The organism is Armatimonadota bacterium (assembly GCA_031459765.1).
GTDB lineage: Bacteria > Sysuimicrobiota > Sysuimicrobiia > Sysuimicrobiales > Kaftiobacteriaceae > Kaftiobacterium > Kaftiobacterium secundum.
Genome location: JAVKHY010000003.1, coordinates 1 through 334,948 on the forward strand (window position 1 = coordinate 1; position 334,948 = coordinate 334,948).

General features: G+C 70.4%; 326 protein-coding genes, 8 tRNA genes, 2 other RNA genes and 1 pseudogene. 282 read left to right on the top strand and 55 right to left on the bottom strand.

What is annotated here, in order from left to right:
- From fusA to QN141_04700, 5 genes are all read left to right on the top strand, one after another.
- The coding region (gene fusA, locus QN141_04680; protein MDR7557767.1) for an elongation factor G at positions 1-1,845 on the top strand (1,845 nt) is incomplete at its 5' end.
- A gap of 168 nt (positions 1,846-2,013) precedes the next feature.
- Positions 2,014-3,843 (top strand): DNA primase, encoded by a 1,830-nt coding sequence (gene dnaG, locus QN141_04685; GenBank protein MDR7557768.1) that lies wholly within the window; start codon positions 2,014-2,016, stop codon positions 3,841-3,843.
- Positions 3,818-4,933, top strand: a complete 1,116-nt coding sequence (rpoD, locus tag QN141_04690; protein ID MDR7557769.1) for an RNA polymerase sigma factor RpoD — start codon at positions 3,818-3,820, stop codon at positions 4,931-4,933. Before dnaG ends, rpoD begins: the two co-directional genes overlap by 26 nt.
- Positions 4,934-5,031: 98 nt before the next feature.
- A complete protein-coding gene (ahcY, locus tag QN141_04695; protein MDR7557770.1) occupies positions 5,032-6,285 on the top strand; it encodes an adenosylhomocysteinase in 1,254 nt (417 codons plus the stop codon).
- Between the two features lie 49 nt (positions 6,286-6,334).
- Complete coding sequence (locus QN141_04700) at positions 6,335-7,141, top strand: ComF family protein (protein ID MDR7557771.1); 807 nt, start codon at positions 6,335-6,337, stop codon at positions 7,139-7,141.
- Here the strand turns inward: QN141_04700 and QN141_04705 are convergent.
- Both QN141_04705 and QN141_04710 read right to left on the bottom strand, forming a co-directional pair.
- On the bottom strand, positions 7,068-8,024 hold the full coding sequence (locus tag QN141_04705; GenBank protein MDR7557772.1) for a dihydrodipicolinate reductase: 957 nt from the start codon (positions 8,022-8,024) through the stop codon (positions 7,068-7,070). The genes QN141_04700 and QN141_04705 overlap by 74 nt on opposite strands.
- A gap of 114 nt (positions 8,025-8,138) precedes the next feature.
- On the bottom strand, positions 8,139-9,560 hold the full coding sequence (locus QN141_04710; GenBank protein MDR7557773.1) for a S8 family serine peptidase: 1,422 nt from the start codon (positions 9,558-9,560) through the stop codon (positions 8,139-8,141).
- A 149-nt stretch (positions 9,561-9,709) separates the two neighbouring features.
- Between QN141_04710 and arcC the strand changes: the two genes are divergently transcribed.
- A complete protein-coding gene (arcC, locus tag QN141_04715) occupies positions 9,710-10,678 on the top strand; it encodes a carbamate kinase (GenBank protein ID MDR7557774.1) in 969 nt (322 codons plus the stop codon).
- Between the two features lie 5 nt (positions 10,679-10,683).
- On the top strand, positions 10,684-11,868 hold the full coding sequence (locus QN141_04720; protein ID MDR7557775.1) for a pyridoxal phosphate-dependent aminotransferase: 1,185 nt from the start codon (positions 10,684-10,686) through the stop codon (positions 11,866-11,868).
- Between the two features lie 6 nt (positions 11,869-11,874).
- Here the strand turns inward: QN141_04720 and QN141_04725 are convergent, their stop codons facing one another.
- Positions 11,875-12,381, bottom strand: coding sequence for a hypothetical protein (locus tag QN141_04725; GenBank protein ID MDR7557776.1), 507 nt, complete (start codon positions 12,379-12,381; stop codon positions 11,875-11,877).
- Positions 12,382-12,477: 96 nt separating this feature from the next.
- Here QN141_04725 and QN141_04730 point away from each other — a divergent pair, with 96 nt between their 5' ends.
- The gene (locus QN141_04730; GenBank protein ID MDR7557777.1) at positions 12,478-13,482 is read left to right on the top strand and encodes a zinc-dependent alcohol dehydrogenase family protein; all 1,005 of its coding nucleotides are present in this window, start codon (positions 12,478-12,480) and stop codon (positions 13,480-13,482) included.
- Here QN141_04730 and QN141_04735 read toward each other — a convergent pair.
- Together QN141_04735 and QN141_04740 are read right to left on the bottom strand one after the other, a co-directional pair.
- Positions 13,472-14,323, bottom strand: coding sequence for a hypothetical protein (locus QN141_04735; GenBank protein ID MDR7557778.1), 852 nt, complete (start codon positions 14,321-14,323; stop codon positions 13,472-13,474). The two genes, QN141_04730 and QN141_04735, sit on opposite strands and share 11 nt — an antisense overlap.
- A 28-nt stretch (positions 14,324-14,351) precedes the next feature.
- The gene (locus tag QN141_04740; protein ID MDR7557779.1) at positions 14,352-14,900 is read right to left on the bottom strand and encodes a nitroreductase family protein; all 549 of its coding nucleotides are present in this window, start codon (positions 14,898-14,900) and stop codon (positions 14,352-14,354) included.
- Positions 14,901-14,926: 26 nt separating this feature from the next.
- Here QN141_04740 and rlmD point away from each other — a divergent pair, with 26 nt between their 5' ends.
- The 5 genes from rlmD (at position 14,927) to QN141_04765 (ending at position 21,331) form a co-directional block, all read left to right on the top strand.
- The gene (rlmD, locus tag QN141_04745) at positions 14,927-16,273 is read left to right on the top strand and encodes a 23S rRNA (uracil(1939)-C(5))-methyltransferase RlmD (GenBank protein MDR7557780.1); all 1,347 of its coding nucleotides are present in this window, start codon (positions 14,927-14,929) and stop codon (positions 16,271-16,273) included.
- A gap of 18 nt (positions 16,274-16,291) precedes the next feature.
- Positions 16,292-16,915 (top strand): lysophospholipid acyltransferase family protein, encoded by a 624-nt coding sequence (locus tag QN141_04750; GenBank protein MDR7557781.1) that lies wholly within the window; start codon positions 16,292-16,294, stop codon positions 16,913-16,915.
- Between the two features lie 13 nt (positions 16,916-16,928).
- Positions 16,929-19,004: a transglycosylase SLT domain-containing protein gene (locus QN141_04755; GenBank protein ID MDR7557782.1), complete on the top strand. Its 2,076-nt coding sequence runs from the start codon at positions 16,929-16,931 to the stop codon at positions 19,002-19,004.
- A 58-nt stretch (positions 19,005-19,062) separates the two neighbouring features.
- Positions 19,063-20,265, top strand: coding sequence for a hypothetical protein (locus QN141_04760; protein MDR7557783.1), 1,203 nt, complete (start codon positions 19,063-19,065; stop codon positions 20,263-20,265).
- Positions 20,266-20,341: 76 nt separating this feature from the next.
- Positions 20,342-21,331 carry a D-glycerate dehydrogenase gene (locus QN141_04765; protein ID MDR7557784.1) on the top strand — a complete coding sequence of 330 codons (990 nt, stop codon included), beginning with the start codon at positions 20,342-20,344 and terminating at the stop codon, positions 21,329-21,331.
- Positions 21,332-21,422: 91 nt separating this feature from the next.
- Here the strand turns inward: QN141_04765 and QN141_04770 are convergent, their stop codons facing one another.
- The 3 genes from QN141_04770 to QN141_04780 all read right to left on the bottom strand — a co-directional run bounded on the left by QN141_04770 (position 21,423) and on the right by QN141_04780 (position 24,925).
- Positions 21,423-22,994, bottom strand: a complete 1,572-nt coding sequence (locus QN141_04770) for an ABC transporter substrate-binding protein (protein MDR7557785.1) — start codon at positions 22,992-22,994, stop codon at positions 21,423-21,425.
- 87 nt (positions 22,995-23,081) lie between these two features.
- On the bottom strand, positions 23,082-23,909 hold the full coding sequence (locus QN141_04775; GenBank protein MDR7557786.1) for an ABC transporter permease: 828 nt from the start codon (positions 23,907-23,909) through the stop codon (positions 23,082-23,084).
- Positions 23,909-24,925, bottom strand: a complete 1,017-nt coding sequence (locus QN141_04780; protein ID MDR7557787.1) for an ABC transporter permease — start codon at positions 24,923-24,925, stop codon at positions 23,909-23,911. Before QN141_04780 ends, QN141_04775 begins: the two co-directional genes overlap by 1 nt.
- Before the next feature lie 125 nt (positions 24,926-25,050).
- Between QN141_04780 and QN141_04785 the strand changes: the two genes are divergently transcribed.
- The 3 genes from QN141_04785 (at position 25,051) to QN141_04795 (ending at position 27,133) form a co-directional block, all read left to right on the top strand.
- Positions 25,051-25,878, top strand: coding sequence for a basic amino acid ABC transporter substrate-binding protein (locus tag QN141_04785; GenBank protein ID MDR7557788.1), 828 nt, complete (start codon positions 25,051-25,053; stop codon positions 25,876-25,878).
- A gap of 65 nt (positions 25,879-25,943) precedes the next feature.
- Entirely contained in the window at positions 25,944-26,768 is an 825-nt protein-coding gene (locus QN141_04790; GenBank protein ID MDR7557789.1) for an amino acid ABC transporter permease, read from the top strand.
- Positions 26,769-27,058: 290 nt separating this feature from the next.
- A tRNA-Val gene (locus QN141_04795) sits at positions 27,059-27,133 on the top strand.
- A 23-nt stretch (positions 27,134-27,156) separates the two neighbouring features.
- On the opposite strand, the gene QN141_04800 is transcribed toward QN141_04795, so the two are convergent.
- On the bottom strand, positions 27,157-28,092 hold the full coding sequence (locus tag QN141_04800) for a VOC family protein (protein ID MDR7557790.1): 936 nt from the start codon (positions 28,090-28,092) through the stop codon (positions 27,157-27,159).
- 135 nt (positions 28,093-28,227) lie between these two features.
- On the opposite strand from QN141_04800, the gene QN141_04805 reads away from it, so the two are divergent.
- The 9 genes from QN141_04805 (at position 28,228) to holA (ending at position 39,864) form a co-directional block, all read left to right on the top strand.
- Positions 28,228-29,535, top strand: a complete 1,308-nt coding sequence (locus tag QN141_04805; GenBank protein MDR7557791.1) for an ABC transporter substrate-binding protein — start codon at positions 28,228-28,230, stop codon at positions 29,533-29,535.
- Positions 29,536-29,582: 47 nt separating this feature from the next.
- Complete coding sequence (locus QN141_04810; GenBank protein ID MDR7557792.1) at positions 29,583-30,473, top strand: sugar ABC transporter permease; 891 nt, start codon at positions 29,583-29,585, stop codon at positions 30,471-30,473.
- Positions 30,470-31,279 carry a carbohydrate ABC transporter permease gene (locus QN141_04815; protein ID MDR7557793.1) on the top strand — a complete coding sequence of 270 codons (810 nt, stop codon included), beginning with the start codon at positions 30,470-30,472 and terminating at the stop codon, positions 31,277-31,279. The genes QN141_04810 and QN141_04815 overlap by 4 nt, the downstream gene beginning before the upstream one ends.
- A gap of 15 nt (positions 31,280-31,294) precedes the next feature.
- The gene (locus QN141_04820) at positions 31,295-32,386 is read left to right on the top strand and encodes an ABC transporter ATP-binding protein (GenBank protein MDR7557794.1); all 1,092 of its coding nucleotides are present in this window, start codon (positions 31,295-31,297) and stop codon (positions 32,384-32,386) included.
- On the top strand, positions 32,383-33,708 hold the full coding sequence (locus QN141_04825) for a trehalase family glycosidase (GenBank protein MDR7557795.1): 1,326 nt from the start codon (positions 32,383-32,385) through the stop codon (positions 33,706-33,708). The genes QN141_04820 and QN141_04825 overlap by 4 nt, the downstream gene beginning before the upstream one ends.
- Before the next feature lie 30 nt (positions 33,709-33,738).
- Positions 33,739-34,197 (top strand): D-aminoacyl-tRNA deacylase, encoded by a 459-nt coding sequence (gene dtd / locus QN141_04830; protein MDR7557796.1) that lies wholly within the window; start codon positions 33,739-33,741, stop codon positions 34,195-34,197.
- A gap of 338 nt (positions 34,198-34,535) precedes the next feature.
- Positions 34,536-36,458, top strand: coding sequence for a threonine--tRNA ligase (thrS, locus tag QN141_04835; GenBank protein ID MDR7557797.1), 1,923 nt, complete (start codon positions 34,536-34,538; stop codon positions 36,456-36,458).
- Positions 36,459-36,526: 68 nt separating this feature from the next.
- Positions 36,527-38,878 (top strand): DNA internalization-related competence protein ComEC/Rec2, encoded by a 2,352-nt coding sequence (locus QN141_04840; protein ID MDR7557798.1) that lies wholly within the window; start codon positions 36,527-36,529, stop codon positions 38,876-38,878.
- Positions 38,879-38,880: 2 nt separating this feature from the next.
- Positions 38,881-39,864 (top strand): DNA polymerase III subunit delta, encoded by a 984-nt coding sequence (gene holA / locus QN141_04845; GenBank protein ID MDR7557799.1) that lies wholly within the window; start codon positions 38,881-38,883, stop codon positions 39,862-39,864.
- Positions 39,865-39,868: 4 nt separating this feature from the next.
- Here the strand turns inward: holA and rpsT are convergent, their stop codons facing one another.
- Positions 39,869-40,111 (bottom strand): 30S ribosomal protein S20, encoded by a 243-nt coding sequence (gene rpsT, locus QN141_04850; GenBank protein MDR7557800.1) that lies wholly within the window; start codon positions 40,109-40,111, stop codon positions 39,869-39,871.
- Positions 40,112-40,126: 15 nt separating this feature from the next.
- Here rpsT and murJ point away from each other — a divergent pair, with 15 nt between their 5' ends.
- The 65 genes from murJ to QN141_05175 all read left to right on the top strand — a co-directional run bounded on the left by murJ (position 40,127) and on the right by QN141_05175 (position 110,389).
- Positions 40,127-41,737, top strand: a complete 1,611-nt coding sequence (gene murJ / locus QN141_04855) for a murein biosynthesis integral membrane protein MurJ (GenBank protein MDR7557801.1) — start codon at positions 40,127-40,129, stop codon at positions 41,735-41,737.
- A gap of 81 nt (positions 41,738-41,818) precedes the next feature.
- Positions 41,819-42,841, top strand: coding sequence for a heat-inducible transcriptional repressor HrcA (gene hrcA, locus QN141_04860; protein ID MDR7557802.1), 1,023 nt, complete (start codon positions 41,819-41,821; stop codon positions 42,839-42,841).
- 3 nt (positions 42,842-42,844) lie between these two features.
- Positions 42,845-43,939: a molecular chaperone DnaJ gene (gene dnaJ / locus QN141_04865; GenBank protein MDR7557803.1), complete on the top strand. Its 1,095-nt coding sequence runs from the start codon at positions 42,845-42,847 to the stop codon at positions 43,937-43,939.
- Positions 43,936-44,832, top strand: a complete 897-nt coding sequence (gene prmA, locus QN141_04870; GenBank protein ID MDR7557804.1) for a 50S ribosomal protein L11 methyltransferase — start codon at positions 43,936-43,938, stop codon at positions 44,830-44,832. The genes dnaJ and prmA overlap by 4 nt, the downstream gene beginning before the upstream one ends.
- Complete coding sequence (locus QN141_04875) at positions 44,829-45,551, top strand: RsmE family RNA methyltransferase (protein MDR7557805.1); 723 nt, start codon at positions 44,829-44,831, stop codon at positions 45,549-45,551. Before prmA ends, QN141_04875 begins: the two co-directional genes overlap by 4 nt.
- 115 nt (positions 45,552-45,666) lie before the next feature.
- A complete protein-coding gene (carA, locus tag QN141_04880) occupies positions 45,667-46,719 on the top strand; it encodes a glutamine-hydrolyzing carbamoyl-phosphate synthase small subunit (protein MDR7557806.1) in 1,053 nt (350 codons plus the stop codon).
- Positions 46,703-49,870, top strand: coding sequence for a carbamoyl-phosphate synthase large subunit (gene carB, locus QN141_04885; protein MDR7557807.1), 3,168 nt, complete (start codon positions 46,703-46,705; stop codon positions 49,868-49,870). Before carA ends, carB begins: the two co-directional genes overlap by 17 nt.
- Positions 49,871-50,121: 251 nt before the next feature.
- Positions 50,122-51,195 (top strand): N-acetyl-gamma-glutamyl-phosphate reductase, encoded by a 1,074-nt coding sequence (gene argC, locus QN141_04890; GenBank protein MDR7557808.1) that lies wholly within the window; start codon positions 50,122-50,124, stop codon positions 51,193-51,195.
- Positions 51,196-51,212: 17 nt separating this feature from the next.
- Complete coding sequence (gene argJ / locus QN141_04895; GenBank protein MDR7557809.1) at positions 51,213-52,436, top strand: bifunctional glutamate N-acetyltransferase/amino-acid acetyltransferase ArgJ; 1,224 nt, start codon at positions 51,213-51,215, stop codon at positions 52,434-52,436.
- A gap of 8 nt (positions 52,437-52,444) precedes the next feature.
- Positions 52,445-53,356, top strand: coding sequence for an acetylglutamate kinase (argB, locus tag QN141_04900; GenBank protein ID MDR7557810.1), 912 nt, complete (start codon positions 52,445-52,447; stop codon positions 53,354-53,356).
- Entirely contained in the window at positions 53,334-54,539 is a 1,206-nt protein-coding gene (locus QN141_04905) for an acetylornithine transaminase (protein ID MDR7557811.1), read from the top strand. Before argB ends, QN141_04905 begins: the two co-directional genes overlap by 23 nt.
- Positions 54,540-54,559: 20 nt before the next feature.
- Complete coding sequence (locus QN141_04910; protein MDR7557812.1) at positions 54,560-55,795, top strand: argininosuccinate synthase; 1,236 nt, start codon at positions 54,560-54,562, stop codon at positions 55,793-55,795.
- A 9-nt stretch (positions 55,796-55,804) separates the two neighbouring features.
- Positions 55,805-57,259, top strand: a complete 1,455-nt coding sequence (gene argH, locus QN141_04915; protein MDR7557813.1) for an argininosuccinate lyase — start codon at positions 55,805-55,807, stop codon at positions 57,257-57,259.
- 5 nt (positions 57,260-57,264) lie between these two features.
- Positions 57,265-57,735 carry an arginine repressor gene (locus QN141_04920; GenBank protein MDR7557814.1) on the top strand — a complete coding sequence of 157 codons (471 nt, stop codon included), beginning with the start codon at positions 57,265-57,267 and terminating at the stop codon, positions 57,733-57,735.
- A gap of 57 nt (positions 57,736-57,792) precedes the next feature.
- Positions 57,793-59,883, top strand: coding sequence for an HDIG domain-containing protein (locus QN141_04925; GenBank protein MDR7557815.1), 2,091 nt, complete (start codon positions 57,793-57,795; stop codon positions 59,881-59,883).
- 8 nt (positions 59,884-59,891) lie between these two features.
- Entirely contained in the window at positions 59,892-60,320 is a 429-nt protein-coding gene (gene ybeY, locus QN141_04930) for an rRNA maturation RNase YbeY (GenBank protein MDR7557816.1), read from the top strand.
- A complete protein-coding gene (locus QN141_04935; GenBank protein MDR7557817.1) occupies positions 60,317-60,838 on the top strand; it encodes a diacylglycerol kinase in 522 nt (173 codons plus the stop codon). The genes ybeY and QN141_04935 overlap by 4 nt, the downstream gene beginning before the upstream one ends.
- Positions 60,839-60,851: 13 nt before the next feature.
- Entirely contained in the window at positions 60,852-61,610 is a 759-nt protein-coding gene (locus QN141_04940; protein MDR7557818.1) for an amino acid ABC transporter ATP-binding protein, read from the top strand.
- An 82-nt stretch (positions 61,611-61,692) separates the two neighbouring features.
- On the top strand, positions 61,693-62,973 hold the full coding sequence (locus QN141_04945; protein ID MDR7557819.1) for a hemolysin family protein: 1,281 nt from the start codon (positions 61,693-61,695) through the stop codon (positions 62,971-62,973).
- The gene (locus QN141_04950; protein MDR7557820.1) at positions 62,973-63,605 is read left to right on the top strand and encodes a DUF502 domain-containing protein; all 633 of its coding nucleotides are present in this window, start codon (positions 62,973-62,975) and stop codon (positions 63,603-63,605) included. The genes QN141_04945 and QN141_04950 overlap by 1 nt, the downstream gene beginning before the upstream one ends.
- On the top strand, positions 63,605-64,051 hold the full coding sequence (locus tag QN141_04955) for a cytidine deaminase (protein ID MDR7557821.1): 447 nt from the start codon (positions 63,605-63,607) through the stop codon (positions 64,049-64,051). The genes QN141_04950 and QN141_04955 overlap by 1 nt, the downstream gene beginning before the upstream one ends.
- Positions 64,052-64,069: 18 nt before the next feature.
- On the top strand, positions 64,070-64,954 hold the full coding sequence (gene era, locus QN141_04960) for a GTPase Era (protein MDR7557822.1): 885 nt from the start codon (positions 64,070-64,072) through the stop codon (positions 64,952-64,954).
- Positions 64,955-64,992: 38 nt separating this feature from the next.
- Positions 64,993-66,279 carry a CBS domain-containing protein gene (locus QN141_04965; GenBank protein MDR7557823.1) on the top strand — a complete coding sequence of 429 codons (1,287 nt, stop codon included), beginning with the start codon at positions 64,993-64,995 and terminating at the stop codon, positions 66,277-66,279.
- On the top strand, positions 66,279-67,520 hold the full coding sequence (locus QN141_04970) for an Nramp family divalent metal transporter (GenBank protein MDR7557824.1): 1,242 nt from the start codon (positions 66,279-66,281) through the stop codon (positions 67,518-67,520). Before QN141_04965 ends, QN141_04970 begins: the two co-directional genes overlap by 1 nt.
- Positions 67,520-68,266, top strand: a complete 747-nt coding sequence (gene recO / locus QN141_04975; protein ID MDR7557825.1) for a DNA repair protein RecO — start codon at positions 67,520-67,522, stop codon at positions 68,264-68,266. Before QN141_04970 ends, recO begins: the two co-directional genes overlap by 1 nt.
- A gap of 42 nt (positions 68,267-68,308) precedes the next feature.
- Positions 68,309-68,578 carry a hypothetical protein gene (locus tag QN141_04980; GenBank protein ID MDR7557826.1) on the top strand — a complete coding sequence of 90 codons (270 nt, stop codon included), beginning with the start codon at positions 68,309-68,311 and terminating at the stop codon, positions 68,576-68,578.
- Between the two features lie 246 nt (positions 68,579-68,824).
- Positions 68,825-69,763, top strand: coding sequence for a glycine--tRNA ligase subunit alpha (gene glyQ / locus QN141_04985; GenBank protein MDR7557827.1), 939 nt, complete (start codon positions 68,825-68,827; stop codon positions 69,761-69,763).
- A complete protein-coding gene (gene glyS / locus QN141_04990) occupies positions 69,756-71,852 on the top strand; it encodes a glycine--tRNA ligase subunit beta (GenBank protein MDR7557828.1) in 2,097 nt (698 codons plus the stop codon). Before glyQ ends, glyS begins: the two co-directional genes overlap by 8 nt.
- Before the next feature lie 61 nt (positions 71,853-71,913).
- Entirely contained in the window at positions 71,914-74,676 is a 2,763-nt protein-coding gene (gene ppdK, locus QN141_04995) for a pyruvate, phosphate dikinase (GenBank protein MDR7557829.1), read from the top strand.
- Positions 74,673-75,758 (top strand): deoxyguanosinetriphosphate triphosphohydrolase, encoded by a 1,086-nt coding sequence (locus tag QN141_05000; protein ID MDR7557830.1) that lies wholly within the window; start codon positions 74,673-74,675, stop codon positions 75,756-75,758. The genes ppdK and QN141_05000 overlap by 4 nt, the downstream gene beginning before the upstream one ends.
- Positions 75,759-75,841: 83 nt before the next feature.
- A complete protein-coding gene (locus QN141_05005; GenBank protein MDR7557831.1) occupies positions 75,842-76,051 on the top strand; it encodes a cold shock domain-containing protein in 210 nt (69 codons plus the stop codon).
- A gap of 157 nt (positions 76,052-76,208) precedes the next feature.
- The gene (raiA, locus tag QN141_05010) at positions 76,209-76,757 is read left to right on the top strand and encodes a ribosome-associated translation inhibitor RaiA (protein ID MDR7557832.1); all 549 of its coding nucleotides are present in this window, start codon (positions 76,209-76,211) and stop codon (positions 76,755-76,757) included.
- Positions 76,758-76,761: 4 nt separating this feature from the next.
- Complete coding sequence (locus QN141_05015; GenBank protein MDR7557833.1) at positions 76,762-77,430, top strand: hypothetical protein; 669 nt, start codon at positions 76,762-76,764, stop codon at positions 77,428-77,430.
- A 216-nt stretch (positions 77,431-77,646) separates the two neighbouring features.
- On the top strand, positions 77,647-78,435 hold the full coding sequence (locus QN141_05020; GenBank protein MDR7557834.1) for an IclR family transcriptional regulator: 789 nt from the start codon (positions 77,647-77,649) through the stop codon (positions 78,433-78,435).
- Positions 78,432-79,496, top strand: a complete 1,065-nt coding sequence (locus QN141_05025; GenBank protein MDR7557835.1) for an extracellular solute-binding protein — start codon at positions 78,432-78,434, stop codon at positions 79,494-79,496. The genes QN141_05020 and QN141_05025 overlap by 4 nt, the downstream gene beginning before the upstream one ends.
- Entirely contained in the window at positions 79,496-80,659 is a 1,164-nt protein-coding gene (locus QN141_05030) for an ABC transporter ATP-binding protein (protein ID MDR7557836.1), read from the top strand. Before QN141_05025 ends, QN141_05030 begins: the two co-directional genes overlap by 1 nt.
- Positions 80,601-81,584 (top strand): succinylglutamate desuccinylase/aspartoacylase family protein, encoded by a 984-nt coding sequence (locus QN141_05035; GenBank protein MDR7557837.1) that lies wholly within the window; start codon positions 80,601-80,603, stop codon positions 81,582-81,584. Before QN141_05030 ends, QN141_05035 begins: the two co-directional genes overlap by 59 nt.
- A 12-nt stretch (positions 81,585-81,596) precedes the next feature.
- The gene (locus QN141_05040; protein ID MDR7557838.1) at positions 81,597-82,445 is read left to right on the top strand and encodes an ABC transporter permease; all 849 of its coding nucleotides are present in this window, start codon (positions 81,597-81,599) and stop codon (positions 82,443-82,445) included.
- Positions 82,442-83,293: an ABC transporter permease gene (locus QN141_05045; GenBank protein MDR7557839.1), complete on the top strand. Its 852-nt coding sequence runs from the start codon at positions 82,442-82,444 to the stop codon at positions 83,291-83,293. Before QN141_05040 ends, QN141_05045 begins: the two co-directional genes overlap by 4 nt.
- Before the next feature lie 341 nt (positions 83,294-83,634).
- The gene (locus QN141_05050) at positions 83,635-84,609 is read left to right on the top strand and encodes a helix-turn-helix domain-containing protein (GenBank protein ID MDR7557840.1); all 975 of its coding nucleotides are present in this window, start codon (positions 83,635-83,637) and stop codon (positions 84,607-84,609) included.
- Entirely contained in the window at positions 84,609-85,916 is a 1,308-nt protein-coding gene (locus tag QN141_05055) for a hypothetical protein (protein ID MDR7557841.1), read from the top strand. Before QN141_05050 ends, QN141_05055 begins: the two co-directional genes overlap by 1 nt.
- 41 nt (positions 85,917-85,957) lie before the next feature.
- Positions 85,958-86,773 carry a cyclase family protein gene (locus QN141_05060; protein MDR7557842.1) on the top strand — a complete coding sequence of 272 codons (816 nt, stop codon included), beginning with the start codon at positions 85,958-85,960 and terminating at the stop codon, positions 86,771-86,773.
- 41 nt (positions 86,774-86,814) lie between these two features.
- Positions 86,815-88,023 (top strand): amino acid ABC transporter substrate-binding protein, encoded by a 1,209-nt coding sequence (locus QN141_05065; GenBank protein MDR7557843.1) that lies wholly within the window; start codon positions 86,815-86,817, stop codon positions 88,021-88,023.
- Between the two features lie 7 nt (positions 88,024-88,030).
- On the top strand, positions 88,031-88,894 hold the full coding sequence (locus tag QN141_05070; GenBank protein ID MDR7557844.1) for a branched-chain amino acid ABC transporter permease: 864 nt from the start codon (positions 88,031-88,033) through the stop codon (positions 88,892-88,894).
- Entirely contained in the window at positions 88,891-89,853 is a 963-nt protein-coding gene (locus tag QN141_05075) for a branched-chain amino acid ABC transporter permease (protein MDR7557845.1), read from the top strand. The genes QN141_05070 and QN141_05075 overlap by 4 nt, the downstream gene beginning before the upstream one ends.
- Before the next feature lie 5 nt (positions 89,854-89,858).
- Positions 89,859-90,590 (top strand): ABC transporter ATP-binding protein, encoded by a 732-nt coding sequence (locus QN141_05080; protein MDR7557846.1) that lies wholly within the window; start codon positions 89,859-89,861, stop codon positions 90,588-90,590.
- Positions 90,577-91,299 (top strand): ABC transporter ATP-binding protein, encoded by a 723-nt coding sequence (locus tag QN141_05085; GenBank protein MDR7557847.1) that lies wholly within the window; start codon positions 90,577-90,579, stop codon positions 91,297-91,299. Before QN141_05080 ends, QN141_05085 begins: the two co-directional genes overlap by 14 nt.
- 355 nt (positions 91,300-91,654) lie before the next feature.
- Positions 91,655-94,285 (top strand): preprotein translocase subunit SecA, encoded by a 2,631-nt coding sequence (gene secA / locus QN141_05090; protein MDR7557848.1) that lies wholly within the window; start codon positions 91,655-91,657, stop codon positions 94,283-94,285.
- A gap of 20 nt (positions 94,286-94,305) precedes the next feature.
- On the top strand, positions 94,306-96,237 hold the full coding sequence (gene lnt, locus QN141_05095; GenBank protein ID MDR7557849.1) for an apolipoprotein N-acyltransferase: 1,932 nt from the start codon (positions 94,306-94,308) through the stop codon (positions 96,235-96,237).
- 25 nt (positions 96,238-96,262) lie between these two features.
- Positions 96,263-97,364 (top strand): peptide chain release factor 2 gene (gene prfB, locus QN141_05100; protein MDR7557850.1). Its coding sequence is split into 2 segments (ribosomal slippage): positions 96,263-96,334 and positions 96,336-97,364, totalling 1,101 coding nucleotides; the frame shifts between segments, so codons are not numbered across the junction.
- A gap of 36 nt (positions 97,365-97,400) precedes the next feature.
- On the top strand, positions 97,401-98,072 hold the full coding sequence (locus QN141_05105) for a DUF2993 domain-containing protein (protein MDR7557851.1): 672 nt from the start codon (positions 97,401-97,403) through the stop codon (positions 98,070-98,072).
- On the top strand, positions 98,069-100,120 hold the full coding sequence (locus QN141_05110; protein ID MDR7557852.1) for a DUF5693 family protein: 2,052 nt from the start codon (positions 98,069-98,071) through the stop codon (positions 100,118-100,120). The genes QN141_05105 and QN141_05110 overlap by 4 nt, the downstream gene beginning before the upstream one ends.
- Entirely contained in the window at positions 100,120-101,196 is a 1,077-nt protein-coding gene (gene csaB, locus QN141_05115; GenBank protein ID MDR7557853.1) for a polysaccharide pyruvyl transferase CsaB, read from the top strand. Before QN141_05110 ends, csaB begins: the two co-directional genes overlap by 1 nt.
- A gap of 87 nt (positions 101,197-101,283) precedes the next feature.
- Positions 101,284-101,547 carry a stage V sporulation protein S gene (locus QN141_05120; GenBank protein MDR7557854.1) on the top strand — a complete coding sequence of 88 codons (264 nt, stop codon included), beginning with the start codon at positions 101,284-101,286 and terminating at the stop codon, positions 101,545-101,547.
- An 89-nt stretch (positions 101,548-101,636) separates the two neighbouring features.
- The gene (locus QN141_05125) at positions 101,637-102,587 is read left to right on the top strand and encodes a ribose-phosphate pyrophosphokinase (protein ID MDR7557855.1); all 951 of its coding nucleotides are present in this window, start codon (positions 101,637-101,639) and stop codon (positions 102,585-102,587) included.
- Positions 102,588-102,589: 2 nt separating this feature from the next.
- Entirely contained in the window at positions 102,590-104,092 is a 1,503-nt protein-coding gene (gltX, locus tag QN141_05130) for a glutamate--tRNA ligase (protein ID MDR7557856.1), read from the top strand.
- A gap of 146 nt (positions 104,093-104,238) precedes the next feature.
- Positions 104,239-104,400, top strand: coding sequence for a hypothetical protein (locus QN141_05135; protein ID MDR7557857.1), 162 nt, complete (start codon positions 104,239-104,241; stop codon positions 104,398-104,400).
- Positions 104,401-104,432: 32 nt separating this feature from the next.
- Entirely contained in the window at positions 104,433-105,383 is a 951-nt protein-coding gene (locus tag QN141_05140; protein ID MDR7557858.1) for a TOMM precursor leader peptide-binding protein, read from the top strand.
- On the top strand, positions 105,383-106,675 hold the full coding sequence (locus tag QN141_05145) for a YcaO-like family protein (GenBank protein MDR7557859.1): 1,293 nt from the start codon (positions 105,383-105,385) through the stop codon (positions 106,673-106,675). Before QN141_05140 ends, QN141_05145 begins: the two co-directional genes overlap by 1 nt.
- Before the next feature lie 15 nt (positions 106,676-106,690).
- Positions 106,691-107,527 carry a SagB family peptide dehydrogenase gene (locus QN141_05150; GenBank protein ID MDR7557860.1) on the top strand — a complete coding sequence of 279 codons (837 nt, stop codon included), beginning with the start codon at positions 106,691-106,693 and terminating at the stop codon, positions 107,525-107,527.
- Positions 107,517-108,020, top strand: coding sequence for a CPBP family intramembrane glutamic endopeptidase (locus tag QN141_05155; GenBank protein MDR7557861.1), 504 nt, complete (start codon positions 107,517-107,519; stop codon positions 108,018-108,020). Before QN141_05150 ends, QN141_05155 begins: the two co-directional genes overlap by 11 nt.
- Complete coding sequence (locus QN141_05160) at positions 108,010-108,777, top strand: ABC transporter ATP-binding protein (protein ID MDR7557862.1); 768 nt, start codon at positions 108,010-108,012, stop codon at positions 108,775-108,777. The genes QN141_05155 and QN141_05160 overlap by 11 nt, the downstream gene beginning before the upstream one ends.
- Entirely contained in the window at positions 108,774-109,511 is a 738-nt protein-coding gene (locus QN141_05165) for an ABC transporter permease (protein ID MDR7557863.1), read from the top strand. Before QN141_05160 ends, QN141_05165 begins: the two co-directional genes overlap by 4 nt.
- A 9-nt stretch (positions 109,512-109,520) precedes the next feature.
- Positions 109,521-110,237: a DUF72 domain-containing protein gene (locus tag QN141_05170; GenBank protein ID MDR7557864.1), complete on the top strand. Its 717-nt coding sequence runs from the start codon at positions 109,521-109,523 to the stop codon at positions 110,235-110,237.
- Positions 110,238-110,315: 78 nt separating this feature from the next.
- A tRNA-Gln gene (locus QN141_05175) sits at positions 110,316-110,389 on the top strand.
- Between the two features lie 93 nt (positions 110,390-110,482).
- Here the strand turns inward: QN141_05175 and QN141_05180 are convergent.
- Positions 110,483-111,211: an isoprenylcysteine carboxylmethyltransferase family protein gene (locus QN141_05180; GenBank protein MDR7557865.1), complete on the bottom strand. Its 729-nt coding sequence runs from the start codon at positions 111,209-111,211 to the stop codon at positions 110,483-110,485.
- A 282-nt stretch (positions 111,212-111,493) separates the two neighbouring features.
- On the opposite strand from QN141_05180, the gene QN141_05185 reads away from it, so the two are divergent.
- The 34 genes and pseudogenes from QN141_05185 to moeB all read left to right on the top strand — a co-directional run bounded on the left by QN141_05185 (position 111,494) and on the right by moeB (position 139,433).
- Complete coding sequence (locus tag QN141_05185; protein ID MDR7557866.1) at positions 111,494-112,258, top strand: DUF881 domain-containing protein; 765 nt, start codon at positions 111,494-111,496, stop codon at positions 112,256-112,258.
- A 213-nt stretch (positions 112,259-112,471) separates the two neighbouring features.
- Positions 112,472-113,161 (top strand): response regulator transcription factor, encoded by a 690-nt coding sequence (locus QN141_05190; protein MDR7557867.1) that lies wholly within the window; start codon positions 112,472-112,474, stop codon positions 113,159-113,161.
- A complete protein-coding gene (locus QN141_05195; protein ID MDR7557868.1) occupies positions 113,158-114,264 on the top strand; it encodes an ATP-binding protein in 1,107 nt (368 codons plus the stop codon). The genes QN141_05190 and QN141_05195 overlap by 4 nt, the downstream gene beginning before the upstream one ends.
- A 530-nt stretch (positions 114,265-114,794) precedes the next feature.
- Positions 114,795-115,742: a 4Fe-4S dicluster domain-containing protein gene (locus tag QN141_05200; protein ID MDR7557869.1), complete on the top strand. Its 948-nt coding sequence runs from the start codon at positions 114,795-114,797 to the stop codon at positions 115,740-115,742.
- Positions 115,743-115,756: 14 nt separating this feature from the next.
- Positions 115,757-119,002, top strand: coding sequence for a molybdopterin-dependent oxidoreductase (locus tag QN141_05205; protein MDR7557870.1), 3,246 nt, complete (start codon positions 115,757-115,759; stop codon positions 119,000-119,002).
- Positions 119,003-119,070: 68 nt separating this feature from the next.
- Entirely contained in the window at positions 119,071-119,643 is a 573-nt protein-coding gene (locus QN141_05210; protein MDR7557871.1) for a DOMON domain-containing protein, read from the top strand.
- Positions 119,643-120,392, top strand: coding sequence for a DOMON domain-containing protein (locus tag QN141_05215; GenBank protein MDR7557872.1), 750 nt, complete (start codon positions 119,643-119,645; stop codon positions 120,390-120,392). The genes QN141_05210 and QN141_05215 overlap by 1 nt, the downstream gene beginning before the upstream one ends.
- Complete coding sequence (locus QN141_05220) at positions 120,385-121,017, top strand: hypothetical protein (GenBank protein MDR7557873.1); 633 nt, start codon at positions 120,385-120,387, stop codon at positions 121,015-121,017. The genes QN141_05215 and QN141_05220 overlap by 8 nt, the downstream gene beginning before the upstream one ends.
- Positions 121,018-121,116: 99 nt before the next feature.
- Positions 121,117-121,577, top strand: a pseudogene (locus QN141_05225) (DoxX family protein).
- Between the two features lie 181 nt (positions 121,578-121,758).
- Complete coding sequence (locus QN141_05230) at positions 121,759-121,944, top strand: SHOCT domain-containing protein (protein MDR7557874.1); 186 nt, start codon at positions 121,759-121,761, stop codon at positions 121,942-121,944.
- Positions 121,945-121,954: 10 nt separating this feature from the next.
- Complete coding sequence (locus QN141_05235; GenBank protein MDR7557875.1) at positions 121,955-122,155, top strand: SHOCT domain-containing protein; 201 nt, start codon at positions 121,955-121,957, stop codon at positions 122,153-122,155.
- Between the two features lie 27 nt (positions 122,156-122,182).
- Entirely contained in the window at positions 122,183-122,608 is a 426-nt protein-coding gene (locus QN141_05240) for a cupredoxin domain-containing protein (GenBank protein MDR7557876.1), read from the top strand.
- Positions 122,609-122,636: 28 nt separating this feature from the next.
- The gene (locus tag QN141_05245; protein ID MDR7557877.1) at positions 122,637-123,041 is read left to right on the top strand and encodes a DUF302 domain-containing protein; all 405 of its coding nucleotides are present in this window, start codon (positions 122,637-122,639) and stop codon (positions 123,039-123,041) included.
- A 385-nt stretch (positions 123,042-123,426) separates the two neighbouring features.
- Positions 123,427-123,894, top strand: coding sequence for a cupredoxin domain-containing protein (locus tag QN141_05250; protein MDR7557878.1), 468 nt, complete (start codon positions 123,427-123,429; stop codon positions 123,892-123,894).
- Between the two features lie 35 nt (positions 123,895-123,929).
- Entirely contained in the window at positions 123,930-124,097 is a 168-nt protein-coding gene (locus QN141_05255; GenBank protein MDR7557879.1) for a YHS domain-containing protein, read from the top strand.
- Positions 124,098-124,258: 161 nt separating this feature from the next.
- Complete coding sequence (locus tag QN141_05260) at positions 124,259-124,816, top strand: methyltransferase (GenBank protein ID MDR7557880.1); 558 nt, start codon at positions 124,259-124,261, stop codon at positions 124,814-124,816.
- 142 nt (positions 124,817-124,958) lie between these two features.
- Entirely contained in the window at positions 124,959-125,600 is a 642-nt protein-coding gene (locus QN141_05265; GenBank protein MDR7557881.1) for a LysM peptidoglycan-binding domain-containing M23 family metallopeptidase, read from the top strand.
- Between the two features lie 109 nt (positions 125,601-125,709).
- Positions 125,710-125,994 carry a hypothetical protein gene (locus QN141_05270; GenBank protein ID MDR7557882.1) on the top strand — a complete coding sequence of 95 codons (285 nt, stop codon included), beginning with the start codon at positions 125,710-125,712 and terminating at the stop codon, positions 125,992-125,994.
- A gap of 22 nt (positions 125,995-126,016) precedes the next feature.
- Positions 126,017-126,205 (top strand): YHS domain-containing protein, encoded by a 189-nt coding sequence (locus tag QN141_05275; GenBank protein ID MDR7557883.1) that lies wholly within the window; start codon positions 126,017-126,019, stop codon positions 126,203-126,205.
- 345 nt (positions 126,206-126,550) lie between these two features.
- The gene (locus QN141_05280; protein MDR7557884.1) at positions 126,551-126,796 is read left to right on the top strand and encodes a hypothetical protein; all 246 of its coding nucleotides are present in this window, start codon (positions 126,551-126,553) and stop codon (positions 126,794-126,796) included.
- Positions 126,789-129,374, top strand: a complete 2,586-nt coding sequence (locus QN141_05285; GenBank protein MDR7557885.1) for a heavy metal translocating P-type ATPase — start codon at positions 126,789-126,791, stop codon at positions 129,372-129,374. Before QN141_05280 ends, QN141_05285 begins: the two co-directional genes overlap by 8 nt.
- 7 nt (positions 129,375-129,381) lie before the next feature.
- Complete coding sequence (locus QN141_05290) at positions 129,382-129,588, top strand: hypothetical protein (protein MDR7557886.1); 207 nt, start codon at positions 129,382-129,384, stop codon at positions 129,586-129,588.
- A 199-nt stretch (positions 129,589-129,787) separates the two neighbouring features.
- Positions 129,788-129,943: a hypothetical protein gene (locus QN141_05295; GenBank protein MDR7557887.1), complete on the top strand. Its 156-nt coding sequence runs from the start codon at positions 129,788-129,790 to the stop codon at positions 129,941-129,943.
- A 14-nt stretch (positions 129,944-129,957) separates the two neighbouring features.
- Positions 129,958-130,515 carry a hypothetical protein gene (locus QN141_05300; protein ID MDR7557888.1) on the top strand — a complete coding sequence of 186 codons (558 nt, stop codon included), beginning with the start codon at positions 129,958-129,960 and terminating at the stop codon, positions 130,513-130,515.
- Positions 130,512-131,597, top strand: coding sequence for a cytochrome b N-terminal domain-containing protein (locus QN141_05305; GenBank protein MDR7557889.1), 1,086 nt, complete (start codon positions 130,512-130,514; stop codon positions 131,595-131,597). Before QN141_05300 ends, QN141_05305 begins: the two co-directional genes overlap by 4 nt.
- A complete protein-coding gene (locus tag QN141_05310; protein ID MDR7557890.1) occupies positions 131,584-131,787 on the top strand; it encodes a hypothetical protein in 204 nt (67 codons plus the stop codon). The genes QN141_05305 and QN141_05310 overlap by 14 nt, the downstream gene beginning before the upstream one ends.
- 120 nt (positions 131,788-131,907) lie before the next feature.
- The gene (locus tag QN141_05315; protein MDR7557891.1) at positions 131,908-132,195 is read left to right on the top strand and encodes a metal-sensing transcriptional repressor; all 288 of its coding nucleotides are present in this window, start codon (positions 131,908-131,910) and stop codon (positions 132,193-132,195) included.
- 133 nt (positions 132,196-132,328) lie between these two features.
- Positions 132,329-133,009, top strand: coding sequence for a response regulator transcription factor (locus QN141_05320; GenBank protein MDR7557892.1), 681 nt, complete (start codon positions 132,329-132,331; stop codon positions 133,007-133,009).
- Positions 133,010-133,016: 7 nt separating this feature from the next.
- Positions 133,017-134,426: an ATP-binding protein gene (locus QN141_05325; GenBank protein ID MDR7557893.1), complete on the top strand. Its 1,410-nt coding sequence runs from the start codon at positions 133,017-133,019 to the stop codon at positions 134,424-134,426.
- A gap of 307 nt (positions 134,427-134,733) precedes the next feature.
- The gene (locus QN141_05330) at positions 134,734-135,192 is read left to right on the top strand and encodes a BlaI/MecI/CopY family transcriptional regulator (GenBank protein ID MDR7557894.1); all 459 of its coding nucleotides are present in this window, start codon (positions 134,734-134,736) and stop codon (positions 135,190-135,192) included.
- A 344-nt stretch (positions 135,193-135,536) separates the two neighbouring features.
- On the top strand, positions 135,537-136,673 hold the full coding sequence (locus QN141_05335) for an ABC transporter substrate-binding protein (GenBank protein ID MDR7557895.1): 1,137 nt from the start codon (positions 135,537-135,539) through the stop codon (positions 136,671-136,673).
- The gene (locus tag QN141_05340) at positions 136,670-137,449 is read left to right on the top strand and encodes an ABC transporter ATP-binding protein (protein MDR7557896.1); all 780 of its coding nucleotides are present in this window, start codon (positions 136,670-136,672) and stop codon (positions 137,447-137,449) included. Before QN141_05335 ends, QN141_05340 begins: the two co-directional genes overlap by 4 nt.
- The gene (locus QN141_05345) at positions 137,446-138,204 is read left to right on the top strand and encodes an ABC transporter permease (protein MDR7557897.1); all 759 of its coding nucleotides are present in this window, start codon (positions 137,446-137,448) and stop codon (positions 138,202-138,204) included. Before QN141_05340 ends, QN141_05345 begins: the two co-directional genes overlap by 4 nt.
- A gap of 59 nt (positions 138,205-138,263) precedes the next feature.
- The gene (moeB, locus tag QN141_05350) at positions 138,264-139,433 is read left to right on the top strand and encodes a molybdopterin-synthase adenylyltransferase MoeB (protein ID MDR7557898.1); all 1,170 of its coding nucleotides are present in this window, start codon (positions 138,264-138,266) and stop codon (positions 139,431-139,433) included.
- Positions 139,434-139,526: 93 nt separating this feature from the next.
- Here the strand turns inward: moeB and QN141_05355 are convergent, their stop codons facing one another.
- The 3 genes from QN141_05355 to QN141_05365 all read right to left on the bottom strand — a co-directional run bounded on the left by QN141_05355 (position 139,527) and on the right by QN141_05365 (position 143,088).
- Positions 139,527-140,471 (bottom strand): ABC transporter permease subunit, encoded by a 945-nt coding sequence (locus tag QN141_05355; protein MDR7557899.1) that lies wholly within the window; start codon positions 140,469-140,471, stop codon positions 139,527-139,529.
- Between the two features lie 191 nt (positions 140,472-140,662).
- On the bottom strand, positions 140,663-141,370 hold the full coding sequence (sfsA, locus tag QN141_05360) for a DNA/RNA nuclease SfsA (GenBank protein MDR7557900.1): 708 nt from the start codon (positions 141,368-141,370) through the stop codon (positions 140,663-140,665).
- A complete protein-coding gene (locus tag QN141_05365; GenBank protein MDR7557901.1) occupies positions 141,367-143,088 on the bottom strand; it encodes a glutamine--tRNA ligase/YqeY domain fusion protein in 1,722 nt (573 codons plus the stop codon). Before QN141_05365 ends, sfsA begins: the two co-directional genes overlap by 4 nt.
- Positions 143,089-143,429: 341 nt before the next feature.
- Between QN141_05365 and QN141_05370 the strand changes: the two genes are divergently transcribed.
- A complete protein-coding gene (locus QN141_05370) occupies positions 143,430-144,047 on the top strand; it encodes a PilZ domain-containing protein (protein ID MDR7557902.1) in 618 nt (205 codons plus the stop codon).
- Here QN141_05370 and hpt read toward each other — a convergent pair whose 3' ends face one another.
- Positions 144,048-144,596, bottom strand: a complete 549-nt coding sequence (gene hpt, locus QN141_05375) for a hypoxanthine phosphoribosyltransferase (protein ID MDR7557903.1) — start codon at positions 144,594-144,596, stop codon at positions 144,048-144,050.
- 2 nt (positions 144,597-144,598) lie between these two features.
- Positions 144,599-144,955, bottom strand: a complete 357-nt coding sequence (locus QN141_05380) for a hypothetical protein (protein MDR7557904.1) — start codon at positions 144,953-144,955, stop codon at positions 144,599-144,601.
- A 138-nt stretch (positions 144,956-145,093) separates the two neighbouring features.
- On the opposite strand from QN141_05380, the gene QN141_05385 reads away from it, so the two are divergent.
- From QN141_05385 to QN141_05455, 15 genes are all read left to right on the top strand, one after another.
- Complete coding sequence (locus tag QN141_05385) at positions 145,094-146,248, top strand: HEAT repeat domain-containing protein (GenBank protein ID MDR7557905.1); 1,155 nt, start codon at positions 145,094-145,096, stop codon at positions 146,246-146,248.
- A gap of 28 nt (positions 146,249-146,276) precedes the next feature.
- The gene (locus tag QN141_05390; GenBank protein ID MDR7557906.1) at positions 146,277-146,807 is read left to right on the top strand and encodes a macro domain-containing protein; all 531 of its coding nucleotides are present in this window, start codon (positions 146,277-146,279) and stop codon (positions 146,805-146,807) included.
- Positions 146,804-147,139 (top strand): divalent-cation tolerance protein CutA, encoded by a 336-nt coding sequence (cutA, locus tag QN141_05395; protein ID MDR7557907.1) that lies wholly within the window; start codon positions 146,804-146,806, stop codon positions 147,137-147,139. The genes QN141_05390 and cutA overlap by 4 nt, the downstream gene beginning before the upstream one ends.
- 7 nt (positions 147,140-147,146) lie before the next feature.
- A complete protein-coding gene (gene surE, locus QN141_05400) occupies positions 147,147-147,932 on the top strand; it encodes a 5'/3'-nucleotidase SurE (GenBank protein MDR7557908.1) in 786 nt (261 codons plus the stop codon).
- 74 nt (positions 147,933-148,006) lie between these two features.
- A complete protein-coding gene (gene ftsE / locus QN141_05405) occupies positions 148,007-148,699 on the top strand; it encodes a cell division ATP-binding protein FtsE (protein MDR7557909.1) in 693 nt (230 codons plus the stop codon).
- Positions 148,683-149,588 (top strand): permease-like cell division protein FtsX, encoded by a 906-nt coding sequence (gene ftsX, locus QN141_05410; GenBank protein MDR7557910.1) that lies wholly within the window; start codon positions 148,683-148,685, stop codon positions 149,586-149,588. Before ftsE ends, ftsX begins: the two co-directional genes overlap by 17 nt.
- Positions 149,585-150,754: a peptidoglycan DD-metalloendopeptidase family protein gene (locus QN141_05415; GenBank protein ID MDR7557911.1), complete on the top strand. Its 1,170-nt coding sequence runs from the start codon at positions 149,585-149,587 to the stop codon at positions 150,752-150,754. The genes ftsX and QN141_05415 overlap by 4 nt, the downstream gene beginning before the upstream one ends.
- A 55-nt stretch (positions 150,755-150,809) precedes the next feature.
- On the top strand, positions 150,810-152,237 hold the full coding sequence (locus QN141_05420) for a S41 family peptidase (protein ID MDR7557912.1): 1,428 nt from the start codon (positions 150,810-150,812) through the stop codon (positions 152,235-152,237).
- Positions 152,238-152,239: 2 nt separating this feature from the next.
- Complete coding sequence (locus QN141_05425; protein MDR7557913.1) at positions 152,240-153,133, top strand: divergent polysaccharide deacetylase family protein; 894 nt, start codon at positions 152,240-152,242, stop codon at positions 153,131-153,133.
- 13 nt (positions 153,134-153,146) lie between these two features.
- Complete coding sequence (locus tag QN141_05430; GenBank protein ID MDR7557914.1) at positions 153,147-154,418, top strand: Glu/Leu/Phe/Val dehydrogenase; 1,272 nt, start codon at positions 153,147-153,149, stop codon at positions 154,416-154,418.
- Positions 154,419-154,707: 289 nt separating this feature from the next.
- Entirely contained in the window at positions 154,708-155,958 is a 1,251-nt protein-coding gene (locus tag QN141_05435) for a branched-chain amino acid ABC transporter substrate-binding protein (GenBank protein ID MDR7557915.1), read from the top strand.
- 99 nt (positions 155,959-156,057) lie between these two features.
- Positions 156,058-157,143, top strand: coding sequence for a branched-chain amino acid ABC transporter permease (locus tag QN141_05440; protein MDR7557916.1), 1,086 nt, complete (start codon positions 156,058-156,060; stop codon positions 157,141-157,143).
- Positions 157,144-157,147: 4 nt separating this feature from the next.
- A complete protein-coding gene (locus QN141_05445; GenBank protein ID MDR7557917.1) occupies positions 157,148-158,842 on the top strand; it encodes a hypothetical protein in 1,695 nt (564 codons plus the stop codon).
- The gene (locus tag QN141_05450; protein ID MDR7557918.1) at positions 158,843-159,619 is read left to right on the top strand and encodes an ABC transporter ATP-binding protein; all 777 of its coding nucleotides are present in this window, start codon (positions 158,843-158,845) and stop codon (positions 159,617-159,619) included. It begins immediately after the preceding gene.
- Positions 159,619-160,329 (top strand): ABC transporter ATP-binding protein, encoded by a 711-nt coding sequence (locus tag QN141_05455; protein MDR7557919.1) that lies wholly within the window; start codon positions 159,619-159,621, stop codon positions 160,327-160,329. The genes QN141_05450 and QN141_05455 overlap by 1 nt, the downstream gene beginning before the upstream one ends.
- Here QN141_05455 and QN141_05460 read toward each other — a convergent pair.
- From QN141_05460 to QN141_05475, 4 genes are read right to left on the bottom strand one after another with little or no spacing between them, the layout of a single operon-like run.
- Complete coding sequence (locus QN141_05460) at positions 160,314-162,131, bottom strand: ATP-binding protein (protein MDR7557920.1); 1,818 nt, start codon at positions 162,129-162,131, stop codon at positions 160,314-160,316. The two genes, QN141_05455 and QN141_05460, sit on opposite strands and share 16 nt — an antisense overlap.
- Positions 162,131-162,847, bottom strand: coding sequence for a response regulator transcription factor (locus tag QN141_05465; GenBank protein ID MDR7557921.1), 717 nt, complete (start codon positions 162,845-162,847; stop codon positions 162,131-162,133). Before QN141_05465 ends, QN141_05460 begins: the two co-directional genes overlap by 1 nt.
- Positions 162,844-163,248 (bottom strand): DUF2231 domain-containing protein, encoded by a 405-nt coding sequence (locus QN141_05470; GenBank protein MDR7557922.1) that lies wholly within the window; start codon positions 163,246-163,248, stop codon positions 162,844-162,846. Before QN141_05470 ends, QN141_05465 begins: the two co-directional genes overlap by 4 nt.
- Complete coding sequence (locus QN141_05475) at positions 163,249-163,719, bottom strand: hypothetical protein (protein ID MDR7557923.1); 471 nt, start codon at positions 163,717-163,719, stop codon at positions 163,249-163,251.
- Between the two features lie 159 nt (positions 163,720-163,878).
- Here QN141_05475 and QN141_05480 point away from each other — a divergent pair, with 159 nt between their 5' ends.
- The 9 genes from QN141_05480 (at position 163,879) to QN141_05520 (ending at position 171,145) form a co-directional block, all read left to right on the top strand.
- Positions 163,879-165,582, top strand: coding sequence for a hypothetical protein (locus QN141_05480; GenBank protein ID MDR7557924.1), 1,704 nt, complete (start codon positions 163,879-163,881; stop codon positions 165,580-165,582).
- Positions 165,583-165,605: 23 nt separating this feature from the next.
- Complete coding sequence (locus QN141_05485) at positions 165,606-166,802, top strand: glycine C-acetyltransferase (GenBank protein MDR7557925.1); 1,197 nt, start codon at positions 165,606-165,608, stop codon at positions 166,800-166,802.
- 5 nt (positions 166,803-166,807) lie between these two features.
- Positions 166,808-168,043, top strand: coding sequence for a molybdopterin molybdotransferase MoeA (locus QN141_05490; protein MDR7557926.1), 1,236 nt, complete (start codon positions 166,808-166,810; stop codon positions 168,041-168,043).
- 1 nt (position 168,044) lies between these two features.
- Complete coding sequence (gene moaC / locus QN141_05495) at positions 168,045-168,521, top strand: cyclic pyranopterin monophosphate synthase MoaC (protein ID MDR7557927.1); 477 nt, start codon at positions 168,045-168,047, stop codon at positions 168,519-168,521.
- A complete protein-coding gene (locus QN141_05500) occupies positions 168,518-169,036 on the top strand; it encodes a MogA/MoaB family molybdenum cofactor biosynthesis protein (protein MDR7557928.1) in 519 nt (172 codons plus the stop codon). The genes moaC and QN141_05500 overlap by 4 nt, the downstream gene beginning before the upstream one ends.
- On the top strand, positions 169,033-169,434 hold the full coding sequence (locus QN141_05505; protein MDR7557929.1) for a PaaI family thioesterase: 402 nt from the start codon (positions 169,033-169,035) through the stop codon (positions 169,432-169,434). The genes QN141_05500 and QN141_05505 overlap by 4 nt, the downstream gene beginning before the upstream one ends.
- A gap of 4 nt (positions 169,435-169,438) precedes the next feature.
- The gene (locus tag QN141_05510) at positions 169,439-169,702 is read left to right on the top strand and encodes a hypothetical protein (protein ID MDR7557930.1); all 264 of its coding nucleotides are present in this window, start codon (positions 169,439-169,441) and stop codon (positions 169,700-169,702) included.
- 7 nt (positions 169,703-169,709) lie between these two features.
- Positions 169,710-170,168 carry an SsrA-binding protein SmpB gene (smpB, locus tag QN141_05515; GenBank protein MDR7557931.1) on the top strand — a complete coding sequence of 153 codons (459 nt, stop codon included), beginning with the start codon at positions 169,710-169,712 and terminating at the stop codon, positions 170,166-170,168.
- A gap of 164 nt (positions 170,169-170,332) precedes the next feature.
- The gene (locus tag QN141_05520) at positions 170,333-171,145 is read left to right on the top strand and encodes a hypothetical protein (GenBank protein MDR7557932.1); all 813 of its coding nucleotides are present in this window, start codon (positions 170,333-170,335) and stop codon (positions 171,143-171,145) included.
- A 7-nt stretch (positions 171,146-171,152) separates the two neighbouring features.
- Here the strand turns inward: QN141_05520 and QN141_05525 are convergent, their stop codons facing one another.
- From QN141_05525 to QN141_05535, 3 genes are read right to left on the bottom strand one after another with little or no spacing between them, the layout of a single operon-like run.
- Entirely contained in the window at positions 171,153-171,602 is a 450-nt protein-coding gene (locus QN141_05525) for a DUF1850 domain-containing protein (GenBank protein ID MDR7557933.1), read from the bottom strand.
- Positions 171,603-171,641: 39 nt separating this feature from the next.
- Entirely contained in the window at positions 171,642-172,619 is a 978-nt protein-coding gene (locus tag QN141_05530; GenBank protein MDR7557934.1) for a TAXI family TRAP transporter solute-binding subunit, read from the bottom strand.
- Complete coding sequence (locus QN141_05535; protein ID MDR7557935.1) at positions 172,616-174,616, bottom strand: TRAP transporter permease; 2,001 nt, start codon at positions 174,614-174,616, stop codon at positions 172,616-172,618. The genes QN141_05530 and QN141_05535 overlap by 4 nt, the downstream gene beginning before the upstream one ends.
- Positions 174,617-174,809: 193 nt before the next feature.
- Here QN141_05535 and QN141_05540 point away from each other — a divergent pair, with 193 nt between their 5' ends.
- The 6 genes from QN141_05540 (at position 174,810) to QN141_05565 (ending at position 178,927) form a co-directional block, all read left to right on the top strand.
- Positions 174,810-175,337 (top strand): CAP domain-containing protein, encoded by a 528-nt coding sequence (locus QN141_05540; GenBank protein ID MDR7557936.1) that lies wholly within the window; start codon positions 174,810-174,812, stop codon positions 175,335-175,337.
- 173 nt (positions 175,338-175,510) lie between these two features.
- Complete coding sequence (locus QN141_05545; GenBank protein ID MDR7557937.1) at positions 175,511-176,158, top strand: hypothetical protein; 648 nt, start codon at positions 175,511-175,513, stop codon at positions 176,156-176,158.
- On the top strand, positions 176,155-176,799 hold the full coding sequence (locus QN141_05550) for a class E sortase (GenBank protein ID MDR7557938.1): 645 nt from the start codon (positions 176,155-176,157) through the stop codon (positions 176,797-176,799). The genes QN141_05545 and QN141_05550 overlap by 4 nt, the downstream gene beginning before the upstream one ends.
- A complete protein-coding gene (locus tag QN141_05555) occupies positions 176,796-177,053 on the top strand; it encodes a hypothetical protein (protein ID MDR7557939.1) in 258 nt (85 codons plus the stop codon). The genes QN141_05550 and QN141_05555 overlap by 4 nt, the downstream gene beginning before the upstream one ends.
- A complete protein-coding gene (locus QN141_05560) occupies positions 177,044-177,904 on the top strand; it encodes a hypothetical protein (protein MDR7557940.1) in 861 nt (286 codons plus the stop codon). The genes QN141_05555 and QN141_05560 overlap by 10 nt, the downstream gene beginning before the upstream one ends.
- An 87-nt stretch (positions 177,905-177,991) precedes the next feature.
- Positions 177,992-178,927 (top strand): acetamidase/formamidase family protein, encoded by a 936-nt coding sequence (locus QN141_05565; GenBank protein ID MDR7557941.1) that lies wholly within the window; start codon positions 177,992-177,994, stop codon positions 178,925-178,927.
- An 88-nt stretch (positions 178,928-179,015) separates the two neighbouring features.
- On the opposite strand, the gene ssrA is transcribed toward QN141_05565, so the two are convergent.
- Positions 179,016-179,369, bottom strand: a transfer-messenger RNA (tmRNA) gene (gene ssrA, locus QN141_05570).
- Between the two features lie 123 nt (positions 179,370-179,492).
- Here ssrA and QN141_05575 point away from each other — a divergent pair.
- A complete protein-coding gene (locus QN141_05575) occupies positions 179,493-180,509 on the top strand; it encodes a prenyltransferase (GenBank protein ID MDR7557942.1) in 1,017 nt (338 codons plus the stop codon).
- Here the strand turns inward: QN141_05575 and QN141_05580 are convergent.
- From QN141_05580 to QN141_05590, 3 genes are all read right to left on the bottom strand, one after another.
- Positions 180,502-181,014 carry an S-layer homology domain-containing protein gene (locus tag QN141_05580; protein ID MDR7557943.1) on the bottom strand — a complete coding sequence of 171 codons (513 nt, stop codon included), beginning with the start codon at positions 181,012-181,014 and terminating at the stop codon, positions 180,502-180,504. The two genes, QN141_05575 and QN141_05580, sit on opposite strands and share 8 nt — an antisense overlap.
- A 103-nt stretch (positions 181,015-181,117) precedes the next feature.
- A complete protein-coding gene (locus QN141_05585; protein MDR7557944.1) occupies positions 181,118-182,008 on the bottom strand; it encodes an SMP-30/gluconolactonase/LRE family protein in 891 nt (296 codons plus the stop codon).
- A gap of 70 nt (positions 182,009-182,078) precedes the next feature.
- Entirely contained in the window at positions 182,079-182,924 is an 846-nt protein-coding gene (locus QN141_05590) for an aldo/keto reductase (protein ID MDR7557945.1), read from the bottom strand.
- Positions 182,925-183,062: 138 nt separating this feature from the next.
- Here QN141_05590 and QN141_05595 point away from each other — a divergent pair, with 138 nt between their 5' ends.
- Positions 183,063-183,509 carry a hypothetical protein gene (locus QN141_05595; GenBank protein ID MDR7557946.1) on the top strand — a complete coding sequence of 149 codons (447 nt, stop codon included), beginning with the start codon at positions 183,063-183,065 and terminating at the stop codon, positions 183,507-183,509.
- Between the two features lie 65 nt (positions 183,510-183,574).
- Here QN141_05595 and QN141_05600 read toward each other — a convergent pair whose 3' ends face one another.
- The gene (locus QN141_05600) at positions 183,575-183,781 is read right to left on the bottom strand and encodes a hypothetical protein (protein MDR7557947.1); all 207 of its coding nucleotides are present in this window, start codon (positions 183,779-183,781) and stop codon (positions 183,575-183,577) included.
- 432 nt (positions 183,782-184,213) lie between these two features.
- Here QN141_05600 and QN141_05605 point away from each other — a divergent pair, with 432 nt between their 5' ends.
- The 12 genes from QN141_05605 (at position 184,214) to QN141_05660 (ending at position 194,182) form a co-directional block, all read left to right on the top strand.
- Complete coding sequence (locus tag QN141_05605; protein ID MDR7557948.1) at positions 184,214-184,873, top strand: RraA family protein; 660 nt, start codon at positions 184,214-184,216, stop codon at positions 184,871-184,873.
- Positions 184,874-184,938: 65 nt separating this feature from the next.
- Positions 184,939-186,006, top strand: coding sequence for an NrtA/SsuA/CpmA family ABC transporter substrate-binding protein (locus QN141_05610; protein ID MDR7557949.1), 1,068 nt, complete (start codon positions 184,939-184,941; stop codon positions 186,004-186,006).
- Positions 186,007-186,013: 7 nt separating this feature from the next.
- Complete coding sequence (locus QN141_05615; GenBank protein ID MDR7557950.1) at positions 186,014-186,841, top strand: ABC transporter permease; 828 nt, start codon at positions 186,014-186,016, stop codon at positions 186,839-186,841.
- 60 nt (positions 186,842-186,901) lie between these two features.
- Positions 186,902-187,732: an ABC transporter permease gene (locus tag QN141_05620; protein MDR7557951.1), complete on the top strand. Its 831-nt coding sequence runs from the start codon at positions 186,902-186,904 to the stop codon at positions 187,730-187,732.
- Positions 187,725-188,495, top strand: coding sequence for an ABC transporter ATP-binding protein (locus QN141_05625; protein MDR7557952.1), 771 nt, complete (start codon positions 187,725-187,727; stop codon positions 188,493-188,495). Before QN141_05620 ends, QN141_05625 begins: the two co-directional genes overlap by 8 nt.
- Positions 188,496-188,513: 18 nt before the next feature.
- Positions 188,514-188,837 carry a hypothetical protein gene (locus tag QN141_05630; protein MDR7557953.1) on the top strand — a complete coding sequence of 108 codons (324 nt, stop codon included), beginning with the start codon at positions 188,514-188,516 and terminating at the stop codon, positions 188,835-188,837.
- Between the two features lie 138 nt (positions 188,838-188,975).
- A complete protein-coding gene (locus QN141_05635; protein MDR7557954.1) occupies positions 188,976-189,944 on the top strand; it encodes a quinone oxidoreductase in 969 nt (322 codons plus the stop codon).
- Positions 189,945-190,108: 164 nt separating this feature from the next.
- Positions 190,109-191,221, top strand: a complete 1,113-nt coding sequence (locus QN141_05640; protein MDR7557955.1) for a GGDEF domain-containing protein — start codon at positions 190,109-190,111, stop codon at positions 191,219-191,221.
- A 124-nt stretch (positions 191,222-191,345) separates the two neighbouring features.
- A complete protein-coding gene (locus QN141_05645; GenBank protein MDR7557956.1) occupies positions 191,346-191,774 on the top strand; it encodes a transcriptional repressor in 429 nt (142 codons plus the stop codon).
- 17 nt (positions 191,775-191,791) lie between these two features.
- The gene (locus QN141_05650; protein ID MDR7557957.1) at positions 191,792-192,640 is read left to right on the top strand and encodes a zinc ABC transporter substrate-binding protein; all 849 of its coding nucleotides are present in this window, start codon (positions 191,792-191,794) and stop codon (positions 192,638-192,640) included.
- Positions 192,641-192,665: 25 nt separating this feature from the next.
- Positions 192,666-193,382 (top strand): metal ABC transporter ATP-binding protein, encoded by a 717-nt coding sequence (locus QN141_05655; GenBank protein ID MDR7557958.1) that lies wholly within the window; start codon positions 192,666-192,668, stop codon positions 193,380-193,382.
- A 2-nt stretch (positions 193,383-193,384) separates the two neighbouring features.
- Complete coding sequence (locus tag QN141_05660; protein MDR7557959.1) at positions 193,385-194,182, top strand: metal ABC transporter permease; 798 nt, start codon at positions 193,385-193,387, stop codon at positions 194,180-194,182.
- Here QN141_05660 and QN141_05665 read toward each other — a convergent pair.
- Positions 194,169-195,107 (bottom strand): dienelactone hydrolase family protein, encoded by a 939-nt coding sequence (locus tag QN141_05665; GenBank protein MDR7557960.1) that lies wholly within the window; start codon positions 195,105-195,107, stop codon positions 194,169-194,171. The two genes, QN141_05660 and QN141_05665, sit on opposite strands and share 14 nt — an antisense overlap.
- A gap of 175 nt (positions 195,108-195,282) precedes the next feature.
- Between QN141_05665 and QN141_05670 the strand changes: the two genes are divergently transcribed.
- The gene (locus QN141_05670) at positions 195,283-196,086 is read left to right on the top strand and encodes a hypothetical protein (protein MDR7557961.1); all 804 of its coding nucleotides are present in this window, start codon (positions 195,283-195,285) and stop codon (positions 196,084-196,086) included.
- Here the strand turns inward: QN141_05670 and QN141_05675 are convergent.
- Positions 196,083-197,093, bottom strand: a complete 1,011-nt coding sequence (locus QN141_05675; GenBank protein MDR7557962.1) for a TIGR03617 family F420-dependent LLM class oxidoreductase — start codon at positions 197,091-197,093, stop codon at positions 196,083-196,085. The genes QN141_05670 and QN141_05675 overlap by 4 nt on opposite strands.
- 104 nt (positions 197,094-197,197) lie before the next feature.
- Between QN141_05675 and QN141_05680 the strand changes: the two genes are divergently transcribed.
- The 4 genes from QN141_05680 to rdgB are packed head-to-tail and all read left to right on the top strand — an operon-like array spanning position 197,198 to position 201,210.
- Complete coding sequence (locus QN141_05680) at positions 197,198-198,919, top strand: N-acetylmuramoyl-L-alanine amidase family protein (GenBank protein MDR7557963.1); 1,722 nt, start codon at positions 197,198-197,200, stop codon at positions 198,917-198,919.
- A gap of 2 nt (positions 198,920-198,921) precedes the next feature.
- On the top strand, positions 198,922-199,683 hold the full coding sequence (locus QN141_05685) for an MBL fold metallo-hydrolase (GenBank protein MDR7557964.1): 762 nt from the start codon (positions 198,922-198,924) through the stop codon (positions 199,681-199,683).
- 53 nt (positions 199,684-199,736) lie between these two features.
- Entirely contained in the window at positions 199,737-200,471 is a 735-nt protein-coding gene (gene rph / locus QN141_05690) for a ribonuclease PH (protein ID MDR7557965.1), read from the top strand.
- A 13-nt stretch (positions 200,472-200,484) separates the two neighbouring features.
- Entirely contained in the window at positions 200,485-201,210 is a 726-nt protein-coding gene (rdgB, locus tag QN141_05695) for an RdgB/HAM1 family non-canonical purine NTP pyrophosphatase (GenBank protein ID MDR7557966.1), read from the top strand.
- Positions 201,211-201,221: 11 nt separating this feature from the next.
- Here the strand turns inward: rdgB and ligD are convergent, their stop codons facing one another.
- The 3 genes from ligD to QN141_05710 are packed head-to-tail and all read right to left on the bottom strand — an operon-like array spanning position 201,222 to position 205,588.
- Entirely contained in the window at positions 201,222-204,002 is a 2,781-nt protein-coding gene (ligD, locus tag QN141_05700; protein MDR7557967.1) for a non-homologous end-joining DNA ligase, read from the bottom strand.
- Entirely contained in the window at positions 203,995-204,702 is a 708-nt protein-coding gene (locus tag QN141_05705; GenBank protein ID MDR7557968.1) for a DUF72 domain-containing protein, read from the bottom strand. Before QN141_05705 ends, ligD begins: the two co-directional genes overlap by 8 nt.
- A gap of 49 nt (positions 204,703-204,751) precedes the next feature.
- Complete coding sequence (locus tag QN141_05710) at positions 204,752-205,588, bottom strand: Ku protein (GenBank protein ID MDR7557969.1); 837 nt, start codon at positions 205,586-205,588, stop codon at positions 204,752-204,754.
- Positions 205,589-205,781: 193 nt separating this feature from the next.
- Here QN141_05710 and QN141_05715 point away from each other — a divergent pair, with 193 nt between their 5' ends.
- On the top strand, positions 205,782-206,324 hold the full coding sequence (locus tag QN141_05715) for a hypothetical protein (protein ID MDR7557970.1): 543 nt from the start codon (positions 205,782-205,784) through the stop codon (positions 206,322-206,324).
- A gap of 10 nt (positions 206,325-206,334) precedes the next feature.
- Here the strand turns inward: QN141_05715 and QN141_05720 are convergent.
- Positions 206,335-206,412 (bottom strand) — tRNA-Pro (locus tag QN141_05720).
- A gap of 104 nt (positions 206,413-206,516) precedes the next feature.
- On the opposite strand from QN141_05720, the gene zwf reads away from it, so the two are divergent.
- The 6 genes from zwf to QN141_05750 all read left to right on the top strand — a co-directional run bounded on the left by zwf (position 206,517) and on the right by QN141_05750 (position 213,085).
- On the top strand, positions 206,517-208,046 hold the full coding sequence (gene zwf, locus QN141_05725; GenBank protein ID MDR7557971.1) for a glucose-6-phosphate dehydrogenase: 1,530 nt from the start codon (positions 206,517-206,519) through the stop codon (positions 208,044-208,046).
- Positions 208,047-208,086: 40 nt separating this feature from the next.
- Positions 208,087-209,067, top strand: a complete 981-nt coding sequence (locus QN141_05730) for a trypsin-like peptidase domain-containing protein (GenBank protein MDR7557972.1) — start codon at positions 208,087-208,089, stop codon at positions 209,065-209,067.
- Between the two features lie 108 nt (positions 209,068-209,175).
- Entirely contained in the window at positions 209,176-210,168 is a 993-nt protein-coding gene (locus QN141_05735; protein ID MDR7557973.1) for an AAA family ATPase, read from the top strand.
- Positions 210,165-211,094 carry a DUF58 domain-containing protein gene (locus tag QN141_05740; GenBank protein MDR7557974.1) on the top strand — a complete coding sequence of 310 codons (930 nt, stop codon included), beginning with the start codon at positions 210,165-210,167 and terminating at the stop codon, positions 211,092-211,094. Before QN141_05735 ends, QN141_05740 begins: the two co-directional genes overlap by 4 nt.
- Complete coding sequence (locus QN141_05745; GenBank protein ID MDR7557975.1) at positions 211,073-212,104, top strand: VWA domain-containing protein; 1,032 nt, start codon at positions 211,073-211,075, stop codon at positions 212,102-212,104. The genes QN141_05740 and QN141_05745 overlap by 22 nt, the downstream gene beginning before the upstream one ends.
- A 3-nt stretch (positions 212,105-212,107) precedes the next feature.
- Positions 212,108-213,085, top strand: a complete 978-nt coding sequence (locus QN141_05750) for a VWA domain-containing protein (protein ID MDR7557976.1) — start codon at positions 212,108-212,110, stop codon at positions 213,083-213,085.
- A gap of 12 nt (positions 213,086-213,097) precedes the next feature.
- Here QN141_05750 and QN141_05755 read toward each other — a convergent pair.
- Positions 213,098-213,173 (bottom strand) — tRNA-Arg (locus QN141_05755).
- A gap of 68 nt (positions 213,174-213,241) precedes the next feature.
- A complete protein-coding gene (locus QN141_05760) occupies positions 213,242-214,777 on the bottom strand; it encodes a GGDEF domain-containing protein (protein MDR7557977.1) in 1,536 nt (511 codons plus the stop codon).
- 175 nt (positions 214,778-214,952) lie between these two features.
- Between QN141_05760 and QN141_05765 the strand changes: the two genes are divergently transcribed.
- From QN141_05765 to QN141_05775, 3 genes are read left to right on the top strand one after another with little or no spacing between them, the layout of a single operon-like run.
- A complete protein-coding gene (locus tag QN141_05765) occupies positions 214,953-215,903 on the top strand; it encodes an ABC transporter permease (protein ID MDR7557978.1) in 951 nt (316 codons plus the stop codon).
- Positions 215,878-216,753, top strand: a complete 876-nt coding sequence (locus QN141_05770; protein MDR7557979.1) for an ABC transporter permease — start codon at positions 215,878-215,880, stop codon at positions 216,751-216,753. The genes QN141_05765 and QN141_05770 overlap by 26 nt, the downstream gene beginning before the upstream one ends.
- Before the next feature lie 28 nt (positions 216,754-216,781).
- Positions 216,782-218,329, top strand: coding sequence for an ABC transporter substrate-binding protein (locus tag QN141_05775; protein MDR7557980.1), 1,548 nt, complete (start codon positions 216,782-216,784; stop codon positions 218,327-218,329).
- Between the two features lie 43 nt (positions 218,330-218,372).
- On the opposite strand, the gene QN141_05780 is transcribed toward QN141_05775, so the two are convergent.
- Positions 218,373-219,287 carry a hypothetical protein gene (locus QN141_05780; protein MDR7557981.1) on the bottom strand — a complete coding sequence of 305 codons (915 nt, stop codon included), beginning with the start codon at positions 219,285-219,287 and terminating at the stop codon, positions 218,373-218,375.
- Between the two features lie 104 nt (positions 219,288-219,391).
- Positions 219,392-220,066 carry an alpha/beta fold hydrolase gene (locus tag QN141_05785; protein ID MDR7557982.1) on the bottom strand — a complete coding sequence of 225 codons (675 nt, stop codon included), beginning with the start codon at positions 220,064-220,066 and terminating at the stop codon, positions 219,392-219,394.
- A gap of 129 nt (positions 220,067-220,195) precedes the next feature.
- On the opposite strand from QN141_05785, the gene QN141_05790 reads away from it, so the two are divergent.
- The 15 genes from QN141_05790 to QN141_05860 all read left to right on the top strand — a co-directional run bounded on the left by QN141_05790 (position 220,196) and on the right by QN141_05860 (position 234,922).
- Positions 220,196-220,951, top strand: a complete 756-nt coding sequence (locus QN141_05790) for a FadR/GntR family transcriptional regulator (protein MDR7557983.1) — start codon at positions 220,196-220,198, stop codon at positions 220,949-220,951.
- Entirely contained in the window at positions 220,944-221,828 is an 885-nt protein-coding gene (locus QN141_05795; GenBank protein ID MDR7557984.1) for an NAD(P)-dependent oxidoreductase, read from the top strand. The genes QN141_05790 and QN141_05795 overlap by 8 nt, the downstream gene beginning before the upstream one ends.
- A 26-nt stretch (positions 221,829-221,854) precedes the next feature.
- A complete protein-coding gene (locus QN141_05800) occupies positions 221,855-222,778 on the top strand; it encodes a thiamine pyrophosphate-dependent dehydrogenase E1 component subunit alpha (protein ID MDR7557985.1) in 924 nt (307 codons plus the stop codon).
- Complete coding sequence (locus QN141_05805) at positions 222,765-223,778, top strand: alpha-ketoacid dehydrogenase subunit beta (protein ID MDR7557986.1); 1,014 nt, start codon at positions 222,765-222,767, stop codon at positions 223,776-223,778. Before QN141_05800 ends, QN141_05805 begins: the two co-directional genes overlap by 14 nt.
- 38 nt (positions 223,779-223,816) lie before the next feature.
- The gene (locus tag QN141_05810; GenBank protein MDR7557987.1) at positions 223,817-225,157 is read left to right on the top strand and encodes a Xaa-Pro peptidase family protein; all 1,341 of its coding nucleotides are present in this window, start codon (positions 223,817-223,819) and stop codon (positions 225,155-225,157) included.
- Positions 225,158-225,228: 71 nt separating this feature from the next.
- Complete coding sequence (locus QN141_05815) at positions 225,229-226,230, top strand: TAXI family TRAP transporter solute-binding subunit (GenBank protein MDR7557988.1); 1,002 nt, start codon at positions 225,229-225,231, stop codon at positions 226,228-226,230.
- 12 nt (positions 226,231-226,242) lie between these two features.
- Positions 226,243-228,147, top strand: coding sequence for a TRAP transporter fused permease subunit (locus QN141_05820; protein MDR7557989.1), 1,905 nt, complete (start codon positions 226,243-226,245; stop codon positions 228,145-228,147).
- Positions 228,148-228,174: 27 nt separating this feature from the next.
- Complete coding sequence (locus QN141_05825; GenBank protein ID MDR7557990.1) at positions 228,175-228,624, top strand: cupin domain-containing protein; 450 nt, start codon at positions 228,175-228,177, stop codon at positions 228,622-228,624.
- Positions 228,621-229,706: an alpha/beta fold hydrolase gene (locus QN141_05830; protein MDR7557991.1), complete on the top strand. Its 1,086-nt coding sequence runs from the start codon at positions 228,621-228,623 to the stop codon at positions 229,704-229,706. Before QN141_05825 ends, QN141_05830 begins: the two co-directional genes overlap by 4 nt.
- Entirely contained in the window at positions 229,703-232,024 is a 2,322-nt protein-coding gene (locus QN141_05835) for a xanthine dehydrogenase family protein molybdopterin-binding subunit (GenBank protein MDR7557992.1), read from the top strand. Before QN141_05830 ends, QN141_05835 begins: the two co-directional genes overlap by 4 nt.
- Positions 232,025-232,034: 10 nt before the next feature.
- On the top strand, positions 232,035-232,493 hold the full coding sequence (locus QN141_05840) for a DUF2269 family protein (GenBank protein ID MDR7557993.1): 459 nt from the start codon (positions 232,035-232,037) through the stop codon (positions 232,491-232,493).
- A 46-nt stretch (positions 232,494-232,539) separates the two neighbouring features.
- The gene (locus tag QN141_05845) at positions 232,540-232,971 is read left to right on the top strand and encodes a DUF5668 domain-containing protein (protein ID MDR7557994.1); all 432 of its coding nucleotides are present in this window, start codon (positions 232,540-232,542) and stop codon (positions 232,969-232,971) included.
- 30 nt (positions 232,972-233,001) lie between these two features.
- Complete coding sequence (locus tag QN141_05850; GenBank protein ID MDR7557995.1) at positions 233,002-233,352, top strand: PspC domain-containing protein; 351 nt, start codon at positions 233,002-233,004, stop codon at positions 233,350-233,352.
- Between the two features lie 6 nt (positions 233,353-233,358).
- Positions 233,359-234,276, top strand: a complete 918-nt coding sequence (locus QN141_05855; protein ID MDR7557996.1) for a TIGR03560 family F420-dependent LLM class oxidoreductase — start codon at positions 233,359-233,361, stop codon at positions 234,274-234,276.
- On the top strand, positions 234,269-234,922 hold the full coding sequence (locus QN141_05860) for a LysE family transporter (protein ID MDR7557997.1): 654 nt from the start codon (positions 234,269-234,271) through the stop codon (positions 234,920-234,922). The genes QN141_05855 and QN141_05860 overlap by 8 nt, the downstream gene beginning before the upstream one ends.
- A 5-nt stretch (positions 234,923-234,927) precedes the next feature.
- Here the strand turns inward: QN141_05860 and QN141_05865 are convergent, their stop codons facing one another.
- Complete coding sequence (locus tag QN141_05865) at positions 234,928-235,905, bottom strand: VWA domain-containing protein (GenBank protein MDR7557998.1); 978 nt, start codon at positions 235,903-235,905, stop codon at positions 234,928-234,930.
- A gap of 86 nt (positions 235,906-235,991) precedes the next feature.
- Positions 235,992-236,171, bottom strand: coding sequence for a hypothetical protein (locus QN141_05870; protein MDR7557999.1), 180 nt, complete (start codon positions 236,169-236,171; stop codon positions 235,992-235,994).
- A gap of 92 nt (positions 236,172-236,263) precedes the next feature.
- On the opposite strand from QN141_05870, the gene QN141_05875 reads away from it, so the two are divergent.
- The 6 genes from QN141_05875 (at position 236,264) to ugpE (ending at position 241,599) form a co-directional block, all read left to right on the top strand.
- Positions 236,264-236,602: a zinc ribbon domain-containing protein gene (locus QN141_05875; protein ID MDR7558000.1), complete on the top strand. Its 339-nt coding sequence runs from the start codon at positions 236,264-236,266 to the stop codon at positions 236,600-236,602.
- A gap of 47 nt (positions 236,603-236,649) precedes the next feature.
- Positions 236,650-236,727: transfer RNA gene (locus QN141_05880), tRNA-His, on the top strand.
- Between the two features lie 81 nt (positions 236,728-236,808).
- Positions 236,809-238,326, top strand: coding sequence for a glycerol kinase GlpK (gene glpK, locus QN141_05885; GenBank protein MDR7558001.1), 1,518 nt, complete (start codon positions 236,809-236,811; stop codon positions 238,324-238,326).
- A gap of 119 nt (positions 238,327-238,445) precedes the next feature.
- Positions 238,446-239,792, top strand: coding sequence for a sn-glycerol-3-phosphate ABC transporter substrate-binding protein UgpB (gene ugpB / locus QN141_05890; GenBank protein ID MDR7558002.1), 1,347 nt, complete (start codon positions 238,446-238,448; stop codon positions 239,790-239,792).
- An 83-nt stretch (positions 239,793-239,875) separates the two neighbouring features.
- Complete coding sequence (gene ugpA / locus QN141_05895) at positions 239,876-240,757, top strand: sn-glycerol-3-phosphate ABC transporter permease UgpA (protein ID MDR7558003.1); 882 nt, start codon at positions 239,876-239,878, stop codon at positions 240,755-240,757.
- A complete protein-coding gene (gene ugpE, locus QN141_05900; protein MDR7558004.1) occupies positions 240,757-241,599 on the top strand; it encodes a sn-glycerol-3-phosphate ABC transporter permease UgpE in 843 nt (280 codons plus the stop codon). Before ugpA ends, ugpE begins: the two co-directional genes overlap by 1 nt.
- A gap of 5 nt (positions 241,600-241,604) precedes the next feature.
- On the opposite strand, the gene QN141_05905 is transcribed toward ugpE, so the two are convergent.
- Together QN141_05905 and groL are read right to left on the bottom strand one after the other, a co-directional pair.
- A complete protein-coding gene (locus QN141_05905) occupies positions 241,605-242,144 on the bottom strand; it encodes a hypothetical protein (protein ID MDR7558005.1) in 540 nt (179 codons plus the stop codon).
- A 135-nt stretch (positions 242,145-242,279) separates the two neighbouring features.
- Positions 242,280-243,908 carry a chaperonin GroEL gene (gene groL, locus QN141_05910; protein ID MDR7558006.1) on the bottom strand — a complete coding sequence of 543 codons (1,629 nt, stop codon included), beginning with the start codon at positions 243,906-243,908 and terminating at the stop codon, positions 242,280-242,282.
- Between the two features lie 173 nt (positions 243,909-244,081).
- On the opposite strand from groL, the gene QN141_05915 reads away from it, so the two are divergent.
- A complete protein-coding gene (locus QN141_05915; protein ID MDR7558007.1) occupies positions 244,082-244,768 on the top strand; it encodes a DUF881 domain-containing protein in 687 nt (228 codons plus the stop codon).
- Here the strand turns inward: QN141_05915 and QN141_05920 are convergent.
- Positions 244,760-245,434 (bottom strand): hypothetical protein, encoded by a 675-nt coding sequence (locus QN141_05920; GenBank protein ID MDR7558008.1) that lies wholly within the window; start codon positions 245,432-245,434, stop codon positions 244,760-244,762. The genes QN141_05915 and QN141_05920 overlap by 9 nt on opposite strands.
- Before the next feature lie 452 nt (positions 245,435-245,886).
- Here QN141_05920 and QN141_05925 point away from each other — a divergent pair, with 452 nt between their 5' ends.
- From QN141_05925 to QN141_05940, 4 genes are read left to right on the top strand one after another with little or no spacing between them, the layout of a single operon-like run.
- Positions 245,887-246,204, top strand: coding sequence for a metal-sensitive transcriptional regulator (locus QN141_05925; protein ID MDR7558009.1), 318 nt, complete (start codon positions 245,887-245,889; stop codon positions 246,202-246,204).
- Between the two features lie 14 nt (positions 246,205-246,218).
- The gene (locus QN141_05930; protein MDR7558010.1) at positions 246,219-248,666 is read left to right on the top strand and encodes a heavy metal translocating P-type ATPase; all 2,448 of its coding nucleotides are present in this window, start codon (positions 246,219-246,221) and stop codon (positions 248,664-248,666) included.
- 13 nt (positions 248,667-248,679) lie between these two features.
- Entirely contained in the window at positions 248,680-248,883 is a 204-nt protein-coding gene (locus QN141_05935) for a heavy-metal-associated domain-containing protein (protein MDR7558011.1), read from the top strand.
- Between the two features lie 18 nt (positions 248,884-248,901).
- Positions 248,902-249,483, top strand: a complete 582-nt coding sequence (locus tag QN141_05940; GenBank protein MDR7558012.1) for a TlpA disulfide reductase family protein — start codon at positions 248,902-248,904, stop codon at positions 249,481-249,483.
- A gap of 80 nt (positions 249,484-249,563) precedes the next feature.
- Here QN141_05940 and xpt read toward each other — a convergent pair whose 3' ends face one another.
- Positions 249,564-250,133, bottom strand: a complete 570-nt coding sequence (gene xpt / locus QN141_05945) for a xanthine phosphoribosyltransferase (GenBank protein MDR7558013.1) — start codon at positions 250,131-250,133, stop codon at positions 249,564-249,566.
- A 113-nt stretch (positions 250,134-250,246) separates the two neighbouring features.
- Here xpt and QN141_05950 point away from each other — a divergent pair, with 113 nt between their 5' ends.
- A complete protein-coding gene (locus QN141_05950; GenBank protein ID MDR7558014.1) occupies positions 250,247-250,516 on the top strand; it encodes a hypothetical protein in 270 nt (89 codons plus the stop codon).
- Between the two features lie 26 nt (positions 250,517-250,542).
- A complete protein-coding gene (locus QN141_05955) occupies positions 250,543-251,034 on the top strand; it encodes a DUF6036 family nucleotidyltransferase (protein MDR7558015.1) in 492 nt (163 codons plus the stop codon).
- A 47-nt stretch (positions 251,035-251,081) separates the two neighbouring features.
- Here the strand turns inward: QN141_05955 and QN141_05960 are convergent.
- Positions 251,082-251,156, bottom strand: a tRNA-Arg gene (locus QN141_05960).
- A 314-nt stretch (positions 251,157-251,470) separates the two neighbouring features.
- On the opposite strand from QN141_05960, the gene QN141_05965 reads away from it, so the two are divergent.
- From QN141_05965 to QN141_06000, 8 genes are all read left to right on the top strand, one after another.
- Positions 251,471-252,583 (top strand): type IV pilus twitching motility protein PilT, encoded by a 1,113-nt coding sequence (locus QN141_05965; protein ID MDR7558016.1) that lies wholly within the window; start codon positions 251,471-251,473, stop codon positions 252,581-252,583.
- A 136-nt stretch (positions 252,584-252,719) separates the two neighbouring features.
- Positions 252,720-252,795, top strand: a tRNA-Lys gene (locus QN141_05970).
- Positions 252,796-252,890: 95 nt separating this feature from the next.
- Positions 252,891-252,977: transfer RNA gene (locus QN141_05975), tRNA-Leu, on the top strand.
- Positions 252,978-253,060: 83 nt separating this feature from the next.
- On the top strand, positions 253,061-254,308 hold the full coding sequence (gene tig / locus QN141_05980) for a trigger factor (GenBank protein MDR7558017.1): 1,248 nt from the start codon (positions 253,061-253,063) through the stop codon (positions 254,306-254,308).
- A gap of 3 nt (positions 254,309-254,311) precedes the next feature.
- Positions 254,312-254,923: an ATP-dependent Clp endopeptidase proteolytic subunit ClpP gene (clpP, locus tag QN141_05985; GenBank protein MDR7558018.1), complete on the top strand. Its 612-nt coding sequence runs from the start codon at positions 254,312-254,314 to the stop codon at positions 254,921-254,923.
- Between the two features lie 7 nt (positions 254,924-254,930).
- Positions 254,931-256,208: an ATP-dependent Clp protease ATP-binding subunit ClpX gene (gene clpX / locus QN141_05990; GenBank protein ID MDR7558019.1), complete on the top strand. Its 1,278-nt coding sequence runs from the start codon at positions 254,931-254,933 to the stop codon at positions 256,206-256,208.
- 130 nt (positions 256,209-256,338) lie between these two features.
- Entirely contained in the window at positions 256,339-258,753 is a 2,415-nt protein-coding gene (gene lon, locus QN141_05995; protein MDR7558020.1) for an endopeptidase La, read from the top strand.
- 63 nt (positions 258,754-258,816) lie between these two features.
- Positions 258,817-260,538 (top strand): ATPase, T2SS/T4P/T4SS family, encoded by a 1,722-nt coding sequence (locus tag QN141_06000; protein ID MDR7558021.1) that lies wholly within the window; start codon positions 258,817-258,819, stop codon positions 260,536-260,538.
- On the opposite strand, the gene QN141_06005 is transcribed toward QN141_06000, so the two are convergent.
- Positions 260,520-261,227, bottom strand: coding sequence for a HEAT repeat domain-containing protein (locus QN141_06005; protein MDR7558022.1), 708 nt, complete (start codon positions 261,225-261,227; stop codon positions 260,520-260,522). The two genes, QN141_06000 and QN141_06005, sit on opposite strands and share 19 nt — an antisense overlap.
- A 352-nt stretch (positions 261,228-261,579) precedes the next feature.
- On the opposite strand from QN141_06005, the gene QN141_06010 reads away from it, so the two are divergent.
- Genes QN141_06010 through QN141_06025 form a run of 4 tightly spaced genes read left to right on the top strand, consistent with a single transcriptional unit; the run spans position 261,580 to position 268,984 of the window.
- Entirely contained in the window at positions 261,580-264,273 is a 2,694-nt protein-coding gene (locus QN141_06010; protein ID MDR7558023.1) for a valine--tRNA ligase, read from the top strand.
- Between the two features lie 20 nt (positions 264,274-264,293).
- The gene (locus QN141_06015) at positions 264,294-266,135 is read left to right on the top strand and encodes a HEAT repeat domain-containing protein (GenBank protein MDR7558024.1); all 1,842 of its coding nucleotides are present in this window, start codon (positions 264,294-264,296) and stop codon (positions 266,133-266,135) included.
- Positions 266,132-267,247: an HD domain-containing protein gene (locus QN141_06020; GenBank protein MDR7558025.1), complete on the top strand. Its 1,116-nt coding sequence runs from the start codon at positions 266,132-266,134 to the stop codon at positions 267,245-267,247. Before QN141_06015 ends, QN141_06020 begins: the two co-directional genes overlap by 4 nt.
- Positions 267,248-267,298: 51 nt before the next feature.
- Entirely contained in the window at positions 267,299-268,984 is a 1,686-nt protein-coding gene (locus tag QN141_06025; GenBank protein MDR7558026.1) for an ATPase, T2SS/T4P/T4SS family, read from the top strand.
- Here the strand turns inward: QN141_06025 and QN141_06030 are convergent.
- The 3 genes from QN141_06030 to QN141_06040 all read right to left on the bottom strand — a co-directional run bounded on the left by QN141_06030 (position 268,956) and on the right by QN141_06040 (position 272,140).
- Positions 268,956-269,333: a response regulator transcription factor gene (locus QN141_06030; protein MDR7558027.1), complete on the bottom strand. Its 378-nt coding sequence runs from the start codon at positions 269,331-269,333 to the stop codon at positions 268,956-268,958. The genes QN141_06025 and QN141_06030 overlap by 29 nt on opposite strands.
- Before the next feature lie 106 nt (positions 269,334-269,439).
- Positions 269,440-270,099: a response regulator transcription factor gene (locus QN141_06035; GenBank protein MDR7558028.1), complete on the bottom strand. Its 660-nt coding sequence runs from the start codon at positions 270,097-270,099 to the stop codon at positions 269,440-269,442.
- A complete protein-coding gene (locus QN141_06040) occupies positions 270,071-272,140 on the bottom strand; it encodes a GAF domain-containing sensor histidine kinase (protein ID MDR7558029.1) in 2,070 nt (689 codons plus the stop codon). Before QN141_06040 ends, QN141_06035 begins: the two co-directional genes overlap by 29 nt.
- Positions 272,141-272,282: 142 nt before the next feature.
- Here QN141_06040 and QN141_06045 point away from each other — a divergent pair, with 142 nt between their 5' ends.
- The 21 genes from QN141_06045 to QN141_06145 all read left to right on the top strand — a co-directional run bounded on the left by QN141_06045 (position 272,283) and on the right by QN141_06145 (position 291,734).
- Positions 272,283-273,497: a type II secretion system F family protein gene (locus tag QN141_06045; protein MDR7558030.1), complete on the top strand. Its 1,215-nt coding sequence runs from the start codon at positions 272,283-272,285 to the stop codon at positions 273,495-273,497.
- Positions 273,498-273,623: 126 nt separating this feature from the next.
- Positions 273,624-274,133 (top strand): prepilin-type N-terminal cleavage/methylation domain-containing protein, encoded by a 510-nt coding sequence (locus QN141_06050; GenBank protein MDR7558031.1) that lies wholly within the window; start codon positions 273,624-273,626, stop codon positions 274,131-274,133.
- A gap of 53 nt (positions 274,134-274,186) precedes the next feature.
- Positions 274,187-274,642 carry a GspH/FimT family protein gene (locus QN141_06055; protein MDR7558032.1) on the top strand — a complete coding sequence of 152 codons (456 nt, stop codon included), beginning with the start codon at positions 274,187-274,189 and terminating at the stop codon, positions 274,640-274,642.
- Entirely contained in the window at positions 274,633-275,043 is a 411-nt protein-coding gene (locus QN141_06060; GenBank protein ID MDR7558033.1) for a prepilin-type N-terminal cleavage/methylation domain-containing protein, read from the top strand. Before QN141_06055 ends, QN141_06060 begins: the two co-directional genes overlap by 10 nt.
- On the top strand, positions 275,043-276,179 hold the full coding sequence (locus tag QN141_06065) for a prepilin-type N-terminal cleavage/methylation domain-containing protein (GenBank protein ID MDR7558034.1): 1,137 nt from the start codon (positions 275,043-275,045) through the stop codon (positions 276,177-276,179). The genes QN141_06060 and QN141_06065 overlap by 1 nt, the downstream gene beginning before the upstream one ends.
- 2 nt (positions 276,180-276,181) lie before the next feature.
- Positions 276,182-278,377 (top strand): pilus assembly PilX N-terminal domain-containing protein, encoded by a 2,196-nt coding sequence (locus QN141_06070; protein ID MDR7558035.1) that lies wholly within the window; start codon positions 276,182-276,184, stop codon positions 278,375-278,377.
- Between the two features lie 45 nt (positions 278,378-278,422).
- The gene (gene pilM, locus QN141_06075) at positions 278,423-279,400 is read left to right on the top strand and encodes a type IV pilus assembly protein PilM (GenBank protein ID MDR7558036.1); all 978 of its coding nucleotides are present in this window, start codon (positions 278,423-278,425) and stop codon (positions 279,398-279,400) included.
- Between the two features lie 10 nt (positions 279,401-279,410).
- Positions 279,411-279,947 carry a PilN domain-containing protein gene (locus QN141_06080; GenBank protein ID MDR7558037.1) on the top strand — a complete coding sequence of 179 codons (537 nt, stop codon included), beginning with the start codon at positions 279,411-279,413 and terminating at the stop codon, positions 279,945-279,947.
- Positions 279,948-280,496, top strand: a complete 549-nt coding sequence (gene pilO / locus QN141_06085) for a type 4a pilus biogenesis protein PilO (GenBank protein ID MDR7558038.1) — start codon at positions 279,948-279,950, stop codon at positions 280,494-280,496.
- 11 nt (positions 280,497-280,507) lie between these two features.
- Positions 280,508-281,500: a lysylphosphatidylglycerol synthase transmembrane domain-containing protein gene (locus QN141_06090; GenBank protein MDR7558039.1), complete on the top strand. Its 993-nt coding sequence runs from the start codon at positions 280,508-280,510 to the stop codon at positions 281,498-281,500.
- 123 nt (positions 281,501-281,623) lie between these two features.
- Complete coding sequence (locus QN141_06095; GenBank protein ID MDR7558040.1) at positions 281,624-282,169, top strand: SPOR domain-containing protein; 546 nt, start codon at positions 281,624-281,626, stop codon at positions 282,167-282,169.
- A 19-nt stretch (positions 282,170-282,188) separates the two neighbouring features.
- Positions 282,189-282,488: an EthD family reductase gene (locus QN141_06100; GenBank protein ID MDR7558041.1), complete on the top strand. Its 300-nt coding sequence runs from the start codon at positions 282,189-282,191 to the stop codon at positions 282,486-282,488.
- A complete protein-coding gene (locus QN141_06105; GenBank protein MDR7558042.1) occupies positions 282,489-283,415 on the top strand; it encodes an enoyl-CoA hydratase-related protein in 927 nt (308 codons plus the stop codon).
- Between the two features lie 14 nt (positions 283,416-283,429).
- Positions 283,430-284,203 (top strand): enoyl-CoA hydratase-related protein, encoded by a 774-nt coding sequence (locus QN141_06110; protein MDR7558043.1) that lies wholly within the window; start codon positions 283,430-283,432, stop codon positions 284,201-284,203.
- A 4-nt stretch (positions 284,204-284,207) separates the two neighbouring features.
- Entirely contained in the window at positions 284,208-284,984 is a 777-nt protein-coding gene (locus QN141_06115; GenBank protein ID MDR7558044.1) for an enoyl-CoA hydratase-related protein, read from the top strand.
- A gap of 17 nt (positions 284,985-285,001) precedes the next feature.
- Complete coding sequence (locus QN141_06120) at positions 285,002-286,204, top strand: thiolase family protein (protein ID MDR7558045.1); 1,203 nt, start codon at positions 285,002-285,004, stop codon at positions 286,202-286,204.
- Positions 286,205-286,234: 30 nt separating this feature from the next.
- The gene (locus tag QN141_06125) at positions 286,235-286,807 is read left to right on the top strand and encodes a DUF420 domain-containing protein (GenBank protein MDR7558046.1); all 573 of its coding nucleotides are present in this window, start codon (positions 286,235-286,237) and stop codon (positions 286,805-286,807) included.
- A gap of 121 nt (positions 286,808-286,928) precedes the next feature.
- Positions 286,929-287,567 (top strand): hypothetical protein, encoded by a 639-nt coding sequence (locus QN141_06130; GenBank protein ID MDR7558047.1) that lies wholly within the window; start codon positions 286,929-286,931, stop codon positions 287,565-287,567.
- Between the two features lie 5 nt (positions 287,568-287,572).
- Positions 287,573-287,935 carry a hypothetical protein gene (locus QN141_06135; GenBank protein ID MDR7558048.1) on the top strand — a complete coding sequence of 121 codons (363 nt, stop codon included), beginning with the start codon at positions 287,573-287,575 and terminating at the stop codon, positions 287,933-287,935.
- A gap of 3 nt (positions 287,936-287,938) precedes the next feature.
- Positions 287,939-290,197 carry a DNA polymerase domain-containing protein gene (locus QN141_06140; GenBank protein MDR7558049.1) on the top strand — a complete coding sequence of 753 codons (2,259 nt, stop codon included), beginning with the start codon at positions 287,939-287,941 and terminating at the stop codon, positions 290,195-290,197.
- A gap of 232 nt (positions 290,198-290,429) precedes the next feature.
- Positions 290,430-291,734 carry an HD-GYP domain-containing protein gene (locus QN141_06145; protein ID MDR7558050.1) on the top strand — a complete coding sequence of 435 codons (1,305 nt, stop codon included), beginning with the start codon at positions 290,430-290,432 and terminating at the stop codon, positions 291,732-291,734.
- Here the strand turns inward: QN141_06145 and QN141_06150 are convergent.
- Positions 291,706-292,674: a DUF72 domain-containing protein gene (locus QN141_06150; GenBank protein MDR7558051.1), complete on the bottom strand. Its 969-nt coding sequence runs from the start codon at positions 292,672-292,674 to the stop codon at positions 291,706-291,708. The genes QN141_06145 and QN141_06150 overlap by 29 nt on opposite strands.
- Before the next feature lie 70 nt (positions 292,675-292,744).
- Between QN141_06150 and secD the strand changes: the two genes are divergently transcribed.
- From secD to QN141_06205, 11 genes are all read left to right on the top strand, one after another.
- A complete protein-coding gene (gene secD, locus QN141_06155; GenBank protein MDR7558052.1) occupies positions 292,745-294,079 on the top strand; it encodes a protein translocase subunit SecD in 1,335 nt (444 codons plus the stop codon).
- Entirely contained in the window at positions 294,076-295,038 is a 963-nt protein-coding gene (secF, locus tag QN141_06160; GenBank protein MDR7558053.1) for a protein translocase subunit SecF, read from the top strand. Before secD ends, secF begins: the two co-directional genes overlap by 4 nt.
- A 79-nt stretch (positions 295,039-295,117) precedes the next feature.
- Positions 295,118-295,399, top strand: coding sequence for a LapA family protein (locus tag QN141_06165; GenBank protein ID MDR7558054.1), 282 nt, complete (start codon positions 295,118-295,120; stop codon positions 295,397-295,399).
- A gap of 60 nt (positions 295,400-295,459) precedes the next feature.
- On the top strand, positions 295,460-299,026 hold the full coding sequence (gene recJ, locus QN141_06170) for a single-stranded-DNA-specific exonuclease RecJ (protein MDR7558055.1): 3,567 nt from the start codon (positions 295,460-295,462) through the stop codon (positions 299,024-299,026).
- Positions 299,027-301,231, top strand: coding sequence for a bifunctional (p)ppGpp synthetase/guanosine-3',5'-bis(diphosphate) 3'-pyrophosphohydrolase (locus tag QN141_06175; protein MDR7558056.1), 2,205 nt, complete (start codon positions 299,027-299,029; stop codon positions 301,229-301,231). It begins immediately after the preceding gene.
- A complete protein-coding gene (locus tag QN141_06180; protein ID MDR7558057.1) occupies positions 301,228-301,659 on the top strand; it encodes a nuclear transport factor 2 family protein in 432 nt (143 codons plus the stop codon). The genes QN141_06175 and QN141_06180 overlap by 4 nt, the downstream gene beginning before the upstream one ends.
- Positions 301,660-301,681: 22 nt before the next feature.
- The gene (locus QN141_06185) at positions 301,682-302,860 is read left to right on the top strand and encodes an aminotransferase class I/II-fold pyridoxal phosphate-dependent enzyme (protein ID MDR7558058.1); all 1,179 of its coding nucleotides are present in this window, start codon (positions 301,682-301,684) and stop codon (positions 302,858-302,860) included.
- A gap of 19 nt (positions 302,861-302,879) precedes the next feature.
- Positions 302,880-304,049, top strand: a complete 1,170-nt coding sequence (locus QN141_06190) for an aminotransferase class V-fold PLP-dependent enzyme (GenBank protein ID MDR7558059.1) — start codon at positions 302,880-302,882, stop codon at positions 304,047-304,049.
- A gap of 2 nt (positions 304,050-304,051) precedes the next feature.
- Positions 304,052-304,663: a histidine phosphatase family protein gene (locus QN141_06195; GenBank protein MDR7558060.1), complete on the top strand. Its 612-nt coding sequence runs from the start codon at positions 304,052-304,054 to the stop codon at positions 304,661-304,663.
- Positions 304,660-304,839: a hypothetical protein gene (locus tag QN141_06200; GenBank protein MDR7558061.1), complete on the top strand. Its 180-nt coding sequence runs from the start codon at positions 304,660-304,662 to the stop codon at positions 304,837-304,839. The genes QN141_06195 and QN141_06200 overlap by 4 nt, the downstream gene beginning before the upstream one ends.
- A complete protein-coding gene (locus QN141_06205; GenBank protein ID MDR7558062.1) occupies positions 304,826-306,217 on the top strand; it encodes an amidase in 1,392 nt (463 codons plus the stop codon). Before QN141_06200 ends, QN141_06205 begins: the two co-directional genes overlap by 14 nt.
- A gap of 28 nt (positions 306,218-306,245) precedes the next feature.
- On the opposite strand, the gene QN141_06210 is transcribed toward QN141_06205, so the two are convergent.
- Entirely contained in the window at positions 306,246-306,953 is a 708-nt protein-coding gene (locus tag QN141_06210; GenBank protein ID MDR7558063.1) for a nucleotidyltransferase family protein, read from the bottom strand.
- Between the two features lie 126 nt (positions 306,954-307,079).
- Here QN141_06210 and hisS point away from each other — a divergent pair, with 126 nt between their 5' ends.
- The 3 genes from hisS (at position 307,080) to ssrS (ending at position 309,906) form a co-directional block, all read left to right on the top strand.
- Positions 307,080-308,354: a histidine--tRNA ligase gene (gene hisS / locus QN141_06215; protein ID MDR7558064.1), complete on the top strand. Its 1,275-nt coding sequence runs from the start codon at positions 307,080-307,082 to the stop codon at positions 308,352-308,354.
- Positions 308,347-309,669: an aspartate--tRNA(Asn) ligase gene (aspS, locus tag QN141_06220; protein ID MDR7558065.1), complete on the top strand. Its 1,323-nt coding sequence runs from the start codon at positions 308,347-308,349 to the stop codon at positions 309,667-309,669. The genes hisS and aspS overlap by 8 nt, the downstream gene beginning before the upstream one ends.
- A 54-nt stretch (positions 309,670-309,723) precedes the next feature.
- A non-coding RNA gene (gene ssrS, locus QN141_06225) (6S RNA) lies at positions 309,724-309,906 on the top strand.
- Between the two features lie 55 nt (positions 309,907-309,961).
- Here ssrS and QN141_06230 read toward each other — a convergent pair.
- Positions 309,962-310,249, bottom strand: coding sequence for an HU family DNA-binding protein (locus tag QN141_06230; protein ID MDR7558066.1), 288 nt, complete (start codon positions 310,247-310,249; stop codon positions 309,962-309,964).
- Positions 310,250-310,353: 104 nt separating this feature from the next.
- On the opposite strand from QN141_06230, the gene QN141_06235 reads away from it, so the two are divergent.
- Genes QN141_06235 through QN141_06250 form a run of 4 tightly spaced genes read left to right on the top strand, consistent with a single transcriptional unit; the run spans position 310,354 to position 314,420 of the window.
- Positions 310,354-311,709, top strand: coding sequence for a replication-associated recombination protein A (locus QN141_06235; protein ID MDR7558067.1), 1,356 nt, complete (start codon positions 310,354-310,356; stop codon positions 311,707-311,709).
- A gap of 41 nt (positions 311,710-311,750) precedes the next feature.
- Complete coding sequence (gene mnmA, locus QN141_06240) at positions 311,751-312,857, top strand: tRNA 2-thiouridine(34) synthase MnmA (protein MDR7558068.1); 1,107 nt, start codon at positions 311,751-311,753, stop codon at positions 312,855-312,857.
- Between the two features lie 41 nt (positions 312,858-312,898).
- Positions 312,899-314,275 carry a CCA tRNA nucleotidyltransferase gene (locus QN141_06245; protein ID MDR7558069.1) on the top strand — a complete coding sequence of 459 codons (1,377 nt, stop codon included), beginning with the start codon at positions 312,899-312,901 and terminating at the stop codon, positions 314,273-314,275.
- Positions 314,268-314,420, top strand: a complete 153-nt coding sequence (locus QN141_06250) for a hypothetical protein (protein MDR7558070.1) — start codon at positions 314,268-314,270, stop codon at positions 314,418-314,420. Before QN141_06245 ends, QN141_06250 begins: the two co-directional genes overlap by 8 nt.
- A gap of 28 nt (positions 314,421-314,448) precedes the next feature.
- Here the strand turns inward: QN141_06250 and QN141_06255 are convergent, their stop codons facing one another.
- Positions 314,449-315,612 carry a fructose-1,6-bisphosphatase gene (locus QN141_06255; GenBank protein MDR7558071.1) on the bottom strand — a complete coding sequence of 388 codons (1,164 nt, stop codon included), beginning with the start codon at positions 315,610-315,612 and terminating at the stop codon, positions 314,449-314,451.
- Between the two features lie 197 nt (positions 315,613-315,809).
- On the opposite strand from QN141_06255, the gene QN141_06260 reads away from it, so the two are divergent.
- The 3 genes from QN141_06260 to QN141_06270 are packed head-to-tail and all read left to right on the top strand — an operon-like array spanning position 315,810 to position 317,536.
- A complete protein-coding gene (locus tag QN141_06260) occupies positions 315,810-316,208 on the top strand; it encodes a hypothetical protein (protein ID MDR7558072.1) in 399 nt (132 codons plus the stop codon).
- 31 nt (positions 316,209-316,239) lie between these two features.
- Positions 316,240-317,067 (top strand): ParA family protein, encoded by an 828-nt coding sequence (locus tag QN141_06265; protein MDR7558073.1) that lies wholly within the window; start codon positions 316,240-316,242, stop codon positions 317,065-317,067.
- Positions 317,030-317,536, top strand: coding sequence for a hypothetical protein (locus QN141_06270; GenBank protein MDR7558074.1), 507 nt, complete (start codon positions 317,030-317,032; stop codon positions 317,534-317,536). The genes QN141_06265 and QN141_06270 overlap by 38 nt, the downstream gene beginning before the upstream one ends.
- Here the strand turns inward: QN141_06270 and QN141_06275 are convergent.
- The gene (locus QN141_06275; protein MDR7558075.1) at positions 317,520-318,176 is read right to left on the bottom strand and encodes an HAD-IA family hydrolase; all 657 of its coding nucleotides are present in this window, start codon (positions 318,174-318,176) and stop codon (positions 317,520-317,522) included. The two genes, QN141_06270 and QN141_06275, sit on opposite strands and share 17 nt — an antisense overlap.
- 42 nt (positions 318,177-318,218) lie before the next feature.
- Here QN141_06275 and bcp point away from each other — a divergent pair, with 42 nt between their 5' ends.
- Positions 318,219-318,692: a thioredoxin-dependent thiol peroxidase gene (bcp, locus tag QN141_06280; GenBank protein ID MDR7558076.1), complete on the top strand. Its 474-nt coding sequence runs from the start codon at positions 318,219-318,221 to the stop codon at positions 318,690-318,692.
- Here the strand turns inward: bcp and asnS are convergent.
- Positions 318,673-319,965, bottom strand: coding sequence for an asparagine--tRNA ligase (gene asnS / locus QN141_06285; GenBank protein MDR7558077.1), 1,293 nt, complete (start codon positions 319,963-319,965; stop codon positions 318,673-318,675). The two genes, bcp and asnS, sit on opposite strands and share 20 nt — an antisense overlap.
- A 245-nt stretch (positions 319,966-320,210) precedes the next feature.
- Here asnS and rimP point away from each other — a divergent pair, with 245 nt between their 5' ends.
- The 15 genes from rimP to QN141_06360 all read left to right on the top strand — a co-directional run.
- Positions 320,211-320,687, top strand: a complete 477-nt coding sequence (gene rimP, locus QN141_06290) for a ribosome maturation factor RimP (protein MDR7558078.1) — start codon at positions 320,211-320,213, stop codon at positions 320,685-320,687.
- Between the two features lie 9 nt (positions 320,688-320,696).
- Complete coding sequence (gene nusA, locus QN141_06295; GenBank protein ID MDR7558079.1) at positions 320,697-321,917, top strand: transcription termination factor NusA; 1,221 nt, start codon at positions 320,697-320,699, stop codon at positions 321,915-321,917.
- Complete coding sequence (locus QN141_06300; protein ID MDR7558080.1) at positions 321,910-322,221, top strand: YlxR family protein; 312 nt, start codon at positions 321,910-321,912, stop codon at positions 322,219-322,221. The genes nusA and QN141_06300 overlap by 8 nt, the downstream gene beginning before the upstream one ends.
- Positions 322,221-324,824, top strand: a complete 2,604-nt coding sequence (gene infB, locus QN141_06305) for a translation initiation factor IF-2 (GenBank protein MDR7558081.1) — start codon at positions 322,221-322,223, stop codon at positions 324,822-324,824. Before QN141_06300 ends, infB begins: the two co-directional genes overlap by 1 nt.
- 70 nt (positions 324,825-324,894) lie before the next feature.
- The gene (locus tag QN141_06310) at positions 324,895-325,176 is read left to right on the top strand and encodes a DUF503 domain-containing protein (protein MDR7558082.1); all 282 of its coding nucleotides are present in this window, start codon (positions 324,895-324,897) and stop codon (positions 325,174-325,176) included.
- 9 nt (positions 325,177-325,185) lie between these two features.
- Positions 325,186-325,578, top strand: coding sequence for a 30S ribosome-binding factor RbfA (rbfA, locus tag QN141_06315; GenBank protein MDR7558083.1), 393 nt, complete (start codon positions 325,186-325,188; stop codon positions 325,576-325,578).
- A complete protein-coding gene (locus QN141_06320) occupies positions 325,529-326,497 on the top strand; it encodes a DHH family phosphoesterase (GenBank protein MDR7558084.1) in 969 nt (322 codons plus the stop codon). The genes rbfA and QN141_06320 overlap by 50 nt, the downstream gene beginning before the upstream one ends.
- The gene (gene truB, locus QN141_06325) at positions 326,484-327,383 is read left to right on the top strand and encodes a tRNA pseudouridine(55) synthase TruB (GenBank protein MDR7558085.1); all 900 of its coding nucleotides are present in this window, start codon (positions 326,484-326,486) and stop codon (positions 327,381-327,383) included. The genes QN141_06320 and truB overlap by 14 nt, the downstream gene beginning before the upstream one ends.
- Positions 327,383-328,321: a bifunctional riboflavin kinase/FAD synthetase gene (locus QN141_06330; protein ID MDR7558086.1), complete on the top strand. Its 939-nt coding sequence runs from the start codon at positions 327,383-327,385 to the stop codon at positions 328,319-328,321. Before truB ends, QN141_06330 begins: the two co-directional genes overlap by 1 nt.
- Before the next feature lie 164 nt (positions 328,322-328,485).
- On the top strand, positions 328,486-328,755 hold the full coding sequence (gene rpsO, locus QN141_06335; protein ID MDR7558087.1) for a 30S ribosomal protein S15: 270 nt from the start codon (positions 328,486-328,488) through the stop codon (positions 328,753-328,755).
- 130 nt (positions 328,756-328,885) lie between these two features.
- Positions 328,886-331,114: a polyribonucleotide nucleotidyltransferase gene (locus QN141_06340; protein MDR7558088.1), complete on the top strand. Its 2,229-nt coding sequence runs from the start codon at positions 328,886-328,888 to the stop codon at positions 331,112-331,114.
- A gap of 93 nt (positions 331,115-331,207) precedes the next feature.
- A complete protein-coding gene (locus tag QN141_06345; protein ID MDR7558089.1) occupies positions 331,208-332,503 on the top strand; it encodes a pitrilysin family protein in 1,296 nt (431 codons plus the stop codon).
- Between the two features lie 2 nt (positions 332,504-332,505).
- Complete coding sequence (gene dapB / locus QN141_06350; protein ID MDR7558090.1) at positions 332,506-333,315, top strand: 4-hydroxy-tetrahydrodipicolinate reductase; 810 nt, start codon at positions 332,506-332,508, stop codon at positions 333,313-333,315.
- A 28-nt stretch (positions 333,316-333,343) separates the two neighbouring features.
- Complete coding sequence (locus QN141_06355) at positions 333,344-334,369, top strand: aspartate-semialdehyde dehydrogenase (GenBank protein MDR7558091.1); 1,026 nt, start codon at positions 333,344-333,346, stop codon at positions 334,367-334,369.
- A gap of 6 nt (positions 334,370-334,375) precedes the next feature.
- A partial coding sequence (locus tag QN141_06360) for an aspartate kinase (GenBank protein MDR7558092.1) occupies positions 334,376-334,948 on the top strand: 573 nt, incomplete at its 3' end.

A 334,948-nucleotide genomic window follows, 5' to 3' on the forward strand; every position in this document is an offset into this window, starting at 1 on the left:
CCGGGCTATCCCGACTTCGTCGGCGAGGTGGCGGCTGCGTTGCGCGTGGTGGAGGGCGCGCTCGTCGTCGTGGACGCCGTGGCCGGCGTTCAGGTGCAGACCGAGGTGGCCTGGGGCTATGCCGACCAGGGGAAGGTCAGCCGCCTCGTGATCGTCAACCGGCTGGATCGGGAGAATGCGCGTTTCGAGGCGGTGCTGCAGTCGCTCCGGCAGCGGTTCGGCACGAGAGTCGCTCCCATCCAGATCCCGATCGGTGTGGAGGCCGGGCTGTCCGGCGTCGTCGACCTCCTCCAGATGACCGCCTACACCTTCAAGAACGGCGAGGCGGCCCGGGGCGAGATCCCGGCGGAGCTGCGCGAGGCCGCACAGTCGGCCCGCGAGAAGCTGGTGGAGGCGGCGGCCGAGACCGACGACGCGCTGGTGGAGAAGTACCTGGAGCGAGGCGAACTCACCCAGGAGGAGTTGATGCACGGCCTCCGCGCCGGCGTGAGGGCGGGGACGCTGGTCCCGGTGCTGTGCGCGGCCGCCCTGCGGCTGCTCGGCGTCTCGACGATCCTGGACGCCGTGGCCACCCTGCTGCCCGCGCCCACCGATCGGCCGGAGGTCCCGGCCGCAAAGGGCGGGCAGCAGGAGATCACCCTGACTCCCGACGCCGACGGGCCCACGGCGGCACTGGTCTTCAAGACCGTCGCCGATCCCTACGTGGGCAAGCTGTCCTACTTCCGTGTCTATAGCGGCGTGATCCGCTCGGACTCGCAGGTGCTCAACGCCAGCAAGAACAAGCCCGAGCGCATCGGCCAGGTCTATTTTGTCCGCGGCAAGCAGCAGGAGCCCACCGCGCAGGTCGGCGCCGGGGACATCGGCGCCGTGGCCAAACTCGTCGAGACCGGGACGGGCGATACGCTGTCGGGCAGGGATCAGCCCATCGTCCTCCCGCCTATCGCCTTCCCCCGTCCCGCCATCTCCATGGCCATCGAGCCCAAGAGCAAGGGCGACGAGGACAAGATGGGAACCGCCCTGGCCCGCCTGGCCGAGGAAGATCCCACCTTCCGCGTGCACCGCGACGCCGAGTTGAAACAGACCGTGATCTCCGGCATGGGCGAGTCGCACCTGGAGATCATGGCCGACCGCCTGCGCCGCAAGTTCGGCGTGGACGTCGTCCTGCACCTGCCGCGGGTTCCCTACCGGGAGACGGTCAAAGGCCGGGCCAAGGCGCAGGGCCGCTACGTCAAGCAGACCGGCGGCCGGGGACAGTACGGCGTCTGCTTCCTGGAAGTGGAGCCCCTGGAGCGGGGCGCGGGCTTCGAGTTCGTGGACAAGATTTTCGGGGGGGCCATCCCCAACCAGTTCATCCCCTCGGTGGAGAAGGGGGTCCGCAAGACGCTCGAGGAGGGCGTGCTGGCGGGATATCCCGTGGTGGACGTGCGGGTCACCCTGTACGACGGCAAGTACCACGAGGTGGACTCCTCCGACATCGCCTTCCAGATCGCCGGGTCCATGGCGTTCAAGGACGCCGCGACCGAAGCCGGGCTGGTCCTCCTGGAGCCCATCATGGACCTCAAGGTACGGGTCCCCGAGGAGCAGATGGGCGATGTGATCGGGGACCTCAACGCCAAGCGCGGCCGGATCATGGGGATGGAGCCGCAGGGGGACGGAACGACCGTCGTCCTCGCCCAGGTGCCTCAGGCCGAACTCCTCCGTTACGCCTCGGACCTGCGGTCCATGACCGGGGGACGGGGGACCTTTGAGGCCACCTTCTCCCACTATGAAGAGGTCCCCCCGCACGTGGCCGAGAAGGTCGTCGCCCAGGCCAGGCAGCAGAAGGCCGAGGCCGCCACACGCTGAGGGGATCCCCATCGCCCCGGCGGTATCCCGGGGCCTCGGCGGGAATAATCCCGGCCGCCGACCCGTTGGGCAGGAAGGCTGAGGGTCGTGCCGAACACAGACGGGGCCGATGCGGGAGGGCCTTATCTCCGTCGAGATAGGGCCCTCTCCACTTCCCCCGGGGGACTCATGCGCGGGTACCTGTCGGCCGATATCAAGGATGAGATCCGCCGCCGCGTCGACCTGGTCGACCTGATCAGCGGCCACGTCACCCTGAAGAAGGCCGGACGCTACTTCAGGGGTCTCTGCCCGTTCCACCAGGAGAGGACGCCGTCGTTCTACGTCGATCGGGAGAAGGGACTGTGGCACTGCTACGGGTGCCAGCGGGGAGGCGACGCCTTCACCTTCGTGATGGAAACAGGCCGCCTGTCCTTTGCCGAGGCCGCCGAAGCATTGGCCCGGCGCGCCGGCGTACCGCTCCGGCGCTCCCCCGAGGCCGCCCGGCTGGCCTCGGAACGGGACCGCCTCTACCGGGCGCTGGAGGCCGCGGCCGCCTTCTTCCAGGAGCAGCTGCGGGATCCCGACCGCGGCAGGGTCGCCCGGGACTACCTGCAGCGGCGGGGCGTCGATCAGGCCACGGCGGAGCGGTTCCGCCTCGGGTATGCGCCCGACGCCTGGGGTGAGCTGCTGCGGGCGCTGGGGAACGCCGGCTATCCCCCGGCGCTGCTGGAGAAGGCCGGCCTGGTCAACCTCCGGCCCAGCGGGGACGGCCACTACGATGTCTTTCGCCATCGGGTGATCTTCCCGATCATCGACCTCCAGGACCGCGTGATCGCCTTCGGGGGGCGCGCCCTGGACGGCGGGGAGCCGAAGTACCTGAACTCCCGCGAGACCGCGGTTTTCACGAAAGGCAAGACGCTGTACGCGCTCAACTGGGCGCGCGAGGCGATCCGGCACCTGGATGAGATCGTCGTCGTCGAAGGCAACATGGACGTCCTGACGGCGCACCAGTTCGGCATCACAAATGCCGTGGCGTCGTTGGGGACCGCGCTGACCGCGGAGCAGGTGGCGGCGATGAAGCGGATGGCCTCCCGGGCCATCATCGTCTACGACGCCGATGCGGCCGGCCAGGCGGCGATGGAACGGGCCCTGGCGCTGTTCGAGGAGGCCGATCTGCCGGTACGGGCGGTCGTGCTGCCGGCCGGCGATCCCGACGAGTTCCTGCGCACGCAGGGGGCCGAGGCGTTCCGGTCGCTGCTGGCCCGGGCGCTGCCCATCTTCGAGTACCAGATGGCGGCGGTCGCAGCGCGGGTCGACCCGACAACGGTGGAGGGAAAGGTGCGGATCGTGGACGAGCTGGTCCCGTCGCTGGCCCTGGTCACGAACCCGGTGCGCCAGGCCGAATACGTCCGGCTGGTTGCGGAGCGGTTCGACGTGCGCGAGGACGCGGTGCGCCAGCGACTGCGGCGGCACCGCAAAGGGACGGGGACGGCGGCCGGCTCAGGCCCCGCGTCGGGCGGGGAGCCCGAGGCGATCGCGGCCGCGCCGGACCGGGCGCGGCGCCAGGCCGAGCGGTTGTTGCTGCATCTGATGGTGCACGACGCCCGGTGGCGGACGGCAATCGCCGCCCGTCTGGGACCGGAGGAGTTCAGCGATCCCGTGCACAGAACGCTGGCCGCCGTCCTCTTCTCGGCGCCCGAGGCGGGCGGCGACGTGCTGCGCGACGAACTCGAGGACGAATCCGCCGAGCGGCTGCTCCTCGGGCTGCTGTTCGACGAGCCGCCGGTGGCGGAGAAGGACAGAGAGAAGGCGGTCGGCGACGCCGTGGCCTACATCGTCGAGCGCCAGCCGCAGGCCCGCCGCCGCCAGGCCCTGGAACGGGCCATCGCCGCGGCCCAGGCCGCAGGGGATACGGAGCAGGTTCGACGGCTGCAAAGCGAGTATTTAGAACTGATTGGAGTTGTGCACGCCTCCCGTCCGGGAGGTGGCGACCATGGCCAAGAAGAAGGCGGCGCCTGACGCCGCGCAGACAACTCAGGACGGACAGCAGCAGATGCCCGCGGAACTCCGGGCCCTCGTGGACCTGGGCCGCAAGCGCGGCTATCTGACCCACGACGAAATCCTCGAGCAGTTCCCCGAGGCCGAACAGAACATCGAGTTGATCGATCGCGTCTACTCCGTGCTCCTGGAGCAGGGGATCGACGTCGTCGAGGATGCCAAGGAGGCGGAGGCCAAGGGCAAGGGCGAGGAGGAGGAAGAGGCGCGCGAGGCGGCGGGGGTGGCCATCGACGACCCCGTGCGCATGTACCTCAAGGAAATCGGCAAGGTGGCGTTGCTCTCGCCCGAGATGGAGACCGAACTCGCCCAGCGGATGGAGAAGGGCGACGAGGAAGCCAAGCGCCGCCTGATCGAAGCCAACCTGCGCCTGGTGGTCAGCATCGCCAAGAAGTACGTGGGCCGCGGGATGCTGTTCCTGGACCTGATCCAGGAGGGGAACCTGGGCTTGATCCGGGCCGTGGAGAAATTCGACTGGCGCAAGGGCTTCAAGTTCAGCACCTACGCCACGTGGTGGATCCGGCAGGCCATCACGCGGGCTCTGGCCGACCAGGCCCGGACGATCCGCATCCCGGTGCACATGGTCGAAACGATCAACAAGCTGATCCGGATCTCGCGGACGCTGCTCCAGGACCTGGGACGCGAGCCGACGCCGGAGGAGATCGCCCGGGCCATGGACCTCCCCGTGGAGCGGGTGCGCGAGATCATGAAGATTGCTCAGGAGCCGATCTCCCTGGAGACCCCGATCGGCGAGGAAGAGGACAGCCATCTGGGCGACTTCATCGAGGACCAGGACGCCCTGGCCCCGGCCGAGGCCGCCTCCTTCACGATGCTCAAGGAGCAGCTGGAGGACGTCCTGGAGACGCTCACCCCGCGCGAGCGCAAGGTGCTCAAACTGCGCTTCGGCCTGGACGACGGACGGCCGCGGACCCTGGAGGAGGTCGGCCGCGAGTTCGGGGTGACCCGCGAGCGCATCCGGCAGATCGAGGCCAAGGCGCTGCGGAAACTGCGCCACCCCTCGCGCAGCAAGCGGTTGAAGGATTTCATTGAGTAGTCGCGCCGTCATGGCGGGCCTATCGACCGGGGGCCTGGCCGCCCCGGAGGTGTCCCCGTTATGACGGCGCATCCTGTGTCGCCTGCGGGGGGAACGGTGTGGAACACCATGTGAAGGATCCGTCCCTGGCCGCCCGGGGCCGCCAGCGCATCGCGTGGGCCGAGACGGAGATGCCGGTCCTCCGCCAGATTCGGGCCCGGTTTGCCCGACAGCGTCCGCTGGCCGGGCGGCGGATCGCGGCCTGCCTGCATGTGACGACGGAGACCGCGGCCCTGATGCGCACCCTCGTCGCCGGCGGGGCCACGGTCCGGTTGTGCGCCAGCAACCCGCTCTCCACCCAGGACGACGTGGCCGCGGCCCTGGTCGAAGAGCAGATTCCCGTGTTCGCCATCAAGGGGGAGGACCGCGACACCTACTACCGGCACATCCACCAGGCCCTGGACCTCCGGCCCCACATGACGATGGACGACGGTGCGGATCTCGTCTCCACCATCCACAGCGACCGGACCGACCTCCTCGCGGAGGTCGTCGCCGGCACCGAGGAGACGACCACCGGTGTGATCCGGTTGCGCGCCATGGCCAGGGCCGGCGCGCTGCGCTACCCCATCGTCGCCGTCAACGACGCCAAGACCAAGCACCTGTTCGACAACCGGTACGGCACCGGGCAGTCCACCATCGACGGCCTGCTCCGGGCCACCAATGTGCTGCTGGCGGGGAAGACCCTGGTGGTGTGCGGGTACGGCTCCTGCGGCCGCGGCCTGGCCCTGCGGGCGCGGGGGATGGGGGCGCAGGTCATCGTCACCGAGGTCTCCCCGCTGCCCGCCCTGGAGGCGGTGATGGAGGGGTATCAGGTCATGCCCATCGCTCAGGCGGCGCGCCTGGGCGACGTCTTCATCACGGTGACGGGAAACCGCGCGGTGCTCCGGGGGGAGCACTTCGCGCTGATGAAGGACGGCGCCATCCTGGCGAACAGCGGCCACTTCAACGTCGAGATCGACATTCCGGCCCTGGCCGACATGGCGGTGGAGACGCGCCCGGTGCGGGAGTATGTCCGGGAGTACCGCCTGGCCGACGGACGGCGCCTGTACCTGCTGGCGGAGGGTCGGTTGCTCAACCTGGCCGCGGCGGAAGGCCATCCCGCCGCGGTGATGGATATGTCCTTCGCCAACCAGGCCCTGGCCATGGAGTACCTGGCCAGGGCCGGCGGGGAACTGCGCCCCGACGTCTACGCGGTGCCCGCGGAGATCGACCAGACCGTGGCCCAGCTGAAACTGGAAGCGATGGGCGTGCGCATCGACGACCTGACCCCGGAGCAGCGCGAGTACCTGCAGTCCTGGCGGGAGGGCACCTAGTCCTCCCTGGGGATACCGCGGCCCGACCCGACTCCGTACGCTGGACGGCGTGTTCCTCCTCCGGGCCGCCGTCCGGCTGCTGTTCCCTCCCCGCTGCCAGCTCTGTGGGGCACCCGGTGAGTTTCCCCTCTGCGGCGGATGCCTCCACACCTTTCCGCAGATCCGGCCTCCCTTCTGTCCCCGCTGCGGGCACCCGCTGGTCGCGCGGGGCGCGGCGCCCCTTCGCTGCCGCGGGTGTCCCGGCGAGGGCGCGGCCTACACGCGGGCCCGCGCGTGGGGCGCCTACGACGGGCCCCTCAGGGAGGCCATCCACACGCTCAAGTTCGGCAGGAGGCGGGCGCTGGCCGGGCCGCTGGGCGCACTGCTGGCCGGGCTCGCCGCATCCGACCCGGGCCTGCAAAGGGTCCAGGCGATCGTGCCCGTACCGCTCCACCCGCAGCGGCAGAGGGAACGCGGCTTCAACCAGGCGCACCTGCTGGCCGCAGAGGTCGGTCGCGCCCTGGGCGTTCCGGTAGAGGCTCGCGTCCTCGAGCGCGGACGGCCGACCCCTGCTCAGGCGGAACTGAGCGCCGCCTCCCGGAGGGCGAACGTGCGCGGCGCTTTCATCCTCCGCGGCGCGGTGAGGTGGGCCCGCGTGCTCGTGGTGGACGACGTCATGTCCACGGGGAGCACTGTGGGGGAGTGCGCCCAGGTCCTGCGGCAGGGCGGCGCGGGAGAGGTCGCGGTCCTCACGCTGGCGCGGACCGTCCGCACAGGCCCGGCGGAGGCCGCCGGATCGGCCCTCAGGTGGCCGGGGGGAGCTGCGTGGCGACCAGGAGGCCCGGGGGCGCCGCCAGGACCCGGGGAATGGCGTTGACCAGGACCGCCCAGGTGGCGATGTCCCCGTGGATTCCGCCGTCGATTACCACTGTGATCGGGGGTATCCCGTCGATCCGGATCACATCCCGCCCCCGCCCGACGCCGGTGGCCATGGTCAGGTCCAGGGTGATCCGGGCGTCGCCGTCGCTGTAGGCGCGGCAGACCTGGTGCAGCCCCGTCACCCTGCCGGTGCGATCCGCCTCGGGCTCGACCGTTTCTTCGATCCGCTCCAGCCTCCACCCCAGCGCTCTGGCGACCATCGCCGCCGACTGGGGCAGGCCGACGTGGCCGATCGTCCCTTCGTCTACCCCCCGGCGGAAGGCCTCGACGGTCAGGCCCACGCCGACCTTGCGCTGCAGGGGCTCCCGCCGCTGTCCCGCGTCCACCACCCGCTCCACCGCAATGCGGTCCACGTGACGGCAGGGGGCGGTGAGCACGACGGGCAGCGCGTCCATGACGAATCCGGGGTTCACGCCAAGCCCGATCACCCGCCCGCCGCGCCGTCTGGCCAGTTCGTCCAGCAGCGTGGCCTCTTTCGGATGGTGGTGCCAGGGGTAGGCCAGTTCTTCACAGGTGGAGATGACGTTCAGCCCGGCGTCCAGCAGCGGGACGATCTGGGGCACAACCTGTTCCATGCGGGACTGGGTCGAGTGCAGGACCACGTCGGCGCCGGCGTTCAGGAGGGGGTCGATGGTCCGTTCAACGACAACGGCCGGGGCGCCCGGAACGAACTCCGAAAGCGGCCGGCCGGCTTTCTCGGGATCGATGTCCACGGCGCCGACCAGCTGATATCCGTGTTCGAGAGCCACCTGGGCGATGCCGACGCCGATGGGACCGAGGCCGAACTGAATGACGCGGGGACGGGCGGTCGTCTGATTCATGGGACCGGGCTCTCCACTTCCCGCTGCGCCGGACGACTCCCTTCTGTGCAAAGCGAGCGGGGGAAGCGACGCTTCCCCCGCCCGTCTCCGCCCCCGCGCCGTGCGGCGCGCGTGTTACGGGTCGTCGTCCCGGTCCCAGAGGTGTCTGGGCCAGTGGCGCTGGCCGACCGCCTTGCCGGCGTTCACCAGGCCGTAGCCGAAGAAGGCGTCCCTGCCCCGCGGGCCCAGGTCCTCGGACCGCCTGGCCAGGATGAAGCGCAACAGCAGGCCCGGCAGGCGGCCGTCGATCTTGCTGTCCGCCAGGGCGGCGACCCCGGAGACCGTGGCCGCGGCCTGGCTGGTGCCGCTCATGAACAGGTAGGCGAACATCAGTTGACCGTTGACCATGCGCGGCGGGAAGTAAAAGGTGTTCGCCGCGCCGTAGATCGAGATGCCCGCCGCCGTCGGCAGCCCGCCACCGGGCGCCGCCACGTAGACGAGCCGCCGGCCGTAGTCGCTGTAGGGTGCCAGCGCATCGCTGTTCGTGGTGGCCGACACCCCCACCACCGGCCGGACGCCGGCCGGGGCCTTGACGTCGTCCTTTTCCAGGTCCCAGTTGGTCCCGGAGTTGCCGGCCGAGGCCACCATCAGGGCGCCGCTGCGTGCCGCGTAGTTCAGCGCCCGCTGCAGCGCCTCCAGTTGCTGCGAGCGGACCCAGCGGTGATGGGCCTCGCTCTGGTTGGGCTCGCGCCTGGGGACGACGAACCCCAGGCTCATGTTGATGATGTCTACCTTCAGGCTGGCCGCGTACAGGATGCCGGCGATCACGGTGCTCTCCTGGCCGGTACCCTTCTTGTCCAGGACCTTGACCGAGATCAGTTCAGCCTGCGGGGCCACCCCCGGAACGCGCACTCCCTTGCCCGCGATCACGCTGGCCACATGGGTGCCGTGAACGTGCGTGTCGGCAAACGGCGCCCGACCGGGTACCACCTCGGGCACCAGCGACCTGCTCAGCACCATGTTCACTTTGCCAGCGAGTTCCTGGTGCAGATAGTCGATGCCGGTGTCCAGCACGGCAATCTGGACCCCCTGGCCGAGGTACCCGCGGCTCCAGGCCTCGGCCACGTCGATCCGATTCAGGTTCCACTGGTTGGGGTGAATCGCCGGAACCCCGACGCCTTCCCCTACGGCGCCCTCAGGTTCCACGGAGACCTCGGAGACCACCCCCGAGCCGATGTCGGCGGAGCTGCCGACCGTCATCTCCCCGTCCGGGACCACGGACTGGATCCCGGGCAGCGCCGAGGCCGCCGTGGGGAAGGACGGGTCGGCGCTGGCCACCAGGGCCACGCCGATCTCCGGGAACATCATCAGGACCCGCCCGCCGACCGACTGGATCAGCGTCTCAAAGTCGGCCGGGAGCCGCCCGCTCCGTCCCAGGACCAGGTAGCGCTGCTCGACCTGAGCCGTCGCGCCCTGGCTGGCCGGTCCGAAGGCAAAGGCCGACATGGCCAACGAGACGATCAGCGCGGCGACCAGAAACTTCAGCGAGACGCGCATCTGCGCGCTCCTCCTGCCAGACAAGAGTGCTCCGCGCACCCCCTCCGGTGCGGGAGCCTGTGCCGGTGATGCGGTCTTCCACGATGCCAGCGAGCAAGAACCGTGCCGCCGGGCAAGGGAGCCCCGAACTTCCATCGAAACAAACGACCGTGCCTGTCGCGGTCGTGGCCATCGGCGGCAACTCGCTGATCCGGGATGAGCGCCATCCCACGCTGGCCGGGGAGATCGAGGCCCTGCGGGAAACTTCCACGCATCTTGCGGCGATGCTCGCCCGGGGGTGGGATATCGTGCTCACCCACGGCAACGGCCCCCAGGTGGGCTTCAACCTGTTGCGCTCCGAGCTGGCCAGCCATGTCGCGCCGCCGCTCACCCTGGATGTCCTGGGCGCGCAGACCCAGGGGTCGATCGGCTATCTCCTCCAGCAGATCCTGGGGAACGAGATGCGGGCGCGGGGGATTCGCAAGCGCATCGTCACCGTCGTCACCCAGGTCGTCGTGGATCGTGATGACCCCGCCTTCCACCGTCCTACCAAACCTATCGGCAGGTTCTACGACCGGGAGGAGGCGGAGCGCCTGGCCGCCACCCGCGGCTGGCGGATGGTGGAAGACGCGGGACGCGGCTGGCGCCGCGTGGTCCCCTCGCCGATGCCGCTGGAAATCGTGGAACGCCTGACGATCAAAGGGCTGGTGTATCAGTCGATCGTGGTGATCGCCGCCGGGGGAGGCGGCATCCCCGTGGTCCGGCGCCCCGACGGCAGCCTGGAAGGGATCGAAGCCGTCATCGACAAAGACCTGGCCTCCTCCCTGCTCGCCCAGTCCATCGGCGCCGACCTGTTGCTGATCTCCACGGCGGTCCCCCAGGTGGCCCTCCACTACGGGACGCCGCAGGAGCGGCCGATCGGCACGATGACGGTGGCGGAAGCGAAGCAGTATCTCAGCCAGGGGCATTTCCCGCCCGGCAGCATGGGCCCCAAGGTCCTGGCCGCCGTGCGCTTCGTCGAGGCCACGGGGGGCGAGGCGCTGATCACCTCCCCGGAGGGGATTGAGGAAGCACTGGCGGGGAAGACGGGCACGCGCATCACCGCCGACGCGGCGGTACGACACGCCACGGGAGGATAGGAGCGATGGAACTGCGACTCGCCGACCGGATGGCCGCCCTCGGGACGGAGACGGCCTTCGAGGTGCTGGCCCGCGCCCGCGAGCTGGAGCGCAAGGGCAAGTCGATCGTGCACCTGGAGATCGGCGAACCCGACTTCGATACGCCGGCGCACATCAAGGAGGCGGCGATCAAGGCGCTGCGGGACGGCTACACGCACTATACGCCGTCGGCGGGCTTGCTGGAAGCCCGCGAGGCGATCGCCGAACACGTGGAGGCGACCCGGAAGGCCCCGGTGCATCCCGACGAGGTGGTGATCACCCCAGGGAGCAAACCCATCATGTTCTTCGCCATCCTCGCCCTGGTGAACCCGGGCGACGAGGTGGTCTACCCCAACCCCGGCTATCCGATCTACGAATCCGTGACGCGGTTTGCCGGCGGGGTACCGAAGCCCCTCGTCCTGCGCGAGGAGCGGGGGTTCCGGGTGGATCCGGACCAGGTGCGGCGGGCGGTCACGCCCCGCACACGCCTGATCGTCATCAACTCCCCCCACAACCCCTGCGGCTCGTCGCTGACCCGGGAGGATTTGCAGGTCATCGCCGAATCAGCGCAGCGGGTCGGTGCCTTCGTCCTGGCCGACGAGATCTACTGGCAGATCAACTACGACGCGCCCCATCACAGCATCCTCAGCGTGCCGGGGATGAAGGAGCGCACCATCCTGCTGGACGGTTTCTCCAAGGCCTACGCCATGACCGGCTGGCGGCTGGGCTACGGGGTGATGCCGCGGGTGCTGGCGGCGCGCGTTGCGCAGTTGATGGTGAACTCCAACTCCTGCGCGGCGGCCTTCACCCAGATGGCGGGTATCGCCGCGCTGCGCGGTCCGCAGGAGCCGGTGGCGGCCATGGTCGCGGAGTTCCGTCGACGCCGGGACGTGATCGTGCAGGGCCTGAACGGCATCGACGGGGTCTCCTGCCTCCTGCCCTCGGGGGCGTTCTACGCCTTCCCCAACACCGGGCGGATCGACGCCGACAGCAGGCGTCTCGCCGACTTCCTGCTGACCGAGGCCGGCGTGGCCTGTTTGTCCGGCACCGCCTTCGGCGAAGCGGGGCAGGGCTATCTCCGCTTCTCCTACGCAACCAGCGTGGAGAACATCACCGAGGGACTCCGCCGGATGCGCGACGCCCTCCGGCGCTACCCCGCCTCGGCGGGATAGCGGCGGTCAGGGCGGGCCCAGCGGTCCGGGCCGGAAGCTCCGGATCGCGTTGTCGCACTCCTTCTGCCCGTCGCGCCAGCGCGGGAGCGGTTTGGCGCAGACCGCGACCTGGGTCCGCGCCGCGCCGGCCGCCGCCACCCCCACCGACGCCCACTCCACGCCGTCGCTGCTGCCGGTCACCTCGAACTTGAACCAGAGTATCTCGTCGCTGGTTCTGGGGTCCTGCTGGAATCCGGAGACGCCGTAGATCGGCAGCAGGGAGAAGACGATGCGGCGGATCGACGACTCGCTGCGTCCGTCGGGAGAGGGGACGGTGAAGACCGAGAGGAACTCGGCCCCGGTGTCGGCCTCCGGGGGCGTGAAGCGCGCCTCGCCGGGCCCGGCGGTCCGGCGCACCCAGCCCGCGGGCAGGCGGAGGGAAAATCCGGCGGCGTCGTCCTGGTACTCCACGAACGCCGGGGTCGGCCGGCTGCACCCCGCGGCCATGCCGACCGCGCACAGGAGAACGGCCATCCACCGGGTCACACCGCTGCCACTTCGCCTCCGGCGGGCCCCGCCCCTTGACGGGATCGGGCAGGGGAGGCCGATACGGCGGCGGGAAGAGTACCGATGATGCTGGCGATGCGTCTCCACCGTCCCGCACCCGCCTCCGCGGCGCCCCTCCGCGCGGAGGACGTTCCGCCGCCGGAGCCGCGGGCCGACGAGGTGCTCCTCCGCCTCGAGGCTTGCGGGGTCTGCCACACCGACCTCCACATTGTAGAGGGCGACCTCCCGCCACACCGCCTGCCGCTCATCCCCGGCCACCAGGCCGTCGGCATCGTGGAGCGGGTCGGTTCGGCCGTGACGTCGCCGGCTCCCGGCACCCGCGTGGGCGTGGCCTGGCTGCACCGGACATGCGGGCGGTGCCGGTACTGTCTGCGCGGCCTGGAGAACCTCTGCCAGAGCGCGGTGTTCACCGGCTACGATGTGGACGGCGGCTATGCCCGATACCTCGTGGCCCCGGCCGACTTCGTCCACCCCATTCCGGAGCGCTTCACGCCGCAGGAGGCGGCGCCGCTGTTGTGCGCCGGGATCATCGGCTATCGCTCGCTGCGGCTGGCCGAGGTGGAACCCGGCGGCCGGGTCGGCCTGTTCGGGTTCGGGGCCTCCGCCCACCTGGCGTTGCAGGTGGCGCGGCACTGGGGCTGCACGGTCTACGTCTTTACGCGCAGCGCCGCCCACCGCCGCCACGCCGAGGAGCTGGGCGCGGCCTGGACCGGAGGACCGCAGGATCGGCCCCCCGAGCCTCTGGATGCGGCGGTGGTCTTCGCCCCCAGCGGCGCCGTGGTCGTCGAGGCGTTGACCCATCTCCGTCCCGGCGGCACCCTGGCCATCAACGCCATCCATCTGGACGGCATTCCGGCCTTTGACTACCGGCGACTCTACGGCGAACGCACGGTGCGCAGCGTCACCAACAGCACGCGTCGGGACGGGCGCGAATTCCTGACCCTGGCCGCCGCGATTCCGATCCGCGTGACCAGCGTCCTCCTGCCGCTCCGGGAGGCCAATGCCGCGCTGGCCCGGATGAAGCGGGGCGAGATCACCGGGGCGGCGGTGCTGGACGTCACTGCCTAGGCACCCTGCAGTTCAGGCAGTGGTTGACGAAGGTCAGCTGGAGTTTGCCGAAGACCCGTCCAAAGCCGGACAGTTCGCTGGAGGCGTCGGCCGTCACGGTCTGCCAGACCGTCTGCCCGCTGACCGTGGTGTAGGCGATACGGGTGCCGACCTCGCCCCAGTCGTAGAAGAGCGTGAGTTCGTACAGCGTCCCGACCTCGTCGAGTTCGACCCGGATGGCGTAGGGCGGTCCCGGCCGGACGAGAAACTCGCGCTGCGTCGGCGAGGTGTACAGCCAGTGGGCAATGCGCCGGCGCGTGGCCTCGTCCTTCTTCTGCCAGGGGGCGCCGTACCGGTCGATGGCTTCGTCGACGATCGCCCGGTGCACCCCGACGACGATGAAGTGCCTGGACCGTTCCCGGTGGATGAAGAAGTCGTGCTCGTGGAACGTCTCCGGTCGTTCCTGCTGGGTCTCGATCTTCTCCTCGATCACGCGCTGGATGGTGGCGCGAAAGGGCCGCAGCAGCACGGGGAGCTGCAGCCTGGTGATCCGGACCCGCCGCTGCTTCACGCCGTCGGCGCGCCGCGTTTCGTGGAACGATCCCTCGGCGTAGGTGGTGAGCGTCCCGCCGCGCAGGGTGAGGGTGAGGGTCCCCGAGAAGTCCGCCGTGAGATCGTAGGGCGTCTTCTGGTCGATGCCGAAGACCCGGGCCAGCAGCGCCTCGGCCGACGGCGCCTGGGCGGCCGCCGGCGGCGCCCAGGCCAGGGCCGCGCAGAGGAAGAGCACCGGCCAGGGTGTGACGGCCGGCCGGTCGGAGCGCTTCCTCCGCTCTCCCTCTCTTTGCGCGTGGACGTGCCTCATCGGGCGTGTCGGCGGCGAATCCCGCTCATTATATGCCCCGCCGCCCCCGGGCGGAAGCGCCGTAGCGCTCCCAGGACACCATTGTAGAGAGGGGGCGCCGGCCGCGCCCGGCCAGGATGCGCAGGACGGCGCGCTCGATGGGTCCGCGGCCGCCGGGGTGCGGGTAGCCCAGGGAGATAACGGTGGCGATGACGTGCCCGGCGGGGATCCCCAGCAATGCACCGGCCCCGGCCGCGTCGTGCATCGTGGCGGGACAGGAGGCGACGCCCTCGTTCCAGGCGGCCAGCATCATATTCTGCGCGCAGCGGCCGGCGTCGAACAGCGCGCGCGGCGAGTCGACGACGAGCCCCACGGCGGCGGCGGCCGTGGCGACGTGCTGCGCGAACCGGCCGAACCCGGCCAGGGTCCGGAGCCGGCTGCGATCCCGGACGACGACGAAGTGCCAGGGCTGGCTGTTCCGGCTGCTGCCGCTGCGGCGTCCGGCGTCGAGGATCCTCCGCAGGATGCGGTCGGGGATCGGTCGGTCGGTGAAGGTGCGGAGATCGCGTTTGGTGACGATGCACCGGTAGGTGTCCATGAAGGCTCATTTGTTACAATGGGCCCGTGACCCTGCGGCCTTCCGACGTCGTCGAGCTGCGCATCGACCGGATGAGCTACGGCGGCCGGGGCGTGGCGCGCCTGGACGGCTTTGTCGTCTTTGTGGACGACGCGGCGCCCGGCGACCGCCTGTCGGCCCGGCTGCGGGTTGTGAAGAAGTCCTATGCCGAAGCCGAACCCGTCCGTATCAGCGAGGCGTCGCCCCTGCGGATCGCGCCCAGCTGTCCCCACTTCGGACCCTGCGGCGGGTGTCTCTGGCAGCACCTGGCATACCGGGCCCAGCTGGAGGCCAAACGGGCGATCGTCGCGGAGAGCCTGGCTCAGCTGGGGGGCATCGAGCACGTCGCGGTGCGTCCCGTCATCGGCATGGACGACCCGTGGCGGTACCGCAACAAGATGGAGTTCACCTTCCTGCCCGGCGGCGGACTCGGGTTGCACCGCCGCGGGCGCTGGGACGAGGTCGTCGACCTCTCGACGTGCCTGCTGCCGTCCCCGCGGGTCGTGGACGTCCTCGTCGACGTCAAAGCCTTCGCCCGCCGTCACAACCTCCCGGGCTACGATCCCCGCAGACACCAGGGACTGTTGCGCCAGCTCGTGGTCCGCGAAGGCCGGGCCACCGGCGACCTCCTCGTCACGATCGTCACCGCCACGGGGCAGTTCCCCCAGGCTCGGGCGCTGGCCGACCACCTGGCTGGCAGGCATGCCGGGTTGACCGGAGTCCTGTGGGCGGTCAACCCTGCCAGGGGCGACACGATCGAGCTCCAGGGGGCGCAGGTGCTCTACGGGCGTCCCTACATCTTCGAGCGGCTGCGAGGGCTGACCTTCAAGATCGGACCGGCGACCTTCTTCCAGACGAATACCCTGCAGGCCGAGCGCATGATCGACGTCGTCCGGGAGATGGCGGGGGAGGCGGAGGAGGTCGTCGACCTGTACTGCGGCGTGGGAACCTTCGCTCTGGCCCTGGCCGGGCAGTCCCGCCGTGTGCACGGTGTCGAAGTGGTGGCCGCCTCGGTGGAGGCGGCGCAGGAGAACGCACGTCTCAACGGCATCGCCAACGCCGACTTTTACGTGGCGGATGTGCGGCGGTTCGTCCGCCTGCCGGCGGGGGGTCGTCCCGATCTCGTCATCCTCGACCCCCCGCGGGCGGGGGCCGGCCGGCAGGTGATGACGGCCCTCGGCCGGGCGGCGCCGCGCCGGGTGATCTACATCTCCTGCAATCCGACCACCCTGGCGCCGGATCTGCGCCACCTCCTGCCGGCGGGCTACCGGATCCTGGCGATCCAGCCCTTCGACCTCTTCCCCCACACCTACCACGTCGAGTGCGTCGTGCTCCTCGAGCGCGAGACCCCTTAAGGCGGAGGAGGGCCTGACGTGGAGGACCGCCTGCGGGGCGGGCCGGGCTACCGTCTCCTTCGGGTCCTCGTCCGGGGGCTGCTGCGGGCGGGGTGGGGGCTGCGGGTCAGCGGGCTGGAGTACCTGCCGCCTCCACCCTGCGTGCTGGCTCCCGCCCACGGCAGCGAGATCGACGCGGTCGTGCTCTCCGCCTCGCTGCCCTTCCGGCCGACCTTCCTGGCGGCGCGCGAACTCGAGCGGTTTCCGTGGCTGTTTCGCCTCATCCGGTGGTTCGATCCCGTCTTTGTCCGGCGAGGGGGCCTGGCCGATATCGGCAGCGTGCGCGCCTGCCTGGCACGTCTGGAGCGCGGGGACGTACTCGTCATCTTCCCGGAGGGCCGCGTCGTGCAGTCCGCCGAACCCGGCCCGTTCCACCCCGGCGCGGCGTTTCTGGCGCTGCGGGCGCAGGTGCCGCTGGTGCCCGTCGCGCTCCTCGGTCTGGAACGGATGTGGCCGCTGGGGGCCCGCTGGCCCCGCCCGTCGCGGATCGCGGTGCGCATCGGCCGGCCGCTGCGGCCCCGGCCGGGGGAGGAGCCCGACGCCCTGACCGCCCGGCTGAGACAGGCCGTCGTCTCGCTGCGCCGGGCGGAGACAATCGGGTAGAACCTCTGTGAGGATGCGCCCGGTTCCGTCAATCGTCCTCCTGATCGTGGTGATCGTGGGCCTGGTCGGCGGCGTCGGAGTCGCCGCGCCTCCCGCGGCACCGCCCACGCTCGTCTCCGCCGTGGAGGCGTTTCGGCGCGGGGACTGCGCAGCCCATACCGCCGCCCTTCGGACCCTGGCGGAGGATCCGTCGCCCGCGGGCGCGCGCGCCGCGGTCCTGTTGGCCGGGTGCCTGCGGGCGCAGCGTCGGTACGGGGAAGCGCGCACGATGTTCGAGGTAGCGGCGTCGCGGCATCCGACGCTGGCGGCGTTCCTGCGCCTCCAGGCCGCCGAAGCGGCGGCCGCGGCAGGGGATCTCGAGGCGGCCCTGCGCGATCTCGCCGCCCCGTTCGACGGCGCCTCCCCGGCCGTCTTGCGGCGCGTCGCGGTTCTTCGGGGGGACGCGCTGCTGCGCGCCGGACGGCCGGAGGAAGCCGCGGATGCGCTGCGGCAGGTCCCCGGGCTCGACGGGTCCGATGACGAGATCCAATCCCGCGTCTGGTGGCTGCGCGGCGTGGCGGCGGAACGTACGGGGAATCGCCGGGAAGCGACGGAGGCCTACGCGATGGCGTGGTGGGCCTTCCCGGGCTCGGCGGGCGAATCCGCGGCGGGACTGCGGCTGCGGGCGGTGACCGGTCGATCGTCTCCGCCGATCCCCGCCCTCGCGCGTGTGGAGCGGGCGAGGCGGCTGCTGAAAAGGGGCGAGCCGAAGGCGGCGGAGCGGGAGTGGAGCCTGGCCGTACGGGATCCGCTTCCCGACGATATCGCCGCCGAAGCGTGGTATCATCTGGGCCTGCTGCGCCTGGGGACGCCGGGCGCCGTCAACGCTTTTGTGCGGGCCGCCCGGTATCCGACCCGGTCCGAGGAGACGCAGTACTACCTCGGCGTGGCCTACCACGCCGTCGGCCGGCGCGCAGACGCACTGGCCGTCTGGAACCGCCTGGCCGACCGGCGCAGCCCCTGGGCCTCGCGGGCCTACCTCAACCTCGGCCGGTGGGCGGAGGCCGGGCGGCGGTGGCGCGAGGCGGATGCCTGGTATCTGCGCGCGGCCACCAACGCACCGCAGGCGCCGTCGGCCGACGAGGCGCGGTGGCGACGGGGGTGGATCCGCGTCCGCACCGGCCGGACCGTCGAGGCGGAGCGTCTGTTCCTGGAATACGGGCAGGCGTTCCCCCGCACGCCCCGTGCCCCGGCCCACCTCTATTGGGCGGGCCGCATGAGGGCCGACCGGGGCGCGGATCCCCGTGGGCTGTACCGCATCGTCGCCGAGCGGTACCCGCTGACCTTCTACGGGCAGCGCGCGCGGGCGCGGCTGCGGATGCCTCCGCCGCCGCGCCCGGCTGCGCCGCCCGCCCCGGGACTTCCCGACGGGGAGTTCACCGCCCCCCACCTGGAACTTGCGGCGCTGGGGTTCTCCCGCGAGGCGGCGGAGGAGACGGAGGCCCATCCGGCGTGGGAGACGTCCGCGGAACTGCGCCGGCTGGCGGCGGCGTTGTGGGCCGCGGCGGAGGAACCGGCGAAAGCCGCCGCCGCCGTTGAGCCGCTGGTCGCTTCCGCCCTGCTGCACACAGAAGAGGCCGATCCGGAGGTGTGGCCCCTGGCCTATCCCCGTCCCTTCTGGTCGGACCTGCTGAGCCAGGCGGACCACAGCGGCGTCGATCCCTATCTCGTTCTGGCCGTGATGAGGGAAGAGAGTCGGTTCGATCCGCAGGCGGTCTCGCCGGCACGGGCCGTGGGGCTGATGCAGCTGTTGCCGACGACGGCGCAGGGGATCCTGGGGGCGCGACTGCCGCCGTCCCGCCTGACGAATCCCCAGCTCAACATCCGCGCCGGGGTGCGCTATCTCGCCGGGCTCCTCCGCAGGTACGACGGGAACGTCGCGCTCGCCGTGGCCGCCTATAACGCCGGACCGGGCGGGGTCCGCGCCGTCCGCCACCTGGCGGCAACCGACCTGGATCGGTTCGTGGAGAGTCTGCCCTACGCGGAGACGCGGACCTACGTCCGCCACGTCCTGCAGTCCTACGGCATCTACCGCTGGCTGTACCCCTGACGGCCGTCTGAAGCCCGGATCCGACGGGCATAGTGCCGTTGAGCGAGCCCCCGCCCCCATGTTTACAGAGTCCTTCGACATTACGCGTCCGACCTGGGATCCGCAGACGCTGGCGGCGTTGCTGCGCCGTCTCCACGACAGCGGCTACCAGGACCTCACGGTGGACTACCACAGCCTGCTGGCTCGTTATCTGCGTCCCCGGACCGACCTGGACAGGCTGGTGCCCGCCGCCGGCGAATTCGTGGACGTGCTGATTCCTCCCGGCCATCCCTCCGCCCGTATCATCCTGCACCGCCCCGAGGTCACGCTGCTCCGGGCGGTCCTCGCCGGGAGGAGCCAGCAGGAAGTCCGACTGGTCGGAGCGGCCCTCAAGGTTCACCTCGAGGCGGTCCTCGGCAGGGAGGTGGAGGTGGAAGAACACAGCCGCGCGCTGTTGGCCCGGTTCCGCCGGGACGTCCTCCCGGTCCTGCAGCTGGCCGGTAACGGCGAGCCGCCCCGCGGGATACGCAGCCCGGTCGCGGTCCAGGTGCTGCGGGCGATGCGCCACCAGCCCGTCGTCCGCGGCCGGCCGACCATCCTGGCCTCCCAGTGCGCGCCGTTGGCACCCGACCGGACCGTCGAGCAGATCCGCGAGGCGCTGGAGCAGCTCGTCGGCGAAGGGTGGCTGGAACGGTGGCACGTGGTGCTGTGCCGGGAGAAGGGGGTCTGGCTGGGCTCGTCGGCCAGTCCCGACGAGATCCGGGCCTTCACCGGGCTCATGATGGACTGCCCGCACTGCGGCCGCCGCATCAGCGACGAGCAGGCCGACATCGCCTACCGGCTCGGCGAGCGGACGCCCGCCGACAACCGCTGGCTGTGCGACCTCGTGGAAACGGCGCTGCGCCGGCTGGGGGTGGAGGCGGTCGCGGTGCACCCTACCGGGGGCGCCGCTGTGGACGGCGCGGCCTGCTATCACGGCGCGGTGATCCTGTTCCGGGCCAAGGACGATCCTGCGGACATCGGCGATGTGATGCGTCTGCAGGAGCAGGGCCGGCGGCTGGCGGGTGAGGGCTGGCGGGTCTTTCCTCTCCTGGTGGCGGACCGACCCCTGGGCCTGGATGTGGGCGGCATCGAGGTCACGGTGGTCGAAGGGATGGCCGCCCTGGATGACGCGCTCGAACACCTCCTGCGGGCGGCACGCGAGGCCAGCCTCGAGCTGCTGCTGCCGGAAGCCCTCCGTCCCGCCGGCATCCCGCTGGCGGACTTCCTGCCCGCCGACTGATCCGAACTCTCCACAGGAGTTCGCTCCGGCGGGGTCGTAGGGTCGTAGGAGACTCTGCCCTCCGGAGGTTGGATCCGTGGCCAGACCCAAAGTGTATGTCTGCCGGCGCATCCCGGAGGCGGCCCTGGAGATCGTGCGCGGGGTGGCCGAGATGCGCCTGTGGGACCGCGAAGACGTCCCTCCGCCCCGTGACGTGCTGCTGCAGGAGGCGGCCGAGTGCGACGGGCTGCTCACCCTGCTGACCGACCGCGTGGACGGCGAACTGCTGGCGCGCGCGCCGCGCCTGCGGGTCGTCGCCAACATGGCCGTGGGGTTCGACAACATCGACGTGGCCGCGGCCACGGCCCGCGGCGTCGTCGTCACCAACACGCCCGAGGTGCTCACCGAGACCACGGCCGACTTCGCCTTCGCCCTCATCCTGGCCGCCGCCCGGCGGCTGGTGGAGGCCGATGCCTTCACCCGCGCCGGTCGGTGGAAGACCTGGGGACCGCTGCTGCTGGCCGGTCAGGACGTGCACCACGCCACCCTGGGGCTGATCGGGGTCGGCCGCATCGGGTCGGCGGTCGCCCGGCGCGCCAGGGGGTTCGAGATGCGCATCCTCTACTACGACACCGTCCGCCGCCACGACCTGGAGCGGCAGTTGGGCCTGGAGTTCCGGGAGCTGAACGATGTGCTGCGGGAGGCGGACATCATCAGTGTGCACGTGCCGCTGACGCCGCAGACGCGCCACCTCATCGGCAGGGAGCAGTTCCGGATGATGAAGAAGACGGCGGTGTTCGTGAATGCGGCGCGGGGACCGATCGTGGACCAGGCGGCGCTCGTCGAGGCGCTGCGCACGCGCACGATCTACGCCGCCGGCCTCGACGTCTTCGAGCAGGAGCCCATCGCTCCCGACGACCCGCTGCTGACCCTGGACAACGTGGTGGTCGCCCCGCACATCGCCAGCGCCAGCATTCCCACCCGCACGCGCATGGCCACGCTGGCCGCGGAGAACCTCGCCGCCGTGCTCCAGGGCCGGCGCCCGCCGACCCCGGTGAACCCGGAAGTCCTGGACCGGCCGTCGTGATCGCCGGCCCCCCGCCGATCCTGCGGCAGCACAAACCGCGAGGGCGCCGGCGGCCGGCGCCCTCCACGGTCGCGGGATCCCGTCCTGCGGCCTACTCCTTGTAGATGGTCCAGGTCCGGAAGTTCATGTCCGGGCTGAGCACGACGCCCTTCACGTTCTTCTGGTAGATGGCGAAGGCCTGCAGGTTGTTGGACCACATGGGCACGAGGATGGCGCTCTCGGCCAGCAGCCGCTGGGCCTGTGCATAGAGCCGGGTGCGGGCGGCCCGGTCGTCGGTGGTCTTGGCCTGTCCCAGAAGCTGCTGGAACTGCTGGTAGTACTGCTTGTCCTGGGCGCTGGTGGCCTTGTTCAGGAACGTCCCCAGCCCCTCCGGGGATTCGATCAACCAGGGCGCCAGGAAGTTGTCGGGATCCACGAAGTCCGGGAACCAGCCCAGGAAGAACATGCCGAACTCCCCGGCGGCCATCGACTTCGTGTAGGTGGCCCACTCCTGGGTCCGGATCGTCACCGCCGCCGCCCCGGTCTCCTCGATGGCCCGTTTGACGACGGCGCCGGCGTCGGGCTCGGTGTTCCCGTAGCGGACCGGCGTGAGCCACAGCGTGATGTTCAGCTTGCGGCCGGCGCTGTATCCGGCTTCGCTGAGCAGGCGGCGGGCCTGGGCCAGGTCCCGCCTGGGGAAGGCCTGGATGTGGCTCCACAGCCCCGGGGGAACCATGCTGTACAGTGGCGTGTTGATCCCGCCGAAGACGTTCTGCGCGATGCGGTCGCGGTCGATGGCATAGGCGATGGCCCGGCGCACCCGCACATCGTCAAAGGGTGTGGCGGTGACGTTGAAGACGATGTAGCGCACGGACAGGCTCGGTCCGCGCTGGACGGTGACCCGCGGGCTCCGCTGCAGTCTCCGGATGTCTTCGGGGTTGAAGCTCCGGAAGCCGATGTCCACCTGACCGGACTCCGTGGCCGCGGCCAGGGCCGAGGCGTCGGAGAGGAAGGTGGTGATCACGCGCCGGGTTCGGGGCGCGGGCCCCCAGTAGCCGGAGTAGGCCTCGTACACGGTGCGCTGGTCCGGCACGTACTGGACCAGGCGGTACGGCCCCGTCCCCACGAAGCGGCCCTTGGCGAACTCGTTGGGGGGTCCGGTAAACCTGTAGATGTGCGCCGGCGCCACGCCCCAGGTCATCCGCGAGAGGAAGGTCGCGTCGCGCTGCTTCAGGTTGATGCGTACGGTGCGGGCGTCGATGACGTCGACGCTCTTGATGTTCTCGATGAGGGCCACGCCGCCTTCCGGCCCCTTGCGGCGGAGGACCGTGTCCAGCGACGCCTTCACCGCGGCCGCGTCAAAGGGCGTCCCGTCGGTGAAGGTCACCCCCGACCGCAGCCGGAAGGTGTAGGCCAGCCCGTCGGAGGATGCCTGCCACGACTCGGCGAGCTGCCCGACGATCTCCGTCGTACCCTGTCGGAACTGCACCAGGGCTTCCGAGATCTGGCCGAAGACGTGCCACGTCCAGTAGTCGTAGGAGTTCTCCGGCGACAGCTCGGTAATCTTGTCCGTGGTGCCCAGGACGATGGTGTCCGGCGGCGCCGCTGCGGGCGCCGTGGGAACACCGACCATGAGCAATGCCGCAGCGACCAGGACCCAGGTCGCAGGGCGAAACCGCCCCATGCGCTCACCTCCGGTGTGGAGTCTCCCTCCCAGGATGCCGGCGGGGAAACTCCTTCGGCGCGGGCCGGGCACACCCTGCCGTGGCCCTCAGGCCAGCCGGCGCCGGCGGGGGTTGAGGCGGTCGTTGATCCCCTCTCCGATCATGCCGAAGCCGACCGAGAGCATGATGATCATCAGGCCCGGGAAGGTGATCAGCCACCAGTAGCCGGCCTGGAGGAACTTCTGTCCGTTCTGGATGTCGAAGCCCCAGTCGGGCGTCGGCGGGGGCAGCCCGAAGCCGAGGAAGGAGAGGGCCGCTTCGGTGAGGATCGCGTCGGCGATGTTGAAGGACGGGACGGTCATGACCGCGGCCAGGGTGTTGGGCGCCACATGCCGGAACAGCGTGCGGGCGCCCGAGGCCCCCAGCGCCCGGGCCGCTTCCACAAACTCCTGGGCCCGGACCGCCAGGACCTGCCCGCGCGCCACCCGGAAGTAGGTGGGAATGTACACGAAGGCGATCGCCGCCGTCATGTTGACCAGCCCGGGCCCGAGCATGGCCACGATGGCGATGGCCAGGATGAGGCCGGGGAAGGAGTAGATGGCATCCATGGTCAGGGAGAGGAGGCGGTCGAGACGGCCCCCGGCGTAACCCGAGATCCAGCCGAGCACCGTGCCCACGCCGAGCGAGAGCGCGCAGGAGAGCACCGCCACCAGGATCGGAATCCGGCCCCCGTAGAGGACCCGGCTGAGCACGTCCCGCTGCAGCTGGTCGGTCCCCATGAGATGGGCCCGGCCGGGGGGCTGGAGCCGCTCCAGCGACGTCGGTGCGGTGGGATCGAAGGGCGCCAGGAGGGGGGCGAAGCCGGTGACCACCACCACCAGGCCCACGATGACCAGCCCGCTGATGAGCAGATAGTCGCGCCGCAGCCGCAGCATCAGAAGCGAATCCGGGGATTCAGGCGGGCGTACAGGACGTCCACCAGCAGGTTGACCGCAGCGATGAAGAAGGCGATGAAGATTACCGCCCCCTGAATGGCGGTGAAGTCGCGGGAGGAGATGGCCTCCAGCAGGTAGCGGGCGATCCCCGGCCAGGAGTAGACGGTCTCGGTGAGGATGGCCCCCGCCATGAGGAGGGCGAACTGTAGGCCCACGACCGTGACGATGGGAATGAGCGCGTTGCTCAGCGCATGGCGGAGGATCACGGCGGGTTCGGGCAGCCCCTTGGCCCGGGCCACGGTCACGTACTCGCGGTCCAGCACATCCAGCATGCTGGACCGGGTCATCCGGCCGATGAACCCGGAGACGACGATGGCCAGCGTCAGTGCCGGGAGGGCCAGGTGATGCAGGGCGCTGAGGAAGAGGCCCACCTGGCCGCGGAGGAGCGTGTCCAGGGTGTAGAGGTTGGTGATGGGGCGGAAGAAGGCTTCGGCGACGGGATCGAGCCGGCCCCCGGCGGGGAAGAGACGCCAGCGCACGGCGAAGAGCATGAGGAACATCAGCCCGATCCAGAAGACGGGCATGGCGAAGGAGGCGATGTTCAGCACCCGGACCACGTGATCGGCCCGGCGGTCGCGGCGCACGGAGGCGAAGACGCCGCTGACCAGGCCGAGGAGCGTGGCCCCGGCCATCCCGAAGACCGCCAGCTCGATGGTGGCGGGGAAGCGCAGGAGCAGCTCCCGGGCCACGGGCTGTCCGGTACGGATGGAGGTGCCGAAGTCGAGGCGCACGGCGTCGGCGAGGTAGTCCAGGTACTGGATCGGCAGCGGGCGATTGAGCCCCAGGCCCTCGCGGCACTCCTCCAGCCGCTCCGCGGTGATGTTGCGACCGCCCAGCAGCGCCAGGCAGGGGTCCCCGGGCAGGATGCGCAGGATGAGGAAGACCAGGGTGAGGAGGATCAACAGCATGGGCACGGTGAGCGCCAGCCGGGTCAGGATGTATCGTCCGATGCCCACACAGGCCGTCTTTGCCTCCGGCGGGACCCTTTTCCTCCCGCCGGCGGGGCGCGCTGGAGGAGATGGCTGGGGCAGGGAGAAGTAGGCGCAGGCGCGGCAGGTATCTGACGCAAGGAGGGACCAGGATGCGGAGAGCCTTCAGCGGACGGCTCTACCTGATCGTATGGGCGCTCGTCGCCGCGCTGGCGCTGGCCGGCTGCCAGCGTCAGCAGGCGCAGCGGCAGGCCCCGGCGCCGCAGGCCGGGCCGGTGCCGGACCTCGGCGGTCGGACGATCCGCGTGGCCACCGACGCCACCTATCCGCCCTTCGAGATGCTGGACGAAAACAAAAACATCGTCGGCTACGACATCGACCTCATCACGGAGATCTGCAAGCTGGCCAACTGCAAGCCCGACATCAAGAGCACGGCCTGGGACGGGATCTTCCCGGCCCTGCAGAAGGGCGATTTCGACGCGGTGATCTCCGGGGTGACCATCACCGCCGAACGTGACAAGACCATGGACTTCACCGACCCGTACATCGAGGTGGGCCAGGTGCTGCTGGTGCGCGCCGACGAGGAGCGGATCCGCGGGCTGGAGGACATGGCGGACAAGTCCGTGGCCGTGCAGCGCGGGACGACCAACGACGAGACGGCGACGCAGCTGCAGAAGGAGGGGAAGATCAAGGAGGTCAAGCGCTTCCCCACCTTTGACCTGGCGGTGCGGTCGCTGCTGAACAAGGATGTGGACGCGGTGGTCATCGACAACACCGCCGCCTCGGGGTACATGGGCACGAACCCCAACCAGCTCAAGATTGCGGGCGAGAAGTTCACCAGCGAAGGCCTGGGGATCGTGGTGCGCGAGGGCGACAAAGAGCTGCAGAACGCCTTCAACGCCGCCCTCAAGGTCCTCAAGGAAAACGGCACGATGGACCGGCTGTACCAGAAGTGGTTCGTCGAGTTCAAGCCGTCCTGAGGCGGCGCGGCGCCGACGGGAGTGGCGGGGGAGCGTAGGCGCTCCCCCGCGCCATTCTCCGGCCTATGGGCCCACCGACACCTCCCCCGCAGCCGGAGCTCAGCCCCGAGCTCCCCGGCCGGGGCCGGCTCCTGTCCTGGGGCACCCTGGAGCGGGCGCCGTGGTGGATGCTGGCGCTGCTCATCGGGGGGCTGCTGGCCCTGCTGGGCATCCTGGGCTCTCCGGTGTACCGTGAGACCTACAACTTCCTGGCCCCCGCCGTCATCGTGACGTTGAAGCTGGCCTTCGCCGCCTACGGCCTGGCCATGATCCTGGGGTTGATCGCCGCCCTGGGGCAGCTCTCCAGCCATCCCGTCCCCTACACTCTGGCCCGGCTCTACGTGGAGGTGGTGCGGGGGGTGCCGCTGCTGGTGCAGCTCATCTACATCGCCTTCGTCGTCACCCCGGTCCTGGCCGATCTGACCGGACAGCGCTGGCTGCGCAGCGACATGGTGCGGGCGACGTTGGGCCTGGGGATCGGCTACGGCGCCTACCTGGCGGAGATCTACCGGGCCGGCATCCAGTCCATTCCCCGCGGCCAGACGGAGGCCGCCCGGTCGCTGGGGATGTCGCCCTGGCTGGCGATGCGGCACGTCATCCTGCCCCAGGCCATCCGGGTGATCCTGCCGCCGCTGGGCAACGACTTCGTGGCCATGCTTAAGGACAGCTCGCTGGCCTCGGTGATCTCGGTGCAGGAGCTGACCTACACGGGAAGTCTGCTCAACGCCCGCACCTTCCGCTCCTTCGAGACCTACAACATGGTGGCGCTGCTCTACCTGATCATGACCCTGCTGGGGTCGTTGGGCGTGCGCGGCCTGGAGCGCTGGGCGGGGAAGGGGTATCGGCACTGAGATCCCTTTGACCCTTCGATCCTCGGGCTGCAGCACCGCGTATGCCGCCGGCGGATGCTGTCGCGTGTGCGTCAAGGGGAAAGCCTGCGGCGACTCGTGCATCGCCCGCTGGAAGACCTGCCACAAAGGTCCAGGGTGTGCCTGCAATGCCTTGGAGCAGATGTCACCTCACGCATCCCTCATCTTCCCGTTTCCCATCTAGGGCTGAGGGCCCTGCGGCCGGAGGCTTCGAACGATCCTGCCGTTCCGTTGAGGGCGCCCTGCAGGGCCGCTATAATGGGTGCAGCCGCGGGCGCTTAGCTCAGAGGTAGAGCGCCTCTCTGACGCAGAGGAGGTCGCAGGTTCAAGTCCTGCAGCGCCCACCACGGTGGTCCGCGTGATCCGCTGCCTACCCCGACGGCCGTGTCCGCACCCAGTGCGCCCGCGGGTTGGGCAGGGGAGTCAGCGTGCGCTCCAGCATCTCCCGCAGGGGTTCGAACCTGGGCGGCAGGGCGAGGCGCTCGCCGAGGTGCTCCAGGGGCTCATCGGTGGTGAAGCCGGGGCCCAGGGTGGCGATCTCGAAGAGCACGCCGCCGGGCTCGTGGAAATAGATGGAGCGGAAGTAGAAGCGGTCGATGACCGGGGTGGGGTGGCCGCCCCCGTCGAGGACCCGCCGGCGCCAGGCCTCGTGGTTCTCCATGGTGGAGGCCCAGGCGACGTGGTGGACGGTGCCGGCCCCGGGAATTCCGGGACGGTCCGCAGGGTCGCAGGCGTAGAACCCGCCGCGTCGCGCGCCCCGCGCCGTGAGCCGGTGGTCGGCCTCGGCCGTGAACTGCAGGACTTCGAGGAGGAACGACCGGCTGGCCGGGGGATCGGCGGCGAAGGCGCGGACGCCGTCGAAGCCCTGCAGGGCCACGGCGGCGGGGATCTCGGGGTGGTCGGCGATCAGAGGCTCGTCGCGGACGTCGGTCACGGCGATCTCGAGGCCCAGGCCTTCCGGATCGGTGAACGTCAGACGGTGGCCGTCGCGTTCGGCGGCGATCCCTTCCCGGCGCAGCCGCTCCTCCCAAAAGGCCAGAGCCTCTGGCGAACCGACCCGCCAGACGATCCGATGGACCATCCCCGCCCCCGCCCGTCCCCGACGGGCCCCGGGATACTCGAAGAAGGTCAGGTCCGCGCCGGGGCTGCCGGCTTCGTCGCTGTAGAAAAGGTGGTAGGCCGTCGGGTCGTCCTGGTTGACGGTCTTCTTGACCAGCCGCAGGCCCAGCACCCGGGTGTAGAAATCGAGGTTTCGCCGGGCGTCCGCGGTGATCGCCGTGATGTGGTGAATGCCCTCCAGCCGCATGGTGGGGTTCCTCCTCACCGATCTACCGCTGTTCAACTCGATTCCCGGCCCACATAATCCCCGGGAGGCGGCCTCCCGCTCTGCAGCGAAGAACAGAAAGGACACGCCGCAGACGACTGGCGCAGGAGGTGCCTCATGCGGATCGTGCGAGCCCTGGCCCTGGTGTTCGTTCTCACGCTTGTCGGAACCCCCGGGGCGGGTCTGTCGGCCCCGGCCCAGGAGATCGTCTTCACCTCCAACCAGTTCACCCCCGTCGAGGAGCAGGAGTGGGCACGGAACACGCTGCTCGCCGGGTTCACCAGAGAGACGGGGATCACCGTCCGGTTCATCACCGAGAACGAAGGACCGTACGTCGACCGGCTGCTGGCCGAGGCCCGTGCCGGCCGCGGGACCATCGACGTCACGGGGACCCTGCACGGGATCTTCCCGGTCTTCCTGGCCAACAACGCGTTGCGCGATATGGCCGAGGTGCAACGCCAGCTGGACGCCCGCCGCGACCGCACCTTCTTCCGGGACTTCCTCGCCGCGGCGAAGATGGACGGGTTCACCGCCTTCATCCCCTGGATGCAGGCTACCTACCTGATCGTCGCCCACAAGGACGCCCTGCGGTACTTTCCCGGCGGGCGGAATCCGATGGCCATGACCTACGACGACCTCCTCCAGTGGGGGGAGAACATCCGCCAGGCCACCGGGCAGCGGCGGGTGGGCTTCCCCGTGGGCCCGCGAGGGCTGTACGGCCGGTTTCTCCACGGCTACATCTACCCGTCCTTCACCGGCGCCCAGGTGCGGCGTTTCCGCTCGCCCGAGGCGGTGGAGATGTGGCGGTACCTGCGGCGGCTGTGGGGTGTGACCCACCCGTCGTCGTTCACCTACGAGTTCATGAGCGAGCCGCTGCTCCGGGGCGAGGTCCTGGTGGGCTGGGACCACGTGGCCCGCATCGTGCCCGCGCTGCGCCAGCGTCCCGATGATTTCGTGGTGCTGCCGTCGCCGGCCGGCCCGCGGGGACGGTCGTTCATCTCGGTGATCGTCGGGTTGAGCATCCCGCGGACGGCGCCCAGTCCCGATCTCGGCGTACGCCTGATCGAGTATCTGACCCGACCGGCCACGCAGGTCCTGACCCTGCAGGGCGTGGGATTCTTCCCCGTCTCCCCGGAGGCGGGCCGCACGGTGCCCTCGGGCGCGCTGAAGGTGATGGCCGACGGCGTGACGGCCCAGTCCGGCGCTCCTGACGCCCGGACCGCGCTGCTGCCGGTCGGGCTGGGCGCCCGCACCGGCGAGTTCGTGCCCATCTACGTGGATACGTTCACGCGGATCGCCGTCCGCGGCGAGGAGATCCAGCGGGTTTTGAACGAGCAGGCGGCCAAACTGGAGGAGCTGTATCGGGCGACCAACGCTCCCTGCGCGCCGCCCGATCCGCCCCAGCGGCCCTGCAAGCCTGATTAGGGTCGACGGCCGACCCGCCGTGCGGTCGGCCGTCGCTCTTCCCCTGTATGGCCGTTGCGGAAACCGACCTCACCCCGGCGCGCCCCCGGTCGCCGGCAACCTGGACGCCGTACCTGCTCATCCTGCCAACGCTGATTTTCCTCGGCCTGTTCTTCGTCTACCCCATGGTTCAGGCCGTCTGGCTGGCGGTCAGCGACCCCCAGAGCGGGGGCCTGACCTGGGCGCACTTCCGGCGGATGGGCGCCGACCTCTACTTCGCGCCGGCCGTCCGCTACACGCTGCTCATCACCGCGCTGGCCGTGCCGCTCCAGGTGATGCTGGGACTGGCCATCGCCCTGCTGGTCAACACCCGGTTCTTGGGGCACTCCGCCTTTCTCTACCTGACGGCCCTGCCCATCGGCATCTCCGACCTGGCGGCGGGGTTGATCTGGCTGTCCATCTTCACCGAGCGCGGTTACCTGAACGCCGTGCTGCAGCGGCTCGGCCTGGTGGAGGTGCCCCTCATCTTCCTCTCCGTCGAGCGTCCGGACTGGATGCTCGGGGCCATCGTCATCACCGAGGTATGGCGGGCGACGGCCATCGTTATGGTCATCCTACTGGCGGGCCTCCAGTTGATCCCCAGAGACTACGCGGAGACGGCGAGCGTCTTCGGCGCGGGACGGTGGCAGACCCTGCGCCACGTCATCCTGCCGCTGCTGCGGCCGAGCCTGCAGACCGCGCTCATCATCCGGACGATCCTGGCCTTCCAGCTCTTCGCCACGGTCGTCACACTGGCCGGCCGGCAGATCCCGGTCCTGGCCGGAGAGGCCTACTTCTGGTACTCGCTGTACCGCAGTCCGCACGTGGCCAGTGCCTACGCCGTGCTGATCCTGCTCTTTTCCGGGAGCATCACCTGGCTGTACCTGCGCTTCCTGCGGGCGGAGGAGGGCCGGGCATGACGCTCCGCCGCCTGGGGCTCTACAGCGCCTCGCTGGTCATCAGCGCCTGGGTGACCCTGCCGCTGCTGCTGATCACCGTCGCGGCCTTCACCCCCCGCGACCTCCTCTATCGGTGGCCGCGGCCGCTGTGGCCGGAGCGATTCACCCTGGAGACGCTGCGCTTCTTCCTGCGCTCCACCGGGGTGTGGCCGTCCACGCTGAACAGCGTCCTCGTGGCCGGGCTGACCATCGTCCTGGCCTTCGTCATCGCCGCGCCGGCCGGCTACGCCATCTCCCGCTTCCGTTTCCGGGGACGGGAGACTTTGCAGCTGGCGATCCTGGCCACCAAGATGTTCCCGGCCACGGTGCTCTCCATCCCGCTGGCCGTAGCCTTCATCCGCTGGCGTCTCTACGACACGCTGCTGGGCGTGGCCATCGTGCACACGGCGCTGGCGCTTCCCTTCGTCATCGTCATTGTGACCAGTGTCTTCCTGGGCATCTCCTACGAACTGGAGGAGGCGGCGCAGACCCTGGGTGGCAGCCGGCTGCAGGCCTTCCTGCAGGTGACGCTGCCCATGGCCCTCCCCGGGCTGGCCGCCGCGGGCATCTTCACCTTCGTCCTGTCCTGGAACGAGGTGTTCGCGGCCACGATCCTGACGCTGAACCACCGCACGCTGCCCGCGCTGATCGTCGACTCCGTGATCGGCGCGGGCGCCCCGCTGCACTTCCGGTTCGCCGGGGGGTTCTTCATGATCATCCCGGCGCTGATCATCATCTTCCTCATCCGGCGGTACCTCCTCACCCTGTGGGGCGTGACCGTGCGCTGAGGCGGAGGTCCTCCGATGGCGGAGATCGAGCTGCGCCGGCTGCGCAAGAGCTACGGGAAGGTCGTGGCGATCAATGATGTGAGCCTGCAGATCCACGACGGCGAGTTCCTCGTCCTGCTGGGGCCCTCGGGGTGCGGGAAGACGACCACCCTACGGGCCATCGCCGGCCTGGAACTCCTCGACCGGGGGCGGGTCCTGATCGGCGGCCGCGATGTCACCGATCTGCCGCCGGGCCGGCGAGGTATCGCCATGGTGTTCCAGTCCTACGCCGTGTTTCCCCACATGCGCGTGGTGGACAACATCGCCTTCGGCCTGCGCATGAAAGGCGTGCCGCCCGAGGACCGACGCCGCCGGGCGCAGGAGGCCGCGGAGCTGCTGCAGATCGCCGACCTGCTCGACCGCTATCCGGCCCAGCTGTCCGGAGGCCAGCGGCAGCGCGTGGCCGTGGCCCGGGCCATCGTCATGCGGCCCGATGTGCTGTTGATGGACGAGCCGCTCAGCAACCTGGACGCGCTGCTGCGGCTGCACATGCGGGCCGAACTGAAGCGGCTGCACCGCGAGCTGCGGGCCACCACGGTCTACGTCACCCACGACCAGGTAGAGGCCCTCAGCCTGGGCGACCGCATCGCGGTGATGAAGGACGGGGCCATCGTGCAGTGCGACACGCCGGCCGCCATCTACGACCGGCCGGCCAACCGGTTCGTCGGAGGCTTCATCGGCAGCCCCCCGATGAACTTCCTCACCGCCCGCCTGCGATGCATCGACGGCCGGCCGCACGCCGTGGTCGGCGGCACCGCCGTCCCGCTGCCGCCGGGAACGGGCCCGCTGCCGGCCGCCGGGGAGACGGTCACTGTCGGCATCCGCCCCGAGCACATCGCGGTGGAGTTCGACCCCGTGCCGGGCGGCGTGCCGGCGCAGGTCAGCGTGCTCGAACCCCTCGGCTCACACCAGCTCCTGACCGCCCAGGTCGGGGCCGAGATCGTCAAGGTGGTCGTGCCCCCGGAGTTTGCCGCCGAGCCCGGCCGGCGGCTCTGGCTGCGTTTCGATCCGGCCCGTCTGCGCCTGATGGATCCGGCCTCCGGACGGGCCCTCCCGGTGACCTCATGACCGCGGATCGGGAGTTGCTGCGCCGGGCGCAGGAGATCTTGCAGGGTAACGACGTCGGCGGCGCCTACACGAAGCCCAGCCCGCGCCTTTATCCCCATCAGTGGAACTGGGACAGCGCCTTCGCCGCCCTGGGCTGGGCCCGGATCGACTGGAGTCGGGCGATCCGGGAGATCGAGACCCTCCTGCTGGGGCAGTGGACCAACGGGATGGTCCCCCACATCCGGTACAATCCGGAGGTCACGGACTACGCGCCGGGCCCGGAGTGGTGGCCCGGCGTCCCGGTGCGCCGCGCCGGACAGATCACCAGCGGGATCTCGCAGCCCTGCGTTCTCGGTTCGGCGTCGTACCGGATCGGGCTGCTGGCGCCGGATGCCTCATCCCGACAGGCGTGGTGGGCGAAGGTGCATGAGGCGCTGGTCGATGCCCTGCTGTATTTCCTGCGGCACCGGACCGCCGGCGGCAATCCGCTGATCGTCGTTGTTCATCCCTGGGAGAGCGGACTGGACAACAGCCCGCGCTGGGACTTTGCCACCGGCAAGGGCTACCGTCCCTCCCGCCCGTACCGGCGCGTGGACACGACGATCGTTGATCCCCTCCTGCGGCCCACGGGCAAGGATTACGATCTCTACATGTACCTGGTCGAACTGCTCGCCGACGTACGCTACGACCTGGCCGCCTATCTCCAGCGCACGCCCTTCGCCGTGTACGATGCGTTGTTCAACGCGGTCTGGTACCGCTCGGCGCTGGACCTGAACCGGATCGCCGCGGCGCTGGGCCGGCCTCCGGCGGTCGATCCCGCCCGGCTGGCGGCGTTTCGCGACGCCTACCGGCGGACGTTGTGGGAGGAATCGGCCGGGCTGTTCCGGGACTGGGACCTCCGGGCGGGGCGGTCCATCCCGGTGGACACGATCGCCGGCCTGACGGCCATCTACGCGGGATTGGTGGATCGAGGGCAGGCCGCGCAGATGCTGGCCGGCTACCGCCGGCGGTGCCGCGGATGCCTGCTGCTGCCCTCGGTGCCCCCGGACCAGGCGGGATTCGATCCGGCGAGGTACTGGCGCGGGCCGGTCTGGGTGAACACGAACTGGATGGTGATCCAGGGGTTGCGGGATCTGGCGCTGCACCGCGAGGCGGACGAGCTGACCCAGCAGACACTAACCCTGGTGCGGTCGGCGGGGTTCCACGAATACTTCCATGCCCACGACGGCCGCGGTCTCGGAGGCGGGGAGTTCACCTGGTCCGCCGCCCTCGTCATCGATCTCCTGCATCCCGCCGTGGGGGCCGGCCGGGAGGCGGAGGGCGGTGCGGACCGACTGCGGTGAGCAGCCGGGTGGGCCCGGAGGAGTGCGGCGATGAGGGCGGTAGTGCAGCGGGTCAGTCGGGCCAGGGTGCGCGTCGGGGAGGAGGTTGTGGGCGAGATCGGCCGAGGCTACGCCGTCCTGCTCGGAGTTCATGTGGACGACACCGAGGCGCAGGCCGCGGCCCTGGCGGAGAAGGTGGCCCACCTGCGCGTCTTCGACGACGAGGCGGGGAAGTTGAACCGGTCCATCCTCGACGTCGGAGGGGCCGTCCTCTCCGTCTCCCAGTTCACCCTGTACGGGAACACGGAGAAGGGGCGGCGCCCGAGCTTCATCGCCGCCGCGCCCCCCGAGCGCGCGGAGGCGCTCTACCACGTGTTCAACGAACGGCTGCGTGCCCTGGGGGTGCCGGTGGCCACCGGCCGCTTCCGGGCGGTGATGTCGGTCGAGATCCACAACGAGGGCCCGGTCACCCTGATGCTCGAGGAGCCGCCTCCTCCGCGGCCGCGGTGAAGTCCGATCTGCGCCCTCCGCGCCGTTGGATTGACAGGCTTCGACCCGGTGCTATACTGCGCATACGAGGCGATGACGGGGCCGAGTAGGCCGTCTCTCGGTCGCCAAGAGAGGGGAGGGGGCGGTGCGAACCTCCCTCGACCGACCGGCTGAAGACCTCTCCTGAGCCGCCGCCTGAAGCACGAGTAGGGTCGGCCGGATTCTCCCCGTGACGGAGAGGAAAGCCGCCTCGCGGCACGGGACGTGCCGCGAGGAACATGGGTGGAACCGCGGGTGCGCCCCGTCCCAGGTGGGACGAGGGCGCGCTTCGTTTGGGGGGAATGAAGGAGGATTCCGCGATGGCGCGGATCACGGTCACGCTGCCGAACGGCAGCCGCAGGGAGTACGAACCGGGGGTGAGCCTGGCGCAGGTGGCCTCCGACGCGGGCGTGCGCGACGCCCTCGCGGCCAGGGTCAACGGCGAGATGCGCGACCTAGCCGCCCGGCTCGACGCCGACGCGCAGGTAGAACTCCTCACCTTCGATCAGCCCGAAGGCCGCGAGGTGTACTGGCACTCCTCCGCCCACCTGTTGGCCCAGGCCGTCAAGGAGCTCTTCCCCGAGGCCAAACTGGCCATCGGCCCGCCCATCGAGCAGGGCTTCTACTACGACATCGACATCGGCCGGCCGTTCACGCCGGAAGACCTGGAGCGCATCGAGGCCCGCATGCGCGAGCTGGCGGCGAAAGACCAGCCCATCGAGCGGGTGGAGCTCCCCCGCGACGAGGCCCTGCGCATGTACGAGCAGATGGGCGAGAAGTACAAGGTGGAACTGCTGCGCCAGGACATTCCCGATGCCAGGGTGTCCTTCTACCGCCAGGACGGGTTCATCGACATGTGCCGGGGGCCGCACCTGCCCCGCACGGGGCTGATCAAGGCCATCAAACTGCTGAGCACGGGCGGGGCCTACTGGCGTGGGGACGAGCACCGCGAGATGCTCTCCCGCATCTACGGCATCGCCTTTCCCCGCCAGGAGCAACTGGACGAACACCTGCACCTGCTGGAGGAGGCCAAGCGCCGCGACCACAGGCGGCTGGGCAAGGAGCTCAAGCTCTTCGCCTTCGCCGAGGAAGTGGGCCAGGGGCTGCCCCTGTGGCTCCCGCGGGGGGCGACGGTGCGGCGCATCCTGGAAAACTACATCGTGGAGAAGGAGCTGGCCCACGGCTACCAGCACGTCTTCGCGCCCGATCTGGCCTCGTCCACGCTGTACAAGATCTCGGGGCACTGGGAGCACTTCCGCGAGAACATGTACCCGCCGATGCTGGTAGACCGCGACGAGCTGGTGCTGAAGCCGATGAACTGCCCCCACCACATCGTGATCTACAAGCAGGAGCAGCGTTCCTATCGCGACCTGCCGGTGCGGATCGCCGAGCTGGGGCGGATGTACCGGTACGAACGTTCGGGGACGCTGACGGGGCTGCACCGTGTGCGGTCCATGACCCTCAACGACGCGCACATCTTCTGTCGGGTGGATCAGATCAAAGAGGAGTTCGCCCGGGTCGTCGGGCTCATCCAGGAAGTGTACCGCGACCTGAAGATCACCGACTACAAGTACAACCTGTCGTTGCACACGCCGGGCGACACGGCGAACTTCTATCCGGACGAGCAGCTCTGGGGCACGGCGGAACGGATGCTGCGGGAGGTGCTGGACGACCTGGGCCTAGCCTACACGCCGGTCGTCGGCGATGCGGCGTTTTACGGGCCCAAGCTGGACGTGCAGATCCGGACGGCGATTGGCAAGGAGGAGGCGCTCTCCACGGTCCAGCTCGACTTCCTCCTGCCGCGGCGCTTCGGGCTGGAGTACATCGGCGAGGACGGCCGACCGCATCCGCCGGTGCTGATCCACCGCGCCGTGATCAGCACCCTGGAGCGCATGATGGCCTTCCTGATCGAGTACTACGCCGGTGACTTCCCGGTCTGGCTGGCTCCGGAGCAGGTGCGGATCCTGCCCGTCGCGGAGCGCCATCTGCCCTACGCACGGCAGGTGCGCACGCAACTGGTCCAGCGCCGGCTTCGGGTGGAGGTGGACGAAAGCAACGAGCGGGTGAGTTACAAAGTCCGGCGCGGCGAGCTGGAGCACGTCCCCTATATGCTCGTCGTCGGCGACAGGGAAGCCTCCAGCGGTCAGGTCGCCGTGCGCAGCCGGGCCGCAGGCGACTTGGGCCCGATGCCGCTGGAGCAGTTCATCGCCCGGATCACCGATCAGGTGGCGGCCAAGGCCTGAGGCCTCCGGTCCACCTGGGGGATGGCGCGCCGGTGGCGCCTCGACCACAGTGAGGCGGAGGCGCCGCCGTGTTTCGCCCCATCGTCTGGATGGCGTGGGCCCTGGCTGCGGGCATCGCCGTTGCCCCCGCGGCGGGTCTGACCATCGAGGCGTGGGTGATCTTGGCGGCGGTCGCCGCGGCAGCCGCCGCCGTCCTGCTGGTCCGACGCCGGCCGGCCGCCGTCCCGCTGCTGGCCGTCGTGGGCTGTCTGGGGGCCGTCCTCTACCTCCGCGACGCCCGGCCGCTTCCTTCCGACCCGTTCGTCGAGCTCGAGGGACGAGGTGTCGTTCTCACCGGGGTGGTGGCACAGCCTCTCCAGCGGCGCCGGGGACGCACCCATGTCGTCCTCGCCTCGCGCGAGATCCGTACCGAGGCCGGGGTGCGCCGGATCGCAGGCCGGGTGCTGGTCAGCGTCCGGGGCACCTCCGATCTGCGCTACGGCGATGTGGTGCGCGCCCGCGGACGGTTGCTTCGGCCGCCGCCGCCGGGAAATCCCGGTGAGCCGTCCTACCGCAGCCTCCTCATCGCCCGGGGCATTCGCTCGATGCTGGTGCAGCGGCGTGGCGATCCTGTGGAGGTTGTCGCCCGCGGCCGGAGCTCTCCGCTCCTTGCCGGAATCTACGGCCTGCGGGAACGGGTTGCCGCGGCCTTTTCGGTCGGCCTCCCGGGCCTGCGGGGAGCGCTGCTGACCAGTCTGCTGCTGGGTGACGACGGCGCGCTGCCGGAGGAGGTGACGGAGGCCTTCCGGCGCGCGGGACTGCTCCACATCCTCGTCGTCTCCGGCGCGCAGGTCGGTCTGGTCATGGCCGTCCTGGTCTGGATCGCCCGCCTGCTGCGGGCTCCGCCGCTGCTGGCGTCTGTGGCCTCCGCCCTGGGGGTGGTCGTCTTCGCTCTGATGGCCGGCTGGGCCCCTTCGGTGGCCCGCGCGGCGCTGATGGGCGTCACCGCCGCAGCGGCTCTGGCCGGCGCCCGCGTCTACGACGTGTTCGCCGCGCTGGCCTTCGCCGCGCTGGCGTTGCTGGCCACCTCGCCGCTGCTGCTGTTCGATCCGGGGTTCCAGCTGTCGTTCGTGGCGACCTGGGCGCTGGTCTACGTCGCCCCGGCCGTCGGCCTGACCGCCAGAGGGCTGCCCCGCGCCGCCGCCCGTCTGATCGAGATGACCGTGGCCGCCCAGGTCGCGGTGCTGCCCGTTCTGGCCTATCATTTCCAGCAACTCCCGCTTGCGGGATTCGTGGCCAACCTGGCGGTCGTGCCCATCGTCGCGGTCCTCGTACCGGCCGGATTCGCGGCCGCCGCGGTGGGCGCGGCCGTTCCCTCCCTGGCCGCGATCGGGGCGCAGCCGTTGGCCCCCCTGCTGGACGCCGTCCTCTTCCTGGCCCGAACCTTCGCCGGGTGGCCGGGCGCCGCCGTCCCGGTCTTCCCGCCCACATTGGCTGCCATCGCGGGCTTCTACCTCGGTCTGGTCGGGGTGGTGGAGTGGCGTCGAGGCCGCCTCGCCGTGCGGCGGCCGATGGCCCTGGCCGTCCTGCTGGGCGTCGTCGCCCTCTCCCTTTGGGCCCGGGCTCTCCCGACCGGGGACCGGTTGCAGGTCGCCGTTCTCGACGTGGGACAGGGGGACGCCATCCTGCTGCGCGGCCCCTCCGGCAGGACGGTGCTCATCGACGGCGGTGGTGAGGTGGAAGGACACCCCACCGGCTACGATGTCGGCGCGCGGCGGGTGGTGCCGGCGTTGCGCCGGCTCGGCGTGCGGGCCATCGATGTGGTCGTCCTCTCCCACCCCCATGAAGACCACGTCGGAGGACTCGTTGCCGTCTTGCAGAACTTCAGGGTGGGCCTGGTGCTGGACAGCGGTCTGCCGCATCCGGCCCCGTCCTATGCCCGACTACTGGAACTGGTCCGCTCGCGGAGGATCCCCTACCGGCTGGCCCGGCGCGGCCTGCGGCTGGACCTCGGCGACGGCGTGCTCCTGGCGGTGTTGCTGCCCCAGGATCCGCTCATCGTCGGGTCGGGCGCCGATCCGAACCTCAACTCGGTGGTCCTCCGCCTGACGTACCGGCGGGTCGCCGCGCTGTTCACGGGAGACATGGAGGCGTTGAACGAACTGGAGCTGCTGGACCGGGGAGACGAGCTGCGCAGCGCCATCCTCAAGGTGGCGCATCACGGCAGCGATACCTCGACCACCGAGGCCTTCGTGGACGCCGTACGGCCGGCGCTGGCCCTGATCTCCGTCGGGGTGGTCAATCCATTCGGACATCCCCACCGGCGGACCCTGGAGACGCTGGAGGAGTGGGGGGCGCAGATCTTCCGCACCGACCGGGACGGGGCCATCCTCATCCAGACCGACGGGGCGCGGGTGGCGGTGCGCGCGGTGCGCCGCTGACGATGGCGGCGCCGCGGGCGCACGTCTATCTCCTCCTGGGCGAGGAGGACCTGCTCGCCGATCAGGCCCTGGCCGAACTGCTCGACCGTCTCGTCCCGCCCCCGGAGCGCGATCTCAACCTCGATGTGGTCCGAGCCGACGAGATCGCCATCACCGACCTCATCACCCTGGTCGACACGCTGCCGTTTTTCGGGCAGCGCCGCGCCGTGGTGGTCAAAGACGCCGACCTGTTCAAGCCGGCGGACCAGGACCGCCTGGCCGCATATCTCGACCGGGGGGCCCCGCCGTCCGCCCTGATCCTCGTCGCCCGGCAGCTCGACCGGCGGCGACGGCTCTACACGACGATCCGCCGCCTGGGCGAGGTCCAGGAGTTTCCGCGGCTCACCCTCCGCCAGCTGCCGGCCTGGGTACACGAGCGCGTCCGGCGGGAAGGCCGACGCATCGACGCCGATGCGGTGGACCTCCTGATCTCGCGGGTCGGGCCGGGGTTGCGGCAACTTTCCCTGGAACTGGAGAAGCTCTTCGCCTACGTGGAGAGCCTGGAGCGGATCACGCGCCGGGACGTGGAGGCGACGGTCAGCCGGACCGCCGAGAGCACGATCTTTACGCTGGTGGACGCCATCGGGGCCGGCCGGTCGGGCCAGGCGCTGCAGACCCTGGCCGAGATCCTGCGGGAGGAGGCGCCGCCCTACGTCATGTTCATGATCGCGCGCCACTTCCGGTTGCTGATGCGGGCCAGCCTGCTGCGGGTGCGCCGGCGGCCGGCCGGCGCGATCCAGGAGGCGTTGGGCGTACCGCCCTATGTGGCGCGGAAGATCATGGCTCAGGCCGAGGCCTTCCCGCCGGAGAGATTCCCCGCAATCTTTGCGCGGCTGCACGAAGCCGACCGGGCGATCAAGAGCACGGGGCATCCCGCGCTGGCGCTGCAGACGCTGATCGCGGAGCTGTGCCTGCCTCCGAGGCAGGCCGTGGGAGGCCGGTCCTGATCCGTCAGGCCGCTGCGGCGCGCCGGAAGCGGGCAATGAGCCGCGACTTCCGACGGGCGGCCGTGTTCTTGTGGATGATCCCCGCGCCGGCCGCTTTGTCCAGCGCGGCGATCGCCGCCCGCAGGGCCTCCGGCGTGGTGGCGGCTTTGGCCAGCGTCCGCAGACGCGACCGCACCGCCTGGTTCTGCCGCCGGCGGCGCTCCGCCTGGCGCATCCGTTTCAATCCCGACCGCGACCGCTTGGCCACCCCGAACCTCCTGGGATGAAAGACGCGAAACCGGAGGCTATCCTAGCACAGCCGCCCGCAAGGGACAAGGAAGCCCCGCGGCTGCGGGCCGGTCTGGCCCGCGCCGCGACCGTCATGGCCGCCGCCACGGTGGCCAGCCGGCTGCTGGGTCTGATCCGGGAGATCGTCGCCGCGGCCCTCTTCGGGGCGACGAACGCCAAAGCGGCCTACGTCATCGCCTACTACGTGCCGTTCTTCGTCCAGCGGCTGTTGCTGGGAGGCACGCTGAGCATCGTCTTCATCCCGACGATCAGCCGCTACCTGGCCCGGGGGGAGCGGGCGGAGGCCCGAGCCGCCTCCGCGAACCTGTTCACCCTCGTCCTCCTCCTCGGCCTGGCCATGGTTGCGCTCGGGCAGCTCCTCGCCCCGCTGCTGGTCCCGCTGGCCGCGCCCGGGTTCGCCGCCTCGCCGGGCCTGACGGCCCTGGCCGTGCACCTGACGCGCATCATCTTCGTCGCCATGCTCTTCCTGGCCCTCTCCGTCTATGTCACGGGATTCCTCCAGGCGCACGAGCACTTCACCGTTCCGGCCCTGGCCCCGCTCGTCTTCAACCTGGTGATCATCGCCGGAACGCTGGTCCTGGGCGTGCGCTACGGGATCACCGGCCTGGCCGTGAGCTGGATCTTCGGCACCGCCGCGCAGTTCCTGGTTCAGCTGCCGGCGGCACGGCGGTTGGGGTTGCGCTTCGGCCGGCCCGACCTGCGCCATCCGGCGGTGGCGGAGGTGGGGCGGCTGGCGGTGCCCGCGATGCTGGGGCTGGCCATCGTGGAGATCAATGCCTACGTCGGGAGGTTCTTTGCCTCCTATGTCCCCAGCACCGCGACCACCAATGCGGTCGCGGTGCTGGATTATGCCTACGAGGTCGTCCAGGCTCCGGCGGGCATCTTCGCCGTCTCCATTGCCACGGCCATCTTCCCGTTGCTGGCGGCCCAGGCCGCGGTGGACGAGCCGGCCGAACTGCGGGCCACGGCGGGGCTGGCCCTGCGCATCCTCGCCGCCATCATCCTGCCGGTCGCCGCGTTTGCCGTGGCCCTCCGGGAACCGCTGATCGCCCTCCTCTTCGAGCGAGGCCTGTTCACCGGCGCGGCGACGCAGGCCACGAGCGCCGCGGTGGGGGCCTACGCCCTGGGGCTGCCCGCCATCGCCGCCTTCTACATCGTGACCCGCGCCTACTATGCCCTCCACGACATGGCCACGCCGGTGCGCGTCGGGGTGTGGATGGTGGGGCTGAACGCCGTGCTCGACTATCTCCTGCTGCGGATCTGGGGGGCCACCGGGATCGCTCTGGCCACTTCGATCGTGGCCGCGGTCAACCTGGTGACGTTGCTCGTGCTGCTGCGGCGGCGCCTGGGGCGCATCGAGGGCCGCGCCCTGATCTCCACCGCGGGCCGGGTTACCCTGGCCGCCGCCGCCAGCGCCGTTGTCATGGCTGTGGTCTCCCGGGCCGCGGCTCCGGAGGCGGCGGTCCAACTCCTGGCGGGAGGAGCGGCCGGGGCGGCGGTCTATCTCCTGGCGGCGCGGGTCCTGCGGGTGGACGAATTGCGCGTCGCCTGGGGTATGGTCTGGAGGAGACGCCGGGCGCGTTGACACTGAAAAAAGCCCGGTGCTATCGTATCGGCGAGGCCGTTTAGCACTCGGCATCGTGGAGTGCTAAGAGGTGGGACTGTGTTGCAGCTGGACGCGCGCAAGCGGGAGATCCTCAGAGCGGTGGTCCAGACCTACGTCAGCGAGGCCGAGCCGGTGGGCTCGGAGCGCGTCGCGCACCGGCTGCGCGAACGCCTCAGCCCGGCCACGGTGCGCAACGAGATGGCCGCCCTGGAAGAGCTGGGCGTGTTGACGCACCCCCACACCTCGGCCGGTCGCATTCCCACCGACCTGGGATACCGGCTGTACGTGGAGATGCTGCGGGAGGATGCGCCGCCGTCGGCGCAGGAGCGCACCCGGCTGCGCCGTCTGCTCGCCGACCGCGAGGAACGCGAAGGGTTCCCCGGGGGCGTGGCGCGCGCGTTGGCCGCGGTCACGGAGCATGCGGCGCTGGTCAGCGCACCGGCTCCGGAGCACCAGCGGTTCAAGCACCTGCACTTCCTGCCCCTCGGCGCCACGGAGGTCATGGCCGTGATCGTCACGGACGCCGGGACGATCCAGGGTCGCACCTTCGACGTCCGCGAGGCCCTGGAACCGGAAGCCCTGGATCGCCTTTCGCGTGTCATCAGCCAGCGCCTGCAGGGCTACGAGCTGCATGAGATCACCGGCGGCCTGCTGGCGCGCATGGTGGATGAGGCGGCCTGGCAGCAGCGCATCCTGGAGCAGCTGCTGGCCTGGATGCGGGCCGTTGGCCCCGCCGCCCCGCGCCGCGTCTACATCGAGGGCACGGCCAACATCCTCCGGCAGCCGGAGTTTCGGGACGCGCGCGCGGCAGAGCCCGTGCTCGCCGCGCTGGAAGACGACGCCGTGGTTGCCGACCTGCTGCGTTCGGCGCCGGACCGCGACGTCTGGGTGATCATCGGGCGCGAGCACCGCCGGGAGGAGCTGCGCGGGACCAGCGTGATTGCCGCGGCGTACCGCGTCCACGGCCGCGCCGTGGGGACGCTGGGCATCGTCGGTCCCACGCGGATGCACTATGGTAGGATTATCTCGCTTGTGCGGTACCTGGCGGAGAGCGTCGGCGAACTCCTCACCGCGCCGTCCTGAACGATGCGCGACTACTACGCCGTCCTCGGCGTCGACCGCGACGCCTCGCAGGACGAGATCAAACAGGCCTTCCGCCGTCTGGCTCGGCAGTACCATCCGGACGTCAAAAAGGACGATCCGCAGGCCGACGAGCGCTTCAAGGAGATCAACGAGGCCTACCAGGTCCTAAGCGACCCCGAGCGGCGGGCCCACTACGATCGTTTCGGCACCGTCCCCTCCCCGGGGGCCGACCTCCGCGACACCGGCTTCGGGCCCTTTGAGGATCTCTTCGACATGTTCTTCGGCCGTCGGGAGCGCGTCTCTCCCGAGGCGCCGGAGCGGGGGGCGGATCTGCGCTACGATCTCGAGCTGACCCTGGAAGAGGCGGCCGCGGGTGTGGAGAAGACTGTTGAGATCACCCGACTGGATACCTGCCCGTCCTGCTTCGGGACGGGCGCCGAGCGCGGCTCGGCGCCCGAAACCTGTACGACCTGCCGCGGCGCGGGCGAGGTCCGGTACGCCCAGCGCACCATCTTCGGCTCCTTCACGCAGGTGACGACCTGCCCGACCTGCGGGGGAAGCGGCAAGGTCATCCCTCGGCCCTGCCGGACCTGTCGCGGCAGCGGGCGGGCGGAGCAGCGGCGCACCCTGTCCGTCAAGGTCCCTGCTGGCGTGGACCACGGGATGCGCCTGCGCCTGGCGGGGGAAGGAGAGAGCGGCGCACGCGGCGGGCCCCGCGGCGACCTGTACGTCTTCATCCACCTCAAACCGCACCCGGTGTTCGAGCGGCGCGGGCGGGACCTGTTCAGTTCCTTTGAGATCTCCATGACCCAGGCCGCGCTCGGCGCCGAGGTCCAGATCCCCACGCTGGAAGGACCGGTGGCCCACCGGATCCCGGCCGGCGTGCAGCCCGGGGACGTCCTCACGCTGAAGGGGAAGGGGATGCCCGACGCCCGCGGCGGGCGCGGCGACCTTCATGTGCGGCTGGACGTCCGCGTGCCCACCGACCTCAGCGCGGAGGAACGCCAGGTGCTCCTGCAGTTCGCGCGGCTGCGCGGCGAACAGGTCGCACCCCCGCGCAAGAAGCTCTCCGCCAGGGTGAAAGACCTCCTCCAGTGAAGTGGCTGGAGATCACGGTCACCACGGCGCCGCCGGCGGTCGAGGCGGTGGCCGACCTGTTGCTGTCCTGCCGCGCCGGAGGGGTGGCCGAAGAGACGGTGCCCTCCGGACAGGTGAAGGTCCGCGCCTACCTGCCCGCGGGACCGTCCAGCGCGGTCGCCCTCCGCGCCCTGAGGGGGTTGCTCCGTCGCCTGCCGGAGTACGGGCTGGACGCCGGCCGGGCCACCGTGGAAGCAGCGGAGATCGATGACGAGCGGTGGGCGGAGGCCTGGAAAGAATACACCCGGCCGTTCGCCGTGGGACGGTTGTGGATCACGCCCACCTGGGACCGCACCCCGGCCCCGGAGGGATCCGTCGTCGTCGAGCTCGACCCGGGGATGGCCTTCGGCAGCGGTCAGCATCCCTCGACCCGCCTGTGTCTGGATGTAGTCTCCCGGCTCGTCGCGGCCGGGATGGTGGTGTTTGACATCGGGGCCGGCTCGGGCATCCTCGCCGTCGCCGCGGCAAAGCTGGGAGCGGGCCGGGTCCTGGCCCGCGACCTTGACCCGCTGGCCGTGGAGGTGGCGCGCCGGAACGTGGTCCACAACGCCGTGGCCGATCGCGTGACCGTGGAGGAGGGAAACCTCCTGCAGGGGGTCGCGGATCAGGCCCACCTCATCCTGGCCAATCTGACCGCCGACCTGCACCTGGAGTTCCTCCCACAGGCGCAGTCGCGGTTGCTCCCGGGCGGCCGCCTCGCCGCCTCCGGCATCGTCGCCGAACGCGTGGCCGACGTCGTCGCTGCGGCGCGCCGGGTCGGCCTGGCCACGGAGGAGACCCTGGCCGAAGGCGAGTGGCGGTGTCTCGTGCTCCGCCCGTTCGCTGATCCGGCCGGGGCGGACGCCGGCCGATGAGGCGATTCGTCGCCCCGGCGGACGCGGTCGTCGGCGGGCGGGTGACGCTGGCGGGGCGCGAGGCGCATCACCTGGCCGTGGTGCTCCGTCTGGGCCCCGGAGACCGCGTCCTGGTCGTGGACGGCTCGGGCCGGGAGCACATCGTCCGGCTGACCGACGTTCGGCCGGACGAAGTCCTGGGCGAGGTACTGGAGACGCGCCCGGGGCTCACCGCCCCGCTGGATCTGGTGCTGGTGCAGGGAGTGCCCAAGGGGAGGAAGATGGACGATATCGTGCGGATGGGGACCGAACTCGGCGTCAGCGCCTTCATCCCGGCGCTGACCCTGCGGTCGGTGGCCCAGGGACGGGACCGCGCCGCGCGCTGGCGCCGGATCGCCGCCGAAGCGACGAAGCAGTGCCGTCGCGCCGACCTCCCCGAGGTGGCCGATCCGGTCCCCCTGGCGACGGCCCTGGAGCGTGTGGCCGGAGCGGATCTCCTCCTGCTGCTGTGGGAAGGCGAGTCCATGCGGACACTGGCTGACGTTCTCCGCGACGCCGCACCCCGTCGGGTGGCCCTGCTCGTAGGGCCGGAAGGCGGATTCGACCAGGCCGAGGTGCGCCAGGCCGTCAGGTGCGGCGCCGTCCCGGTTACCCTCGGCCCGCTGACCCTGCGCACCGAGACCGCGGGGATGGTGGCCGCGGCGATGGTACTTTACGAACTCACACTGCGCCGTATATAATGCGCGGGAAACCCAGCTGACCCATCGCGACCATTAACGGTACCCCGGGAGGGACCATGGCGCGCAACGCACGGGTATCACGGAGCGGAGCCCCCTGATCCGGGCTCCGTTTTTCATGAGCGCCTGCCTCGTCCTCGAAGACGGTACGGTCTTCCGCGGTGTCCGCATCGGCCGACGGGCCGACGCCGGCGGCGAGGTGGTGTTCACCACCAGTATGACCGGGTATCAGGAGGTGGTGAGCGACCCCAGCTACCGGGGCCAGATCGTCGCCATGGCCTATCCCCTGATCGGCAACTACGGGTTCAGCCCCGCGGCCTGGGAGGCGCCCGGTCCCCACGTGGCCGGCTTCGTCGTCCGGGAAGGCTTCGGAGAACTGGACGCTTTCTTGCGGCAGCACGGGGTCAGCGGGCTGGCCGAGGTGGATACCCGCCGGCTCGTGCGGCACCTGCGGGAGCACGGTCTGCAGCGCGGGGTGATCACCGACGAGCCGGGGCCCGACGCCGTCCGCCGCGCCGCCGGCGTGGTCCCGCTCGGCGAGCGGAACCTCGTGGCCGAGGTTTCCGGCGCGCAGATGCGGGTCCTTCCCGGTCCGGGGCCGCGCATCGCGGTCATCGACTGCGGCGTGAAGGCCGGCATCATCACGGCGCTGCGCCGCCGGGGGGCGGAGGTTGTGCTGTGTCCCTACGACAGCGATGCCGCCTCCATCGCCGCCGTGCGTCCCGCCGGCGTGGTGGTGTCCAACGGTCCGGGCGATCCCGCCGTGCTGGCGACGACGATCAGGACCGTGGGCGACCTCCTCGGCGCCTATCCGCTGCTGGGGATCTGCCTGGGGCACCAGCTGCTGGCCCTGGCCGTGGGCGGGCGCACGTACAAGATGACCTTCGGTCACCGGGGCAGCAACCAGACGGTGCGGGAGATCGCCAGCGGGCGCGTCATGATCACCACGCAGAATCACGGCTACGCCGTCGATCCGGCCCTCCCCCGCGAGGTGGAGATCACCCACATCAACCTGAACGACGGTACCGTGGAGGGCCTGCGCCACCGGCACCTGGCGGCCTTCTCCGTCCAGTTTCACCCCGAGGGCCGTCCCGGGCCGGGCGACGCCGAGGAGCTGTACGACCGCTTCCTGGAGATGGTGCGGGAGGGCCGCCGTGCCGGCGCGCGCTGACCTGCGCAAGGTGCTGGTGATCGGTTCCGGCCCGATCGTCATCGGCCAGGCCGCGGAGTTCGACTACTCCGGCACCCAGGCCTGCCGCGCCCTGTCCGAAGAAGGTCTGGAGGTGGTGCTCGTCAACAGCAACCCGGCCACGATCATGACCGACGTGGAGACTGCGGACCGTGTCTACGTCGAACCGCTGCTCCCGGAGGTCGTGGCGCGAATCCTCGAGCGCGAACGGCCGGATGGACTGCTGGCCACGCTGGGCGGCCAGACCGCGCTCAACCTGGCCCTGGCCCTGAGCCAGCAGGGCCTGCTGGCCGAGCTGGGGGTCGAGCTGCTGGGCACGCCCATCGGCGCCATCCAGGACGCGGAGGATCGGGACCGCTTCCGGTCGGCAATGCTGCGGCTGGGCCAGCCGGTGCCGGCCAGCGGCAGTGCCACCACCGTCGCCGAAGCCCTGGAGGTCGCGGAAGCGATCGGCTATCCGGTCGTGGTCCGGCCGGCATTCACCCTGGGGGGGACCGGCGGCGGGACCGCCGGGGACGCCCGGGAGCTCGCCCTGCTGGCCCGACGCGGCCTGGGCAGCAGCCCCATCGGCCAGGTCCTCGTTGAGCAGTACCTGGGCGGCTGGAAGGAGATCGAGTACGAGGTCATGCGGGACGCCGCGGGGACGGCGATCACCGTCTGCAACATGGAGAACGTGGACCCGATGGGGGTGCACACCGGGGACAGCGTCGTCGTGGCGCCGTCGTTGACCCTCAGCGACACCGACTACCAGCGCCTGCGCGCCGCGGCGCTGCAGATCATCGCCGGGCTGGGCATCGCCGGAGGCTGCAACATTCAGTTTGCCCTCCACCCCGAAAGCGGTGACTACCGCGTCATCGAGGTGAATCCGCGCGTCTCCCGCTCCTCGGCGCTGGCCAGCAAAGCCACGGGCTATCCCATCGCCCGCGTGGCGGCCAAGATTGCCGTCGGGCTCCGGCTGGACGAGATCCCCAACCGGGTCACCGGGGCCACGATGGCCGCTTTCGAGCCGGCCCTCGACTACGTCGTGGTGAAGATCCCGCGGTGGCCCTTCGACAAATTCCCGATCGCGGAGCGGCGCCTGGGCACCCAGATGAAGGCCACGGGGGAGGTGATGGCCATCGGCCGGACCTTCCCCGAGGCGCTGCTCAAGGCCCTGCGCTCCCTCGACCTTCCTGTCCAGGGACTGCTCCACCCGGAGTGCGGTCGCTGGAGCGACGACGACCTGGAGGAGCTGATCCGCGAGCCGACCGACCTGCGCCTGTTCGCCCTCGCCGAGGCCCTGCGACGGGGGATGACCGTGGAACGGATCGCCGCGCTGTCGCAGATCGATCCCTACTTCGTGACCAAGATCGCCGAGATCGTCGCCGCGGAGCGTGCGCTGGCTGCGGGGAGGGGATCGCTGCGGGAGGCGAAGCGCCTGGGTCTGCCGGACGCCACCATTGCCGCCCTCACCGGAGGGCGGGAGGACGAGGTGCGGGCGGCGCGCCGGGCGCAGGGGCTGCGTCCCGTGTTCAAGGTGGTGGACACCTGCGCCGGGGAGTTTCCGGCCCGCACGCCCTACTTCTACTCGACCTATGAAGAGGAGGACGAAGTGCCCCCCGCGGCGCGGACGTCGGTGATCGTCCTCGGCTCCGGTCCTATCCGGATCGGGCAGGGCATCGAGTTCGACTACTCCACGGTGCACGCCGTCAGAGCCCTCCGGGAGGCCGGCTATGCGGCGGTGATCATCAACAACAACCCGGAAACGGTGAGCACGGACTTCGACATCTCCGACCGCCTGTACTTCGAACCGCTGACCCTGGAAGATGTCCTGCATGTCGCAGAGCGGGAACGGCCCCTGGGGGTCCTGGTCCAGTTCGGCGGCCAGACGGCGATCAATCTGGCCGGCCCCCTGGCCGCCGCCGGCGTGCCCATCCTGGGGACGCCGGTTGAGGCGCTGGACGTCTCGGAAGACCGGGAGAAGTTCTCCGCCCTCCTCGCTGCCCTGGAGATCCCCTGCCCCGAAGGCGGTGCGGTGACCTCGCTGGAGGCGGCCAGGGCGTTGATCGCCCGCCTGCGGCCCCCGGTGCTGGTGCGGCCGTCCTATGTGCTGGGCGGACGGGGGATGGAGATCGCCGGGACGGCGGACGAGGCGGTGGCGGCGGTCAGAGCGGCGCTGGACGCCGCTCCGGGCTACCCGGTACTCATCGACCGCTACATCGCCGGCCAGGAGCTCGAACTCGACGCCGTGGCGGACGGCGTGTCGGTCCTCATCCCCGGGATTATGGAACATGTCGAACGGGCGGGTGTCCACTCCGGCGACAGCATCGCCGTCTTCCCGGCGCACTCCCTGCCCGCGGCGGTCGAGGATCGGGCCGTGGAGATCGCCGCGCGGCTGGCCCGCCGGCTCGGCATCCGCGGCTTCCTCAACCTGCAGTACGTGTACGATGGCGAGCAGCTCTACGTGCTGGAGGCCAATCTCCGCAGCAGCCGCACGGTGCCCTTCGTCAGCAAGGCGGTGGGCGTGTCGCTGGTGCAGATCGCCACCCGTGTCATGCTGGGCGATACGCTGGCCGACCTCGGATTCCCCGGAGTCCACCGGCTGGCTCCTCCGACGCGGGTCGCCGTCAAGGCTCCCGTGTTCTCCATGGAGAAGCTGGGAGGCGCCGAGGCCGCGGTGGGGCCGGAGATGAGGTCCACGGGCGAGGTGATGGGGATCGACGCCGACCCCGTCGCGGCGATGTGCAAAGCCGTGGCCGCCGCCGGCTTCGCGGTCCGCGAACGGACCGTGCTGGCCTCGATTGCCGACCGGGACAAGCGCGATGCGCCGGAGGTGCTGGCCCTGTTCGCCCGGGCCGGGTTCCGGATTCTGGCCACGCCCGATACGGCGAGGGCGCTGCGGGGAGCGGGTCTGGAGGTGGAGGCCGTCTCGTCCGAGGAGGCGTTCGCGGCCGTCCCCATCGGCCTCGTGGTGAATACGCCCACGCGGGGAGGGGACCCCCGGCGGGACGGCTTTCAACTGCGGCGGCGGGCTCTGGACCGGCGCATCCCATGCCTCACCTCGCTGGAGACGGCCCGCGTCGTGGCCGAGGCGCTGCAGCACGACCTCGGACGGACGACGATCGAGCCCCTGGCCGGCGTGCCGTTGGACTGATCACGGGGCGCCGGCCCTCCGCCGCGCCGCCCGCCCGCGACCTCAGCGCAGCATCACCGGTCCTTTCGGCGTCTGCAGCAGGGCGCGCAGTCCGATCCGCGGAGCCCTCCGCACCCGCGCCTCGACGCCCAGGGCGCGCAGGGCGCCGCGGAGCGCCGCCGGGTCGGGGTGCAGGAGCTCGAACCGTTGCCCCCGGCCTCCTGCCGGCGGCGGACCGCGGGGGCAGTTGCATTTTTATCCACAATCCTGGTATGATTATGCACACTCTCTCCACGGGGCACACGGCGGTGAAGATCAGGGTCAGCATCATCGGAGCATCGGGATACGGCGGGGGCGAACTGGCCCGGCTGCTGAGCGGCCATCCGGAGGTAGACCTCGTGCACCTGGCCGCGGAATCGCACGCCGGGGAAGCGCTGGCCGACCTCCATCCCCACCTGCGGGGTCTGCTGGACCGGAGGACGGTCGGCGCAGATCTCGACCGCATCGCGCGGGACTCCGATATCGTCTTCCTGGCCCTGCCCAACGGCAAGGCCATGACCATGGCGCCGGCCCTCCTCCCCCGCGCCCGGATCATCGACCTGGGCGCCGACTTCCGCTTCCGGGATCCGGCGGTCTACGAGCGCTGGTACCGGCAGCCCCATGCCGCGCCGCAGTTGCTGGACGGCGCCGTCTACGGACTGACCGAATATCGCCGCGCGGCGATCCGGAGCGCGGCCATCGTCGGCAACCCGGGCTGCTACCCCACGGCCGCGCTTCTGGCCATCCTGCCCCTGGTGCAGTCCGGTCGTGTAGAGACCTCCGGGATCGTCCTCGACGCCAAGTCCGGGGTCTCGGGAGCGGGACGGACCCCGACCATGGGCACACACTTCTCCGAGGTCAACGAAAACGTCGCCCCCTACAACGTCGCCGCTCACCGCCACACCCCCGAGATCGAGCAGGAGCTCACCCTCGCCGCCGGCGGGCCGGTGGCGGTGACCTTCACGCCCCATCTCGTGCCGATGACGCGCGGGATTCTGGTCACGGCCTATCTGCGCCGCAGGGACGGGCTGAGCACCGAGCAGGCCACGGCGATCCTGCAGGAGGCCTATGCCGGGGAGCCCTTCGTGCGCGTGCTCACGGATCGCCTGCCCCAGACCAAGGCCACCAGCGGCAGCAACTTCTGCGACCTGGCCGTCCGGGTGGACGCGCACAGCGACATGGTGGTGGCGATGGCGGCCCTCGACAACCTGGTGAAGGGCGCCAGCGGCCAGGCCGTCCAGAACATGAACGTGATGCTGGGGTTGCCGGAAGAGCTCGGACTGCGCGCCCCCGGGTTGTATCCGTGAACAGGGGAGGGCAGGCCATGGCCACGATTCTCGACGGACAGCAGCTGGCCCGGATCGACGGGGGGGTGACCGCCCCCCGAGGCTTTCGCGCCGCGGGCATCCACTGCGGGATCAAGGCCGGGCGCAAGGATCTGGCGCTGATCGTCTCCGAGACCCTGGCCTCTGCGGCGGGGATGTTCACGACCAATGCGGTGAAGGCCGCGCCGGTGCTCGTCAGCCAGGAGAAGATCCAGTCCGGCGTGGCCCAGGCCGTCATCGTGAACAGCGGCAACGCCAACGCCTGCACCGGCCCGCGGGGAGAGGCCGACGCGCGGGAGATGACGCGCCTGACGGCGGAGGCGCTGGGGATCGCGGAGGAGTTCGTCCTCGTCGCCAGCACCGGGATCATCGGGGTCCCCCTGCCGATGGACGCGATCCGTTCCGGCATCCCGCGCCTGGCTTCCGCGCTGAGCGCGGACGGACGGGACGCCGCCGAAGCCATCCTCACCACGGACGCCTTTGTCAAAACCTCGGCCGTGCAGCTCCGCCTCGGCGAGCGGGTGGTGACCATCGGGGGGATGGCCAAGGGCGCGGGGATGATCCATCCCCGGATGGCCACGATGCTGGCCTTCCTCACCACCGACGCCGCCCTGTCGCCGCCGCTGCTGCGCCAGGCGCTGCGGCAGGCCGTGGACCGGTCCTTCAACGTCATCTCCGTGGACGGCGACACGAGCACGAACGACTCCGTCTTCCTCCTGGCCAACGGTCAGGCCGGGGGCGCGCCGCTGACCGCGGACGACGCCGCCTTCGACCGCTTCACCGAAGCGCTGACCGTCGTCGCCGCCGATCTGGCCCGACTCATCGTCAAAGACGGCGAGGGGGCCACGAAACTCATCACCGTCACCGTCCGGGGAGCCCGGTCGCCCGCCGACGCGCGGCGCGTGCTGTCCGCGGTGATGACTTCGCCGTTGGTCAAGACGGCGATCTACGGCGGCGAGCCCAACTGGGGGCGGATCCTCGCCGCGGCCGGTCGCTCGGGCGCGGCGTTGATCCCCGAACGGGTGGAGATGGCCATCGCGGGAATTCCGGTCGTCTCCGGAGGGCAGGGGCTGCCGGGGGCGCTGGCCCCCGCCGCGGAGGCGATGGCACAGCCCGAGTACGAGATTGTGCTCGACCTCCACCTGGGGTCGGGCGAAGCCACCGGGTGGACCTGCGACCTGAACGAGCGCTACGTGAAGATCAACGCCGGCTACATGACCTGAACCTGGCCATGGTGCTGCAGAGTTCCGACGCCGTCCACCTCGGCGGGTCCCTGGCCCGGGCCCTGCGGTATGTCAACGCCTGGAAGGGCCGCACCGTGGTCGTGAAGTACGGGGGCAGCGTGCTGTCCGCCGCCGACCAGGGCACGGTCGTGGGCGACCTCGTCCTGCTCCAGGGCGCGGGGGTCCGTCCCGTCCTGGTGCACGGCGGCGGCCCCGAGATCACCCGCGTCCTGGAGCGTTTCGGCAAGGAGAGCCGGTTCGTCAACGGCCTGCGGGTCACCGACGCCGAGACGATGGAGATCGTGGAGATGGTCCTGGCCGGCCGCGCCAACAAAGCCCTGGTGTCGATGATCGCCCGGGCCGGCGGCGCGGCGGTGGGGATCAGCGGCAAGGACGGCAACGTGTTCCAGGCCCGCCGGCTCGATCCCGCCCTGGGCCAGGTCGGCGAGATCGAGCGGGTGGACACGGCATTGATCAGGGTGCTCTCCGAAGCCGGCTACATCCCCGTGGTGGCCTCCATCGCCGGCGGGGCCGACGGCGAGAGCTACAACCTCAACGCCGATACCGCGGCGGGCGCGCTGGCCGCGGCGCTGGGCGCCAGCAAGTTCATCCTGCTCACGGATGTGCGGGGGGTGTATGCCGGCCCTCCGGAGGACGGCGCCCTGCTGTCGGTGCTGCGGGCCGCTGAGGCGGCGCGGCTCATTGCCGAGGGCGTGATCTCGCGGGGGATGATCCCCAAGGTGCAGGCCTGTCTGGACGCGGTCGCCGCCGGAGTGCCCACGGCCCACATCATCAGCGGGTCGTTGCCCCACGCCCTGCTGGTGGAGCTGTTCACGGAAGAGGGCGTGGGAACGATGATCGTCGCCGATTCCGCCGAGGGAGGCGGGGAGCAGAGCCATGGACACGCCGACCACGACTGACCTGACCGCGCACTACCTGATGAACACCTATCGCCGGGCCCCCGTCGCCTTCCGGTACGGGCAGGGTTGCTGGCTCACCGACCTGGAGGGCCGCCGCTACCTGGACTTCATCGCGGGCATCGCCGTCTGCGCCCTGGGCCACAACCACCCGGCGCTCACCGAGGCCATCCAGACGCAGGCCGCCCGCCTGCTTCACGTCAGCAATCTCTTCCTGATCCCCGAGCAGGCGGTCCTGGCCCGGCGCCTCGTCCAGCACTCCGGGCTCGACCGCGTCTTCTTCTGCAACAGCGGCGCCGAGGCCAATGAGGCCGCGATCAAGCTGGCCCGGAAGTACTGGCACGATCGGGAGACCCATCGATTCGAGATCATCGTGGCCGAGCGGTCCTTTCACGGCCGCACCCTGGGGACCCTGGCCGCCACGGCGCAGCCCCGCTACCAGCGGGGCTTCGCCCCGCTGCCGCCGGGGTTCGTGGTGGTGCCCTTCAACGACCTGGGGGCGCTGCGGGCCGCGGTGACGCCGGCCACCGCGGCGATCATGCTCGAGGTCGTCCAGGGAGAGGGGGGCTACCGCCTGCCCTCGCCGGACTACCTGCCGGCGGTCCGCCGGCTGTGTGACGAGCGGGGGGTGCTGTTGATCCTCGACGAGATCCAGACCGGCGTGGGACGGACGGGCCGCTGGTTCGCCTGGGAGCACTACGGCGCGCGGCCGGACATCATGACGCTGGCCAAAGGACTGGGAAGCGGTGTGCCGATCGGCGCCCTGCTGGCCAGGGAGGCGGTGGCCGCCGCCTTCCAGCCGGGCGACCACGGCTCCACCTTCGGGGGCAACCCGCTGGCCTGCGCCGCGGCCCTGGCCGTGGTGGAGACCATCGAGCGCGACGGTCTGGTGGCCCATGCCGCGGAGATGGGGGCGTACTGCGTGGAGCGGCTGCAGGACCTGGCCCGGCGCCGGCCCGTGATCGCCGAGGTCCGCGGGATGGGGTTGATGGTGGCCGTGGATCTCGCCGTGGACGCCGCCGGGATCGTGGCCGCCTGTCGCGAGCGCGGGCTCCTCCTCAACGCGGTGCAGCCCAGGACGCTGCGTCTGGCGCCGCCGCTCACCGTGACGACGGCCGAAGTGGATCAGGCGGTGGAGATGCTGGGAGACGTTCTGGCCGCCGTGGAGCGGCCCGCGGCGACCTGAGGGGGGAGGCCGAAGAAGTCATGACGGGCGTGCACAAGGTTGTCCTGGCGTACAGCGGCGGGCTCGACACCTCCGTGATCATCCCGTGGTTGCGGGAGCACTACGGGGCCAGGGTCATCGCGGTCATCGTGGACGTGGGACAGCCCGAGGACATCGCCGCGATCCGGGCCAAGGCCCTGCACAGCGGCGCCGAAGCGGCGGTGGTGGTGGACGCCAAGGAGGAGTTCGTCTCCGAGTACTGCTTCCGCGCCCTGCGGGCCAATGCCATCTATGAGGGCCAGTACCTCCTGGGCACCGCGCTGGCCCGGCCGGTCATCGCCAAGGCCCAGGTCGAGGTGGCGCTGGCCGAGGGGGCGGACGCCGTAGCCCACGGGTGCACCGGGAAGGGCAACGACCAGGTCCGGTTCGAGCTCGCCTACAAGGCCCTGGCCCCGCAGCTGCGGGTGATCGCCCCCTGGCGCGAGTGGACGCTCGCCTCCCGCGAGGAGGAGATCGAATATGCGGCGGCCCACGGCATCCCGGTGCCGGCGACCAGGGAGAAACCCTACAGCGTCGACCAGAATCTCTGGCACCGCAGCGCGGAGGCGGGCCTGTTGGAGGATCCCTGGCGCGAGCCGCCGGAGGAGGTCTACGCGTTGACCACCGCCCCGGCGCAGGCGCCGGACGAGCCCGCGTACGTGGAGATCACCTTCGCAGAGGGCATCCCGGTGGCCGTGGACGGCCGGCCCATGAGCGCCGCCGCCATCGTCGCCGCACTGAACCGGTTGGGGGGCGCCCACGGCGTGGGGCGCACCGATCTGGTGGAGAACCGGCTGGTGGGGATCAAGTCCCGCGGCGTGTACGAGACACCGGGCGGAACCATTCTGGCCGCGGCGCACCGCGACCTGGAGACCATCACCCTCGACCGGGATACTCAACACTACGCGGCGCTGATCGCGCCCCGCTACGCGGAGCTGGTCTACTACGGCCAGTGGTTCTCCCCCCTCCGTCAGGCCTTCGACGGGTTCTTTGCCGCCGCCCAGCGGACGGTGACCGGCACGGTGCGGATGAAGCTCTTCAAGGGCACCTGCACGGCGGTGGGAAGGCAGTCGCCCTACAGTCTGTACCGGCAGGATCTGGCCACCTTCGGAGCGGATGCGGTGTACAATCAGAAGGACGCGGAGGGCTTCATCAACCTGTGGGCCCTGCCGTCGCAGGTTTTCGCGGCGACCAACCCGGCGCTGATTCGCAAGGGGTTGCGCCATCCGGTGAAGTAGCCCGTCATTGTGAGCACCGACAGTCCGCGCCGGATGTGGGGCGGTCGCTTCGCCGAGCCGCTGGATCCGGAGCTGCTGGCTTTCACCTCCTCCTTTGGCGTCGACCGCCGCCTGCTGCGGTGGGATGCGCTGGCCAGCATCGCCCATGCCGTGGGCCTGGGGGAGGCCGGCATCCTGCCCGCCGGCGAGGTCCAGGCGCTCGTCGACGGACTGCGAAGCATCATTGCCGATTTCGATGCCGGGCGTCTGGAGATCGCCGGCGCGCACGAAGACGTCCACTCCTTCCTCGAGGCCACCCTCTATGACCGGATCGGCGCGGCGGCGGGGCGGCTGCACACCGGACGCAGCCGCAACGACCAGGTGGCGACGGCGTTCCGCCTGGCCGTGAAGGAGGGCCTCCTGGCGCTCGTCGGCGACGTGCACGGGCTGCTTGCGACCACGGTCGACCGCGCGCAGGGCGCGGTCGACGACATCCTGCCCGCCTTCACGCACCTCCAGCACGCGCAACCGGTCCGGCTGGCCCACCACCTGCTGGCCTACTTCTGGATGCTGGATCGCGACGTGGACCGCCTGGCCGACGCCTTCCGGCGCACCGACGCCCTGCCCCTGGGCGCCGCCGCAATCGCCGGAGCGTCGTTCCCCCTCGACCGCCGGCGCACGGCCGAGCGGTTGGGGTTTGCCCGCCTCACCGAGAACAGCATCGACGCCGTCGGAGACCGAGACTTCGCCGTCGAGGCGGCCGCCGCCGCGGCGCTGCTGTGCACCCACCTGTCGCGCTGGGCGGGCGAGCTGGTCCTGTGGGCCACGGACGAGTTCGGGTTCCTGACGTTGTCCGACCGGGTGGCCGCCGGGAGCAGCATCATGCCCCAGAAGAAGAATCCCGATGCCGCGGAGGTGATCCGCGCCCGCGCCGGGCGCGTGCTGGGCGATCTCACCGTGCTGCTGGCGCTGCCGAAGGGGCTGCCCGCCGGGTACCACCTCGACCTGCAGGAGGACAAGCCGGCCGCCTTCGACGCCCTGGACACCGCCCGGGCCTGCACCGGGGCGCTACGCCGGTTCCTGACCGGCGTGCGCTTCCGTCCCGACCGGATGGCGGCGGCCGCGGCCCGGGGCTGGCCGACGGCCACCGAAGCGGCCGACTACCTGGTCCGTCGCGGCGTGCCGTTCCGCGAGGCGCACGCGTTGGTCGGTCGCCTGGTCCGTCGCGCCGAGGCCGCCGGCGTCCCTCTGTGGGAGATGCCGCTGGAGCTGTGGCGGGAGGTTTCGCCGTTGTTCGAGGCCGACGTGCTGGACGCGGTCACCCTGGAGGCCGCGGTCGAGTCCAAGGATGTCCCGGGAGGCACCGCCCGAGGGCGCGTGCTCGAGCAACTGGAGCGCGCCCGCGCGCGGGCGAAAGAGATCGAGGCCTGGATGACCGCCGCCGGGCGCGGCCTGGCCGCGGCGCAGACCCTGGCCCGAGCCTGACGACGATGGCCGCCCCTCCGGCCTCGGAACGCAGCCGGATCATCCGCCGGATCCTGCGGGAGGAAGCCGTTGCCACCCAGCTGGACCTGGTGCGGGCGCTGCGGCGCCGCGGCATCGTCGTCACCCAGGCCACGGTGAGCCGCGACATCAGACGGCTGGGGCTGGTCAAGGTGCCCGGCCCCCACGGTCCCCGCTACGCCCTCGCCGTCGAGCCTCCGCGGCCCGTGGGTCCGCAGCGGTTCGGCGCGGTGATGGAAGAGTTTGCCCGCGAGGTGATCGTGGCCTGCGGCCTCGTGCTCGTGAAGACCGTGCCGGGAGGCGCGGCGCCGGTCGCCCAGGCCATTGACGATATCCACTGGCCGGATGTGGCCGGGACGCTGGCCGGCGAGGATACCATCATCGTCGTGCCGCGCCGTCAACGCCTGGCCGGAACCGTGGCCCGCCGGCTGCGCGGATGGCTGCCTTCGTCGCCCTGAGCCCGGGTCGCCACCCGGCGGCCCCCCCGCCCTTCGGGGTATAATGGTCAGGACCGCATGAGCGACGCACGAGCGAAGTGGATCGCTTCGTCGTGGTCGCGTCGGCTGCTGATCGGCGCCGGCACGTTCTTCGCGCTCACGCTCCTGACAGGGGTCCAGTACCTGTGGCCCCGGTCCGACCTTGTCGCCGGTCAGGTCAGCCCCCGCGACATCGAGGCGCCCCGCACCGTCGACTACATCGACCGCGCGGCCACCGAGGCGCTGCGCCGGCGGGCCGCGCAGAACAGCCAGCCCGTCTACGCCCAATCCCCCGAGATCAACGCCCGAGCCCAGCAGACTGTGGCCCGGACCTTCGCCGCGATCCTGCGGGCGCGCGCCGAGGCCGGGGCGGACCTCCCCGCCGGGGCGGCGCTCCTCAGGCGGGAGGCGCCGGTACGGCTGGATGAACCGGCGGTGATGGCCGCCCTGACCCTGGACCCTGCGCAGTTGACCCTGGCCCGGGACGCCGCCGCCGCAGTCGTGGAGCGGACGATGGCCCGGGGCATCCGCTCCGGAGAGCTGCCGCGGGCGCAGGCGGAGGCCCGGGTTCACCTGCGGTCGCTGCCCGTGGCCGGCCGCGCCCTGACCCTGGCCAGCGCCGTGGTGACCTCCGCCCTGCAGCCCAACCTCGTCGTGGACCAGACCGCGACCCAGCTGGCCCGCCGGCGGGCGATGGAGGCGGTGGAGCCGGTGCGGACCCGCATCCTGCGCGGGGAGATCATCGTCCGGCGCGGCGAGGTCGTCACCGAAGCGCACCTGGAGAAGCTGGCGGCCGAGGGTCTGGCGTCGCAGCCCTTCTCCTGGCTGCGCCTGCTCGGCACGGCCTCGGCCGTGCTGCTGTTGCTGCTGGTGAGCTACGCCTACATGCGGCAGTACCAGCCCGAGATCTGGTCCGAGGATCGCCTGCTGCTGGTCTGGAGCCTCGGAGTTGTCCTCACCGTAGCCATGGCCCGTATCATGGTGACGCGCTTCAACCCCTACCTGCTGCCCTCGGCGGCCGGCACGATGCTGATCGCCGTGCTGTTGCGGCCGCGCCTGGCTCTGTACACCGCGGCGCTGTTGAGTCTCCTGGCGGCGATGACTGCGGGAGGGGATGTGCGCCTCGGCCTGGTGACCTTCATCGGCGCGACCGTCGGCGTCTACGCCATCAAGCGCATCAGCCACCGCACGGACCTGGTAGTGGCCGGATTGCGCGTGGGCGTGGCCAACGCCCTGATTGTCGGCGCCGTGGGTCTGGCCGACCAGCTGCCGGTGTTCCCGCACCTGCTCCGGGACGCGGCCTACGGGCTGGGCAGCGGCGTGCTGGTGGGCATGATCGCCATCGGCGCGTTGCCCTATCTAGAGAACCTCTTCGGGCTGGTCACGCCGATCAAGCTTCTGGAGCTGAGCAATCCGGGCCACCCGCTGCTGCGGCGCCTGCAGCTGGAGGCTCCGGGCACCTACCACCACAGCATCATGGTGGCCAACCTGGCCGAGGCCGCGGCGGAGGCCGTGGGCGCGGACAGCCTGCTGGTGCGCGTCGGCACCTACTACCACGACATCGGCAAGATCCGGCGCCCCGCCTTCTTCGTGGAGAACCAGGTGGGGATCGAGAACCCCCACGACCGGATGGCCCCGTCGCTGTCGGCGCTCACGGTGCTCGCCCACGTCCGCGACGGGCTGGAGTACGCCCGGGAGGCGAAGCTTCCCGCGCCGGTGGCGGCCTTCATCCCCGAACACCACGGGACGAGCCTGATCACCTACTTCTATCACCAGGCCAGAGAACGCGGCCCGGCGGAGGAGGAGGCCTTTCGCTACGAGGGCCCCAGGCCGCAGAGCCGCGAAACGGCGATCGTCATGCTGGCCGACGCCGTGGAAGGTGCCGCCCGGGCGCTGCCCCGGCCGACCCCCGACCGCATCGCCCAGGTCGTCCGCCGGATCATCCGCGAGAAGCTGGAAGACGGCCAGCTGGACGAGTGCGATCTGACCTTCCGCGACCTCGACCGCATCGCCGAAGTGTTCACGCGCCTGCTGGCCAGCATGTACCACCCGCGCGTCGAGTACCCCGAACTGGAGCGCGACCTATCCTCCCGCCGCACGGCGAGGTCCGCGGCCGCCCGCCAGGCGTGAGGGTGTCGGTGGTGGTGGAGGTCCGTCCTCCCGGGATCCGTATCGACCGGCTGCGTCGCCTCGTCCGGCACGTGCTGCGCCGGGAGCAGTCGCGGCGTGAGCCTGCGGCTCGCGCCGCCACAGTGACTGTGGCGCTGGTATCCGACGGGACGATCCGTCGCCTCAATCGAAGGTTTCTTGGGAAGAACCGCGCGACCGACGTCCTGGCTTTTCCGGGAGACCCACCGCACCTCGGCGACGTCGTGATCTCCGTTCCCCGGGCTCGAATGCAGGCGCGCAGGGCGGGCCACGCTCCCGCCGTCGAGGTTGCCCTGCTGGCGGCGCACGGGACGCTGCACCTGCTCGGGTATGACGATCGCTCGCCCCGTCAGCGGGGCAACATGTGGCGCAGGCAGGTCAGGCTGCTCGGCGAACTGGGTATGCGGGTGCGGCGATGAGGGAACGGCCGGCCGGGCTGTGGGCGGGGCTGAGGGAGGCCTTCCGCTACGCGGCGAGCGGGCTGCACTATGCGGTGCGCACGCAGCGGACGTTCCGCATCCAGCTCCTGTGCGCCGCCCTGATCGCGCTCCTCACCTTCTGGTTGCGTCCCGGGCCGCTGGGGACCGCGTTGGTGGCCCTGGCCCTCTTCGGGGTCCTGGCCAGCGAACTCATGAACACCGGCGTGGAGGCCATCGTGGATCTGCTGGTGGAGCGCAACCACCACGAACTGGCGCGGCGGGCCAAGGATATTGCCGCCGCCGCCGTGGTCACGGCGGTGGTGGGGGCCGTCATCGCCGGCGCGCTGGTCCTGGGTCCGCCGCTGGCCGCGCGGCTGGGGGTCAGCCCGCGGGGGGCCCAGATTCTGGCCTGGGGCGGGGTCCTCCTGGTGGTGGCGGCCGGTACAGGGGCCGTGCTGGGGCTGCTGCGCCGGCCCGTCCCGGACGAAGACGGAGGACCGGGGCGACGGACGTCGTAAAGGGTGGCGCGCCATGGCCGGAGGCCGCGACGGGAAGCCAATCATCATCCTGGAGGACGTGCACAAGTGGTTCGGCCGCCTGCACGTCCTGCGCGGCATCAGCCTGCAGGTGAACGCCGGGGAGGTCGTCGTCATCGCCGGGCCCTCCGGGTCGGGCAAGTCGACGATGATCCGCTGCATCAACCGCCTGGAAACCCATCAGCGGGGGCGGATCATCGTGGACAACATCGAACTCACCGACGATGTGCGCAACATCGACGCTGTCCGCAGCGAGGTGGGGATGGTCTTCCAGTCCTTCAACCTCTTTCCGCACCTCACCGCACTGCAGAACATCACCCTGGCGCCGATCAAGGTCCGCCGGTGGCCGCGGGAGCGCGCCGAGCGCGTGGCCATGGAACTGCTGGAGCGGGTGGGCATGCCGGACAAGGCGCACAGTTACCCGGGACAGCTCTCCGGGGGACAGCAGCAGCGCGTGGCCATTGCCCGGGCCCTGGCCATGCAGCCGAAGATCATGCTGTTCGACGAACCCACCTCGGCCTTGGATCCGGAGATGATTCAGGAAGTGCTCGATGTGATGCGCGGGCTGGCCCGGGAGGCGGGGATGACGATGCTCGTCGTGACCCACGAGATGGGCTTCGCCCGCGAGGTGGCCGACCGCATCATCTTCATGGACGAAGGGGTAATCGTGGAGGAGGGCGTCCCCGAGCACTTCTTCGCCAACCCTACCCACCCGCGGACGAAACTGTTCCTGTCCAAGATCCTGCACCAGTGACGCCGCCCGGCGGTATGCCGCCGCGGTGCGTGGTATAATAACCACGCGTTGCCTGCTCCATGAAAGGGTGAGAAGTCCTCCGTTGGACGCTTCGGGCAGTTCGCTGGACTACATCGTCCTGGTCCTGCTGCTGATACTGTCGGCCTTCTTCTCGGGGTCCGAGACGGCGCTGCTGGCCGCGAACAAACTCCGGCTCCGTCAACTGGATGAAAGCGGGAACCGGCGCGCCGGTCTCGTCCGCCGGCTCCTGGCGGAACCGGGCCGGGTGGTCACGGCGCTGCTGGTGGGGAACAACATCGTCAACGTGGCCCTGACCGTCTTCGCCACGGCGCTGCTCGTCCACCTGTGGGGCCCGCAGCGCGGGACGCTCTACGCCCTGGTGGGCCTGACGCTGGTGCTGCTGGTGGCGGGCGAGATCACGCCCAAGAGCATCGCCGCCAAGTACGCCGACCGCCTGGCCCTGTGGGTCTCCCGCCCGGTCGCCTGGCTCACCGTCATCCTGGGGCCGGTGATCCGGGTCCTCTCCCTGCTCAGCAACCTCCTGATGCGCCCGCTGGGCGGACGGGTGGATCTGGACTCCCCGCTGGTCACCGAAGAGGAGATCCGTCTGCTGGTCAAAGTCGGGGAGGAGGAGGGGGTGATCCAGGAAGAGGAGCGGGAGATGATCACCTCCATCTTCGAGTTCGGCGACACCGTGGCGCGGGAGGTGATGGTGCCGCGCATCGACATGGTCTGCGTCGCCGATACGGATACCGTCCTGGACGCCCTGCGGGTGATCCGCGAGACCGCCCACTCGCGGCTTCCCGTGTACCACGGGACGATCGATCAGATCGTGGGCGTCGTCCACGTCAAGGACCTCCTGCCCTACGTGCAGGACGGCCGCGGGCAGACCCCGGTCAAGGAGGCGTCACGGCCCGCCTACTTCGTCCCGGAGAGCACCCGGCTGGACAACCTCTTCCGGGAGATGCGCCGGCGCAAGGTGCACCTGGCCATCGTCGTGGACGAGTACGGCGGCACGGCCGGGCTGGTCACCATCGAGGACCTGCTGGAGGAGATCGTCGGTCCGATCCTGGACGAGTACGACGTCGAGGAGAAGCTCGTCGAGCCGGTCACCGACGGCGTGGCTCTGGTGGACGGGCGGGTGAGTCTGGAGGAGGTCAACGAGCACCTGAATCTGGACCTGCCGGTCGGCGAGGTGGACACCATCGGCGGGTTTGTCTACTCCCTGCTCGGGCACGTCCCGGCGCAGGGGGAGAGCGTGACCTACGACGGCGTCGAGCTGGTGGTGGAGCGCCTGGAGGGTCACCGTATCGCCCGGGTCCGGGTCATCAGGCGGACGCCGACCGAGCCGCTGCGCTCCTGATGCGCGCACGGCTGCAACGGTACTTCATCGCCGGCCTGATCGTCTTTCTTCCCATCGCCGTCACCTTCAGCATCATCGCCTGGCTCTTCGCCGTGGTGGACGGGTTGCTGGGCCGGCTGCTGCCCCCGTTGATCGGGCACCAGATTCCGGGCCTGGGCCTGGTGACGTCGATCGTCGTCATCTTCGTCATCGGCGCCATGGCCACCAACGTCTTCGGTCGGCGGATCGTGGCCTTTTTCGACCGGCTCATGCTGCGTCTGCCGCTGGCCCGCAGCATCTACTCGGCGACGAAATCCATCAGCGACACCATCTTCCTCCAGCGGCGGGCCGCCTTCCAGCGCGCGGTCCTGGTGGAGTGGCCGCGTCCGGGAATGTTCACCATCGGGTTCGTCACCGGGGAGATCCGCGGGCTGCCGGGTCCCACGCAGCGCGGCTTTAACGTCTTTGTGGTCACCACGCCGAATCCGACTACCGGATTCCTGGTGTTCGTGCCGGAGACCGAGGTGACGCCGCTGGAGATGAGCGTGGAAGACGCCCTCAAGATCGTCATCTCCGGGGGGATCGTCTCGCCGGCCCTGATGCCCCGGATCGGGGGGGCCTCGGGATCCCCGACGGTGCGGGAGGGCGTCTGATGCGCGTCCGCAGGCGGCGGCCCCGTCCCGCCCGCCGCCCGCCGTCCCCCCACGATGCCGCCCTGGTCCGGGCGGCGGCCGAGGCGCGCCGACGCGCCTATGCCCCGTACTCCCGGTTCAGAGTCGGGGCGGCGGTGCGGACCGCCGACGGAGCCGTGTACACCGGCGCAAACATCGAGAACGCTTCCTACCCCCTTGCCCACTGCGCCGAGCGGGTGGCCATCCACAAGGCCGTCTCCGAAGGGCACCGCCGCATTGACACGGTGGCCGTGGTCGCCGACGGCCCGGAGCCGGCGATGCCCTGCGGCGCCTGCCGGCAGGTGATGGCCGAGTTCGGCGTGCGCCGGATCGTCGTGGCCACGCCGGCGGGGGTCGTCCGGGTGCGCACCCTCCGCCGGCTCCTGGCCGAACCCTTTCTCCCGGAGCGGCTGCTGGGGAAGCGCTGACCCCGGGACGGCCGTCCGATGCGCAGCGGGTTTGTCGCCTTGATCGGCCGGCCCGGCGCGGGGAAATCCTCCCTGCTCAACCGCCTGGTCGGCCACCGGGTGGCCATCACCTCCGCCACCCCCCCGACCACCCGGTCCCGCCAGCAGGGGATCCTCACCCTGGAGGGGGCCCAGATCGTCTTCGTAGACACACCTGCCGTGCACGTGCCGCGCCACCGGCTGGGCCAGCGGATGATGGCCGAGACACGACGGGCCGTGGCGGAGTCGGATGTTCTCGTCGCCGTGTTCGACGCCTCGGCGCCGCTGTCCGCCGAGGACAGGCTGACGGCGGCGCTGGTGAGGGAGGCCGGGAAGCCCGCCGTCGCCGTCCTAAACAAGGTGGACCGCCCGCCGGCCGCCGACCTTTCCCTGCTGGGTGATCACATCCGGGCCCTCGCCCCTTTTGCCGCGGTCGTCTCCGCCTCGGCCGTGCGGGGCGAGGCGGCCGCCGCCCTCGTGGCGGCGGTCCTCCCGCTGCTGCCGGAAGGACCCCAGTTCTTCCCTCCGCAGATGATCACCGACCGGAGCGAGCCGCTCCGGGTGCGCGAGCTGATCCAGGAGCAGGTCATGGCGCTGACGCGCGAGGAACTGCCCCACGGCGTGGCCGTGGAGATCGAAGAGTTCGCGCCGCGCCCGGAGGGGCCGACCTACATCCGGGCCATCCTGCACGTGGAACGCGACGCCCACAGAAAGATGCTCATCGGCCGAGGCGGCCGCATGCTCAAGGCGATCGGGACCCGGGCCCGGGCGGAGGTGGAACGGCTGCTGGGCCGCCGGGTCTACCTCGACCTGTGGGTGAAGACCTCCCGGGACTGGCGCCGGCGCGACGCGCTCCTCCGCCGGTTCTACCCCGAACAGCAGTAGACAAGGGAAAATTCTCCCGGGCGTGAAAAGCCCTTCGGATGATCTCCCTCAGCCGTCTGATCAATGCCCCGGTCGTCGATGCCGACGGCCTGCGCCTGGGCGTCCTGGGCGACATCGCGGTGGACATGCGCGAGGCGCTGCCGCGGGTGACGGGCCTGTGGCTGCGCGGGGACCGCAGCAAGCTGGCGCTGATCCCCTGGGAGTCGGTGGGCGCCCTGGCCCCGGGGGAGATCCGGCTGCGCGTCGCCCGACGCTTTCTCCAGCCCCGCCCCCTCCAGCCGGAGGAGCTGCTGCTGGCCGGCATCCTGGACAGCCAGGTCGTGGACACCGACGGGTTGAAGGTCGTGCGCGTCAACGACCTGCACCTGCAGCCGTCCAACGGCGAGGTGCGTCTCGTCGCCGCCGATGTGGGCACCCTGGGGCTGCTCCGGCGGTTGAACCTGGATCGTCCGGCGATGCGTCTGGCGCGGGCGCTGGGGCGGCCGCTGCCTGAGCGCATCATTCCCTGGCGGATGGTCGCCGCCTTCGGCGGCCCCCTCACGCCGGTCAAACTGAGCGTCTCCCGGGAACGTCTGCGCGAAATCCATCCCGCCGACCTGGCGCAGCTGATGGCGGACCTGGACCGCGACGAGCGGGTGGAGGTGATGACCGCCCTCGAGCACGAGACGGCGGCCGAGGCGCTGGCCGAGGCCGAGCCCGAGGTCCGGACCGATGTGATGAAGAGCCTGCCCAGCGAACTGGCGGCCGACATCCTGGAGGAGATGCCTCCCGAAGCCGCCACCGACGTGCTGGAAGAGCTGCCGCCGGCCCGGGCGGAGGAACTCATCGGCCTGATGGAGGCGGAAGAGGCGGCCGACGTCAAGGCGCTGCTCCAGTACCCCGAGGGCACGGCCGGCAGCGTGATGACCCCTGAGGTCATCGCGCTGCCGGAAGGGCTCACCGCGGAGCAGACCTTGCTGCGCCTGAGGGAACTCGCCCCGAAGGCGGAGCACATCCACTACTTCTACGTCGTCGACCCGCAGCGCCGTCTGGTCGGGGTGCTGCCCCTGCGGGCGCTCATCGTCGCCAGGCCGGACCAGCCGATTGCGGAGATCATGATCCGCGACGTGATCTCCGTCGGGGCCCACGATGAGGTGGAGACCGTCGCCGCCGCCCTCATCAAGTACGATCTCCTGGCGCTGCCGGTGGTCGACGATGCCGGCCGTCTGATCGGCGCCGTCACCGTGGATGCCATCATCGACGTCGTTCTGCGCAAGGGCCGACGCCGCATCCCCCTGCGCTTCCGGCGCCGCCGGCCGCGTCGCCAGGAGGTCGGGGCGCGCTGATGCGCCGCTGGCTGCGAGGGCGCGCCACGCGCCTGCTGGCCTTCCTGGCCGTCATGGGTCCCGGGGTGATCACCGGGAACGTCGACAACGACGCCAACGGCATCGCCACCTACTCCATCGCCGGCGCCCACTTCGGGTACGCGCTTCTGTGGACCCTCCTCGTCTCCACGGCGGCCCTGGCCCTGGTCCAGGAGATGGTGGCCCGGATGGGCGCGGTGACCGGTAAGGGGCTGGCCGATTTGATCCGCGAGCGGTTCCGCGTCCGGGCCACCGTCTTCGTCATGGCCGTCCTGGTGCTCGCCAACTGGGCGAACACCGTCGGCGACTTTGCCGGCATCGCCGGCGCGGCCGAGATCTTCGGCGTCAGCCGCTACGTCGCCGTCCCCGCCTCGGCGGTGCTGGTCTGGCAGCTGCTGGTGCGGGGGACCTATCGGGTGGTGGAACGGGTCTTCCTGGCGGCGTCTCTCGTCTTCGTGACCTACGTCATCTCCGCGCTGCTGGCCCGACCCCCCTGGCCGGAGGTCCTCCGCGCCGTGGTCACGCCCCACTGGCAGTGGGACCGCTCCTATGTGGCCCTGGTGATCGGCCTAATCGGCACCACCATCGCGCCCTGGATGCAGTTCTACCAGCAGGCCGCGGTCGTGGACAAGGGCATCGGCGCGCAGGACTACCGCTACGCGCGGCTGGACACGTTCCTGGGCGTGATCTCGCTCAACATCGTGGCCTTTTTCATCGTAGTCGCCTGCGGGGCGACCCTGTTCATCCAGGGAGTCGCCATCCGGGACGCGGTGGACGCGGCCAGGGCGCTGGCCCCGCTGGCCGGCCGGTATGCCTCGGCGCTGTTCGCCATCGGCCTCCTCAATGCGGGGTTGTTCTCCGTGGCCATCATCCCCCTGTCCACGGCCTACGCGGTCTGCGAGGCCTTCGGATGGGAGGCGGGGTTGGACCGCAGCCCGCGGGAGGCGCCGGTGTTCGTGGGGTTGTTCACGGGCCTGATCGCGGCTTCCGCGCTGGTCATCCTCATTCCGGGTGTGCCCCTGATCTCCGTGATGCTGGTCTCGCAGGTGCTCAACGGGATGCTGCTCCCCGTCGTGCTCGTCTTCCTGATCCTGCTGGCCGCCGACGGCGAGGTGATGGGTCGCTACCGGAACTCCCGGCTCCTGTCCGTCCTCTCCTGGACCCTGGTCGTGGTGCTCGGAGTGCTCAGCTTCCTGCTGGTCTTCACCGCGTTTCTGCGCTGATGCCGGTCTACCGGGTCGAGGCCATCGTCCTCCGCCGCGCCAACCTCGGCGAAGCCGACCGGATCGTCACCCTGTATACCCGGGAGCACGGCAAGGTGGCGGCGGTGGCGAAGGGCGCCCGCAAGCCGGGAAGCCGGTTCGTCGGCCGTCTGGAACTGTTCACCCACCTCCGGGCGCTGCTGGCCAGAGGCCGTACCCTGGATGTGGTCTCCCAGGTGGAGGTCGTCGAACCCTTTGCCGCGATTCGGGGCGATCTCGGCCGGATGGGCGCGGCGTCCTTCATCGTCGAGGTCGCCGACCGGGCCACGCCGGAGCGGGAGCCCTTCCCGGTCCTCTACCGGGCGCTGCGGGACGCCCTGCTGGCGGCGGCCGAAGGTGACGCGGGGCTCGCCGCGGCCTGGTTCGCCGCCCAGGTCCTGGCGCTGTCGGGCTACGGTCCGGTCACCGACCGGTGCGTGGTCTGCCAGCGGCCGATCACCGGGGGAGCGGCGTTCAGCGCCGCTCTCGGAGGCGCGCTGTGCGGCCCGCACCGCGAGCGGGACCGGGGTGCCGTACCGGCGTCGGCCGTGGCCCTGGCGACCATCGGGTTCCTCCGTGAGACCGGGGCGAAGGCGTTGGGGCGGGTGGTCCTGGACCGGGCCCAGCGCACCGAGGTCGAAGCCCTGCTGCGCCGCTCTGTCGAGGAGCGGTTCGAGATCAGGTTACGCAGCCCGCCCGTGATCGAACGGATCACCCGCCTCCGGTAAGGCGGCAGCAACACGGCGCGTGGTATAGTGGGTGGTGCGGAGGTGAGCGCAGTGGAGATCGATCTGGAGCGGGCGCGCCGGGCGCTGGCGCAGCTGGGTACTGCCCTGGACGAGGTGCGCGGCGTGGTTCGCTTCGACGCCACGGGGACGGTGCGCGTGAAGACGGACGACAAACTGATCGACCTGCCCGTCTCCTGGGCCGTGGCCGGGGCCGTGGCCTTTCTGGTCGCGGCGGTGCTGTCCACTGTGCCGGCGCCGGCCATCCGTCGGCGGCGGGAGCGTGAGGAGGAGCCGCTGGGCATCGGCTCGTAGAGAGATCTCGCAGTGCCCGCGCGACGAGGGAGAGGAGTCACCGCGCAGGGACCGACCCAGAGAGCCCGCGGACGGTGGAAGCGGGCGGTGCCGGCGGTGAAGGGGACTCCTGAGCGCAACTCGGTTCGTCCCCGATAGCGGACGGTGAGCGCAGTCCCGCGTCGCAGCGCGGGCTGAATCAGGGTGGAACCGCGGAGCCCTCCGTCCCTGGGACGGACGGGCGTCGTTGTTTTTTCGGGGTGATCCGTGTCGAAAGACGGAATCAAGACCTTCCAGGACGTGATCCTCGTCCTGCAGCAGTTCTGGGCCGACCGCGGCTGCGTGCTGGAGCAGCCCTATGACGTGGAGGTTGGGGCGGGGACGATGCACCCGGCCACCTTTCTGCGGGCGCTGGGGCCCGAGCCGTGGCGCGTGGCGTACGTCCAGCCCTCCCGCCGTCCGTCGGACGGCCGGTACGGAGAGAATCCCAATCGGCTGTTCAAGCACTATCAGTTCCAGGTCATCCTCAAGCCCTCCCCCGATGATGTCCAGGAGATCTACCTGGCCAGCCTGCGCCGCCTGGGCATCGACCTGCGGGAGCACGACATCCGGTTCCTCGAGGACGACTGGGAGGCGCCCACGCTCGGCGCCTCGGGGCTGGGCTGGCAGGTGTTCCTCGACGGCCAGGAGATCACCCAGTTCACGTATTTCCAGCAGATGGGCGGCCTGGAGGTGCGGCCGGTCTCGGCGGAGATCACCTACGGCGTGGAACGCATCACCATGTTCATTCAGCGCAAGGCCGATGTCTTCGAGATCGTCTGGGCGCCGGGGGTGACCTACGGCGAGGTGCGCCGGCAGGAGGAGGCGGAGCAGTCCCGCTACGGCTTTGAAGAGGCCGACGTGGCCATGCTCCGCCGCTGGTTCGATGAGGCCGAGGCCGAGGCCGCCCGCCTGCTGGAGAGGGATCGGGTGCTGCCCGCCTACGACTACGTGTTGAAGTGCTCTCACCTGTTCAACCTGCTTGAAGCGCGCGGGGCCGTCGGCGTGGCGGAACGGACCACGTTGATGGCCCGCACCCGCGCCCTGGCCCGGTGGTGCGCGGAGCGCTATCTCAGGCGCCGCGAGGAACTGGGGTTCCCCCTCCTGCGGGCGCCCGAAGCGGCGCGGAGTCGGCATCCGGCCCGCGGGGAGGGCCGCCGTGGCTGACCTGCTCGTGGAAATCGGTACGGAGGAACTCCCGCCGGGGGAGGTGGGGTCGGCCGCGGCGCAGCTGGGGCGGGGCATGCGGGCCGCGCTGGAGGCCCTGCGTCTGTCCCACGGGCCGATCACGACCTACGGAACGCCCCGCCGTCTCGCCGTCGTGATCCGGAAGGTTGCCGACCGCCAGCGGCCCGCCGAACGCCGCGTGCGCGGGCCGGCCGCCTCCTCCGCCTTCGACCAGCAGGGCCGGCCGACCCAGGCGGCCCTCGGGTTCGCCCGCAGCCAGGGCGTGCCTGTGAGCAGCCTGGAGGTCGTCGAGGAGCCGGGCGGCCGGCGCTATGTGGTGGCCGTCCTCAAAGAGACGGGACGGCCCGCGGCGGAGGTGCTCCCCGAGGCGATCGCGTCGGTGATCACCGGGCTCTCCTTCGCCAAGACGATGCGCTGGGGCGGAGGGGAGATGAGGTTCGCCCGGCCCATCCGGTGGCTGGTCGCGCTGCTCGGCTCCGTCGTTCTCCCCCTGCAGATCTCCGGGGTCAGGGCCGGCCGCACCACGCGCGGGCATCGCGCCCTGGCTCCCGGGGCCTGCCGGATCGGGCGACCGGCGGAGTACGCCGCCACGTTGCGCGCGGTCGGAGTGGTCGTCGATCCACAGGAGCGTCGCCGGAGGATCGAGTCGCGGGCCCGCCGCCTGGCCGCTGCCGCGGGTGGACGGCTGGTGCTCGATCCACGGCTGCTCGACGAGGTCGTGATGAGCACCGAACACCCCTTTCCGCTCTGCGGCGGCTTCGATCCCGGTTTCCTGGCCCTCCCCCGCGAGGTCCTGGTCACGGTGATGCAGCACCACCAGAAGTACTTTCCGGTCGAGGACGACCAGGGGCGGCTGCTCCCGGTGTTCGTGGCCGTCCGTGACGGAGGGCCACGCCATGTGGCCACAGTGCGTCAGGGCCATGAGTGGGTGCTGGGGGCGCGGCTGGCCGATGCCCGATTCTTCTTCGACGAAGACCGTCGGCGGCGGCTGGAGGATTACGTGCCCCTGCTGGACGGCGTGACCTTCCTGGCGCCACTGGGCACGATGGGCGACAAGACGCGGCGGTTGGTGACGCTGGCCGGAACGCTGGCCTCCCTGGCGGGGCTGGACGGCCGCACCACCGAGACCCTGGCGCGGGCCGCCACCCTGTGCAAGGCCGACCTCGTCACCCGCATGGTCGGCGAGTTCCCGGAGCTGCAGGGGACGGTGGGGCGGATCTACGCCTCGCTGGACGGCGAGCCGACGGAGGTGGCGCGCGCCATCGAGGAGCACTACCGGCCCGCCGGGGCGGGGGACAGCCCTCCCCGCACCTATGTGGGTGCGCTGTTGGGGGTGATCGACAAGATCGACACGCTGGCCGGCGCGATCGGCGCCGGCCTGATGCCCACCGGCTCACAGGACCCGTACGGGCTCCGGCGCGCCGCCCAGGGGATCGTGGAGATCGTCCTCATGCTCCGCCTGCGGCTTGCGGTGAAGACGCTGGCCCACGCCGCCCTCCAGCCGTTCGAGCGGCGCGACGAGGATGTCGCCGAGGCGCTGACCGAGTTCTTGCGCCAGCGGCTGCGTACGACGCTGATCGAGCGCGGCATCCGCTACGACGTGGCCGACGCGGCGCTGGCCGTCAGCGGCGACGATCTGCTCGCCGCCGCCGACCGTGCGGCGGCGCTGGAGGCGGTGGTCCGCCGGCCCGAGTTCATCCCGCTCTATGTGGCCTATGACCGGGCCGCGCGCATCCTCACCCCCGACGCCGCCGGGCCGGTGGATCCCGCGCTCTTCGAAGCGCCCGTCGAGCAAACCCTCTTTGACACCGTGCGCGCGGTGGAGCCCCCCGTGGCGGAGGCGGCGGCCGCCGGCGACTACCTGCGGGCGCTGGAGGGGCTGCGGCCGCTGGTCGCTCCGGTGAATCAGATCTTCGACGACGTGCTGATTATGGCTCCTGATGAGCGGATCCGGGCCAACCGCCTGGCGCTGCTGCGCAGGGTGGTGGGCGTTTTCCGCCACGTCGCCGACTTCGCCCGCCTGGTGATCCGCGAGGAGGAAAAGGCCGCCGCCGGCGGGGAGAGATGACGCCGCCCCGCGGATTCCGTATGATGAAATGGTATGCCGGAGACGTCCGCCGAGGTGAGGTATGGCACAGGTAAGGAACCGCACGACGAAGACACGACCCGGCCCCCGCGCCGCTCGACCGACCCGGAAGGCGGCGGGTCGGGTCGCCCCGGCCAGGGCCCGGAGGTCGGGACGCTGGACGCTGCTCTTTGAAGAAGGCAACGCCCAGATGCGCGACCTGCTGGGAGGGAAGGGTGCCGGCCTGGCCGAGATGAGCCGCATCGGGCTGCCGGTTCCGCCCGGGTTCACCATCACCACCGAAGCCTGCCTGGAGTACATCCGCCGAGACCGCCGCGTTCCGGACGGGCTGATGGACGAGGTGCGCCGGCGGATCCGGGTGCTGGAAGAGCGGACCGGGAAGCGCTTCGGGGACCCGGCCCGACCGCTGCTGGTCTCCGTGCGCTCCGGCGCCAAGTTCAGCATGCCCGGGATGATGGACACCGTGCTGAACCTGGGACTCAACCCCCAGACGGTGGAGGGACTGGCCAAGGCGACCGGAGACCGGCGGTTCGCCTTCGACAGCTACCGGCGCTTCATGCAGATGTTCGGCAACGTCGTCCTGGGGGTGAAGCACGAGCACTTTGAAGAACAACTGGCCGCCCTGAAGGCGGCACGGGGAGTGTCGCAGGACACCGACCTCACCGCCGCCGACCTCGAATACCTGACGGAGCGCTACCGCGAGGTGGTGCGCCGGCAGACCGGGCAGGAGTTCCCGGACGACGTCTGGACGCAACTGGAGATGGCCATCCGGGCCGTCTTCGACTCCTGGAACAACCCCCGGGCCGTCACCTACCGCACCGTGAACAAGATTCCCCACGACCTGGGCACGGCGGTCAACGTGCAGACGATGGTGTTCGGGAACATGGGCTCCACCTCGGGCACCGGCGTGGCCTTCACGCGCAATCCGGCCACCGGCGAGAAGCGGGTCTACGGCGAGTACCTGCTCAATGCCCAGGGCGAGGACGTGGTGGCGGGCATCCGCACGCCCAAGCCCATCGAGGAGCTGGAGCGGGAGCTGCCCCAGGCCTACCGGGAGTTCATGCAGATCTGCCAGGTGCTGGAGCGGCACTACCGCGACGTCCAGGACGTGGAGTTCACCATCGAGAACGGCCGGCTCTACATCCTGCAGACGCGGTCGGGCAAGCGCACCGCGCCGGCCGCGGTGAAGACGGCCGTGGACATGGTCCACGAGGGGCTCATCTCGAAGGAGGAGGCGGTCCTGCGGGTCGATCCGGCCTCTCTGGAACAGCTCCTCCATCCGCGGCTCGATCCTTCCGCCAGGACGCGGGTCATCGCCAGAGGCCTCGCGGCGAGCCCCGGCGCCGCCTCCGGGGTCGTCGTCCTGGATGCGGACCGGGCCGTGGAACGCAGCAAGACCGAGAAGGTCATTCTGGTCCGGCCGGAGACCAACCCCGACGACATCCACGGGCTGGTCGCCGCCCAGGGCGTGCTGACGACGCGGGGAGGGATGACCAGCCATGCCGCCATCGTCGCCCGGGGGATGGGCAAGCCCGCGGTGGTCGGCGCCGAGGCCATCCGCGTGGACGAGGTGGCCCGCACCTTCTCCGTCGACGGGCTCGTCATCCGGGAAGGCGAGGTCATCACCATCGACGGCTCGTCGGGCGAGGTGATGCAGGGCCAGGTGCCTGTGATCGAGCCCACCCTGACGGGCCAGGTTCAGGAGCTGCTGCGCTGGGCGGACGAGTTCCGCACGCTGGGGGTGCGGGCCAACGCCGACTACCCCCGGGATGCGGCCAAGGCGCGGGAGTTCGGGGCCGAGGGCATCGGCCTCTGTCGGACCGAGCACATGTTCATGGAAGAAGACCGCCTGCCGATCATGCAGCAGATGATCATGGCCGAGACCGCGGCGGAGCGGCGCCGGGCCCTGGACCGCCTGCTGCAGTTCCAGAAGGAAGACTTCAAGGGGCTGTTCCGGGTGATGAGCGGCCTGCCCGTGATCATCCGGTTGCTGGACCCGCCCCTCCACGAGTTCCTGCCGCGCCTGGAGGAGCTGCTGGTCGAGGTCACCGAGCTGCGGCTGCGCGGGGAGACGGAGCGGCTGCGGGAGCGCGAGGCCGTCCTCCGGCGGGTGCAGGCTCTGCACGAGTTCAACCCCATGCTGGGTCTGCGCGGCTGCCGGCTGGGGATCCTCTATCCGGAGATCAACGAGATGCAGGTCCGGGCCATCCTGCTGGCGGCGGTGGAGCTGAAGAAGGACGAGGGCATCGACGTCGTGCCGGAGATCATGATCCCGCTCGTGGGGACCGTGAACGAGCTGAAGCTGGTGCACGATCAGCTCCAGACGGTGGCCCAGGAGGTCGTCCGCACCTCCGGGGTGAAGGTGCGCTACATGTTCGGCACGATGATCGAGATCCCGCGGGCCTGCCTCATCGCCGACCAGATCGCCGAGATCGCCGAGTTCTTCTCCTACGGCACCAACGACCTCACCCAGACGATCTTCGGCTTCAGTCGCGACGACGCGCAGGCCAAGTTCCTCCACGTCTACCTGGAGAAGGGGATCCTCAAGGAGGACCCGTTCCAGGTGCTGGACCGGGAGGGGGTGGGCGCCCTGATGCGGATCGGCACCGAGCGCGGCAAGAAGACCCGCCGGGACCTGGAGGTCGGCATCTGCGGGGAGCACGGGGGCGAGCCGTCCTCGGTGGAGTTCTGCCACCAGATCGGCCTGGACTACGTCTCCTGCTCGCCCTATCGGGTGCCGGTGGCGCGGCTGGCCGCGGCCCACGCCGCGCTGAAGGAAAAGCTGCAGGTCGCCAGGGACGTGTGAGGTTCGGGAACGGGACGATCACCCCGCGCGAGGTCACGGAGCGGTGGGAGCGCGAGCGGCTCGCTCCCACCGCCGCCCTGGCCGCCGCCTCGCGGGGCCGGGTCCTCCCCGAGCCCGAGGACGACCTGCGGACCTGCTTTCAGCGCGACCGGGACCGTATCATCCACAGCAAGGCCTTTCGCCGGCTGAAGCACAAGACCCAGGTCTTCCTGGCTCCCGAAGGCGATCACTACCGGACGCGCCTCACCCATACCCTCGAAGTGGCGCAGGTGGCACGGACCGCGGCCCGGGCGCTGCGGTTCAACGAGGACCTGACCGAGGCGATTGCGCTGGCCCACGATCTCGGGCATCCCCCCTTCGGCCACGCCGGCGAGGCGGCCCTGGATGCGGCGATGGCCCCGGTCGGGGGATTCCGCCACGTCGAGCAGAGCCTGCGGGTCGTCGAGCTCCTTGAACGCCGCACCCGCGCCGACGGCACCACGGTGCGCGGGCTCAATCTGACCTGGGAGGTCCGCGACGGCATCGGCCGACACTCCAAGGGGCTGAGCGACCTGGAGGCGGAGGCGCCCGAGGACACCGTGCCGGCGACGAAGGAAGGCCAGCTGGTGCGGCTGGCCGACCGTATCGCCTACGTGCACCACGACGCGGACGACGCAATCCGGGCCGGGCTGCTCGAGGAGGGGGAGGTTCCCGCGCCGGTGCGGGAGGTGCTCGGTCGCACCCGCGGGCAGTGGTTGGAGACGATGGTACGGGATCTGGTCCGGACGACCGCAGAGCAGGGAACGGTCGGGCTGAGCGACCCGGTACGGGGGGCCCTCAACGGGCTGAAGGATTTCCTGGCCGAACGCGTCTACCGGGGGCCGGTCACCGCCCCCGAGGTGGCCAAGGCGCAGCGCCTCATCCGGGCGCTGTACGGCCACCACCTGGAGCGCCCGGAGGACCTGCCCGCCGAGTACCGCGACCTGGTCGAGGGCGGGGAGCCGCTGCCCCGCGTGGTGGGCGACTTCCTGGCCGGGATGACCGACCGGTACGCCATCCGGCTCGCCGAGACGCTGTTCGTGCCCCGGACCTGGGCGTTCTGAAGGAGGCGGTCAAGTCCCAGCGAACAAATTCGCAACAATCCGGACGCCGTCGGCTGGGACAGGCGGGGCAGGGGGGTTGCCCGATGCCGTATCGGGGCAAGGTGAAGTGGTTCAATCCCGAGAAAGGATATGGGTTTATCGCCCGCGACGATGGTCGCGACGTGTTCGTCCACTACTCCGCGATCCAGATGGAAGGGTTCAAGACCCTGGAGGAGGGCCAGCTGGTCGAGTTCGAGATCGTCGAAGGCGCCCGCGGCCCGCAGGCCGCCAACGTCGTCCGCGTCGCCGAGTAGCCCGGCGCCGGGCGCAGCGAGCCGCTTCCCAAAGTCGCGGCCGCGCCCCACCCGGCAGTGAGGGGGGCGCACCGCGGCGAAGTCGTTACCAGACGCTTGTGACCAGGAGGGACCAGCCCTGACCCCCGACCGTCTTCGAGAGCCCCTGCACGTCATCGTGCAGGGCAAGAACATCACGGTGACCCCGGCGCTGCGGGACTACGCCGCCGAAAAACTGGCCCGCGCCACGCGCTACTTCGATCACGTCAAGGAGGCCCAGGTGGTGCTCTCCGTGGAGCGCCGGCGAGGCCAGGTCGGCCGGGCCCAGGTCGTAGAGGCCACGGTGAGCGGGGACGGGGTGCTGCTGCGGGCGGAAGAGGCCTCCGCCGACATGTACGCTTCGATCGATCTGGTCGCCGACAAACTGCGCAAACAGATCGAGCGCTACCGCAGCAGGTTCATCGACCGCCGGCGCCTGACGGAGAGCCGGAGAAAGACGGCCGCTCTGGCCGCGGCGCGCCGGGCCCTGCGTGCCGGGCCGCGCACCCCGCAGATCGTGCGGGTCAAACGCTTCGCGATGAAGCCGATGACGGCGGAGGATGCCGCGCTGCAGATGGAGCTGCTGGGACACGACTTCTTCGTCTTCCGCAACGCCAAGACGCTCGAGGTGAACGTGGTCTACAAGCGGGCCGACGGCCACTACGGCGTTATCGAGCCGGAGCGGTAGTCCGATGAGCACGCGGGGGTCCCGCGACGGGTCCACCCTGGCCGAGGCGGCGGAGGGCGTCATCCGCAGACTGCGCGGGGTGCAGGCCGTCCGGGTGGAGACCGACGACGCCGGCCAGATCCGCCTGGTGCATGTCCTGGGCGGGCCGGACCGCAGCCCCCGCATCATCGCCGTGGACGTGGTCTCGGCCCTGGCCGCCGAGCTCGGCGTGGAGGTCGAGCCGCGCCAGGTCCGCGTCGCCGCGCAGCAGCGCCCCGAGCAGGCCCCGTCCCCCGATCAACTGCGGCTGAAATTCGTCGGCCTCTCCGTGTCCGTGCTGCGGTCGACGGCCGAGGTCAAGGTCCACCTGGAAGATCAGGGCCTGCTCTACGAGGGGATCGCCTCCGGTCCCTACGCCCGGGGCAACCGGCTCGAGCTCGTGGCGCAGGCCGCGCTCCGGGGGGTGGAGCTCTTCCTGCGCGCCGACGGGATGTTCCTCCTGGAAGGCGTGAGCACATTGTCCGTCGGCCCCCACGAGGTGGCGGTGGCCGTGGTCTCCCTGCCGGGGCGCGAAGAGGAGACCCTGGTCGGCTCCGCCCTGGTCCGGGACGACCCCCGCGAGGCCGCGGTGCGCGCCGTCCTGGACGCCATCAACCGCCCCGTCTCCTGGCTCGTCGCCCGCAGAGCACCGTAGGCCCTCCAGGACTCGACTGCCCTCTGGTCCGCCGTCGGGAGGACCGTGAGCGGACTTGCCGCATCCCGGACCCCTGCTCCCGCGGCAGAAACCCGAAGAGGAGACCCTGCGGACCGGCGCGAACTAACCGGTCAACGTTTTTTCGTCAAATGGATTTCAAATGGTGAAATCCACCGGTTGACGGGACTCCGGGCGGAGATGGTCGGACGAGAGATGATGCGCATTCGATCCGCGCAGCGAACGCTGCAGCTGTTGGAAATTCTTGGGAGCGGCGAGGCCCTGGCCCTGTCGGAGATCGCCGGGAGGATGAAGGCCTCGCCCGCGACCATTCACCACGTGCTGTCCACGCTGCTCCAGGACGGCTACGCCCAACAGGACATTCCGTCCCGGCGATACCGGGCCGGCCTGCGCCTGGTGCGTCTGGCCGCCGAGGTGCTGCGGCAGGCCGATCTGACGCGGGAGGCCATTCCGGTCATGCGCCGCTTCGCCGAGACCACCGGCGAACACATCACCCTGGCCACCCTGGACGGCGGGGCCGTCGCGCCGCTGCACGCCGAGGAGTCGCCGGAGGCGCCGCGCCTCTTCGTGCACTTCGGCCGGCGCGCGCCGCTCCACAGTACGGCCCTGGGCAAAGTGCTGCTCGCCTGGCGTCCGGAACGGGAGGTGCTGGCGCTGCTGGGCGCGGAACCGCTGACCAGGTTCACGGCGCGGACGATCACGACCCACCGCGGGTTCCTGCGGGAGCTGGCGCGGGTGCGCCGGCGGGGCATGGCCCTGGACGACGAGGAGACCCTGACCGGCGCGCGGTGTCTGGCCGTGCCCGTCTGGAACCACCGGGCCGAGGTGGTCGCTGCGCTGAGCACCTCCGGCCCCGCCGCCGCCTGGACTCCGACGCGGATGGCCCGGCTGCAGACGCTGCTCCGCAGCGCCGGGCGGCAGATCTCACGGCAGCTGGGGTACGAGTTCGTCACCCCGCCCGAGGCAGAAGGAGGTGTCACAGCATGACCGGACCCTGTCGCCTGTCCCGCGCCGCCGGCATCGCCGTCTTTCTTGCGGCGGCGAGCCTGGCGTCACTCACCCCGTTGCAGGCCGCGCCGCGGGTGAAGCTGACGATGTTCATCTGGGCCGGCGCCAACCAGGGCGTCGTTCCGCGCGAGGTCGTGGCCCGCTACCTGCGGGCCCACCCCGAGGTGGAGATCGAGTTCTGGGAGTCCAACAACACCGTCACCTATCCGCGGATGATTGCGGCCAAACAGGCCAACCCTAACAATCCGCTGATCAACTTCGGGTACTTCAACATCGACATCAGCAACCGCGGCGATACCGATGACATGTGGATTCCGCTCAACCCGGCCCGGATCCCCAACATGAACGCCGTGCACGCCAGCCTCCGGCGTCCGGGGAACCGGGGCATCGGCTACGGCATCAGCGGGATGGGGATCATGTACAACAGGAACCTGGTCAAGGATCCGCCGGATTCCTGGACCGCGCTCTGGGACCCCAAGTGGCGGGGCAAGGTCACCTTCTTTGACAACAACTTCATCCCGCTGGTCCTGGCGGCCAGGCTCAACGGCGGCAGCGAGCAGAACATCGAGCCCGGGTTCCGGATCTGGACGGAACACGCCAAGAACCTGCGGGCGCTCGTCACCAGCAACGACCAGCTGAAGAACCTGCTGGTGAGCGGCGAGGCCCTGATCGCCCCCTGGTTCGCCAGCATCTGGAAGTTCTGGGAGGAGGAGGGCGCGCCGCTGGGATTTGTGAACCCCAAGGAAGGCGTCGTCGCCTTTCCCATCTACCTGCAGATTGTCAAGGGCAGCACGCCGGAGCAGATCCGTGTGGCCGAGGAGATCATCAACGAGCTCCTGCGGGCCGAGAACAACGGCCGCTACGCCCGGCTGACCTTCGGCATTCCGTCCATCGCCGCGGCTCCGCTCTCTCCCACCGTGCAGCGGATCCTTTCGCCCAAACTGCTGGACACCGCGATCTGGCTTGATTGGGCCACCATGGGCCAGAAGACCAGCGAGTGGCGCCAGCGCTGGGAGCGCGAGGTGAAGTCGCGTCTGTGATGGCCGGTCAGGGCCCCGTCGTCGAGCTGCGGGACGTGACCAAGCGGTTCGGCGATGTGGAGGCCGTGCACAGGGTGTCGTTCCAGGTCGGGGAGGGAGAGTTCTTCTCTCTCCTCGGGCCTTCCGGGTGCGGAAAGACCACCACGTTGCGCCTCATCGGCGGGTTCGAGCGCCCCGACGCCGGCGAGGTGCTCATCGGCGGACGGCTGATGGGGGCGACGCCGCCCCACCGGCGCCCTGTGAACATGGTGTTCCAGCGGCTGGCCCTCTTCCCCCACTACTCGGTTTTCGAGAACGTGGCCTTCGGCCTGCGCATGCGGCGTCTGGGGGAGGGCGAGGTCCGGCGGCAGGTCCAGGAGGCGCTCGACCTGGTTCAGTTGCCCGGCCTGGCCGCCCGGCGGATCAGCGAGCTCTCCGGCGGTCAGCAGCAGCGTGTCGCCCTGGCCCGGGCCCTGGTCAATCGGCCGCGCGTGCTGCTCCTGGACGAACCGCTCAGTTCGCTGGACCTCCAGCTACGACTGCAGATGCAGGAGGAGTTGAAGCGCCTGCAGCGGGAGCTGCGCACGACCTTCATCTACGTGACCCATGATCAGGGCGAGGCGCTCGCCATGAGCGACCGGATCGGCGTGATGCACCGGGGGGTGCTGTGCCAGGTGGGATCGCCCCTGGAGATCTACGAGACGCCCGCTTCGCCCTTCGTCGCCCGGTTCATCGGCGATGCCAATCTCTTCGCCGGCATCGTGGAGAAGCTGGAGGAGCAGACGGCGCTGGTCAGCGCCGACGGCACGCGGCTGTGGGCGCGCCGTTCGGGATGGGAACGGGTTGGTCAGCCCGTGGCCGTCTGTGTCCGGCCCGAGCGGGTCCGGCTGGCCAGACATCTGGACCTGCCGGGCGCGGTGCGGGCGCGGATCATCGAGCGATCCTTCTCGGGTCACCAGGTCAAATACCGCCTGGTCTGCGGGGCGCTCCGTCTGCAGGCGGCCGTGCCCTACGCCGGCGGCGCCGCCCTGCTGCCCATCGGCGAAGAGGTAATCGCCGGGTGGGAACCCGGCCAGGCGGTGACGGTGCCGGCGGATGACGAGGAGACTGGAGGGAGCGAACGAGATGGCGACGCTGGAGATCGCGGGAATCTCCGTCCCGCCCGGACGGCGGGAACTCGGTAGGGTGGCCTGCGGGGAACTGCCGGACGGTACGGTGATCTATCAGCCGCTGATCCTCGTCAACGGCGCCGAGCCCGGCCCGGTGCTGTGGCTGGGGGCCGGGCTGCACGGCACCGAAGTGCCCGGCATGGAGGTCATCCGCCGCGTGACGCGCGAGGCGGTGGATCCGCGCCGGCTGCGCGGCGCCATCGTGGCCGCCCCCCTGTTGAACCCCTTCAGCTACCATCAGCACCAGATGCTCACCCCCCAGGACGGCTACAACCTCAACCGCGTCTTCCCGGGAGACACCACCATGCTGCTGAGCCACCGCCTGGCCGCCCAGATCGCCCGCCTGGCCGAACCCTGCGACGCCTGCATCGATTTCCATGCCAACCCCACGCCGGCGATGCAGTTCTCGATCGTCAAGCACAGCGGCGACGAGGCGTTGTGGGAGCGCAGCCTGGCCCTGGCCCGGGCCTTCGGGATCACCACGATTCAGATGATCCCCACCCACGAGCGCCATCGCACCGGGACCTTCACCGACTATGTCCAGGAACGCGGAAAGCCCTGCCTCGTGCTGGAGCTGATCGCCTGGCGCCGCATGGATCCGCGCTCGATCGAGACCGGCGTGCGCGGGACCCTCAACGTCCTGCGTCACCTGGGGATGCTGGAGGGCGAGATCGAACCGCAGGACGGCGTCCCCATCATCGACGGCCCACTCTCCCGCATCGAGCTCACCGCCAACCGGGGAGGCCTGGTGCACCCCTTGAAGGAGGCCGGGGAGGCGGTCCGGGAGGGCGAGCCCATCGCTCTGATCCGTGATCTCTGGGGGGATGTGGTGGAAGAAGTGCGGTCGCCCCGGACCGGATGGCTGCTGGCCTGGCCGCTCCTGGGCAATCAGGCGGCGGCGACGGGCGACATCCTGGTGTTTATCGCCTTCCGCCCGTAGGAGGGTGCGGGGGTGAGGATCGGCCGTACTGCCGCCCTGTGGCTGTTGACTCCCGTGCTGGCCTTCATGGCCGTGCTCTATGTCGTCCCCTTGGCCATTTACCTGCTGAACAGCTTTCACCTCTTCCGGGGTGGACGCATTCTTCCCGTCTGGACGCTGCGTACCTACCTCAACTTCTTCTCCGATCCCTTCACCTACCGGGTGATCGGCTCGTCGCTTCGGCTGGCGCTGACCGTGACGGCACTCGCCGTCGCCGCCGGCTATCCCCTCTCCTACGCCCTGCACACCAGGATCCGATCCCCGGAAGCCCGGGCCCTGATCTCTCTACTACTATTTTCGCCGCTGGTGGTGAGCGTCGTCGTGCGCACCTACGGGTGGTTCATCCTCCTGGCCAACCAGGGCCTCATCAACACCGCCCTGCGCCGGGCCGGGGTCGTGACCGATCCCATTCCCCTGCTTTTCAACCAGCGCGGCGTGGTGATCAGCCTCACCCACATCCTGATGCCCTTCGCCATCTTCCCCATCTACAGCGTCATGGGGCGGCTGGACGCCTCGCTGAAGGAAGCGGCCCAGGACCTGGGAGCGAACTGGTGGCAGACCTTCGTGCGGATCACCCTTCCTTTGACCATGCCGGGCGTGGTGGCCGCGGTGCTGATCTGCTTCACGCTGGCGTTGAGTGCCTTCGTCACACCCCAGCTGCTCGGCGGAGGGCGCGTTCAGGTCCTTCCGCTGGCCGTCTACAACAGCACGGTCGAAATTAACTGGCCGGGAGGCGCGGTGGCCGGGCTGACGTTGCTGGCGCTGTCTCTGGCCGCGGTGTGGAGCCTGCAGGGGCTGATGCGGAGGCTGCCGGGCGTATGAGCGCGTGGGTCGTCCCGGAGAGGCGCACTACGGCGACGACGGGGGAGGGGGCGCTGCGCGACGCCCTCCTGCGGACAGCGTTGCTGCTTGGGCTGGGATTCATTCTCCTGCCTCTGGCCATCGTCGTCGCCTACTCCTTCAGCAGCGTGGCCTACGGGGTGTTCCCTCCGCCGGGTCTGTCCTGGCGTTGGTACGCCAACCTGCTCCATCAGCCGGCGTTCTTCCAGGCCTTCCTGCGCAGCGTGGGCATCGGCCTGGGGGCGACGGCGCTGGCCCTGGTCTGCGGGACGCTGGGCGCGCTGGCCCTGGTCCGCGGCCGGTTCCGCGGTCAGGAGCTCCTGCGGGCCTTCCTGCTGTCGCCCATCGTCATGCCCAAGATCGTCCTGGGCGTGGGCTGGTTCATCTTCTTCGCCCGCGCAGGGTGGCAGGGCGGGGTCGTCCCGCTGATTCTGGCCCACACCATCGTCGTGCTGCCCTTCGTCGTGACCATCGTCGCGGCCAACCTGGTCGGGCTCGATCCTTCGCTGGAGGAGGCGGCCCAGGACCTGGGAGCGACCCCCGCCGTGGTGCTGCGACGCGTCGTTCTGCCCCAGATCCGCGGCGGACTGGCCGTGAGTGGCCTGCTCGCCTTCGTCGTCTCCTTCGATCAGGTGGAGAGTTCGATCTTCCTGACCCGCGGCGAGAACAACACCCTGCCCATCGAGATGTTCCTCTACATGGAGAAGTGGCAGGATCCCACCATCGCCGCCCTGTCCACGCTCCTCATCCTCTTCGCCGCCCTGCTGGTCGCCGCCGTGGTTCTCCTTGGGCGCGGCACCGACCTGCGTCGGGTGCTCCTGCGCGGCTAAGCAAAGTCACGAAAGCGTTGCACCGTTTGGAATGGGCTTGCCAGTCCTCGGCTCTGAGAGACGGCGTACCGTGGTTGTGCAAAGGGGCCCGCGAAGAGAAAAGGGGGATGTCCCTCTCCGAACTCAGGCCCCCGAGCCTAGGGAGGGCATGTCCCCGGTGGCCAGTGTCTAAGAACAGCGATTTCAACCCCACGGCAGTTCTGGCAGTATCCTTGGACTGGGGGGCGGTGCGGGTCCCCCGTCCGGTTGGCCTTCCTACCCTCAGGAACTCCACCAATCCGGCAGGGGGAAGTCGGTCTGCGTAGAAAAATCTTCTACTACTTTAGTAGTAGGGTCAACTGGTGCGCCCGAAGACCGAGTACTTTCTCGACGCCCTGCGTGAGCTGGGACTCACAGATTACGAGGCCCGCATCTACCTCGCTCTCCACGATGTCCATCCGGCCAACGGGAACCAGATCAGCCAGCGCTCGGGCGTCCCCTCAGCGAAGGTTTATGCGTGCCTGCGGCGCTTGCTGGATCGCGGGCTCGTGTCCCTCATCGACAGCCGGCCGGTCACCTACGTCCCCCTGCCGGCCGACCAGTTCCTGAACGCACGGGCCGCTCGGTTCCGGGCCCTGGCGGCGACGATTCGTCGTGGTTTGCGACCGGCGACATCGCCTCCGTGGCGCGAGATGCTGTGGCACCTGGAAGGCTACGATCTTCTGCTGGATCGGGCACGCCGGATCATCGGGGAAGCGAAGCGGGAACTGTTCCTCAGCGCGTGGCGGGATCAGGTGCTGGACCTGCGGGAGGGCCTGCGCCAGGCGCAGCGGCGGGGGGTGCACATTACGGCCATGCTGTTCGACGCCCCGGACGTGGAGGTGGGTTTTACCGTTCACCACGTGATGCTGCGTACCGTCTACGAGCGCCACGGTGACCAGCTGCTGCTGGTCGCCGACCACACTGCGGGTCTGATGATGGATCGTTCTCGCGGCAGCTGGTCTGGCGTCTGGACGGCGAACCCGGCGGTGTTGCGGACGATCCGCAATTACATTCGGCACGATATCTACGCCAACAAGCTCTACTACCGATTTGCCGATCTGTTGCATGCGACGTACGGGCCGGAGCTGGAATTCCTCCTCGATGTTACGGCGGATCGGGTGCTTCCCACAGCGCCCCTGCCGCCGTCCGTGCGCATTGATCAGACGGCCGGCGCCGGCCTGCCGGCGCGGGAGTCGCCCGCGGAATCGAAGGGACCGAGACGAAGCCTGGGGGGCGGCGGGTTGGCACGCATACGAACTGGCGATCGTGATCCCCCGGGCGAAGGAGGGCGATGATGGCAGCACCAGAGGCCTTTGGCATTCCACTGGACGGCCCGTACTTCGGCCCGGGCCGATGGGTTTCCCCGCTAAACTATCTCCCCGAGGTGCGAGGGGAGATGAGGCTTCCCGCGCAGGTGGTGATTCACGATGTGACGCTGCGCGACGGGGAGCAGACCGCACGCGTGGCCTTTACTGTGGAGGAGAAGCTCTTCCTGGCTCAGGAGATGGACAAGATCGGCATCCCATCCATCGAACCGGGCCTGCCGGCTACAGAGGAGGACCGCGAGGTGATCCGCACTCTGGCCCAGATGAAGCTGCGGGCCCGGGTGACGCCGCTGGTACGGGTGCGCGACGACGATCTGCGGGCGGCTATTGCCTGCGGCGCACCGGGAATGGTCCTGGAATTCGGCATCAATCCGTTCCTCATCAAGTACGCATACAACATGACCCCGGAGCAGCTGATCGAGAAGATCGTGGTCCTCTCCCGCCGGGCCAAAGATGAAACCGGGATGTACGTGGAGTTTATGGGCTGGGACACCTTCCGCATCCCCAGCCTGGAGTACATCAAGCGCTTCTTCGGTGAGGTCATCGAGCGTGGCGCCATTGATCGCATCACTGTCTCGGACACGTTTGGCATGGCGCACCCGCTGGCCATGCGCTTCTTCATCTCCAGGCTCCGCCAGTGGTTCCCGGAGACGCCGTTGGGTCTGCACATCCATAACGACTACGGCCAGGCCACTGCCAGTGCCATGATGGCCGTGGCCTCGGGTGTTGATGAGGTGCACTGTTCCGTGAATAACCTGGGCGAGCGGGCCGGCAATGTGGCCACGGAGGAGGTGGCGGTCGCATGCGAACACCTGCTGGGCATTCCTACCGGAATCCAGCTGGAGGGACTCTACCGGCTGTCCCAGATGGTGGCGGAAATCTCCAAGATCCGGCCGGCGTCCAACAAGCCCATCGTCGGCCCCGGCCTATTTGAGGTCGAGTCGGGCATCGTCATCCACATCCTGCGGCAGTTCCGCGCGACGCCCCTGGGAGAGATGGCCGTGTTTCCCTACCCGCCCGCGCTGGTGGGCCGCGACGGGCCCAGCCTGGTGGCGGGACGTGGAACGGGCCGTAACTACGTGGAGATGACGTTGGAGGAACAAGGCCTGCACGCCACCGCGGAGCAGGTGGAAGAGATCGTGCGGCAGGTAAAGACCGTGGCCCTGCGGCTGAAGAACGCGCTGCCCCCCGCGGTCTACCAGGGCATCATCCGCCAGGTGCTGGGCGCGGAAGCGGCGGCGCCTGGATCCGCGGCTCGGTCCCCTGGGCAGCGATAGCGGCCTGGCCGGGTTCGCGCAGGGGGAGGAGGGGGAGAATCATGGAGAGCTACATTGTGGGCCGCACTCGGGTGACGCTCATCGACCTGAGCGACACGCTGGAAAATGAGACCAGCGCTTTCGAGCCCAACCGCCACCAGATCCAGTACATCGACCACGTGCAGGGCATGCACATGACCGTGGACGTCTTCAAGGTTGACCAGAGTCTGCTCCCCGCCCTCTTTCCCGACGGCCATGCCTGGGCCGTGGAAGTGGCCACGCTTTCGTCGCATTCCGGGACCCATATTGACGCCCCCTATCACTATGGTCCCAGGTCCGGTGGCGAACCGGCGAAGACCATCGAGCAGTTGCCCTTGCGGTGGTTCTTCAGCGACGCTTTCGTGCTGGACATGACGCACAAGCAACGCGGGGAGGGGATCACTGCGGCTGATGTGGAGGCCTCTCTGGCGGCGATGGGATATGTCATTAAGCCCTACGACATCGCCCTGGTTCGCACCGACACATGGAAGGCCTTCAAACAGCCCGGTTACGACATGCTGCACCCCGGGCTGGAACGCAGCGCCACCCAATACCTGGTTGAGCGCGGCGTAAAGGTGATAGGTATCGACGCCTGGGGGCTGGACCGTCCGTTCGACGTGATGTTCCGGGAAGCCGCCAGCGGGGTGCGCGGCAGGTTCTGGGAATCCCACTTCTACGGCAAGGAGAGGGAGTACTGCCAGATTGAAAAGCTGACCAACCTGGACAAGATCCCCAGACCCTCTGGGTTCAAGGTCGCCTGCTTTCCGTACAAGCTGAAGGCGGCCAGCGCAGCGTGGACGCGCGCTGTGGCGATCATCGAAGAACCCCTTGAGCTCTGAGGCGGCGTCACGAGCCCGGTGACGGGAAAGGAGGAGGAGTGGTGAGGCTATCCCGCAGGCAGTTCCTCAAGACCGCTGCCCTGGGAGCCGGGGCGTTGGCGGTTCCCCAGATTCTGAGCCAGACTGTATGGGCTCAGGCCAAGCCGATCCGCCTGGGGGGCACGCTGCCGTTGACCGGTCCCTTCGCTGATACCGGCGTGTGGGTGGAGCGCGGCTACCGCTACTGGGCCGAGAAGGTCAACCGGCAGGGTGGCCTGCTCGGTCGCCCGGTGGAGGTGACGATTCTGGACGACGCCAGCAGCGTGGACCGCGCCGTGAGCCTGCTCGAGCGGTTGATCACGGTCGACCGCGTGGACCTGATCCTCGGCGGGTACCCGGGGACGGCGGCGGCCGCGCAGATGGCGCTGGTCGAGCGGTACCGGAAGGTTTACATCTCCATGGGTGGGCACATGGCCTCCTTCCGCCGGGGGTTCAAGTACAGTTTTGGCGGTCCCCCGCTGATGGGCCAATGGTGGTATGAGGGCGCCTGGCGATGGCTGAGTAACATCCCCAAAGCACAGAGGCCAACGCGCGCGGCGGCCATCACGGTGAACAACCCCGTAGGTATGTCCGCGCGCGAATCGATTCAGGACGGCCTGAAGCGGCTGGAGATCCCGCTGGTCATGGACGAGCTCTACGACCTTCCCCTGGCCTCTGCCGAGCCCCTGGTCTCGCGGGCTCGGGCCCTTGGCGCCGACATGTTCCTGGCCAACGGATTCTTCCCCGACGGCGTGCTGACCATCAGAGCGATGAAGGCCCTGGACTACAATCCCAAGGTGATTCTGCAGGCAATAGGTACGCTCATCCCGGAGTGGGTGACGCAGCTGGGGCCTGACGGCGACTACGTGGTCTCGGGGACGGCCATCCACCACAAGCTCCCCTATCCCGGCATCGCCGAACTGAACCAGGTCGCCCGCGAACGGTGGAACCTGAAGTGGGCGCCGCTGTACTTCCTGTTCGGCTATGCCTGGGCCCAGTTGTTGCAGCAGGCCGTCGAGGGGGCCAAGAGCCTCAGCCATGCCGTGCTGGTGCGGTATATGCGCGAAACGACGTTTAAGACCGTTGCCGGGGAGTTGCGCTTCGACGAGAGGGGGTTGCCGGCACCGTACGAGTACGCAACGCAGGTGATCAACGGTGAGGTGGAGCTGATCTGGCCGCCCGGGCGCCGCTCGGCGCAGCCGGTCTACCCCAAACCGCCCTGGAGGCGGTAGTCCGCTCATGGTTCAAGTGCTCCAGGCGCTGGTCACCGGGCTCCTGACGGGAAGTGTCTACGCGCTCCTGGGAGCCGGGTTCAGCCTGATCTGGGGCGTTGCGCATGTGATCAACATCGTCCATCCGGCGCTGGCAGTGGGGGCGGCGTATGCGGTCTACCTCCTCGCGGCGCGCGGCGTGGATCCCCTAGCCAGCCTGACGGTGGTGGTACCGCTCTTTTTCCTCCTGGGTGTCGGCTTCCACGAAGGGGTCATCCGCCCCGCCGCCCGGCGGGCCGGTGATCTGGTCCTGGTCTCCATGGTGCTGACCTTCGGGCTGGCCGCCGCACTGGAGAATGTTTTGGCCGCTGTCTGGGGACCCGGTCCGCGAGTCGTCAACGTGGCCTACACCGGCCGGGCGGTACAGCTAGGAGGGTTGGCGCTGCCAATGACGCACCTGGCGGGCGCCGGTCTGGCCACCGTGACCATCGCAGCACTGTACCTGTTTCTCCACAACACCTTCCCCGGCAAAGCCGTGCGCGCGGTCTGGCAGAACCCTGAGGGCGCGGCGCTCTGTGCCATCAATCTCCGTCAGGTCACGAGCCTCACCTACGGCCTGGCCCTTGCTTCAGCAGGCGTGGCGGGCGTGGCCCTGGCCCTGATCTACAGCTTCTCCCCCGCGTCCCACCTGATGTGGCTCGTGTTCGTTTTCCTCGTGGTGATCGTGGGCGGAGTTGGCAGCCTGGTCGGGGCGGTGGTGGCCGGTATGCTCGTGGGGGCACTGACCAACCTCAGCACGCTGGTCATCCCTTTCGCCTGGGCGCCCTTCCTCCTGTTTGCCTCGCTGGGTGTGCTGCTGCTGTGGCGGCCGACGGGGCTGTTCAGACGATGAGCCGGGCGTTCGCCGCTGGTCTGGTCGTGGTCCTGCTGATCCTCCCCTGGGTGGGCACAGGTGAGTACCCGCTGGCCTTGCTGTACTCCGCCTCCATGTATGCTGCGCTGGCAGTGGCCTGGAACGTAATCGGCGGGTTCGCCGGCTACCTGAGCTTTGGCCATGCGGCTTTCTTCGGTCTCGGTGGCTATACGACCGGGTTGTTCCTGGTCCGGGCCGGGCTCTCGCCGTTCCTCACCGCGCCGCTTGGCGCCGCGGTTGCGGCCGTGTTTGCCGCCCTGGCCGGGTACCCGTGCCTGCGCCTGCGCGGTCCATACTTCGCTGTGGTGACCATGATCCTGGGCCTGGCGGTGCGCGCCGTCGTCCTCAACCTCCCGTGGACCGGCGCGGCGGAGGGGTTGTGGATGACACTCCCGCCGTGGGAGCCGCTGGCGGCGCGGCGTGTCTTCTACTACGCCATGCTGGCTGTGGTCCTGGTCAGTGCCCTGGCCGGGCGGGCTGTGCGTCTGGGGAAGATGGGCGTTGGCCTGGAGACGATTCGCGAGGATGAGGAGGCCGCGCAGAGCATCGGCGTCCCGGTGGTGCGGCTGAAGATGAGCGCGCTGGTCCTCAGCGCCGGACTGACCGGTCTGGCCGGAGGCATCTACGCTTACGACCGGTCTTACATCCACCCCGACTTCATGTTCGATCTCCACCTCTCCGTGCTGGCCGTGCTCATGGCCCTGCTGGGCGGACGGCAGTCCTGGGCCGGTCCGCTCCTGGGTGCGGTAGTAGTGCGGATGGTCGATGAGGTCCTCACTGTCCGGGTGGGAACCGAGGCTGCGCGCATCATCTTTGGCCTGGGGCTGGCTTTGGTGATCGTGCTGCTCCCTGAGGGGTTGCTACCGCACCTGGAGCGGCTACGACGGCGCGCCCCCCGGCCGCCTGCGGCTGTGCCGGCCGCGGAGCCGCGGCTCTAAGTGCCATGCTGCGCGTCAAGGGCGTTTCCAAGCGCTTCGGCGGCCTGGTGGTGCTGCGCTCGGTGAGCTTCCAGGTAGCTGAGGGAGCCATCGTCGGCCTGATCGGTCCCAACGGCTCGGGCAAGACGACCCTGTTCAATGTCATCACGGGCTTCCATCCGCCGGATGCCGGGGATGTGGTCTTCATGGGCCGCCGCCTGGTGGGCCTGGCCCCCTTCGAGGTGGCACGGGCCGGTATCGCGCGGACGTTCCAGGTGGTTCGACCGTTTACGGGACTGACCACTACCGACAACGTTACCGCCGCAGTCCTCTACGGCCGGGGAACGCGCGACGTGCGTGGGGCCCGGGCTGAGGCTCGTCGCTGGTTGCGGTATGTAGGTCTGGAAGGTGCGGTGGACGCACCGGTCCACGCGCTTACACTGGGAGAGAAGAAACGTCTGGAGCTGGCCCGAGCGCTGGCCACCGGCCCGAGGCTGCTGCTGCTGGATGAGGTATTCGCGGGCCTCAACCCGGTGGAAAGCGTGGGCGCCGTGGACCTGGTGCGGAGGATTCGTGATGAACTGAGGATTACCGTGCTGCTGGTCGAGCACGTCATCCGCATTGTCATGGGCCTGTGCGAGCGGGTGGTGGTCCTGGGATCAGGCCAGGTCATCGCCCAGGGACCGCCTGCCGCTGTCCAGGCAGATCCCCAGGTCCGTCAGATCTACCTCGGGGAGGGCTTCGGTGCTGCGGGTTGAGGGCCTCTGCGCCGCCTACGGCGAGCTGGAGGTGCTCCACAGGGTCTCATTGGCTGTTGACGCTGGCCAGTTCGTCAGCGTCATTGGTCCCAATGGCGCTGGCAAGACCACACTGCTGCGGGTGCTCTCTGGCCTCCACCCCATCACCCGCGGCGCGGTGGTCTTTGACGGCAAACCCATCACCGGGCTCCCCCCGGACCTCATCTGCGAGCGCGGCTTCGTCCACGTGCCGGAGGGCCGGCTGCTCTTCCCGGGCATGAGCGTGCGCGAGCATCTGGAACTCGGTGCCTACGCTCGGCGCGCCCGGGCGCACCGGCGCGAGCAAATGGAGTATGTCTTTGCGCTCTTTCCGATCCTGCGCGAGCGTCAGGCTCAGCTGGCAGGTACCCTTTCGGGCGGCGAACAGCAGATGCTGGCCATGGCCCGGGCGCTCATGGCTCAGCCGCGGCTGCTGGCGCTTGACGAGCCGTCCCTTGGCCTCGCCCCGCGCATGGCCGCCGAGATCTTTGCTATCCTTCGACGGTTGAACCACGAAGGATTGACGATTCTCCTGATCTCCCAGGAGGTGACCCAGGCGCTTCTCATGGCCCACTGCGCGTACGTGCTGGAGACCGGCCGGGTCATTCTGGACGGGCCGGGGCCGGCGCTGTTGCACAACGCGCAGATCGTCGCCTCCTACCTGGGCATGACCACCTCACTCGGAGGTTGATTCCGCCACCCACGGTCAGGCGGCGGACGGCCGGCTCGATGTCGTCGAACATCTCCGGAGGGTGCGCGGCGGAGGCGGCGTCCCGTCGCCCAGGGACGTGTGTCAGCGCGGCCAGTAGGTGATGATGCTGCTGATGGCGGCGGTGGCCCAGCGTTGATGCTCCGGCGGCCGGCGCCGGCGGGTCGTTCACTCCGAAGATCACCCCGACGGTCGCCGTGCCGCCGCTGGCGGTAATCGGAACGGGGCGGTAGCCGAACCACTTCGGACGGCTGCCGCCGGCCAGCACGTCCACCCCCATCCGGATGTTCTCCTTCCCTGCATCCCCCGGCGGTCAGACATGTATAATGGGTGCGTCATGGCCAGCTTACTGACCCGCCTGTTCGGCGATCCGGACGCGCGGACGATCCGGCGGCTGCAGCCCCTGGTGGACGCCGTCAACGCCCTGGAGCCGGAGTACGCGGCGCTTTCCGACGAGGCCCTGCGCGCCAAGACCGCGGAGTTCAAGGAACGGTTGAGCCGGGGCGAGACGCTGGACGACCTCCTCCCCGAGGCCTTCGCCGCGGTGCGCGAGGCCAGCAGGCGCACCATCGGACTGCGCCATTTCGACGTGCAGCTGATCGGCGGCATCGTCCTGCACCAGGGGAAGGTGGCGGAGATGAAGACCGGCGAGGGCAAGACGCTGGTCGCCACCCTGCCCGTCTACCTCAACGCCCTGACCGGATCCGGCGTGCACGTCGTCACCGTAAACGACTACCTGTCCCGGCGCGACGCCGGCTGGATGGGATCCGTCTACCACTTCCTGGGGCTGTCCGTGGCCACCATCGCCCACGAGTTCAGCGGGATGTACGACCCGGGGTACGCCGACCCCCAGGCCCACGCCGACGACCGGCTCAACCACTTCCGGCCCATCACCCGGCGGGAGGCCTACCACGCCGACATCACCTACGGCACGGTGAACGAGTTCGGTTTCGACTACCTGCGGGACAACATGGCCCTGCGGCCGGAGGATCTGGTCCAGCGCGACCTGGTCTACGCCATCGTGGACGAGGTGGACTTCATCCTCATCGACGAGGCCCGCACGCCCCTGATCATCTCCGGGATGGTCGAGGGGTCCACCAAGAAGTACTACGACTTCGCCCGCGTGGTGGGCCGCCTCGTCCCCGGCCGGGACTACACCGTGGACGAGAAGATCAAGACGGCGCTCCTCACCGAGGAGGGGATCGCCCGGGTGGAGCACCTCCTCGGCGTGAGCAATCTGGCCGACATCGAGCACGTGGACCTGATGCACCACATCCAGCAGGCCCTGCGGGCTCACGCCTGCTACAAACGCGACGTGGACTACGTGGTCAAGGACGGCCAGGTGATCATCGTCGACGAGTTCACCGGCCGGCTGATGTTCGGCCGCCGGTACAGCGACGGATTGCACCAGGCCATCGAGGCCAAGGAAAATGTGCGCATCGAGCGGGAGAGCCAGACCCTGGCCAGCATCACCATCCAGAACTACTTTCGGATGTACAAGAAGCTGGCCGGGATGACCGGGACGGCGAAGACCGAGGAAGAGGAGCTGCAGAAAATCTACAACCTCCCGGTGGTGGTCATCCCTACCCACCGTCCGATGATCCGCATCGATTACCCCGATCAGGTCTACAAGACGGAGGCCGGGAAGTGGAAGGCGGTCGTGGCCGAGATCGAGTCCTGCTACCGGCAGGGCCGGCCCGTACTGGTGGGGACGCGCTCCATCGAGAAGAACGAGCAGCTCAGCGAGATGCTGCAGCGCCGCGGCATTCCCCACGAGGTGCTCAACGCGAAGCACCACGAGCGCGAGGCGCAGATCATCGCCCAGGCCGGGCGCAAGGGCGCGGTGACCATCGCCACCAACATGGCCGGCCGCGGGGTGGACATCATCCTGGGCGGCAACCCGCCCGATCCGGCCGAGGCGGAGATCGTACGGAGCCTGGGCGGGCTGCACGTCATCGGCACCGAGCGCCACGAGGCGCGGCGGATCGACAACCAGCTGCGCGGACGCAGCGGCCGCCAGGGTGACCCTGGGTCGTCCCGCTTCTACATCGCCCTGGACGACGAGCTGATGCGCCTCTTTGCCGGCCAGCGGATCGCCGGCATCATGGACCGGCTGGGCATCGACGAGGATGTGCCCATCGAGCATCCTCTGGTCACGCGGCAGATCGCCGCGGCGCAGAAGAAGGTGGAACAGTATCACTTCGACATCCGCAAGCACGTCCTCGAGTACGACGACGTGATGAACGTCCAGCGCAAGGTCATCTACGCCGAACGCCGCAAGGTGCTCTTCGGCGAACAGGTCCGGGAGAGCATCCTGGACATGGTCGAACGCCAGATCGCCGGGCTGGTGGAGAGCTACTGCGCGGGGGAGCACAGGGAAGAGTGGGACCTGGCCGGGCTGAGCGAGGCCGCGGCCCAGCTCATCCCCGCCCTGGCGGAGGTCTCCGTGGAAGGGCGCAGCCGGGAGGAGATCACGGAGACCCTGACCCGGGCGGCCTTCCAGGCGTACGAACGCAAAGAGCAGGAGGTCGGCGCGGAGCACCTGCGCGAGATCGAGCGGCTGGTCCTGCTGCAGACCATCGACCGCAAGTGGATCGACCACCTGTACAACATGGATGCCCTGCGGGAGGGGATCGGGCTGCGGGCGTACGCCCAGGTCAGCCCGCTGATCGAGTACCAGCGCGAAGGCTACGACCTCTTCCAGCAGATGCTGGCCGGCATCCAGGAAGAGACGGTCAAGGTGCTCTTCCGCCTCCAGGTAGAAGGTGCCGCGCCGCCGGCGCGCCGGCCCCCGCGGCCGGTGGCCGTCGGAGCCGCACCGGTGCGCGTCGGCACGCCCGCCGCCGGCCAGGGCGGCGCTTCCGCCGCCGGCCCCGTCGGGGACGGACGTCGCAAGATCGGCCGCAACGATCCCTGCTGGTGCGGGAGCGGCAAGAAGTACAAGAAGTGTCACGGCAAGGACGAATAGCCCTCGCCGCCTCGAGCGGCGTGCTCCTCTACGCGGCCTTTCCCCCGCTGGATTGGGGCCTGCTGGGCTGGGTGGCCCTGGCCCCGCTGCTGATCGCTCTGCGTGGGGTGCCGCCCCGGCGGGCCTTCGTCCTGGGCGGCGTAAGCGGCCTGGTGGCGTACGTCGGCATCCTCTCCTGGATGCGGGTCTTCGGGGTGGTGCCCTGGCTCCTCCTCGCCGCCTACCTGAGTCTCTACCCTGGTGTCTTTGCCGTCCTGTGGCGCTGGATCGGCGACGGCCGTGCCCCCTGGGTCGGCGTCTGGAGCGCGCCCCTGCTGTGGAGCGCCCTGGAGTACCTGCGCTCCACGGGCGTCATGGGCTTTCCCTGGGCGCTGCTGGGACTGACGCAGTGGCGGTGGCCGGTCGTGATCCAGGTTGCCAGCGCCACCGGAGTCTACGGCCTCTCCTTCTTCCTCGCGCTGGTCTCGGCGGCGGTCGCGCTTGCCGTCGGCCGGCGGACGGTGAGGCCGCTGCTGCTCCCCGCCCTCCTCGTCGCCGCCGTGATCCTGTGGGGCCATCGGCACCTCCCCCCGCCGACGGCCGGCGACCTGCGCGTTGCCGCCCTGCAGCCCAACGTCCCCGCCCGCGAGAAGTTCGATCCGTTCGCCGCGCCGCAGCACATGGACCGTCTGCGCACGATGGTGGAGGAGGCCGGCCGGCGCGGCGCGGCGCTGGTGGTCATGCCCGAGACCGCGGTGCCCTACAACCTCTTTGGCCGCGACGGCGTCCTGCGCGAGGTCGGAGGATGGGCGGCCCGCGCCTCCGCCACGATGATCGCCGGCAGCCTGGAGGACGGGATTTCCAACATCGCGGTGGCGATCGCGCCGTCCGGAGAGGCGGTAAGCCGGTACGACAAGGTCCGTCTGGTCGCCTTCGGGGAGTACGGGATTCGCCCCGGCCGCGGCCATGATCCGCTGCGGACGCCCCTCGGGCCGGTGGGGGTGGCGATCTGCTTCGAATCCATCTTTCCGGACGTCAGCCGGGCCTTCGTTCGTCACGGCGCGGAGGTGCTGGCCGTGATCACCAACGACGGCTGGTTCGACGGGACGTCGGGCGTGGCGCAGCACGCCGCGCACGCCGTGTTCCGGGCGGTGGAGACGGGACGCTGGGTGGTGCGGGCCGCGAACACCGGACTGACGATGGTGGTCGATCCCGCCGGGCGCATCCGGGCCCGGATCAGCCCGGGCATCCCGGCCGTTCTCACCGATGCGGTCGCGCTGGCCGCCGGTGAGACACCGTACACGCGGGCAGGCGATCTGTTCGCCTGTGTCGCGCTCCTCGCTACCGCGGTGGTCTCGTTTCCGCGCCTGCGCGCGATCCTGCGCCCAGACCTGCACGGGCCCGCCTTCGGACGGGCGGCGGCGGCCGTCGGCCTGCCGCTGGCGACGGTCTGGCTCCTCGTTGGAGCGCGGCCGGAGGGGGTGTGGCCCGGCGTGCTGTTGGTCTTCGTCATCTTCCTCTCCACGCGGCGCCCGCTGCGCGAGTGGGGGGTCACGGTGCGGGGATTCCTCCCGGCGCTCGGTGCCGGCCTGGCCGTGGTCGGGCTGCTGTGGATGACGCTGGTGCTGGCGTTCCGGGCCTACGACCTCCCCCTGGCGGCACCGGGCGCGCCGGACGGGCGGGCCACCCTGATCGTTCGCCAGGCCCTCGTCGCGCTGGCCATCGAGGGGTGGGCGCGCGGGGTCGCCTTCGTCCCGGTGGCCGAATGGCTGGGCCGCCCCACGGCGGCGGCCGTGGGTGCGGCGGCCGGAATGCTCCTGCAGCGCGGTCTCGGGGCGGAGGCCATCGCCTGGGCGATGATCACCGGCGCGGCCTTCGGCCTCATCCGCGCCCGAACGGGAAACGTTGCCGGGCTGGTCGTCCCCCATCTGCTGGGAAACATCCTGTTCTCGGTTGTGGCCCCGGTGCGGTGATGCTAGGATAGGGCGGGATAGGGACATGACGATCGAAGAGATTCGCACCCTCGTCACGCAGGACCGCACGCGCCTCCAGGACATCGGGAGGCATCTTTGACCTGAGCGGCAAGGCCGCGCGCATCGCCGCCCTGGAGGCGCAGATGCAGCGGCCCGACCTCTGGACGAATCCCGAGCAGGCCCGCAGGCTGAGTCAGGAGTTGAGCGCGCTGCGCGCTCAGGTGGACACCTACACCGCGCTGCTGCGGCGGGTGGAGGACCTGGCCGAGCTGACCGGGCTGGCGGAGGAGGATCCCGCGGGGCTGGACATCGCCGAGCTGGCCACGGAGGCCCGCGCCGCGCACGACGGCGTGACCCGGCTGGAACTGGTGACTCTGCTGGCCGGGGAACACGATGCCCGCAACGCCATCCTCTCCGTCCACGCCGGTGCGGGCGGCACGGACTCCCAGGACTGGGCGCAGATGCTGATGCGAATGTACCTGCGGTACGCCGAGCGTCGGGGTTTCACCACCGAAGTGGTGGACCTCTCCCCGGGCGAAGAGGCCGGCGTGAAGTCGGCCACCATCATCGTCGGCGGGCCCTACGCCTACGGGTACCTGAAGGGCGAGCGCGGCGTGCATCGTCTGGTCCGCCTGTCCCCCTTCGACGCGGCGCACCGCCGCCACACCTCCTTCGCCCTGGTGGATGTCATCCCCGAGGTGGAGGAGGTCGAGGTCGCCGTCCGCGATGATGAGCTGAAGATCGAGACCTACCGGGCGGGCGGGGCCGGGGGACAGAACGTGAACAAGGTGGAAACCGCCGTGCGCATCACGCACCTGCCCACCGGCCTCGTCGTGCAGTGCCAGAACGAGCGCTCCCAGCACGCCAACCGGCTGACCGCGATGCGTCTCCTCCGGGCCAAACTCGCCGAGCTGCAGGCGGAGCAGCGCTCACAGCGCCTGGCGGAACTGCGCGGAGAGTTCAAGGAAGCCGCCTGGGGCAACCAGATCCGGTCCTACGTCCTGCACCCGTACACGCTGGTCAAGGACCACCGGACGGGAGTGGAAACCGGCGATGCCGCCGGCGTCCTGGACGGCGATCTCCAGCCGTTCATCGACGCCGCCCTGCGTGTCCGTCCGCGGGACTAGAGGGGGGCCCTTTTTGCCCCCCGAAGTAGGGAAGGCGTGTCCCGGCTGATCGCGCTGGCGGTCCTCGCGGCGATCGTCCTGGCCGCCCCCGCCGCAGCGGTCTCCTGGCGTCTGTCCGACGGGTTGCGCCGTGATCTGCAGGCCCGCTCGGCTGCGGTGTACGTCTACGCCGGACCCACGGGCATCGCCACCGGCCGCATCCGGCGCCTGGTGTTCCGCGTCCGGGGCGCCGCACTGGACGGGGCGACCGTGCGGGAACTGCGAGGCGACCTGCGCGGGGTGCGCCTCAGTCTTCCCCGCGCCGTAGGCGGTCGCCTGGCGGTGCGCGGGGTGGCGGCCGGCCGCGCGGAGGTGGTGGTGGACGAGACCGATGTGCAGCGCGCGCTGGCGGACGCCCGCGAGATCCGCCGGGCGCGCGTGCGGCTGGACGACGGCGTGGTGGCGATCTCCGGGGACGTGTACGTCCTGAACGCCCCGGTGGCGGTGGAGGTGACGGCACGTCTGGCCGTCGACCACAACCGCGACCTCGTCCTGCGCGTCCAGACCCTGCACCTCAGCGGCCTGGCCATCCCGCCCGACCTGGCGAACGCGCTCATGGTCGCCGTCAATCCCCTTCTGCGCGCGCCGCAGGAGCCCGTCCCCATCCGCTTTGTCGGCGTGGAGGTGGACGACGGACGGGCCGTGATCCGCGGGGTCCCGTCGCCGTGAAGGGACGCCGGCGCCGTCCGCTCTGGCTGGCCGTCGGCCTCTGGCTGGCCGTCGGCCTCGGGGTGGCCGCCGCGCTGGCCGTCCTGTGGCTGCGCTGGAACGTCGAAGCCCGTTCCCGCGCCACCGAGATTGTTCTCGACGGGCCGGACTGGGAGGCTCTGGCCCGCCGGGAAGGCCTGGACCCTTTGGCCTTCCTGGCCGAGGCCCGTCGCCGCGGCGCGACCTCCGTGGCGATCTATGAGCACACGCTGCGCCGCCTGGCCGAGGAGGGGCAGGTGAGCTATCTGAGCGGCGACGCCGTGCGGGCCGCGGCCCGCATCGGGGCCCTGCCGCCCGCATTTCGTCCGCTGGCCGAATCCGGGGATCAGGTACGTTCCGATGCCGTCTACGTCGTCGCCTCTCCGGAGTTTGCCGCCGACCTGGCCGGATCGTTTGCGGGCCTCCTCGGTCCGGACCGGGTCCGCGCCCTCGGGGAGGTGCTCGAGATCCGCGGGCTGCCCGATCATCTCGAGGAGATGGGGTTGGGCCTGCGCCCCCAGGATGTGGACCGCTACCGCGCCCTGGGCCTGCAGCCGGTGCTGCGGCTGCGCAACCTCTCCGGCCTGACGGCCGAGGGGCTGGCATTCAAAGGCGGGATGCTGCAGCGCCTGGGGCGCGACATCCCCGTGGTTTTCGAGCTGATCGAGGTGCTGGGCTACGAGCGGCTGATTCCGCAGAGCGCGGCGGTCCTGCGCCAGGCCGGCAGCCGGTTCGGCCGGATCGAGGTGTTCAGTGTCCGGCGCAAGCAGCGCGGGGAGGACCGTCTGGCGCAGGAGATGCGCCCTCAGGTCATCCGGCTGTTCAGCCTTACCCCCGAGGAGCTGCAGCTCCTTCCCCCGGAGCAAGCCCGTGACAAATTCGTGCGCAGCGCGCGCGAGCGCAACATCCGGCTCCTGTACGTGCGGCCGTTCCAGCCCACGGCCGGAGTGGTGGGCACGCAGGAGAACCTGCTCTTCCTCGAGGAACTGGCGCGCGATCTCCGTCGCTTCGGCCTGCTGGCACCGACCACGGCGAGCCTGGCGCCGCGGGCCGCGCCGCTGCCCGAGATCGCCGTGTCTCCGGCCCTGCGGGGGCTCGTCGCCTTTGGCGGCCTGGCCGCGATGGGGTTGACGCTGGCCGCTCTGGGCGAGGCCGTCGGAGCCCCGGTGCCGGCGCGCCTGATCTGGTCCCTGATCGGTCTCGGCATCGTCCTTACCGCGGCCACGTTCGTCGCCGGGCCGCAGATCCTGTGGCTGAAGTTGGTGGCGTTGGGAACTGCGGCCACCCTCCCCGCCGCCGCCATCGCCGCCGCGGTGCCCAGGCGAACGCCCCGGGGAGCGGTGCTGGCGGGTGTCCGGCTGCTGTGGGCGGCCTCGGCCGGGTCGATCGCGGCGGGCCTGCTGGTGGCGGCGCTGCTCACCCGGTGGGAGTTCATGATGGCCGCGGAGGTGTTCCTCGGCGTGAAGGCGGCGCACGTCCTGCCGGTGGCGCTGGTGGTACTGCTGCTGTGGCGGTACGACCGGCCGGCACGGTCGTGGCGCGAGACCGCCGGGGAGTTGTGGGACTGGTCCGGCGCGCCGCTGCGGATGCGATACGCGATCGCCGCGGTCATCGTGGGGCTGGCCGGCGTGGTCCTCCTGGCGCGCAGCGGCAACTTCGGCTTTCCGCTGTTGTCCGCCGAGGAGCGCCTGCGCTCCCTCCTGGAGGACGTGCTGGTGGCGCGGCCGCGCACCAAGGAGTACCTGATCGGCCACCCTGCGCTGTTCCTGGCGGGGGTGGCGGCGGCGGCGGGCTGGCGGCGCGCGGTGATGCCGCTAGCCGCCCTGGGCGCGGTCGGTCAGGCCGGGATCGTCAACAGTTTCTCGCACCTCCACACGCCGCTGCTGTACACGGCGTGGCGCACAGCCAACGCGCTGTGGCTGGGGACGCTGCTGGGCGCGCTCGGGGCGCTGCTGCTCCTGAGGATCGTCGGGCGTCTGACGCCTCCTCCCGTCCGCGTCCCGCCGCCGTCCGTCCGGGTGCGGCGCTGATGCGCATCGTCGTCTCCGGATACTACGGCTTCGGCAACCTGGGGGATGAGGCGGTGCTGGCGGCGATGATCACCGCCCTGCGCAGCCGCATCCCCACCGCCCGCATCACCGTCCTGTCGGGTCGCCCCGTCCAGACCCGCCGACTGCACAACGTCGCGGCCATCCCGCGCCTCGGGGCCGGTGTGCTGCGGGCGCTGGCCGGCGCCGACCTGTTTCTCAGCGGCGGCGGCAGCCTGTTCCAGGACACCACCAGCGCGCGCAGCGCCGTCTACTACCTCGGCGTGCTCGCCCTGGCCGAGGCCCTCTCCCGGCGCACGATGGTCTTCGCCCAGGGGATCGGGCCGCTGCGCCGTCGCGCCGTGCGGGCGCTGGCCGCCGCCGTCCTGAACCGCGTCACCCTGCTCACGGTGCGCGATGAGGACTCCCTGCGCACCTTGCGGGAGCTGCACGTGCATCGTCCGGCGCATCTCGTGGCCGACCCGGTCTTTGCTCTCGAACCGGCGCCGGAGGAGCATGTGCGACAGCTGATCGGCCCGCGGGGTACGGGTCCGCGGATCGGCCTGGCCCTGCGCCCCTGGCCGGCCGTCGCCTACGTCGATGCGGTCGTGAACGCCCTCGCAGAGGTGCGCAAGGAGCTGGCCGCCTCCGTCGTCGTCTTTGCGTTTCACCCGGCGCAAGATCTCCCCACGGCCCGGACCGCCGCCGCGGCCCTCGGCGGGCAGGTCGTCAGCGATTTGCCGCCGCGTGAGGCGATGACGGCCATCGGCACCGTGGACCTCCTGGTGGCGGCCCGCCTGCACGCCCTGATCTGTGCCGTGGCCGTCGGCGTGCCGCCCGTCGGGCTGTCCTACGACCCCAAGGTCGAGGCGCTGTTCCGGCGCGTCGGAGTGGGACATCTCCTCCCCCTGGCCGGTCTGCAGGCCGGCCAGGTCCACCAGGCCGTCCTGGCGGCCTGGCAGGGGAGGGCGGAGCTCAGAGACCGGCTGCGCCAGGCCGCGGAGCGACTGCGGAACGAGGCCTTGCGTGCCGCTGATCTGGCCGCCGCCCTGTCCACGGAGCGCACCCCCCGGGCATGAGAAGGAGAGGATTTCCCCGCGCGCCCACGGAATAGGACGGCGCTAATGGACGGACCTGTGGCCGCAGCAGAGAAGGGACCTGAGAAGATGCCGGAGGTGCTCAAGGTCTCCGCGGACAGCAAACCCAAGGCGGTGGCCGGGGCCCTGGCCGCGGTCTTGAGGGAGAAAGGATCCGTCGAGATCCAGGCCGTGGGCGCCGGCGCGGTGAATCAGGCGGTGAAGGCCATCGCCATCACCCGCGGATTCGTCGCCCCCAACGGAATCGATCTCGTCGCCATCCCCGCGTTCACCAAGGTGGTCATCGAAGGCGAGGAACGGACGGCGATCAAGTTCCTCGTCGAAGCCCGCTGATCGTTGGCCCTCCGTCGGATCGGGCAGGGTCCCTCCGCCGCCTTCCCCGCCGTGTCCGGCGACCGGGCATGGTAAGGTAGAGAGGGGCGATGGACAGCGCCTACGGCGACCTCAAGGTGTTCTGCGGCACGGCGAACCGTGCCCTGAGCGAGGAGATCGCCTCCTACCTCGGCATCGAGCTCGGCCGCGTGAACATCACGCGGTTCGCCGACGGCGAGATCTACGTGCGCTTCGAGGAGAACGCCCGCGGGGTGGACGCCTTCGTCATTCAACCGGTCTGTCACCCCGTGAACGAGCACCTGATGGAACTGCTCATCATGCTAGACGCGCTGCGCCGCGCCTCGGCCGGACGCATCACGGCGGTGGTGCCCTACTACGGATACGCCCGGAAGGACAAGAAGGACGCGCCGCGTGAGCCGATCACCGGCCGACTGGTGGCCGATCTCCTGACCACGGCGGGGGCGAACCGCGTCCTCACCGTCGACCTGCACGCCGGGCAGATCGAAGGGTTCTTCAACATCCCGGTGGACCACCTGCGGGCGATGCCGCTCTTCGCCGACTACCTGCGGGAGAAGGACCTGCGCCAGGCGGTGGTCGTGGCCGCCGACGACGGCGCGGTGAAACGCAGCAAGCAGCTCGCCGACCGGCTGGATCTGCCGCTGGCCATCATCTTCCAGCGCCGGGTCGGCAAGGATGTCAAGGAACCGGTGCAGATCGTCGGGGAGGTGGAGGGGCGCATCCCGATCATGATCGAGGACGTCATCGATACCGCCGGCACCCTCTTCGGGGCGGTGGACGTCCTCGTCGGGAAGGCGGCGCGCCCCGAAGTGTACATCTGCGCCACGCACGCCGTGCTCGCCCCGCCGGCGGTGCAGCGCCTGATGCGCGAAGAGATCCGGGAAGTGATCGTGACCAACACCGTCCCGCTGCCGCCGGAGAAACGGCTGCCGAAGCTCACCGTGCTGTCGGCGGCGCCGCTGCTCGCGGAGGCCATCCGCCGCATTCACCTGAACCAGTCGGTGAGCATCCTGTTCACCTGACGATGCGCACGCGCTACGCCCCCAGCCCCACCGGCTATCTGACCATCGGCGGGGCCTGGATGGCCTTCTTCAACTGGCTCTTTGCCCGCAGCCAGGGCGGCCGGTTCGTCCTCCGCATCGAAGACACCGACCGCAGCCGCTCTTCCGTGGAGTACGAACAGGCCATCTTCGAGGACTTCCGGTGGCTCGGGCTGGACTGGGACGAAGGCCCCGATCGCGGCGGCCCCTACGGTCCCTACCGCCAGACCGAGCGCATGGCACTCTACCGGCGCTACGCCGCCGAACTGCTGGCCCGCGGCGCCGCCTACCCCTGCTACTGCACGCCCGAGGAACTGGACGCCGAGCGGGCCCGCGCCAAGGCGGAGAACCGTCCGTACCGTTACTCCGGACGCTGTCGTGACCTCACGCCGGAGCAGCGGGCCCGGCTGGAGCGGGAGGGCCGCCGCCCGACGATCCGGCTGCGCCTCGCCGACTACGGGGAGACCATCGTCGTGGACGATCTGGTCCGCGGCCGCGTCGAGTTCGATCCGGCGAACCTTGACGACTACATCATCGTCCGCTCCGACGGCAGCCCCCTGTACAACTTCGCCAACGTGGTGGACGATCACACCATGGCCATCACCCACGTCATCCGTGGCGTGGAACACCTCAGCAACACGCCGAAGCAGTGGGTGATGTACCGGGCGCTGGGCTGGGCTCCGCCGCAGGTGGCCCACCTGCCCAACATCCTGGGCGCGGACCGGAAGAAGCTGAGCAAGCGGACCGGCGACACCGCGGTGCGCGACTACCGGCGGCGCGGGTACCTTCCCGCGGCGCTGCTGAACTTCTTCGCCCTCATGGCCTGGTATCCCGAGGAGGACCGGGAGATCTACTCCGTGGAGGAACTGGTGGCGCGGTTTCGCATCCAGGACCTGGGCAAGGCGTCGCCCGTCTTCGACATGGAGAAGCTCACCTGGATGAACGGGGTCTACATGCGTGCCCTGCTCCACCAGGATCCGACGCGCGTCGTGGACGCGTGCCTCCCGGCGTTGCGGGCGGCCGGCCTCGTGGACGGAGCCCCGACCGAGGAACGCGCCGCCTACATCCGGAAGGTCGTGGAGGTGCTGGGGGACCGTCTCAAGGTGGGGCAGGACATTGTCGTCTACGGCGACTTCTTCTTCAAGGACCGGGTGGAGTACGAACCCGAAGCGGCCCGGCGGTACCTCAGCGACCCGGGCGTGGCGCCGATCCTCCAGGCCCTGCGCGAGCGGGTGGCCGCCGCCCCTGCGCTGGAGGTCGCCGAGGCGGAAGCGATTCTTCGGTCCCTGGCCGCCGAGCGCGGGCTGCCGGCCCGGGCGGTGGTGCACCCCACCCGCGTGGCCCTGACGGGGAAGACCGCCGGTCCGGGACTTTTCGAACTGATGGCGTTGCTCGGCAAGGACCGGGTGGTCCGCCGGCTCGACGACGCCGTGGCGTTTTTGCGCCGGTCTGCCGAGGGTCAAGGCTCCGGTGTGATCGGGCTGTGACCGCCCCGCGGTAGACTGGTTTCGCTCTCCCTGCAGCGCCGTTCAACGGGATTCGGCAGCCATCTGGCGTCCGCGTGCTGCTTGCGCCTCGCTCTTCACCTACCCTGTGGGCGAGTCGCATTCCAGGGGATGGGGGTGAGGGTGTGATGGAAATCCGTGAGGCTCTGCACGTGGAGTGTCGCCGGCAGCTCCTCCCGTTGCTGGCGGACGAACTCGATCCCGGCGACGGTCAACCTGCGCCCGGCAAGATCGAGATCGGCTGTTGCTGCAGCACCACCTCGTGTTGCGGCGACTTCGGCGGCGACTAAGACCGCCCGATGGAAGGCGAGGTGATCCGTCCGTGATCCCGGCCGACGCTCGGCCCCGTCTCTATCCCTGGTTCAGGGTCGTCCGGGATCGCGACGCCTACCTCTTCGAGTACGGGGGACAGCTGGTGAGGATTGCAGGGCCCCAGGCTGTCCCCCTCCTTACGGCCTTGCTCCCCCTGATCGACGGTCGGCTGACCGTCGAAGAGATCCAGCGCCGCCTCGGCGAGTGGGATGGCGAGGCCGTCGTCCGGGTCCTCTCGGCACTAAAAGGTAACGGGATTGTTGCGGTTGCTGGCTCTTCGCCCCTGTCGGGGGAGGACGGAGACCTGCTGACCGCCATCATGGGAGGGCGGGAGAACGACGCGCCGGTCGATCGCGCCCGCGTGGGGGTCCTCGGGACGGGATCCCTGGCGCAGGCGGTGACCCGGCTCATCTCAGCATCGGGCGTCGTGGCCGCCCGCGCCGTCACGGTCGACGACCCCCCCACCACGTTGGACCTCGTCGTCGTCGCCGTCCAGGGCGAGGATCTATCCCGGCTCGACAGCTGGAACCGTCGGATGCTGGAATGCCGCCAGAGCTGGCTCCTCGTGTTGCCCTTCGACGGGGCATACGGGACGGTGGGACCGCTGTTCATTCCCGGGGAGACGGCGTGCTATGCCTGCTTTCAGACCCGCCGCCGGTCCGTCCTGGAAGACCCTGACATTGCCCGCCTCTATGACGACCTGCCGGCCTATCATCCCATGGGCGCGGGCGTGACGTCGCTGCTGGCCGGCCTGGCCGTGCACCTCGCACTGCGCTGGATCCTGCGCCGCGACGCCTGGATCGGCGGGATGCTGTACGCGGTGGGGCTCATGCCCCACCCCACGGTCAGCGCCCACGAAGTCTGGCCTGTGCCCCGGTGCCCGGTGTGCCGTCCCCTGTCCCAGCACACTCCCGCGCCGTGGTTTCCGGAGCAGGCGGAACCGGCGCAGAGCCCCACGTAATGGACCGGGCGGCCGTCATGCGGCTCCTCTCCCCGTATGTGGGACCGATCCGCGCGCTGCAGGAGTTGACGACGCTTCCCGGTCACGCTCCTCTGCCCGCCTTCATGGCCGAGACGGCCGACCTCCGCCTCATCCATGGGTGCCCGGTGCGGAGCATCAGGGGCAGCGCGACGCACTACGACAGGGCGTCGGCCATGGCGGCGGCCGTGGGAGAGGCGGTGGAGCGCTACTGCGGGGCGGCCATGCCGGAGACGCTGCCCCTGGCCCCCGCGGTTGCCCTCGGGACCGCGGCCGTCTCGCCCGACCGGTTTGCCCTTTTCCACCCCGCGCAGTACGCCCGCCCGGAGTTTCCGTATCGCCCCTTCACGCCGGAGACCTGCGTGCGCTGGACGAAGGGGGTCGACCTGTCCACACACGCTGCAGTGTACCTGCCCGCCCAGCTCGTCTATCTGGGCGCGGAGGCCGGGGCGGTCGCGGGTGATACGCCCATCGGCTACGCGACCAGCAACGGGATGGCCTGCGGTCTCTCGGCGGAAGAGGCCGTCCTCGGCGGACTCCTGGAAGTGGTGGAGCGCGACGCCGTCATGCTGACCTGGTATGCGCGGTGGTCGCCGCCGATCCTGGAGTGGCGCGCCGACTCCTCCCTGGCGACTGTTGAGGACCGGTACTTTGCGGTCACGGGGCTCCGGTACACGTGCCTCGACCTGAGCGACCTGCACGGGATTCCGACCGTGCTGGCGGTGGTCCGGGGCACGGAGGTGGGGATGGCCGTGGGAGCGGCCAGCGCGCTGCGCCCCGGGGAGGCCTGGCTCAAGGCGATGCGCGAGGCGTTTGCGACCTATGCCTGGGCCGATCGCCTCCGACGGACCACGCCGCCCATCGCACTGACCCGACCGGATTTGGTGCGGCGCTTCGCGGATCACGTCCGGTTCTATGCGGATCCGCAGGCGCTCCCGTCGGCCGCCTTCTTGTGGCAGAGCCAGGAATCGCGGGACATCCGGGCTTTGCCGGATCTCCTCGAGCCGGTCCCGGTCCGGCAGATCGCCGCCGTCGTCGGACGCATCGTAGCGGCCGGCGCGTCGGTCTTTGCCGTGGATCTCACTACGGTCGAAGTCCGCCGGGCCGGGGCGCACGTCTGGAAAGTCGTCAGCCCCGAGCTGCAGCCGCTGGACGTGGGGTATGAGCGGCGCTATCTCGGCGGGCCACGGCTGTACGCGATGGCGGCGCAGCTCACGGGCCGACCCCTCTCGTCCCCGGAAGACGTGAATCCCTGGCCCCACCCGTTTCCCTGACGCCGCGGAGGCCCCATGGCCCTCGACGACCGCCTGTTCGTCTCCGCCTCTGCCGTCCCTCTCGCGCTCGCCTCTGCGCAGGACGACCCTGCGGAGCTCTATCATGAGGCGTCCAAGCTGCAGCCCTCACTCCTCTGGCGGCAGATGGCGGGCGTCCGGAGAATGGAACAGAGTCCGGAGATGCAGCGGCGCGCGCTGCGCGCCGGGAAGCGGTTCACCCACCGACCTGTGCACGGGCTGCCGCCGCCTCACTTTGGGCCGGCATCCTTCGAGGCCGTCCTGCGCCGGCGGGGTTCATCCCGGGCTTTCGGGGAGGGGGCACTCTCGCTGGCCGATTTTGCGACGATCCTCTACGCCGCATACGGCATCACCCGACGTGCCGGGCACATCGCCCGGCCCGATGGTCGGACGGTGCCTTCGGGCGGCGCGTTGTACCCGCTGGATGTCTACGCCGCCGTGCAGCGGGTGGAGGGGCTGCCGCCGGGCGTCTACCACTATGACCCGGCGGGCCACAGGCTGGCGGCGCTGCGATCAGACAGCCCGCGTGAGGAGCTGGTCCGCGGGTTGGTCGATCCGTCCCTGGCCGAGGCGTCGGCGGTGATGATGCTCGCCGCCTGTTTCTGGCGCAGCCGCTTCAAATACGGGCTCCGGGCCTACCGCTTCGTCCTGCTCGAGGCCGGCCACCTCGCCCAGAACGTGCTCCTCACCGCGGCCGCTCTGGACCTGGCGGTCTTGCCGATCGGCGGGTATTTCGACCGCCGGATCGACGACCTCCTGGCCCTCGACGGTGTCCACGAGTCGGTGGTCTACCTCCTGGCCCTGGGACTACACGCCGGTGCCTATGTCCGATGAACTCTATCGCCTGGGGAAGCTCGCGCTGGCGCTCACCTTCGTCGGCACGGGAATCATCTGTCCCTCTGGGGGGAGCGCAAACGCGGCGGCCGGGGGATTCGCGGGCACGGCGCTGTACGCCCTCCTGGCCCGTGCCCTGCCGCAGGTGGATCTGTCGGTCCTGAGGGCGCCGGCAGTCTGGACTGTACTGCTCGGGTCTGTGGCCGACGAGATCCTCTGGCGGGGCTGGCTGACCGCTCCCGCCGTCCAGAAGGCCGTCCTTCCCTACGCGGTGGTGGGGAGCACCCTCGGCTTCGCCTTCGCCCACCTGCCCCGGCAGGGACTCCGGGGGGCGGCGGTCCATCTTCTTACAGGGGCCGTCTTCGCGACGGTGATGCTCGTCCTGGGCTTCGCCGCCGCGGCGACCGCTCACGTCAGCTACAATCTCTGGGTCCTCATGGCAAGGACCGGTGCCTGTCGGACCGGTCAGAGAGGAGTGCGGGATGGCCGATGAGCGCGGCGCGACCGCAGCCTCCGCACAGGGAGTGACGAAGCGGTTCGGGGACACGACGGCTCTGGACGGCGTGACCGTCGCCGTGCCTCTGGGCGCCGTGGTGGCGCTGCTGGGACCGAATGGCGCGGGCAAGACCACCCTGGTCAGCCTCCTCACGGGTACCCGCAGGGCCGACGGGGGGCGCGTGGAGTTGTTCGGGGAGGACCCGCGCCACTGGCGAGCGCGGCGACGCCTGGGCGTGGTCCCGCAAGAAATCAGCTTCCCGCACCTCCTCCGGGTCCGTGAGGTGATCGACCTGGTGCGGGCGCACTATGCCGATCCGGTGCCAACCCCGGAGCTCCTGCACCGCTTCGGGCTCGAGGCGGAGGCGGGGCGGGAGGTGGCGCGGCTCTCCTCGGGACAGCGGCGGCGCCTGGCGGTGGCCCTGGCCTTCGCCGGTCGCCCCGCGCTGCTGGTGCTCGACGAACCGACCGCCGGACTCGACCTGCAACTCCGGCGGATCTTCTGGCAGGAACTCCGGGCGCACGTCGCTTCCGGCGGGAGCATCCTCCTCACCACCCACTACCTGGAGGAGGCGGAGGCGCTCGCCGATCATGTGGTGCTGTTGCACCGGGGCCGAGTCCTGGCTTCCGGCACGGTGAGCGAGGTCAAGGCATCGGTCGAACGCTCCCGACAGGCGCTGTCGGCCGGCGCCGCGGAGGTGCGCCCGCTCTCCCTGGAGGACGCGGTCCTCCACCTGCTGGAGGAGGCGTCATGATGCGACCTCTGGCCGCTCATTTCCTCGCGGATCTGCGGCTGCTGGCTCGAATGCCGGCGTACACTATTCCGACGCTGCTGCTGCCCAGCCTCTTCTTCCTCATGTTCGCCGGCCAGCGAATTCCCCGGGGTGTTCCGACCGTCGTTCCCGTGGCATCCTTTGCCACGTTCGCTGTGTTCGGCGTGGTCTTCTTCAAGTTCGGCGTCAGCACCGCGATGGACCGCGCCGCCCCCTGGACGCGCTACGTACGCACCCTGGCCCTCGCGCCCGGCACGGTGCTGGCGGCCCGCGCTCTCTCCGCAGTGGTCTTCGCCCTGCTGGCCGCCTTCGCGGTGTTCGCCACGGCCCGGATGACGATGGCGATCGGCCTGGCTCCGGTCCAGCTGGGGCGGGTGCTCGTGGGGCTGTTGGCCGGCGCGCTCCCCTTCACGCTCTGCGGAATCGCGGTGGGCTACTGGACGAGCCCGCGGAGCGCGGTAGCGATGGCGAATCTGCTGTATCTCCTCCTCTCGTACGGCGGCGGGTTGTGGACGCCGCCGGATCTCTTACCCCCCGGCGTGCGCGACGTGGCCGTCGTCCTCCCCACCTACCACTGGGGCCGCGTGGTGTGGGCGGCGGCGCTGGCGCTGCCGTGGCGGACGGCGGACTGGCTCGCCCTGGCCGCCTGGACGGTGGTCTTCGGGGCGGCGGCCTGGCGTGGCTACGTGCGGGACGAGGGCGCCCTCTACGGTTGAGGGACGGCCATGCTGCTGATCGGCACCTCGGGGTGGGCCTACCCGCACTGGCGCGACAGGTTCTATCCCCGCGGGGTGCCGCAGACCCGGTGGCTGGAGTACTACGCCGGCCACTTCCCCACCGTCGAGGTGAACAACACCTTCTACCGGCTGCCGACCGCAGACGTCTTTGCCGCCTGGGGGGCGCGCACACCGGCGGAGTTCACCTTCGCCGTCAAAGCCAGCCGGTACATCACCCACGTGCTGCGGCTGCGTCGGCCGCGCCGCCCGCTGGCAACATTCCTGCGGCGGGCCGCCGGGCTCGGGTCCAAGCTCGGTCCCGTCCTGTTCCAGCTCCCGCCCCGGTTTCCGGTCGACGCCGAGCGCCTCGAGGCGTTTCTGCGCGTCCTGCCCGGGGACGTGCGGCCGGTCATGGAGTTCCGCGATCCCACCTGGCACGTCCCGGAGATCTTCGACCTCCTCGACCGGTACCGGTGCGGGTACTGCATCATGGTCGGCCCCAGCCTGCGCTGCGAGCTGGTTGTCACGGCGCGCCGGCTCTACATCCGCTTCCACGCGCCCGGCGGGGCCGGTCCGGCTTTCGGCCGGCGGCGCCTGGGCCTCTGGACGCAGCGCATCCGGGAGTTGATGCAGGAGGCCGACGAGGGCTGGATCTATTTCAACAACGACGCGGAGGGCGCCGCCCTGGAAGACGCCCGCCTCCTTCGCCGGCTGCTCGGGGCCTGAAGGGACAGGCCTCAGCGGAATCACGGAGCGCATGGGCAACGGCGCCCGCTTTCTATATAATTGAGGATGGTCGTCCGCTGGGGGATCGTCTAGTGGTAGGACGACGGGCTCTGGACCCGTTAGCGGGGGTTCGAATCCTCCTCCCCCAGCCAGCTGGAATTCTCTAGAGCTCCTTCTTGATCCGCGAATATCCCTCCAGTTACTGGAGCGCATCTGGGGGACTGCGGTTTCGGTTTCTCCGAAGATCATCCCCGTCCGGTTGCCCGCGGACCGAGGGGGAAGAACCCTCCAGTCTTCTCTGCATAGGCTCGGAATTCACCGCCGAACCGGCTCGCGAGGTAGGCGTCCTCTCTTCTGGCAAGCCGGATGTAGATGACCACCAGGATGGGCCACATCACCAATCCGATCGCCGTCGGCCAGTGAATCAACCACCCGCCGGTGATCAGCAGAATACCAAGGTACTGCGGGTGGCGCAGGTAGGCGTAGATCCCTTGAGTGGCCAGTCCATCCCCGGCGCGATAGACCTCTCGCCAGCCTGAGACGACCAGCAAGACCCCGAGGAAGGTTACGAGCGACCCAAGGGGCATGCCGACCCTGTGCATGTACAGCATGAACTCCCGCTCAAAGAGCGCCAGACCGAAGGCGCTGGAGAGGAAGTAGATGGTCAGCGGAAACCCGAACATCTCCGCAAACAGCGATACGATGAACGCCGCATAGACTCCATGCGACCGCCAGTCCCCGCGCGTGCGGACGGGCAGGAGGACCAGGAAGATCAGGAAGGCGGCGATGGAGCCCGCAACCAGCCCCCACCGGCCGCGCTGAATCGCCAGGTCGGCTCCTCCCAGTCGCCCCGAGACCTGCAGCGCCACGGAGTGGCCCACCGCGATGAAGAGGGCAGCGATGACGACCGCCGCACCGAGCAATGCGGCACCTGTCAGAAGTTGCCGACCAGCCACCGACGGCAGCCGATTCACCAGGCGTACTCCTCTTCACCGGCGCCCCCGGACAGCGCCGGTGTCCCCGGCACCAGCGTGACAGAGACGGGGCCATCGCGCAACACATCATAAGACGCGGACGATCCTCCTAAGCGCCGCTCCGTCACGCGCGGCGCGTGGTGCGCCAGCGCCTGCGCTACGCCGGCCGTCGGACGATTCCTGATCCCCGGCGCACCTTAACACAAACTTAACCACGTCTCCGGCAGTCAGCACCTATGCTAGGAGCGGTCGAGTGCCAGGAGCGATCGAGCTTCTGCGCGCATGACCCTGGTGGTGGTAACCGTCTTTGCGTCCTCGACTGTCCGCCGTCTCTTTCCGGTCAGCGGGGCGGGCACCGGTATCGTGCTGCTGCTCGCGGCGCTGTTGCTGACGCTGCAGTTCCGTACCGAACGCGCCATCCGGGAGGCGCTGGGGATCCCCTCGCCCCAACTGGAGGCCTTCGGGTACCGACTGCGGCGTGCGGAGACCCAGCGCCGGGCGATGGAGGAAGAGGTGGCGGCGCTGCGCGAGCAGGTTGCCGAGATGCGCCGGATCGCCGCCGGAGCGGAGGGCGAGCTGCGCCGTCTGAGCGGGGAACTCGACTACCTCCGCGCCCTGGCAGGCCTCACGGCGCTCGCCGGTCCCGGCCTGGTGATCGTGCTTCGGGACAGCGACCGCGTGCCGCTTCCCGGAGAGGATCCCAACAATGTATTAATCCACTACACTGATCTGCAGGCGATCGTGAATGACCTCTGGGCTGCGGGCGCCGAGGCGATTGCCATCAACGGCGAGCGGCTTTTCGTGGGTTCTTCGATCCAATGCGTCGGCGCGACGATCCTGGTCAACCATCGTCGCCTTGCCCCACCGTTCCGGGTCGAAGCCATCGGAAACCCCGAGGCCTTGCGGACTTACCTCCTCCGCCCGGCCGGAACGGTCCAGGACCTGCGGGCTCTTGACTTCCCGGCGACGATCGCGGCCGTCAGGCACCTCGTCGTGCCCCCGTACCGGGGGCCGCTCCCGATCACGTCGCGTGGGACACTTCGGTGAACAGGCGAGGCCCGCTTTGATCGCCGCCGCCGGCTGAGAGACAGGCCGACGTGGGGGAGAGATCGTCGGACACATCCTCTGACGAAAGGGGGCCCGGGTCGTGGGACCACCTCCGCCCGAGCCGGTTCGTCCTTTGACCGCTGTCTCCTGATCCTGGCCGCTCCTCCGCATGGAGATGTCCCCAGATCCCCGGCCGTGCGCTACAATGCAGGCGTGCCGAAGGTCCTGATCGTCGATGACGAAGAGAGCATCGTCGACCTCCTCAGATCGTACCTGACGAACGAGGGTTTTCGGGTGGAGGCGGCGATGGACGGTCCGACCGCACTGGCGAAAGCCCGTGCGTTTCGCCCCGACGTCGTCGTGCTCGACATCATGCTCCCGGGACTCGACGGGATCGAAGTGCTGCGGCAGCTTCGCGCCGAATCGCCTGTCTACGTGATCATGCTCACGGCGAAGGCCGACGAAGCGGATAAGGTCGTGGGCCTGTCGGTTGGGGCCGACGACTACGTGACGAAACCCTTCAGCCCCCGGGAACTCACCGCCCGCCTCCGGGCGATCCTGCGCCGTGGCCGGGGCGCCGCTCCTGAGCCGCCGCGGGTCCTGATGTTCCGGCAACTGCGCCTCGACCCCGCCCGCCGGGAGGTCTGGAAGGATGACGAGCCGGTTGAGCTGACCACGCTGGAGTTCAATCTGCTGCACACGCTGGCGTCGTATCCCGGCCACGTTTTGTCGCGCGAGCAGCTCCTGGAACGCGTCTGGGGAACCGACTACTTCGGAGACGACCGGGTCGTCGACGCGCACATCAAGAAGCTGCGGCAGAAGCTCGGCGATGACGCCGCCGAGCCCCGTTTCATCCAGACCGTGCGCGGCATCGGATACAAATTCGTCGCGGAACCCCTATGAGGGTGCGGGGGCTGCGCCGGCTGGGTCCGAAACTCTTCATCTCCTACGTGCTCATTGTGGTTGTCGGATCGCTGGTCCTGTGGACCACGGCCGAGGCCGTGGCCCCCACCGCCTTCAGCCGTCACCTCAGGGCGATGGTGGGGGCGATGGGGCAACCCCACATGATGGCCGACCTCTTCGCGGCGTTCCTGCGTGCCATGAACACGGCCCTGGCCGTGGCCGCGACGGCAGCCTTTCTGTCCGCCGTGGCCGTCAGCATCTTCGTCACGCGGCGTATCGTGGCGCCGGTGCGCGCCATGATGACCGCGAGCGCGCGGATCGCCGATGGGCGGTACGGCGAACGCGTCCCGGTGACGTCGGATGATGAGCTCGGAGAGCTGGCCGGGCAGTTCAACCGGATGGCGACGGCCCTGGAACAGGTGGAGCGCATGCGCCGCGACCTGATCGCCGACGTGGCCCACGAGCTGCGCACCCCCCTGGCCAGCATCGCCGGCTACATGGAAGCGCTGATCGACGGCGTGCTGCCGGCCGAGCCGGAGACATTCCACCGGATCCGGCGCGAGGCGTCGCGCCTGCAGCGGCTGGTGTCCGACCTGCAGGAGCTGTCACGCGTGGAGGCGGGTCAGATCCCGATTCTGCCGCAGCCGGTCGAGGTGCGCGAGCTGGCGGACGCCGCGGCCGCCCGGATGCGTCCGCAGTTTGAAGACAAGGGGGTCGTCCTTGCCGTGGACATCCCCCGCAATCTGCCGCGGGTGCTGGCCGATCCCGATCGCATTGGCCAGGTCCTGACGAACCTGCTCGGCAATGCGCTCCAGCACACACCCGAGGGCGGCCGCGTCACGATCCAGGCGCGCCGGGAGCAGGGCATGGTGGCGATCGCCGTCGCCGACACCGGCGCAGGCATCGCCCCGGAGCACCTCCCGCATCTGTTCGACCGCTTCTATCGCGTCGATCCCTCCCGGGCGCGCCGCAGCGGCGGGAGCGGGATCGGCCTGACGATCGCCCGCCACCTAGTCGAACGCCACGGCGGCTCGATCCGGGCGGAGAGCGAAGGCCCGGGTCACGGCGCGACCTTCACCTTCACGATCCCGGCTGCCGGCTAGGACTCCCACCCCACCATCGGGGGCTGACGCGCAGGATCGTTGTCCCCGACCGGATCGGCTTTCACCGAACTTTCACAACCCCTTAAGGTGGCGTTAACCTCTTTCCCGTCGTTTCCCCATAGCCTGGGGGCGGACTCCTTGAGCCAGCGCGGGGCCACGGCGCGTGCGAGGATCGAGCATCGGGTCATGGCCTGATGCCCGGCAGCCCGTTCCGATGGTATGGTCTGGCACGGTAGATCCATGCGGATCGTCGTCCGTCCCTTTGGTTCGTACCCCGAGGCGACCGGGCTCGGCCGCCCGCCGGCGAACGTTCCCCAGGGGTCCACGGCCAGTCGCGCGTGGAGCGTCCTGCTCGGTGCGCATCCCCCGCTGCACGGTCAGCCCCGTCCCTTTGCCTTCGCCGTGAACGACGCACATGTGCCACTCGATGCCACGCTCCGCGACGGTGACGAGCTGGTGCGGGTCCCGCCGTTGAGCGGCGGCGGCTCCGGTTCCGGGAACACCATGCCACCACAAGGAGGTCCCGTCTCATGAGGACGGAGATGACCGACGGCGCTCGTTCAAAAGCGTCACCCGCTGGAGCGAAACTGAGCCGGCGGAAGCTGCTGGAACTCGGCGCGGCCGCCGGATCGTCGGTCCTGGTCGGCGGACGGCGCCCCGTCCGAGGCGTGGCTGCCGCTGCTCCCGCCCTGGCCCCTCTGCCGCCGGGCCGGGATACCGAGATCCTGCGGATGCAGGCCGACATCCGCCGGGCCCTGCAGAAGCCTGTGGAGCAGCGGAACTGGATCATGGTGATCGACGGGCGGAAGTGCGTCGGCTGTCAAGCCTGCGTGGTGGCGTGCGCCGCCGAAAACGTCCTGCCCCCGGGGGTCTCCTACCGGTCCGTGCCCGAAATCGAGTATGGGACCTATCCCAACGTGCGCCGGTACCCGATGCCGACCCAGTGCATGCAGTGCGACAAGCCGCCCTGCATGGAGGCGGCCAACGCCATCGCGCCCGGATCCATCACGAAGCGGCCGGACGGCATCGTCGCGATCGATTACACGAAGTTCCGCGGCCGCGCCGCGTTCGACGCCGCCTTCAAGGCCTGCCCGTACCGCGCCCTCTACTACGACGACGGCAGATTCTACACCCAGCCCACGCCGGCGTTCCAGCCGTACGAGGAGGCCGTCAGTCACGACTATGGCCGGCGCTGGGTGCGCGACCGGGTGCGGCGGGGTGAGCCGCCGATCGGCGGGGGGCGGAAATGCCACTTCTGCCTCCACCGGCTCAACGCCGGGCTGGTCCCGGCGTGCGTGAGCACCTGCATCGGCCGGGCCATCTACTTCGGCGACAAGAACGACCCGCAGAGCCTGGTCAACGAGGTGCTGGCGAAAAACGCCGGCAAGGTGCTGCGCATCCGCGAAAACCGCGGCACCGAGCCGCGCGTGTATTACATCTGCGACGATGTCCAGCTCAGCACGAGCGTGCACACGTAGGAGGAGGGGGGACGATGGCACAGCATGCGGCTGAACGCTCCGGGCGTCGCCTCCGCCGGCGCGACCTGCTGGCCGGCGGCGCGCTGCTGGGCACGAGCGCGCTCCTGGCGAGCCAGGCCAAGCTGGGCGAGCTGGCGGACCTGGTGCGCACCGCGGAGGCGGCGGAGCTGCCCGCAGGCGGCTACGACCTGGTGGATCCCTACAACATCCTCTACTCCGTCTGCCAGCAGTGCAACACGCAGTGCGGCATCAAGGCCAAGCTGCGAGATGGCGTCCTGGTGAAGCTCGACGGCAACCCGTTCAGCCCGTGGAATCTGGATCCCCACGTGCCGTACCGGACCTCGCCGTTCGAGACCGCGGCGCTCGACGGCCGGCTCTGCCCCAAGGGGCAGGCCAGCATCCAGATGGCCTATGACCCGTACCGGATCGTGAAGGTGCTGAAGCGCGCGGGCAAGCGGGGGGAGAACAAATGGATGACGATCCCCTTCGAGCAGGCCGTGCGCGAGATCGTCGACGGCGGCTACCTGTTCAGCCACGTCCCCGGCGAGGAGAACCGGAAGGTCGACGGGCTCAAGGAGATCTGGGCGCTGCGTGATGCGGCACTGGCCAAGGCCATGGCCGACGAGGTGAAGATCATCCAGGGCAAAAAGACGCCGGAGGAGAAAAAGGCTGCCGTCGAGGCGTTCAAGGCGAAGTTCCGCGATCAGCTCCATGTGCTGATCGATCCCGACCACCCGGACCTCGGCCCGAAGAACAACCAGCTGTTCTTCCTCTGGGGGCGTCTCAAGGGCGGCCGCGGCGAGCTGATCCGCCGTTTCACGGTCGATGCCTTTGGCTCGCGCAATGCGCACGGCCACACGACCGTCTGCCAGGGCTCACTGTACTTCACGGGCAAGGCGATGAGCGAGCAGTACGTGGACGGCAAGTGGACGGGGGGGAAGAAATTCTTCTGGCAGGCCGACCAGCAGGCTTCCGAGTTCATCATCTTCGTCGGCGTGAACCCGTTCGAGGCGAGCCAGGGGCCGACGAACCGGACGCAGCGGATCGCCCAGGCCGTCAGCGAAGGCCGTCTCAAGTATGTGGTCATCGATCCCGTCCTCAGCCGCACCGCGGGCACGATGGCCTGGAAGTGGCTGCCCAACATCCCCGGGACCGAGGCCGCCGTGGCGCTGGCCCTCGTACGCTGGATCATCGACAACCGCCGGTACGATGAGCGGTATCTGCGCAATGCGAACAAGGCCGCCGCGGCGGCGGATGGCGAGCCGACGTGGTGCAACGCCGCCTGGCTGGTGAAGATCGAGCAGGACGGGACGCCAGGGAAGTTTCTCCGTGCCTCTGAAGCGGGGATTGCGGCGAAGCAGACGCGCCCGACGAGCGACGGCAAGGGCACCTACCAGTTCGATCCCTTCGTGGTCTCGGTGGACGGCCGCCTCGTGCCGGTCGATCCGTATGACACCACCACGCCGGTCGAGGGAGACCTCCTGGTGAGCACCGAGGTCGCGGGCATCAAGGTCAAGACCGCGTTCCAGGTGCTCACCGACCAGGCGCATCAGAAAACGATGGCGCAGTGGGCGCAAATCGCCGGGCTGCCGCTCGCGGATCTCGTCGAGGTGGCGCGCGAGTTCACCAGCCACGGCAAAAAGGCGGCGGTAGACATTCACCGCGGCGTCTCCCAGCACACCAACGGCCTGTACAACTGCACGGCCTGGTTCGCGTTGCCGCTGCTGATCGGCAGCTTCGACTGGAAGGGCGGGATGGTCGCCGGGGCGACCTACGATCCCACCGGGGGCAAGCCGGGCCAGCCGTTCAATCTCGGGAAGCTGCATCCCAGCAAGACGACCGCGTTCGGCGTCAGCATCATCCGCGACGGGGACAGCTACGAGTCCAGCACCCTCTTCACACAGTATCCGGCGAAGCGGCCGTGGTATCCGCTGGCCAGCGACATCTATCAGGAAGCCATTCCTTCCGCGGGGGACGGCTATCCCTATCCGATCAAGGCCCTGTTCATCTACATGGGATCGCCCGCCTACTCACTGCCGTCCGGCCACACGAACATCGCCATCCTGGCCGATCCATCGAAGATCCCGCTGGTGGTGGCCAACGACATCATTATCGGCGAGACCTCGATGTACGCCGACTACATCTTCCCCGACTGCACGTATCTGGAGCGGTGGGAATTTGCGGGCACGCAGTTCTCCATGCCGTGGAAGGTCCAGCCGGTCCGCCAGCCGGTCATCGCGCCGCTGACGGAAACGGTGAAGGTCTTCGGCCAGGAGATGCCCGCGACGTTGGAGGCGATGCTCCTGGGGCTGGCCGAGCGCCTCGGGCTGCCGGGATTCGGGAAGAACGGCTTCGGCCCGGGGCAGGATTTCCTGCGGGGTGAGGACCTCTACCTCAGGATGGTCGCCAACCTGGCGGCCGGTGAGAAAACGGACGGCTCCGACGCCGTCCCCGACGCCGATGATCGAGAACTGGACCTCTTCATCCGATCCCGCAGGCACCTGCCGGCGACCGTGTTCGACCCCGGGCGCTGGGCGGGCACGGTGGGCGAGAGATGGTGGCGCAAGGTGGTGTACGTTCTGAACCGGGGCGGCCGGTTCGAAGATTTCGCTGCGGCCTATCAGGGAGAGCAGCTGAAAAACAAGTACGGAACCCTGATCAACCTCTACCAGGAGAAGACGGCCACGACCCGCAGCGCCATGACTGGGAAGCCCTTTCTGGGCGTGGCCAACTACACGCCGGCGCCGCGGGACCTGTTGGACCGCCCTGTCGCGGATGCCCAGTATGACCTCCGGCTCATCACCCACCGGGTGGTGTTCCACACCAAGAGCCGCACGATCAGCAACTACTGGCTCCTCAACATCCTTCCCGAGGGTGAGTTCCTGATGAATACACGGGATGCCGAGCGCCTGGGCTTGAAGACCGGTGATGTCGTAAAGGTCGTCTCCGCCACCAACCCCGAGGGCGTGTGGGACCTGCAGCACGGCCGGAAGAAACCGATGGTCGGCAAGCTCAAGGTCATCGAAGGGATCCGCCCGGGCGTCGTCAGTTTCTCGCTCGGCCACGGGCACTGGGCCTACGGCAGTCAGGACGTCGTGATCGACGGACGCGTCATCAGGGGCGATCACCGCCGCTCACATGGTCTGCACGCCAACGCCGCCATGCGCACCGATCCGGTCCTGCCCAACACCTGTCTGGCCGACCCTGTGGGCGCGAGCGCGGTCTTCTACGATACGCAGGTGCGGCTGGTCAAAGTTTGACACGATGCTGGATCGTTCCGTCGCACAGTGCCTCGAGATTCAGAAGCGATAGAGAGGAGATGTCTGTTATGCGCATCGCCGGCTTGATCACCGCCTTCGCACTGTCCATCTCCCTCGGCGCTTTCCCGATCCTGGCCCAGACACAGGCTGTCGTCGACGGCAAGATCGCCCCTGGCGAGTACGCACGCACGTACACGCACGACGCTTCGGGCATCCGGCTGGCCTGGCGGGTCAGCGGGGACATCCTGCAGCTGGCGATCCAGGCCTCCGGCGACGGCTGGATCGGCATTGGGTTCCTCGCCAAGAGGGCCAAGGGCAAGCAGGGGGCGGACCAGTACATCTTTAGCACCGAGGGCGGAAAGCCGGTCGCGCTCGACCTCTACCAGTCGGCCGTTCTCGGCCGGCCGGTCTTGGACGAGGAGGAGGGGGGCAAGAACTCGATCCTCCAGTCCGCGGTAGTTCGCGAGGGCAAGAACTGGACCGTGGAGTTCACACGGAAACTCCGGACCGGCGAGAAGACGGATATGGAGATCGTGCCGGGCAAGAAATTCTCCTTGCTCCTCGCGCTCGGCGCGACGGAGAACTGGAAGCAGCCCCACAAGAACACGCAGCGCTGGGAGATCGGAGGATTCGCCTCCTGATGCCGGACGGGCGGCGCACGCCGCTCATGGCCGCCCTGGCCGTCTCCGCGCTGCTGGTACTCGTCGTGGCGGGGGGACCGATCGCCGGTGCGCCGGCCTCCCCCCGCATCGACGGCCGGATCGAGGACGGCGAGTACAGCGGCCACTACCAGGCCCAGAAGATCGGCATGGAGCTGCATTGGACGATCGAGGGCGAGTACATCACACTCGCCCTGCGGACCCCCGCCCAGGGGTGGCTGGCCGTCGGCTGGGACCCCACCGGGCCCATCATGGAAGGCGAGGACATCCTAATCGGCTACATCCGGGGCAAGGAACTCTTTCTCCAGGATTATTTCGCCAACACCTCCGTGACGCACGCGAACGACGTCAGTCTGGGCGGCCGTGATGACATCTTGGAAGCTTCCGGGTCGGAGGACGCCTCGGGGACGATCATCGAGTTCCGGCGGCGCCTGGACACCGGAGACCGCTTCGATCGTCCGCTCGGGCCCGGGGCGCACACCGTGCAACTCGCCTACGCGCCGACGGATGACTTCGTCACCTACCACGGCGACAAGCGCACGGTCGTCAAGGTCGACTTCCAGGCCGGCGGAGCCATGGAGACCGGGTTGTTTGCCAGGCCCCGGGCTGTTGGGACCGCGCAGAATCCCTTCGCGTCGTGGCTGCTCACGGTAATCACCGGGGTGATCCTGATCGGTGGCCTGACCGCAGCCTACCTGCTCTGGCCCCGGCGGGAGAGAAACCATGCCTGAGGGTGGCCGCGTCGCCTGGCATGTCATCACCGCGGAGTTGCACACCGGCATGCTCACCCTCGCCTTCGCCAGCGCGGTGATCCGTCTGCTCGGGGAGCGGTTCACCGGTAGCCACGTGGTGTGGCGCGCCCTGGTGCGCCTGGCGGAGCCAACCGCGCTGCTGGCCGCGATCGGAGGCCTGCTGTCCCTTGTCGCCAGTATCGTCACCGGGTTTCTCTACACCTGGCCGGCGGAGGTGCTGCTGACGTCCTCCGTCGTGCTCAACAAGATTGCCCTCACCGCCTTCTCGCTCACGTTCTGGGTGGCATTTATCGCGACGCGGTGGATCTACGGCTCCGGGTTGTGGGCGCGGCCGCATCTCCGCTGGTTCTACGTCGCCCTGGCCACGGGCGGGTTCGTCACCCTGATGCTGGTCGGCTCCACGGGCGGGCATCTCGCGGGGAAGCGCAGCATGCTGGATTCAACGCTACACTACCTCGGGATCAATACGCACCTGTTGTTCACCCTCTCCCGACCGGCCGTCTACGTCATCCTGACCGCGGTGGCGCTGGCCCTCCTTTCCATTCTCACCGCGCGCGCCGCCTCTGGCCGATCGCTCCGTCGTTCAGAAGCAGAGACGCGATAAAGCTGCCGGTCGCCGTTCACCGAACTTTCGCCGGGCCGGCATCCGCCGTTCGCGCCCATGCCATACGCTCCAGACGGAGACAGCAACGAGATGGGAGGAATGGAGACGACAGCGCGGGCGCTCGCGAACGCGCAGGACGTTCACGCCGACCCGGCGTTTGTGCGGGTGTTGTTCAGCACCACGCGGATCGCCTGGCTGTGGGCGATTCTCCGGGTTTGGCTGGGGTACCAGTGGCTGGAGTCCGGGCTGGCGAAGCTGGGGAATCCGGCCTGGACAGGTTCGCGAAGCTGGTGGCCTACGGCGAGGTGCTGGTCGGCGCGGCCCTCATGCTCGGCGCCTTCGTGGGCATCGCCGCGTTCTTCGGCGGCTTCATGAACTGGAACTTCATGATGGCCGGCACGGCCAGCCCGAACCCGGTGCTGTTCACTCTGGCCCTCCTGCTCATCCTCGCCTGGAAGGTGGCCGGATACTACGGCGTCGATCGGGTTCTGCTGCCGGCCATCGGCACGCCCTGGCGGCCGGGGAAGGTCTTCCTGGGGAGGCTCCGGACGTCTCCGTAGAAGGGTTTCCCCGTCGGGTCGGAGGCGCGAGGGGGCACGACCTGCTCCCTCGCGGCGCTTCCGGCGGTCGAGAAGTTTCACCGGGCGTTCACAACGCGGGCATCCGTCGTTCACGAGAGCCCGGTATGGTGAGAGAGACACGAACGGAGAGGAGTGATCGGCGATGATGGGTGGATTCGGCATGGGTGGCGCAGGGATCCTGTGGATTATCTTGCTGGGCGTGGCGATCTGGGCGATCGTCAGCGCCGTGAACCGGCCCGGCGTCCGCTCGACGGCCGGCTCGGCGCGGGAGACCCTGGACGCGCGGCTGGCACGAGGCGAGCTGTCGATCGAGGAGTACAAGAAGCTCCGCGAGACGCTGGGATAGGAGGCGGGCCATGGGGTTCGGCCTGATGTGGCTGTGGATGGCGGCGTTCTGGATCGGCGTGGTGGCGCTCGCCGTGTGGGCGGCGGGACGGTTGTTTCCCGGCGTCCCGTCGCCCCGGACGCCCACTCCGCGGGAAATCCTTGATGCCCGCTACGCGCGGGGCGAGCTGACGCGGGAGCAGTACCACGAGCTGCGCAAGGAACTGACTTAGACCGAAGGGGGCGCGGCGATGCACGGCATGGCCTTGATTGGTGTGCTCCTGATCCTGGTGGCGCTGGCCGGATTCGGCGCCATGGGCGGATGGGGAGGCGGTCCTCCCGTATGGATGCCGCACATGGGATGGGGACAGGGCGCACCCGCCGAGTCGGCTGCGACGCCGATTGCCGGAGCGGATCGAGAAATCGTGTCGCTCGTGGACTTCGGCTTTCGTCCGGGCCAGATCCGCGTCCGCGCCGGAGGGCCGGTGAATCTGGAGCTCGTCAACGAGGGACGCGTCCGGCACGACCTGACGATCCCCGCCCTGGGATTCCGCGCCGTCGTGGGGCCGGGCCAGCGCGTCACCGCGGGACTGGCCGGCGCCCAGGCAGGGGACTACGAGGTGTATTGCAGCGTGCCGGGGCACCGCGAAGCCGGCATGGTGGGACGGCTTGTTGTGATCCCGTAGAGACCATCCTGGAGGTGAGGTAAGCGTCATGATCGAGACCACCACGTATGGATTCTCAGTGAAGCTCGGCATGCCGTACGCGGAGGCGGTGCGGCGCGTCACCGCGGCGCTGAAGGCCGAAGGATTCGGCGTCCTGACGGAGATCGACGTGCGGGCCACGTTGAAGCAGAAGCTCGATGCCGATTTCCGGAACTACGTGATCCTGGGCGCCTGCAACCCGCCGCTCGCGCACCGCGCGCTTCAGGCGAACCTCGACGTCGGCCTGCTGCTGCCCTGCAACGTCGTCGTTTACGAGAACGGTCCCGGCTCGGTGGTCGCCATCGTCGACCCGATCGCCATGCTGGGGGTGATTCCCGACCCGGCGCTTCGACCCGTGGCCGAAGAGGCAAGGGAACGTCTGCAGCGTGTGGTCCACAGCCTGCGGGCGTCTTAACCTTCTCTTAAGGTTTTCTTAAACACGCGTTCATCCGGTCCGAGACGGCCGGCGGGTAGAGTGAAGAGGCGAGAGGAGGCAACCGCGAGCGCCTCCGGAAAGGCCCGCCGCAGGGCGTAGCAGGCGGGCGGCAGGAGAGCGGCGTGAAAGGGTGTCGTCTTCGGTCTTGCCGCGGTTTTGGTCCTGGGCATTGCGGCGTTCCTAGCCATGGTCACTGTGGTCGTGCTCGCCTTGTGGCTGCTGCCGCTGCCAGCCCGGCTGGGTTACCTTGCTCCTCGCCAACGTTATACGGGGATATTGCCCCACTATGGGGTGTCGTGTACGCTCATGAACGGCTGGCGTGACTTTGCAGCGGGTTCAGACTCGAGGATGATGAGGTGAGACGATGCGGGTGAAAGCGATCTTCCTGGTGGGCGTCCTGACGATCGGAGGGGCGGCGGCGGATGTGGTCGCCGCGCCGGCCCAGAAACTAACGCTTACGATGACAGAGTTCCAGTACGCTCCCAGGACCATTGCGCTGAAGCCGGGGACGGCGGTGGAGCTGATCGTGACGAACAAGGGCGCTGTCCAGCACGAGTTCATGCTCTATACGTCTCCCGGGTCCATGGCCATGAACATGGACATGGACAAGTACGGGGCCGAGAATACGTACTTCAAGGACATCGGCGTCATCGAGGTGGTTTATCCGGGCAAGAAACCGTCCACGTCATCCCGTCTGGAACGGGTGATGGTCGATCCCGGCCAGAGCGTCACAATCCGGTTTACGGCAAAGAAGGCGGGCACCTTCGAGTTTGCCTGCCACATCCCCGGCCACTACGAGGCGGGAATGAAGGGCACCCTGGCGGTGAAGTAATCTCTCAGAGAGCACCCACGAAGGGAGCGATGCCCATGGTGACCGATCCGGTATGCGGGATGCAGATCGACGAGCGCAAGGCAGCCGGGACGTCTGTCTATCACGGCCAGACCTACCACTTCTGTTCGAACGGCTGCAAGGCGGCGTTCGACAAGGAACCCCAGAAGTACGTAGAGCACCGGGGGCACGCCCACGGCCACTGAGCCCCGGAGCGCGTCGAGTGAGCGCGAGCGCCCGGTCCGCGCGACCGGGCGCTCGCGTCTTTAACGAAACCTTCAACATCTGCTAACGACGCCTTAAGCACCCGCCGCGCCCGCCGGGATACACTGCCAGCGCATAGAGGAAAGGAGTGTGCAGCAGCGTGATGTACGGTTTTTTTGTGCCGCTCGTGCTGGGGTTCACCGTCAGCGGGGTCAGCGCCTTCACAGCCGCCTTCTCCCGGCGCTTCGGAGAGCACGGCGGTCAGATGGCGACGATGATCCTGCGCAACCTCGTGGGAATCCCACTGTGGGCGGCCGGCTACATCCTGGCCTGGCAGGCGTCGACACCGTGGCTGTTCGCCTCAGGTCCGGCGGTCCGGATCACAGGGTGGCTGCTGATCGTCACGGGGTCGATCCCCGTGATCTTGGGCCACCTGCAACTGGGGTGGCGGACGCACATGCCGTCGGTCCGGGATACCCTCGTCCGCACGGGTCTGTACGGCCGGGTGCGGCATCCCATCTACGCCGGCGGCCTGTTGATCTTCCCTGGCCTGGTCCTGATTCGGCCGACATCGGCGGTGGCGGCGGCGAGTGCACTGGGCCTTCTCTGGGTGATTCTGCAGGCCAGGCTCGAGGAACTGGACCTCGTGCAGCGATTGCCGGCGTACCGACAGTACATGCGGGAGGTGCCCCGGTTTGTCCCGCGGGCATCGCGGAGGTGACCGTAGACAAGTCCGGCCCGCCTGCCACGCGCCGGTGCCCGCCGGCGGTGGGGCGGGAGTCGATGGAGCTGGGTAGCGCGTCCCTCCTGCGCCTACGGGCTGCGGGGGGCCGCGATCTTCACCGTCCTGACAGGAGGCGGAGATGGGCTACCGCTTCGCCAGCTTCGCGTTCGCTGCGCTCATCGCGACGCTGTGGTCAGCGCAACCTGCGTTCGCCGCACCCGCCGATCCCGATCCCACGCCGCACATCGTCCAGACCGGGGAGACGCTCTGGTCCATCGCGCGTCGCCACGGCCTGTCCGTCGACGCGCTCGCCGCGATCAACGGTCTGCCCGATGACAACCGGCTGTATCCCGGGCAGCGGGTGATCCTGGGGCCGAGCGCCGGCACGCTGCAGGGAGTTCCGCGCCCCCGGCTTGCCTGGCCCAGTCGGGGCCTGATCACCTCGCGGTTTGGATTTCGCTGGGGACGTCACCACCACGGCATCGACATCGCCGCGCCGGCGGGGACCCCGATCACCGCCGCCCTCGACGGCACGGTGCAGTTCGCCGGCCGGCTGGCCGGCTACGGGCGCTTGGTGATTCTCAACCACGGCGGCGGGCTCACCACCTACTACGGCCACGCCTCGCAACTCCTGGTGAAGGTGGGCGACCGGGTGACACAGGGACAGCTCGTGGCGCGCGTGGGCGCGACCGGCGAGGTGACGGGGCCGAACCTGCACTTCGAGGTGCGCCGGAACAAGGTCCCTCTGGATCCGCTCGCCTTCCTGCAGGGACAGCGCTGATGCGCTCGCCTTAACACAACCTTAACAGTTCCATAAGGTCGCAATAACCATCTGCCGCCCCTCCCGCGGCTAGGATGAACGCGATACTCGCTCGGGGAGGAGGACGACGATGGCTGAGCTGTGGCAGGCCTATGGGACGTGGGTGCTCTACGGGTTGTTCTTCCTGGCTTTCCTGTGGCTGCACGGGTTCATGCACGGCGGCCACGGGGGGCACGGAGGCGCGCATGGCCGGCCTGCGAGGAGGGGATCGCCAGACGCCCAGAGACCGCACCACAGCCCTCCTGCCGCGCATTCAACCGACGCCTCCTCCATTGACGACCATGCGACGTCCGGACCGTATCATGACCACGCTCCGGACCAGAAGGCTCACACGCGCCGTGGAGGCTGTTGTTAGATGCTCGAAGGAGGGGACGCCGATGCCGACGTGTCCGGTCTGCGGAAAGCCCGCAAACAAGGCGCTGTTCTCGGAGTACCGGGGCGAGATTTACTACTTCGCCTGCCCGGCGTGCAAGGTGCGGTTTGAGGAGGATCCCCCGCGCTACCTGACCGCGGGTCCCCTGCCGCACGATCATCACCATCACGACGGTCACCACCATCCCGACTGACACCTTCCGGGCGCCGGAGGTTCCCTTCGTGGTCGTGGCGGGGAGCGAACACCGTGACCGTGGGGGCAGGTCTTAAGGAATTCTTAACCACCCCCTAATCCGCTCTTAACCATCGCTTGTGGCCTGGCGGGCTACGATGGGTCCAGGCTGGCGCAAGGGGTGGGAGGGAACGGGTCATGAGGCGGGAGGCGATGATTGCCGTGCTCTACGGCGCCTTTGTGGGGTGGCTGATCGCCGCGGTGCCTGCGGCCGTGGGGCGGATGGTCCGTGGATAGTGCAGCCCCAGAGTCCTATCCCGCGCGCATCCATGCCGTCGCATCGACGGGCGCCTCTAGGCCAAGCCTGATGGCGCGCCTGCGCCTCAGGGCGGAGGACGAGACCTGGATGATGATGAGCGGGCTGATCGCGCTCTGCGCTCTGACCGCCGTGGGCGTCCTGATCCTGCCGATCTTCGGACCGCGCGTCGCCGCCGTCACCGCGGTGGTGCTGGTCTCGGCCATTGTGCTGGTATGCTATCTCATCTGCGTCCCGCGCGCCCTCGCGGGCGCCGCATCTCCTCACCGGCGTGGAGGGTCCCGTCGAGATGCCTGATGACAAGAATCCGCCTGAAGCGGTGGAAGTTGTCCTGCCGATCCGGGGCATGTCCTGCGCGTCATGCGCGGCGACTATCGAAGGAGCGCTGGCCGGGATGGCCGGCGTGCGGCGGGCCAGCGTGAACCTGACCGCCGAGAAGGCGTTCGTCACCTTCGACCCCGCCCGGGTGACGCCGGCCCAGATGGCGCGGGTCGTCCGGGACCTCGGGTACGGGGTGGGGACCGAGGATCTGGTGTTGCAGATCGGCGGTATGAGCTGCGCGTCATGCGTTGCCGCGATCGAGGGCGCGGTGGGCGGCATGCCCGGCGTGGAATCGGTGCAGGTCAGCCTGGCTGCGGGTTCGGCGCGCGTCACCTACTATCCGGGCGTGACGACCCCGGCCCAGATCAAGCGGACGATCCGCGATCTCGGCTACGAGGCGGCGGAGCGGCTCGAGGGCGTAGCCGCGCTGGACCGGGAGCGCGAGGCCCGCCGGCGCGAGATCCGGCGGCAGGGCCGGTGGGTGCTGATCTCCTGGCCGCTGGCGCTCGTCGTGATGCTGGGCACGTTCCAGGAGGTGTGGATCCTGCCGCGGTTCGTGCCGAGAGTGCTCGCCAACCCGTTCGTGCTGTTTGCGATCACGACGCCGATCGTCTTCGGCCCGGGGTGGCAGTTCTTCGTGAACAGCTACCGCGGTCTGCGCCACGGCGTCACCGATATGAACCTGCTCTACGCCACGGGCATCGGCGCCGCCTACCTCATCGCCGTCCTCAACACCTTCTGGCCGCAGGCCGGGTTCGGCGGCCCGGAGGCCACCTTCTACGAGGCCGCGGCGCTGCTGACGGCGTTCATCATCCTCGGGCGGTACCTCGAAGCGCTCACTCGCGGCCGGGCCTCGGACGCCATCCGTAAGCTGATGAGCCTGCAGCCGAAAGTCGCCCGGGTGCTGCGGGACGGCGCCGAAGTCGAGATCCCGGCCGACGAGGTCGAGGTCGGCGAGATTGTGGTCGTCCGCCCGGGCGAGCAGATCCCCGTCGACGGCATCGTGCTCGAAGGCTACTCCGCGGTGGACCAGTCCATGCTCACCGGCGAGTCGATGCCGGTGGAGAAGCGCGCCGGCGACGAGGTCATCGGCGGGACGCTGAACAAGACCGGGGCGTTCCGGTTCCAGGCCACGAAGGTCGGCCGCGAGACGGCGCTGGCGCAGATCATCAAGCTGGTCGAGGAAGCCCAGGCCAGCAAGGCGCCCATCCAGAAGCTGGCCGACCTGGTCGCCGGCAAGTTCATCTTCTGGGTGCACGTGCTGGCGCTGACCGTGTTCCTGTTCTGGTTCTTCCTGGGCTACCAGGCATTCTTCACTCCCGGAACGCGCCTGATGCTCACGCCCTACACCCTGGCCGGAGTCGGGGCCTTCGGGTTCGCGCTGCTGGTCTCCGTGGCGGTGCTGGTGATCTCCTGTCCCTGCGCGGTGGGCATGGCCACGCCCAGCGCGATGATGGCCGGCACCGGGAAGGCGGCGGAGCACGGAATCCTGTTCAAGGGCGCCGACGCCATCGAGAACGCCAGCAAGCTGACCACCATCGTCTTCGATAAGACGGGCACGCTGACCAGAGGCGAGCCATCCGTAACGGACGTCATCCCCGTCCCGGGGTGGTCAACGGACAGCGTGCTGGGGCTGGCCGCGGCGGCCGAGGTGAATTCCGAGCACCCGCTCGGGGAGGCGATCCTGCGCGGGGCCCGCGCCCGCGATCTGGCCGTCGAGGAGCCCGAGAGCTTCAACGCCATCCCGGGTCACGGCGTAGAGGCGACGGTGCGGGGCCTGCCGATCCTGCTCGGCAATCGCAAGTTGATGCGAGACCGGGACGTGGACCTCTCGGGCCTCGCCGGCCGGGCGGAGGCGCTGGAGCAGAACGGGAAAACGGTCGTGTTCGTTGCCGCGGACCGGCGTCCGGTCGGGCTGATTGCCGTCGCCGATACGTTAAAGGAGCACTCCGCCGAGGCCATCCGCATCCTGCACCGCCTCGGCCTGCAGGTCGTGATGATCACCGGCGACAACGAGCGGACCTCGACGGCGATCGCCCGTCAGGTCGGCATCGACCGCGTCCTGGCCGAAGTGCTGCCGCAGGACAAGGCGGAGGAAATCCGGCGGCTGCAGCAGGAGGGCCGCCGCGTGGCCATGGTCGGCGACGGGGTGAACGATGCGCCGGCCTTGGCCCAGGCGGATGTCGGGATGGCGATCGGCTCCGGCACCGACGTGGCCAAGGAGACCGGGCACGTCATCCTGATCAAGGACGATCTGCGGGACGTCGTCACGGCGATCGAGGTCGCCAGGGCGACGATGCGCAAGGTGAAGCAGAACCTGTTCTGGGCGTTCGTGTACAATACGGTGACCATCCCCGTGGCGGCTGGCGCGCTCTACCCGTGGTCGCAGCAGGTCGTCAGTCCTGAGCTCGCCGCGTTCCTGATGGCGATCAGCTCGCTCACCGTAACGCTGAACACGACTTTGCTGAAGCGCTTTGCTCCGAGCTTGCGGGTCGCGGCGGGGAGGCCCCTGCGACTCCCCGGCCCGGTACCGGTCGCCGGGGGGGAGGGGTGAGGTGACGATGGCGGGGCGAGAAGGCGGCATCCGGCGCGCCGGTCTGCTGGGGGTACTGGTGGCGCTGGCGGCGGCCCTAGCCTTTTTCGGAATCACGGCCGTGTTGGGCGGCTATCCTCCTGTGGCGCGCTACGGCGGGGCGGCGTGGGTGTTCCTGCTCACGTGGATCATCACGATGCCGGTGCTGGCTCCATTGCTGAAGGCGCGGAGCTAGCGGATTTGTGAGGAGGGCGGGCATGCCGAGGGGGCACGGAGTGCGGCGCGATCCGCGCCGCTACGCGCGGAGACACGGGGACACCGCCCTCAAGAGGGATTAGACACGCCGATAAGGCAATGTTACCCACGTTTCGCGCGTTGCGGCGCATCGTAAGGGTCGAAGGCGGGGGAGTGCGCCGAATGAGGTGCGATGACGGGTGAACCCCATCTGGCACGCGCTGTGGTTGACGGTGGAGACGGCGCTCTGGTTCGTGCTGATCGGCGGCGCCGTGGCCGTCGTCGTGTCCGCGGTGCAGAACTGGCTGCACGTGCGGTTGTTTCGACGACGAGTGGAGGCCGGGGGAAAGCCATGATGGTAAACCCGAAGGTGGCCGCGTGGGCTGGAGTGCTCACGTTTCTGCTGGTCGGCGGGGCCGCGACGGGCGCGACGGCCCATAAGGGCAAACTCCCCGAGGACGCCCTGACCCTGGTCCGCCAGGCCTCGGGGCTGTTGGCTCAGAACCCCGCCATGACCGGGGAGGTGAAGGAGCGCCTCGAGGCGGTCCTCGAGTCGAAGAAGACCGCGGGGGTCAATCTGGGGCAGGTTAGAGAAGCGCTGCGGGCGCTGGACCGAGGCGACATCGCCGAGGCGCGGAGGCTGCTCATAGCTTCGATCGGACCCGCGGGACTGGTCAAACCTCCGGAAGGACCCGGTCGCTCCGTCTCGTCGCCGGCACCGGCCGCCACCGGCGCTGTGTCCCCGCCGGCGCCTGCCGTCCAGCCGCCGATGCCGCCGTCCGCGGATGTGGCGATGAAGATGGCCGAGCCCCTGCGGGTCAGATTCGCTCGCTCCCCCGTGGAAATTGCGCTGCTTGCCGCCGCGCTGGCGCTCATCGGGCTCGGCGCCACCTCGCTGCGGCGCGGCCGCGGGGAGGTGCACTCGTGACAACGAGAATCGAGCCGTGGCAAACAGAGCAGCCCGACGCGCGCCAGCGTGCGGGAGCATGGCGGGCGCTCGACGAGCGTCTGGGTCTCTCCGAATTGACATATCCCGTTCCCCGGCACGCCAACACCCTGGCGTACTCGCTGGGCGGAATTTCCCTGATCGGGTTCATCGTGCTGATCATTTCGGGCATCCTGCTGGCGCAGTACTACTCCCCCATGCCGCAGTTCGCCAACGACAGTGTGCGCGCGATGATGCAGGGGATGGGTCTCCAGCGGTTCGTGCGCGGCATTCATTACTGGGCGGCGCAGGTCGTGATGCTGGCCGTCGTGCTGCATCTGTTGCGGGTGTTCTTCACGGCATCGTTCAAGAAGCCCAGGGAGGCGAACTGGGTCATCGGCGTCGGGCTGCTGGCCACAACCATCGGTCTGTTCTTCACGGGGACGGTGCTGAAGTGGGACCAGGAGGGGTTCGAGGCCCTCGAGCACAACGTGGCGATCGGCGAACTGCTGGGAGGTCTGGGCCACTGGTTCGCGCACGCGTTTGCGCAGAACGTCCCCATTCTTGTGCGGCTGTACATCGCCCACGTCAGCATCCTGCCGGGAATCCTCATCCTTCTGCTGGCCGCGCACTTCTGGCTGATCCGGCGGCACGGTATCTCGGCGCGGCCCGGCCGTCCTGTAGGGGAGTACCTGCCGTTCTCGTCGCACCTGAAGCATCTGGGAAAGTACGCCCTGGTGCTTGTGGGCGTGGTGCTGGCGCTGGCGGTGCTGCTGCCGCCCATCGTTGGACCGGCGCCGGTTGAGGGCATCGAGGTCACCAAGCCACCGTGGCCGTTCCTGCCGTTGTTTGCCTTTGAGAACTGGATTGGCGTCCCGGGCCTGTTCTGGGTCAGCGTCGTAGCGTTTGCTCTGCTCCTGCTGGTACCATTTGTCGACCGTTCACCCGAGGTGCTCCCGGCGCGGCGCCGCCTGGCGATTGCCGTGGCCGTCGTGATCGTGCTGGCCCTGGTCGGGTTCGGCCTGCTGGCCTATCTCACGCCGGGCGCCGAGCACGTTGGAGGTGTGCTGCGTGCGTTCGCCTGAGCGCCGGCTGCCGTGGGCGTTTCTCGCCGCCTTCGCGGCGGCGACGCTCACCCAGGGCGTGGGCGCCAAGCTGGTCATCCGGCTGGTGAATGGTTCGCTGCCTGATGTGATCCTCCCGGGACTCGCGATCCTCGCTGGCGCATATGCCTTGCTGGTCATCGGCCTGGTCCGCCTGGTGGGGGATCGGTGAGAGCATGAGGTTCCCGGAAGACGGACTGCCCGACGAGCCAGCGGGCGACCGTGTCGTGCTCATCCTCTTGCTGCTGGCGGCGGCGGCCTTCGCGATCATGCTTATCTGGCTGGTGGCGCGATGACGGCGCCCTCCGTCTCCTCCGTCTCAACCCGGCTGCGCGTCATCCAGGGACACCTGCAGGCCGTGGACCGGCTGGTCGCGCAGGGCCGCACGCTGGAGGCCGTCGCGCAGCTGCGGGCCGTGCGGGCCGCGTTGGGGGCTGTGACCGCCCAGATCTGTCGGCACCACATGCTTCGCTGCCTCCGGGCGGGGGCATCGTCGCCGGAGGTGGACGACCTCCTGACGGCATTCCGGGCCGCCGCGGGCCGAACCCACCGGCGTCGCGGATCCCGCTGCGCCGCGTAGCCTTCTCCTGCAATGCGAGAACCTCCCCGGCCGAATCGCTGGCCCCGAATTCGGAATCGCGATACCCTAGAGCACGGGCCGTGTGCCGGTCGGCGTATCCAGGGCGAGGCGGGCGACAGGGAGGGGAACGGCGGTGAAGATCCTGGTGGTGGATGATGAGGAGACGATGGTCCGGTCGCTGTCCACGCTGCTCGCGCAGGAGGGGTACGAGGTGGTCGTGGCCGCCGACGGGGTACAGGCGCTGGACGCCGCACGCGCCGAACGCCCCGACCTCATCCTGCTGGATGTGATGTTGCCGGGAATGGACGGTCTGGCCGTGTGCCGGCAGATCCGCTCCTGGTCCGTCGTTCCCATCATCATGCTGACCGCCAAGACGGCCGAGGTGGACAAGGTGGTGGGGCTGGAGGTGGGTGCGGACGACTACGTGACCAAGCCCTTCAGCTCCCGCGAGTTGGTCGCCCGGGTGAAGGCGCAGCTGCGGCGGGCTCAGATGCAGGGCCAGTACGCGCAGCAGGAGCGGCTTGCCGCCGGGGACGTCGAGATCGACGTGGGCCGCCGCCAGGTTACCGTCGCCGGAAAGGAGGTCGCCTTCTCCCCGAAGGAATTCGACCTGCTGAGGGTGTTGGTCAGCCACGCCGGCCGTGTGCTCGGTCGCGACTTTCTCCTCAACAGCGTGTGGGGCCAGGATTTCTTCGGCGATACGCGCACGCTGGACGTCCACATTCGCTGGCTCCGGGAGAAGATCGAAGACAATCCCAGCAAGCCCGCCCGTATCGAGACGGTGCACGGCGTGGGCTACCGCTTCCGCGTGTAGACGTCCCATGTTCCGCCGGATCCGCTGGAGGCTGCTGGCCACCTACCTGATCGTTGTGTCTTCCGCCCTGGTCTTCCTGGGCGTGCACCTGGCGCGGCAGTTCGAGGCGGCGTTCACGGAGCAACTCAAGGTCGATCTCCTCGACCTGGCCCGTCTCATGGCGATCAATGCGGTCGAAGGACTCGGTTCGGGCGACGTCGAGGCCATTGCCCGACATCTTCAGCGCGCGCATCACGCGGCGGACAGTCCCCTCGTCATGGTCACGGATGCGGAGGGCGTGATCGTGGCCGTGCAGGGCCTGCCGGAGGTCGCGATCGGAGCCCGGGCACTGGCACATCCCAGCGTGCCCGAGGCGCTGGGCGGCAAAGAGGTCACAGGCGTTGGCGCGGTGCCAGGAAGCGGCGAAGCAGTCTATGCCGCGGTGCCGGTGCGCACGGGCGCCCGCCTCCTGGGAACGGTGCACGTCGCCCGCCCGCTGACCTACCTCCATGCGCAGATACAGCATCTCCGCTGGGTCGTGGCCTGGGGCACGGTCGTGGCGCTGCTCATCGCGACGGGGGTGGGGCTGCTCCTTGCCCGCAGCATCGCGGCGCCAGTACAGCAGATGCAGCTTGTGGCCGGCCGGCTGGCCGCCGGCCGGTTGAGCGAACGCGTGCCGGTGCAGACCCGCGACGAGCTCGGCGACCTGGCCCGATCGCTGAACTACATGGCCAGCGAACTGGAGCGCATCGATTCGATGCGCCGGGCCTTCGTGGCCGACGCGGCGCACGAGCTGCGCACCCCGGTGGCCAACCTCGCCGTGGCCGTCGAGGCCCTGAAGGCGGTGCTCGAGAGGCACCCGGATCAGGCGGCCCCGGTAGCCGGCGACATCGAGCGCGAGGTGGCGCGGCTGCGCCGCCTGGTGGAGGACCTGCTCGATCTCTCCTTGGTCGACGCCGGGCAGGTGCGGCTGAATCTCACCGCTGTGTCGCCGGCCGATCTGCTCCGGCGCGCTGCGCAGCCATTTCAACCCCGTGCCGAGCGATCCCGCATTACGCTCAAGCTTGAGATCCCCCCGCGTCTCCCCGCGGTGAAGGCGGATGCGGACCGGACGATCCAGGTCTTGAGCAACCTCCTGGACAACGCCTTCAAACACACGTCCCCCGGGGGAACCGTGACGGTCGGCGCCGCGGAACGCCGCGGCCACGTGCTGCTCAGCGTCGCGGATACAGGGCCGGGGATCCCGGAATCGGAGCTGCCGCATATCTTCGACCGGTTCTACAAAGTGGACAAGGCGCGGGCGGGCGGAGGAGGCGGAGCCGGGCTGGGCCTGGCCATCGCCAAGCGCCTCGTCGAAGCTCAGGGCGGCATTATCATGGTGGAAAGCAACCCGGGTCAGGGCACCCGCTTCATGGTCGCGCTGCCCAAGGAGGGATAAGCAGCCTCGCCCGGTGATCCACGTGTGCTGCTCTGGCCGGATGGTGCGGTGGCGACCTCCGGGGAAGGCGGATCGGATGGCGTGCACTATCCTCCGGCGTCCTGCACCTGTTTCAACTCTGCCGGACCTTGCTGCAGATCCCGCCGCTCCCCTCTCCGGCGCTGAGCATGGTCGCATCTGGTCGGCCGGGCCGCCCGTCGCGCCCTGGTCTTCGTCCCGATGATGATATGCTTTGACGCGGCGCCGGCAGGAGCACTATATTCTGTAGTGTTCGACCTGGCGGAGGATCCGACGAGGAGATGCGGAGATGTCCAAACGAGCGGCGGGGTGGGTCTTTCGCGCGCGCGGGCGCGGGTTGACCTGCGTGCTGGGCTCCCTCGAGGCCGAGGTGATGGAGGAGGTGTGGCGCCAGGGCGAGACGACCATCCGGCGGGTCTGGGACGCGCTGGCGAAGCGGCGCCCGATCGCCTTCAACACCGTGATGACCGTCATGAACCGTCTGGCCGAGAAGAGGATCCTCGTCCGACGAGGGCACCGCGGGGCCTACCGGTTCGCGGCGCGGGAGCCGCGCGACGCGTTCATGGCCAGGGTCTCCCGCGAGATCGCCCAGGGTCTGGTCCGTGACTTCGGGGACTATGCCGTCGCCCAGTTCGTGACGGCGGTGTGGGACGTCGATCCGGCGAAGCTCGAAACGCTACGGCGCGCGCTCGCCGACCAGGAGCGGGAAGGAACCCGCCGGGCTCGAGAAGGACGCGTGGCGGGGTGACTTCGGGCGGTGGCTCTGGGGCAGAGTCAGCCCGTTGGCCCGATCTAATCGAAGTCATTCGACCAGGGCGTCGCCGCCCCCGGCGCAATCTTGCCAGGGAGCCTCGGATGTGCTATGCAAGGGGTAACCTCTGTCATGAACGTGATGGCGTGAGCATCCCAAGATCTGTCTCTATCAGCCACGAGTGGGCCTTCCCCAGCCGCCCGCGCGAGTGCATCTGTCTTCCGCGAAGGCGTACTGCCTTCGCGCCCTCCGAATAGCTCGGTTCCTCCGCAGGTAATTCACGGCATCTGGTCGGCGCTGTCGCGCCGGTTGACCTGCCTTGTTGTACGGAGGTGGAGCAGATGCACGAGAACAGAAATTTGCCCATGGCTTTTCGCTCCAAGGTAGCGCGGGAAGATTGCTGCCGCGATGCGGCAGGTGTCCGGCCGTCCGCTGCGTCGACCACCGGTTCAGCGATCGATACCGCGCGGTTTCCCAGGCGTGAGCTCTTACGCCGGGCGCTCCGCACCGCGGCGGCGGCCGCGGCCCTTTCGCTGCTTCCGCGTCCGGTCGGCGCTCAGGCCCCCCGGAAGATCCGGCTGGGCTTCTGCAGCCAGGTCCTCTGCATCATCCCCTATGAGGTGGCGCGCAGCCAGGGTTTCTACGCCGGAGAAGGCCTGGACGTCGAGCTGGTGTACTTCCGCGGCGGGACGGCGGCCATGCAGGCGCTGATTGGCGGGGCGATCGACTACGCGGCGACCTCGTATGACGTGTCGGTGGCCGCCTTCGGACGCGGCGCCGATATCGTGAGCTTCTTTACGACGGGGCGGCTCCCATTCTTTGCCCTCGCGGTGGGGCCGAAGACCGCCGCGGCCATCCGCGGCCTTCCGGATCTCGCGGGCCGCACCGTCGGCGTCTCCGCCGCCGGCAACGCCGACCATCAGCTGTCGATCTATCTCCTGCGCCGCGCCGGGATCGATCCGGCCGCCGTGCGCTTTGCCGTGCTCGGTCCCAATCTCTACGAGGCGCTGCGCGTCGGGCACGTGGACGCGGGGATGGTGCAGGAGCCGGCCACGACGCTGATCGCGCGGGCGGGCGGCCGGGTCCTGGTCAACCTGATGGATCCGGCGCAGGCGGATCGCTACCTGGGAGGTCCCTACGCCCACATGGGAGTCGCGGTCCGGCGGCAGGAGTGGGACAGCCGCCGCCAGGAGATGCAGGCGCTGGCGCGGGCGCTGCGCCGGTCGCTGCGGTTCATGCGCATTGGCACGCCCCGCCTGCTGGTGGACGCTCTCCCGCCGGACCTGATCGCCGGGGGGGACCGCGCGCTGCTGGAACAGATCCTGGCGCGCCGCCGGCGCGTGTTGTACACGGACGATGGCCGCATCGCGCTCGACGCCGTCCGCCGGGTGGCCGAGGTCGCGCGCCAGGCCGGAGCCCTGCCCGTGAACGTGGATGTGACCCGGCTGATCACGTACGGCATTCTGGACAGTCTGTGAACGCGCTGGAGATCCGCGACCTCACGGTGACCTACGGCGGTCACGTGGTCCTCCGCCGGCTGTCCCTACAGGTGCCCGCCGGGAGCTTCCTCAGCCTGGTCGGCCCTTCAGGGTGCGGCAAGAGCACCCTGCTGCGGGCGATCGCGGGCCTGCTCCCCCCGGCGGAGGGCGAGATCGTCCTCTTTGGCCAGCCCGTGCATCGCTGCTCTCCTGCCGTGGGCATGCTCTTCCAGGAGGATGCGCTGCTGCCCTGGAGGACGGCCCGGGAGAACGTGGCCTTGGGATTGCGGTTTCGAGGGATGCCAACCGACCGCGCCCGTCAGGAAGCCGAGCGGTGGCTGGATCGTCTGGGTCTGCGGGCGTTCGCCGATCACTACCCGCACGAACTCTCCGGCGGCATGAAGCAGCGCGTGGCGCTGGCCCAGGTGCTGGCGCCCCGGCCGCGGCTGCTGCTGATGGATGAGCCCTTCGCCAGCCTGGACGCCATCCTCCGACACCTGGTGCAAGCGGACTTCCTCTCCCTGGTCCGGGAGACGGGCGTGACCGTGCTGCTGGTGACGCACGATCTCGAAGAGGCGCTGCTGCTGTCCGAGCAGGTGGCGCTGATGTCCGCGGGCCCGGGGGCCCGCATCACGCACCTGCACCGGGTGCCCTACGGCTATCCCCGAGATCTCGCCGCGGTGCGCGCGCTGCCGGCCTTCGGGCAGCTCTTGCAGGAGGTCTGGACGCAGCTGCAGCGGGAGGCAGGCCGGATGGGATGGGAGGTGCCGGCATGAGGCGCGCCGGGACGCTGCTGGCTGTCCTCACCGTCTGGGAGGCGGCGGCCCGGCTGGGCTGGATCAGTGCGCTGCTCACGCCGCCGCCGACGCAGATCCTCGAGGTCCTCCTCGAGGCGTTGCGCCGCGGGCAGATCTGGCCGCACCTCGCCGTCACATTGACCGAGGCCGTCGGGGGCCTCCTTCTGGGCCTCGCCGCGGGCGCGGTGCTCGGATTGGGGGCCGCGCTGCTGCCCGCGGTGGCGGAGGTGCTGCAGCCGGCCATGACCCTGCTGAACGCCATCCCCCGGGTGATCCTGGCCCCCTTGTTCGTGATCTGGTTCGGGATCGGCGCCGGCTCGAAGGTGGCGCTCAGCTTTCTCCTGGTGGCGGTGACCGTATTCTTCGCGGTCTATTCCGGCATCCGGCACGTGGATCCGCGGCTGATCGATCGGGTGCGCACGCTGGGCGGAGGCGGACGGGACGTGATTCGCGAGGTCTACCTCCCCTCCGTGATGGGCTGGTTGCTCAGCAGCCTGAAGATCGCGGTGGGCTTTGCGTTCACCGGGGCCGTGGTGGGCGAATTCGTGGCGAGCAGCCGCGGACTCGGTTACCTCCTGTCGTTCGCCCAGAGCACCTACAACGCGGCGATGACCATCGCCCTGATTGTGGTCGTGGTCGCGGTGACCTTTGTGATCTTCATGGGATTCGAGTGCCTGGAACGCGCCGCCTTTCGCTGGCGGCGGCCGCGGAGGGCTGCCGGGTCGCTGGAGTGAGGGGAGTCGACGGTGCGCCAGAACGGGATTCTGATTCTGTAGTAGCGGAGAGCAGCGACATGTCGACGGTCGTCCGGAAGGGATCCGTCCTGTCACGGGAGCAACTGGAGCGCTACGCGCGGCAGATCATCCTCGAGGAGCTCGGCGTCGCCGGCCAGCGCCGGCTGCTGGAGAGCAAGGTCCTGATCGTCGGCGCGGGCGGGCTGGGCAGCCCGGTGGCGCTCTACCTGGCCGCGGCCGGCGTGGGGACGCTGGGCGTGGTGGACGGCGACCGCGTGGACCTCACCAACCTGCACCGGCAGGTGCTGCACTACACCCACGACGTCGGCCGTCCCAAGACCCAGTCGGCCCGCCGCACCCTGGAGGACATCAACCCCGACGTCACCGTGGTCCCCTACCAGACGGTGCTCAGCAGCGACAACGCCCTGGACATCCTGCGCGACTACGACGTGGTGGTCAACGGCAGCGACAACTTCCCCACCCGGTACCTGGTGAACGACGCCGCCGTCTTCCTGCGCAAGCCCCTGGTGGACGCCAGCATCCTGAAATGGGAGGGGCAGGCCACCACCTTCCTGCCGGGCTCCGGGTGCTACCGCTGCCTGTTCCCGACGCCGCCGCCGCCGGGCGCCGTGCCCTCCTGCGCCGAGGGCGGGGTCATCGGCGCGCTGGCCGGCTTCATGGGGACGCTGCAGGCGCTGGAGACGGTGAAGCTCCTGCTTGGACGGGGGGACGTGCTGGTCAACCGCCTGCTGATCTTCGACGCCCTCTCCGGCGAGGTCCGCACCCTGCGCTGGAACCGCAACCCGAACTGCCCGGTGTGCGGCGACCATCCCACGATCACCGCGCTGATCGACTACGAAGCCTTCTGCGGCGTGCCCACGCCGGCTGAACCTCGTCCTCCGGCAGCCATCCCTTCCGTTCCGGAGGTGAGCGTCGCCGAGACCCAGATGATGATGGAACGCGGCGAGGCCGTGCTGATCGACGTCCGCGAGCAATGGGAGTGGCGCACTGCGCGGATCCCCGGGGCCGTCTTGATTCCCCTGGGGGAGATCTCGCGGCGCGCGGACGAGATTCCAGCGGGCGGGACGGTGATCGTGTACTGTGCGACCGGCCGGCGGAGCGCCATCGCGGTGGAAACCTTGCGTCGAGCCGGTCATCAGGGCGCGCTCAACATGGCCGGTGGCATCGTGGAATGGATGAACCAGGAGTATCCGGTGGAGTCCGGCTGATTCAGCACAGCAATCCGCAGGTGGGGCCGTCGGTGCCGTTCTCGCCGCTGGCACTATTGCCTGCGGGCCGAGGCTACCGCCGGAGCCGGGGGTTCAAGATTCCCTCGAGCGCGAACCCGGTAAAGGCAAAGCCCAGCACGGCCATGGTGATGAGGAGCCCGGGCGGGATGACCCACCACTTCCAGGCCCCGCCCAGGAAGGCGCTGCGCACCTGCGCGTAGTACAGCGTGGCGCCCCAGGATTTCGCGGGCGGATCGCCCAGGCCGAGAAAGGACAGCGAGGCTTCGATGAGGATCGCCCCGCTCGCGGCCAGATGAACTGCGCCAGCGCCAGGGACAGCACGCCCGGCAGGATGTGGCGGCGGAGAATCCGGCCGGAAGAGGCGCCCAGCGCCCGCGCCGCATCGACGAACTCCAGTGCGCGCAGGGAGAGCACCTGCGCCCGCAGCACCCGCGCCGGCCGGGCCCAGACCAGCGCGCCGATGACGAGGACGATGTTCCACAGCGACGGCCCGAGGTAGGCCGCCAGCAGGATCATCAAGGGAAGGAACGGGATGACGAGCACGACGTCCACGAGCCGCATCAGCACGGCATCCGCCCACCCGCTGAAGTAGCCCGCCACCACGCCCACCACCGTACCGATGGAGATGGCCGCGGCGGCGGCCAGGAAGCCGATCGTCATGGAGATGCGGATCCCGTAGATCAGCTCGCTATGAGCGTCGCGTAGCGCATGATGGCCCAGCGAGGCGATGTCGAACCTCCGGCCACGCCGCCAGACGGCGGCCAGCCCCCAGACGATGCCGGCCAGCGTGGCCAGCAGGAGCCAGGGGATCGGCTCGTTGTTGTTGTCCGGATAGAACAACGGGTCGAAGACTAACGTCATCAGATTCCAGCCGGGATAGCCGCTCTGGTACGTGTAAGGATTCAGCCACCCTTCGTCACGGGTAATCGCCGGACGCACCGGGCCCACCTGCGCCGTGCCCGGCGCCAGCAGCAGGGTGGCCGCCAGCGCCGCCGCCACCAGCCGCCATCGTTTCACGCCACCACCTCTCGTCGCCAGTCTCCCTACGGGCAGTAGTGGACGTTCGGTCGCGCCCCGCCCCGCGGCTTCCTGTCGGCGCAAGGGACCCGTGTCGCGCGTCCGGCAGGATCCTCTCCCCACACGTGAGCTGGAGGGCAGCTCCCTGGTCCCCGCCGGCAGGCGGGGAGCCGTGGCGGAGTGGGGACGGTTCAGTTCGTCCGCACCGCGATCCGTCGCAGGACGACAACCCGTCGAGGGGTGATCCGACAGGTATAGGCCGCCAGCATGACGCCGCGCGCTGCGGCCCGCCGTGCCGCGCGGGCGAAGGCCGGGTCGGCTTCCACGAAGGGTCGCAGCAGGCGCGCATCGTCGCGCAGGACGAACCACACCACCGCGGCCCGCCGTCCCCTGGCCGCCGCCCGGGCCAGCGCTTCCAGGTGGCGGGCCCCGCGACGCGTCGGCGCGTCGGGAAACAGGGCGACGCCGCCGTCCACGCGGTTGCAGGACTTGGTTTCGACGAGGCAGCGGCCGCGGCGGCTCCGCAAAACGAAGTCGATCCGGCCCCCGCCGAAGGGCACCTCGCGCCGCCAGACCGCGTACGCCCTGAACGCGGCCAGGGCGCGTCTGCGGAGGGCGGCCTCGAACAGACGGTTCGGCCACCGCGCGTCCATGCCCACCCAGCGACCCCCGTGGCGGACGAGGAGGAGGGTACCGGCGGTGCGTCCCGGCCGGTGGGTCAGAAGCGCCATCCCCCGGGTGCCCGGTCGGAGCAGCTCCGTCATCCGTCCCGAGTTCGGCAGGTAGAGGTAGAGCCGCCGGTCGCGGCGGCGGGCCAGGACGGCGAAGCGGTTGACCCGGCGGATGATCCGGACGGCGACCAGCGGCCGGGGCAGGGGGACGGTGACCGGCCCGCTCACGCCGTTCTGGTTCTGGCTTCCACCTTCGCCCAGGAGTCGCGCAGCGTGATGATCCGGTTGAAGACCAGGGCTTCCGGCTTCGAGTCCACCGGGTCCTGCCAGAAGTAACCCAATCGCTCGAACTGGTAGCGGGTGTCAGGAGAATCGGAGAGCACGCTGGGCTCGACATACCCCCGGGTGATGACGAGCGAGTCCGGACGCAGGTAGTCGGTGAACTCGCCCCCGGCGGCCTCGGGATCGGCCACGGTGAAGAGGTGATGGTACAGGCGCATCTCGGCGGGGAGGGCGTGGCGGGCCGAGACCCAGTGGATGGTCCCTTTCACGCGACCGTCGGCCGGCCGGGCGCGCAGGGTGGCCGGATCGTAGCTGCAGCGTAGTTCGGTGACCGCGCCGGCGGCGTCTTTGATCACCTCGTCGCAGCGGATGACGTAGGCATGCCGGAGTCGGACGCGTCCGCCGGGAGAGAGGCGGTGAAATCCCGCGGGCGGGTGTTCCATGAAGTCATCCCGGTCGATGAACAGCTCACGGCAGAAGGGGACCGGACGGGACCCTTCGCGGGGCACATCGTGGGGCCAGTACGGAGCGTCGATCTCCTCGGTCCGGTCCTCCGGGTAGTTGGTCAGGACCACCCGCAGCGGCCGCAGCACGGCGAGCACCCGGGGGGCCCGCAGGTTGAGGTCGTCGCGGATGGCGGCCTCGAAGGCGGTGATGTCCACCCGGCTGTTGGTCTTCGCCACCCCCACGCGGGTGACGAATTCGCGGATGGCCTCCGGGGTAACCCCGCGCCGGCGCAGCCCCGACAGCGTGGGCATGCGCGGATCGTCCCACCCGCGCACGTGGCCGCCCTCCACCAGCCTGATCAGCTTGCGTTTGGAGAGCACGGTGTAGTCCAGATTGAGCCGGGCGAACTCATACTGGTAGGGGCGGGGGGAGGGGGGCAACCCGCACTTCCCCCGCAGGTTCTCCAGCAGCCAGTCGTAGATCGCCCGGTTGTTCTCGAACTCCAGGGTGCAGAGGCTGTGGGTGATGCCTTCGACGGCGTCGGAGAGGGGGTGGGCAAAGTCGTAGAGGGGGTAGAGGCACCAGCGGTCGCCCGTGCGGTAGTGCCGGGCGTGGACGATGCGGTAGAGCACCGGGTCGCGCAGCTTCATGTTGCGGCTGGTCAGGTCGATCTTCGCCCGCAGCACGTGGGCCCCGTCGGGGAACTCGCCGGCCCGCATCCGGCGGAAGAGGTCCAGATTCTCCTCGACGCTCCGGTCGCGATAGGGACTGGGTCTGCCCGGCGTGGTGATCGTCCCCCGGTAGGCGCTGATCTCCTCCTCGGAGAGGCTGTCCACGTAGGCCTTGCCGTCTGCGATCAACTGCTCGGCGCAGGTGTACAGCCACTCGAAGTAGTCTGAGGCGTACCGCTCGCTGGCCCACTGGTAGCCCAGCCACTGGATGTCGCGCTTGGCCGCCTCGACGTACTCGATGGACTCCGTCTCCGGGTTCGTGTCGTCGAAGCGGAGGTTGCACCGCCCGCCGTAGTCCAGGGCCAGCCCGAAGTTCAAGGCGATGGATTTGGCGTGCCCGATGTGCAGGTAGCCGTTGGGCTCGGGCGGGAACCGGGTGACGACCTCCCGGTAGCGTCCCGCGCGGAGGTCCTCGTCGATGATCTCGGTGATGAAGTTGGCGCCGACCCGGCGCGGAGCGGACCGCCGCTCCGTCTCGGTGCTCACGCGCTAACAATACCCCCAGTGCGGCGCAGGTTCAATCCGCCTCGCGCGCGGCGGATGAAATCGACGAAGACAGGCCGAGAGCGCCGAGCAGGGCAGGACGAAGAGTTCTGCAGCGGTAAAGCTCCACCCTTCCCGGTGACGGCGTGGCATCCACCTTGCTGGTGATCTCCCCGCGCCTGCCGCCGCTCGTCTAGGAGCGCCCGGGGCGGGGCAGGCCAAGACATGGGATTGCTCGGGGGAACAACTCAGGAACTCCTGCGACGCAGCGGTGGAAGATTTCCCACCCTGCGTCGCCGCGTGCCTGTGCGTCCTGCAGACCGCTGACGGGGAAGGAGGGCCGGATGTATCGGCCCAGAGTGGGTGAGCGTGTCATGGTCGAGATCCTGCCGGCCGGCGAGACCTATGCCGGCGAGGTGCAGGAGATCGCCGACGAGCATCTGATCCGCCTGGCCGTTCCCCTCGCGGAGGACGGGCCCCTCCCCGACGATGCCGACGTGCGCGTCACCTTTGTCCGCAAGGACGGGCTCTACGAGGAAGCAGGGCGGGTGCGGGAGATCGAGAGAGTCCCCGAGGGGCGGATCACCATCCATCTGGAGGGGGAGGCGGTGCGCACCCAGCGCCGCGACTTCGTCCGCCGCGACGCCAGCCTGAACGCCGAGTTGACGTGGAACGCCCAGGTCCAGCGCTGTGTGACGAAGGACGTCAGCGGCGGCGGGGTCAGCCTGCTCTTTGGCCAACCGCCGCCCTTCGCCGAAGGCGCGCAGTTCACCGTCGTGCTGAACATTCCCGACGGGCGCCAGCCCATCCGGGCGCAGTGTCAGGCGAAGTACGTGCGGGAAGTCCTGCGCGGGTCGCGGTACCTCGTGGGCAGCCAGTTCCTCCAGATCGCCGAGGATGACCGCCAGCGGATCGTCCGGTTCGTCTTCCGGCTGGAGTTGAGTCAGAGGCGGCTGCGGTAGTCAGGGCGTCGCCGCGAGGACCTCGGGCTTGAGCACCCCGATGTAGGGCAGGTTGCGGTACAGCTGCCGGTAGTCCAGCCCGTAGCCCACGACAAAGGTGTCGGGGACCTCGAACCCGCGGTACGTGATGGGCAGGGTGTCCACAATTCGCCGGGCGGTCTTGTCCAGCAGCGTGCAGATGCGGAGGCTGGCCGGGTCCCGGGCGCGCAGGGTCCGCAGGAGGTAGGCTGCGGTCAGCCCCGTGTCGATGATGTCCTCCACGAGGAGGACGTGCCGGCCGCTGATCTCTTCGTCCAGGTCTTTGATCAACCGTACCGCCCCCGAGGTGGCCTGCGCCGAGCCGTAGGAGGTGATGGCCATGAAGTCCAGGGCCACCGGGATGGTCATGGCCCGGGTCAGATCGGCCACAAAGTACAGCGCTCCCTTCAGCACGCTGACCAACAGGGGCGGCGTCTCCGCGTAGTCGGCCGAGATAGCTGCAGCCAGTTCGCCTACCCGCGTCCGGATCTCCGCCTCGGAGAACAGCACGCGGTCGATGTGGTCGTGCAGCGTCATCGAGCCAGCCCGTACTTGAAGAGCAGGCTGCGGTAGTCGCGGCCGTAGAAGATCTTAAGTTTTACTTCGGGATACAGTTCGCGCAGGCGGCGGACCTTGCGGTTCTTCCGGGTGACCAGGCTCTGTTTGAGCGTGGTCAGCTCGATGTAGAGGTCGAAATCGGGCAGGTAGAAGTCGGGGCTGAAGCTCTCCGTGACGCGCCCCTCGGCGTCGCGTTCCAGAGGGAAACTGCGCGGCTCGTACTCCCAGCGGATTCCGTAGAAGTCCAGCAGGCGGGCCAACTCTTCTTCGGAGGCGTGGGCGAAGCGAGGTCTGGTGGATGGGGCGTCGCGCAGCTCCGTGCGATCAGCCACCGTGGTGCGCCTTCACCTCCCGCCGTCAGCGACCGTATTTCCGACCTAGTATAGCCCCGTCGGGAGGAACATTCAAGCAGAGGAGACTTCCGGCCCCGGCCAGAAGTCATTTAAGATATCAGCAGGAGGAAGGCGTTCATGCCCGAGGCCGTCCCGGATACCGATCTCGAGCGGTGGATCCTGCGCCTGCGCAGCGCGGATGTCACCGTCCGCAGCGACGCCGCGCATCAGCTCGGCAAACTGGGGGACGAGCGCGCCGTGGCGGCACTGGGGAACGCCCTGCAGGACTCCGACGAGTACGTGCGCAAGAGCGCGGTCATGGCGCTGCGCCGCATCGGCGGCACGGCGGCCATGGAGGCGCTGCGGACCGCCCTGGCCGACCGCTCCGAGCAGGTGGTCCTCCAGGCCGTGAACGGGCTCCGCGACATGCGCGATGCAGGGGCGGTGGAGCCCCTGATCCGGGTCCTGGCCCGCCGGGAGCGCTCGCTCCAGCTGGCGGCCACCGACGCCCTGATCCGGATCGGGGCCGAGGCGGTCGGGCCGCTCATGGAGGCGTTCAAGGACCGCAACCTCCGCCGGCGGATCGGCAACCAGGTCTGGAAGATTCTGGTGGACATGGGCCCGCGCGCCATCGATCCGCTGCTCCAGATGATCAGGGATGAGAACCAGTACGTGCGGGTCACCGCCATCTCGGTGCTCGGCCGCATCGGGGACAAGCGGGTGGCCGGACCGCTGACCCACCTCTTCCTGGACGACCCCCGTATGCAGGAGGGGGTGGTGACGACGATCGCCCGGCTGGAGGAACGCGGGGTCCTGGAGGTGCCCCAGACCGCGGACCGCGAGGTCTCGCTGCCGCGCGAGGTGGTGGACGGACTGCAGGAGCGTCCGCGGGAGGATGTGACCAAGCAGCTCGTGGAGGCCCTGGAGAATCCCAGCGGCAAGGTCCGCCGCTTTGCCCTGAAGGCGCTCTTCGCCCTCCTGGGGGAGGGGGCGCTGGACTATCTGGTCAAGGCGCTGGCCGACGAGGATGTGGACGTGAAGCGGCTGGCCATCCGGATCATGGCCCGCCTGCGGGACAAGCGGGTCGTGGACCCTCTGGTCCAGCTGATTCTGCACGACGGCGAGCAGGTGGAGGAGGCGGCCTGGAACACCCTCAAGGTGCTGACCGGTCTGCGGGAGTATGAGGAGTTGCGCGCCCGCGTGGCCAAAGAGCGCGCCGGCACCCGCCCGCAGGTGCGCAAGTTCACCCGGGACAAGGACATCTCGCCCGACTGGTGGAGAGAGCAGGACTAACCCGATCCCTGTCCGCGGCCGCCGCCTGGTGAGGGCCGTGGAGCGCCGCATCGGCCGTACCGTCCTCTCCGTCCATCAGGGCGACATTACGCGGCTCCAGGTCGACGCCATCGTGAACGCCGCGAACACGCACCTCTGGATGGGCGGCGGGGTGGCGGGGGCGATCAAGCGGGCGGGCGGGGTCGAGATCGAACGAGAGGCGGTCCGCCTGGGCCCCGTCGCCGTGGGGGAGGCGGTGGCCACCCATGCCGGGCGGCTGCCGTGCCGCCACGTCATCCATGCCGCGACGATGGGGCCGGATCTCGTGACCAGCGCGGAGGCGATCCGCAACGCCACCCGATCCAGCCTGCGACTGGCCGACGCCCTGGGCCTGACCTCGCTCGCCTTCCCCCTGCTGGGCACCGGCGTCGGCGGGTTTCCGCCGCAGGAGGCGGCGCGACTCATGGTGGCGGAGACGGTGGCCTATCTGCAGGGGGGCAGTTCGCTGGCGGCGATCGTCTTTGTCGGGTTCACCGCGGAGGCGGCGGAGGCCCTGGCCAGAGCTGTGGAGGAGGCGTGAGGGAGCACATCGTGGTCTTGGTGACGGCCCCGTCGCGCGAGGAAGCCGAGCGGATCGGTCGCGCGGTGGTGGAAGACCGGCTGGCCGCCTGCGCCAATGTGGTGCCGGCTGTCGCCTCCACCTACTGGTGGCGGGGCGCGGTGGAGCAGGCCGGGGAGGCGCTGCTCGTCCTGAAAACCTGCCGGGACCTCCTGGAACCGCTGGGGCGTCGCGTCCGTGCCCTCCACAGCTACACCGTTCCCGAGGTGATTGCGCTGCCCATCGCGGGGGGCAATCCCGACTATCTCCGGTGGATCGACGAGTCGGTGCGCGCACCCGGGGGGGAGCCCTGAGGGCGTCGTGCGTGTCCTGATCACCAACGACGACGGCATCGCCTCGCCGGGGTTGGCCGCGCTGGTCCGTGCCTTCGACCGGCTGGCCGAATGCTTCGTCGTCGCGCCGGAGCAGGAGCGCAGCGCCACCGGGCACGCCATCACGCTGCACAAACCGCTGCGGGCCGCACCCGCGACCATCGCCGGGTCCCCGGCCCGCGCCTGGTCGACGAACGGCACCCCCGCGGACTGCGTGGCCCTGGGCATCCTCGACCTGCTGGAGGCGCGGCCCGACGTGGTCGTCTCCGGGATCAACGTCGGCCCCAACATGGGTCGGGATCTGACCTACTCGGGCACGGTGTCCGGGGCCATGGAGGGGGCGATCTTCGGGATCCCCAGCATCGCCGTCAGCATCGCCGCCTTCCGCAACCCGATCTTCACCCCCGCCGCGGAGTTCGCCGTCCACCTGGCCCAGGCCATCGGGCGCCACGGGCTGCCGGAGGACACCCTGCTCAATGTCAACGTCCCGAACCTGCCGCGGGAGGAGATCCGCGGCGTGGCCATCACCCGTCAGGGCACCAGGCGGTACGTCAGCCGGCTGGAGAAACGCACCGACCCGCGGGGCCGGGTCTACTACTGGTTGACGGGGGACCCGGCGCCGCAGCCGGACGAGGCGGGCACCGATTCCTGGGCGCTGACCCAGGGGCTAATCTCCGTCACGCCCATCGGATTGGACCTGACCAGCGAGCGCCTGCGCGCCGAACTGGCCCGGTGGGCCCTGCAGGTGCCGGGAGGAGAACCCACCGCGCCGTAGAACCAACCTCCCGCGCCGCGCCCGGCGTGGCGTTCTGAATCCATCGCCGCAGACGTCGGACCTTTCGTCGGAGCATGGGGACGGTCCAACTTCAGAACGTCAGCAAATTCTACCCCAACGGCGTCGTCGCGTTGCGCGACGTCACCCTGCGAATTGAGCGCGGCGAGTTCGTCTTCGTCGTCGGTCCCACCGGCACCGGAAAATCGACCCTGCTGAAACTGATCTACCGCGAGGAGACCCCCACCGGCGGGCGGGTCTTCGTCGACGGCCGCGACGTGGGCCGCCTGCCGCCGCGGGGGGTGGCGCGGCTGCGGCGGGGGCTGGGGGTCATCTTCCAGGATTTCAAGCTGTTGCCGGCGCGCACCGTCTACGAGAACGTCGCCTTCGCGTTGCGCGTCACCGGCGTCCCCTCCGGCGAGATCCACCCCCGGGTGATGCGCGCCCTGGATCTGGTCGGTCTGGCCGACCGGACGGAGGCCTTCCCCCACGAACTCTCCGGGGGCGGCCAGCAACGGGTGAGCATCGCCCGGGCCATCGTGAACGATCCGCCGCTGCTGCTGGCCGACGAGCCGACCGGCAACCTGGACCCGGACTCCTCCTGGGAGATCATGCAGATCCTGTCCCGCATCAACCGGCGCGGGACCACGGTGATCATGGCCACCCACAACAAGACCGTCGTGGACCTCCTGCGCCGCCGCGTCGTCCAGCTGTCTGCCGGCCAGGTCGTCCGGGACGAGTTCCGGGGGCGGTATGGCCCGGACGCGTAACCCCGCCGTGGCGGAGACCGCCGCCTCCTTCGTGGCCGACGCCTGGGCCAGCTTCCGGCGCAACGGGCTCATGACCGCAGCGGCGGTGACGACGATCACCGTGGCGTTGCTGGTCGTGGGGACGGCCGTCCTGGTCGGTCTCAATCTGGAGAAGGTGGCGCGCGCCGTGGAAGGCCAGGTGCAGGTGGTGGCCTTCCTCCGCGACGGCCTGCCGCCGTCCGATATCTCCAGGACGCGGGCCGCGGTGGCCGCCCTGCCGGGGGTGCGGTCGGTGCGCTTCGTCGGGCGGGACGCCGCCCTGGAGCGGCTCCGGAAGCAGTTGGGGGGAGGAGCGGCCTTCGCCGACCTGGTCTCGACCAATCCCCTCCCGGACTCCCTGGAACTGACCCTGGCCGACCCGAAGCAGGCGCCCGCCGTGGCCCGGGCGGCGGCGCAACTGCCGGGGATCAGCGACGTCGGATACGGCGGAGAGGTGGTGGACCGCCTCCTGGCCCTGACCCGCGGCGTGCGGGTGCTGGGAGCGGCGCTGACCCTGTTTCTGACCGCGGTCGCGCTGGTCGTCGTCGTCAGCACGATCCGCCTCACCATCATCGCCCGCAGGCGCGAGATCGAGATCATGCAGCTCGTCGGCGCCACCCGCTGGTTCGTGCGCTGGCCCTTTCTGATTGAAGGGGTCCTCCAGGGAATGGCCGCCGGTGCGCTGGCCTCGGCCGTCCTGGCCTCCGCCTACGCCCTCGGCATCGCCCGTGTTCAGGGCGCCATGCCGTTCCTCCCCGCGGCTTCCATTGCGGAGGCGGCGGGTCCCCTGATCGTCTGGGTAATGGTCACCGGTGTCGCCGTCGGGGGCGCCGGCAGCCTCATCGCCATCCGCCGCTTCCTGGCCTCATGACACCGTCCGTCCGCAGGCGCCTCGCCGCCGGTTTCCTGGCCATGTTCCTGGCCGTCCCGCCCGCATCGGCCGCGGCGGAGACCGCCCCTGCGACGGTCTCGCCGGCGACGACCGCGCCCGCCGGGGGTCGGGCCCAGCTCCGCCGCTTGCTGGACCGGTTGAGCCGGTCGCGACACCGCCTGCGGGAGGTGAAACGGGCGGAACGGCGCGTCCTCTCGGCCCTGGAGGACATCGATCGCTCCCGGGAGGCCACCGAACGACGGCTGGCCGAGCTGGCGCAGGAGCAGGAACGCTCGAAGGCGGAGGTGCAGAAGGCCGCGACGCATCTGGCCGACCTCGAACGCCGGCTGGCCGCGCACCGGGCGCGCCTGGGTGGGCGGCTGCGGACGATCTACCTGTACGGGCGGACCGGGTATGTGGACGTTCTCCTCGGGGCGGGCGACGTCGGCGAGTTCGTCACGCGCTGGCAGTTCCTTTCGACCATTGTGGGCGCCGACGCCCGGTTGATCCGCGAGTACGCGGAGGATGTCGAGGAGTCGCAGGCCTGGCTGGCGGTGCTGCGCCAGCAGCAGGCCCGCCTCGCCGCCGTCGCCGCCGAGACGGAGGCCCGGCGCCGCGAGGTGGTCGCGGAGGAGCGCGCCAAGCGCACCGTGCTGGCCCGCCTCCAGGAAGAGCGCGCCGCCTTCGAGCGGATGGTCGCCGAGCTGGAGGAGGACTCGCGCCAGCTGGAGGCGCTGATCCGGCGCAGCCAGGGTGCGCCGCGCAGCGTGGCGCTCGCCCGCAGCCTGGCCGGTTTCATCTGGCCCGCCCGCGGCGTCTTCACTTCTGGGTTCGGCATCCGGCGCCATCCCATCTTCCGCATCCGACGGATGCACACCGGGCAGGACATCGCGGCGCCCTACGGCTCGCCCGTGCTGGCCGCAGGGGACGGCCGGGTGATCTATACCGGCTGGTTCGGCGGGTACGGGAAGATCGTGGTGCTCGATCACGGCGACGGCCTCTCCACGCTGTACGCCCACCTCTCCGCGATCCTCGTAGGGGTGGGGCAGGCCGTACGCCGGGGGCAGGTGGTCGGACGGATCGGCAGCACCGGCTACAGCACCGGGCCGCATGTCCACTTCGAGGTGCGGGTGCAGGGCCGGCCGATCGACCCGGCCCGCCGGTGAGCCGATGCCCCGCCCCAGGTCGCCGGTTGGACGCCGGGCGGGTAGAATGATGGGCGTGAACACTTCGCTACCCCTCTCGCGTCGCCTCATCGTCACGGCGGTGCTGGTGGTGGTCCTGGCCCTGGTCGGGGCGATCATCGCCCAGACCGCGCCCGACCCCCGGCGCCAGGGTCGCGCGCTGCTGGACGCCGTCGTCCGCCAGGTCCAGCAGACCTTCATCCGCCGCGTCGCCGACGACCAGCTTTACGCCGGAGCGACCAAGGCCCTGCTGGAGGAGGCCGGCACCGCCTGTGCGCGGCGGGTGACCGCGCCGCAGCCGACCGGCACCGGGCGCGCGCGGTTCTATGCGCTGCTGGACCGGGTAGAGGCGCAGTGCGCCGACCCCCAGCGCGGCCCGGACGCGCTCTACCTGGCCGCAGCCAAGGGCATGTTGGAGGCGCTCGGGGACCAGTACACCCGTCTGATGGACCCCCGCGCCTACCAGATGTTCCTGCAGGACACCCAGGGATTCTTCTCGGGCATCGGGATCTACATCGACGTGAAGGACGACTACCCCATCGTGGTGCAGCCGATCGCCAACACCCCGGCGGCCCGAGCGGGGTTGAAGGCTGGCGACCGCATCGTGGTCGTGGACGGCGTGGCGACCAGGGGGATGTCGCTGCAGGAGGCGGTGACGCGGATCCGCGGCAAGGAGGGGACCCCCGTCCGGCTGCGCATCCGGCGCGGCGAGGCGGAACTGGACGTCACCATCGTCCGCGCCCGGATTCAGATCACGGCCGCGGAGGGACCGGAGAGCCTGGACGAGGCCACGCGCCAGGAGCTGGCGCGCCAGCGGATCGGCTATGTGAAACTCATCACCTTCAACCACGAGCGGGCCGTGGAGGAGTTCGACCGCGTGGTGGAGCAGGCCCGGCGCGACGGCGCCAGGGCGCTGATCTTCGACCTGCGCACCAACGGCGGCGGGCTTCTCGACCAGGCCATCCGCGTGGCCAGCCGCTTCCTGCCCACGGGTCAGCCGATCCTCCACCTCTACGATCGAAACGGCCGCCGGGCCTCGGAGCGCTCCCGGCGTGGGGCGAAGATCGCCCTGCCCACGGTGGTGCTGGTGAACGAGTTCTCGGCCAGCGCCTCCGAGATCGTGGCCGGGGCGCTGCAGGACAGCGGGACGGCCACCATCGTCGGCGTCCATACCTTCGGCAAGAACCTCATTCAGTCCATCGTCGACCTGCCCATGGGCGCCGGCGCCGCGATCACCTCGGCGAAGTGGGTCACCCCCCGGGGGCAGGACATCAGCGGGAAGGGGTTGACCCCCGACGTCGTGGTGGGGGAGCCGGAGGAGCGGCTGCGCGCCACCCTCAAGGGGCGGCCCGAGGCGGAGGTGGAGCAGCGCCTGGCGCAGATGCGGGCCGAGCAACTGCGCCGCGCCGTGGAGATCCTCAGGCAGAAACTCCAGCGCAGCCTCCGCCTGCCTGCCGCGGCATAGCGATGGCCCGTCGGCGCCGGGGGTCTTCTGCGCTGGCGTGGATCGCCGCGGCCGCCGCCGTCCTGGCGATGGGGGTCGCGCTGGGGCTGGCCGCCGCCGCGGGACTGGTACGGTGGGGGGCGGAGGCGCCTCCGCCGGTTCCGGCCCGGCCGCCGGTCGGGCCCCGGACCCTCCCTGCTGCGCCTCCAGGCGCGCCCGCCCCACGGACTGTTCCGGAGCGGACGCCCGCGCCGCCGGTCGGGCGGGCGGCGATCATCTTCGACGATGCCGGGGGTAGCCTGGAGGACCTGGAGCAGATCATCGCCCTGGGGAGGCCGGTGACGGTCGCCGTCCTGCCCGGGCTGCGCTTTTCGCGGGAGGTCGCCGAGCGCGCCCGCGCCGCCGGATTGGAGGTGTTCCTGCACCTGCCCCTCGAACCGGAGGATCCCACCAAGACCCTCGGCCCCGGTGGCATCACCACGGCGATGTCCGAAGCGGAGATCGAGCGCGCCGTGCGGGCCGGCCTGGACGCCGTTCCCCAGGCGGTCGGCGTGAACAACCACATGGGCTCGAAGGGCACCGCCGACCCCCGGGTGATGCGGGCCGTGCTGCGCGTGGTGCGGGAGCGCAACCTGCGCTTCGTGGACAGCGTCACCTCTCCCCGCAGCGTGGCCGCGGCCATGGCCGCGGAGATGGGTATCCCCGTCGCCTCGCGCCAGGTCTTTCTGGACAACGAGAACGATCCCGCCGCCATCCGGGCCCAGCTGCGCCGCCTGATCCGCCTGGCCCGGACGACGGGCGAGGCCGTGGCCATCGGCCATGCCCAGCGGGTCACGGCGCAGGTGCTCCGGGAGATGCTGGGAGAATTCGATACGGCGGGTATCGAGCTCGTGCCGGCGTCGGCGCTGGCGCGCTGAGGAGGACATCCCCATGGCCGCTCAGGCCGCCGTGATCGCCCCGAGGGAAGACGCCTGGGAAGTGGCGCTGCGCCAGTTCAACCTCGCCGCCGATTACCTCCCGCTCAAGCGCGGGATCCGCGAGTTTCTGGCCTACCCCAAGCGCGAACTCACCGTGAACTTTCCCGTCAAGATGGACGACGGCTCGGTGCGCATCTTCACCGGCTACCGGGTCCACCACAGTACCGTGCTGGGACCCACCAAGGGAGGCATCCGGTATCACCCGGAGGTCACCCTGAACGACGTGCGGGCCCTGGCCATGTGGATGACCTGGAAGTGCTCCGTCCTGGGACTGCCCTACGGTGGGGCGAAGGGCGCCGTGGTCGTCAACCCCAAGGAGCTCTCCAACGACGAACTGGAGCACCTCACCCGCCGCTATGCCACCGAGATTAGCCTGCTGATGAGCCCGGAGGGCGACATTCCCGCGCCGGACCTGGGGACGAACGCCCAGATCATGGCCTGGATCATGGACACCTACAGCATGCACCGCGGCCACTCCACACCCTCCGTGGTGACGGGCAAGCCGCTGGCCATCGGCGGTTCCTACGGGCGCGCCGAGGCGCCCGGGCGCGGTGTGTGGCTGGTGGCGCGGGAGGCCTGCCGGCGGGTGGGGATCCCCCTGGACGGAGCGGCGGTGATCATCCAGGGGTTCGGCGCCGTCGGGTCCACGGTCGCCTCTCTCCTCCACGACCACGGGTGTCGCATCGTGGCCGTGTCCGACAGCAGCGGCGGGGCTTACAACTCCCGGGGGATCGACCCCCGGGCGCTGCGGCGCCACAAGGACGAGCACCGGACCGTTCAGGGGTTCCCGGGCACCGAGCGCGTGACCAACGCCGAGATGTTGGAGCTCCCCTGCGATATCCTCGTGCCGTGCGCGGTCCAGGGCCAGATTACCGGAGAGAACGCCCCCCGCCTCCGCACCCGGATCGTCGTCGAAGGCGCCAACGGCCCCCTCACCCCTGATGCCGACCGCGTCCTGGCCGAGCGCCGGATTCTCGTCGTCCCCGACATCATCGCCAACGCCGGCGGCGTCATCGTCTCCTACTTCGAGTGGGTGCAGGGACTGCAGCAGTTCTTCTGGACGGAGGAGGAGGTCAATCGGAACCTCGAGCGCATCATCCTGCGCAGTTTCCACCAGGTGATGGCCACGGCGGAAGAGAAAGGCACGACCCTGCGCACCGCGGCACTGATCCGAGCCATCGGCAGGGTGGCGGACGCCCTGATGACCCGGGGGATCTACCCCTAAAGCCGACGGCCGGGGTCCACAAAGGGAGCGGCTCCTCCCCCCGCGTCCGTGAGAAGGAAGGGGGGAGGGGGCGGCGAAACGGTTTCCCCAAAATCCGGAACGACCAGAAGTGGTGCAGCAGATCAGCGCCCGTCGTGCGCGGTGCGACGGTGTTTCCCCCTGATCAGGGGGATTCTGTGCGCTCTCCGCCGCGGCGCGGAGCGGGAAGGGAGGGAGGGGCTCGGTCCAGTCCAGGAGAGCGGTTGGCACCGGGTGGTTCATTCCATCACGTGAGGAGGCTGATAGGCGGATGAAGCGACTCCAGATTCCCGTAGCGTTGACGATCGCGGTGCTGCTGGTCGCGGCCTTCCTGGCCCCGCTGGCGCCCGCCGCTACCGTGGGTCCCGTCACCGACCCGATCGGGGTGGTTCGGATCAACCGCGGGCAGCCCATTACCATCGCCTCCTGGCTCGTCATCGCCGGACCCGATGCGAGCCTGGGCGTGGACAGCAACCGGGGTATCGAGATCGCCATCGCCGACAAGGGCCGCGTGCTGGGCTTTCCGATCCGGCTGATCAAGGAGGACTCGGGCTGCAACGCCGAGGGCGGCGTGGCCGCGGCCACAAAGATCGCCGCGAACAAGGCCGTCGTGGCCGCCATCGGCAGCTCCTGCTCCAGCGAGGCCGTGCCCGGCGCGCCCATCCTCTGGAAGGCGGGCATCGTCACCGTGTCCCCCTCCAACACCGCGCCCAAGCTGACCGACCCCAAGCGGGGCCCGGACTACGACGGCTACCTGCGCACGGCGCACAATGACCTGGTGCAGGGAAAGGTCGCCGCAGAATTCGCCCGGAAGTCGTTGAAGGTCAGCCGGGCGGCGACGATCCACGACGGCAGCCCGTATGCCGAGGGGCTGGCCAACGCCTTCGCCGATAACTTCAAGAAGCTCGGCGGAACGATCACCGCGCAGGAGGCGATCGCTCCGACCGACACCGACATGCGCCCGGTCCTGACGAAGATTGCCGCCGGGAAGCCCGAGCTGCTGTACTTCCCCATCTTCATCGCAGCCGGTGGGTTCGTTGTCCGACAGGCGAAGGAGGTTGCCGGCTTCGCCAATGTGAAGCTGATGTCCGCAGACGGCACCTTCTCACCGGACTTCCGCAAGGCGGCAGGCGACGCGGTCGTGGGCGTGTATAACTCGAGCCCGGATCTGTCTCCGGCGGTGCTGGGCCCCGGATACGCCAAGTTCCTGGAGAAGCATCAGAAGCGGTACGGGGAGAAGCCACTGTCGGCGTTTCACCCGCACGCGTACGACGCGGCGATGATGATCTTCGCCGCCATCGAGAAGGTGGGGAAGAAAGACGCCGCGGGCAACCTCTACATCGGCCGGAAGGCGCTGCGCGATGCGCTCTTCGCCACGAAGAACTTCAAGGGGCTGACCGGGACGCTGACCTGCAACCAGTTCGGCGACTGCGCGGACCCGAAGATTGCCGTGTACGTGAGCGTGTCCGCAGATCCGGCCAAATGGAATCCCGGGACGGATCCTAAGAAGATCTACCCGTAGGGTTGCGGGACATCGTGGGGTGATGCTCTGAGGGGATGGGTCCGGTCGTGCCGGCCCATCCCCTCTTGACGCAAGGACGCGGGGGGACGGACACAGATCATGGGGGTCAACGCGATGGCGCTGCCGCGGAGCCGCTGGTGGCGCCGGCTGTCCGTCATCGAACTCTACCTCTGGGCCTTCCGGCTGGCCGTCGTCCTGGTGGTGGTCTGGGGTGTGGTGGGGACCGTCCGGGCGGCCCGCTACTCGGGCGAGGTCTGGCTCGACTTCGTCGTCTTCGGGTTCTCCCAGGGCGCGATCTACGCCCTCATCGCCCTGGGCTACACCATGGTCTACGGCATCCTGCGCATGATCAACTTCGCCCACGGCGACATCTTCATGGTGGGGGCCTACACCGCCTACTACGCCGCGCGGGCGCTGGACCAGCGGGGGATCTTCAACAGCCGACCGCTGCTGAGCCTGGCCCTCATCCTCGTCGTGGCCATGGTGGTCTCCATGGTCACCGCCCTGCTGGTCGAACGGGTCGCCTACCGCCCCCTGCGACGGGCCCCGCGGCTGGTGCCCCTGATCTCGGCGATCGGGGCCTCTTTCTTCCTGGAGTACGCCGTCCGCGGCCTCTACGGCTCCGGGTTCCAGGCCTATCCCGAGTTCAACGTCTTCAAGGGCGAGTGGGTGCTCTTCGGCGTCGGCATTCTGCGCACCCAGGCCGTGGTCATCGTCTCCGCGCTCATCCTCATGGCCGCGCTCTATCTGTTTGTGATGCGCACCAAGACGGGTACGGCGATGCGTTCGGTGGCCGAGGACATGGAGGTGGCGGCGTTGATGGGCATCAACGTCGACCGGATTATCGTCATCACCTTCGCCATCGGCGGGGCCGCGGCGGGCGCCGCCGGCATCCTCTACGCCCTGGTCTTCAAGCAGGTGCACTTCTTCATGGGGTTCTATCCGGGGATCAAGGCCTTCACCGCGGCGGTGCTGGGCGGGATCGGCAACATCCCCGGCGCGTTGCTGGGCGGCGTGGCCCTCGGCCTGATCGAGTCCGTGGCCCCGATCCTGGTCCTGGACGGCCTGGGGATTGTCGCCCCCTACCAGCTCAAGGACGTCACGGCCTTCATCATGCTGGTGATGGTCCTCATCTTCCGGCCGTCGGGGATCCTGGGGGAGCGGCTGGCCACGAAGAAGGCGTAGCCCGATGAGCACCCGATCACCGTTGCGGCATGCGGTACGGATCGGCCTCCTCTGGGGGACGGGAGCGCTGTTCATCTCGCTCGTCGGCCTGATCGAAGCGCTCCAGCAGCGGCAGATCGTCACCGGGATCGTCTCCGGGGGACACACCATCCTCCTGGTGTTGATCCTGGCGGCGGGGCTCTCCCTGGCGCGCCCGCTGACCGCCGTGGGGGCGGGGGTGCGGCTCGGCGCAGCGGCGCTCGCCGGGGTGATCGCCGCTCTTCCCGTCGCGCTGTGGCTGCTCCTGAGCCGGGTGGTCAACTTCCGCGCCATGATCGTCGGCGCGACCCCGGAGCTGTACACCATCCTCTCCCTGGGGCGGGGCCCGGCGGTCCTTCCGTGGCTCCTCCTCGGCGGCGCCCTGCTGGCTGCGGTCGGCATGGCGCTGACGATGCTCCCGCGCGAGGCCCAATCCCTGGCCACCACCGGGCTGGTCACGCTCCTCATCATCGGGCTGCTCCAGGAACAGGTGCAGCTGATCCTTCAGGCGCCGTGGCTGACCCGGATCCGGGAGGCGCTCTTCACCTTTGACGGCCTGACGCCGCTGGGCGCCGTGATCGTCGTCGCGCTGAGCGCGGGGGTGAGCAGTCTCTGGCACCGGCAGCGGCCGAGAGCCAGGGCGCGACTGGCGCAGTGGCCCCCCGCCCGGCGGCGCTGGCTGCAGGTCGGCGGGTTTGCCGCCGCCGTGGCGCTGATCCTCCTGCTGCCGCTGTTCGTCGGCCCCTTCTTCTCCCAGGTGCTGGTGTTGGTCGGCCTGTACACGCTGATGGGGATGGGGTTGAACCTCGAGGTAGGGTTCGCCGGGTTGCTGGACATCGGGTTCGTCGCCTTCTGGGCCATCGGCGCCTACACCGTGGGGTTGCTGACCTCGTCGAGCCCCCAGGCCATCGCCCATCTCTCCTGGTGGACGGCAACGCTGATCGCCGCGGTCGTCTCGCTGATCTCGGGGTTTCTCTTCGGGTTGCCCATCCTCGGCATCCGGGGCGACTACCTGGCCATCGCCACGCTGGGCTTTGGCGAGATCATCCGCCTACTGGTGCTGTCGGATTTCCTCCGGCCGTGGCTGGGCGGGTCGCAGGGCGTGCTCGGGATTCCCAAGCCGGTGCTCTTCGGCTTTGAGTTTCGGGGTCCGGAGCAACTCTTCTTCATCACCATCGGGGCCAGCGCCATCGTGGCCTTTGTCGCCGCCCGGCTGCGCGACTCGCGTCTGGGCCGGGCCTGGATGGCGATGCGCGAGGACGAAGATGTAGCCCAGGCCATGGGCATCAACACCGTCAACATCAAACTCCTGGCCTACGGCATCGGCGCCGTCTTCGCCGGGGTGAGCGGGGCCATCTTCGCCGTCATGGTCGGCTCCGTCTTCCCCCACTCCTTCTCCGTGCTGGTCTCGATCAACGTCCTGGCCCTGATCATCGTGGGCGGAATGGGCAGTCTGCCCGGGGTCGTCGTCGGCTCCCTGGCCCTGGTCGGCCTGCCCGAGTTGTTGCGCGAGTTCTCCGACTACCGCTTCCTGGTCTACGGCGCGGTGCTGATGGTGATGATGATCCTCCGCCCGGAGGGGCTGTGGCCCGCTGCGGCCCAGCGCCGCGAGTTGCACGAGGAGGTGGCGGCCGTGCCCGAGCGGGAAGCGGTGGAGATGCTTCCGGGGAGCGATGGCTAGATGGGACTGCTCGTCTCCCGGGGCTTGACCAAGCGGTTCGGCGGCCTGGTGGCGATCAACCAGCTCGACCTGGATGTCGCCGAGCGGAGCATCCACAGCGTGATCGGGCCCAACGGCGCGGGGAAGACCACCTTTTTCAACTGCGTGACGGGGTTCTACCGGGCGGAGGAGGGAAGCATCGAGTTCGACGGCACGCCCCTGGAGGGGCTCAGTCCGGACCGGATCACCACGATGGGCATCGCCCGCACCTACCAGAACATCCGCCTCTTCGCCAACATGACAGCGATGGAGAACATCCTGGTGGGGATGCACCCGCACCTCACCTCGGGGTGGCTGGGCGCGATCCTGCGCACCCCCGCCACCGTGCAGGAGGAGCGCCTGGCCCACCAGCAGGCCCGGGAGCTCCTCCAGTTCGTCGGTCTGCGGGGCAAAGGCGACCTGCTGGCCAAGAACCTCCCCTACGGACTGCAGCGCCGGCTGGAGATCGCCCGGGCCCTGGCCTCCCGGCCCCGGTTGCTGCTCCTGGACGAGCCCACCGCCGGGATGAACCCGCGGGAGACCATTGAGATGATGGCCTTCATCCGGCGGCTGCGCGACGAGCTGGGCATCACCATCGTCCTGATCGAGCACCAGATGCGGGTGGTGATGGGGATTTCCGACCTGGTCACGGTGCTGGACTACGGAACCAAGATCTCCGAGGGCACGCCGAAAGAGGTGCAGAACGACCCGCGCGTCATCGAGGCCTACCTCGGCCGGCGGGGGGCGGTGGCGCACTGATGGCCCTGCTGGAAGTGGAGAACCTGCACGTCTACTACGGCCAGATCCATGCCCTGAAAGGGATCTCCCTCCGGGTCGATCAGGGCGAGATCGTGACGCTCATCGGCGCCAACGGCGCGGGGAAGAGCACGACCCTCAAGACCATCTCCGGGCTGCTCCGGCCGCGGGAAGGCCGGATGCGGCTGGGGGAGGAGGACCTGGGCGCCCTGCCTCCGCACGACATCGTGGCCAAAGGCGTGGTCCAGGTTCCCGAGGGCCGGCGGATCTTCGGCCGCCTGACCGTGATGGAGAACCTCCTGATGGGCGCCTACGCCCGGACGGACCGCGCGGGAATCGCCGCGGACCTGGAGCGGGTCTTCGCCCTCTTTCCCCGGTTGAAAGAGCGGCAGTCCCAGGTGGCGGGGACGCTCTCCGGCGGGGAGCAGCAGATGCTGGCCATCGGCCGGGGCCTGATGGGTGCGCCAAAGGTGCTGCTGCTGGACGAGCCCTCCATGGGATTAGCCCCCGTCCTGGTGGAGCAGATCTTCGAGACCATCACCGATATCAACCGGCAGGGCACAACGATCCTGCTCGTGGAGCAGAACGCCTTCATGGCCCTCCAGGTCGCCCACCGGGGGTATGTGCTGCAGACCGGCGAGATTGCGCTGGCCGGGTCGGCCAAAGAGCTGCAGGCCAACGAGGAAGTGCGCAAGGCCTATCTCGGAGGATAGCCGCCGACCGTCGGCTGATCTCCCGCCGACTGCGCCTGCTGGACCCCGGCGCCGCCCCAGGAGATCGGGATCGTCACCGTGAAGGTCGTCCCCTCCTGGGGACGGCTGGTGACGCTGATCTGCCCGCCGTGCGCCTCCACGATGTGCTTGGCGATGGCCAGCCCCAGGCCTGTGCCGCCCGAGCCGCGCGTCCGCGAGCGGTCCGCCCGGTAGAAGCGTTCGAAGACGTGGGGCAGGTCTTCCGGCCTGATCCCCTGGCCGCTGTCGTGCACCGCGATCTCCACGGCACCGTTCACCGGCCGGGCCCGGATCTCCACGCGCCCGCCGGGCGGCGTGTACTTCAGGGCGTTGTCCACCAGATTGGTAAAGACCTGTTCCAGGCGGTCGGCGTCGGCGACAACGACCAACCCCGCCGGCAGGGACTGGATCAGGGTGAGCCGGGAGTGGTCGGCCAGGGGCCGCAACTTGTCCACGGTGTGCGCGATCAGCTCGCCGAGGTCGACCGGCCTGGGGTTGAGGGTGACGCGCTTGCTCTCCAGGAGGGAGAGGTCGAGCAGGTCGTCCACCAGTTTGACCAGACGGTCGGTCTCGCTCTGGATGATGGAGAGGAACCGCCGTGCCGTGTCTTCGTCGCGCATGGCGCCGTCCAGCAGCGTCTCGACGAAGCCTTTGATCGAGGTCAGCGGCGTGCGCAGCTCGTGGGAGACGTTGGCCGTGAGCTCGCGACGCAGCCGTTCGGTCTGCCGCACCTCGGTGACGTCGCGCAGCACGGCCACGGCCCCGGTGATCTCGCCGTCGTGTCCCCGGACGGGGGCGCAGTGGGCCTCGATCACCCGGTCGCCCATCGCCCCCGGCGGGAGTTCCTCGGCCGTGACCCGCCCGCAGGCCGTCGCCTCGTGCAGCATGGCCGCCAGGCGCCGCTGGCCGAACACCGCCGCGGCGCTGCGGCCGAGGACCTCCTCGCGCCGCACGCGCAAGAGCTCTTCGGCGCTGCGGTTGAGCACCGTGATCGCATCGCGGCGGTCGGTGGCGATGACCGCCTCCGTCATCGCGGCGACGATGGCCTCGATGCGATTGCGTTCGTCGGAGATGGCGGCGACGGTCTGCTCCAGCCGCCCGGCCATGGTGTTGAAGGTCCGTCCCAGGGCGGCCAGTTCGTCGGCCCCGTGCACGGGCGCGCGGGTGGAGAGGTCGCCGGCGCTGATGCGCGACGCCGCCTCGCCCAGGGCCAGCAGCGGGCGAGTGATGCGGCGGGAGAGCCAGGCGCCGCCGACGACCGCCGCGATCAGCCCCAGCACCATCGCCCCCAGCAGCGCCGGCGCCGTCTTCTGGAGCTGGCGGAAGACCCAGGCCCGCGGCGCGGAGACGTGCACGACGCCGACGACCTTCCCGTCCCGGTCGAGGATGGGCGCCGCGGCGTACACGCGCCTTATCCCCTGGGGGTCGGCACGGACGGCCTGCGCTTCCTCGCCGGCGAAGGCGGCGGTGATCTCGGGCGCGGAGGGGTCGACGGCTCCCCCGGGCGACCGTCCCGTGGCATCCAGCAGGGCGATGGTCGCATCCTTCCGCCAACGCAGCTGCTGGACCATGGTCTGCAGTTGGGGCAGGTCCTGGCCCGGATCCTCGGCGTACTCGCGCATCATCAACGAGATCAGCTTGGCCTGGGTGGCCACGACGTAGGCGTAGGTGTTGACGTACTGTCGCTCCAGGGCCCGGACCATGTAGGCCGTGAAGATGACCAGGACCAGGAAGACCAGCAGCAGATGGCTCCCCGTGATGTGCCAGCGGATGGAGCGTCGCATCAGGTCTGCGCCGCCGTGCCCCGCGGGGCGGGGGCCTTGAACTTGTAGCCCACGCCCCGGACGGTGACGATATAGGTCGGTGCGGCGGGGTCGTCTTCGATCTTCTCGCGCAACCGGCTGATGTGCATGTCCACGGTGCGCGTGCTCCCGTAGTAGTCGTACCCCCAGAGATGTTCCAGAAGAAAGTCGCGGGTGAAGACGCGGTTGGGATGGGTCAGCAGGAGGCGCAGGAGTTCGAACTCTTTGGCCGTGAGGTCGACGGGCCGGCCGTGCAGGGTGACTTCGCGGGTGGCCGGGTCCAGGGTCAGGGCGCCGCTGCGCAGGGGACCGCTGGTCCCTTCGCGCCCCTCGGGCGCGGCCCGGCGGAGGATCGCCCGCACCCGGGCCACCAGCTCGCGCGGGCTGAAGGGCTTGGTGACGTAGTCGTCGGCGCCGAGCTCCAGACCGACGACCCGCTCCAGTTCGCCGCCTTTGGCCGTGAGCATGATGATCGGCACCGCGGACTCGCGGCGGATCTGCCGGCAGACCTCCAACCCGTCGACGTGGGGCAGCATGATGTCCAGGATGACCAGGTCGGGACGCTCTTGGCGCACAACGGCCGCGGCGTCACGTCCGTCGAAGGCGCTGACCACGGCGTACCCTGCCTGGGTCAGATTGTAGCGGACCAGTTCCACGATGTGGGGTTCGTCGTCCACGACCAGGATCTTCTGGCTCACATCACCCTCCGTATCTCGCCGCCCAGATAGGCGGTGATGGCGATCAGGACGGCGCCCAGGCCGGCCAGGGCCACCGCCACTCCCCCGGCCGGGCCCCGCTTCCGCCAGCGCAGGAGGAAGATCCCCGCATATACCGCGGTGACGACGTAGGCCAGCAGGCTGTGGGTTCGGTGCCGGTCGATGAAGGTCTGGCCGACGCCCTGCGCTCGGAGCGGGAGGTAGTCGACAAAGCCCGTGATGATCGCCCCCACGGCACCCAGCACCCCCAATCCGATGAGGTAGCGCGAGGCGGTGGCGTAGAACCGGTCGGACGTCCTCAGAGAGAGCAGGTCGAACAGGAAGCTCGTCAGCCACAGCGCCACGGGGAAATGGACGAGGAGCGGGTGGACGAGAAACGGCATCTAGCGCAGCCCGTCCATGACGATCTGCAGCAGGGCGGCCACCCCGCGGGCCGCATTCTGCACCGCAGCGAGGTTCCCGCTCTTCACCCCCGCCGCGGCCAGCTCATCGGCGGCCTCCAGGACGATCATCACCGAGGCGGCGTTCCGCTCCCCCTTGATATCGGTCAGAATGCCGTCGCCCTGGCCCTGGCAGACGTGCCCCCAGGAACCGTTGAAGTTCTTCCCCTTCGTCCCCTCGATGCAGTTCAAGGCGTGGCCGAGGTGGGTCACCGCCGCGGCCGCAGCCTGGGAGGCCGCCGAGTTCTTCGCGTGCTCGATGGCCGTCCGCAGCTGCCCGGCCGCTTTGTTCCCCGCCTGGGCGGGCGGGCCGTAGTCGCCGCCCCCGCTTCCGCCGTACTGCCCCAGGGCCGCCGCCCCGGCCACCCCCACGAGCAGTCCCGCCGCCACGAGTACCGCCGGTATCCGCCTCACCCTCCTCACCTTCCCCCTATCATATGACTTCGCCGCCCCCTCGGGCCGCGCCACCTGCATACGCCACCCGTCGGCCTCCGGGTGTCACAGGAGGGTAACGGAGATGTAAACGCCGCCGGCAAGGAAGCTCTTCCAGGGCGTCGAAGGCGATGAATCGTCATGCCCGACGACGTGCTGTTTCCTCCGCCCCCGACCCCCGAAGCCATCGAGTGGCCGGGCAGCGCCATCGGCGCCGGCAACTGCATCACCCGCACGAAGACCCGGACCGCCGTCTTCGACAAAGCCATCGATCGGATCGAGGGGCGCCGGGATGCCCTCGTCGGCGCCGCGGTGGCCCACATCACCCGACGGGCCGGCCGGGAGCCGCTGTACCGGCACGATGTCGTGATCCACGGCGTTCGGGTGCGGGTCACGACGAACTCTCCCCATCTCTACGACTTCTGGGTGGACAACTGGTACGGGGTGGAGGAATGGCAGGCCGCCACCGGCCGGCGTCCGCCCCGCGATCCGCAGATCACGGTCTACGCCCTGGGCGGAGTCGCCGACCAACAGGAAGCCGCGTACTACAGCCGCAAGACGAATACCATCGTCTTCTTCAATACGGCCTACTACGGCCAGCTGAAGTCCTGGGTGCTGGGCGCGGTAGGACGGGTGCTGGCCGAGGAGTACGGGATCCACTCCATCCACGGCGCCTGCGTGGAGGTGGACGGTCGGGGCGTGCTGTACATCGCCCCCACCGGGACGGGGAAGAGCACCTCCTCCTACGGATTGATGGCCCATCCGCGGACGCGCTTCCACTCCGATGACTGGGTCTACGTGCGGTACACCTACGCCCTCCGGGACGGGCGCCGCCTGCATCCCGTGGCCGTGCGCCCGGCGCAGGGGAGCGAGGTGCGGGGCTACCAGGTGTTCCGGTGGCTGGCGCGGCAGGGTGCGGAGCGCACCGACGCCACCGTGTACGGGCTCGACCTGGAGCACCGGGAGGTGGCGGTGCCGGTGCGGGCCCTGGACCTCGAGGCCCCCGTGGAAGCCTACGCCTATACCTCGGAGAAGATCTTCTACCTGCGGACCAACCTGGTGGAGAACTTTCCGCTGGCCGCAATGGAGATGCTGCGCTCCAAGATGGAGAACGTGCCCGAGATCACCCCGGCCTTTCTGCAGCGCCGCGACCCGGCGCTGGAGGATCTGGTGGAGGCCATCCGCCGGGAAGGGGGTGCGGTCTCCGAGTTCTTCGCCGACACGTCGCGGGACCAGCTCAAGCGGCTGCTGGGCCGGCTGATCGCTTTCGACAACGCCCGGGCGATGCTGGACATCGCCCGGGTCCTGCCGCCCGAGCGGGTCTTTACCCGCCCCCTGGAGCCCGCGCGGCTGTCCACCGTCTTCCTGCTGCGGCGCGACAGCGCCGACGCGACGGTGGCGGAGCGGCTGACGCTGGGGGCCTTCATGTCCGCGTTGCTGATCGGGGAGACGCCGGAGAAGAAACGGGAGATCGCCTATAACGCCTACCGGGCCGTGGACGACGAGGAAGAGAAACTCTACATCCTCGGCCTGGAGCACGAGGCCGGAGGAGGCGAGGTGTTCCGGGTGTTCGAGCGGCGGCAGGATGTTCCGGAGACCCTGCGGGAAGAGTTCGAGCTGTTCCGGGTCATGCACGGCAGCTGCGCAACCTACGGCCTGAACACGATCCTCACCGCCGACCCCCGGGTGCGGGACCGCAAGGAGGCGGTGGCCCTCACGATGCGTCTCATCGCCGTCCTGATCGAGCACCAGCCCCAGACCCTGCGGCTGACCCTGGACGACTATCGGCCCTTCCTGGCCGCATCGCCCCTGCGCCCCGTGCCCTCCCCGTACCCCGCGACATAGAATGGAGGACGGGAGGGTCTCCGATGGCTGAGCGCACGACCATCCGCGATCCGCTGGCGTACCTGGACGACGAACTGCGGGACCTCAGAGCACGTGGGTTGTTCCGCTGGCCCCGACTGCTGGAGGGCCCGCAGGAGCCCGTGGCCCGGTACGACGGCGTCGAGGTGATCAACCTCTGTTCCAACAACTACCTGGGGCTGGCCAACCACCCCGCGTTGAAGGACGCGGCGCGGCGGGCCCTGGACGCACTGGGGGTGGGCTCCGGCGCGGTGCGGACCATCGCCGGGAACATGGCCATTCACCGCCAGGTGGAGGAGGAGCTGGCCCGCTTCAAGCACACCGAGGCCACCCTGCTCTACCAGTCGGGGTTCACGGCCAACGCCGGGACGGTCAGCGCCATCCTGGGCAAAGAGGACGTGATCGTGAGCGACGAGCTGAACCACGCCAGCATCATCGACGGCGCACGGCTGTCGGGGGCGACGAAGAAGATCTACCCCCACAAGGATGTCGCCGCGGCCCGGAGGTTGCTGGAGGAGTCCCGAGGCGCCCGCCACATCCTGTTGATCACCGACGGGGTGTTCAGCATGGACGGCGACATCGCCCCCCTGCCCGATCTGGTCCGGCTGGCCGAGGAGTTCGGCGCGATCATGATGGTTGACGATGCCCACGCCAGCGGCGTGCTCGGACGCGCCGGGCGGGGGACGGTGGACCACTTCGGCCTCCACGGTCGTGTCCACATCCAGGTCGGCACGCTGTCCAAAGCCTTTGCCTGCCAGGGGGGCTATGTGGCCGGCAGTCGGACTCTCGTCGATTACCTGATCCACCGGGCGCGCCCGCTGCTGTTCAGCACCTCCCACCCCCCGGCGGTGGCGGCGACGGCCCTGGCCGCGGTCCGGCTCGTGCAACAGCAGCCCGAACTCATCGACAGACTGTGGGAAAACACCCGCTTCTTCAAGCAGGGCCTCGCGCAGCTCGGCTTCGACACGGGGATGAGCGAAACGCCCATTACCCCGGTGATCGTGGGCGAGGAGCGACGCGCCATGGAGCTCTCCGACCGGCTCTTCGCCCTGGGCGTCTTTGCCCTCGGGATCGCCTTCCCCACCGTCCCGCGGGGCAAGGCGCGCGTCCGGACCATCGTCACCGCCGGCCACACCACGGAGCACCTGCGGCGGGCCCTGGACGCCTTCGAGCGCGCCGGGCGGGAGCTGCACCTGATTTGAGGGCCATGAAGACCTTCCAGCAGCTGCTGAGCCCTGCCGAGGCCCGGGCGGCGTTCGCTCGGGTCTACACGCCTCGCCCGCTGGGCGCGGAGCGGGTGGAGCTCCTGAGGGCCTACGGCCGCGTCCTTGCCGAGGAGATCCGCGCCGCCACCGACCTGCCGGCCTTCGACCGCTCGACGGTGGACGGCTATGCAGTACGGGCCGCGGATACGGCGGAGGCCTCCCGGGGCGCGCCGGTGCCGCTGGTCGTCGCTGGCGAGGTCTCCATGGGCCGTCCGGCTCCGGTGCAGGTGGGCCGCGGGCAGGCGGTGCGCATCCCGACCGGCGGCGCGATCCCCGCCGGCGCCGACGCCGTCGTCATGCAGGAGCATACCGTGCGCAGGGACGGGACGGTGTATGTGGAGCGCCCGGTGGCGCCGGGGGAGAATCTGGTGCGCCGGGGGGAGGATGTGCGGGCGGGCGAGGTGGTGCTGGCGCGGGGCCGGCGTCTGCGTCCCCAGGACCTCGGGCTGCTCGCCGGGTTGGGCCGGGCCGCGGTCGAGGTGTTCCTGCGTCCGCGCGTCGCCGTGGTCGTTACCGGGGACGAGCTGCTTCCCCCCGGGGCCGCCGCGGGCGAGGGCCAGATCTATGACATGAACACCTACACCCTGGCCGGCCTGATCGAGGCCGCGGGGGGGCTGCCCGTCTGCTGCGGGATCGTCGGCGACAACCTGCAACTGGTCGTCGAGCGCGCGCGGAGCGCCCACCGGAGTGCGGACGCCGTCATCCTGGCCGGCGGGAGTTCGGTGGGCGAGCGGGACGTCGTCGCCGACGCCATCGCGGCGCTGGGCGATCCGGGAATCGTCGTCCACGGGATCGCCATCCGTCCCGGGAAGCCCACCGTCCTGGCCGTGGCCGACGGGAAGCCGGTCTTCGGGCTTCCGGGCAACGTCGTCTCGGCCATGGTGATCTTCGACCAGTTCGTCCGGCCGGTCGTGGAGGCGCTGGCCGGCGCGGAGACCCCGCCGACCGTAGGTCGCCTCGTCTGCGCCCGGCTGGCCGCCACGCTGCGCGCCGGGGATCGCGAGGATCACGTGCGCGTCACGCTCGAGGTCCGGGAAGGCACGCTGTGGGCCACGCCCCTGCCCGGCGGTTCGGCGATCATCACCTCCATGGTGCGCGCCGACGGGGTGGTGGTCGTGCCGGCCGGCGCCGCGCTGGCCGCGGGCCAGGAGGTCGAGGTGCGGCTCTTTGGCCCCTAGGCTGACGCACGTGGACCGGCAGGGCCGGGCCCGCATGGTCGACGTCACCTCGAAGCCCGAGACGCCCCGCACGGCCGTGGCCCGCGCCGAGGTGCGGATGAAACCGCAGACGGTGCGGCTGATCAAACAGAACCGGCTGGCCAAGGGAGACGTATTGGCCGTGGCTCAGGTGGGCGCTGTCGGGGCGGCGAAGCGCACCGACGAACTGATTCCGATGGCCCATCCGCTCCCCCTGACCGGCGTCCAGGTGCGGTTTACGCTGGACGAGCGGAGGGGGCGGGTCGGCATCGAGGCGGAGGCCTCGACGGTGGCGCGGACGGGGGTGGAGATGGAGGCTCTGGTGGCAGCGAGCGTGGCGGCGCTGACGATCTACGACATGTGCAAGGCCGTGGACCGCGCCATGACCATCGACCGCATTCGCCTGGTGCGCAAGAGCGGCGGCCGCAGCGGAGAGTTCCGCCGCCCGGGGGAGACGTGAGCGCGGAATTGCGGGGCGCCAGGGTCGCCGTGCTGACCCTCAGCGACAGCATCGCCGGGGGGAGGCACGAGGACCGCAGCGGCGAGCTCATCGCGGAGACGATCCGCCGCCACGGCGGGGAGGTCGTGGCCCGCGACGTCCTCCCCGACGACCAGCACCGCATCGCCGCCCGGCTGCGCGCCTATGCCGACGATCTGGGGGCGGATCTCGTGCTCACCACCGGAGGCAGCGGGGTGGCCCCGCGGGACGTGACACCCGAAGCGACCCTGCAGGTGGTGGACCGGCTGGTGCCGGGGCTGGTCGAGGCGGCGCGCCTTCAGACGCTGGCCAAGACGCCGCTGGCCATGATCTCGCGGGGCGTGGCCGGTATCCGCCGGCGGACCCTGATCGTCAATCTCCCGGGCAGTCCCCGGGCCGTCCAGGAGTGGCTTGAGGTCGTCCTCCCGGCGCTGGGGCACGCCGTGGACCTGCTGCGCGGTCGCTCCGGCCCGTGGGGGGAGCCGCACACACCGTGAGGGATGCCTCCCGCTGCTTCGTCTGCGGTCCCGACAACCCGATCGGCCTGAAGCTGCGCTTTACCCGGCTGGGGGAGGGGGTCCGGGCGGAGTTCACGCCGTCCGACCTGCACGTGGGCTACGAGGGGCTGGTCCATGGCGGGATCATCGCTGCGCTCATCGACGATGCTCTGGCCAACATCTGGTTTGCGCGCGGGCAGGAGGCCCTGACGGCCAAGATTGAGGTCCGGTTTCGTCGCGAGGTGCGGCCCGGAGAGCGGCTGGTCGTCACGGCGCACCCGACGGGGTCGAAGGCGGGCCTGGCGACCGCGCGGGCCGAGGTGGTCCGGACGGACGGCGACGTGGTGGCCGAAGGGACGGGCCTGCTCGCCGTGAAGCGCGACCGCAGCGCGGGGTGATGGGGTGAGCACGTTCGGGCGCGCGGCTCTCTGGATTGTGATCGCGGCGGTGCTGGCCGTCCTCGTCCGCCAGCACCTGGGCTACCTCCGCGGGACCCGGCCGCTGAGCTTCGGATCCTTCATGGAGACGGGGGGCTGGCTCATCTTCCTGCTGGTCGCCGCGGCCGCCGCCTTCGGCGGCCTGGCCGATCCCCGCACGCGGACCGTGGAGATCGCCGCCTCCGCGGTCGCCGTGGTGTTCGTGGTGGTGGGATCGGCCCTGAGGTGAGGGACGGATGGCGGAGGGCGAGCACGTGGTGGCGACCAACCGCAGAGCCCGCCACGAGTACCACATCGAGGAGACGTACGAAGCCGGCCTGGTGCTCACCGGTACCGAGGTCAAGTCCCTGCGGGCGGGCCGCGCCAGCATCCAGGAGGCCTTTGCCCGCGTCGAGGACGGCGAGGTCTGGCTCTACCACATGCACATCCCGCCCTACGAGGCGGGCAACATCTTCAACCACGAGCCGCGGCGCCGCCGCAAACTGCTCCTGCACCGCCGTGAGGTGGATCGGCTCTTCGGCCGCGTCCGGCAGAAAGGGTACGCCCTGATCCCCCTCCGCGTCTACTTCCGGCGCGGCCTGGCCAAAGTGGAGCTGGCTGTGGGCCGCGGCAAGCGCCAGTACGACAAGCGGGAGGCGATCGCCGAACGCGAAGCGGACCGTCGGATCGCCCGCGAGATCCGGCGGAGGGGCTGACCGCCCGGCCCCGTCTCCGCCCCGCGGGTGCCGGGAAAAAGATAAGCCTCTCTTGCCCTCGGCCCCAGATCCCGGGATCCGCCCCGTCGGCGCCCGGCATCTCGCCGCGGCAGGCCTGAAGACACCGTCCGCCGGGCACCCGTTCAGGTAAGGAGGGGTCCCCCTTGGGTGCTCTTGCGGCCTTGCTGTTTACCGTTGGTACCTCGGCAGCGATGGCCTACGCCGCCCACCTCGTCCACCTTGCCCACTTCCATGTGCTCGGAGGCATCCCCGTCGGCGCCGTCGTAATCGGCGCCGGCGCGGCCGTCGGCGCCTCCGTTGCGGTCCGCCTGTACGCGACCTATGACACCGCGACGATGCGGATCATCGCGCAGATGGGCGGCCTTTTCGCCTACGCGGGGGCGGTGGGCCTGGACTTCTTCGCCCGCCACCCCACCGTGCTGCAGCGGCCGCTGCTGTCGCAGACGATGGAGGGCATCCGCTACCTCCAGCTCCTGATTCGGGAGGGCGGGGCCGCCTTCGCCCTGCAGATGCCGGCGCCGGTCCGGATCCCGGCCGGCATCCACTTCTGGATCGGCGGGATGCGGCTGCTCATCGAGATCGTCGGCGCAGCGGTGGCCACGGGCTGGATGCTGTCGTTGCTGACCGATGTGCCCTTCTGCTGGAAGAATCGCCGGTTCTACGAGCTGCGCTCGCTGGTGGAGAGCGCCGACGCCCAGGCCGTCCGGGAGTGGGAGATGGCCATGCATCAGCGCCGCCCCGTCGAGGCCCGGGCGATCATGACCCGGGTGCGCGCGGCGAAGGTCGGGCGGGGCGACCGGCGCTGGATGCGCATCGTCGTCCACCAGTGCCCGGTGTGCCGGGCCAGCCGGGTGCGCATCGAACGCCGGCGGCGGGGACCGGGCTACACGCGGACCGACCAGTCCGAGGAGATCGTGCTCGACGCCGCGCGCGGCGCGGTGCTGCTGGCCACCTGACCGCCTCCTACCGCCGGAGGACGATCCCGAACCGTCTCCGGACCTGGAGGTGGAGGCCGCCGCCGTCTCCGACCAGGGCCAGGAGGTCCAGAACGTCGTCGTTGATCACGAGGCGCGGGCGGCTCGTCCCGCTGACGCGAATCGACAGCGCGGGCAGCCATCGGTCGGTGTGCAGCACGAACCGGCCGCCCTCGCGGACGTATCCGGAGGTCGGCAGTCCCGCACCCTGGGAGGCGAACTCCATCCGGACCAGTCGCAGGCCGCCGGCGGCGGCGACGTAGTGCTCCAGGACGGGGGTCCGCTCCACCGAGTGCAGGTACTCCAGGCGCAGCGTCAGCGGGCCCCGCAGCGGGATGACCCGGAGGGCCGACCCGGAATCGTCGCGGATGACGAGGGCCGGGCGGGGCCAGAACACCGCGACCGCCCCCAGGAGGAGGGCGGTCGCGGCCAGCGCCACGACGGCGCGCGGACGTCCCGACGGCCGTGCGCGCAGCGTCTAGCGCACACCCTTCTCGCGGTAGTACCGCTCCGCGCCCGGGTGCACCGGAATGGGCATGCCTTCCTTGGCCCGGGCCAGAGCCAGGTCCCTGCCCCTGGCGTGCGCGGCGCGCATGCGGTCCAGGTTCTCCCACAGCGCCTTCGTCATGTTGTACATCAGATCGTCATTCAGGTCGGCCCGGGCGATCAACATGGCCATGACGGCGGCCGTCTCGACCGGCGCGGTGAGGCCCCGATAGGTGCCCGCCGGGACCACCTGACGGGCGTAGAAGGGGTACCGCTGCCGGAGTTCGGCCAGTTTGTCCGCGGAGATCGGGATCAGCGCGATGTCCCGGGAGGCGGCGATGTCCGTCACCGCGGCGGTGGGGTAGCCGGCGGTGATGAAGACCGCATCGACATGGCCGTCCCGCAGTTGATCGATCCCCGCCGCGAAGGAGAGGAAGTCCGGGCGGATCTGGCTGTAGAACAGGCCGTGGACGAGCAGGATCTGCCGGGCGTTGGCCTCCGTGCCGCTGCCCGGCGCCCCGACGACCACGCGCTTGCCGCGCAGGTCTTCGATCCTGGTGATGTTCTTGGAGCGCAGCGTCACGATCTGGATCGTCTCCGGATAGAGCATGGCCACGCCCCTGATGGTGGTCACAGGCTCGGGCCTGTTCTGCGCCGTGTTGAAGAACATCTCCTTGCCGTTGTAGGCATAGTAGGCGATGTCGTTCTGCACCAGGCCCAGGTGCGCCTCGCCCCGGGCCAGGAACTGGATGTTGGCCACCGACGCCCCGCTGGACTGCGAGGAGACGCGCACTCCGGGCACCTTGCTGTTCCAGATCTCCGCCATCGCCCCGCCCAGCGGGAAGTACACGCCCGCGGTGCCGCCGGTGACCAGGGCGATCAGCTGCTGCGCCTGCGCCTGCACCGGCGCCAGCAGCACCACCCCGGCGGCGAGCGCCGCCAGCGACCTGAGGACCATCCTCCGTCTCATCGTCCCTGCACCTCCTCTGCTGCCTGACTGCCCAGCCGTACGGCGCGGTACCGCTGCAGCGCCAGCGTGACCGCAATGAGTCCGAACCCGACCACATCCCAGAGGATGTTGTGGAAGATCAGGGCCACGGCCGCGATCAGGAGCATGACCCGTTCCGGCACCGTGGCCGCGCCGAGAAAGTACCCGGCGGCGCCTCCGGCCAGGGCCAAGGTGCCCACCACCGCGGTGGCCGACGCCACGAGGGCGTCGGCAAACGTCGCCTCCACCAGCAGCAGCACCGGGGAGTAGACGAAGGCGAAGGGGATCAGGATGCCCCCCAGCGCGATCCGCGTCGCCACCAGCGCCGCGGGGAAGGGGTCGGTCCTGGCGATCCCGGCCGCGGCGTACGCGGCCAGGGCCTCCGGCGGCGTGAGGTCCGCGATCATCCCGAAGTACAGGATGAACAGATGCCCGGCGATGAGCGGGACACCGAGCTGGGCCAGGGCCGGCGCGGCGATCGCCGCCAGAATGATGTAGGTGGCTGTGGTAGGGATGCCCGATCCGATGATGATGCAGGCCAGGGCCACGAGGACGAGGGTGAGGAAGATGCTGTGCTGGCCCAGGGCCACCGTCAGGCTGACGAACTTCAGACCGATCCCGGTGAGGGTGACGACGCCGATGATCAGACCGACCGCGGCGCAGGCCGTGGCCACAGCGATGGCGTTCCGCGCGCCGTAGACCAGCGTGCCCCACATCTCGGTCATCCAGCGGACGACCATCGCCGAGGCCGGCCGCCGTCCCCGCACCCCGTCCAGGACCACGGTGATCACGTGTACCCCGGCAGAGGTGACGATGCCCCAGAAGGCGGCCGTCATCGGTGTGTATCCTTCCAGCAGAAAGCCGACGACGAACACCAGCGGGGCGACGAGATACCAGCGGCTGATCAGGATCCTCCGCACGGAGGGCAGCTCGCTGCGGGGCAGGCCCTGCAGGCCGAGACGCTTCGCCTCGAAGTGGATCATCACGCCCACGGCCAGAAAGTAGAGGATGGCCGGCAGTGCCGCCGCCTTGACCACGGTGAGGTAGGGCACGCCCATGAACTCCGCCATGACGAAGGCCGCGGCGCCCATCACCGGCGGCATGAGCTGGCCGCCGACCGAGGTGGCCGCCTCGACGCCCGCGGCGAACTTGGGGGCATAGCCGAGCTTCTTCATCAGCGGGATGTTGAAGACGCCGTCGGTGACCACGTTGGCCACCGAGCTTCCGGAGACCGTGCCGATGAAGGCGCTGCTGAGCACTGAAACTTTGGCCGGCCCGCCCGTCATCCACCCCGCCAGGGCCATGGCGACGTCCACGAAGAGCTGCCCCAACCCGGTCCGCTCCAGGAACGCGCCCAGCAGGACGAAGAGGAAGACGAAGGTGGCCGAGACCCCGATGGGGATGCCGAAGATCCCCTCCGTGGTGAAGAACATGTGATCCACGACGCGCTGGAGGGAGACCCGCGGGGCGCCCAGCAGGCCCGGGAGATAGGGGGCGACGAAGGGGTAGACCAGCATGACCGCCGCAATATAGGGGATTCCGGCGATGACCCGGCGGCCGGCCTCGAGGATGACGAGGATCCCCAGGACCCCGACGACGAGGTCCACCGTCGTCAGCCGGCCGGAGCGCAGCGCCAGGGCCTGCGCGTTGACGAAGAGGTACAGCATGACCGCCGCCGCGCCGGCGGCCGTGAGGATGTCCGCCACGCCGAACCGGCGCTGTCCCGCATCCCGGCGCCGGGCCGGATAGAGCAGAAAGATCAGGGCGACGACGAAGGCCAGGTGCGCCGAGCGCTGGCGGATGGCCTCGAAGGTCCCGAAGCGGGCGGTGTAGAGGTGGAAGAGCGACATCGCGCCGGCGATGACGGAGACGACCGCGGCGAAGCCGCCGGTCAGCTGGCGGTAGTTGAATTCAGGCTCGACCTCGCGGAGAAGCTGCTCGACCGGCGGCGGACCTGCAAGCGCCTCAGTGGTAGACACCACTGAAGGAATTCCGCGCCGGGGGCGAGGAAGCCCTGCTTTCCGCGGCGAATCATCAGGCGTTTTCCGCAGCATCGGGTCGGACAAGCGGGCAGGTCTACGCCGGTCGTACGATCGGGCATGAGCGGCACTGGGGTCCCCGCGCCGGAACCCCGGCGGCGGCGGCCCATCACGGGAAGCCGGAGGAGCGGCAGTGCGCCGGTGGCGGGTTGCGGGGCTGCTGGTCGTCTTGCTGGCCGTGGGGCCGGTCCCTTCGCATCTTCCGTCGCCTGCGCTCGCCTCCGGCGGGCCGGCCGCTGCGGTCGTCAGCCTGCCCCACCGCGTTCCCGCCGCGATCGCCAGAGAAGATCTCGAACAGGCCGCCCTGCGGCTGCTCAATGCCGAGCGGGCCCTTGCCGGCCTGTCCTCCCTTGTCCCGGACGCCGGCATCCGAACCGCCGCGCGCCGGCACGGCAGGGAACTCTTTGCCTCCGGGGTCCTCTCCCACCGGTCGCGGGACGGACGGTGGCCCGCTCAGCGCCTCAGAGCCCTGGGAATCCGGACCACCGTCGTCGGGGAAAACCTGGCCTACGCCGCCGACGTCGCCGAGGCACACCGGATGCTCATGGCGAGCACCGACCACCGCCGCAACATTCTCTCCGCCCGGTACCGCAGGGTCGGCCTGGCCGTGCTGGACGGCGGCACCTTCGGCATCGTCGTCGTGCAGGACTTCTCGGACTGACGCCTGCCCACGCGTGCCTTCCGGGCGAGCGTTGCCTCCGGCGTGTTGTTCTTTGCGCTCTCCCTTTGCGCTCTCCCTTTTGAGTGAGCCGGCATCTGTCTTTTGGAGCCTGTTGTGGCCTCGGCCGCGGCGGCTATAATGAGGGCGCTTCCGCTGTCCAAGGAGTTCCGCTCGTGGCCGACGAGTTCCGCGGGCTGCAGGTCGCCCAGATCCCCCTGGCGCACGGCGTCGAGACGCTCTCCCCGGTGACCCCTCCCTCCGGCGGTGGCGCCCCAGGCCCCGCAGGCCTTCTGCCCCTCATCCCCCTTATCCCGCTGTTGCTCGCGCTGTTCGGAGCGCCGCCTCCCCCGGCGGTGGAGGCGCCGCCGGTGCCGCCGGCCGCCCAACTGCCTGCGCCAGCGACAGAGCCGGCACCGTCGTTGCCGCCCGCTCCTGCACCTCAGGTCCCTCCCGCGCCTGCTCCCGCTCCGCCGCCGGCGGTCACACCCGGAGTTCCCGCCCCCGGCGCGGCACCGGGTGCTGCGCCGGGGGCGCCGTCGCCTATTCCCGGGGTCGTCGGAGCGCCCGCACCGGAGGAGCGTCCCGAAATTCCCGCCGCCCCCTCCGGGGTAGAGGGTGCCCCGCGCGCCGCGGTGCCGGAGGCGCCGCGGCCGTCCCCGGGTCCGGCCGCGGCGGAGGGACCGCCCGGAGGAGCGGCGCTCCCGTTCACCGGCGAACCGTTGTGGATGTGGCCCGCCATCGGAGTGTTCCTGCTGGGCGCAGGACTGATGCTGCGCCGCTACGCCGGAATCCGCGGGCGGGTGAAGCCGCCGCGGGAGTGACTCGACCCCGGCTCCTGGGAACCCTCTCGGCCGTCCTCGTCGCCGCGGGCATCGGGTGCATCGCCGTGCCGCTGGTATGGAGCCTTCATACCGCCAGAAGTGTTGCGCCTGCTCAGGCCGAGGCGCTCGCGGCGTGGGAGGACGTTGTCCGGGAGGGGTTGGCGGCGGAAGGTGAGACGTCTCATCCGGCTGCCGCCGCCTCCGGCCTGAGGGAGACATCCCGGGCCGCGCCGCTGTGGCTCTCCATCCCCCGGCTCCGACTGACCCGCCTCATCCCCGAGGGGGCGTCTGCGGGGCACCTGCGGCGGTTCGGCGCCGGGCGGATCAGCTGGACGTCCCTGCCCGACGGACCCGGCATCGTAGGCATCGCCGGACACCGCACCACCTACGGGGCGCCGTTCTTCCGCCTGGGAGTTCTGCGAACGGGCGACCGCATCGTCCTGGCCTACCGCGGGCGTACCTACGAATACACGGTCACGCAGCGACGGATCGTCCGGCCCGACGAGGTCGATGTGCTTCGGTCCGCCACCGGCGAGCGCATGGTCGCCCTGGTCACCTGCACCCCGTTCTACAGCGCGAAGTATCGCCTGGTCGTCTTCGCCAGGCTGCAGGCCGTGTCTTTTTCGCCGCTGCCTCCGTGACGCCGCGATTCCTGGCCGCAGACCTCGACGGTCGGCTCATCGTCCTCGACCTCCGCCGGGCCCGGGTCGTGCTGTTCGACCGGCGCTCCGCAGACGTCTGGCGGGCCGCTGAGGGGCTTACCGCTGAGGAGATCACCGCATTGGTCCGCGCACCGTCCCCGGTCGTCGACGCCGCACTGACCGAACTGGCGACGGCGGAGCTGGTCACGGCGACAGACGGACGGTGGAGCCGGGTGATGGTGAGATGGGTCTAGCCTCCGAGAGCGGTGGGACGACGCTCACCCTGGGGCACTGGCGTGTTGCGCTCGTCGGCCCGCCGGCGGTGGTCCGCCCCCTCGCCGCGGTGCTCTCGAGTGTGGCGGTGCCGGAACGGGAGATGCCGTCGCTGGGCGTGGTCATTGCCCGGGACCGCCGCGCCCTGGGCACGGTCGGCGTCATCGAGGCCTGGCAGGTGATCCTTCCCACCCGTGGATGGCTGCCGCTCCTGGTCGGGCACGTCGTCGGCGCCGCCACGTCCGCGCTGCGCGAGCTTCTCTTCGTCCACGCCGCCGCGGTGGAGTTTGGCGGACGCGGCTACCTGCTCGTCGGACCTCCGGGGGCGGGGAAGACGGCCATAACCGCCCTGCTCGTGGGCCGCGGCGCCGGGTACCTGTCGGACGAAGTGGCCCTGCTGGATCCGGGCACAGGGCTGGTGCATCCCTTAACCCTCCCGCTGGCCGTCAAACCACCGACGGCCAGAGCGGTCGACGTCTTCCCTCCGGCACGCGAGGTGGCGTCAGAGGGCGGGGTGCGGTACCTGCTCCCCTCGCGTGTGGCTTCCGGCCCCGTGCCGCTGGAGGCGGTGCTGCTGCTGGATCCGAGGTCAACACACGGGCCCGCCGTCCTTGAGCGGGCGGAGACGCTGCTCGCGTTGAGCCGACACCCCTCCAGCTTCCGCTACGAATCCCGCCTGGCGGCGGCCTTTACCGGGTTCGTCGGTCTCCTGCGCCGGGCGCGCTGCCTGAGGATCGGCTCGGCCTCTCCCGCCCGGGCCGCCGCCCTGGTCGCCGCCCTGGGGGAAGTCGGTGCCGTGGACGGAGCGGCGCGCCCCGTGGGGGACGGCTGACAAAGTGGAGGAGATCCCGGCCGGGGCCGAGAAGGCGTGCCCGACTTCCCACGCTGTGGAGCGGCACGTGACCCGGAGGTGAGAGAGATGGGCCGGACGCATTTTCTGCCTTCCGAGAAGGTGCACTACGCCTGGAACAACAGGCTCGCTCCCGCCCTTGAGATCAACCCCGGCGACACTGTGGTCTTTGACCTGCGCGAGGTCACCGACAACCAGATCACGCCGACCTCAACCGCCGCCGCCCTGACGACCATCGACTGGAGCCGGGTGTACCCCTTGGGCGGGCCGGTGTTCGTGAAGGGGGCGCAGCCCGGCGACACCCTGGAGGTGGAGATCCTCGACCTGCACCCGAAGGGCTGGGGCTGGACCGGCGTCATTCCCGGGTTTGGCCTGCTCCAGGAGGAGTTCACGACGCCCTATCTGCACATCTGGGACCTGTCGGCCGGCGATCACACGACGATGCACGAGAACATCCGCGTGCCGCTGGACCCCTTCTGCGGGACGATGGGCGTGGCCCCGGCCGAGAGCGGCGAGATCCCGGTCATGCCCCCGGGGGTCTTCGGCGGCAACATGGATATCCGGCATCTGCACCGGGGAAGTCGGCTGCTCCTGCCGGTCCAGGTGGAAGGCGCCCTCTTTTCCTGTGGAGACTGTCACGCCGCCCAGGGAGACGGCGAAGTGTGCGTGACGGGCATCGAGGCCCCGATGCACGTGGCTCTGCGTTTCTGGGTGCGCAAGGATCGGCCTATTCCCGAGCCTCAGTTCATCACACCGGGACCGCTCACCGGCAAGTACGACGAGAAGGGCTACTACGCCACGACCGGCATCGCCCCCGACCTGATGGAGGCGGCGCGCAAGGCCGTCCGTCACATGATCGGCTACCTGACGACACGTTACAGCCTGACGCCCGAAGACGCCTATGTGCTCTGCAGCGTCGCCGTGGACCTGAAGATCAGCGAGGTGGTGGACAAGCCCAACTGGATCGTCACGGCCTACGCGCCGCTCTCCATGTTCGCCACGTAACAGGCTTTCACAGGGGCGGGGCTCGTACCGGGGGTGAGGCCTTCGAGGTCGTACTTTCGCCTCGCGGCTACGCATCGCCGGAGAGCGGTGGTGGAGGCGGCGGGAATCGAACCCGCGTCCTGGAGCAGCGAGGGCCAGGCGTCTACGCGTGTAGCTCCGGTATTGAGTCTCGCGTCCGGACGCTCCCCGGAACCGGATCGTCCGGTCGCCAGCCCGTTAGGTTTCCCGCCGCCCGCCCGGGGCCGGGACGGGGACGGTAGCCGGCCGTTGGCGCCCAGCCCGGACTGCCGGCCCGTCCGGGTGGACGTACGCGGCTACTTAGGCCGCGTAGGCGTACTGAGTGGTGTTGGCGTTTGTGCGCCGCCCAGGAGTTTAACGAGGACCCGAGCCACCTCGACGCGCAACCTCGCTTCTGCCTGCCCAGTCGAGACCGATCGCCCCCACTGGACAGTACTATTATACCGCCGATCGTGCCCCGTGAGCCGGGCGGACGAGGGAAACAGCGCGGGATCCTGCGAAGGGATTCACACCTCGTTCCGGACCCCAGGGGGGAGGCTGGAGAAGGATGGCCGCCGAACGGACGATCGCCCGCGGACCGCGTGTCTGGCTGCGGGCCTTTGTGGGTTTCTACCCGCCCCACGACGCCTCGGCACGCGACCTCGATCCCGTCGCCAAGTTCCTGTTTTCCGCGCGCAGCGTGATCCTGGTGATCTCAGCGCAGGCCGCGCTCATCGCCGGCCTGCTGGCGCTGGCCGCGCGCCGGTTCGACGGCGTGGCCTTCCTCCTCGTGCTCGTCGGCTTCGTCACCGCGCATATGATCAGCAACCTGAGCAACGACTACTTCGGGCACCTGCGCGGTCACGACACCCCGGACTCGCCGCGGATGCGCTATACGATGCATCCCATCGCCAGCGGCGTCCTCGACCGCCGCACCCTGGGGATGGGATTGACCATCCTCGCGGCCATCGGGACCGCGATCGTCGTGTACTTCTGGATGACGCGCGGCGGGCCCGCGTTGGCCTTCGCCCTGGCCGGGCTGGCCCTCCTGTACCTGTATGACGCGGCCCCGCGGCCGCTGAAGAGTCTGGGACTGGGAGAGGTGGCGGCGTTTCTGGTCTGGGGGCCGCTCATGGTGGGCGGGGGCTACTACGTGATTGCGGGAGAGATTTCGGCGGACGCCTTTCTGATCTCCGTCCCGTACGGGTTGGGTGTCATGTCTATCCTCATGGGCAAGCACATCGACCAGGCCGGGTTCGACCGGAGCCATGGCCACCGCACGCTGCCCGTCGTGCTCGGGGACCGCACCGCCCGGGTGGTCAACGGCGCGGTCATCGCCGGGATGTACGTCATCATTGCGGTGTTGATCCTCCTCGGACGCCTGACCCCCTTTGCCGCGGCGGGGTTTCTCGCCCTGCCCCGTGCGGTCCGGGCCCTGTCGGTCATGGCCCGCCCGCGTCCCGATGCGCCGCCGGCCGGGTACGTGGGCTGGCCTCTCTGGTACCATCGGGTGTGCCTGGTGCACAACCGGCTGTTCGGCTGGGCCTACATCGCCGGACTGGCGCTCGGCGCGCTGATTACCTGAAGACGTCCGGCTGCCCGCGAACCAGGCTGGCGTAGTCCACACGCCAGCGGCCCGCCTCATCCCGCACCACCGTAACCGTCAGCCGGATACGGATCTCCGCCGCCCGCCGGGTGCGCACGGTGCCTTGCACCAGGACGGTGCCGCGCGGACCGTCGAGGCGAACCTGCGATCCCGAGAGCTGGAAGGCGGTCCACTCGGAGCGCCGCAGCTGGGCCGGCCACCCGGGGGGGAGGTGGGTAAGAAACGCTTCGGCCCAGGTCTGTGCCGTGGAGTGGGTCGCATGGGCGAAGGCATCGTACACCTGCACAACCGCGTTCAACGCCAGCTCCCGCTCGTCCCTGGGGTAGCCCAGGAGGAGGCCGTTCTCCGCAAGTTTCTGCACGGCATCATACGCCCAGTGCCAGGGCGGGACATCCTCAAATTGAGAGGGCGGAACCTGGGCGAAGGCGCTCCCGACGGAGACGATGACGGCCAGAGGCAGGACGATCAACACGGCCTTGCCCATGCGGCACCTCCCGACGGCCAGAGCCTTCGGTGACGGCTCCTGGGCCCTCAGCGCTCCAGCATCCGCCTGCCCCCGTGGCGCGGGGTCGGACTGCTGCGTCGAGTTAGCGCAGCGGCTGAATCACCACCTGGTTCTTCTGGAACAGCGGGATGAGGACGCGGTCGCGCCGGCTGTCGTAGCCGATGTCGGCCGGCGACTCCACGTTGGGGACGAGCACCTCCGCCGTCGCGCCGGTGACGCGGTAGACCGCGGCGGCGGCCCAGCTGCTCACCAGGAACACGCCGCCCTGGAGCGCCACGACGCCGTCCAACTGCCCCTTCGGCAGGTTGGGGAGCGGGCGCTGCCGGCCGTCCGCGGTCAGTTCGTAGATCTCGCCGCCCTGGCTGAAGGTGACGACCACCAGCCGCCCGCCGGGCAGGACGGCGATCCCGTTGGGAGTCTTGAGGTGCGCGCCCTTGGCCACGGTGGAGAGCGCCCCGTTGCGCAGCCGGTAGACGGCGTCCGTCCCCGAGGGGCTGAAGTCCGGCTTGAGGCCGCTGTCGGTGAAGTAGACCGACCCGTCGGGGCCCGCGGCGGCGTCATTCATGAAGGTCGACCCGGGCACGGCCACCGAGCCTTTCGGCGCCCCCGTGCGGCGGTCGAACATCCGGATCGCGGTGATGTCGGTGACGTAAAGGATCTCTCCGCTGATGGCCATGCCCTTCGGCGCGTTCAGGGTGACCGCGGCGCCCGCGCCGTCGATCCACTTCAGCGTCGCGATCCGCCCGTCGGGCCTGACGCGGGAGATGAACCCGTTGTCGTCGGTGGCCGTGGGATTGCCGTTGATGTTGGAGACGAGGTAGACGTCACCGGTGGGATCGTAGAGCACCGACTCCGGCGTCTGGAACCCGCTGACCGTCATCGGCGGGGGAAGGGAGGGACCGGCCGATCCTTGGGAGACGGCGAAGGCCATCGTGACCGCGAACACCAAGGCGGACAGCACCCGAAGCCGCATCGCGCTCACCTCACGGAGGGAGATTGCTGGGTCGTTTTGCGCCGCGGGGGCGAGTTTTCCTGCCTGGCGGTCAGATCATGGGGAGGCTGCGCGGGGGGCGCCCCAGGGGAAAGGCCTCTTCCAGCCTGGCGATCTCTGCGGGCGAGAGGACCAGGTCGCCCGCGCCGGCGTTCTCGCGGACGTGGTCGATCGTGGAGGCCTTGGGGATGGCGAACAGAGACTCCCGCCGCGTCAGGAAGGCCAGCGCCACCTGGCGCGGCGTGGCCCCGCGTCGGGCGGCGACCTCGGCAAGGATGCGGCCGGCGGGGCCGGCGGCCGACGGAAAGTGCCCCGATCCGAAGGGGCTGTAGCCCACCACCGCGACCTGGTGAGCCTCACACCAGGGGATGACCCTGTGCTCGATGGCGCGCTGGCGGAGGTGATAGACAACCTGGTTGCAGGCGATGCGCCCGGGTCCGGCCAGGCGCAGGGCTTCCTCCAGGTCCTCGACGTCGAAGTTGCTCAGGCCCCAGAAACGGATCTTGCCGTCCCGGACCAGCCGCTCGAAGGCCCGGATGGTCCCTTCCAGCGGATGGGCGCCGGGCCAGTGCAGCAGGTAGAGGTCGAGGTAATCGGTGCGCAGGCGCCGGAGGCTGGCCTCGCAGGCCCGGCGGACCCCTTCGAAGGTGGCGTGGTCGGGCAGGACCTTGGATGCCAGGAAGACCTGCTCGCGGCGGCCGGCGATCGCCTCCCCGACGATCTCCTCGACCCGGCCGCTCCCGTACATCTCGGCCGTGTCGATGTGGGTCATCCCTGCATCCAGCCCCGCCCGCAGGGCCGCCACGGCCTGCATCCGACCGTCCCGCTCCAGGTGCCAGGTCCCCTGCCCGATGACCGGAACCGGCACGCCCGTCCACCCGAAGGGTCGCCGGCGCATCGCACGGGACTTCGACCAGGGAACCCGGCGGGCCCTGCCTCCGTTTCAACGGAGGCGGGCCGGCGCGGCCCGGACAGGAGAGCATCGGCCGCGGAGGGAAGGGTCTCGCCGTAGCGGACGCTGGGAGGTGGAGGATTGATGAACGCGCGCATGGTCGTCGCTCTGCTCGTCATCGCCGCGGTCCTCGGCACCGGGACCGCCGCCGCCGCGCAGGACATCGGCGCGGTGATCAAGACGCTGGGCGTCGGTGTGGCGGTGAAGATGTTTGCGCCGCAACTGAACACCTTCATCAACGGACTGCTCCAGGCCAGAGACGCCCAGACTCAGCAGACCACCAAGGTCGTGCCCATCCTGAGCATCTCCATCGGGATCGGGTCCCCGGGTCAGGCCACGGTCGGTGCGGCGCAGGTTTCCGGAACGCGGCGCGCCGTGGACCGGGTCCAGGCCGTGGCGATGCTGGAAGGGAACTTCCAGGGCTTTTTCTTCGTGAAGGCCCTCGTGCCGGTGGACAGCCTGGAACCCTGGAAGCGGCTGCGGCGGGTCCCGGGGGTCGGGGTCTCCGCCATCATCGACCTGAAGATCTAGAGGCCTGAAGATCTAGAGCGCTCGCGGTGGAGTGCCTCTGGCGGGAAGGACGTCGTGGCGACGAGTCACCGCGCGGCGAGGGCCGGCTGCGGAGCGGTGAGCCGGACGATCTCCGCCGGGTCTTCCACCCGCTCCATGCGGACCGGAAGTCGGGCGCCCCGGGGCGTATCCCGCGCGCCGCAGAGGTCATAGACGGCGACGACCTCGTCGCCGAATCGGGGTTCGACTTCGACCACGGACCCGCACTGCGGGCACCGCCAGACCGTGCTCATCGCCACCGACCTCCCGCCGGCGCCACGGGCGTCTGACCGACTCCCGGCAGCAACCGGCGTGCCGTCTCCGGGCCCTCACTCCTGATAACGTACCCGTGTCGGCCGACTGTTCCGCCGCAACGCCCGGCGCCGGAGACCACCTCATCCCCCACCAGGCGGAATCGCCCCTCCGGCTGGCGCCGCGAGGCCCGATCTGGTATGTTTGTTACGAGGACAGTATGTCCGCACAGCGGACAGGCCTCGTCGCCCGCCGGGAGGTCGCTCCCGAAGCGGCGCGTCTCGGATCGTGCTCACCTTGTTGCCGTCTGCCGCAGACACGGTTCCACCAGAGGATCTCCTCGCCAGCCCCCACGTGGCGATCGGTCACCCGGGTCGGCTGGAGAGGAGCGGAGGCCGGATGAAGGCATCCGGCGTGCGGAGGGAGGGGCAGTCGTGACAGAGTTCCCGCAGGAGATCATCGACGGCTTCCGGAGTGTGGCCACGGCCTCGGTGTCGGACGCAGTGGACCGGGTCGTCAAACGCCCCGGGTTCATGAGCCACGAGATCAAGCCGGTGTTCCCGGCAAAGATCGCGGGGCCGGCGGTGACCGTCCTGGAGCGCGCCGCGCTGGACAGCCAGCCGCCCCACCACGCGCTGCAGGCCATCGATGAGGCGGCCCCGGGGGCGATCATCGTCATCGGCATGGAGGATCCCCAGGCGGCGCGCGACGTGGCCCAGTGGGGCGGCCTGATGACGGCCGGCGCGGTGGCCCGCCGGCTCGGCGGCGCCGTGCTGGACGCCGGCGTGCGGGACATCGAGGAGATCCGCCAGGCGGGCTTTCCGGTCTTCTCGCGAACGGTCATCCCCAGCACCACCGTGGGACGGTACATCACGGTGGGGCTCAATCTCCCGGTGGTCTGCGGGGGCGTCCTGGTGCGCCCCGGCGACCTCCTGGTGGGGGACACGGACGGCGTGGTCGTCGTCCCGGCCGAGGCGGCCGCCGAGGTGCTGCGCGCGGCGCGGGAGATCGAAGAGACGGAGCGCCGGATGGCCGAAGCCATCGGCCGCCTGGGGTCGATCCGCAAGGCGGTCCAGGAATTTGCCCGCATCTGATTCCTGCTGGAGGTGGATGGAAACGGCGCAGACCGCCGTACCGACGAGGAGGGAGTGAGAAGCTCATGCGACGCAAGGGAGTCGTCATCGTCCTGACCGCGCTGCTGCTGGCGGTCGGGGCGCCGTGGACATCCGGCGCGCCCGCCCTGCCCAAGATCCGGGTGGGCATCGTGGCGGCGATCGATCAGCTGGGCACCCCGGTGGCGCTGGACCGCGGGTTCTTCGAGAAATGGGGACTGGACGTGACCATCGCCACCCCCTTCCCGACAGGGGTCGACCTCCTGAACGCCCTGCAGGCCGGCGAGATTCAGATGGGTCAGGTCGGCGTGCCGTTGATCGGCGCCGTCCTGCGCGGGATGGACCTGGTCATTCTCGGCAACTACAGCGGCAGCAGCAGCCGGCTCGGCGGCGACAACACCATGGCCGTCGTCAGCCGGCCGGGGACCAACATCACGTCCATCCGCGACCTCCGGGGCAAGCGGATCGCCGTCTCCTTCGGGACCATCAGCCACCTGTACATCCTCGGCGTGCTGGAGCGGGCGCGGCTCTCCGTGAACGACGTGACGCTGGTGAATACCCCGCCCGCCGAGATGCCGGTGGCCCTGCGCGGCGGGGCGGTGGACGCCTTCGCCACCTGGGATCCCTGGCCCGTGATCGCCCTGCGGGAGATCCCGGGCACCTATGAGGTGGTCCGCGGCGGCGGGTTCATCGGGTTCATGGGCTTCATCGTCGCCACGCGGCAGTGGGCCCTGCAGAACCAGGAGACCGTGGAGAAGTTCCTGGCCGCCCGGGCCGAGGCCGACCAGTTCATGCGGGCCAACCCGGTGAAGACGGCGGAGATCGCCGTCCGCTGGCTGACCGGGATGCGACCGGAGGTGGCCCTGCGCGGCGTGCGGAACAATCTCCCGACGCTGGACATCCGCATCTCGTACTACAACTACCTGGCGCTGCACAACGGCATGACCACGCTGCACCGCCTGGGATTCCTGCCGGGGGTCTTCGACGTGAACAAGGTCTTCCATCCGGAGCCGATGCTGAACGTCATGCGACGGTATCCGAATTTGTTCAGCGATCTGCCGCCGATCCCGCCCTCGGCGATGGTCGGGCCGGGGTACGTCTTCAAGGCGCCGTAGGAGGACGGTGAGGCAGACCGGGGCCGCGGTCCTGCGGGTGCCGCGGCCCCCCCGCAGGCTGGCGGAGGTGGCCCGGGCGGTGGCGTGGTTCGTCGCCCCCTTCGTCGCCCTCGGGCTGGTCTGGACGGCGGTCATTGAGGTCTACGATGTCCCGCTGCGGGTGTTCCCCGCGCCGACAGATGTGGCGGGCGCCCTCCGCCAGCAGGCGGCCAGCGGGGCGCTGGGCAATCACATCTGGCAGAGCCTGCGCCGGGTCTTCGTGGGCGGCACGCTGGCCATCCTGACCAGCGTGCCCCTCGGCGTGGCCGTCAGCACGAACCGCGTGGTCGCCGCCTTCTTCGCCCCGATCCTGCGATTTTTCTCCGTGCTGGCCGGCATCGCCTGGATCCCGCTGGCCACCCTGTGGTTCGGTTACGGGTTCGGCGCCATCACCTTCATCATCTTCAACGCCGTGTTCTTCGTTGTGGTCTACAACACCATGCTGGGCGTCAGCCGGATTCCCCTGGCTCTGCGGAATGCGGCCCGGTCCCTGGGTGCCGGACCCTGGCAGATTCTCACGGAGGTCCTGCTGCCCGGGGCGCTGCCCAATATCGTCACCGGCATCCGCACCGGCATGGGCTTCGCCTGGCGCGGATTGATCGCCGCGGAGATCATCGCCACGAACGCCGGACTGGGCTACATGCTGTTCCTGGCCCGGGACTTCTACCGGACCGAGGTGATCGTCCTGGGGATGATCCTCATCGGCGCCATCTGGGTCGCCCTCGACCGGCTGGTGCTGGCCCCGCTGGAGCGGCGCACCATTGAGCGGTGGGGGCTGACGCGACGCGTGACGTGAGCGGGGAAAGGATCCGCCCCGCCCGCAGGGGGCGCGACGGGCGATGACGGTCGACGGGCGATGACGGTCGCCGCGGGGACACCTGTGGTCCACCCGCCGCTGTGGCGCCGGGTCCTGGGGTGGATGCTCACCAGGCCGACCTGGCGCACCCTGGGTCCGTTCATCCCGGTGGTGGCGCTGTGGGGCCTGGTGGTGCGCCTGGAGATCTTCCCCCGCGCCTTCTTCCCGGGCCCGCTGGATGTGCTGCGGGCCTTCGGCACTCTCGTCTACAAGGGGATCCTGCCGCAGTACCTGCAGGACAGCGTGGTGCGCCTGGCCGTCGGTGCGGCGGCGGGTGTGCTCGTGGGCGTGCCCTTCGGGCTGCTCATCGGCCTGCACGCCGGGAGTTACCGCTTCTTCTGGCCCCTGGTGATCTTCTTTCAGGCCATCGGCGACATCGCCTGGCTGCCCATCCTGCTCATCTGGTTCGGGTTCACCCTGCGCACCATGACCTTCGTCATCGTCTACACCGTGGTGTTCCCCGTGATCTTCAACACGGCGCTGGGGGTGCGCACCGTGCCGACGGAGATGATCCGGGCGGCGCAGATGCTCGGCGCGCCGCGCTGGCGCATCCTCACCGACGTCTTTGTGCCGGGGGCGCTGCCCAACATCGTCACCGGCCTGCGCAACGGATTGGGCTACGGGTGGCGGGCGCTCATCGCGGCGGAGATCATCGTCGGCACTAGCGGCATCGGCTTCATGATGTTCGACGCGCGGCGCAGCGGCAGCGTGGTGGAGATGTTGCTGGGGATGATCGTCCTGGGCATCCTCTGGTACGTCGTCGACGGCGGGTTGCTGGCCCCGCTGGAACGGGCGACGGTCCGGCGCTGGGGGATGGTCGTCGATGGCTGACCTGGTCATTCGCCACGTGAGCAAGACCTACTTCGACGTCTACACCGGCCAGCACGTGCACGCCCTGCGCGACGTCTCCCTGGAACTGCGCGAGGGGGAGTTCGTCAGTATCGTCGGGCCCAGCGGGTGCGGCAAGACCACGCTGCTGAACATCATCGCCGGTTTCATCCCCCCCAGCCGCGGCGAGGTCCTGCTGGACGGCCGGCGCGTCACCGGCCCCGGCCCCGACCGGGGCGTGGTCTTCCAGAGTTTCGCCCTCTTCCCATGGAAGACGGTGCTGGACAACGTGGCCTTCGGGTTGAAGATGCGCGGCGTGCCCAAGCCGGAGCGCGATCGCATCGCCCGGGAGTACATCGCGCTGGTGGGGTTGACCGGCTCCGAGTACCAGTACCCCCACGAGCTCTCCGGCGGGATGCAGCAGCGTGTGGGCGTGGCCCGGGTGCTGGCCAATCACCCCGAGGTCATGCTCATGGACGAACCCTTCGCCAGCGTGGATGCCCAGACACGGATGACGCTGCAGGAAGAGCTGACCCGGATCTGGGAGGCCAAGCGCCCGACGATCCTGTTCGTCACCCACGACGTGGAAGAAGCCGTCTTTCTGGCCAACCGCGTCGTGGTGCTCAGTTCCCGCCCGGCCACGGTGCGCGAAGTCGTGGAGATTCCGCTGGCGCGGCCGCGGGTCTGGACGGCGCTCGTGGAGGATCCGATCTACAAGCGCCTGGTCGGCCGCGTGCTGGCGCTGGTGCGGACGCCCGCGACATGACGGGGGCCTGAGGGCGCGATGAAGTCGCCCGCCGTCCGCGTCGCCGTGGCGCTGGTCGTGCTGACCCTGGCCTGGCAGGGATGGCTGTTCTGGCAGGCCAGGGCCAAGGTCCCCGCCGATCTTGCCGCGTACGTCTCGGACCGCGGCACGGTGGATCTCGTCGTCACCCTGCGCTTCCCGCCCGAGCGCTTCCATGTGCTGATGTTTCAGCGCTTCGGACGCGTGGTCGGGACCGAGGGCCGCGCTGTGGAACTGCGCGGGGTCCCCCTTGGACGCGTGCGGGAGATCGCCCGGTTCTACTGGGTCGAGCGCATCGTCCCGGCTCCGCCCGAGAGGCCCTAGCGACCGGGAAGCGGCGGAGGCGGCCGGCGGCCGGCGGCCGACGGCGGGGCCCCAGGCCTGAGGGATCGCCGCGGGTTGCGTCGAACCCCGAGGACGCAGTCGAATAGCGGTAGAGCGGTCGGACCGAGGAGGGCAACGATGAAGGCCGTGCGGATTCACGAGACGGGAGGGCCCGAGGTGCTGCACTGCGAGGAGGTGCCCCGGCCCGCACCGGGACCCGGGCAGGCGCTGGTCCGGCTGCACGCCGCCGGCGTGAACTTCCTCGACATCTACCACCGCACCGGCCTCAACCCGCTGCCGCTGCCGGCGATCCTGGGCAACGAAGGCGCCGGCGTCGTCGAGGCGATCGGGCCCGGGGTGACGGAGGTCGCGCCGGGGGATCGGGTGGCCTTTACCAACGTGCTGGGCAGCTACGCCGAGTTCGTCGTCGCGCCGGCCTGGCGTCTTGTCCCGATCCCGGGGACCTGCGACTTCCGCCAGGCCGCCGCCGCGATGTTGCAGGGGATGACCGCGCACTACCTGACCCACACCACCTATCCGCTCCGCCCCGGGGAATGGGCGCTGGTCCACGCCGCGGCGGGCGGCGTCGGCGCCCTGCTGGTGCAGCTGGCCAGGCGGCGCGGAGCCCGGGTGATCGCCACCGTGTCCACGGAAGAGAAGGCGGCCGTCGCCCGGGAGGCGGGCGCAGACGTCTGCGTCATTTACACCCGCGAGGACTTCGTGCAGGCGGCGAAGCAGGCGACGGAGGGAGCCGGCGTCCAGGTGGTCTACGACTCCGTGGGCAAGGACACCTTCGAGCGGGGACTGGACTGCCTGGCCGTGCGCGGCGTGATGGTGCTCTACGGACAGGCCAGCGGCCCGGTGGCGCCCGTCGATCCCCGCGTGCTCAACGCCAAGGGGTCGCTGTTTCTCACCCGCCCCTCCCTGCACCACTACACCCGCACCAGGGCGGAACTGCTGGCCCGCGCCGGCGATGTGTTGCAGTGGGTCCAGGACGGCAGCCTGCGCCTCCGCATCGACCGCACCTACCCGCTGGCCGAGGCCGCCGAGGCGCACCGCCGGCTCGAGGGCAGGGCGGCCCTCGGCAAGCTTCTGCTGGTCCCCTGAAGGAATCCTCCCGCGCCGGCAGAGGGGGACGGCGCATCCCGCTCCGGCGCCGGACGGGCTCGGGGGAGGACCCGTTGTCTATGACCCTCTCCGCGGTGGCACCTCACGGGTGAGCGGTTCCGACCGAGGGGTGCGGGTCCCCAGCCCCCGTTGCGGAGATGGCGATGGCCGAACCGGCGGCCGCCCCGCCCAGGGCGGGGGAACAGGAAGGCAGTCCCGCGCGTCTCCTCCTCGACGCCTGGTTCGGCACGCCCGACAATCCCATCGCCGCCCACCACGCCGTCCTGCGGCTCACCTACGGGCTGACGCCGGCCGTGGTCATCATGGCGGCGCTGGCCCGGCTGCTGGGCATCGACCTCCCGCTGTGGCTGATCGTGTTCCAGGCGGTCGTGCTGATGGCCACCACCTGGCGGCAGGAACGGCTGGTCATCGAGGGCGTCGTCACACCCTTCATGGCCGCCGCCCATCTGAACCTGGGCCTGCTCCTGCTCACGACCTGGGTCGCCTTCTCCGGGGGCGTGCAGAGCCCGTTCGTCTGGGCCTACGCGGTGATCATCGCCATCTACGGCGTGCTGTGGGGCGCGCGGTTCGCGCTGGTCACGGCCACGCTGTGCAGCGTCTACCTCCTCTCCATCCTGGGGCTGATGCGGCTGGGGCTGGCCCTCAACCCGGCCCCCCTGGCCGTCCCCCTGACGCTGCCCGGTCGCGTCTTCCTGCTGAGCTATGTGGCGATGTTCTACGTCGTCGCCGTGGTGGCCGGGGCGCTGCGGCGTCAGGCCCTCGAGGTCTTTCGCCTGGCGCTCACCGACCCGCTGACCGGGCTGGCCAACCGGCGGGCCCTCCGCCAGGGGCTGGACCGCGAGCTGGCCCTGGCCGAACGCTACGGCCATCCCTGCGCCGTGCTCGTCCTGGAGGTCGACCGCTTCAAGGAGATCAACGATCGGTTTGGCCACCTCCAGGGCGACGCGGCGCTGCGCAGGGTCGCGACGACGCTGCGCAGCGCCTGCCGCTCCACCGACCTGCTGGCCCGGTTTGGCGGCGACGAGTTCGTCGCCGTCCTCCCCCACACGGGGATGGAGGAGGCCCGGGGGGTGGGGGACCGGATCCGCCGCGACGTCGAAGAGGCTGCCCCGCTGCGCGGGCTCCAGCTCACCTTGAGCGCGGGGGTGGCCGTCTTTCCCGACCACGGCCGGACCTCGCGCGACCTCCTCGAGGCCGCCGATCGCGCCATGTACCGCGTCAAGCAGCGGGGAGGCAACGGCACCGAGGTGGCCTGAGGCCCGCCGCCGCGGCAGGGTGAGCGCCCAGGCCCTTGACATCCCGCCTGCTCCGCCGGTAGGCTGGACGGCGGGGCGTTACTGCAAGTGATTTTCATTATCGAGACCGGGGGAGGAGCGGGCGGTGGACGATGCGGTGGCCACGGTGGCGGAGCGGCTGCGCAGGCACGGCCGCCGGATGACCGTCCAGCGGCGGGCCGTGCTGGAGGCGATGGCGGCCCTGGGCTGCGCCCAGGACGCGGAGGCGATCCACCAGCGGGCGCGCCGGGCGCACGGGCGGTTGGGCCTCGTCACCGTGTACCGGACGCTGGAGGCCTTTGTCGCCGAGGGGCTGGCCGAACGGGTCTTCTTCGGCGACGGGCGGGCCCGCTACGAACTGCAGGACCGCCGTCACCACCACCACCTCGTCTGCCTGGGCTGCGGTCGGGTGGCGCGGCTGGAGGGCTGTCGCCTGCCGCCGCCGCCGCAGCTGGGACGGCTCCACGGATTCCGCGTGACCGCGCACCGGCTGGAGCTTTTCGGCTACTGCCGGGATTGCCGGAGCGGCCGATAAAAGCGGCCGTCCTCCTCGTGGTCGGCCTCGTCGCCGCGGGCTGCGCGCCGCGGCAGGCGGCGCCGTCGGGGCGGGTCGCCGTCGCGGCCACCATCTACCCGGTGGCCGAGTTCGCCCGGCGGGTGGGAGGGGAGCGGGTGGAGGTGCGCGAGATCGTGCCGCCGGGGGTGGAACCCCACGATTACGAGCCGGCTCCCCAGGACCTCGTCACGCTGCACCGGTCGCGCGTCTTCGTGTACAACGGAGCCGGCTTCGAGCCCTGGGTGGGGCGGACGCTGCCCGGGCTGCCTCCCTCGGTGGTGGCCGTGGACGGCAGCGCGGGGCTTCCCCTGCGCAGGGGAGATCCCCACCTCTGGCTCGACCCCGTGCTGGCGCAGGCCCAGGCGGAACGCCTCCGGGACGGCCTGATCCGCGCCGATCCCGACGGGCGGGCGCACTATGAGCGGGGCGCCCGAAAGCTGATTGCCGATCTCGCCGCCCTGGACCGCCGGTACGCGCAGACCCTGGGCCGGTGCGCGCGCCGGGAATTCGTCACGGCGCACGATGCGTTCGGGTATCTGGCCGCGCGCTATGGTCTGCAGCAGGTGCCGGTGACCGGGATCGACCCGGAGGCCGAACCGACCCCGGCACGCCTGCGCCAGATCATCGCCACGATCCGGCGGACGGGAGCGACAGCCGTCTTCACCGAATCGTTCCTCAATCCACGGGTGGCGGAAACCCTGGCCCGCGAGACCGGCGTCCGCGTGCTGGTACTGGATCCGCTCGAGGGGCTGAGCGCCGAGGACCGGGCCCGGGGGCGGAACTACTTCACGGTGATGGATGAGAACCTCACCCATCTGGCCGACGGACTCGACTGCGGACGGTAGCCCGGACGTCGCCGTCCTGGAGCACGTGTGCTACGACGTGGGGGACACCCGCGTCCTGGAGGGGGTGACCCTGCGCATCGGCAGGGGCGACTTCCTCGGAATCATCGGACCCAACGGTGCGGGCAAGACCACCCTGCTGCGCGTGATGCTCGGGCTGCTGACACCGTCCTGCGGACACGTCACCCTGTTCGGCACCGATGTGCGCCGCTTCCGTGCGTGGTATCGCATCGGCTATGTGCCGCAGCGGCCCGTCGCCGAGCGGCGCTTTCCGGCCAGCGTCTTTGAGGTGGTGATGAGCGGGTGCTCGGCACGCGTCGGGCCGGGACACCGATACGGCGTCGCGGAGCGGGAGGCGGCGCTGCAGGCGCTGGAGACGGTGGGCATGGCGGGCGTCCGCGACCGCGTCATCGGCCGCCTTTCCCCGGGGCAGCAGCAGCGGGTCTTCATCGCCCGCGCCCTGGTCCACCGTCCGGAGCTGCTCATCCTCGACGAGCCGACCGTGGGCGTGGACGTGGACGCCCAGGAGCAGTTCTACGCGCTGCTGCGCCACCTCAACCGCCAGCTGCACACGACCCTGGTGCTGGTCTCCCACGACATCACCGTCGTGGCCCGGGAGGTCACCCGGCTGGCCTGCCTGAACCGTTCGCTCGTTTTCCACGGTGACCCGGCGGAGGCGATGCGCAGCGGCGCGCTGGAGCAGCTGTACCGGGCGCAGAGCCTGGTCGTGGCCCACCGCCACTAACGATGCCGGAGATCCTGCAGTACGGCTTCATGCAGCGCGCCCTGCTGGCCGGGGTAATGATCGCCATGATCGCGCCCACCATCGGGGTCTTCCTGGTCCTCCGCCGGCTCAGCCTCATCGCCGATACGCTGTCTCACGTGGCGCTGGCCGGCGTGGCCGCGGCCCTGCTGGCCGGATGGCATCCTGCCGCGGGCGCCTTCCTGGCCGCGATCATCGGGGCCGTGGGGATCGAGCGGATGCGCGTCTCCGGGCGACTGGTCGGCGACGCCGCGCTGGCGATCTTTCTCTCCGGAGGGCTCGCCGTCGCCGTGGTGCTGATCGGCCTGAGCGGCGGCTTCCGGGTCGATCTCTTCACCTACCTGTTCGGGGCGATCACCGCGGTGCAGCCGCGCGACCTGTGGGTCATCCTCGGGCTCGGACTGGGCGTGCTGGCCGCGGTGGCAATCTTCTACAAGGAGTTGTTTGCCATCGCCTTCGATGAGGAGGCCGCCCGGGTGCAGGGCGTCCCGGTGGACGCCCTCAACCTGCTGGTCACGGTGCTCGTGGCCGTGACGGCGGTGGTGGCGATGCGGGTGGTCGGAGTGCTCCTGACGAGCGCGCTCATCGTGATCCCCGCCGCAACCGCCCTGCGCCTCGCCGGCACCTTCCGGGCCACGCTGCTGCTGGCCGTGGCCAGCGCCCTGATCTCCGTCCTGGCCGGCATGACCGCCGCCTTCTATCTCAATCTCGCCGCGGGAGGGGCGATCGTGCTGACCGCCATCGCCCTCTTCGCCGCGACGAGTGTCCTCAGGCGGAGTTGAGGTACCGCTCGAACCAGGCCGTCACCCGCTGCCACGCCGCTTGAGCGGCCGCGGCATGGTAGCGCTGCCCCGTGTCGTTGAAAAACGCGTGGTCGGCGCCCGGGTAGACGACGATCTCGTGGACGACGCGGGCCCGCTCCAGGGCTTCCCGGAGCGCCGGGATGCCGGCGTTGATGCGCGCATCCAGTTCGCCGTAGACGGCCAGGACCGCGGCCCGGATCTTCGGCACATCGGTCAGCGGAGGGGACGGTCCGTAGAACGGCGCCGCGGCGCGGAGGTCGGCGTTGGCCGTGGCCAGCCGCCAGGTCATTCCTCCGCCGAAGCAGAAGCCGATGGCTCCAATCCGGTCGGCCCGCACCGTGGGAAGCGCCTGGAGGGAGCGCACCGCCGCATTGAGCATCTCCACCAGCCGCTCCGGCGCCGTGCGGCCCAGGATGGCGCTGACCTGCGCCAGGTCGTTCAGATACCTCGGCGTGCCGCCCTCGTGGGAGACCAGGTCCGGGGCCAGGGCCGCGTAGCCCAGTTTGCTGAATCGCCGGCAGACGTCTTTGAAATGCTCGAGCAACCCGCGGTTCTCGTGGATGACCACGACCCCCGGGAAGGGGCCGCCATCGCGGGGGCGGGACAGGTAGGCCTGCACCGAGACGCTTCCGGAGGGAAAGGTCACCATCTCCAGGGACAGCGCCGGATCGTCGGGAGGGACGGTCACGCCCGGGGCCGGGGCCGCCGACGGCGCCGGTCCCTGCGCGGCGGCGGCCACCTCCTCGGGGGAGGTCGAAATCCCCAGGCCGCTGAGGATCGACACGGCGAGGGCCGCTCCGCCCGCCATCAGCGCCGTGCGTCGCAGGAATTCCCGGCGCGGGAGCCGGCCGGCCCGGAAGTCTTCGGCCCACTCTTCGACAATGTAGCGCTGCAGATCGTCCACAGGGGTCCTCCTTCGGGTAGGATCGAGACAGGCGCGGGACGGCGGCCCCGAACCCGGCAGGTTTCGTATACACAGAGCGTGTCACAGCCGTGTCACCTTCCGTCGCCGGAAAGCGATCCTTCGCCGCCCGGCGTTATGGCAAGATGAAAGTGGACCCCTGCTCGGGGGAATGGCGATGGTGATCTCTACGCTGCATAGGTTGACCGCGGAGGACCTGCGGTACATTGTCACGACCCTGTATCCCGGGGCCGATCCCCATCGCGTCGCCGCCCGTCTGCGTGACGACGACCAGGCCCTGGAGCGGCACCTGGAAGACGAGCGTCTGCTCCGGCGGATCCTGGGCGAGAGCGACATTCTCATCCACATCTCGCCCTGGTTGCTGTTCGGCGTCCTGCTGCGCCACGTCCGCCGTGTGCTGCTGGCGGTGCCCTACACCATCGAAGAGGCGCTGGGCGAGCGGGTCCCGGTCTTCGACGCGGTGCGGGCCGGCGAACTCCTCGCGGATCGCGACATCCTGGATTACCTGGTCCTGATGCTGGTCTCCTTCACCCGGACGGAGACCTGGGCGATCGAAGTCGAGCAGGAGGGGCGGCGGCGGTGGCGGCGCTTCAGCGATCTCGACTCCGACGATATGATCGCCCTGGCCGGGATAATGCCGGAGGCGTTGCGCTTCCCGATCCTGCGCCGCATCGGCGACATCGCCCTCTTCACCAGCGGCATCTTTCCCGAAGCCGTCGACCGCCGGGCCGGTGGGGGCGGCGGAGCCAGGGCGGCCCGGAAGACCCTGGAGGAGTACGAAGAGGAGGGGCGCCTCTTCTACCGGCTGGCGGCGCAGCATGAGGTCGCGCGCCGGACGGGATGGGACCGCCCCCTGGAGGCGCTGGCGGAGACCTTCCCCATCGCGCGCAAGCCGCTCAACGTGCTGGCCTCGCAGTACATCCGCACGAGCCGGCTGGAGTTGTTCGGCGAGTTCGGCTAGGGGGCCTGGGCACGGATACCCTGCAGCAGGCGCTCCCACCACGGATCGTCGGCCGGTGAGTAGGGGCGGTAGGGGCCGATGCGGTCCACCAGTCCCTCGTAGCGGGCGCGGAGCGCGGCGCCGGCGTCCTCGGGGGGCGCCACGACGGCGATCGTGGTCAGCATCTCGTCCGTTACTTCGCCGGCCATGGCCGTCCAGGCCCCCTGCCCGGCGAGCCGGCTGAGGCGCGCGCCCACCTCCTCCCACCCGTGGTGCGCCAGCACGCCGCGGTAGGACGGCGTGCTGGCGTAGAAGGCGATGGCCCGCCGCGCCGCGTCCGCGCCGGGCCCCCGCAGGCCGTCGGTGACGACGAAGACCGCGGCGCTGATCGGCAAGGGAACCGCACCCCGGCCGGCACGCGCCTGTCCCCTCCGGATGGCGGGGAGGATGACCTCCCGCAGATAGGCGGCGGTATGCAGCGGATGGACCTGGAAGCCGTCGGCGACCTCGCCGGCGACCCGACACATCACGGGGTTCACCCCCGCCGTGGCAATCGGGACGGCGTAGTCGTGCCGCGGCGGCGTGAAGAAGGGGGTCATGAGCGACAGGTGATACCCCCGGCCGCGGTAGTCGAGCGGGGCGCCGGTTCTCCAGGTCCGCCACACGGCGCGGATGGCCCGGACCGTATCGCGCAGCCGCGGCGCCGGGGCGTCCCACGGCATGCCGTAGCGTCGGACGATGTGTCCGCGGACCTGGGTTCCCAGCCCGAGGATGAACCGGCCCTCGGCCAGGGCCGCCAGATCCCAGGCCAGGTGGGCCAACAGGGTGGGGCTGCGCACAAAGGCGATCGCCACGCTGGTGCCCACACTCACCTTCGTCGTGTGCTCGGCGGCGAGCGCCGCGCCGAGGAACGGCTCGTGGGCGGTCTCGGAGAACCACAGGCCGTCAACGCCGATTCCTTCGGCGCGGCGGGCCAGCTCCGGTACATCCCGCAGAGTGCGGTATTCGAGATGCGCATCGACCAGCATATGAGAGGAAAATCTTTCGCCGTGGAGGAATCTATGGCCTCCGGGAGAGCGCACAGGAACCGATGCTCCGCTGGCAGGTGGTGGGCGCAAGACAGGGGTAGAGCATGAAGGTGATGGCGACCGCGGTCCTGGCGGCGCTGGCGGTTGCAGCGTGCGCCGCGGCCGCTCCGGCGCAGGACGTCGGGATCAAGGTCGTCGTCAACGGCGTTGACGTTCCCCTCGCCGCGCCCGCCGTGGTCGTGCAGGGGCAGGTGCTGGCTCCTATTTCCGGCCTCTTCGAGCCGATGGGAGCCATCGCCGCCTATTACGAAACCGACCGCAGCGTCGTCGTCACCAACCGGACGCGGGCCGCGCTCCGCCTCTTCATCGGTCAGCCCACCCTGCAGGTCGACGGAAAGGTGCGGCCCCTCCCCGTGTCTCCCCAGGTGATCCGCGGGCTGGCCTACATTCCCCTCCAGGCCGTCTTCTCCGCGCTGGGCGCGTGGACGAAGTACGAGCCCGGGGAGCGGACGCTGTATGTGAGTTCGCAGATCACGGCCGTCTCCGCTCGGGTCGCCTCCGGTGTCTTGTTGGTCCAGGTCGAGGCCACCGGGCCGGTGCAGACCGAAACGCTCGTCCTGACTGATCCGGACCGCATGGTCGTCGATTTCCTGCACGCCGCGCTGCGCACCCCTCCCGGGGAGACGCCGGTGAACGATGCCGGCGTCCAGCGCATCCGCACCGCGCAGTTTCAGGTCAAGCCCTACGTTTCACGCCTGGTCTTCGACCTGCAGGCGCCGGTGGACATCCGCGTGGTCAGCGATCCGCTGTCCTACCTGGTGACCCTTGAGATCCGCCCCAAGGCCGCGGCCGGCGCACCGCCGCCGGGCCCGCCCCCCGGCGCGCCGCTCCCGGGCCCGCCCTCCGCCGCCCGATCCACGGAGCCGGGGGTCTCCCCGCCGACGGCCGGCGCGCTGCGGGTGACGGGCGTGACGTTCCGGCGCGACGGAGCCGGCGGCCGGATCACGGTGGAAGGGGACGGGCCGATGGAGTACAGGATCCGGGAGTTCGTCTTCCCGGATCGCCTGGCCATCGACATCGAGAACGCCGTCTTCGTGCCGGTGAAGGAGGAGGTGCGCCTCGAGCATCCGTCCATCGTCTCCGTCCGGGCCGCGCAGTTCACCGCCCAACCGCCGGTGGCGCGCGTGGTCGTCACCCTCAAGCGCAAGATGAACTACTTCGTCAGCCGAACCCCGAGTGGGCTGATCATCGATGTGAACACCCAGACCGCGCTGCGCCGCCACATCGTGGCCATCGATCCCGGACACGGCGGCCGGGATCCCGGCGCGATCGGACCCTCGGGGTTGCGCGAAGCCGATGTCGTCCTGGACATCGCCCGGCGCGTGCGCGAGCTCCTGGAGCGGGACGGCGTCCGGGTGGTGATGACCCGGGACGACGACGCCACCGTCGAACTGACCGAGCGCCCGCGGATGGCCCGCGAGGCGGGCGCCTCGATCTACGTCAGCATCCATGCCAACGCCCACGGCCGGGCCACGGCCAACGGCTCCGAAACCTACTACCTGACCCCGCAGTCGCTGGCCCTGGCGCAGATGATCCAGGACGAACTGGGCATCGTGTTGAGCTTGCCCAGCCGCGGCATCAAGACGGCGAACTTCCTCGTCCTGCGCGACAGCAGTGTGCCCTCGGTGCTGGTGGAGACCGCCTTCATCTCCAACGCCGAGGATGAGGCCCGCCTGCGCGACGCGGCGTTCCGCCAGCGGCTGGCCCAGGCCATCCACCGCGGGATCATGCGGTTCCTGACGATCTATCCGGCGCCCGCTCCCTGACCGTGCGGCTGACGGTGCTGGGCAAATGGAGTCCCTATCCGCCTCCGGGCGGTGCCTGCCCGGGATACCTGGTGGCCAGCGGCGAGGTCCGCATTCTTCTGGATTGCGGCAGCGGGGCCGTCGCGGCGATGCTCCGGGTCGCCCCCGCGCACCGGTTGAGCGCGGCGGTCATCACCCACCTGCATCCCGACCACTTCTCCGACATCTACGCGCTGCAGAATGCCCTGCGCTTCGGCCGCTACCCGGATCCGCCCGCGCCCCCGCTCCCCCTCTTCGCCCCCCGGGGGGCGGGGGAGTTCCTGGCCGCCGTGCTGCCCGCGGACACCGCCCGGCGCGACTTCCGGGACCGGTTCGACTTCCGGCCCATCGAGGCCGGGGCGGCCGAGGTGGACGGCGTGCGGCTGCGCTTTACGCCGACCACGCACCCCATGCCCTGTCACGCCGTCGAGGTCTCCGCGGGCGGCCGGCGCCTGGTCTACACGGCCGACACCGGCCCGTCGCCCGAGGTGGAACGCTTGGCCGCAGGCGCCGACCTCCTGCTGGCGGAGTGCGCCCTCGTCGAGGAGGCGGCGGATCTGGCCCCGGTCTGGGGCCACCTGACGGGGAGCATGGCCGGGGCCATGGCCGCGCGCGCCGGTGTGGGGCGGTTACTACTGACCCACTTCTTCACTCCGCACCATGCGCTCCAGGAATCGGTGGCGGCGGCAGCGAAGGAGTTCGGCGCCGTTCTCCCGGTCGATGAAGGCTCCACCTACGAGATCTGATCGTCCAAGACCCGGGCACGACGAGGTCTGAGCGCAGCGAGGTTCGAGTGCCGATGCCCCGCGCCGACGGGCGGCAGGCCCACGAACTGCGGCCGGTGACCATCACCCGCCACTTCCTCAAGTACGCCGAGGGCTCGGTGTTGATCACCCTCGGGGACACCAAGGTCGTCTGCTCGGCCAGCATCGATGAGCGCGTCCCCCAGTGGCTGCGGGGCGGAGGACGGGGGTGGATCACCGCCGAGTACGGAATGTTGCCCCGGGCCACGAGCGAGCGCAGCCCGCGGGACATCGGACGGCCCAGCGGCCGGGCGCAGGAGATCCAGCGGCTGGTCGGCCGCTCCCTGCGGGCGGCGGTGGATCTGGACAAACTGGGGGAGCGGACGATCTGGATCGACTGCGACGTCATCCAGGCCGACGGCGGCACACGCACCGCGGCGATCACCGGGGCCTTCGTCGCCCTGGTCGATGCCCTGTACGTGCTGCGGAAGACCGGGGCCGTGGGCTGGTGGCCCCTGCGCGAGTTCGTGGCGGCGACGAGCGCAGGGATCGTCGACGGGGAGGTCGTCCTCGACCTCGACTTCCAGGAGGATTCCCGGGCGCGGGTGGACATGAACGTCGTGATGACGGAATCCGGCCGGCTGGTGGAGGTCCAGGGCACCGCCGAGGGGATGCCCTTCACCCGGGAGGAGATGCAGCAGATGCTGAACCTCGCCGAGCGCGGGATCAAGCAGCTGATCCGGCACCAGCGGGACGTCCTCGCCGACGTGCTGGCCGGAATCCCGCGCTGAGGGGCGTCCCGCCATGCGCCGACGTCCCGCCTCGCGTCCCCGCCGCCCCCTCCGCCACCCCGGCGCGCTCCGTCCCCGCCTGCGTCCGGCCGCCGGCCCGCCCCCGTCGGGTCCGGGCGTGCTGGAGGTTGTCCTGGCCACCCGCAATCCGGGGAAGGTGCGGGAGTTCCTCGAGTTGATGCACGACCTGCCGATCCAGGTGTACAGCCTGGAAGCCTTCCCGCAGATTGGACCGCTGGCCGAGGACGGCCAGACCTACACCGAAAACGCCGTCACCAAGGCGGCGACGGTGGCGCGCCTCACCGGCCGCGTGGCGGTGGCCGATGACTCCGGCCTCGAGGTGGACGCGCTGGAGGGCGGGCCGGGTCCGCATTCCCGCCGTTTCCTGGGAGACCAGGCTTCCGACGCCGCGCGCAACGCGCGGATCCTCAAACTGCTCCACGGGGTGCCGGCGGAACGGCGGACGGCGCGCTACCGGGCCGTGGTCGCCGTGGCCCTGCCGAGCGGCGAGGTGCGGACCTTCGAGGGGAGCTGCGAAGGGAAGATCGCCACGGTGGCGCGCGGCTCGGGAGGCTTCGGCTACGATCCGATCTTTCTCGTCCCCGCCTACGGGAAGACGATGGCGCAGCTCCCGCTCGCCGTGAAGAACCGCCTCAGCCATCGCGCCCGCGCCTTTGCCGCGGCGCGGCCGTATCTGAGCAGGCTGGCCGCCGGATTCCGGAGCGCCGCCGGCGACTGATCCCGGGCACGCTACAGGTGGTGCTCCAGGCGCTGGGGCTTCGCCAGGATGTCCCGCCAGGGGTCGCGTCGCCTCTTCATCAGCTCGGGCGCCGTGCGCAGCGTGAACTCCAGGGGGTCGAACCCCCGCTCCAGTTCCGCCCACGTTACCGGCATCGCCACCGTGGCCTGAGGTGTCGGCCGGAGGCTGTACGGGCAGGCCAGCGTGGCGCCCAGCCGGTTCTGGTTGTAGTCGAGGAAGACCTTGCCCACCCGCTCTTCCACCGCCCAGGCCGTGGTCAGGGTCTTGGGGTGGCGGCTTTCCAGGTACCGGGTCACCGTCCGGGCGAACTCGTGCACCTGGTCGTAGGTGTAGTCGCGCACGATCGGCACGAAGACGTGCAGCCCGGTCTTGCCGCTGGTCTTGAGGAAGCTCTCCAGCCTCAAGGTCCGCAGGAGGGCCCGGACTTCAAAGGCGGCCTCGCGCGCGGCGTCGAACCCCCGCCGGGAGTAGTCGGGATCCTTTTCGCCCCGACCCCGCGGGAGGGTGGTGCCGTCCGGAAAGAGATAGGGATCGAGATCGAACACCACGAAATCGGGGCGGTTCAGGACGCTGGCGCGCAGGCCTTCCTCCGTGGTGAACTCCGTCCCCGCCCTGGCCACGCCTTCGCTGCGCCGGACGGGGGTGATCCGGCTGAACCAGGTGTGGATCTCGATGTCGGCGAGCTGCGCCAGCCACAGCAGCGTCTCCAGGTTGTTGCAGACCGGGGCGGCCATCGTCCCGCCGGCGCTCCCGCTGGCGATGGAGACCAGCCGGACGAAGCGGGGGGCATCCGGGACGTCCTTCTGGTAGAAGCTCTCCCCGGCGATCCCGTTGGGGAAGCGCCGCAGCGTCACCGGACGGTCGATCAGGTGGGGGAGGATGACCGGGCCGATCTTCAGGTAGTACTCGAGGAGGTCCGCTTTCGTGTACCCGAGGTCGGGCCAGAAGACCTTGTCGAGGTTGGTCAGTTGGACGTCCAGCCCCGCCTCCGCCAGCGCCGCTTCGAGGGGGTGCTTCTTCCGCGACGTTGAGGGCAGGAGCACCGGGCGCGGACGCTCCTTCGCCGGGGCGGCGCCGCCGGCGGCAGGTACCACGGCGGCCCGGGGCAGAGGGCGCTCCAGCGTCACCTCGCGGGCCGGTTTGTCCTGGCGCAGGCCCAGGTAGACGGGGAAACGCAGCCTCCCGTCGGCCGTCCAGCCGGCGTACTCTACCTGAACCACGAGATCGGGGCGGACCCAGGTCACCTGTTCGTTGGACGGAGGCACCGCATCGAAGGGGCACGACGCCTGGAGGCGGGTCCGCAGCAGCCGAAAGACGCGCCGCAGCTCGTCGTCGTTGAATCCCGCGCCGCAGTGGCCGATGTAGCGCAGCCGGTCCCCTTCGTAGGCACCGAGGAGGAGGGCGCCGAAGGTCCTGGTCCGCGCCCCCAGCCCGCGCGTGTAACCGCCGACCACCGCCTCCAGCTGCCTGGTGATCTTGATCTTCACCCACTCCGCGCTGCGCTTCCCCGGCTGGTAGCGGCTGTCCCTGCGCTTGGCGATGATGCCTTCGACCCCCAGTGACCGCGCGGCGGCGTAGAACGCCCGGCCCTCTTCCGGGACGGCGTCGGAGATCCGCACCACGGGATGGTCGGGGAGCAGCGCGGCCAGCGCCCGCCGGCGGTCCTGCAGCGGACGGTTGATCAGCAGGTGCCCCTGCAGGTAGAGCAGATCGAAGACGTAGTAGACGATGGGCGGCCGCGCCGGGCCCGGCCGGGTGCGGAGTTGCTGCAGCAGCGCAAAGGAAGAGCGCCCCTCGGCGTCGAGGGCGACGATCTCTCCGTCCAGGACCGTGTCAGGGAGGTCCAGGGCATAGAGGGCGTCGACCACTTCGGGGAATTGCGCGTTGATGACGTGCCCGCCCCGGCTGCGGATGGTCACCTGCTGCTGCGCGCCCTCGCGCCGGACGGCGCTGATGGCCCGGATGCCGTCCCACTTGATCTCGAAGAGCCAGCGCGGGTCGTCAAAGGGCCGGTCCGCCGACGCGGCCAGCGCCGGCTTGATCTCGGCGGGGAAAGAATCGGTCCCCGGCCGGGTCAGCCCGAGGGCCTGCAGGGCCTTGCGGGTGGACCGGGTGACCGCGGGCGCTCGCCCGGCGGGCGTCGTCCGGCCGGGCGGACGGTTGCGGCCACCGGCGTTCGCGACCTTCCGGCTCTGCCACCGGCGGGTCTCCTCCCGGGCGATCTGGGCCATCGTGCGGCCGGTCCTGGCCGACACCGAGGGCTCCGGCAGCGTCCAGCCCGCCACAGCGTCATCGTCGCGCTTCTTGAACAGCAGCCACTGCGTCTGGCCGCCCATCTTCGTCCGCACGAGGTGGAACTCTCCGCGCAACTTCTTCCCGTGCAACACCACGGTGAGCTTGCCCCTGGCGTGGGCCTGGAGCGGATCGCCATCCAGGCACTCGTAGGTGCCGGAGTCCCAGACCATCACCGTCCCCGCGCCGTAGTTGCCCGGGGGGATGACGCCCTCGAACTCGATGTACTCGAGCGGATGGTCCTCGACGGGAACGGCCAGGCGCTTCTCGTCCGGGTCCAGCGTCGGCCCTTTGGGCACGGCCCAGGACTTGAGGGTCCCGCCCATCTCCAGGCGGAAGTCCCAGTGCCGCCGCCGGGCATGGTGCTCCTGCACCACGAAGCGGAGGCGACGGCCCGGTGTGGCCGGGCCGCCGTGAGGCTCGGGGGTCCGGTCGAACCGCCGCTTGCGCCGGTAGAGCTGGAGCGCCTGATCAGGCATCGACCATCTGCGGGAGCCAGCGCGCGTAGTCGTAGCCGGGCGTCCCCTCCTCATGGGTGAAGTAGGCGTAGACGTCGCGCCCGGCGGCCAGCTGCTCCCGGACCCACCCCGCCCGTTCCCGCAGCGCCTCTTCCGTGTAGCGGGAGCGGTGAAACCGGTAGTACGCGATCGGCCCCACCGCCTCACGGGGGTGGGTTTCCTCATCCGTTTCCCCGACCACCAGCGAGACCCCGTGCTCCTCCAGCAGGCGGTAGACGCTGTCGCGCCGCCAGGAGTCGTGGCGGAACTCGATGACGGCCTGGGCGCCGGGACGGAGCTGGGCGAGGAACGTCGTCAGGAGGCCCAGGTCGCAGCGCAGGGAAGGGGGCAGCTGGAACAGCAGGATGCTCAGGCGCGGGCCGAGGAGGCGCATCCGCTCGTAGAGGAAGGCCAGGTCGCCGTCCACATCGGCCAGGCGCTTGATATGGGTGATCCGGCGGTGCACCTTGATCGTGAACCGGAACGATGCGGGGACCGCAGCCGCCCACTGGCTCAACGTCTCGTCGCCGGGGTAGCGGTAGAAGGTGTTGTTGATCTCGCAGGTGGGAAAGACGCGGGCGTAGTAGGCCAGCATCTCCCCGGCGGGGAGGCCGGCGGGGTAGAACCGTCCTTTCCACTCCGGATAACTGAAGCCTGAGGTGCCGACAAACACCTGAGCCACGGCGAGGGGACGTCCGCCGGCCCGGGCCGGCTCCGCCCGGGCCGCATCCTCAGCGGTGGCGCTCCCGCAGCGCGGCGGCCCGCGGCCGGGCCCGGCGCGGCCGCCGCAGGGACGCCGCCCGGCGGGTCACCTCCAGGCTGCGGCGCAGCGCTTCCATGAGATCGACGACCTTCTCCTCCTTGCGTTCGGGCGCCGCTTCCGCCGGGGCGCCCTCGATCTTGGCCGCGATCAGCCTCTGCAGCGCCTCGCGGTACTCGTCCCGGTAGTCGGCGGGATTGAAGGAGGCGGCCAGCCCCTCGACCAGTTGCAGCGCCATCTTCTTTTCGTTGGGATGGACTTTGACCTGCACCGGCAACTCGGCAAGCTCCGCGACCGGCCGCACCTCGTCGGCGTAAAAGAGCGTGGACATCACCAGGGCGCCGTCGTAGGGCCGCACCGCGACCAGGTGCTCCTTTTCCCGGATCACGACCTTGCCCACGGCCACCTTCGCCGACTCTTCCAGCGTGTCGTGGAGGAGGCGGAAGGCTTTCTGGCCGCCCTCATCGGGCGCCAGGTAGTACGACCTGTCGTAATAGAGAGGATCGATCTCGGCCAGTTCGACGAAGGCGGTGATACTGACCGTGCCGGCGGTTTCCAGGGGGATGTTCTCCAGCTCCTCGTCCGTGACCGGCACGAACTTGCCCTTGGCGTACTCGAAGCCCCGCACCACATCGTTCCACTCCACAACCTCCTCGTGGTGGGGGCAGTACCGTTTGTTCTGAATGGGGGTGAGACAGCTGCTGTGGAGGAGCCGGAACCGGATGTCCTTGGACTCCGTGGCCGTGTACAGCTTCACCGGGATGGTGACCAGGCCGAAGGTCAGGTGTCCCTTCCAGATCGGACGCATCTTCCCCGCTCCCCGAGGTCAGGCCTGCCTGCCCCGCGTGGACTGCGCGTACAGGCTATTATAGCAGTCGGCCCCCCCGGAGGAAGGGCGGCGGACGCCGCCAAATCCCCTTAGACGGACCGCGTGCCGGCGACCGCCCCGCGGCGGCCGTCCGGAGGCGCGGGTCACACCGACAGGAAAGGGTTCCGTCCCGATGCCGTGGATGCCCCCGCAGGTGGCGAAGTTCTTCACCTACTGGTCGCTGACATTTGCCGTCTTCCTCATCTACCTGTTCTCCTTCGTCGTCGCCGGGCTGGACGTCTGGGCCTCGCTGATGGAGAGCGTGCGCAAGCGTCGCAAGGAACTTCCGCCGCTTGCGGCCTACGATCCCAACCCGCTGGCCGGCAAGACGGTGGCCTCGACGCTGGGCCTGGGGCCCGGCCAGCAACCCGACGGCAAGCGCCGGTGGGTGCTGGACCGCGCGGCGATGGCGGCGCGGCGCCTGGGGCTGGACCGGCTGCACGTGGTCGTCCTGGAGGATTCCAAGGAGCATCCGCTGGTCCACTTCCACGACGGCCGGACCCTGGTCTCCTATCGCGTGGACAAGACCTGGGTGGCCGAGGCGCGCGCCGGCAACGCCGAACGCGAACGGCAGGTCGTCGAGCTGCTGGAGCGGTACCTGGCCTCGGATTTTCTGGGCCGCCACGAACTCCGGCCGAAGCGGACGACGGAGCTGGCCCGGGGGAAGGAAGCCTGACGGCACGGCGTGGTCGGGGCGGCCGGATTTGAACCGGCGACCTCGTGGTCCCAAACCACGCGCGCTGGCCGGGCTGCGCCACGCCCCGATCGGTTCCCAGCCTAACATGGCGGCTGCGGGGGGTCAATTTCGCCGGCCCGGCGGGGAATGCGCCCGGGGGTCCCCGCGTTCGGGCCTGCAGAGAGGTGCGGGATGCCGCAGGCCAGGACCGTTGAACCCGTCGCGTTCGTCATCATCGGCGCCACCGGGGACCTCGCCCAGCGACTGTTGCTCCCCGCGCTGTACCACCTGCGCGACGACGGCCTCCTGCCCGACGACTTCGCGGTCGTGGGTTTCTCGCGCCGTGGCTGGACCGACGACGACTTCCGGAGGTTCGCCCGCGAGGGGCTGGCGCCGAACCGGCCTGCCGGCGAGGCCTGGGCGCGGTTCGCTCCCCATCTCTACTTCCTCTCGGGCGATTCAACCCGGGAGGGGGATCTCGGTGCCCTGGGGCGGGCGCTCAGGGAGATCGAGGCCCGCCACCGGACCGGCGGCAACCGCCTCTTCTACATCGCGTCGCCGCCTTCGACCTACGAACCGCTGCTGCAGGACCTCGGGCGCGCGGGGCTGGTCCGCCGTGGGGACGGCGGGTGGACGCGCCTGATCATCGAGAAGCCTTTCGGCCACGACGAGGCCTCGGCCCGCCGGCTCAATGCGCTGGTGGACGAGGTCGTCGGCGAGGCCCAGGTGTTCCGCATCGACCACTACCTGGGCAAGGAAGCGGTGCAGAATATGCTGGTCTTCCGCTTCGCCAACACCGTCTTCGAGCCCGTCTGGAACCGCCGGTATGTGGACCACGTGCAGATCAGTTTCGTGGAGGAGATCGGGATCGGCAGCCGCGGCCGGTTCTATGAAGAGGTGGGTGTCGTGCGCGACGTCGTGCAGAACCACGTCCTGCAGCTGCTGGCCGTCATCGCCATGGAGCCTCCCGCCGTCTTCGACGCCGAGGGATTCCGCAACGAGAAGGCCAAGGTGCTGCGCGCCATCGCCCCGCTGCGCCCCGAGCAGGCCGTGCGCGGGCAGTACGGCCCGGGCGTGGTCGGCGGGGAGCGGGTTCCGGGCTACCGCCAGGAACACGGCGTGGCCCCCAACTCCTTCACCCCGACCTACGCGGCGATGCGGTTGCAGGTGGAGAACTGGCGCTGGGCCGGAGTGCCCTTCTACCTGCGGGCCGGCAAGCGGCTGAGCCGGAAGGCCACGGAGATCGTCATCGACTTCCGCCAGCCGCCCCTGATGCTGTTCCGGGACTGGGACATGACGGAGATGGACCCCAACGTCCTGGTGCTGCGGACCACCGAGGACGAGGGGATCTCGCTCCAATTCGCGGCGCGGGTGCCGGGGCACGGGCGCCAGATCCGCTCCGTCGCGCTGGACTTTTCCTACGCCGAGGTGGGGGCGGCGGAGCGGCCGGCCTATGAGCACCTGCTCCTGGACGCCCTGCGCGGGGTGCAGACGTTTTTCGCCCGGCGCGATGAGGTCGAGTTGCAGTGGTCGATCGTCGACCCCCTGCTGGAAGCCTGGGCCGAAGACATCCCGCGGGACTTTCCCAACTATGCCGCCGGGACGATGGGACCGGCCGCGGCGGACGCGCTGCTGGAGCGGGCCGGCCGCCGCTGGCGGAACCCGCCCCCCGTGACCGAGACGACACACGGCCGTGGTGGAGTACCGGCAGACCAGGAGTGACGGCCGCGATGTGCTGGTGGCCGGGAAAGGAGCCGATCCGATGCGCTGGATGACAGTCCTCGCCATCCTCATGGTGTTGGCCGCACCGGCGCCGGCGCAGATGCCGCCGGCGGCGCTGGAGCAGGCGGAGCAGGCGGTGGTCCAGGTCTCCGTCGTCGCCGAGAGCGGCGGGCGTGCCGTCCGCGGATCGGGGTCGGGGATCATCATCGATCCTCAGGGGGTGATTCTCACCGCCAACCATGTCGTGGCCCGCGCCCGGCAGGTCGAGGTCGCCCTGCGGGACGGACCGGTGCTGCCCGCGCGGATCATCGGGACCGATCCGGTGTACGATGTGGCCCTGATCGGCGTCGATCCGCCCCGGCCGCTGCCGCGGGCGCCGCTGGGAGTTTCCGCCGCCCTGCAACCCGGAGCGGTGGTCACGGCGTTGGGCCGCGCCCCCCGCCGCCCGGGCGGGCCGACGTCGGGCGGGTTCCTCGCCCTGGACTACGAGACCCGGCCGGGCGTGCCCCTTCTGCGGACGCTGGCGCCGGTGTGGCCCGGAGACTCCGGCGGTGCGCTGCTCGACGACGCCGGGAATGTCGTGGGCGTGATCGTGGCCCTGTCCCTGGATGGGACGGTGAGCATGTCCGTGGCCATCGATGCGGTGAAGGCCAACCTCGACGCCCTGCGCGCCGGCAGCGTCCGCCACCCCTGGCTGGGGATCCGGGGGCTGACGGTCACGGCGGCGCTGGCGGAGGAGATCGAGTTGGCCGTTCGGCGCGGCGTCCTGATCACGGAGGTGATTCCCGGCGGCCCCGCCGCGCAGGCGGGGCTGCGGGGAGGCGTCGCCGCCTCGCCCGACGACCTGCCCCGCGGCGGGGATGTCATCGTGGCGCTGGACGGGCGTCCTACCCCGACCTTCGGCGCCCTGGCCGCCCACGTCCTCGGCCGCCGGATCGGCGACCCCGTCTCCGTCGAGTTCCTTCGGGACGGACGGCTGCAGACAGCAGTTGTCATCCTGGGCGAACGGCCGGGCATTTAGACCGTTGACCCTCCGCAGAGAGCGGTGTAGTATGCTACCAATCTGCTCATGGGCACGAGGTGATCCGTGACGCTCTCGGTTGAGACCTTCCAGCAAGCGTCGGCCACGATGCGCAAGCTGCTCGTGGAGATCAAGCGGGTGATCGTGGGGCAGGATCTGATGCTGGAGCGCATCCTGGCCGCCCTGCTCGCCCGCGGCCACGTCCTCATCGAGGGCGTGCCCGGGCTGGCCAAGACCCTGGCCATCAAGACCACCGCCCGGGCCATCGATGCCACCTTCAAACGCATCCAGTTCACCCCCGACCTGGTGCCCGCCGACCTGGTGGGGACGCGAATCTACAACCAGCACACGGGGACCTTCGAGACCGAACTGGGGCCGGTCTTCGCCAACCTGGTGCTGGCCGACGAGATCAACCGGGCGCCCGCCAAGGTGCAGTCTGCGTTGCTGGAGGCGATGCAGGAGCGACAGGTGACCATCGGCAAAGAGACCTTTCCCCTGCCCAACCCCTTCCTCGTCCTGGCCACGCAGAACCCCATCGAGAGCGAGGGCACCTATCCGTTGCCCGAAGCGCAGGTCGACCGCTTCATGTTCAAGATCGTCATCACCTATCCCAGCGTGCACGAAGAGATCACCGTGGTGGAGCGCATGACGCTGGAGCATCCCGAGGTGTCCCCCGTCATCCACGCCGAGGAACTCTTTGCGCTGCAGCGGGTGGCCGATCAGGTCTACGTGCATCCCAAGATCGTGGAGTACGCGGTGACCCTGGTCAACGCCACCCGGCGGCCGAAGGACTACGGACTGGCCGACCTGGCGCCCTTCATCAGCTTCGGGAGCAGCCCCCGCGCATCGTTGAACCTGATCCTCGGCGGCCGGGCGCTGGCGCTCATCCGCGGGCGCGAGTACGTGCTGCCCGAGGACGTTCGCGATCTGGCCCCGGAGGTGATGCGCCACCGCTTCGTCCTGTCCTATGAAGCCCTGGCCCAGGACGTCACCACCGACCAGCTGCTGTCGCGCATCCTCGCCGCCGTGCCCGCGCCCCGCGTGCACATCGGCGACCCGTACGAAGCCATGAGGACCGCGCCGACGGCGCCCGCCGGATGAGCCGTCTGGAGACTCCCGAGCGCATCCTGCGCCGCCTTGAGTTCAAGGTCGTGCGGCGCCTGGACGGCTACTTCTTCGGAGACTACACGGGGATCTTCTACGGTCCCAGTCTGGATCTGGCGGAGGTGCGGGAATACCAGCCGGGCGACGAGGTGCGCCGCATCGACTGGAACGTCACGGCGCGCATGAACCGCCTCTTCGTCCGCCAGTACCTTGAGGAACGGGAGCTCACGGCCTGGCTGCTGGTCGACCTCTCCCCCTCGATGCACTTCGGCACCCGCCGGCAGTTGAAGCGGGAGACCGCGGTGGAGTTCGCCGGGGTGGCCGCCTACATCGTCACCCGCCACGGGGACAAGGTGGGGTTGCTGGGATTCCCCGGCCGGGAGGTGTTCATCCCGCCCCGCGGCGGACGGATGCACGCCCTGCGCATCATCCACGCCCTGGACCAGGCCGCCTCACGGGACGGCGGCGCGGCGGACCGGCCGGGGGACGCCCAGGCCATGGACCTGGCGGCCAGCCTCCGCCACCTCGGCCGCCTGCTGCGCCGGCGGAGTCTGGTGTTCCTCCTCTCGGACTTCCTGGGACCGCAGGGGTGGGAGGGGCCGCTGCGCGAGTTGAGCCGGCGCCACGACGTCATCGCGGTGTGGATCCAGGATCCCGCCGAGCGCGAGTTGCCCGACGTGGGCGGGCTCTTCGTCCGCGATCCTGAGAGTGGCGAGCAGCTGTGGGTGGACACCTCAGATCCGGCGTTGCGCAAGGCCTACCGCGAACTCGTGGCCCGGCAGCACCAGGGGGTGGCCGGGGCGCTGCGGGCGGCCCGGGTGGACACCATGGTCCTCTCCACCGCGGAACCGCTGGTCGATCCCCTGATCCGGTTCATCGAGTACCGTCGGAGGAAAGGACGTTGGAGTTCGGCTGGCCGGTAATGCTGTGGGCCCTGGCGGCCCCTCCGCTGCTGCTGTGGGGATACGTCCGCCTGGTCCGTCGCGCGGCCCGGCGGGAGCGCCTCCTGGCCGATCCGCATCTGCTCAGCGTGCTGTGGTCGCGACCGCCGGCGTTGCGGCGGCACCTTCCGGTGGCGTTCTATCTCGCCGCGGCGACGATCCTGACGCTGGCCGTGGCCCGGCCGATCGCCGCCATCCCGCTGCCGGTGAACCGCGCCGCGCTCATCATCGCCCTCGACATCAGCAAAAGCATGATCGGCGAGGACGTGGCGCCCAACCGCCTCAAGGCGGCGCAGGACGCCGCGCTGGATCTCCTGGAGGCCATGCCGCCGACGGCCAAGGTCGGCTTGGTGGTCTTCAGCGACTACGCGCAGGTCCTGGTGCCGCCGACGACGGAACGGGAGACGATCCGCCAGGCGATCGGGGGACTGAAAGTCCAGCAGGCCACCGGCATGGGCTCAGCCATTGTGGAGTCCCTGCGCGTGCTCCCGGGACGGCGGGCGCTGCTGGGCGACCGCCTGAACGTGCAACCCGGCGGGCCGCCCGGTCTGGTGCCGAGCCCGCCCGCCGGCCCCGTGCCGGATCAGCAACCGGCCGACCTCCCGCCGGCGGCCATCGTCATCTTCTCCGACGGCGTGAGCAACCTCGGCATCCCGCCCAATGTGGCGATCTCCCTGGCCGTGGACGGTAAGGTGAAGGTGTACGGCGTCGGGGTGGGCACGCCCAACGGCAGTGTGATGACCGTGGACAACCAGCTCGTCCTGGTGCCCTTCGACGCCACCCTGCTGAGCCAGGTGTCCCAGGCCACCGGCGGCCGGTACTTCGAGATCACCCAGCGTGAGGAGCTGCGCAGGATCTACCGGCAGCTCGGCCGCGCCATGGGCTGGGAGCGGCGCCGCACCGAGGTGACGTCCTTCCTGGCCGGGGCGGCGGGCATCCTGATGATGGTGGGCGCGCTGTTTTCCATGATCTGGTTCCGGAGGGTGCCCTAGGCCGTGAGCTTCCAGTGGCCGGCGATGCTCTTCGGGCTGGTGGTGCTGCCGGTCCTGGGGTGGGTGTACCTGTGGCTGCTGCGCCGGCCGCCGCGCCGGGCAGTGCGCTTCACGCAGGTGGCGCTGCTGGGCCGCGCCCTGCGGCAGACCCGTCCCTGGCGCCGGCACCTCCCCGCGGCCCTGCTCGGCAGCGCGCTGGTCTGCATCATTCTGGCCCTGGCCCGCCCCGTGGCCCCGCTGCCGGTGCCGAGCGCGCAGAACACCGTCATCCTGTCCATCGACGTCAGCCGCAGCATGCTGGCCGAGGACATGCCGCCCAACCGCATGGAAGCGGCAAAGTCCGCGGCGCGCGAGTTCGTGGAGTCCCTGCCCCGGGGCCTCAAGGTCGGGCTCGTGACCTTCAGCAGCTACGCGCAGCTCGTCGTCCCGCCGACCGCCGACCGGGCCCGCGTCCTGGAGGCCATCGGCCTGCTGACCACCGAGTACGCCACCGCGATCGGCGACGGGCTGGTCGAAGCGGTCTACGCGCTGCCGGGGCGCCAGCGCCCCCTCGATCCGATGTCCCCGCCCCCTCCGCCGAAGGAGTCGGCGCCGCCGGCGACTGTCGTCCTGCTCTCCGACGGGCAGAGCAACCGGGGTGTCGTCCCTCAGGATGCGGCGCGCCTCGCCCGGGACCAGCGGGTGAAGGTCTTCACCGTCGGGATCGGCACCCCGGAGGGGACCTTCCTGAACCTGGGGGGCCGCAGCATCTGGGTGCGGCTGGACGAGGACACCCTGCGCGAGATGGCCGAGATCGCCGGCGGCTCATACTATCACGCCCGCTCCGTGCTGGAGTTGCGCCAGGTCTACCGGCGGCTCAGCCGGGTCGTGGGGTGGGAGTCGCGTCCCACCGAGGTCAGCGCCCTGGGCGCCGGTCTCGCCCTGGTCCTGCTGGTCGGCGCGCTGGTGAGCTCGCTGGCCGTCGTCCACCGGATTACGTAAGCCGCGGAGTCCTGGCGGGCCCGGAGGGAGTCGAACCCTCACGCTACGGATTAGAAGTCCGTCGCTCTGTCCGTTGAGCTACGGGCCCGAAGATCCACGGCGCACCGGCGACGCCGCTCGCCGCCATCCAGTATACTGCATGGCGAACATCCTGACTCACCCGGAGGGAACGAAGGCTCCGCCCCGCCCGACGGTGTCGTCGTCCCCGGAGGCTCTGGCCGTGCGTTTCGCGGCGTACATCTGCCGGTCGGCTTCCTCGAGCAGGGCGTCGAGGGTCGGCGATGCCGGCTGCGCGCTGGCCGCGCCGACGCTGACCTCGATCCGCAGTTCCTGACCGCCCGCGATCAACGGGCGCTCGCCAATCTGTCGCCGCAGCCGGGACGCCGTCGCCGCCGCCCCGTCGGGACCGGTGTCGGGAAGCAGGATTACGAACTCGTCGCCTCCGAAGCGGCCGACCAGATCAGTCTCCCGCAGGCCCAGGCGCAGGGACCGCGCCACGTGGACCAGCGCCTGATCCCCCGTCAGGTGGCCGTAGCGGTCGTTGATCCTCTTGAAGCCGTCCACGTCCAGCATGAGGACCGACAGCGGGTAACCGTGCCGCCGGAACCGGGCGAACTCCCGCTCGGCCAGGCGCAGGAATTCGCCGCGCGCGAGCACCCCGGTGAGGTGATCGGTGCGTGCCAACGCCCGCAGCTGGCCGACGAGCCGCGCATTTTCGTGCTGGGTAATGGACTGCCGCCCGGCGACGAAGAGCGTGATGGCGATGGCCCCGGAGAGCAGCGGAGTCAGCGAGGCGCGCTCCGGCATGCGCGCCATGAGGAAGGCGATCAGCAGCACCGTGTACCCCAAGGCGACGGCCAGGTGGGGGAGGAAGCTGCCGGCCACGCGGTCCTCGTCGGCCAGGCCTTCCCGCGCCCCGCCGGCGTGAGCCAGGGCCTCGGTGACGGCGCCGCCGGCGACGGCCAGCCCCGCCAGCAGGTACAGGATGTCCGGCCAGTTGCCGGCCTCGTAGCGCTCGAGAATGGCCAGGTACCCGAAGGCGGTGTCGGCGAGGAAGAACCCGAAGGCGCCTGCGGCCAGCAGCGCCACGCCGGTCCTGCTCGTCCCCCGGCCGGCACGCAGGAGCAGGGCCGCCGCGCCGAACAGGAGGACGAGGTCTCCGATCGGGTAGGCCGCGGCCATCGCCGTGGCGACGATCTCCTCCCCCGCCCGGACCGTCGGCCCCAGGACGAAATACCAGACGACCATCCATCCGCCGACCAGCACGGTTCCGGCGTCCAGCGCGAACTTCCACTTCCCCAGCCGGTCCTGGGGGGCGTGAGGAAAGAGCAGCATCCCGGCCATCATGAACGGATAAAACAGGAGGTAGAAGATGTCGGCGATCGACGGGAAGGGATCGCGGCCCAGTCTGTTCTCCAGGTAGCCCCATATCCCGTCCCCCACGGCGTAGGCAAGCTGGCCGAGAGCGATGAAGGTCCAGGCCCGCGCCGGCGCCCGGGGCATGGCCGGGTGGCGGGCGGCGAGCCAGATCGCCGCGGCGGCGAGCAGATCGGAGGTCACCCAGAGGAGGTCGGCGATGAGGGCCCGGTGCGGCAGGCTCCCCCAGAGAGAGAAGGGCAGATAGGCGGCGGTGAGCAGGGTCAGACCGGCCGTGATCCGGCCTGCCGACAGTTTCAGGGTGTCGACCAGCACCTGCCTCATGGTGCGCCCGGGCCGCAGGCACGCCCGTTGCGGGCGCAGAGGCCGTGACGGCTCATCCTTTCAGTCTGCCCGCACCCCTGCCGGAACAGACAGCCGCCCGTCGTCCTGCGCGGCAGGAGCCCCCGGGCCACCCGTCTAATGCGACGGAAACCCTTCGGGGGGCACCTTGGGCGCGTACCTGACCCGCCGGATGCTTCTGGCGGTCCCCACGGTCTTTGGCGTGCTGCTGGCGGTGTTCCTGTTGATCCGGCTGGTGCCGGGAGACGTCGTCACGCAGCTGGTCGGACTGGAGGCGACGATCTCGCCCCAGCGGGTGGAGGAACTGCGCCGGCTGTTCGGCCTGGACCGGCCCCTGCTCGTCCAGTTCACCGACTACGCCGGGCGCGTCGTGCGCGGCGATCTGGGGCGGTCCCTGCGCACCGGGCGGTCCGTAGGAGCCGAACTGCTGGCCCGCTTTCCTGTGACGATCGAACTGGCCGCCTGCGGAGTGCTCGTGGCGCTGCTGATCGGGGTGCCGGTGGGCGTGCTCGCCGCGGTGCACAGGGGAAAGGCGGCGGACTACCTGGCCACGGGATTCGTCATGCTCGGATTGTCCATCCCCTCCTTCTGGTTGGCCATCCTGCTCATTCTGTTCTTCGCCCTTCGGCTGGGCTGGTTGCCGCCGACGGCGTACGTCACCCCCCAGGAGAGCCTGGGGCGGAATCTGCAGCATATGATCATGCCCGCGCTCTCCGTGGGGATGGTCCTGGCCGCCGGCATCGCCCGCATCGTGCGCAGCAGCCTGCTGGAGGTGCTGGGACGGCACTATATCCGGACGGCCCGGGCCAAAGGACTGGCCGAGGGCCGGGTCGTCCTGCACCACGCTCTGCGCAACGCCCTGATCCCCGTCGTGACGGTGATCGGGTTGCAGTTCGGGACGCTGCTCGGCGGCACGGTGATCATCGAGCAGATCTTCAGCCTGCCCGGAGTGGGGCGCTATGCGCTGGAGGGGATCAACCTGCGCGATTACCCGGTGATCCAGGGCGCGGTGCTGGCCATCGCCCTGGCCTTCGTGCTGGTCAACCTGGTCGTGGACCTGTGCTATGGATTCCTTGACCCTCGTATCCGCTACCAGTAGGGTCCTCCCGCGGCCGCGATCGCGCCTGCGCTCGCGGCTGGCCCGGCACCCCGGCGCGCGGATCGGCGGGCTGCTGATCCTGGTGGTGCTCGCCGGCGCCGTCTTCGCCCCGTACCTGGCGGGGTACGATCCGGTGGCCGTGGCGCCGCGGGACCGGCTCCAGGGGCCGACGGCGGCGCATCCGCTGGGCACGGATATCTACGGCCGCGACACGCTGGCGCGGGTGCTCTACGGCGGGCGGATCTCGCTGGCCGTCGGGGCGCTCTCCGTGGGCCTGGCGCTGGTCGTCGGCGGGACGCTCGGTGCGGTCGCGGGGTTCTGGGGCGGATGGCTCGATGCCCTGGTGATGCGCGTCGCCGATGTCCTGCTGGCGTTTCCCGCCATCCTGCTGGCCATCGGCCTGCTGGCGTTCCTGGGCGGAGGGTTCTGGAATGTCGTGCTGGCCATCGCCATCGTCTACACCGCGCCCCTGGCGCGTGTGGCGCGGGCCGGGGTCCTGACCGTTCGCCACGAGGAGTACGTGCAGGCGGCGCGCGTCATCGGTGCCGGCGACGGGCGGATCCTGGGCCGTCACGTGCTGCCGAACGCGGTGGCACCCGTCGTCGTGGAGAGTACCCTGCGGCTGGCCCTGGCCATCCTGGCCGAGGCGGCGCTGTCGTTCCTGGGGCTGGGGACGCAGCCGCCGGCGCCGACCTGGGGGCAGATGATCGCCGAAGGTCGGGCCGTGATGTCCTTCACGCCGTGGCCGGCGATCGGCCCCGGCCTGGCCATCACCGTGACGGTGCTGGGGTTCAACCTGCTGGGCGATGCCGTCCGCGATGCCTTCGATCCCCATACGGTCGGCTCGTAGTCCATCACGTCAGGAGGAGGAGACACTGATGCGTACCGTGATCACCATCCTGCTCGCCGGGGCGCTGGCCGCCGGCGCGGCACTGCCGTCGACGGCACAGTCCGGGGGCCCGCGTTACGGCGGCACGCTGCGCGCCGGCATGCAGACCGATCCTGTGGGCCTGGACCCGCACCTGACCACCGCCACCGCCACCCGGAACATGATGGAGAACGTCTACGACACCCTGGTCATGGTGAATGCGCAGGGCCGCTACGTGCCGGCTTTGGCCGAGTCCTGGACGACCTCGGAGGACGGGCTGACCTGGACGTTCCGCCTCCGGGCCGGGGTCAGGTTCCACAACGGCCGTGCCCTGACCGCCGATGACGTGGTCTACTCCATCAACCGGATCCGCGACCCGAACACGAAGTCGCCCCGAGCGGGCGACTTCGCTGAAGTGGACTCGGTGACGGCGAGCGGCCCCTCCACGGTGGTGATCAGGCTCAAGCGACCCTTCAGCCCGCTGCTGGCCAAGCTGGCCTTCTCGACGAACGTCATTGTGCCCAGAGAGGTGGTGGAGCGGGACGGGGATCTGAACCGCAATCCCACCGGCACCGGGCCCTTCCGGTTTGTCGGCTACACTCCCCAGCAGCGACTCGTCCTGGTCCGCAGCGGCGACTACTGGGAGCGGGACAGCAGCGGCCGGCGCCTGCCCTACCTGGACCGGATCGAGTTCGTCTTCCTGCCCGACGCGGTGGCCCGCGCCACGGCGCTGCGGGCCGGCGCGGTGGACTGGATCGAATACGTGCCCTCCTCGGAGGTCAAGGCGCTGCGCGCCGATCCCAACGTGGAGGTGGTGGGAGGGCTGTCGGCCAACTTCCGCAGCCTGTACATCAACAACACCGTCCCGCCCTTCACCCACGTCAAGGTCCGTCAGGCCCTGGCCTACGCCATCGACAAGAAGGAGATCGTGGACGCCGCCCTGTTCGAGGTCGGCGGCATCGTGGCCACGGGGACGGCGATCCCGCCCGGCAACTTCTTCGCCTATCCGCGGAGCCCGTACACCCGGGTCGATCTGGACCGGGCCAGGCGTCTGCTCGCCGAGGCCGGGCAGGCGTCGGGCTTCGACGCGGAGCTGTATGTCACCAGCACCTACGACTTCCTGCGCACCCCGGCGGAGCTCATCCAGGCGCAGCTGGCAAAGATCGGGATCCGCCTGCGAATCACCGCCGCGGACTGGAGCGTCTACCTGCCCACCGTCTTCCAGAAGCGCTACACGCTGACGATCCTGGGGACCTCGGGGCAGACCGATCCGGACGACTTCCTCTACGGGAACTTCCACAGCAAGGGCGGGCTAAACCTGGTCAACTACAACGATCCGCAGTTCGACCGCCTCCTGGAACAGGCACGCGCGACCAGTCGGGAGGCCGACCGCAAGCGCCTCTACGACCAGGCCCAGGCGCGGCTGCTGGAGACGGTGCCCATGGTCTTCATCTACCACTCCACCCAGTACGAGGCGGTGCGGCGCACCGTGCGCGGTTTCGAGCACTGGCCGAACACCTCGTACCTGGGGCTGCGGCGGACCTGGATCGCGCCCTAGCGACGTGACGGGGGAGGACGGGATCGGTCGTCCTCCCTCCCGCTTATCGGGTGAGGTCCGCCAGGACGGGTTCCAGCCGGCGGTTGACGGCGCTCAGGACGGTCTTCGCCGCGGCCAGGCTGGGATCGCCCTCGAGCCGGGCGATTCCGGGGAGCAGCGCCTCGTCGGTGGGCGAAGTCAGGATGACGTTGGCCCACACGGCAATCTCGGTGGCCGACGAGACCGGCTGGATATTCTCCAGGACCAGCCCGTAGCCGGTGGGGAGGAACTCGGTGATGGCGCGGACGGTCGCCTCCGCCGCCAGGTGGAGGTATTGCTCCGGGATATTGCGCCCCACGGCCCGGCCGACCACTCGGCGGTCTCCGAAGGACAGCTCCACCAGCGCCATAGCGGTGAAGCCCACCGTTTCCAGTTCCGCCCTCCGCAGGATCAGGCGTCGGGGCAGCCCCCGCACCGGGGGAGGGGCGGACGCCCCGGGGACCTCCAGGTGGACGGCCGCCGGACGAGGCACGGCGGAGGCCGGCGCGCGGGGCGAGGGTGGCGCGGTCGTCTCCGCCCCGAAGGCGACGAGGCGGGCCAGGTGGGGCAGCTCCCGACCCAGCTGGTCCAGACCTGCCGGGGCATCGGCGAGGTAGATTGCCATCGCGTCGTCGTTGACCGGATCCAGGACCACGCCCTCGCCGGTCTCGAACTCGACGACGATGCCCTGCACCGCGCCCAGGCGCAGTCCGGCCGCCTTCTCCTGGACGACCTTCAGCGTCGACGCGGCGCAGGCGGCGATCTCGTCGAGGTCCAGGGTCTTGCTGGCCGTCACCGCGTCGATGACCAGGCCGTCGCCGCTGGCCAGCAGCAGGTTGCGCACCCCGCGGGCGGCAAGACGCTCCAGGGCGTTGACGTCGTCACGGACCGCCTGGAATGCGCGCAGCGCCTTGGTCTCCCGGTCGTCAACGACGGGCATCGGTGTGCTCTCTTCTTCTGTCAACCTTCCATGAACGTGCAGTAGAGCAATTCCCATACCGGGGCGCGGGTAGACGGCGGCGGGTGGGGGGACCCGGGGCGGGGTCAGCGGGCGGGGGGTGGTTCGTCCAGTCTCCGGCGCAACCAGGCGGCGACGTCGGCCAGGCTCTCCTCGCTGACCTGGTGACCCATGGGGTATTCCCGGTAGGTGAGGTCCAGGGGAAGGCGGGCGAGACGGTCGCGGGTGGCCCGGGCGTGGTGGATGGGCAGGATCGGGTCGTCCACGCCGTGGACCACCAGCACGGGAATGCCCCGCAGCGCTTCCGGCGGGGCCATCTTCGGCAGGACCTCCGGGAGGATGCGGCCGCTCATCGCCACGACACCCGCCACCAGATCCGGTCGCGTCAGCAGCACGCTGAGACTCATGATCGCCCCCTGGCTGAACCCCAGCAGGTACGCCCGTTGCGGATCCGTCCCGTAGGCGTCGGGGAGCTCTCCGAGGAAGCGGATCAGGGTCTTCCGGCTGGCCTCCGCCTGCTCGGGGTTGATCACGGGATTGTCCGGATCGAGCTGGACCTCGAACCACCCATACATGCCGGGAGCAAGGGTCACCGGTGCGCGGGCGCTGACGACGAAGAAGCGATCGTCGAGGTAGGGCGCCAGCCCCATCAAGTCTCCTTCGTGGCTGCCGACGCCGTGCAGGAGCAGCAGCAGCGGCGGAGCGGCTGCCGGCGAGGTCGGAGGACGGGTGAGGTGCACGAGGGAGAGGCGCAAGGACATAGAAGGCTCACCCTTTGGGATTCCGATCGCGCCCGGCGAGTCCTGCCTGACCCCCTTCCGCCAGGAGGGGGTGCCGCATTCTCGTCGAACCCCACGGGAAACGAAGCGTGTCTGATTGTCAGACAGATCATGGAAGCGCCGATCGAGCGCCGGAAGGTGTACGAACTGCTCGCGGAGCGCCTGCTGACCCGCATCGGCGAACGCCACCTCCGGCCTGGCGATCCTCTCCCGACCGAGCGCGAGCTCACCCGTCTCTACCGGGTCGGCCGCTCCTCGGTGCGTGAGGCCCTGCGCATGCTCGAGTCGAAGGGCCTGATCAAGCCCGTCGGCACCGGCGCCTTCGTCGTCGCCGAATACACCAACCCCTTCAACGATTCGCTCAACCTTCTCCTCACGCTCAAGGAGACGAGCCTCCGGGAGTTGTTCGAGGTGCGCAAGATCCTCGAGGTCGAAGCGGCGGCGCTGGCCGCGGCGAGGAGGACGGCGGCGGATCTGGAGGCGATGGGCCGGGCCGTCGAGGAGATGGAGGCGGGCCTGGCCTCTGCCGACCGCTACATCGCCGCGGATCTGCGGTTCCACCTCACGGTGGCCAGGGCCACGGGCAACAAGGTCGCCGTGCACTTGATGCACGCCATCCGGGGGGTCCTGCAGGAGGCCCTGGCCTCGATCTACCGCATTCCGGGAAGCCCTCAGCAGTCCATCATCCAGCACCGCGGGATCCTGGCCGCGATCGCGAGCGGCGACGCCGCCGACGCGCGCTGGCAGATGTGGCAGCACCTGGCCCGCGTGGAGCGCGACATCGAGGAGATCCTGGCCGGCTCCCCCGCCGGGCGGGGGAGCCGAAGGCACGCGGCGGGGGGAGGGAAGGGGGCGCGGCGTGGCTGATCTCGGCTTCGTCGGGCTCGGCGTGATGGGCGGGCGGATCGTGCGGCGCCTGCTTGCCGCCGGGCATACCGTCACCGGGTACAACCGGACGAAGCACAAGGCGCAGTGGCTGCTGGACCTGGGCATGCGCTGGGGCGACACCCCGCGGGAGGTGGCGGCCGGCGCGGAGGTGACCTTCTCGATGCTCACGGACAGCGCCGCGCTGCGCGCCGTGGCCGAGGGGCCCACCGGCATCATCGCCGGCCTCGGCCCGGGGAAGGTGTACGTGGATATGAGTACCGTCTCCCCCCAGGTCAGCCGGGACATCGCCCGCGCCGTCGGGGAGCGCGGGGCGCAGATGCTCGATGCCCCGGTGTCCGGCAGCGTCAGCACCCTGGAGGAGGGCACCCTCTCCATCATGGCCGCCGGAGACCGCCAAACCTTCGACCGCGTGAAGCCCATCCTCCAGGCCATTGGACCGAAGGTGACCTACGTCGGCGAGCAGGGGCAGGCCGTCGTGATGAAGATCGCCGCCAACCTCAGTCTCGCCGTCCAGATGCTGGCCTTCAGCGAGGGCGTCCTGCTCGCGGAGAAGAGCGGCATCCGGCGGGAGGTGGCGGTGGAGGTGCTCCTGAACAGCGTGATCGCCTCGCCCATGCTCAAGTACCGCGGGCCCTTCGTCCTGCGCATGCCGGAGGAGGCGTGGTTCGACGTGCGGATGATGCAGAAGGACCTGGGTCTGGCCCTGGAGCTGGGCCGGCAGCTCTCAGTCCCGCTGCCCGCCACAGCCTCGGCAAATGAGCTGCTCACCGCGGCACGGGCGATGGGGTTGGGGGCACAGGATTTCGCCGTGCTGTTCGACGTGCTCCGTCATCTGGCCGGGATGGAGGGACGCTAGTGGACTGGCTGCAGGTCTACGCGCAGATGCTGCGCATCCGCCTCTTCGAGGAGCGCGTGAACAGCTTGTACCGCAGCGGCAAGATGGAGGGGTTGGCCCACCTCTACATCGGCGAGGAGGCGGTGGCGGTCGGGGTCTGCCAGGCCCTGCGCGAGGACGACTATATCACCTCCACGCACCGCGGCCACGGCCACTGCCTGGCCAAGGGCGCCTCCCCGGCCCGCATGTTCGCCGAACTGCTGGGGCGCGTGGACGGGTACTGCCGCGGCAAGGGCGGCTCGATGCACATCGCCGACCAGGAGCGCGGCAACCTGGGGGCCAACGCCATCGTCGGCGGCAGCAGCGGCATCGCCACGGGCGCGGCCTTCTCGGCCCAGCGGCGCGGGTCGGGGCAGGTCGCGGTGTGCTTCTTCGGGGAGGGAGCGCTCGGCCAGGGGATCCTCTACGAGGTCATGAACATCGCCGCGCTGTGGCGCCTGCCGGTCATCTATGTCTGTGAGAACAACCTCTACACCGAGTACACCCCGGTGCGCGAGACGACGGCGGGCTCGATGCGGGCGCGGCCCGAAGCCTTCGGCATCCCCACCGAGGAGGTGGACGGGCAGGATGTGCGCGCGGTATTCGCCGCCGCGGCGCGGGCCGTCGCCCGGGCCCGGGCGGGAGAGGGGCCATCCTTTCTCCTCTGTCACACCTACCGCTTCCACGGCCATCACGTCGGGGACGTGAACCGGGAATACTACCGGAGCAAGGAGGAGGAGGAGCTGTGGCGGACGTCCCGCGATCCGCTGCGGCTGCTGGCCGGGTGGCTCCTGGAGACCGGTCAGGCCCGCGCCGCCGACTTCGAGCGGCTTGAGGCGGAGATCCGCGCCGAGGTCATGGCGGCGGAGCAGACCGCCCTCGCCGCGCCCTTCCCGGATCCCAGCGAGGTGACCCGGCATGTCTACGCGTAGGGACGCTGTCGCCGCCCCGGTCCGGGAGATCACCTTCGCCCAGGCCGTGCGCGAGGCCCTCGCCGAGGAGATGCGCCGCGACCCGACCGTCTTCGTCATGGGCGAAGATGTGGCCGAAGCGGGAACGCCCTTCAAGGTGCTCTCCGGGCTGGTCGAGGAGTTCGGGCGCGAGCGCGTGATCGACACCCCGATCTCCGAGGCGGGGTTTGTCGGCATCGCCGTGGGCGCGGCGATGACCGGACTGCGCCCGGTCGTGGACATCATGTTCGGCGACTTCCTCGCGCTGGCCATGGACCAGATCGCCAACCAGGCGGCCAAAGTGCACTACATGTCGGGGGGAAAGCTCACCGTGCCCCTCGTCATCCGCACGACGATGGGTGCCCTGCGGCGGTCGGCCGCACAGCACAGCCAGAGCCTCCATGCCTGGGTCAGCCATATCCCGGGCCTCAAGGTCGCGCTCCCCTCGACGCCCTACGACGCCAAGGGGCTGCTGAAGACGGCGATCCGGGATCCGAATCCCGTGGTCGTCTTCGAGGACAAGATGATGTACCAGGTGCGCGACGCGGTCCCGGCGGAGGAGTACACGATCCCTTTCGGGGCGGCCGACGTCAAGCGCGTGGGCCGCGACATCACCCTCGTCGCCACCAGCAGCATGGTGCAGGTCGCCCTCCAGGCGGCCGCACAGCTGGCGGAGGAGGGCATCAGCGCCGAGGTGGTCGATCCGCGGACGACGGTGCCGCTGGACGCCGCGACCATCATCGCCTCAGTGCGCAAGACCAGCCGGGCGATCGTGATCGACGAGGGGTACCGCTCCTACGGCGTGACGGCGGAGATCGCCGCCCTGATCGCGGAGGGAGCCTTCGACCACCTGGACGCCCCCGTCCGCCGGCTGGGGGCCATGGACGTCCCGGTGCCGTTCTCCCCGGTGCTGGAGGACCGCACGGTGCCAACCCCGGAGCAGGTCGCGGCCGCGGCCCGGGAGCTCTGCGGAGTCGCATGATGATCCTGGTGTCCTGACGGACGGAGAGGAGTCGGCCGATGGGGACCAAGACGTTCGGACTGATGGGCGTGGACTGGGAGGAGCGCGTGAACTTCGAGCGCCTCCGTACCGAGCGGCTGGCCCGGGTGAAGCGCTTCCTCGAGGCCTCCGAGCTCGGGGCGTTGCTGTGCTTCGATATGAACAACATCCGCTACATCACCGCCACCCACATCGGGACCTGGGCCATGGACAAGCTGGTGCGCTTCACGCTGCTCCCCCGCGGCGACGAACCGATCCTGTGGGACTTCGGCTCCGCGGCCCGGCACCACCGGCTGTACAACCCCTGGCTGGGAGAGCGCTCGCGCGCCGGGATCTCCACGCTGCGCGGCGCCTACCCGGAGCAGGCGGCGGACGTGGCGCGCAAGATCCGCGTCGAGCTGGAGCAGCGCGGGTTGCGGGACGCTCCGCTGGGGGTGGACGTGGTCGAGATCCCGGTGCTGGAGGCGCTGCGGGCGGAGGGGATCCGGGTCGTGGACGGTCAGCGTCTGATGCAGGAGGCGAGGAAGATCAAGACCCAGGACGAGATCACGCTGCTGACCACGGCCTGCATGATGGTCGACGCGGCGTACGAGGAACTGTACCGGACGATGCGGCCGGGGATGCGGGAGAACGAGTGCGTGGGGCTGGTGAACAAAGTCCTCTACGATCTCGGCAGCGAGCATGTGGAAGGCGTGAATGCCATCTCCGGAGAGCGCTGCAACCCCCACCCGCACGTCTACACCGACCGGGTGCTGCGCCCGGGCGACCCGGTGTACTTCGACATCCTGCACTCCTTCATGGGCTACCGCACCTGCTACTACCGGACCTTCGTCGTCGGCAGCGCCTCCCGGGCCATGGTCGACGCCTACGCCCGCTGCCGCGACTACCTCGACGAGGCGATCAGTCTGATCAAGCCCGGGGTGACCACGGCCGATGTGGTGAAGGTCTGGCCCAAGGCCACGGAGTTCGGGTTCGCCGATGAGGAGGCGGCGTTCGCCCTCCAGTACGGCCACGGCGTGGGGCTGTCCATCTGGGAGAAGCCGATCTTCAGCCGTCTAGTGTCCTTCGATCACCCTGAGGTGATCGAAGAGGGCATGGTCTTCGCCCTGGAGACCTTCTGGCCGGCGGCGGACGGCTGGTCGGCGGCGCGCATCGAGGAGCAGCTGGTGGTGACCAAGAGCGGGTGCGAGGTGATCACGCGCTTCCCGGCCGAGCAACTGCTCGTGGCCGGCACCCGCTACTACACGGCGGTCGGCCCCCTGCCGGCGACCCGGGAGACGCAGTCGCACCTGAACCGCGCAGGCACGGTGGAGGCGGTGGTGAGCAGCGCACAGTACGAAGGGACGCGGGTCCGCGGCTGATCGGTGCAGCGTGCCGTGAGGCCAGCCCGGCGTGTAGTGCCGCAGGGGGAGCCATGACGGGAGGTGGAGCGATGGGTCGGTTATGGAGGCGGTATGCGGCCGCCGTCGTCGTGCTGGCGGCGGTGCTCGCGGTGTCGTTGCCCCAGACGCTGTCCGCCGCGCCCAAGGTGCGGATGACGATTCTGGGTGGTCCTCCGGCGGGCGTCTTTGGGATTTTCGCCACCGGCATCGCCACGTACATCAACCGCGCCGTTCCCGAGGTGGACCTCTCGGTGGCGGCCACAGGGGGATCCACCGAGAACGTCCGGCGCCTGCAGGCCAAGGGCGCGGAGATGGGGCTGGCCTTTGCCTCCGACGTCTATGAGGCCTACAACGGGCTGGAGATCTTCCAGGGGACGCGGCACACCAACCTCCGGGCGCTGGGATTGGTGTTCAACGGCGCGTCGCACATCGTGACCTATCAGGACTCCGGCATCCGCAGTGTCGCCGAGCTGGCCGGCAAGCGCGTCGCCGTGGGCACGCCGGGATCGGGGACCTTTGCCACCGCGGAGCGGGTGTTCCGGGTTCTGGGGATCTGGGACCGGATCACGCGGGTGCCGCTGCTGGGAGCCGCCGCTGCCAGCGCGCTCCAGGACGGCCGGGTCGACGCCTTCTTCTTCACCGGCCCCTATCCCGACCGGGGCACGATCGAGGCGGCGATGGTGAAGCCGATCCGGATGCTCGACGCCTACACCCCGGCCGCGGCCGCCGGTTTTTTGCGCCAGTTCCCGTACTATTCGCGGTTTGACTTCCCGGCCGGAGGGTATCCCGGCATGACCGAGTCGGTCCCGGCGGTAGGCATCCCGCTGCTCTGGCTGGCGCATGTCGACGTCCCGGCTCCGATCATCCAGACGATCCTCGCCGCCGCCTACAGCGTGCAGGGCCACGAGCACATGCTGCGCGTCCACGCCGCGGCCGCCGATATGCGTCCCCGGCAGGCGTTGAAGGGGATTGCGATCCCCCTGCACCGGGGGGCGGAAGCCTACTGGCGTTCCGTGGGGCTGGAGATTCCGGAAGCCATTCGGGCCCGGTAGCCGAGACCGGCCGTGATCCGCACGCTCTCGCGGGCCTGGGATGTCGCCGCGCAGCTCCTCCTGGGCGGTGTCTCCCTGTACTACCTCTGGCTGGCCTGGTACGGGGTGGCCTCCCTGCAGTACTACCGCGGCGTCGCGGTGCTCTTCAGCTTCGTCGCTCCCCTGCTGCTGTACCGGGGATGGCGCCGCGCCCCGGAGAGAGCCCCGCACGCGGTGGATCTCCTCCTGGCGGCGGGCGCCGTCGTCGGCGTGGCCTACTGGATACTGGAGCACGAGGCCATGGCCTACCGGGCCGGCGCCTACACCTCGGTGGACGTGTGGATGGGCGTCGTGGTGACCATCGTGGCCATCGAGGCCGCCCGGCGAGTGCTGGGCTGGTCCATGGCGCTGTGCGCCATCATCCCCATCGCCTACGCCCTCTTCGGCCAGTACCTGCCGCCCATCGTCGGCCATCGGGGGTTCACGCTGCGCCGGGTCATCGAGTACGTCTATCTGACCTCCGATGGAATCTTCGGCATCATGGCCGAGGTGCTGGCCAGCTTCATCATCCCCTTCGTGGTCTTCGGCGCCTTCCTGCAGCGGGCCGGCGTGGGCAAGTTCTTCATCGACCTGTCGCTGGCCGTTTTCGGACGGATCGCGGGCGGTCCGGCGCAGGCGGCCGTGCTCAGCAGCGCGCTGCTGAGCACGATCAACGGGAGCCCGGTGGCCAACACCGTGACGACCGGATCGATTACCATTCCGCTGATGAAGCGGGCCGGCTTTCCCCCGCACATCGCCGCCGCGGTGGAGGGGGCGGCTTCCACCGGCGGGATGATCCTTCCGCCGGTCATGGGCGCGGGAGCGTTCATCATGGCCGAAATGACGGCCACCCCCTACGCGCAGATCGTGAAGATCGCGGCCATCCCGGGCATCCTCTTCTTCGTCTCCGTGGGGACGATGGTTTACCTGGAATCCCGCAAGCTCGGACTGCGCGGCCTGCATGCGCACGAGGTGCCGCGGGCCAGAGCGACCCTGCAGGAAGGCTGGTACCTCTTCCTGCCCATCGTCGTCCTGGTCGGCCTCCTGCTGCGGGGATTCTCTCCTGAGCGCTCGGCGGTCTACGCGATCCTCAGCGCGGTGGCGGTGAGCTGGGTCCGCCCCCAGACGCGCATGGGCCCCCGGGCCGTCTGGCAGGCGCTCGTCGATGGCGCCAGGTCGTCGCTGTTCGTGGCCGCGCTCACCGGCGCGGTGGGCGTACTCATCGGCGTCCTGGCCCTGACCGGGATCGGGATCCGCTTCTCGTACATCGTGGTCGCCCTGGCCGGAGGGAAGCTGTGGCTGACCCTGTTGCTGATCGCCGTCTCGACGCTGGTCCTGGGGCTGGCCCTGCCCATTACCGCGACCTATCTGATTGTGGCCGTGATTGCGGTGCCGGTGCTGCGGGAGCTGGGGGTGCCGCTGCTCGTGGGGCACATGATTGTCTTCTGGCTGGCCCTCGATTCGAACATCACGCCCCCCGTGGCGTTGGGGCCGTTCGCCGCGGCGGCCATTGCCGGCGCCGATCCGATGAAGACCGGGTGGAACTGCTTTCGGTTCGCCAAGATCATCTACGTCATGCCGGTCCTTTTCGCCTACACGCACCTGCTCCTCAACGGCACGCCGGCGCAGAACGCGGCGGCGGTCGTGGCGGCCACCCTGGGGACGCTGATCTTCTCCGCGGTGAGCACAGCGCAGCTCATCATCCGGACCACGCTGGTCGAGTGGCTGGCCCTGGCCGCGGCCACGCTGCTGGCGTTCCTGCCCACCCCGCTGGCCTGGACGGCAGCGCTGATGCTCTTCGGCGTCGTGGTCATTTCGCAGCGCCGGCGGGCGGCCGGTGCGATCCGGATGGTCCAGCCCCTGGCCGCAGAACAACCCGGCTCAGAGGGGAGCGCTTGACTCCTGGAGTGAGGGAGGGAAGGAGCAATGAGTGTCCCGCACCACCGGCTCCACGAGAGCGACGTGGGGGTCATCGGTCGCGGTCCCGGCTCCAAGGTGTTCCACGTCGAGGAGGTCACCGAGCTCGCCTCGCAGCATGACGGCCGGCGGAAGAAGATCCTGCTGAATGCGATCAACACCGGCTCGCCGCTCCTGGTCGACATCGTCTCCTACGCCCCGGGCGGGACCTCGCCGCTGCACTTCCATCGGGAGATCGATCACTTCTTCTTTGTCCTGGAGGGGCGGGGGCGCATCGTGATCAACGGGCAGGACCATCCGCTGCGGGCCGGGACCGTGGTGTGGATCGCCGCGGGGGACATGCACAAAGTGTACGCCGACGCGGACAGCCCTTTGACCTTCCTGGAATACTTCTCCCGCGGCGCGCACGAGACGGTCTTCCTGGAACAGGCCTGCGAGTGGCGCCCCGATCCACGGTGACGGCTGACGCCAACATCCAGGCGGCCATCGCGCACTGGGCGCCGCGTTTTGTGGCCCAGGGTGTGGACTACAACGACTTCGTCCGAACCACGGCTCTTCTCCAGCAGTGGGAGGAGTGGTTGGAGGCGTGGTGCCGCACCGCGGCGACACATGTGGCGCTGGCGCGCGAGGCGGAAGATCGCGCACGCCCGATCACCGCCGGCGAGGCCTACGTCCGCGCCGCCTTGTGCTTCCACTTTGCCAACTTCCTCTGGTTTGTGGACCTGGACCGGCACCGCGCCGCGGCGGAGGAGGCCGTGGCCAGCCTGTATGCCGCGCATCGCCTCCTCGACCCGTCCGCGCAGCGGATCGAGGCGTCCCTGGAAGGGGCGCGGATGGTGGCCAACCTGCGCCGGCCGGCGGGCGGCGGGCGGCCGCCGCTCGTGCTGCTCCTGCCCGGATTGGACTCCACCAAAGAGGAGTTCTTCCATTGGGAACAGGTCTTTCTGGCCCGCGGGATGGCCACGCTGTCCCTCGACGGCCCGGGGCAGGGCGAGACGGGATATACGACGACGATCCGACCGGACTACGAGGTGGCCGTGACGGCCGTCCTCGATGCGCTGGCCGGACGGGACGACATCGACCTCCGCAGAGTCGGCGCCGTCGGGGTGAGCCTGGGAGGCTACTATGCGATCCGGGCCGCCGCCTTCGAACCGCGGATCGCGGCCGCGGTGGCGATCAGCGGGCCGTACAACTTCGGGGAGTGCTGGCCGTCGCTGCCGGAGCTGACCCGGGAGGCGTTCCGGCATCACTGCGGCGCACAACGCGCGGAGGAGGCGCGGGTGCGGGCGTCCGACCTCGACCTCGCGCCGGTGCTCCCGCACCTGCGGAGCCCCCTGCTGGTGATCGCCGGCCGACAGGATCGCCTCATCCCCCCGGTCCAGGCGGAACGGACCGCGGCCGAGGCCCCCGACGCGGAGCTGGTGATGTACCCGGAGGGCAACCACGTCTGCAACAACATCCCCTACAAGTACCGTCCCCTGGCCGCGGACTGGATCGGTGAGCAGCTTCGCGCGCCGCGGACGGGGCCACGGACGTCGTGAGCGTGTCCGGCTCGGGCTGGATCGGCCGGCCCGTGCGCCGCCGCGAGGATGGCCGCTACCTGCGGGGCGAGGCCACCTACGTGGCGGACATTGCCCTGCCCCGCATGGCGCACGTGGCCTTCGTGCGCAGTCCGCACGGCCATGCCGTCCTGGGACCGATCGCCACCGCCCGCGCCCTGACCCTGCCCGGCGTCCTCGGCGTGTTCACCGCGGGGGATCTGGCCGATCGCCTCCGTCCCGTTCCTCCCAACGTCGTCGAGGGCGCCACCGTCGCCCCCGTGCCGCATCCGCCGCTGGCCTCAGGACGCGTGCGGTACGTCGGGGAACCGGTGGCGGCTGTGGTCGCCGACACCCCGGCGGCGGCGGAAGACGCGCTGGAAGCCGTCGACGTCGAGTATGCGCCGCTGCCCGTGGTCACCGATCCCCAACGGGCGCTGGAAGGAGCGCCGCCGGTGCACGATGCTGTCCCCGACAACGTCCTCCTCCGGTGGTCGCGGACCGGCGGCGATCCGGATCGGGCCTTCGCCGCCGCCGCGACGGTCGTGCGCCAGACGTTCCGCATCCCGCGGGTGGCCGCCGCCCCGATCGAGGCCCGCGGCGCCGTGGCCGCCTACGATCCGGGCGCCGACCTGCTGACCGTCTGGTGTTCGATGCAGGATCCGCACCGCCCGCGCCACCAGCTCAGCCGGGCGCTCGGCCGGCCGGAGGACCGCATCCGGGTGATCGTGCCCGACGTCGGCGGCGCCTTCGGGAGCAAGGGGTCGCTGCCGGTGGAGATCGCCGTGCTCGCCGCCCTGGCCATCCGCCTGGGCCGCCCTCTGCGCTGGATCGAGAGCCGTCGCGACAATCTGCTGGGCTCCTACCAGGGACGCGGCCTCGATGCCGAGATGGAGATGGCGCTGGACGGGGAAGGGCGCATCCTTGCCGTGCGCGCCAGGCTCGTCGCCGATCTGGGGGCGTACCTCTTCCCGGCCACGCCGGTGCCATCCCTGACCACGGGCATGCTGCTCGTCGGCGCCTACGCCATTCCCCACGCCTCGGTGGAGGTGGTCGGGGTCGCCACCAACAAGGTGCCCACGGGTCCGTACCGCGGGGCGGGCCGGCCCGAGGCCGCCTATCTGGTCGAGCGCATGGTCGATCTCGCCGCCCGGCAGACGGGGATCGATCCCGTCGAGTTGCGGCGGCGCAACGCCATCCCCGCGGACCGCTTCCCCTACACGACCCCGCTCGGCTTCACCTACGACTCCGGCGACTACACCGCGGCGCTGGACCGGCTGTGTCAGATCATCGACTACGAGCGCGCCCGGGCGGAGCAGCGGCGCGCGCGGGAGGCGGGCCGCCTGCAGGGGGTGGGGGTGGCCCTGTACGTGGAGCGGGCCGGGAGCCAGTTGTGGGAGAGCGCGGCCGCCTCGGTCGAGCCGAGCGGACGCGTCGTCGTGCGCATCGGCTCGAATCCCCACGGGCAGGGGCACGAGACCACCTTCAGTCAGATCGCGGCCGAGGTGCTGCGGATCGATCCGGATCTGATCACCGTCGAGCACGGCGACTCGGCCCTCGTGCCCCGGGGAGTGGGCACGTTTGGGAGCCGCTCCATTACGGTGGGCGGATCGGCGCTGCTCCTGGTCCTGGAGAAGATCAGGACGCAGGCCGCCGCCATCGCCGCCCACCTGCTGGAGGCCGCTCCGGCAGACATCGAGTGGGAGGACGGGCGCCTCTTCGTTCGCGGCGCACCCCGGCGCAGCGTGGCCTTTGCCGACGTCGCCGCGGCGGCGTATCAGCCGGGGCGGCTCCCGCCCGGGATGGAGATGGGGCTGCAGGCGTCCGGGATCTTCGTCCTGCCGCGTCCGGTCTTCCCCTTCGGCGCCTACGGCGCCGTCGTCGAGATCGACCCCGAAACGGGCCAGGTGCGCCTGCTCACCGTGGCCGCGGTGGACGACGCCGGCCGGATCGTCAACCCGCTGCTGGCCGAAGGACAGGTGATTGGCGGCGTCATCCAGGGATTGGGAGAAGCCTTCACGGAGGTCTTCGTGTACGGGGAGGACGGGCAGCCCCTCAGCGCCTCCTTCACCGAGTACGCCCTCCTCCGCGCCGCCGACGCGCCCGTCGTGCACAGCGAGTTCCGCGAGACGCCGTCGCCGATCAATCCGCTGGGGGCCAAGGGCGTCGGCGAGGCCGGCACGATCGGTGTCCTGGCCGCGGTGGCGAACGCGGTGATGGACGCCCTGGCGCCGCTGGGTATCCGCCATCTCGACTTCCCGCTGACGCCCGCCCGGCTGTGGGCGGCCATCCGGGAACGACGGAGCACCGGATGGGGGTAGGAGGACGGAGGTGACGGCCTACACTCTGCTCAAGTTCCTGCACGTGCTCCTGGCGATCGCCGCCGTGGGAGCGAACATCACCTACGGGCTGTGGCTGGCCCGCGCGGCCCGCGAGCCCCGGCATCTGGAGTACGTCCTGCGCGGGGTGAAGGTGCTCGACGACCGGGTGGCCAATCCCAGCTACGCGCTGCTGTTCGTGACCGGGGCGGCGATGATCTACGTCGGCGACCTCTCCTGGACGACGCCGTGGCTGCTGGCCTCCCTCGTCCTGTACGCCGTCGTCCTCCTGCTGGGACTGCTCGGCTACACGCCGCTCCTGCGCCGCCAGATCGCCCTCCTCAGCGCCGGCGGACCCGCCTCGCCGGAGTACCGGACCGCGGAGCGGCGGGCGCGCCTGGTCGGCACGGCGCTCGCCGTCCTGGTCGTCGCCATCGTGTTCCTCATGGTGGTGAAGCCGGGCCTGTGGTGACGGCCGTCCCTCTGCTATGCTGGCAGAGGGCCCCGGGGGGAGCGACATGGAACGGCGACGATCGGTTGCGGGCATCGGGCTCATCCTGCTCGTGCTGGGGCTGATGTTCCTGCTGAGCAGCCTCGGATACGGCCGGTGGCTCGCGTGGTCCCGCTGGTGGCCGCTGATCCTGATCGCCCTGGGGATCTGGCTGCTGGTGCGACGGGAAGCCCCCGGGCCGCCCGTGCCGGCCTCTGCTCCGCCGACGTTGCCCGTGCCGTCGGATGCCGCCGCTCCCGCGGAGACCACTCCGCCCGGCGGACCGATCGCGGCGCAGTCCGCGCAGCAGAGGAGACGGTCTCCTACCGGGGCCATCATCCTGATCGGCATCGGTGCGGCGTTCCTGCTCCAGAGGTGGGTCGGCGGGCACATCTTCCCGGCCGTCGTGCTCATCGCCATCGGCATCGCCCTCCTCCTGCGCGATCGCCCGGTCTCATGATACGTTGAAGGCGGAAGGAGGAGAGACGCGATGGCACGATTGCAGAAAAGCGCGCGCAACCGGATCCTGTTCGGGGTGGCCGGCGGGTTGGCCGAGTACTTCCACGCCGATCCGGCCATCTTCCGCGTGGTGTTCATCCTTCTGACCTTCGCCAGTGGCATCGGGGTGCTGCTCTACCTGATCCTGGCCCTGCTCATGGCGCGGCCGGAGAGCGCGACGACGCGGCCGCTGGAGGTCGTCAAGGACAACCTGCGGACGGCGCCGCGGGAGACCACGGAGGCGGGCCGCCGCTTCCTCCAGCTCCTCCGCGGTCCCGCGCCGGAGGGCGGAGCGGCGGAGCGGCCGGAGGAGCCGATGGGAGAGCGCGACGCCACCCGGTAGGCGGGCGTGGACGTCGCGATCATGATCGAGGGCCAAAACGGCCTGACCTGGCCGCGCTGGCAGCGGATTGGCCCGCTCGTCGAAGCCCTCGGGTTCGCCGGGCTGTACCGTTCCGACCACTTCACGAATGCCGTCCCGCCGGACCGGGAGTCCCTTGAACTGTGGACGTCGCTGACCTGGCTGGCCACGCATACCCGGCGGATTCCCTTCGGCCCGCTGGTCACCCCCTGTTCCTTCCGCCATCCGGTGATGACGGCGCGGATGGCCGCGGCGGTGGACGACCTGTCCGGCGGCCGGCTGGTGCTGGGCATGGGGGCGGGATGGCAGGAACGGGAACACATCAACTACGGCTTCGACCTGCTCCCGCTGCGGGAGCGGATGCAGCGGTTTGAAGAGTCGCTGCGCATCGTGACCGCGCTGTTCGCCTCCCCGGACCCGCTCACGTTCACCGGCCGGCACTATCAGCTGCGGGATGCGGTGCTGCTTCCCCGGCCGCGCCCGGGCGGCCCGCCGGTGCTGGTGGGGGGGAACGGGCCGACCCGTACCCTGCCCCTGGCCGCGCGGTACGCGGTGGAGTGGAACGCGACGATGCAGACGCCGGAGGCGTTCCGCCGTCTCAGTACTCGCCTGGACGCGCTGCTGGCCCGCCGGAACCGCGCCTCCCACAGCGTCGTCCGGTCGCTGATGACGGGGCTCGTCTTCGGGACTTCCACGGCGCAGGTGCGGGAGAAGCTGGACCGGCGGGGGCGGACGCGCGAGGAGCTGCGCAGCCGGGGCGTTCTGGTGGGAACGCCGGAGGAGATCGTGACGCAGCTGCGCGAGCTCTCCGCCGCCGGCGTGCAGCGCATCATGCTGCAGTGGCTCGACCTGGACGACCTCGACGGGCTGCGCGCCCTGGCCGAAACCGTGCTGCCCCATGTCTGAGCTGCTGGGGATCGCGGCGACCTGGTGGCTGATCAGCCTCTCCGGCATCCTCATGCCGGGACCGGTCTCGGCGATCGCCATCTCGGAGGGGACGCGCCGCGGGGCGATCGCCGGCCCGCTCATCACCGCGGGGCACGCCGCCGCGGAGATTGTCATGCTCGCCGTGCTGGCGGTGGGACTGACGCAGGTCCTGAAGCAGTCCGTCGTGGTCGGCCTGATCGGCGTTCTGGGCGGGGCCGTCCTGGGGTGGATGGGGTGGGGGATCCTGTCCACCGCGCGGTCCGACCCCACGGCGCCCACCGCCCCGGTGCCCGGGGTGGGCGCGGCGCACCTCGCCGTGGTCCGGGCCGGCGTCCTGACCACCGTCGGGAACCCCTACTGGCTGTTGTGGTGGCTGACGGTCGGGGCCAGTTACTTTGTGCTGTTCAGTCGCTTCGGCTGGTTGGCCTTGGTCGTGGTCTTCTACGCCGGGCACACGGTGCTGGACCTGGCCTGGAACAGCTTCCTGGCCGTGGTCGTGGGGTCCGGACGCGGCCGGATCCCGCCCGCGGTCTACCGGATCATCCTCGGCGTCTGCGGGGTCTTCGTGATGGCGATGAGCGCGTACTTCCTGATTTCCGGGGTGCGGTTCCTCCGCGGTCCGTAGCGCCTCTACGGGCGGAGCGGGACGAGCAGCCACGACAGCAGGCCGGCCCCGATCAGGAGCAGCGCCGCCGCCCCGGCGGTGGTCGCCGAGACCTCGGTCGGCCTGCGTTCCCACGCGACCTGCCGGGCCAGCCGGCGGTAGATGCCGTGCAGCTCGTCGGCGGAGGAGGCGTGGTGATAGGTGCCGCCCGTGATCGAGGCCACGGCCTCCAGCGTCTCCTCATCCACGGGGCCGCCGATGGTCCACCCGCTGGACCACCAGTTGTCCGAGGCGGACCGGGCGCCCATGCCAACGGTGTAGACCGTCACCCGCTGGCGCGCCGCCAGGCGCGCCGCCTCCAGGGGATCGATGCCGGTGTTGCTGCGGCCGTCCGACATCAAGACCACGATCCCCGGCGGGACGGCGGGCGGCAGCGGCGGCAACGCGCCGTCGGGACCGGGCCGGGCGCGCCCGGGCAGGGCGGCGACTGCTTCGAGGAGGCCTTCGCCGATCGCCGTACGGCGGGCCACGCCCAGGCCGGCGATCAGCTCGGCCAGCCGCCCGTGGTCGGTGGTAGGCGGCGACAGCAACGACGAGAATCCGGCGAAGACCACCAGGCCCACCCGGACGCGGTCGGGCGTGGCCTCCAGGAACGCCTCCGCCGCCCGCTTCGCCGCCTCCAGCCGGTTGGGGGCGATGTCCTGGGAGCGCATGCTGCCGCTGATGTCCAGGGCCAGGATGATCGCGGCGCGGTCCGCCGGAACCGGCAGCGGGAGGGTGGGGCGCGCCAGGGTGAGGATGACGGCGAACAGCGCAAGGAGAAAGAGCGCCGCGGCGAGGTGGCGTCGCCACGCGGATGGGACGGCGGCCAGCCGCAGGAGTTCGGCCGTAGAGTAGGTGAGGGGGTGCGGCGGAGGTCGGCGGAGCAGGCGGCGGTAGAGCAGGACCAGCAGCGGAAGGAGGAGCAACCCCCACAGCATCGAGGGCCAGATGAAGGTCGCCATTGCGACCTGATTCGCCGGATCCGGGGAGGCTTTCCTCTCACCGGCTCCAGATACTCCGGTTTTCCTTCCCGGCGCGCCCCGGAGGGCTACGGCAGAGCGAAGATGGAGGAGAACAGCCGCAACCCGGTGTGCAGCATGACCATGCTGGCCGCCCAGCCGACAACCAGTACCGCCACGCTGGCCAGCCACCCGATCACGGTGATGCGCAGCCAGCGCTGGGCACGCACGTAGCGGGCGTAGACGGCGTCGAGCTCCCGCGCCTCCATTCCGAGCACCTCCACCCCGCTCTATACCCGGACAGGTCTGCCCCTACTCTCCCGCGGGCATCTTCCTCGCAGGACCTTCGGGAGGTCGTCGGATGCTCTGTCGCACCTGTGGCCGGATGAACCGGGACGAGGACCTGTACTGCGGAAGCTGCGGCCAGAAGCTCCTCCGCGCCCGGGTCTGCGCCGCTTGCGGTGCCAAGAACCGCCACGACAGCGCCTTCTGCGGCACGTGCGGCGCCGCCCTTCCCGAAGACGCCGCCGCCTGCCGGCACTGCGGGCAGGCGCTGGCCCCCCGCGACCACTTCTGCCCCCACTGCGGCCACCAGGTTGCCCCCGGTCACCTGTGCGACCGCTGCCACACCTTCAACCGCCCGGAGGCCCGCTTCTGCGCCGCCTGCGGCGCCGCCCTCGTCCTCCGCGTCGCCGGCTAGCGCCTTCTCCCGCCACAACCGCCGTGCTAGAATCAACTGCGGTTGTGGTGACCGTAGCTCAGCCCGGTTAGAGCGCCTGGCTGTGGCCCAGGAGGTCGGGGGTTCGAGTCCCCTCGGTCACCCCATGTCGATCTGGATGCCCCGGTGGACTGAATCGCTCGCCCTCGCACCAGGACCCGGCGCACCGCCCACGTAGTTTTCACAACGTGCAGACCTTCGTCGCGGCCGTGGACCAGGGAACCACCGGGACCCGCTGCATGATCTTCACCCGCGACGGACGGGTGCACGCCTCCGCCTACCGCGAGCACCGCCAGCTCTCCCCGCGGCCCGGCTGGGTCGAGCACAACCCGATGGAGATCTGGGAGACGACCCAGGCCGTGATTCGCGAGGCGATGGCCCAGGGGGAGGTGGGCGCGGAACAGCTGGCCGCGATCGGGATCACCAACCAGCGCGAGACCACGGTGGTGTGGGAGCGCGCCACCGGCCGGCCCGTTCACAACGCCATCGTCTGGCAGGACACGCGCACGCGGGAGCTCTGCCAGCGCATCATCGACGACGGCTTCGACGACCACATCCGCCGGGTCACGGGGTTGCGCAGCGCGACCTACTTCTCCGGCCCCAAGCTGGCCTGGCTGCTGGACCACGTGCCGGGGTTGCGGGCGCGGGCCGAGCGCGGAGAGGTCCTCTTCGGCACCATCGACACCTGGCTCATCTGGCGGCTCACCGGCGGGCCCTCGGGCGGAGCGCATGTCACCGACTACACCAACGCCTCCCGCACGATGCTGATGGATCTGAGCCGTCTGGAATGGGACGCCGAGATCCTGGCCTACCTGCGCATTCCTGTCCACTGTCTGCCTCAGATTCGTCCCTCGAGTGATCGGGCTTTCTACGGCACAACCCGAGCCGATGGACCGCTCGGAGGTGTGGTCCCGGTCTGCGGCGATCTCGGCGACCAGCAGGCCGCGCTCGCCGGCCAGGTCTGCTTCGAGGTGGGCGACGCCAAGAACACCTACGGGACGGGGAACTTCATGCTGCTCAACACGGGCGGGACGCCCGTCCCCTCCTCCCGCGGGCTCCTCACCACCGGCGCCTACGGCGTGGAGGAGGGCCGCTGCACCTACGCCCTGGAGGGGTCCATCGCCGTCACCGGGGCCGCGGTGCAATGGCTGCGCGACAACCTGGGGCTGATCTCCGCCGCCGCGGAGACGGAAGCCGTGGCCCAGTCCGTGCCGGACAGCGGGGGCGTCTACTTCGTCCCGGCGTTCTCCGGGCTGTTCGCGCCCTACTGGGACATGGACGCGCGCGGGGTCATCGTCGGGCTGACGCGCTTTGCGGACCGCCGCCACCTGGTGCGGGCCACGCTGGAGGCGATCTGCTACCAGACCCGCGAGGTCCTGGACGCGATGCGCGCCGACGCCGGGATCCCGCTGACCGTGCTCAAAGTGGACGGCGGCGCCGTGCGCAACAACTTTCTCATGCAGCTCCAGGCGGACATCCTGGGCGTGCCGGTGATTCGTCCCACGGTCAGTGAGACGACGGCCCTCGGCGCCGCCTACATGGCCGGCCTGGCCGTCGGGGTCTGGCGCGACCTCGCCGATCTGCGCAGGAACTGGCAGGTGGACCGCATCTTCGAGCCGGTCTGGAGCGAGGACCGTCGGGAGGCCGGCTACCGCCTCTGGCGTCGGGCCGTGGAGCGCGCGCGGGGATGGCTGAGCCCGTCGTAACCATCGGCCGGGGGCCCGATTGACCCCGGAGCGGACCGGCCGATACCGTACAGGAGGAACCGCACGCAAATCGAAGGGCTCACTCAGCGAGCCGATTCCGTTTCGGGGGAGTGACACTCATGCCACGACCGACGGTCCTCACGCTTCTGGCGCTCCTGGCCGCTTCCGCGCTGCTGGCCGCCGGGCCCGCGCCGGGCCAGGCCCAGGCCCGTATCGACATCGACTTCTGGCATGCGATGCGCGGGCCGCTGGGCGAGACGCTGGAGAGGATGGTGGCGGGGTTCAACGCCTCGCAGACGCGCTATCAGGTGAAGGCCACCTTCAAGGGGTCCTATCCGGAAACGATGGTGGCGGCCATCGCCGCGTTCCGCGCCGGCAACGCCCCCCATGTCGTCCAGATGTTCGAGGTGGGCACGGCCACGATGATGGCGGCCGGCGCGGCGATCAAGCCGGTCTGGCAGCTGATGAAGGAGACCGGGACCCCCTTCGATCCCGCCACCTACCTGCCCGCGGTGCGCGGGTACTACAGCAGCGCGGACGGCAAGATGGTGGCCTTTCCGTTCAACAGCAGCACCCCGATTCTCTGGTACAACAAGGACGCCTTCCGCAAGGCCGGGCTGGACCCGGAGAAACCCCCGGCCACCTGGCCGGAGCTGCGCGCCGCCGCCCAGCGCATCCGGGCGGCCAACGCCGCGCCCTGCGGGTTTTCCACCGCCTGGCCGACCTGGACGCAGTTCGAGAACTTCGGCGCGATGCACGACATCCCGTTCGCCACGAGGGCCAACGGGTTCGAGGGATTCGACGCCGAGCTGCTGATCAACGCGCCGCTGTACGTCCGCCATCTGCAGTTCCTGATGGAGATGCAGCAGGAGGGCACCTTTAAGTACGGGGGACGCGACGCCGCCGGCGACTCGCTGTTCCCCTCGGGTGAGTGCGCCCTGCTCACCGGTTCCTCGGCCCTGTACGGCCGCGTGGCGCGCGAGGCGAAGTTTGCCTGGGGTGTCGGCTACTTCCCCCACTATCCGGACGTCAAGGGCGCGCCGAAGAACTCGGTCATCGGCGGGGCGGCCTTCTGGGTGATGACCGCGCCGCGGCGCACGGTGGAGGAGTACCGCGGGGTGGCCGAGTTCTTCCGCTATCTCGGCTCCGCCGAGGTGGCCGGGAAGTGGCACATGGAGACCGGCTACGTGCCCATCTCCTTCACCGGCGCGCAGTACGCCCGGGCCACGGGCTATTACCAGCGCGAGCCCTGGGCCGAGCTGCCGATCCGGCAGCTCACCCGGACGCTTCCGACCAAGAACTCCAAGGGCTTCCGCCTGGGCAACATGCCGGAGATCCGCGTGATCGTCTACGAGGAGATCGAGCGGGCCTTCCAGGGCCAGCAGACCGCCAAGCAGGCGCTGGACAATGCCGTCCGGCGCGGCAACGTCGTCCTGCGGCGGTTCCAGCAGACGGTCGGGCAGTGACCGGCTGCCGCGCGGCGCCGACCGACGATGGGTGACCCGGCCCCGTCCGCCCCCCGGCGCGGGCGGGGCCGGCCTGTCTCCTGATGGAGCGGCGCGCGTACTTCCCCAACCGGGTCCTCCCGTATCTGCTGGTCGCCCCCCAGCTGGTCGTGGTGCTCGTCTTCTTCTACTGGCCGGCGGTGCAGGCCGTGGTCCAGTCCGTCCTGCGCCAGGATCCCTTCGGGCTGCACACGGCGTTCGTGGGGCTGGACAACTTCCGCACGGTGCTCACCGACCCGTTCTACCTGAACGCGCTGCGGGTGACGGCCGTCTTCTCCGCGGCGGTCATCCTGCTGGCGATGTCCTCCGGATTGCTGCTGGCCGCCACCGCGGACAAGCAGATCCGCGGCGCCGGTCTCTACAAGACGCTGCTCATCTGGCCCTACGCCGTGGCCCCGGCCGTCGCCGCCGCCCTGTGGCTGTTCATCTTCCACCCCACGATCGGGATGCTCGGGCGCGCCCTGATCCGCCGGGGCCTCCCCTGGGATTTCACCCTGAACGGGACGCACGCCATGGTCCTGGTCATCCTGGCCGGGGCCTGGAAGCAGGTGAGCTACAACTTCCTGTTCTTCCTGGCCGGGCTGCAGTCCATCCCCCGGTCCCTGGTGGAAGCCGCCGCCGTGGACGGCGCCGGATCCCGGCAGCGGTTCTGGAAGATCATCTTCCCGCTGCTCTCGCCCACCACGTTCTTCCTGCTCGTCGTCAACCTGATCTACGCCTTCTTCGACACCTTCGGCGTCATCCACTCGCTGACCCGGGGCGGCCCGGGCAAGGCCACGGAGACGCTGATCTACAAGGTGTACACCGACGGGGTGATCAACCTGGATCTGGGGGGTTCCTCCGCCCAGTCCGTGATCCTCCTCCTCGTCGTGATCACGCTCACCGCGCTGCAGTTCCGGTATCTGGAGCGGAAGGTGTACTACTGATGCGCCTGCGCGGAGACTGGAGCGCGCACCTCATCCTGCTGGCCGGCGTGGCCCTCTTCGTCTTTCCGGTCTACCTGGCCTTCGTCGGAGCCTCGCACGACCTGGGCACGGTCAGCCGCGGCGAGATGGGGCTGCGGCCGGGGCCCTCCCTGGCGAAGAACTTCACCCAGGCCTGGGCCACGGGGACGGGGGAGCGCATCCGCGGCGCCCCCGTGCGCGCCATGATGCGGAACAGCTTCATCATGGGCCTGGTGATCGCCGCCGGGAAGATCGCCATCTCGCTGCTCTCGGCGTTCGCCGTGGTCTTCTTCCGCTTTCCCCTGCGGATGCTCTTCTTCTGGGGGATCTTCGTCACCCTGATGCTGCCCGTGGAGGTGCGCATCATCCCCACCTACAAGGTGGTCAGCGACCTGAGGATGGTGAACACCTTCGCCGGGCTGACCATCCCCCTGATCGCCTCGGCCACGGCGACCCTGCTGTTCCGCCAGTTCTTCCTTACCGTGCCGGACGAACTGGTGGACGCGGCGAAGGTGGATGGCGCGGGTCCGATGCGCTTCTTCTGGAGCATCCTGCTGCCCGTCTCTACGACCACCATCGCCTCGCTGTTCGTCATCCTCTTCATCTACGGCTGGAACCAGTACCTGTGGCCGCTGCTCGTCACCACCAGCCAGGGGATGGAGACGGTGGTGATCGGCATCACGAAGATGATCGGCACCGGCGAGTCGCTGGTGGACTGGCCGATCATCATGGCCACCGCCCTCCTGGCCATGCTGCCCCCGGTGGCGGTGATCATCGCCATGCAGCGCTGGTTCGTCCGGGGGTTGGTGGAGACGGAGAAGTAGCGCGGCTATTGGCCGATGTCGCCGGGGGCGCCCGGCGGCGCCGGCGGCGGGGGGATCCGCTGCACCGGCTGCGGGCCGGTGCCGGGGAAGACGGCGATGGCCTGGATGAGCGCGCTGTCCGGCGTGGCCCCGTAGACCACCCGGAAGGCGATCCCCGCCCTGGTGTAGTACAGCCACTCCCCGCGCACGCCGGCGAAGTCGCTGGCCATGCGGCGCTGGGGATCGCCGTACGCGGTCAGCATCCGGCCGGGGCTTTCGCCCACCTGCACCCGTTCCTCGGTGCGGTACGCGCCGCCGCAGTTGGTCTCCAACCGGCTGGCCCTCCCGCCGCTGAAGCTCACCTGGACCGGGCAGGGTGCGGCGCGGTGCGCGGCGACCACGTCACTGACGGACATCCCCAGGTGGTACGGCCCGATGCGGCGGCTGGGTACGATCATCCCCTGCTCGGGGAAGGTGGCGGGCGCGGCGGCGGGGAGGACGAGCAAGACGGACAACGCTGCGGCGGTCGCCCGCCACAAGCCGGCTCCGGAGAACCCCTTCGCCATCCTGCCCCTCTGTTTTCCGGACACCGTCCCGCGTCTCCTCCGCGGGTCAAGACGACGGCGGGCCGCCACCGATCGATCGGTGGCGGCCCGCCAGGCGCGGGGGAACCGACGCGACCCGCGCCGCTGATCGTGGACTTAGAACTCTTCCTCGGGCATCCCGCCGGGGGTCGGAGCCGCGGCGGCCTTCTTCTTCTCCCGCTTCTCGACCACCACGGCCTCCGTCGTCAGCAGCAGCCCCGCCACCGACGCCGCGTTCTGCAGCGCCAGCCGGGCCACCTTGGTGGGGTCGACGATGCCGGCCTTCACCATGTCGGTGAACTCACCCTTGGCCACGTCGAACCCGGTGCGGCCTGTCTCCCGCTTCAACCGCTCCACGATCAGGCTGCCCTCCATCCCGGCGTTAGCCGCCAGCTGCCGGGCGGGTTCCTCCAGGGCGCGGCGCACCAGGGAGATCCCGATGGCCTCGTCGCCCTCGGCCTCCAGCCTGTCCAGGGCGCCCAGCGCCCGGAGGTAGGCCGTGCCGCCGCCGGGGACGATGCCCTCCTCCACGGCCGCCTTCGTTGCGTTCAGGGCGTCTTCGAAGCGGTGCTTCTTCTCCTTCATTTCGGTCTCGGTCGCCGCGCCGACCTTGATCTCCGCCACGCCCCCGCTCAGCTTGGCCAGCCGCTCCTGCAGTTTCTCCCGGTCGTAGTCGGAGGTGGTCTCTTCGATCTCCTTCTTGATCTGGGCGATGCGGCCCTGGATGTCCTTGCGGTCGCCCTTCCCGCCGATGATCACCGTGTCGTCCTTGTCGGCCTTCACCTTGTCGGCGCGGCCGAGCATCTCGATCTCCACGCTCTCCAGCTTGACCCCGATGTCATCGGAGATGACCTTGCCGCCGGTGAGCACGGCCATGTCCTGGAGCATCGCCTTCCGCCGGTCGCCGTAGCCCGGGGCCTTCACCGCGACGCTGGCCAGCACCCCCCGCAGCTTGTTCACCACCAGCGTGGCCAGGGCTTCGCCCTCCACGTCCTCCGCAATCACCACCAGCGGTTTCCCGAAGCGCGTCACCTTCTCCATGATCGGGACGATGTCCCGGGCCGCGCTGATCTTCTTCTCGGTGAGGAGGATGTAGGGCTCGTCGAGCACCACCTCCATCTTGTCGGGGTCGGTGATGAAGTAGGGCGAGATGTAGCCCCGGTCGAACTGCATCCCCTCCACGACCTCGACCGTGGTCTCGATGCCCTTGCCCTCCTCGATGGTGATCACGCCGTCCTTGCCCACCTTCTCCATGGCGTCGGCGATGATCTCGCCGACCTCCGGATCGTTCGCCGCCACGCCCGCGACGTGGGCGATGTCCTGCTTCCCCTCCACGGCGATGGAGATCTTCTTCAGTTCCTCCACCACGGTGTCCACGGCCCGGTCGATCCCGCGCTTGATCTGCATCGGGTTCGCCCCGGCGGCGACGTTTTTCAGGCCCTCGCGGACGATGGCCCAGGCCAGCACCGTGGCCGTGGTCGTGCCGTCGCCGGCGGCGTCGTTGGTCTTGCTGGCCACCTCCTTGACGAGCTGGGCGCCCATGTTCTCGTTGGGATCCTCCAGCTCGATCTCTTTGGCCACCGTGACGCCGTCCTTGGTGATGGTGGGCGAGCCCCATTTCTTTTCCAGGACGACGTTGCGCCCCTTGGGGCCCAGGGTGACGCGGACGGCGCTGGCCACCTTCTCCACGCCGCGCTCCAGCGCCCGGCGGGCTTCCTCGTCGTAGAGCAGCACCTTTGCCGGCATGATCGCCTCCTCCCTCGCTTTGGATCTGCGATTAGCACTCTCGGGGGTTAACTGCTAACACCATGTTGTATAACGCCCCGGCCTCCGCAAATCAAGCCCCGAGTCGCCGGTGGAAGCCCTATACTGGGGGCGACATGGCAACCCGTGGGCGCCCGCCGGTTGAGCGGTGGCAGGTGACGCTGGCGGTCTTCCTGGTCCTGGTGGGCTTCCTGGCCGTCCTGCAGGTCCGCGCCGGCCGGACCATCCGGCGTGAGGTCCGGCTGCCGACCCTGCGCGTCCGGGAACTGGCGGTCCTGGTCCAGCAGCAGGAGACTGCCCTCCAAGCCCTGGAGGCGGAGATCGAAGACCTGCGGGCCAAACTGGGGGAGTATGAGAGCGCGGCGGCCCAGGGGCGGAGTTCGGCGGAGACGCTGGCCCGCGAGGTCGAAGCCTACCGGATGGTGCTGGGCCTGACGCCTGTGGAGGGGCCCGGGGTGATCGTCCGGGTCGGCGAGCCGGCCGCGGGCGGCGGCGTGATGGCCGCCACGGTGCAGGCCAGCGACCTCAGCGGCCTGGTCAACGAACTGTGGAGCAGCGGGGCGGAGGCCATCGCCGTGGGCGGGGTGCGGATCCTGGCCACCACCGGCTTCCGCCAGGTGAACGATACCATCGTTGCCGGGATCTTCCGCCTGGACCCGCCCTATGAGATTCGCGCCATCGGCGACCCGGCGGTCATGCAGGCCGCGCTCAACCTGCGGGGGGGATTCGTGGAAGGACTGCGCTCGGTCGGCCTGGTCGTGGAGGTGGAGACCTCCCGGCGCCTGCGGCTTCCGGCCTATCGCGGTCCCCTGCGGTTCCGATTCGGCCGGCCCTCATCGTGAGGCGCGGACCAGCAGGTCGTAGATCTCCTGCGCCGGGACCACCGCGGCCACGTCCGGCCGCTCGCTCACGAAGCCGACCACCATGCCCACCAGCAGCCCGTCCGCTGCGTCCACGACCGGTGCGCCGCTCGTGCCCGGGGCGCTGTACAGCGGCAGGGCCACCGCCACGGGATGGTTCTCGAACCGGATCTCCCAGTAGACACGCGGAACCGGGGCGTCCACCAGCCGCAGCCCTGCCCCCCGGTCGTTCAGCACGTACACCGCGTGGAAGGGGCCCGGAGGAAGCCGTTTCCATCCCCGCAGGGCGCGCAGCCGGCCGCGGGGCAGCCACAGCGCCATCAGGTCGAGATCGTCCCACCGCATAAAGCCTGTGGCGTAGACGGGCTCGCCGCCGCGCAGCGTGATCCGATAGCTCGCGCCCTCGCGATAGCAGTGGGCCGCGGTGTAGGCGGCGCTCTGCGACTCCTCCGTCCAGCCGATCCACCCCGTGCAGACGCCGCGCACCCGGGCGCCCTCGACATCGATGCGCACGGCGGCTTCCTCCAGCAACTGGCGGACGCCGGCCAGATCCTGGGGCGCAGCGGGCGCGGCCGGTGCCGCCGCCAGCGCCGGCCAGACGAGAACGAGCAGGCCCAGGAAGAAGATCCGGGCGGCGTCGCGGCGCATACTGCGCCTATGCCCCCCGTCGGCCTGCGGCTAGACGCGACGGAGCACCAGCTGGAGCGGGGCATCGGCCGGAAGGTCGGCGGAAGATTGGAGACAGGAAAGTCGGAAGATCGGCAACCGGGAAATCCGTCGAATGGGGGAGGCCGTTGCCCTTGACAGGGGCGTATTCTGCGTGCTAAGGTAAACTCCCGTTTCGACGAGGGATTCTGCGACGCAGGGCTGCATTCGAAGACCGCCAGTCCCCGCAGCCCGGCGCAAGGGCGGAATCTCCTCAAGAACGGGTCCTCAGCGGCTGCGGCAGCCGAGAGATTCCTCGGGACCACTCGGCGGCAGCCGCTGACTGTTGCCGGCATCCTTCGCCCGCTCCCCCGTCTTGCACCATGCGCCTCTCCCTGCTATCATCGCCTCAGACCCTCCCCAGGGGGGAGGGGGTCGCCGGTGAGGGGGTGGCGATGAGTCTCCACGGCGTGCACGACCAGAACCTGCGGCACGGTAGCGCCGACGTACGCGCCAAGGTGGCCGCCCGGCTGCGGAGCGTGGAGGGACACGTCCGCGGTGTCGGCCGGATGGTGGAGGAGGGGGCGTACTGCATCGATCTGATCAAGCAGACGCTGGCCATCCAGCGGGCCATCGACCGGATCAACGCCATGCTGCTGGCCGATCACCTGGAACACTGCGTAGCGACGGCGATCGCCGCAGCCGATCCCGCCGAGCGCCGGCGCACCATCGCCGAGCTGCTGGAGGTTTTCGAAATGTCCGGTCGGCTCTGAGGGAGATCGCTGCCGTGACGGTCAAGCGTCTGGACCTGCCCGTGGAGGGGATGAGCTGCGCCAGTTGCGTCCTCAAGGTCGAGTCCGGCCTGAAGGAGACGGCCGGCGTCCGGCAGGTCGCCGTGAACTTCGCCGCCCGGCGCGCCGCCATCACGTATGATCCCGGAGCGGTCTCCGCGGCCCGCTTTGTGCAGGTCGTCCGTTCCCTGGGCTACGACGTCCCGGTGCGCAGGGTGCACCTGCCGGTCGTGGGGATGTCCTGCGCCTCCTGCGTGGAGAAGGTGGAGGCCGCGCTGCGCGCCGTGGACGGCGTGCTCTCCGCCGCGGTGAACCTCGCCGCCGGGCGCGCCGCGGTGGAGATGCTGGCCACCACCTCCATCGCCGACCTGCGCCGCGCCGTGCGGGAGGCGGGCTACGACGTCCTGGAGGTGGAGGGCCCGGAGGCCGAGGACTACGAGCGCCGGGCGCGGGCGCAGGAGCTCGCCGTCCTGCGACGCAAGCTGGCGGTGGCGACGCTGCTCAGCCTGCCGGTGCTCTGGGGCAGCCTCCTGCACATGGGGCTGCGGATCTGGACGCCCCCGATCCTGATGAACTGGTACGTCCAGTGGCTGCTGGCCACGCCGGTGCAGTTCTGGGCCGGGTGGCAGTTCTACCGCGGGGCCTGGGCCCGGGCCCGCCATCGGTCCACCGACATGAACACGCTGATCGCGGTGGGCACCACCGCCGCCTACCTGTACAGCGTCGCGGCCACCTTCTTTCCTCAGTGGTTCCGCGCCGGCGGCCTGGAGCCTCAGACCTACTACGAGACCGCGGCGATCATCATCGCGCTCATCCTGCTCGGCCGCTTTCTGGAAGCGCGCGCCAAAGGGCAGACCTCGGAGGCCATCCGCAGGCTCCTGAGCCTGCAGCCCCCCCGGGCGCGGGTGGTGCGCGACGGCCGCGAGGTCGAGGTGCCGGTCGAGGAGGTGGCGGTGGGCGACGTGATCGTGGTGCGTCCCGGGGAGAAGGTCCCGGTGGACGGGATCATCCGGGAGGGCCGGTCCGCGCTGGACGAGTCGATGCTCACCGGGGAGTCGCTGCCCGTGGAAAAGGGTCCGGGAGACGAGGTCATTGGCGCCACGATCAACAAGACGGGCGCCTTCACCTTCACGGCGACGAAGGTGGGCCGCGACACGGTCCTGGCGCAGATCATCCGCCTGGTCCAGGAGGCGCAGGGCAGCAAGGCCCCCATCCAGCGGCTGGCCGACCGGGTCTCCAGCTACTTTGTCCCCGCGGTCATGGCCGTCGCTGCGGCGACGTTCCTGCTGTGGCTGGCCGTCGGCCCGCAGCCTTCCCTGACCTACGCCCTCGTCACCTTCGTGGCCGTGCTGATCATCGCCTGTCCCTGCGCGCTGGGCCTGGCCACGCCCACGGCGATCATGGTCGGCACCGGTCGGGGGGCGGAGCAGGGCGTGCTCATCAAGAGCGGCGAGGCCTTGGAGACGGCCTACCGGACCACGACGGTGGTGCTGGACAAGACCGGGACGCTGACCAGGGGGCGGCCGGCGGTGACGGACGTGCGGCCGGTCAACGGCTTCGCCGAGACGGAGCTCCTGCGCCTGGCGGCCTCGGCGGAGTGGGGGTCGGAGCATCCGCTGGGCGAGGCGATCGTCCGCTGCGCCCGGGACCGGGGGCTGGAGCTGCTGCGGCCGGAGCGCTTCGCCGCCGTTCCCGGCCACGGTGTGGAGGCCGAGGTGGGCGGCCGGCGCGTGCTGGTGGGCAACCCGCCGCTGCTGCGGGAGCGCGCCGTGGCTCTGAACGGTGCCGAGGCGATCGGGATGCAGTTGGCCCGGGAGGGGAAGACGCCGATGTACGTGGCCGTGGACGGCACGCCCGCCGGCGTCGTCGGCGTCGCCGACACCCTCAAGCCCTACTCCCGCGAAGTCGTGGCCGCCCTGCGCCGGTTGGGGCTGGAGGTCGTCATGCTCACCGGGGACAACGGGGTCACGGCCCAGGCCATCGCCGCTCAGATCGGCGTGGACCGCTTCCTGGCCGAGGTGCCGCCAGAGCGCAAGGCGGAGGAGATCAAGAAGCTGCAGGGCGAGGGGCGCCGGGTGGCGATGGTGGGCGACGGGATCAACGACGCCCCGGCCCTGGTCCAATCCGACCTGGGGATCGCCATCGGCGCGGGGACGGACGTGGCCATCGAGTCCGCGGACATCGTCCTGCTGGGCGAGGACCTGCGCGGGATCCTCACCGCGCTGCAGCTGAGCCGGCAGACGATGCGCACGATCCGGCAGAACCTGTTCTGGGCCTTCGTCTACAACGTGGTGCTGATCCCGCTGGCCGCAGGCGCGCTGTATCCGTTCTTCCGCGTTCTGCTCAACCCGATGCTGGCGGCGCTGGCCATGGCCAGCAGCTCGGTGAGCGTGGTGACCAACAGTCTCCGGCTGCGCCTGTTCCGGCCGGCTGTGCTGCCCTGAGGAGGGATGCCAGATGCAGACGACGCTGACCGTGCCGAAGATCCACTGCAGCGGCTGTGTGCAGACCGTGACGCAGGCCGTGCAGAAGCTGCCCGGCGTGCAGCGGGTCCAGGCCAGCCACACCACCAGGCAGGTCACGGTCGAGTTCGACCCCGCCCGGGTCGACGAGGCGAAGATCCGCAGCGCCCTGGCCGCGGTCGGCTATCCCCCGGCCTGAGGGACCCGGAAGAGTGCGATGTCCGCCGGAGCGCCCCCGCCCCGGACAGGCCCGCCTCGGGCGGCGCTGGGGATCCTCTTCTGGCTGATCCCGGTGGCGGCGTTGCTGCTTATTATCGGCTACGCGGCGGTCCGCAAGCAGCAGCCGGCGTCGATCACCGCGGCGCTGGCCCGGGGCCAGCGGCCGCCTGCGCCGGAGTTCCGGCTCCCGCGGTTCGACGGCGGCACCCTGGCCCTCTCCGATCTCCGCGGCCGGGCCGTCGTCCTGAACTTCTGGGCCTCCTGGTGCGTCCCGTGCAAAGACGAGGCGCCGCTGCTGGAGCGGGCCTGGCGGGAGTACCGGGACCAGGGGCTGGTCGTCGTGGGGGTCAACATCCAGGACCTGGAGCCCGAGGCGCGCCGGTTCATCGCGCAGACCGGGGCCACCTATCTGCAGGTGCGGGATCGCGACGGGCGGGTCTCTCGCGCCTACGGGACGACGGGGGTCCCGGAGACGTTCTTCATCGATCGAAACGGCCGGATCGTGAGCAAGTTCCCCGGGGCGGCGGTGGAGTGGCGGATCTGGGAGGAGGCGATCGAGCGCCTCCTCGGCGCGCGATGAGGACCTCCCTGTGACCGGGCCGTCGAAGCGGCGGAAGACACCCCGCTAGATCCTCCGGAACGACGCTCCGGACAGCGCGCTCAGGCCAGGACGACCTTGCCGTCGCTCATGTCCGTGACGACGGCGAGGGACTCGATGGGGACCTTCAGGGAAGCCAGCAGCCGGCGGCCGCCTTCGAAAGACTTTTCCACCACGGCGCCGATACCCACCAGCACCGCTCCGGCCGCGGCGACGAGACGGGCCAGCCCGAGGATCGTCTGGCCGCTGGCCAGAAAGTCGTCCACGATCAGAATCCGTTCGCCTCGGGCCAGGTACTCCGGCGAGACGATCAGCTCCACGGGCAGGCCCCGCGTGTGCGAGGGGGCCACGGTCAGCAGCACCTGGTCGGGCATCGTCACCGGCCGCGTGCGGCGGGCGTAGACCACCGGCACACCGAGGTGCAGGGCGGTGGCCACCGCCGGCGCGATCCCGGAGATCTCCGCGGTGAGGATCTTCGCCGGAATTGTGTGGGCCAGACGTCGGGCCAGCTCCCGTCCGCAGGCGTCGATCAGCCCCGGATCGACCTGATGGTTCAAGAAACTGTCCACCTTGAGAATGCCGCGGCCGAGGTTGCGGCCCTCGGCCAGGATGCGTTGTTTCAGGATGTCCATGCCCGTGCCGTCCCGGGGTCGTCGGCACCGGTACTCCCCGGATAGGTGACAGATTCTCCCTCCCGGGCCCGGCGCCTTCGGCCGCGGGCCACCGTCCGTGTAATATTGGAGATGTGGACGACCGACTGCCCGGGGCCGATCTCATCGCGCAGGGAGTGGCCGACCTGGCCCAGGGCCGGGAGACCATCCCGGCCCTGCTGGTCTCGATCGGCGCGCCCCGCCTGCGCAGGATCGGTGTCCCTGTCCCCCGAGCCATCCCGTCGCCCGAGCACCGTCTGTATCTGCGCCTGGCCCGCGAGAATCCCGATGCCGCCCACGGGCGCTACAACGCCCTGATCCGCCGCCTGGTCAGCTTCGAGCGCGCCGCCGAATGCGCGCGGTAGCAGACGCGGGACGCATCCGTCGTCTCATGCGCGCCCTCGCGGCGGAGGCGGACCGCGAGGGCCGGGTCTACTTCACCGGCGGGGCGACGGCGGTCCTCCTCGGCTGGCGCCACAGCACCATCGACGTCGATCTGCGCTTCGAGCCGGAGATGGACCGCCTGCTGCGGGTGCTCCCGCGGCTCAAGGATGAACTTCAGATCAACATCGAGCTGGCCTCCCCGGCCGACTTCATCCCGGTTGCGCCGGGATGGGAGGAGCGCAGCCTGTTCATCGCCGCCGAGGGTCAGCTCTCCTTCTTCCACTTCGATCCCTACGCGCAGGCGCTGGCGAAGGTAGAGCGCGGCCACACGCAGGACCTGGAGGATGTCCGGGCGATGATCAGGATGAAGCTCGTGGATCCGTCCCGCGCCGTGGAGTACTTCCGCCGGATCGAGCCCGACCTGTACCGCTATCCCGCCGTCGATCCGCCGACGTTCCGGCGGGCCGTGGAGGAAATCTTCACCGCGCACGAGGGGTAGGACGCGGAAGCAGGTCCTCGGCCCGGCAGGGGATCCGCCTCTTTGGATGGCGCGCCCGGAGGGAATCGAACCCCCATCGGCGGCTTCGAAGGCCGCTGCTTTCTCCGTTAAGCTACGGGCGCGCGCCCTCGCTATTGTAGCACAGACCTCGGGCGACTCTTCCGCGACGAGGAGCGCGTAACAGAGCGGTGTGGCGCGGGATACGGTATGCTCCTTGCTTCTGCAATCTCCGGGAAGGCGCGAGTCCTCCCGGCCGCCGAACGGCGACGGCGATACGCTGGCCGACATGGTCCTGCAGATCGTCGGCCGCATCGCCGGCATGGGGTCGCTGGGGCTCTTGGACGACTCCGATGCGGGTGCGCGCGGTGCTTGCCACAAGCCCGTCCGGCACCGCCCCGCGGCTGTTCCGGAGGAACCACTGGAGGGGTGAAGGACGATGGACGATACGGCCGCCGGCGCGGTGACGGTCGAGCCGGCGATCGATATGGTGGGCCTGCTCACCCTGGCCCACCAGCGGGGGGCCTCCGACATCCACCTCAAGGTCGGCAACCACCCGATCCTGCGGATTCACGGACGGCTGGAGCGGGCCGCCGACCTGCCCGTGCTGGACGGCGCCGCGGCCCGGCGGCTGATCGAGAGCATGATGACCGACGAGCAGCGTGCCGTGTTCCGCGAGCGCTTGGAGCTGGATTTCGCCTACAGCGTCCCCCGCCTCTCCCGGTTCCGGGTCAACGTCTACCAGCAGCGGGGCAGCATCGGCGCCGCCATCCGGGCCATCCCCATGGGCGTGCCGACCGTCGACGACCTCGGCCTGCCCGAGGTGGTCCGGCGCTTCTGCGCCCTGCCCCGGGGGCTGGTCCTGGTCACCGGCCCCACCGGCAGCGGGAAGTCCACGACCCTGGCGGCGATGATCAACCACATCAACCAGACCCGCGCCGAGCACATCGTGACCATCGAGGATCCCATCGAGTACCTGCACCGCGACCAGCAGAGCGTGATCAACCAGCGCGAGGTGGGGATGGACACGCTGTCCTTCGCCGATGCCCTGCGCCACGTGCTGCGCCAGGATCCCGACGTCATCCTGATCGGCGAGATGCGGGACCTGGAGACCATCGCCACGGCGGTCACCGCCGCGGAGACCGGCCATCTGGTCTTTGCCACGCTGCACACGCAGAGCGCCCCGGCCACGGTGGACCGCATCATCGACGTCTTCCCGGCCCACCAGCAGGCGCAGATCCGGACCCAGCTGTCCGCGGTGCTGGAGGGCGTCCTGTCCCAGACCCTCGTCCCGCGGGCCGACGGCAGGGGCCGCGTGGCCGCGGTCGAAGTGATGGTGGCGACCGGCGCGATCCGCAACCTGATCCGCGAGGGGAAGACCCACCAGATCCCGTCGCTGATCCAGTCCGGCGGGCGCGAAGGGATGCAGACTCTGAACCAGGCGTTGCGCCAGCTCGTGGACCGGCGCCTTATCACCTATGAGGACGCCGTCTCCCGGTCGCCCAGCGAGCGCGAGCTGGCGCAACTGCTGGGCCGGCCGGTTCCGGCCTGAGTCCGGACCCGAGAAGGAGGCGAGCGATGGACCCCTGGCTGATCGCCCTGTTCGTGTTGCTCATCGCGTTTGTCGTCCGCTATCGCTAGGACGCCCTGGACAGCCCGCGGGCACGGGCTATAATGCTGGTGGGCCCGGGCCGTTAGCTCAACTGGTAGAGCAGCGGACTCTTAATCCGCGGGTTCAGGGTTCGAGTCCCTGACGGCCCCCCATGTCCACACTGCCGTCTCGACGCCTCCGCGGGATACTATATACTCGAAGCGGTGACCATCGCTGCTCCAGCCGGGACGAGAGGAGCAGGCATGATGCGGGCGTGGCGGAACCGGTTGACGCGTCAGCTTTAGGAGCTGATGGGCGCAAGCCCGTGGGGGTTCGAGTCCCTCCGCCCGCACCAGTGTCCCGGCTTCGGGCTGCCGGAGCCGGGGGTTCGGTCCGCGCTCGCGGTTTCGTTCTACGATGGAGTAGGAGAGAGGGTTCATGAAGGTTGATGTCAGGCGGGAGCCCGGCAGCCGGGCCGTGCTCGAAGTTGAGATCCCGGTGGATGTGGTCGCGCAGGGCGTGGAGGCGGCGCTGCGCCGGCTGAACCAGCGCGTCGAGATCCCGGGGTTTCGTCGCGGCAAGGCGCCGCGGACGCTGCTGGAACGCTACGTCGGCCGCGACACCGTCCTGGAGGAGGCGGTCAAGACCCTCGTTCCCGACGCCTATGCCCGGGCCGTGGACCAGGTCGGGGTGACGCCGATCACGCGTCCCGAGATCAAGGTCGAGACCCTGGAGGAGGGCAAGCCGTTGCGCTTCGTGGCCACGGTGGACCTGATGCCCGAGGTGCGCCTGGGCGACTACCGGCGGCTCCGCCTCCCGTTCACGCCCCCGCAGGTGACCGACGAGGACGTGGACGCGGCCATTGCGGATCTGCGGGCGCGGCACGGCCACCTCGTTTCCGCCCCCGGCGCGGCGGCGGCGCGCGGCGACTTCATCCTGGTCCGGGTGACCGAGCTGAGCGGGCCTGTGGAGCGCTTTGCCCGGGGCAAGGAGTACCTGATCGAGATCGGCGGAGGTGCCTACCCGGCGGAGGCGGAGGAGGCCCTGGTGGGGGCAGCGGCCGGCGAGACGAGGACGATCCGGGTGGGCGAGCAGACCGTGACGGTGGAGGTCCTGGACGTCAAGCGCCGCGAACTGCCCGAGGTCACGGACGCCTTCGCCCGCAGCGCCGGCGGGGTGGCCTCGGTGGCGGCGCTGCGGGAGTCCCTGCGCACCCGCCTGGAGCGGGAGGCGGCGGAGCGGGCCCGGACCGAGTACGAGCAGCGGATCCTGGAGGCGCTGCTGGCCTCGGCCGAGATCGACCTGCCGGAGAGCATGGTGGAGCACGAGGTGGAGCACATGGTGGCCGACCTGGCCGAGACGCTCCAGCGCCGGGGGCTGACCCTCCAGCGCTACTACGCGGCCACCGGCAAGACCGAGGACGGGCTGCGCCAGGAGTTCCGGCCCGCCGCGGAGCGGCGGCTGCGCCTGCAGCTGGCGGTGGAGGAGGTGGCGCGCGCGGAGGGGCTCTCCCCCACACAGGAGGAGATCGATCGCGAGGTCGAGAACGTTGCGCGCGGACTGCAGCAGGATCCCGCGCGCGTCCGGGAATGGCTGGTGCAGACCGGACGTTATGACAGCCTGACCGGCGCCCTGCGGCGCCGGAAGGCCCTGGAGTATCTGGTGGGCCTGGCGCGAGGTGAGTAGGCAATGACACTGATCCCGATGGTCGTGGAGCAGACGGCGCGCGGCGAGCGCGCCTACGACATCTATTCGCGGCTGCTCAAGGACCGCATCGTCTTTGTCGGCGGCCCGATCGACGACGACATGGCCAACCTGGTGATCGCCCAGCTCCTGTTCCTGGAAGGCGAGGACCCGGAGAAGGACATCAACCTCTACGTGAACAGCCCCGGCGGCAGTCTGACCCCGGCCCTGGCCATCTACGACACGATGCAGTACGTGCGGCCGGACGTGGCGACGATCTGCGTCGGGCTGGCCGCCTCCGGGGCGGCGGTGATCCTGGCCGGCGGGGCCAAGGGCAAGCGCGCCGCGCTGCCCTACTCCCAGATCCTCATCCACCAACCCTGGGGCGGGGCGCAGGGGACCACGGCGGACATCGACATCCAGGCCAAGCAGTTCCTGAAGATGCGCCAGCTGACCAACGAGATCCTGGCCAAGCACACCGGCCAGCCCATCGAGCGCATCGAGCGCGACACCGACCGCGACTTCTGGATGGACCCGAAAGCCGCCCTGGAGTACGGGCTGATCGACTACGTCCTGAAGCCGCGCGAGCGGATCCCCACCGCGGTGAAGGACCGCTAGGGATCCCATGTCCAGAGACCGCACCTTCCGGTTCGGGGACGGCGACAAGCTGAAGTGCTCCTTCTGCGGGAAGCCCCAGGAACAGGTGCGCAAGCTGGTGGCCGGTCCCGGCGTGTACATCTGCGACGAGTGCATCGAACTGTGCAACGAGATCATCGAGGAAGAGCTGTACGGGCCGACCGCGGAGGCCGGCCCGCGCAGCACCCCCAAGCCGCGGGAGATCTACGACACCCTCTGCCAGTACGTGGTGGGACAGGACCGGGCGAAGAAGGCTCTCTCCGTCGCCGTCTACAACCACTTCAAGCGCATCGGGAGCAAGCGCGCCAGCGACGTGGAGTTGCAGAAGTCCAACATCCTGCTCATCGGGCCCACGGGCTGCGGCAAGACCCTGCTGGCCCAGACCCTGGCCAGGATCCTGGATGTCCCCTTCGCCATCGCCGACGCCACCTCGCTCACCGAGGCCGGCTATGTCGGCGAGGACGTGGAGAACATCCTGCTGCGTCTGATCCAGGCCGCCGACTTCGACGTGAAGAAGGCGGAGCGGGGGATCATCTACATCGACGAGACGGACAAGATCGCCCGCAAGTCGGAAAACCCCTCGATCACCCGGGACGTCTCGGGGGAAGGGGTGCAGCAGGCCCTGCTCAAAATCCTGGAGGGCACCGTGGCCAATGTACCCCCGCAGGGCGGGCGCAAGCACCCCCACCAGGAGTTCATCCAGATCGACACGACGAACATCCTGTTCATCTGCGGCGGGGCGTTCGAGGGGTTGGACCGGATCATCGAGGCCCGCATCCGCCAGACGGCGATCGGTTTCGGCGCGGAGGTCCTGCCCAAGAGCAAAGCCTCGCTCAGCGAGACCCTCTCCCACGTCATGCCTCAGGACCTGCTGCGCTACGGCCTGATCCCGGAGTTCATCGGGCGCCTGCCCGTGATCGTGCCCCTCGATCCGCTGGATGAAGCGGACCTGGTGCGGATCCTGGTGGAACCGAAGAACGCCCTGGTCCGTCAGTACCAGAGGATCCTGGAGATGGACGGGGTGGAGCTGGTCTTCACCGACGAGGCCCTGCGGGCCATCGCCCGGGAGGCGATGGGACGCCACACCGGGGCCCGGGGGCTGCGCACGATCATCGAGGAGATCATGCTGAACATCATGTACGAGATCCCGTCGCGCCCGGATGTGAAGCGGTGCGTGATCACGGAAGACGCCGTGCGGCGCACCCACGAGCCGATCCTGCTGACCGGCGCCGATCTAAAGAAGCTGGCCAAGGAGAAGCCGGCCTAGGCGGAAGGGCGGGGGACGATCGGGGCGGGCATGATACAATACGGATGGCGGTGAGTCGTCCGGTGTGGAACCACCGGGTCGGGCGGAGGGGGGCCGAGCGTCCCCCTTCGTCATTCGAGGAGGGTGACTGGTGGCGGAACGGAGTGAACCGACGATCAAAGACATCCTGCCGCTGCTGCCGCTGAAGGGCACGGTGATCCTGCCGCATCAGATTGCGCCGCTGGGGGTGGGCCGGCAGAAGTCGCTGCGGGCCCTGGAGGCCGCGCTGGCCGGAGATCGCCTGATCATGCTGGCGGCCCAGAAGCAGGACGATCTGGAAGACCCCCACCCGGGCGACATCTACACCGCGGGGACGGTCTGCCGCATCCTGCAGGTCGGCAAGCAGCCGGACGGCGTCCTGCAGGTCATCGTGGAAGGCCTGGTTCGGGGGACCATCGAGCGCGTGGAGCGGGAGGAGCCCTACTTCGAGGTGAAGGTGCGCCCCCGGCCCGATCCGGCAGAGAAGACGCTGGAGATCGAGGCCCTGATGCGCGGCGTCCTCTCCCAGTTCGAGCGCTTCGCCCGCTACAGCCGGAGCATCGCCCCGGAGCAGTACGCCACGGTGATGCAGGCGGAGGAGCCGGGACCGTTGAGCGACCTGGTCGCCCAGCACCTGCCCCTGAAGGTCGAGGAGCGCCAGCAGCTCCTGGAGCTGGAGCCCAAGGACCGGCTGGATCTGCTCAGCCAGATCCTCACCCGCGAGGTGAACATCCTGGAGCTGGAGCGGAAGATCCAGACGCGCGTGCGCAAGCAGATGGAGAAGTCGCAGCGCGAGTACTTCCTCAAGGAGCAGATGAAGGCGATCCAGCAGGAGCTCGGCGAAAGCGACGAGCGCCAGAGCGAGGTCGCGGAGTACAGGAAGAAGATCGAGGCGGCGAACCTGCCCGACCACGTGCGGGAGAAGGCGCTGGAGGAGCTAAACCGCCTGGAGAAGATGCCGCCGATGGTGGCCGAGGCGGTGGTGGTCCGCACCTACCTGGACTGGATCCTGGCCGTGCCCTGGACCCTGCGCACCGAGGATCGCCTGGACATCGCCGAGGCCCGGCGCATCCTGGACGAGGACCACTACGGGCTGGAGAAACCCAAGGAGCGCGTCATCGAGTACCTGGCGGTGCGCAAGCTGGCGCCCCAGAGCAAGGGCCCGATCCTGTGCTTCATCGGCCCGCCGGGGGTGGGCAAGACCTCCATGGGCAAGTCCATCGCCCGGGCGCTGGGCCGCAAGTTCGTGCGGATCAGCCTGGGCGGGGTGCGCGACGAGGCGGAGATCCGGGGACACCGGCGCACCTATGTCGGCGCCCTGCCCGGCCGCATCGTCCAGGGCATGAAGACCGCCGGGACGAAGAACCCCGTCTTCATGCTGGACGAGATCGACAAGCTGGGGATGGACTGGCGCGGCGATCCGTCCTCCGCGCTGCTGGAGGCCCTGGACCCGGAGCAGAACAACGCCTTCAGCGACCACTACCTGGAGCTGCCCCTGGACCTCTCCGAGGTCATGTTCATCTGCACCGGCAACATCCTGGATACCGTGCCGCCCGCCCTGCGGGACCGCCTGGAGGTGATCCGCTTCTCCGGCTACATCGAGGAGGAGAAGATCAAGATCGCCCAGCAATTCCTCATCCCCAAGCAGCTCACCCAGAACGGGCTCCGGGCGGACCAGGTGGTCTTCACCGAGGAGGCGCTGAAGAAGGTCGTGCGCGAGTACACCCGGGAGGCCGGCGTGCGGAACCTGGAGCGCGAGATCGCCAGCGTCTTCCGCAAGATCGCCACGGAGGTGGCCACGGGGAAGGCCGCCAGCGTCCGGGTCACCCCCGGGACGCTGCCCAAGTTCCTCGGCCCCCCCAAGTACCGCTACGGGCTGGCCGAGCAGGCCGACGAGATCGGTACGGCCATGGGGCTGACGGTCAACGAGATGGGCGGCGACATCATCACCGTCGAAGCGACCCTGATGCGCGGCGAGGGCAAGCTGATGCTCACCGGGCAGCTGGGGGACGTGCTGAAGGAATCCGGCCAGGCCGCGGTCTCCTACGTCCGCTCCCGCGCCCGGCGGCTGGGCGCCGACGAGGAGTTCTACCAGAAATACGATGTGCACATCCACATCCCGGCCGGCGCCGTGCCGAAGGACGGCCCTTCCGCCGGGATCACCCTGGCCACGGCGCTGGCCTCGGTGGTCACCGGCCGGCCGGTCCGCCGCGATGTGGCCATGACCGGCGAGATCACCCTGCGCGGCAAGGTCCTGGCCATCGGCGGGGTCAAAGAGAAGGTCCTGGCCGCCCACCGCGCCGGGATCCGCACCGTGATCCTACCCAAGGAGAACGAGAAAGACCTGGTGGAGATCCCGGCCCACGTCCGCCGGAAGATGCGCTTCGTGCTGGTGGAGCACATGGACCAGGTCCTGGCGGAGGCCCTGCTGCCGGCCACGACCGTCCCGGCGCTGGCCGTGCCGCCGCCGGTGGAGCCGGGCACGATCCGGCCCGCCCCCCAGCCGAGCCAGCAGATGCTGTCGTAGCACGCCGTCCCCGGAGCGGTTGCCGGGAGGCCCGGCACCGGAGTTGCTCTGGATTCGGTGCCGATGGCCGCCCGCACCTTTGCGCCCAAGTCCAACAAGCGTCTGGGAGAGCTGCTGGTCGAATCCGGCGTGATCAGCGCCGCGCAGTTGGCCGACGCCCTGGCGGAGCAGCGGCGGACCGGGAAACGGCTGGCCCTGATCTTCATCGAACGAGGGCTGCTGGCCAAAGGGGAGGCCGGCCGGTGGCTGGCGCTCCAGCAGGGGTATGAGTATGTCAGTCTGACCGCCGAGCCCATCGACCTCCCCACGGCCCGGCTCCTGCCCGAGGCGTTCATCCGCCGGCTGATGGCCCTGCCGATCCGCCGCGAGGACGACGACCTCGTCGTGGCCATGGCCGACCCCTCCGACATCCTGGCCATCGACGAGATCTCGCGGACCACGGGGCTGCGGGTGCGCCCGGTGTTCACCACCGAGACGGACCTGGAGTGGGCGATCGGCCAGCTCTTCGATGTGGGCGGCAAGGTCAGCCAGGCCGCGGCCCTCCAGGACGCCATCGAGTTTGCCGACGCCGGCGGGGCCGAGAACGTTGAGGGCGAGGTCGTGGTCCTGGACGGCGAGGCCGCGCCGCCGGTCATCCAGATGGTGGACTCCATCCTGCAGGGGGCGATCAACGCCCGGGCCACCGACATCCACCTGGAACCCCACGCCCACCAGGCCCGGGTGCGCTACCGGATCGACGGGATGCTCTACGACAAGGCCGTCATCCCCCGCCTGATGTACGCGGCGGTGGTCAGCCGGATCAAGATCCTGGCCGCCCTGGACATCGCCGAGCACGCCAGGCCCCAGGACGGACGGATCACCATGCGCCTGCGCGCCCGCGAGTACGACGTCCGGGTCGGCATCACCCCCACGGCCTTCGGCGAGCGGGTGGTGTTGCGGCTGCTGGACAAGTCCAACGTCCTGGTCGGGCTGGACCGCCTGGGGATCCCGCCGGAGCAGGAGCTGATCATCGACACGCTGGTCCGCAGGCCCCACGGGATGATCCTGGTGACCGGGCCGACGGGCAGTGGGAAGACGACGACGCTGTACTCCTGCCTGCAGCGGGTGAACGACCCGACCCGCAACATCATGACCATCGAGGACCCGGTGGAGTACTACCTGGAAGGGATCTCGCAGATCCCCGTCCGCCCGAAGGCCGGCCTGACCTTCGCCACCGGGCTGCGCAGCATGCTCCGGCAGGACCCCAACATCATTATGGTGGGGGAGATCCGCGACGCGGAGACGGCGAAGATCGCTGTGCACGCCGCGCTCACGGGCCACCTGGTCTTCAGCACCCTGCACACCAACGACGCCGCGGGGGCGGTGGTCCGGCTGGTGGACATGGGCATCGAACCGTACTTCATTACCTCCTCGCTCATCGCGGCCATCGGGCAGCGGCTGATGCGCCGCCTCTGCCCGGCCTGCCGGCAACCCTATGTCCCCTCGCCGGACCTGGCCGCCGAGCTGGGACTCCCCGTCGATCGGCGCCCCACGCTCTATCGCGCCGTGGGCTGCCACGAATGCGATCACACCGGGTACCGGGGCCGGCTGTGCGTGATGGAGATCCTGCGGGTGAACGACGCCGTGCGGGACCTGGTCCTGGCCCGCCGCCCGGCCACCGCGCTGCGCGAAGCGGCGATCGCCGGCGGCATGACAACCATCGGCGCGGCGGCCACGGCCCGGGTGCTGGACGGCACGACCAGCGTGGACGAGCTCCGCCGCGTGATCTACCTGGAAGAGGCGTAGACCGCAGCCGACGGGTCCGTCTGAGCCAGGGCGCCGCGCGCCGCCTCCTGCAGCTTCCTCGCCGGCCCGAAGGCCCATCGCCGCCTGGCCACCTGTTCCAGGACCGGGCGGGCTTCCGCGGCGCCCATGCGGGTCAGGGCGGCAATCGCCGCCTCTTTCAGCGAGATCCCTTCCCGGGTGTAGTCCCGCGAGCGGACGACGGCCAGCAGCCAGGACGCGATCTCCGGATCGTAGGTCGAGCCCAGCCCGTCGATCAGATGGCGCCGGAGGCGGGCGTCCGGATCGGTCGCGAACCGGCGCAGCATCTCGCGGGACCGCCCCCCGGGGATCTTGCGCAGGGCGTCGAGCACCTCCCGACGCACCCGGTACTCGGGATGGCGCGCGAGGACCGCCAGAGGGGCGACCGCCTGCGGATGGCGCGTCTCCCCCAGGACGTAGGCCAGGTTGCGGGCCACGTACCACGAGGGATGGTCCAGATAGGGCCGCAACCGTCCGGGATCGTCGGCGGCGGCGTCGACGAGGGCGTCGCAAATGCGCCGGCGGCGCAGTGCCCCCGGCTCGTGGGCCAGCCGGCGGACGAGCGCCGCCACCGCCTCGTCGGCGGCGGCGCGGAGTCGGGCCAGGTCGTCGGGGCGGGGCCAGGGGGCCTGGAGGACGGCCTCGATGTCCGCGTCGAGCTCAGCAGGCATGCCATCGCCTATCCTGCCCGTCCGGGGCCTTTACCTGACCTCCGCGGTTGCTATAATGGCGCCAAAGGCGACGACGGAGAGGAGTAACCCGCGGCCGCCCCAAGAGAGGGAGGCAAAGGGTGCGAGCCTTCCGGGCCGGGGGCGGGTGAACGTCGCTCCTGAGTTCTGGGCCCGACCGCCGGCGTCCCAGCCTGGTGCAGGGCCCAGCGGGAATGCCCGATAGCGCGTGAAGGAGTGGCCGGCGGCCGCGGGATGCGCGGCCGGCGGAACACGGGTGGTACCACGGGCGATGACCGCCCGTCCCGTAGGGGACGGGCGGCAGTTTTTTCCTGGGGGTGGTGGTGACACGACCATGAAGACCGGGACGCTCCCCACGACGTACGATCCCCGGACCGTGGAGATGGCGCGCTACCAGCAGTGGCTGCGCGCCGGGTACTTCCGCGCCGTGGTCGACTTCGCCCGGCCCCGGGGATCGCCGCGCGGGCCGTACGTCATCATGCTGCCCCTGCCCAACGTCACGGGGGAGCTGCACATCGGCCACGCCTCGACCTTCTCCCTGCAGGATGTGCTCATCCGCTGGCGGCGGATGCAGGGCCGCAACGCCCTGTGGCAGCCCGGGACCGATCATGCCGGCATCGCCACCCAGAATGTCGTGGAGCGCGAGCTGGCCAAAGAGGGCCTGACCCTGGAGGGCCTGGGGCGGGAGGCCTTCATCCAGCGGGTCTGGGAGTGGAAGCGCCAGTACGGCGGGATCATCGACGAGCAGCTCAAGCGCATGGGCTTCTCCTGCGACTGGGACCGCTACGTCTTTACGCTCGACCCGCCGTACTACGACGCGGTGATGGAGGCCTTCCTCCGGCTCTACCGGCAGGGGCTGATCTACCGCGGGACGCGCATGGTGAACTGGTGTCCCCGGGACCAGAGCGCCATCTCCGATCTGGAAGTGGAGTACGTGGAGGTGGATGCGGAACTCTGGTACGTGCGGTACCCGGCGGCCGACGGCGGCCCCGGAGTGGTCATCGCCACGCAGCGTCCGGAGACGATCCTGGCGGACGTGGCCGTGGCCGTCCACCCCGAGGATCCCCGCCACCGGGCGCTCATCGGCACCGAGGTGATCGTGCCCATCGTCAACCGGCGCGTTCCCGTCATCGGCGACCGGCGCGTCGATCCCGCGTTCGGCACGGGCGCGTTGAAGATCACCCCCGGGCACGACCCGCTGGACCATGAGATCGGCGCCGAGCACGGTCTGCCCACCCTCGTCATCCTGGACCCCCGGGGGCGGATGACCGCGGAGGCCGGCCGGTATGCCGGGCTGGACCGGTTCGAGGCCCGCCGGGCGGTGGGGGAAGAGCTGCGCGCCCTGGGCCTCGTCGAAGGCGTGGAGTCCTACCGGACGAACATCGGCACCTGCGACCGCTGTCACGCCGTCATCGAGCCCTATATCAGCGAGCAGTGGTTCTGCGACGTCTCGTCGATGGCGGCGAGAGCGGCCGAGGCCATCCGCGCCGGCCGCGTCCGGTTCCACCACGAGCGGTGGGCGAAAACGGTGCTGCACTTTCTGGACCACATCCGGCCGTGGACGATCTCCCGTCAGCTGTGGTGGGGCCACCGCATCCCGGTGTGGCGGTGCGGGGCCTGCGGCGAACGCACCGCGGTCAAGGCGGCGCCGGAGCGCTGCCCGAACTGCGGCGGATCGTCGCTGACCCAGGACCCCGACGTCCTCGACACCTGGTTCAGTTCCGCGATCTGGCCCTTCGCCACCCTGGGCTGGCCCCGGGAGACCGACGACCTGCGCTACTTCTATCCCGGCGATGTCCTGGTGACGGCCAACGAGATCCTCTTCCTGTGGGTGGCCCGGATGATCATGATGGGGCTGCACTTCCTCGACGACGTGCCCTTCACCGACGTCTACGTCGCCCCTACGGTGATGACGCTGGAGGGGCGGCGCATGAGCAAGTCCCTGGGGACCGGGATCGACCCCCTGGAGATGGCCGACGGGCGCGGTTACGGCGCGGACGCCGTGCGCTTCGCGCTGGTCTCCCGTTGCTCCCAGGCCCAGCAGGACCTGCGGTTCAGCGAGAAGATGATCGCCGACGTGCGGAACTTTACCACCAAGATCTGGAACGCGACGCGCTTCGTCCTGATGAACCTGGACGGTTTCGACCACCGGGTCGCGCCCGCCCCCGCCGAGCTGACGCTGGCCGACCGCTGGATCCGCAGCCGCTTCACCCAGGTCTGCCGGCAGGTGACGGCGTTCCTGGAGGGCTACGAGTTCGACAAGGCGGCCCGGGCGCTGTACGAGTTCATCTGGGCGGAGTACTGCGACTGGTACCTGGAGATGGCCAAAGCCGACCTGGCGGCGGCCGCGCCCGGCTCGGCGAGGCGCCAGGCGAGCCAGCACACGCTGTGGTCGGTGCTGGCCCAGACCATGGCGCTCCTGCACCCGGTCATGCCGTTCCTCACGGAGGAGGTCTGGCAGCGGCTTCCCCACGACGGCGAGAGCCTGATGGTGGCGCCCTGGCCCTCTGCAGAAGAGGCCTGGCTCGACCCGGAGGCCGAGCGGCGCGTGGACCTCCTCATGCAGGCGGTGCGCGCCCAGCGGAGCCTGCGGGCGGAGTTGCAGGTGCCCCCGGCCGAGCGGACCCGGGTCTATGTGCGCTGTCGCGACGGGTTCGAAGGAACGCACTACGTGGCGCGCCTGGCCCAGACCGAAGATCCGCTCCTCCTCCCCTGGGAGGCTCCCGCGCCGCAGCCCGTCACGCCCGGCGGCCGGATCATCACGGAGATCGTCACCGCCGACCTCCACATGGGCACGGAGATCAGAGAGTCGATGGTCGCTCCCGCCCGCGAGCGGCTTCGACGCGCGCTGCAGGACCTGGAAGCCGAGGCCGTCCGGCTCACCCGGCGGCTGAACGATCCGGCCTTCCTTTCCCGGGCGCCGGCAGAGGTGGTGGAGCGCCAGCGGTCCCGGGCCGAGGAGCTCCAGGCGCGGCGGCGGCGCCTGGAGGAGATCGTGGCCGCACTGGGGGATGAGGGGAGGGGGTAGCGAACTCCTCCCCGGCGGGGATGATGGTCGGCGAGCGCCAGGCCGAAGGCGAGGACGCGGCGCGCTTCGAGGCGGCTAGGCGGGCCATCCGCGCCGTGGCCGCCGCGTATCGCACGCTGCGCCTCTATCCGCTCACCCACCGTCGGACGGCGGAGGCGCTGGAGGCGGCCCGGGCCGAGGTCGACGCCTGCACCGCGGTGTACGGAGCGGTCGGGGTCGCGCCCTCGGGACGGGGATTCCTCTTCGACTTTTCTCCGCAGCCGTATGAGGACGACGTAGTCGCCGACCTGGCGCGCGCCCTGCGGGCGCGCGGTGTGCCCGCGTTGCGCTTCTTCCCCGGCGTCACCACGGCCGAACTGGCCGAGGTTGTCGCCGCCCTGCACCTGCCCCTGCCCCAACTCGAACGGTCCGGCGGACTGCGGGCCTATCTCGGCGAGCGGGGCGTGCGCAGCCTGGTGGTGGAACCGGCCGGCCTGACGCCGGCCGGCGAAGCCGACCCCCTCCAGGCGCTGATCGATGCGCTGCTCGAGGCGGCCGCGGCCGCCGACCCGGGCGGGATCGCCGCCGTGCTGCGGCGGGCCGAAAGCGACGACGAGACCGTGCGCCTGTTGTTCCGGAGAGTGGACCGCAGGCTCATGGTGGAATCCCGGGCCCTGCGGCGCGCGGCGTGGCGGGCGATCGGGGAAAGTCTGACCCCGCCGCACGAAGCCTGGCAGGTACGGCTGGGCGAGACGGTCGTGCGCGCCGCGGACGAGCCGTGGGCGGCCGCCTTGATCGCCTCCTGGCCGCCGCTGGCAGCGCCGGCCACTCCCGCCCGTCAGGATGAAGGCGTCCGCAGCGAAGGTGGCCGCCCCCCATCGTCTCCTGCGGGGGCTGCCGCCGTGACGGCGCCGTCGCCATCAGAGCTGGCGGCCGCGGCGGCGGAATTCGCGGCGTGGGATGGGCGGCGGATCCGGGAACAGACGGTGCGGGCTCTGGGCGATCTGCTCCCCAGAGCCGACGGGGCAACGCTGCCGCCGGCGCTGGTCGATCTGGAAGCCGCGGTGGTGGAGATGGTCAGGGAAGGCGATACCGGCGGCATTCTCGCCGCGATCGACGCGCTGGCCGCGGCGGCCTCGCATCGCCAGGCCCCGGAGGAGCCCGTGCGCACCATGCTGATCCGCGTGCTGTCGCTGGGAGCCACGCTGCTGCTGGAACGGTCTGCCGACGAGCCTTCCCTGCTCTCCCGGCCGTTCCGCCAGGCGATGGCATCCGCGCCGGAGGAGACGGTGCGCGCGCTGCTGGAGCTCTCCGCCCAGGACCACCGCCTCCACATCCGCCGCCGGGCCGTCGACCTGCTGGCCGATCTCGCCGCCGGCCGGCCGGAGCTGCTCTCGCCACACGTGCTGGATCCCCGGTGGCACGTAGCCCGCAACGCGGTCACCGTGCTGGAGCGGGTCGGCGGCCGGACGGTGCCCGCCCTGCGTGCGGCGATGGGCCACGACGACGGGCATGTGCGGCGGGAGGCGTTGCGGGCGGCGGCGACGGCGGGCACTCCGGAAGCCGTGGAGGCGATCGCCGAAGCTCTCCGCCACCGCGACCCTGCGACGCGTCAGGCCGCGGCCCACTGGCTCGGCGTGACAGGCCGACCCGAGGCGGCGGCGGCGTTGACCGCGGTGCTGGAGGACGGGCCGCTGACCGAGCAGGTTGATCTCAAGCGCGAGGTGATCCGCGCGCTCGGCCGTATCGGCAGCCCGACCTGCGCCTCGGCACTGCGGCGCATCCTCGCCGCGACGGCGCCGCCGTGGCGGCGGCGCGTGCTCGAGGAGTTGAAGCAGGAAGCCCGGGCGGCGCTGGCCCGGATCGGGGGAGGGGCGGGGTGACCGCCGCGCTCGCCGCCGACCTGGCCGGCCTCCTCTATGCCGCCATCCAGCAGGTCCGGCACTACGGCCCGGAGCATCCCGCTGCGGAGGAGAGCATCCGCCGCTTCGAGACGGTCGTGGGGGAGGCGTTGCGGCAGGCGGCCTCGGTGCGCTGGGAGGTTTCCTCGGACTGGCTGGTGGTGCAGGGCGTCGTGCTGCGGGATGACGACCGCCATGCCCTCCCGCTGCGGGCCCATCTGACGGCGCGTCGGATCGCCCGGCTGGTGATCGGGCCTCAGGTGAGCGGCGACGGCCTGCGCCTCCTGCTCCGGCTCCTGGCGCGGGAACCGGAGGAGCTCATCGCGATCGGCGGGTTACCCCAGGCCCTGCGCGAGGCGGGTGTGGCGGGCGTGGAAACCGCGGGACCCGACGCCGGTCCCGGGGCGCCGCCTGATGTCTATCGGGAGGCGGTGCAGGTCGCCGTGGCCCTCACGGAAGCAGTGGAGGCGGGGAATCAGGTGGACATCGGGCGGGTGCGGCTCGCCGTGGAACCCCTGGCGGCAGAGGAGGGAGACCTCGCGCCCCTGTGGGCGCAGGTCGCCCAGCGGGATCATGATGAGCTCGACCCGCAGCATGCGGTGAACGCCGCCTTTCTGGCCGTCCACCTCGGCCGGGGGTTCGGGCTTCCGCGATCCGAGCAGATCGATCTGGGGGTGGCGGCGTTCGTGCACGACATCGGGATGGCGCGCCTGCCCTGGGCGATCCGGCTGGCCGAGCGCACGCTGCGCGTGTCGGAGCCGATTCCCGCCCACGCTGTGGAAGGCGCGATGCTGCTGCGTCGTCTGGGCGGGCGCGCCGGCCTGCCGATGCTGACGGCGTATGAGCACCACCGTGTCATCGCCGGCGACGCGGCCGGATGCTCGCCCCATGCTGCAGTGGTGGCCCTGGCCGATTATGTCGACGCGGCGACCTGCGGCCGGACGGCCGAGAGGCGTCGGTATTCCCTGGCCAAGGTACTGGAGGCGCTGGGCGCCGGGCGCCCCGGGGGCTTCACCCCCGTCCACGTGCGCGTCCTGGCCGTCCTCCTCGCCGGGGCGGAGGCCGCGGGCGCCGACTTCGGCGGAGCGGGCTAGGCCGAAGCGCCCATTGTCGGGGCAAAGCGGGCACACCTAAGATGGACTGACGTGAAGAGCCCGCGCAAACGCATCGGCGACATCCTGGTCGAGAGCGGCGTGATTACGCCGCAACAGCTGCAGGACGCCCTCCGCCGGCAGCAGGAGACCCGTGATCGTCTGGGGCGCATCCTGGTCGAGATGCGCGTCGCCACCGAGGCGCAGATCGCGCAGGCGCTGGCCCGCCAGCTCGGCCTGCCCCTGGTCAGCCTCACCGCCACCCGCGTCGATCCCGCGCTGCTGCGCCTGATTCCGGAATCGCTGGCCCGCAAACGGCGGGTCGTCCCGGTGGCGCTGGAGGGCGACAGCCTTGTGGTGGCCCTGGCCGACCCTCTCGACGTCTTTGCCCTGGACGACGTGGGGATCGCCGCGCGCCGGCCGGTGAAGGCTGTGGTCGCCCTGGAATCCGACATCGCTGCGGCGATCGATCGGTGGTACGGCATGGGCGCGGCGGCACAGGCCGCGCTGGACGGGGCGGCCGCGCCGGCGGAGGCCGAGCCCGCCGCGGACGAGGCGGAGGACGCCCCGATCGTCCGTCTGGTCAACATGCTCCTGACCCAGGCCGTAAAGGACCGCGCCAGCGACGTGCACATCGAGCCGGAGCCGGAAGAAGTGCGCGTGCGCTTCCGGGTGGACGGCGTCCTGCAGACGGTGATGAAGGTGCCCAAGGGCGTTCATCCGGCCCTGCTGTCCCGGCTGAAGGTGCTGGCCCGGCTGAACATCGCCGAGCGCCGCGCCCCGCAGGACGGCGCCTTCCAGTGGAGTGTTGACGGCCGGGAGATCGACGTACGCCTGGCCACGATCCCGACCGTGCTCGGCGAGCGGGCGTCGCTGCGGCTGCTGGACAAGAGCCGCGGGCTGCGGTCGCTGGCCGAGCTCGGGATGGACGAGGCGGTGCGCCGCCGCTACGAGGCGCTGGCCCGTCAGCCCTACGGGATCATCCTGGTCAGCGGGCCCACCGGCAGCGGCAAGACCACGACGCTGGTCAGCACCCTGGCCCTGATCAACGCCGCGGACAAGAACATCATTACCATCGAAGACCCCGTCGAGTACCAGCTGCCCGGGGTGAGCCACATCCAGGTCAATCCGCGGGCCGGGCTGACCTTCGCCACGGGACTGCGCTCCATCGTGCGGCACGACCCCGACGTGATCATGATCGGCGAGATCCGCGACGTGGAGACGGCGGACATCGCCATCCACGCCGCGCTCACCGGGCACCTGGTGCTGACCACCATCCACACCAACGACGCCGCCAGCGCCCTGGCCCGGCTGGTGGATATGGGCATCGAGACCTTTCTCATTGCCTCCGCGGTCAACGGCGTGGCCTCGCAACGCCTGGTGCGGACCCTGTGTCCCCACTGCCGGCGGCCGATAGACCCGCCGCCGGAGATCCTGGTGTGGCTGCGCTCCGCGCTGGGCGACGAGTTGCCGGCCCCGAGTTTTCACCAGGCCGCCGGCTGCGCGCGATGCCGGCAGACCGGTTACCAGGGGAGGACAGGGATCTTCGAGGTCCTGGTGATGACCGACGCGGTACGCAACCTGGTGCTGGCCCGTGCCTCCGCCGCCGATATCGCCGAGGCCGCCCGGGCGGAAAGGATGCGCTCCATGCGGGCCGACGGACTGCTCAAAGCGCTCCGGGGGATGACGACGGTGGAAGAAGTGCTGCGCGTCACGCGCGTGGAAGAACCGACGCTCTGATCGTCCCCACCAGATCCGCGGCGGGCCGGTCCTTGGTGAGCAGGCCGTGGATCCCGCCGCGGGCCACCTTCTCGGGGTCCAGCGCGCCCGGGAAGGCGGTGAGGATGAACACCTTCGCCGCGGGAAGGTCCCGCACGATGGCCCGTGCCGCGGAGAAGCCGTCCAGCCCCTCCATGCGGAAGTCCATAAGCACCACGTCGGGCCGCAGTTCCCTGGCCCGGGCGATGGCCTCGGCGCCGTCCGCCGCTTCGCCCACCACCTGGAAGTCCTGTTCACGCGCCAGCAGGCGCGCCAGATGCCGGCGGTAGGCGGAGTTGTCGTCCACGAGCAGGATGCGGATGGGGGTCACGTGGCCAGTCTAGCCTTCCCGCGCCCGGCGGCACAATAGTCCCCTGGTACCAGGGGACCGGCAGGGGATGAGACCGCCGCCGGAGGGATGACGGACCGGGGCCGGGTCACCCCTCCGGAGGGACGAGCCCGCTGCGCAGCGCGTACACCGCGGCCTGGGTCCGGCTGTTGACGTGGAGCTTGGCCATGATGTTGCTCAGGTGGTTCTTGACGGTGCGCTCGCTGATGGCCAGCCGCTGCGCGATCTCCTTGTTGGCCAGTCCGCCGGCGACATGCTGCAGGATCTCGACTTCCCGGGCGGTGAGGGGCGTCGTCACCAGCGCCAGATCCGGCCGGTCGGGCGAGCGGGCGAACTCCCGCATCACCTTGGCCGCCATAGTCGGCGCCAGCAGCCCCTCGCCGCCGTGGACCACGCGGATCGCCCGGAACAGCTCCTCCGCGGAGGCGTCCTTCAACAGGTAGCCCATCGCCCCGGCCTTGATCGCTTCGAAGAGGAACTCCTCGTCGGCGTGCACCGTCAGCATGATGATGCCGGTCCGCGGGCTGGTCGTCTTGATCACGCGCGCGGCGTCGATCCCGGACAGTTCCGGCATGGCGATGTCCAGCAGCACGATGTCCGGGGCCAGCTCTTCGACCAGGCGCACCGTCTCGCGGCCCGTGGCCGCTTCACCGACCACCTCAAGGTCCGGCGCGCCCTCCAGCAGGCGGCGGACGCCCCGGCGGAAGAGCTCGTGGTCATCAGCCAGCAGGACGCGGATTTTCGTCACGACCCCTCCCCAGCGGAATCCGAACGGTGACCTTCGTGCCGCCCCCGGGCCGGCTCTCCACCTGGAGGATCCCGCCCACCAGCGCGGCCCGCTCCTCCATCGAGGTGATCCCCAGGTGGCGCCCTCCGGGGGGGCGGGCCCGGAACGCGCCCAGGTCGAAGCCGACGCCGTTGTCCGCGATGCTGACGCTGGCGGCGTCCTCCGTCGCTTCGGCCGTGATGGTGACGGCGGTGGCCCGGGCGTGCGCCCGGACGTTGGTCAGGGCCTGCCGGGCGATGGCCAGCACGGCGTGGCGGACGGCCGACGGCAGAGGACCGTCCTGCCCCCGCGTGACGACCGTGGTGGGAATGCGGTGGCGCCGGCCGAAGTCGCGGCCCATGGCGTCCAGCGCGGCGAACAGCGACTCGTCGGTGCGCTCGGACCGGCGCAGCTCGGTCATGAATTCGCGCAGTTCGCCCATCGCCCGCTCCAGCACCGTCCGCAGCTCCCGCAGGTCGCCGCGGCCCTGGTCGGGTCCCGCCGCCGCGGACAGGTCGGTCTGGAGCAGCGCCTCGGCGACGGTCTGGGCCAGCCCGTCGTGGATCTCGCGCGCGATGCGCCGCCGTTCCTCGAGGACGCCGATGTCCGCGATCCGGTGAGCGAACCGGGCCGTATGCACCGCGGCGGCGACGTGGGAGGCGACGGCCTGCAGCAGCCCGGGGGCGACCGGATCGCCGGCGAAGCCGAGACCGAGCGCGCCCAGGGTCTGACCCTCCGCGCGCAGGGGAATGCAGGCTACGGTTCCGGGCGCGCCGCTGCCTGCGGACCCCTCGGGGATCACCCCGATCTCACCCCGCGTGCTCGCCGCCAGGAGGTGGGGCAGCAACCCCGCGGCGGTGGGGCCGTCGATCCCCCGCATGCCGACGAGGTCCACGGTGCCGGTGTCTTCGCGCTCCAGGGCCAGCACGGCGAAGCGCGCCGAGGCCAGGGAGCGGGCGACATCGAGCAGGGCCGGCCACAGCACCGCCGGGTCGCGCGCCAGGGCGCGGCTCACCTCGCCGAACCCGGCCGCAGCCTCGGCGAGGGCCGCCGCGCAGACCCGTTCCTGCTGGGCCCGCAGGAGGATGGCGCCGACGGGTTGCGCGGCCAGTTCCGCCGCCTGGAGGTCTTCCCGCGTAAACCGCGGCGCGGCGCGGCCGCGGTTCAGATTCAGCACACCGACCGGCCGGCCGAGGGCCGCCAGCGGCACGCAGAGCGCCGATCCGATCTCGTCCCGGGCGGGGCGCGGGGGAATCGGGGTCTCGGGGGTGAGCAGCGTCGCCTGACCGTCCTGCAGGATCCGTCCGGCCACCCCCTCCCCCAGGGCCGTGCGGACGCGGCGGTAGGTCTCGGGCAGGTGGTGGGCGGCGAGAATCTCCAGCTGGCCGGAGGGAGGATCGAACAGCATCAGCGAGCCGCCGTGCGCCCGGAAGTGATCGGCGAGCATCACCAGCGCCGCGGAGGCCGCACCCGCGGCGTTTGGGACGGCCCCCGCGATGCGGCGGAGTTCTTCGAGCAGGCGACCGAAACGGCGGCGGCGCATGCGGTCCTCCGCCCCCGCGCTGGAGGCGATCCCCGTGCACAGGCAGGCCAGGACCGTCAGGCCCCAGAGCACGTAGTTGCCGGGGGCGAACAGGGAGTGCGGAACGGCGGGCAGTTGAACCGCGCCGACGGCGGCACTGACCACAGCGGCCCCGCTCTGTCCGAGCAGCACGCCCGCCAGCGCCGCAACGGGGAAGGCCAGGAGGAGATACTCGCGGCCGTGGGCGGTGAGCACCATCCCGGTGGCGATGGCCACGGTGTCGAAGCCGATCCCGGCCCGCATCACCGCGTCGTCGGCTTCGGGATACCGCCAGGCGTACAGGGTGAGGGCGAGGGTATACAGGAAGATGGCGGCATACAGTCCGATGAGCGCGATACGGGGACCGGGGCTCGGCCGCAGCGCCTCCAGGGCGATCAATGAGGCCAGCACGAGCCAGCGCAGCGGAATGACGGCTTCGGTAAAGCCGGGCCGGACGCGCACAGGCTGCCCCCTTGTTGCCGACCCCCAGTGTTCGGCGCATCGGGTGGCAAAACCCTCCGCGCGGTAGGCCGTTCGGCCGATTGTCCCCGGTTCGCCCCTCTTCCTAGAATGACAGTGCCCGAAAGCCGGGGCAGAGGAGACGATGGCACGATTCACCTATCGGGCCTTTGACCAGGCCGGGCGGCTGGAGACCGGCGTCGTGGATGCGGAGACCGCCCGCCTGGCCGCCGCCTCGCTGCAGGCCCGCGGCTATCTGGTCAGCGCGCTGCAGGAGCAGGAGCAGCTGGAGAGCGCCTCGCGCCAGCTCGCGCGCCTCTTTCGGGTCAACCGGGGCGACCTGGTGCTCTTCACCCGGCAACTGGCCACGATGATTTCGGCCGGGCTGCCCATCGTCGGCGCCCTGCAGGTGCTGGAGCAGCACGCCAGCAACCGTCGGCTGCGCGGCATCATCAAGGCCGTGCGGCTGGGCATCGAGCGCGGGGGAAGCCTCTCCGCCGAGATCGCCCGCCACCCCGAGGCCTTCAATCCGTTCTTCGTGAACACCGTGCGCGCGGGGGAGGTGAGCGGAGTCCTCGACGCCGCCCTGGAGCGCCTGGCGGACTACATGGAGCGCGAACTGGATCTGATCCAGAAGGTGCGCACCGCGGCCACCTATCCGCTCCTCGTCCTGGGATTCACGGTGCTGGTGGCCGCCGGCGCCGTGATTTTCATCGTCCCCATGTTCACCCGGGTGTTCCAGTCCTTCCGCGTGCCCCTGCCCGTCGTGACGGTCGTCCTGCTCCAGGTCAGCCGGGCGCTGGCCGCCTCCTGGTGGGTCCTGCTCCTCCTCGCCGCCGCGGTTGCCGCCGCCGTGGCCGCGGTCCGCCGCTCCCCCTCCGGGCGGCGCGCCCTGGACGCGCTGTGGCTCCGGCTGCCCATCCTCGGGCCGGTGGTGCTGCGGCTGGCCCTCTCCCGCTTCGGCCGATCCATGGCCGTGGTGATTCGCAGCGGGGTCCCGCTGATGGAGGGGATCACCGCCGTGGCCGGCGCGCTCGGGAACCAGGTCGTGGGAAGCGCGGTGGAGATGGCGCGGGACCGGATGCGGGTGGGGGCCTCCATGGCGGAGGCGTTGGCCGCCAGCCCCGTCATCCCGCCCATGGTCGTGCAGATGGTGCGCGTCGGTGAGGAGTCCGGGGCGATGGAAGAGGTGTTGAACAAGGTCGCGGACTACTACGAGCGCGAGGTGGACAACACGGTGAAGCGGTTCGCGGCCGTGGTCGAGCCCGCCTTGATTTTCGCCGTCGGCGCCGTGGTCTTCGTGGTTGCCCTCGCCGTCCTGCTCCCGATCTGGAGTCTGATCGGCAACATCCGCCGCTAGGCCTTTCGTCCCATCCCCGGTCCGACCTTCCCATTGTGGCCGGCCCTCCGCCTCTGGCACGATCTCTGCTGTGACGCCTACGAGGGGGCGTGAGGAGATCTCAGTGGAAACGAGGGAGGACGTCCGATGAGGCATCTGAGGAGACAGTTGTGGAAGGCGCGGACGGCCGCCGCCGGCTTCACGCTGATCGAGATCGCCGTGGTGATCGCGATCATCGGGCTGCTGGTGGCGATCGCTCTGCCCAGCTTCCTGGGCGCCCGGCAGAAGGCGTACAGCGCCGAGGTCCGGCAGATCGCCAGCGAGTGGAAGGCGCTGGACTTCTCGTGCCTGGTCGAGAAGAACTTCAACACCAGCCGGTGCGACACCGCCGCCGAGATGGGCTGGACGCCGCCGCCGAACAGCGCGGTCTGGAACTTTTCGGGGTACGCCATCGAGTGTCTGACCGCGGCCAACGCCGACGCCGCCCTGATCGGTACGGCCGCGACCTGCACCGTCGGGGCCCCGGCGGCCACGGAGTGGATGCGGCTGTCCGTCCCGGGTGTGGCCGGCGGCGACATGAACGGGAAGACCTACCGCATGGTGGTGGGCGCGGGAGCCAGCGTCCGAGGGCTGGTCGGCGATCTGATCACCCCCTAACGGAGGCTGTGTCGTCCGGGAGGCGGGTCCACCGCCTCCCGGACGCTCCGATCATGCGGCGCCTGGACGCCCGAGGCCTGGGGATGCTGGAACTGCTGCTGGCCCTTGCCCTGGGCGCGGCGGTCGTGGTCCTCGTGCTGCCGTCCTTCGCCCGGTACCAGCAGGTGCGGGACCTGCGCCACGCCGCCCGCCAGCTCCTCGCGGACGTCAGGCTGGCCCAGCAGCACGCCCAGACCCTGGACGCCAACGTCCGGCTGGTGTATGCTCCCGGGCCGCCGTCCCGCTACACGCTGGAGAAGGCGGACGGCAGCCCCCTGAAGCAGACCGAGGTTCCCGCGACCGTCACGGTGAGCGGTTCCTACATCGCGACCCCCCTCGAGTTCCGTCCCTCGGGGGCGCCGGCGGCCGCGGGAGAGTTCTGCCTCACCGAGGGAACCCAGATCCTCCGTCTGGACGTCGCCGCGGGCACGGGACGGGCACAGCTGAGCGAGGTGACGTCGTGTCCGTGAGGCACGGGGAGGTCGAGGACGCCCGCGGGCTCACCCTGATCGAGGTCGTCGTGGCCACGGCCGTCTTCGGCCTCGTGGTCTTCGTCCTGACGGGATTCTACTTCACGGCGTCCTCCCACGGGCTGCTCGGGCGCAGCGTGACCACCGGCACCCTGCTGGCCCAGCAGCGGCTGGAGTGGCTCACAGGTCGCGGCGTCGCCGGTCTGGTCGCGGGAACGACCACCGAGACGGTGGATGAACTCGGCAGGCCCGATCCCGCGGGACGCTATACCCGGACGACCACGATCACGCGGCCGGTCCTGGGATCCTCCCGCCTGAGCCAGGTGGCCGTCACGGTGACCTGGCTGGAGGGGACGGTGACGCGGACGGTCACGCTGACCACGCTGGTGGGGGACTACTGATGGACGGGATGGCGGGGCGGCGGGCCGAGGCCGGTCTGACGCTGGTGGAGATGGTGGTCTCCCTGGCGCTGATGAGCCTGGTCGTCCTCACCTTCTACGGCCTGATCGCGGTGGCCGTCCGGGGGTGGGGCGCGCTGGAGGGGCAGATGGAGGTGCAGCAGCAGCCGCGCGTGGCGCTGACCCGGATCGCCAACGAGGTGCGCCAGGCGCGCTTCGCCGTCGTCGGCAACAGCGGCAGCGACCTGGGTCTGGCCAAGGTGACCGTCCTGACGCAGGACGCCGCCGCCGGAGCGACCGCCATCGCCGTGGAGGATCCGTCCCCGCTGTCGGCGGGGATGCCGCTGGTCATCGTCAGTGTGGACCGCCTGGAACGCGGGACCGTCGCCGCGATCGCCGGCAGCACCGTCACCCTGTCGACCCCGCTGGCCCGCACCCACCGCCGGGGGGAAGCGGTGTACCGGGCCGCGACCGCGTTGAGCGCCGACGCCTCCGCCGGCGCGGCGAGCTTCGCCGTGGACGATGCGACCGTCGTCCGCTCCGGAGACCTGATCGCCGTGGGCGACGAAGGACCCCTGGTGGTCAGTGCGGTCGTCGGCAACCTGGTGACGGTGGCGGCGCCCCTCGCGCAGTCCCACCTCGCCGGGGAGGCGGTCCAGCCCCTGACCGTGATGTTCCGCTGCGAGGGCGGCTGCGCCGACCCCGGCGTGCAGGTCACCCGCTGCACGGCGGGGTGCAGTGCGACCGCCAACCGCGCGCCGCTGGCGGACGGCCTCGCCGCGCCCGTCGGGCGGACGATGTTCGCCGCAACGACGAGCGCCCTTGCCGTCGCGGCCTCCGCCGGCTCGACCCAGATCTGCCCGGCCACCGTCACGGGGTTCGCCGTCGGCGACCGGATTCAGATCGGCAGCGACGCCCAGCAATCCTCGGAGGTCCTGCGGCCCGAGCGGCGGACCGTGGCCTCCATCACCGGGGGCTGCCTCGTGCTCGACCGGGGACTGACGCGCGGGTACCCTGCGGGCACCGCCGTCCGGGTGCCCGCCGTCGAGCTCGCCGTGCGGGCCACGCTGGTCAACGACGCCGCGGGAGGGCAGGTGCAGGAGGTCGTGGTGGCGACCCGGGCGGGGCTGAGGAACTAGCGATGTCCACGCGGCACATCCCCGGGCGGGATCCCCGCGCGGCGCGTCGCGCCGGCGAGGCGGGGGCGGCCCTGGTCACCGTCCTCATCCTGGTGGCCGTCCTCACGGTCATCGGCCTGGCCATGGTGGACCTGGTCCTGACCGAGATCGGTATCGCCTACACCGGCGAGGACGCCGTGGCCGCGCAGTACATCGCGGAAGGCGGGCTGGCCCGCGCCCTCCACGAGCTGGACCAGGATGCCGGCTGGACGGGCGTCACCGACGCGCTCGGCGACGGCCAGTACCAGGTGACGGTGACCTCCTCCGGTCTCCTGCGCGCCATCGAGTCGGTGGGGACGCGCAACGGCGCGCGGCAGGTGGTCGGCGCCGCGGTGAAGGTCGTGCCGCGCTTCCTGCTCGACGGCATCGTCGGCAACACCACCGTGACGCTGGGAGGCGCCGCGCCGGGGGTGACCGTAGAGAACGCCTTCCCCGGCGACGCCGCCGCGGCCGTGCACGCCAACAACCGCCTGGGCGCGCCCGCGGCGATCACCGTCAACTCCGCCGGGGCGGTCGTGGTCGGGGCGGTGACGGCGAACGGGTCCATCACCGGGATCAGTTGCGGTACCTGGCCGTGGCCCTGCGATCCGGCGGCGCCGGTCGGTCGGTTCCCGCGGCTGGACATGGACAGCGGGGATCCCAACAGCTACCGCAGTCGCGCCATCGCCACCATCGACCCGGCCGACGGGTTGAACCTCTACTTCCGGGGCGGGGCGGCGAACAGCCGCTGCTCCGCCCCGGGCTGGAACTTCAACGCGCGGGAGACCCAGCGCTGCTGGGACCGCTACGTGAGCAGTCGGGGCGGGACACTCGGCGCGGGGATGAGCAGCCCGGTGTACTACGTGGAGTTCAACCCCGGCGAGCGGACGCAGTACACGATCTCGACCCAGACCATCGCCCACCGCAGCTCACTGGGAGCCAACAACGGCGGCGGATCGACCACCCTGACGATCGCCCGCCCGGCGGGGCTGGCCGCCGACGATGTGATGATCGCGGCCATCGCCGTGGTCGGGGGCTCGACGACCGGGATCACGCCGCCGGCCGGATGGACGCTCGTCCCGGGAGGCGCGAACCCGATCGACAACGGGACGACGCTCCGGCTCGCCGTCTACTACAAGGTCGCCGGCACCGCCGAGCCGGCGAACTACACCTGGACGTTCAGCGCGTCGCGGAAGGCCTCGGGCGGCATCCAGGCCTACCGGAATGTCGACCCCGCGGCGCCGATCGACGTGGCGCTGGGCCAGGCCACGCCCAGCGGGACGACGCACTCCACGCCGGCGGTGACCACCAGCGTGGACGGGACGATGCTGGTGGCCTCCTTCGCCGCCGCGGCAGGGGGCACGTGGACGCCCCAGACCCCGGGGCTCGTCGAGCGCTACGACGCGCGCTCCACGGGAGGGGCCCAGAGCACGCGGACCTCCTCCGAAGGGACGGAGCAGCTGCAGGCCGCGGCCGGTCCAACGGGGGTGAAGTCCTCCCGCACGACCGTGGCCGCGGTGGGGGCGACGCACATCCTCGCCCTCGCTCCCCGGCGGGTGACCGTGGACTGCGTCGGTCTGGCCGCTTCGGCACTCGAGACCCTGTGCCTGCGTTCCCGACCGGCCACCGACAGCAACGGCAACATCGTCTATCCGCTGAGCGCACCCGCTCAGGTCACCGGCCTGATCGGCGTATTCCGCCGGGACGCCGGGACCGTCCAGGGGGACATCTTCGTCGAGAACGTCTCCCTGCGCACGGCGGACTACCGGCAGCAGAGCCCGGCCGGCGATCCGGCCCTGGTCGCCGCGGGGGCCGTGCGCCTCACCTCAACAGGTGCTTCCGCGGCGGCCCGCACCGTCGAGATCCGCGGCATCGTCTACACCTTCGCCGGGGTGGATAATCCCGGCGGCGGCTGCGTCCCGCCCTCGCCCTGCGGCGACGACCTGCAGGGATCGGGCGGGACGGGCCTCGACATCCAGCACGACGCGGATCGCGTTACCGTGGTGCTGCGGGGGGTGGTGATGTCCAACGGTGCCATCCTGCTCCGCGACGGCGTCTCGAACGCGGGAGCCGTCGCCGTGCGCCACGACGGCGCGGTGATCGAGGCCCTGCCCACCGCGTTCATGCCGCTGTCCACGGGCAACGTCCTGCTGGCGGTCTCCTGGTCGTCGAAGGACTAGGCTGCGGGGAGTTTCTGCGGCGGGCACGAAGTAGGAAGACCGGTCATGGCGTCGTGGCAGGATCTCCTTCGGATCGGCGCGGTCGCCCTCGGGGTGGACATGGGGACACACGCCATGAAGGTCGCCGAGTTGCGCCGCACCGGTCGCGGGATCGAGCTCACGCACTACGGCATCGCCCCCACGCCGCCGGGCGCCGTGGCCAACGGGATGATCCTGGACCGGCCCGCCGCCTCCGGGGCGCTGCGCATGCTGCTGCGCGCATCAGGCATCCGCGGGCGGCGGGCCGTGATCTCCGTCACGGGCCAGAACGTCCTGGCCCGGATCCTGCGCCTGCCGCCCATCCCCGCCGATGAGGTCAAGCAGGCCATCCGCTGGGAAGCCGAGCGCCACCTGCCCTTTCCCGTGGAGGAGGCGGTGCTGGATGCGCAGGTCGTCGGCGAGGTGACCGACGACGGGCAACGGCAACTCGAGGTCCTGCTGGCCGCCGCACCGGAGACGGTAGCCCTGACCTGCATCGAGACCGTGGAGGAAGCGGGATTGCAGGTCGAGGCGGTCGAACTCTCCGCGCTGGCGATGGTTCGCGCGCTCAGCCGGCGAGAGCATCCCGGCGTCGTGGCCATGGTCAACCTGGGCGCCTCCACCACCGAGGTGGCGGTGGTGCGGGGCGGGGTGCCGCAGTTTACACGGACGATCGCCGAAGGGGTGGAGGGGCTGGCCGAGGGCGGCGAGACCGCCATCATCGAGGGGAGGCTGGACGCGGTTGTCAGTCAACTCCGGCGGTCCTTCGACTTCTACCGCGTGCAGTACGGGCGGGCGCAGATCGATCAGATCCTGCTGTGCGGAGGCGGCGCCCGCGCCGACGGGGTGGACCGGCACCTGGCCCTGGAGATGGAGATCCCCGTCGCCGTCGGGACGCCGCTTGAGGAGGTGCACCCGGGATCGCACCTGGACAGCGACACGGTCCGCCGGCTGGCTCCGCAGCTGGTGACGGCCATCGGATTGGCGCTGAGAACGCACACGTGAGGGCGTGTCGATGAGAATCGAACTTACTCTGATGCCTCCCGCCGTCCTGCAGCGGCGTGAGCGCACCGCCCGGCGGCGTGTCCTGCTGGGCGTCCCGCTGGCCGCCGCCGTCGTGGTGGCCGTCACCTACGGCCTCCTCGCCCAGCAGGCCATGCAGGCCCGGGCCGTATCCAGGGAGACCGAGGAGTTCCTGAAGACACTGCGTCCGGTGGCGGTGCGGCTGGCGCAGCTGCAGGCGGAGACCGAGGCTCTGGAGGCGCGCCGGGCGCGGGTCCGTGCCCTGGTCGGGCGGCCGGGTCTTCTGTCCTCGCTGCTGGAGGACCTCGGCCGCCTCATCCCGCGCAACGCCTGGCTGCAGTCCGTGGTGGTCGAGGGGACCACGGTGACGATCGTCGGCAGCGCCACGGATCTCTCCGCGGTCGGGCTCTTTGCCGCGACCCTCCCCCGCTCGCGGGTGCTCGCCGACGTCCAGATCCGATCCGTCCGGCAGACCCAGATCGGCACCCGGACGGTGACGCAGTTCCAGCTGGCGGCGAGGCTTCGCTAGATGCCGGCCCTGAAGCGGCGCGAGCAACGGGTGGTGGGCGCCGGGGCTGTGCTGCTGGCCGCGGCCGCCGTGACCTTCGTGATCCTCCTCCCGGCAACGGACCAGGTCCGCCTGGCCCGCCGGGAGGCCGCCGGCAAGCAGGCCGAGCTGCGGCGGCTGGGGGCCCTGGTTGACCGACGGGCGGAGATCGAGCGGCGCCACCGGCTGGCGCAGACCGAGGCCCGGGTCCTGGAGGCGATGCTTCCCCGCGATCCGGCGCTCCCCGCCCTGCTGGGGCTGCTGGGCCGGGCCATCAGCGACAGCCGGGTGGAGCTTCAGCAGATCTCCTTCGCCCCGGCGGCGTCCACCTCCGGCGGGGAGGCGCTGCCCGCGGGTGTGGCCGCCGTGCCGATGCAGGTGGTGGTGAGCGGGGAGTACTCGCGGCTCCGGGCCTTCGTCGCCGCCCTGGAGCGTATGCCGCGCGCGGTGACCGTCGACCGATTCGCCGTCACCGGGGCGGACCGGGGTGTGACGATCGATCTCACCCTGCGGGCCTTCTACGCCCCCTGACCGGCGGGCTGATGACGCGGCCCGTCCGGTCGCTGTTCCTGCTCGGCGGTGTCGTCCTCCTCGTCGTGCTGCTGAGGAAGATCGACCTGCCTGCGGCGCGCGACGCGGTGCGCGCCGCCAGCCCTGCCTGGTTCGCCCTGGCGGCGGCGCTGTTGGTCGCGGACGTCGTCATCAAGGCCGCGCGCTGGCGGTGGATGGTCGCCCGGGCGGGCGGGGTGCAGCTCGATCTGGGGGAGGCCGCCGCCGCCATTCTCGCCGGCGTGGCCGCGGCGAGTTTCAGCCCGGCGCGGACCGTGGATCTGGCCAAGCCGATGCTGCTGAAGCAACGGTTCGGGACGCCGCTGGCCACCTCCGTGGCGGCGGCGCTGGTCGAGCGGGCCTTCGACGGGATGGCCCTGATCGTGCTCTTCGGGATCTCCCTGCCGCTGGTCGGGTGGGGCGGGACAACCTTCCGGCCCGCCGCGGTCGCCGCGGGTTTCCTGCTGACCGCCGGCGCACTGGCCCTGGCCTCGCCGCCGACGCTGCGCGCCGTGGCCCTGGGCCTGATCCGCCGCCTCCCCGTCTCGGTGGGGCTGCGCAACGGGTCGGAGCGGGTCACGGAGGCCTTCACGGGCGGACTCGCGCTGTGGCGGACGCGGGCCAACCTGTGGCCCCTGGCGGGGCTGTCCGTCCTGGCCGGGCTGACCGAAGCGGCGCGCACGGCGGCGGTCTTCCGGGCGGTGGGGCTGCCGCTGAGCCCGGGCGGTGCGATGCTGGCCTTCAGCACGGCCAACATCGTCGCCGTCGCGGTGCTGATCCCCGGCGGGATCGGGATCACGGAGCTGTCGATGGCCGCGGTGGCCGGACTCATGCTCCGGCTGCCCGCCACGCACCATCTGATCGCCGGCGCAGTACTGCTCGACCGTGTGCTCTCCTACTATCTGGTCGTCGCCGTCGGCGCCCTCATCCTGGTGCTGGCGGGCCGTCCCGCCTCCGCCGAGGCCGGGCCGGGGGCGGGACACTGACCCCGACGTGGAGGTTTTCACCGGGGGCTGGCCTAACAGTGGAGTGATGGAGATTCGGCGGCACGTCGGCATCGGCCCGAGCGCCGGCGATCCGGCTCGGCCGCGGCAGTGGGGAGGATAGTGGTGGCCGTGCGAGCCCTCGTCGTCGCTCTGGTCTTCCTCGGACTGTTCGTCATCGCCGTGCTGGCCGGCTACGTGGCCGGTCAGGCCTTCCTCTCCCCGACCACGACCGTGCCCCGCGCCGTCCGTCCCACCGCCCCGCGCCCCGCGCCGCCGGTCCAGCCCGCCTCGCCGCTGCCCGCGCCGCAGCCGGTCCCGCAGCCCGCACCCGCGCCCAGGCAGATCCCGGCACCGCAGCCCGCTCCGGCTCCCCAGCCGGCGCCGCAGCCGGCTCCCGCCACGCCGTCCGCTCCCGAGCCGGCGCAGGCGCCGCAGCCGCAGGTCTCCCCCGGGGGGACGCTGTACCGGGTCCAGGTGGGCGCGTTCCTGCGCCGGGAGAACGCCGAATCGCGCGCCGCGGAGCTGCGGGAGAAGGGCTTCGACGCCTACATCAACCTCTCCGGAGGGTTGTACAAGGTGCAGGTGGGCGCCTTCGCCGACCGGGAAAACGCGCAGCTCCTCGCCGACCGGTTGCGGGAAGCCGGCTACGAGGTCCTCATCACCCCATAAGACCGCGGAGGGTCCTTCGATGGTAAAGCTGGTTGCGCTCTACCGGCGTCCGTCCGATCCGGCGGCCTTCGACCGGCACTACGAGCAGACGCACCTGCCCCTGGTCCGGAAGATGCCGGGGCTGCGCCGACTGGAGGGGTGGCGGATCACCGGCGCCCCCGGCGGCGACGCGCCGTATTACCTGGTGGCGGAGATGTTCTTCGACGATGCGGAGGCGATGCGGGCGGCCCTGCGCTCGCCGGAGGGCCGCGCCGCGGGCGAAGATCTGCAGCGCTTCGCCGGGGGACTCGTCACCCTGGTCTACGCGCAGCCGTTGTAGATGGACCCCTTTACCCTTATCCGCTACGAGAAGCGGCCGCCCGTCGCGCAGGTCACCATCAACCGTCCCGAAGTGCTCAACGCCTTGAACCTGACCACGCTGCGGGAGCTGAGCCGGGCCTTCGAGGACGCGGCCTGGGACGACGCCGTGGCCGTCCTCGTCCTGACGGGAGCCGGCGACCGCGCCTTCTGCACCGGCGCCGACCTGGACGAGCAGGAGCAATTTGTGGCCCGCCCACGGGACTACTGGAAGTGGATGGGCGCGTTCATCGAGGCGCAGGAGCGGCTGCAGGACATCGGCAAGCCGACCATCGCGCGCCTCAACGGGATGGTGGTCGGCGGTGGCAACGAGTTTCACATCGCCTGCGATCTGTCCGTGGCCGCCGCCGACGTCGTCATCCGCCAGGTGGGTCCGGCGCGGGGGAGCGTGCCCGCGGCGGGGGCCACCCAGTGGCTTCCCCTGATCGTGGGAGACCGACGGGCGAGGGAGATCCTGTTCCTGTGCGAGGAGATTCCCGCGGCGCAGGCCCTGGCCTGGGGGCTCGTCAACCAGGTGGTCCCCCGCCGCGACCTCGACGCCGCCGTGGAGACGCTGGCCCGCAAGCTCGTGGAGAAACTGCCCGAGGTCACGCGGTACACCAAGCAGCAGCTCAACTTCTGGCGGGATCTCAGCTGGCATCTGACCGTCGGCCACGCCCGGGAGTGGCTCACCCTGCACGCCGGCGCCCCCGAGACCCAGGAAGGCATTGAGGCGTTCCACGAGAAGCGCCCGGTGGATTATGCCGGCATCCGCCGCAGACTGGCGGCGGGGGAGAGCACGGAGTTCGCCTGGGGGCCGCCGGTGGCCGCCTGCCCGCGGTGCGGCGCGAAGCGCCTGCCCCGGGGATTCGCCTACTGCGGGAACTGCGGGACGAAACTGCGGGGATGACCCAGGGAGGAACCATGGCCCATCAGCACATCACGACCGCCGTGGAGGACGGCGTCGCCGTCGTCACGCTGAACCGCCCCGAGGTCCTCAACGCCCTGAACCAGGCCACGATGGACGAACTCGTCGCCGCGCTGGAAGGTTTCGAGCGGGGAGGCGAGGTCCGCTGCGTCATCATCACCGGGGCGGGGCGGGCCTTCGCCGCGGGCGCGGACATCAAGGAGATGGCCGGGGCGACCGCGCCGGAGATGCTCGCGGGGTACCGCTTTCAGCAGTGGGAGCGGATCCGGAAGATCTCGCTCCCCCTCATCGCCGCGGTGAACGGCCTGGCCCTCGGCGGCGGCTGCGAGCTGGCCATGCTCTGCGATCTCATCGTGGCCGCGGAGACGGCGCAGTTCGGCCAGCCCGAGATCAACCTGGGGATCATGCCGGGTGCCGGGGGGACCCAGCGGCTGACCCGGGCCGTCGGGAAGTACCGGGCGATGGAACTGGTGCTGACGGGCCGGCCGATCACGGCGCGGCAGGCCGAGGCCGCCGGTCTGGTGACGCGCGTCGTCCCCGCGGAGGCCGTGCTGGACGAGGCCAAAGCGCTGGCCCGGGAGATCGCGTCGAAGGGGGCGGTGGCCGTCCGCCTGGCCAAGGAGGCCGTCCTCAAAGCCTTTGACACCCACCTGGAGGGCGGACTCGACTTCGAGCGCAAGTGCTTCTACCTGCTCTTCGCCACGGAAGATCGGGCGGAGGGCATGCGCGCCTTCCTCGAGAAGCGCAAACCCGTCTTCAAAGGACGGTGAGGCGATGGCGGAGACCCTGATCGTGGAGCGGACGGACGGCGTGATGACCATCACGCTCAACCGGCCGGAGGTCCTGAACGCGGTGAACGACCTGATGGCGCGGGAGCTGCGGGAGGCGCTGCGCACCGCCGCCCGCGAGGCCACCGTGCGGTGCCTGGTGATCACCGGGGCGGGGCGGGGGTTTTGCTCCGGGCAGGATCTGCGGGACCGCGCCGCGGGGGATCTGTCGTACCGGGAGCACCTCCGGGCGACCTTCAATCCCCTCATCCTGCAGATCCACACCCTGGAGAAACCGGTCCTGGCCGCGGTCAACGGCGTCGCCGCCGGTGCGGGATGCAGCCTGGCCCTGGCCGCAGACCTGCGCATCGCCAGCGACCGCGCCAGCTTCATCGAGCTGTTTGCGCGGATCGGGCTCGTGCCCGACTCGGGCAGCACCTGGTTCCTGCCGCGGCTCGTCGGGCTGGGGAAGGCCTTCGAGATGACGTACACCACCGATCCCGTGGACGCGCAGGAAGCCTACCGGATCGGCCTGGTGAACCGGGTGGTCCCGCACGACGACCTGCTGCCGAAGACGATGGAGCTGGCCGGCCGTCTGGCGGCGGGGCCGACGAAAGCCTACGGCCTCACCAAGCGCGCCCTCCACTATGCGCTGGGCGCCGCGCTGGAGCAGGCCCTGGAGTACGAGGCCCACCTCCAGGAGATCGCCGGACGCACCGCGGACCACCGGGAGGGGGTCGCCGCCTTCCTCGAGAAGCGCCCCTCCCGGTATACCGGGCAGTGAGGATGCCGCCGGCGGCGCTGCGGACGGCGGTGATCATCGACGCGGTGCGGACGCCGGTGGGCCGCTACAACGGGATCCTGCGCGACGTCCGCCCCGACGACCTCGCCGCGCACGTCATCCGCGAGCTCGTCCGCCGCACCGGCATCGACCCCCGGCGGATCGAGGACGTCATCTTCGGCGCCGCCAACCAGGCCGGCGAGGACAACCGCAACGTGGCCCGGATGGCGCTGCTGCTGGCCGGGCTCCCCGTGGAGGTGGCCGGCCAGACGGTGAACCGTCTCTGCGGCTCGGGGCTGCAGGCCGTGGCCTCCGCGGCCCAGGCGATCAAGGTGGGGGAGGGGGAGGTCTTCATCGCCGGCGGCGTGGAGTCGATGACGCGGGCCCCCTTCGTCATGGCCAAGCCCGCGGCGGGCTATCCCCGCGGCGACCTCCGGATGTACGACACGACCCTGGGCTGGCGCTTCATCAACCCCCGTCTGGCCGAGACCTATCCGCCCTACAGCATGGGCGAGACCGCGGAGCTGGTTGCCGAGCGCTTCGGCATCACCCGCCGGGAGCAGGACGAGTTCGCGCTGCTCAGCCACCAGCGCGCCTCGCGGGCGATCGCAGAAGGTCGATTCAAAGATGAGATCGTCCCGGTGGTCATCCCGCGGGAGAACGGCGATCCTGTCATCGTCGATCGGGACGAGCATCCGCGGCCGGACACCTCCCTGGAGAAGCTGGCGCAGCTGCGGCCCGCCTTCCGAAAAGACGGCACGGTGACCGCCGGGAACGCCTCGGGGATCAACGACGGAGCGGCCGCCGTGCTGCTGACTTCCGCGGAGGCGGCGGAGGAGCTGGGGCTGCGGCCGATGGCCCGGGTGATCGCCTCCGCCGTGGCCGGCGTCGATCCCGCGTACATGGGTCTGGGACCCATCCCCGCCACCCGCAAAGTGCTGCAGCGCGCGGGTCTGCGCATCGAGGACATGGACGTGATTGAGCTGAACGAGGCGTTCGCCGCCCAGGTCATCCCCTGCATCCGGGAGTTGCAGATTCCCCTCGAGAAGCTCAACCCCAACGGCGGCGCCGTGGCCCTGGGCCACCCCATCGGCTTCTCCGGGGCGCGCCTGGTGACGACGCTGGTCCACGAGCTGCGCCGGCGGAAGGCGCGCTACGGCCTGGCCACGATGTGCATCGGGGTGGGGCAGGGGATCGCCATGGTCGTCGAGCACATCCCGTGACGGCGGTGGTGCTCTGAGCGCCCGGAGCCCGTGAACGTCCGCTTGGGCCGAGAGCTCTTCCTCCGGCACCCCGGTGTGGCGGCCGCGTTCCTCGCGGCCCTCGTCTATGCAATCCTCGGCTATGCGCTCACCGGCCGGCCCCCGGAGTCTCTCCCGCCGGCGCTCGCGCGACTCGTCGCCCTCGCCCCGCACCTCATCGCCCTGATCAACGCGACGGCGCTCGCCAGTCTGCTCCTGGGGTGGCGGGCGATCCGACGGGGGCAGGTTGGGGTGCACCGCCGCTACATGCTGGCGGCCGCCGCGCTCATCACGGCTTTCCTTGTGCTCTACGTCACGCGCGTGACGCTGGGGGGAACGAAGGCGTTTCCCGGGCCCGCCCTGCTGCGGAGGTATCTCTACCTGCCGATGCTGGCCGTGCACATTCTGCTGTCGATCCTGTCCGTGCCGCCGGTGATCTACAACGTCTTCGTCGGGCTGACGCGCGATCCCGCGGCGGTGGCCCGGACGGCGCACCGGCGCGTGGGGCGCGTCGCCGTCGCGATGTGGTCGCTCAGCCTGTTCCTTGGGCTGGGGGTCTACCTGTTGCTGAACGTCCTTTACTAGCCCCATTACCTCGGCCCGGGCTCCGCGGCCTTGACAGGGCTCTTCCGAACAGTGGTACAGTGAGGAAGGGGATAGCGAACATTTGTTCGTTATCCACTTTCCCCTCGCCGGAGGGCCCTTCATGCTTGCGGTGCGCAGCTCCCTTCCCGAAATCGCCGCCGGCCCCGCCGTGTTCGCCGGTGAGGACGCCTGTCTGACCGTTGCCCTGTTGATCGGTCTGCGCGGGGTGCGCGCGCAGCGGCCGCTGCTGATCGTGGACGGGGCCAACGCCTTCGACCCCTTTCTGATCGCCGACCTCGCCCGAAAGTCGGGGGTGGCGCCCCGGGCCCTGCTGGATCAGATCCGCATCTCCCGCGTCTTCACCTGTCACCAGCTGGAGGCGCTGCTGCGGGGGCGCCTGCTGGAGGCGGTCCGGCGCTTCCACGCCGGCGCGGTATATTTCTCAGGGATCCTCGACCCGCTGCTCGATGAGGAAGTTCCGGCGGGGGAGGCCGGCCGGATCTTCCGGCTGATCCCGCCGGTCCTGCGCGCGCTGGCCGCCTCCCGCATCCTGACGCTGTGCGCCTGCCCGCCGCCGGTCTCCAGGCCGGGACGCGAGCGCCTGTTCCCCGCGCTGTGCGGGGCGGCGCGCTGGGTGTTCGAGGTGACCCGTGGGGCGGACCATCCCGACCACATCCGCATCACCTGCCGCCGGCCGGCGGAGGCCACCTGGACGTGGGAGCCGCAGATCGGGCTGATCGCCCCGCGAAGGTGGTGGTAGTAGCGATGGGACGCACCACGCAGACGATGACGCAGCTGGTGGCGCAGGAGGAGGCCTGCTGGGCCCCCTTCCGCCGCGCGCTGCGCAAGGAGGACCAGCGGATCTTCGACCGGCTCTTCGCCGCGGCGCGCCACCACACCGCCCCCGCGCACTACGCCTCGCACGCGACGCCCTTCGAGGCGATCCTGCTGGCGATGCTCCTGGAGACGATGAAGGCCGTGGAAGCGCTGGGACGCCGGCTCGATGCGCTAACCGGAGAGGACCAGGTCCCTTCGCTCGGCGAGGCGTCCATGCCCCATTCGGGTCATGCCGCGTCTTCGGCCCGCAACTCGGTGCGAACCGAGTTGATGCCGAACGCCGACGATTGACCCATGGGCGGCATTGAGGGCCGCGCACTCGAGGGTTGGCTGTTCGACGTCTACCCCGCCGCCGAGGGCATGGTGGTATGGGTCCTCGACCGTGACGGCCGCCCGCACCGCCTGATCGTGCGCTACCAGCCGGGGATGTTCTTCGCCGGACCCCTGCGCGCCGTCGAGCAGGTGGAGCGCGCGCTGCGTCCCCTGAACGCGCCGGTGACCATCCGCCCGGCCGTCCAGCGCGAGTTGATGAGCGGGGAGGAGGTGGCGGTCTTCCGCCTCTCGGTCGGCAATCCGCTCCTCTTTCCCGCCGCGGCGCGGCGGCTGGCCCGCCTCCCCGGGCTGACGCTGTACAACTGCGACATCCCGGTCAGCCGGCTGTTTTTCTACGAGTCCCGATTGTTCCCGCTAGCCCGCTGCCGGTTCGAGGTCGAAGACGGCGTGGCACGCGCCGTGGAGCCGCTCAGCCATCCCGAGGATTTGGAGTACGACCTCCCGCCGCTTCTGACCCTGCGGCTGCGGCTCGTCTCCCCCCTCCGCGGCGACGCGCTGGCGAGCCCCGCGCACGGCCGGTGGGGGCTGCTGGAGGCGGGCGTGGACGGCGAGACCGTGGTGGTGGACGGCGACGATCCCGCGGACTGTATCCGCAGCCTGAACCGGCTGCTCGCCCGTTACGATCCCGACGTGATCCTCACGGAGTGGGGGGATGCCGTCCTCCTGCCGCGCCTGCGCGCGCTCGCCGCCCGCAGCGGCTTGCCGCTCTATCTCAACCGGGAGCCGCACGGCGCGGTGCGCACCCGCCGCCCGCGTTCCTATCTGACCTACGGCCAGGTCGTCTATCAGGCCGGGGCGCAGATGCTGTACGGCCGCTGGCACATCGACCTCCAGAACTCCTTCATCTACAGCGAGGGCGAACTGGCCGGGCTGCTGGAGGTGGCGCGGCTGTCCGGGATCCCGGTGCAGGACCAAGCCCGCACCTCCACCGGGACGGCGATCAGTTCCATGCAGATCCAGCAGGCGGTCCGCGACGGCGTGCTCATCCCCTGGCAGAAGAGCGAGCCGGAGGCGTTTAAGACCGGCTCCCAGCTGCTCCTCACCGACAAAGGCGGGCTGACCTACCAGCCGCTGGTCGGGCTGTACGAGCAGGTGGGCGAACTTGACTTCTCCTCGATGTACCCGACGCTGATGGCGACGTTCAATCTCTCTCCCGAGACGATCGGCTGCCGGTGCTGTCCGGACTCCCGGGTGCCCGAGATCGGCTACAGCGTCTGCCGCCGCCGCCGCGGGCTGGTGCCGCGCGTGCTGGACCATCTCCTCGAACGGCGGATGTATTACAAGCGGCGCAGGAATGAGAGCCGCGGAGCGCAGCGCGCGCTCTACCACCAGCGGCAGACGGCGCTGAAGTGGTGTCTGGTGACATCCTTCGGCTACCTCGGCTACCGCAACGCCCGCTTCGGCCGCATCGAGGCCCACGAGGCGGTGACGGCCTTCGCCCGCGAGAAGCTCCTGCAGGCCAAGGAGGTGGCGGAGCGGCGCGGCTACCGCCTGCTGCACGCCCTGGTGGACTCGCTGTGGTTGCACCGTCCCGGCGCCACGCGGGAGGACTACGACGCGCTGGCCGGCGAGGTCACGCAGGCCACGGGGTTGCCGATCTTCGTCGAGGGCGTCTACCGCTGGCTCGGGTTCCTGCCGTCCAAAACCCACGCCGGCGTCGGCGTCCCCAACCGGTACCTGGGCGTCTTCGAAGACGGCACGACGAAGGTCCGGGGCATCGAGGTCCGGCGTTCGGACGTGCCTTTGATCGCGGCGGAGACACAGGCCCGGATGCTGGAGCGGATGTTCGCCTGTCGGGATCTGGCGGCGCTGCGCGCCGCCCTGCCCGAGGTGCTCGAGATCCTGGCCGAGGCCCTGCTGCGGCTGCGGACCGGGGAGGTCGCGCCCGAGGAGTTGGTGGTGACCACGCGCCTGTCCCGGGAGGTCGCCGACTACCGGCACCACACCGTGCAGGCCGTCACGGCGCGCTCGCTGTCCCGCCACGGCGCCCGTCTCCATCCGGGGGAAGCGATCCAGTACATCATCACCGACCGCAGGGCGAAGGCGCCCGAGGACCGCGTGCGGCCCTGCACGTTGCTCGGCGACGACTGGAGCTACGATGCCGACGACTACGCGCGGATGGTCGTGCGGGCGGCCGGGACGGTGCTGGATCTTTTGGGGTACGGCGAGGACCGGCTGTGGCGGGAGATGTGGACACGCCGGTCCCCGGAGGGACCGTGAACGCCGATCTCCCGAACGTTCGCCCTCCGGCCTCTGATCCGCGCCGATTCTTCCTCCATTCTTTCCGGCTTCTTCCCGCACGCCGCACGTCCCCGCCGCCTCCGGTCTACCCGCGCGACGCGGCGGGAAACTTGCTTAGAGAACCCCCAGGAAACCTGTGCGACAACGGCGGAAGTCTCGGGGTCGAACCGGGCGACGCGCGACGGTTCGCATCGCCCTGGCCGGGGGGCTGGTGGCTGTCGCCCTCATCGCCACGCTGTCTCCGCTCGCCGCCGCCGCGGTGGAGGAGGCGGTGGTGCGCGAAGAGGCCCGCCGCGTGACGGCGCAGGTGGAACGCCTCGTCGCCACCGCGTTTGCGTCGGAGGAATTCCGCAGCGGCGTCCGTCCGGCCACCCGGCGCCGCCTCGATGCGCTCCTCTCCACATCCGGCACGGTGGGCGTGGTCCAGGTGCGGTTGTGGAGCCGCGACGGACTCCTCCTCTACAGCAGCACCGGCGGCGCGGTCGGACAGCGCGCTCCCGTGTCGGAGGGACTGCGGGCGGCGGTCCGCGCCTTCGTCGGCGCGACTCCCGCCTACGCCTCCCTGCCATCCACCGTGCGCCCCTTCACCTCCGACACGATGTACCTGTCCGCCGAAGGGTACCTGCGCTACCTGGCCTTCCAGCAGAACCAGGTCTGGCTCGCCGCGGCCGTGCGCGCCGCCTCGCCCAAGACGGTGGTCGCCCACAGGGCGGAGAGCGGGACGGCGCGGTTCTACCTGCCCGCCCGCGCCAGCGGCGCGACGGTGCCGGCCGGCGCCTTCGAGGTCTCCTACGACTTTCGCCCGCTGGAGCGGAAGGTCGCGCAGCTCCAGCGCGGGGTGTGGACGGGGATTCCCAGCGGCATCTTGACCCTCTACGGCGCCCTGCTGGCGCTGGTGGTGGGCGGGCCCGCCCTGCCCATGCGCCGCCGCGAGGACCAGGAGGCCGTGCACTACGGCGTGTTCCGCGCTCTGGCCAGCGCCGTGGATGCCCGCGACGGGGAGACCGGCGATCACAGCGGGCGGGTGGCCTCCTACGCCGTGGCCATCGGCCGGCGCCTGCGGTTGTCCGGCGACGCCATCGCCGAGTTGAGCCTGGCCGCGGCGTTGCACGACATCGGCAAGATCAGCGTGCCCGATGCGGTGCTGCGCAAGACGGGGCCGCTGACGCCCGAGGAATGGGGGCTGATGCGCCGCCACGCCGTCGTCGGCAGCCGGATCCTCCACGACGCGCCTTTCGGCGAGGCGGTCAAACAGGCCGTGCGCCACGTCCACGAGTGGTGGAACGGCCGCGGCTATCCCGACCGCCTGAAGGGAGAACAGATTCCGCTCTACGCGCGGATTCTGGCCGTGGCCGACGCCTTCGAGGCGATGACCTCCGACCGGCCCTACCGGTCGGCGCTGTCACCGGAGGAGGCGCTGGCCGAGTTGAGCCGCATGCGCGGCGTGCAGTTCGATCCGCAGATCGTCGATCTCTTCTCGGAGTGGGTCAGGGGGGTCGCGCCGGCGACTCTGTGAGCATGGCCAGGATCTCCCGGGCGTTGCGGGCCGACTGTCCCCGGTAGTGGTTGTTGAACAGCAGGAAGATCCGTTCCACCTCGGAGCCCAGGCTCTGCACCGTGTGCACCCAGGGCCGGAGCTCCTCTGCCGTGTACAGATAGTCGTAGACCCGGCTGGTGGGCGCGCGGCATTCGAGCATCGCCGGGTTCCGGCCGTGGAAGCGGACGACACTCCACGGTGCCGTCACCTCCACATCGCTGGGCGGCAGGTAGGCCTGCGCCAGCAGGTCGGGGATCACGTAGGCATATCCGCGGCGTCGCAGATAGGAGAGGAGCTCGGAGCGGTGGGGTTCCTCCAGCCATTCGCGGTGGCGGATCTCGACGGCCACCGGCCAGCGGCGCAGGTACGGTTCCCAGCGGTCGAGATGCCTGAAGAGGTCCGGCGTGTACCTGCGGCCCTTGGGGAACTGGAAGAGCACGTGGGCCAGCCGGCCCTCCCGAACGAACTCCTCCAGGAAGGCGGCGAAGTAGTCCCACAGGGCGTGGAGGATCTCCTCCGGGAGGTGCGCCGCCTCCACCTCGGTGGCGGCGGCCAGCGCAGGAGGCAGGAGGGCCAGGATCTCCGGAGGCAACCGGCGCGGATCGGTGGCGTGCCAGGTGAACAGGGCGAAGGCCTTCACCGCGAAGATGAAACCCGAGGGCGTCCACCGGACCCACTTCGCCGCCCGATCCGGGCTCTGCAGGGCGTGATAGGTGGCGTCCACTTCGACCGTGGGAAAGACCGTGGCGTAGTAGCGGAGGCGGCGCTCGGGATCGTTGCGCACGCTGCGGGGGTAGAATCCCCCTTCCCTGACGAAGTTGGGATCGGCCCAGGAGCAGGTTCCGACGTAGACCGCACAGCGTCCGACGGTCACGGGACGGGCGGGCCGATCGAGGTCGAGGGGCACCGAAGGGACCACAGAGAGTGATTCGATTGACACTCCCGGATCGCCTCCCTATGATTGATGAGGTTCCGGGAGGAGTGGTGCCGTGAGACGGCTGTGGGTCCGGATGCTCTTCGTGGTCATCCTGGCGGTGGCCGCGGTCCAGATCGTCTTCGCCCCGGTGCGCATCGTCCGCCGCACTCCCGAGTACCAGGGCTTCAAGGTCCGCGTCAACCTCGGGCTCGACCTCCAGGGCGGCAGTTACCTGGTGCTGGAGGCGCAGGACACCCAGACCCTGCGCGCGACGCCCGAGACCGTGGACGCGGCGATGCGGGTCATCGAGAACCGTATCGACCAGCTGGGCGTGGTGGAGCCCACGGTGCAGCGGCAGGGCAGCCGCCGGATCATCGTTGAGCTGCCCGGCATCCAGGATCCGGAACGGGCCATCGAGCTCATCGGGAAAACCGCCCTCCTCGAGTTCGTCGATACGCAGCTCACCCAGCTGCCCCAGGGCGCGCGCTGGTCGGCCGACGGGAAGACGGTGCAGCTTCCGCCTCCGGCGCAGCCGCTCACCCTGGAGAAGAAGGTCATCCTCACCGGCGCCGACCTGGCCGACGCCCAGGCCTCCTTCGATCAGACTACGGGGGAGCCCATCGTCAACTTTCAGTTGAAGGGAAAGGGCGCCAAGGTCTTCGAGGAGTTCACCGCGGCCAACATCGGCAAATATTTGACCATCGTCCTGGACGACGAGGTCATCTCCTCCCCGGTGATCCGCGACCGCATCGGCGGCGGCAACGGGCAGATCAGCGGCGGGTTCCGGGACATCGCGGAGGCGCGCGACCTGGCCGTCCTGCTCCGCGGCGGCGCCCTGCCCGTGCCGGTGGAGGTCATCGAGCGGCGGTCCGTGGGCCCGACGCTGGGGCGCGACTCCCTGGATCGGACGCTGCGGGCGGGCGGCGTGGCCCTGGTCATGGTCCTGCTGTTCATGATCCTGCTCTACGGCGTCGGAGGGCTCCTGGCCGATGCGGCTCTGGTCCTCTACGGTATCTTCCTGCTGGCCGGGCTCACTGCCCTGGGGGCGACGCTGACGCTGCCGGGCATCGCGGCTTTCATCCTCTCCGTGGGGATGGCGATCGACGCCAACATCCTGATCTTCGAGCGGATCAAAGAGGAGCTCCGCGCCGGCAAGACGCTGCGGGCCGCCATCGGCGGGGGATGGACCCGGGCCTGGAGCGCGATCCTGGACAGCAATGTCACCACGCTGCTGGCGGCGCTGGTCCTGTTCGTCCTGGGCACGGGGCCGATCAAGGGCTTCGCCGTGACGCTGGCCCTGGGGGTCGTGATCTCGATGTTCACCGCCATCGTGGTCACGCGCATCCTGGTGGACTCCACCTCGGCGGCGCTGCGGCCCTCCTGGCTGCGCTTCGGGGCCGAGCGATGAAGACCTGGAACATCATCGGAAGCCGTCGCTACGGCTACCTGCTCTCGCTGGCGATCCTCCTTCCCGGCGTCATCGCCCTGGTCAGCTGGGGGATCAACTTCGGCATCGACTTCACCGGGGGCACGCTGCTGGATGTGCGCCTGGGCCGCGACGCGTCCATCCAGGAGGTCCGCGAGGTCCTGGGCGCCTTCGGGCAGGCGGAGGCCGTGATCCAGACGTCTCCCGACCGCCCGCGGCAGGTGCTGATCCGCACCGAGCACCTCGACGAGGCCCAGACGGCGCGGGTGATGGCGGCGCTGCGCGGGCGGTTCGGCGGCGTGGAGTTGCTGCTGGCCGAGCGGGTGGGGCCCAAGATCGGGCGGGAGCTCCGCCGCCAGGCCGTCCTGGCCGTGACCCTCGGGCTGCTCCTCCAGGTCGTCTACATCTCCTGGCGCTTCCGCTCCCTGCGTTTCGCCGTGGCGGCGGACGTCGCGCTGCTCCACGACCTGCTGGTCGTCGTCGGCCTCTACGCCCTGACCCGCCGTCAGGTGGACAGTTCCTTCGTCGCCGTCCTCCTCACCGTCGTGGGATACTCGATCAACGACACCGTCGTCGTCTTCGACCGGATCCGCGAGACCGCCGGCCAGCGGCTGCGGATCGGGTTCCCGGAGCTGGTGAACCGCAGCATCCTGGAAGTGCTCACCCGGTCCCTGACCACCGGCATCGGGGCGATCATGGCCATCGTCGCCATCTACTTCCTGGGTGGGGTGACGATCCGCGACTTCGCCTTCGGCCTGGCCGCCGGCGTGGTCACGGGGACCTACTCCTCGATCTTCGTGGCCAGCGCGCTGCTCGTGGACTGGCACCTGTGGAGCGAGCGGCGGGCAGGGCGTCCCGCGGCCGTCCGCGCTCCCGAGCCCCTGCCGCCCCCCCCCGCCGTCGCCGGCCCGCGGACGTCCCGCCGCCGCGCCCGCCGCTAGGGTCGGCAAGGGACCGGTCCGCCCCGCAGGGAACACTTACCGCTGACTGGAGCAGGTCAACGGCGGATCGAGGGACGCCATGGTCATCATCGGGGCAATCGTTCTGGTCCTGGCGACGGTCTTTGTGCTGGAGAACCAGAAGACGATCGTCACCATCGAGTTCCTGGCCTGGAGCTACACGACGTCGCTGGGGGTGGCTCTGCTGGCCGCGGTGCTGGTCGGGGCGGTCATCATCTACGTCAGCAGCTTCGTCAAGCAGGCGCAGCTGCGCGCGCAGCTGCGTTCGGCCGAGGCCCGGCTGCGGGACCTCGAGCGCCAGCAGCGGCAGGCGGAAGGTGGCGACCAGGCCGCCCGTGTGTAGCGGCCCCGGCGGCCGCGCCTCCGGCCATCCCGGCCGCCGGCCCGGTCACCGGGGGAGGTGATGGCCGCGCCCCGGTGGCACATCGCCGCTCCCACTCCCCGGGTCCCCGACCTGGCCGCCGCCCTGGGGATCTCGCCGATCACCGCCCAAGTTCTCGTCAACCGCGGGTACACCGATCCCTCGGCGGCGAGGCGGTTCCTCGACGCCCCGCTGGAGGAGCTCTGCGATCCCGAGGCGATCCCCGGGACGGCCCGCGCCGCCGACCGCTTGGTGCAGGCCCTCCGGGACGGAGAACCTCTCACCGTCTACGGCGACTACGACGCGGACGGCGTCACGGCGACGGCGATCCTGGTCCGCGGGTTGGAGGCGTTGGGCGGGCGCGTCGGATGGTTCGTCCCCTCCCGTTTCGTCGAGGGTTACGGCCTCCAGGCGGAGGCGCTGGAGCGGATTCGCCGCGGCGGCGGCCTCCTGGTCGTCGCCGTGGACTGCGGTGTCACCGCCGTGGAAGAGATCCGGCAGGCCGGCGCCCTCGGCCAGGAGATCATCGTCGTCGACCACCATGAGCCGTCCGAAGTCCTCCCGCCGGCGCTCGCCGTGATCGCTCCGAAGGCCGGCCCGGCGCGGCCCCCCTTCGGGGAGTACGCGGCGGCGGGGCTGGCCTTCCAGCTCCTCCGTGCCGTGCGCCGACGGATGGGACAGCCGGAGATGCCCGAAGATGCGCTGGACCTCGCCGCCCTCGGCACCATCGCCGACCTCGTCCCCCTGACGGGCGACAACCGGATCCTGGCGCGGGCGGGGTTGCACCGGATGCAGCGCGCGCCTTCGGTGGGGATCGCCGCGCTGATCCGGGCGGCCGGGCTCTCCGGCGAACTCACGGCGCGCCATGTCGGCTATGCGCTCGCCCCGCGGCTGAACGCCGCGGGGCGGCTGGGGGACGCCGGCCGGGCAGTTCGGTTGCTGCTGAGCGCCGATGCGTCGGAGGCGGAGGGGATCGCGGCGACGCTGGATGCCGAGAACCGCGCCCGTCAGCAGTTGTGCGACCAGATCCTGACCCAGGCCGTCGAGGAGGTGGAAGGCCGCCGGTTGCACCACCTGCCGGCCATCGTCCTGGCCAAAGAGGGCTGGCATCCGGGAGTGATCGGCATCGTCGCCTCGCAGCTGGTGGAGCGGTACTACCGGCCCGTGGTGGTGGTGGCCGTCGAGGGCGGCACGGGGCGGGGCTCGGCGCGCAGCATCCCCGCCTTCCCGATGGTGGACGGGCTGGCTTCCTGTGCCGACCTCCTCCTGCGCTACGGCGGTCACGCCATGGCCGCGGGACTGACTATTGAGGCCTCCCGCATCGAGGAGTTCGCCCGCCGCTTCACGGAAGCGGCCGGACGGCTGCTCCGGCCGGACGACCTCCTGCCCACGATCTCCATCGATGCCGACACGACCCTGGCCGGGCTGACCGAGTCCCTGGCCCGGGAGTTTGCGCGCCTGGCCCCCTTCGGAAACGGCAACCCGGAACCCGTGCTGGCCCTGCGCGGGATCAGGGCGGTGAGCACGCGCGTGATGGGCGACGGCGTCCATCTGCGGCTGGGTCTCACCGACGGCGAGGGGTTCGCCGAGGCCGTCGGTTTCCGCCTCGGCGACGCCTCGGAGCTGCTGGCCTTCACCCGGGCGCGGATCGACCTGGCCTTCACGCTGTCGCTGGACCTCTGGGACGGCCGGCCGCGCCTGCAGCTTGTCGTACGCGACCTGCAGACGCCCGGGGTGGATCTCGAGGCGGTGCTCACCGACGGACGGCTCCTCGTCGACCGCCTCTTCGCGCGGGCCGAGGACTACCTGGGCGACGGGGCGCTGGGTCTCGAGGAGGCCGAAGCCTTCTACACCAAAGTGGTCGGCGTGACCTACGAGGGTCGCCAGGAGGTCGTGCGGATGCTGCGTCCGGGCGACGCGCTGCGGCTTCGGCGGGAGCCCGCCAATCCCGTCGATCCCCACGCCATCGGCGTCCTCACCGACGACGGACGGCAGGTCGGCTACCTCAGCGCGCGTGTCGCGGCCCGCGTGGCGCCCTCGATGGACGCGGGGGCGCGCTACACGGCGACCGTCACCCAGGTCACCGGCGGACCGACGGAGCAGGACGCCGCGCGCAGCTTCGGCGTGAACGTCTGCGTCCAGCGTCGGGAAGCCTCCGGGGACGAGCGCGATCCCGGTCGCCTGCTCAGCGCGGGATGGCGGGATCTGCCGGCGGAGGCGCTCCTCGATCGCCTGCGCATCCACCTGCGACGGGGGACGGCTCTGAGTCCTGCGCAGACCCAGGCGGTGCTCGCCGTGCTGGAGGGGCGGGCGGTACTGGCGGTGTTCGGGCCCGGCCGCGGCCGGGCCGCCGTGGTCGCCCAGGCCGCCGCGGCCTTCGCCGTCCGCCGCGGGGGACCGGTGGCGATCGCCCTCCCGCTGTGCGGCCAGGTCGAGCGCCTTCACGCCGCGCTGACCCCGCCATTAGACGCCATCGGGTTGCGCTGTGCTTCCGCCCACGGCGCGCAGCCCTTCCGCCGGCGCCAGCGGCTGCTGCAGGTGCTCGATGCGGGCGCCGCCGATGTGGTGGTCGCCAGTCTGGAGTTCCTCCGGCATCCTCCTCCCACGCTGCATCCGGCGCTGGTGATCCTGGAGGCCGACCCGGTCTGCGACGCCGCGGCGTTTGGGGAGGCCCTTGACCGTCTGGGCCGTCCCCTGTGGAGCGTCTTTTCCTCGGGACTGGATGCGGCGGGTCTCGAAGCGCTGCGGGCCCTCGCCCCTCTGGAACTGTTGGGAGAGGCGGACCTTCGCACGAACCTCAGGCTGGTCGACCGGCGCGGGGAGCGCGACCGCCTGACGGTGCTGGTCGACGCCGCCGCCCGGGCCGACCGTACGCTGGTGCGGGTCACCACCAGGGAGGGGGCCGTCTCCGTGGCCCGGGAACTGAGGGGGCGGGGGGTGGATGCCGCCTACTGCCATGGAGGATTGCCCCTCCGCGTGCGGGAGGTGCTGGCCCAGGCCTTTGCCGACGGCCGGATCCCGGTGCTCGTCGCCGCCGACGGATGGAGTGAGGATGCCGCGTCCCGCCCCGTGCCCCAGGTGATTCTGGCCGGATTGCCGCCGGATCGGGGGGAACTCCTGGAGTGGATCGGGAGCGCCGGAGCCGGCGGCCGCCCGGCGACCGTCGTCCTCCTCTACGGCCGGGACGACCTCCAGGCCGTGCAGGCCGCCCTGGCCGAGCGCCATCCCACCCGGGAGGTGCTGGCGGCGATCTTCCGAGCTGTGCGGGAGCGCCTCGGACGTCCCGGAGGGGCGGCGTGGCCGGACGACGACCTGGCCGCCGCCCTGGGACCGGTCACGCCGTCCCGGCGTACAATCGGAGTGGGGCTGGACGTGCTGGCGGAAGCCGGCGTCATCGCCCGGGAATACGACGGGGAGCGCTGGCGCCTCAGCCTCCCCGACGACGGCGGACGCCGTGACCTGAGCACGTCCCTGCGCTACACTGAAGGGAATAGGGCGATGCGGGAGGCCGGCGAACTCGCCCGGCTCGCCTTCGGGCCGCTCCCCGACCTCCTGCGCGCCGCGGCCGGCGGCGGCCGGGAGGTCGCGGACCGGCCGGAGAGGCGTTAAATGCGCTGGCTGCAGTCCCGACAATCGAGCGCCTTCCAGGACCTGCCGGGCGAGGTGCAGACGCTCGTGGCCCGGATGCGGGAGTACTTCCCCCGGGCCGACCTGGACGTGATCCGCGAGGCCTACCTCTTCGCCGAAGCCGCCCATCGCCACCAGACCCGCGCCAGCGGGGAGCCCTACATCAACCACGCCGTCGCCGTGGCCGCGGCGCTGGTGGAGCTCCGTCTGGACCCCGTCACCGTGGCCGCGGCGCTGCTGCACGACACCGCGGAGGACACCGGGATCACCCTGGCCGACATCCGTCAGCGTTTCGGGGACGAGATCGCCTCCCTGGTGGACGGCGTGACCAAGCTGGGCCGGATCGAGTGGATGAGCCGGGAGGAACGCCAGGCGGAGAGCCTGCGCAAGATGTTCCTGGCGATGGCCAACGACATCCGCATCGTCCTCATCAAGCTGGCCGACCGGCTGCACAACATGCGGACGATCCAGTACCTGCCGGAGTGGAAGCAGCGGCGCACCGCGCAGGAGACGATGGACATCTACGCCCCGCTGGCCCAGCGTCTGGGCATCGGCCGGCTGCAGCGGGAGCTGGAGGATCTGGCCTTCCAGGTGCTGTCCCCCGAGGCGTACCAGGAGGTGCGCAGCCAGCTGGCCGAGGCCGAAGCCAGCCGCGCCGCGTTCCTGGAGCGCGTGGCGGACACCCTGCACCGCGAGCTGAACCGGGCCGGGATCAAGGTGGCCCGCGACCGCATCACCAGCCGGCCGAAACACATCTACAGCATCTGGCAGAAGATGCAGCGGCCCAAGTACGCCGGGCAGCCCGTGGCCCGCATCTACGACCGCCTGGGGGTGCGGATCATCCTGGACGACGTGAAGGACTGCTACGCCGCCCTGGGCGTGGTGCACGCCCTGTGGCGTCCTATCCCCGGCGAGTTCGACGACTACATCGCCAACCCCAAGACCAGCGGCTACCAGTCCCTGCACACCGCCGTGGTCTACGAGGGCGAGCCGCTGGAGATCCAGATCCGCACCGTGCAGATGCACCGCGAAGCGGAGCACGGCATCGCCGCCCACTGGAAGTACAAGGAGGGGAAGGGCGCGGAACGGGAGGTGGAGCAGAAGCTGTCCTGGCTGCGCCAGCTGCTGGACTGGCACGCCGAGCTGCAGGATGCGCGCGAGTTCGTGCAGTCGGTGAAGCTGGACATCTTCCAGAACGAGGTCTTCGTCTTCACGCCGAAGGGCGACGTCATCGACCTCCCGGCCGGGGCCACGCCGGTGGACTTCGCCTACCGGATCCACACCGACGTCGGCCACCGCACCGTCGGGGCGAAGGTGAACGGCCGCCTGGTGCCCCTCAGCCATCCCCTGCACACCGGGGACATCGTGGAGATCGTCACCAGCAAGACCGCGGGCGGACCCAGCCGGGACTGGCTCGGCTTCGTCGTCACCAGCAACGCCAAGGCCAAGATCAGGCAGTGGTTCAAGAAGGAGGCGCGCGAGGAGAACATCGCCCGGGGCCGGGAGCTGATGGAGAAGGAGTTGCGCCGCCTGGGGGGCGTGGCCCTGATGAAGCCCGGTCGGCTGCGGGAGGTCGCCCCGAAGTTCAACGCGGCCACGGAGGAGGATCTGCTGGCCGCCATCGGCAACGGCGACGTCTCCCTGCTCTCGGTGGTGCAGGCTCTGCGCGGCGAGGCCCCGGCGGAGGCGGCGCCCGCCGCGGCGCCCGCGCCGCCGGCGGCCCGCGCCCCGGCGCCCTCCCGCGGCGTGCGGGTGCGCGGCGCGGACAACGTGCTGATGAAGTTCTCCCGCTGTTGCACGCCGCTGCCCGGGGACCGCATCATCGGCTACGTGACCCGGGGACGCGGCGTGACCATCCACCGCTTCGACTGCCCCAACTCCCGCTACTTCCGCGAGCACCCGGAGCGTCTGATCGAGGTGGAGTGGGAGCCGTCCACCGACGGCACCTACCAGGTGGAGATCGAGGTCGAGGCCTTCGACCGGGTCGGGCTGCTCAAGGACATCCTGGCCACGATCGCCGACAGCAAGACCAACGTCGTCTCCGTGAACGCCCGCGTGCGCAAGGACAAGGTCGGCGTGGTGAACATCGTCCTGGACATCCGCAACGTCGCCCAGCTGCACAACGTCATGCAGCGGGTGGGCAAGGTTCCCGACGTGTACTCCGTGGAGCGCGTCCTGCACAGTTGAGTTCCCGGGTCCTGGCCAGAGTCGTCGCGGAGCATCTGGCCGCCCTCAACGGTCGCGACCTGGACCGCCTGGTCTCGTTCTATGCCGAGGACGCCGTGCTGGAGCTGCCGGCCAGCCCGAAGGTGGAAGGGCGGGCGGCGATCCGCCGGGCCTTCCAGGTCTTCTTCGAGCAGTGGGAGGAGCAGAGCACCTACGACCGCGTCGTGGTGGAGGGCAGCACGGCCGCGGTGGAGGGGATCACCACAGGCCGCCACCGGACCCTCCACCTGCGCCTCCCCGGTCGCATCCCCACGGGGTCGTCGCAGTATCGGCATGCCTTTGCGGCGTTTTTGGGCTTCCGCAACGGAAAAATCGTCCGTCACCGCGTCTACTACGACGCCCGGGACCTCGTCAGGCAGCTCCTGGGAACCGGGGCAGGGGGGAGGTGAGGCGCGTCAAATCTCGATGAGCATGGGACACACCGCGGCGCGGGTCGGCTACTTCACCGAGTCGGTCATCCGCGAGATGACCCGCCTGAGCGCCCTCCACGGCGGCGTCAACCTGGCCCAGGGGTTTCCCGACTTTCCCCCGCCCGCGGAGTTGGTGGAGGCCGCCGCCCGGGCCCTGCAGGAAGGCTACCATCAGTACGCCATCACCTGGGGGTCGCCCCGCCTGCGCAGGGCCATCGCCGAGAAGTTCGCCTGGTACAACGGCGTCGAGGTGGATCCCGAGCGGCACATCACCGTGACCTGCGGCGCCACCGAGGCGATGATCGCCACGTTGCTGGCCGTGGCCGATCCGGGCGACGAGGTCGTCATCTTCGAGCCGTTCTACGAGAACTACGGGCCCGACACGCGGCTGGCGGGAGCGGTGCCGCGGTACGTGCCGCTGGAGCTGGAGGATCCGGCCTGCGCCTTTGATCCCGACGCCCTGGCGCGGGCCTTTTCTCCCCGCACGCGGGCCATCATCGTCAACACCCCCCACAACCCCACGGGCAAGGTGTTCACCCGGGCCGAACTGGAGCTCATCGCCGACCTGTGCCGCCGCCATGACGCGCTGGCCATCACCGACGAGGTCTACGAGCATCTCGTCTATGACGGCCGGGAGCACGTCAGCCTGGCTTCGCTGCCCGGCATGGCGGAGCGCACGGTGACGATCAACAGCCTCAGCAAGACCTACAGCGTCACCGGCTGGCGCGTGGGGTGGACGATCGTCCGCGACGCCGCCATCGCCACGGCGATCCGCAAGGCCCACGACTTCCTCACCGTGGGCGCGGCCGCGCCGCTGCAGGAGGCCGGCGCCGTGGCCCTGCGCTTCCCCCGGACCTATTACGGCGACCTGGCCGCGATGTACCAGGGCAAACGGGATCGTCTGCTCGACATCCTGCGGGCGGCCGGCTTCCGGTGCGTTGTGCCCTTCGGGGCCTACTACATCATGGCGGATATCAGCGGGCTCGGCCACGATGACGACGCGGCCTTCGCCAGGATGCTGGTCGAAGAGGTGGGGGTGGCCTGCGTCCCGGGCGGCAGCTTCTACCACGATCCCGCGCGGGGGCGACGCTACGTCCGGTTCGCCTATCCCAAGCGGGAGGAGACGCTGGCGGAGGTCGGACGCCGGCTCGGCCGGCTCACCGCCCGGATCAACCGGTAGGGCCGGGACCGGCCAGGCGATGGCGCACCCGACGACCGAGCCGCGTTCCTGGGAAGCCTGGCGCGAGGAATTTCCCATCTTCACCCGCCGCCTGTACTACAACACCTGCTCCCTGTGCGCCCTGGCCCGACCTGTCGCCGCCGCCGTCCGCGCCTTCCTGGACCAGTGGGAGGAGTGGGGCGCCTCGGCGTGGTACGGACCGTGGCTCGCGGAGATCGACGCGCTGCGGGCGGCCTTTGCCCGGCTGATCGGGGCGGCGGCGGACGAGGTGGCGATCTTCCCCTCGATCACCGCGGCGCTGACCGCCGTGGCCAGCGCCTACGACTACCGGGCGCGGCCGAAGGTCGTGCTGAGCGACCGCGAGTTTCCCACCACGGTCTACCAGTGGCTGGCCAAGGCCGACCGCGGGGTCGACGTCCACCTCCTGCGCTCGCCGGACCCCCTGACCGTTCCCGTCGACCTCTATGCGCGCGCCGTCGACGGTCGGACCCAGCTGGTCGTGGCCTCGCACGTGTACTTCACCAGCGGGGCAATCCAGGATCTCGGCGCGCTGGCCGCCGTCGCCCATGCGCAGGGGGCGCATCTGCTGGTGGATGCCTACCAGTCCGTGGGTCAGCTCCCCACCGATGTCCGCGCCACCGGGGTGGACTTTCTGGTGAGCGGCGGGTTGAAGTGGCTGCTCGGCGGGCCGGGCGTCGCCTACCTGTACGCGCGCCGCGAGGTGGCCGCCTCGATGCGGCCGGCGGACGTCGGCTGGTTCGCCCACCGCAACCAGTTCGCCTTCGACGTCCACCGCTTCGAGTACGCCGACGGAGCGCGGCGGTTTGAGGGCGGGACCCCGGCGGTCGGGGCGGTGTACGCCGCGCGCGCCGGCATGGCGATCGTGGAGGAGATCGGGGTGGCGCGGTTGCGGGAGCGCCAGGTGGCGCTCCTCGACCACCTGGTGGAGGCGGCACGGGCCCACGGACTGCACCCGCGCGTGCCGGCACGACTCCGGGATCTCGCCGGGATCGTGACGATTCCCCGGGAGGATCCGGCTGCCGTCGTCGCGGCCCTGCGCGAGCGGCAGGTGGTGGTGGACTATCGGCCGGGGGTGGTCCGCCTGTCGCCGTACTTCTACAACACCCCCGAAGACGGCGAGCGGGTCGTGCGGGAGATCGCGGCGCTGGAGCGGCGGGGTATCCGATAGCCGTGGAGACTGTCCTCTACCTGGTGCGGCACGGGATGCACGACTGGTTGCGCCCCGGCGCCAACCGGCTGGCCGGCCGTCTGCCGGGCATCCCGCTCAATGCGGAGGGCCGCCGCCAGGCCCAGGCGATCGCCGACAGGCTGGCCGCGGTTCCCCTGCGCTGGGTGGCGGCCAGCCCGATCCAGCGGACGATGGAGACGGCGGAGATCATCGCCCGTCCCCACGGTCTTGAGGTCACGCCGGACGAGCGCCTGATCGAGTGGGCGCTGGGGCCGTGGGAGGGGATGTGGATCGCCGAGATTCAGGCCCTCTATCCGGAGCAGTGGCGGATCTGGCGGGAGGATCCGATCCACCTGCGGCTGGAGGGGGCGGAAACCCTCGAGGAGGTCGCGGCCCGGATGGAGGCCGCCGCCGCGGAGTGGATGGAGCGGGGCGGCCACGGCGTGATCGTCTCCCACCAGGATCCGCTGGCCGCTTTGCTCTGCCGGTTGATGGATATGCCGCTTTGTCGGATGCGCGCCCTGGACGTCGCTCCGGGATCGGTGTCCGTCGTCCGTCGCTCGCGGCACGGGACGGTCGTGGAAGCCGTCAACTCGGGGGTCCTCCTGGTATGACCGAAGAAGACCTGCTGCGGATGGCTCAGGCCCTGCAGGTGCCGGTGGACCGTCCGCTGGCCCGCGCTGTCCTCTCCGAAGTCGAGCGGGTCATCGCCGCCGCCCACCGCCTCCGGGAGCTTCCGCTGGCGGACGAGGACCCTCCGATCGGCGACGATGCCGATGTCGCTCCCTGAGATCGCCTTCCTCCCCGCCGTCGACCTCGCCCGCCGCGTGCGCCGGGCGGAGCTCTCGGCGCATCAGGTGACGGAGGTGTTCCTGGAACGGATCGAGCGGCTCCAGCCGCGCCTGAACGCCTTCACCCAGATCCTTTCGGATACCGCCCTGGACCAGGCGCGGGCGATTGACGAGGCGGCCCGCCGCGGCCGGCCCCTCGGGCCGCTGGCCGGGGTGCCGGTGGCGGTGAAGGACATCGTCGATATCGCCGGAACGACCACGACCGCTGGCGCCCATCCCGCCTTTCACCGCGTCGCCACGACCGACGCCCCGCTCGTCGCGCGCCTGCGGGCGGCCGGTGCCGTCATCATCGGCAAGACCGGCCTGCATGAGTTCGCCTACGGCGTGACCAACTTCAACCCGCACTTCGGTCCCGTGCGCAACCCCTGGGATCCGACGCGCATCCCCGGGGGATCCAGCGGAGGATCGGCCGCGGCCGTGGCTGCCGGGCTGTGCGCGGGCGCGGTCGGCACCGACACCGGCGGCTCGATCCGGATCCCCGCGTCGCTGTGCGGCGTGGTCGGCCTCAAACCGACCTTCGGCCGGATCCCGCTCGAAGGTGTCACGCCGCTGTCGTGGTCTCTGGACCACGCCGGGCCGCTGGCGCGCACCGTCGAGGACGCCGCGCTCCTGTTCGAGGTCATGGCCGGAGGCGATCCGGAGCGCGCCGTCTCGGCGGCACCGACCGGGCCTCCGGACCTGAGGGGTCTGCGCCTGGGGGTCCCGCGGTCGTTCTTCTGGGAACGCCTGGACGGGGAAGTGGCGCGCCTGGCCGAAGCGGCGGTCCGGGCCATCGGGGATCTGGGTGCGGCGGTGCGCGATCTCGAGCTCCCCTACGCCTCCTATGCCGGGGCGGCGGCCGCGGTGGTGATGTCCGTCGAGGCGGCCGCGGTTCACGACCGGCGGCTGCGCAGCCGGGCCGGGCACTTCGGCCAGGATGTGCGGACGCGTCTACTGCGCGGGTTCTTTCTCTCCGGCCCCGACTACCTGCTCGGGCGAAGGGCGCAGCACTTCCTGCGGCGGGCGTTCCTGCAGGTCTTCGATCAGGTGGACCTGCTGGTCACTCCGACCACGCAGGTCCCGGCGGTCCCCATCGATGAGGAGGGGGAGTCCGCCGCGGCGGCGTCGCTGGCCATGAGCGTGCCGCTCACCCGGTTCACCAACCCCTTCAACGTCAGCGGCCTGCCGGCACTGTCCGTTCCCTGCGGCTACACGCGGGCGGGCCTTCCCGTCGGGTTGCAGCTCGTCGGACCGCCGGGCGGCGAGCCGGTCATCCTGCGGGTGGCGGCCGCCTACCAGGCATCCGCGGACTGGTCGCGGCGGCCGGCGCTCGGTTGACCGAGGAGGGTCGAATCGACCGGCGGGCTCAGGCCAGGAAGGACGTCATCAGGCGTTTCTCCAGTTCCTTGCTGACCTCGGTGATATCCTTCACGGTGTCCACCGACCGCCAGTAGGCGCGGGACTTGTAGGCGCCGAGGCGGCGTTCCCGCGCCAGCCGGGGGAAGGTGGAGTCTTCGTGGTCGCCCTGGTCGGGCAACAGCGGTTCCACCTCGCGGGAGAGGACGTAGATGCCGGCGTTCATCCAGTAGGGCAGCTCCGGTTTCTCGTGGAAGGCGATGATGCGGTCGTCGGGATCCACCTCCACGATCCCGTAGGGGCTGATGAAGGGGGCCAGGACCACCGTGGCCAGGCACCCGTTCTGCCGGTGGGCCTGGACCAGCGGCTTGATGCGGACGTTGGTGACCACGTCGCCGTTGGTCGCCAGGCACAGGTCCTCCCCCGGGAGGAGCTGGCTGAAGGCCAGCTTGAGGGCGCCCCCGCGTCCCAGGGGTTGTGCCTCAATAGAGTACCGGAGGGACACGCCCCACTTCTCCCCGTCGCCGAAGTAGCCCCTGATCACCTCGTGGCGATAGCCGCAGGAGATGATGACGTCGGTGATGCCCTGGGCGGACAGCCACTGGAGCTGGTAGCCCAGCAGGGGGATGCCCAGGATCTCCACCATGCACTTCGGACGGTCCTCCGTAAACGGCCGCAGCCGCTCGCCTTTGCCTCCGGCCAGGATAATCGCCTGCATCCCTCACCTCCGTCGCCCGACCCGGCAACCGGCATTCGGTTTGCGCCGGGTCCCCTCCTATCATACTCTGGACAGGGAACGTGCACTGGAGCGCGTATGACTCGGAAGGGTGATGGTCAGGCCGTGATGAAGGCCCCGCGGGGCATGCACGATATTCTTCCGGAGGAGGTCGGGCGGTGGCAGGCCCTGGAGGCCTACATCCGGGCCTTCGCCGCACGCTACGGTTACCAAGAAATCCGGACCCCCGTGGTGGAGCACACCGAGGTCTTCCAGCGGACCTCCGGCGAGACCTCGGACATCGTGGAAAAGGAGATGTACACCTTCACCGATCGGGGCGGGCGCAGCCTCAGCCTGCGTCCCGAGGGAACGGCGGGCGTCGTGCGCGCCTACCTCGAGCACGGCATGGCCGCGCGGCCCCAGCCGGTCCGCCTCTACTATCTGGCGGCGATGTTCCGCTACGACCGCCCGCAGAAGGGGCGGTACCGCATGCACCATCAGTTCGGCGCCGAGATCATCGGCAGCGACGCGCCGGAGGCGGATGTCGAGGTCCTCAGCCTGCCCATCCGGCTGGTCCAGTCGCTGGGGCTGACCGAGACCGTCGTGCGCCTGAACAGCGTCGGGGATCCGGCCTGCCGGCCGCAGTACCTGGAGGCCCTGCGGCGCCACTTCCGCCCCCGCCGCGACCGGCTGAGCCCCGACAGCCAGCGGCGGCTGGAGACCAATCCCATGCGGATCCTGGAGTCCAAGGATCCCCGGGATCGGGAGGCGGCCGAGGGCGCGCCGGTGATGCTGGAGTTCCTGTGCCCCGCGTGCCGCGGGCACTTCGACCGGGTGAAGCAGCTGTTTACCGCCATCGGGATCCCGTACGTGGAGGATCCCTTCATCGTCCGGGGACTGGACTATTACACCCGCACCGCGGCGGAGATCCACTCCGGACGGCTGGGCGGCGCCCAGCATCAGGTGCTGGGCGGCGGTCGGTACGACGGCCTGGCCGAGCAGCTGGGCGGGCCGCACGTCCCGGGCGTGGGCTTCGGGCTGGGGCTGGACCGCCTGCTGCTGGTGCTCGAGGCGGAGCACCTGTCGGTTCCCGATCTCGGGATACGGGCCGGACTCGACGCTTTCGTCGCCGCCGCCGGCGACGGCACGGCCGAGGCGGCCTTCCGCCTGCTGGACGCCCTCCGGGCCGCGGGGGTGCGGGCCGTGGGCGAGATGGCCGGCCGCAGCCTGCGTGCTCAGATGAAGAGCGCCGACCGGCTGGGGGCGCGCTTTACGGTGATCGTCGGCACGCAGGAGGTGGCCGCGGGGCGGGCGGGGGTGCGGGACATGCGCACAGGGGAGCAGACGGAGGTGGCGTTCGGCGAGGTCCCCGCCTACCTGAGCGCCCGGATCAGCCGTGACTAGGACACTGATCAGAGACCTGCGCGCCCACATCGGCGGCGAGGTGCGCGTCCAGGGATGGCTCAAGGCCCTCCGCGACCAGAAGCGGATCCAGTTCCTGATTCTCCGGGACCACACGGGACTCTGTCAGGCCGTGGTGGAGAAGTCGGAGGGGCAGGCGGCGCTGAACCGGACGATCTCCTCCCTCACCCGGGAGTCCGCGGTGACGGTCGAAGGCACGGTCGTCGAGAACCCGGTGGTGAAGACCGGCGGGGTGGAGATCCGGATCCGCACCCTGCGCGTCGACTCCCGGGCCGAGCCGCTGCTGCCGCTGGACCCCTCCGGTCCGGCGGAGGCGAATCCCGAGGTCCGGGCCAACTGGCGCTACCTGGACCTGCGGCGTCCCGAGAACCGGCTGATCTTCGAGGTGCAGACGGCGGCGGAGCAGGCGATGCGGGAGTTCTGGCTGGCCGAGGGGTTCCTGGAAATCCACTCGCCGAAACTGATGGGCAGCCCCAGCGAGAGCGGCGCCGAGCTGTTCTCCCTGGAGTACTTCGGGCGGCCGGCCTACCTCGCCCAGTCGCCGCAGTTCTACAAGCAGATGGCCATGGCCGCCGGTTTCGACCGCGTCTTCGAGATCGGGCCGGTCTTCCGCGCCGACCCCTCCTTCACCACCCGGCACAGCACCGAGTTCACCGGGCTGGACATGGAGATGTCCTGGGTGGAGTCCCACGAGGACGTGATGCGCTTCGAAGAACGGTGGCTGCGCTACGTGCTGGAGCGGCTGCAGGCGCGGTATGGGGACGCCGTGCGGGAGACCTTCTCGGTGGAGATCACCGTGCCGGCGCTGCCCTTCCCCCGCATCACCATGGCCCAGGCGCAGGACCTGGTCCGCCGACGGGGGCACACCCCGGGAGAAGAGCGCCGCGAGGACCTGGACCCCACGGGGGAGCGGTTGATCGGGGAGTACGCCCGCGAGGAGTTCGGGCACGAGTTCATCTTCGTCACCGACTACCCGGTCGGGGTCCGTCCCTTCTACCACATGCGCTACGAGGACGACCCCGCAACGACCAAGAGCTTCGACCTCCTGTGGAAGGGGGTGGAGGTGACTACCGGCGCCCAGCGGGAGCACCGCTACGACGTCCTGGTCCGGCAGGCCCGGGAGAAGGGCCTGAACCTGGAACCCATCCAGTTCTACCTGGACTTCTTCCGCTTCGGGTGCCCGCCCCACGGGGGGTTCGGGGCGGGGCTGGCCAGGATGCTCATGGTGCTGCTCGGGCTGCCGAACCTGCGCGAGGCGACCTTCCTGTTCCGGGGCCCCACCCGCCTCCTGCCCTAGCCGGCCTCTCCTGCTTGCGCCCGCCGCGTCCCCCGCCGTATGATGAGCAGGGAAGCGTTCCTGCCGTGTGCGTGGAGGATGACAGTCCCGATCCAACACGCATGACGTCGGGAGCCCTGCTCCGGCCGTCGATGGCCGGCCCCAGAGGTCGTGGGGATGCCAGAAGCGGTCGGGCGGGCACCCACTTGGTAGTGAACCAGGTTGGGGACTGCAACCTTACGGCACGGCGGGAGCGATGGGAACAGGGCCGGGATCGGACGATCTCGGCCCTGTTCAGTGGAGCGCAGACATCCTACCGGCCGCCGAGGATGGCGTCTTTGGCCGCTTTGCTCACCCGGAAGCGGACCACGCGCTTCGCCGGGATGCGGATCGGCTCTCCCGTCTGCGGGTTGCGACCCATCCGCGCCTTCCGGTTGACCAGCACGAGCTTGCCCAATCCCGGCAGGGTGAAGGAGTTCTTCGCCTCCCGGTAGGCCAGGTTGGCCAGTTCGTCCAGGAACATCGTCGCCTGCTTCTTCGTGACGTCGAGCTTGCCGGCCAGGTACTCGGCAATCTTCGACTTGGTCATCGCTTTCGCCATGAGATCCCCCCTGAGGCCTTGAGATGAGTGCCGCCCTTCGAATTACCGCGCCAGGTCTGGATTTCCTGCCGCCCGGCCCGTCGAGACCGACGGGAATCAGGCCGGTGTGCTACGATCGGGGCGTGGAACTCTTCGATCGGGCACCCGCGGGGACGGAGGCCCAGGCGCCGCTCGCCGCCCGGATGCGCCCGCGCACCCTGGACGAGTTCGTCGGCCAGGACCATCTGGTCGGCCCGGGGCGCGTGCTGCGCCGGGCCATCGAGCGCGACGAGCTGACCTCGCTCATCCTCTACGGTCCGCCGGGCACGGGGAAGACGTCGCTGGCCCACCTCATCGCCGCGGCCACGAAGTCGGCGGTGGAGCAGGTCAACGCCGTCACCGCCGGGGTCGCCGACCTCAAACAGGTCATCGCCCGGGCCCGGGACCGCCGGCGCTTCCACGGGCAGCGCACGATCCTCTTCATCGACGAGATCCACCGCTTCAACAAGGCGCAGCAGGATGTGCTCCTGCCCCATGTGGAGGAGGGGACGCTGGTGCTGATCGGCGCGACCACCGAGAACCCCTTCTTCGAGGTCAACGCCACCCTGGTCTCCCGCTCGCGGGTCTACCGCCTGGAGCCGCTGGGCGACGACGAGATCCGGACGATTGTCCAGCGGGCGCTGGCGGACGGCGAACGCGGCCTGGGGCGCCTGCGGGTCCGGCTCGACGAGGAGGCGCTGGCCCATCTGGTCGCGGTGAGCAGCGGGGACGCACGGGTCGCCCTAAACACGCTGGAACTGGCGGCGCTGGGGGCGCCGGAGGAGGAAGAGGGGCGGCGCGTGACCGCGGCGATGATCGCGGAGGTGACCCAGCGCCGCGTGCTGGGGTACGACCGGGCGGGGGACGCCCACTACGACCACATCTCCGCCTTCATCAAGAGCATGCGCGGCTCCGATCCCGACGCCGCGGTGTACTGGCTGGTGCGGATGCTGGAGGCGGGGGAAGATCCGCGGTACATCGCCCGGCGGATGGTGATCCATGCCGCGGAGGACGTGGGCCTGGCCGACCCCATGGCCCTGGTCGTGGCCACCGCGGCGGCGCAGGCCGTGGAGTTCGTGGGGCTGCCCGAGGCGCAGATCCCGATGGCCGAGGCCGCGATCTACATCGCCACGGCGCCGAAGAGCAACGCGGTGGTCCGCGCCCTCGGCGCCGCCCGCCGGGATGTGACCGAGGAGCGCGCCGACCCGGTCCCCCTGCACCTGCGTGATACCAGCCATCCCGAGGCGCGGCGACGGCTGGGGTACGGCGCAGGCTACAGCTACGCCCACGACTTCCCCGGAGGGTTCGTCCCGCAGCAGTACCTCCCGGAAGCCCTCAAGGACCGGATCTACTACGAGCCCGGCGGCGAGGGCCGCGAGGCCGAGATCGCCAGGCGGCTTCGGGAGTGGTGGAAGGGCATCAAGCGCTACCGCCCGGAGTAGTGGTATGATACCTGAGACCAACGGGAGCGAGGAGGGAGGCCGTGGCGCGGTGGGCCGTCGCGATGAGCGGCGGGGTGGACAGTGCGGTGGCCGCGGCGCTGCTGGCGGCGGAGGGGCACGAGGTCATCGGGATCACGATGAACCTGTGGCCGGCGTGGCTGCCTTCCCCCGACCGCGCCGTGCGGACCTGCTGCGGCGTCTCCGCGATCGCCGACGCCCGGGCCGTGGCCGCGCGATTGGGCATCCGTCACTACGTCCTGAACATGCGCGAGGAGTTCGAAGCGGCGGTCATCGCCCCGTTCGCCGCGGAGTACGCGCGGGGACGGACTCCCAACCCCTGCATCGCCTGCAACCAGGCGGTCAAGTTCTCGCTGCTGCTGCGCAAGGTCACCGCGCTGGGCTGCGAGGGCCTGGCCACCGGTCACTACGCGCGCGTGCGCTTTGACGACGCCTCCGGACGCTACCACCTCCTGCGCGGGCGGGACCGGCGCAAGGACCAGTCCTACGTCCTCTACGGCCTTACCCAGGAGCAGCTGGCGAGGCTGCGGTTGCCCGTCGGCGAGTTCGATAAAGAGGCGGTACGGGCGCTGGCGAGGGAGTTCGGGCTGCCGGTGGCGGACAAGCCGGACAGTCAGGAGATCTGTTTCGTGCCCGCGGGATCCTACCACGACGTGGTGGGCCGCTTGCGGCCCGACGCGCTGCGGCCGGGCCCGATCCTCGATACCCGCGGCCGCGTCCTGGGCACCCATCGGGGCATCGCCCGCTACACCGTCGGGCAGCGGCGGGGGCTCAACCTGGCCGTCGGCGAGCCCGTCTACGTCGTAGCCCTCGATCCCGACCGCAACGCGGTGATCGTCGGCGGGGCGGAGGAACTGGTCTGCGACGAGCTCACCGCCTCGGGGATGAACTGGATTGCCTGTGCGGACCTCGCCGGCGAGCGACAGGTCACGGCCCGGCTCCGGCACGCCGCGCCGGACGTGGAGGCCGTGGTGCGCCCGGGTCCGGGTCCGGCAGAGGCGGTGATTCGCTTTCTCCACCCGCAGCGGCCGGCCGCCCCGGGCCAGGCGGTCGTCCTCTACGAGGGCGACCGCGTGCTGGGCGGAGGAGTCATCACCCGGGTCCGGACCGGCGCCCCGGTCGTGGCCTGACGGCGCCCGGCACCAGGGGTCGCGGCGGAGCGACGGGCGAGATGGCCGGCGTCCCAAGCAGCCGACGTGAGCAGGCGACCGAACTGGTCCGGCAGTTGCGCCGGCGCGGTCACCAGGCGTACTGGGTCGGCGGCTGCGTGCGTGATCTGGAGATGGGGCGCGAGCCCCACGACTACGACATCGCCACCGATGCCCTCCCCTCCCGGCTGCTGGAGTACTTTCCCGGGGCGCTTTCCGTCGGCGCCCGGTTCGGCGTGGTCGTCGTCCCCCGGGACGGCCACCACTTTGAGATCTCCACCTTCCGCGCCGAAGGGCCCTACCTGGACGGCCGGCGGCCCAGTGTGGTGGAGTTCGTCGACGCCCGCACCGACGTCCAGCGCCGCGACTTCACCGTCAACGGGCTCCTCCATGACCCGCTGACGGGGACGACCATCGACTACGTCGGCGGACGCGAGGACATCGCCCGGAGGTTGGTGCGGGCCATCGGCGACCCCCAACAGCGCTTCAGGGAGGACCGCCTGCGCATGCTCCGGGCGGTGCGCCTGGCCTGCGAGCTCGGGTTCGAGATCGAGCCGGCCACCTTCGCCGCGATCAGGGCGGAGGCCGACGCCGTCCTGCAGGTCAGCGCCGAGCGGATCCGCGACGAGCTCCTCAGGATCCTGGTGTCCCCGCAGCGGGGACGGGGGCTGCGACTCCTGCAGGAGAGCGGGCTGCTGCGCGCCATCCTCCCCGAGGTGGAGGCCACGGTGGGCGTGGCGCAGCCGGAGGAGTTCCACCCCGAAGGCGACGTGTTCACCCATACCGTGCTGGTTCTCGAGCACCTCCGCGACCCCCACCCGGTGCTGGCCGTGGCGGCGCTGTTGCACGACGTGGGCAAGCCCTCCACCTTGGTGCGCGGGGACCGGATCAGATTTCACGGCCATGCCGAGGTCGGAGCGCGTCTGGCCGAGGCGATCGGCCGGCGCCTGCGTCTGCCCGGGGACGACGTGGATCGCATCGTGGCGCTGGTGGCGGACCACCTGCGGGTGAAGGACCTGCCGAAGATGCGTCCGGCCAGGGCCGCGCGGTTCCTTCTCCGGGCGGACGCCCCGGACCATCTGGAACTCCACCGTGCGGACTGCCTGGGCAGCCACGGCGATCTCAGCGTGTACGAGTGGGCGGTGGCGGCCCGCGAGGCCTACCTGCGCACCCCGCCCCCGGCCGCCCCGCTGCTCACGGGGGACGATCTCATCGCCATGGGGTACCGTCCGGGGCCGCGGTTCAGGGAGATGCTGGAGGCGGTGCGGGACGGACAACTGGAGGGGACCCTGCGGAGCGCGGCCGACGCCCGGGCCTTCCTCCTACGCACCTACGGTCCCGGAGAGGGTTCATCCACTCCGGAGGGGAAACCCATCGGTCGGGGTGATCGGAGTGCGTGAGCTGGAGATCGTCTACCTCTTCCTCGGACTGCTGGCCCTCTTCGTCGTCATCGGCGCGCTGCTGCCGAAGTACCTGCCCGGCCTGGTCCGCAAGCTCGACACGACGGTTCTGAAGGAGAACAAGGGCCCGGGCCAGCCCCACTGAGGCCCGGGCCGTTCGCCGCCTTCGGCGGTCAGTCCGGATCTTCCCCCTGCACCCCCGCCTCGACCCGCGGCGGCGCAACTTCGCGGGCGCCGTTGCGCACGCGCCACAGCGCCTCCAGCCGGCGCAGCCGCGAGACGATCCCGCCGTACTCCAGCTCCGACATGGGCAGCATCGCCGGCTCGAAGAACCCCTGCCGGCGCATCTCCGCCGCCTTGTCCGCGATGCGCTCCCGCACGCGGGTCCAGAAGGGATCGGCGAAGAGGTCGACCGGTCCGGTGAAGCGGCCCTCGTGCATGGAGAAGCCCAGCGCGCAGACCATGGGAACGCAGAAGAAGGTGGAGGCCGGCGTGTTCACGGGGACGGGCATGAGCGGGAGGTTGTGGCTGCCCCGGGTGTCCCCGCCGACGAAGGCGCCGACGGCAAAGGCCGGGCCGAACTCCTCGGTGGCCGGAAAGATCTTCTGCACCCGCACCACCGCCGGAGGATCGTCCTTGCCCACATAGCGTCCGGCGATGTTCCGCAGGCGCGTCGTGCCCACGGCCACGGCCTGCTCCTGGGGGTACTTGCGGGACCAGATCGCTTCGATGGCGTACCGGTTGGTGTCGCGCAGCAGCGCGGCGATGTCGTAGAGCCGCTCCGGCGCCTCGAGCACGATCAGCCGGTCGCCCTCGGTGTGGTCCATGTCCATGATGTGGAAGGTGAAGCCGTCGTGCAGGCCTTCGGAGAGCATCAGGCCCGGGGAGTACATGGGATCGGCAAAGGCCAGGTAGAGGGGAAGGTTGAAGGCGCCCGGACCGCACTTGTCGCCGAGGAGGACCATCAGCGCTTCGCTGGGCCGTTCTTCGAACTCGATCTCGGCGCTGCCCGGCCCCAGTCCGCGGACGTTGCCGGAGAAGGCCTCCTTCAGCAGATCCTGCCCGGCGCCGTACAGCCCCTGAGCCTTGGCCGTGTCGGTGGCGGCGAGGAACGCTTCCCAGGCCAGCTGGTGGATGTCGGGATTGTCGGTCCCGCGGGTGTGGCTCATCACGATCCCGATGTCGTCTCCGGCGTGGCAGACGAAGGCGTCGATCAGCAACCGTCCGCGCTCGCGGAGCACGCGGTCGCGCACCACCGCCAGGGCCTCGGTGCTGGGCTGGGTGTGACCGCCCACCGCGCCGATGTCGGCCTTGATCACGCTGACCGTGATACGCATCCTGACCCCTCCCCTGTGGATCCGCTCTCGCCCTCTGCCCCGGGGGGGCTCGCACCGAGTACCGCAATTCTAGCACTTCGCACGGCAGAGAGGAAAACCTCCGGAAAGAGTCGAACAGGCAACCGAACGAGACGCCGGAACGGTGGCCTGTTCCCCCCTCAGGTGCTCGCCGTTCACGCAGGACGGATGGCGAAGCGGTGGCGGGACGGCTGCGGATCGCGGGGGTCCGCCTCGAACGGGGACCGGGGCGCGTGTCGGTGACGGTCAGCCTCGGTCATGACGGGGCGGTGATCACGGGGCGGGCCGATCGCGCGGGCGGCGAGGTCCAGACCGTGCCCATTGCCGCCGAGGCGGCGCTGAACGCCGTTCGGCAGGTGGCGCCCGGCCGGGCCCGTTGGGGGCTGGAGCAGGCGATGGTGCAGCCGCTGGCCGGCGGGCAGGCCGTGGTGGTGCACATTCTGCTGGAGACGGAGGAGGGAGCCTCCGAGCACCTGATCGGCAGCGCGCTGGGCCGGCGAGGGCCGCTGGAAGAGGCGGCCGCCGAGGCCGTGCTCGACGCAGTGGAGCGCCGGCTGAGCGGGCTCGTGAAGAACTGAATCGCGTCGTCCTTTCAACGGAGCAGACATCGTGACCCTACCTGAACCTGCGCGCCTGCTGGCCCTGGTCAACCAGAAGGGCGGCTGCGCGAAAACCACCACCGCCGTGAACCTGGCCGCCTGCCTCGCGGTCAGCGGGCGGAAGACCCTTCTCATCGACATGGATCCCCAGGCCAACGCCACGGTCAGCCTGGGCGTGGATCCGGCCGGCCTGCGCCGGACCGTCTACCACGTCCTGGTGGACGGCGAGCGAGACGAGGGCGACGGGCTGGGGCTGCTGGATATCATCGTGCCCACCACGGTCCCGAACCTGATGATCGCCCCGAGTTCCATCGACCTGGCCGCGGCCGAGCTGGAGCTGGCGCCGCGCCTGGGCCGGGAGCGTACCCTGCGCAAGCGGTTGGGGCCGGTGCTGGACCAGTACGCCTACATCATCATCGACACCCCGCCCAGCCTCGGCCTGCTCACCCTGAACTCGCTGGTCGCCGCGGACAGCATCATCATCCCCATCCAGACCCACTACTACGCGCTGCTGGGGATGCGCCAGCTGCTGCGGACGCTGAAGATGGTGCGGGAAGAGGTCGGCCACAACGTGGAGATCCTGGGCGTGCTGCCGACGATGTACGACTCGCGGACGAACATCAGCAAAGAGATCGTCCAGGGCATCAAGGATTTCTTCGGGGACAAGGTCTTTCAGACGACCATCCACTTCAACATCAAACTGGTCGAGTCGTCGATGGTGGGCGTGCCGCTCTTTATCCATCACCCTCAGAGCCGCGGCGCGCAGGAGTACATGGAGCTCGCCCGGGAGGTCATGCGGCTTGAAGAGAGAACGCGAGGAGCTGCGGCGCGGACTTAGGTCCTTCATCCAGGACGCCGGGGCCGAGCTGGCCGATTTCATGAACGGGGCGGTGCCGGCTGCGGCCCCGGAGAGATCCGCCTCCGGTCCGCCGGCGGGTCCGGGTCGGCCGGCGGCCTCCGCTCCTCCGGCGACCCCGCCCGCTCCCCCGGCGGCGGGATCACCCGCGGCCGCGCCCCGGCCGGCGGCCGGAGACCGGCTGGAGCAGCCCATCCGTCCGATCCTGCGGCTGGTGCGCGATGTGGCGCCTGTGGATCCCCCGCCGCCGTCCGTGGAAGAGATGACGCTCCGTCTGCCCCGCAAGGGCGTCTGCGCGGCCTACTTCGCGAACAAGCGGTGCTGGGAACTCCCCGACGCCTACTGCAACCACGCCCTGCACGTCTGCCGGCTGCGCGAGTGTCCGGTGTACGACCTGCACCAGGAGGAGATGGAGCGCCGCTTCGCCGCCAAGTTCAGGCATCTCTGGTAAGGGGAAGGGTCAGCAACTCCCGCAGGTCGTCGATCCACGCCCAGGGGGTCACCCCCCGTTCCCGGGCCGCCTCCCGGCGGGGGCCAAACCCGATGAAGCGCGCCCCCGCCGCCCGGGCGGCCTGCCCGTCGATCCAGGCGTCGCCGATCATGTAGCACAGCCGGACGCCCGGCAGGCGATCCAGGATGTAGTGGATCCCTTCGGGCGAGGGTTTGAGCGCCGGGACCTCGGTCCGGGTGGCGATGACCTCGAAGTACCGGTCCAGGCCCAGCTCCGCCAGCTTGGGTGCCACCCCGGGGCGCGCGTTGTTGGTCAGCACGGCCAGCCGGTAGCCTCGGGCCCGGAGCTCGGCCAGGACCTCGGCGGCGTGCTCCACCGCGACGGCCTGCCGGAGGCCTTCGGCTTCGGCCGCGGCCACGATCTCCCACATCGCGCGGCCGATCCGCTCCCCGGCCGCTTCACCCATCGCCACCAGGAGGGGAATCGGTTCCCGCAGCAGGACGTCGCGGGACGCGGGAGCCGCGCCGGCGTCGAGGAGGAGATCGATCAGCCGGTGGCGCGTCCCCAGGAAGTCGATGGTGGAGTGGATGAGGGTGTTGTCCAGGTCGAAGATCAGGGCAATCTCCGCCGGTTCGGCCACAGCACCAGGGGATTCGCGCGGCGAGCGCCAAATCCATTCAGTGTGATCACCGAGGGGCAGCCGGCGCCCGACTTCGCCCTCCCGGATGAGACGGGGAAGACGGTGCGGCTCCGCGACTTCCGGGGACGCCGCGTCGTGCTGTGGTTCTACGTCCGCGACGCCACCCCCGGCTGAACGGCCGAGGCCACCGCGTTCCGTGACGATTATGCGGCCTATCAGCAACTGAACGTGGCGGTGCTCGGCGTCAGCCCGGACAGCGTGGAGTCCCACGCCCGGTGGAAGGCGAAGCTCGGTATCCCCCATCCGTTGCTGGCCGACGTGGAGCACAAGGCGGCCGAGGCCTACGGCGTCTGGGTGGAAAAGACGATGATGGGCCGCCGGTACTGGGGGGTGGCGCGGACCACCTTCATCATCGACGAGCAGGGCAGGGTGGCCAGGGTCTTCCCCGCCGTGAAAGTCCAGGGGCACAGCGCCGAGGTGCTGGCCGCGCTGCGCGCTATGGGTACAGCCGGTTGAGCAGGCGCGGGAAGGGGATGGCTTCCCGCACGTGCTCGATGCCCGCGATCCAGGCCACGGTCCGCTCGAGGCCCAGCCCGAAGCCGGAGTGCGGGACGCTGCCGTAGCGCCGCAGGTCGAGGTACCAGCGGTAGACGTCCGCGGGCAGGCCATGCTCGGCCAGCCGGCGCTCCAGAAGCGCGCGATCGTGGATGCGCTGGCCGCCCCCGATGATCTCCCCGTAGCCTTCCGGCGCCAGCAGGTCGGCGCCCAGCACCACCTCGGGCCGTTCCGGATCGGGCTGCATGTAGAAGGCCTTGATCGCCGCGGGGTAGCGGTGGACGAAGACCGGTCGCTCGAAGCCGGAAGAGAGAATCGTCTCCTCGTCCCCCCCGAAGTCGTCCCCCCAGCGCACGGGATGGCCGGCCGCCTCCAGGCGCCGAACGGCCTCGTCGTAGGAGATCCGCGGAAAGGGCGCGCGGACCGCTTCCAGCCTGCGCAGATCGCGTCCCAGCACCTCGAGCTCCGGCCGCCGTCGCTCCAGCACCTGCGCCACGATGCGGACGACCATGGCCTCGGCCAGGTCCATGTACTCTTCCAGCGTCATGAACGCGGCCTCGGGTTCCACCATCCAGAACTCGATGAGGTGGCGCCGCGTCTTGGACTTCTCCGCGCGGAAAGTGGGTCCGAAGCAGTAGACGCGCCCGAAGGCGGCCGCCGTCGCCTCGTTGTAGAGCTGTCCGGACTGGGTCAGATAGGCCCGGCCGAGGTCGAAGTAGGTGGTTTCGAACAGCGTGGTCGTGCCCTCCACCGCCGCCGGGGTGAGGATGGGCGTGTCCACGCGCAGGAAGCCCTCTCCGTCCAGGAAGTCGGTGCAGGCGCGGATCACCTCGGCCCGGATACGCATCAGCGCGTGCTGACGGCGGCTGCGCAGCCAGAGGTGGCGGTGGTCCATCAGGAACTCCACACCGTGTTCCTTGGGCGAGATGGGATAGGGCTCGGCGCGCTGGACCACGGTGAGGTCCGTCACGCTCACCTCGTACCCGCCGGGCGCCCGGCGGTCCTGGCGCAGCGCGCCCCGGACGATGAGCGACGACTCCTGGGTCAGCGTCTCCGCAGCCGCGAACACCTCCGGCCTGACGTCCTGTTGGGCCAGGACGGCCTGGAGGATCCCGGTGCCGTCCCGGATCAGCAGGAAGTGGATCTTGCCGCTGCTGCGTTTGTGGTACAGCCAGCCGCGGATCTCCACCTCGGAGCCGGCGTGGGCGGCGGCGTCTTCAATGCGGATGCGCATCACGATCCCTCCAGGGGAGGGGTGTTCTCCGCTCCGCCGCGCGGCGCCTTCGCTGCCTCATCGGCCCGATCGCCCCCGCGGTTGCCATCCCCGGGGGGCCGTGCTATACTCAACGCGTCGCGTGCAATGCGCGATGGTCTTTATCGACGGCGCTTCCGGTCGGAAGCGGAGGAGTGGGAGGTATTGGGGCCCACTCTTTTTCATGTACGGGCGTGACCATGACACGGGAGGAAATTCGGACACAGGTGGAGGCGTTGCTCCGGCCCATCGCGGCGCGCATGGGGCTGGAGGTCGTGGAGGTGGACGTCCACGGCGAGGCGGAGCGGACCGTGCTGCGCGTGCTGATGGACCGGCCCGAGGGCGGGATCACGGTGGAGGAGTGCGCCCGGGTGAGCGAACAGCTCGGCCGCCGGCTGGACCTCTATGACTTCTTCCCCCACGCCTACACGCTGGAGGTGTCCTCGCCGGGTCTGGACCGGCCGCTGCGCAGCGACGCCGACTACCGGCGCTTCGCCGGCCGCCGCGCCGAGGTCCAGACCGACGAGCCGATCGACGGCCGCCGGCGTTTCCGCGGCATCGTCCTCGGCGTGGTGGGGGAAGCGGTGGTCCTGCAGGTGGACGGCCGGCAGGTACAGATCCCGCGGGCCAGGATCCTGCAGGCGCGCCTGGTCGTCGAGGCGGAAGACCTCCGCGCCGATCTGCGGCGCCCGGCTCGGAGGTGAGGTGAGGCGATGAACCTGGAGCTGAAGCGGGCCCTGGACGAGATCCACGAGCAGAAGGGGATCAGCAAGGCGGTGCTGATCGAGGCCCTGGAGTCCGCCCTGCTGACCGCCTACAAGAAAAACTATCCGGGCGCCTCCGCCCAGAGCGTGCGCATCGAGGTGGACGAGGCGACCGGAGAGATCCGGGCCTACCAGATCCGCACCGTCGTGGAAAAGGTGGAAGACGAGGCCACCCAGATCGCCCTGGAGGAGGTCCGGGAGTGGGATCCCACCGCCCAGGTGGGCGAGATGGTGGAGATCGAGGTGACTCCCCGCGACTTCGGCCGCATCGCCGCCCAGACCGCCAAGCAGGTCTGGGTGCAGAAGATCCGGGAGGCCGAGCGGGACATCGTCTACAAGGAGTTTCGCGACCGGGAAGGGGACATCGTCACCGGCCAGGTCCAGCGCATCGAGCGGAAGAACGTCTACCTGGACCTGGGCCGGATCGAGGCGGTGCTGCCGCCCACGGAGCAGATTCCGCGGGAGAGCTACCGCCAGGGAGAGCGGATCAAGGCCTACGTCGTCGAGGTGCGCCAGGGCACCCGCGGGCCCCAGATCGTCGTCTCGCGCACCCACCCCGGACTGCTGAAGCGCCTCTTTGAGCTGGAGGTGCCGGAGATCTACGAGGGGATCGTGGAGATCAAGGCCATCGCCCGGGAGGCCGGAGCGCGCAGCAAGTTCGCCGTAGCCTCGCGGGACAAGAACGTGGACGCCGTGGGCGCCTGCGTGGGGCCCAAGGGGACCCGGGTGCAGGCCATCGTGGACGAGCTGAAGGGCGAGAAGATCGACATCGTCTCCTGGAACCCGGACCAGGCGCTGTTCGTCGCCGCGGCGCTGTCGCCGGCCAAGGTGACGCGCGTGGAGATCGACGAGGAGACGAAGACCGCCCGGGTGATCGTGCCCGACAACCAGCTCTCCCTGGCCATCGGCCGGGAGGGACAGAACGCCCGGCTGGCGGCCAAACTCACCGGCTGGCGCATCGACATCAAGAGCGAGACGCAGATCAAGGAGATCGAGGCCAAGAAGCTCTTCGTGGACCTGCCCGAGGAGGAGGGTGGGACGCCGGAGGCGGCTGCGGCTGCCCCCGCGTCTGCCGAGGACCCCGCCGTCCTGCCGGCGGCGGGGGACGGAAAGGACGGGGAAGCCCCCGCCGGGACGGGAGTGCTGGTCGAATCGGAACGCGATGGCTAGGATCCGGAAGGTCCCCCAGCGGTCCTGCGTGGCCTGCGGTCGCACCCGACCCAAGCGGGAGCTCCTCCGGATCGTGCGCACGCCCTCCGGCGAGGTGAAGGTGGATCTTACGGGAAAGGTTTCCGGCCGGGGCGCCTATGTCGATCCGGACCGGGGGTGCGCGGAGCGGGCGGTGCGTGAGGGACGGCTGCAACACGCCCTGGAGGTGCCCGTCCCCGCGGAGATCCTCGACCAGGTCCTGCGGGCCATCGACGCCGTGGCCGCGGAGCACCGGGTGGCGGAGTCCGGAGGACGGCGACGCTGATGCGGGTGCACGAACTGGCCAAAGAACTCGGGTTGTCCAGCAAGGCGCTGATGGATCTGCTGGCCGGCATGAAGGTGCAGGTCAAGAGCCACAGCAGCACGCTGGACGAGGGGACGGCGGAACGCGTTCGCCGCCAGGTGCGCGCCAGGAGTGCCCCCGCCCCCGAGCCGGCGCCGGGACCGGTGCGCGTGGCGAAGACCCCGACGGGCGAGCGCATCCTGGGGATGCGAAAGATCGTGCTCCCTTCTCCGCCGCCGGCGGTGGAGTCTCCGGCGGAAGCGCCGGGCGTCCCCGGCGGTTCTGCGCCCGCGGCCGGGCCGGCGGCGTCCGTCCCGGCCGCTCCGGTCGCGGCTGCGCCGGCCGCACCGCCGACCGCAACCGTCGTTCCCGCCCCACCGACGCCCGCCGCATCCGCACCGGTAGTGGAGGCACCGAAGCCCGCACCCGCCGAGATGGTGGAGAAGCCCAGGCCGCCCGCCGTTGAGGCGCCGCAACGTGCTGCGCCGGCGGGCCCGCCGCCGCCTCCTCCGGCTGTGCGACCCGCGGCCAGGCCGCCGGCCCCTCCGGCCAGGGACCAGAGGCCTGCGGCGCGTCCGGGTGGACCGGGGCTGTCGGGCCCGACGCGTCCCGGCGCGCGCCCCATGCCGCCGCGCCGGGAGGCACCCCGCGCTCCCATGGTGCGGCCGCCGGTTCCGCCTCCTCCGCCGCTCGCCGCCGTGCCGGGCTCCGTCGCGCCCGTTGCCGGCGCGCCTGCGGCGCCTGCGCCGCCTGCGCCGGTCCGCGAGTTTCCGAAGAAAAAGGAACGCTTCATTCCGCCGCCGCCTCCGCCGCAACCTGTGGCCCTGCCGCCCAAGGTGCCGGCCGAGATCGAGCTCACCGGCGCGTTGTCGGTCGGTGAGCTCGCCGCCAAGCTGGAGCTGCCGGCCGGCGAGGTCGTGAAGAAGCTGCTGGAGCAGGGCGTGCTGGCCGGAATCAACCAACAGATTCCCCTGGAGACCGCGGCCAGGGTCGCCGAGGCGTTCGGCTCCAGGGTCCGCCGCGCCAGCCCCGCCCCGGCCGCCGCCGGTCCGGTGCCGCGCCGGCTGGAGGTGGCGCGGGACGAGGAAGCGGAACCGCGCGCCCCGGTGGTCACGATCATGGGGCACGTGGACCACGGCAAGACCTCGTTGCTGGACGCCATCCGCCATACCGATGTGGCGGCGCGGGAGTTCGGCGGGATCACGCAGCACATCGGTGCTTCGACGGTGGAGTTGGACGGCAGGCGCATCGTCTTCATCGATACCCCGGGCCACGAAGCCTTCACCGCGCTGCGCGCCCGGGGGGCGCAGGTCACCGACATCGCGGTGCTCGTCGTCGCCGCCGATGACGGGGTGATGCCTCAGACCCTGGAGGCCATCAACCACGCCCGGGCGGCAAAGGTGCCGATCATCGTGGCCATCAACAAGATCGACCTGCCCCAGGCCAACGTGGATCGGGTGAAGCAGCAGCTCTCCGATCAGGGCCTGGTGCCCGAGGACTGGGGCGGGGACACCGTCATGGTGCCGGTCTCGGCGCGGACGAAGGCCGGGCTGAAGGAACTGCTGGAGATGATCCTGTTGGTGGCCGACCTGCAGGAACTCCGGGCGAACCCGAACCGTCCGGCCCGGGGCACGATCATCGAGGCCAGCCTGGACAAGGGCCGCGGTCCTGTGGCCACCGTGCTGGTCCAGGAAGGGACGCTGCGGGCCGGCGACGCCGTTGTCGCCGGCGAGGCCTCCGGCCGGGTGCGCTGGATGGTCAACGACCGCGGCGAGCGGTTGACGGCGGCGGGTCCGTCCAGCGCCGTGGAGGTGGTGGGGCTGGACAGCGTGCCGACGGCCGGCGACCTGCTGGAGGTGGTGCGCGACGACCGGCTGGCCAAAGCCGTGGCCCAGGAGCGCCGGGAGCGGCGCCGCGCCCTGGAGATGGCCGTGGTCCGACCCGCCGCTGCGGAGGAGGCGGCGGCCGGAGAAGGGCCGAAGGAACTGCGGCTCATCGTCAAGGCCGACACCCACGGGTCCGTCGAGGCGCTTACCGCGTCGCTGAGTCGGCTGGCCACGCCGGAGGTGGGGATCGCCATCCTGCACGCCGCGGTGGGCAACGTGACCGAGTCGGATGTGATGCTGGCCGTGGCCAGTCGTGCCGTGATCGTCGGGTTCAACGTCCGGCCGGAGGCGCAGGTCCGCAAGCTGGCCGAGCAGGAAGGGACCGAGATCCTCAGCTATCGGGTGATCTACGAGGCGCTCGACGATCTGCGCCACCGGCTGCGCGGACTGCTGGCGCCGAAGAAGCGCGAGGTGTCCCTCGGTCAGGCCGAGGTGCGGCAGACGTTCACCATCTCTCGGGTGGGTACCGTGGCCGGCTGCTTTGTGGCCCAGGGGGTGATTCCCCGGTCGGCGTCCGTCCGCCTCATCCGCGACGGCGTGGTCGTCTACGAGGGAAAGATCGCTTCCCTGCGCCGCTTCAAAGAGGACGTGCGCGAAGTGGGTGCGGGGTTCGAGTGCGGCATCGCGCTGGAGCGATTCAACGACGTCAAGGTGGGGGACGTGCTCGAGGCGTTCGAGATCCGGGAAGAGCCGGCCTGACGGGCCGCCCCCGGGCCGGGCCGGTGGACGGGCCGACACCGCCCGCCGCCGGCGGCGCCCGCCACGGCAGATGGTCGTCGGCGTCCTGCGTCTGCAACTCAGCCTCCCCGGCAGCACTAGCCTGAAGGACAAGCGGCGTCTGCTGCGGAGCCTGCTGGACCGGCTGCACCAGACCTTCAACGTCTCCGCGGCCGAAGTGGACCGTCAGGACAGCCGCCGCCACGCCGAGGTGGGTATCAGTTACGTGAGCAGCACCTCCGCCCACGCCAGCGCCGTGCTCTCCCGGGTCCTGGACCTGGTGGAACGCGAATCCGAGATCGTGGTCACCGGCGTGGAGCTGGAATGGCGCTGAGGGGCGACCGTGAGCCATCGACCGGAGAAGGTGGAGCAGTTCATCAAAGAAGAAGTGATGCGGATCCTGCAGCGCGAGGTGCGCGATCCGCGGATCGGCTTCGTCTCGGTCACCGATGTCGAGGTCAGCGTGGACCTGCGCCACGCCCGCGTCTTCGTCAGCGTGCTCGGCGATCCCGGGGCCAAGACGGCGACGATGGAGGGGCTGCACAGCGCCTCGCGCTACATCCGCCGCGCCCTGGGGCGGCGGTTGCAGATGCGCTACACCCCCGACCTCACCTTCACCCTCGATGAGTCCATCGAACGCGGTTCGCGCGTCCTCAAGCTGCTCGGCGAAGTGAAGAGCGCTCCCGATGCCCACGCTGCCCGAGACGATCGCGGGGATCCTGCGCACGACGCCTGACGCGCTCATCGTCTGCCACGTGGCGCCGGACGGGGACTGCCTGGGGTCCGCCCTGGCCCTGGCCCTGGCCTGCGGGCAGTGCGGCGTCCAGGCCCTGGTGGGCAGCGCGGACGGCGTGCCCGAGGTCTACCGCTTCCTGCCCGGCAGCGACCGGATCCTCACCGCCCCGCCCGAGCGGGCGTGCGCGGTGGGGGTGGCCGTGGAGTGCAGCTCCCTCGACCGCGCCGGCGCCTTCGCCGAGGTGCTGGCCCGGTCCCGGACCGTGATCAACATCGATCACCACCAGAGCAACACCGCCTTCGGCGACATCGTCTTCCACGATCCCGCGGCCGCGGCGGTCGGCGAGCAGATCTCCGAGGTGATCCGGGCGATGGCCGTCCCGCTGACCCGGGAACTGGCCCAGTGCCTGCTGACCGCGATCGTCACCGACACCGGCCGGTTCGGGTTTCCCAACACCACCCCGCGGACGCTGCGGCTGGCCGCCGACCTGGTCGCCGCCGGGGGGTCGATTCCGGCCGTCGTGGAGCGCGTCTATGAGACGCGCACGGCGGGGGGCCTCCGGCTGCTCGGCGCCTCGCTGCAACGGCTGGCGCTGGCCGCCGAGGGTCGGATCGCCTGGACGGCGGTGACCCCGCAGATGCTGCAGGAGGCCGGGGCCGGCGCGGACGACGTCACGGGCATCGTCAACCTGCTGCGCCAGATTCGCGGCGTGCAGGTTGCGCTGCTCTTTGAGGTAACGCCCGACGGCGTCCGTGTGGGCATCCGCTCGCGCGACGGCGTCCGGGCCCACGCCATCGCGGAGGCGTTCGGCGGCGGCGGCCACGCCGGCGCGGCCGGGTTCACCGCCAGTGGGTCGCTGGACGACGTCGTGGCCCGGACGCTGGCCGCGGCGGAGAAGGAGCTCCATGCCGCCTCCTGACGGCATCCTCAACGTGCTGAAGCCGGTGGGGATGACATCCCACGACGTGGTGGATGCGGTGCGGCGTCTTGCCGGCACGCGGCGCGTCGGCCACACCGGGACGCTCGATCCCGGCGCCTCGGGCGTCCTGGTCCTGGTCGTGGGCCGGGCCACCCGGCTGGCCGAGTTCGTGGCGGTGACGGACAAGGAGTACCTGGTGGAGGTGACCTTCGGCCGCGCCACCGACACGGGGGATGCCTACGGGGCGACGGTCGCAGAGCACCCTACGGAAGGTCTTACGGCGGAGCGGGTGCGGGAGGTCCTGCGGTCGTTCATGGGCGAGATCGAACAGGTTCCGCCCATGGCCTCCGCCGTCCACGTGGGGGGCAGACGGCTCTATGAGCTCCGCCGGGAGGGGGCCCGGGTGGACGTGCCGCCCCGACGGGTGACCATCTACCAGCTCGAGCTAGTGGAGTTTGCGGCGGAGCGTCCCGCCCGAGGGCGGCTCCACATCACCTGCTCCAAGGGCACCTATATCCGCGGACTGTGCCATGAGATCGGGACGGCGCTGGGGGTGGGCGCCCATGCCTCCTTCATGGTCCGCACCCGGGTCGGGCGCTACCTCCTGGAAGACGCCTACGCGCTGGAGGAGCTGACCCCCCGGTCGCTGGAGGATGCCCTGGAGTCGCCGGAGGCGGCCCTGGCCGATCTGCCCGCCGTGGAGCTCACCGCGGTGCAGCGCCAGGCCGTCGTGCACGGTCAGCCGGTTCCGCTGTTCAAGGTGCCCGGCTGGCAACGCCTGGTCCAGGCGGACCTGGTGCGCCTGCGCGACGCCCGGGGCCTGGTGGCGCTGGCCCGCGTCGAGCAGGGGGTGCTGAAACCCTTCAAAGTGCTGCGGGAGGGCTGATGGAGGTCGTCCGGGACCTTGCCGCCTTTCCGCGCCAGCGCGTCCCGGTGGCCCTGGCCCTGGGCACCTTCGACGGCGTGCACCGCGGGCATCAGGCCCTCCTGCAGGCCGCCGTGCGTCTGGCCAGGGAGGTGGGCGGCCGCGCCGCGGCGATCACCTTCGACCCGCACCCGCTGACGGTGATCGCTCCGCCTCCGGAACCCTTCCTGCTCACGACCCTGGACGAGCGGTTGACGCTGCTGGCGGCGCAGGGCATCGACCTGACCGTGGTAGTCAGGTTCGATGAAGCGCTGCGGCGGATCGACGCGGCGGGCTGGATGGCCATGCTGGAACGGCACGTCGGCATGCAGCACCTCCTCTGCGGGGACAACTACACCTTCGGACGGGATCGGGGCGGCACGGCCGAGCTGTTGCGGCGGTGGGCGGAGGCGCGGGGCGTCCGGGTACATGTGATCGCGCCGGTGCATGTCGGGGGGACGCTGGTGAGCAGCACGCTGATCCGGCGGCTGCTGCGCTCCGGAGAGGTGCGCGAGGCGGCCCGGTATCTGGGCCGGTGGTATCGGCTGGGGGGCCGGGTGGGGCGGGGCGACGCCCGAGGACGGCGGCTGGGGTTTCCCACCGCGAATCTCGTGCCCCGGGACGACAAGCTCGTCCCCGCCGGCGGGATCTACGCCGCCCTGGCCCACCTCGGGAGCGCCCGGTACGCGGCCGCGGTGAGCATCGGCACGCGTCCCACCTTCGGACCGGGCGCGCTGGTGGTGGAGGCGTATCTGCTGGATTTCTCCGGCGACCTCTACGATCAGGAGCTCGAGGTGGAGTTCGTGCAACGGCTGCGCGACGAGATTGCCTTCACCTCCGAGGAGGCGCTCATCAGGCAGATCGGAGAGGACGTGGAGGAGACCCGCCGCCTGCTGGAGGCGCCGGTGGACCCGGCCTGAGGGCGGCGTCGCCCCGCGCCGCCGGCCGGGGCGCGGCCGCCCCGTTGCGTTGTGGGGTGACCGGCCGCGTGGTAAAATTAACAAGTACCATTGAGTCTCTGGCTGGGCGGTGCGTGCCTCCGGCGGCCGCCGGGCCTTGATTCACCGATGGAGGTGGCCCTGTCGTGGCCTTGCCCAAGACGAAGAAGACCGAGATCGTGGACCGTCACCGCAGGCACGAAACCGACACCGGGTCCCCGGAAGTGCAGATCGCGTTGCTCACCGAGCGCATCAACCAGCTCACGGAGCATCTGGCTTTGCACAAGAAGGACATCCACTCCCGGCGCGGGCTGCTGAAGATGGTCGGCCAGCGCCGCCGGCTGCTCAGTTACCTGCAGCAGACCGACCTTCCCCGGTACCGGCAGCTGGTCGAGTCCCTTGGACTGCGCCGGTGATCGGGGCGCCGCCGGAGCGCGGCCCCGGTACGGAGCAACGATGAGGTGACGGGTTCGGGAGCGGGGGTCGTCCCCGCTCCTTCCGTGTGTAGGGATGGGAGATGGCAGGCGATAGAGGAGGAACAGGCTGATGATGCAGTGGGAGGCCCAGCAGGTCGGGGTCGAGGTGGCCGGACGCGTGCTGTCCTTCGAGACCGGCGTCCTGGCCCGCCAGGCGGGCGGCGCCGTGGTCGTGCGCTACGGCGACACGATGGTCCTCGTGACCGCCACCGCCTCGGAGGAGCCCCGGGAGGGGATCGACTTCTTCCCCCTGACCTGCGATCTGGAAGAGAAGATGTACGCCGCCGGCAAGATCCCCGGCGGCTTCTTCAAGCGCGAGGGCCGGCCGGGGGAGCGGGCCATCCAGACCGCCCGCCTCATGGACCGGCCGATCCGTCCGCTGTTCCCCAAGGGGTTCCGCAACGACGTGCAGGTAATCGCCACCGTCCTGTCGGCCGATCAGGAGAACGATGTGGCGATTCCCGCCATCAACGGCGCCTCCTGCGCGTTGATGCTCTCCCACGTGCCCTTCGACGGACCCATCGGGGCCGTGCGCATCGGGTTGATCGACGGGCGGTACGTGGTCAATCCGACGCAGACGCAGCTGGACACGCAGAGCCAGCTGGACCTGATCGTCGCCGCCACCGACGAGGCCATCATCATGGTCGAGGCGGGGGCGCGGGAGGTGGCGGAGGAGCGCGTGCTCGCCGCCCTGGACCTGGCCCACGCCGAGATCCGTCGCATCATCCAGGCCCAGCGCGACCTGGCGGCGCGGGCGGGGAAGCCCAAGATGGCGGTCCCCGTCCCGCAGGTCGATCAGGAACTGGCCGCCGCGGTGCGGGATCGGGCCCGGCCGCTGATCCGCGAGGCGCTGGCCCAGCCGGAAAAGCTGATGCGGGAGGACGCCCTGCGGCAGGTGCTGCAGCGCGTCGCGCCGGCCTTCGCCGAGCAGTACCCCGAACGGAGCAAGGAGATCGAGGAGATCCTCCAGGCGGCGATCAGGGAGGAGGTCCGCCGCGGGATCCTCGAGGAGGGGCGCCGCGTGGACGGCCGCGGAGTGCGGGACGTCCGTCCGCTGCGCGCCGCGGTCGGCCTGCTCCCGCGGGCCCACGGCTCCGGCCTGTTCCAGCGCGGCCAGACCCAGGTCCTCTCCGTGGCCACGCTGGGCACCGGCGAAGACGAGCAGATCATCGACGATCTCTCCCCGCGGACGCGCAAGCGGTTCATGCACCACTACTCCTTCCCGCCCTACAGCGTCGGCGAGGTCCGGCCGCTGCGCTCGCCCGGCCGCCGGGAGATCGGGCACGGCCTGCTGGCCGAGCGCGCGCTGGAGCCGGTGCTTCCCGGTGAGGAGGTCTTCCCCTACACCATCCGACTGGTCTCCGAAGTCCTGGAGTCCAACGGCTCCACCTCCATGGCCTCGGTGTGCGGCTCGACCCTCGCCCTCATGGACGCCGGCGTGCCGATCAAGGCCCCGGTGGCGGGCATCTCCATGGGTCTGGTGACGGGAGAGGGAGGGCGGTTCGTCGTCCTGACCGACATCCAGGGGTTGGAGGACGCCTTCGGGGACATGGACTTCAAGGTGGCCGGCACGCGGGTCGGGATCACCGCCCTGCAGCTGGACATCAAGATCAAAGGGCTGTCCCGGGAGATCCTGGCCCGGGCCCTGGCCGAGGCGCGCGAGACGCGCCTCATGATCCTGGACGTGATGGCCCAGGCCATCGCCGAGCCGCGGCCCGGTCTCTCGCCCTACGCCCCGCGGATCATCACCATCGAGATCAACCCGGACAAGATCCGGGAGGTGATCGGTCCCGGCGGCAAGGTGATCAACAAGATCACGGCCGAAACCGGGGTGAAGATCGATATCGAGCAGGACGGCAAGGTGCACGTGGCCTCCGCCGACGAGGCGGCCGCAGCGCGCGCCATCCGGATGATCGAGGAGATCGTGCGCGAGGTGAAGGTGGGCGAGATCTACACCGGCCGCGTGACGCGCCTGATGAACTTCGGCGCCTTCCTCGAGGTGCTGCCCGGCAAAGAGGGGTTGCTGCACATCTCCGAGCTGGGGGACGGCGAACGGGTGACGCGCGTGGAGGACGTGGTCAAGGTGGGCGACGAGATGCAGGTCCGGGTCCGCGAGATCGACAACCTGGGCCGCATCAACCTGACCCGACGGCTGGAGCCCGGGCCCGAGGACGAGCGGCTGCGGCGGGCGGCCCGCGCCGGCCGCGGCGACGACCGGCGGCACCGCCCCGAAGGCGGCGGCGCGCGGCGGCGCCGTCCCGACCACCGCGGGGAACCGCGCGGGCGCAGACCGGAATAGTCCGAGCGCGGGCAAAACCCCAAGAGGAATCCCCGGACAGGTACAGTAGAGGAGAAAGCACCGCCCCGCGGGCGGAGCCGCGGGGTGACCCTCATGCGCGACGAGATCGCCAAGAGCGTGCTGCCCAACGGGCTGCGGATCGTGACCGAGCGGATGCCGCAGGTGCGCACCGCGGCCCTGGGGGTCTGGGTGAACGCCGGCTCCCGCTACGAACCCCCGGGCCGGCACGGCATCTCCCACTTCCTGGAGCACCTGTTTTTCAAGGGCACCGCCACCCGGTCCGCCCTGGAGATCGCCCAGGCCGCCGACGAGATCGGGGGCCAGATGAACGCCTTCACCGACCGGGAGCAGACGGTCTTCTTCGTCAAGGTGCTCTCCGCCCACTTCGACCAGGCCGTGGAGATCGTGGCCGACATGCTGCTGCGCCCCACGCTGGCCCCGGAGGCGATCGAGCGGGAGCGGCAGGTCATCGCCGAGGAGATCAAGAGTTACGAGGACGCCCCCGACGAACTGGTCCAGGACCTCTTCGCCCAGACGGTGTGGAACGGCCACCCGCTGGGCCGCCCGGTGATCGGGACGCTGGAGACGGTGGGCCGGCTGCGGCGCGAGGACTTCCTGGAGCACATCCGCCACTTCTATCGACCGGGCAACGTCGTGGTGGCGGTGGCCGGCGACATCGACCACGCCACGGTGGTGGACGCCGTCCGGCGTCACTTCGGGGCGTGGGACGGTCCGGCTCCGCCGGTGGTGGCCGAGCCGCCCCGTCCCCAGGCCGATGTGGTGACCCGCCTCAAGGAAACGGAGCAGGTACACCTCTGTCTGGGCACCCAGGGCTTGGCCCAGGCCGACGAGAGGCGGTACGCCCTGTCCCTGCTGGATCACCTGCTGGGCGGCGGGATGTCCTCCCGCCTGTTCCAGGAGATCCGGGAGCGGCGGGGCCTCGTCTACACCATCTCCTCCTACGCCACCTCCTACCGGGACGGCGGGCTCTTCGTCATCTACGCCGGGATGAGCCCCGACGCCGCTCCGGAGGTCATCCGGCTCACGTTGGACGAGGTGGAGAAGATGACGCAGGAGCCGGTCCCCGCCGCCGAACTGGCCCGGGCCAAGGAGTCGCTGAAGGGCAGCCTGATGCTCTCCCTGGAGAGCACGGGCAGCCGGATGTCGGTCCTGGCGCGCTCCGAGATCTACCACGGCCGGCAGATCACCCTGGACGAGCTCATCGCCCGGATCGACGCCGTCACCGCGGAGGAGCTGCGGCATCTGGCCGCCGAACTGTTCCAGCCGCGCCGCCTCTCGATGGCGGCGATCGGACCGTTCCGCTCCGACGGGGGGCTGGCCAGGGCGATGCGCGAGGCCTTTGTCTCCGCGGTGGAGGCCGCGATCTGACCGTGGCCGGGCCCATCCGCGTCGCCGTCTCCGGGGCCGCCGGCCGGATGGGCCGGGCGGCGGTGCGGGCCGTCGCCCGGGAGCCGGATCTGGCGCTGGTCGGGGCCCTCGGTCGGACACACGCCGTCGGCGAGGACGCCGGCGTCGTCGCCGGCGGTGCTCCCCTGGGCGTGGCGATCACCGCGGATCTGGCGGCCGTGCTGCGCGCGGGGGCGGAGGTCCTGGTCGATTTCAGCCCCGGGCCGGCCGCAGTGGAACACGCCCGGGCGGCGATCCCCGCCGGCGTCTGCCCGGTGATCGGCGGCACCGGCATCACCACGCCGCAGATCGACGAGCTGGGCCGGCTGTGCGAGCGCCACCGCCTGGGCGCCGTCGTCGCGCCCAACTTCGCCCTCGGCGCCGTGCTGATGATGGTCTTCGCCCGCCAGGCGGCGCGGTACTTTCCCCACGCGGAAGTCATTGAGATGCACCATGACCGCAAGCGCGACGCCCCGTCGGGGACCGCGATGAAAACCGCCGCCCTCATCGCGCAGACCCGCGGGGAGCCTCCGCTCCCCGCGGTGCAGGAAGAGGAATTGGCCGCGGGCGCGCGCGGCGGCCGGGTGGAGGGCGTGCCCGTGCACAGCGTGCGGCTGCCCGGCCTGGTCGCCCATCAGGCGGTGATCTTTGGCGGGGCGGGGCAGACTCTGACCATCCGCCACGACTCGATCAACGAAGAGTCCTTCATGCCCGGCATGCTCCTGGCGATCCGCCGCGTGCGGACCGCCGGCAGGCTGATCTACGGCCTGGAGCCGTTGTTGGAGTTGGGCTGACCGTGATAGAGTGTCGGGCAAAGGTGCGATGAACGGGTTTCGTGTTGCCGTCGTCGGCGCCACGGGGGCGGTGGGCCGCGAGGTGCTGCGCATCCTCCGCGAGCGCGCCTTCCCGCTGGCCGACCTGCGGCTGCTGGCCTCGCCGCGGTCGGCGGGGACGCGCCTGGACGGACGGGTGGTCGAAGCCGTCGCCCCGGAGCGCTTCGACGGGCTCGACCTCGCCATCTTCGATACCCCCGATGCCGTCGCCGAGCAGTGGGTGCCGGTGGCCGCCGGCCGCGGCGCGGTGGTCATCGACAACTCCGCCGCCTTCCGCATGGCCGACGAAGTCCCGCTGGTCATCCCGGAGGTCAACGCCCACGACCTGGAGCGTCTCCCCCGCCGCATCGTGGCCAACCCCAACTGCACCTGCGCCACCATCGCCGTCCCCCTGGCCCCGCTGCACCGCAGGGCCGGGCTGCGGCGGGTGATCGCCTGTTCCTACCAGTCGGTGTCGGGCGCGGGGCAGCACGGGGTGGAGCAGCTCTGGAACGAGCTCCGCGACGCCGTCGGCGGCGGCCGTCCGCCGGAGCGGCCGGGCGGGCGCGCCTTTGCCCACCCGATCGCCATGAACATCATCCCGGCCATCGGGCGGCTGCAGGGCGCGCACACCGGCGAGGAGGTCAAGGTCGCGGCGGAACTGCGGAAGATGCTCGGCGCCCCCGAGTTGTCGGTGGGCATCACCTGTGTGCGGGTGCCGACGCTGGTCGGACACGGGGTGGCCGTCCACGCCGAGTTCAGCCGCCCTCTGGACCCGCAGGAGGCGCGGGCGATCCTGGAGCGCGCCCCGGGGGTGGCGGTGGTGGACGACCCGGCGGAGGCGCGCTACCCGACGGCGCTGCTGGCGGCCGGGCGCGACCCGTGTTACGTGGGCCGTATCCGCACGGACGGAGCGGGAAATTTGGCCTTCTTCGCCGCCGCCGACAACCTGAGAAAGGGGGCCGCGCTCAACGCCGTCCAGATCGCCGAGACGCTGGTCCAGCGCGGCCTGCTGAGGGGTTCGGTCCGGGCCTAGACGCGCATGCGCATTGTGGTCCAGAAGTACGGCGGCGTTCTGCTGGCCACGCCGGCCGGACGTCTGCAGGTTGCGGAGCAGATCGCGGCGACGCGCAAGGAGGGCGCCGCCGTCGTCGCCGTCGCCTCCGCGATCGGCCGGGAAGGCGACCCCTACGCCACCGACACCCTGGTCACCCTGGTCCGGGACGTGGGCGAGGAGATCGACCCCCGCACCCTGGACCTGCTGCTCAGCACCGGCGAGACGATCTCCACCGCGTTGCTGGCCCACACCCTGTCCCGCAGCGGGTGTCCCGCCGTGGCCCTCACCGGCGGCCAGGCCGGCATCCTCACCACCGACGAGTTCAACGACGCCCGCATCCTGAGCATCGACCCCGTCGCCGTCCGGCGTCACCTGGAGCGGGACCTGGTGGTGGTGGTGGCCGGTTTCCAGGGCGTGACGCGGGACGGCGAGATCACGACGCTGGGCCGCGGGGGCAGCGACACGACGGCCGTAGCATTGGGCGCGGCGCTGGGCGCGGCGACCGCCGAGATCTACACGGACGTGGAGGGGATCATGACCGCCGACCCCAAGCTCGTC

What these genes read in the sequence shown, in the direction of transcription:
- QN141_06330 (MDR7558086.1), top strand. Translation starts at nt 327,383, where the DNA reads ATGGAGGTCGTCCGGGACCTTGCCGCCTTTCCGCGCCAGCGCGTCCCG.
- QN141_05580 (MDR7557943.1), bottom strand. Translation starts at nt 181,014, where the DNA reads ATGGGCAAGGCCGTGTTGATCGTCCTGCCTCTGGCCGTCATCGTCTCC.
- QN141_06005 (MDR7558022.1), bottom strand. Translation starts at nt 261,227, where the DNA reads ATGCCTGCTGAGCTCGACGCGGACATCGAGGCCGTCCTCCAGGCCCCC.
- QN141_05965 (MDR7558016.1), top strand. Translation starts at nt 251,471, where the DNA reads ATGGACGATACGGCCGCCGGCGCGGTGACGGTCGAGCCGGCGATCGAT.
- QN141_04810 (MDR7557792.1), top strand. Translation starts at nt 29,583, where the DNA reads ATGGCCGTTGCGGAAACCGACCTCACCCCGGCGCGCCCCCGGTCGCCG.
- argJ (MDR7557809.1), top strand. Translation starts at nt 51,213, where the DNA reads ATGGCCACGATTCTCGACGGACAGCAGCTGGCCCGGATCGACGGGGGG.
- QN141_05245 (MDR7557877.1), top strand. Translation starts at nt 122,637, where the DNA reads ATGATCGAGACCACCACGTATGGATTCTCAGTGAAGCTCGGCATGCCG.
- moeB (MDR7557898.1), top strand. Translation starts at nt 138,264, where the DNA reads ATGTCGACGGTCGTCCGGAAGGGATCCGTCCTGTCACGGGAGCAACTG.
- QN141_05790 (MDR7557983.1), top strand. Translation starts at nt 220,196, where the DNA reads ATGGAAGCGCCGATCGAGCGCCGGAAGGTGTACGAACTGCTCGCGGAG.
- ugpB (MDR7558002.1), top strand. Translation starts at nt 238,446, where the DNA reads ATGCCACGACCGACGGTCCTCACGCTTCTGGCGCTCCTGGCCGCTTCC.
- argC (MDR7557808.1), top strand. Translation starts at nt 50,122, where the DNA reads ATGATTATGCACACTCTCTCCACGGGGCACACGGCGGTGAAGATCAGG.
- QN141_06070 (MDR7558035.1), top strand. Translation starts at nt 276,182, where the DNA reads ATGTCCACGCGGCACATCCCCGGGCGGGATCCCCGCGCGGCGCGTCGC.
- QN141_05345 (MDR7557897.1), top strand. Translation starts at nt 137,446, where the DNA reads ATGAGGCGCGCCGGGACGCTGCTGGCTGTCCTCACCGTCTGGGAGGCG.
- era (MDR7557822.1), top strand. Translation starts at nt 64,070, where the DNA reads ATGCGCAGCGGGTTTGTCGCCTTGATCGGCCGGCCCGGCGCGGGGAAA.
- dtd (MDR7557796.1), top strand. Translation starts at nt 33,739, where the DNA reads ATGAGGGCGGTAGTGCAGCGGGTCAGTCGGGCCAGGGTGCGCGTCGGG.
- QN141_06300 (MDR7558080.1), top strand. Translation starts at nt 321,910, where the DNA reads ATGGCTAGGATCCGGAAGGTCCCCCAGCGGTCCTGCGTGGCCTGCGGT.
- QN141_04800 (MDR7557790.1), bottom strand. Translation starts at nt 28,092, where the DNA reads ATGCGGCTGGAGGGCATTCACCACATCACGGCGATCACCGCGGACGCC.
- QN141_04815 (MDR7557793.1), top strand. Translation starts at nt 30,470, where the DNA reads ATGACGCTCCGCCGCCTGGGGCTCTACAGCGCCTCGCTGGTCATCAGC.
- QN141_05425 (MDR7557913.1), top strand. Translation starts at nt 152,240, where the DNA reads ATGGCCCGTCGGCGCCGGGGGTCTTCTGCGCTGGCGTGGATCGCCGCG.
- QN141_06100 (MDR7558041.1), top strand. Translation starts at nt 282,189, where the DNA reads ATGGTAAAGCTGGTTGCGCTCTACCGGCGTCCGTCCGATCCGGCGGCC.
- QN141_05075 (MDR7557845.1), top strand. Translation starts at nt 88,891, where the DNA reads ATGAGCCGGGCGTTCGCCGCTGGTCTGGTCGTGGTCCTGCTGATCCTC.
- argB (MDR7557810.1), top strand. Translation starts at nt 52,445, where the DNA reads ATGGTGCTGCAGAGTTCCGACGCCGTCCACCTCGGCGGGTCCCTGGCC.
- QN141_04965 (MDR7557823.1), top strand. Translation starts at nt 64,993, where the DNA reads ATGATCTCCCTCAGCCGTCTGATCAATGCCCCGGTCGTCGATGCCGAC.
- QN141_05435 (MDR7557915.1), top strand. Translation starts at nt 154,708, where the DNA reads ATGAAGCGACTCCAGATTCCCGTAGCGTTGACGATCGCGGTGCTGCTG.
- QN141_05670 (MDR7557961.1), top strand. Translation starts at nt 195,283, where the DNA reads ATGGTGATCTCTACGCTGCATAGGTTGACCGCGGAGGACCTGCGGTAC.
- QN141_05865 (MDR7557998.1), bottom strand. Translation starts at nt 235,905, where the DNA reads ATGGCGACCTTCATCTGGCCCTCGATGCTGTGGGGGTTGCTCCTCCTT.
- QN141_05480 (MDR7557924.1), top strand. Translation starts at nt 163,879, where the DNA reads ATGCCCGACGACGTGCTGTTTCCTCCGCCCCCGACCCCCGAAGCCATC.
- pilM (MDR7558036.1), top strand. Translation starts at nt 278,423, where the DNA reads ATGGCGTCGTGGCAGGATCTCCTTCGGATCGGCGCGGTCGCCCTCGGG.
- QN141_05060 (MDR7557842.1), top strand. Translation starts at nt 85,958, where the DNA reads ATGGAGAGCTACATTGTGGGCCGCACTCGGGTGACGCTCATCGACCTG.
- asnS (MDR7558077.1), bottom strand. Translation starts at nt 319,965, where the DNA reads ATGCGCATCCGCATTGAAGACGCCGCCGCCCACGCCGGCTCCGAGGTG.
- ugpE (MDR7558004.1), top strand. Translation starts at nt 240,757, where the DNA reads ATGCGCCTGCGCGGAGACTGGAGCGCGCACCTCATCCTGCTGGCCGGC.
- QN141_06355 (MDR7558091.1), top strand. Translation starts at nt 333,344, where the DNA reads ATGAACGGGTTTCGTGTTGCCGTCGTCGGCGCCACGGGGGCGGTGGGC.
- QN141_04910 (MDR7557812.1), top strand. Translation starts at nt 54,560, where the DNA reads ATGACGGGCGTGCACAAGGTTGTCCTGGCGTACAGCGGCGGGCTCGAC.
- QN141_05055 (MDR7557841.1), top strand. Translation starts at nt 84,609, where the DNA reads ATGGCAGCACCAGAGGCCTTTGGCATTCCACTGGACGGCCCGTACTTC.
- ugpA (MDR7558003.1), top strand. Translation starts at nt 239,876, where the DNA reads ATGGAGCGGCGCGCGTACTTCCCCAACCGGGTCCTCCCGTATCTGCTG.
- QN141_05715 (MDR7557970.1), top strand. Translation starts at nt 205,782, where the DNA reads ATGCCGTGGATGCCCCCGCAGGTGGCGAAGTTCTTCACCTACTGGTCG.
- QN141_04935 (MDR7557817.1), top strand. Translation starts at nt 60,317, where the DNA reads ATGAGGGAACGGCCGGCCGGGCTGTGGGCGGGGCTGAGGGAGGCCTTC.
- dnaJ (MDR7557803.1), top strand. Translation starts at nt 42,845, where the DNA reads ATGCGCGACTACTACGCCGTCCTCGGCGTCGACCGCGACGCCTCGCAG.
- QN141_05780 (MDR7557981.1), bottom strand. Translation starts at nt 219,287, where the DNA reads ATGCCCGTCGTTGACGACCGGGAGACCAAGGCGCTGCGCGCATTCCAG.
- groL (MDR7558006.1), bottom strand. Translation starts at nt 243,908, where the DNA reads ATGCCGGCAAAGGTGCTGCTCTACGACGAGGAAGCCCGCCGGGCGCTG.
- QN141_04705 (MDR7557772.1), bottom strand. Translation starts at nt 8,024, where the DNA reads ATGAATCAGACGACCGCCCGTCCCCGCGTCATTCAGTTCGGCCTCGGT.
- QN141_06000 (MDR7558021.1), top strand. Translation starts at nt 258,817, where the DNA reads ATGGCCGCCCGCACCTTTGCGCCCAAGTCCAACAAGCGTCTGGGAGAG.
- smpB (MDR7557931.1), top strand. Translation starts at nt 169,710, where the DNA reads ATGGCGGAGGGCGAGCACGTGGTGGCGACCAACCGCAGAGCCCGCCAC.
- QN141_05330 (MDR7557894.1), top strand. Translation starts at nt 134,734, where the DNA reads ATGTCCAAACGAGCGGCGGGGTGGGTCTTTCGCGCGCGCGGGCGCGGG.
- dnaG (MDR7557768.1), top strand. Translation starts at nt 2,014, where the DNA reads ATGCGCGGGTACCTGTCGGCCGATATCAAGGATGAGATCCGCCGCCGC.
- QN141_05560 (MDR7557940.1), top strand. Translation starts at nt 177,044, where the DNA reads ATGGGTCTAGCCTCCGAGAGCGGTGGGACGACGCTCACCCTGGGGCAC.
- QN141_04820 (MDR7557794.1), top strand. Translation starts at nt 31,295, where the DNA reads ATGGCGGAGATCGAGCTGCGCCGGCTGCGCAAGAGCTACGGGAAGGTC.
- QN141_05600 (MDR7557947.1), bottom strand. Translation starts at nt 183,781, where the DNA reads ATGAGCACGGTCTGGCGGTGCCCGCAGTGCGGGTCCGTGGTCGAAGTC.
- QN141_05325 (MDR7557893.1), top strand. Translation starts at nt 133,017, where the DNA reads ATGTTCCGCCGGATCCGCTGGAGGCTGCTGGCCACCTACCTGATCGTT.
- QN141_05440 (MDR7557916.1), top strand. Translation starts at nt 156,058, where the DNA reads ATGGGGGTCAACGCGATGGCGCTGCCGCGGAGCCGCTGGTGGCGCCGG.
- QN141_05730 (MDR7557972.1), top strand. Translation starts at nt 208,087, where the DNA reads ATGCGCTGGATGACAGTCCTCGCCATCCTCATGGTGTTGGCCGCACCG.
- QN141_06010 (MDR7558023.1), top strand. Translation starts at nt 261,580, where the DNA reads ATGAAGACCGGGACGCTCCCCACGACGTACGATCCCCGGACCGTGGAG.
- QN141_05265 (MDR7557881.1), top strand. Translation starts at nt 124,959, where the DNA reads ATGGGCTACCGCTTCGCCAGCTTCGCGTTCGCTGCGCTCATCGCGACG.
- hisS (MDR7558064.1), top strand. Translation starts at nt 307,080, where the DNA reads ATGAAGGCCCCGCGGGGCATGCACGATATTCTTCCGGAGGAGGTCGGG.
- QN141_05210 (MDR7557871.1), top strand. Translation starts at nt 119,071, where the DNA reads ATGCGCATCGCCGGCTTGATCACCGCCTTCGCACTGTCCATCTCCCTC.
- QN141_05150 (MDR7557860.1), top strand. Translation starts at nt 106,691, where the DNA reads ATGGCCCTCGACGACCGCCTGTTCGTCTCCGCCTCTGCCGTCCCTCTC.
- QN141_05415 (MDR7557911.1), top strand. Translation starts at nt 149,585, where the DNA reads ATGACACCGTCCGTCCGCAGGCGCCTCGCCGCCGGTTTCCTGGCCATG.
- QN141_05575 (MDR7557942.1), top strand. Translation starts at nt 179,493, where the DNA reads ATGGCCGCCGAACGGACGATCGCCCGCGGACCGCGTGTCTGGCTGCGG.
- QN141_05275 (MDR7557883.1), top strand. Translation starts at nt 126,017, where the DNA reads ATGCCGACGTGTCCGGTCTGCGGAAAGCCCGCAAACAAGGCGCTGTTC.
- QN141_05860 (MDR7557997.1), top strand. Translation starts at nt 234,269, where the DNA reads ATGTCTGAGCTGCTGGGGATCGCGGCGACCTGGTGGCTGATCAGCCTC.
- QN141_04805 (MDR7557791.1), top strand. Translation starts at nt 28,228, where the DNA reads ATGCGGATCGTGCGAGCCCTGGCCCTGGTGTTCGTTCTCACGCTTGTC.
- QN141_04825 (MDR7557795.1), top strand. Translation starts at nt 32,383, where the DNA reads ATGACCGCGGATCGGGAGTTGCTGCGCCGGGCGCAGGAGATCTTGCAG.
- rpoD (MDR7557769.1), top strand. Translation starts at nt 3,818, where the DNA reads ATGGCCAAGAAGAAGGCGGCGCCTGACGCCGCGCAGACAACTCAGGAC.
- secF (MDR7558053.1), top strand. Translation starts at nt 294,076, where the DNA reads ATGAAGACCTGGAACATCATCGGAAGCCGTCGCTACGGCTACCTGCTC.
- QN141_04740 (MDR7557779.1), bottom strand. Translation starts at nt 14,900, where the DNA reads ATGGACACCTACCGGTGCATCGTCACCAAACGCGATCTCCGCACCTTC.
- QN141_05620 (MDR7557951.1), top strand. Translation starts at nt 186,902, where the DNA reads ATGACGGTCGCCGCGGGGACACCTGTGGTCCACCCGCCGCTGTGGCGC.
- QN141_05845 (MDR7557994.1), top strand. Translation starts at nt 232,540, where the DNA reads ATGGAACGGCGACGATCGGTTGCGGGCATCGGGCTCATCCTGCTCGTG.
- QN141_05925 (MDR7558009.1), top strand. Translation starts at nt 245,887, where the DNA reads ATGAGTCTCCACGGCGTGCACGACCAGAACCTGCGGCACGGTAGCGCC.
- QN141_06015 (MDR7558024.1), top strand. Translation starts at nt 264,294, where the DNA reads ATGATGGTCGGCGAGCGCCAGGCCGAAGGCGAGGACGCGGCGCGCTTC.
- QN141_04730 (MDR7557777.1), top strand. Translation starts at nt 12,478, where the DNA reads ATGATGCTGGCGATGCGTCTCCACCGTCCCGCACCCGCCTCCGCGGCG.
- QN141_05165 (MDR7557863.1), top strand. Translation starts at nt 108,774, where the DNA reads ATGATGCGACCTCTGGCCGCTCATTTCCTCGCGGATCTGCGGCTGCTG.
- QN141_05290 (MDR7557886.1), top strand. Translation starts at nt 129,382, where the DNA reads ATGGCGGGGCGAGAAGGCGGCATCCGGCGCGCCGGTCTGCTGGGGGTA.
- QN141_05660 (MDR7557959.1), top strand. Translation starts at nt 193,385, where the DNA reads ATGCCGGAGATCCTGCAGTACGGCTTCATGCAGCGCGCCCTGCTGGCC.
- QN141_05385 (MDR7557905.1), top strand. Translation starts at nt 145,094, where the DNA reads ATGCCCGAGGCCGTCCCGGATACCGATCTCGAGCGGTGGATCCTGCGC.
- QN141_05680 (MDR7557963.1), top strand. Translation starts at nt 197,198, where the DNA reads ATGAAGGTGATGGCGACCGCGGTCCTGGCGGCGCTGGCGGTTGCAGCG.
- QN141_05260 (MDR7557880.1), top strand. Translation starts at nt 124,259, where the DNA reads ATGTACGGTTTTTTTGTGCCGCTCGTGCTGGGGTTCACCGTCAGCGGG.
- QN141_05955 (MDR7558015.1), top strand. Translation starts at nt 250,543, where the DNA reads ATGCGCGCCCTCGCGGCGGAGGCGGACCGCGAGGGCCGGGTCTACTTC.
- QN141_04955 (MDR7557821.1), top strand. Translation starts at nt 63,605, where the DNA reads ATGCGCGTCCGCAGGCGGCGGCCCCGTCCCGCCCGCCGCCCGCCGTCC.
- tig (MDR7558017.1), top strand. Translation starts at nt 253,061, where the DNA reads ATGAAGGTTGATGTCAGGCGGGAGCCCGGCAGCCGGGCCGTGCTCGAA.
- recJ (MDR7558055.1), top strand. Translation starts at nt 295,460, where the DNA reads ATGGCCGCGCCCCGGTGGCACATCGCCGCTCCCACTCCCCGGGTCCCC.
- QN141_05675 (MDR7557962.1), bottom strand. Translation starts at nt 197,093, where the DNA reads ATGCTGGTCGATGCGCATCTCGAATACCGCACTCTGCGGGATGTACCG.
- QN141_06320 (MDR7558084.1), top strand. Translation starts at nt 325,529, where the DNA reads ATGCCCACGCTGCCCGAGACGATCGCGGGGATCCTGCGCACGACGCCT.
- QN141_06210 (MDR7558063.1), bottom strand. Translation starts at nt 306,953, where the DNA reads ATGCAGGCGATTATCCTGGCCGGAGGCAAAGGCGAGCGGCTGCGGCCG.
- QN141_06130 (MDR7558047.1), top strand. Translation starts at nt 286,929, where the DNA reads ATGCTTGCGGTGCGCAGCTCCCTTCCCGAAATCGCCGCCGGCCCCGCC.
- QN141_05460 (MDR7557920.1), bottom strand. Translation starts at nt 162,131, where the DNA reads ATGCGACGCTCCATCCGCTGGCACATCACGGGGAGCCATCTGCTGCTG.
- QN141_06310 (MDR7558082.1), top strand. Translation starts at nt 324,895, where the DNA reads ATGGTCGTCGGCGTCCTGCGTCTGCAACTCAGCCTCCCCGGCAGCACT.
- QN141_05815 (MDR7557988.1), top strand. Translation starts at nt 225,229, where the DNA reads ATGGGTCGGTTATGGAGGCGGTATGCGGCCGCCGTCGTCGTGCTGGCG.
- QN141_05135 (MDR7557857.1), top strand. Translation starts at nt 104,239, where the DNA reads ATGGAAATCCGTGAGGCTCTGCACGTGGAGTGTCGCCGGCAGCTCCTC.
- QN141_04720 (MDR7557775.1), top strand. Translation starts at nt 10,684, where the DNA reads ATGGAACTGCGACTCGCCGACCGGATGGCCGCCCTCGGGACGGAGACG.
- QN141_05285 (MDR7557885.1), top strand. Translation starts at nt 126,789, where the DNA reads ATGCCTGATGACAAGAATCCGCCTGAAGCGGTGGAAGTTGTCCTGCCG.
- QN141_04755 (MDR7557782.1), top strand. Translation starts at nt 16,929, where the DNA reads ATGCGCCCGGTTCCGTCAATCGTCCTCCTGATCGTGGTGATCGTGGGC.
- QN141_05145 (MDR7557859.1), top strand. Translation starts at nt 105,383, where the DNA reads ATGGACCGGGCGGCCGTCATGCGGCTCCTCTCCCCGTATGTGGGACCG.
- QN141_04905 (MDR7557811.1), top strand. Translation starts at nt 53,334, where the DNA reads ATGGACACGCCGACCACGACTGACCTGACCGCGCACTACCTGATGAAC.
- QN141_04785 (MDR7557788.1), top strand. Translation starts at nt 25,051, where the DNA reads ATGCGGAGAGCCTTCAGCGGACGGCTCTACCTGATCGTATGGGCGCTC.
- rdgB (MDR7557966.1), top strand. Translation starts at nt 200,485, where the DNA reads ATGCGCCGACGTCCCGCCTCGCGTCCCCGCCGCCCCCTCCGCCACCCC.
- QN141_05015 (MDR7557833.1), top strand. Translation starts at nt 76,762, where the DNA reads ATGAGCACGCGGGGGTCCCGCGACGGGTCCACCCTGGCCGAGGCGGCG.
- QN141_06230 (MDR7558066.1), bottom strand. Translation starts at nt 310,249, where the DNA reads ATGGCGAAAGCGATGACCAAGTCGAAGATTGCCGAGTACCTGGCCGGC.
- gltX (MDR7557856.1), top strand. Translation starts at nt 102,590, where the DNA reads ATGCGCACGCGCTACGCCCCCAGCCCCACCGGCTATCTGACCATCGGC.
- QN141_05240 (MDR7557876.1), top strand. Translation starts at nt 122,183, where the DNA reads ATGGCCTTGATTGGTGTGCTCCTGATCCTGGTGGCGCTGGCCGGATTC.
- QN141_05920 (MDR7558008.1), bottom strand. Translation starts at nt 245,434, where the DNA reads ATGCGCCGCGACGCCGCCCGGATCTTCTTCCTGGGCCTGCTCGTTCTC.
- QN141_05170 (MDR7557864.1), top strand. Translation starts at nt 109,521, where the DNA reads ATGCTGCTGATCGGCACCTCGGGGTGGGCCTACCCGCACTGGCGCGAC.
- QN141_05850 (MDR7557995.1), top strand. Translation starts at nt 233,002, where the DNA reads ATGGCACGATTGCAGAAAAGCGCGCGCAACCGGATCCTGTTCGGGGTG.
- QN141_05160 (MDR7557862.1), top strand. Translation starts at nt 108,010, where the DNA reads ATGGCCGATGAGCGCGGCGCGACCGCAGCCTCCGCACAGGGAGTGACG.
- QN141_06105 (MDR7558042.1), top strand. Translation starts at nt 282,489, where the DNA reads ATGGACCCCTTTACCCTTATCCGCTACGAGAAGCGGCCGCCCGTCGCG.
- QN141_05270 (MDR7557882.1), top strand. Translation starts at nt 125,710, where the DNA reads ATGGCTGAGCTGTGGCAGGCCTATGGGACGTGGGTGCTCTACGGGTTG.
- QN141_05935 (MDR7558011.1), top strand. Translation starts at nt 248,680, where the DNA reads ATGCAGACGACGCTGACCGTGCCGAAGATCCACTGCAGCGGCTGTGTG.
- QN141_05220 (MDR7557873.1), top strand. Translation starts at nt 120,385, where the DNA reads ATGCCTGAGGGTGGCCGCGTCGCCTGGCATGTCATCACCGCGGAGTTG.
- QN141_06135 (MDR7558048.1), top strand. Translation starts at nt 287,573, where the DNA reads ATGGGACGCACCACGCAGACGATGACGCAGCTGGTGGCGCAGGAGGAG.
- QN141_05080 (MDR7557846.1), top strand. Translation starts at nt 89,859, where the DNA reads ATGCTGCGCGTCAAGGGCGTTTCCAAGCGCTTCGGCGGCCTGGTGGTG.
- QN141_06090 (MDR7558039.1), top strand. Translation starts at nt 280,508, where the DNA reads ATGACGCGGCCCGTCCGGTCGCTGTTCCTGCTCGGCGGTGTCGTCCTC.
- QN141_06255 (MDR7558071.1), bottom strand. Translation starts at nt 315,612, where the DNA reads ATGCGTATCACGGTCAGCGTGATCAAGGCCGACATCGGCGCGGTGGGC.
- QN141_06190 (MDR7558059.1), top strand. Translation starts at nt 302,880, where the DNA reads ATGGCGCACCCGACGACCGAGCCGCGTTCCTGGGAAGCCTGGCGCGAG.
- QN141_06175 (MDR7558056.1), top strand. Translation starts at nt 299,027, where the DNA reads ATGCGCTGGCTGCAGTCCCGACAATCGAGCGCCTTCCAGGACCTGCCG.
- clpP (MDR7558018.1), top strand. Translation starts at nt 254,312, where the DNA reads ATGACACTGATCCCGATGGTCGTGGAGCAGACGGCGCGCGGCGAGCGC.
- QN141_05185 (MDR7557866.1), top strand. Translation starts at nt 111,494, where the DNA reads ATGACCCTGGTGGTGGTAACCGTCTTTGCGTCCTCGACTGTCCGCCGT.
- recO (MDR7557825.1), top strand. Translation starts at nt 67,520, where the DNA reads ATGCCGGTCTACCGGGTCGAGGCCATCGTCCTCCGCCGCGCCAACCTC.
- QN141_04925 (MDR7557815.1), top strand. Translation starts at nt 57,793, where the DNA reads ATGAGCGACGCACGAGCGAAGTGGATCGCTTCGTCGTGGTCGCGTCGG.
- QN141_04790 (MDR7557789.1), top strand. Translation starts at nt 25,944, where the DNA reads ATGGGCCCACCGACACCTCCCCCGCAGCCGGAGCTCAGCCCCGAGCTC.
- QN141_05280 (MDR7557884.1), top strand. Translation starts at nt 126,551, where the DNA reads ATGGCGCGCCTGCGCCTCAGGGCGGAGGACGAGACCTGGATGATGATG.
- QN141_05905 (MDR7558005.1), bottom strand. Translation starts at nt 242,144, where the DNA reads ATGGCGAAGGGGTTCTCCGGAGCCGGCTTGTGGCGGGCGACCGCCGCA.
- QN141_05250 (MDR7557878.1), top strand. Translation starts at nt 123,427, where the DNA reads ATGCGGGTGAAAGCGATCTTCCTGGTGGGCGTCCTGACGATCGGAGGG.
- QN141_05070 (MDR7557844.1), top strand. Translation starts at nt 88,031, where the DNA reads ATGGTTCAAGTGCTCCAGGCGCTGGTCACCGGGCTCCTGACGGGAAGT.
- QN141_04710 (MDR7557773.1), bottom strand. Translation starts at nt 9,560, where the DNA reads ATGCGCGTCTCGCTGAAGTTTCTGGTCGCCGCGCTGATCGTCTCGTTG.
- QN141_06110 (MDR7558043.1), top strand. Translation starts at nt 283,430, where the DNA reads ATGGCCCATCAGCACATCACGACCGCCGTGGAGGACGGCGTCGCCGTC.
- zwf (MDR7557971.1), top strand. Translation starts at nt 206,517, where the DNA reads ATGCCGCAGGCCAGGACCGTTGAACCCGTCGCGTTCGTCATCATCGGC.
- QN141_06140 (MDR7558049.1), top strand. Translation starts at nt 287,939, where the DNA reads ATGGGCGGCATTGAGGGCCGCGCACTCGAGGGTTGGCTGTTCGACGTC.
- QN141_05825 (MDR7557990.1), top strand. Translation starts at nt 228,175, where the DNA reads ATGAGTGTCCCGCACCACCGGCTCCACGAGAGCGACGTGGGGGTCATC.
- QN141_04725 (MDR7557776.1), bottom strand. Translation starts at nt 12,381, where the DNA reads ATGGCCGTTCTCCTGTGCGCGGTCGGCATGGCCGCGGGGTGCAGCCGG.
- QN141_06165 (MDR7558054.1), top strand. Translation starts at nt 295,118, where the DNA reads ATGGTCATCATCGGGGCAATCGTTCTGGTCCTGGCGACGGTCTTTGTG.
- QN141_04970 (MDR7557824.1), top strand. Translation starts at nt 66,279, where the DNA reads ATGCGCCGCTGGCTGCGAGGGCGCGCCACGCGCCTGCTGGCCTTCCTG.
- QN141_05450 (MDR7557918.1), top strand. Translation starts at nt 158,843, where the DNA reads ATGGGACTGCTCGTCTCCCGGGGCTTGACCAAGCGGTTCGGCGGCCTG.
- QN141_05235 (MDR7557875.1), top strand. Translation starts at nt 121,955, where the DNA reads ATGGGGTTCGGCCTGATGTGGCTGTGGATGGCGGCGTTCTGGATCGGC.
- thrS (MDR7557797.1), top strand. Translation starts at nt 34,536, where the DNA reads ATGGCGCGGATCACGGTCACGCTGCCGAACGGCAGCCGCAGGGAGTAC.
- QN141_04950 (MDR7557820.1), top strand. Translation starts at nt 62,973, where the DNA reads ATGCGCGCACGGCTGCAACGGTACTTCATCGCCGGCCTGATCGTCTTT.
- QN141_05940 (MDR7558012.1), top strand. Translation starts at nt 248,902, where the DNA reads ATGTCCGCCGGAGCGCCCCCGCCCCGGACAGGCCCGCCTCGGGCGGCG.
- QN141_06065 (MDR7558034.1), top strand. Translation starts at nt 275,043, where the DNA reads ATGGACGGGATGGCGGGGCGGCGGGCCGAGGCCGGTCTGACGCTGGTG.
- QN141_05565 (MDR7557941.1), top strand. Translation starts at nt 177,992, where the DNA reads ATGGGCCGGACGCATTTTCTGCCTTCCGAGAAGGTGCACTACGCCTGG.
- ppdK (MDR7557829.1), top strand. Translation starts at nt 71,914, where the DNA reads ATGGCACAGGTAAGGAACCGCACGACGAAGACACGACCCGGCCCCCGC.
- QN141_05735 (MDR7557973.1), top strand. Translation starts at nt 209,176, where the DNA reads ATGCGCAAGCTGCTCGTGGAGATCAAGCGGGTGATCGTGGGGCAGGAT.
- QN141_06045 (MDR7558030.1), top strand. Translation starts at nt 272,283, where the DNA reads ATGGCACGATTCACCTATCGGGCCTTTGACCAGGCCGGGCGGCTGGAG.
- QN141_05775 (MDR7557980.1), top strand. Translation starts at nt 216,782, where the DNA reads ATGCGTACCGTGATCACCATCCTGCTCGCCGGGGCGCTGGCCGCCGGC.
- QN141_05625 (MDR7557952.1), top strand. Translation starts at nt 187,725, where the DNA reads ATGGCTGACCTGGTCATTCGCCACGTGAGCAAGACCTACTTCGACGTC.
- QN141_05005 (MDR7557831.1), top strand. Translation starts at nt 75,842, where the DNA reads ATGCCGTATCGGGGCAAGGTGAAGTGGTTCAATCCCGAGAAAGGATAT.
- QN141_05610 (MDR7557949.1), top strand. Translation starts at nt 184,939, where the DNA reads ATGCGACGCAAGGGAGTCGTCATCGTCCTGACCGCGCTGCTGCTGGCG.
- QN141_05485 (MDR7557925.1), top strand. Translation starts at nt 165,606, where the DNA reads ATGGCTGAGCGCACGACCATCCGCGATCCGCTGGCGTACCTGGACGAC.
- QN141_05025 (MDR7557835.1), top strand. Translation starts at nt 78,432, where the DNA reads ATGACCGGACCCTGTCGCCTGTCCCGCGCCGCCGGCATCGCCGTCTTT.
- QN141_05585 (MDR7557944.1), bottom strand. Translation starts at nt 182,008, where the DNA reads ATGCGGCTTCGGGTGCTGTCCGCCTTGGTGTTCGCGGTCACGATGGCC.
- QN141_04775 (MDR7557786.1), bottom strand. Translation starts at nt 23,909, where the DNA reads ATGCTGCGGCTGCGGCGCGACTATCTGCTCATCAGCGGGCTGGTCATC.
- QN141_05870 (MDR7557999.1), bottom strand. Translation starts at nt 236,171, where the DNA reads ATGGAGGCGCGGGAGCTCGACGCCGTCTACGCCCGCTACGTGCGTGCC.
- QN141_06340 (MDR7558088.1), top strand. Translation starts at nt 328,886, where the DNA reads ATGATGCAGTGGGAGGCCCAGCAGGTCGGGGTCGAGGTGGCCGGACGC.
- QN141_05455 (MDR7557919.1), top strand. Translation starts at nt 159,619, where the DNA reads ATGGCCCTGCTGGAAGTGGAGAACCTGCACGTCTACTACGGCCAGATC.
- xpt (MDR7558013.1), bottom strand. Translation starts at nt 250,133, where the DNA reads ATGGACATCCTGAAACAACGCATCCTGGCCGAGGGCCGCAACCTCGGC.
- truB (MDR7558085.1), top strand. Translation starts at nt 326,484, where the DNA reads ATGCCGCCTCCTGACGGCATCCTCAACGTGCTGAAGCCGGTGGGGATG.
- QN141_05255 (MDR7557879.1), top strand. Translation starts at nt 123,930, where the DNA reads ATGGTGACCGATCCGGTATGCGGGATGCAGATCGACGAGCGCAAGGCA.
- QN141_06200 (MDR7558061.1), top strand. Translation starts at nt 304,660, where the DNA reads ATGACCGAAGAAGACCTGCTGCGGATGGCTCAGGCCCTGCAGGTGCCG.
- infB (MDR7558081.1), top strand. Translation starts at nt 322,221, where the DNA reads ATGCGGGTGCACGAACTGGCCAAAGAACTCGGGTTGTCCAGCAAGGCG.
- QN141_05370 (MDR7557902.1), top strand. Translation starts at nt 143,430, where the DNA reads ATGTATCGGCCCAGAGTGGGTGAGCGTGTCATGGTCGAGATCCTGCCG.
- QN141_05315 (MDR7557891.1), top strand. Translation starts at nt 131,908, where the DNA reads ATGACGGCGCCCTCCGTCTCCTCCGTCTCAACCCGGCTGCGCGTCATC.
- carA (MDR7557806.1), top strand. Translation starts at nt 45,667, where the DNA reads ATGAGCGCCTGCCTCGTCCTCGAAGACGGTACGGTCTTCCGCGGTGTC.
- QN141_05430 (MDR7557914.1), top strand. Translation starts at nt 153,147, where the DNA reads ATGGCCGCTCAGGCCGCCGTGATCGCCCCGAGGGAAGACGCCTGGGAA.
- pilO (MDR7558038.1), top strand. Translation starts at nt 279,948, where the DNA reads ATGCCGGCCCTGAAGCGGCGCGAGCAACGGGTGGTGGGCGCCGGGGCT.
- QN141_05530 (MDR7557934.1), bottom strand. Translation starts at nt 172,619, where the DNA reads ATGAGACGGAGGATGGTCCTCAGGTCGCTGGCGGCGCTCGCCGCCGGG.
- nusA (MDR7558079.1), top strand. Translation starts at nt 320,697, where the DNA reads ATGAACCTGGAGCTGAAGCGGGCCCTGGACGAGATCCACGAGCAGAAG.
- QN141_05810 (MDR7557987.1), top strand. Translation starts at nt 223,817, where the DNA reads ATGGGGACCAAGACGTTCGGACTGATGGGCGTGGACTGGGAGGAGCGC.
- QN141_06205 (MDR7558062.1), top strand. Translation starts at nt 304,826, where the DNA reads ATGTCGCTCCCTGAGATCGCCTTCCTCCCCGCCGTCGACCTCGCCCGC.
- ftsX (MDR7557910.1), top strand. Translation starts at nt 148,683, where the DNA reads ATGGCCCGGACGCGTAACCCCGCCGTGGCGGAGACCGCCGCCTCCTTC.
- QN141_06055 (MDR7558032.1), top strand. Translation starts at nt 274,187, where the DNA reads ATGCGGCGCCTGGACGCCCGAGGCCTGGGGATGCTGGAACTGCTGCTG.
- QN141_05215 (MDR7557872.1), top strand. Translation starts at nt 119,643, where the DNA reads ATGCCGGACGGGCGGCGCACGCCGCTCATGGCCGCCCTGGCCGTCTCC.
- QN141_05635 (MDR7557954.1), top strand. Translation starts at nt 188,976, where the DNA reads ATGAAGGCCGTGCGGATTCACGAGACGGGAGGGCCCGAGGTGCTGCAC.
- ftsE (MDR7557909.1), top strand. Translation starts at nt 148,007, where the DNA reads ATGGGGACGGTCCAACTTCAGAACGTCAGCAAATTCTACCCCAACGGC.
- murJ (MDR7557801.1), top strand. Translation starts at nt 40,127, where the DNA reads ATGAAAGACGCGAAACCGGAGGCTATCCTAGCACAGCCGCCCGCAAGG.
- QN141_06245 (MDR7558069.1), top strand. Translation starts at nt 312,899, where the DNA reads ATGGCCGGCGTCCCAAGCAGCCGACGTGAGCAGGCGACCGAACTGGTC.
- QN141_05445 (MDR7557917.1), top strand. Translation starts at nt 157,148, where the DNA reads ATGAGCACCCGATCACCGTTGCGGCATGCGGTACGGATCGGCCTCCTC.
- QN141_05205 (MDR7557870.1), top strand. Translation starts at nt 115,757, where the DNA reads ATGGCACAGCATGCGGCTGAACGCTCCGGGCGTCGCCTCCGCCGGCGC.
- QN141_05800 (MDR7557985.1), top strand. Translation starts at nt 221,855, where the DNA reads ATGCTGCGCATCCGCCTCTTCGAGGAGCGCGTGAACAGCTTGTACCGC.
- QN141_05020 (MDR7557834.1), top strand. Translation starts at nt 77,647, where the DNA reads ATGCGCATTCGATCCGCGCAGCGAACGCTGCAGCTGTTGGAAATTCTT.
- QN141_05125 (MDR7557855.1), top strand. Translation starts at nt 101,637, where the DNA reads ATGGACAGCGCCTACGGCGACCTCAAGGTGTTCTGCGGCACGGCGAAC.
- QN141_04760 (MDR7557783.1), top strand. Translation starts at nt 19,063, where the DNA reads ATGTTTACAGAGTCCTTCGACATTACGCGTCCGACCTGGGATCCGCAG.
- QN141_04770 (MDR7557785.1), bottom strand. Translation starts at nt 22,994, where the DNA reads ATGGGGCGGTTTCGCCCTGCGACCTGGGTCCTGGTCGCTGCGGCATTG.
- QN141_06050 (MDR7558031.1), top strand. Translation starts at nt 273,624, where the DNA reads ATGAGGCATCTGAGGAGACAGTTGTGGAAGGCGCGGACGGCCGCCGCC.
- QN141_05195 (MDR7557868.1), top strand. Translation starts at nt 113,158, where the DNA reads ATGAGGGTGCGGGGGCTGCGCCGGCTGGGTCCGAAACTCTTCATCTCC.
- QN141_04735 (MDR7557778.1), bottom strand. Translation starts at nt 14,323, where the DNA reads ATGAGGCACGTCCACGCGCAAAGAGAGGGAGAGCGGAGGAAGCGCTCC.
- QN141_06080 (MDR7558037.1), top strand. Translation starts at nt 279,411, where the DNA reads ATGAGAATCGAACTTACTCTGATGCCTCCCGCCGTCCTGCAGCGGCGT.
- QN141_05595 (MDR7557946.1), top strand. Translation starts at nt 183,063, where the DNA reads ATGAACGCGCGCATGGTCGTCGCTCTGCTCGTCATCGCCGCGGTCCTC.
- QN141_05630 (MDR7557953.1), top strand. Translation starts at nt 188,514, where the DNA reads ATGAAGTCGCCCGCCGTCCGCGTCGCCGTGGCGCTGGTCGTGCTGACC.
- QN141_05030 (MDR7557836.1), top strand. Translation starts at nt 79,496, where the DNA reads ATGGCCGGTCAGGGCCCCGTCGTCGAGCTGCGGGACGTGACCAAGCGG.
- QN141_05740 (MDR7557974.1), top strand. Translation starts at nt 210,165, where the DNA reads ATGAGCCGTCTGGAGACTCCCGAGCGCATCCTGCGCCGCCTTGAGTTC.
- QN141_05035 (MDR7557837.1), top strand. Translation starts at nt 80,601, where the DNA reads ATGGCGACGCTGGAGATCGCGGGAATCTCCGTCCCGCCCGGACGGCGG.
- QN141_05335 (MDR7557895.1), top strand. Translation starts at nt 135,537, where the DNA reads ATGCACGAGAACAGAAATTTGCCCATGGCTTTTCGCTCCAAGGTAGCG.
- clpX (MDR7558019.1), top strand. Translation starts at nt 254,931, where the DNA reads ATGTCCAGAGACCGCACCTTCCGGTTCGGGGACGGCGACAAGCTGAAG.
- QN141_05805 (MDR7557986.1), top strand. Translation starts at nt 222,765, where the DNA reads ATGTCTACGCGTAGGGACGCTGTCGCCGCCCCGGTCCGGGAGATCACC.
- rph (MDR7557965.1), top strand. Translation starts at nt 199,737, where the DNA reads ATGCCCCGCGCCGACGGGCGGCAGGCCCACGAACTGCGGCCGGTGACC.
- QN141_05230 (MDR7557874.1), top strand. Translation starts at nt 121,759, where the DNA reads ATGGGTGGCGCAGGGATCCTGTGGATTATCTTGCTGGGCGTGGCGATC.
- QN141_05045 (MDR7557839.1), top strand. Translation starts at nt 82,442, where the DNA reads ATGAGCGCGTGGGTCGTCCCGGAGAGGCGCACTACGGCGACGACGGGG.
- QN141_05875 (MDR7558000.1), top strand. Translation starts at nt 236,264, where the DNA reads ATGCTCTGTCGCACCTGTGGCCGGATGAACCGGGACGAGGACCTGTAC.
- QN141_04940 (MDR7557818.1), top strand. Translation starts at nt 60,852, where the DNA reads ATGGCCGGAGGCCGCGACGGGAAGCCAATCATCATCCTGGAGGACGTG.
- QN141_05710 (MDR7557969.1), bottom strand. Translation starts at nt 205,588, where the DNA reads ATGCGTCCGATCTGGAAGGGACACCTGACCTTCGGCCTGGTCACCATC.
- QN141_04920 (MDR7557814.1), top strand. Translation starts at nt 57,265, where the DNA reads ATGGCCGCCCCTCCGGCCTCGGAACGCAGCCGGATCATCCGCCGGATC.
- QN141_05490 (MDR7557926.1), top strand. Translation starts at nt 166,808, where the DNA reads ATGAAGACCTTCCAGCAGCTGCTGAGCCCTGCCGAGGCCCGGGCGGCG.
- secA (MDR7557848.1), top strand. Translation starts at nt 91,655, where the DNA reads ATGGCCAGCTTACTGACCCGCCTGTTCGGCGATCCGGACGCGCGGACG.
- QN141_05200 (MDR7557869.1), top strand. Translation starts at nt 114,795, where the DNA reads ATGAGGACGGAGATGACCGACGGCGCTCGTTCAAAAGCGTCACCCGCT.
- QN141_05785 (MDR7557982.1), bottom strand. Translation starts at nt 220,066, where the DNA reads ATGTCCTTGCGCCTCTCCCTCGTGCACCTCACCCGTCCTCCGACCTCG.
- QN141_05120 (MDR7557854.1), top strand. Translation starts at nt 101,284, where the DNA reads ATGCCGGAGGTGCTCAAGGTCTCCGCGGACAGCAAACCCAAGGCGGTG.
- ligD (MDR7557967.1), bottom strand. Translation starts at nt 204,002, where the DNA reads ATGCCTGATCAGGCGCTCCAGCTCTACCGGCGCAAGCGGCGGTTCGAC.
- QN141_05470 (MDR7557922.1), bottom strand. Translation starts at nt 163,248, where the DNA reads ATGCCGTTTCTCGTCCACCCGCTCCTCGTCCATTTCCCCGTGGCGCTG.
- QN141_05155 (MDR7557861.1), top strand. Translation starts at nt 107,517, where the DNA reads ATGTCCGATGAACTCTATCGCCTGGGGAAGCTCGCGCTGGCGCTCACC.
- QN141_04875 (MDR7557805.1), top strand. Translation starts at nt 44,829, where the DNA reads ATGAGGCGATTCGTCGCCCCGGCGGACGCGGTCGTCGGCGGGCGGGTG.
- QN141_05590 (MDR7557945.1), bottom strand. Translation starts at nt 182,924, where the DNA reads ATGCGCCGGCGACCCTTCGGGTGGACGGGCGTGCCGGTTCCGGTCATC.
- csaB (MDR7557853.1), top strand. Translation starts at nt 100,120, where the DNA reads ATGCGCATCGTCGTCTCCGGATACTACGGCTTCGGCAACCTGGGGGAT.
- QN141_05640 (MDR7557955.1), top strand. Translation starts at nt 190,109, where the DNA reads ATGGCCGAACCGGCGGCCGCCCCGCCCAGGGCGGGGGAACAGGAAGGC.
- QN141_06185 (MDR7558058.1), top strand. Translation starts at nt 301,682, where the DNA reads ATGGGACACACCGCGGCGCGGGTCGGCTACTTCACCGAGTCGGTCATC.
- QN141_06115 (MDR7558044.1), top strand. Translation starts at nt 284,208, where the DNA reads ATGGCGGAGACCCTGATCGTGGAGCGGACGGACGGCGTGATGACCATC.
- holA (MDR7557799.1), top strand. Translation starts at nt 38,881, where the DNA reads ATGGCGGCGCCGCGGGCGCACGTCTATCTCCTCCTGGGCGAGGAGGAC.
- QN141_06345 (MDR7558089.1), top strand. Translation starts at nt 331,208, where the DNA reads ATGCGCGACGAGATCGCCAAGAGCGTGCTGCCCAACGGGCTGCGGATC.